The 461373-nt window shown below is 69.6% G+C and carries 379 protein-coding genes, 1 tRNA gene and 2 pseudogenes (1 of these 382 running past the window's edge); 176 read left to right on the forward strand and 206 right to left on the reverse strand.

From position 1 onward, the window contains the following. Positions 1-88: 88 nt before the first annotated feature. Positions 89-604: a peptidylprolyl isomerase gene (locus OV208_RS34120; protein ID WP_267578114.1), complete on the reverse strand. Its 516-nt coding sequence runs from the start codon at positions 602-604 to the stop codon at positions 89-91. A gap of 132 nt (positions 605-736) precedes the next feature. After that, complete coding sequence (locus OV208_RS34125) at positions 737-1228, reverse strand: DUF2721 domain-containing protein (protein ID WP_267578115.1); 492 nt, start codon at positions 1226-1228, stop codon at positions 737-739. A 117-nt stretch (positions 1229-1345) separates the two neighbouring features. Between OV208_RS34125 and OV208_RS34130 the strand changes: the two genes are divergently transcribed. From OV208_RS34130 to OV208_RS34145, 4 genes are all read left to right on the forward strand, one after another. After that, entirely contained in the window at positions 1346-1828 is a 483-nt protein-coding gene (locus tag OV208_RS34130) for a MerR family transcriptional regulator (protein ID WP_267578116.1), read from the forward strand. After that, positions 1825-4518 carry a VIT domain-containing protein gene (locus tag OV208_RS34135; RefSeq protein WP_267578117.1) on the forward strand — a complete coding sequence of 898 codons (2694 nt, stop codon included), beginning with the start codon at positions 1825-1827 and terminating at the stop codon, positions 4516-4518. Before OV208_RS34130 ends, OV208_RS34135 begins: the two co-directional genes overlap by 4 nt. 101 nt (positions 4519-4619) lie before the next feature. Continuing rightward, a complete protein-coding gene (locus OV208_RS34140) occupies positions 4620-5759 on the forward strand; it encodes a hypothetical protein (protein ID WP_267578118.1) in 1140 nt (379 codons plus the stop codon). A gap of 50 nt (positions 5760-5809) precedes the next feature. Next, positions 5810-6442: a phospholipid scramblase-related protein gene (locus OV208_RS34145; protein ID WP_267578119.1), complete on the forward strand. Its 633-nt coding sequence runs from the start codon at positions 5810-5812 to the stop codon at positions 6440-6442. Positions 6443-6446: 4 nt separating this feature from the next. Here the strand turns inward: OV208_RS34145 and OV208_RS34150 are convergent, their stop codons facing one another. The 3 genes from OV208_RS34150 to OV208_RS34160 form a co-directional block, all read right to left on the reverse strand. After that, entirely contained in the window at positions 6447-6761 is a 315-nt protein-coding gene (locus OV208_RS34150; RefSeq protein ID WP_267578120.1) for a YkvA family protein, read from the reverse strand. 103 nt (positions 6762-6864) lie between these two features. Beyond that, positions 6865-7911, reverse strand: coding sequence for an ABC transporter ATP-binding protein (locus OV208_RS34155; protein ID WP_267578121.1), 1047 nt, complete (start codon positions 7909-7911; stop codon positions 6865-6867). Positions 7912-8045: 134 nt separating this feature from the next. Next, positions 8046-8276 carry a hypothetical protein gene (locus OV208_RS34160; protein ID WP_267578122.1) on the reverse strand — a complete coding sequence of 77 codons (231 nt, stop codon included), beginning with the start codon at positions 8274-8276 and terminating at the stop codon, positions 8046-8048. Between the two features lie 236 nt (positions 8277-8512). Between OV208_RS34160 and OV208_RS34165 the strand changes: the two genes are divergently transcribed. Then, a complete protein-coding gene (locus tag OV208_RS34165; RefSeq protein WP_267578123.1) occupies positions 8513-9169 on the forward strand; it encodes a nuclear transport factor 2 family protein in 657 nt (218 codons plus the stop codon). 90 nt (positions 9170-9259) lie between these two features. Here the strand turns inward: OV208_RS34165 and gyrA are convergent, their stop codons facing one another. The 4 genes from gyrA to OV208_RS34185 form a co-directional block, all read right to left on the reverse strand. Next, the gene (gene gyrA, locus OV208_RS34170; protein WP_267578124.1) at positions 9260-12139 is read right to left on the reverse strand and encodes a DNA gyrase subunit A; all 2880 of its coding nucleotides are present in this window, start codon (positions 12137-12139) and stop codon (positions 9260-9262) included. 215 nt (positions 12140-12354) lie between these two features. Next, positions 12355-13146 (reverse strand): tetratricopeptide repeat protein, encoded by a 792-nt coding sequence (locus tag OV208_RS34175; RefSeq protein ID WP_267578125.1) that lies wholly within the window; start codon positions 13144-13146, stop codon positions 12355-12357. 58 nt (positions 13147-13204) lie between these two features. Further along, positions 13205-14050, reverse strand: coding sequence for a class I SAM-dependent methyltransferase (locus OV208_RS34180; protein ID WP_267578126.1), 846 nt, complete (start codon positions 14048-14050; stop codon positions 13205-13207). Between the two features lie 152 nt (positions 14051-14202). Then, the gene (locus OV208_RS34185; protein ID WP_267578127.1) at positions 14203-14367 is read right to left on the reverse strand and encodes a hypothetical protein; all 165 of its coding nucleotides are present in this window, start codon (positions 14365-14367) and stop codon (positions 14203-14205) included. A 109-nt stretch (positions 14368-14476) separates the two neighbouring features. On the opposite strand from OV208_RS34185, the gene OV208_RS34190 reads away from it, so the two are divergent. Both OV208_RS34190 and OV208_RS34195 read left to right on the forward strand, forming a co-directional pair. Then, on the forward strand, positions 14477-15802 hold the full coding sequence (locus OV208_RS34190) for a M24 family metallopeptidase (RefSeq protein WP_267578128.1): 1326 nt from the start codon (positions 14477-14479) through the stop codon (positions 15800-15802). A 143-nt stretch (positions 15803-15945) separates the two neighbouring features. Next, the gene (locus OV208_RS34195; RefSeq protein WP_267578129.1) at positions 15946-16305 is read left to right on the forward strand and encodes a response regulator; all 360 of its coding nucleotides are present in this window, start codon (positions 15946-15948) and stop codon (positions 16303-16305) included. A gap of 28 nt (positions 16306-16333) precedes the next feature. Here the strand turns inward: OV208_RS34195 and OV208_RS34200 are convergent, their stop codons facing one another. Continuing rightward, positions 16334-17419 (reverse strand): tetratricopeptide repeat protein, encoded by a 1086-nt coding sequence (locus OV208_RS34200; protein ID WP_267578130.1) that lies wholly within the window; start codon positions 17417-17419, stop codon positions 16334-16336. Between the two features lie 438 nt (positions 17420-17857). Between OV208_RS34200 and OV208_RS34205 the strand changes: the two genes are divergently transcribed. After that, the gene (locus tag OV208_RS34205; protein ID WP_267578131.1) at positions 17858-18604 is read left to right on the forward strand and encodes an endonuclease/exonuclease/phosphatase family protein; all 747 of its coding nucleotides are present in this window, start codon (positions 17858-17860) and stop codon (positions 18602-18604) included. Between the two features lie 7 nt (positions 18605-18611). Here the strand turns inward: OV208_RS34205 and OV208_RS34210 are convergent, their stop codons facing one another. The 5 genes from OV208_RS34210 to OV208_RS34230 all read right to left on the reverse strand — a co-directional run bounded on the left by OV208_RS34210 (position 18612) and on the right by OV208_RS34230 (position 23068). Beyond that, the gene (locus OV208_RS34210) at positions 18612-19415 is read right to left on the reverse strand and encodes a thioesterase family protein (protein WP_267578132.1); all 804 of its coding nucleotides are present in this window, start codon (positions 19413-19415) and stop codon (positions 18612-18614) included. Between the two features lie 22 nt (positions 19416-19437). Continuing rightward, the gene (locus OV208_RS34215; protein WP_267578133.1) at positions 19438-21030 is read right to left on the reverse strand and encodes a TIM44-like domain-containing protein; all 1593 of its coding nucleotides are present in this window, start codon (positions 21028-21030) and stop codon (positions 19438-19440) included. Continuing rightward, positions 21027-21656 carry a hypothetical protein gene (locus tag OV208_RS34220; RefSeq protein WP_267578134.1) on the reverse strand — a complete coding sequence of 210 codons (630 nt, stop codon included), beginning with the start codon at positions 21654-21656 and terminating at the stop codon, positions 21027-21029. The genes OV208_RS34215 and OV208_RS34220 overlap by 4 nt, the downstream gene beginning before the upstream one ends. A 40-nt stretch (positions 21657-21696) precedes the next feature. Beyond that, positions 21697-22374 carry a uracil-DNA glycosylase gene (locus OV208_RS34225; RefSeq protein WP_267578135.1) on the reverse strand — a complete coding sequence of 226 codons (678 nt, stop codon included), beginning with the start codon at positions 22372-22374 and terminating at the stop codon, positions 21697-21699. Between the two features lie 112 nt (positions 22375-22486). Further along, complete coding sequence (locus OV208_RS34230) at positions 22487-23068, reverse strand: hypothetical protein (RefSeq protein ID WP_267578136.1); 582 nt, start codon at positions 23066-23068, stop codon at positions 22487-22489. 117 nt (positions 23069-23185) lie between these two features. On the opposite strand from OV208_RS34230, the gene OV208_RS34235 reads away from it, so the two are divergent. The 4 genes from OV208_RS34235 (at position 23186) to OV208_RS34250 (ending at position 29647) form a co-directional block, all read left to right on the forward strand. Next, entirely contained in the window at positions 23186-24925 is a 1740-nt protein-coding gene (locus tag OV208_RS34235; RefSeq protein WP_267578137.1) for a CpaF family protein, read from the forward strand. Between the two features lie 196 nt (positions 24926-25121). Continuing rightward, positions 25122-26069 (forward strand): hypothetical protein, encoded by a 948-nt coding sequence (locus OV208_RS34240; protein ID WP_267578138.1) that lies wholly within the window; start codon positions 25122-25124, stop codon positions 26067-26069. 14 nt (positions 26070-26083) lie between these two features. Further along, positions 26084-27802, forward strand: coding sequence for a hypothetical protein (locus OV208_RS34245; RefSeq protein WP_267578139.1), 1719 nt, complete (start codon positions 26084-26086; stop codon positions 27800-27802). 141 nt (positions 27803-27943) lie between these two features. Beyond that, the gene (locus OV208_RS34250; RefSeq protein ID WP_267578140.1) at positions 27944-29647 is read left to right on the forward strand and encodes a serine/threonine-protein kinase; all 1704 of its coding nucleotides are present in this window, start codon (positions 27944-27946) and stop codon (positions 29645-29647) included. 82 nt (positions 29648-29729) lie between these two features. Here OV208_RS34250 and OV208_RS34255 read toward each other — a convergent pair whose 3' ends face one another. Beyond that, on the reverse strand, positions 29730-30515 hold the full coding sequence (locus tag OV208_RS34255; RefSeq protein WP_267578141.1) for a transglycosylase domain-containing protein: 786 nt from the start codon (positions 30513-30515) through the stop codon (positions 29730-29732). A gap of 56 nt (positions 30516-30571) precedes the next feature. Between OV208_RS34255 and OV208_RS34260 the strand changes: the two genes are divergently transcribed. Beyond that, positions 30572-31264 carry an NAD-binding oxidoreductase gene (locus OV208_RS34260; protein ID WP_267578142.1) on the forward strand — a complete coding sequence of 231 codons (693 nt, stop codon included), beginning with the start codon at positions 30572-30574 and terminating at the stop codon, positions 31262-31264. On the opposite strand, the gene OV208_RS34265 is transcribed toward OV208_RS34260, so the two are convergent. From OV208_RS34265 to OV208_RS34280, 4 genes are all read right to left on the reverse strand, one after another. Continuing rightward, the gene (locus tag OV208_RS34265; RefSeq protein WP_267578143.1) at positions 31258-32931 is read right to left on the reverse strand and encodes an aspartyl protease family protein; all 1674 of its coding nucleotides are present in this window, start codon (positions 32929-32931) and stop codon (positions 31258-31260) included. The genes OV208_RS34260 and OV208_RS34265 overlap by 7 nt on opposite strands. Next, positions 32928-35063, reverse strand: a complete 2136-nt coding sequence (locus OV208_RS34270) for an ABC transporter substrate-binding protein (protein WP_267578144.1) — start codon at positions 35061-35063, stop codon at positions 32928-32930. The genes OV208_RS34265 and OV208_RS34270 overlap by 4 nt, the downstream gene beginning before the upstream one ends. 204 nt (positions 35064-35267) lie before the next feature. Continuing rightward, positions 35268-36389, reverse strand: coding sequence for a molecular chaperone DnaJ (gene dnaJ, locus OV208_RS34275; RefSeq protein ID WP_267578145.1), 1122 nt, complete (start codon positions 36387-36389; stop codon positions 35268-35270). Positions 36390-36520: 131 nt separating this feature from the next. After that, a complete protein-coding gene (locus tag OV208_RS34280) occupies positions 36521-36961 on the reverse strand; it encodes a hypothetical protein (RefSeq protein WP_120544762.1) in 441 nt (146 codons plus the stop codon). A gap of 159 nt (positions 36962-37120) precedes the next feature. Between OV208_RS34280 and OV208_RS34285 the strand changes: the two genes are divergently transcribed. From OV208_RS34285 to OV208_RS34295, 3 genes are all read left to right on the forward strand, one after another. After that, on the forward strand, positions 37121-38884 hold the full coding sequence (locus OV208_RS34285) for an ABC transporter ATP-binding protein (protein WP_267578146.1): 1764 nt from the start codon (positions 37121-37123) through the stop codon (positions 38882-38884). A 220-nt stretch (positions 38885-39104) separates the two neighbouring features. Then, positions 39105-39497: a hypothetical protein gene (locus tag OV208_RS34290; RefSeq protein ID WP_267578147.1), complete on the forward strand. Its 393-nt coding sequence runs from the start codon at positions 39105-39107 to the stop codon at positions 39495-39497. Between the two features lie 80 nt (positions 39498-39577). Then, positions 39578-40501 carry a hypothetical protein gene (locus tag OV208_RS34295; protein WP_267578148.1) on the forward strand — a complete coding sequence of 308 codons (924 nt, stop codon included), beginning with the start codon at positions 39578-39580 and terminating at the stop codon, positions 40499-40501. On the opposite strand, the gene OV208_RS34300 is transcribed toward OV208_RS34295, so the two are convergent. Next, on the reverse strand, positions 40470-41159 hold the full coding sequence (locus OV208_RS34300; protein WP_267578149.1) for a hypothetical protein: 690 nt from the start codon (positions 41157-41159) through the stop codon (positions 40470-40472). The two genes, OV208_RS34295 and OV208_RS34300, sit on opposite strands and share 32 nt — an antisense overlap. 146 nt (positions 41160-41305) lie before the next feature. Here OV208_RS34300 and OV208_RS34305 point away from each other — a divergent pair, with 146 nt between their 5' ends. Both OV208_RS34305 and OV208_RS34310 read left to right on the forward strand, forming a co-directional pair. Beyond that, positions 41306-42067, forward strand: coding sequence for a hypothetical protein (locus OV208_RS34305; protein WP_267578150.1), 762 nt, complete (start codon positions 41306-41308; stop codon positions 42065-42067). A 2-nt stretch (positions 42068-42069) separates the two neighbouring features. After that, on the forward strand, positions 42070-42624 hold the full coding sequence (locus OV208_RS34310; protein WP_199732912.1) for a hypothetical protein: 555 nt from the start codon (positions 42070-42072) through the stop codon (positions 42622-42624). A gap of 9 nt (positions 42625-42633) precedes the next feature. Here the strand turns inward: OV208_RS34310 and OV208_RS34315 are convergent, their stop codons facing one another. From OV208_RS34315 to OV208_RS34335, 5 genes are all read right to left on the reverse strand, one after another. Further along, complete coding sequence (locus OV208_RS34315) at positions 42634-43329, reverse strand: hypothetical protein (protein ID WP_267578151.1); 696 nt, start codon at positions 43327-43329, stop codon at positions 42634-42636. Beyond that, a complete protein-coding gene (locus tag OV208_RS34320) occupies positions 43326-44303 on the reverse strand; it encodes a hypothetical protein (protein ID WP_267578152.1) in 978 nt (325 codons plus the stop codon). Before OV208_RS34320 ends, OV208_RS34315 begins: the two co-directional genes overlap by 4 nt. A gap of 6 nt (positions 44304-44309) precedes the next feature. After that, the gene (locus OV208_RS34325) at positions 44310-45851 is read right to left on the reverse strand and encodes a pilus assembly protein (protein ID WP_267578153.1); all 1542 of its coding nucleotides are present in this window, start codon (positions 45849-45851) and stop codon (positions 44310-44312) included. After that, positions 45830-46627, reverse strand: coding sequence for a TadE/TadG family type IV pilus assembly protein (locus tag OV208_RS34330; protein ID WP_267578154.1), 798 nt, complete (start codon positions 46625-46627; stop codon positions 45830-45832). Before OV208_RS34330 ends, OV208_RS34325 begins: the two co-directional genes overlap by 22 nt. Before the next feature lie 99 nt (positions 46628-46726). Further along, on the reverse strand, positions 46727-49774 hold the full coding sequence (locus OV208_RS34335; RefSeq protein ID WP_267578155.1) for a helicase-related protein: 3048 nt from the start codon (positions 49772-49774) through the stop codon (positions 46727-46729). 387 nt (positions 49775-50161) lie between these two features. On the opposite strand from OV208_RS34335, the gene OV208_RS34340 reads away from it, so the two are divergent. The 9 genes from OV208_RS34340 to OV208_RS34380 all read left to right on the forward strand — a co-directional run bounded on the left by OV208_RS34340 (position 50162) and on the right by OV208_RS34380 (position 63203). Then, a complete protein-coding gene (locus tag OV208_RS34340) occupies positions 50162-52021 on the forward strand; it encodes a sensor histidine kinase (protein ID WP_267578156.1) in 1860 nt (619 codons plus the stop codon). Positions 52022-52289: 268 nt separating this feature from the next. Then, positions 52290-54164 carry a cytochrome C gene (locus OV208_RS34345; protein WP_420715076.1) on the forward strand — a complete coding sequence of 625 codons (1875 nt, stop codon included), beginning with the start codon at positions 52290-52292 and terminating at the stop codon, positions 54162-54164. Positions 54165-54198: 34 nt separating this feature from the next. Next, positions 54199-55359, forward strand: coding sequence for an FIST signal transduction protein (locus OV208_RS34350; protein WP_267578157.1), 1161 nt, complete (start codon positions 54199-54201; stop codon positions 55357-55359). A 4-nt stretch (positions 55360-55363) separates the two neighbouring features. After that, positions 55364-58330 carry a response regulator gene (locus tag OV208_RS34355; protein ID WP_267578158.1) on the forward strand — a complete coding sequence of 989 codons (2967 nt, stop codon included), beginning with the start codon at positions 55364-55366 and terminating at the stop codon, positions 58328-58330. After that, on the forward strand, positions 58323-58742 hold the full coding sequence (locus OV208_RS34360; RefSeq protein ID WP_120532300.1) for a response regulator: 420 nt from the start codon (positions 58323-58325) through the stop codon (positions 58740-58742). Before OV208_RS34355 ends, OV208_RS34360 begins: the two co-directional genes overlap by 8 nt. Positions 58743-58962: 220 nt before the next feature. Further along, the gene (locus OV208_RS34365) at positions 58963-60015 is read left to right on the forward strand and encodes a tryptophan 2,3-dioxygenase family protein (protein ID WP_267578159.1); all 1053 of its coding nucleotides are present in this window, start codon (positions 58963-58965) and stop codon (positions 60013-60015) included. Then, a complete protein-coding gene (locus tag OV208_RS34370) occupies positions 60012-61157 on the forward strand; it encodes an aminotransferase class V-fold PLP-dependent enzyme (RefSeq protein ID WP_267578160.1) in 1146 nt (381 codons plus the stop codon). Before OV208_RS34365 ends, OV208_RS34370 begins: the two co-directional genes overlap by 4 nt. Continuing rightward, the gene (locus OV208_RS34375) at positions 61154-62227 is read left to right on the forward strand and encodes a methyltransferase (protein WP_267578161.1); all 1074 of its coding nucleotides are present in this window, start codon (positions 61154-61156) and stop codon (positions 62225-62227) included. Before OV208_RS34370 ends, OV208_RS34375 begins: the two co-directional genes overlap by 4 nt. Positions 62228-62402: 175 nt before the next feature. Beyond that, positions 62403-63203: a dienelactone hydrolase family protein gene (locus tag OV208_RS34380; protein ID WP_267578162.1), complete on the forward strand. Its 801-nt coding sequence runs from the start codon at positions 62403-62405 to the stop codon at positions 63201-63203. 78 nt (positions 63204-63281) lie between these two features. Here the strand turns inward: OV208_RS34380 and OV208_RS34385 are convergent, their stop codons facing one another. Then, positions 63282-63983 (reverse strand): response regulator transcription factor, encoded by a 702-nt coding sequence (locus OV208_RS34385; RefSeq protein WP_267578163.1) that lies wholly within the window; start codon positions 63981-63983, stop codon positions 63282-63284. 188 nt (positions 63984-64171) lie between these two features. On the opposite strand from OV208_RS34385, the gene OV208_RS34390 reads away from it, so the two are divergent. Together OV208_RS34390 and OV208_RS34395 are read left to right on the forward strand one after the other, a co-directional pair. Continuing rightward, positions 64172-66106 carry a CheR family methyltransferase gene (locus OV208_RS34390; protein WP_267578164.1) on the forward strand — a complete coding sequence of 645 codons (1935 nt, stop codon included), beginning with the start codon at positions 64172-64174 and terminating at the stop codon, positions 66104-66106. After that, positions 66103-67413: a sensor histidine kinase gene (locus OV208_RS34395; RefSeq protein ID WP_267578165.1), complete on the forward strand. Its 1311-nt coding sequence runs from the start codon at positions 66103-66105 to the stop codon at positions 67411-67413. Before OV208_RS34390 ends, OV208_RS34395 begins: the two co-directional genes overlap by 4 nt. Positions 67414-67425: 12 nt before the next feature. On the opposite strand, the gene OV208_RS34400 is transcribed toward OV208_RS34395, so the two are convergent. Continuing rightward, positions 67426-68475: a chemotaxis protein CheB gene (locus OV208_RS34400; protein ID WP_267578166.1), complete on the reverse strand. Its 1050-nt coding sequence runs from the start codon at positions 68473-68475 to the stop codon at positions 67426-67428. Positions 68476-68811: 336 nt separating this feature from the next. On the opposite strand from OV208_RS34400, the gene OV208_RS34405 reads away from it, so the two are divergent. Continuing rightward, positions 68812-69216 carry a response regulator gene (locus OV208_RS34405; protein WP_267578167.1) on the forward strand — a complete coding sequence of 135 codons (405 nt, stop codon included), beginning with the start codon at positions 68812-68814 and terminating at the stop codon, positions 69214-69216. Positions 69217-69236: 20 nt separating this feature from the next. Here OV208_RS34405 and OV208_RS34410 read toward each other — a convergent pair whose 3' ends face one another. Both OV208_RS34410 and OV208_RS34415 read right to left on the reverse strand, forming a co-directional pair. After that, positions 69237-70547 carry an ABC1 kinase family protein gene (locus OV208_RS34410; protein WP_267578168.1) on the reverse strand — a complete coding sequence of 437 codons (1311 nt, stop codon included), beginning with the start codon at positions 70545-70547 and terminating at the stop codon, positions 69237-69239. A 75-nt stretch (positions 70548-70622) separates the two neighbouring features. After that, positions 70623-72485 carry a serine/threonine-protein kinase gene (locus tag OV208_RS34415; RefSeq protein ID WP_267578169.1) on the reverse strand — a complete coding sequence of 621 codons (1863 nt, stop codon included), beginning with the start codon at positions 72483-72485 and terminating at the stop codon, positions 70623-70625. A gap of 816 nt (positions 72486-73301) precedes the next feature. On the opposite strand from OV208_RS34415, the gene OV208_RS34420 reads away from it, so the two are divergent. The 3 genes from OV208_RS34420 to OV208_RS34430 all read left to right on the forward strand — a co-directional run bounded on the left by OV208_RS34420 (position 73302) and on the right by OV208_RS34430 (position 77191). Next, positions 73302-74906 carry a CocE/NonD family hydrolase gene (locus OV208_RS34420; protein WP_267578170.1) on the forward strand — a complete coding sequence of 535 codons (1605 nt, stop codon included), beginning with the start codon at positions 73302-73304 and terminating at the stop codon, positions 74904-74906. Between the two features lie 366 nt (positions 74907-75272). Next, on the forward strand, positions 75273-76799 hold the full coding sequence (gene adh, locus OV208_RS34425; RefSeq protein ID WP_267578171.1) for an aldehyde dehydrogenase: 1527 nt from the start codon (positions 75273-75275) through the stop codon (positions 76797-76799). A gap of 2 nt (positions 76800-76801) precedes the next feature. After that, positions 76802-77191 (forward strand): DUF779 domain-containing protein, encoded by a 390-nt coding sequence (locus OV208_RS34430; RefSeq protein ID WP_267578172.1) that lies wholly within the window; start codon positions 76802-76804, stop codon positions 77189-77191. Positions 77192-77219: 28 nt separating this feature from the next. On the opposite strand, the gene OV208_RS34435 is transcribed toward OV208_RS34430, so the two are convergent. The 5 genes from OV208_RS34435 to OV208_RS34455 all read right to left on the reverse strand — a co-directional run bounded on the left by OV208_RS34435 (position 77220) and on the right by OV208_RS34455 (position 83754). Continuing rightward, positions 77220-80186, reverse strand: coding sequence for a GAF domain-containing protein (locus tag OV208_RS34435; RefSeq protein WP_267578173.1), 2967 nt, complete (start codon positions 80184-80186; stop codon positions 77220-77222). Positions 80187-80541: 355 nt separating this feature from the next. Beyond that, on the reverse strand, positions 80542-80901 hold the full coding sequence (locus OV208_RS34440) for a hypothetical protein (protein ID WP_120540464.1): 360 nt from the start codon (positions 80899-80901) through the stop codon (positions 80542-80544). A gap of 127 nt (positions 80902-81028) precedes the next feature. Beyond that, a complete protein-coding gene (locus tag OV208_RS34445) occupies positions 81029-81850 on the reverse strand; it encodes a hypothetical protein (protein WP_267578174.1) in 822 nt (273 codons plus the stop codon). Between the two features lie 31 nt (positions 81851-81881). Then, a complete protein-coding gene (locus OV208_RS34450) occupies positions 81882-82268 on the reverse strand; it encodes a response regulator (protein WP_267578175.1) in 387 nt (128 codons plus the stop codon). Positions 82269-82281: 13 nt separating this feature from the next. Next, on the reverse strand, positions 82282-83754 hold the full coding sequence (locus OV208_RS34455) for an ATPase domain-containing protein (RefSeq protein WP_267578176.1): 1473 nt from the start codon (positions 83752-83754) through the stop codon (positions 82282-82284). Between the two features lie 77 nt (positions 83755-83831). On the opposite strand from OV208_RS34455, the gene OV208_RS34460 reads away from it, so the two are divergent. From OV208_RS34460 to OV208_RS34470, 3 genes are all read left to right on the forward strand, one after another. Beyond that, complete coding sequence (locus OV208_RS34460) at positions 83832-85178, forward strand: short-chain fatty acid transporter (RefSeq protein WP_267578177.1); 1347 nt, start codon at positions 83832-83834, stop codon at positions 85176-85178. A gap of 98 nt (positions 85179-85276) precedes the next feature. Further along, the gene (locus tag OV208_RS34465; RefSeq protein ID WP_267578178.1) at positions 85277-85780 is read left to right on the forward strand and encodes a hypothetical protein; all 504 of its coding nucleotides are present in this window, start codon (positions 85277-85279) and stop codon (positions 85778-85780) included. Positions 85781-86026: 246 nt separating this feature from the next. After that, on the forward strand, positions 86027-87445 hold the full coding sequence (locus OV208_RS34470; protein ID WP_267578179.1) for a hypothetical protein: 1419 nt from the start codon (positions 86027-86029) through the stop codon (positions 87443-87445). Between the two features lie 110 nt (positions 87446-87555). Here OV208_RS34470 and OV208_RS34475 read toward each other — a convergent pair whose 3' ends face one another. Then, positions 87556-88104 (reverse strand): SPW repeat domain-containing protein, encoded by a 549-nt coding sequence (locus tag OV208_RS34475; protein WP_267578180.1) that lies wholly within the window; start codon positions 88102-88104, stop codon positions 87556-87558. Positions 88105-88394: 290 nt separating this feature from the next. Here OV208_RS34475 and OV208_RS34480 point away from each other — a divergent pair, with 290 nt between their 5' ends. Next, a complete protein-coding gene (locus tag OV208_RS34480; RefSeq protein ID WP_120544798.1) occupies positions 88395-88598 on the forward strand; it encodes a cold-shock protein in 204 nt (67 codons plus the stop codon). 268 nt (positions 88599-88866) lie between these two features. After that, positions 88867-89226, forward strand: a complete 360-nt coding sequence (locus OV208_RS34485; protein ID WP_267578181.1) for a hypothetical protein — start codon at positions 88867-88869, stop codon at positions 89224-89226. Positions 89227-89280: 54 nt separating this feature from the next. Here the strand turns inward: OV208_RS34485 and OV208_RS34490 are convergent, their stop codons facing one another. Continuing rightward, on the reverse strand, positions 89281-89853 hold the full coding sequence (locus OV208_RS34490; protein ID WP_120544799.1) for a DUF2378 family protein: 573 nt from the start codon (positions 89851-89853) through the stop codon (positions 89281-89283). A 44-nt stretch (positions 89854-89897) separates the two neighbouring features. On the opposite strand from OV208_RS34490, the gene OV208_RS34495 reads away from it, so the two are divergent. Continuing rightward, on the forward strand, positions 89898-90647 hold the full coding sequence (locus OV208_RS34495; protein WP_267578182.1) for a hypothetical protein: 750 nt from the start codon (positions 89898-89900) through the stop codon (positions 90645-90647). Between the two features lie 95 nt (positions 90648-90742). On the opposite strand, the gene OV208_RS34500 is transcribed toward OV208_RS34495, so the two are convergent. Genes OV208_RS34500 through OV208_RS34515 form a run of 4 tightly spaced genes read right to left on the reverse strand, consistent with a single transcriptional unit; the run spans position 90743 to position 96589 of the window. After that, a complete protein-coding gene (locus OV208_RS34500) occupies positions 90743-93862 on the reverse strand; it encodes an efflux RND transporter permease subunit (protein ID WP_267578183.1) in 3120 nt (1039 codons plus the stop codon). A 54-nt stretch (positions 93863-93916) separates the two neighbouring features. After that, positions 93917-95044 (reverse strand): efflux RND transporter periplasmic adaptor subunit, encoded by a 1128-nt coding sequence (locus OV208_RS34505; RefSeq protein WP_267578184.1) that lies wholly within the window; start codon positions 95042-95044, stop codon positions 93917-93919. Further along, entirely contained in the window at positions 95041-95829 is a 789-nt protein-coding gene (locus OV208_RS34510) for a TetR/AcrR family transcriptional regulator (RefSeq protein WP_267578185.1), read from the reverse strand. The genes OV208_RS34505 and OV208_RS34510 overlap by 4 nt, the downstream gene beginning before the upstream one ends. A 58-nt stretch (positions 95830-95887) precedes the next feature. After that, on the reverse strand, positions 95888-96589 hold the full coding sequence (locus OV208_RS34515) for a DUF2293 domain-containing protein (RefSeq protein ID WP_267578186.1): 702 nt from the start codon (positions 96587-96589) through the stop codon (positions 95888-95890). Between the two features lie 121 nt (positions 96590-96710). On the opposite strand from OV208_RS34515, the gene rnz reads away from it, so the two are divergent. Then, positions 96711-97634, forward strand: coding sequence for a ribonuclease Z (gene rnz, locus OV208_RS34520; protein WP_267578187.1), 924 nt, complete (start codon positions 96711-96713; stop codon positions 97632-97634). Between the two features lie 31 nt (positions 97635-97665). Here the strand turns inward: rnz and OV208_RS34525 are convergent, their stop codons facing one another. Then, positions 97666-98190 carry a hypothetical protein gene (locus tag OV208_RS34525; protein ID WP_267578188.1) on the reverse strand — a complete coding sequence of 175 codons (525 nt, stop codon included), beginning with the start codon at positions 98188-98190 and terminating at the stop codon, positions 97666-97668. A 211-nt stretch (positions 98191-98401) separates the two neighbouring features. Here OV208_RS34525 and OV208_RS34530 point away from each other — a divergent pair, with 211 nt between their 5' ends. Both OV208_RS34530 and OV208_RS34535 read left to right on the forward strand, forming a co-directional pair. Beyond that, positions 98402-99175 (forward strand): rhomboid family intramembrane serine protease, encoded by a 774-nt coding sequence (locus tag OV208_RS34530; RefSeq protein ID WP_267578189.1) that lies wholly within the window; start codon positions 98402-98404, stop codon positions 99173-99175. 104 nt (positions 99176-99279) lie between these two features. Further along, the gene (locus OV208_RS34535) at positions 99280-100692 is read left to right on the forward strand and encodes an NAD(P)/FAD-dependent oxidoreductase (RefSeq protein ID WP_267578190.1); all 1413 of its coding nucleotides are present in this window, start codon (positions 99280-99282) and stop codon (positions 100690-100692) included. A 13-nt stretch (positions 100693-100705) separates the two neighbouring features. Here OV208_RS34535 and OV208_RS34540 read toward each other — a convergent pair whose 3' ends face one another. After that, complete coding sequence (locus OV208_RS34540) at positions 100706-101362, reverse strand: HAD family hydrolase (RefSeq protein WP_267578191.1); 657 nt, start codon at positions 101360-101362, stop codon at positions 100706-100708. A gap of 154 nt (positions 101363-101516) precedes the next feature. Between OV208_RS34540 and OV208_RS34545 the strand changes: the two genes are divergently transcribed. Next, a complete protein-coding gene (locus OV208_RS34545) occupies positions 101517-103226 on the forward strand; it encodes an amidohydrolase (protein ID WP_267578192.1) in 1710 nt (569 codons plus the stop codon). A 27-nt stretch (positions 103227-103253) separates the two neighbouring features. Here OV208_RS34545 and OV208_RS34550 read toward each other — a convergent pair whose 3' ends face one another. Continuing rightward, complete coding sequence (locus OV208_RS34550) at positions 103254-105263, reverse strand: hypothetical protein (RefSeq protein WP_267578193.1); 2010 nt, start codon at positions 105261-105263, stop codon at positions 103254-103256. 125 nt (positions 105264-105388) lie between these two features. Between OV208_RS34550 and OV208_RS34555 the strand changes: the two genes are divergently transcribed. The 3 genes from OV208_RS34555 (at position 105389) to OV208_RS34565 (ending at position 108216) form a co-directional block, all read left to right on the forward strand. Next, positions 105389-106090: a TIGR02269 family lipoprotein gene (locus OV208_RS34555; protein WP_267578194.1), complete on the forward strand. Its 702-nt coding sequence runs from the start codon at positions 105389-105391 to the stop codon at positions 106088-106090. Between the two features lie 24 nt (positions 106091-106114). Further along, positions 106115-106804, forward strand: a complete 690-nt coding sequence (locus OV208_RS34560) for a double-CXXCG motif protein (protein WP_267578524.1) — start codon at positions 106115-106117, stop codon at positions 106802-106804. A 131-nt stretch (positions 106805-106935) separates the two neighbouring features. Further along, entirely contained in the window at positions 106936-108216 is a 1281-nt protein-coding gene (locus OV208_RS34565; protein ID WP_267578195.1) for a DUF6068 family protein, read from the forward strand. A 12-nt stretch (positions 108217-108228) separates the two neighbouring features. Here the strand turns inward: OV208_RS34565 and OV208_RS34570 are convergent, their stop codons facing one another. Continuing rightward, positions 108229-110067 carry a patatin-like phospholipase family protein gene (locus OV208_RS34570; RefSeq protein ID WP_267578196.1) on the reverse strand — a complete coding sequence of 613 codons (1839 nt, stop codon included), beginning with the start codon at positions 110065-110067 and terminating at the stop codon, positions 108229-108231. Between the two features lie 164 nt (positions 110068-110231). Here OV208_RS34570 and OV208_RS34575 point away from each other — a divergent pair, with 164 nt between their 5' ends. Together OV208_RS34575 and OV208_RS34580 are read left to right on the forward strand one after the other, a co-directional pair. Then, a complete protein-coding gene (locus OV208_RS34575) occupies positions 110232-111122 on the forward strand; it encodes a bestrophin family protein (protein ID WP_267578197.1) in 891 nt (296 codons plus the stop codon). A gap of 4 nt (positions 111123-111126) precedes the next feature. Beyond that, positions 111127-112500, forward strand: a complete 1374-nt coding sequence (locus OV208_RS34580) for a rhodanese-like domain-containing protein (RefSeq protein WP_267578198.1) — start codon at positions 111127-111129, stop codon at positions 112498-112500. A 63-nt stretch (positions 112501-112563) separates the two neighbouring features. Here OV208_RS34580 and OV208_RS34585 read toward each other — a convergent pair whose 3' ends face one another. Together OV208_RS34585 and OV208_RS34590 are read right to left on the reverse strand one after the other, a co-directional pair. After that, a complete protein-coding gene (locus OV208_RS34585; protein ID WP_267578199.1) occupies positions 112564-113010 on the reverse strand; it encodes an organic hydroperoxide resistance protein in 447 nt (148 codons plus the stop codon). Between the two features lie 37 nt (positions 113011-113047). Further along, complete coding sequence (locus OV208_RS34590) at positions 113048-113482, reverse strand: MarR family winged helix-turn-helix transcriptional regulator (protein WP_267578200.1); 435 nt, start codon at positions 113480-113482, stop codon at positions 113048-113050. A 149-nt stretch (positions 113483-113631) separates the two neighbouring features. Between OV208_RS34590 and OV208_RS34595 the strand changes: the two genes are divergently transcribed. Both OV208_RS34595 and OV208_RS34600 read left to right on the forward strand, forming a co-directional pair. Next, positions 113632-114414 carry a HipA family kinase gene (locus tag OV208_RS34595; protein ID WP_267578201.1) on the forward strand — a complete coding sequence of 261 codons (783 nt, stop codon included), beginning with the start codon at positions 113632-113634 and terminating at the stop codon, positions 114412-114414. Then, positions 114392-114790 carry a DUF3037 domain-containing protein gene (locus OV208_RS34600; RefSeq protein ID WP_120540181.1) on the forward strand — a complete coding sequence of 133 codons (399 nt, stop codon included), beginning with the start codon at positions 114392-114394 and terminating at the stop codon, positions 114788-114790. The genes OV208_RS34595 and OV208_RS34600 overlap by 23 nt, the downstream gene beginning before the upstream one ends. A 36-nt stretch (positions 114791-114826) precedes the next feature. Here the strand turns inward: OV208_RS34600 and OV208_RS34605 are convergent, their stop codons facing one another. The 3 genes from OV208_RS34605 to OV208_RS34615 are packed head-to-tail and all read right to left on the reverse strand — an operon-like array spanning position 114827 to position 118055. After that, positions 114827-115297 (reverse strand): SMI1/KNR4 family protein, encoded by a 471-nt coding sequence (locus OV208_RS34605; protein ID WP_267578202.1) that lies wholly within the window; start codon positions 115295-115297, stop codon positions 114827-114829. Further along, a complete protein-coding gene (locus tag OV208_RS34610) occupies positions 115294-116238 on the reverse strand; it encodes a DUF2381 family protein (protein WP_267578203.1) in 945 nt (314 codons plus the stop codon). Before OV208_RS34610 ends, OV208_RS34605 begins: the two co-directional genes overlap by 4 nt. Continuing rightward, positions 116235-118055, reverse strand: a complete 1821-nt coding sequence (locus OV208_RS34615) for a serine/threonine protein kinase (protein ID WP_267578204.1) — start codon at positions 118053-118055, stop codon at positions 116235-116237. The genes OV208_RS34610 and OV208_RS34615 overlap by 4 nt, the downstream gene beginning before the upstream one ends. Positions 118056-118208: 153 nt before the next feature. Here OV208_RS34615 and OV208_RS34620 point away from each other — a divergent pair, with 153 nt between their 5' ends. The 3 genes from OV208_RS34620 (at position 118209) to OV208_RS34630 (ending at position 121786) form a co-directional block, all read left to right on the forward strand. Then, positions 118209-118556 carry a helix-turn-helix domain-containing protein gene (locus OV208_RS34620; RefSeq protein ID WP_267578205.1) on the forward strand — a complete coding sequence of 116 codons (348 nt, stop codon included), beginning with the start codon at positions 118209-118211 and terminating at the stop codon, positions 118554-118556. Positions 118557-119203: 647 nt separating this feature from the next. Further along, positions 119204-120646, forward strand: a complete 1443-nt coding sequence (locus OV208_RS34625; RefSeq protein ID WP_267578206.1) for a matrixin family metalloprotease — start codon at positions 119204-119206, stop codon at positions 120644-120646. Between the two features lie 168 nt (positions 120647-120814). After that, on the forward strand, positions 120815-121786 hold the full coding sequence (locus OV208_RS34630; RefSeq protein WP_267578207.1) for an endonuclease/exonuclease/phosphatase family protein: 972 nt from the start codon (positions 120815-120817) through the stop codon (positions 121784-121786). 18 nt (positions 121787-121804) lie between these two features. Here OV208_RS34630 and OV208_RS34635 read toward each other — a convergent pair whose 3' ends face one another. After that, positions 121805-122677, reverse strand: coding sequence for a DnaJ domain-containing protein (locus OV208_RS34635; RefSeq protein WP_267578208.1), 873 nt, complete (start codon positions 122675-122677; stop codon positions 121805-121807). Between the two features lie 191 nt (positions 122678-122868). Here OV208_RS34635 and OV208_RS34640 point away from each other — a divergent pair, with 191 nt between their 5' ends. From OV208_RS34640 to OV208_RS34650, 3 genes are all read left to right on the forward strand, one after another. Beyond that, complete coding sequence (locus tag OV208_RS34640) at positions 122869-125505, forward strand: M1 family aminopeptidase (protein ID WP_267578209.1); 2637 nt, start codon at positions 122869-122871, stop codon at positions 125503-125505. 238 nt (positions 125506-125743) lie between these two features. After that, positions 125744-127693, forward strand: a complete 1950-nt coding sequence (locus OV208_RS34645) for a PAS domain-containing sensor histidine kinase (RefSeq protein ID WP_267578210.1) — start codon at positions 125744-125746, stop codon at positions 127691-127693. Positions 127694-127838: 145 nt separating this feature from the next. Further along, positions 127839-128024, forward strand: coding sequence for a hypothetical protein (locus tag OV208_RS34650; protein ID WP_120534035.1), 186 nt, complete (start codon positions 127839-127841; stop codon positions 128022-128024). Between the two features lie 78 nt (positions 128025-128102). On the opposite strand, the gene OV208_RS34655 is transcribed toward OV208_RS34650, so the two are convergent. After that, on the reverse strand, positions 128103-128633 hold the full coding sequence (locus tag OV208_RS34655) for a TspO/MBR family protein (protein ID WP_267578211.1): 531 nt from the start codon (positions 128631-128633) through the stop codon (positions 128103-128105). A gap of 286 nt (positions 128634-128919) precedes the next feature. Between OV208_RS34655 and OV208_RS34660 the strand changes: the two genes are divergently transcribed. Genes OV208_RS34660 through OV208_RS34670 form a run of 3 tightly spaced genes read left to right on the forward strand, consistent with a single transcriptional unit; the run spans position 128920 to position 132887 of the window. Further along, positions 128920-131265, forward strand: coding sequence for an adenylate/guanylate cyclase domain-containing protein (locus OV208_RS34660; RefSeq protein ID WP_267578212.1), 2346 nt, complete (start codon positions 128920-128922; stop codon positions 131263-131265). 27 nt (positions 131266-131292) lie between these two features. Further along, positions 131293-131880: an SH3 domain-containing protein gene (locus OV208_RS34665; RefSeq protein WP_267578213.1), complete on the forward strand. Its 588-nt coding sequence runs from the start codon at positions 131293-131295 to the stop codon at positions 131878-131880. Then, positions 131880-132887, forward strand: a complete 1008-nt coding sequence (locus tag OV208_RS34670; RefSeq protein ID WP_267578214.1) for a M48 family metallopeptidase — start codon at positions 131880-131882, stop codon at positions 132885-132887. The genes OV208_RS34665 and OV208_RS34670 overlap by 1 nt, the downstream gene beginning before the upstream one ends. Positions 132888-132903: 16 nt before the next feature. Here OV208_RS34670 and OV208_RS34675 read toward each other — a convergent pair whose 3' ends face one another. From OV208_RS34675 to OV208_RS34685, 3 genes are read right to left on the reverse strand one after another with little or no spacing between them, the layout of a single operon-like run. Beyond that, positions 132904-134451 (reverse strand): extensin-like protein, encoded by a 1548-nt coding sequence (locus OV208_RS34675; protein ID WP_267578215.1) that lies wholly within the window; start codon positions 134449-134451, stop codon positions 132904-132906. Between the two features lie 9 nt (positions 134452-134460). Beyond that, positions 134461-135420: a ParA family protein gene (locus tag OV208_RS34680; protein WP_267578216.1), complete on the reverse strand. Its 960-nt coding sequence runs from the start codon at positions 135418-135420 to the stop codon at positions 134461-134463. A 47-nt stretch (positions 135421-135467) separates the two neighbouring features. Beyond that, complete coding sequence (locus OV208_RS34685; protein ID WP_267578217.1) at positions 135468-137627, reverse strand: HEAT repeat domain-containing protein; 2160 nt, start codon at positions 137625-137627, stop codon at positions 135468-135470. Between the two features lie 238 nt (positions 137628-137865). On the opposite strand from OV208_RS34685, the gene OV208_RS34690 reads away from it, so the two are divergent. Further along, entirely contained in the window at positions 137866-138756 is an 891-nt protein-coding gene (locus tag OV208_RS34690) for an NAD(P)H-dependent flavin oxidoreductase (RefSeq protein WP_267578218.1), read from the forward strand. A 426-nt stretch (positions 138757-139182) separates the two neighbouring features. Further along, on the forward strand, positions 139183-139557 hold the full coding sequence (locus OV208_RS34695) for a helix-turn-helix transcriptional regulator (RefSeq protein WP_120537402.1): 375 nt from the start codon (positions 139183-139185) through the stop codon (positions 139555-139557). A gap of 19 nt (positions 139558-139576) precedes the next feature. On the opposite strand, the gene OV208_RS34700 is transcribed toward OV208_RS34695, so the two are convergent. Further along, a complete protein-coding gene (locus tag OV208_RS34700; protein ID WP_267578219.1) occupies positions 139577-140974 on the reverse strand; it encodes a sensor histidine kinase in 1398 nt (465 codons plus the stop codon). An 83-nt stretch (positions 140975-141057) separates the two neighbouring features. Continuing rightward, the gene (locus tag OV208_RS34705) at positions 141058-141678 is read right to left on the reverse strand and encodes a phospholipase D-like domain-containing protein (protein WP_267578220.1); all 621 of its coding nucleotides are present in this window, start codon (positions 141676-141678) and stop codon (positions 141058-141060) included. Positions 141679-141798: 120 nt separating this feature from the next. Between OV208_RS34705 and OV208_RS34710 the strand changes: the two genes are divergently transcribed. The 4 genes from OV208_RS34710 (at position 141799) to OV208_RS34725 (ending at position 146584) form a co-directional block, all read left to right on the forward strand. Next, the gene (locus OV208_RS34710) at positions 141799-142473 is read left to right on the forward strand and encodes a TetR/AcrR family transcriptional regulator (RefSeq protein ID WP_267578221.1); all 675 of its coding nucleotides are present in this window, start codon (positions 141799-141801) and stop codon (positions 142471-142473) included. 39 nt (positions 142474-142512) lie between these two features. Beyond that, the gene (locus OV208_RS34715) at positions 142513-143964 is read left to right on the forward strand and encodes an aldehyde dehydrogenase family protein (RefSeq protein ID WP_267578222.1); all 1452 of its coding nucleotides are present in this window, start codon (positions 142513-142515) and stop codon (positions 143962-143964) included. A gap of 66 nt (positions 143965-144030) precedes the next feature. Beyond that, a complete protein-coding gene (locus OV208_RS34720) occupies positions 144031-145470 on the forward strand; it encodes an aldehyde dehydrogenase family protein (RefSeq protein WP_267578223.1) in 1440 nt (479 codons plus the stop codon). 46 nt (positions 145471-145516) lie between these two features. Then, positions 145517-146584 (forward strand): DUF2169 family type VI secretion system accessory protein, encoded by a 1068-nt coding sequence (locus OV208_RS34725; RefSeq protein ID WP_267578224.1) that lies wholly within the window; start codon positions 145517-145519, stop codon positions 146582-146584. A 2-nt stretch (positions 146585-146586) separates the two neighbouring features. On the opposite strand, the gene OV208_RS34730 is transcribed toward OV208_RS34725, so the two are convergent. Further along, a complete protein-coding gene (locus tag OV208_RS34730) occupies positions 146587-147378 on the reverse strand; it encodes a hypothetical protein (protein WP_267578225.1) in 792 nt (263 codons plus the stop codon). 30 nt (positions 147379-147408) lie between these two features. On the opposite strand from OV208_RS34730, the gene OV208_RS34735 reads away from it, so the two are divergent. Then, entirely contained in the window at positions 147409-147855 is a 447-nt protein-coding gene (locus OV208_RS34735; RefSeq protein ID WP_267578226.1) for a hypothetical protein, read from the forward strand. Between the two features lie 12 nt (positions 147856-147867). Here the strand turns inward: OV208_RS34735 and OV208_RS34740 are convergent, their stop codons facing one another. From OV208_RS34740 to OV208_RS34750, 3 genes are read right to left on the reverse strand one after another with little or no spacing between them, the layout of a single operon-like run. Beyond that, positions 147868-148959, reverse strand: coding sequence for a hypothetical protein (locus OV208_RS34740; protein ID WP_267578227.1), 1092 nt, complete (start codon positions 148957-148959; stop codon positions 147868-147870). Between the two features lie 49 nt (positions 148960-149008). Beyond that, a complete protein-coding gene (locus OV208_RS34745) occupies positions 149009-149611 on the reverse strand; it encodes an imm11 family protein (protein ID WP_267578228.1) in 603 nt (200 codons plus the stop codon). A 17-nt stretch (positions 149612-149628) separates the two neighbouring features. Beyond that, positions 149629-150528 (reverse strand): AHH domain-containing protein, encoded by a 900-nt coding sequence (locus OV208_RS34750; RefSeq protein ID WP_267578229.1) that lies wholly within the window; start codon positions 150526-150528, stop codon positions 149629-149631. 147 nt (positions 150529-150675) lie between these two features. Between OV208_RS34750 and OV208_RS34755 the strand changes: the two genes are divergently transcribed. After that, positions 150676-151140, forward strand: coding sequence for a DUF4150 domain-containing protein (locus OV208_RS34755; protein ID WP_267578230.1), 465 nt, complete (start codon positions 150676-150678; stop codon positions 151138-151140). Positions 151141-151202: 62 nt separating this feature from the next. Further along, complete coding sequence (locus OV208_RS34760; RefSeq protein WP_267578525.1) at positions 151203-152486, forward strand: TIGR02270 family protein; 1284 nt, start codon at positions 151203-151205, stop codon at positions 152484-152486. A gap of 130 nt (positions 152487-152616) precedes the next feature. Here the strand turns inward: OV208_RS34760 and OV208_RS34765 are convergent, their stop codons facing one another. Then, positions 152617-154239 (reverse strand): ABC-F family ATP-binding cassette domain-containing protein, encoded by a 1623-nt coding sequence (locus OV208_RS34765; protein WP_120545679.1) that lies wholly within the window; start codon positions 154237-154239, stop codon positions 152617-152619. A 167-nt stretch (positions 154240-154406) separates the two neighbouring features. Beyond that, on the reverse strand, positions 154407-154769 hold the full coding sequence (locus OV208_RS34770) for a cupin domain-containing protein (protein WP_120544850.1): 363 nt from the start codon (positions 154767-154769) through the stop codon (positions 154407-154409). 30 nt (positions 154770-154799) lie between these two features. Between OV208_RS34770 and OV208_RS34775 the strand changes: the two genes are divergently transcribed. Continuing rightward, the gene (locus tag OV208_RS34775) at positions 154800-155429 is read left to right on the forward strand and encodes a phenylalanine--tRNA ligase beta subunit-related protein (protein WP_267578231.1); all 630 of its coding nucleotides are present in this window, start codon (positions 154800-154802) and stop codon (positions 155427-155429) included. A 6-nt stretch (positions 155430-155435) separates the two neighbouring features. Here the strand turns inward: OV208_RS34775 and OV208_RS34780 are convergent, their stop codons facing one another. Then, complete coding sequence (locus OV208_RS34780) at positions 155436-155942, reverse strand: gluconokinase (protein WP_267578232.1); 507 nt, start codon at positions 155940-155942, stop codon at positions 155436-155438. A 57-nt stretch (positions 155943-155999) separates the two neighbouring features. Between OV208_RS34780 and OV208_RS34785 the strand changes: the two genes are divergently transcribed. Next, entirely contained in the window at positions 156000-156962 is a 963-nt protein-coding gene (locus OV208_RS34785) for a hypothetical protein (RefSeq protein ID WP_267578233.1), read from the forward strand. A 6-nt stretch (positions 156963-156968) separates the two neighbouring features. Here the strand turns inward: OV208_RS34785 and OV208_RS34790 are convergent, their stop codons facing one another. From OV208_RS34790 to OV208_RS34820, 7 genes are all read right to left on the reverse strand, one after another. After that, positions 156969-159047, reverse strand: a complete 2079-nt coding sequence (locus tag OV208_RS34790; RefSeq protein WP_267578234.1) for a neutral/alkaline ceramidase — start codon at positions 159045-159047, stop codon at positions 156969-156971. Between the two features lie 263 nt (positions 159048-159310). Further along, entirely contained in the window at positions 159311-161362 is a 2052-nt protein-coding gene (locus OV208_RS34795; RefSeq protein WP_267578235.1) for an ATP-binding protein, read from the reverse strand. A gap of 203 nt (positions 161363-161565) precedes the next feature. After that, on the reverse strand, positions 161566-162234 hold the full coding sequence (locus tag OV208_RS34800) for an acyltransferase (RefSeq protein ID WP_267578236.1): 669 nt from the start codon (positions 162232-162234) through the stop codon (positions 161566-161568). Between the two features lie 30 nt (positions 162235-162264). Next, positions 162265-164025 (reverse strand): histone deacetylase, encoded by a 1761-nt coding sequence (locus tag OV208_RS34805; protein ID WP_267578237.1) that lies wholly within the window; start codon positions 164023-164025, stop codon positions 162265-162267. 130 nt (positions 164026-164155) lie between these two features. Next, positions 164156-164884 carry a phosphatase PAP2 family protein gene (locus OV208_RS34810; RefSeq protein ID WP_267578238.1) on the reverse strand — a complete coding sequence of 243 codons (729 nt, stop codon included), beginning with the start codon at positions 164882-164884 and terminating at the stop codon, positions 164156-164158. An 84-nt stretch (positions 164885-164968) separates the two neighbouring features. Further along, positions 164969-165403 carry an ExbD/TolR family protein gene (locus tag OV208_RS34815; protein WP_267578239.1) on the reverse strand — a complete coding sequence of 145 codons (435 nt, stop codon included), beginning with the start codon at positions 165401-165403 and terminating at the stop codon, positions 164969-164971. Positions 165404-165415: 12 nt separating this feature from the next. Continuing rightward, positions 165416-165805 carry a biopolymer transporter ExbD gene (locus OV208_RS34820; RefSeq protein ID WP_324291440.1) on the reverse strand — a complete coding sequence of 130 codons (390 nt, stop codon included), beginning with the start codon at positions 165803-165805 and terminating at the stop codon, positions 165416-165418. A gap of 467 nt (positions 165806-166272) precedes the next feature. Here OV208_RS34820 and OV208_RS41285 point away from each other — a divergent pair, with 467 nt between their 5' ends. The 3 genes from OV208_RS41285 (at position 166273) to OV208_RS34840 (ending at position 169594) form a co-directional block, all read left to right on the forward strand. Beyond that, entirely contained in the window at positions 166273-167613 is a 1341-nt protein-coding gene (locus OV208_RS41285; protein WP_324291441.1) for an HNH endonuclease, read from the forward strand. Beyond that, the gene (locus OV208_RS34835; RefSeq protein ID WP_267578241.1) at positions 167610-168089 is read left to right on the forward strand and encodes an SMI1/KNR4 family protein; all 480 of its coding nucleotides are present in this window, start codon (positions 167610-167612) and stop codon (positions 168087-168089) included. The genes OV208_RS41285 and OV208_RS34835 overlap by 4 nt, the downstream gene beginning before the upstream one ends. A gap of 98 nt (positions 168090-168187) precedes the next feature. Next, positions 168188-169594 carry an NAD-dependent succinate-semialdehyde dehydrogenase gene (locus tag OV208_RS34840; RefSeq protein ID WP_267578242.1) on the forward strand — a complete coding sequence of 469 codons (1407 nt, stop codon included), beginning with the start codon at positions 168188-168190 and terminating at the stop codon, positions 169592-169594. A 21-nt stretch (positions 169595-169615) separates the two neighbouring features. On the opposite strand, the gene OV208_RS34845 is transcribed toward OV208_RS34840, so the two are convergent. Continuing rightward, positions 169616-170743 carry a hypothetical protein gene (locus OV208_RS34845; RefSeq protein WP_267578243.1) on the reverse strand — a complete coding sequence of 376 codons (1128 nt, stop codon included), beginning with the start codon at positions 170741-170743 and terminating at the stop codon, positions 169616-169618. A gap of 148 nt (positions 170744-170891) precedes the next feature. On the opposite strand from OV208_RS34845, the gene OV208_RS34850 reads away from it, so the two are divergent. Then, the gene (locus OV208_RS34850) at positions 170892-171863 is read left to right on the forward strand and encodes a COX15/CtaA family protein (protein WP_267578244.1); all 972 of its coding nucleotides are present in this window, start codon (positions 170892-170894) and stop codon (positions 171861-171863) included. Positions 171864-171870: 7 nt separating this feature from the next. On the opposite strand, the gene OV208_RS34855 is transcribed toward OV208_RS34850, so the two are convergent. The 10 genes from OV208_RS34855 to OV208_RS34900 all read right to left on the reverse strand — a co-directional run bounded on the left by OV208_RS34855 (position 171871) and on the right by OV208_RS34900 (position 186868). After that, complete coding sequence (locus tag OV208_RS34855; protein ID WP_267578245.1) at positions 171871-173373, reverse strand: glycine betaine ABC transporter substrate-binding protein; 1503 nt, start codon at positions 173371-173373, stop codon at positions 171871-171873. Beyond that, entirely contained in the window at positions 173370-174119 is a 750-nt protein-coding gene (locus OV208_RS34860; RefSeq protein ID WP_267578527.1) for an ATP-binding cassette domain-containing protein, read from the reverse strand. Before OV208_RS34860 ends, OV208_RS34855 begins: the two co-directional genes overlap by 4 nt. A gap of 15 nt (positions 174120-174134) precedes the next feature. After that, a complete protein-coding gene (locus tag OV208_RS34865) occupies positions 174135-175124 on the reverse strand; it encodes a hypothetical protein (RefSeq protein ID WP_267578246.1) in 990 nt (329 codons plus the stop codon). A 76-nt stretch (positions 175125-175200) separates the two neighbouring features. Beyond that, the gene (locus tag OV208_RS34870) at positions 175201-175875 is read right to left on the reverse strand and encodes a DUF4142 domain-containing protein (protein WP_267578247.1); all 675 of its coding nucleotides are present in this window, start codon (positions 175873-175875) and stop codon (positions 175201-175203) included. Between the two features lie 166 nt (positions 175876-176041). Then, complete coding sequence (locus tag OV208_RS34875; RefSeq protein ID WP_267578248.1) at positions 176042-178312, reverse strand: SpoIID/LytB domain-containing protein; 2271 nt, start codon at positions 178310-178312, stop codon at positions 176042-176044. A 3-nt stretch (positions 178313-178315) separates the two neighbouring features. Continuing rightward, positions 178316-183031: an MG2 domain-containing protein gene (locus OV208_RS34880; protein WP_267578249.1), complete on the reverse strand. Its 4716-nt coding sequence runs from the start codon at positions 183029-183031 to the stop codon at positions 178316-178318. Continuing rightward, positions 183028-184620: a hypothetical protein gene (locus OV208_RS34885; protein ID WP_267578250.1), complete on the reverse strand. Its 1593-nt coding sequence runs from the start codon at positions 184618-184620 to the stop codon at positions 183028-183030. Before OV208_RS34885 ends, OV208_RS34880 begins: the two co-directional genes overlap by 4 nt. Then, on the reverse strand, positions 184617-185237 hold the full coding sequence (locus tag OV208_RS34890; protein WP_267578251.1) for a DUF1175 family protein: 621 nt from the start codon (positions 185235-185237) through the stop codon (positions 184617-184619). Before OV208_RS34890 ends, OV208_RS34885 begins: the two co-directional genes overlap by 4 nt. A 33-nt stretch (positions 185238-185270) precedes the next feature. Further along, positions 185271-186173: a DUF2135 domain-containing protein gene (locus OV208_RS34895; RefSeq protein WP_267578252.1), complete on the reverse strand. Its 903-nt coding sequence runs from the start codon at positions 186171-186173 to the stop codon at positions 185271-185273. Positions 186174-186451: 278 nt separating this feature from the next. Next, positions 186452-186868, reverse strand: coding sequence for an arsenate reductase ArsC (locus OV208_RS34900; RefSeq protein WP_120541241.1), 417 nt, complete (start codon positions 186866-186868; stop codon positions 186452-186454). Between the two features lie 207 nt (positions 186869-187075). Here OV208_RS34900 and OV208_RS34905 point away from each other — a divergent pair, with 207 nt between their 5' ends. Continuing rightward, positions 187076-187993: a TerC/Alx family metal homeostasis membrane protein gene (locus OV208_RS34905; protein WP_267578253.1), complete on the forward strand. Its 918-nt coding sequence runs from the start codon at positions 187076-187078 to the stop codon at positions 187991-187993. Positions 187994-187996: 3 nt separating this feature from the next. Here the strand turns inward: OV208_RS34905 and OV208_RS34910 are convergent, their stop codons facing one another. Then, positions 187997-188821, reverse strand: a complete 825-nt coding sequence (locus OV208_RS34910) for a hypothetical protein (protein ID WP_267578254.1) — start codon at positions 188819-188821, stop codon at positions 187997-187999. 159 nt (positions 188822-188980) lie between these two features. Between OV208_RS34910 and OV208_RS34915 the strand changes: the two genes are divergently transcribed. Beyond that, on the forward strand, positions 188981-190462 hold the full coding sequence (locus OV208_RS34915) for an MFS transporter (protein WP_267578255.1): 1482 nt from the start codon (positions 188981-188983) through the stop codon (positions 190460-190462). Positions 190463-190475: 13 nt separating this feature from the next. Here OV208_RS34915 and OV208_RS34920 read toward each other — a convergent pair whose 3' ends face one another. After that, positions 190476-192746: a PAS domain-containing sensor histidine kinase gene (locus OV208_RS34920; protein WP_267578256.1), complete on the reverse strand. Its 2271-nt coding sequence runs from the start codon at positions 192744-192746 to the stop codon at positions 190476-190478. A 498-nt stretch (positions 192747-193244) separates the two neighbouring features. Between OV208_RS34920 and OV208_RS34925 the strand changes: the two genes are divergently transcribed. Next, positions 193245-193952, forward strand: coding sequence for a hypothetical protein (locus OV208_RS34925; RefSeq protein WP_267578257.1), 708 nt, complete (start codon positions 193245-193247; stop codon positions 193950-193952). A 63-nt stretch (positions 193953-194015) separates the two neighbouring features. On the opposite strand, the pseudogene OV208_RS34930 reads toward OV208_RS34925, so the two are convergent. The 3 genes and pseudogenes from OV208_RS34930 to OV208_RS34940 all read right to left on the reverse strand — a co-directional run. Then, positions 194016-194456, reverse strand: a pseudogene (locus OV208_RS34930) (thermonuclease family protein); the annotation flags it as partial. Beyond that, entirely contained in the window at positions 194453-196180 is a 1728-nt protein-coding gene (locus OV208_RS34935) for a hypothetical protein (protein WP_267578258.1), read from the reverse strand. The pseudogene OV208_RS34930 and the gene OV208_RS34935, both read right to left, overlap by 4 nt. A 42-nt stretch (positions 196181-196222) precedes the next feature. Beyond that, on the reverse strand, positions 196223-198286 hold the full coding sequence (locus tag OV208_RS34940) for a hypothetical protein (RefSeq protein ID WP_267578259.1): 2064 nt from the start codon (positions 198284-198286) through the stop codon (positions 196223-196225). Between the two features lie 196 nt (positions 198287-198482). Here OV208_RS34940 and OV208_RS34945 point away from each other — a divergent pair, with 196 nt between their 5' ends. Then, complete coding sequence (locus tag OV208_RS34945; RefSeq protein WP_267578528.1) at positions 198483-199256, forward strand: alpha/beta hydrolase; 774 nt, start codon at positions 198483-198485, stop codon at positions 199254-199256. 10 nt (positions 199257-199266) lie between these two features. Next, positions 199267-199842: a DUF2378 family protein gene (locus tag OV208_RS34950; protein WP_267578260.1), complete on the forward strand. Its 576-nt coding sequence runs from the start codon at positions 199267-199269 to the stop codon at positions 199840-199842. A 9-nt stretch (positions 199843-199851) separates the two neighbouring features. Here the strand turns inward: OV208_RS34950 and OV208_RS34955 are convergent, their stop codons facing one another. Both OV208_RS34955 and ettA read right to left on the reverse strand, forming a co-directional pair. Beyond that, a complete protein-coding gene (locus OV208_RS34955) occupies positions 199852-201015 on the reverse strand; it encodes an ATP-grasp domain-containing protein (RefSeq protein ID WP_267578261.1) in 1164 nt (387 codons plus the stop codon). Between the two features lie 198 nt (positions 201016-201213). Continuing rightward, complete coding sequence (ettA, locus tag OV208_RS34960; protein ID WP_267578262.1) at positions 201214-202893, reverse strand: energy-dependent translational throttle protein EttA; 1680 nt, start codon at positions 202891-202893, stop codon at positions 201214-201216. A gap of 186 nt (positions 202894-203079) precedes the next feature. Here ettA and OV208_RS34965 point away from each other — a divergent pair, with 186 nt between their 5' ends. The 3 genes from OV208_RS34965 (at position 203080) to OV208_RS34975 (ending at position 206569) form a co-directional block, all read left to right on the forward strand. After that, the gene (locus tag OV208_RS34965; RefSeq protein ID WP_267578263.1) at positions 203080-204024 is read left to right on the forward strand and encodes an ABC transporter ATP-binding protein; all 945 of its coding nucleotides are present in this window, start codon (positions 203080-203082) and stop codon (positions 204022-204024) included. Positions 204025-204058: 34 nt separating this feature from the next. Next, positions 204059-204820: an ABC transporter permease gene (locus OV208_RS34970; protein WP_267578264.1), complete on the forward strand. Its 762-nt coding sequence runs from the start codon at positions 204059-204061 to the stop codon at positions 204818-204820. Between the two features lie 144 nt (positions 204821-204964). Then, positions 204965-206569: a serine/threonine protein kinase gene (locus tag OV208_RS34975; protein WP_267578265.1), complete on the forward strand. Its 1605-nt coding sequence runs from the start codon at positions 204965-204967 to the stop codon at positions 206567-206569. 107 nt (positions 206570-206676) lie between these two features. Here the strand turns inward: OV208_RS34975 and OV208_RS34980 are convergent, their stop codons facing one another. The 4 genes from OV208_RS34980 to treZ all read right to left on the reverse strand — a co-directional run bounded on the left by OV208_RS34980 (position 206677) and on the right by treZ (position 212215). Beyond that, positions 206677-207093: a VOC family protein gene (locus OV208_RS34980; protein ID WP_267578266.1), complete on the reverse strand. Its 417-nt coding sequence runs from the start codon at positions 207091-207093 to the stop codon at positions 206677-206679. A 67-nt stretch (positions 207094-207160) separates the two neighbouring features. Further along, positions 207161-208591, reverse strand: a complete 1431-nt coding sequence (locus OV208_RS34985) for a M20 family metallopeptidase (RefSeq protein WP_267578267.1) — start codon at positions 208589-208591, stop codon at positions 207161-207163. 139 nt (positions 208592-208730) lie between these two features. Then, positions 208731-210008: a discoidin domain-containing protein gene (locus OV208_RS34990; protein ID WP_267578268.1), complete on the reverse strand. Its 1278-nt coding sequence runs from the start codon at positions 210006-210008 to the stop codon at positions 208731-208733. A gap of 359 nt (positions 210009-210367) precedes the next feature. Then, on the reverse strand, positions 210368-212215 hold the full coding sequence (treZ, locus tag OV208_RS34995) for a malto-oligosyltrehalose trehalohydrolase (RefSeq protein ID WP_267578269.1): 1848 nt from the start codon (positions 212213-212215) through the stop codon (positions 210368-210370). A 348-nt stretch (positions 212216-212563) separates the two neighbouring features. Between treZ and OV208_RS35000 the strand changes: the two genes are divergently transcribed. The 4 genes from OV208_RS35000 (at position 212564) to OV208_RS35015 (ending at position 215471) form a co-directional block, all read left to right on the forward strand. Next, positions 212564-213229 carry a hypothetical protein gene (locus OV208_RS35000; RefSeq protein WP_267578270.1) on the forward strand — a complete coding sequence of 222 codons (666 nt, stop codon included), beginning with the start codon at positions 212564-212566 and terminating at the stop codon, positions 213227-213229. Continuing rightward, positions 213226-213675 carry a hypothetical protein gene (locus tag OV208_RS35005; protein ID WP_267578271.1) on the forward strand — a complete coding sequence of 150 codons (450 nt, stop codon included), beginning with the start codon at positions 213226-213228 and terminating at the stop codon, positions 213673-213675. Before OV208_RS35000 ends, OV208_RS35005 begins: the two co-directional genes overlap by 4 nt. A 105-nt stretch (positions 213676-213780) precedes the next feature. Next, positions 213781-214929, forward strand: a complete 1149-nt coding sequence (locus tag OV208_RS35010; protein WP_267578272.1) for an AAA family ATPase — start codon at positions 213781-213783, stop codon at positions 214927-214929. A gap of 146 nt (positions 214930-215075) precedes the next feature. Further along, entirely contained in the window at positions 215076-215471 is a 396-nt protein-coding gene (locus tag OV208_RS35015; RefSeq protein ID WP_267578273.1) for a DUF5335 family protein, read from the forward strand. A gap of 108 nt (positions 215472-215579) precedes the next feature. Here the strand turns inward: OV208_RS35015 and OV208_RS35020 are convergent, their stop codons facing one another. The 3 genes from OV208_RS35020 to OV208_RS35030 form a co-directional block, all read right to left on the reverse strand. After that, positions 215580-216398: a matrixin family metalloprotease gene (locus tag OV208_RS35020; protein WP_267578274.1), complete on the reverse strand. Its 819-nt coding sequence runs from the start codon at positions 216396-216398 to the stop codon at positions 215580-215582. 326 nt (positions 216399-216724) lie between these two features. Further along, positions 216725-218119 (reverse strand): MBL fold metallo-hydrolase, encoded by a 1395-nt coding sequence (locus tag OV208_RS35025; RefSeq protein WP_267578275.1) that lies wholly within the window; start codon positions 218117-218119, stop codon positions 216725-216727. 285 nt (positions 218120-218404) lie between these two features. Beyond that, positions 218405-223336: a DNA topoisomerase 3 gene (locus tag OV208_RS35030; RefSeq protein WP_267578276.1), complete on the reverse strand. Its 4932-nt coding sequence runs from the start codon at positions 223334-223336 to the stop codon at positions 218405-218407. 328 nt (positions 223337-223664) lie between these two features. Here OV208_RS35030 and OV208_RS35035 point away from each other — a divergent pair, with 328 nt between their 5' ends. Then, on the forward strand, positions 223665-224123 hold the full coding sequence (locus OV208_RS35035; RefSeq protein ID WP_267578277.1) for a hypothetical protein: 459 nt from the start codon (positions 223665-223667) through the stop codon (positions 224121-224123). A 48-nt stretch (positions 224124-224171) separates the two neighbouring features. Here the strand turns inward: OV208_RS35035 and OV208_RS35040 are convergent, their stop codons facing one another. The 4 genes from OV208_RS35040 to OV208_RS35055 all read right to left on the reverse strand — a co-directional run bounded on the left by OV208_RS35040 (position 224172) and on the right by OV208_RS35055 (position 229461). Then, a complete protein-coding gene (locus OV208_RS35040) occupies positions 224172-225524 on the reverse strand; it encodes an NAD(P)/FAD-dependent oxidoreductase (RefSeq protein WP_267578278.1) in 1353 nt (450 codons plus the stop codon). Positions 225525-225638: 114 nt separating this feature from the next. Next, a complete protein-coding gene (locus OV208_RS35045) occupies positions 225639-226811 on the reverse strand; it encodes an NAD-dependent epimerase/dehydratase family protein (protein ID WP_267578279.1) in 1173 nt (390 codons plus the stop codon). Next, the gene (locus tag OV208_RS35050; protein ID WP_267578280.1) at positions 226808-228094 is read right to left on the reverse strand and encodes an NTP/NDP exchange transporter; all 1287 of its coding nucleotides are present in this window, start codon (positions 228092-228094) and stop codon (positions 226808-226810) included. The genes OV208_RS35045 and OV208_RS35050 overlap by 4 nt, the downstream gene beginning before the upstream one ends. A gap of 68 nt (positions 228095-228162) precedes the next feature. Beyond that, positions 228163-229461, reverse strand: a complete 1299-nt coding sequence (locus tag OV208_RS35055) for a pyridoxal phosphate-dependent aminotransferase (protein ID WP_267578281.1) — start codon at positions 229459-229461, stop codon at positions 228163-228165. 281 nt (positions 229462-229742) lie between these two features. On the opposite strand from OV208_RS35055, the gene OV208_RS35060 reads away from it, so the two are divergent. After that, positions 229743-230477: an AMIN-like domain-containing (lipo)protein gene (locus OV208_RS35060; protein ID WP_267578282.1), complete on the forward strand. Its 735-nt coding sequence runs from the start codon at positions 229743-229745 to the stop codon at positions 230475-230477. A 16-nt stretch (positions 230478-230493) separates the two neighbouring features. On the opposite strand, the gene OV208_RS35065 is transcribed toward OV208_RS35060, so the two are convergent. The 11 genes from OV208_RS35065 to OV208_RS35115 form a co-directional block, all read right to left on the reverse strand. Beyond that, positions 230494-230901, reverse strand: coding sequence for a hypothetical protein (locus tag OV208_RS35065; RefSeq protein ID WP_267578283.1), 408 nt, complete (start codon positions 230899-230901; stop codon positions 230494-230496). Between the two features lie 219 nt (positions 230902-231120). After that, positions 231121-233079, reverse strand: a complete 1959-nt coding sequence (locus OV208_RS35070; RefSeq protein ID WP_267578284.1) for a 4-alpha-glucanotransferase — start codon at positions 233077-233079, stop codon at positions 231121-231123. A gap of 72 nt (positions 233080-233151) precedes the next feature. Beyond that, positions 233152-236334, reverse strand: coding sequence for an efflux RND transporter permease subunit (locus OV208_RS35075; protein ID WP_267578285.1), 3183 nt, complete (start codon positions 236332-236334; stop codon positions 233152-233154). 39 nt (positions 236335-236373) lie between these two features. Further along, positions 236374-237645, reverse strand: coding sequence for an efflux RND transporter periplasmic adaptor subunit (locus OV208_RS35080; RefSeq protein WP_267578286.1), 1272 nt, complete (start codon positions 237643-237645; stop codon positions 236374-236376). 264 nt (positions 237646-237909) lie between these two features. Next, positions 237910-239769 (reverse strand): hypothetical protein, encoded by a 1860-nt coding sequence (locus OV208_RS35085; RefSeq protein ID WP_267578287.1) that lies wholly within the window; start codon positions 239767-239769, stop codon positions 237910-237912. 259 nt (positions 239770-240028) lie between these two features. Further along, the gene (locus OV208_RS35090) at positions 240029-240997 is read right to left on the reverse strand and encodes an ADYC domain-containing protein (RefSeq protein ID WP_267578288.1); all 969 of its coding nucleotides are present in this window, start codon (positions 240995-240997) and stop codon (positions 240029-240031) included. Positions 240998-241185: 188 nt separating this feature from the next. Continuing rightward, positions 241186-245007, reverse strand: a complete 3822-nt coding sequence (locus OV208_RS35095; protein ID WP_267578289.1) for a bifunctional serine/threonine-protein kinase/formylglycine-generating enzyme family protein — start codon at positions 245005-245007, stop codon at positions 241186-241188. 119 nt (positions 245008-245126) lie between these two features. Then, positions 245127-245579 (reverse strand): response regulator, encoded by a 453-nt coding sequence (locus OV208_RS35100; RefSeq protein WP_267578529.1) that lies wholly within the window; start codon positions 245577-245579, stop codon positions 245127-245129. A gap of 224 nt (positions 245580-245803) precedes the next feature. Next, positions 245804-247633 carry an Ig-like domain-containing protein gene (locus OV208_RS35105; protein ID WP_267578290.1) on the reverse strand — a complete coding sequence of 610 codons (1830 nt, stop codon included), beginning with the start codon at positions 247631-247633 and terminating at the stop codon, positions 245804-245806. 154 nt (positions 247634-247787) lie between these two features. Next, positions 247788-249602 carry an Ig-like domain-containing protein gene (locus OV208_RS35110; RefSeq protein ID WP_267578291.1) on the reverse strand — a complete coding sequence of 605 codons (1815 nt, stop codon included), beginning with the start codon at positions 249600-249602 and terminating at the stop codon, positions 247788-247790. 301 nt (positions 249603-249903) lie between these two features. After that, positions 249904-251559 (reverse strand): carboxypeptidase-like regulatory domain-containing protein, encoded by a 1656-nt coding sequence (locus OV208_RS35115; protein ID WP_267578292.1) that lies wholly within the window; start codon positions 251557-251559, stop codon positions 249904-249906. A gap of 135 nt (positions 251560-251694) precedes the next feature. Here OV208_RS35115 and OV208_RS35120 point away from each other — a divergent pair, with 135 nt between their 5' ends. The 3 genes from OV208_RS35120 (at position 251695) to OV208_RS35130 (ending at position 255559) form a co-directional block, all read left to right on the forward strand. Beyond that, the gene (locus tag OV208_RS35120; protein ID WP_267578293.1) at positions 251695-252141 is read left to right on the forward strand and encodes an HIT family protein; all 447 of its coding nucleotides are present in this window, start codon (positions 251695-251697) and stop codon (positions 252139-252141) included. Positions 252142-252239: 98 nt separating this feature from the next. Then, the gene (locus OV208_RS35125; RefSeq protein ID WP_267578294.1) at positions 252240-255104 is read left to right on the forward strand and encodes a TonB-dependent receptor domain-containing protein; all 2865 of its coding nucleotides are present in this window, start codon (positions 252240-252242) and stop codon (positions 255102-255104) included. A 14-nt stretch (positions 255105-255118) separates the two neighbouring features. Continuing rightward, complete coding sequence (locus OV208_RS35130) at positions 255119-255559, forward strand: GNAT family N-acetyltransferase (protein WP_267578295.1); 441 nt, start codon at positions 255119-255121, stop codon at positions 255557-255559. Between the two features lie 4 nt (positions 255560-255563). Here the strand turns inward: OV208_RS35130 and OV208_RS35135 are convergent, their stop codons facing one another. Next, positions 255564-256769 (reverse strand): MFS transporter, encoded by a 1206-nt coding sequence (locus OV208_RS35135; protein WP_267578296.1) that lies wholly within the window; start codon positions 256767-256769, stop codon positions 255564-255566. Between the two features lie 148 nt (positions 256770-256917). Here OV208_RS35135 and OV208_RS35140 point away from each other — a divergent pair, with 148 nt between their 5' ends. Beyond that, complete coding sequence (locus tag OV208_RS35140; protein ID WP_267578297.1) at positions 256918-257373, forward strand: FKBP-type peptidyl-prolyl cis-trans isomerase; 456 nt, start codon at positions 256918-256920, stop codon at positions 257371-257373. 41 nt (positions 257374-257414) lie between these two features. Here OV208_RS35140 and OV208_RS35145 read toward each other — a convergent pair whose 3' ends face one another. Continuing rightward, on the reverse strand, positions 257415-257642 hold the full coding sequence (locus OV208_RS35145) for a hypothetical protein (RefSeq protein ID WP_267578298.1): 228 nt from the start codon (positions 257640-257642) through the stop codon (positions 257415-257417). 90 nt (positions 257643-257732) lie between these two features. Here OV208_RS35145 and nudC point away from each other — a divergent pair, with 90 nt between their 5' ends. Together nudC and OV208_RS35155 are read left to right on the forward strand one after the other, a co-directional pair. After that, a complete protein-coding gene (nudC, locus tag OV208_RS35150) occupies positions 257733-258575 on the forward strand; it encodes an NAD(+) diphosphatase (RefSeq protein WP_267578299.1) in 843 nt (280 codons plus the stop codon). A 129-nt stretch (positions 258576-258704) separates the two neighbouring features. Beyond that, positions 258705-259397: a radical SAM protein gene (locus OV208_RS35155; RefSeq protein WP_267578300.1), complete on the forward strand. Its 693-nt coding sequence runs from the start codon at positions 258705-258707 to the stop codon at positions 259395-259397. 17 nt (positions 259398-259414) lie between these two features. Here OV208_RS35155 and OV208_RS35160 read toward each other — a convergent pair whose 3' ends face one another. Both OV208_RS35160 and OV208_RS35165 read right to left on the reverse strand, forming a co-directional pair. Beyond that, entirely contained in the window at positions 259415-259924 is a 510-nt protein-coding gene (locus tag OV208_RS35160) for a hypothetical protein (protein WP_267578301.1), read from the reverse strand. Between the two features lie 11 nt (positions 259925-259935). Next, positions 259936-260217 carry a hypothetical protein gene (locus OV208_RS35165; RefSeq protein WP_267578302.1) on the reverse strand — a complete coding sequence of 94 codons (282 nt, stop codon included), beginning with the start codon at positions 260215-260217 and terminating at the stop codon, positions 259936-259938. 92 nt (positions 260218-260309) lie between these two features. Between OV208_RS35165 and OV208_RS35170 the strand changes: the two genes are divergently transcribed. Continuing rightward, positions 260310-260612, forward strand: coding sequence for a hypothetical protein (locus OV208_RS35170; RefSeq protein ID WP_267578303.1), 303 nt, complete (start codon positions 260310-260312; stop codon positions 260610-260612). Between the two features lie 32 nt (positions 260613-260644). Here OV208_RS35170 and OV208_RS35175 read toward each other — a convergent pair whose 3' ends face one another. The 3 genes from OV208_RS35175 to OV208_RS35185 form a co-directional block, all read right to left on the reverse strand. Then, on the reverse strand, positions 260645-261043 hold the full coding sequence (locus OV208_RS35175) for a hypothetical protein (protein WP_267578304.1): 399 nt from the start codon (positions 261041-261043) through the stop codon (positions 260645-260647). Between the two features lie 190 nt (positions 261044-261233). Next, entirely contained in the window at positions 261234-261473 is a 240-nt protein-coding gene (locus OV208_RS35180; RefSeq protein WP_043322549.1) for a GIY-YIG nuclease family protein, read from the reverse strand. 73 nt (positions 261474-261546) lie between these two features. Continuing rightward, the gene (locus OV208_RS35185) at positions 261547-261864 is read right to left on the reverse strand and encodes a CBS domain-containing protein (protein WP_267578305.1); all 318 of its coding nucleotides are present in this window, start codon (positions 261862-261864) and stop codon (positions 261547-261549) included. Positions 261865-262015: 151 nt separating this feature from the next. On the opposite strand from OV208_RS35185, the gene OV208_RS35190 reads away from it, so the two are divergent. The 4 genes from OV208_RS35190 (at position 262016) to pdxA (ending at position 266283) form a co-directional block, all read left to right on the forward strand. Further along, positions 262016-263035, forward strand: a complete 1020-nt coding sequence (locus OV208_RS35190) for an alpha/beta fold hydrolase (RefSeq protein ID WP_120544375.1) — start codon at positions 262016-262018, stop codon at positions 263033-263035. 167 nt (positions 263036-263202) lie between these two features. Beyond that, entirely contained in the window at positions 263203-264204 is a 1002-nt protein-coding gene (locus tag OV208_RS35195; RefSeq protein WP_267578306.1) for a peptidylprolyl isomerase, read from the forward strand. A 61-nt stretch (positions 264205-264265) separates the two neighbouring features. Further along, positions 264266-265237 (forward strand): peptidylprolyl isomerase, encoded by a 972-nt coding sequence (locus OV208_RS35200; RefSeq protein ID WP_267578307.1) that lies wholly within the window; start codon positions 264266-264268, stop codon positions 265235-265237. Next, complete coding sequence (gene pdxA, locus OV208_RS35205) at positions 265234-266283, forward strand: 4-hydroxythreonine-4-phosphate dehydrogenase PdxA (RefSeq protein WP_267578308.1); 1050 nt, start codon at positions 265234-265236, stop codon at positions 266281-266283. The genes OV208_RS35200 and pdxA overlap by 4 nt, the downstream gene beginning before the upstream one ends. Here the strand turns inward: pdxA and OV208_RS35210 are convergent. The 4 genes from OV208_RS35210 to OV208_RS35225 all read right to left on the reverse strand — a co-directional run bounded on the left by OV208_RS35210 (position 266207) and on the right by OV208_RS35225 (position 270204). Next, positions 266207-266539, reverse strand: coding sequence for a (2Fe-2S) ferredoxin domain-containing protein (locus tag OV208_RS35210; protein ID WP_267578309.1), 333 nt, complete (start codon positions 266537-266539; stop codon positions 266207-266209). The two genes, pdxA and OV208_RS35210, sit on opposite strands and share 77 nt — an antisense overlap. Positions 266540-266584: 45 nt before the next feature. Further along, entirely contained in the window at positions 266585-268141 is a 1557-nt protein-coding gene (locus OV208_RS35215) for an AgmX/PglI C-terminal domain-containing protein (protein WP_267578310.1), read from the reverse strand. A 214-nt stretch (positions 268142-268355) separates the two neighbouring features. Continuing rightward, the gene (locus OV208_RS35220; protein ID WP_267578311.1) at positions 268356-269444 is read right to left on the reverse strand and encodes an aldo/keto reductase; all 1089 of its coding nucleotides are present in this window, start codon (positions 269442-269444) and stop codon (positions 268356-268358) included. Positions 269445-269595: 151 nt separating this feature from the next. Next, positions 269596-270204, reverse strand: coding sequence for a RedB protein (locus tag OV208_RS35225; RefSeq protein WP_267578312.1), 609 nt, complete (start codon positions 270202-270204; stop codon positions 269596-269598). 177 nt (positions 270205-270381) lie between these two features. Here OV208_RS35225 and OV208_RS35230 point away from each other — a divergent pair, with 177 nt between their 5' ends. Both OV208_RS35230 and OV208_RS35235 read left to right on the forward strand, forming a co-directional pair. Further along, positions 270382-271278 carry a YncE family protein gene (locus tag OV208_RS35230; protein WP_267578313.1) on the forward strand — a complete coding sequence of 299 codons (897 nt, stop codon included), beginning with the start codon at positions 270382-270384 and terminating at the stop codon, positions 271276-271278. Continuing rightward, positions 271275-272408: a hypothetical protein gene (locus OV208_RS35235; protein ID WP_267578314.1), complete on the forward strand. Its 1134-nt coding sequence runs from the start codon at positions 271275-271277 to the stop codon at positions 272406-272408. The genes OV208_RS35230 and OV208_RS35235 overlap by 4 nt, the downstream gene beginning before the upstream one ends. 7 nt (positions 272409-272415) lie before the next feature. Here OV208_RS35235 and OV208_RS35240 read toward each other — a convergent pair whose 3' ends face one another. From OV208_RS35240 to OV208_RS35265, 6 genes are all read right to left on the reverse strand, one after another. Next, complete coding sequence (locus tag OV208_RS35240; protein ID WP_267578315.1) at positions 272416-272751, reverse strand: HPF/RaiA family ribosome-associated protein; 336 nt, start codon at positions 272749-272751, stop codon at positions 272416-272418. Positions 272752-273002: 251 nt separating this feature from the next. Beyond that, positions 273003-273488: an SMI1/KNR4 family protein gene (locus OV208_RS35245; RefSeq protein WP_267578316.1), complete on the reverse strand. Its 486-nt coding sequence runs from the start codon at positions 273486-273488 to the stop codon at positions 273003-273005. After that, the gene (locus OV208_RS35250) at positions 273478-273918 is read right to left on the reverse strand and encodes a hypothetical protein (RefSeq protein ID WP_267578317.1); all 441 of its coding nucleotides are present in this window, start codon (positions 273916-273918) and stop codon (positions 273478-273480) included. The genes OV208_RS35245 and OV208_RS35250 overlap by 11 nt, the downstream gene beginning before the upstream one ends. Positions 273919-274268: 350 nt before the next feature. After that, the gene (locus OV208_RS35255; RefSeq protein WP_267578318.1) at positions 274269-275291 is read right to left on the reverse strand and encodes a zinc-dependent alcohol dehydrogenase family protein; all 1023 of its coding nucleotides are present in this window, start codon (positions 275289-275291) and stop codon (positions 274269-274271) included. A 52-nt stretch (positions 275292-275343) separates the two neighbouring features. Next, on the reverse strand, positions 275344-276195 hold the full coding sequence (locus OV208_RS35260) for a GIN domain-containing protein (protein WP_267578319.1): 852 nt from the start codon (positions 276193-276195) through the stop codon (positions 275344-275346). Positions 276196-276228: 33 nt separating this feature from the next. Next, on the reverse strand, positions 276229-277683 hold the full coding sequence (locus tag OV208_RS35265) for a hypothetical protein (protein ID WP_267578320.1): 1455 nt from the start codon (positions 277681-277683) through the stop codon (positions 276229-276231). Between the two features lie 339 nt (positions 277684-278022). On the opposite strand from OV208_RS35265, the gene OV208_RS35270 reads away from it, so the two are divergent. Next, positions 278023-278844 carry an aldo/keto reductase gene (locus OV208_RS35270; RefSeq protein ID WP_267578321.1) on the forward strand — a complete coding sequence of 274 codons (822 nt, stop codon included), beginning with the start codon at positions 278023-278025 and terminating at the stop codon, positions 278842-278844. A gap of 12 nt (positions 278845-278856) precedes the next feature. Here the strand turns inward: OV208_RS35270 and OV208_RS35275 are convergent, their stop codons facing one another. Next, positions 278857-279357 carry a hypothetical protein gene (locus OV208_RS35275; RefSeq protein WP_267578322.1) on the reverse strand — a complete coding sequence of 167 codons (501 nt, stop codon included), beginning with the start codon at positions 279355-279357 and terminating at the stop codon, positions 278857-278859. Between the two features lie 152 nt (positions 279358-279509). On the opposite strand from OV208_RS35275, the gene OV208_RS35280 reads away from it, so the two are divergent. From OV208_RS35280 to OV208_RS35305, 6 genes are all read left to right on the forward strand, one after another. Then, positions 279510-280034, forward strand: a complete 525-nt coding sequence (locus tag OV208_RS35280; protein ID WP_267578323.1) for a pyridoxamine 5'-phosphate oxidase family protein — start codon at positions 279510-279512, stop codon at positions 280032-280034. Positions 280035-280447: 413 nt separating this feature from the next. After that, complete coding sequence (locus OV208_RS35285) at positions 280448-281782, forward strand: inositol-3-phosphate synthase (RefSeq protein WP_267578324.1); 1335 nt, start codon at positions 280448-280450, stop codon at positions 281780-281782. After that, entirely contained in the window at positions 281760-282698 is a 939-nt protein-coding gene (locus OV208_RS35290; RefSeq protein WP_267578325.1) for a phosphatase PAP2 family protein, read from the forward strand. Before OV208_RS35285 ends, OV208_RS35290 begins: the two co-directional genes overlap by 23 nt. Continuing rightward, positions 282691-283935 (forward strand): GtrA family protein, encoded by a 1245-nt coding sequence (locus tag OV208_RS35295; protein ID WP_267578326.1) that lies wholly within the window; start codon positions 282691-282693, stop codon positions 283933-283935. Before OV208_RS35290 ends, OV208_RS35295 begins: the two co-directional genes overlap by 8 nt. Continuing rightward, positions 283925-284920, forward strand: a complete 996-nt coding sequence (locus tag OV208_RS35300; protein ID WP_267578327.1) for a hypothetical protein — start codon at positions 283925-283927, stop codon at positions 284918-284920. Before OV208_RS35295 ends, OV208_RS35300 begins: the two co-directional genes overlap by 11 nt. A 17-nt stretch (positions 284921-284937) precedes the next feature. Further along, entirely contained in the window at positions 284938-285519 is a 582-nt protein-coding gene (locus OV208_RS35305; RefSeq protein WP_267578328.1) for a protein-tyrosine phosphatase family protein, read from the forward strand. A gap of 10 nt (positions 285520-285529) precedes the next feature. Here OV208_RS35305 and OV208_RS35310 read toward each other — a convergent pair whose 3' ends face one another. From OV208_RS35310 to OV208_RS35325, 4 genes are all read right to left on the reverse strand, one after another. Next, positions 285530-286153, reverse strand: a complete 624-nt coding sequence (locus OV208_RS35310; RefSeq protein ID WP_267578329.1) for a hypothetical protein — start codon at positions 286151-286153, stop codon at positions 285530-285532. Positions 286154-286259: 106 nt separating this feature from the next. Then, positions 286260-286724 (reverse strand): SMI1/KNR4 family protein, encoded by a 465-nt coding sequence (locus tag OV208_RS35315; protein WP_267578530.1) that lies wholly within the window; start codon positions 286722-286724, stop codon positions 286260-286262. A gap of 13 nt (positions 286725-286737) precedes the next feature. Then, positions 286738-287367: a hypothetical protein gene (locus OV208_RS35320; protein WP_267578330.1), complete on the reverse strand. Its 630-nt coding sequence runs from the start codon at positions 287365-287367 to the stop codon at positions 286738-286740. A gap of 139 nt (positions 287368-287506) precedes the next feature. After that, a complete protein-coding gene (locus OV208_RS35325) occupies positions 287507-289993 on the reverse strand; it encodes an efflux RND transporter permease subunit (RefSeq protein WP_267578331.1) in 2487 nt (828 codons plus the stop codon). Between the two features lie 420 nt (positions 289994-290413). Between OV208_RS35325 and OV208_RS35330 the strand changes: the two genes are divergently transcribed. From OV208_RS35330 to OV208_RS35340, 3 genes are all read left to right on the forward strand, one after another. Beyond that, positions 290414-292939 (forward strand): efflux RND transporter permease subunit, encoded by a 2526-nt coding sequence (locus OV208_RS35330; RefSeq protein ID WP_267578332.1) that lies wholly within the window; start codon positions 290414-290416, stop codon positions 292937-292939. Between the two features lie 48 nt (positions 292940-292987). Further along, positions 292988-293662 (forward strand): hypothetical protein, encoded by a 675-nt coding sequence (locus OV208_RS35335; protein WP_267578333.1) that lies wholly within the window; start codon positions 292988-292990, stop codon positions 293660-293662. Between the two features lie 234 nt (positions 293663-293896). Next, positions 293897-294457 carry a hypothetical protein gene (locus OV208_RS35340; RefSeq protein WP_267578334.1) on the forward strand — a complete coding sequence of 187 codons (561 nt, stop codon included), beginning with the start codon at positions 293897-293899 and terminating at the stop codon, positions 294455-294457. 169 nt (positions 294458-294626) lie between these two features. Here OV208_RS35340 and OV208_RS35345 read toward each other — a convergent pair whose 3' ends face one another. After that, positions 294627-294833 carry a hypothetical protein gene (locus tag OV208_RS35345; RefSeq protein WP_120584045.1) on the reverse strand — a complete coding sequence of 69 codons (207 nt, stop codon included), beginning with the start codon at positions 294831-294833 and terminating at the stop codon, positions 294627-294629. A 291-nt stretch (positions 294834-295124) separates the two neighbouring features. Between OV208_RS35345 and OV208_RS35350 the strand changes: the two genes are divergently transcribed. The 8 genes from OV208_RS35350 to OV208_RS35385 all read left to right on the forward strand — a co-directional run bounded on the left by OV208_RS35350 (position 295125) and on the right by OV208_RS35385 (position 306515). Continuing rightward, entirely contained in the window at positions 295125-296393 is a 1269-nt protein-coding gene (locus OV208_RS35350) for a hypothetical protein (protein ID WP_267578335.1), read from the forward strand. A gap of 136 nt (positions 296394-296529) precedes the next feature. After that, on the forward strand, positions 296530-298674 hold the full coding sequence (gene glgX / locus OV208_RS35355) for a glycogen debranching protein GlgX (RefSeq protein WP_267578336.1): 2145 nt from the start codon (positions 296530-296532) through the stop codon (positions 298672-298674). Between the two features lie 21 nt (positions 298675-298695). Beyond that, positions 298696-299379 carry a class I SAM-dependent methyltransferase gene (locus tag OV208_RS35360; RefSeq protein WP_267578337.1) on the forward strand — a complete coding sequence of 228 codons (684 nt, stop codon included), beginning with the start codon at positions 298696-298698 and terminating at the stop codon, positions 299377-299379. Positions 299380-299621: 242 nt separating this feature from the next. Next, positions 299622-299691 (forward strand) — tRNA-Trp (locus OV208_RS35365). 287 nt (positions 299692-299978) lie between these two features. Then, complete coding sequence (locus OV208_RS35370) at positions 299979-301103, forward strand: slipin family protein (protein WP_267578338.1); 1125 nt, start codon at positions 299979-299981, stop codon at positions 301101-301103. Positions 301104-301284: 181 nt separating this feature from the next. Beyond that, positions 301285-301914, forward strand: a complete 630-nt coding sequence (locus tag OV208_RS35375; protein WP_267578339.1) for a glutathione S-transferase family protein — start codon at positions 301285-301287, stop codon at positions 301912-301914. Positions 301915-302083: 169 nt separating this feature from the next. After that, the gene (locus OV208_RS35380; protein WP_267578340.1) at positions 302084-304600 is read left to right on the forward strand and encodes a VIT domain-containing protein; all 2517 of its coding nucleotides are present in this window, start codon (positions 302084-302086) and stop codon (positions 304598-304600) included. Between the two features lie 97 nt (positions 304601-304697). Further along, on the forward strand, positions 304698-306515 hold the full coding sequence (locus tag OV208_RS35385; protein WP_267578341.1) for an acyl-CoA dehydrogenase: 1818 nt from the start codon (positions 304698-304700) through the stop codon (positions 306513-306515). A 73-nt stretch (positions 306516-306588) separates the two neighbouring features. Here OV208_RS35385 and OV208_RS35390 read toward each other — a convergent pair whose 3' ends face one another. After that, positions 306589-307506 carry a hypothetical protein gene (locus OV208_RS35390; protein ID WP_267578342.1) on the reverse strand — a complete coding sequence of 306 codons (918 nt, stop codon included), beginning with the start codon at positions 307504-307506 and terminating at the stop codon, positions 306589-306591. Between the two features lie 244 nt (positions 307507-307750). Here OV208_RS35390 and OV208_RS35395 point away from each other — a divergent pair, with 244 nt between their 5' ends. Beyond that, the gene (locus OV208_RS35395; RefSeq protein WP_267578343.1) at positions 307751-309409 is read left to right on the forward strand and encodes a ligand-binding sensor domain-containing protein; all 1659 of its coding nucleotides are present in this window, start codon (positions 307751-307753) and stop codon (positions 309407-309409) included. A gap of 6 nt (positions 309410-309415) precedes the next feature. On the opposite strand, the gene OV208_RS35400 is transcribed toward OV208_RS35395, so the two are convergent. Next, the gene (locus OV208_RS35400) at positions 309416-310519 is read right to left on the reverse strand and encodes a hypothetical protein (protein ID WP_267578344.1); all 1104 of its coding nucleotides are present in this window, start codon (positions 310517-310519) and stop codon (positions 309416-309418) included. A gap of 205 nt (positions 310520-310724) precedes the next feature. On the opposite strand from OV208_RS35400, the gene OV208_RS35405 reads away from it, so the two are divergent. From OV208_RS35405 to OV208_RS35415, 3 genes are all read left to right on the forward strand, one after another. Continuing rightward, positions 310725-311039 (forward strand): hypothetical protein, encoded by a 315-nt coding sequence (locus tag OV208_RS35405; RefSeq protein WP_267578345.1) that lies wholly within the window; start codon positions 310725-310727, stop codon positions 311037-311039. Between the two features lie 242 nt (positions 311040-311281). After that, on the forward strand, positions 311282-311992 hold the full coding sequence (locus OV208_RS35410; protein ID WP_267578346.1) for a LysM peptidoglycan-binding domain-containing protein: 711 nt from the start codon (positions 311282-311284) through the stop codon (positions 311990-311992). Positions 311993-312229: 237 nt separating this feature from the next. Continuing rightward, on the forward strand, positions 312230-312610 hold the full coding sequence (locus OV208_RS35415) for a response regulator (protein WP_267578347.1): 381 nt from the start codon (positions 312230-312232) through the stop codon (positions 312608-312610). Here OV208_RS35415 and OV208_RS35420 read toward each other — a convergent pair. After that, positions 312593-314503, reverse strand: a complete 1911-nt coding sequence (locus OV208_RS35420) for a PAS domain-containing sensor histidine kinase (protein WP_267578348.1) — start codon at positions 314501-314503, stop codon at positions 312593-312595. The two genes, OV208_RS35415 and OV208_RS35420, sit on opposite strands and share 18 nt — an antisense overlap. A 92-nt stretch (positions 314504-314595) precedes the next feature. After that, positions 314596-314856 (reverse strand): hypothetical protein, encoded by a 261-nt coding sequence (locus OV208_RS35425; RefSeq protein ID WP_267578349.1) that lies wholly within the window; start codon positions 314854-314856, stop codon positions 314596-314598. A 184-nt stretch (positions 314857-315040) separates the two neighbouring features. On the opposite strand from OV208_RS35425, the gene OV208_RS35430 reads away from it, so the two are divergent. Continuing rightward, positions 315041-315727 carry a response regulator gene (locus OV208_RS35430; protein ID WP_267578350.1) on the forward strand — a complete coding sequence of 229 codons (687 nt, stop codon included), beginning with the start codon at positions 315041-315043 and terminating at the stop codon, positions 315725-315727. A gap of 10 nt (positions 315728-315737) precedes the next feature. Here the strand turns inward: OV208_RS35430 and OV208_RS35435 are convergent, their stop codons facing one another. The 3 genes from OV208_RS35435 to OV208_RS35445 are packed head-to-tail and all read right to left on the reverse strand — an operon-like array spanning position 315738 to position 320967. Next, entirely contained in the window at positions 315738-318707 is a 2970-nt protein-coding gene (locus OV208_RS35435; protein WP_267578351.1) for a bpX6 domain-containing protein, read from the reverse strand. Next, complete coding sequence (locus tag OV208_RS35440) at positions 318704-320509, reverse strand: hypothetical protein (RefSeq protein ID WP_267578352.1); 1806 nt, start codon at positions 320507-320509, stop codon at positions 318704-318706. The genes OV208_RS35435 and OV208_RS35440 overlap by 4 nt, the downstream gene beginning before the upstream one ends. Further along, complete coding sequence (locus tag OV208_RS35445) at positions 320506-320967, reverse strand: hypothetical protein (protein ID WP_267578353.1); 462 nt, start codon at positions 320965-320967, stop codon at positions 320506-320508. Before OV208_RS35445 ends, OV208_RS35440 begins: the two co-directional genes overlap by 4 nt. 296 nt (positions 320968-321263) lie before the next feature. Here OV208_RS35445 and OV208_RS35450 point away from each other — a divergent pair, with 296 nt between their 5' ends. Together OV208_RS35450 and OV208_RS35455 are read left to right on the forward strand one after the other, a co-directional pair. Then, a complete protein-coding gene (locus tag OV208_RS35450) occupies positions 321264-322172 on the forward strand; it encodes a DUF2381 family protein (RefSeq protein WP_267578354.1) in 909 nt (302 codons plus the stop codon). 12 nt (positions 322173-322184) lie between these two features. After that, on the forward strand, positions 322185-322688 hold the full coding sequence (locus tag OV208_RS35455; RefSeq protein ID WP_120542287.1) for a serine/threonine protein kinase: 504 nt from the start codon (positions 322185-322187) through the stop codon (positions 322686-322688). A gap of 16 nt (positions 322689-322704) precedes the next feature. Here the strand turns inward: OV208_RS35455 and OV208_RS35460 are convergent, their stop codons facing one another. After that, complete coding sequence (locus OV208_RS35460) at positions 322705-323856, reverse strand: AAA family ATPase (protein ID WP_267578355.1); 1152 nt, start codon at positions 323854-323856, stop codon at positions 322705-322707. A gap of 112 nt (positions 323857-323968) precedes the next feature. Here OV208_RS35460 and OV208_RS35465 point away from each other — a divergent pair, with 112 nt between their 5' ends. The 3 genes from OV208_RS35465 to OV208_RS35475 are packed head-to-tail and all read left to right on the forward strand — an operon-like array spanning position 323969 to position 326081. Continuing rightward, a complete protein-coding gene (locus OV208_RS35465) occupies positions 323969-324568 on the forward strand; it encodes a hypothetical protein (protein ID WP_267578356.1) in 600 nt (199 codons plus the stop codon). Between the two features lie 20 nt (positions 324569-324588). Beyond that, the gene (locus tag OV208_RS35470) at positions 324589-325320 is read left to right on the forward strand and encodes a YqiA/YcfP family alpha/beta fold hydrolase (protein ID WP_267578357.1); all 732 of its coding nucleotides are present in this window, start codon (positions 324589-324591) and stop codon (positions 325318-325320) included. Between the two features lie 47 nt (positions 325321-325367). Next, complete coding sequence (locus OV208_RS35475; RefSeq protein ID WP_267578358.1) at positions 325368-326081, forward strand: esterase family protein; 714 nt, start codon at positions 325368-325370, stop codon at positions 326079-326081. 29 nt (positions 326082-326110) lie between these two features. Here OV208_RS35475 and OV208_RS35480 read toward each other — a convergent pair whose 3' ends face one another. The 4 genes from OV208_RS35480 to OV208_RS35495 form a co-directional block, all read right to left on the reverse strand. Beyond that, positions 326111-327514 carry an MATE family efflux transporter gene (locus OV208_RS35480; protein ID WP_267578359.1) on the reverse strand — a complete coding sequence of 468 codons (1404 nt, stop codon included), beginning with the start codon at positions 327512-327514 and terminating at the stop codon, positions 326111-326113. Between the two features lie 98 nt (positions 327515-327612). Then, the gene (locus OV208_RS35485; protein WP_267578360.1) at positions 327613-329754 is read right to left on the reverse strand and encodes a beta-propeller domain-containing protein; all 2142 of its coding nucleotides are present in this window, start codon (positions 329752-329754) and stop codon (positions 327613-327615) included. Positions 329755-329880: 126 nt separating this feature from the next. After that, positions 329881-331053 (reverse strand): TIGR02266 family protein, encoded by a 1173-nt coding sequence (locus OV208_RS35490; protein ID WP_267578361.1) that lies wholly within the window; start codon positions 331051-331053, stop codon positions 329881-329883. A gap of 93 nt (positions 331054-331146) precedes the next feature. Next, positions 331147-332973 (reverse strand): Hsp70 family protein, encoded by a 1827-nt coding sequence (locus OV208_RS35495; protein ID WP_267578362.1) that lies wholly within the window; start codon positions 332971-332973, stop codon positions 331147-331149. A 208-nt stretch (positions 332974-333181) separates the two neighbouring features. On the opposite strand from OV208_RS35495, the gene atpH reads away from it, so the two are divergent. The 3 genes from atpH to atpA all read left to right on the forward strand — a co-directional run bounded on the left by atpH (position 333182) and on the right by atpA (position 337210). Further along, on the forward strand, positions 333182-333724 hold the full coding sequence (atpH, locus tag OV208_RS35500) for an ATP synthase F1 subunit delta (protein WP_267578363.1): 543 nt from the start codon (positions 333182-333184) through the stop codon (positions 333722-333724). Positions 333725-333955: 231 nt separating this feature from the next. Then, positions 333956-335377: an ATP-binding protein gene (locus OV208_RS35505; protein ID WP_267578364.1), complete on the forward strand. Its 1422-nt coding sequence runs from the start codon at positions 333956-333958 to the stop codon at positions 335375-335377. Positions 335378-335662: 285 nt separating this feature from the next. After that, positions 335663-337210, forward strand: a complete 1548-nt coding sequence (atpA, locus tag OV208_RS35510) for a F0F1 ATP synthase subunit alpha (protein ID WP_267578365.1) — start codon at positions 335663-335665, stop codon at positions 337208-337210. Positions 337211-337368: 158 nt separating this feature from the next. Here atpA and OV208_RS35515 read toward each other — a convergent pair whose 3' ends face one another. After that, positions 337369-338217 (reverse strand): HAD family hydrolase, encoded by an 849-nt coding sequence (locus OV208_RS35515; RefSeq protein ID WP_267578366.1) that lies wholly within the window; start codon positions 338215-338217, stop codon positions 337369-337371. 201 nt (positions 338218-338418) lie between these two features. On the opposite strand from OV208_RS35515, the gene OV208_RS35520 reads away from it, so the two are divergent. The 4 genes from OV208_RS35520 (at position 338419) to OV208_RS35535 (ending at position 343966) form a co-directional block, all read left to right on the forward strand. Continuing rightward, positions 338419-341001 carry a GAF domain-containing protein gene (locus OV208_RS35520; protein ID WP_267578367.1) on the forward strand — a complete coding sequence of 861 codons (2583 nt, stop codon included), beginning with the start codon at positions 338419-338421 and terminating at the stop codon, positions 340999-341001. 84 nt (positions 341002-341085) lie between these two features. Next, entirely contained in the window at positions 341086-341952 is an 867-nt protein-coding gene (locus OV208_RS35525; protein ID WP_267578368.1) for an OmpA/MotB family protein, read from the forward strand. Positions 341953-342043: 91 nt separating this feature from the next. Then, a complete protein-coding gene (locus tag OV208_RS35530; RefSeq protein WP_267578369.1) occupies positions 342044-342919 on the forward strand; it encodes a hypothetical protein in 876 nt (291 codons plus the stop codon). 150 nt (positions 342920-343069) lie between these two features. Beyond that, positions 343070-343966 carry a hypothetical protein gene (locus OV208_RS35535; RefSeq protein WP_267578370.1) on the forward strand — a complete coding sequence of 299 codons (897 nt, stop codon included), beginning with the start codon at positions 343070-343072 and terminating at the stop codon, positions 343964-343966. Positions 343967-344036: 70 nt separating this feature from the next. On the opposite strand, the gene OV208_RS35540 is transcribed toward OV208_RS35535, so the two are convergent. From OV208_RS35540 to OV208_RS35550, 3 genes are all read right to left on the reverse strand, one after another. Then, positions 344037-344720: a nucleotidyltransferase family protein gene (locus OV208_RS35540; protein WP_267578371.1), complete on the reverse strand. Its 684-nt coding sequence runs from the start codon at positions 344718-344720 to the stop codon at positions 344037-344039. Positions 344721-345018: 298 nt separating this feature from the next. Further along, positions 345019-345327, reverse strand: coding sequence for a CBS domain-containing protein (locus tag OV208_RS35545; protein WP_267578531.1), 309 nt, complete (start codon positions 345325-345327; stop codon positions 345019-345021). Positions 345328-345458: 131 nt separating this feature from the next. Further along, positions 345459-345998: a hypothetical protein gene (locus OV208_RS35550; protein ID WP_267578372.1), complete on the reverse strand. Its 540-nt coding sequence runs from the start codon at positions 345996-345998 to the stop codon at positions 345459-345461. 201 nt (positions 345999-346199) lie between these two features. On the opposite strand from OV208_RS35550, the gene OV208_RS35555 reads away from it, so the two are divergent. The 3 genes from OV208_RS35555 (at position 346200) to OV208_RS35565 (ending at position 351762) form a co-directional block, all read left to right on the forward strand. Then, the gene (locus tag OV208_RS35555; RefSeq protein ID WP_267578373.1) at positions 346200-349166 is read left to right on the forward strand and encodes a hypothetical protein; all 2967 of its coding nucleotides are present in this window, start codon (positions 346200-346202) and stop codon (positions 349164-349166) included. Between the two features lie 28 nt (positions 349167-349194). Continuing rightward, a complete protein-coding gene (locus OV208_RS35560) occupies positions 349195-350385 on the forward strand; it encodes an OmpP1/FadL family transporter (RefSeq protein WP_267578374.1) in 1191 nt (396 codons plus the stop codon). An 84-nt stretch (positions 350386-350469) separates the two neighbouring features. Then, positions 350470-351762, forward strand: coding sequence for an SEC-C domain-containing protein (locus OV208_RS35565; protein ID WP_267578375.1), 1293 nt, complete (start codon positions 350470-350472; stop codon positions 351760-351762). On the opposite strand, the gene OV208_RS35570 is transcribed toward OV208_RS35565, so the two are convergent. Then, positions 351759-352931 (reverse strand): cyclic nucleotide-binding domain-containing protein, encoded by a 1173-nt coding sequence (locus OV208_RS35570; RefSeq protein ID WP_267578376.1) that lies wholly within the window; start codon positions 352929-352931, stop codon positions 351759-351761. The genes OV208_RS35565 and OV208_RS35570 overlap by 4 nt on opposite strands. 178 nt (positions 352932-353109) lie before the next feature. Between OV208_RS35570 and OV208_RS35575 the strand changes: the two genes are divergently transcribed. Next, positions 353110-353502 (forward strand): hypothetical protein, encoded by a 393-nt coding sequence (locus tag OV208_RS35575; RefSeq protein WP_267578377.1) that lies wholly within the window; start codon positions 353110-353112, stop codon positions 353500-353502. Then, positions 353499-353930, forward strand: a complete 432-nt coding sequence (locus tag OV208_RS35580; RefSeq protein ID WP_267578378.1) for a hypothetical protein — start codon at positions 353499-353501, stop codon at positions 353928-353930. The genes OV208_RS35575 and OV208_RS35580 overlap by 4 nt, the downstream gene beginning before the upstream one ends. A 6-nt stretch (positions 353931-353936) precedes the next feature. Here the strand turns inward: OV208_RS35580 and OV208_RS35585 are convergent, their stop codons facing one another. Next, entirely contained in the window at positions 353937-355106 is a 1170-nt protein-coding gene (locus OV208_RS35585; protein ID WP_267578532.1) for a cyclic nucleotide-binding domain-containing protein, read from the reverse strand. 381 nt (positions 355107-355487) lie between these two features. On the opposite strand from OV208_RS35585, the gene OV208_RS35590 reads away from it, so the two are divergent. Beyond that, positions 355488-356246: a hypothetical protein gene (locus OV208_RS35590; protein ID WP_267578379.1), complete on the forward strand. Its 759-nt coding sequence runs from the start codon at positions 355488-355490 to the stop codon at positions 356244-356246. 92 nt (positions 356247-356338) lie between these two features. Here OV208_RS35590 and zigA read toward each other — a convergent pair whose 3' ends face one another. Further along, positions 356339-357595, reverse strand: coding sequence for a zinc metallochaperone GTPase ZigA (gene zigA / locus OV208_RS35595; RefSeq protein ID WP_267578380.1), 1257 nt, complete (start codon positions 357593-357595; stop codon positions 356339-356341). A gap of 311 nt (positions 357596-357906) precedes the next feature. Here zigA and OV208_RS35600 point away from each other — a divergent pair, with 311 nt between their 5' ends. The 7 genes from OV208_RS35600 (at position 357907) to OV208_RS35630 (ending at position 365832) form a co-directional block, all read left to right on the forward strand. After that, a complete protein-coding gene (locus OV208_RS35600) occupies positions 357907-359262 on the forward strand; it encodes a WD40/YVTN/BNR-like repeat-containing protein (protein ID WP_267578381.1) in 1356 nt (451 codons plus the stop codon). Further along, positions 359259-359894, forward strand: a complete 636-nt coding sequence (locus OV208_RS35605) for a hypothetical protein (protein ID WP_267578382.1) — start codon at positions 359259-359261, stop codon at positions 359892-359894. Before OV208_RS35600 ends, OV208_RS35605 begins: the two co-directional genes overlap by 4 nt. Then, positions 359891-361132 (forward strand): YncE family protein, encoded by a 1242-nt coding sequence (locus OV208_RS35610; protein WP_267578383.1) that lies wholly within the window; start codon positions 359891-359893, stop codon positions 361130-361132. The genes OV208_RS35605 and OV208_RS35610 overlap by 4 nt, the downstream gene beginning before the upstream one ends. Then, positions 361129-361839: a c-type cytochrome gene (locus OV208_RS35615; protein ID WP_267578384.1), complete on the forward strand. Its 711-nt coding sequence runs from the start codon at positions 361129-361131 to the stop codon at positions 361837-361839. Before OV208_RS35610 ends, OV208_RS35615 begins: the two co-directional genes overlap by 4 nt. Before the next feature lie 161 nt (positions 361840-362000). Then, complete coding sequence (locus tag OV208_RS35620) at positions 362001-364400, forward strand: PAS domain S-box protein (RefSeq protein WP_267578385.1); 2400 nt, start codon at positions 362001-362003, stop codon at positions 364398-364400. Between the two features lie 117 nt (positions 364401-364517). After that, complete coding sequence (locus OV208_RS35625; RefSeq protein WP_267578386.1) at positions 364518-365306, forward strand: hypothetical protein; 789 nt, start codon at positions 364518-364520, stop codon at positions 365304-365306. A gap of 121 nt (positions 365307-365427) precedes the next feature. After that, a complete protein-coding gene (locus OV208_RS35630; RefSeq protein WP_267578387.1) occupies positions 365428-365832 on the forward strand; it encodes a DUF2203 domain-containing protein in 405 nt (134 codons plus the stop codon). A 33-nt stretch (positions 365833-365865) separates the two neighbouring features. On the opposite strand, the gene OV208_RS35635 is transcribed toward OV208_RS35630, so the two are convergent. After that, positions 365866-366480, reverse strand: a complete 615-nt coding sequence (locus OV208_RS35635; RefSeq protein ID WP_267578388.1) for a hypothetical protein — start codon at positions 366478-366480, stop codon at positions 365866-365868. A 182-nt stretch (positions 366481-366662) separates the two neighbouring features. Here OV208_RS35635 and OV208_RS35640 point away from each other — a divergent pair, with 182 nt between their 5' ends. Continuing rightward, positions 366663-367589 carry an NmrA/HSCARG family protein gene (locus tag OV208_RS35640; RefSeq protein ID WP_267578389.1) on the forward strand — a complete coding sequence of 309 codons (927 nt, stop codon included), beginning with the start codon at positions 366663-366665 and terminating at the stop codon, positions 367587-367589. 104 nt (positions 367590-367693) lie between these two features. Next, positions 367694-368413 carry a hypothetical protein gene (locus tag OV208_RS35645; protein WP_267578390.1) on the forward strand — a complete coding sequence of 240 codons (720 nt, stop codon included), beginning with the start codon at positions 367694-367696 and terminating at the stop codon, positions 368411-368413. Here the strand turns inward: OV208_RS35645 and OV208_RS35650 are convergent, their stop codons facing one another. Continuing rightward, complete coding sequence (locus tag OV208_RS35650; RefSeq protein WP_267578391.1) at positions 368414-368713, reverse strand: hypothetical protein; 300 nt, start codon at positions 368711-368713, stop codon at positions 368414-368416. A gap of 149 nt (positions 368714-368862) precedes the next feature. On the opposite strand from OV208_RS35650, the gene OV208_RS35655 reads away from it, so the two are divergent. From OV208_RS35655 to OV208_RS35665, 3 genes are all read left to right on the forward strand, one after another. Continuing rightward, complete coding sequence (locus tag OV208_RS35655) at positions 368863-370398, forward strand: FAD-binding oxidoreductase (protein WP_267578392.1); 1536 nt, start codon at positions 368863-368865, stop codon at positions 370396-370398. Between the two features lie 115 nt (positions 370399-370513). Next, positions 370514-371431 carry a hypothetical protein gene (locus OV208_RS35660; RefSeq protein ID WP_267578393.1) on the forward strand — a complete coding sequence of 306 codons (918 nt, stop codon included), beginning with the start codon at positions 370514-370516 and terminating at the stop codon, positions 371429-371431. 115 nt (positions 371432-371546) lie between these two features. Continuing rightward, positions 371547-372734, forward strand: coding sequence for a tetratricopeptide repeat protein (locus OV208_RS35665; protein WP_267578394.1), 1188 nt, complete (start codon positions 371547-371549; stop codon positions 372732-372734). 12 nt (positions 372735-372746) lie between these two features. Here the strand turns inward: OV208_RS35665 and OV208_RS35670 are convergent, their stop codons facing one another. Continuing rightward, entirely contained in the window at positions 372747-373709 is a 963-nt protein-coding gene (locus OV208_RS35670) for an ornithine cyclodeaminase family protein (protein WP_267578395.1), read from the reverse strand. Between the two features lie 243 nt (positions 373710-373952). Here OV208_RS35670 and OV208_RS35675 point away from each other — a divergent pair, with 243 nt between their 5' ends. Further along, complete coding sequence (locus OV208_RS35675; RefSeq protein WP_267578396.1) at positions 373953-376007, forward strand: ATP-binding protein; 2055 nt, start codon at positions 373953-373955, stop codon at positions 376005-376007. A 15-nt stretch (positions 376008-376022) separates the two neighbouring features. On the opposite strand, the gene OV208_RS35680 is transcribed toward OV208_RS35675, so the two are convergent. Further along, entirely contained in the window at positions 376023-377678 is a 1656-nt protein-coding gene (locus OV208_RS35680) for a Sapep family Mn(2+)-dependent dipeptidase (RefSeq protein WP_267578397.1), read from the reverse strand. Between the two features lie 112 nt (positions 377679-377790). Here OV208_RS35680 and msrA point away from each other — a divergent pair, with 112 nt between their 5' ends. Beyond that, the gene (gene msrA / locus OV208_RS35685) at positions 377791-378447 is read left to right on the forward strand and encodes a peptide-methionine (S)-S-oxide reductase MsrA (RefSeq protein ID WP_267578398.1); all 657 of its coding nucleotides are present in this window, start codon (positions 377791-377793) and stop codon (positions 378445-378447) included. A 111-nt stretch (positions 378448-378558) separates the two neighbouring features. Further along, the gene (locus tag OV208_RS35690) at positions 378559-380874 is read left to right on the forward strand and encodes a M20/M25/M40 family metallo-hydrolase (RefSeq protein WP_267578399.1); all 2316 of its coding nucleotides are present in this window, start codon (positions 378559-378561) and stop codon (positions 380872-380874) included. A 288-nt stretch (positions 380875-381162) separates the two neighbouring features. Here OV208_RS35690 and OV208_RS35695 read toward each other — a convergent pair whose 3' ends face one another. Next, positions 381163-381612, reverse strand: coding sequence for an IS66 family transposase (locus tag OV208_RS35695; protein WP_420715077.1), 450 nt, complete (start codon positions 381610-381612; stop codon positions 381163-381165). A 62-nt stretch (positions 381613-381674) separates the two neighbouring features. On the opposite strand from OV208_RS35695, the gene OV208_RS35700 reads away from it, so the two are divergent. Together OV208_RS35700 and OV208_RS41440 are read left to right on the forward strand one after the other, a co-directional pair. Further along, positions 381675-382496 (forward strand): hypothetical protein, encoded by an 822-nt coding sequence (locus OV208_RS35700; protein WP_267578401.1) that lies wholly within the window; start codon positions 381675-381677, stop codon positions 382494-382496. 503 nt (positions 382497-382999) lie between these two features. After that, a pseudogene (locus OV208_RS41440) lies at positions 383000-383182 on the forward strand (dihydrofolate reductase family protein); the annotation flags it as partial. Between the two features lie 123 nt (positions 383183-383305). On the opposite strand, the gene OV208_RS35705 reads toward OV208_RS41440, so the two are convergent. Together OV208_RS35705 and OV208_RS35710 are read right to left on the reverse strand one after the other, a co-directional pair. Continuing rightward, positions 383306-383953: an IS66 family transposase gene (locus tag OV208_RS35705; RefSeq protein ID WP_267578402.1), complete on the reverse strand. Its 648-nt coding sequence runs from the start codon at positions 383951-383953 to the stop codon at positions 383306-383308. A gap of 59 nt (positions 383954-384012) precedes the next feature. Next, positions 384013-384387, reverse strand: a complete 375-nt coding sequence (locus OV208_RS35710; protein ID WP_267578403.1) for a DUF962 domain-containing protein — start codon at positions 384385-384387, stop codon at positions 384013-384015. A 234-nt stretch (positions 384388-384621) separates the two neighbouring features. Here OV208_RS35710 and OV208_RS35715 point away from each other — a divergent pair, with 234 nt between their 5' ends. The 3 genes from OV208_RS35715 (at position 384622) to OV208_RS41445 (ending at position 388159) form a co-directional block, all read left to right on the forward strand. Beyond that, a complete protein-coding gene (locus OV208_RS35715; protein ID WP_267578404.1) occupies positions 384622-385671 on the forward strand; it encodes a hypothetical protein in 1050 nt (349 codons plus the stop codon). A gap of 215 nt (positions 385672-385886) precedes the next feature. Continuing rightward, positions 385887-387419 (forward strand): DGQHR domain-containing protein, encoded by a 1533-nt coding sequence (locus OV208_RS35720; RefSeq protein ID WP_267578405.1) that lies wholly within the window; start codon positions 385887-385889, stop codon positions 387417-387419. Then, positions 387416-388159, forward strand: a complete 744-nt coding sequence (locus OV208_RS41445; RefSeq protein ID WP_420715078.1) for an HNH endonuclease — start codon at positions 387416-387418, stop codon at positions 388157-388159. Before OV208_RS35720 ends, OV208_RS41445 begins: the two co-directional genes overlap by 4 nt. A 528-nt stretch (positions 388160-388687) precedes the next feature. Here OV208_RS41445 and dbpB (OV208_RS35725) read toward each other — a convergent pair. The 5 genes from dbpB (OV208_RS35725) to queE all read right to left on the reverse strand — a co-directional run bounded on the left by dbpB (OV208_RS35725) (position 388688) and on the right by queE (position 393914). Next, entirely contained in the window at positions 388688-389875 is a 1188-nt protein-coding gene (dbpB, locus tag OV208_RS35725; RefSeq protein ID WP_267578406.1) for a DGQHR domain-containing protein DpdB, read from the reverse strand. A 26-nt stretch (positions 389876-389901) separates the two neighbouring features. Further along, positions 389902-391164: a tRNA-guanine transglycosylase DpdA gene (dpdA, locus tag OV208_RS35730; RefSeq protein WP_267578407.1), complete on the reverse strand. Its 1263-nt coding sequence runs from the start codon at positions 391162-391164 to the stop codon at positions 389902-389904. Then, positions 391161-392300 carry a DGQHR domain-containing protein DpdB gene (gene dbpB / locus OV208_RS35735; RefSeq protein ID WP_267578408.1) on the reverse strand — a complete coding sequence of 380 codons (1140 nt, stop codon included), beginning with the start codon at positions 392298-392300 and terminating at the stop codon, positions 391161-391163. Before dbpB (OV208_RS35735) ends, dpdA begins: the two co-directional genes overlap by 4 nt. Beyond that, positions 392297-392857 carry a hypothetical protein gene (locus OV208_RS35740; protein WP_267578409.1) on the reverse strand — a complete coding sequence of 187 codons (561 nt, stop codon included), beginning with the start codon at positions 392855-392857 and terminating at the stop codon, positions 392297-392299. Before OV208_RS35740 ends, dbpB (OV208_RS35735) begins: the two co-directional genes overlap by 4 nt. A gap of 409 nt (positions 392858-393266) precedes the next feature. Next, positions 393267-393914, reverse strand: a complete 648-nt coding sequence (gene queE, locus OV208_RS35745) for a 7-carboxy-7-deazaguanine synthase (protein ID WP_267578410.1) — start codon at positions 393912-393914, stop codon at positions 393267-393269. Between the two features lie 484 nt (positions 393915-394398). Between queE and OV208_RS35750 the strand changes: the two genes are divergently transcribed. Further along, positions 394399-394680, forward strand: a complete 282-nt coding sequence (locus OV208_RS35750) for a hypothetical protein (RefSeq protein WP_267578411.1) — start codon at positions 394399-394401, stop codon at positions 394678-394680. On the opposite strand, the gene OV208_RS35755 is transcribed toward OV208_RS35750, so the two are convergent. After that, the gene (locus OV208_RS35755) at positions 394661-395431 is read right to left on the reverse strand and encodes a class I SAM-dependent methyltransferase (protein WP_267578412.1); all 771 of its coding nucleotides are present in this window, start codon (positions 395429-395431) and stop codon (positions 394661-394663) included. The genes OV208_RS35750 and OV208_RS35755 overlap by 20 nt on opposite strands. Positions 395432-395660: 229 nt before the next feature. Between OV208_RS35755 and ptsP the strand changes: the two genes are divergently transcribed. The 3 genes from ptsP to OV208_RS35770 are packed head-to-tail and all read left to right on the forward strand — an operon-like array spanning position 395661 to position 401244. After that, the gene (gene ptsP, locus OV208_RS35760; RefSeq protein ID WP_267578413.1) at positions 395661-398162 is read left to right on the forward strand and encodes a phosphoenolpyruvate--protein phosphotransferase; all 2502 of its coding nucleotides are present in this window, start codon (positions 395661-395663) and stop codon (positions 398160-398162) included. Further along, entirely contained in the window at positions 398159-399115 is a 957-nt protein-coding gene (pfkB, locus tag OV208_RS35765; protein WP_267578414.1) for a 1-phosphofructokinase, read from the forward strand. The genes ptsP and pfkB overlap by 4 nt, the downstream gene beginning before the upstream one ends. 29 nt (positions 399116-399144) lie before the next feature. Continuing rightward, on the forward strand, positions 399145-401244 hold the full coding sequence (locus OV208_RS35770; RefSeq protein ID WP_267578415.1) for a PTS fructose-like transporter subunit IIB: 2100 nt from the start codon (positions 399145-399147) through the stop codon (positions 401242-401244). A 3-nt stretch (positions 401245-401247) separates the two neighbouring features. On the opposite strand, the gene OV208_RS35775 is transcribed toward OV208_RS35770, so the two are convergent. The 3 genes from OV208_RS35775 to OV208_RS35785 all read right to left on the reverse strand — a co-directional run bounded on the left by OV208_RS35775 (position 401248) and on the right by OV208_RS35785 (position 403513). Beyond that, on the reverse strand, positions 401248-401688 hold the full coding sequence (locus OV208_RS35775; protein WP_267578416.1) for a DUF5953 family protein: 441 nt from the start codon (positions 401686-401688) through the stop codon (positions 401248-401250). 52 nt (positions 401689-401740) lie between these two features. Then, positions 401741-402958, reverse strand: a complete 1218-nt coding sequence (locus tag OV208_RS35780; RefSeq protein ID WP_267578417.1) for a GAF domain-containing sensor histidine kinase — start codon at positions 402956-402958, stop codon at positions 401741-401743. A 93-nt stretch (positions 402959-403051) separates the two neighbouring features. Beyond that, positions 403052-403513, reverse strand: coding sequence for an acyl-CoA thioesterase (locus OV208_RS35785; RefSeq protein WP_267578418.1), 462 nt, complete (start codon positions 403511-403513; stop codon positions 403052-403054). A 165-nt stretch (positions 403514-403678) separates the two neighbouring features. Between OV208_RS35785 and OV208_RS35790 the strand changes: the two genes are divergently transcribed. After that, positions 403679-405508 carry a metallophosphoesterase gene (locus tag OV208_RS35790; RefSeq protein ID WP_267578419.1) on the forward strand — a complete coding sequence of 610 codons (1830 nt, stop codon included), beginning with the start codon at positions 403679-403681 and terminating at the stop codon, positions 405506-405508. A 33-nt stretch (positions 405509-405541) separates the two neighbouring features. Here the strand turns inward: OV208_RS35790 and OV208_RS35795 are convergent, their stop codons facing one another. From OV208_RS35795 to OV208_RS35805, 3 genes are all read right to left on the reverse strand, one after another. Beyond that, the gene (locus OV208_RS35795) at positions 405542-406381 is read right to left on the reverse strand and encodes a hypothetical protein (RefSeq protein ID WP_267578420.1); all 840 of its coding nucleotides are present in this window, start codon (positions 406379-406381) and stop codon (positions 405542-405544) included. A 157-nt stretch (positions 406382-406538) separates the two neighbouring features. Then, a complete protein-coding gene (locus OV208_RS35800; RefSeq protein ID WP_267578421.1) occupies positions 406539-407972 on the reverse strand; it encodes a di-heme oxidoredictase family protein in 1434 nt (477 codons plus the stop codon). Between the two features lie 182 nt (positions 407973-408154). After that, positions 408155-409495 carry a DUF4032 domain-containing protein gene (locus tag OV208_RS35805; protein ID WP_267578533.1) on the reverse strand — a complete coding sequence of 447 codons (1341 nt, stop codon included), beginning with the start codon at positions 409493-409495 and terminating at the stop codon, positions 408155-408157. Between the two features lie 90 nt (positions 409496-409585). Between OV208_RS35805 and OV208_RS35810 the strand changes: the two genes are divergently transcribed. Then, positions 409586-411253: an alpha-amylase family glycosyl hydrolase gene (locus OV208_RS35810; RefSeq protein ID WP_267578422.1), complete on the forward strand. Its 1668-nt coding sequence runs from the start codon at positions 409586-409588 to the stop codon at positions 411251-411253. A gap of 7 nt (positions 411254-411260) precedes the next feature. Here the strand turns inward: OV208_RS35810 and OV208_RS35815 are convergent, their stop codons facing one another. The 15 genes from OV208_RS35815 to OV208_RS35885 all read right to left on the reverse strand — a co-directional run bounded on the left by OV208_RS35815 (position 411261) and on the right by OV208_RS35885 (position 431206). Beyond that, complete coding sequence (locus OV208_RS35815) at positions 411261-412508, reverse strand: imm11 family protein (protein WP_324291442.1); 1248 nt, start codon at positions 412506-412508, stop codon at positions 411261-411263. A gap of 15 nt (positions 412509-412523) precedes the next feature. Next, positions 412524-413894, reverse strand: a complete 1371-nt coding sequence (locus tag OV208_RS35820; RefSeq protein WP_267578424.1) for an AHH domain-containing protein — start codon at positions 413892-413894, stop codon at positions 412524-412526. Positions 413895-414007: 113 nt separating this feature from the next. Then, positions 414008-415255 (reverse strand): imm11 family protein, encoded by a 1248-nt coding sequence (locus OV208_RS35825; protein WP_267578425.1) that lies wholly within the window; start codon positions 415253-415255, stop codon positions 414008-414010. Positions 415256-415270: 15 nt separating this feature from the next. Next, complete coding sequence (locus OV208_RS35830; protein WP_267578426.1) at positions 415271-416641, reverse strand: AHH domain-containing protein; 1371 nt, start codon at positions 416639-416641, stop codon at positions 415271-415273. A gap of 113 nt (positions 416642-416754) precedes the next feature. Next, entirely contained in the window at positions 416755-418005 is a 1251-nt protein-coding gene (locus OV208_RS35835; protein ID WP_324291443.1) for an imm11 family protein, read from the reverse strand. 12 nt (positions 418006-418017) lie between these two features. After that, positions 418018-419388, reverse strand: coding sequence for an AHH domain-containing protein (locus OV208_RS35840; RefSeq protein ID WP_267578428.1), 1371 nt, complete (start codon positions 419386-419388; stop codon positions 418018-418020). Between the two features lie 46 nt (positions 419389-419434). Further along, the gene (locus tag OV208_RS35845; RefSeq protein WP_267578429.1) at positions 419435-419638 is read right to left on the reverse strand and encodes a hypothetical protein; all 204 of its coding nucleotides are present in this window, start codon (positions 419636-419638) and stop codon (positions 419435-419437) included. Positions 419639-419678: 40 nt separating this feature from the next. Further along, positions 419679-420758 (reverse strand): glucodextranase DOMON-like domain-containing protein, encoded by a 1080-nt coding sequence (locus OV208_RS35850; RefSeq protein ID WP_267578430.1) that lies wholly within the window; start codon positions 420756-420758, stop codon positions 419679-419681. Positions 420759-420910: 152 nt separating this feature from the next. After that, positions 420911-423106, reverse strand: a complete 2196-nt coding sequence (locus OV208_RS35855; protein ID WP_267578431.1) for a hypothetical protein — start codon at positions 423104-423106, stop codon at positions 420911-420913. A gap of 138 nt (positions 423107-423244) precedes the next feature. Next, the gene (locus tag OV208_RS35860) at positions 423245-424222 is read right to left on the reverse strand and encodes a glucodextranase DOMON-like domain-containing protein (RefSeq protein WP_267578432.1); all 978 of its coding nucleotides are present in this window, start codon (positions 424220-424222) and stop codon (positions 423245-423247) included. Between the two features lie 51 nt (positions 424223-424273). Continuing rightward, entirely contained in the window at positions 424274-425161 is an 888-nt protein-coding gene (locus tag OV208_RS35865; protein ID WP_267578433.1) for a sugar ABC transporter permease, read from the reverse strand. A 4-nt stretch (positions 425162-425165) separates the two neighbouring features. Continuing rightward, the gene (locus tag OV208_RS35870) at positions 425166-427205 is read right to left on the reverse strand and encodes a carbohydrate ABC transporter permease (RefSeq protein WP_267578434.1); all 2040 of its coding nucleotides are present in this window, start codon (positions 427203-427205) and stop codon (positions 425166-425168) included. A gap of 17 nt (positions 427206-427222) precedes the next feature. Beyond that, complete coding sequence (locus tag OV208_RS35875; protein WP_267578435.1) at positions 427223-428449, reverse strand: extracellular solute-binding protein; 1227 nt, start codon at positions 428447-428449, stop codon at positions 427223-427225. Between the two features lie 17 nt (positions 428450-428466). Continuing rightward, positions 428467-429561 (reverse strand): ABC transporter ATP-binding protein, encoded by a 1095-nt coding sequence (locus OV208_RS35880; RefSeq protein ID WP_267578534.1) that lies wholly within the window; start codon positions 429559-429561, stop codon positions 428467-428469. 82 nt (positions 429562-429643) lie between these two features. Beyond that, on the reverse strand, positions 429644-431206 hold the full coding sequence (locus OV208_RS35885) for an alpha-amylase family glycosyl hydrolase (RefSeq protein ID WP_267578436.1): 1563 nt from the start codon (positions 431204-431206) through the stop codon (positions 429644-429646). Between the two features lie 436 nt (positions 431207-431642). Here OV208_RS35885 and pulA point away from each other — a divergent pair, with 436 nt between their 5' ends. After that, on the forward strand, positions 431643-435041 hold the full coding sequence (gene pulA / locus OV208_RS35890; protein ID WP_267578437.1) for a pullulanase-type alpha-1,6-glucosidase: 3399 nt from the start codon (positions 431643-431645) through the stop codon (positions 435039-435041). Positions 435042-435117: 76 nt separating this feature from the next. Here the strand turns inward: pulA and map are convergent, their stop codons facing one another. The 3 genes from map to OV208_RS35905 form a co-directional block, all read right to left on the reverse strand. Beyond that, the gene (gene map / locus OV208_RS35895; protein ID WP_267578438.1) at positions 435118-436113 is read right to left on the reverse strand and encodes a type I methionyl aminopeptidase; all 996 of its coding nucleotides are present in this window, start codon (positions 436111-436113) and stop codon (positions 435118-435120) included. Then, positions 436110-436346 carry a hypothetical protein gene (locus tag OV208_RS35900; protein WP_199742018.1) on the reverse strand — a complete coding sequence of 79 codons (237 nt, stop codon included), beginning with the start codon at positions 436344-436346 and terminating at the stop codon, positions 436110-436112. Before OV208_RS35900 ends, map begins: the two co-directional genes overlap by 4 nt. 181 nt (positions 436347-436527) lie before the next feature. Next, positions 436528-437559 carry a hypothetical protein gene (locus tag OV208_RS35905; RefSeq protein ID WP_267578440.1) on the reverse strand — a complete coding sequence of 344 codons (1032 nt, stop codon included), beginning with the start codon at positions 437557-437559 and terminating at the stop codon, positions 436528-436530. Between the two features lie 260 nt (positions 437560-437819). On the opposite strand from OV208_RS35905, the gene OV208_RS35910 reads away from it, so the two are divergent. Beyond that, positions 437820-439658: a serine/threonine protein kinase gene (locus OV208_RS35910; protein ID WP_267578441.1), complete on the forward strand. Its 1839-nt coding sequence runs from the start codon at positions 437820-437822 to the stop codon at positions 439656-439658. 786 nt (positions 439659-440444) lie between these two features. Here the strand turns inward: OV208_RS35910 and OV208_RS35915 are convergent. The 3 genes from OV208_RS35915 to OV208_RS35925 form a co-directional block, all read right to left on the reverse strand. Further along, positions 440445-441326: a helix-turn-helix domain-containing protein gene (locus OV208_RS35915; protein WP_267578442.1), complete on the reverse strand. Its 882-nt coding sequence runs from the start codon at positions 441324-441326 to the stop codon at positions 440445-440447. Positions 441327-441435: 109 nt separating this feature from the next. Further along, positions 441436-442101, reverse strand: a complete 666-nt coding sequence (locus OV208_RS35920) for a hydrolase (protein ID WP_267578443.1) — start codon at positions 442099-442101, stop codon at positions 441436-441438. A gap of 113 nt (positions 442102-442214) precedes the next feature. Beyond that, entirely contained in the window at positions 442215-443051 is an 837-nt protein-coding gene (locus tag OV208_RS35925; RefSeq protein ID WP_267578444.1) for an oxidoreductase, read from the reverse strand. An 87-nt stretch (positions 443052-443138) separates the two neighbouring features. Here OV208_RS35925 and OV208_RS35930 point away from each other — a divergent pair, with 87 nt between their 5' ends. Together OV208_RS35930 and OV208_RS35935 are read left to right on the forward strand one after the other, a co-directional pair. Further along, positions 443139-444080 carry a LysR family transcriptional regulator gene (locus OV208_RS35930; RefSeq protein WP_267578445.1) on the forward strand — a complete coding sequence of 314 codons (942 nt, stop codon included), beginning with the start codon at positions 443139-443141 and terminating at the stop codon, positions 444078-444080. A 76-nt stretch (positions 444081-444156) separates the two neighbouring features. Beyond that, positions 444157-445650: an SIR2 family protein gene (locus OV208_RS35935; RefSeq protein ID WP_267578446.1), complete on the forward strand. Its 1494-nt coding sequence runs from the start codon at positions 444157-444159 to the stop codon at positions 445648-445650. A 353-nt stretch (positions 445651-446003) separates the two neighbouring features. Here OV208_RS35935 and OV208_RS35945 read toward each other — a convergent pair whose 3' ends face one another. Beyond that, positions 446004-446645 (reverse strand): SRPBCC family protein, encoded by a 642-nt coding sequence (locus OV208_RS35945; RefSeq protein WP_267578447.1) that lies wholly within the window; start codon positions 446643-446645, stop codon positions 446004-446006. 170 nt (positions 446646-446815) lie between these two features. On the opposite strand from OV208_RS35945, the gene OV208_RS35950 reads away from it, so the two are divergent. Next, a complete protein-coding gene (locus OV208_RS35950) occupies positions 446816-448309 on the forward strand; it encodes an HAD-IG family 5'-nucleotidase (protein WP_267578448.1) in 1494 nt (497 codons plus the stop codon). A gap of 20 nt (positions 448310-448329) precedes the next feature. Here the strand turns inward: OV208_RS35950 and OV208_RS35955 are convergent, their stop codons facing one another. Beyond that, a complete protein-coding gene (locus OV208_RS35955) occupies positions 448330-448788 on the reverse strand; it encodes a DUF2267 domain-containing protein (protein WP_267578449.1) in 459 nt (152 codons plus the stop codon). A 211-nt stretch (positions 448789-448999) separates the two neighbouring features. On the opposite strand from OV208_RS35955, the gene OV208_RS35960 reads away from it, so the two are divergent. After that, positions 449000-449515: a hypothetical protein gene (locus tag OV208_RS35960; RefSeq protein ID WP_267578450.1), complete on the forward strand. Its 516-nt coding sequence runs from the start codon at positions 449000-449002 to the stop codon at positions 449513-449515. Between the two features lie 49 nt (positions 449516-449564). Here OV208_RS35960 and OV208_RS35965 read toward each other — a convergent pair whose 3' ends face one another. The 4 genes from OV208_RS35965 to OV208_RS35980 are packed head-to-tail and all read right to left on the reverse strand — an operon-like array spanning position 449565 to position 453077. Continuing rightward, the gene (locus tag OV208_RS35965; protein WP_267578451.1) at positions 449565-450368 is read right to left on the reverse strand and encodes an Imm49 family immunity protein; all 804 of its coding nucleotides are present in this window, start codon (positions 450366-450368) and stop codon (positions 449565-449567) included. After that, positions 450368-450982, reverse strand: coding sequence for an imm11 family protein (locus OV208_RS35970; RefSeq protein ID WP_267578452.1), 615 nt, complete (start codon positions 450980-450982; stop codon positions 450368-450370). Before OV208_RS35970 ends, OV208_RS35965 begins: the two co-directional genes overlap by 1 nt. Then, the gene (locus OV208_RS35975) at positions 450982-451980 is read right to left on the reverse strand and encodes an AHH domain-containing protein (RefSeq protein WP_267578453.1); all 999 of its coding nucleotides are present in this window, start codon (positions 451978-451980) and stop codon (positions 450982-450984) included. Before OV208_RS35975 ends, OV208_RS35970 begins: the two co-directional genes overlap by 1 nt. Continuing rightward, entirely contained in the window at positions 451977-453077 is a 1101-nt protein-coding gene (locus OV208_RS35980) for a hypothetical protein (RefSeq protein ID WP_267578454.1), read from the reverse strand. Before OV208_RS35980 ends, OV208_RS35975 begins: the two co-directional genes overlap by 4 nt. Before the next feature lie 250 nt (positions 453078-453327). On the opposite strand from OV208_RS35980, the gene OV208_RS35985 reads away from it, so the two are divergent. Then, positions 453328-453624: a hypothetical protein gene (locus OV208_RS35985; protein WP_267578455.1), complete on the forward strand. Its 297-nt coding sequence runs from the start codon at positions 453328-453330 to the stop codon at positions 453622-453624. A gap of 119 nt (positions 453625-453743) precedes the next feature. Here the strand turns inward: OV208_RS35985 and OV208_RS35990 are convergent, their stop codons facing one another. Next, complete coding sequence (locus OV208_RS35990) at positions 453744-454361, reverse strand: transglycosylase SLT domain-containing protein (protein WP_267578456.1); 618 nt, start codon at positions 454359-454361, stop codon at positions 453744-453746. Between the two features lie 94 nt (positions 454362-454455). After that, positions 454456-455709 (reverse strand): S1 family peptidase, encoded by a 1254-nt coding sequence (locus OV208_RS35995; protein WP_267578457.1) that lies wholly within the window; start codon positions 455707-455709, stop codon positions 454456-454458. A gap of 280 nt (positions 455710-455989) precedes the next feature. On the opposite strand from OV208_RS35995, the gene infC reads away from it, so the two are divergent. After that, positions 455990-456733 carry a translation initiation factor IF-3 gene (gene infC / locus OV208_RS36000; protein WP_267578535.1) on the forward strand — a complete coding sequence of 248 codons (744 nt, stop codon included), beginning with the start codon at positions 455990-455992 and terminating at the stop codon, positions 456731-456733. Positions 456734-456892: 159 nt separating this feature from the next. Here the strand turns inward: infC and OV208_RS36005 are convergent, their stop codons facing one another. The 5 genes from OV208_RS36005 to OV208_RS36025 form a co-directional block, all read right to left on the reverse strand. Then, on the reverse strand, positions 456893-458308 hold the full coding sequence (locus OV208_RS36005) for a hypothetical protein (protein WP_267578458.1): 1416 nt from the start codon (positions 458306-458308) through the stop codon (positions 456893-456895). 204 nt (positions 458309-458512) lie between these two features. After that, the gene (locus tag OV208_RS36010; protein WP_267578459.1) at positions 458513-459967 is read right to left on the reverse strand and encodes a DHA2 family efflux MFS transporter permease subunit; all 1455 of its coding nucleotides are present in this window, start codon (positions 459965-459967) and stop codon (positions 458513-458515) included. Between the two features lie 221 nt (positions 459968-460188). After that, complete coding sequence (locus OV208_RS36015; protein ID WP_267578460.1) at positions 460189-460725, reverse strand: hypothetical protein; 537 nt, start codon at positions 460723-460725, stop codon at positions 460189-460191. A gap of 32 nt (positions 460726-460757) precedes the next feature. Continuing rightward, a complete protein-coding gene (locus OV208_RS36020; protein WP_267578461.1) occupies positions 460758-461138 on the reverse strand; it encodes a hypothetical protein in 381 nt (126 codons plus the stop codon). Positions 461139-461144: 6 nt separating this feature from the next. Further along, positions 461145-461373, reverse strand: partial view of a hypothetical protein gene (locus OV208_RS36025; protein WP_267578462.1) — the final stretch only. Its footprint extends 662 nt past the window's final position; only the last 229 of its 891 coding nucleotides appear in the window; the start codon falls outside the window, past its right edge — the gene reads right to left on this strand; it ends in the stop codon at positions 461145-461147.

The following is a 461373-nucleotide window of genomic DNA, read 5'->3' on the forward strand; positions in this document are numbered from 1 at the left end:
GTCGTCCGCACAGCCCCCCGGAAACGACGAAGGTCCACCCGCGCAGGTGCACGGGTGGACCTCTTCACGTCGAACAGACGTCAGCGGATTACAGCTGGCCGCTGTCCGCGATGACCACGGGCTTGCTCGTCGCGCCGGACGACGAACCCACGCCTTCAATCTTCTTCACCACGTCCATGCCCTCGACGACCTTGCCGAAGACGACGTGCTTGCCGTCGAGCCACGGTGTCGGGACCGTGGTGAGGAAGAACTGCGAGCCGTTGGTGTTGCGGCCGGCGTTCGCCATGGACAGGAAGCCCGGGCCGGTGTGCTTGTGCGTGAAGTTCTCGTCGTTGAACTTCTCACCGTAGATGGACTCGCCGCCCGTACCGTTGCCCTCGGTGAAGTCGCCGCCCTGGCACATGAACTGCGTGATGACGCGGTGGAAGGCCGAGCCCTTGTAGTGCAGCGGCTTGCCAGCGCGGCCAATGCCCTTCTCGCCCGTGCAAAGGGCGCGGAAGTTCTCGGCGGTCTTGGGAACTTCGTCGGAGAACAGCTCCATCACGATACGGCCGGCGGGCGCTCCACCGATCGTCATGTCGAAGAAGACCTTGGTGTTTGCCATGTTCACGTGCTCCACGGTGCGGGTTGGGCCAGAGGCTGAAAAGGGCGTTCGTGCCGGGACGTACCAGACACGAGCGTCGTGAAGGCACGAGCTAGCACCGTCGCGTGCGCTGCGGAACAAATCCCGACACGCTCAGGCCCCCGGGCTGCCCGGCGGGGGGCCTTCGCGGAAGAGGTCCTCGAGTTCCAGCGTGATGGCCCGGCGGCTCAGGCGCAGTGACGCGAGCGCGAGCACCGCCGTGGTGCCCAGCAGCGCCACGCCCAGGGAGAAGGCCACCACCGGCAGCTCCTCCGGCACCTGGATGCTGCGGCGCAGCAGGTACAGCAGTGACGTCGCCACGAAGGACAGGAGCGCCGCGTACGTGAAGCCGATGGCCCGCGCGAGGATGGCGTGGCGGCGGTCCATGATGGCCACCTCCTGGCGCAGGAGCGCCCGGCGCACGTGGCCCTCCGGCAGCATGCGCCATTCGCGGACCATGTCCCGGATGCGCGCGGTGATGCGCGAAATCTGGTTGTCCAACCCCGTGGCCAGGATGCCGCATCCCGACACCATCACCGCGGGCGTCACCGCCGTGCCGATGAGCTGGATGGAAGAGAAGTCCAGACCGTCCGTGACGCCGTTCATGCCCCCCTTCTGGCCCACCCCCCGCCCGGCCGCCAGCCTGCCCCATCGCGACACCACTCCTGTCGAATCGACACTGACGACTTGACACCCAAACTGTCGCAACCTACTGTTCGGCCTGTGAGCACGCCCAAGACACAGACCGAGTGGAAGCTGACGGCGCTGGCGGAGGCGGTGGGCATTTCGCCGCGCACCGTCCGCTACTACGTCCAGCGGGGCCTCCTGCCCGCGCCGCCCTTCAAGGGGCCGGACACGGTGTACGGGGAGGAGCACCTGGTGCGGCTCAAGGCCATCCGGGTGCTCCAGGCGCGCTTCCTGCCCCTGGACGCCATCCAGGCGGAGCTGCTGCGGCTGTCGCCGGAGGAGCTGCGCCGGCTGTCGGAGACGCAGGTGCTGCCCACGCCCCTGCCGGCGGTGCTTCCCAGGCCGCCGGTGAGAAATCCGGGAAAAGACCCGACGGTGGAGGTGGCGCGTTACCAGCGCTGGCTCCTGGCGCCGGGGTTGGAACTGCACGTGTCGGAGCAGGCTGAAGCGAAGGTCCGGGCGCTGGCCGAGCGGGTGCGCGCCCTCATCGAGGAATCCGAAGAAGGGAAGCAGTCATGAACGAGCAGGCGAAGTGTGGGCTGTTCACGCGCGACGGGGCCCAGGTGCCCCTCCAAGGGGTGGAAGTCTCCGGCGAGCTGCTCGGAGGGCATGCGCGGGTGCGCGTGACGCAGCGCTACCGCAACGAGGAGAAGAAGCCGGTGGAGGCCGTCTACACCTTCCCGCTGCCCTCGGACGCGACGCTCAGCGCCTTCTCCATGACGTGCGCGGGCCGCCGCGTGGCGGGGGTGGTGAAGGAGCGCGAAGAGGCCTTCCGCACCTACGACACGGCCATCACGGAAGGTCATGGCGCGGCGCTGCTGGACCAGGAGCGCCCCAACGTCTTCACCGCGCAGGTGGGCAACCTGCTGCCCGGGGAGGAGACGTTGGTGGAGGTGGAGTTCCTCCAGGCCCTCACCGCGGAGGAGGGCAGCGTGCGCTGGATGCTGCCCACGCTGGTGGCGCCCCGGTACATGCCTGGCGTGGTGAAGGGGGACCGCACGGCGCACGGCAGCGCGGCCCCGACGACGCGAGTGCCGGACGCGGACCGCATCTCCCCGCCCATCGGGACCCCGGACTACGGGCTGCGGATGAGCCTGCTCATCGACGTGGGCCACGAGGTGGTGGTGGAGAGCCCGTCGCACGCGCTGGACATCACGCGGGAAGGCACCCGCCTGCGCGTGGGCCTGAAGCCGGACCGCGCGCATGAGGGCCGCACGGAGGTGGCGCTGGACCGGGACGTGGTGCTCAACCTGCGCAACGCCAACCCGGATGTGATGCTCACCCCGGTCGTCACGCACCGGAAGGCGGAAGGGCCGGGCACGTTCGCGCTCACCGTGGTGCCGGACCTGTTGAACCTGGCGGCGGCGCCGCCCCGGCAGGAGGTGGTGTTCGTGGTGGACACCTCCGGCTCCATGGACGGAGAGAGCCTGCCCCAGGCCCAGGCCGCGCTCCGGCTGTGCCTGCGCCACCTGCGCGAGGGGGACCGCTTCAACGTCATCGCCTTCGAGAACAGCTTCCGCACCTTCACCCCCGCGCCGGTGACGTTCACCCAGCGCACGCTGGAGCAGGCGGACGCGTGGGTCGCCGGGCTGCGTGCCAGTGGCGGCACGGAGCTGCTGGAGCCGCTCGTCGCCGCGATGAAGGCCGCGCCGGACGGTGTGGTGGTGCTGCTGACGGACGGTCAGGTGGGCAACGAGGGGGAGATCCTGGAGGCGGTGCTGGCCGCGCGCGGTTCGGGCCGGGTGTTCTCCTTCGGCATCGGGACGAACGTGAGCGACGCGCTGCTGCGCGACCTGGCGCGGCGCACGGATGGCGCGGTGGAGTTCATCCACCCGGGAGAGCGCATCGACGACAAGGTGGTGGCGCAGTTCTCCAAGGCGCTCGCCCCGCGCGTCACCGACCTGGAGGTTCGCTTCGACGGCGTGGAGGCCAGTGAGCTGGCTCCGGCCACCCTGCCGCCGCTGGTGGACGGCACGCCCTGGACGCTCTTCGGGCGCTATGCGCAAGCAGGCACCGGCAGCGTGACATTGAAGGGCCGCTCGGGCCGGGAGCCCTTCTCCCTCACGGTGCGGCTGGACCTGCCCGCCCTGTCGGACCGCCCGGTGGTGGAGAAGTTGTGGGCCGCCGAGCGCATCCGGGGCTGGATGGACGCGGGGCTCGTGGGCCGGCGCGCGGAGGCAATGAAGGAGCGCATCGTGCAACTGGCGCTCACGCACCAGTTGGCCACGCGCTACACGTCCTTCGTGGTGGTGGAGGAGCGCCAGGGCGAGCGCCGTGCTTCGGGTACGCCGGAGACGCGCGTCGTGCCGGTGAACGCCCCCGCGGGCTGGAGCATGTTCAAACAGGGCCAGCAGGAGGGCGGCCTCGCTCCGCCGCAGGACGTCGATGACGACTACGATGATGCGGAGCCCACCACGGGGTCGGGCGTCATGATGCCCATTCCCGCCGGTCCCGGAGGCATCACGCGTCCGAGCACCCCGCTCCGGCGCGCCACCCCTCCGTCGGCGGTGTCCCGCGGAGGCGCCGCGCCGCCGCCTCCTCCGAGCATGTCCGCGCCCGCGCCCATGGCGCCCATGCCCATCCAGGCGGAGGCCCGGGATGGGTTCGCGCCTCCCGCCCCGAAGGAACAGGAGGCCGCGAAGAAGAAGGGCGGCCTGCTGGGCCGGATGATCTCCGCCGCGATGCCGCAGAAGTCGGCGCCCGCGCCGACGGAGAGGGCCCGGCGTGAGCAGAAGAAGGACAAGGCGGAGGCCCCGCCCGAGGCCTTCTACGAAGCCGAAGAGGCCTCGATGCTGTCGGTGGCCGACGCGGCGGACCGGCTTGCCGCCGAGGACGTGGGCAGCGTGCTGGGCCGACAGCTGGCGAACGGCCTGTGGGACGGCACGGGTGAGGGGTCGGAGGCGGTGCGCCAGGCCCGCGCCACCGCGCGGGTGCTGCTGGTGCTCCTGCGTGAAGGCATCACCAGCAGCCACCCGCTGCACGGCGCGCAGGTGAAGAAGGCCGTGGACGCGCTGCTGGCCCTGGCCCCGCAGCTCACCCAGGCTCCGGATGTGGCGGAGCTGGCGCTGGGCGTGGCGTGGCTGGTGGCGGCGGGCCCCCGCACGCGGGGCCGCATCGAACAGGCCGCGAAGCCGCTGCCGGGCCTGGACGGGCGGCTGGCGGACACGGACGCGCTCCGCCAGCACGTGGAGACGCTCGCGACGCGGTAGGCCGCTGCACGGTGTCAATCCAGGCCCCCGGCATTCCCAGACGGAATGCCGGGGGCCTCACCTCCCGTCTTTCCCTGGGGGTCGACTAGGGTGAAGGCGACATGTTCCTCGCGCCCTTCGTCCTGGCCGTCCTCGTCGCCGCGCAGCCCGGGTCTCCGGCCCGCGACGACGCCCCCGTGCCCCCCGACTCCGCCGTGCTGCGGACCATGCCTTCTCCCCCGCTCGTGGAGGGCCCTCCGGACGCGTGCGCCGCCGAGTCCGACTACCTGGCCGGCTTCGATGCGCTGGTGCGGGGCGAGGACGCGCAGGCGGTGGAGTCCCTGGAGCGGGTGCAGGAGGCGTGTCCCCAGCATCCGTACGCGCCGGAGCTGGCGCGGCTGGCGCGGGCGCGGCTGACGCCCGGTGGCAGGCTGGCGCAGGAGACGCTGGCGCGGCCGGTGGTGTCGGAAGAAGGAACGTCGCGGGGGGCGCGGGCCTCGCTGACCATCGTGCAGACGGTGCACGGCATCACCCAGGGCGTCCTCTTGTGCACCATCGCGGGCTGTGACGATTCGCGCGCGTACGTGGCGGTGTCCCTGCTGGGCGGTGGCGCGGGCGCGGCGGCGGCGCTGCTGCTGACGCAGAACGGGCTGACGCCGGGGCAGGCGGCGGCCATCAACTCCGGCACGGTGTGGGGCTTCGGCTATGGCCTGGCGTCCATCGGGTCCTTCGACCTGGACGGCGACAACGCCATCGCGTCGGTGATGGTGGGGGCGGCGGGCTTCACCGGCCTGGGCATCCTCATCGCGGAGTTCGCGAACCCCACCGCGGGACAGGTGTCGCTGGCGAACTCCGGCGGCCTGTGGGCGGGCGTCGTCGCGGGGCTCCTGCTGGCCACGCAGGACAACGACGAGACGCAGGCGTTCTTCGCCATCGAGCAGGGCGTGGTGGGCGCGGGCCTGCTCACCTTCGCGCTGATTTCGCGCAACCTGGACATCTCCCGGGGGCGGATGCTGCTCATCGACTCGGGCGGCATCCTGGGCGGGCTGACGGGGTTGAGCGCCCTGTTCCTGCTGCTGGGTTCGGACGCGGACTCGGACGTGTACCTCGTGGGCACCGCCGTGGGCGCGGTGGCGGGGCTCGCGGCCACCACGTTCCTCACGCGCAACTTCGATGGGCCGGATGCCCCGGCCGTGACCCTCGTCCCCGCGGCCATGGGGCGCCATGGCGGAATGGGCCTGACGATGCTCGGACAGTTCTAGACTGTCCCCCGGTCGTCCCGCCTCCTCCTTCCGCCGTCCCGGAGCCGTCCATGCCCGTCGAGTCCCAGGCCCTGACCCTTCTGCGCGGTGAGCATGCGCTGCGCGTGCGGCAGGTGAAGGAGTGGGGGGAGATCCTCTCCGGCTTCGAGGGCCGCAACCGCTACGAGGTGGTGGGCGACGACGGACGCCCGCTCTTCTTCGCGGGCGAGGTGGGCGGCGGCGTGGGGCTGTTCCTGCTGCGCAGCATCCTCAAGGCGAACCGGCCCTTCACCATGGAGCTCAAGGACACGCACGGGCAGACGCTGCTGCGGCTGCGCCGCCCGTGGCGCTTCTGGCTGTCCCGCATGGAGGTGGAGGACGGCGCGGGCAACCACCTGGGCGCCATCCAGCAGCGCTTCCGCTTCTTCACCCGCGCCTACGACGTGCTGGGGCCCCGGGAAGAGGAGCTGGCCCAGCTGAGCGGCCCGTTCTTCCAGCCGTGGACGTTCCACGTGCAGCAGCAGGGGCACGAGGTGGGCACCATCGCCAAGAAGTGGAGCGGCTTCGGCAAGGAGATGTTCACGGACGCCGACAACTTCGGCGTCCAGTTCAACGGGCTGGACGATGTCCACGTCCGCACGCTGGTGGTCGCCGCCACGTTCCTCATCGACTTCGTGCACTTCGAGAACAAGGGCGGCAGCTGACGCGCTAGCTGTGCCGGCGCAGCGTGGGCACGCGCGGGCGCCCCGCTTCGTCGCGCGGCACCCCGTCTCCGGGAACATCCTCCGAAAACGCATCCGGGGATGCGTCCGGCGCGCTGGGGCGGTAGCGCTGCACCTCGCGCACCATGAAGAGGGCCGCCGCCGACAGCACGCCCAGGTCGTCCAGCCAGCCGAACACCGGGATGAAGTCCGGCACCGCGTCCACCGGCGACACGAAGTACAGGACGGCCAGCAGCCCGGCCAGCTTCCGCCACGTCCCCACCTTGGGGTCGCGGACGTATTGGAAGAAGCGGGTTCCCATTCCTCGAAGGCCTGCGATGTTCATACCCCTCCCTACGCATGGGGGGCCCGGGTGATTGCACTTCCCGTGCCCGGTGCTCACACGCCCGGTGTACAGGCGGGCGTTACACAGCCGTCTCTTCCAACACCTCCGCGCGGCCCGCGACCTCCAGCCGGGCACGGCTGCCCTCGCGCAGCGGAGAGGCAGCAGAGGAGCGCACCACCAGCGCCATGCCGGCGCAGGACACGGTGAAGTCCACGTGCGCGCCGCGGAAGGCGCGCTCCAGCACCTCGGCGCGCAGGGCGCCGCCTACCGCCACGCCGTCCGTGTCCGGCACCAGCTTCAGCGCTTCGGGGCGCAGCGACAGCATCACCTGGCCGCGCGCGTCCGCGTTCAGCGGCAGGTTGCCCAGCGCCGTGCGCGCGACGCGACCGAAGGCGGAGCCCGGCAGCAGGTTGGTGCCGCCCAGGAAGTACGCGGCGAAGGCGGTGCGCGGGGATTCGTAGACGGCTTCAGGAGCGCCCTGCTGCTCCACGGTGCCCCCGCGCAGCAGCACCAGCCGGTCCGCGAAGGCCAGCGCGTCCGCCACGTCGTGGGTGGCGAAGAGCACCGCGGTGCCCCGGGCCTTGAGCACGCGGCGCCATTCGCCCAGGAGCGCGGCGCGCAGTCCGGCGTCGAGCCCCGCGAAGGGCTCATCCAGCACCAGCAGCTTCGCACCGGACGCCAGCGCCCGCGCGAGCAGCACCCGCTGCCGCTGCCCCCGGGACAGCGTTCCACAGGCGCGCGACTCCAGGTCCTCCAGTTGGAACAGCGCCAGCAGGCCGCGTGCGTGCGCCACGCCCTCGCCCTTCGGCTGCGCGCTCAGCACGACGTCGCGCACCGTGAGGCCGGACTCCAGTTCGGCGTCGTGGAGCACGCGGCGCAGCGGGCGCTGTTCCGGAGGGACGAACACGTCCGGGCCCGCGAGCACGCGGCCCTCCAGCGTGACGGTGCCCGCGCTGGGACGCTCCAGGCCCGCCACCAGCCGCAGGAGCGCCGTCTTGCCGGAGCCGGAGGAGCCCATCACCGCCAGCGACTCGCCCGGCTCCAGCGCCAGCGACACGTCCCGCACCGCCGGGGACGGGGCACCGGGGTACGTCAGAAAGAGGGCGTCGAGCGAGAGCAGGGGCATGACGGCGGCCACACTACGGTGCGCGTCCGGCCGGGCAAAGCACTGCGTCCCACGGGCTGCGCGATGCCGGACGCTCGGCGGACACGGCCCGCGGCAGGACGAGGGGCTTTACGAAGGTCGCGGACGCGAGCGGCTCACACCGTGACGTGGAGCGAGAGACCCAGGGCGATCAGGGACAGGGGCAGCGCGACCCAGGCAGGCCACCGCGGGGCAGGGGCACCCCGGAAGGCCCAGAGCACGAAGAGCAACGACAGCCAGGCGAAGACGCGCTCCGTCCGCGCCAGTGAAGCCAGGAGTCCTTCCAGTTCCAACCGCGCGGGCTCCGCCAACAGGGGAGGCTTCGTGTTCAGGGAACGGATCAACACGTCCCATTCCAGCCGGTTGTAGAGGCCACTGACATGAAGGGCCGCGCCAGCCTCCATTCCGAGCAACAGGCTGCTTGAGCGATTCCGCCACCACCGCACCCGTTGCAGGAGCCATGGCGTGGAAGGCGACTTGAAGCCCGGTGCGACGACCGCCTCAGGGACACCACGGGAAGCCCACCCCGCCCCGAGGAAGGCTAGGCTGCCGCCGCGTTCTTCCCCTGTCACAGGGAGTCACCATGTCGCGCCTGCTCGTCGCCTGTGCCGTCCTCCTGGGAGCCTCGTCCGCCTTCGCCCAGGCCCCTGCCGCCCCCGCCCCCAAGGCCGCGCCGACCGCGACCGCGCCCAAGACCGCGCCGGCCGCACCCGCCGCGACGAAGCCGGATCCGCGCAAGGCCGTCCTCGAGCGCACCCAGGCGGGACTTGCCCAGCTCCCCGCGCCGAAGCCCGAGGACGTGAAGTCCATCGACTCCCTGCTCAAGGCCCTCTACGACGTCATCAGCGGGCCGGCCGGCGCGCCTCGCGACTGGCAGCGCTTCCGCTCGCTCTTCTACCCTGGCGCGACGCTGGTGCCGCTCGTGCACAGCCCGACTGTCCCCGGCCTCCACGCACGCCCCTTCAGCACGGAGGAGTACATCACCCTGTCCGCCGGCGCCGCCTCCACGCAGGGCTTCTTCGAGAAGGAGACCCAGCGTCAGTCCCTGGGCTACGGCGACCTGGTCCAGGTGATGAGCACCTACGAGGCGCGGGGAACCCTGGACGGCCCCGTCATCGCCAAGGGCGTCAACAGCATCCAGGTCTTCAACGACGGCCAGCGCTGGTGGGTCATGCACATCGTCTGGCTGGATGAGAGGACCGCCGGCATCAAGGTGCCCACGGACCTCACCCGCAAGTAGCCCTCCACGAACGAAGAGGGCCGGGACCCGGAAGGCGCATGTCGCGCCCCCGCTCCCGACCCTCCGGTGCTTCACACCGACCTACCGACTTCAGCCTTCGGAGCCGGGCTCGTCGTCCGAACCCGCCGAGCCCGCCGAACCGGAAGCCTCCGCCGCGTCATCGAACGGCGTCGCGTCCGAGGAAGCCTCCACCGGCGCCGCGTCCGTGGAACCCTCGGCCGCCGCGTCCACCGGAGCGGTGGCATCACCGCCCTCGGTCTCCTCCTCTGACTCCTCGCCTTCAGGCAGCTTGGAGATGGCCATCACCTTCTCCTCGCCGTTCTCCAGCGCGATGAGGCGCACGCCCTGCGTGTTGCGGCCGATGACGGAGATCTCCTTCACCTTCATGCGGATGAGCATTCCGCCGTTGGTGACGATCATCACCTCGTCGCTGTCCTTCACCTGCACCACGCCCACCACGCGGCCGTTGCGCTCGGTGGTCTTGATGTCGATGATGCCCTTGCCGCCACGGCCCTGCTGCCGGTACTCGGCGCCCTGCGTGCGCTTGCCGTAGCCGTTCTCCGTCACCGTGAGGATGGCGCTGTCCGTCACCACCGCCGGCGCCTGCTCCCCCTCCGGCACGGGCTCGCCTTCGACCGGGGCCGCGACCTTCGCCTCCGGCTCCACCAGGTCCGCGCCCACCACTTCGTCGCCCTCTTCCAGCGTGATGCCCTTCACACCGTAGGCCTGACGGCCCATGGAGCGCACGTCCGACTCCGGGAAGCGGATGCTCATGCCTGTCGCCGTGGACAGCAGGACGTCCTTCGTCCCGTCGGTGATCATCACGCCGACCAGCTCGTCGCCCTCGTCGATGCCCAGCGCGATGATGCCGCTGGCCCGCACGCTTTCGAACGCGCTCAGGTCCGTGCGCTTCACCACGCCCTTCTTCGTGACGAAGAAGACGTAGCGGTTCTCCGGGAAGTCGCGCGTCACCAGCACCTGCGCCAGCCGCTCGCCCTCACCGAACTGCACCAGGTTCACGATGGCCTTGCCGCGCGCCGTCCGGCTGCCCTGCGGAATCTGGTACACCTTCAGCGAGTACAGCTTGCCCTTGGTGGTGATGGGCATCAGGTACGCGTGCGTGCTGGCCACGAACACCTTGGTGACGAAGTCGTCCTCCTTCGTCCCCGCGCCCGTCTTGCCGCGCCCGCCGCGCTTCTGCGCCCGGTACTCCGACAGGGGCGAGCGCTTCACGTAGCCCGTGTGCGAGAGCGTCACCACCATCGTCTCCTCGGCGATGAGGTCCTCGTTGGTGAACTCGTCCACCGCGCCGGAAATCTCCGTGCGGCGCTTGTCACCGTAGCGCTCGCGGATCTCCATCAGCTCCGCCTTGATGACGGTCAGCAGGCTGCTCTCGTTGGCCAGGATGTCCTGGAGCCGGATGATGTCGCGCGCCAGCTCAATCAGCTCGCGGAACAGCTCCTCGCGCTGCAAGCCGGTGAGCCGCTGCAGGCGCATCTCCAGGATGTTCTGCGCCTGGCCCTCGCTGAAGCCCGCGCCCTCGTACTTGTGCGCCAGCCCCCCGTAGGACGGCTCCTCGTTGCGAGCGCGGCTGACCAGCATCTCCATCTGCGCCTTGGCCTGCGCGTAGTCGATGCGCTGCAGGTCCTTGAAGTGCTCGCGCGTGTAGAGCTCCGGCGACAGGATGTTCATCAGGCCCCAGCGGGCCTCGTCCGGGTCGCGCGACGCGCGGATGAGGCTGACCACCAGGTCGATGAGGTCCTGCGCCACCAGCAGACCTTCGACGATGTGCATGCGCGCCAGCGCCTTGCGCAGTTCGAAGCGCGTGCGGCGCGTGACGACGTCGCGGCGGTGCGCGATGAAGCGATCCAACATCTCCTTGAGGTTGAGCGTGCGCGGCTGCCCACCGTCGATGGCGAGCATCACCACGCCGAACGTCGTCTCCAACTGCGTCATGGAGAAGAGGTTGTTGAGCACCACCTGGGAGATGGCGTCGCGCTTGAGCTCGATGACGACGCGCATGCCCTGCCGGTCGCTCTCGTCGCGGATGTCGCTGATGCCTTCCAGCTTCTTCTCGCGCACCAGCTCGGCGATCTTCTCGATGAGGCGCGCCTTGTTCACCTGATAGGGCAGCTCCGTGACGATGATGGCCTCACGGTCGCCCTTCTTGTTCGCTTCAATCTCCGTGCGCGAACGGATGGGGATGGAACCCCGGCCCGTCTCGTAGGCACGCATGATGCCCTCGCGGCCGGTGATGATGGCCGCGGTGGGGAAGTCCGGCCCCTTGATGAACTCCATCAGGTCGCGGACGGTGCAGTCCGGGTTTTCGATGAGGTGCAGCGTGCCCGACACCACCTCCGTCATGTTGTGCGGAGGGATGTTGGTGGTCATGCCCACCGCGATGCCCGTGCTGCCATTGACGATGAGGTTGGGGAACTTGGCCGGCAGGACGAGCGGCTCTTCCAGCGAGTCGTCGTAGTTGGGCCCGAACTCGACGGTCTCCTTGTCGATGTCCGACAGGAGCTCCTCCGCCAGTCGCTCCATGCGCACTTCGGTGTAACGCATGGCGGCCGGCGAATCGCCGTCCACCGAGCCGAAGTTGCCCTGGCCGTCCACCAGCAGGTAGCGAAGGCTCCACTCCTGCGCCAGACGCACCATGGCGTCGTACACGGACGAGTCGCCGTGCGGGTGGTACTTACCGATGACGTCACCCACCACGCGCGCGCTCTTCTTGTAGGCGCGGTTGTGGAGGTTGCCCAAATCATTCATCGCGAAGAGGACGCGACGGTGAACGGGCTTCAGGCCGTCGCGCACGTCTGGCAGCGCGCGGCCGATGATGACGGACATCGAATAGTCGAGATACGAACGGCGCATCTCGTCTTCGATGTTGATGGGAATGAGCTCTCCGGCGCCGCTCGACGGAGGAGGCGCGGAGGGCGTTGCCGGCGTGTCGGTGGTGTCGTCAGCCATGGGCTCTGGAAGGTGCGGACGGGCCCCTCACGTGGGGGGCTCCGCCCGATGGGAGAGTGTTCGTAACCCCTGGATTTCCCTCAGTCAACAGGGGAAACAGGGCACATGGACCCAGGTTGCCCGCCCGCCCGGTTTCAGCTGGCGGAAAGGGCCTTTCCAGGGCCTGGGATTCAACACCCGGGCGGTGCGTTTTCAGCCCCGCGAGACGCGCGTTTTCAGGCTTTGGGACGGAGGCTCGCGGACAGCCGTTCGGCCTCCGCTCCCACGCCGCCCTCGGGGTCCTTCTTCTTCGCCAGGTCGAACGCGGCCAGGGCCCCTTCGCGGTCGCCGCGCAGCTTCAGCGCGACGCCCACGTTGAGGTGCGCGGAGGGGTTGTCGCGGTCCATGGCCAGGGCCTCGCGGAACAGCGCGAGCGCCTGGTCCACGTCGCCGGACAGGAGCGCTTCACGGCCCGCCTGCACGCGCTTGTCCGCGTCGTTGACCAGCTCCACCTCGAACACGCTGCGGCCCACGACGTTGGCCACCAGCATGCGCAGGATGCCGCCCCAGTAGAACGTGAGCCCTTCCGCGGCGACGACGGCGGCCAGGGGCAGGTCGGGCAGCAGCTGCTTGCCCCGGAACTTGAAGCGGACCTTCGTGTAGCGACCCTTGTTGGTCCAGTGGACCAGTTCGCCCTGGAGCTTCTTGAGGCCCGCCTCCAGTTGCGCGGGGTCGATTTCGAAGGGCAGCACGCGACCCTTGGACTCCTCGCCGGCGGGCAGGCGCTTGCGGTCATCCTCGCGGGGGTCCGCGCCGGGCTCGGAGTCGAAGACGGGCTCGGCCTCCAGCACGGGAGGCTTCGGGGACGCCGCGGAGGCGCGACGGGGCTCCGCGCGGGGCTCCACCTTGGACTTCACCGGCCGGGCCGGGGACTTCGCGGGCGCGGCCGAGGGCTTCGCGGGCGCGGCCGGGCGTGCGGGCTGCTTCTTCGCCTTCGCCGGGGACTTGCGGGGTGCCGTTCTTGCCATGGGTCCACTCTAAGCGACCCCTGTGCGCGCCGCTCGTGAAGACGTGCGAAGTTGGCCCTCAGGTGGCGCCTGGCCGGTGGCCCCAGACGCCCACCATCAGGCTGGGCACCAGGATGCTCCCGCTGGCGCGCAGTTCGGCGGTCAGCCGGGCGGCCAGCGTGTCGATGTCCACCTCCGCCGCCGTCGCCACGCCCAGCCGCTCCATGTGGGGCACGAGCGAGCGCACCGTCTCCACCAGGGCCTCCGTGGGGTCCGCGTCCGGCGTCGTGCCCAGCCGTCCGTTCACCACGCCGTCCTCCACCGCCAGCCCCGCCTGCCTGAGCGTGGGCACCAGCTCCATCCCCATGTGCACGTGGATGCCCACCCGTTCGCAGGTGGGCAGCATCCAGCCCCAGAGGCGGTGGAACAGCGGCAGCTCCGGGTGCGTCAGCCCCGTGGCCGCCAGCTCCAGCTCGTGCAGCGCCAGCACCCCGCCGGGGCGCAGGTGCTTCACCATGCGCCGCACGAAAGCCACCGGGTCCGGCTGGTACATCAACACCAGCCGGCCCACGACGGCGTCGAAGGGCCGCGCGACGGGCAGGGCCTCCAGGCTCGTCTCCACGAAGTGCACGTGGGACAGGCCCAGCAGCTCGGCCCGGCGTCGCGCCCAGGTGAGCGCGCGGGCCTCGCGGTCCACGCCCACCACCTCGCCCGTGGGCCCCACGATGTCCGCGCAGAGCAGGGCCACGTCCCCCACGCCGCACCCCACGTCCAGCACGCGCATACCGGCTGCGAGCCCCGCGCCGCGCAGCACGGCCTCCGTCAGGGGGGCATACATCCGGGCCTGGAGGATGAGCCTTTGCAGCTCCCGGTCCTCGTGTCCCAGGAAGTAATTGGAGGAGGACTCCGCTTCGTCGGTGCGCATGGACAGACTCCCGGGTGGGGCATTGGAGACGGCCCGCATGTCTGAGATTGCACATCCGCGCGGGTGCCGACGGCCCCGTCCCCGGGTCGCGAGGAATTGACCGCCAGCGGACGCCGGTCCTCGACGCGAGGGCCGCTTGCCTCACGCGGACTTCATGCGGCAGCCCCGGGGCGGCGGGCCCAGGCGGCCACCATCGGATAGGGCATGGAGACACCGCCCCCCGCGCGCGCCTCCGCGCAGAGCCGCTGCGCGAGCGTGTCGATGTCCGCCTCCGTCAAGGGCGCGAACAGACGCCCCTGGGACTCCAGCCACTGCAACTCCCGCGACTCCACGGCCCGGAAGGGGGCGGCAGGACTCCGCGTCGGGTTTCAACGCCGCTCGGCCGTGAAACACTTGGCGCCCTCCTCCACCCAGGAAGCACGCCCCATGATGCGCGTCCGGTCCGTCCTCCTCTCCGCTTTGCTGTCCGCCTCGCTGGTCCATGCGGCGCCCGCCGTGCCCGCCGCGGAAGGCGCGTGGCCCCGGCTGCGCAAGGAGCGCCTCCAGAAGCTGCTGCCCCAGGCCATGGCCCGCGTGGGCGTGGATGCGTGGGTGGTGCTGTGCCGTGAGAACGACAACGACCCGCTCGCCGCTCACGTCGGCGGCGAGAACGCGGGTGGCACCGCCGCGTTCCTGTTCCTTCGCGACGGCGACACGCTGCGCTCGGTGGCGCTGTCCCCCGTGGGTGAAGCCACGGCGCTCAAGGACATGGCCGTGGTGGATGAAGTGGTGCCGGTGGACCGGGGCGCGGACGTGCTCGCGCTCGTCGCCGCGCGGCTGGTGAAGGCGAAGCCCGCGAAGGTGGCCATCAATTCGTCGGAGCGGATGTCCATCGCGGACGGCCTGTCCGCCACGCAGCGCGCGAAGCTGGAGGCGGCGCTCACCCCGGCGCTGCGCAAGCGGCTGGTGTCCTCCGAGGACCTCGTCTCCGAGTGGCTGTCCGTGAAGCTGCCGGAGGAGGTGGACATCATGCGCAAGGCCGCGGCCCTCACCGCGCAACTGGAGGAGGAAGCGTACCGCACGGTGGTGCCGGGCAGGACGCGCGACTCGGACGTGGCGCGCTTCCTCAAGAAGCGCATCACGGAGCTGGGCGTGGGCGACGGGTGGCAGCCGGACCAGAACCCCAACGTGAACAGCGGACCCACGCGTGGACACTCGAACGCCACCGACCGCGTCATCCAGCCGGGGGACTTCATCCAGACGGACTTCGGCATCCGCGTGGGCAACACGTGGGTGACGGACATCCAGCGCTTCGCCTACGTGCTGGCCCCGGGTGAGAAGCAGGCCCCCGCCGAGGCGCTGGCGAAGTGGGAGAAGTCGAAGAAGGGCAGCCGCATCGCGCTCGCGGCGATGAAGCCCGGCGTGCGCGGCTACGACGTGGACAAGGCCCAGCGCGACTGGATGCGCGAAGCAGGCTCCGAGCCCGTGATGTGGGGCACCGGCCATCCCGTGGGCTACTGGGCCCACGACGCCGGCCCCGCGCTCTCCGGCGCGCAGTCCGGCAAGCCGCCCACCGGCTCCGCGCTGCGCACGTTGCAGCCCGGTCAGGTGTTCGCCTTCGACGGGTTCTTCGCGTGGAAGGACGGCAGCAGCCCGGACGCGCTGCGCATCCTCTCCGTGGAGGAGATGGCCGTCGTCACCGACACCGGCGCCGAGTACCTCAACCCACCCCAGGAACAGCTCATCCTCATTCCCTCCGCGCCCAAGCCCTGAACAACGCAGGGGACGTACTCCGTGAGACAGGGGGGCGTTCCCGACCCAGCGAACCTGTTGGGTGGGGAGGATGCGCGCGGCGGACCGGGCTCGGATACAATCCTGAACATCGCCGCGCCGCGATGGCGCAGGAGGACCGCCCCATGCCAAGCGTGCTCGTCATCGACGATGACCTCTTCGTCCTCGCGACCGTGGGGGACGTCCTGCGCAGCGCGGGCTACACGGTGCTGACGGTGCAGTCACCCGCCGAGGCGTTCCACCTGGACCTGTCCGGCATCTCCGCCATCCTGTGCGACTACAACATGCCGGAGATGAACGGCTCCGACGTGCTCGTCGCCATGCGCGAGCTGCAGGAGATCCAGGCGCCGTTCATCTTCCTCACCGGGCACTCGGACCTGGATGACCTCATCCCCGTGGCCATCCGCTACGGCGCGGAGCTGCTGCCCAAGCCGGTGGACCCCGCGGAGCTGACGCGGCTGTTGCGCAAGCAGATCGCCGCGTGAGCCGGGAGGCCTGTGTCGGCGGCCCGCCTCAGCCCAGTTCGGTGAGCAGGGCTTCGGCCTGCGCGCGCCAATCCGCTTCCAGCCCTGGATGGCGCAGCAGCGCGACCAGCCGTTCCCGCGCTGACTCCGGAGCCCCCAGCCGGGCCTCCACGCGGGCCAGGGACAGCACGGGTTCCGGCCGTTGGGGCGCGCGGTGGTGGGCCTCCGCCAGCAATGCCCTCGCGGGCAGCGCGGCCTCCGGGGGACCCTCCTCCACCTGACGCAGCAGCAAGAGGGCCTGTCGCCACGGCGGCATCCAGTCGTCCGGGGACAGGCGCACGGCCTCGCGCCACGCGGCGAGCGCGCGCTCCACCTCCGGGGGCTCCCGCGCCTCGAACACCAGCGCCTCCACGGAGCGACTGAGCCCGGTGGACATGCCTCGCGCTTCCAGTTGGTGGCACAGCTCCAGCGCCTCCAGGAAGCGCCGCTCCGTCACGCGCAGGCGGGCCAGGTGCCCCAGCGCCGCCACGCCTTCGGGCTCCACGCGCACCCGGGCCTCCGCCGCGGACACCGCGCCCCGCACGTTGCCGCGCGCCAGCCGCACATCCGCCAGCGCCTTGAGCAGGCCCACGTCGTCCGGCACCGCCTTCTGCCCCTGGCGCAGCAGGTCCTCCGCCGCCTCCAGTTGCCCACCGGCCTCCAGCGCGCGCGCGAACACGAGGTAGCTGGGCGCGTGCCAGGGATCCAGCCGCAGCGACAGCTCCAGGTGCGCGAAGGCCTCCTCCAGGCGATCCAACAGGAAGAGCACGCGGGCCAGCTGGAAGTGGTGCAGCGCCACGCGGGGCTCCAGCGAGACGGCGTGCGCGAGCGCGGAGTGCGCGGCCGCCGCGTCGCCCTGCTCCACGCGCACGTAGCCCAGGCCGAAGAAGGCCTCCGTGGGCGGCGCTGGCTCCGCGACGAGCGCGCGGTAGAGCTCCAGCGCCTGAGACCATTCGCCGCGCCGCGTGTGCAGCGCCGCGCTCACGAGCCGCGACTCGCGCTCTTCGCCCGCGCCGGCCCGGGTGACGCCCAGGAGCAGCGATTCCGCGAGGGCCTCCTCGCCGTCGACGAGCGCCAGACGGGCCAACGTGAGCATCGCCCGCCAGTCCCCGGCGTCGCGCTCATGCGCCCGCGTGGCCTCGCGGCGGGCCCCCTCCAGGTCACCTGCCTTGAACAGGGATTCGTAGCGTGGAACCGGGCTCAGGACAGACGCTCCCCATGGAGGATGGGCACTGCTCGAAAAGCTAATCAGGGATGCCTGTCCGCGCCGCACGGCACAGTCAGGAAGAGGAGGGCTTTCGGGGAACCGCGCCCCGCGCGAGTCCTACCGGGCCCCCAGGTTAGCAGACAAGCAGGCGACACTCCCGATCCGGTCCCCAGACCCTGGCGGGCCTGCGTCCCCGCGCCCCATGCTCTACGGAGCCCCGAGGAGCGTGGATCGCTCGGCGCATCCGCGACCGTGGAGCGGTGCGAGTCGGGCCGCCGTGCCCACCGGGCTTGCCCATCGCACAGGCTTCGTGTTCCCCCTGGAGGGGTGCGACTCAAGGTGCTCACCCTCAACGTGGCGCACGGCGCGCCCTTCGCCGTGCCGATGCCCTTCCTGCGCCGGAGGACGGCCTTGCTGGGCACGCTGGACGCGGTGGCGGCGCTGCTCCTGCGGGAGGCCGCGGATGTGGTGGCGTTGCAGGAGGCGGACCGCGCCAGCCTCTTCAGCGGGAGGGTGGACCAGGTGGAGCGCATCGCCGCGCGGGCCGGCCACGCGCACGTGCACCACGGCGTGCACTCGGGGGTGCCGGGGCTGTTCGCGCAGGGCACCGCGCTCCTGTCCCACCACAGGTTGGAAGCGCGCGAAGCGGCGCACTTCGGCCGCGACCGGCGCGTGGACAAGGGCTACGTCGTCGCCACGCTCGCGACGGAGGACGTGCCTGGAATCGACGTCGTGTCGCTGCACCTGGATCCGTTCTCCGCCGCCGTGCGCCAGCGACAGGTGGACCGGCTCATCCAGGCCCTGAGGCAACGGCCCGAGCGACCCCGCATCGTGCTGGGTGACTTCAACGCGGAGGGTGCGGCGGGTGATGGCCCCGTGGCGCGTCTGTGCACCGCGCTGGGGCTCCACACGCCGAGCGAGGGCGAGCCCACGTATCCGGTGCCTCACGCACGCCAGCGGCTGGACTGGGTGCTGGCGTCGTCCACACTGCGCTTCACCCGGTACGCGCGCCTGCCGGACGCCATCTCCGACCACCACGCGGTGGTGGCCGAGCTGACGGAGGCCGACCGTTGAAGCACGCTCAGCCGAGCACGGCGACCAGTTGCCGGCACTGCGCGAGCAGCGTGCCGTCCTGCGCCCAGAGCAGCTGGGACTCCTCGGTGTAGCCCTCGGCGGCCTGACGGGAGCGGCCGGTGCGCAGGTACTGCGTGTCCGGCGCGAGCCGCGTGAGGGGAAACGGCTGGAAGAACTGCACGGTGAAGTCCACCGTGGCGGCGGCGCGGAAGCCGTCCACGTGCGACAGCACCGACGGCGGATACGCATCCATCAAGCCCACGCACAGGGAGGCATCCAGCACCGTGGGGTCGCGCGGCCGCAGCCAGCCCCCCACCTCCGCCTCCGCCGCGCCCGAATACGGCGGTGAGCCCACGCAGTAGCGGTACTCGAAGAAGCGGCAGAAGTCCGGCATGGGCACGTCATCCGGGACGGGCGTGAGCGTCTCCGGCGCCGGAACATCCGGCATGACGAAGTCCAGGTAGCCCGGAGCCCCACCGCGCGCGGCGCCAAAGGTGGCCGTGGCCACGGCCACCACCACGCCCCCGCTCTCCACCCGCGCGGTGGCATGCGTGACGAGCTTGCCGGCGCGCTCCAGGCGGGTGTGCACGTCCGCCACGCCCTCCACCGCGGGCGAGCAGAAGTGCACGGTGAGCGAACGCACCGGACGCTTCGCGTCGTTCAGGTGGTGCTCCAACGCGCGCATCACCTGCCCCGCCACCACGCCCCCGTAGGCGCCCCGGCCCTGATACCAGGCGGCCTCGTAGCGCGAGCTGTAGTGCCCGGGGGCGAGCGGTTCGACGAGGGTGGCGGCGAGGAAGGCGGCGGTCATGATGCACCGCATCCTAGCCGCATCACCCCTGATAGGCCTCGTCCTGTTCGATGCGGCTGAGCACCCAGTCGAACTCTCCGGACGTCACCCGCGCCTGGCAGTGCGTGCAGTGGCCCGCCATGTTGATGGACAGCGGGGCACCGCACGACGGGCACTGCTTCTTCGTGTCCGCGATGCCCTTCACTCCGCGTCCGCGGATGAGCGTCCAGTACTCGCTGTAGGCCCGCTCCTTCGAACGGCTGCCCCCGACGACCTTTTCGTCCTGGACGCGCACCGTGAAGTCCGTGCTGATGGCGTGCACGCGCAGGGTGACGGCGTCGTAGTACGCATCCCGCGTCACCCGCGCGAGCGTCAGCTTCGTGATGCGCGCGTTCTCCGTGATGTTGCGCAGGCCTGCCTGACGGTAGGCGTTGATCCAATACAGCTGCGTCTGGAAGAGGTTGTCGCTGAGGAAGGGCCGCATGCCCTGCCACTCACGCTTCGACCACGCCGTCTGCATCTCGTGGAAGATGAACTCCAGGCGGCGGCGCAGGCCCACCGCGGTGACGTTCGGATCCTCCTGGGTGAGCGCCGTCAGCGCCTCCTGCGCCTTGGGGTCGCGCAGGGTGGGCAGCTCCGTGCCCTGCTCCTCGGTGGTGCCGGTGAGCTGGGGCCCGCGCCGCTCGCGCTCCAGTGACACCACGGTGGTCACCACCCAGTCGAACTCACCGGTGTTCACCACCGTGTTGCAGTACGAGCACAGGTGCCCGTGCACCGCGTCCAGCGGCGCGCCGCAGTTCGGGCACTTGAAGATGCGCGCCTCTTCCGGGGGACGCGAGCGCACGGAGGTGGAGCGCTCCAACACCCACGCCTCGTGCACGTAGAAGCTCTGCTCGGTGCCGGAGACCTCCGTGTAGTTGGCCTCGAAGTGCAGGGCCACGCTGACGCGCGGGCTGCCCGACTCCACGCCGGACACCTCGTGGTACGTCATGGCGCCCACCACCACGGCGTTCACCTGACTGGGAGTTCCCAACCCCCGGAGCGCACCGATGGCTTCGTCGGACAGGTAGGCACTCAAGGTGTCCAGGCGGTCCGCGCCGCGCGCCTCGTGCACCTTCGCGAAGAGCGAGGAGGCGAAGTCCTCGAAGAGGACGATGGAGAAGTCCGGATCCAGCGGCCGCACCTGCCCATCCGGGCCGCGCGAGCCCAGGCGGCCCAGCCCCGCGAGTTTCGAGCGCAGCGATATCTGACGCCGGGTCGGCGGAGGCCCATGGGGCGCGGAGGTGCTCCAGTCGCGCGACTTCTTCCGGAGGTCGTTGCTCCCCTGGGCCACGGCGACGAACACCAGCACCCCGACGAGGCCCAGGATGAGACAGACGCTCAGGCCGCCACCGCCACCGCCGCTGCTCCGGGACGAGGAGCCCGAACTCCCGTAGTAGGTGGATGAACCGCGGCTGCCGGAGCTGTAGGAGGACCGGCTGCTGGAGGAACTCCGGCTGCTCGATGAACCGCGGCTGCTCGACGAGCCCCGGTAGGAGCTGCCGCCACCGGGGCGCGCCTCGGACTCAGGCAGGGCGGCGAGGCCCAGCCCCAGGAACAGCGCGACCGCGAGGAGGAAGGATTTCGAGCCCCTCACGCCACCACCCCGGGCATGTCCGGCAGCTCGTTGACGTCGTCTTCCATGCGCGGCAGCACGCGCGCCAGCGGCGCCTGGACGCGGCGCAGGGCCTGGAAGAAGGGCTCGGGCGAGGGGGACGCGACCAGCGCGGCGGAGAGCGCGGCGAGGGCCTCCTGCCACTCCGTGCCCAGCGCGGCGGAGTCCACGCCGTAGTCCGCGACCACCTCCACCCGGCGCTCCAGCAGGGAGACGAACACGAGGATGCCGGTGCGCCGCGACGTACGCGACACGCCCAGTTCGGTGAAGGCGGCCCGCGCGGTGGTGCGCACGGCCTCCTCCTGGAGCTTGCGCGAAGTGAGCGCGCGGCGCAGCGGAGGAAGGCCCCGGCTGGCCAGCGTGCCGGCGAAGAAGGCGAGCAGCACCACCGGAGGGAAGACGGCGAGGTGGATCTCCTGCGGGACGAACAGGAGCACCATCAACACGACGAACGCGAGGCCCGCGCCCACCCGGGCATCGGTATGGGCGTAGTGCCCGGAGGCGGAGCGCACGGCCACCACGACCTCGGCGGACGTCTGCGTTTCAATGGCCGCCACGGCTTCGGCGGCCTGCGTCCGGGCGGCATCTTCGAGGAACGTCGTGGCCATGATGGGCCGGCACTATAGCCAACCCTCCGACGTCCCGGTCCTACCCGGGCAGTCGCCAGTCGATGGAGTGCTGGCCCCGAGCCTCGAGCGCGGCGTTGGTTTCGCTGAAGGGCTTGCTTCCGAAGAACCCCTTGCTGGCGGACAGGGGTGAAGGGTGGGTGCCCTCCATGACGACGTGCCGCTTCGCATCGATGAGCGACTTCTTCTTCTGGGCGGGCTTGCCCCAGAGGAGGAACACGACGGGGTCGGGCTTCTCGCTCACGGCGCGGATGACGGCGTCGGTGAACTGTTCCCAGCCATGTTTCGCGTGGCTGTTGGGTTCGGCCTGGCGGACGGTGAGCACGGTGTTGAGCAGGAGCACGCCCTGCTTCGCCCACGGGATGAGCGACCCGTCGCGAGGCTTGGGGGCGCCCACGTCGCTCTGGAGTTCCTTGAACATGTTCACGAGCGAGGGCGGAGGGGGCACGCCGGGCTGGACGGAGAAGGCCAGTCCATGGGCCTGCTTCGGGCCGTGGTAGGGGTCCTGGCCCAGCAGCAGCACGCGCACGTCGGCGTAGGGCGTGAGGCGGAACGCGGAGAACATGTCCGCCTCCGACGGGAACACGGTGTGCTCGGCGCGTTGCTCCCGGAGGAAGCGCTCCAGCTCCTTGAACGACGGCGCGTGGATGGCGTCCTGCAGCACCTGCTTCCAGTCTTCGGGCAATCCGTCCGCAAGCATCGTTGTGAGCCTCCCAGAACCCCCACCCTACCCCGCCCCCCAGACACAGGGGCCGCCGAGATGGCGCCAGGGTGCCGTACGGCGGACATCACGGCGGGGACGGGGACGACCGTCAGGGAGAAGGAACAGGGGGTGGGCGCGTCCCCGCGTCCAGCCACTGCGAGGGGAGCGCAGGATGCGATTCGCCCCAGGAGGTGTCCCCCACGGGGATGGACGTGTCCGAGGGAGCATCAAGGGTGCCCGCATCGGGGTTGCCGGGAACGGTCGTGCCGTCGGGTTCGCCGTCATGGAGGCTGCGCAGGATTCGGCTCTCGGAAATCCTGACCGCGTAGGTGGCGCCGCCATCCAGCAGGCGTGGGCCTGGAGTACAGGCACGAGGATCCGCGTCGATGCGGACGAAGGCGATGTCTCCTTCGCGGAGGATCCGGAAGCGGTAGGACTCCCGCCGGTTCCAGCACGACCGCCCTTCGTGTTCCCGGGGAAGGAACGCATCGGCCGCGAGGACCACTGCGCGAAGCAGGGCTCCGTCCAGTGCGTACATCTGTCCCGGCGCGTCGGTGGACAGCCCAGTCCGCGCGGAGAAGTCCGGGAAGACGATGGACCGGTCCTCTACCCACGAGGGCTCGGGCGAAGCGCCCTGGCGCCGCATGCACCCGACGAAGAGCACCATTCCCACAAGCAGCAGGCATCTCATGGTCCCGTCCTCCTCACACAAGGCCCCCATGATTCTGGAGCGCTGACAGGAAAGCGAGCAGGCAGTCAGGTCGGGTGCTTGGGGCCTGGGCCCAGCCGCGCTAGCCTTGCTCCCGCCATGACGATGTACACCGAGTCGCTCCGCGCCTTCCTCAAGCCCGTCCTGCCCTACCTGGACGACGAGTCGGTGTCGGAAATCATGATCAACGGCCCCACCGACGTGTGGATCGAACGCAAGGGCCGCCTGAGCAAGACGGATGCCTTCTTCTCCGAGGAAGGCCTGATTGGTGCCGCGCGCAACATGGCCCAGTTCGTCGGCCGCCCGCTCACCGACGAGCGCCCCCGCCTGGACGCGCGCCTCCCGGATGGCAGCCGTATCCACGTGGTGATTCCGCCCATCGCGCGCAACGGCACCACCATCTCCATCCGCAAGTTCTTCAAGGACAAGCTCAGCATCGACTCGCTGATGAAGTTCAAGTCGCTCACCAAGCCCATGGCGCGACTCATCGAGGCGGGCATCGCCACCAAGCTCAACATGCTGGTGGCCGGCGGCACCGGCTCCGGCAAGACGACGCTGCTCAACATCGTCTCGTCCCTCATCCCCGACGAGGAGCGCATCCTCACCATCGAGGACTCCGCCGAGCTCCAGCTCAACCAGTCCCACATCGTGGCCTTCGAATCCCGCCCTCCCGACAAGTTCGGCAAGGGCGGCGTGGACATGGGAGACCTGCTGCACTCCGCGCTGCGTCTGCGCCCGGACCGCATCGTGGTCGGCGAGGTCCGCGGCGGCGAGGCCTTCTACCTGATGCAGGCCATGAACACCGGCCACGGCGGTTCGCTGGCCACCACGCACGCGAACACGCCCACGGACACGCTGCGCCGCATTGAATCCCTGTGCCTCATGTCGCCCGTGGATTTGCCCATGGTCGCCGTGCGCGCCCAGGTGGCCAGCGCCATCAACTTCGTCATCTGCTGCGAGCGCCTCCACGACGGCAGCCGAAAGACCATCGCCCTGTCGGAGGTGCTCCCCCTCACGGAGAAGGGCGAGTACCGCACCCAGGACATCTTCGTCTTCACGCCCGTCTGCAAGGACGAGCACGGCCACATCCTGGGCTACCACGCGCCCACCGGCATCATCCCCAACTTCATCAACAAGGCGCGCGCGTACGGCTTCGAGGACCTGGACGACGCATTCTTCGACCCGGCCACCTACGGCGTGCCGGCCCCGCCCAACTTCCAGGTCGGCGAGGCGTACACCCTGCGCTGGGCCCCCTCGCTGAAGCACCGCGAGCAGGGCCTCCCGGATCCTGCGCACTTCAAGGAGGAGTGGAGCCGCTTCGAAGAGTTGCTCAAGAACGCCGGTCCGGACGGCCCCAGCTCCAGTTCCCCTGCCGCCAAGCCCGCCGCCGCCCCCGTGCAGGTGCAGGTGCCCGCCAAGGCGGCCCTCCCGCCTCCCGCCGCGAAGCCCGCCGCCCCGGCGCTGAAGCCCGCGCTGCCGCCCCGCCCGCCGCCGCCCGCCACGGACGACGACAAGACGCCGCCCCCCACGCGCAACCCGTTCGCCGGGGACGCGGACAGCGCCTCCGAGCCGCTGGTGCAGGTGGCCGACGACCTGATGGCGGTGCAGATTCCTCCCCGGAGCACCACCCCTCCGCCGCGACGTCCGCCGCCGTCACCCGCGAGGTCCGTCCCGTCTACGTCCAACAACGTGCGCGCGGCCGCGGCGCCGCCGCGCCGTCCGCCGGGGCCTCCTCCCCCGCCCGACGACGAGGACGACGACGAACGGGGGCAGAGCACGGAGATGAACACGTCGGAGAAGACGCAGATCCGTCCAGCGCCCGAACGTCCGCGCCGGTAGGACCGTCCCCATGGCGCGATGGGGACCCTCCAGGTCCCCTGGGCCGGGGTGACGTGATGCATCCGCGCGGGACGCCCGACGCCGGACATCCCGGTCGTCCCCAGGTGGGTGGGGCCCTGTCCCACCCCGTGGCTTCTCCACGGCTTCCACGAAGCGGGACCTTGCGACGCGGTCGGCTCGGGGAGAAAGTGGCCCCGTGTTGATCCCCTTCCTCGCCGCGCTCACCCTGGTGGTCGCCCAGGCGCCCGCGACCACCTCCTCCGCGAAGCCCCTCACCGTCTTGCTGGCACCGACGGACGTGGCGCGTGGCACGCCCCGCTACCTCATCGGAACCGCCCAGGAGCACGTGGCCGAACAGCTCAAGGCCCGGGGCCTGGAGGTGATCCGCGTGGAGGATGTGACGCGCACGCTGCCCAAGAAGAAGCGCGCCGCGATGATGCGCTGCAACCGCACGCAGCCCTCCTGCATCGCGTCGCTGGGCACGGCGGCGAAGACGGACGTGGTGATGGTGACGGAGGTGGGTCCCTACCTCAACGCGTACAAGGCGGGCGTGCGCGTGTACACGGCCCAGGACGGCGCGCCGCTCGTCGAACAGTCGGTGCCGGGCGTCACCGAGGACCAGGTGTTGGACGCGCTCACGAAGTCCCTCGACGTGGTGGTGCCGCGCACGCTGCGGGTGCTGCGCCCGGAGCCGGTGGTGCCGCCGCCGACCGTGGTGGTGCAGCAGCCCACGGTGACGCCGGGAGAGAAGCAGCCGGTGACGCCGGGCGTGGAGCCGCCCACGCGGGTGGACCTGAGCGACTCGCCCAAGGTGGAGACGCCGGGGCGGCGCAAGTGGGCGTGGGTGCCGGCGGCGGGTGGCGTGGTGCTCGCGGGCGTGGGCACGGTGTTCCTGGTGCAGTCGCGCAGCAAGTTCACCGACCTGGACAAGAACGAGTTCCCGACGGTGGCCGACGCGGATGCGGTGCGGGACTCCGGCAAGCGTTCGCAGACGATTGGCATGGTGGGCATTGGCGTGGGCGCGGCGGCGGTGGTGACGGGCGCGCTGATGTACTTCCTGCCGTCGAAGCAGACTTCCGTTCAGCCGTCCGTGACGCTCACGCCCCAGGGCGGTGGACTTAGCGTCGCCGGGACGTGGCAGTGAGTTCGGGGAGAACCATGCGGAACATCTGGAAGGTCGGAGCGCTGGGCGCGGTGTTCGGTGCGGTGCTCAGCGTGGGCGGATGCCAGGACTTCGACGCGGCCTATGAGAAGTGCGTCGCCGAGGGCCGCTGCGGGCCGGATGGGGGCAGCGCGGAGGGCGACGGTGGAGGTAGGGATGCTGGGCCGGATTGCATTCCCAGCTCGATCCCGGACCAGCCCGATGATCAGGGCATCGACTCCGACTGCGATGGCGTGGACGGCGTCGCGGACGCGGGCTACTTCGTGGATCCCGCCTCCGGCAACGACACCACCGGCGACGGTTCCCGGGAGCGCCCTTTCGGGACGCTCGCCCATGCGCTGGAGCAGGTGCGCACCGGCAACTCGGGACGCACCGCCATCTATCTTGCGCGCGGCACCTACAACGAGGCCTCCACGGAGGTGGCGGTAGCGGTCTCGCTCCATGGCGGATATGCCCGGCGCGGCACCAGCGGCGATTGGGGTCGCTTCACCGACGGCGGCACGCTCATTGACGGCGGCCCGCTGGCCTTCACCATCCGCGACCTCCCCGATGCGAGCGTCCTGCTGGATGGCCTCCACATCTCCTCCAACGACGCGCCCCAGGGCCAGCCCTCCATCGCCCTTCGAGCGATCCACCTCGCGGACCTGTTCCTTCACAACACCGTCGTGGAAGCGGGCAGGGGTGGCCGTGGAACAAACGGCTCCGCGGGTGACCCGGGTGCGCAGGGCGCCGCGGGTGAGGATGGAGGATCCGCGAACACCACCACGGGAGGTTCGCGGGGGCGCGGAGGAACCAGCAGTTGTTCCGTGAGTGGCTCGGGCGCCGGCGGTGGTGGAGGACGTGGCGTCACCAGCACTGCTGGCGAAACCGGTCTGACGGGAGCGGGGGGAACCCTTGGCGGAGGCGGCGGTTCAGCTGCGGGTTTCACCCAGACGCCTTCCACCAATATCTATATCTGCGCGGGAACCGAGGGGATCCTGGGTGGGGCAGGCCAGGCAGGTGACGCAGGCTTCCCAGGCGATGCGGGCACCGGGACCGGGCTGCTGAACGCAGACGCGGGAGTCTGGGAGATTCAGCCGGCGCAATCGGGAGCCCCAGGGCTGGCGGGCGTCATCGGAGCGGGCGGTGGCGGTGGTGGCAGTGGGGGCGCATGCTCAGACCCCGACCTCGACCCCGGTCAGCGCGCGGGTTCGGGTGCTGGCGGCGGCGGTGGCAGTGGAGGCTGCGGTGGCATGCCGGGCGGTGGCGGTAGCGGCGGCGGCGCGTCCATCGCGCTGCTGCTCATCGACGCTCACGCCGTGGTGGGAAACAACTCCCACCTGACGACCCGCGGGGGTGGTCAGGGCGGTGAAGGCGGACAGGGTGGCCCTGGCGGGGCAGGAGGCGGAGGCGGTGACGCCGGGACCGGCGCCAACATCGGGCCTTTCAACAAGGCTTCGCCCGCGCCCGCGGGGCAGTACACGACCTATGGTGGCGCCGGTGGGCCTGGAGGTCGGGGCGGCACGGGAGGTACGGGAGGTCCGGGAGGTGGTGGCGCTGGCGGCCCCTCCGTCGGAGTCTGGTGCAGCCTGGACGCAGGCATCACCCTCGAGGATGGCGGCTTCGTCACCCCCGCCGACGGTGGCAGGGGCGGCGAGAGCAGCGGCAATCCGGGAGAGCAGGGCGCCCAGAGTCAGTACATCGATTGCGTCATCACCGACGCCGGGACGCCCTGACGCACCCGCACCGCCCGCTGCCCAACAGCAGCGGGCGTGAAAGCGCGACCCCAGGGCGAGTGCCTGTCTGCTCGCCCTCCGTGCTCCCGGCCCCTGCTTCGCTTCCTGGGATTTCACCTGTTACGCTCCCCCGTGGTGGAGATGTCTTCCGAGCTGATCTGCGAAACCTGTGGCCTCACCGTTCCGTCCGACACGGCGGTGTGCCCTCGTGATGGCACCGTCGTGCTGTCGTCGTTCCAACCGACTCCGCCGGAACCGAAGGTCATCGTGGAGCACCAGGGCACCGAAGCCACCGCCATCACCGACCCCCTCATCGGCCTGAAGCTGGGCGAGTACGAGCTGCGCTCCCGCATCGGCGTGGGCGGCATGGGGCTCGTCTACGACGGCATCCAGCCCCTCATCGGAAAGCGCGTCGCGGTGAAGGTGCTGCGCCCGGAGCTGGCGCACTCCTCCGAACAGGTGGCCCGCCTCCTCGCGGAAGCGCGCGCCGTCAACGCCATCCGGCACCGCGGCATCATCGACATCTTCGGCTTCGGCCAGCTCCCCGACGGGCGTCAGTACATCGTCATGGAGTACCTGGACGGCCAGCCGCTCGACGCCATCCTCGCGGAGAAGGGCCGCATCCCCGTCGGTGAGGCGCTGGCGCTCCTGGAAGAAGTGCTGGCCGCCCTGGCCGCCGCGCACGGTGCCGGCGTCGTGCACCGCGACCTGAAGCCCAGCAACATCTTCCTCGTCCGCCAGCCGGACGGCACGCGCTACGTGAAGCTGCTGGACTTCGGGCTCGCCAAGCGCGGCGAAGGCCCCACCGGACGCACCGCGCAGACGCGCACCGACATGGTCGTCGGCACGCCGGAGTACATGGCGCCGGAGCAGGCCCGGGGCCAGTCCGTGGGTCCCATGACGGACCTGTATGCCATGGGCGTCGTCACCTTCGAGATCATCACCGGCCGGCTGCCCTTCATCGGCAGCTCGCCCGTGGACCTCCTGATGAAGCACGTGGAGGCGCGCCCACCCCGGCCGTCGGAGTTCGTCTCCGACCTGCCGCCCGCCGTGGACGCCTTCATCCTGCAGATGCTCACCAAGGACCCGGAGACGCGCCCCAACTCCGCGGACGTCCTGCGCCAGCACCTGTCCAAGCTGCGCCGCACCCTCCGGGCCACCCGCACCAACCCCACCGCGCCCGCGCCCACCGAGGAGTCCGCCCCCAAGGCCAGCGCCGCCAGCGACGCGGAAGCGCGCCGCCCCACCACCCAGGTTCCCGCGCCGGTTCCCAACGAGTGGGTCGTGCCCCAGGAAGACGGGTCCCGCTCACCGCGACGCTTCGTGCCCGCCGCCATTGGCACGGCCGTGCTCCTCGCCGCCGTGGGCGTGGTCATCGCCACGCGCGGGCCCGAGGTCAAACCTCCGGCGGCCGTCGTCGTGGCCACCCCGCCGCCAGCGCCGAAGCTCATCCCCCCGCCACCTCCGCCTGAAGTCGTCGCGGCGCCCGTGGTGGAGACGCCTCCGCCGCCCGTGGTGGAAGAGCCGCCGGTGAAGGTGAGCGCGCCCGTCGTGAAGACCGCGACGACGAAGACCGTCCGGGAGGACACCTCCGCCTCCGCTCCGAGCAAGCGTCCGGACTCGTTGTCCGAGAAGGCCCTCAAGGCGCAGCTCCTCAAGCTCTCGGAGGACATCGAGGCCAGTCCCCTGTACGCCAACGACAAGCGTCACAAGGGCTTGTCCCGGCAGACCGCGCTCAACACCGTGAACCGTCTCATCACCCGCCTGGAGAGCGCGGAGGGCGCGCAGGAGCGCGCGCTCATCCTCGAAGACCTCCGCGATTGGCGGGCGACCTACCTCAAGTAGTCGCCGCGTCCGCCCTGCCCGGCCCCACCTCCGTGACCACCGCCCCCGGAGGTGCGGCGTTGAGGCACGGGCGACGCGACGGCTACTTCGCCGACAGGCACGCCACCGGCTGGGCGATGGCGTTGCGCGCGCGCTCCTCGCTCACCAGCGAATACCCCGCCAGGTCCTGCAACAACATGTCCCTGTTCTGCCGGATGAGGCTCGAGTTCTTGCACTTCTTCAGGTCGCCATAGAAGCCGTAGGGAGGCAGCGCGAGCTGCAGCTCCGCCAGTTCGGACAGTTGCAGCTCCGCCAGCTCGCGGCCGAAGAGCTTGCGCGACGCATCCTCCACGCCGACGACGCCGCGCTCGAAGCGCAGGATGGACAGCTCGTAGGCGATGAGCTGGTCCTTCTGGAAGAAGGCGTGCAGCCGGTGCGCCGCCACCGACAGCTGCAGCGTGCCTTCGATGCCCACCTCGCGCGCGATGCGCATCGCCAGCCGCCGCTCGCAGGCGCCGTCGCCCGGAGGCGATGTCCCGAACGTCACGCCCGCGAACAGGCGCCACGCCCACGCGCGTCCATCCTCGCGCGGCGTCTGGAAGTACGTGGGGCACTCCATCTGCCGGATGTAGAGCGCCACCAGGTCCTTGGGCATCCGCGAGAAGTCGGGCCGCGAGAAGGCCACCCGCGCGCGCTCGCTGCCGCCCTGGTCCATGCGGCCGACGAGCACGCTCATGCGGTCGCCTTCGATGCGGTGGCGCAGCTGGCTCTCGACGTCGAACTCGCTCTCCAGACGCGGCAGCTTGCTGGCCGTGTACAGGTACGTGAGCGGAATCACCACGCCGGCCAGGCCGACCAGGAACATGAACAGCCAGAAGACGGTCTTCACACCCCCGACTCTACCCAGGGTGGGCACATGACAGAAGGTCCGGTTAGAAAGGTCCCATGAGCGACTGGCACACCGCCACCGTCGGCGCCCGCGCCCCCGCGGCGGATGGCCTCACCGACCTGGTGCTCGACCTCCGGGGCACGGCCCTCATGGGCACCCATGCCCACCCCGGGCAGTACGTGCGCCTGCGCCTCCCAGGACAGGAGCCGGGCATGTTCGCCATCGCCTCGCCGCCCGCCCCCCACGGCACGCACTGGGAGTTCCTCCTCAAGCACGACGGGGCCCTGCCCTCCGCGCTCCTGCGCCTGCCCGTGGGCACGCCCGTGGAGGTGTCGCGTCCGGAAGGTCCGGGCTTCCCCATGGAGAAGGCGCGCGGCCATGACCTGCTGCTGTTCGCCAGCGGCTCCGGCATCTCCGCCATCCGCCCCGTCATCGCCAGCCTGCACCAGGAGCGCCGCGCGTATGGCCGGGTGACGCTGTACTTCGGCGCGCGCACGCCAGGCAGCTTCGCCTACGCGAGGGAGCTGGAGCGGTGGCAGGCGGACGACGTGCGCGTGGTGCGCACCGTGAGCCAGCCCGGGGTCAGCGGCTGGGAGGGGCTCACCGGCTACGTGCAGGCCCACCTGGGCGAGGAGCCGCTGGAGAACGCCGTCGCCTTCGTGTGCGGACAGGCGGAGATGGTACAGGACGTGATGGCCGAACTGCGCCAGCGCGGCGTTCCTCAGAGCGCCGTGTTCCTCAACTACTGAGCCTTCGTCGTCGCGGGGGCCGGTGCGGCCACGCGCGTCTCCACATCCGGAGACGCGTAGTGCACGCCGACCACCAGGGCCGCCGGGTCGCTCTCCTGGCTGCCGGTGACCTTCTGCGGCGTCCACGCGGCCACGCCCACCTGGCGCCCGTCCGGGGCGAAGCGCACGCGGCGCACGGACCAGCCGAACTCCAACGTGCCCTTCGGCAACGGTTCGGCTTCGGTGAAGAGCCGCACGGTCTTGTCCCAACCGCCCGACGCCAGCGACCGGCCATCCGGAGAGATGGCCGCGGAGGACACCACGCCTTGGTGCACGTCCCACTTGCGCAGCACCTTGCCGGAGCCCGCGTCCACCAGCGCGGCCGCGTTCCACGGCCCCTGCGGGTCTTCCAGGCCCTTGCGCTCGCGCTCGTACACCTTGCGGTTGCGCTCCGCCTTCTCCTGGCTGAAGGCCACGCCCAGTCGCTGGCCGCGCGCATCCACGGTGACGTCGTTGACGTGCGCCGGGAAGGTGAAGTCCGCCTTCGGCGTCAGCCCCCGCGCCAACACCGGGGCTGTCCCCTCCGGCGCGCCGCCCTTGAGCGTGAGCACCGCCTCCGCCGTCGTCTCGTCGAAGACCGTGTCCACGCGGTCGCTGAACGGCGTGCCCAGCACGCCCTGGCTGCCCTGGGGCACGCACGCGTCACACACCGCGACGTCCATGCCCGTCAGCGCGAGCGCCTTGAAGCGCAGCGTCTGCCCCCGCGCCAGCCGCGCCACGGTGTTGCCCAGCGCGCCCGGCACGGTGACGGTGTCCTTCAGGAACGCCACGTCGATGCCGGACGCCGTGGCCGCCGCCGTGGTGAGCACCACCACCGGCGAGCGCGAGTCCAACGCCAGCACCACCGGCGGTCCACCATTGAGGTTGCCCTGCACCGCCGCGAAGCCGCTGCGCCGCTCGAAGTGCGTGCGCGCCACGTCCGGACGCAGGGACTGCTCCGGCGTGTCCGACGCGCGCACGTGGCCGTCCCAACCGCCCGAATACAGCGTTCCGTCCGGCGCGAACGCCAGCGCGCTCACCGGCCCCGTGTGCAGCCGCGACTCCGCGCCGAACGCCAGCCCTGGCACCGACAGCACCGTCACCAGGCCCTGCGCGCTGCCCACCGACAGCCACCGGCCATCCGGGTGGAAGGCCACCGACACCAGCGGTTCCTCGGTGGCGAGCGCGCCCTTCGGCTCACCCGTCGCCGCGTCGAACAACCGCACCGAGCCGCTGCGACTCACCGTGACCACGAGCGCGCCATCCGGAGAGAAGGCCACGCCTTCCAGGTCGTACTGCTGCGCGTTGACCTCCGGATCCGCCAACAGCACCGGGGCCTGGGCCTCCGCGCTCCCGGGCTTCGCGGCGCCAGCGTCCAGCGCCCAGACGGAGACGTGGTACGCCTTGAGCCCCAGGCGCGTGTACGCCACGCGGCCTCCCCGGGGCGCGAAGTCCAGCGCCCAGATGAAGTCCTTGCGGTTGAGGACGGAGGGCTGCGTGTCGAAGCCCTCCACCGGCCCCGCGAGGTAGCCGCCCGGCGTCGCGTCCAGCCGCGTCCGTGTGTCCGGCGAGAGCCCCGCACGGGCGTGCCCGCAGCCGACGAGGCACAGGACGCCCGCGAGGACGAAGCCCCCGGCGCGCACGCTCATGAACCCGAGCCGCGGACGGCGGCCTTTTCCTTGTCGACGTTGATCTCGTTGACGCCCTTGTTGTCCACCGACAGCAGGAACAACTGCTTGTCCGCTTCACGCTTGTCGTTGAACGACGTGCGTCCGGTGGCCCCGTCGAAGTCCTTCAGTCCCGCCAGGGCCTCGCGCATCGCCGCGCGCGAGTTGGGGCGCTGCTTGTCCAGCACCTGCCGCACCATGCGCGCCGAGTCGTAGCCGATGGCCTCCAGCAGGCCGGGGTCCCGACCGCCTTCCTTGTAGGCCTCGCGGTAGGACTTCACGAACTTCTGCGTGGCCGGACGCTGCGAGTCCACGAAGAAGCCGTCCACGTACACCGAGCAGGTGACGAACTTGCCGCCGCGCTCCAGCAGCTCCGGCAGGCCCGAGCGGCCCTTGGGGCTGCTCCACTGGTTGGTGCCGAAGAGCGTGACGGTCTTCAGGTCCTTCTTGCCCGTCGTCTTGCGGATGCGCTCCAGGTCGCGCGGGTCGCACGCGTTGGTGACGATGTCCTCCACCGCGAGCGCGGGCGTCACCAGGCTCACCCGGCGCCAGTCGTCCGGGATGAAGAGACCCTCGAAGTCCACGATGGGCTCCACGCCACTGCGCGCCTTCTCCATCGCCTTGCGGCGACGGTACGCGTCCGTGATGTTCTCACCCTGCACGTCGCGCACGGCCTCCGCCCAGTCGCCGCGGTCCTCCAGGTAGTAGCGCCCCACCAGCCGCTTGGCCTCGCTGGTGAACGTCGTCTGGTCGTACGAGTACGCCTCCGCGCCGCGCACCGCGCCGCCACGGGCGACGACTTCGTCCCAGAACTCGTTCGCCAGCTCCACTCCGTAAGGGATGTTCGGGTAGAGCACCGCGAACTTCTTGTAGCCCTTCACGTTCATCGCGTAGTCCGCGATGGCGCGCGCCTGCGCGGAGTTCGTCAGCATGTTGCGGAAGACATACGGGCCAATGTCCGTGATGCCTTCCTGGCGGCTCAGCGTCAGCAGCGGCACCTGGAGTTCCTCGGCGAGCAGCGCCGCGCGCTTGGTGTCGTCCACCAGCAGCGGTCCCAGCGCCGCGATGGCGCCGTCGTCGAACGCGAGCTGCTCCATCGCCTGGCCCGTCTTGTTGACGTCGCCCTGCGTGTCCTTCACCACCAGCTCCACGTCGCTGCCCTGGAGCGCCAGCTTCACGCCGCGCAGCACGGCCTCACCGATGGGCTGGTAGCGGCCCGTCATGGGCAGGAGCACCGCCACGGTGCGCGGACGCACCTCCACGCGGCGGGTGGCGCGCGCCAGCAGGTCCCTGGCCTGAGGCGCGAAGCTGCTGTCCGGGGCATCGCGCAGGAAGCGCTGGAGGGTCTCCTCCAGGCGGGTCCAGTCGCGCAGGTGGTAGTAGATGCGCGCCAGCTTGAACTGGAGCACCGGCCACGCGGGGTTGGAGGGGGACAGGCCTTCCTGCGTGCGCGCGATGTCGATGAAGTCCGCGCGGCCCTCCACCAGCTTCTCCACCTTCGCCACGGCGGCGGCCCGGTCCTCCTGGGTCTGCGCATCGCCGGCTTCCTTCACCGCCGTGGTCAGCGCCTGCGAGTACAGGCCCGCGCCTTCCGCCGCGCGCGCCGCCTCCCGGAGGAGCTGTTCCTTCTTCTCGCCTTCCGCGCGCTCGGCCAGGCTGGTGAGGGTCTGGTACGCGTCGCGGTAGGCGCCCACCTCCATCGCGGAGAGGGCCAGCTTGTGCTTGGCGTCCTCGGCCTGGTCGTAGAGGGGGTTCTCGAAGATGAGTTCGTTGAAGGTCTTGCGCGCGTTGGCGTAGTCCTTCGCCTCGAAGTAGAGGACGCCCGCGTTGTAGAGCGCGTCCTGGCCGGCGGTGGTGGCCGGGTAGGCCTTGCGCACGGACAGGTAGGCTTCCGCGGCCTTCTTCTTGTCCGGCTGGGCCTGGGCTTCCGCGCGGGCCTGGGCGAGCGCGGCGTTCGCGGTCGCGTCCTGCTTCACCTCCACGCGGGGGCGGCTGGAGGGTTCGCCGTCGGGCGTGTCCCGTCCATCCGTCCGCGAGGGCGCCTTGGGACAGGCGGTCAACAACAGGGCCAGCGCGACGACGAGCGCGCGGCGCGATGCGGAGAGGACTTCCATGGCGAGGTGCATAGCAGCGCGGGTGCGGCTCCGTCGACACTTGAGCGGAGGGATGATTCCCCTGGAACGTCCGCTTCAGTGCACCCGCCATGCCCGCGCGCATCCCCCGAGTGAAACCGGGGGGAAATCCCGCGCGCCCTGCCCCCGCCCGTGGCCTCCGGACCGCACCCTGGCGCGGTCCGGAACGCACGCCTGCCGGACGACCTAGCCGAACAGCTCCTTCACCTTGTCGAAGAAGGTCTTCGACTGCGGATGGGTCTCCTCGCCGGACACCTCCGCGAAGCGCTCCAGCAGTTCGCGCTGCTTGGAGGACAGCTCCGTGGGCGTTTCGATGATGACGCGCACGTGCTGATCCCCGCGCTGCTGGCTGTGCAGGTGCGGGATGCCCTTGCCGCGCAGCCGGAACACCTTGCCGGACTGGGTGCCCTGCGGAATGGTCATCTTCACCTTGCCGTCCAACGTCGGCACGTCGATCTTCGCGCCCAGCGCCGCCTGCGTGAAGGACACCGGCACCTCGCAGAAGACCTCGTACTCCTCGCGCTGGAACAGCGGGTGCTCGCGCACGATGACCGTCACGTACAGGTCGCCCGCGGGCCCGCCCCGGTCCCCCGGTTCGCCCATGCCGCCCAGCCGCACGCGCGTGCCGTTGTCCACGCCGCCGGGGATGGCGACCTCGATGACCTCTTCGGACGGAATCTTCCCGCTGCCCCGGCACTTCGCGCACGGATCCGGGATGGTCGCGCCCGTGCCGCCGCAGTCGCCGCAGGGACGGGACACCGCGAAGAAGCCCTGCGTGTAGCGCAGCTCTCCGCTGCCGCCGCACGCCGAGCACTGCCGGGGGGCCGCGCCGCTCTTGCTGCCGGAGCCCGTGCAGGTGTCGCACTTCTTGGGACGGGGAATGGTCACCTTCGGACGGCAGCCGAACGCCGCTTCCTCGAAGGAGATCTCCAGGTTGTAGCGCAGATCCGCGCCCCGGCTCGTCTGCCGCCGGCCCCGGCCGCCGCCACCCCCGAAGATGTCTCCGAAGATCTCCCCGAAGATGTCGTTGATGTTGACGCCCTGGAACCCGCCGCCCGCGTCCCCGAAGGGGTTGCCCGCGTGGCCGAAGCGGTCGTACTTCGTGCGGCGCTCCGGATCGCTCAGGACCTCGTAGGCTTCCGAGGCCTCCTTGAACTTGTCCTCGGCCTCCACGTTCCCGGGGTTCCGGTCCGGGTGGAACTGCAAGGCGACCTTGCGGAATGCGCTCTTCAAATCCTGCGCGTTGACGGTCTTCTGGACGCCCAGGACCTCGTAGTAGTCGCGCTTCTGCCCCGTGGCCGCTGCCATCGAATCGAACCCCTGGAAATTGCTGGCGTTTCTACGCTGCGTTGGAAGTCAGAGTCACTATAACGCAGCGAAACACGCCAGCAATCCAGGCCCGAAACCCACCCCGGTCCGTACGGCCGGGCACCTTGTCCCTACACGGTCCAGACGCGGTTGACCGTCAGCTCCATGCGGGAGAGCCGGCGCTTGAGCGCTGGATCCACGGGGCCCTGGGCGGACCACTTGGGGACCACGAAGTGCAGCTCCGCGTTGTAGAGCTTGGCGGCGCTCGCCAGCAGGCTCCAGCGGTTCTCCGCGGTCGGATCATCCACCATGCCCGGCGTGACGATTTCCAGGATGATGGGCGTGCGCGCCGAATCAGACTGGCGGCAGGTGAAGTCCGGCCGGTGATCCTCGATGGTGCCGGAGAGCACGGGTGGCGGCATGAAGCCGGGGAGCCGGGCCTTGATGTCCGAGTAGCCGATGGTCCGGAAGTACTCGGCCATGAGCCACAGCAGGCGACGGCGTTCTTCATCGTCCACGACCGACTCGCAGCCGGGATTCATCAGGACTTCTTTTTCGGAATTGGTTTCCATGGCGCCTCTCAAGCTGTCCGCATGTGTGGGATGCGGCAACGCAGCCGGGCAGAGGCGCCCCCTGGCCGGCCGTGGAGCAGACGGGCATGCACGTCCGCTTCCCACTTCCCTTTCACTTGGACGTCACCGTCGACTCGGTGACACAGTGCGCCCCCTCTCGTGGCCCCCCGTCCCTCCGCGCACGTCTACCGCCGGCTCCTGGGCTACCTGCTCCCCTACCGCCGACTGCTGCTCGCGGGCTCGCTGGCCTCGCTCACCGCCGCGGCCGCCACCGCCGCGTATGCCTGGATCGTCGGGCCCCTGCTTCGCGCCGTCCTGACCGGCGCACCCGTCTCCGTGGCGGGGATGACCCTGTCGCCAGAGGCCCTGCTGTCCCGCCTGCCCCTGCTCGTCGTCGCGGTGGCATTGGTGAAGGCCACCGCCCAGTTCCTCCAGGGAGGCCTGATGCAGCGGCTGGGCCAGAGGGTGATGGCGGACCTTCGGGGCTTCCTCTATGGCCGCCTGCTCGCCCAGCCTCCCGCGTTCTTCGAACAACGTCACTCGGGAGAACTGGTGGCACGCTTCACCTCGGATGTACCGCTGGTGGAGTTCTCCGTCACCCAGGCGCTGTCATCGTACGTCAGGGATGGGCTTCAAATCTGCGCACTGCTGGCGACGTGCTTCCTCATCGACGCGAAACTTTTTCTCTTCACCTTCGTCGTCGTGCCGGTGACCGTGCTGCCGGTCAACCGCTTTGCCCGCTCGCTCAAGAAGGTCGCGACGCGTTCGCAGGCGAGCCTGGGCGCGCTCAGCGCGATCACCGCTGAACAGCTCCAGAACCTGCCCGTGGTGCAGGCCTACGGCACGGTGCCCCGCGCGCTGGAGTCCTTTGACCAGGAAGCCGACGCGTACCTGGGCGAGATGCGCCGCTCGCTCTTCATCCGGGGTGCCTTCAGTCCCACGGTGGAGCTGTTGGGCATCGTGGGCGTGGCGTTCGCGGTGGCCTGGGGCGCGCGAGCGGTGTCCGTGGATCCAACGCTCGCCGGACGGCTGCTCTCCTTCATGGCGGCGGCGCTCCTGCTCTACCAGCCGGTGAAGTCGCTGAGCGGCACGCTGTCCCAGGTGCTCACGGGCCTGGCGGCGGCGGAGCGGCTGTTCGCGCTCGCGGATTCTCCCGTGCCTCCGGACGTGGGCGATGACGCCCGGCCGCTCTCCCGCGCCCTGGTGCTGAAGGGCGTGCGCGCCACCTACGCGGATGGCCGCGAGGCGCTCAAGGGCGTGGACCTCACGGTGCCCGCGGGCGCGCGCGTGGCGCTGGTGGGGCCTTCTGGCGCGGGCAAGACGACCCTCTTCTCCGTGCTGCTGGGCTTCCTGCCCCCGAGCGGAGGCGAGGTGCTTTGGGACGGCGTGCCCCTCTCCTCGCTCAAGTCCTCCAGCGTGCGGGGGCAACTGGCGTGGGTGCCCCAGGAGCCGGTGCTCTTCTCCGGCACCGTGCGCCACAACCTGCTGCTGGGCCAGCCGGACGCGACGGACGACGCGCTGTGGGAAGCGCTGCGGCTGGCGCACGCGGAGGACTTCGTGCGCGCCCTGCCCGGCGGCCTGGACGAAGCCGTGGGCGAGCGAGGCGGCCGGCTCTCCGGTGGCCAGCGCCAGCGCATCGCCCTGGCGCGGGCCTTCCTGTGCCGCCCGTCGCTGCTGCTCCTGGATGAGCCCACCAGCGCCCTGGATGCCACCAGCGAGGCGGCGGTGGGCGCCGGGCTCGCGGCGCTGATGAAGGGCCGCACGGTGCTCGTCATCGCCCACCGGCTGGCCACCGTGCGCGACGCGGACCTCATCGCCGTGGTGGAGGGCGGACGGGTGGTGGAGTCCGGCACCCACGCGGAGCTGCTCGCGCTGCGCGGCCGCTATGCCCGACTCCTGGGCGAAGGCGCCGTCGCCGCCTGAACAGCGCGCTGGCCCTCCGGGATGACTTCCCGGCCGCATCCCCGCACGACTGTTCACTCCCCCGCCCTGACGGCCTCTCCTGCACCCGAGGGCAACCTGCTCTGGACCCCAGGGGCCCCCAGGTGCGGGACCCTGGGCCGCGTGCCCACCTGCCCCCGCCCCGGCATGGCGCACGGCCTTGCACGGGTGGGCATGCCCTGCCAGCCTGCGGCGCCGTCCCATGTCTCCGCCGCCGACCCGCGAACGAGAGCCGCTGTCCCTCAACGCGCTCCTGCTGGCCCCCTCGCTGCTCCTGGCCGCGGGCGCCTGCGTCGCGGTGGCCGCCCGGCACTTCGCCCTGGCCGCCGCCGCCACCGGCACCCTCGTGCTCGTCCCGCTCGTCTTCCGCCTGTGGACGCGCACCTGGTACCGGGGCCTCGTGCTGCGCGGCCTGGGCCTGTTCATCGCCGGCATGCACCTGCCCATGCTGGTGGGCGGCGCGCTCGCCTACGGGCGCATCGGCTGCGAACCCGCTGACTGCGGCCAGACACTCCTCCTGGGCATCGTCCTTGCTCCCGTGGCCGGCGCCGTCTGCAGTGTCGTGTACTGGCTCGTGGGTCGTCCTCCCGTCTGAATTACCAGGAATAGCCCGGGACCCTATTCTTACGGGAAATGCTTGTTCCAGTCAGACCACACCTCGCGCCCGGCTTGTTCGTGGCGCTGGCAGTTCCCGCCACGGTGTGCGTGCTTGGCTGCACGCTGCCCGTCCTGCTGGGAGGCCCGGGCCTCCTGAGCGTGGTGACCTCCGCGGGTCCCTTCGCGCTGCTGGTGGGCCTGGCGCTGGTGGTGGAGGTGCCGCTGCTCACCGTGGCGGCGGGCTCCACCCTGCTGGGCCGGGCGGTGCCGCTCGCGGTGATGGTAGGCATGGCGACGGTGCCCTGGACGCTGGGGCTGCTGGGCACGGAGGTGCTGCTGGAGCGGATGCACGCGGCGCTGCCGCTGGTGCGCGCGGGGGACGCGGGCGTCGCGCTGACGGCGGGCATGGGCAAGGCGATGGCGCCCCGGCTCCTGGGCGCGTGGACGAGCGCGGTGCTGCTGGGTTCGCTGTCGGTGGCGCTGGCCGTGGCGCGCTTCAGCCGCGCGAGCATCCCCCGAGGCACCCGAAGGGGACTGCTGCTGGCGAGCCTGGTGTCGGCGGCGCTCGCGGGCATGGCGGCGGTGGGCGCGATGGAGGCGCACCACCTCTTCACGCTCCTGTCCCGGCTGTCGCGGGCGCCGGGGTCGCTGCGGCCGGACCTGATGGCGGAGGGCATGGCGCAGGCGGCGCGGCTGCGCACGGTGCGCTGGAGCTGCCTGGGTTGCCTGTCGGTGCTGGCCTTCACCTGGCTGACGTACCGCGCCCGCGAGGCCCGGCGCGCACGCACGTTGGAGTGGGCCGGCGGGTTCGTGCTCACCATCGCGGTGGGCGGCCTGCTGGTGCTGGACGCGCACCCGCTGCACACCACGCTGGGCCCGGAGCGCGTCACCACCGGCCACCGCAACTCCGGACCGGTGCCCACCGACGCGGACGTGACCCACTTGAGGAACGGGCGCTCGCCCGTGCGACTCAGCCTCCCCGAACCAGCACGAACAGCATGACGATGGCCACCAGCACCGCCACACCGAAGACGGACAGCAGCACCAGCCCTTCCGAGCGGCGCACCACCGGGGGCAGGACTTCGTTGGGCAGCGCCTCGCCGTAGCGCAGCACCACTTCCGGCTCCGCCGGTTCCGGCGATGCCCGGGGCTCTGGATCCAGCGCGGCGGGAGCGACTTCCCTCTCCGGCGGAATCACCTTCGCGACGGTGGCGCTTCCAAAAGGCTCCTGCGCCACGACGCTGGACATCTCCAGGCCCTCGCGCGCCAGCGCCAGCACGCGCTGCATGTGGAGGATGTACCGGTCCTGACCTTCGTACGTGGCCAGCGCCTGCGCCGCGCGCACCAGCCGGTGGGGCACGAGCTCCGGATCCGCGCGCACTTCGGTGGACACCGGGGGACGCCGCGCCTCGCCCAGCTCCACGAGGCCGGTGCGCACGCCCTGGCCACTGGCCCAGATGCAGTGCTCGTCCAGCAGCGTGAGTTCCTGGCGCCGGACGCGGCCCTCGTCGTCGATGAGCGACAGCAGCTCCGCGCCCTGCGGGCTCAGGTGCCAGACGGTGCGCAGGCCGTTCTCACCCGGGGGGCCCTCCACCGCGCGCGCCCGATAGAGTTCCTGCATCGCGGACTTCAGGGTGTCGGGCGAGGTTTCCACGGCCATGAATGGCGCAGAGTAGGGGCGCCCGGTCGGAAACGGAAGCCAGCCCGCCCGCCGCCCGGTCGCCCCCCGTTCTCCCCCGGCCTGAACACGGGGCCGTGAATGGCCCGTGCGCGGACGCCCACCTTGTGTCTACCGTCCGCCCCACGATGAGCCGCTCCAAAGACCGAGGCCCCGAATTCACCCGCCAGTTCGAAGGCGCACAGACGCTCGACGGATTGCTGGAGCTGGCCGGCAGTCCCTGCGACACCGCCGAAGTGCTCGAACGCATGCGCGAGGCGCGTGCGGAGGGCGACGCCGCCAACGACGTCATCCCCACCCTCTTCGCCGAGGAGCCCCGCTTCAAGGACGCGGAGCTGGCGCGCCGGCTGTACCAGAACCTGCTGGGCCTCTGGGACCTGGTGCTGGAGGGCAAGTCGGTGCGACTGGATGACGGCCCGCGCCCGCCGCGTCCGAAGAAGGAGCGGCTGCAACCGCCCGCCCCCTTCCACCCCGACGCGCCTTCCGCCGAATTCGTGGAGGCCGCCTGGCGTTATCTGGAGGACGACGACAAGGCGCGCACGCGGCTGATGCATGCCTTCGAGAACCGGCAGGATGGCCTGCTGGGTGCGCTTGACGCCGCCGGCCTCACGGACGAAGGTTACGGAATCGCCCGGCACCTGCTCTTCGAGCTGCACGCCATGCTGGAGCTGGGCTGGTCGCCAGGGCTGATGGCCGCGCAGGCGGCGGCGCTGGACAGGGATTCGGATGCGCCGCCCGCGCCGGACTCCCTCCAGGCCTACGTGACGGAAGCGTTGTTCGAGGCGGAGCATGACGAGGAGCACCCCCTCGCTCCCCAGGAGCTGGCCCAGGTGCGCACCCTCGTCCAGCGGGGACTCGCGGCGCTGTGGCGCGCCCGCAAGGGGAGATGACGATGGCCCGAGACGACAATGACGGTGGTGGGTTCACCGGCAAGCGCAACAAGTCCTACCGCGAGCTGGATGCGCAGCGGGGCAAGAGCAAGTACCACTCGCGCCAGGATGACCCGGCGCAGCAGAAGCTGGAGCGCAGCGCCAGCTACCAGAAATACAAGACGGCCGCGGACGCGCTCTTCACCGGCGGAGAGCTCCCGGAAGGCCTCGCGAAGACGTTCGACCCCGAAGGCAAGCGCAAGGCCCAGAAGGCCGCTCTCCAGAAGGTGCAGGACTCGGAGACGCGCGCGGACTGGGTGAAGGGCGTCGTCGAGTACCTGGAGAAGTACCCGGAGCTGCCCGAGGACGCGTACTTCCTCGACAGCCTGCTGGACCACCCGCGCGACCGCATCGTGGACCAGGCGCTGGCGAAGCTGGAGTCGCTCCAGGAGGCCGGCACGCTCCAGAAGAAGGTGCCGAAGAGCCTGGATCAACGCCTGAAGTCCATTGAGCTCACCGGCCTGGACCCCGACATGCAGGGCCGCGCCAAGGCGCTGCGCGAGAAGCTGCGCGCCTGACGCGCGGGCTCAACGCGCGCGGGACTGGTAGACCATCACCACCGCGCGCTGGCCCGTCTTGCTGTTCTCGTGCGTGAGCCGCAGCTCGCCCCCGGGCCGCGTGTAGAGGCCGGCCTCGTCGCCGGGCTTCCAGCCGGCCTTCGCGAGCGCGTCGTCGTAGAACGCCTGCACCTGCGGGCCCGTGAGCGCCGTCTGGAAGCTCAGCGTGCGCGAGCCCTCCGCGTTGACGCGCAGCACGTCGCGCGCCTCCGGCGGCAGCGGCGCGAAGTCCCCGGACGCGGAGGCCTTCTTCGCCAGCGCGTGGTTCGCCTCGCCCAGGTACAGCGACGTGGTGCCGTCCGGCTGCGGCTGGAGGATGACCGTGTACGTGATGGCGCGGAGCGGATCGAACGCGGTGAGCATGGCGGCGTTGTTGGCCAACTGCGCCTGCTTCTTGCCGGGCGCCACGTAGAGGCCCTGGTCCCGGAACGCGTCCGCGAAGCGCTGCACCAGCACGCGCGCGTTCTCCTTCACGTGCACCGCGCGCAGCGCCACCGGGACGCCCTCCGCTTCGACAATCTCGCTGGCCTCCACGTGCTCCAACACCTGGAGCCGGGGCCACTCGAAGCGCGGGGGCACCACCTCCGGCACGCCCGCGTCCTTCGCCCAGACGGGAAGCGCCAGCACCAGCGCCAGGGCCGCGCACGCGCCGCCCACGGACTTCACGGCCGCACGCGTCCGAGCCACTTGCTGCGCCGGTTCACGTTGTACTTGGGGGAGAGGTTGTCCGCCCGGAAGGGGGACGTCTCCCAGACGGTCTGGTTGCCCGCGTGCGACCCGCCGATGCTCTGCTCGTAGTCGCCTTCCGCGCCCACGAAGCTCATGAAGAACTGGTCCTCGTTCGCGCCGCCCGGCGCGCCCACGCCCGCCATCAGCGCGCTGCCGGCGCCGCCGCCGCCGCCGTTCTTCACGTACACGCGCTCCGCCCAGGAGTAGTAGTCCACGTTCTGGCAGGGCGCGCCCGAGTTCAGGCTGAGCGGGCACGCGCGCCCCTCCGCCACGCTGGACAGGCCCCAGTCATCCAGCAGCATGAAGAAGCGGCCGCGGCAGACGCCATTCGACGCGCGTCCGGCGGCGCACACGATGAACTGGTCGGTGGCGCGCCGGTGGGAGACCTTGAAGAACTCCGGCTCCATGAACGTGCCGATGCGCTGCGTGCTCAGGACAGCGGAGGCCGTGCACGAGACGCCATCGGATTGCACCTGCATCGCCTGATTCAGCGCGGGCGAACCGGTGTCCGCGTCACTGGGACGCGTGCCGAGGATGTCGGCGCTGGTGCCCGCGGGCCGGTCCGAGTCGCACACCACGCGCATCCGCTGGGCGCGCGCGATGGCCAACTGGAGGGTCATGTCGCCCTGCACGCTGGAGCGGCCGTCGAAGTCGCCGTAGCGGCCGCTGGCCTCGCCGGCCGCCAGGGCCGCCGCGTTGGGCCGCTGGAAGACGCCCGCCTCCGGGTTGTGCATCACGTGGCCGGTGGACTCCCACAGCGCGAAGTTGGCGGCCTCCTGCACCTTGAGCGTCAGCGCGCCCACTTCCGCGAAGTAGATGCCGAACATGAGGATGGTGATGAACACCATCGTCCCCAGCGCCGTTTCCACCAGCGCCTGTCCCCGGCGTGCCGCGAAGGTTCGCTTGCCCATGGCGCGTCAGTACTTTCCATCGGTGCGGCCGCCGCCCCGATAACCCGCTTGGCCCAGCCGGCGCAGCGCGCCCGCGTGTTCGGTGAAGCCGGCCTGCTCCAGGCTCTCCGCGGGATTGTCGTCGCGGGCGCCCTCGGGGCTCACCAGGGTGGCGCGCCAGAAGGGGTTGAGGAAGTTGGGAGGCTCCTCCCAGCCGCCGCCCGCCGCCGCGGGCCGGGGCCGGTGGTAGTAGGCGATGCCCGCGGCCAGGGCCACCTGGTTGCGCTGCACGTCCTCGCGCCCGGTGGGCTGGATGCGGCCCAGCGGCGCCGCGTTGTCGAACAGGGTCTCCTGGCCCGCGAACTTGAACGTGAACATCAGGTTCCAGGGGTCCGGCCGGGCCCTGCGGCTGGCGCTGCCGTAGTCGCGCAGCAGCATGGCGTACAGCTTGGGCTGCCCGAAGTCGTTCTCCCCGCCGTTGTCCTGCAGGAGCCCCGCGTTGAAGCCCACCGAGTACGGCCAGATGCCCGGGCAGACGACGCAGGCGCCCAGCGTGTGCAGCTCATCCACCGGCTTGCCGGACTCCGAGCCCTGACCGGGGGCCGGGTGGAGCATGAAGACGTGCTGGTCCTGATTGGACTGGCGCTCGTCGGACATCACCCACGCGTTCGCGGAAGGGCTCGGGTAGATGTTGCCGTCCGGGCAGGGGACGACCGCCGCCGCCAACCCGTGGTCGTGCGCCCACGAGTTGCGGCCGGAGATGGTCTGGTAGGTGGAGGAGTCCATGCCTCCGATGCTGGCGTAGTGCTTGAAGCCCGGGTTGTTCGCGGCCATGCCCGAACCGAAGCCCGCGCTGCCGGTGGGCCGGCCGTGCACCCACGTCCAGCCGATGCTGCCCATGGTGGCGTTGAGCATGGCGGTGCTCTGGCCGCCGCCGCTCGTCGTCACCGCGCCGGTGGCCGTCGGCGTCGTGCCGGCCTTCTCCTGCTGCATGATTTCGTCCTGGCTGGGAACCGAGCCCGAGCCTCCGGACACCTCCGCCAGGGACTTGTTGGCGCCCTCCGCGGGAGCATCGAGCTCCGGGTTGACCGCCTGGGCGATGGCCTTGGAGAGCTGCTGGCCCGCCAACTGCCCGCCCACCAGCCGCGAGTAGATGGCCAGCTCCCCGCTGTACATGGCACCGGCCTGTCCCTGGAGGGACCGCACCTGGTCGGCGGCGGCCTGGTCCAGGACGGCGAACATCGGGTCGGGCACGGGACAGGGCGTGGCCTTGCGCGCGGCGTGGTACTGGCTGCCGAAGCTGATCATCGACTGGGTGCCGGCCATGGCCACCATGTGGGCGATCTGCGCGCGGTTCATCACCGCGATGGCGTTGAACGTGCGCGCCGTGGACACCGCCTGGCTGTAGGCCGCCGCGTCCGCCGCCATCTGGATTTCGATGCGCTCCTTGGCGCGCATGCCGAAGCCCAGCGTCATCAGCACCATCAACGTCAGCAAGAGGAGCGTGAGCGAGAACAGGACCAGCGCCTGTCCGCGTCCGCCGTGCCTCAGAAGCCGTGCAGGCTGCATGCGGCGCCTCCCTGGAAGTTCTCCGCCTTCACCGGCGTCATCATCCGCATCGCGGCGTGCACCTGGATGGGGAACAGGTAGTGCCCCTGTCCGCTCCACTTCACCATCCGCGAGCCCAGGTCGCCCCCGGGCCACTCATCCGCGCCCAGCTCCACGTCGGTGTCGTTCCACCAGTCCGCCTTCTTCTCCACGGGGTTCAGCGGATTGGCGCTGTTGTAGTTCTTGAGGTGGAAGTGGGCGAGGAACATGCGGCTCATCACCCAGTCCGCGAACGGGATGCGCATGTAGTACCAGGCCACCATGCGGATCTCGAGCGTGCGCCGCCGCAGCTCCACCGCGGAGTCCGTGGGCACGTCGAACAGCAGGTCCTCGTTCCCGTCCAGGCCGCGCACCCAGGCGACGTCCGGCGACTCGCGGACGATCTCCACCATGGGCCCTTCGGTGAAGAGATCTCCCTTCGAACCGCTCACGCGCAGGTAGTTGCGCTCGCGCTCCTCGAAAGCCCTCGCCAGCTTCGCGCCCGTCGTGGTGGACGTCACCGTGGGCAGCATCGTCACCAGCGCCGCGTGCGTCATCGCCTGGCAACTGCCGTGGTTCAGGCTGCCCGCGCGCACCGCGCGGTACACCGCCACCTGCGCGAGGATGCGCCCCTGCAACAGCATGAAGAGCTGCAGGGAGCCCAGCACCAGGAACACCACGAGCGGCATGCACAACGCCGCTTCCACGGCGGCCTGACCTGATTCGAAATGCCGTCGCTGGGAGTCGGAGGAGGCCATGGGGGGATGTAGGCTTCCTCCTAGATTCTCGATGATTGGGGAATCGGTCAAATGGCCCGTACCCGTCGGAACGTCATTCCATTGCGTTCCAACGGTTATTCAACGGTTGAGGGCGAAACCGCAAGCCGAGTCCAGCACCACCGTGGCCCCGGAGAGGGCCTGGAGCAGCCGCGCATAGTGCTGGCGCTCCGCGTCAACCTGGGCGTCCACCGCCTCTGGGGGCAGGCCCTGGTGGGAGAGGGACAGGCGCAGGCGGGCCTCGCCAGCGTCGCGTTCCGCCTCCAGGGCCTTCCGGGCCTTCTGGGCGCGCCGGGCCAGCTCGGTTTGGGCGGCGGCCTGGGCCACCGGGAGGGCGGCGTCCACGAAGGGGCCGAAGCCGGGGAAGGACTGGTGGACCTCGTCTCCCTTGAGGGCGCGACCGTCGGCTTCCAGGCCAGGCAGGACCGAAGCGTCGGCGACGGGGCCGTCGGGGCCCTCCACCACGGCGACGGGCAGCAGGGTGCGCTCCAGGAAGCGCGCCAGTTGGCGGCTGGGGACGCGCGCGCCGGGGGACGTGTCCTCGGGCTCCGGGAGCTGGACGTGGAAGAGCAGCTCCAGGCCGCGCACGGGCTTCTTCAGGCCACGCTTCTCGATGAGGCGGAAGCCGCTGCGGCCGTAGGGGCCGTCCTTGAGGAAGCCGAACAGCGCCTCCACCAGCGGGTGGCCGGTGGCGAAGTACTCCAGCTCCTCCGCCTCCACGGCGGTGTCGCGCCAGAAGGTGCCCAGCAGCGTGCGGTCCTGCATCACGTCGATGCCGGGCAACCCTTCGACGTTGAGCGCGTGGCCGAACTGGAAGGCCACCTGGAAGGCCTCCACCTGTTCGTCCACGTCCACGCCAATGCCCACCCGGCGCGCCAGCTCCGTGACGGTCTCCTCCAGGCGCTCATCCAGGTCGCGCGCCACGCTCCACAGGCCGTCCTCCAGCGGCGCGGCATCCTCGTCGGCGTCGTCGTCCTCGGACACCTCGTCGCCCATGCGCTCGTGCGCGCGGGCCACCAGCCGGGCCACGGCGGGCTTGTCGAAGCTGCGCACGTCCAGCAGCGGATCATACGCGCGCGTCACCTGCGCTCGCGCCGCCTCCACGCGCGTCTTCAGTTCGGCCGCGTAGCCGACGCGCGCCTCGCGGGGCAGCAGCGCCAGCTCCGCGATGCGCGACTCCACCTCCTCCAGCACCGCGTCCAGGCCGCCCACCGTCTCACCGAAGACGCCCACCGCGTCCGCCAGCAGCATCAGCACGTCCGACGCGAGCGTGCCCGCGGGGTCGAAGACATGGATGTCCACCGGGTGCGCCTGCCCGATGCGGTCCAACCGGCCGATGCGCTGCTCCACCGTGGAGGGGCTCCACGGCAGGTCGTAGTGCACCAGGTGGTGCGCGAACTGGAAGTTGCGGCCCTCGCCACCCACCTCGGTGCAGATGAGCACCTTGGGTCCTTCCGGGTCGCGGAAGCGCGCCACCTGCCGGTCGCGCTCCAGGAGCGGCAGGTCACCGTGATAGCCCAGCGCCTCCACGCCCTCGCGTGACAGCTCCGCCTGGAGCGACTCCAGCGTGTCGCGGCTCTCCGTGAACACGAGCACCTTCGCGCGCGGCTCCGCCTTCCAGATGCCGCGCAGCACACCCACGAACGCGAGGAACTTCGCGTCGCGGCCGGGCAACCTCAAGTCCGCTTCCTTCAGCGCCGGGTTCGCCCTCACCGCGCCCGTGAAGGCCGCGGGGCTGGACTCCAGGCGCCGGAGCACGTTGGCCAGCGGCGCGCCCCTCAGCGTGCCCTGCGCCAGCGTGGCGAGCGCCGTGTCGCGGGCCTTCAACTCCTCCGCCGTGAGCTGCACCGGGTGCCGGTGGAGCCTGCGCGTGGAGAAGCCGCCCACCACCGCGCGCCGGTTGCGCACCAGCCGGTCCGACAGGCTGTACGTCTCCGCCAGGTGCTCGAGCAGCGCCCCAGGCTCCTTCAGCGTCTGGAGCCGCGCATCCTCCGGGAAGCGCTTCGCCAGCGCGGCCACGGCGGCCTTCGCGCCCTTGCCCTCATGCAGCGCGCGCACCGCGGCGGACAGCTCCTCCTGCCGTTGCAGCCGCGCCTCGAAGCCCTTCACCGAAGGCGCCGTCGTCGCGTCGATGAGGGTGAGCAGCCCGTGGTACTCCGCCGGATCCAACTGCATGGGCGTGGCGGTGAGCAGCAGCAGGCCCCACGCGTTGGAGGCCAGCCCCTGCGCGGCGGCGAAGGCCTTCTCGCCCTTCAGGTGGTGCGCCTCGTCGATGATGACCAGGTCCCAGAACGCGTCCTCGGCCGCCACCTCCTCGCGGTGCTCGCGGGTGCGGCTGAGCAGCTCCAGGCTCGTCACCACCAGCGGGAAGCGCGCCCAGGGAGAGACGTCAGGCGCCTCCTTCAGCGACTGCTCGTAGCGCTCCGAGTCCATCAGCGTGAAGAGCTGGTTGAACTTGTGGAACAGCTCCACCAGCCACTGCAGGGTGAGGTGGCTGGGCGCCACCACCAGACACCTTCGCGCGAGGCCCACGAGTCGCAGCGCGCTGAACACCATGCCCGCTTCAATCGTCTTGCCCAGGCCCACCTCGTCCGCCAGCACGAAGCGCGGACGGCGCGCGGACAGCACCCGCTGCACCACGCCCACCTGGTGCGGCTTCACCATCACCCGGCTGGCCAGCAGCGCGCCCAGCGCATCACCCCGGCGCTCGTCGTCCAGCACCAGCGCCTGCTTGCGCAGCATGAACGCCTTCGCGTCCCCCACCCGCCCGTCGCGCAGCGTGGACAGCAGGTCGGAGCGCGGCGCCTGGCAGCGCACCTCGGACTCCGGCAGCTCGTCCTCCTCGCCATCCTCGAAGCGCACCACGTAGCGGCGCAGGCCTCGCGCGCCGGGCTCCTCGCCCAGGACGGTGGCCTTGCGCCCCTTCGGCGTCTGGATGGGTTCGCCCTTGGGCAACGGATACGCCACCAGCGCGCCGCCCCGGGTGGACACCAGCACCGGCGCGTCCTCGCGGGACGGGAAGGCGATGAGCGCCTTGGCCCCCTCTTCCTGCAACGACAGCAGATGCCCCACGCCCCACTCGGGCTGCGGGAGGTAACGGACCTTCAGACCTTCGACGAGAGACGCCATAGAAGAGCAACAACCGGGTGCGAAGAGGGGGGCGCTCCATAACGTCCCAGCGCCCGGAAGGCCATTTCACGGGCACCGGACGGCCCGTTCCCCCGGCCGCCCGCCCCCTTCCCCGCGATCGCCCCGCGCCCCGGCCCACGTGAACGGCGGTCCTTTTCTGGATCTCCACCGGATTCCCAGATGTCCACCATTCGACACCCGGGCCCAACCCGCCCGCCAGGAACTTTTCTTCTCTGACGGCGAGGTGCATCCTGCCCAGGTATTCTGGGAAAACATGGGTTAATGACTACCCTGCCCGGGAGTGCGATGTCATTCGCCCTACTTTTTCAGTGATGCTGCGGGTCCTTCTGCACAGAAGCGCTCGGTGCCGTCGGGGGGGAGTGCCACATGCTGCGTCGCTGGACCTTCGCTCAGCGGGTCGGGGCGGGTCTGTCCGTGTGCCTTCTGGCCGGACTCATCCTGCTGGCCACCATGGTTTCCGCGGCCCACACGCTGGTGGCCGGCGACACCCTCGCCACGCACCACGACTCCCACCTGCTCACGTTGCTCGCCGCGCTGCTGGGCCTGGGCTGCGTGGCCGCGCTGGGCATGGTGCTGAGAAACGCCCTGGGCCCCATGCACGCGGAGCGGCTGCAGAGTGAACAGCGGTTGCATCTGTTCATGGATGGCGTGTCCGACTACGCGCTGTGCTTCCTGGAGCCGGACGGCAAGGTGTCCTGCTGGAGCACCGGCGCGGAGCGGCTCACCGGCTGGACGTCCGAGGACATCGTAGGACAGGACGTGGAGCTGCTGCACGTGCCGGACGCGGTGTCCCGGTGCGTGCCGGCCAGCTACCGCGAGCGCGCCGCCCGCGAGCGGCGGTTGCAGTCCGAGGGCTGGCGGATGCGCAAGGACGGCTCGCGCTTCTGGGCGGAGAGCCTGCTCACCGCGCTGTACGACGACGCGGGCCGCCTCCAGGGCTTCGCGGAGGTGACGCGCGACATCACCGAGCGCAAGCGCACCGAACGCATGCAGGCGCTGCTCGCCGAGGCCGGCCGCGTGCTCCAGCCCCAGGCCGGCGCGGAGGCCCTGGGCGCCGACCTCACCCGCCTGTGCGTGCCGGAGGTGGCGGACGCGTGCGTGCTCTACCTCCCGGACGAGGACGGCCACGTGCGCCCCGGCGCGGTGACGTGCGCGGACGCGGCCACCCAGACGCGGCTATGGGAACCCCTGCTGCGCCGGCCCGCGCGCGACGAGCCCGGCCCCGCGCGCGTCGTCTACACCGGCCGCGCCGAGCGCTTCGCGGAGGTGGATCCGGAGCGGCTGCCCGCGTCCGTCAACGACAGCACCTACGGCGAGCTGTGGCGCGCGCTGGGCGTGCGCTCCGCCCTGAGCGTGCCGCTCATCGTGGACAACCGCGTGTTGGGCGCGCTGTGCCTGCTGTCCACCCGCCCGCACCGTCACTACGGCGCCGCCGACCAGGCCTTCCTGGAGGAGCTGTCGTCCCGCGCCGCGCTGGCCCTGGACAACGCCCGCCTGCTCGCCGCCACGCAAGGCGCCCTGGAGCTCATCGGCGTCGCGGCGCACGACCTGGGCAACCCGCTGAGCTCGCTCCAACTGCGCCTGCGCCGCCTGCGCCTGCAGTGCGCCCCCGCGAACGCGGAAGACCCCCGCCTGCGTGAAGGGCTGCTGCTGGCCGAGGACGAGACCAAACGCCTGGGCCGGCTGGTGCACAACCTGTTGGACTTGTCGCGCCTGTCCGGCGGCCGGCTGGAGCTGGAGGCGCGGCCCATGGACCTGGTGGAGCTGGCGCGCGAGGTGGTGGCCCGCCACGAGGACCAGGCCACCGCCGCCGGCTGCGCCCTCACCGTCCACGCCCGGGGCGCCGCTTCCGGCCGCTGGGACCGCCAGCGGCTGGACCGCGTCCTCACCAACCTGGTCAGCAACGCCCTCAAGTTCGGCCGGGGTCAGCCGGTGGAGGTGCGCGTGGAGCACGACGCCCACAAGGCCCGGCTCATCGTGCGAGACCACGGCGCCGGCATCCCCGTGGAGGACCAGCAGCGCCTCTTCGCCCGCTTCGAGCGGGTGACCACCGACAGCCACGCCCCCGGCTTCGGCCTGGGCCTCTACATCGTCCGGCAGCTCGTGGAAGCCCACGGCGGCACCATCCGCGTCCACAGCCGCCAGGGTGAGGGCGCCGAGTTCACCGTCGAACTCCCGTTCTCCCTGGAAGTCCCGGTGAGCGTCGTCGCGGCGATTCGAGCCTGACCCCTCCGGGTGGGTTGTGCCCCAGGCACCCCTCCCATCCAGTCCCAAACAATCTGGTTCTCCTCTGAGCGGAATTATTCTCAGAAGTTGAATCGATCTGTTGGTTGTGGATATTCTTCGTACGGCTAAAACTACTCACTCCCGGTAAAAGCCGGTTCTGAGTCGGACCTCATCCGCCACCGTCCCCCCGACGGAAGGGCTACCGGGTCCACGAAACGCGACGCTGTGACTGTAAGCGTCCGCCAATCAAGCCTTCGAGGAGTCCCCCATGGTGGCAGTTGGAGCTTTCAGGGCGCGGTGTACTCGCACTTCCCCCCGCGTGGGTTCCGCGGGCCGCGCGAGCTTGCTGGCCGCGATGACGGGCCTGGCGCTGGCGTGCGGCGGGCAGGACACTTCAGGTTCCGAGGCCTCCGCCTCCCTGGAGCAGGAAGCCCCGCTGGAGCTTTCCTCCCAGTCCCAGGCGGTGACGGACGACGAGGCCCGCTGGGGTGGCGGCAACAGCAAGACGCCGGTGGGCCTGGCCCTGGAAGTGGACAACGGCAAGGGCGTGCCCTTGAAGGTGAAGGCCGGGCAGACGTTCTGGGTGAACCAGATTGATTTGCGCGCCTCCATCAACGCTGGCGTGGACGAGGGCGTGAACGGCCTGCGCCAGAACAGCGACTTCCTGGCCGCCGGGTGGGCCGGTGTGCGCCTGGAGGACGAGGAGTTCGTCGGCCTCTCCAATGCGGACGGCACCTTCACCCGCCGCCGCTTCTACCGCGACGCGGCCTGGATGAAGGTGACCAGCCTCTTCACCGTGGAGCCGGTCGACGCGCGCGGCATCCTCACCGGGCCGCCGGTGCTCTTGAACATCGGCAGCGAGGAGTCGCGCCGCACGGAGCGTGACGACTTCTTCATCCGCCGTCTGCGCGCCATCCAGTGGGCGCGCGACTGTCGCAGCCTCACGGACTGTACGAGCGCGAAAGCCTTCGAGGAGGAGGCGCTGGTAGAGGTCCGCAACGCGTACGACCACGCGAAGAAGCAGACGCTGACCTTCACGTCCCAGACGAAGGGCCTGCGCCTGCGCTGGAGCCTGCGGCCGTTCGCGCCCTACTACATCCCCGTCACGCAGGTGGCGTCGCCCGCGTACGACTACGGGTTCGGCATCGACATCAAGGCGCTGACGGCGCCCCGCAAGGACGGCACGTATGCCCCCGGGTCGGATGTCACCTTCCAGATGACCCTGAAGGACGGGAAGGGCAAGCGGCTGCACCCCGCCGGCAGCCTTCCACTCTACAGTGAGGTCGCACTGCCGGGTGCTCCCGGCAATGACGCCGGGATCCAGTACTATCAGGCCTTCTTCGACCCGACCGCCACGTACTACCGCCGCAAGCACCGGGAGCGGATGATGATGACGCAGCTCATCGGGCCTGCGCAGGACATCAAGCCCATCCGGACCATCATCGACCTGGAGGCGTTCCTCGACGACTCCCAGGACGTGCAGACGCTCGCCACCCCGGCGCGCGACGGCGTGTACGCGCAGTTCAAGATCTTCCCCTCCGCCAACAAGCTCTTCGGCGGCGCCTTCTTCCCCAATGAAGGCCGTTGGGACGCGCCCGTCAGCGACACCTGGACCTACAAGCTGCCCGCGGACGCGAAGCCCGGCACCTACCTGGTCACGGCCAAGAGCCGCCGCGTGTTCCTGGGTGAGGACATCCCCGGTTCGCGCACCATCGAAATCCAGGTGGGTACCAAGACCCACACTGAAGCCAAGCTGACCACCGGGCCCTGCAACAGCTGCCACAGCAAGGGCGGCGAGCTGGGCACCGTGCTGCACGGAAACGACAACCGCGCCGCGTGCGCGTCGTGTCATGCTCCGCTGGGCTTCGAACTGGAAGGCCCCATCTTCGTGCGCACGCACTTCATCCACTCGCGCTCCAACCGCTTCGACGCGCCCCTGGAGAAGTGCTCTTCCTGCCACCTGGACAAGGAGACCACGCAGCGCACCAGCAAGGCCGCCTGCCTGTCGTGCCACAAGAGCTATCCGGACAGCCACGTGAAGTCCTTCGGCCCCATCGAAAGCATGTACGTCGGTGGCGGTCGCGAATCGTTCCAGCAGTGCACCGGCAGTTGTCACAAGACACACCCGGGCAGCGGCCTCTAGCCGCCCAAGCCCGGGGCGCAAGGGAAGGTCCTCCATGGCCAACGTGAAGATGCAGACGGCTCGCTCCACACTCACGGATCCAGTCGCTGCCGCGGAGGACCTCCTGAAACAGCTTCACGGCCCCCCGCCGAAGCTGGTCACGCTGTTCGCCTCCCGCCAACGTGACCAGCGCGCGCTCAACCGCGCGGTGCGCGAACGGCTGCCGAAGGACACCCGGCTCGTGGGCGCCACCACGGCCGGGGAGCTGGACAACAACGGCATCCACACCAACAGCGTGGTGATGGGCGCGCTCTCCGGCGACTTCGAGGTCGGCCTGGGCCTGGGCAGCGGCCTCACCGGCGACGCCATCGCCGCGGGCGCGCAGGCCATCAAGCGCGCGTGCGAGGAGCTGGGTGTACGCCAGCAGGACCTGGACGCGCGCCGGTACGTGGGCCTCGTGATTGACGACGGCTTCCGCTACAAAAAAGAAGAGCTGCTGCTGGGCATCCTGGAGAAGAACCAGACGCTGGTGCTGGTGGGCGGCGGCGCCAGCGACTCGGAGCCGGACCCGTCGCGCCAGTCCGCGCTCATCCACGTGGATGGCGAAGTGGCCGGCGACGGCGTGCTCGTGGCCCTCTTCAAGACGAGCGCACCCTGGGCCGCGCTGCGCTCGCACTGGTACGTGCCCACCGGGCAGCGGCTCACCATCACCAAGGTGGATGAGACGCACACGCGCGCGCTCGAAATCGACGGTTTCCCGGCCGCCAAGCGCTACGCCGAAATCCTGGGCGTCACCCCGGAAGAGCTGGAGTTCGGCAAGCCCAAGGGCTTCGCCGTGCGCCCCACCGCGTTGAAGGTGGGCCGCGAGTACTTCATCCGCGCCGCGTGGCGGCCCCTGGAGGACGGCTCCATCCTGTTCGCCAACCTGCTGGAGGAGGGAAGCGAGCTGGATTTGATGAAGGCAGGCGACCTGGCGGGTATGACGCGCGACTTCTTCGCCGAGGAGCTGCCCAGGCGGGTCCAGAACCCCCAGGCCGCCCTCCTGTTCCACTGCAGCGGACGCATGTGGTACGCGAACGCGACAGGCGTGGTGCCCCAGCTCTCCGAAGCCCTGAAGCTCGCACCATCCGCTGCTGGGATGAACGTGCAGTTCGAGATCTACTCAGGCTTCCACATCAACACCACGCTGACCGTGCTGGCGTTCGGTTCCAACTAGACACATGGCCAACCAACCGTTCGACGTGGCGCTCGCGGAAGCTCCGCTGGGGTACACCCTTTCGCTGCTCCTGGTGGGCAGCGAGCGCGAAACGCGCGCGATGCGCGATGCACTGGAGCGCGAGGACATCCTCTCCATGCTCACGCTGGAGCAGGCGTGCTCGCAGGACGCCCTGGAGAAGGCGCTGGCGCGGCCCTACGCGCTGGTGCTCCTGGGCTCGGAGCTGCCGGGGCTGTCCTGGGACGCCATCCACGCGGCGTGGGGGAAGCGCGGGCTGTCACTCGCGTTCGTGGTGAGCTCTCCCGCCTGGAACCCGGACACGCTGGATGCCGCCATGCGGCTCGGGGCGCTCGACTACGTCACCGAGGACCGCTACGGCCACCTGCCCTTCATCGTCGCGCGCGAGCTGCGCCTGCACGCCGAGCGCGCCCAGCACCAGGCGACGGGCGTGGAGCTCAAGCGGACCAACTACCTGCTGAGCAACATCATCGACGCGCTGCCCTTCGTGTTGTTCGTGAAGGACGCCCAGACGCGCCGGCTGGTGGTGGCCAACAAGACGTTCGCGGACGCCTTCAAGGTCACCAAGGAATGGCTGCTGGGGAAGCTGGACCACGACTACTTCCCGCATGACCAGGCGGACTCGTTCGTCGCCATCGACTCGGAGATCCTCGAGACCCGGAAGATGAAGACGTTCGAGGAGGTGGCCCGCGCGGACGGCGAGGACCGCATCTTCGCCACGCGCAAGATTCCGCTGGTGGACGACCAGGGCATCGCGCGCTTCGTGATGGGCGTCACCGACGACATCACCGAGCGCAAGCAGAACGAAGCCATGCTGCGCGCCTCCAAGGAGGAGCTGGAGGCCGCCAACCTCCAGTTGGCCGCCAGCCTGGAGGAGATCAAGAAGACGCGCGCGGTGTCCGCCCGCTCCCTGGCGAGCTACCAGCAGCGCGCGCTGCAGATGGAGATCATCCGTCAGCAGAACGAGGACCTGGACCGGCTGGCCCAGGAGCTCTCCGTCGCCAAGCGCAACGAAGAGGAGCGCGCGCGCGAGGCCGAAGGCGCCGTGCGACTCAAGAGCGAGTTCCTGGCGAACTTCAGCCATGAGATCCGCACCCCGCTCAACGGCATCATCGGCTACTGCGACCTGTTGATGCGCGAGGAGGGCAACCGCCTGACGCCGCACGGCCGGCGCGACCTCAACGTGGTGAAGTCCAACGCCAAGACGCTGCTGGCGCTCATCAACGACATCCTGGACCTGTCCAAGATTGAAGCGGGCCGCGTGGAGGTCGTCACCGAACCGGTGGACGTGCAGGAGCTGGCCGACGAGTGCATGGCCACGGTGAAGGAGTACCTGAAGGGCAAGGACGTCGCCCTCACCGTGCACGTGGACGCGGAGGCGGCCGAGGTGCGCACGGACGCGCTGAAGCTGCGGCAGATCATGCTCAACCTCTTGAGCAACGCGGCCAAGTTCACCGACACGGGCGAGGTCGCCCTCACGGTGGTGCCCGCGGGCTCCGGCGAGATGCTGATGACGGTGGAGGACACCGGCGTGGGCATCCCCTCCGACCAACTGCCCTTCATCTTCGAGAAGTTCCGCCAGGTGGACGGCTCCACCACGCGCAAGGTGGGCGGCACGGGGCTGGGGCTCGCCATCGTGCGCGAGCTGTCGCGGGTCCTGGGCGGCACCGTGGACGTGACGAGCACGCTGGGCCGGGGCTCCACCTTCACCGTGCGACTGCCGGACGTGCTGGCCACCACGGTGGGCGCCAACAGCCCGCATGCGACGGAGCGGCTGGTCCCCATCCAGGACGTGGCGCAGAAGCTCGCGCCCATGGCGCGGCCGGGCAGCACGGTGCTGGTGGTGGATGATGATCCGCTCATCCAGCAGCTCGTCACCGGACAGCTTGAGCCCGCGGGCTTCAAGGTCGTGACGGCGGATGACGGCATCGCCGCGCTGAAGCTGGCGCGCGAGCTCAAGCCGCAGGCCATCCTGCTGGACATCCACCTGCCCCGGATGGACGGCTGGTCGGTGCTGAGCCAGCTCAAGAGCGAACCCTCGCTCGCGGCCATCCCGGTCATCCTCGTGTCGGTGGAGGAGCAGCGCGCGCGCGGCTTCAGCCTGGGCGCGTGTGAGTACCTGGTGAAGCCGGTGGAGCCGGAGCGGCTGGTGGAGGTGGTGCAGAAGAGCCTCGCCTCCGCGGGCGCCACCTCCGCCACAGGCGACGTGCTGGTGGTGGACGACGACGCGGCCACGCGCGAGCTGGTCAGCCGCAACCTGCGCCGCGCGGGCTTCTCCACCAACGAGGCGCGCAACGGCGAAGACGCGCTGCTCAAGGCGCGCGTGTCGCCGCCGTCCCTGGTGGTGCTGGACCTGATGATGCCGAACCTGGACGGCTTCGAAGTGCTGCGCCGGCTGCGCGCGGAGAAGCTGTCCGTGCCGGTGGTGGTGCTCACCGGCAAGACGCTCACCCCGGAAGAAGAGACGCTCCTGCGCGACGGCTTCGCCGGCTTCGTGCGCAAGGGCGGCACGGCCCTGGAGGACGTCATCTCCCAGGCCAAGGGACTGCTCATGTCCCAGCGCGCCGCGAGCGCCGGCAAGCTGCCCCGCATTCTGTACGTGGAGGACAGCGAGCAGAACCGCGACATCGTCCGCCGCTACCTGGGCGGGCTGTATGACCTCATCGAGGCGGAGGACGGCGAGCAGGGGTTGGAGCGCGCGAAAGCCGACGTGCCGGACCTCATCCTCATGGATTTGTCCCTGCCGAGACTCGACGGCTGGGAAGTCACCCGCAGGCTCCGGGCGTTGCCGGATGGGCAGAACGTGCCCGTCATCGCCGTCACCGCCCACGCGGGGCGCGAATACCAGGACAAGGCGCAGGCGGCCGGTTGCACGGCCTACCTCACCAAGCCCCTGGATCGCGATCAGTTGATCGAGACGATTCGTCAGTACCTAGGGAGAAGCCATGGCTGAACCAAAACCGCGCGTCCTTGTGGTGGACGACGACCCGGACCTGCTCGACCTCGTACAGCGCTCGCTGAGCGCGTACGGGTTCGAAGTGCAGACCCACACGTCCGCGTTGGGTGTGTCCAACATCGTGCGCGCGTCCGAGCCGGACTTCGTGCTCATCGACGTGAACTTCCCCGCCCTCAAGGGGGACAAGGTCGTGGGGCTGGCGCGCCAGTACGCGCCCCCCGGCACCCGCTTCATCCTCTACTCCGCGTCGGATGAGGCGAAGCTGCGCTCGCTGGCCATCGCCTCCGGCGCGGACGGCTACATCTCCAAGAGCGTGCAGGGCGCTGACCTGGCCCAGAAGCTCAACGCGATGCGTCTGAAGCCCCGTCCGGCCACGCCAGGCCGGAATCCCTCCCCCGTTGAGGGGTAAGCAGCGCCCCTGGGTGCGCCCGACCCCTCGGGCCACCCTGCCTCCTGGTGCGAGAATAATCTCGGAAAGTGATAACCAAGTAGGGCTGACATCTTGAACTCTACAGAAAGCCCTGTAAGGTAGTCGCTTCTAGAGTTTTCCGCGCTCACTGTTCCCCCCGAACCGGGGCGCATTCCACCCAGCACTCATACGTTCCTGCACCCCGGAGGGAGCTATGTTCATGTCCACTGATTACAGCCACGCGGAAAAACTGAAGCACGAGCTGACTCAGCCGCTCTTCAACCCGATGCTGAAGAAGTGGGTGGGCAAGGGAGAGCTGGACTACGAGCGCTACCTGCACACGGGGACGCTGCTGGGCCTGCAGTCCGCGGAAGCGGAGCGCGTGTCGCACGACGAGCTGATGTTCCAGATCGTCCACCAGTCCCAGGAGCTGTACCTGAAGCTGGCGTCGCGGGAGATTGTCGAAGTGGTGGCGGAGCTGGACCGGGACGCCCTGTGGGCGGTGGTCGCACGGCTGGCGCGGGTGCAGCGCATCCTCCAGTGCATCAGCTCGGAGATGGCCATCCTGGAGACGATGACGCCGGAGGCGTACCAGGTCATCCGCCGCAGCCTGGGCAACGGCAGCGGGCAGGAGTCGCCGGGCTACAACACGTTCCGACTGGCGGCCACGGGGCTGGAGTCCGCCGTGGAGCGCATGCTGGAGCGCCGGGGCGTGACGCTGATGCAGATCTACACGGCCGGGGGGCACGAGGATCTGAAGCACGTCTGTGAGAACCTGGTGAGCATGGACGAGGCCTTCCAGGGTTGGCTGTTCGCGCACTTCCAGTTGGTGCGCCGCACCATCGGCGTGGACCGTTCCGTGAAGGCGCTGGATGGGCTGCCCACGCAGGTGCTGGCCGGTCGCATGACCCTGCCGCTGTTCCGCGCGCTGTGGGACGTGCGCGTGGAGATGACCCAGAGCTGGAAGCGCGAGGGTGGCTACGCGACGGGTGAGCACCGCGGCGGGATGGACATGCACGCGGCGGCTCGCGCGGGCGGCTGCCCGATGATGCACTCCCACGCCGCGCCGACCCCGATGCACTCCCACGCCGCGCCGGCCCCGATGCACGCCCACGCCACGCCGGCCCCGATGCACGCCCACGCCACGCCGGTCCCGATGCACGCCCACGCCGCGCCGGCCCCGATGCACGCCCACGCCGTGCCGCCTCCGATGCACGCCCACGCCGCGCCGCCGGCGTATCCCCATCCCCACGAGCTGAGGAACCAGACGTGAGCGGAGGGATACTCCCGGGGGCCCTGCGCGCGGAGTATCCCCTGCTTGAGACCTGCACGTACCTCAACAGCAACTCCACCGGGGCGATGCCTCGGGCCGTGGAGGGCGTGCTCACGCAGTACTGGACCACGATGCGCACGTGGCGCGACGCCGTCTGGGATGGCTGGCTGTCCCAGATGCAGGGCTACGCGGACGCGGTGGCGGGCCTCATCGGCGCTCCGCCCGCGTCCGTGGCGTTGGACTTGAACCTGAGCGCGCACCTGTCGCGCCTGGGCACCTGCCTGGACTTCAGCGGCGAGCGCCGCCGCGTCGTCGTCACCGACCTGGAGTTCCCCACGGTGCCCTTCATCTGGAAGGGCTTCGCGCGCTACGGGGCGGAGCTGGTGGTGGTGCCGTCGCGCGACGGGCGCGTGGATGAGGCGGCGCTGGAGGCGGCCATCGACGAGCGCACGCGGCTGGTCTGCGTGTCGCACGCCGCGTTCTCCACCGGCGCGCTGCTGGACGTCGCCCGCGTGGCGAAGGCGGCGCACGCGGCCGGAGCGCTCATCGCCACGGATGCGTACCAGACGGTGGGCACGGTGCCCGTGGGCGTGCGCGCGCTGGACGTGGACTTCCTCATGGGCGGCGCGCACAAGTGGCTGGGCGGCTCCGAGTACGCGTTCATGTACGTGCGTCCGGAGCTGCTGCCCACGCTGCGGCCCGCGGACACCGGGTGGCTGGCCGGAGCGACGCCGCTGGCCTTCCAGGCCGCGGGGGACTGGGCGCCGGATGCGCGGCGGATGATGGGTGGCACACCCGCGCCGCTGATGGTGCTGCTGTCGCGGCCGGGGTTGGATCTGTTGAAGGGCGTGGGCATCACCGCCGTGCGCGAGCACTCGCTGAAGCTCACGTCGCGGCTGATGGCCCGCGCGGATGAAGCGGGCCTGCGCGTGGTGACGCCGCGCGAGCCGCACCAGCGCGGCGGCATCGTGGCGCTGAGCTTCCCCGGCGACGTGAGCGTGATGCAGCGGCTGGTGGCGCGCGGCTTCATCTGCAGCCACCGGGGCTTCCTGCGCGTCGCGCCGCACTTCTACAACACGCCGGAAGAGGTGGATGGCTTCATGGACGCGCTCCTCGAAGAGCAGCGCAAGGAGGCCGCATGAGCGCGGCGCTGTCATCCCCGCCGGTCGCTCCGGCCTCCGCTCCACCTCCGCGTGAGGCCGCGTCACCGCGCGCTTTGCTGCACCTGCTGTTCAACGGCGCGCGCGCGCTGGACGTGGTGGAGACGGCGCTCGGGCTGGGCCTGCTGGACGCGCTGGAGCCCGGGCCGGTGACGCTGGGGGAGCTGGCCACGCGGCACGGCTTCGTGCCGCAGCGGCTGTACAAGTTCCTCGACTGCCTGGAGAGCCTGGGGCTGGTGCAGCGCGAGCAGCCCTCCGACGCGCTGGAGGACACGCGCTACCGGGGCGTGCAGGGCCTGCGCGCGGCGGCGGAGGCGGTGCTGGGGCCGCGCGCGCTGGAGCGCGACCGGGAGAAGTACGACTGGAAGGCGCTGCACGGCCGGCTGCCGGAGGTGCTGCGCGGCCAGCACTCCATGTCCGCCGCCTCCTTCGACTGGCCTCCGCGCACGCCCGAACAGGTGGAGGGCTTCGAGGCCAGCATGGCCGCGGGCCTGGGCCCCATCCTGGAGACGTTCCGCGCGCACGCGGGCGCGCTGTGGCCTTCCGGGGCCCGGCTGCTCGACGTGGGCGGCGGGGACGGGACGCTCGCGGAGCACCTGCTGCGCGAACACGCGAAGGTGGACGTGGACGTCTACAACCTGCCCGCCACCGAGGCGCTCGTCACGCGCACGCGCGAGCGCGCGGGACTGACGCCCAAGCGCCTGGGCTTCGTGGGCGGGGACTTCCTGCGCGAGGCGCTTCCCCAGGGCTACGACGCGCTGTCATTCGTGCGCGTGCTGCACGACTGGCCCGCGGAGGTGGCGCGCCAGTTGATGCAGGCCGCCTTCGCCGCGCTGCCTTCGGGCGGACGGGTGCTCATCTGCGAGGAGTTCCGCACGCCGGAGCGACTGGCGGCGCAGTTCTTCTGGTCCTACTTCCTCATCGGCGTGGACGCGTGCTCCAGCCGGCTGCGCGAGGTGGAGTTCTACCTGGACGCGCTCACCACCGCGGGCTTCCGGGACGCGCACGTGCTGCCCGGTCCGTTCGAGCTCGTAGTGGCCACGAAGCCCTGAAATCCGACAGGGCCCCACCCTCCAGGGTGGGTCGTTTCCCCCGGGCCTCCTTCCTCCCTACAATGCGGTGTCGGACGCCGGACAACCGGGACCTTGCGGCAGGTCACGGCGGCCGTGGGGGTGCTCAACTTACCCTCAGTCGCAGGTCAGCCAAACGCAGACGGGAGGAGCCTGTATGACAGGTCCCCGGTCACGAACGGGGTTGAGGGCAGCACGGCAGGACCACGGGTCGTCGGAGCAGCCGCGGGAAGCCCCCGCGACGCGTGGAGGAACACCGGCGGCGCGCACGCACCTGGAGCGCGAGGTGATGGTGCCGGTGGATGACGCCGTCCTCCTCCGGGGGCGGTTGGCGGTGCCCGCGGGCGCGCGGGGCGTGGTGGTGCTGGCGCGAGGCAGCGACAGCAGCCGCCAGAGTCCCCGGCTCGCGCAGACCTCGCGCCTGTTCCAGGCGATGGGACTGGGCACCCTGCTGTTGGACCTGCTCACCAGCGAGGAGATGGAAGAGCGCCGCACTCGGCAGCTTCGCTTCAACATGGGCCTGTTGGGCCTGCGCATGGCGGGCGCGGCGCGGTGGCTGCAACGCGAACCCCACACCACCGGATTGCGCGTGGGCTACTTCGGCGCGCACACCGGCGCGGGCGCGGCGCTGTCCGCCGCGGCCAACCGTCCGGAGCTGGTGGACGCCGTCGTCTCCCGGGGCGGCCGGCCCGACCTGGCCGGCGCGGTGCTCCCCAAGGTGCGAGCCCCCACGCTGCTGCTCGTGGGCGGGGCGGACGCGCTGGGCCTGGACATCAACCGCCGGGCCTACGCCGATCTCCAGGCACCGAAGCACATGGAGATCATCCCGGGCGCGACCCACCACTTCCAGGAGGACGCGGAGCTGGAACGGGTGGCCGAGCTCGCCGGGGAATGGTTCCTCCAACACCTGGGGGCGCCCCGGTACGAATTGGAAGGGGACCCCGCGCCGACGCCCTGAGCGACGCGCCCGGGGTGTGGCGAGGACTCCACCGGGAGGCCCCCTGGCGCGAACGTCCAGGGGGCTTCCGGGTGTCTGTCATTGCGAGAAGAGCACCGGACGCGTCACGCCCAGCTCGCACGCCATCACGGCGAGCTGCGCGCGGTTCTCCGGGCCCAGCTTGCGGTAGATGTTCGTCAGGTGGGCCTTCACGGTGCGCTCGGTGATGCCCAGGTGCGCGGCGATCTTCAGGTTGTCCGCGCCCGCCGCCACGTAGCCCAGGACTTCCCGCTCGCGCAGGGTGAGGGCGGTCAGCGCGGAGGCCGGCGCGCCGGTATCCTCCAGGTTCAGGGCCTGGGGGTTGAGCATCTTCATGGGGATCAGCCGTTCGCCCCGGGCCAACCGGGCCACCGCCTCCACCACCTCGTGAGCGCTCACGTTCAGCTTGCACAGGTAGCCGGCCGCCCCGGCCTGGAAGCAGCGCTCCACCACCTCCGGCTCATGGTGGCCGGACAACACCAGCGGGCGCACGCGGGGATGGAAGTCGTGCAGGTGCTTGAGCACGATGACGCCGTCCTCCACCGAGCCCCGGCCCACCTGCTCCAGCCGCAGATCCACCAGGGCGACGTCAGGCGCGGCGGCGCGCATGGTGGACAGGAACGTGCTGGTCTCCGCGCAGCGGGCCACCACCTTCATGCCCGCGCCCTCCAACAGCGCCACCAGGGTCTCCCGGAAGAGCAACTGGTCTTCCAACACCGCGACGCGGATCTCACTCCCGGTCAGCTTCATTTCCACAGCCACGCAGCCACCCCTGCTTCCCCCTGCGAGTCACGACACGCCTTGGACACGATGACACAGTCGTCCCCGGGTTTCGCTTCGCGAGGCCGTGCCTTCGAAAGCAGAGAGACTGGGCTGGCGAACATGTTCAGGAGGGGTGAGGTCGGGAAGCGGGTGTTGCTGGAGTCCAGGCGCTGCGCTAGGCCGTCTGGATGGCGCCCCGCCCCCCCCGAGACAGTGAACTCGAAGCCATCCTGGAGAAGGTGAGGCAGTCCCGCAGCTTCGACTTCCGCAATTACAAGCGCGCCACGTTGCAGCGCCGCATCGAGCGGCGGATGCAGGCCACGCGCTGCCGCACCCGCACCGCCTACCTGGCGCTGCTGGAGCGGGATCCGGGAGAGGTGAACACGCTCGTCTCCTCCATGCTCATCAAGCTGACCACCTTCTTTCGCGACCGCGAGGTGTGGCAGGCATTGGAGGAGTCCCTGGCGGAGCTCGTCCGTCAGCGGCCGGACAAGGAGCTGCGCATCTGGAGCGCGGGCTGCGCCACCGGCGAGGAGGCGTATTCGCTCGCCATCGCCGCGGCGGAGGCCCTGGGGCCGGGCTACCCCGGCCCGGAGCTGAAGGTGTTCGGCACGGACGTGGACGAGGGCGCCATCGCCGCGGCCCGGCGCGGCGTCTACGCGCCGGAGCAGTTGGAGAACGTCTCCAAGGAGCGGCTGGCGCGCTGGTTCGTGCGCACCGGCAACACCTTCACGGTGCGCAAGGAGATCCGCCGCGCGGTGGTGTTCGGGGTGAACAACCTGGTGTCGGACGCGCCCGTGTCGCGCATCGACATCATCCTGTGCCGCAACGTGTTCATCTACCTGGACTCGGACCTGCAGAAGCGGGTGCTGGCACGCTTCCAGTTCGCCCTGCGGCGCAACGGCCTGCTGATGCTGGGCCGCTCGGAGCTCATCCCCTTCGCGGCCCGCCTCTTCCGGCCCGTGGACCTGGCGCGGCGCATCTACCGCAAGGACGTCCACGTGGGGCTGGCCACCACGACGCAGGACCGCCTGATTCCGGAGCGCACCCCTGCGCCCCACCTCATCGCGACCGCGGTCGAAACCGAGCACCCCTTCCTGCGCGACATGCTGGACTCCCAGCCCTGTCCCATCATCGCCACCGACAACGACGACACGGTGACGTTCTGGAGCCGCGCGGCGGCGCGGCTGTGGAACCGCGACGAAGGCGACGTGCTGGGCAAGAAGCTGTCCGCGCTGGAGCTGGGCGGGTTCGTCGGCGACCTGCTCATCGAACAGACCGGACGGGTGCGCAATGGCCGCACCGAGCGCGAGTTCTCCCTCGGGGTGCTGGAGATCCCCGGGGGCGGATCCGTCACCCTGCGCACCCAGGTGGTGCCCCTGCGCGAGCGCGCGGGGGCGCGCCGGGGCCTGCTGTACATCACCCACGACGTCACCCAGGTCCGGGAGCTGGAGCAGGCCTTGCGGAGGGCGCAGGAGGAGTTGCAGGCCATCAACCTGCGGATGCAGTCCTCCAACGAGGAGCTGCGGGCCTCCAACGAGGAGCTGGAGACGACGAACGAGGAGCTCCAGTCCACCAACGAGGAGCTGGAGACGACGAACGAGGAGCTCCAGTCCACCAACGAGGAGCTGGAGACGACGAACGAGGAGCTCCAGTCCACCAACGCGGAGCTGGACACCACCAACCGCGAGCTGGCGCACCGCACGCTGGAGATGGACTCGCTGACCTTCACCCAGCGCACCATCATCCGCTCCCTCTCCGCCGCGGTGCTGGTGCTGGAGGGCGACGGACGCATCACCACCTGGAACCTGGCCGCTGAGCGCCTCCTGGGCCTCACCGAGCGCGAGGCGGTGGGCCAGAAGCTGTGGTCCCTGCACGTGCCCGCCCTCAAGCGGCCCCTCCTCCAGAAGCTGCGCCGGCACCTGATGGAGAACCGCGCCCTGCGGATGGAGGGCGTCCCCTACCAGCTCCCGCACGGAGGCACGGGCAGCGCCACCCTGGTCGCGACCCCGCTCGTCAACGAGGCGAACACCCTGGGCTCCATCGTGCTCTTCGAGGACACCACCCGGGCGACGGCGCTGCTGGAGGAGAACCGCCTCCTCAAGACGAAGAGGAAGTCTTGAGCGCACGGCGCCCGCCGACGCCGTCCCCACCCGCCGTCGCGCTGGAGGAGAAGCCGGGGCTGCTGCGCAAGTACCGCGAGCTGCTGACCAAGCACGAACGACTGGTGCACAAGCTGGAGGAGCGCACCGCGGTGCACGTCAGCACCTTCCGGCTGTCCAGCTGGGCGCTGGAGACGAGCGACAGCGCGCTGGCGGTGTTGAGCGCGGGCAGCGTGGTGCTGGCCAACGCGCGCTGGCATGCGCTCAACAAGAGCCGCGGGCCCTGGCAACGCACGACCGAGCCCGGCCTGGGCGTGCGGACGGATGCCGTGCCGACGCATGCGTCGCTGCGGGAGCTGGCCCAGGTGGAGGTGGAGGCGGCGCTGGCCCCGGAGGCGGTGGGGTCGCGCGTCACGCGCTACCGCCAGACCCAACCCATCCACCCCCAGGTGCTGGAGGTGCGCTCGGAGCGCGTCGCCGGGCCCCTGGCGGGTCACGTGCTGGTGCTCGCGCGCGACATCACCGCGCAGGCGCATGACGAGGAGGAATTGCTGCGCGCGCGCTCCACCCTGCTGGAGCGCGCGCAGCTCCGCGCCCTGGGCGAGCTGTCGGCGGGCATCGCGCACGACCTGCGCAACACGCTCAACGCCATGCGGCTGCGACTGGAGATGCTCCAGCACGACGTGGCCCCCACGGGCCAGCACCAGCCGCACCTGGAGGCCCTGGCGCGCATCGTGTCCGACGCGGACGCGCGCGTGAGCCGGCTCCAGGACTTCACGCGCCAGAAGGCCAGGGCCTCCCGGGAGCGCGTCCAGCTCACCGAGGTGGTCCGGGACGCGGTGGACATCGCCCGGGGCGGCATCGAGCACCGTTCCCTGCCGCGGGGCCACGCCCTGCGCCTGGACGTGGTGATGCCCCCGCGACTGCCGCTCGTGGCGGGTTCGGCGATGGAGCTGAGATACGTCCTCATCAACCTGCTCATCAACGCCCGCGACGCCATGCTCCGGGGCGGCACCATCCACGTGCGGGCCGACCACCAGGGCGGGAAGGTGCGGCTCACGGTGGAGGACGAAGGCTCCGGCATCGCCCCGGAGCACCTGCCCCACCTCTTCCAATCCTTCTTCACCACCAAGGGCAACGAAGGCACCGGCCTGGGATTGTCCATGGCCCACGGCGTGGTGACACGCGCGGGCGGCACGCTCACCGGCGCCAACCGGCCGCGGGGAGGCGCGGTGTTCACGCTCACCTTCCCAGCCATCAAGGAGGCCCGGAAGCGCGCGAAGAAGGCCCTGGCGACGAAGGCGCCCGCGCGCCGCAAGTCGCGCTGAGCCTGGACGCGCTCAGCCCGGCGGTCCAGCCCCGTCCCCGAACTCGTAGTCGCCGGCCGCCGCGACGGGTGACGGTCCTGACAGCAACGCGCGGCGCAGCAATTCCACCTGGGCTTCGGCCGTGCGGGCCTGTCCGACGAAGTGATTCACCGACTGGGGGTGATCGCGCTGCCGGGACTGGGCGGCCAGGCGGCGCGACAGGGACGCACTCTCCTCCAGCGCGCGCAACGCGACCCACAGCGCCGCGTCCAGGCGCTGCTGCTGGCTGCTGGACAGCGCCTCCGCCGTGTAGCCGTGGCCGGTGCGGCAGCGGAAGCGCAACAGCCCTTCCTCCTCCAGTTCGAAGAGCACGCCGCCGCAGTCCGGACAGGAGAAGTGGGAGGGCTTCGCGTAGCGCGAGGCCTCGGGCGGCTCCTCCATGGAGGGGCCATCCACCGTCATCGCCTTCACCTCGGACGCCACCCGCCGTGAACGCCGGTGCGCCCGAGAGGGCGCGGGCGTGGACGCCAGTCGCCGCAGCAGTGGCGCCAGCTCCACCAGCGGCACGCAGTGGTCCACCTTCACGAACTCCAGGGCGCTGCGGGGCATGTCCGGGAAGAACGCATCCTGGGGCTCCTGCACCACGGCGAGCCCCCCTTCCCGCTTCACCGCGAAGAGCCCCGCGGTGCCGCAGTCGAGCGCGCCCGTGAGCACCACGCCCACCACCCGCGGCCCATACGCGGCCGCCGCCGAGCGGAACAGCGAATCCACCGCCGGCCGGTGGCCGTTCTCGCGGGGGCCCTTCACCACCTTCACGTGGCCGGCCTCTACCAGCAGGTGTCTGTCATTGGGCGCCACGTAGATGTGGCCCACCTTCAGGGGCTCGCCATGCTGGGGATGGTGGGCGGGCAGCGGCCCGGAGCGACTGAGGATCTCCGGCAGGTAGCTGCGGCGATGGGGCGCCACGTGGAGCACCACCAGCACGGCGGCGGGAAGGTCCACGGGCAGGCTCCCGACCAGCCGGCTCAGGGCCTCCACCCCTCCGGTGGAGGCGCCAATGACGATGATGTCGTGGTTGGCCATGGGCCCTCGCTCCCGGACACGCGCCCTTCAAGCTAGGGAAGGACGGCGCCCCCCGGCAGCGCGAGCGCGACCGGCGGGCCATGCGCCGGGCAGGCGCGGCGGCTCGGGGGCCAGGGACGGCGTCATGGGTTGCCCCGCCTCGGGGGAGCCAGCGGGTTGTGTGTCGCCCGCGGGGCTACCGGGCAGGTCGCGTTCCAGTAGGCGACACTCCAGAAAATTCCAGGGAGGCTGGCCAGCCGGGAGGGGGTTGGGCGATACTCCGGGGGTGCCCGGCTCGCTGGTTCCTGGGGCGGCGTGATCGGGACATCCCAACTGTCGGTTCCAGGGGGAGCCACCATGTCGTCGGAGTCAAAGATTCGCGTCCTCATCGTGGACGATGACCCGGACCAGCTCGCGCTGGCCGAGCGGACGCTGTCTTCCTACAACTTCGAGGTGCGCACGCACCGCTCGTCGTTGGGGGTCTCCAACCTGGTGCGCACCACGGCGCCAGACCTGGTGCTCCTGGATGTGAACATCCCGGCGCTCAGCGGCGACAAGGTGCTGGCGCTGGCGCGGCAGCAGGCCCCCGAGCACACGCGCTTCGTCCTCTACTCCGCCTCCGACGAGGCCAAGCTGCGCGCCCTGGCGCTGGCGGCGGGCGCGGACGGCTACCTGTCCAAGAGCACGCAGGGCGCGGACCTGGCGCGCAAGCTGGAGCGGCTGCACAAGCGTCCGCGCATCGCCGAGGCCCCCGCGAAGTAGCGCTTCGCGGCGCCCTCACGTCACGCTTCGACGAGGGCGCCGACCTCCAGGAACACCTGCCGGAAGTCGCCCTGGGCGCCCAGCATCCGCAGGTTCTGCGCGAGCCCGCCAGTGGCGCGGAAGAACATCATCGCTTCCGGCGGCGGCTTGATGCGCAGCATGCGAGCGGCGTTGCGCGTGAAGTGGTTGCGCATGTCGCGGTTGATGTCGCAGGTGCCATAGTCGTACGGCGATGCGCGCATGGGCCGCCCGGCGATGTGCAGCACCTCGCGCAGCAGTTGCTCCGCCTCCGCCTCCGGCATGTCCACCGTGAAGCCGACCTCCCGGCACAGGCCCAGCACGTCCAGCGTCTCCAGGCGCAGTGCCTGGTGGAACATGCGGCGGTTGGCGGTGACGAAGCCCGGGCTGAAGCGCTTGATGGAGCCGAAGTCCAGGAGGCCCATGCGCCCGTCCGGCATCACCATGAAGTTGCCGGGGTGCGGGTCGGCGTGGATCTCCCCCGCGTCCAGGAAGGGCCCGTAGGTGGCGCGGATGAGCTGGCGCGCGACGCGGAAGCGCGCGTCGTTGTCCGGGGATGTCGTCACCCAGTCCTTGAGCGTCTGGCCTTCCAGGAACTCCAGCGTGAGCACGCGCTTCGCGCTCCGGTCCACGATGACCTGCGGCACGTACAGGTCCGGCAGCTTCGCCACGCTCTGGGCGAACCCCGCGGCGAGCGTCGCCTCGCGGCGGTAGTCCAGCTCCAGCATGAGTTCGTCGCGGAACTCCCGGAAGTACGCGGTGCCGTCCATCATCTTCGACGTCTTCGACACCGTCTTCACGACAAGGCCCAGGTTGTCCATGTCGTGGCCCATGGACGCGTCGATGCCCGGGTACTGCACCTTCACCGCCACCTTGCGGCCGTCGTGCAGCACCGCCCGGTGCACCTGGCCCAGGGACGCGGCGGCCAGCGCCTCACGGGAGAACTCGCGGAACAGCTCCTCCGGCGGCGCGCCCAGCTCCTCCTTCACCACGCGCGACACCTGCGCGTAGGACATGGCGGGCGCCTGGTTCTGGAGCTTCGCCAGCATCTGCCGCACTTCGGGCGTGAGCAGGTCCTGGTCCATGGAGAGCGCCTGGCCCAGCTTCATGGCCGCGCCCTTCATCTCCCCCAGCGTGGCCACCAGCTTCTCCGCGGTGCCCAGGCTGAGCAGCTCCGACGGACTGGAGCCCGCGAGGTGTTTGGCGCCCGTCTTGAGCACCTCCGAGCCCACGTGCATGGAGAGGCCCGCCAGCTTGCGCAGGCGGTTGAACCGCCCCTGGGGCGGAAGCTTGTCGTCGGGTTCGGAAGCCATGGGAGAGGAGAGGATTAACGAGGACTCCCCTCCCATACGCAAGGCGACCCCTGTCCAGATGCGTGGCCGGCCCCCTTACCGGGGGGCAGCCGAGCCCCGGACCCGGGCCCGGAGGAAGCGCCAGCGCTTGAGGCCCTCCAGGTCCAGGGGGTCCGCGCGGACGGCCTGCTCATAGGCGGCGAGCGCCTCTTCCAGCCGGCCCACCGACGCCAGCGCATCCCCGGACAGCCGGTGCACGGCGGCGCGGCCCTCACGGCCGGTGTTGCCCGCGAGGAAGCGGCGGCGGCACTGCTCCAGCATGGTGGCGGTGAGGCCCGCGGCGAGGCACCGCTCGATGCCCTCCACGTTGCCCAACGTCGCATCGTACTCCACGCGGCGCTCCACGTGGCCCAGCGTGTGGAGCGCCCCGGCGACGCGCTCCAAGGCGCGCTCCACCTGGGCTCGCTGGGCGTCCGACAGCGGGCGGGCCTTGAGCAGCTCCAGGGCGCCGCGCGCGCGCTGGGCGGCGGTGCGCACCGACTCCAGGGTGGCGTCGCGCGGCAGTTCCAGCACCGCGTACGGGTCCCCGGCGAGCCGGCGGCGGAAGACCTGGAGGACGGTCTCCGCCTGGGTGTCCTCCGGCGTGGGAATGGCGGCGGACGCCACCGCCTGGCCGGACATGGACATGGGGCGCGTGGCGTGGCGCAGCTGGGCGAGCGTGGCCTGGAAGCCAGGGCCGCTGTCGCGCAGCTGCACGCCGAAGCCCGGGGCCATGTGCCACGCCTGGGCCTGCTCGACCGTCACGTGGCGCACCACCTGGGCGGTGCAGGGCAGCTCGCCGCCGGGCAGCCGGAGCAACAACGACACGTCCGCCAGGAGCGCGGGCGGCGGGGAGGCCAGCGGGAAGAAGAGGCCGGTGCGGCCCACCCACTCGCCCTGGAGTTCGAGCGAGCCCTGCGTGCCGGTGCCGCGCAGGAGCGCGGACAGCTTCGGCGCCTGCGGCGCGGGAGGCGGGGCGAGCGAGGCTTCCAGCGCCGCCTTCAGCTCCGCGGCGGAGGCGAAGCGGTGTTCGGGGCGCTTGGCCAGGGCGCGCAGCAGCACCTTGGAGAGGGCCTGCGGCACGGCGGCGCACACCTCGTGCGGCGGCACCGGCTCCTTCTGCAGGTGGCCGACGAGGATCTCCGCCGCGGAGCGCCCGAAGAAGGGCACCTGTCCGGTGAGCAGCAGGTACGCCAGCACGCCCGCCGCGTAGATGTCGCTGCGGGCATCCACCAGCCCGTCGCCGCACTGCTCGGGGGCCATGAACTCCGGGGTGCCCAGCAGGACACCCACTTCGGTGGTCATCTCACCGGCGGGCCGGGACAGCAGCTTGGCGATGCCGAAGTCGAGCAGCTTCACGCGCTGCTTGCCACCGGGGCTGGGGACGAGGAAGACGTTGGCGGGCTTCAGGTCGCGGTGGACGATGCCGTGCGCGTGCGCGGCGCCGAGCGCGTCACACACCTGCGTCATCAGGTCCACCACCAGCGCCGGGGCCATGGGGCCGCGCGCGAACTGGGCGAGGCTGTCCCCCTCCAGGTACTCCATGACGAGGTACGGGCGCCCCTCGCGCGAGTCCAGGTCGTAGAGCGTGACGACGTTCTCATGCTGCACCAGCGTGAGCGTGCGGGCTTCGGACAGGAAGCGCGCGACGAGCTCCGGCGCCTGCGCCAGGTGCGCGTGCAGCACCTTGATGGCCACGCGCTTCTGGATGAGCGTGTGCTCCGCGAGGAACACGGTGCCCATGCCGCCGCGCCCCAGCTCGCGCACGACACGGAAGCGGCCGAACTCCTGGCCCACCAGCGACGGGACGATGGGCGTGAGCGATGACATGGGCGAAGGCGTCAGTGGAATCGCCGCGACCGGTCCCGGAGGTGGCGTGCCCGCGTACAGCAGGGTGCCACCCGTATCGAGCCCCCGCATCAGCGTGGGACACGCCTCCGCATCGGAGTGGGGCTGACCGCAGGAGCAGGTGAAGGACGGCGAAGCGAGCACGGGAGGGGGACCGGGGCCTGGAGAAGCGAGGGGGTTGGAGACAGCGTCAGGAACGGATGCCAGCGGTGTGCCAGGACCCGGGATTTTCGGGCTTGCGCGGACGGTCGCGCCAAACGGTTGATCCGCTTCGCCTTTCCGACACTGCGTCGCGACCCGTGTTCCAGCGCATCACGAGACACCCTTCGGTTTCGGGGAGTTTTTACAGCCCCGGGACAGAACTCTTTTCCGCCCTGCTACCCAATACGTTCAATCCGCCCAACCTTGACCGACTTCCGCCTTCACGGCCCTTCAACGTCGCTGCCGCACCGCGCAGTCCCAGCAAGATGACAGGCGCTCGTGCGGGTTTCCAGTGTTCGTCAACATGACCAACGAGAGCGGAAAACATCTCGTTCACTCTCGAAGAAACCCGTGTTTGCGAGTCTCCCGGCGGACACCTGGAAGCCCCTGAGGGCGTGTGAGTGACGCGCGGATCCGCGACCTGTTCGAGGCGCGACAAAGCCCGCAGGGCTGAAGCGTTTCGCCAAGATGGCTTGTTTTCCCCGCCTGTGAATGGAGCGTGGGCGCGAGCGGAGAGGGGCGGAATCGCCGGTGCCCCTCCGCCGTGCGAAACATTGTTTTGCGATTGGGATTGCACCTCCGTGGGGCCTTGATTCGCGAATCAATCTGCTCATACCCTGAGTGCGCTTCTATCTGTTTTTAGAGGCATTCCCCTCTTCTCAAGGCTTCCCCCTCTTGAGGTGTCCCATGTCGCAACGTGTTCCCTCGCGGCTCTTCCGGCTGCCGTTCCTTCTGCTGGGGTTGCTCACCCCGCTCGTGGCGGTCGCCCTTCCCGTCCAGGCCACGGTCGCGCGTGCCGTCGTGGCGGCTGTGCCGACCACGGGCTTCAAGTTCGCCGACATCACCGTGGGCGACGGCACCGTGCTCAAGGCCAACTACATCGCGCCGACGACGCCGGGGCCGCACCCGGCCGTCGTCTTCATCTCCAGTTGGGGGCTCAACGACCTGGAGTACCTGGCCCAGGCACAGGCGCTGGCGCAGCGGGGCTACGTCGCGCTGTCCTATACGCCGCGAGGCTTCTGGGCCTCGGGCGGTGGCATCGACACGGCCGGTCCGGCGGACATCGCGGACACGTCGCGCGTCATCGACTGGCTGCTCGCGCATACGTCCGCGGACGGCTCGCGCATTGGACTCGCGGGGGTCTCGTATGGCGCCGGCATCTCGCTCATCGCGTCGGGGTTCGACTCGCGCGTGAAGGCCGTGGCCGCGCTGTCCGGTTGGACGGACCTGGTGGCCTCGCTGTTCGGTGGGGAGACCCGGCGACCGCAGGCGGTGGGCCTGCTGGACTTCACGTCGCGGCTGCTGGGCAGGCCGGGCCCGGAGCTGCGCACGACCATCGACAACTACTACGCCAACCGCGACATCGCGGGCATCAAGGCCTGGGGCCGGGTGCGTTCGGCGAGCACCTACCTCTCCCGCATCAACGCGAACGCGCCCGCCATCCTCATCGCCAATTCCTACGGCGACAGCCTCTTCCCGCCCAACCAGTTGGTGGAGTTCTACGGCCAGCTCACGGGGCCCAAGCGCCTGGAGCTCGCACCGGGTGACCACGCCGTCGTGGAGGCCACTGGCCTGTTCGGACTTCCGAACCACGTCTGGAGCAGCGTCACGCGCTGGATGGACGCGCACGTCGCGGGCGTGGACACGAGCATCACCAAAGAGGCGCCCATCGTGCTGCGCACGTACAACGGCGCGGTGGAGGGCTACGCGTCGTGGGCCGCCGTCGCCTCCAGCACGCAGCGCTACGGGCTGGGCTCCATCCGCATCATCGACGGCACGGGCACGCTGGGCGGCACGCCGTCCACGAGCGCCGCGCGGACCATCTGGGCGTTCGACACCACCGCCGATGCGGGCGTGGCGCTCCTGACCAACGGGCTCCAGGCGCTGACCGGCATTCCGCCCATCGTCTGGCTGCCGGGCGTCAACCGCCTCAACGCGGGGGTCTGGACGTCGGCCCTCACGACGCGGTCCATCTCCATCCGTGGCACGGCCACCCTGCGCCTGCGCATCACACCGTCCGCCTCTTCCGGGACCGTGGTCGCGTACCTGTATGACGTCACCGGCGACTTCGGCGGCCTCATCACCCACGTGCCGCTCACCTGGACGGGCGCCACGCCCGGCACCCCCGTGGACCTGGACCTGAAGTTCCCCGCCACGGCCTATGACGTGTCGGCGTTCCACCAGCTCGCGCTCGTCGTGGACACGCAGGACCCGCTCTACCTGGGCGCCAATAACGTCGGCGCGCAGTTGTCGCTCCGGGGTCCGTCCTGGTTGGACCTGCCGCTGCGCTGACCTGAGCCCCGTGCCGGCGCGCGCCGTCGCTGAAACCGCGCGCGCCGGAGCGGGCACGCATCCAGCGCGTGGAGTCTCCCCCGAGCGCCGGGCAAGCCGGGGACGAGCGCTCGGAACTACGCGGTGCGTCAGGTAGGGTTCCCCAAGAAAAAGGAGCGACGGCGAAAGGTCCCCGTTAAGGGCACCGGCATCCCTTTCCCTTTGGGGGATGCATGGCAGCGGTTGGATGTGTGCCCTTGCGGCACCTCTCCTTCCACCCATGCTGATCAATACCAGACGGCGGCAGACACCCGACTTCGCATGACGCGGAGTGTCGCGTGCCTATCGTCGGTTCGTCTTCAAACCCAACCGCAAAGAGGTCGAGTCATGTCGACGGTCTACGAAGCACCGGGTCAGAAGGGCAGCAAGGTCCAGTTCCTGAGCCGCTACGGCAACTACATCGGGGGCAAGTTCGTCCCGCCGGTGAAGGGCCAGTACTTCGAGAACATCAGCCCCGTGAACGGGCGCCCCTTCTGCGAGATCCCGCGCTCCACCGCGGAGGACATCGAGAAGGCGCTGGATGCTGCCCACGCGGCCAAGGATGCGTGGGGCAAGACGCCCGCCGCCGAGCGCGCGAACATCCTCAATCAGATCGCCGACCGCATGCAGCAGAACCTGGAGATGCTGGCGGTCTCCGAATCCTGGGACAACGGCAAACCCATCCGTGAGTGTCTGGCCGCCGACCTGCCGCTCGCCATCGACCACTTCCGCTACTTCGCGGGTTGTATCCGCGCGCAGGAAGGGTCGCTCAGCCAGCTGGATGACAACACGGTCGCCTACCATTTCAACGAGCCGCTCGGCGTCGTGGGGCAGATCATCCCGTGGAACTTCCCGCTGCTGATGGCCGCGTGGAAGATGGCGCCCGCGCTCGCCGCCGGTAACTGCATCGTGCTCAAGCCCGCGGAGCAGACGCCCGTCACCATCCTGAAGTTCGTGGAGCTGGTGGGCGACCTGCTCCCCCCCGGCGTCCTCAACATCGTGAACGGCTTCGGCATCGAGGCCGGCAAGCCGCTCGCCAGCAACAAGCGCATCGCGAAGATCGCCTTCACGGGTGAGACGACCACGGGCCGTCTCATCATGCAGTACGCCTCCGAGAACCTCATCCCGGTGACGCTGGAGCTGGGCGGCAAGTCCCCCAACATCTTCTTCGAGGACGTCTTCTCCAAGGACGACGACTTCGCGCAGAAGGCGCTGGAGGGCTTCGCCATGTTCGCCCTCAACCAGGGCGAGGTCTGCACCTGCCCGTCGCGCTCGCTGGTCGCGGAGCGCTTCTACGACGAGTTCATGCAGAAGGCCGTGGAGCGCACCAAGCGCATCGTGCAGGGCAACCCGCTGGACACCGCGACGCAGATCGGCGCGCAGGCGTCCAATGATCAGTTGGAGAAGATCCTCTCCTACCTGGACATCGGCAAGAAGGAGGGCGCGAAGGTGCTCACCGGTGGCGGCCGCAAGACGCTCTCCGGCGCGCTGTCGGAGGGCTTCTACGTGGAGCCCACCATCTTCGAAGGCAACAACAAGATGCGCGTGTTCCAGGAGGAGATCTTCGGCCCCGTCGTCGCGGTGGCGAAGTTCAAGGACGCAGCCGACGCGCTCGCGCAGGCCAACGAGACGCTCTACGGCCTGGGCGCTGGCGTGTGGACGCGCGACACCAACACCGCCTACCGCATGGGCCGGGGCATCCAGGCCGGCCGCGTCTGGGTGAACTGCTACCACCTGTACCCCGCGCACGCGGCGTTCGGCGGCTACAAGCAGTCCGGCATCGGCCGCGAGAACCACAAGATGATGCTCAATCACTACCAGCAGACGAAGAACATGCTCGTCAGCTACGACCCCAAGCCCATGGGCTTCTTCTAGGGATGCCTGTTCCGCGCGTCGAAGTGACGCCGGCCGCCGAGGCCCTGCTCCACAAGATGCAGGGCCTCCACGGTCCGCTGCTCTTCCACCAGTCCGGCGGCTGCTGCGACGGCAGCGCGCCCATGTGCTTCCCGCGCGGCGACTTCCGCGTCGGGCAGGAGGACGTGTACCTGGGTCAGGTCGTCGGCACGCCCTTCTACATGTCCGGGTCGCAGTTCGAGTACTGGCGCCACACCCACCTCACCGTGGACGTGGTGCCCGGTCGCGGCAGTGGCTTCTCCGTCGAAGCCCCCGAAGGCGTGCGCTTCCTCATCCGTTCGCGCCTGTTCACCGACGACGAGTACCGGTCGATGGAAGCCGAAGGGCCTCCGCTCAAGGGCGTCCAGCACTGACGACGTCCCGCGCGCCCCTTCCCCCCCCTTACGAATCCTGGGGGGGAGGGGTTCGCGTGTCGGGCGTGCTCTGGCGAGGCAACCGCAAGGTGAAGGTCGCGCCCTGCCCAGGCTGGCTGTCCAGGTCGATGCGGCCGCCCAGCGCTTCGACAATCTGCCGGCTGATGTAGAGCCCCAGCCCCATGCCGCCGTAGTGCCGGTCGGACACGGCGCGCTCGAAGCGGCCGAAGAGCCGGGGCAGCGCGTCCGCGTCGATGCCGATGCCCTGGTCGCGCACCTCCACCCAGGCCTCGTCGTCCGCGCCGGTGCCCGCGCGCACCGACACCGGGTGGCCCGCGCCGTACTTGGCCGCGTTGGTGAGCAGGTTCACCAGCACCTGATCCAACCGGAGCGCGTCCCACTGGCCCTTCAGCGTGCGCGGCAGGTCCACCTGGAGGGGGCACCGGGCCTGGGCGAACACCTCCTCCAGCCGCTCCACCGCGTCGCGCGTCACCTGGACCAGGTCCACCTCCGCGCGCTCCAGCGCCAGCTTGCCCAATGACAGACGGCTGACGTCCAGCAGGTTGTCCACCAGCGCCGTCAGCCGCAGCACCTGCCGCTGCGCGGTGGCCAGCCGGCCCGTCACCGCCCCCGACATGCCGGCCACCTCCAGCGACCGGCCAATCAGGTTGTGCTGGAGGATGAGGCTGGTGAGGGGCGTCTTCAGCTCGTGGCTCGCCACGGAGAGGAACTCGTCGCGCAGGCGCACCGCGGACTGGGCGTCGTGGAAGAGCTGGGCGTTCTCCAGCGCCACGCCGATGCGCAGCGCCAGCTCCTCCACCATCGTCACGTCCGCGGCCACCAGCGTGCGCTGCGGCGCGGCGGTGAACAGCGTGATGACGCCCAGCAGGCGCCCCCGCGCACGCAGCGGCACCGACAGCACTGACGTGGGCGACAACCGGTGCTCCTCGCGGGGGGACACCGCGTCGCGCCGCTTGAAGTCCGGGCGCGACAGGAAGCAGACCTCGCCGGACGCGAAGCACTGGAGCGCGGGATGTTCGGGCCCGAGGTCCGGTTCCGACAGGGCGGCCTTCAGCCGTGCGTCGTGTTCGGAGGCGCGGTGGCCCGCCGTCACCCGGCGCAGGGTTCCGTCCGGCGCCGTCAGGTCCACCAGACAGCCCGTGGCCACGTGGTTCGCGACCAGCTTCGCCACCTCTGGCAGGGCCTGCTCCACGTCATCCAGACGCAGCGACAGCACGCGGCTCGCGTCCAGCAACAGTTGCAGCCGCTCCTCGGCCTCCTTGCGCCGCGTGATGTCCGCCATGGCGCCGGTGAGGTACGCGACCTGCCCGTCCGGCCCGGGGAAGGACTGCCCCACGCTGTGCAGCCAGCGGACGCCCCCGTCGCGGCGCACCACGCGGAACTCCAGCTCGAAGAAGCTGGGCGCCTGACGCTGGTGCCGCAGGAACTCCGCCTCCACGTGCGGCCGGTCCTCCGCGTGCAGGCGGGAGAGGAAGTCGCCCACGGCCGAGGAGGAGTCCACCGCCGGCAATCCCAGCATGTGGTTGAGCGCCGCGTCCCGCGTCTCCTTCGCGCGCCCCAGGTCCACCCGCCACGTGCCCATGTCGCCGGTGACCAGCGCCTGCCGCAACCGTTCGGTGCGCTCTCGCAATGCCTCATAGAGCGCGGCCCGCTCCAGCGCCTGCGCGCACTGGTGCGCCAGGGCCTCCAGGAAGGCCCGCTCCGACGCGGAGAAGGCCCGCGGCTCCGGCCACCCGAGCAGCAGCAGCCCCTGCATCCGCGTCTCGCCCCACAGCGGCACCACCGCGCGGGCCCCCGGCCCCAGGCTGCGCGCGAACTCCGCGACCTGGGGATGCTGGCGACTGAGCTCCTCCAGCGAGCTGAACCACCCCGCCTCGCGCTGGCATTCGCGGCGCGCGGTCGGGAAGGTGTCCTCGGCCGGGGGGCGGATGAGGCGGGCCAGCGCTTCGTTGGAGTACCCCAGCATCCTCAGGGGCCGCAGGCCGCCGTTCTCCTCCAGGGCCATCACCGCGACGCGCGTGGCACCGCTGGCCTCCCACACTTCGCGCGCCAGCACCTGCGCCACCGCGTCCTCGGTGGCCGCGCGGGACAGCGCCGCCGTCACCGCCTGGAGTCGCGCCGTGCGCGCCTGGGCCTGACGGGATTCGCCATACAGCAGGGCGTTGTCCAACGACAGCGCGGCCCGCCGGGCCAGCTCGCGCGCCAGCGCCAGGTCGCGCTCGCCGTAGCGGCGTTCGGTCTCGCCGGACATCAAGGACAGACATCCCAGCACCCGGCCTCGCGCCTCCAGCGGCACCAGCATCACGGAGCGGCAGCCCAGGCGCCAGGACTCCGCCAACCGCGCATCGCCCTGCGCCACGGCCGCCTGGACATGGGCTTCGGGCACGTCCGGAACGAGGAAGGGCTGACCGGTGCGCAGCACGCCGGACACGCCCGTGGGGCCGTCCACCCGTTCGGGCCAGCGCTCCGCGATGGCATACGCGGCGGGCACGAGCGCGGGATCCCGGTGCGCCGCGGCCCGGCGCGCCACCGTGCCCGCCGACGTGACCAAATCCACCACACACCAGTCCGCCAGCCCCGGCACCACCAGGTCCACGAGCTGGCGCAGCACCGTGGGCTCATCCAACGACGACGACAGCACCTCGCCCGCGCGGGCCAGGAAGGCGAAGCGGCCCTCCTCCACGAACGCACGCGACGGCACGCCCGCGTCCTGAGGAGCCACCCGCATCGGAGCATCCGCGAAGGCTGACTTCACGTCCTGGGTACAGGCCGGAGGCGCATCATTCACGGCCACCGGGTCCGCCATGGAGGAAGTGTCCGCGGCCGAGACCTCTCCGCCCGGAGGCAGGGAACCCAACGCCAAAGCCAGACCGGACGACACGTCCGCATCCGCCAGCCGGGACACGTGCGCCGCGCCCGGGGGCGGCGTCTCACCGGGCAGCTCGGCGGAAGGCTCAACGGATGGTTCGGGCATGGAGGAAGGTCGACGGGAGGCGTCGATAATGACGGTCCCGGCACTTCAACCAACCCCGAGGGGATCCAGATTCGGAGCGAGTGTCCGGCAGGCAACCCGTCCGCGCTCGCCTGCCCGCGCGCGCCGGCTCAGCGCGTGGGCACTTCAGGTGAAGGCGGGTTCCACTCCCCATCAACATCACGTCCGGATCCAACGTGAGCGTGTAGTGCACGCACTCCGCCACCGACAGGTGCGGCAACACCGGCGTGTCCCGCGCCTCGCCCCCGGAGCCGACCTTGCCGCGCGGGCGCGGCTGGAGCGGCCGGCCATGGCCCTCCGTGTCCCGCGAAAACAGCCTCGCGCCCGCCCGCTCGCCCTAGACGCCCCGCACCCGGTCCATCGGGCGGGAGAAGATGAACGCAATCACACTCACCCGGCGCGCCGCGTACGCGGTGGACAGCTCCGCGGCGGCCTTCACGTCGTCGGACTGGCTGGGGCTGAAGCGGAAGGCTTCGCCCGAAACGCCATCCTCGAGCAGCAGCCCTCCCGACTTCAGCTCCGCCAGACGGCGGGCCGCGGAGGCTTCGGTGATGCGCAGCTCCAGGGCCACCGCCGGCGCCGTCCACGCCCGGTCCGTCCGGGCACGAAGCAGGAGGAGCACCTCCAGCTTCTCGATGGAATCAATGTGCGCCGTGAGGAAGCGCTGGACCCGGGGTGCAAGGTCGGCGTCAGTCACGCCTCCACCTATGGACCTAGATACTTTGTGAATCAACCTTTTCTCTCACAGCGGTTGTTCACAGTCCCACACGAGCCCGCTCCCTTGTCTGGCAGGGTGCGTCACGGCGGGGCGCTCCTGATTCCGCCTAGTTGCGCACGCGCTGAGCGGGGGCTCGCACCCGGACGTCCATCCGCGCCTCACCTGCCACCATGCTGCTCAGGGCCTCGGGCTGGGTGGGGGACAGGCGGGCCACGGCGCGCAGGGCGGCCACCAGGATGAGGGACTCCAGGCTGGAGGGGACGCTCACGCCGTGGGGGCCGGACTTGATGGGCAGGGGCAGCCGGGGCACGCGGCCGGCGGCGAACAGGGCCTCCACCGCGTAGGCGGGGCTGGGTTCCAGGGACACGGCGATGGCGGGCAGGGCCTTGGCCTCCTCGCCCTGGCCATGGACCTGGAGCTCCAGCAGCCGCGCGAGCGCGCCGGGCCGTTCATAGAGGGCCAGTCCCGCGAGCCCGTCGTCCGCGTGGAAGACGCAGCCCTCGTAGGTGTGCTCGTGCGCGCCGGTGACGTCCACCACGAAGGGCTGGCCGTCATCCCAGTGCGTCCACGGCCTCGCGTTCCAGTATTCGGTGGAGGCCTGGACGAAGAGCAGCGCCTTGTCCGACCCCAGCCCGGACACGCCCCGCTGTCCCCACGCGAGGAACGTGGCGATGGCCGCCCGCGAGGAGAGCGCCGCCTGCGGAGGCGGCGCCACGCTCAGGCCCAGCTCCAGGGCGGCCTCCGCCAGCGCGGGCTCGCACAGCACCTGGGACGTGTCCTCCAGGCCGGCGATGAGGGCCCTCACGCCCGCGACGTCGTCCTGTTCGAAGACGGGGGCGGACGGATCGCCCGACTCGCCAATGCGCAGATACACCCCGGTGGTGCCCATGGAGAGGGGCACCGGGCCCAGCTTGAGCAGGTGGAACATGGCGGGCCTCCCGGGCGCGCGGCTTGGACGCTCAGCCTTCCCGGACGCGCGGCGCGTCCAGGGCCTTGCGCACCTGTTTCATCAGGGCGCGGATGTCGAAGGGCTTCTGGAGGAACTCCATCCCGGGGTGCTGACGCCTCAGGCCGTTGGTGTCCACGGCGCTCATGCCCAGCACGGCGACGTGGCGCAGCTCCGGGTCCTTCTGGATGCGCTCGATGAGCGCGGGCCCATCCAGCACGGGCATCATCCAGTCGGTGAGCACCAGGTCTGGCTTCACCTCCGCCATGCGCTCCAGGGCCTCTTTGCCATGGGACGCCGTCAGCACCCGGTAGCCCTCTTCCCTCAAGAGGTCCGCGAGCGCTTCCAGGATGCCCTGTTCGTCGTCCACCACCAGCACGGTCTCGGTCGCGGGAGCCACGGAGCCTCTGGGGTCAGGAGTGGTTGCCCGGGAAGCGGGCGATGCCAGTGAGCAGCAATTCGGGAGCCGGCTGGAACGGAGGCTGGACCTCGATGCCCTGGGGCGTGATGAGGAACTCGCGCAGCGTGGGGTCGTAGTCCGCGTCACGCATCTTGAAGATGGAGAGCAGCCGCCGCAGCCGGCCGTTGAGCTCCAGGTGGCGCATGAACAGCAGGTTCTCCGCCACGCCGGACAGGCCCGTCCCCAGCGGCACGTCCATGTCCGGACCGAAGAGCCGGGGCGTCTCCAGCGTGAAGAATGTGGTGACCCCCAGCCGGCGCAGTTCCTGCGTGAGCGCGGCGAAGAAGGGGCTGATGCGCGCCGGCTCGTGCGTCGTCTCCACCATGGCGCTCAGGCCGTCCACGAACAGCCGCTTCACGCCGCGCCTGCGCACGTCCTCCAGCAGCGTGTGCGCCACCATGTCCAGGTTGCACTCGACGGGCATGTTCCACTGGAGCGTCAACCGGCCGTCCCGCACCGCGCTGCCCAGCGCCAGTCCCACGTTGGCCACCTTGTGCAGCAGCCGGTCCGGGCCCTCGTAGAAGCTCACCATCAGGCCAGGCTCGCCCAGGCGCAGGCCTTCGGCCAGGTGGCTGGCGCCCAGGATGGTCTTGCCGCAGCCCGGAGGCCCCATCACCAGCGTGGTGGACGCGGCGGCCAGGCCCTCCGGAATCATCGCGTCCAGCGTGGGCACGCCGAAGCGCACCCGCTGCGTGCCCCAGTCCGGCGGCTGCGCGCGGCTGACCACTGTCTCCAGGCGAGGGAACACCTCCACACCCTCCTCGGAGATGCGGAAGTGGTGCGACCCGCTCAGGCTCGCGCTGCCGCGGAACTTGCGCACCTGCAACTCGCGCCAGGAGCGCATGGCCGACGTGCGCTCGCGCAGCTCCAGGATGCCGTCCACCATCGTGTATTCGGGATGCACGGTGGGGCCAACGCTGCTCGTGAGCAGGAGCGCGGTGAAGCGCGTGAGGCCCGCGGACACCTGGAGCTCGTGGATGAACTTCTTGAAGTCGCGGCTGCTGCCCGCGGCCTCCTGCGCCTGCACCAGCCCGTCCAGCACCAGGATGCCCGCGCCGTGGTTGCGCATCTCCCGGCGCAGGAGCTCCAGCAGGCCCGGCAGCCCCTGCTCCTCCAGCATCCGGAAGCCGCTGACGTAGTAGATGCGCTGGGGAAGCTGCGAGGCGTCGAAGAACGACATGCTGCGCAGGTTCGCCAGCATGCGCGAATGGGACTCCGCGAGCAGCGTCACATAGAGGCAGCGCGTGCCCTGGCGCGCCTGCTGATAACAAAGCTGGTTGGCGAGGATGGTCTTCCCCGCCCCGGGCTCCCCCACGACGATGTAGACGCCCGACGCCACCAGGCCGCCACCCAGGATGGGATCCAGTCCCGGCACGCCCGTGGCGATGCGATCAAAGACGGGGGAGTGCTGCTCGGTAGGGGACATGGCGACCGCTCATACCGTAAAACCCGGGGTGCCGCTCCGAAGTTCGTGGAGCGCCTGCCCGCCTGGAGTCCCGCCCCGTGGAAACCCTCGTCAGGCTCGCTGAAGGGCTGGGCCGCTTCTCCTCCCGGTTCGTGCCCAGCGCCTTCGCCATCGCCGTGCTCCTCACCCTGCTCACCATGGCCCTCGCCCTGGGGTGGGTGGGGGCTTCACCGCCGGCGGTGCTGGACGCGTGGGGCGGCGGATTCTGGGAGCTGCTCACCTTCTCCATGCAGATGGCACTTGTGATGTTCACCGGCTACCTGCTGGCGCTTACCGCCCCGGTGAAGGCGCTCCTGGAGAAGGTCGCCAGCCTGCCCAGGAGCCCGCGCGGCGCCACCGCGCTGATGGCCGCGGTGTCCATGACGCTCGCGTACTTCAACTGGGGCCTGTCGCTGGTGGCCAGCGCCATGCTGGTGCGCTTCATCGCGCGCCGGCGCCCGGACGTGGACTACCGGCTGCTGGTGGCGTGCGCGTACTTCGGCCTGGGCGCCACGTGGCACGCGGGCCTGTCCGCCTCCGCGCCGCTGCTGGTCGCGACGCCGGGCCACTTCCTGGAGAAGCAGTTGGGGATCATCCCCATCGACCGGACGCTGTTCTCCCCCTTCAACGTGGGCCTGACGCTCTGCGCGGTGGCGCTGCTCACGGCGCTCGCGTGGGCGCTGCACCCGTCCCCGGAGCGCACCGTGCGCGTGGAGCCCGCGGTGCTGGAGAAGCTGGGGGACTTCACCCCGCCCCCGAAGCCCTCCGGGAAGCTCAGCCCCGCTGAGTGGCTGGATCACGCGTGGCTGCTCAATGTCATCTTCGGCGTGCTGGGCCTCATGTGGTTCGCGCGCCACCTGTGGATGAACGGCGGCTGGCGCGCGCTCAACCTCAACGTGGTGAACTTCACGTTCCTGGTGCTCGCGGTGCTGCTGCATGGAACGCCCGCGCGGCTGCTCAAGGCGAGCGAGGAGGCCGCCAGCGTGCTGCACGGCATCGTGTTGCAGTTCCCGCTGTACGCGGGCATCTACGGCATCTTCAAGGCCACGGGGCTGACGGACCGCATCGGCGAGCTCTTCGTCTCATTGTCCACCCGCGAGACATTCCCAGCCATCGTGTATCTGTACAGCGGCGTGGTGAACTATTTCGTGCCCTCCGGCGGCTCCAAGTGGGCCATTGAAGCGCCGTACCTGCTGGAGGCCGCGGGCCGGTTGGGCGTGGCGCCGGAGAAGGTGGTGCTGGCGTACGCCTGGGGCGACATGGCCACCGACCTCATCCAGCCCTTCTGGGCGCTGCCGCTCCTGGCCGTGGCACGGTTGGAGTTCAAGGACATCCTCGGCTTCCTCCTGGTCGCCTTCCTCGTCTACCTGCCACTGGTGACGCTGGGCTTCTTCCTCTTCGGGTAGGGCAGGACGGAGGCGCGGTGTTCCGTGATAGACACACGCACCTGGAGGCCAGACGTGGGACGGCCTCCTTGAACGTCCAAACGAGGGGATCCCGAATCATGAAGAGCGTGTTCAACGGAAGCGTGCTGTGCGCGGTCCTGGGTGTGGCGACGGTCGCGGGAGCGCAGGAGGCGGCGGCCCCGGCGGCGGAGACCGTGAAGGCCCCCAGCGCGGACGCGGTGCGTGACACCTGGAACTTCTTCTACAAGGGCCAGGGCCAGGGTCCGGTGCTGGTGGAAGCCAAGCTGTGTACCGAGGTGGCCAAGGACGGCCCCAACAAGTACGAGTGCACCGCCGAGGTGGGCCCCGAGGGCGTCAAGGCCGGCACCTCCGTGATGCTGTGGCAGAGCTACCTGGTGCCCCAGGGCGACTCCGTCGACGACATCTCGGTGCAAGTGAAGCAGGGCGCCACCGTGCGCGAGACGAAGGACGTGAAGGTGAAGGGCGAGGGCTGGCGCGCGCGGCAGTGGACCGGCGTGAAGCTGTCGAAGCCCGGCGCGTGGACCGTCGTCATCCTGCGCGGCGACCAGGTGCTCAAGGAAGTGCCCGTGAAGGTCCTGTAGCAGCCTGTCCAGCCTTCAAGCCATCCACGCCCGCCGGGTGCCCAAGAGGGCGACCCGCGCGGGCGTCTTTCTTTACCGCCACCTCCCGACCCCGGGTCGGGAGGATTTACCGAATGGCGGACACGCACCCTGCCCCCGCGACAGCTTCCCAATGCCTTTCCCGAGGGAACACCTTCGTATGAGTACCTTGGCCGCGCGCTTGCAGAAGGGTCCATGCGCGGTTGAAGGGTGGGGGAGTCGGGGTTGGTGGGTCGAGACCGGGACGGGGTGGCGACGGTGGCGTGGTTTCGGATGGCGGTGTGCGTGGGAGGGCTGCTGCTCCTCGTGGGGTGCGAGGAAGCCCGGGCTACGACACCGCGCATCCCGGTGCTCGGCGAGGTGGGTGGACAGGTGGGGCAGGAGGGCGTGGAGGCCCCAGCGTGGTCGCGGACTCTGATGATTGGGGATCAGCAGGCGCCGCACGCGGTGGTGACCTCCAACGGGGACGTCCTCGTGGCCGCCACGTATCAGGAGCCCATCAATCTGGGGGCGGGGCCCCTGCCCTTCGACCGCGATGTCATAGCGCCCCATCTGTTGGTGGCGCGGTTCTCTTCGGAAGGCACGCTGCGCTGGGCCCGGGGCTGGACGCCCCGGAGTGAAGCGCGGGCGCGCGTGGGCGGACTGGCGGTGGATGCCAGCGACCACGTCTTCCTTTCAGGCACCTCCGCGAACTACACGCAGGACGGCGCGACGCTGCCGGAAGGGCCCTTCCTGGCCCGGCTGAGCGGCGAGGGCGCGCTGGACTGGGTGCGCTCGCTTCCAGGTGAAGGCCCCATCACCGTGAACGCCGTCACATCCGACAACGACGGCGGCGCGGTGCTGGTGGGTGACTTCACCGGCCAGCGCGACTTCGGCGAGGGATTGGAGACAGCACCCAATGGCAGACACGCGGGCTTCGCGCTGCGCGTGGGACCGAAGGGTGAGCAGCGCTGGAGCCGCGTGTGGACGCCCGTGGGCGAAGGAGAAGTCTCCGCGCGCGCGGTGGCGGTGGATGTCTTCGGCGACGTGCACGTGGTGGGGGGCTACGCGGGGGCGGTGTCCTTCGGCGACGCCACCTTCCTCACGGTGCGCCAGCGCACGCCCTTCGTGGTGAAGCTCACCCACGACGGCGACCACGTGTGGAGCCACGACGTGCGCGGCACGGATGGCTCCGCGGTGTCCGTGGCCGTGGGCCCGGACCGTGTCTTCGTGGGCGGCGGCTTCAGCGGCAAGCTCTACTTCCAGAACGCCTGGCACAAGGCGGACTCGCGCGACGGCTTCCTGCTGGCCTACGACGCCCAGGGCAGCCAGCGCTGGGCGCGCACCCTTCCTACCGGAGCGCCCGTGGTCGCCACCGACGAAGCCGGTCAGGTGACGGTCGCGGGCAGCCACGACGGCGGCCGGGCCCTGGGCGGCGCGGACCTGCCTCCCGGGCTGTATGTCGCCAAGCTGTTGCCGGATGAAGGCACGTCCCTCTGGGTGCGCGGCTTCGCGAGCCCTGGCACCGCGTCCAATGCCCGGACCGTGTCCGTGGATGCATCCGGCGGAGTCCTGCTCGCCGGAGGGCTGAACCGGCCTGCTCCCGAGGGCGGAGCGTCCCAGCGGCTCCAGGACGGCTTCCTGCTGCGCCTCAAGCCCCAGGGCTGAAGTCCGGGACACGGGTGTAGCCCGGCGAGAGGGCCCTTCACCTTCCGCGACGTGGGAAACCAGCGGCGGGGCCCTTCAGGGAGCCCTGCCGCGTCCTCACGTCACCTGTCTCAGGCCCCGAGGCCCTCCGGATCCGTGGCCAGCTCCCCGCCCAGGTGCATGCCCGTCTGGCAGCGGTAGTCGGTGTAGAGCGACGCCGCCACGGTGAACAGCCCCACCAGCACGTGCACCGCCGCCGCCGCGGGCCTGCGCTTCGCGTAGCCGAAGAGGAACGGCGCCAGCACCGCCCCCGCGCCATACGCGTAGTCGGCCAGCTCATGCGCTTCGATGGGGATGAGCTTCGCGAGGCTCAGCCTGTAGTCGGTGAAGAGCGACACGCCGAGCGCCGCGCCTCCCAGGGCCCACCCGGCCGTCTTCGCCGGACCGTCACCAGCCGCGACACCCGCGCCCACCAGCGCGGCGCCCGCCACGTAGTCCAGGACGGAGTGCATGTCCTGTGGCAGCACCCGGCGCAATGGCAGCCGGCCGAACAGCGGTCGCGACAGGATGCCCGCCGCCGCGCTGTGGTCCACCAGGCGGCGCCACTCCCGGCGCAACGCACGCTCCGGGCGCGGGGGAACGGGGGGCAGCACGGGCTCCAGGGGTCGGACTTGATACATGGCGTGTCTCCTCTCCCGCCCGTTTCCGGGGGACGGGACCCTTCCCCGAACGGTAGCCACGCCCCCGGATCCGGCCGCCGACGCCCCGGAGGCCTCCTGCCCGCCTGCCTGTCTCGGTGAAGGGTGGAAAGCAACCCACCCACCGAACTGTTGGATGGAGTGCAGGGGGGCTTCCACGCACCCCGCCCCCGGGGGCAGACTGGGAGTCGCACTCAGGCCCTCACATTTCGAGAGGGCCGGCCGCCCCAGGGCGGGGGTGCCGCGCCCCACCCACAAAGAGAAGACGATTCATGGCTACTGGTACGGTGAAGTGGTTCAACGATGCGAAGGGCTTTGGCTTCATCACGCAGGACGGTGGGGGCGAGGACGTGTTCTGCCACCACAGCGCCATCAACATGGATGGCTTCCGCACCCTGGCTGAGGGCCAGAAGGTGGAGTTCGAGGTGACCAAGGGCCCCAAGGGTCTGCAGGCCCAGAACGTCCGCGCCGCCTGAGCAGTGACGCCAGCTGATCCGGGCCCCGCCCGGTCCGGAAGCCCGGTCTCGCGTGCGCGCGGCCGGGCTTCTTCATTTTTACAACCTGCCGAGAAGGCAAAACACGCAATTCCTTTCAAACCCTTCACCTCCAGGAGAATCGAGGGGGGGCCTGTACAAAGTCACAAAGACGTCTGTTAGGCTTTGGACCGCGAGGGAGGGGCGCACCATGTTCGAAGTCACCAACGATGTGAGCCGTCGGACGATCACTGCCCGCATGAGCGGTTTCATGCGGCCGAACGAGATGAAGGAGTACGTGGCTGTCTACCGGAAGGCCACGGACAGCTACGGCGGAGGGCGGCACCTGGTGCTGGCTGACATGCGGGGGCTTCGCCCGCTGGAGCCGGAATCGGCGAACCTGTTCTCCGAGGTCATCGGCCACGGGCGCAAGAACGGCTGTGTGATGTGCGCGCACGTGTCGGATTCCACCATCGCGCGGCTGCAGACGGCCCGCGTTGCGTCGGAAGCCTCCCCCAACGACGACATCACGGTGGATTGTGTGTCGCTGGAGGAAGCGCAGAGCCAGCTGGCCAAGGCTCGCGTGCGGTTGTCGCTCACGAATGAAGGTCACGCGGCCGCCGGTCGCTGAAGCTCCCGCGATCCGGCTAACGCAGCGGACCCCGCGAGGCCCCGTCTCCTGGCGTCACGTCCGGAGACGGGTGCCCGCGTCCGTGTCCTTCCAAGACACACGGTAGGTGACATCCGCGGCGGTGAAGTCATGCACGTCCACGCGAGGTTCCGCGGCGCCGGTGGCGCGCAGTCCCGCCAGCAGCGCGCCTTGCGTGAAGTAGCGGATGAAACCCGCCTCGTTCATCCACAGCTCCAGCGACGTAGGTGACAGGTCCGTCATCCGCGCCTGTGTATAATTATTGCCCGAGCGAAACATTTGCTGAGCGCGTGAAACACCGCGCCGGGGCCCCATGAGTTGCAACACGCCGAAGAGGGCCCGCCCCAGCAGGGTGGCCCGGTAGCCATCCACCATGCGCTCCCCCAGACGCGCCAGGGCGACCTCGTCCGGCAGGTCCGCGTGGAGGAGCCGGGCGGAGACGTGCACCGCGGAGCACCAGGTGTCGAAGCCGTAGGCGGGCTGGAGCTTGCGGTCCAGGTCCACACCCACCGTGCGCAGGCGCTCGCGGAGCACCGGGGTCATCTGCCCGGCCAACCCGCGGATGAAGAGCCCCTCCAGGGTGTGCTCGAAGATGAGCTTTTCGGGCATGGGGGTACTGTAGGCGCCGGACGGACTTCACGCGAGGCACCCCCATGGGACTGCAACGGGAACTGGCCCTGCTGGCCATGCGCGGCACGCCGCTGCCGGGCCGCGACGACTTCCTCACGCACGCGGGGGTCGCCACGCCGGTGCCCACCGTGCCGGGTTCCCTGGGCGAGGTGGCCCGGGAGTGCTTCGACTCCTTCACGCTGAAGCACCCCTTCGACCTGGTGGTGGTCTTCACCCTGGGGGACTTCCCGGCGGACGCGTCCGGCTCGTCGTACTTCGACCCGGAGAGCCCCTGGTACAACGTCTTCTACGGCGCCTACGGCATCCGTTCATACAAGGCGGATGGCGGTGCCTGGGGTTTCACTACCCAGGGCCACCCAGACATCGATGAGATGCTTCAGGTGGTGCGATTGGACTACGACTATCTCACCGCGGGGGAGCTGGGCTGTCCGCCGGCCCGGATGTGCTTCCGCACGCTGTCGGTGGAGCTGGGGCGCGAGGGCGACTGGCACACCGCGGACGTCACCTGCGTCGTACCCAGTGGGTTGCACCGGCTGGCGGAGGCCCAGGCCCCGGACCTCACCTACTACGCCGCCTTCGGCCTGCCGGACGCGCGCCACCTGGACGCCGGACGGCCCAGCTACGAGCCGGTGCGCATGCGCGGGCACCTCGCGTGGAAGCCCGTGGGGGAGCGGCTGACGCTGGCGTGGGGCGGCCTCTTCCCGGACACGCCGGAGGGCCAGGCCCTGCGCCAGCGCGTGCGGGCCGCGCAGGCGCCGCTGTACGTGCGCTGAAGCGGGCCCGGACGTCGGAAACGAGAAGGGGCGCGAGGCAGCAAGCCCCTCGCGCCCCGTGAAGAACGACCGTGATGTCCCGCGAAGCGCTCCGGTCAGGCCGCGCGGTCGTGCGCCGCGTGCACGTCCACGGGCTGCGTGGCGCGCGTGTCGGGCGTCCGGGGCTGCTTGCGACCGAAGGACAGCTTCTCCATGGCCGCGAACACCACCGGCACCACCAGCAGGGTGAGAAAGGTGGAGGTGATGACGCCGCCGATGACGGCGATGGCCATGGGGGCGCGGAACTCGGAGCCGGTGCCCGTGCCCACGGCGGTGGGCACCATGCCGATGGCCATCGCGGCGCTCGTCATCAGGATGGGACGCAGGCGACGGGGGCCGGCCTTGAGCAGGGCCTCGTCCACCGAGTCGCCCTCGCGCAGGTGGTGTAGCGCGCCGTCGATGAGGAGGATGGCGTTCTTGGTGACGAGCCCCATCAGCAGGATGACGCCAATCATCGCGCCCAGGCTGAGGTGGTAGTTGGTGACGACGAGCGCCAGGAGCGCGCCCACGAGCGCCAGCGGCAGCGACACCATGATGGTGAACGGGTGCTTGAGGGACTCGAACTGGCTGGCGAGCACCATGTAGATGAAGACGAACGCCAGGCCGAAGGCGGCGCCGAACGCGTCGTTCTGCTCATCCAGGCTCTTGATCTGCCCGTCGTAGACGATGGCGTAGCCCGGAGGCAGCGGCTTCGCCTCGATGGCGGTCTTCAACTGCTTGGCCACGTCACCCAGCGCGGCGCCCTTGGCCAACTGGGACACGACGGCCACCTGACGCTCGCGGTTCTCGTGCTCGATGACGCTGGGGCCGTCCTTCAGGGACACGTTCGCCACGTCCGTCACCTGGCGCAGCCCCCGGGGCGTGGACACCATCAACTGGCGCACGCGCTCCGGGTTGGCGCGGTCGCGCTCCTGGAGCCGCACGCGGATGTCCGTCTCGTCGGTGCCCTCGCGCAGCTTGGCGGACACGTCACCGTCGATGGCGAGCCGCAGCTGCGTCGCGAGCGAGGCGGCGGACAGGTCCACGTCCGTGGCGCGCGCCCGGTCGATCTGCACCTGGAGCTCCGGCTTGGCCGGGTTCGCATCCACGCGCACGTCGGACGTGCCCAGGCCGCGCAGGATGCCGGCGACGCGTTCGGCCTCCTCGTTGACGAGCTTCAGGTCGGGGCCCACCACGCGGACCATGATGGGGTACCAGTCGCCCAGGCCTTCGATGGAAGGCGGATCCGACAGGGTGACGGCGGTGGACACGAGGTTCGGGACGAGCAGCGCGCGGGCCTCCTCCTTGAGGACGGGGATGCCCTTGGTGCGCGCGTCCTTGGGCACCGTGAGCACGCGCATGCGCGCCTTGTAGACGTCTCCGTTGGGACCGACGGTGGTGTAGATGTCGGTGACCTCCGGAATCTGCTTGATGAGCTTCTCCGCCTCGGCGGCGCGCTCGGCCGTCTGCGCGAGGCTGGCGGAGTCCGGCAGCTGCAATTCGACGATGAGCTGCGAGCGGTCCTCCGCGCTCATGAACTCCGCGCCCAGCGTGCTGGCGGCGCCGAACGACAGCACCAGCGCCAGCAGGGTGAGCCCCGCGGTGGTCCACTTGTGGCGCAGCACCCAGCCCAGGATGCGGGCGTAGGTGTTCTCCGTGCCCTCCAGGAAGCGGCGCAGGCCCCGGAACACCGCGGCCTCCTGGTGCACCTCGCCCGGCTTGCGCGCCTTGGCGAAGCGGGCGGACAGCATGGGGTCCAGGGTGAAGGAGATGAACAGCGAGATGGTCACCGCCACGGAGATGGTGATGCCGAACTGCTTGAAGAACTGGCCCACGATGCCGGGCATGAACGCCACCGGGATGAACACCGCCACCAGGGACAGCGTGGTGGCGAGCACCGCGAGGCCGACGTCCCGGGTGCCGTTGGACGCGGCGCTCATCGGATCCTCGCCCTGCTCCAGCCGGTGGGTGATGGCTTCACGCACCACCACCGCGTCGTCGATGAGTAGACCGATGGCCAGCGACAGCGACAGCAGCGTCATCTGGTTGAGCGAATAGCCCAGCACGTACATCACGAAGAACGTGCCGATGACGGACGTGGGCAGCGCGAGCGCGGAGATGAACGTGCCGCGCGGATCCAACAGGAACATCAGGATGATGAGCACCGCCATCAGACCGCCGAAGATGATGGCGATCCACACCTCGTGGGTGTTGGCGCGGATGAGCTCCGACTGGTCGATGAGCAGCGTCGCCTGGAAGCCCTGCCCCACCACCGGCGTCATCTGCGCGAGCGTCTTCTTCACCGCGTCGCTGACGGCCACCGTGTTGGAGCCCGGCTGCTTGACGATCTCCAGCACCACGGCGTCGCGGGCGTTGAGGCGCGCGGTGGTGCGGCGCTCGGCGACGCCGTCCGTCACCGTGGCGATCTCCTCCAGGCGCACCTGCGCGCCCGTGGCGCTGCGGGCGACGGGCAGCATCCGCAGGTCGTCCACGCTGGTGAACTCGCCCATGGAGCGCACCGTCAGCTCATTGGGCCCCAACTGGAGGCGGCCCGCGGGCAGGTTGAGGTTCTCCGTGCCGATTCGCTGGGCCACCTGCGCGGGCGTGACGCCCACGGCGCGCGCCTTGTCCAGGTCGATGTCCACCTGCACCTCGCGCACGTCACCGCCGGTGATGCGCACCTCCGCCACGCCGGTGATTTGAGCGAGCGCGGGCTTGATGCGGTCATCCAGCAGCTTGCGCAGCGCCTGGGACCGCATGTCCGCGGAGACGGCGTAGGTGAGGATGGGCGTGGCGGACAGGTCCACGCGGCTGACGATGGGGGCCTCCGCGTCGGTGGGCAGCTTGTTGACCGCCTGCCCCACCTTGTCGCGCACGTCCTGCACGGCGGTGTCCAGGCTGGTGCCCAGGGTGAAGGACACGATGACGGTGCCCACGTTCTCGCGGCTGAACGAGTGGATTTTATCCACGCCGCTGATGCCGGCGACCGCGTCCTCCAGGGGCTTGATGACCTGGGTCTCGATTTCGCCCGGGCCCGCGCCCTTGTAGAGCGTGTTGACGACCACCACGGGGAAGCTGACGTCCGGGTAGAGGTCGGTGCCCAGGCGCTTGAGGCCCATCAGGCCCAGCACCACGAGCAGCAGGGACAGCATGGCCGTGAACACCGGCCGACGGATGGAAACGTCACTGAGAAGCATGGAGGACTCACGTCGCCGCGCGGACCGGCCGCGGCGCAAAGGGGCGCGAAGTGGCTACTTCACGGAGACGCGGGTGCCGGGCGACATGGCGGGGGTCGGGTAGTCCACCACCTGCTGGAGGACGGAGGCGGCCAGCACCACCACCTCGCGGTCGCGGCGCTCCAGCACCTGCACGTCCACGCGGCGCAGCGCACCGTCGTCGACGACGAGGACGTGGTCCCCGCTGGAGGAGGACACCGCCGTCAGGGGAATCACCTGCGCTTCGCGCAGGTCGCCCAGCTTGAGCATGGCGCGCGCCAGCGTGTGCGCCACGAAGCGGCCGTCCACGTTGGGCACGGCGATCTCCACCGGCACGCGGCGCGTGGTGGCGTCCGCGGAGGGAAGGATGGTGCGCACCACCGCGTCGTCGGTGGACGCGCCACCGCCCAGCGACACCACGCGCACCTTCGCGCCGGGCTTGAGCAGCGCGCGCGAGGACTCCGGCACCGTGGTGCGGAAGACGAGCGTGTCCAGCTGCTCCAGCGTGAAGAGCGGCGTGCCCGGGGCCACCGTGGCGCCCGTCTGGTCCGGGGATTCGATGAGCGTGCCGTTGAAGGGCGCCTTCAGGTCGTGCCGGCGGCGCGACGCGCGGGCCTGGGCCAACTGCGCCTTCGCGGCCAGCACCTGCGCCTGGGCCTGCGCGGCGGCGGAGGCGGCGCCGCGGTGCTGCTGCTCGCTGATGCCGCCCCCCGCGCTGAGCTTCTCGCTGCGCTCGGCCGAGTCCTTCGCGATGGAGGCACCGGCCTCCGCGGCGGCGACCGCGGCCTCCGCGCCGGCCACCTGCGCGTCGACGATTTCAGGGTTCAACTGGGCGATGACGTCGCCCTTCTTCACGGCCTGCCCCTTGTGGGCGCGCACCGACTCCAGCCGACCGCCAACCTCGAAGCCCACCTGGAGGCCCTGGGCGGGGAACAGCGTGCCCGTCACCTCCTCGGACGCGGAGGCCTGTTCGCCCCGGGGGGTGACGACCTTCACGGCCGTGGGGGCCTTGGCGGTGGCAGCCTTGTCGGCGGCGGGGGCCTTGTCGGCGGTGGCGGGAGGCGCGGAGGCGTCCGCCTTGTCGCAGGCGGTGAGCGCGAGCGCGGCGGCCACGCCCACGGCGGCGAAGGCACGGGAAGCGGAGGGCTTCGTGGACGATTTCACGGGCGTTTCCTTGGAGGACGGTGCGGGTTGGCCGCGCGGGCGTGACGCCGGCGCGTGGAAGGCGTGGAAGGGGTGCGGGCGGCGACGGGGGCTGGCGGCGCCGGAGGCAGCGTCCGCTCCGCGGGCAGCGGCTTGCTGCGCGGCGCGGTGCCCTCATGCATCAGCCGCTGGATGCCGGTGGCCCAGGCGGCCAGGTCCGGCTTGTGCGCAAGGCGCCCCATCTGCCGGGCCAGCAGCAGGTAGGTGCCCACGATGAAGGAGCCGAAGAGGCCCGGATCCACGTCCGGGTTCTCGCCGTGGTGGCCCTGCAGGTGGCCAAACTCCCGGGAGATGCGGTCGACCTCGCGGTCCACCAGGTCCCACATGACGGACTCGAAGGCGGTGCCCTGGCTGCCCACGATGAGCGCGGTGACGACCTGGCGGCTCTCCCACATGAGCTCCAGCATCTCCAGGTCGGACGTGGCCTCCATCCGCAGGAAGTGCTGGTAGCGCTCTGAACACGCGACGACGTCCGCGGGGCCCGGCTGGCCATGCTCCGCGCGGAAGTGCTCCATGCACGTCAGGCGCTTGAGGCTCACCCGCTCCAGCTCCTTCACGAACGCCTCCACGAGGCTTCCGAAGAGGCCCTCCTTGGAGGGGAAGTGCAGGTAGAAGGCGCCCTTGGACAGGCCGCACGCAGCGGTGATGTCCCCGATGCGCGCGCCCTTCACGCCCCGACGGGCGAACTCCGCCCGCGCGGCGTCGATGAGCGCGCTGCGAGCCTTCGGGTCGGCGGGGCGGGACATGACGGGCGCATTCCTAACCCGCTGGTCAGAAATAGAACAGTCGTGGCTGACCGCCGGGTCAGGAATCCGGAGGGCGTGTCGGCGGGGGGCGGAGGAGGGCGGAGCAGAGCGGACATGCCGGCGGGGCGTGGGCGGTGTCCCGGCGGTGCAGGTCCAGGATGGCGCGGGAGACGTCCGCCAGCTCGCGGCGGACCTCGCGGCGGGCGCCCTTCACGCGCTGGATGCGCATGTCGTCGTAGCTGGTTGTCTGGTGGCGCATCCAGGCGATGACGGCGGCCTCCGCGCGGCGTTCAATGGGGATGCGCTCCGTGCGGGCCACGGTGCCGCTGCCCACGGGGGTGGCGTGCCCGGCGACGAGGACGGCCATGCGCTTGGCATGGGGGAGCCACGCGGGGCTGAAGGCGAGGAAGCGCAGCACGGCGTTGGCGAAGTCGACCTCGTAGACCTCCTGCTCGCGCGCGCGGCGGTCGCGGCCCTGGGCCAGCTTCTTCGCGTATTCGGGGGTGGCGCGCTCCGATTCGAGCACCGCGCGGGCGTGGACGATGTGGGCCTCTGGCGCCCAGACGCCCCGGGAGAAGAGCTTGCGGCCCACCTTCTCCACCACGGTCCAGGTGGGGCCGGCGGCCTTCACGCGGCGGGTGAGGCCGGCGTCGCCGGGGGGAAGCAGGGCCCAGCCCTCGGGCACGGGGAGGAGGCGGCCGTCCTGGGCACGCACGCGGCGGGGGTCGGCCGTGGGGCCGACCGTCAAGGAATCAGGCATGGGTGGCTTTCGGGGGTCGGCTGCATAGCACGACCCTTCACACCCTGGTAAATGCCCCGGGTGCGCGCCGGAGTGACGGGGCGCGTGCGCGGAGGCCTCACTCTTCGTGGGAAGCGCTGGCATGTCCCTTCTCAGGCTCACGTTCCTCGGCACCTCCGCCGCGCAGCCCACGCTGCATCGCGGGCTCTCCGGCCTCGCGGTGAAGGCGGACGCGGACCTGCTCCTGTTCGACTGCGGTGAAGGCAGCCAGCGGCAGATGGTCCGCTTCGGCACGGGCTTCACGGTGGACGTGGCGTTCTTCACGCACTTCCACGCCGACCACTACCTGGGGATCATCGGCTTCCTGCGCACACTGGGGATGATGGGCCGCACCACGCCCATGCACCTCTACGGGCCCGCGCCGGCGCGGCGGCTCCTGCACCAGGCCGTGCACCTGGGACTGGAGTCCACGGCCTTCCCGGTGGAGATCCACGAACTGAAGGACGGGGACGTGGTGCGCCGGGGCGGCTACGCGGTGCACGCGGTGGGCGTGGACCACCGCATCCACGCGCTGGGCTACGTGCTGGCGGAGGACGACCGGCCGGGGAAGTTCCACCTGGAGAAGGCGCGCGCGCTGGGCGTACCGGAAGGGCCGGCCTTCGGGAAGCTGCAGAAGGGCGAAGCGGTGACGCTGGAGGATGGGCGCGTGGTGAAGCCGGAGGACGTGCTGGGCGAGGCGCGGTCCGGACGGCGGCTGGTGATTTCCGGCGACACGCGGCCGTGCCCCGCGCTGGTGCAGGCGTCGAAGGACGCGGACCTGCTGGTGCACGAGTCCACCTTCTCCGACGACGAGCAGGAGCGCGCGCAGGAGACGCGCCACTCGACCGCGCGCGAGGCGGGGCAGGTGGCGCAGTCCGCGGGCGCGAAGCGGCTCATCCTCACCCACCTGTCCAGCCGCCACGACACCGACCCCGGCAAGCTGCTCGCGCAGGCGCGCGAGGCGTACAAGGGGCCGGTGGAAGTGGCCTTCGACGGGCTCACCGTGGAGCTGCCGCTGCGCGACTGACGCACCGTCGCGCGAGCGGCGTCCCGGCGCACTACTCGAGCTTCTTCGCCTCGGCCTTCAAGGCGGCGGCGGCGTCCGGGTCCACCTTCTGGAGCAGCTCCCACTCCATCTCCGTGTCGCGCCGCATCTGGGAGTTGTTGGCGCCGGTCGAGGTCTCGCTCGGCGCCGACGGGCGGCCGTCGGTGTTGTCGGCGGCGCGGGACTCGGAGCGATCCTGGCGCCGGAACTCGATGGCGCTCTGGCCGGGGCCGCGCTCGTAGCCGCGCACCAGGTAGCGCGCGAAGGCAGTGCCCAGGGAGGAGGCGGCGCTCGTCTGGAGCCACTCCGTCTGCGCCTCGAAGCCTTCCTTGGTCTTCATCACGGAGAAGCCCTTCTCCTTCACCAGGGCGAGCGCCTCCGGCCACACCTCCGCGAGCGGCTTGCGGTAGACGTGCCCCTGGGCCTTGTCCTCCAGGTACGCCTGCTGACGGCGCGCGGCGCAACCGGTGAACGCGAGGGCGAGGGCGGACACCACGAGCAACGCCGCGGAACGGGACGACGACTTCAAGGGGTTCATGCTCCGGACTCCATGGAATGAAGACGACTCCTGAACATCCCCCGGTGCGAGGCCCTCCGCCAAGTGCCTGACGGTCTGGGGCGAAATGCCCCCCGGGCGGCAACCATTTTTTGGCGTGCCGGGACGCGTTGGCGCCATGCGTCCGGCGTCGCACATCCGCGCACGGGAGTCCGCCCACCGGGAGGACCGTAGGCCATGCTGGCGGGCGGCCATGATTCCCATCAGCGACGACAACCCGACCCTGCGCACCCCCGTGATGACCTACCTGCTCCTGGGGACCCTGGGGCTCGTCTGGGTGTTCTTCCAGGGCGCGGGCTTCAAGGTGGAGGCGATGGCCCGCAGCATCTGCGACCTGGGCCTGGTGCCGGGGGAGCTCACCGGACGGGCCCCGCTGGGACAGGCGGTGCCGCTGGGTGACGGGTTCGCCTGCGTGGTGGACGCGGACGCCATCAACTGGCTCACGCCGCTCACCTCCATGTTCCTGCACGGGAGCTGGGGGCACCTGCTGGGCAACGTGCTGTTCTTCTGGGTCTTCGGCAACAACATCGAGGACAGCATGGGGCGGCTGCGCTTCCTCGTGTTCTACCTGCTGTGCGGACTGGTGGCGGCGGCGGCGCACGTGGCGGTGGACCCCACGTCGCCGGTGCCCACGGTGGGCGCGTCGGGGGCCATCGCGGGCGTGCTGGGCGCGTACCTGGTGCTCTATCCGCGCGTGCGCGTGAACATGCTGTTCATCCTCTTCATCTTCATCCGCGTCATCCCCATCCCGGCCTGGGGCGTGTTGATCTGGTGGTTCGTGCTCCAGGTCATCACCGGCCTGCCGCAGCTCATGACGTTGCGACCAGAGGTGTCCGGCGGCGTGGCGGTGTGGGCGCACATCGGCGGCTTCGTGGCGGGCATGCTGCTCATCAAGTTGTTCGTGAACCCGCGCTACGCCTCGCAGCGCACGCTGTGGCGGCACCGGATGCATCCCAACCACCCCTGAGCGCATGCAGGCAGGGAGGCGGGCGCCCGGTGGTGGGGGGTGCGGACGCGGTGCATCGACCCGACATTCGAGGGTGATGTTCTTCGCGTCGTGAGGAGGCGGGCATGGGGGCGGACAACCAGTCGCAGGAGCTCTGCGTGCCAGCGGCCAGCGAGACCGGGCGCAAGCGGGTGCTCGTCCTGGGAGGCGGGTTCGCGGGGGTGTACGCGGCGCTGCACCTGGAGCGGCAGTTGGGGCGGCGGGACGACGTGGAGGTCACCCTTGTCAGCCGCGACAACTTCTTCCTCTTCACGCCCATGCTCCACGAGGTCGCGGCGAGCGACCTGAACGCGAGCGCCATCGTCATCTCGCTGCGCAAGCTGTTGCCGCACCTGTCGTTCGTGGAGGGCGACCTCACCGGCCTGGACCTGCACACGAAGACGGCCACGGTGGCGCACGGCGGGCTGGACGGTCACAGCCACACGCTGGCGTACGACTACGCGGTGCTGGCCATGGGCTCGGAGACGAACTTCTTCGGCAAGCCGGGCCCGCGCGACCACACGCTGACGATGAAGACGCTGGGCGACGCGATGCTCCTGCGCAACTGCCTCATCGACCGGCTGGAGGAAGCGGACGCGGACTGCATGACGGTGGGCGGGAAGAACCTCGTCGTCACGTTCGTGGTGGTGGGCGGCGGCTTCGCGGGTGTGGAGACCGCGGGCGCCATCAACGACTTCGTCCACGGCGCCCTGCCCTTCTATCCCAACATCCAGCACGCCAACGTGCGCGTGATGCTGGTGCATGGCGGCAAGGAGGTGCTGCCGGAGCTGGGCGAGGACCTGGGCGCGTACACGCGCAAGAAGCTCATCGAGCACGGCGTGGAGGTGCGCACCGGCATCCACGTGCAGGACGTGACGGCGACGGGCGTGGTGCTGCCAGACGGCACGCTGGTGCCCACCAAGACGGTGGTGTGGGCCGCGGGCGTCACGCCCCCGTCCCTCCTGGAATCACTGCCCTGCGAGAAGGAGCGCGGACGCCTCAAGGTGAACGAGCGCATGGAGGTGCCGGGCTTCCCGGGCGTGTGGGCGCTGGGGGATTGCGCGTCGGTGCCGGACCTCACCAACGGAGGCAAGCCCTGCCCGCCCACCGCGCAGCACGCGCTGCGCCAGGGCGTGGTGGTGGCGCGCAACGTGTGCTCCGCGCTGAAGGGACGGCCGGGCAAGGCGTTCCGCTACAAGATGCTGGGGCAGCTCGCGGCGATTGGCCGGCGCGCGGGCGTGGCGCGCATCCTGGGGCTGAAATTCTCCGGCACCTTCGCGTGGGTCCTGTGGCGCACCATCTACCTGTCGAAGCTGCCGCGCCTGGAGACGAAGGTGCGCGTGGCGCTGAACTGGACGCTGGACGTGCTCTTCCGCAAGGACGTGGTGCAGCTCATCGGCCCCCGGGAGTTGGATCAGCTCACGCTTCCGGCGTTCCCGCTGTCCAGCCGTCAGCAGGTGCGGCACCTGCAAGCGCTCCAGCCACAGCCGAGGCACTGACGCCCGGGCGCGCTCAGGCCAGCGGCGGCAGATGGGCGAGCAGTCGCTCCAGGTCGGGCTGGAGCTCATCCGGCGCAGCGGTGGCCAATTCCTCCGGAGAGTGCGTGCCCCACGTGACGCCGTAGGTCCGCAGGCCCGCGGCCCGGCCCGCGCGCAGGTCCAGCGTGGTGTCGCCCACCATCCACAGTCCTTCGGTGCCCAGCGCCGCGAGCGCGCGGTGGAGCACGTCCGGCGCGGGCTTGTGCGGAAAGCCATCCGTGCCCTGCACGTGGTGCAACAGCCCCTCCATCCCCAGCGCCTCCACGAAGCGCCGCGCCATGTCGCTGCGCTTGGTGGTGGCGACCGCCAGCAGGTAGCCGCGCTCGCGCAGCGTCCGCAGGGTCCGCTCCACGCCAGGGAAGGGCCGCGAGTGGTTGAGGAAGTTGAGCGGGTAGTGCTCGCGGTAGGCCGCGCAGAGGCCGGTGACGTGCTCGGGCGCGAACTGCGTGTACATCACGTCCAGCGGCTGGCCGATGAGGGCTCGCACCTCCGCGATGGAAGGCACCGGCAGGCCCAGGTGCGTGAAGCCGTGGAGGAAGCTGCCAATGATGTCCGGCAGCGAATCCACCAGCGTGCCGTCGAGGTCGAAGAGGATGCCACGGGGGCCCACAGTGTTCACGTGCCGCTGCATATGCCCTCTGGCGCTCCGGTGCACGCGTCCCGTGGGCTCGGTGCCTCCGGGCCTTGTCCGGACGACTGGCCGCCGCACCGCTCGTACGGCAGAGTGCCGCGCGCGATGCCCCGGGCCCGGTGCCCGGGGCGGATCGCCAAGGGCGGGTGCTCGGATGATGCGAGGACGTTTCGGTCGGACCCTGGGAGCGCTGCTCCTGCTCGTGGGCGCGGCGGCGGGCTGCTCCCGTCGCGTGCCAGAAGCGACGCCTGCGCAGGAGGCCGTCTCCGGCGCGCCGACGGTGTACGTGGCGAAGCGGATCCGCACGTTGGATGCGTCGCGGCCCGTGGCGCAGGCGCTCGCGGTGCGCGACGGGCAGGTGCTCGCGGTGGGCAGCCGGGAAGAGGTGCTCGCGGCGGCGGGCCCCGCGGCGCGCGTGGTGGAGCTGGGAGACGCCACGGTGGTGCCGGGCCTCACGGATTCGCACGGGCATCTGGCGGGGCTCGCGGCGGCGCTCGTGCGCGTGCGGCTGGAAGGCACCACGTCACGAGACGAGGTGCGTTCGCGTCTATCCAGCGCGCCGCCTTCCGCGTACCAGGGCGAGTGGCTGCTGGGCGGGGGCTGGGACCAGAACGACTGGCCGGAGAAGGCCTTCCCCACGCACGCGGACCTGGACGCGGCCTTCCCGAAGACGCCCGTGGTGCTGGGGCGCGTGGATGGCCATGCGCTGTGGCTCAACGGCGAGGCGCTGCGCCGAGCGCGCATCGACAAGAACACGAAGGATCCGCAGGGAGGCCGCATCCTGCGCGGCCCGGATGGCGAGCCCACTGGCGTGCTGGTGGACAACGCGATGGAGTTGGCGGACGCGGTGCTGCCCCCGCCCACGGAGGAGCAGCGCGCGGCGCGGCTCAACGCGGCGCTGGAGCACTGCGCGCGGGTGGGGCTCACCGGCGTGCACGACGCGGGCATGGACCTGAAGACCTTCCGGCTGCTCCAGCAGTGGGACAAGGAAGGCCGCCTGCCCCTGCGCATCTACGCCATGGCGGACGGACAGACGGCGGACCGCGAGCAGTACCTGAAGGACGGCCCCTTCCAGGGCAAGCTCCTGACGATGCGCGCGGTGAAGCTCACCCTGGACGGCGCGCTGGGCAGCCGGGGCGCGGCGCTGGGCGCGCCCTACAGCGACGAGCCTGCCCACCAGGGCCTGCTCCTGCTGTCGCCGGAGGAGTATGCCGCGCGAGTGCATGCCTTCGTGGGCCGCGGCTTCCAGGTGGCCACGCATGCGATTGGCGACCGCGCCAACACACTGGTGTTGGACACGCTCCTCAAGGAGATGGAGGCCACGGGGAACAAGGAGGGTCGCCACCGCGTGGAGCACGCGCAGATCATGCGCCCGGAGGACATCACCCGACTGGGCGCGAATGGCTTCGTCGCGAGCGTCCAGCCCACGCACGCCACCAGTGACATGCCGTGGGCCCAGGTCCGCGTGGGCCCGGAGCGCATCCAGGGCGCCTACGCGTGGCAGAAGCTGAAGGCCGCGGGCGCGGTGCTGGCATTGGGCAGTGACTTCCCGGTGGAGCGGCCGGACGTGCTCGCGGGGCTGTACGCGGCGCGCACGCGGCAGGACGCCAGCGGGCAGCCTCCGGGTGGATGGCAGCCCGACCAGCGCCTGAGTGGCGAGGAGGCGCTGGAGGGCTTCACGGTGGGCGCGGCGTATGCGTCGTTCGCGGAAGGCAAGCGGGGCCAGTTGAAGCCAGGCCAGGACGCGGACTTCGTGGTGCTGTCGGTGGATCCGGTGGACGGCCCCGCGGCGGACCTGCTCACCGCGCAGGTGCGCCTGACGGTGGTGGCGGGCCGCGAGGTGTTCCACGCGGCCGCGCCGTAGCCGGGACGTCCTTGCGAGGCGGAGGCCCTACAGCTCCGCCTCGTAGCTGAGCGACTGGATGCGCTTGTTGACGTCCTCCTGCAGGCGGACGCGCTCCTTCTCGATGCGCTCCAGCTCTCCGCCGATGGCCTCCAGCCGGTCTTCCTGCGCGTTGAGCTTGGTGACGAAGCGATCCACCAATTCGCGCTGCGATGCACCGCTCTGGAGCGAGCCGATGTTCGAGCGGATTCGCTCCTGGTCGTTGAAGAGCTGGGTGCGCTCCTCGGACAGGCGCTGGGTGTCGCGGGTGAATTGGGCCAGCTTCTCGCGCAGGGCCACCACGTCGCGCAGCACCTGGGCGACGCGCGCATCGATGAAGCGCGAGTCCAGGAAGTACGCCACCTGGACCAGCTCCAGGCTGCCGATGTGGTACTGGCGCTGGCCCTTGGTGCGCTCGGTGACGGTGAGCGTGTCGGAGGCGCCCGGGGCCAGCTCGCGCTTGAAGCGCCAGAAGCCGTCGGTGGTCTCCGCGGGGGCGTCCGTGTCCTTCAGGTCCCAGCCGGTGCGCGGGTGCTCCACGTAGAGCGTCTGGGCGCGCTTCGCCTTGTTGCGCACGAGGTACTTCGTGCGGCGCTGGTGGAAGAACTCGGTCACCAGGGTGCCCCGGTTCAACTGGGCGCGGAACACCGGGCCATCCTCCTGGTTGTCATCCACGGACACGGAGCAGGACAGCTCCACGGCGTAGGGCACGAAGCGCACGTCGTCGGGCTTGAGGGTGTCGAGCATTGCCTCGCCCACGTACGTCTCGTCCTCGGTGACGGTGACGGGGCCGCCCTCCAACGTGAGGCCCGTGGTGTTCTTGAACTCGATGCATGTCATCGGGTTCTTCTCGCGCGTGGCGCGGTTGTAGAGCAGCACGCGGCGGCCCTCGAACGGACGGTGCAGGATGGGGACGAGCGCGCTCTGGTTGCGGTGCACCGTCACCGGGCGGTCCACGCTGTACTCGAAGAGGTCACCCACCTCCTTGGTCACGGTCTTCACGGCGGTGCTCTGCTCCAGCCGCTCGCGCATGCCGCCCCGGCCTCCACCGCCGACGCTCCTGCTGCGCATGGCGGGGGCCGGCGCGGGGGCGTCCATGGGCATGAAGCTGGCGCTGGGTGGGGCCCCGCTGCTGCCGAAGGCGCCGGCATCGGAGACCTCCGATTCGTCGTACGATTCGGACCGGGCCTCCTCGGGAATCACGGGCGCGACGCCCACCTCCGAGCGCACCTCCACGATGGGGCGGCGCTGGTAGCGGGGGTTGTAGAGGTCGTGAACGAAGGACACGGGGAGGCCGGCGATGAGCGACAGCTCCACGTCCACCCAATCCTCGTCGCCGGTGTTGTCCACGAGCGCCCAGCCCTGGAGCAGCGGCGGCTGCGCCTCATCCAACAGGATGCGGTAGCTGGTCTTCCACACGGGGGACTCCAGCACGTAGCTGACGAACAGCTCGCGCGTGCCCTCTCCGGCGGTGAGGATGGACAGCCGCTTGGAGTCCTTCTTGTACGAGGACATGACGGTGGCCAGGTAGAACTCCAGGTCCTTGCGCACGGCCTCGTCGAGGAACTCCAGCTCGCTGATCTCCAGCACGTCGAAGGTGCGCAGGGCGGAGCCGACGAGCAGCGTGAGGAAGGGGCGGATGACGCTCGCCTCGCCCTGGACGACGGGGAGGGACTCCAGACCGACGATGGCGCCTTCCACCTGTCCGCCGCCGATGCGAGCGCGGACGCGGGCGCCCTTCACCTGACCGAGCAGCGCGGTGAGGCTGCCGTGTTCGGGGATGCGGATGGTGGCTTCGGAGAGGAGCTGCTCCAGGGGCTTGGTGGAGTCGTAGCTCACGGCGGAGACGGAGCCGCCGGACAGGTCCAGCACGGTCATGGACTTGAGCACGTCGTTCATGTCGCGCGCCTTGAAGTCCAGGTGCGCGGTCTCGCTGTCCGTCACCTTGCCCCGGCGCTCGAAGTAGCCGACGCCGTGTTTGTAGAGGACGACACGGCGGATGGACAGGGGCGAGGGCATGCGCGGGACTCCGGAGGTGATGGATGGACCTGACGGAGGTCTAGCAGTGCTGGGGTGGGGGCTTCCACTGGGAGTGGGGGTGGGTGTCCTGGCATGGTGCGCGGGCCGTGCTTCCCGGGAGCGTCATGCGCTGGTTGTGCTGGCTGTTGGTGGGCCTGTGGTGTGGCTGTGCCGCGACGTCGCCGGTCGCGACGTTCTCATCCGAAGGTGTCTGGGAGGAAGCCGGGTCCGAACGGGAATGTGAGGACAGTGGGGAGGACCGGTGCCTCGAACCTCTGTGCACGGAGGAAGCCTGTGCGCTGTTCCGGTGCGAGGACCTGGATCCGGGCCGCATCGTGCTCACGCGCGGTGCGATGGTTCCGCCGGTGTTCGTGGCGCCGGGGAGTGGGCCTCGGCGCAACTGGGGCGCCGTGCAGGAACTCCCGCGTGATGCGCGACCCGTCATGGTGTTCCGACTCCATCCTCGCGAGAAGCTGCCCAGTCAGGTGCAGCGAGAGCGGGCGATGGAGGAGTGGGCGAAGCGGCCCAAGGAACGCCACCACATCTTCCCACAGGCGTTCAAGGACCACTTCGACAGAAAGAAGATCGACATCCACCAGTACGTGTTGGCCGTGGACGTGGACGTCCACAGGCGCATCCATCGGGGGAAGGACGGCGGTCCGTGGAATCAAGAATGGCAGGTCTACATTGATGGTCCTGGAACGATAACCAGCAAGGCCCAGCATTTCGACCAGGCCTTCCTGATGATCCAGAAACATGGCCTCTTTGGTCTGACGATGACGTATTGGCAGCAGGTGGACCTCGTGCCATCCCCATTGGAGGACTGACGGGTGCGCTACTTCGAACCGGCCGTGCTGCGCGAACCCGACTCGGGACAGTGGAGCGGGGAGTACCGCGCCAAGCGCCGTTGGTATGTGCCAAGCCAACTCTGTCCCCGTTGTGAAGCCTGGGGAGGAATGCAGGCTTATCCCTCGGTGGATCTGTCCAGCCTGCCGGATAACGAATCCCTGGCTGATGTATGGCCACAGGCTCCCGAGGAGGTGGCTCGCCGCATGGCGTTGGTGCGTCCCTTCGTTCCACCGGAACTCCCTCTTGAGCCCGGGTACAGCTTGGGTCCGCTGGTGGGAACGGCGCGCGGCCATTTCGGTCCCGTGACCGTGTGGCCCGCGTGGCAGGTGCTCGTGCGCGAGGATGCGCGCGACCTGCTTCTGGGCGAAGGACTGCAAGGCATCATCCCCGTCCACGCGCAGCTGCGCACCAAGCGCACGAAGGAACTGCCCCTCTACGAACTGGAAGTGCATCCCCTGGCGAAGCTGCATCCCGACTGCATCTACGACCGGGAACCCACCTGCCCGTTCTGCGGACGCCACGGCTTCATGCTGCCCCCGAAGCGCTGGCTCCTGCGCGAATCCGTGCCCGCCGGACTCGACCTCTTCGGCGTGGAGGAAACCAACCGCATCGTCGTCTCCGAGCGCTTCGTCGACACCGTGAACCGCCTGGGTCCCAGTGACGTGTTCTACCGGGAGATCACCGTCGGGTAGCCGCCCCTGTCGGCTACAGCACGTTGCCTTCGAACGCGAAGACGGACTCCGCGCCGTCCCAGCCCCCGGCCCGGTGTATCTAGCGGCCTGCGAGGGGGCGCATCCCCTGACGCCCCTCCCGAGGCCCACGCATGCGAAGCACCCTCCCCCGTTCCTCCTCCCGGCCCTTCCTGCTGTGCGCCGTGCTCGCCCTGGGCGCGGCCTCCGGCTGCGAAAGCGTGAAGCCCCGCGCCACGCCGCCCGCGGATGGCACCTCCGCCATCCCGCAGCCCGACACCACCGCGTCCACCCCGCCCGACGCCTCCGTCACTCCGGATGCCGGCGGCACCACCTCCTCCGCCACCGCATCACCGTGGCAGCGCGCCCGCGTCGGTGACCGCGTGGAGTACGCCTTCTCCGCGCACCGGGGCCGCCCGGGCGGTCAGCGCGTCGCGGGGCCTCCCGGCCCTGGCACCGGCGTGGCTGGCCACGTCGCCCTGGAGGTCGTCGCCGTGCAGGCCCCGTGGGCTTGGCTCACCGTCACCTTCACGGATGATCAGGGCAAGCCGCTCGCCCACCCGCGCCTCTCCCAGGGCCGCGTGCTGCCCATGCGCATGGAAGAGACCCAGGCCTGGAAGGCAGAACACCGCGGCCAGCGCTCCACCGAGCAGACCACCGCCGCTGGCCGCACCTGGGACGCGCAGCGCTACCTGCACGACAGCCGCCCCAGCGACGGTCCCCTCCAGAACCGCCTGTATGCCTCGGAGCCCGGACCGCTGTACCTCACCCACGGCCTGCTCGACGCCAGCACCACCCTCTCCGGCTTCGGCGCCAGCGGCAGCCAGCAACTCACGCTCGTGTCCTTCCGCCAGGGCACCGACGCCGCCGGCACCCTCCCCGTCATGGAGCGGCCCTGGGGCCCGGGCACCTGGTACGACGTGCGCCAGGACATCTCCGGCACGCCCTCCGTGCGCCGCGTCTGCCTGGGCGCTGAACGCGGCTTCCTGCTGCGCAAGGACCTGACCGGCCCCACCGGCGACGCACCTTGCGCGGACTTCCAGGAGGCCGACGCCACGCCCGTGGAAGAGGCCCTCCTCGCGCTCGTCAGCGAAGCCGTCAGCCTGCCGCAGCAGTGGCCGCCCGTCACCGCCGGCACTGTGCCCTCGCGACGGGAGACCCTCACCGTCGCCCAGCGCCCCATCCCCGCCATCGTCTTCGAAACGCCGCTGGGTGAAGGCGCCGAGCGCCGCGTGCAGGTCGCCTCCTACGCCGCGGATCCATGGGGCGCCGCGCTCCACGGACTCGCGGACGAGCCCCGCTTCGGCACGCTGTCGGACGCCATCTTCCGCGCTCCGCTCAAGGGCAAGCGCGTCGCCGAGGACAGCGGCGCGCTCGCGGGCTGGGGCGCCTGGGTGAAGGACGGCGGGAAGTAGTCCCCGCGCCCTTCAGTCACACGTGCGGCGCTCCGGCTTGTCCTTGCGGCACTGCGCCACGGACGGGAGCGCCTCGCGCGCCTCGTCCGACACCTCCACCAGCTGGCGCGCGCACTCCCGCGCCGCCAGCGTGCCCTGGATGTCGAAGAGGCCCAGCACCTCCGTGCACCGCTTCTGGAGCGACTCCACCCCGGCCACGAAGAGCGGCTGCATCACCTCCGGCGTGAACGAATAGCCGCTCGCCGTCGCCAGTCCCGTCTCCGGCTTGAACATCCAGGCCGTGCGCCAGCTGGTCGCCACCTGGTCGAAGCGCGCCGAGCCCATCCACACCGCCTGCCCCGCCGCCGGCGCCACCGTCCGGGCCGACTCGAAGCCCGTGCCCTTGCGGCGGCAGAAGTCCTCGCTCGCGCCCCGGAGCATGCAGACGTTGTACTCGCCCAGCCGGCGCGCCACCGCGAGCAGCTCCGCCTGCTGCACCTCGCCCACGCGCGGCTGCGCGACGAACAGGTCGATGGTGCGCATCAGCACGCTCATCGCGTTCTTCGGATCCTTCGCGGGCGACGGGTTCACCCCGCCCGTCGAAATCACCAGCACCCGCTCCGCCCCGCGCTGCACCGCCTGGAGGAGCGGCAGCCCGGAGCGCACCCCGCCGTCGTAGTACGTCCCGTTCCGGTTCCCGGAGGCCGACGGCAGCCCCTTCACCGGATCCGACAGCACCGGCTCCACGATGGACGCCACGATGGCCCGCGTCATCCCCCGCTTGCGCTCCGCGTCCGTCCCCCCGGCCTTGAAGTCCGCCGGATCCTGGTCGCTCACGCCGAAGACATCCCCCGTCTGGAAGTCCACCGACACCGACACCAGCTCCGTGCCGTTGTGGAACATGGCCGGCTGGATGAACGTCTCCAGCTTCGAATACACCCCATCGAACCGCACCAATCCCCGCGTGTCGTCCGCCAGGTTCCACAGCCACGTGGAGTTCACGCAGTAGAGGTCCGACTCCACCGTGCACGTGTAGTTGCCCAGCAGAAGCTGGCGCGCCTGCGCCTCATGCCCCGGCGTGTGGAACAGGTCCACCAGCGTGCTGATGAGCGCCCCGGTGCTCGTGCCCGCCGCCAGGTCGATGCGCGCATCCCCGCACCCCTCCGGCGCGGGCTTGCCCCGGCACTGCTCCAGGATGCCCAACAGCCGCCAGATGGCCCCCGCGCTGAACGCGCCGTTGGCCCCGCCGCCGCTCAGCACCACCGCGTTGGTGGGCCGCTTCAGGTCCCGGCGCCACGTGCGCGCCCGCACGTAGCCGGCCGCGGACGCCGCGCCCTCCCGGATGCCCTGCGCCAGCGCTTCGCGTGTCAGCGGCACCTCCAGCGACTGCTGCAACGCCGCCAGCGACGGCGCGAGCCCCAGCGTGTTCGCGAGGAAGCGCTGCGCGTCCACCTCCGCCTCCAACGGCGTCGCCACGGAGAGCGACTGCGCGGACAGCGGCACGCCCCACGCCGACGCCTTCACCGTCCGGTCGATGTAGCCCGTGCGCGCGTCGTTCTCATAACAGGCCGCGGTGTCGGCCCCCGCGCGCTGGAGCAGACACGCCGTCATGTCCAGCACGGCCTCCGGCGACGCCCCCAGCGCGTCCATCCATCCGCCCGCGCGTTCGGCGTCCACGTACGAATCCATGAGCTGCGCGCGCGTGAGCCCCGCCACGCGCTCCACCGCCGGAACCCGGGGCGGCGCGTCCTGGGGCGCTGCTGACTCCGGCGCGTTCATCGTGTCCAGCAGGACGTCCGTGCGCAGGAAGCTGCACCCGCTCAGCGGGGCGGCGAGGAGGACCAGCAGCGGGAGCGTGACGTGACGGCGCATGGGGACGCCTCCTTGAGAGCGGGCCTCCCTCATCCTTAGCCGAAGGGCTGGCGGGCAGGCCACGGCCCGGAGCGTCGGGCATCCGCAATCCAGCAAAAGCAGGCCTCGCGACGCGGCGCGGTGCGGTTAGCATGCGCGCCCCCCAACGGGAGGCTCGAGGACCCATGGTTGAGTATGATCCGCATCGATGGTGGAGCTACTTCCACTACCTGCGCGGTTCGATGGTGAAGCAGATCGTCGGCCGTGTGTTGTTGTTCGTCCTCTGGTCCGCGGGTGTGGTGGCCTTCTCACGGCACGTGGCCCACGTGGGCGTGCCCCTCACGGTGCACACGCTGGCCGGCATGAGCTTGAGCCTGCTGCTCGTGTTCCGCACCAACGCCTCCTATGACCGCTTCTGGGAGGGCCGCAAGCTGTGGGGCGGCATCGTCAACGAGACGCGCAACCTGGCACGTGCGTCGGAGGTGTTCCTGGGCCGCACGCCCCTGTACGCCCCGCTGGTGCGCTGGACGGCCGCGTTCCCCTTCGCCGCCGCCGCGTGGCTGCGCGGCCAGCGCCAGTTGGGCCCCCAGGCCGCGGAGCTGCCCCAGGCCTTCGTGCAGGAAGTGTTGAGCGCGCAGCATGTCCCGCTCAGCGTGGCGCGGCGGATGACGGCCGTGCTGGACGAAGGGCGCCGCTCGGGACTGTATCCGGAGTACGTCCAGATGCAGCTCGACCAGAACGTGCAGTTGCTCATCGACTACCTGGGTGGCTGCGAGCGCATCCACCGCACGCCCATGCCCTTCGCGTACATGGTGCACCTGCGCCGCGCCCTCATCCTCTACTGCGGCACCCTGCCCTTCTCGCTGGTGGACACCTTCGGGTGGGTGACGGTGCCCGCCACCTTCGTCGTCACGTATGTCTTCTTCGGCATCGAGGAGATCGGCGTCGAAATCGAGGACCCCTTCGGCACCGACGACAACGACCTGCCGCTCGACACCATCTGCGAGAACATCCAGAACAACCTGCTGGCCTTCCTGCCGGCCAACCCCAACGCCCATGACCACTCCGCCCCATGACGCCGTGGTCCCTCACGTCAACTCCGTCCTCTTCCAGATGAAGTGGAAGGCCGAACTGCGAGCCAGCGGCGCCATGACGCCGCGCGTGCCGGTGCGGTTCGTGGCCGAACAGGGACGCGCGCTGCGCGTCATCGACATCCGGGAGAAGGAGGAGCTCACCGGCCTGATGGGCCACATCCCCGGCTCCCTCTGGGTGCCGCTGGAGCGCATCGCGGAGGTGTACCAGCAGTTGGGCCCGGACGTGCCCGTGGTGCTGGTGTCGCACAGCGGCCGGCGCGCGGGCCTGGCGACGCAGTTCCTCCAGGCGCTGGGCATGCGGTACGTGGCGGCGCTGTCGGGCGGGATGCTCGCGTGGCGCAACGCGGGCTACTCCGCCACGCGGCACTCGCACATCTTCGAGCGCGGCCTCACCACGGCCACCTTCGTGGAGGAAGGCCCCCTGGACGGCCCCCTGACGAAGGCGCACATCGAGCAGCACGTGGGCGACCCCAGCCAGGTGCGGTGGGCCCGGCTGTCCGCGCTGCTGATGAGCGGCCGGCGCTCGTGCGTGGACGGCCGCGACGAGCAGGGCGTCATCGGCACGCCGGGCGGCGACGCGGGCGAGTTCCTGCTGGCGCTCGCCAGCGTGGAGCGCATCACCGGCAAGACGCTGGACTTCCGCGCGGTGGAGGAGAGCCTCCTCCAGGAGCTGGAGGTGTTCGGCCGCTTCTACATGCACACCGACACGCAGGCGTGGGAGAAGCTGGTGGCCTCCATCTCCAGCGACCCGCGTCTGTCCAACCGGCCCCTGCCGCCCCTGAACGACGAGGCGGGGTGGCACGCCCTGCTGGAGCACCCGGCCCCGGAGTCGCGCTCCGCGCTGATGGAGCACCTGCTGGAGCCCGCGCACCTGGGCTGCGGCCACCTGAAGTTGATGCTGACGAAGCCGGGGGACTACGGCGTGCGTCCGGAGCTGGTGCGCTCGTTCCTGCGCGCGTACCACGACCTGCGCTGGCAGGGCATGCCGGACCTGGAGTTCGTCACGCTCGCGGGCGCGCACGACGAGGCGGCGGTGCTGTCCGTGTACGTGGAGCAGGAGCTCTGGGACATGTCCTCCATCCCGCTCGTGTCTCCATCCGTGGGCCCCAAGCAGGTGTTCGTCGCGCACCCGCAGGTGGCGGCCAAACACCGGGACCACTACGTGGAGTTCTTTCGCCGCCTGCCGCACCTGGTGACGCTGGAGCCGCACCACGTCGAGCCGCTGCGCACGGAGATGAACGCCATCGCGAACATCCAACTGGGCCACACGCTCCAGCACCTGGCGAAGGGGCTGCCCGTGTTCGAGGCGCGCTTCGAGGGCGGCGACAAGGTGCGCGTGGTGGAAGCGGGCAAGGTGTAGCAGCCCGCGCCTCCCGGGCTTCCCGTGCGACGCGCGCGGGAGCCCGGGGTGGAGCGTCACGCACTACTCGGCGACGGAGACCTTGACCTCGATGTTGCCGCGCGTGGCGTTGGAGTACGGGCACACCTGGTGGGCCGCCTCCATCAGCTTCTGCGCCTCTTCGTGGGGGATGCCGGGCAGGATGCCCTGGAGCTCCACCGCGAGGCCGAAGCCGCCCTCGGGCGTCTTCCCGATGGTGACCGTCGCCTTCACGCCCGCCTTCTCATCCAGCTTCTTGCCCATCTTGCCGGCCACGAGGCGCAGGGCGCTCTCGAAGCAGGAGGAGAAGCCCGCGGCGAAGAGCTGCTCGGGGTTGGTGGCCGTCGTCTTGCCAGAGCCGCCCAGCGTCTTGGGCATGGCCAGCTCCAGGCCGTCCAGGGGGCTGTCGTTCAGCGAGACCCGACCGTTGCGGCCGCCGTGCGTGATGGCGGTGGTGGAGTAGAGCTTCTCGGCGATGGTGACCTGGGCCATGGGGTGCTCCTTCAGGTGCTGCGTTTGGGTTGGCGAACTACCTTGAAACCGATTCGAACAGGCGCTGGACGTCCCGGCGCAACCGGGCCAGCTCTTCCATCGTCAGGCCGGTGCGGCAGGCGATGGCCTCCGGGATGGACGCGGCCTTGCGGCGCAAGCCGCGCCCCTGCGGCGTGAGCGACACGCGCACCGACCGCGCGTCTTGCGTGGAGCGCTCCCGGCGCACGAACGCCAGCGTCTCCAGCCGCTTGAGCAGGGGCGTGAGCGTGCCCGAGTCCAGGTACAGCTTCTCCCCCAGCTCCTTCACCGACACCCCGTCCGTCTCCCACAGCACCAGCATCACCAGGTACTGCGGGTACGTCAGCCCCAGCTTCGACAGGAGCGGCGTGTAGGCCTGCACCATCGCCCGCGACGCCGCGTAGAGCGGAAAGCAGAGCTGGAGGTCCAGGCGGAGGAAGTCATCCGACGACATGGGAGATAGGTAGCGCGCAATTAAATTGCGCGCAACTGAATTGGCGATGGGGGGGGAAGTCCGGGTGGGGGTGGGTGTGTTCCCCGGTGAGCAGGGGTCGTGGTACAGCCTCCACCCCCGGAGTGCCCGGGAACTGTCGAGGACGAAGGATGCTCAGGACGGTCACCGCCACGCGCTACGTGACGCCGCTACGCGAAGGGGGCTCGTTGCCCGCCATCGTGGAGGCGAACGACGCGGGGCTCTATGTCGTGAAGTTCCGGGGGGCTGGGCAGGGCGCCAAGGCGCTCATCGCCGAGCTCTTGGCCGGAGAGCTGGCGCGCGTGCTGGGCCTGCGGGTGCCGGAGCTGGTGTTGGTGGAGCTGGACACGTCGCTGGGGCGCAACGAGCCGGACAGTGAGATTCGCGAGCTGCTCAAGTCGAGCGCCGGGCTGAACCTGGCGCTGGACTATCTGCCGCGCTCGGTGACGTTCGACCCGCTGGCGGTGCCGGTGCCGGAGGCGCAGGTGGCGTCCGCCATCGTGGCGTTCGACGCGTACGTGACCAACGTGGACCGCACGCCGAAGAACCCCAATCTCCTCGTGTGGCACCGCAACCTCTGGCTCATCGACCATGGGGCGGCGCTGTACTTCCACCACTCGTGGGACGGCTGGGAGGAGCGCAGCCAGGGACGCTTCGCGCCCATCAAGGACCACGTGCTGCTGCCCTGGGCGCATGCGCTGGCGGAGGCCGGGGACCTGCTGCGCGAGCGGGTGACGCGGGAGGTGGTGGAGCGCATCGTGGGGTCGATTCCGGAGGCGTGGCTGGGCCAGGAGCCCGTGTTCGCGTCCACGGCGGAGCACCGCGCGGCGTACGTGACGTGGCTGATGCGCAGGTTGGAAGCGGCGCCGGCGTTCATCGAGGAGGCGACGCGTGCCCACGCCCAGCTCGTTTGATTACGCCATCATCCGGCTGGTGCCCCGCGTGGAGCGCGAGGAGTTCATCAACGTGGGAGTGGTGCTCTTCTGCGTGCAGCACCGCTTCCTGGGGGCGCGCGTGGAGTTGGATGAGGCGCGGCTCAAGGCGCTGTCACCGGACGCGGACGTGGAGCTGCTGAAGGGCCACCTGGAGAGCTTCCGCCGCGTGTGCGCGGGTGGGAAGGACGCGGGGCCCATTGGACGGCTGCCGCAGAAGGAGCGCTGGCACTGGCTGGTGGCCCCGCGCAGCACCATGCTCCAGACGGGCCCCGTGCACGTGGGCCTGTGTGATGATCCGGACCGCTCGCTGGAGCACCTGTTGGACACGATGGTGCGGGTGAAGCCGGCGGTTTGATGCACGGCCTGGGCGCGCCGCTCCACGCCTGGGCCGTCATTCCTCCTGGAGTTCCTTCAACCAGAACCAACGTCCGTTGGAGCGCAGCGCCCCTTCGAGGAACTCGGAGAACGAGTTGGCGATCTGCGCGCAGTACACCGGGTCTGGGAATCCCTCGCGGTAGCCGTCGCGGATGGGGTATCGGCCGCCGGTCTGCTGACTTACGTCGAGCAGGATGTAGTTGCTGTCCTGGACCTCGCAGACCGAATACCAGGACGCGGAGCCTGACTTGTCGGTGTCATCCTGGAGCATCACCACCCGTGCACGGCGAATCTCCGCCAAGGGATGGAATGCGAACTCAGGGTTGATGCGGTCGAACAGGTTGGCGCCGTCGCAGCGCAGATAGAAGGCACGGAGGTCGGGGTCCAGGCGCCACCCCACCCTTTGCTCGAACGCCTCGATTTGCATCGGAGTCGCGGGCGGGTTGGGGAAATGGAGGCGCGACACCTCCTTGAGCAATTCGATCACGGAAAGGAGATGTTGCGCACCGTGACGGTGTGCGTTCCATCTTCCGCCCACAGCTTGAGAGTGTAGGGACCCAGCGCCTTCGATGACGGCAGTTCGAATTCCACGATGACCAGCCCCTTTGCACCGGAGGCGATGGGCTCCTGGGGCCAGATGCCCAGTGGGGACACGGTGCGTCCAGTCCCGTCCACCAACGCAGCCCCCATGGGCCGCCAGGACACTTCCAAGTGGTTCTGCAACGTTGCTCGGATCGCCGCCCGCGTCGCAGCGCGGAAGGTGGTGACCCGCCGCATCGACAGCGCCTCCTTTTGCGTCCTTTGAAAGGTGAGCGTCAGGTCACGGAAAGCCACGCCCTCATCCACCATCACCCCCGAGGCCAGCAATCCGGTCAGTCCATCGGGCCGCGCTTGCGTCGCGCGCAGGCGTTCCACCTCCGCCTGAGTGCGTCCGACCTCCGCGCGAAGTTGTCGAACCTCCTGCTGATAGGACTCCATGGAACGTGGGTGGCGGTACAACTCCACCTGACGCTGCGCCAGGGCGGGATGCACCACCAGCACCAGCTCTGCACGCACAGGAGCCGCCCCATCCGCGAAGACAAGGGTCAGCTTCAACCGCGTGCCTTCTTTCACATCACTCCGGGGCAGCAGCGCGAGCGTGTCCGTCCCTTCCATGACCCGGCGGAAATTCTCCCGTCCTGTCAGCTCCCATCGCGCTACGGGCGAATCGCTCAACAGCAAGGTGGCCAGCCCCGGACTGACGGTGAGCTCATGAGGCGTCCCCTCCCGCTCGGCGGACACATCGATACGGCCCACGCCCTCCTCGTCGGAAGCATCCCGAACCTGGGCTGCTGCTCCCGCGGCAAGGGTGAGAGCCGCCACCAGGGCGACCTTCCACGTGAACGCGACAGCCTCATGACTCCGGGCAGCAAGAAGGCACAGGTTCACTCGAAATGGTCCACGGCACGCAGGTAGACCGTGCTCTTGACGACCGCCATGTCCTCCGTGCTCCCATTCAAGATGGGCATTCCGTGCTCGACCCCACCTCCATCCAGAATCTCCAGGCATACCGGGTAGCGCTCACCCTTCTTCGTTCGGACCTCCGTGAAGCGGCCGTACAGGTACTCCCCTCGAATGAGGCGACCGAACACCACGGTTCCATTCGGGAGACTGCCCATCTCCTCAAGCGTTTCGAGGCGCCACGGTCCTTCCCTTACCGAGATGGCGCCCCCATCCTCGAACCGGGAATTGAGCGCCGCATCGATCCTCTTTCCCACGTTGATCCCCAACGTCCGCATGGCCTCCACGGCCCCCGCCGGACACTCCTCGGGCGGTGGCGAGGGCCGCACCTGGGGCCCCGCGGGGCAGGCCAGGGTGGAGCAGGTCGCGGCGGCGAGCAGGGCGCGGGAGGCCGCCGCACGGGAACGGGTACGACGGGCGGTCGCGGGAGAGGTCTTCGTCACGGGCGTTTCTTCTTTCCACGAATGCGCCACCTGGAAGGCGACGGCCACAGGGGGAACCGCCACCCACGGTGACGCGACTGCGGCCCGGGCAGCTTCCGGTGAAGCCTCGGCGGACGCTACTTCCGGATCCGACTCCTGGTGCAACGACAGGCGGGACGGAGCGATGCCTCCCAACGCAGCCACCAGCACCGCCACCCCGCACGCCAGCAGCCCCCACTTCTTCCATCCATCTCCCCACCGACGGACGGAGCGCGGCGGTGGCAACGACGCCAGGACCGGCATCGGCATGACCGGTGGAACAGGCACCCGCCCCCGATGCGGGGGGCCCGGCGCCTCGCCGTGCACCATCCAGGCGTCATGCTCCTCGACCTCGTCCGGAGGCACCGGAGCCAGGGAAACCTCCGCGACATCCGGGAGCAGCGGGACATCCCACGCATCGTCCATCACGAGTGCCGCCAGCGCTTCGTCCAGGGCCCTGGCACCTTCTCCGCGCGCCTCGGGCGCCTTCGCGAGCAGGCGCAGGCAGAGCTGGCCCAACGCCTCTGGCACGCGTGCGTTGCGCACCTGGGGCGGCACCGGGGGCTCGTGGATGACAGCGTCGACTTCCGTGGCGGTGTCGGGCGACTCGAAGGGCCGCCGGTCCGTGAGCATCCAGTAGAGGACGACCCCCAGCGCATACAGATCATCCGCACGCGAGGCCTCGTAGTGGGCGCCCTCCTCCCACCCGTGCTCCCGCAGGTAGGCCAGCGACTCCGGACTGCGATACTGCGGCGTGCCGGGCGGCAGGATGCCCTGGGTCAGCCGTGGCGCGCCCTCGTAGTGACCGACGCCCACGTCCAGCAGCACCGCTTGCCCGGTGGACTCGCGCACCTGGATGTTGGACTCCTTGATGTCCCGGTGCAGCGTCTGCCGTGTGTGCATCGCCTCCAGGCCGCGCGACAGGTCCCGCATCAGCGCCACCACGCGCCGGGCGCTGGGATTCTCCTCGCGGACCCAGTGGTGCAGCGTGCGCCCCTCCACCAGCTCCATGGCCAGGTAGAACCACGTGGGCCGCTGCTCCGGATGCAGGCCGCAGTGGCGGAAGCCCACCACGTTGGGATGCTCCAGGCGCATCAGGATGGCCACCTCCCGCGCGGCCCAACCTCCAAGCCCCATCCGCGACTGGAGCTTCAACGCGAAGGACTCGCCTCCACGTCGGGCGCGATACACCACGCCACTGCCACCCCGCCCCAGCAGCGCCTCCACGATGAAGCCGCCGACATCCGTGCCCGGCAACAGGTCCGCGAAGTGCTGGCCGTTCACGCGTCCACCCTCTGTATCCGGAGGTCTCCTGCGTCAGCGTGCCGGTCGCGACGACACAGGAGACCCAAAAGTCTAACACCCAGGAGACCCGGTAAGTCTAATCATGTCTTGAGACCTGGCGCACGGGCTTTGCGCTACGCTCCGTCTCCACGCATGGACGAACAACTGGGGAAGAAGGTGGGCAAGGCCGCGCGCGAAGCCCGCGCGAGGTTGGGCCTGACGCAAGCAGAGGTCGCCGCCACCGTGGGGATGAACTCCATGGTCTACAGTCGGGTGGAACGCGGGAAGATGGTCCCCAGCGCGACGATGCTGTGCAAGTTGAGCATGGCGCTGCGGGTATCCTCGGACGAACTGCTGGGGCTGGCCCGCACGGATACAGAAGCCCGCCGTGAGGCCCAGAAAGAGCCTCCCGCGCTGCGACGACTGGTGACGCTGGCGCGCGAGCTGGAGGAGGAGAAGCTGGACGCCCTCGTCGCCATGGCTCGCGCGCTGTCCCGCTAAGCAGGTCGCCAGGAATTCGCTATCCCATCGGGCCAGCCGCCGAGGACACCGTGGCGCGCGTGGGACGCCCCGCCCCCATGCGCAAGCCCTTCCCGTGGAGCCGGACAGCGGGGCGCTCCGGGCTCCATCCGCCTTGGGTCTCAACCCCGGCGCGCCTGACAAGGAGCGCCGCGTTGAGGGACCCGCCGGGCTCCACCTTGGGAAACCTGTCCGACTGTCGGACAGGTTTGGACACCTCGTCGGCGGAGGGGCGCCCCCATCCCGAGCCTCCCCCACCGGCTTTCGCGGACAAACCCGCGAGGCGGCCACCCCCTTCACCTCTTCCCGCGTCCTTGATGCCAGGACCCTTCCCCTGAGGAGGAGCGCCTGCGTCCATGGACCTTGAAGGTGCATCCACTTGAGCCGGGCTTCCGCACCGGATCCGTCAACGAACTTCTGGCGACCTGCTCAGGAGGCCTTCCTACCCCCGAGGACGCATGGCCTTCGCTCCCGGGCCATGTTTCTTTTATAGACCTACAGAGTCTATTGGCAGGCCGCCTTCGCAGCGATTTCCATGTGTCACCGTTTCAACGGTCCTGACGGCTTTCAGGCTGTCAGACGCCCCCACTACAACGGGGGCGCCTTCCCCGGTGTCGTCGGGAGGGTCCATGCGAAAGGTGCACACGTTGCGTTCCATCCAGACGCTTCTTCGATCCGTTGTGTTGCTGGGCACGCTGGGCAGCGCCGCCGCGTCCGCTGCGGACCTTGTTCCCGAAGCGCGCAAGGGCGCGCAGGGCCCTCAGGTGGAGGCGGCCTTCCGCCACCTCCGGGCCCACGGCTACTTTCCCAACGCGGAGTTGGCGCGCCAGTACCCGGGCTTCCGTCCCGCGGTGGCACGCGAGCCCGCCCGTCCCGACCTCTTCGATGACGCGATGGAGGCCGCGTTGAAACGCTTCCAGGAGGCGCAGGGGCTTGCCGTCACCGGGACGCTCGACGCTGCGACGCGCGGACTGATGCAGCGCTCGCGGTGCGACTCGCCGGACCTCTACGGCTTCAACACTCGCACGGCGAAGCAGGCGGAAGGGGGCCCCGCTTCGTTCGTCACCGTGAGCAGTTGGCCGCAGACGAACCTCTCCTACGCCTTCCTCAACGGGACGCCGGACCTGAGCGCGGCGGATTCGCGCAACGCGGTCATCGGCGCGCTCCAGCGCTGGCAGGCCGCCGCGCCCGTGGCCTTCACCGAGGTGGGCAGCGGTCCCGTGGACCTCTACGTGTCGTGGCAGTACGGCGACCACGGCGACGGCAATCCCTTCGCCGCCTCCACGCTCGCGCACGCCTACTACCCGAACTGCTCCAGCCCCTACAGCTGCTCGGCGCTCGCGGGCGACGTGCACTTCAACGACGGGTTCGGCTGGACCGTGAACGGCACGAACTACGACCTGCGCAGCACCGCGCTGCACGAGCTGGGGCACTCGCTGGGCCTGGGCCACTCTCCCGACGCGGGCGCCGTGATGTATGCCTATTACAACGGGAAGATCGAACTCCAGCCGGATGACCTCAGCGGCATCCGCTCCCTGTACGGCGTCTTCCGCGACACGCGCACGTTCGAAGCGTCCTACTACGCGGCCCTCAACAGCGACGTGAGCGCGGTCTACGGCAACGACCAGGGCGCGGCCTCGCGCCACTGGCTCGACAGCGGCCGTTACGAAGGGCGCGCCGCGTCCCCGACCTTCCTGGTGAAGGATTACCTGGCGCGCTACAGCGACCTCCAGGCCGCGTTCGGGACCAACTACTTCGCCGCCCTCACGCACTGGACGCAGTCGGGCATCACCGAGGGCCGCCAGGGTTCGCCCGCGTTCAACGCGCCCTACTATCTGGGCCTCTACTCCGACCTACGCAACGCCTACGGCACCAACTACCGCGCGGCGATGGAGCACTGGGTGAGCAGCGGCATCAATGAAGGCCGCCGGGGCTCGCCTGAGTTCGATCCCCAGTACTACCTGAGCCACAACCCAGACGTGGCCGCGGCCTACGGCGCCACGAACTACCGCGGTGGCCTCATCCACTGGCTCACCGCCGGCCGCGCCGAGGGGCGGCGCGGGGCTCCGTAGTCCCTCCGCGAAAACGGTACAGGCAGGCGGACGGGCGCTTCGTCCGCTTGTCGGCACATGAGCGTGTCCAACGATGAATCCGGCGCCAGACGCTGCGAAGGGCCCTGGACGTTCGTACCTTTGCTTCCCACCTTTCGCGGCAAGAGCCCTGGAGGTGGCGACAGGCCCATGGACGCATCCCCTCTGCGCATCGTCACGTACAACGTCCGCTACTTCGGCCACATGCTGAAGGGGCTCGCGAGCACCATCGGGCCCAAGCGCCGCGTGGCCGCCGCCCTGGCCACGCTGGACCCGCTGCCGGATGTCGTGTGCCTCCAGGAGGTGGAGACCTCTTCCCTTCGCAGCAACATCGTCCACCGGCCGACGCGCCCCGGTGAGACCCAGCTCGAAGCCTTCATGGAGCGCGTGGAGGAGACCTTCGCGCTCCAGGGACGCGAGATGCCCTACGAGGCGTTCTACTTCCGCGCGCACCACTACAAGCTGGGCGAGCTGTCGCTCTACACCACCGGGCTCGCGATGCTCGTCAACACGCGCACCCTCCAGGTGGACAAGCACAACGTGGAGGCCCCGGAGCACATCACGCACCACCACGTGCAGGGCCTGAAGGAGCGCAAGCAGAGCCGCATCTGCGCGCACATGCGTGTCCTGCGCCGCCGCGACCAGCGCGCCTTCCATATCTTCAACACGCACCTGAGCCTGCCCACGCCGTTCGCCCGCGAGTTCTGGGCCACGCGCGACAAGATGGGCTGCGGCACCAACCAGCTCCACGAAGCGCGCAAGCTCACCGAGTTCATCCAGCTGCACTCGAAGACGGAGCCGTTCGTGGTGTGCGGGGACTTCAACTCGCCGCCGTCATCGCCGGTGTACCGTTACCTTACCGGCGATGCGCACCTGACGTGCGCGCAGGCCGCCGTGGGGCAGATCGATCCAACGCGTTCACGCGCCTTCCCCACCGCCGGCTTCATGCGCCTGCGCATGCACCTGGACCACCTGTTCTCCGGCGGCGGCGTGAGCTGGCTGGACGCGGATGAAACGCGCCCCTTCGGCGACCTCACCAGCCGCTTCCACGGCCTGTCCGACCACGTGCCCCTCATCGCGCGCTTCAACCTGGACGCGGCGGCTCCGGCGCTCATCCTCTGACGGACGTGACGCCCGCGCTCAGGGAGGGTCGCGCTCCAGCGCCTCCCACGCGTCCAGGATTTCTCGCGTCTTGCGCTCGGCGAGCGCGTGGAACTCCGGCGCCAGGTGCGCCACCTTGTCCGGGTGGTACTGCGCGATGAGCGCGCGGAACGCCTTGCGCGCCTCGTCCTTCGGCGTGCCCCGCGCGATGCCCAACACGACCCACGGGTCCTTCGCTTCGGGTTCGGCCTCCGCGGGAGGCGGCACCGAGCGGCGGCCCCGGGGCGGCGTGGCGTCGAAGTCGAAGTCGAAGTCGGGTGACGCCCCCCGGGAGCGGGGCGGGGCCTCGTCCCGGGCGCGGCCCCACCCGGAGCGCGGCGGGGTCTCATCCCGGGCGCTGGCGGAGCCGGCCTCCCGGTCACTGGCGGGCCCGTAGCGGGGCGGCGCTCGCGGGGCGCGTTCGGGGCGGCGCGTACCGGGGCGCTTCTCCGGGTCGGGCGGGGGAATGCCCGGACTCAACCGACTCAGGGCCTCCTGGAGGAACCACTGGTCGGCGGCGGGGCCTCCCTGCTTGCGCACCACCGTGAGGGGTTGGCCTCCCTTCAGGAGGAGGTAGCCGGTGGACGCCGCGTATGCGCTCTTCTTGTCCTCCGGGTAGAGCCGGTCCCCCAGGTCACCCAGTGGGTCACGCCACATGCCCTCCGTGGTGCCTTCGTCCGCCACCAGCACCTGGGCCAGCACGTCACCGAACAGGTCCTCCAGCGCGGCGAAGGGCTCGCGCGCCTGCGGAGGACGCGTCATCGCGGCACCGTGGCGCACCCCCGCCACCAGCAGCAGCCCGGGTGCTGCATCCACGAACGCGAAGAGCTTCTCGCGCACCTGCTTGTCGGAGAAGTAGAGGACGGCCTGCACGTCCCCACATCCTGTGGAAGCCCCCGGCATTTCTCAACCGCTGCCTTCCACCCCTGTCACCTTCCCGGACCTCCGGCCGGGCGGCTCGGAGAGGCTCGGAGAGGCTCGGAAGAGCCCCGGCCCCAGAATTCCGGATAAGCCGGTTCGATGTGGCTCGACCCCGGCGCGGGCATGCGAAAGAGTCACCCGCCATGCGCTGCTGCCACCGCCACGCCCCCGCCGCCGCCGCCATCGGGTCGTCCGACCCGCATCCGTTCAGCCTCCCCGGCGCCACCGAGCACTACGCCGCGCCCCGCCCCGTGCGCGCCGAGCACGTGCGCATCGAGCTGGACCTGGACTTCCCCCAGCGCGCCATCTCCGGCACCTGCACCACCCGCGTGTCCGCGGTCCGCGCCGTCTCCACCGTCACCTTCGACGCGGTGGACCTGGACATCACCGACGCGCGCGTCGAAGGCCGCACCGTCCCCTTCTCCAACTCCGGCGCCCACGTGCGCGTGGAATTGCCCCGCGCGCTGGAAGCGGGCCAGGCGTGTGACATCGCGCTCACCTACCGCGCCCGTCCCCGCCGCGGCCTCTACTTCTGGGGCCCCGACGCGGGCTACCCCGACCGGCCCCTCCAGGCGTGGACGCAGGGGCAGGACATCGACGCGCGCTGCTGGTTCCCGTGCCTGGACACGCCCGCGCAGAAGGCCACGTCGGAGGTCATCGCCACCTTCCCCGCCGCGATGACGTCCCTGTCCAACGGGGTGCTCGTCAGCGACATCATCACCGACGAGCGCCGCACCCAGCACCACCGCATGGCGCAGCCGCACGCGCCCTACCTCGTCACGCTGGTGGTGGGCGAATTCGAAGAGGCCACCGACACCGCCGGCACCACGCCGCTGCGCTACCTGTTCCCCAAGGGCCGCCGCGAGGACGCGCTCCGGTGTGTCGCGCGCACGCCCCAGATGGTCGCCGCCTACGAGTCCATCACCGGCGAGCCCTATCCCTGGAGCGGCTACGCCCAGGTGTTCGTCACCGAGTTCATCCTGGGTGGCATGGAGCACACCACCGCCACCACGCTGGTGGACACGGTGCTGCACGACGCGCGAGCGCACCTGGACTACAACGCCGAACCGCTCATCTCCCATGAGCTGGCGCACCAGTGGTTCGGCGACCTGCTCACCTGCCGCGACTGGCCGCACGGCTGGCTCAACGAGGGCTTCGCCACCTACTTCGAGGTGCTGTGGAAGGAGCGCGGTGATGACCGCGACGAGGCCGACCACCACCGCATGCTCGACCTGGACGCGTACCTGTCCGAGACGCGCGAGCGCTACGCGCGCCCCATCGTCGCGCGCTCGTTCCAGGCCCCCATGGACCTGTTCGACCGCCACCTCTACGAGAAGGGCGGACTGGTCCTCCACGAGCTGCGCCGCCGCGTGGGCGACGACCTCTTCGTGCGCGCCCTGCGCCACTACGTCGCCCGCCACCGCCACGGCGTGGTGGAGACGGTGGACCTGGCGCGCGCCTTCGAAGAGGCCACCGGCCACAACCTGGACCCCGTCTTCGACCAGTACGTCTTTTCCCCCGGCCACCCGGAGCTGAAGGTGGAGGTCCGCTACGAGGCCGACGACGCCCGCCTGCGCATCGCCGTGCGCCAGACGCAGCGCACCGACGCCGGCACGCCCATCTTCCGCCTCCCGCTGGACGTGGTCGTCACCGTGAACGGACAGGACACGCACCACCGGTTGGACGTCACCGACGCGGAGCACCGCTTCCATCTGCCCTGCCCCGCCGCGCCCTCGCAGGTGCGCGTGGATCCGCGCCGCGACGTGCTGGGCACGCTGGACGTGGACAAGGCCGTGGGCCTGTGGCGCGAGGAGCTCGCCTCCGCCCCCGAACCCCGCGCGCGCACGGAAGCCGCGCTCGCGCTGGGCAAGGACGGCGGCCTGCGCTCCGTGGAGGCCCTGGGCCGCGCGCTGACGGACACCCACTGCTTCTGGGCCACCCGCGCCGCGTGCGCGAAGTCCCTGGGCCGCATCCGCACCCCGGAGGCCCGCACGCACCTGCTGGACGCGCTGGACACCGCCCACCCGCGCGTGCGCCGCGCCGTGGTGGCCGCGCTGGGCGAGTTCCGCCACGACGCGCAGGTGGCCGGAAGGCTGCGCGGCCTGGTGGAGGCCGGTGACGCCAGCTACTTCGTGGAGGCCGAGGCCGCGCGCGGACTGGGTCGCGTGCGCGCGCCGGACGCCCTGCCCCTGCTGGAGGCCGCCGCCGCGCGTCCGTCGTTCCAGGATGTGATTGGCGCCGGTGCCATGGACGGCCTGGCGGAGACGCAGGACGCAGCCGCCTTCCCGGTGGCCGTGGCCCGCACCGCGTACGGACAACCGGCGTTCCTGCGCCGCGCCGCCGTGGTCGCAGTGGCGAAGCTGGCGGAGGTCGCGAACCGCAAGCGCGAAGCGGTGGACCTGTTCGCCCAGCTCCTGCGCGACCCGCAGTTCCGCGTGCAGTTGGCGGTATGCGACGCGGCCTCCACGCTGGGGGACCGCCGCCTGCTGTCCGCGCTGGAAGGCACGACCTTCAGCGACCCCCGCACCCGCCGCTACGCCCGCGAGGCCGTGCGCTCCCTGCGCGAGGGCGCGCCCCACGCCCGCGAGGTCGCCTCGCTGCGCGAGGAGCTGGACTCGCTCAAGCAGGAGACGCGCACGCTGCGCGAGAAGCTGGAGACCCTCTCCCTGCGCGAAGCCACCCCCGCGTCGAAGTCCCGGGCCCGCCCCGTGCGCAAGCGCGCGGTGAAGCCCAGGTCCACGAAGCGTGGCCGCACGCCCCCGCCCAAGCGGCGGCGCTAGGCACGCACGGCGGCGACGCCATCCTCCTGGGGAATGAGTCGCCCGCCTGCCTTCCCTCCAGGGGTGCTGCCCACGGTGGGTTTCCTGTTTCGCCGCGCCGGGCCAGCTCACAGTGTGTATTTGTAGGCAAAGGGGAAGCGCACGGGTCGGCCGTCGCCGCGCCCGTCAACGCCGGGGGACCCCATGTCCCGGCAGGGCCGACGCCACCCGGTGTGGCGTGGGTTCCCAGGAGCGAGGCATGGTCGGAGGACCCGCACGAGAGCTGGAGGCCGTCCTGGATGCGGCGGTGGAGCCGGTCATCGCCTGCGACGGGGACGAGCGCATCCTGCACATGAACACGGCGACGGAACGGCTGCTGGGCTGGAATCGCGAACAGCTCGTGGGCAAGCCGGTCTCCGAGCTCTTCCCTCCCCGCCTGCACCGCTTCCATGGCCTGAGCCTGCCGCGCTACCTGCTGTCGCGCCGCAAGGTGCTCGGGGGGCGACCGACCCGGGTCTTCTCGCGGCGCCGCGATGGCGTGGAGTTGATGGTGGAGCTGACGGTGGGGACCAGCGGCGAGGGCGAAAAGGAGCGCATCGTGCTCACCATGCGCCGGCTGCATGAGGTCATCGACACGCTGGAGGAGCCGGTGGAGCGCGTGCCCGGCGGCCCCGACATCCTCCCGCACCACGAGGAGACGGCGGACCGCCTCTACCGCATCCTCGTGGAGAACGCCCCCCTGGGCGTCTTCCACTTCGACCTCGCGCCCATCATCACCGCCTGCAACGAGCTGTTCGCGCGCCAGTTGGGAACGTCCAAGCGCAACATCGTGGGCCTGAACCTCCTCACGCTGCGCGACGAGCGGCTGATGGCATGCGTGCGCGAGTCGCTGGGTGGCCGCACCTGCGACTTCGAAGGGGACTACCGCTCGCTCACCAGCGGCAAGCTCATCCCCGTGCGAGTGCGCTTCGCCCCCTGCTACGGCGAGGACGGCGAGGTCGAGGGTGGCGTGGGCATGGTGGAGGACATCACCGCCCGCCGCCACGTGGAGGCCGAGCGCGAGGCGCACCTGGCCCAACTGGACCTGCTCTTTCGCAGCGCCCCCGTGGGCATCGGCTTCGTGGGCACGGACCTGAGATACGTGCGCGTCAACGAAACGCTCGCGCGCATCAACGGCGTCCCCGCCGAAGCCCATCCGGGCCACACCCCGCTGGAGCTGTTCGGCCCCCACGCGGGCCCTGCCGTCCAGGAGCTCCTGCAGCAGGTGCTGAAGACCGGAGAGCCCCTGGTGCGCAGAGAGTCCACCACCGACGGGGACCTGGGGCTCGAGGGTCCCCGGCGTTACATGAGTGGCAGCATCTACCCGGTGCACACGCCCGATGGCCGCGTGCTGGGCCTGGGCGTCCTCGTGGAGGACATCACCGAGACCAAGCGCGCGGAGGAGGAGCGCGCGCACCTGTACCGCGAGGCCCAGGAGGCCATCCGCGTGCGCGACGACTTCCTCTCCATCGCGAGCCACGAATTGAAGACGCCGCTGACGCCGCTGAGCCTGCGCCTGGCCACGCTGGAGCGCCGCCTGGAGCGCGGCGAGCACGTGGACCTCGGGGTGCTGCGCCACGCGCGCCATCAGCTCACGCGCCTCACCGGCCTCATCAACGACCTGCTGGATGCGTCGCGCATCGAGGCCGGCCGGCTGGCGCTGCACCCGGAGGAGACCCGCTTCGACGTGCTGGTGGAGCACACGCTGACCAGCCTGGAGGGGCAGCGTGGCAACCACGTCTTCGACTTCGAACCGCCCCCGGAGCCGGTGTCCGTCCAGGGCGACGCGTACCGACTGGAGCAGGTCGTCCTCAACCTGTTGGAGAACGCGCTCAAGTACAGCCCGGATGGCGGCACCATCCGCGTGCGCCTGTCGGTGAACGAGGACGTGACGGTGCTGTCCGTGAAGGACCCGGGCATCGGCATCCCGGAAGACCAGCAGCAGCAGCTCTTCGACCGCTACTTCCGCGCGCGCAACGCGTCCACGCGCTCCTACGGCGGCCTGGGCCTGGGCCTCTACATCAGCCGCGACATCGTGGAGCGCCACGGCGGCCGCATCTGGGTGGAGAGCGAGTCGGGCCAGGGCTCCACCTTCTACGTCGCGCTGCCAACACTCTCCGCCAGCCGGCTGTCCCTCCCGCGCGCCCAGGGTGATCGCCACCTGCACTGAACCCGGAGTGCGGGCCGCGCTGAAAGAACTTCAGCCCCGGGGGTGACGCAAGGGCCCCAGGCCCGATGCAAAGGGCTGGAATCCCACGCATCCATCCCCTGGCACGGCGGGTGCTCCAGGGGAGTGCACGGGAGGGAGCACCACAATGGAAAACATGACGATGCCGCAGAGCGAGACCCCTGTCAGCCGCGACAACGAGGGGTGGCTGGTCCGGGTGAAGGTCGCGGGGCGCATCCAGGAGGTGCGCTGCGCGACGGAGAACCAGGCGCGCTACTTCGCCGCGGTGCTGTCGTTCAACAACGCGGGCCGTCCCAACCGCCTGCGCAACTGAAGCGGTCATCATGAGGGGACGAAACGCGCGGGCCTCTTCGAAGCGAAGGCCCGCGCACGGCTCCCCGGACCGACGACGTCAGGCATTGCGACGGGCGATGTCGGTGGACAGCACGTTGGCGAAGGTCACCCAGCCCAGGTACGGGGCCATCAGGTACGGGGCCTTGCGGTCCACGCCGCTGGCGGCGGCGGTATAGGCCACGATGCTGCCCAAGAGGGCCCAGTTCTCCACCGCCGCGGCGCGCACGTCGCGCTTCCTGAAGAACAGGTGGGACCAGGCGGCGTTGAGTCCCAGTTGGACGAACCACAGGCCCAGCGCCTTCGAGCGCTTCGTCCCCGCCGGAGAGCCCCAGATGCGCCAGCCGGAGACGGCGATGAGCGCGTAGAGCGTCGTCCACACGGGACCGAAGAGGGCTCCGGGCGGCTGGAAGGGCGGCTTCTTCAGGCGCTTGTACCAACCCTGCGACACGGCCTCGCGCGTGGCTCGCGCGCCCAGATAGACGGCCCCGGCCGTGATGGCGCCGAACGCGCCCAGCGCCACCGCCGACTCGCGGTTGAGCGTGGGGTTGTGTTCGAGGCCCTCGGAGCCTCCCAACTCGCTGAGTTGCATGGCGTGTCCCTCCCTGCCCGTGAAGAAGTCGTGGGCGAAGCCACAAGCTGTGTCCTCCCGCCACCCGAGGCCATGCGTGCCTGCCTGCCCGTGGGACGGGGAGTGCCTTTCGTGAACATTCCCGGAGGGCATTGGGTCCTGGCCAACGCCGAGGACGTCCTGGGCTTCTGGTTTGAAGTTCTCACGGGTCTATCCCGATTCCCCCCGAGGGCCCCGGCGAGGCGGGATGCCGTGAAGCCCGGCCCCTTGGGGTAGCGTTCCGGCCGTGACCTCTTGGGGAGGGGCCGTGGTGGGTGAGCCGTGGAAGACCATCCAGCAGCGCTGGCGCGACCATGGGCGGGTGATGCTCAGGATCGCGCTGGTGGCCACGCTCGTCGCGTGGGCCTCCGAGTCCGCCGGCCTGCTGATGAACGCGGAGCACGGCGCCTATGGCAAGGCCCTGAGCATGTTCCTGGGGAACCAGGGGCTGTCCTCGCACGTGGTGGTGGTGGCCATCGACCAGCCCACCCTCGACGGCATCAGCCAGGATGAACAGCTGCGCACCAACTTCGGCAACTGGCCGTACACGCGCACGCTGTGGGCGCGCATCGCGCAGGAGTTGAAGGCCGCGGGCGCGAAGGCGGTCCTCTTCGACGCGGTGATGGACGAGCGCGCGTCGGACGAATCCGCCGACCTGGGGTTCGCGCAGGTGCTGCGCGAAACGAACCTCCCTTTCTACGTGGGCATGGTGACCAACGGCACCGCGACCCCGCTGCCCCGCGCGGACTTCCAGGCCCCCGTGCCGCGGACCACGCCTGAAGCCGCGCCTCCGGCGCAGGACGACACGTTCCCGGAGGACGCCCCCGAGGAGTTCGAGGACGGCCCCGCGACGGCCACGCCTGCGCTGACACGCCAGGACCTGGCGCGGGCGCTCGCGTTTCCAGTGATCCAGACGGACGGCCTGCCCCTGCCCGCGCTCCAGTACACGTCGAGCGACGGCACGCACAAGCCGCGCTACCCGGTGCCTCCCACGCCCGCCCTGGTGGGCTCGGTGCATGGCTTCGGGCTGGTGGACACGGAGGCGGACAACGACGGCATCATGCGCATCACGCGCTTCGCGTACTCGGATGGCATCAACACCTATGTGACGCTTCCGGTGCGCATGGTGGCGGACCTGCTGGGCGCGAAGGAGGTCACCCTCTCCGTCCACACGCTCCGCCTGGGCGAGCGGACGTGGCCCGTGAACCCGGATGGCAGCGCGGCGCTGGACTACGGCGGCCAGCTGTACCAGCGCTTTCGCCTCGTGAGCCTGCTGTCCGTGCTTCAGGACTGGATCCGCCGCAAGGAAGGCAAGCCCGTGGAGCTGGACGCGGACACCTTCCGGGGAAAGGTGGTCATCATTGGCGGCACCACCCCGGGCCTCAATGACATCAAGGCGACGCCCTTCTCCTCCACGGAGCCCGGGGTCGCGAAGCAGGCCGCCGTGGTGGAGACGCTCCTGTCCGGCCAGTTCATCACCCGCGCGCACTGGAGCGTGAACCTGGGCATCACCTTCCTGGCCGCGCTGCTGTCGGCGGTGCTGTTGATGACGGCGCGCTGGACACCGCTGGAGGTGGCGTGGCCCCTGGGCCTGGTCTTCGGGCTGTACCTCCTGACGGGCATGCTCCTGAAGACGTCGCACACGCATGTCTTCACCGCGATGCCATCCTTCGCGGGCATTGGCGCCAGCGTGGCGGCGCTCGCGTTCAACCACCTGGTGGCCAACCGCGAGACGAAGTTCATCCGACAGGCGTTCAGCCACTTCATGGAGCCGAAGCTGGTGGAGCAGATGATCCGCTCGCGCCAGCTCCCGCGCCTGGATGGGGAGAACAAGGAGATCACCGCCTTCTTCAGCGACATCCGCGGCTTCTCCACCTTCAGCGAGCACTTCAAGGAGGACCCGCGCCAGCTGGTGCGCATCCTCAACACGTACCTGACGACGGTGAGCGGGGCCCTGCTGCGCGAGGGCGGGTGTTTGGACAAATACATCGGCGACGCGGTGGTGTGCCTGTTCGGCGCGCCCATGGACCAGCAGGACCACGCCATCCGAGCATGCCGGGGCGCGCTGGCGGCGAAGGCGGCGGTGGAGACCCTGCGCGTGGACTTCCGCCAGAAGGGCTTCCCGGACGTGTACACGCGCATCGGCGTGAACAGCGCGGTGAACTTCGTGGGCAACTTCGGCAGCGATCAGCTCTTCAGCTACACGGCCATCGGCGACGGGATGAACCTGGCCGCGCGGCTGGAGGGCGCGAACAAGGCCTACGGGTCGGTCATCATGATTGGCCCGCGCACGTACGAACTGGCGAAGGACCACATCGAGGTGCGCGAGCTGGACCGCGTGCGGGTGGCGGGCAAGACGGAGGCCGTCACGGTGTATGAGCTGCTCGCGCTCAAGGGCCAGCTGGCGCCGGAGCAGCGGCGCACGGTGACGCACTACCATGAGGCCCTGGCGCTGTTCCGGCAGGCGCGCTTCGCGGACGCGGCGGCGGTGCTGGAGGCGGAGGCAGCGAGGGCGCCAGAGGATGGGCCCACGGGGAAGCTGCTGGAGCGCTGCCGGGAGTACCTGGAGACACCGCCGGAGAAATTCGACGGCGTGGCGAATCTTGAGAAGTGACGGCGTAGGACGTTGGGGAGCACGACCATGAAGCGACTGAGGATGGGCGTCCTGCTGCTGGCGCTGGGGGTGCCAGCAGCGGCGGCGTGGGCGGCGAAGACCGGTGAGAAGCTCTACGTGAAGGCGCGCAACACGCGCGTCCTCGCAAGCCCGGAGGCCACGGCGAACGTGGTGGTGGTGCTCCAGCCAGGTCAGCAGGTGACGTGGAAGGGCGCGGACCCCAAGAACAAGCAATGGCATCTCGTCACCGAGCCCAAGGGCAAGCCCGGGTACGTGTTCCAGACGAACCTGTCCACGAAGCCGCCCAACATGGAGCTGGTGGCCAAGGACGGGCAGACGCGCGCCGTCGACCCGGCGGCCTTCGTATCCAGCGGCGCGGCGGTGAAGGCGCTGAGTCCCGGGGCGGAGAAGTATGGCCGGAACCAGGGGGGCGACTACGCGAAGGCGGTGGAGCAGATCAAGGCCATGGAGAAGCTGTCCACGGGCGTCACGCCCAAGGTGATCGCCGAACATGTGAAGCAGGCAGGGCTGTTCCCGGTGGTGGGACCGGACACGAAGACCGGGGCGCAGGCCAACGCGAAGGGCGTCACGCCGGCGCGGAAGGAGACGAAGTGATGCGCGCCTGGTTCAAGATGCTGGTGGTGACGGGGTTGGGACTGGGGCTGACGTCCTGCGTCCGGGTCAGGAGCGCGGCGAAGACCCTCGTGCCAGCGAGCCCGAACAATGTCGCGAGCCGGACCGTCCAGGGCATTGACGAGGTAGGTCAGTGCTCCAAGCTGGGCGCGGAGCCCGCGGTGAAGGAGGAGTACGCGCTGGGCAGCGCGCTGAGCATCCACTTCGTGCAGGGCGGCGGTGGGCTGTTGCTGCGGAACAAGACGGACGAGCAGGTGCACCTGTATCTCAACACGGTGGGCCGCAACCTCGCGTCCCAGTCGCTGCGTCCGACCCTCTCGTGGACCTTCGGCGTGTTGAACGACCCGGAATCACTCAATGCCGTGTCCGCGCCCGGAGGCTACGTGCTGGTGTCGCGCAAGCTGCTCGAGCAGGTGGACAACGAAGGGCAGCTCGCGGGCGTGCTCGCGCATGAGATTGCCCATGTGGTGCTCAAGCACTCGCTGCACCAATACGCCAAGGTCAAGGTCGGGCTCTGCAAGAGCGCCGCGGTGAGCGGGATCGTCTCCTCCCGGCTCAAGCAGTCCTTCGAGGCCGCGAGCATGTCCGATGGCTCCCTGGACCTGGATGCGGACACGGGGCTCATGGAGTACCTCGTCAAGGCGAGCTTGAAGATCATCATGGCGGGCAACAACCAGAACCAGGAGTTCGAAGCGGACGAGATGGCCGTCCAGCTCATGCTCTCCGCAGGCTACGATCCGGAGCAGTACATCGTGCTGCTCGGCAAGACAGGCAAGAGCGGCGGCGGGATTTCGAAACACCCCAAGAGCAAGGCCCGTCAGGACCGCATCGAGAAGTACCTGAAGGCCCTGTCGGAGGCCCAGCCCCCGGGGAGCTTCGTGGAGCTGGAGCCGCCCGCGGATCCGAAGAGCCCCGAGCTGCCCGCCAGCTTCGCCACGTTGAAGACCCCGGACGCGAAGTCCACGGGCGTGGCGAAGGACGCGAAGTAGGCGCGGGGGCGAAAGCTCAGCGCATCGTCGCCTGGCTCAGGGCGCGGTGCACGGACTCCAGGGCCTTGCGCGCCTCCAGCAGTTCCGCGCGCTCGGCGGTGAGGGACGCGACCTGCTGGGCCAGCACATCGCGCTCGCCCTGGAGCGTCTCCACCGCGCGGCGCAGGGACGCGGACTCGTCCTTGGCGCTCTCCAGCTCCACGGCGAGCCGCTCCTCTTCCGCGAGGCTGTCGGCCAGGGCCTGCTTGCCGCGCGCCACCACCTGCGCCAGCGAGTCGTGTTCCTTCGACGCGGCCTGGAGGGCCTGACGGGACTCCTGGAGTGACAGCAGCGCTTCGTCGCGCTCGCCTTCCAGGGCGGCCAGCTCACGCTCCAGGTCGGCGAGCAGCTTCACGCGGCCTTCCATCTCCGCGGTGAGGCGGCGCGCCTCGTCCATGCGCAGCCGGGCTTCCTCGGTGGCCTTCTCCGCCTGACGGCGCGCCACCTCCAGGTCCTGGGTGAGCGTGAGGTTGAGCGCCTTGACCTTGGTGAGGTCCGACTGGAGGTGCGTGATGCGCTCCACGGCGCGCTGGCCGGCTTCCGCGACGGTGGCGGGCAGCGGCTCCGGACGCGGGTTCTCGCGCACGGCCTTGAGGCGGGCCTTGAGGCGCTCGCGGCGGGACTCGGAGTCCATGGCCTCGTGCGGAGGGGCGGGCGTCTGCACTTCGACCTGGGCGGGCGGGGCCTCCTGTCGGGCCACCGGCTCGGCGGTGGTGACGGTGGAGACCTGGACGGCAGCGTACGTCGTCATGGGCTCGGCCTCGGGCATGCGGAGGGCCTGAACGCCCATCCGTCCATCGAACTGTACCGCTGGCGGGGGCCCGGCGAAGGTGACCGGCTCGGCCCGGGGGGCTTCCGCCCGCGCCATCGCCGGGGGCGGCGAGGCGAAGGTGACCGGCGGGGCCTGCGTCGGCGCCGCGGGCTCGGAGCGCGCGTGCGTCGGCTCGGCGGCCACCGGCTCCACTGCGAAGGACTCATTCAGCTGCGCGACGTGCGCCGCGGAGACGCTCCACGCGGACGCCGCGACCGCTTCGGCGACCTCGCGGTGTGAGACCGGGGACACGGCCTCCGCGTCCCAGGCGGACTCCTCCGCGGGCTGGGTCGCCGCCACGTTCCAGGCGGGCGCGGCCTCCGGGGACTCGTGCTCCAGCCACGGCTCGGGCGGCGCTTCTTCCTCTTCCTGCCGCGCCTCCGGGGACACCAGCGCGGACAGCGCGTGGGACACTGGCGAGAACGTGGGCGCCGTCACCGCCGGCAGGCCCTGGGCTGCTTGCGCGCGAGCGGAGGGCGCGTTCAGCGCGGCCTCGATGGCCTCGGCGGCGGTGGGACGCGGGGCCCGGCCGCGCTCGATGCGGGCACGCACCTCCGCGGACAGGTCCGGCGACTCCGCGACGGGCGGCGGGGCGTCCGGGGTGGACTCGGCGGCGGGCGCCGTGGGTTCGGCCGGGTCGAGGGCGCCGGTGAACGCCCCCAGGCGGAGGCGCGGCTTCGCGCGGGACACGTTCTGTTCGAAGGCTTTCTTCATGGCGGAATCTCAGCCGGCTTTCGTGGCGCCGCCGCTCTTGGGCGGAGCGTGCGCGGCCACCAGGCGGGGCAGCACGTTGTCGAGCATGGCCTGGATGTCGGTGGCCCCCTTGGACGTCGGATCCGCCACGAACACCGGGCGGCCCTCGCTGGAGGCCTGCGCGAACTTGGTGCACTGCCGGATGATGGTGGGCAGCAGGTACTCCGGGTAGTGCGTCTGGAGGGCTTCCAGCGCCTCCTTCGCCAGCTTGAAGGTGGCGTTGAAGGAGTTCACCACGATGAACACGTGGTCCAGCACGTGGTTCAGGTCCTCCTCCAGGCTCTGCACCGTTTCAAAGAGCAGCTTCAGGCCGTGGAAGGAGAGGAAGTCCGCGAGCACCGGCACGAACAAATCGTTCGCGGCCATCAACGCGTTGAGGTTCAGGAGGCCGAAGGACGGCGGCGCGTCGAAGACGATGAAGTCGTACTGCGCCTCCACGTCCTTGAGCGCGTTGCGCAGCTTGAACTCGCGGCCGGCCATGGGCATCAGCGCCAGGTCCATCGTGGACATGCTCAGGTTGGACGGGATGAAGTCCAGGTTGGGCAGCATGGACTTCTGCACCACCTGGATGAGCGGCGTCTTGCGCACCAGCACGTCCAGGAGCGTCTTCTCGAAGTCCTCGCCCTCGTAGCCCAGGCACTTGGTGGCGTGGCCCTGGCTGTCCAGGTCGATGAGGAGCACCGCGTAGCCCAGCTCCGCCAGGCGCCACGCGTAGGAGGTGGACAGCGACGTCTTGCCGGTGCCGCCCTTGAAGTTGAGGAAGAGCTGGCGGCGGTGGCCCGCGCTGGGCGGGAAGCGGTTGAGCGTCGTGCGCAGCTCCCACACGTCGTCGGGGCCGTAGCTGTCCTTGCGCAGCTCCGCGGGGATGCCCTTCGGAGTCACGCCGAGCATCTCGGCCACCTGCTTCGAGCTGTACGTCGGCGCTTCCATGAACGACCCTTCGGATGACGTGTGAGGCCCGGCCGATGCACCTTGCCTCAAGCGGCGAAGTATTTGTGCCCCCTTCGCACGATGGCCCCTCGGGCCACCAGCAGGGCAACAGCCTCCTGTGCCAGCTCCATGGGAGCGGACAGCCCGGTCGTCAGCTCAGGGAGCGAGCGTCCCCGGACGGCGACCCGCACCTCCTGCAACATCGCCCCACACAGCGCTTCCACGGGAGAAGGACCCCGACGCGGGGGAACCGGCGGCGTGACGGGAGGCGCCGGAATGCGGGTGGGCGGAGGCGCGCCCATGGCCACCAGCGCGGCCTGCACGGGCGTCCGGCGCACGGCGGGTGCAGCGGGAGGAGGCGGCACGGAGGCGACCGGGCGGGACGGGGGCGTACCCGGGGAGAAGGATACGGCCCCGCCGTTCGCCGCCATCGCGGGCACGGCCCCGTGCATCACGGACGGTGCGGCGCGGGACACGCCCACGGTGGCGACCGCGAGCACGGGGGCGGCGGCCATCGGGGCCACCGTCCACCGTGAATCGTTCGAGGCCCGGGCTGTCGGCGAGGCATTCACGGCAGCCTGCGATGAAGCGTTCGCCACCGCCTGGCGTGCGACGCTCACCGCGGCCTGCGCGGCATCCACGTTCGCCTGCTGCGTCGCATTCGCCGCCTGCGCGATCTGCAAGGCCTGCTGCGCGGCATCCAGCACCGCCTGCTGCGATGCGTGCGCCTGCAGTGCGACGTTCACCGCCTGAGGCGGGACGTGAACCGCTTGCGGCGCGACAGCACCCACGGACTGAGCGGCACCCACGGCCCGAGGGGCACCCGCCGACTGCGCGCCACTCGCGACCACGGGCGCCAGACTCACGGGCACCACGGCCTTCACTTCCAGCGTCGCGCGCACGGGCTTCACGGGCAGCGTCGCCAGCCGGCGGATCTCCCGGCGCCGGTGCGCATCATCCAGCGTGACCACCGCCGACACGTCATGCCCGAGGATGCGCGACAGGCTCTGCGCCGCCGCCTTGCGCACGCGCGCCTCGCCATCATCCAGCGCCTCCAGCAGCAGCACCCGCGCGTTCTCACCCCGACCCGCGCCCAGCGCCAGCGCCGCCAGCGCGCGGACCTCCGAGTCCGTATCGTGGATGGCGTCCTCGCCCAGCCGCCGCGCCGTCTCCCCTTCCAGCCCCAGCGCCAGCAGCGACGCGCGCCTGCGCACCGACCGGTCCGAGTCCTTCATCGCCTGCGCCAGATGCGGCGCCGCATCCCGGGGCGCCAGCACCAGCAGCGCCTTGAGCGCCGCGATGCGCACCTCCGGCACCGGCGAGGACAACAGCGGCGACACCACCGAAGCGCCCTCTTCCCGGCACAGCCCCGCGAACGCCTGGAGCAGCGCCACCTGCGCCATCGCGTCCGTCTCCGCGTGCAACGCCGCCGCCAACGCGGGCGCCGCCGCCGGGTGCGCCAGCGCCTTCAGCCGCTCCGCCGCGCGAACCCGCGCCGCCGCGTCCGCCGCCGACAACTCCCGCACCGAGAACCCGAACAGCGTCTCGTCCGTGGGGCTGCCCGCGTGGCCCGACAACTCCGCCATCTGCTCCGGACTCACCCGCAGCCGGCCCTCGTTCTGCAGCCGCTGCGCCTCGCGCGCCACCGGCGACAGTCCCGAGTCCCCCGCAACGAAGGCCGCGGAGGCCCGCTGCGGAATCGGCGGCGCGGGACGGTCCGTCCACGGGACGATCGGCCCGGACGCCTTGAGCGGCACCGCGGGCCCGCGCAGGGGCGTGCGCACCGGGGGCACCGTGTCGTTGCGGAGGATCACCTCGCTGCGAAGCTGCGAGATGAACGACGCCAGGTCGAACCCCAGCTCGTCGTCATCGTCCAGGGAGGCGCTGCGCGACTGTCCGGACGAATGGATCCGGCTGGCATCCAGCAGCTTCTCCATCAGCTGGTTGCGCTCCAGGCGAAGCGCATGGTTGAGCCGCGTCAGCTCCTCGCGCTCGCCCAGGGCACGGCCGCTGCGAACCTCCAGCTCCGCCAGTTCCCGACGCAGGTCCAGCTCACGCTGGTGCGCTTCCGACAGGTCTTCCTTGAGGTGCGACAGTTCGTCGCGCGCGTTCGCCAGCTCCCCATGCAACTGCTGCGCACGGGCCTCGAAGTAGACGATCTTTTCGAGTGCGCTCTTGAGCAGCGCGTCCGGACGCTCGTCACTCACGGTTGAGTCTGGCCTCCCCGCAAAAACGCTCGGCGGCGCTCCCCGGTTCGCGTCACCGAAGGGAACCCCCGGCTTTCCCGACCTCGGCCGGGGGGCGCACCTTACGTCAGCCCTACGTGCTACGTAAACCACGGAAACACCAGGGGTTTTCCCCTCTGGAGACACGCTGCGATTGACAACGCCGCCCAGGCCGATTTTTCGGCCTCGCGCCCGCGCGCACGCGTGCTCCAATGCGCCCATGGCCCCTTCGCGCATCGACACCGCCGTGACCCGGATGTTGGGCATCCGCTATCCCATCATCGCCGCCCCCATGTTCCTGGTGTCCAACGCGGCGCTGCTGGAGGCCGCCGGCCGCGCGGGCGCCATCGGCGCGGTGCCGTCGCTCAACTACCGGACCGCGCAGGCGTACCGGGACTTCCTCGCCACGTTCCCGAAGGACGTGCCCTTCGGCGTGAACCTCATCCTCAAGTGGGCCGAGCGGCTGGAGGAGGACATGGCCGCGACGGTGGAGCGCAAGGTGCCGCTCGTCATCACCAGCCTGGGCGACCCCACGCCCGTGGTGGAGCGCGTGCACGCGTACGGCGGCAAGGTGTGGAGCGACGTGATTTCGCTGCGCCACGCGGAGAAGGCCGCGAAGGCGGGCGTGGACGCGCTCGTCGCGGTGGGCTCCGGCGCGGGCGGCCACGCGGGCCACCTGAGCCCGCTGGTGCTGGGCCCGTGGCTCAAGCAGGAGCTGGGCATCCCGGTGGTGCTCGCGGGCGCGCTCTCCACGGGGCGTCATCTGGCCGCCACGCTCGCCATGGGGCTGGACGGCGCGTACCTGGGCACGCGCTTCCTCGCGACGGAGGAGGCCGGCGCCGCGCCCGACTACAAGCAGGCGCTGGTGGACGCGAGCCCGGAGGACCTCGAGTACACGAAGGAGGTGACGGGCGTGCACGGCAACTTCCTCAAGAACGCGTTGGAGCGCTTCCGCGCGGGCCAGGGCAAGGCGTGGAAGGACACCTGGAGCGCGGGCCACGGCGTGGCCTTCGTCAAGGACGTGCTGCCCGCGGCCGCCGTCGTGGAGCGCATGGTGCGCGAGTACGCCGAAGCGCGCGCCGCGCTGCCGTCCGTGGACGACGCAGGCTGAAGCGTTCGCCGCCGCAACGTCCGCGGTGAAGGACCCGCTCCGGCGCTGGATTGCCGGAGCGCGCGGTCTCCCCGGACCCTTCAAAACGTCCAGAACCACGCGGAACAACCCCGCGGGTCGTGCGACCCCGCACGGCCTTCCCGTGACGTCGTGGGAGGGAAGCGCGCGCCCGCGCCTACCACCCCGGTTCGACGCTCGCATCGCACAAGAAAACAGTACCCGGGAAGCCTTGCGAAACGAGCGCGCCGGAACGGCGGAAACCGCGAGTTGTCGCGGGTTTGCGGCGTTCGTCCGCACGTCCGGAGATGTCAGACCCCACTCGTAATCTGTGTCTCACGAGGTCACGCAAGGCAGCGACTTCTCCCCGGCACCTCTCCGTCTCAAAAGCGGGGGGAGAAGCTCCTCTTTCGACAGGTTTTCGACGCCATGGAACAACGACTGGCCACCCTCATTGGAAACGCAGTCCGCGCGTCCCGGCAGCGGCTGGAACTGACGCAGGCCGATGTGGCCGAGCGCGTCGGCATCGCCACCGAGGTCTACGGACGGCTGGAGCGCGGCCACATGCTGCCCAGCGTCCGGACGTTGCGGAAGCTGTGCCTGGTGCTCAGCTGCTCCTCGGATGTGCTGCTCGGGTTGAGCGCGACGGCGACGGTGGCCGAGGACGGCGCGCCGCAGCTCGCGGAGGATCCGCCGGAGTACCGCGAGCGTCCGGAAGTGCGCCGCCTCATGCGCACCGTGCGCAAGCTGGACTCCCCGCGCCTGCGCCTGTTGGGTCAGGTCGCGCACGCGCTAGAGAGATGAGCCGGAGGACGTCCGCGCGCTACTCGGCCACGGGCTCCGTGCCCTCGGCGACGGGCCCTTCCCGGCGCGGCGGCTGGGAGGCAGCGCCCGCCGCGGGCAGTCGGAGGATGAAGCGCGCACCGCCCTGCGCGCGGTTCTCCGCCTCCAGCGTTCCGCCGGCGCGCGCCACGTATTCGCGGCACAGCGCCAGTCCCAGGCCGGTGCCTTGTCCGGGCGGCTTGGTGGTGAAGAAGGGCTCGAAGAGGCGCGGCAGCACGGCGTCGGCGATGCCCGGACCGTTGTCCTCCACCTCCACGCGCACGTGACCGTCCTCCATGCGCGCGCGCAGCACCACGTGCGCGGGCCGGCTGGGGCGGACGGACTCCAGCGCGTCGGCGGCGTTGATGAGCAGGTTCACCAGCACCTGCACCAGGTGACGGGGCGTGACGCGCGCGGGGACGAGGTCGGGCGTCACGTCGCGCTCCACCAAGCCCAGGCTGCGCAGGCGCACCGACGCCAGCCGCTGGGCTTCGGCGAGCGTCGCCGCGACGTCGCAGGACTCCATGCCGCCGGGCTCATCGCGTGAGAACATGCGCAGGTCGGTGACGATCTGCTGGATGCGCATCACGCCCTGCTGCGTCTCCTCCAGCACGCGCCGCACGTCCTCCAGGTCCGCGGGGACGCCCTCCGCCCACTCCTCTTCCAGGTAGCGCAGGTTCGACTTCACGTAGGCGAGCGGGTTGTTCACCTCGTGGGCCACGCCCGCGGCGAGCTGCCCCACCACCACCAGCCGCTCCACCTCCGCGCGTTGGCGCTCCACGCGCACGCGGCGCAGCTCGCTGTCCGCCAGTTGGCGCAGGGCCTCCACGCGCTCCAGGTGCGCGGACCGCTCCGCGGCCTGGAGCCGGCGGAAGGTCTCCGCGCCGTACGCGGACACCAGGAACGTGAAGCCCAGGCTGATGGACTGGCCGAGGAGCGCCGACCATGGGGCGTGGGACTGCCACGTCGTCATCAGCACCACCGCGACCAACGTGCCCACGATGGCGGACCACACCGGCAGCCGCTGGCCCGGCGTGAAGACGGCGACCAGCAGCGGCACCGTGTAGAAGGAAGGATACAGCGGGCTCGACAGGCCGCCGGTGAAGTGGACGCTCAGCGTGAGCGCCACCAGGCTCACCAGGCCCGCCGCGACGCCGCTCGCCTGGCCGCGGATCCACCCGGCGCCCACGAGCGCACCCAGCACGACGAACGCCGCGGACCACATCAGGTGGACCAGGAAGAACGCCGGATGCGGCGCGCCCAACACCAGCGGGTGCGCCAGGGAGCCCAGCGTGAAGAACAGCGCGCACCACCAGTAGGTGCGCCGCCTCACCTGAAGCTGGCGTCCACGGTCGTCGTTCCCCGCGTCGCCGTTCGCCTTGGAACCGAAGAGCGCCACCCGGGCCTAGTCCCCCCAGGCGCGTTGCGCGCGGGGACATGCGTGATGGCGCTTCGCGGACGGCTTCATGCGGTGCTCTCCCATCAACGACGCAAGCGCCGAGACTGCCCCAGTCTCACTGCATCCCGGCCTTGCTTCCCACCCTGTTTCTTCGCCTGTCCCACGCCGGAGGGCAAGATGGGGTCTGGACACACCGTGCGAAGCCGGCACCCTCGACACTCCGCGCCATTCCACACCGCGTCAAAAAGGGCCGTCGTCCGGTCGATGACGTCGAAGTCCTCCGTGACGAAGCCCATCTCGAAGTTGCGGACGTCGTCCCCCTTGGCGCCCAGCCCCGCGCCGGTGAGGTTCGCGCTGCCCAGGTAGACCCAGGCCCCGTCCACCACCACCGCCTTGAAGTGCACGCGTGGGCAGACCTTCAACTCCAGCCCCCCCTTCACCAGTCGCGCCCGGGCGTCGAACGCGGCCCGGAACGGCCGGCTGGGCAATTCCGCGTGCAGGAGCCTGAGCGCGACGCCCTTGGCCGCCAGTCCGTCCAGCACCTCCAGGAGCGGCACGAACTTCCCCGCCTTCCCCTCCACGTACATGGCTTTCACGTTGGCGGTGGCGATCCACACCGACTCCCGCGCGTGGGCCAGCTTGCGCAGCACCACTTCCCGGTACAGCGCGCTGCCCGCCAGCAACTCCGCGTCGATGGGCCTCATGATGTCGCCCAGCGTCGCACACCCAACCACACAGCGCCATTTCGCCCACGAGCGTTGGCCGCTGGATGAATGACCGGCGGTCAGCTTGACGGATGACCGGTGGTCATTTAACTCCGGGTGATGGTGGGCCCATCCGAACCCAGACGCCTCGCTCCTCCGCGCGCCAGGCGGGACGAGGACAAGGAAGCGCGGCGGCGGGAGCTGCTGGACGCGGCGCGGGCGCTGTTCGAGGCCACGTCGTTCGCCGAAGTGAAGATGGCGGACGTGGCGGCGCGGGTGCGCCTGGCCAAGGGGACGGTGTTCCTCTACTTCCCGACGAAGGAGGCGCTGTTCCTGGCGCTCCTGGATGACCTGCTGACGGCGTGGTTCGCGAAGTTGAACGAGCGGCTGGCGCAGGGTGATGGGGCGTGGACGGGGGAAGCGCTGGCGCGCACGGTGGCCGGGTCGCTGGAGGGCGAGGAGACCTTCACGCGGCTGCTCGCGCGGATGCAGACGATGTTGGAGCAGAACGTGACGGTGGAGCAGACGCTGCGGTTCAAGGAGCGCGTGCTCATCTCCATGGGAGAAACGGCGGGGCTCCTCCAGCAGCGCCTGCCCTTCCTCACCGCCGAGGACGCCGGGCAGCTCATCCGCCACGTGCACGCGCTGGTGACGGGCCTGAGGCAGATGGCGGACATCGCCCCGGTAGCGCGCGAGGTGCTGACGCTGCCGCACATGGCCCCCTTGCGCGTGGACTTCACCGCCGAGCTGACGGCGGCCATCACCAACCTTCTTCGCGGGCTCCAGGCCCGCTGACCCACCCGCGGTACATGTCTGTTTGAAACGGAGCCCGTCATGCTGGAAGCCGTCGCGTCCCTCCTTCCCAAGCCCTCGGCGGAGATTGAACGCATCCGCGCGGTGTTCGAGTCACAGCGCGCGAACCGCTGGAACCTGTCTCGCAGCACGCCCGCGGAGCGCATCGCGAAGCTGCGCAAGCTGCGCGAGGCCATCATCCAGCGCCGCACGCAGTTGGCGGAGGCCATCCACCAGGACTTCCGCAAGCCGGCGGTGGAGGTGGAGCTGACGGAGATCCACCCGACGCTGGAGGAGCTGAACCACACGGTGAAGCACCTGAAGGGGTGGATGAAGCCCAAGCGGGTGGCGACGCCGCTGACGCTCAAGGGCGCGTCCAGCCACGTGCGCTACGAGGCCAAGGGCGTGGTGCTCATCCTGTCGCCGTGGAACTACCCGTTCCAGTTGCTGGTGGCGCCGCTCATCGCGGCCATCGCGGCGGGCAACGCGGTGATGTTCAAGCCCAGCGAGAAGACGCCGTACACGTCGCGCTTCCTGGCGCAGCTGGCTCGGGACGTGTTCCCGGAGAACGAGGTGGCGGCGTTCGAGGGCGGCGCGGACGTGGCGGAGGCGCTGCTCCAGCACCCGTTCGACCACTTCTTCTTCACGGGCAACCCGAACATCGGCCGCAAGGTGATGGCGGCGGCGACGAAGCACCTGTCCAGCGTGACGCTGGAGCTGGGCGGCAAGTCGCCGGTCATCATCGATGAATCGGCGAACCTGGCGGCGACGGCGGAGGCGCTTGCGTGGGGCAAGTTCGTCAACGCGGGCCAGACGTGCGTGGCGCCGGACTACATCTACGTGCCGGCGTCGAAGCAGCAGGCGTTCCTGGAGGCGCTCAAGACGGTGCTGACGCGCTTCTACGGGACGACGGAGGCGGAGCGGCAGGCGAGCCCGGACTTCGCGCGGGTGGTGGACCCGGCGGCCTGGAAGCGGCTCAAGGAGGTGTTGGACCGCACGGTCGCCGCGGGGGCGAGGGTGGAGGCGGGCGGCACGGCGGACGGGCCGTCGCGGTACATCTCCCCGACGGTGTTGTCCGGGGTGACGAAGGCGATGCCCATCATGGAGGGGGAGATCTTCGGGCCGGTGTTGCCGGTGCTGACATACGAGCGGCGCGAGGAGATCTACGCCCACATCAACGAAGGCGGGAAGCCTTTGGCGCTGTACGTGTTCGCGCAGGACTCGAAGGTGGTGGAGGAGGTGCTCCAGCACACGACGTCGGGCGGGGTGGTGGTGAACAACGTGCTCATCCACGTGGCGAACCCGAACCTGCCGTTTGGCGGGGTGGGGATGAGCGGGCTGGGGAACTACCATGGGCACTACGGGTTCAAGACCTTCAGCCATGAGCGGGCGGTGATGGTCCAGTGGATGAAGTCGCTGGCGTCGGTGTTCTTCCCGCCGTATCGGGGAAAGCCCCAGGAATGGGCCTCCCGCGCGACCCGGATGCTGGAGTAGGCAATTCGCCGGCGCGCGGGGTGTTCACCCGGCAGGGTGGGCCTGATGAGGGAAAGAGGAGCCGGCATGCGCGTGGTGTCAGTGGAAGAGGCCCTGGTCCCCGGCCACCTGCAGGAGGTGTTCGACCGCCTGCAGGCGCGCCGGTGGGAGTTGGCGAAGACGGGGCCCAAGGAGCGCCTGGCGCGGCTGGAGAAGCTCAAGGCGCTGCTGTTGGAGCGGCGTGAGGAGCTGGCAGACGCGCTGCACGAGGACTTCCAAAAGCCGGCGGCGGAGGTGGAGGCGACGGAGATCCTCCCCGTGCTGCTGGAGCTGGCGCACGTGCAGAAGCACCTGAAGGCGTGGATGAAGCCGCGCAAGGTGGGGGCGCCGCTCTTGCTCGCGGGAACGAAGAGCGAAGTGCACCCGGAGCCCAAGGGCGTGGTGCTGATATTGGCGCCGTGGAACTACCCGTTCCACCTGCTGGTGTCGCCGCTGGTGGCGGCGGTGGCGGCGGGCAATGCCGTCTTGTGCAAGCCGAGTGAGAAGACGCCGGGCACGGCGCGCTTCCTGGCACAGCTGCTGCGGGATGTGTTCCCGGCGGACGAGGTGGCGCTGGTGGAGGGCGGGCCGGAGGTGGGCGAGGCGCTGTTGCGGCTGCCGTTCGACCACTTCTTCTTCACCGGAGGCCCGCGCGTGGGCCGGCGGGTGATGGAGGCGGCGGCGCGGCACCTGGCGGGGGTGACGCTGGAGCTGGGTGGGAAGTCGCCGGTCATCGTGGATGCGTCAGCGGACGTGGACACGGCGGCGGAGCGGATTGTGTGGGGCAAGTTCCTCAACGCGGGGCAGACGTGCATCGCGCCGGACCACGTCTGGGTGCACGCGTCGAAGGAGGAGGCGCTGCTCGCGGGGCTGAAGGCCGCGCTGGAGCGCTTCTACGGGAAGACGGAGGAGGCACGGCGGGCGACGCCGGACTTCTGCCGGATGGTGGATGACGGGGCGTTTCAGCGGGTGCGCGGGCTGTTGGACCGAACAGTGGCGGGGGGCGCGCGGGTGGTGGCGGGGGGCGGCGTGCACGCGGAGACGCGCTACATCGCGCCCACGGTGCTGGCGGATGTGTCGCCGGAGGCGCCGGTGATGGAGGAGGAGATTTTCGGGCCGCTGTTGCCGGTGCTGCGCTTCGAGTCCCTGGACGAGGTGGTGACGCAGGTGCGCGCGGGAGGAAAGCCGCTGGCGATGTATGTGTTCAGCCAGGACGAGGCGACCGTGGAGCGTCTGTTGAAGGAGACGAGCGCGGGCGGCATGGTGGTGAACAACGTGGTGTTGCACAACGTGAACCCGCACCTGCCCTTCGGCGGCATCGGGCAGAGCGGCGTGGGCGCGTACCATGGGGAGACGGGCTTCAAGGCGTTCAGCCACGAGCGCGCGGTGGTGCGCCAGGGACGCACGGCGTTCACCAACCTCTTCTTCCCACCCTACCGGGGCAAGGCGCAGCGACTGGCGCGGCTCGCGAGCAAGCTGTTCGAGTAGGGAGTTCCTGAAAGCAGCGCGCAAGCGATCGCGGTAGAACAGGGGGATGGGGCATCCCGTCATCCAGAACCGCACGCCCTTTGTCTTCGAGCCACTCTTCCTTGCGGACGAGGAGACGCGTCCCCTGCTCGTGCCGGTGGTGAAAGCCACCTTCCTGTTGGGTGCCAGCGGCGCACTGAAGCTGGCACCCCAGCAAACGCCGCTGTGCCCCCAGGGAGAGCGTTGGGAGGAAACAGACACTTCGAGCTACCGCTACGAGCCCGAGGGCGCCTTCTTCAAGACCGCCACGGACGTTGCGCTGGTGGGCCACGCTCACGCGCCCAGGCCAGGGACGCGCGAACTGGAGGTCTCTCTTCAGGTGGGGGCGCTGCGCAAGGATGTGAAGGTGGTGGGGGAGCGGTCGTGGTTCAAGAACCTGGGCTCGGTGGAGATGACCCGTCCCCTCCCCTTCGAACGCATTCCCTTGCGCTACGAACGGGCATTTGGAGGCTGGGACCGGTCCCGCCCGGAGCAGCCCCAGTTCGAACCACGCAATCCCGTGGGCCTCGGGTTCCGGATTCCCGGCCGTCCCTTCGAGGAAGGGGAGCGCCTGCCCAATCTGGAAGACCCGGCCGAGCCGCTTCGGGGGTGGGGACACCGCCCTCCACCCGCGGGGTTCGGCTTCATCGGAGCGGAGTGGCAACCACGGGCCGCGTTCGCCGGCACGTATGACGCGGCCTGGACACGGGACCGCAAGCCCAGGCTGCCTCGTGACTTCGACCGGCGCTTCCTCAACGCCGCCTCCCCCGGACTGATTGCCAATGGCTACCTGCGGGGAAACGAGCCCGTGCGCGTCATCAACGCCACGCCTCAAGGGGTCATGTCGTTTCAACTGCCTGGGCTGGAACCACCCCGAGTCTTCGTCCAGAGACGAGGCGGGTTGGAGGACATGGAGCTTGAAACACGGTTGGACACGCTCATCATCGACACGGATGCGATGAAGCTGACGCTGCTCTGGCGCGGCCTGCTCGCACTGCGGCGCGAACCCTTGGAGTTGCGTCACCTCCGGCTCGAATGCGAAGGGTCACGGCGCTGGGGCTTCGTTCCACCGGAGGACGACGAGGACGGGGAATAGCACTACCCCAGTGCAGTGCCGGGGATGACCCAGTCATTCAGATAGAGCACGGTCATCGGCAGGCGGGCCAGCGGCGGGCAGAATTGGAAGTCGGTGTCCTCCGGAGCGATGCCAGCGCGCTCGGACAGGCGAAGCAGGGCCAGCCCCTCCAGCCACAGGAAGCGGTGGGGCGCGAACCCGGTCACCGCCGTGTCGAATGCGCGGGCACGCTTCTCCGCGAACGACTGGTACTCCAGGCGCGCAGCCTCGAAGTTCCGGGCGAAGCGCGAAGCATCCCGTGCCAGCAGCGCCCGCGCGATACCGCAAAGAGGCGCGTACTCCTCCGTCCCGACCGCCTCCAGCCGGTCCAGCAATGGCTCCAGCATCCCGGTAACGGGCGGCGCCTGTCGCGCGAACGCCTGGAGGATGCAGGCCCAGAGGTACTCATCCTCGTAGTCATCCTGCTGGTGTGGCGTGGCCGCGGTGACGGCGAGCGCATCCGCGAGCTGGAAATGGCCCGCGGCGAGCGCGGCCAGCAGTGGAGCCGTCCTCCTCACCGAGGGTGGAACGAGTTCACGTGAGCGCAGCAGGAGGATGAGCCGGCGCCAGTTCTCCGCCATCCGGCAGAGATTGAGGAAGAACCCCTGCGCATTGCCATCCACCAACAACGTGGCCGTGGCGATGAGGTGAAGGCTCAGGACGATGGACTCCCCTTCCATGAGCAACGTGCTCCGGTCGGCTGAAGGCTGGAAGGCCTCGAGGCTTTCTCCCAGCGCGGAGGCGGCATCGGTGCGCAGTGACATGAGCTTGGGCATGGGGTCCTGGAGTCAGGGTAGATTGCCCTCATGTTCGAGGCCAACTGCTTGCAGGAATCTCCGGGTCACATCGTCGCTCGTGTTCTGGCTGAACGTAAGCCCTGCCTGGTTTCCGCCCGCTCGGGGGAACGTGGCGTGCTCATCCCCCATGAAGAACGCTACCTGCCCGTGTTGAATTCGCACCCTCGGGTCATCGACGCGTGGGTGAAGGACCTCAAGCGGCCCGGCACCGATATGGCGATGTACTGCCTGCAACTGGCCCTCACCGAGGAGCAGGACGCCTTCCGTTACCTGGACGAACGCGAGCGCCCCATCCTGGCCATGGTCGGGGTCAATCGCTTCCGGCGCTGGGAGAAGCGACAAGCGGCTCCAGCGAAGAAGGCCGTCGCGAAGAAGGCACCGGGCAAGAAGGCCGCCGCGAAGAAAGCGCCAGCGAAGAAGGCCGCGAACGCCCGACGCGTGACCTCCCGGTCGTGAGTGCGGACCGGGCTACTCCGTGGCGAGGTGGATGACCGCCCGCTCACCTGGGTCCGAAGATGAAAGGACGAGGATGCTGGGTGAGGGCGAATAGCCCCGCTGCAGCGCCCTGAGCGCGGTAGCGATCCCCAACCCACCGGAAGCCACTCCGGTATGGCCAAAGCTCATCGCCGGCATCCAGGCGGGGCACTCCGCGAAGCGCGGGTCGCCCTCCGCCAGGAGGTACCGCAGCATCCCCCACTCGTGGGCACGTGAATGCTGCCCGTCATGATCTGACACCAGCACGGGAGGAGACGCCTCCGGCGCGAAGCGTCCCAGTGCCGTGCGCACACACGATGCCAGCGCCCTGCCGTCCGAAGGGTCCGCCCCCTCTTCCACGAACGACGTGACATCGCGCTCCTGAACCACCGCGCGGACGAAGACCGGGCGTTCGGCTCCCACCGATACGTCGTGAAGGACGGGCTCCAGAAAGAGCGCCGCTCCCGCTTCTCCTGGCGTCAGGCCGGTGGGGTTGTCCGAACTCTTGAGCCGCTCCTGGGCCTGGAGCAGTTCCAGGGTGGCGGGCCCACAAAGACTGTCCACGGAGCAGACGAGCGCGGAACGGACACGCCGTCCGCGCAGGTGCTCGTCCGCGGTGGCAAGCGCCTGTGCAAAGCCCGCATGACCTCCCAGAAAAATACTCACGGGTCCGTCCCACCCACGCAGCCCCACGGCGTCGAACGCCGGCGAAAGGATCCGCTCCGCCAGCAGGGCAACCCGCTCGGAAGGAGTGTCTGGATCCTCGTGCGAGGCATCCTTCCCCGTCGTGAAGCCCCGCGCCTCGGGGTCCGGCAGGGCCACGTAAAGCCCCGTGTCCGGACCGAGCGTGGACAGGTCCTGCCGCGAGGCGAGGTCCACCAGCGCCTCGGCCAGGATGGCGATGAGTCGTCCCACCCCGGAAAAGCCATACGTGGCGGCACCCAGCGCATGGATGGACTGCGTGCCGGGCTCTTCATCACCAGGGAAGAATGTATCGAAGTCGGGAGCCGGAGAGGGCCTGCCCAACCCCGCGCGGAACGCCGCGCACGCAGGGACCAATGGCCCCAGGGACGTCGCCAGCCCCATCGCTTTCAAACGGACCCGCATGCACGTGAGCGACAGCGTCCTGGGACGCTCACCCCTCCTCGTTGCCAATGGGGAGACCGTTCCAACCTTCGGCTTTGTAGTAGCGACAGCCGGTGATGCCCTCTTTTTGAAAAGTCTTGCGCACCGAATCATCCACCAGGATGACATCTCTCGCGCGACTCAACCGGAAGAGCTTCGCCTCCTTCTCGATGCCCTTGGGATTCAGGACCAGTGTGTTGAAGTGCCGAATCCGATCCTTGAATAGCTTGTCCATGACGACGTCGGATGCCTTCACGTCGACCGCGTCCTGACCGCCCAGGGGGTTCAAGAAGAAATAGGACTGGGGAACGGGCTTGCCCTTGTGGTCTTTGACGAGGAGGGGAAGGAACTCCAGGTCCTTCGCCTTGAGCTTCTCAAGAATGGCTCGGACGCGGCTGGAGACGATGAGGATGCTGACCGAGTTGTCGAGGAAGTCCCTCAGTTCCCGCCGGGCCGGCCACTTCTTCGAGAAGCCGACCGCAGCGTCCTCAGGGTACTCCTTCGCCAGTGGCTCGCCTGCATGGTACCGCCAGTTCTTGATCTTGCTCTTGGGGTAGCCGCCGTCCACAAGCGCCCCATCGTTCGACCCACCATCCAGGATCCAGTATTTCATAGGCCTCATTGAACGATTCAGTACAACGCGCCCCACTCATACTTCGTGGGGTTTTTCTTCGTTCCGTAGGTGACCCACGCACGCTCTAGCTTCCGTCCCTTCACGTGGTGTTGGGCCAACTGCCTCCCAAGCGAGGTGAGGACCTTCCAGAACTTGTCCTCAAGCTCCTGAAGTTCCTCGAAGACGAGCGCCTTGAGGTCCGGATGCGGCGCGCCCTTGTCACGTGCTTCTTCGAGGTTCCGGGCGATCTTCCTCAAGTCCGTCATGACCCCTTGGGTGTAGACAGGGTGGTCGCTCGGATGCTGGGGCGTCTGGTGAATGGGAACGGCCCAGCTCTCATCTGGCAGGGGGATGATGTTGTGACCGTGGTTGAGATTGTACTCACCCTGCAAGATGAGCCTGAGCTGCCACAACTCGAAGCACGGGCCCACCTCGTCCTCATAGTAGAAGGAGCTTCCGGGCAGGATGTGGTGCGCCTCCCAGAGGTACGGATAGCGTTGTCCTGCCTTCTTCCTGGGATTCGTGACGTCCCGCGCCCCCTTGTTGAAGTTCTGCACCAGGTCGAGGGAAGGGAACCTGTAGTCCTCCAGGTGCTTCTTCGGCACCCCCGTATGCTTGTGGGCGAAGTCCAGGTCGAAGTTCTTGAAGACCTTGTTCCGGCCTCCATCGGTCAGCAGGTAGTCATGACCGTTCTGGGCGTAGTGAGCGTCCTTGGCGAGGACCCCGCGCAGCTCCCGGACGCTGTTGGCATGGGGCTGCTTCTTCGCGGCCCCGGACTTCTTCTTCTTGGCCTTGGACTTCTTCGCCGTCGCCGTGAACTTCTTCTTCTTGAAGGAGTCTTCGATGAGCTTCTGTCGAAGGGTCGCGGCCTTCGTCTGGAGTTTTTTCGCCGACAGGTATTCGACACCGGCTGTCATGGGGACTCCTTGGCCCGCGAAGGGCGCTCGGTGTCGCACTATAGGGACGAAGCCCTTTTGAAAGGAATTCCCTTCCGGGCGCTTGAGGCTGCTCCAGCGCGGCGCTAGCGTTCCTGTGTCCGTGGACTGCACGCCTTTGGGGGAGTGATGAGCACGAGCGTTGGCGTGAACAAGCTGTCGGTGGTGCATCAGGAGACGAACGGCGTCACCATCGCCTTCCCGGATGTATGCAAGACACCGAGCCCCGGTGGCCCCATCCCCATCCCCTATCCAAACATCGCCCGCTCGGCGGACACGGCCAAGGGGACCCAGAAGGTTTCCGTGGAGGGAAAGCCTGTCTGTGTGGCCGACTCCAACTTCAGCACCAGCACCGGTGATGAAGCGGGCACCGCGGGAGGTGGGGTCGCGTCCGGAAAGACCAAGGGCAAGGCGGAATTCGTCAACTACTCCTTCGACGTGAAGTTCGAAGGCAAAGGCGTGGCGCGCAGCTTCGACCCCATGCTTCACAACGACAAGAACACCCCGCCCGCCCCCCTCTTGCAGGGTCCGGTCATCGCCCCAGAAAAGTCGCCGGAGAAGGCGGTCTGCCTTTGCTGCCAGGAGCCGCTATGACAGCAGGATGGGAGGAGAGCCCACCTCCCATCCGAAGGCGCCCGGCCATTCCCTGGGCGTTGATGGAGCAGCACCTGGAGGAGGCTGCCTTTCTCTGGACGCAGTGGGAGCACGACCTGGGTGCTCCCGCCCTGCCATGGGCTGACGTGGAACAAGGGAACGAGCGTCGCCTCGTGGCGAACCTGGACGCGCTCGAGCTGGGAGGGCTTCCGGTGGCGCGGCGCATCCTCCTTCCCGCGCTCGACGGCGACGACGTGGAGTGGATCCGCGTGGCGACCTACGTGCTGTCAGGACTCGAAGGATCCGAGGGACGGGAGGCCATTGTCGACCGGTTGCTCCGGGCCAACGAAGACGAGTCCTCCGCCCTCCTCCGGGCCGTGGAGCTGCGCGGAGGCAGTCACCTGGCGCCCACCCTGCTCCTGCTCCTGCCTCGGCTTGCGTCGCCACAGCAGGCCCGCCTCCTGTCCGCCCTCCGGTTCCTCGGGGTGGATCCTGGTACCGCGCTGAACGCCATCCCCTTGGAGGAGCACGACAGCGTGCGCGCGGAGAAGGTCCGGCTCGTGGGCCTGCTCCCCCGGTCCGAAGCCGCGCCGCTTCTGCTGCGGGGTCTCTCGGATGGCTCCGCGCTCGTGAGAGAAGCCGCATTGGAGGAGGCCCTCGTCCTCGGCCTTCCGGAAGCGTGGGACCGGTGCAACCGCTGGGTGTCGGCGCGTGAAGGCGGACGCGTGGCACGGCTTGGGGCCGCGATTTCCGGTGGTCCCCGTGAGCTGGAGAGCCTCGTGTCGCTTCTGGAGGAGCCCGCTCAGCGTGACGAGGGGCTCTGGGCGCTCGGCTTCAGCGGACGGCTCCAGGCGGCGGAGGCGATATTCCAGGAGTTGATGCGGAACGGAACGCCGCTCGCCGCGGAGTGCTTCGCCGCCATCACCGGACTGCTTCCAGGCGAACCCTTCTGGGAAGAAGCAGAGCCCGACGACGAGGAGGCGGATGAAGACGCGCCACCTGTGGCCCTCGCGCTCGCCCCTTCCGCGCTACCGGGCCCGGTGACGGACAGGAAGAAGGTGCCCCGCATCGACGAGGTGGCACGGTGGTGGACCGAAGCTCGCGGGCGCTTCGACCCGGCGGGGCGCTATCTGCGAGGCCAGCCCTTCACAGGGGCGGCCCTCGCTACCGAGCTTGAGACAGGTCCCATGCGTCGCAGGCCCGCCTTGCTTCTGGAGGTGGCCTTCAGGACCGGCGGCGCACCGCGCGTGGAGCCCCGGGCCTGGACCTCGCACCAGCGCCAGCAGGCACGAGGTATTGCTTCGCTACGACCCGATATCTTCGTCCGCAAACCCAGCGCCCGGTGAGGTGAGCCACAGCCTCGATGCTCAGGAAATACCGTTTGCGGCGAGTGGATGGAGAAGAGCTGGGCCTGCAACCGAGCCGCCTTCTCCCCACAGGGCCCCGTGTCCAACACGGGGCCCTCGGGCCTTCAAATCAGCTGCGCAGACCGGGGGCTTCCTGGCCCGTGCGCGCGACGTACTCCGTGTAGCCACCGCCGTACTTGTGGATGCCGTCTGGCGTCAGCTCCAGGATGCGGTTCGACAGCGCTCCCAGGAAGTGCCGGTCGTGGGACACGAACAACATCGTGCCCTCGTAGCGCGACAGCGCCGTGATCAGCATCTCCTTGGTGCCCATGTCCAAATGGTTCGTGGGCTCGTCCAGCACCAGGAAGTTCGGCGGGTCGTAGAGCATCTGTGCCATCACCAGACGCGCCTTCTCACCGCCTGACAGCACCCGGCACTTCTTCTCCACCTCGTCGCCGCTGAAGCCGAAGCAGCCCGCCAGCGCCCGCAGCGAACCCTGGCCCGCGCGCGGGAACGAATCCGACAGCGACTCGAACACCGTCTTCTCGCCGTCCAGCAGGTCCATCGCGTGCTGCGCGAAGTAGCCCATCTTCACGCTGCCGCCCAACGCCACCGAACCGTCGTCCGGCTGCGTGGTGCCCGTCACCAGCTTGAGCAGCGTGGACTTGCCCGCGCCGTTCACGCCCATCACCGCCCAGCGCTCCGCGCGCCGCACGAGGAAGTCCAACCCTTCGTAGATGGTCCGCTTGCCGTAGCCCTTGTAGACGTTCTTCAGGTTCACCACGTCGTCACCTGAACGCGGCGGCGGCTGGAACTCGAAGAGCACCGTGGAGCGGCGCTTCGGCGGCTCCACCTTCTCAATCTTCTCCAGCTTCTTCACCCGGCTCTGCACCTGCGCCGCATGCGACGCGCGGGCCTTGAACCGTTCGATGAACTTGATCTCCTTCGCGAGCATCGCCTGCTGACGCTCGTACTGCGCCTGCTGCTGCGCTTCGTTCTGCGCGCGCTGGCCTTCGTAGAAATCGTAGTTGCCCGAGTACGTCGTCAGCGAGCCACCGTCGATCTCCACCACCTTCGTCACGATGCGGTTCATGAACTCGCGATCGTGCGACGTCATCAGCAGGCCGCCCTCGTACCCCTTGAGGAAACCCTCCAGCCAGATGAGCGACTCCAGGTCCAGGTGGTTGGAAGGCTCGTCCAGGAACATCGCGTCCGGCCGCATCAGCAGGATGCGCGACAGCGCCACGCGCATCTTCCAACCGCCGGACAGCGCCCCGACGTCGCCGTCCATCATCTCCTCGGTGAACCCGAGGCCCGCCAGAATCTCCCGCGCCCGTCCCTCCAGCGCGTACCCGCCCAGCTCCTCGAACCGGCCCTGCACGATGCCGTAGCGCTCGACGAGCTTCTCCATGTTGTCCGCCTGGTCGGGGTCCCCCATGGCGGCTTCCAACTGCTTCATCTCCGCCGCGACGGTGCTGACCGGGCCCGCGCCGTCCATCACCTCGGACACCGCGCTGCGGCCGGCCATCTCACCGACGTCCTGGCTGAAGTAGCCAATGGTGACGCCCCGGTCGATGGAGACCTGTCCTTCGTCCGGGTACTCCTGGCCGGTCATCATCCGGAACAGCGTCGTCTTGCCCGCGCCGTTCGGGCCAACGAGGCCCACCTTCTCACCCTTGTGGAGCGCAGCCGACGCCTCCACGAAGAGGAGCTGCTGCCCGTGCTGCTTACCGATGTTGTCGAGACGGATCATGTGCGTACCGAAAGGGCCCGGGAATCAGGCGGCGCGCCCTTATGCCACGGCCCGCCCCCCAGGGGGATGCTTCCGAACCCCCCACGCCCCCGACTCCTTGCACCCATCCAGGCAGGCAGGCCCCCGTCCGGGATTCCGCCCTCCTTGGAACGCCAGCGCCTGCGCCCTCAGGAGTCCCGGTGCACGGTGCCCGGGGAGAACGCCGGGGTGCAGATGGCCACGTACTCCGCGCCCTCCTCTTCGGGGGTGCTGTAGCGGACCCACTCGCCCGGCTCGCACACCACCGTCTGGCCGGCGTGCACGTCCATCACCCCTCCCTTGTGCTCCACCCGCAGCGTGCCCGCGAGCACCAGGGTGATTTCTCGGAACTCGGGGGTCTGCCCCGGCTCCTCCCACCCACCCGGGCTGCGCATGTGCGCGACGCTGATGTTCTGCGTCTTGGAGTTCATCCGACCCACATATTCGTCGATGAGCTTCGGCTTGTTGCCCACCGCCGTCACGCGGATGGGCTTGGGGATGAGCGTAGGCATAGGGGTTGCCCCAAAGCATAGAGTGGCGCCGTGCTGACCGTCGACACCCATCCCCTCCTCGACCTCGTCGCCTTCACGTCCACCTTTCCCGCCCCCCTGGGAGACCTGCCCGCGCCCGAGTGGCTCCAGGCCCTCCTCAAGCCCGGCGCCACCGCTCCCTTCCAGAGCGACGACGCCGTGCGCGGCGCCGTGCGGGACCTGCTCCGCCACGGCGGCTACAAGCCCACCGGCCGGGGCAAGCCCGCCTCCGAATACCTGGTGCGCGCGTCCGGGGACGGCTCGCTCTCCACCATCAACGCCGCGGTGGACGCGTGCAACGCCGTGTCGCTGCACAGCGGACTGCCCATCAGCGTGGTGGACCTGGACCGAGCGCAGGCGCCCTTCCGCGTGGCCACCGCCATCCAGGGCGACCGCTACGTCTTCAACGCCTCCGGTCAGGAGATCGACCTGGAAGGCCTGCTGTGTCTCTTCGACGCGGCCGGGCCTTGTGCCAACGCGGTGAAGGACGCCCAGCGCACCAAGACGGATGGCTCCACGCGCCGCACCCTCACGCTGCTGTGGGGCACGAAGGAGTTGGCGGGCCGGAGCACCAGCGCCTTCGCGTGGTACCGCGAGCTGCTGGAGCGCCTGGGCGCCACCGTCGAACACCCGGTGCCCTGAAGCGGGCTACTCGCGCTTCGCGCCAGGCTCCAGGCCCAGCCCGTCAACGATGCGCGCCACCACCACGTCCGGAGGGGGCGTCACGTCCACGGAGAGCGCGTCCTCGGGCGGCTCCATCGCGGCCAGTTGGCTGACCAGCAGCGCGGCCGGCATGAAGTGGCCCACGCGGCGCTGGAGCCGGGCCTGGATGACCTCCGCGGGAGCGTGCAGGTACACCCAGCGCTCGCGCGCCGCGTCCACCGTGAGCTGCTCGCGGTAGGTGCGCTTGAGCGCGGAGAACGCCAGCACCAGGGGCTCCTCGTGCGCGTGCGCCTTCTCCATCCGCGCGCGCAGGAGCACCAGCCAGGGCTGCCGGTCCGCGTCCGTCAGCGGGGTGCCCGCGGCCATCTTCCGACGGTTCTCCGCCGAATGCAGGTCGTCCGCGTCCTCGAAGGTCCACCCCAACTGGTCCGCGAGCGCCCTGCCCACCGTGGACTTCCCGGTGCCCGAAACGCCCATGACGATGACCACCATGCCGTTGCCGCCTCCTCGCGCGCGTTCCCATGCTGCGGCCTTCCCGCGTCCGACGCCATGCGAGAAGCACCGGCGAAGGGCGCACCGGACACCGCGTATGAGCGTCCGCTGCTCAACGCCCGGCCTCCCGTCCCCGATGCGCGTTTCACGTCGTGGCGGGAAGCCGCTACCCTGCGCGCCATCATGATCATCGTAGGAGCAACACCCGGCCGGGCCTTCGTCCGCCTCCTCCTGGCCAGTGGCCTGCTGTCGCTGGTGGCGCTCGCCGCCTGCCGCGACCCGGCCGCCGCCGCGGGCACCGCGCTCTTCGTCACCACCGAGTTCGAGCCCTCGCTGAACCTCACCCAACTGCGCGTCTCCGGCACCGTGGCGGGCGGCATGGACGTGCCCGCCTCGATGCTCCCCGAGGCCGCGGACCGCACCCTCCAGAGCGGCGAGACCTTCCGCGTCCTGCTGACCGACGCCGCCAACGGCGCCCAGGCCACCGTGCGCGTGGAGGGTCTGCGCAATGGCACCGTGCTCGCCACCGGCGAGGCCAGCGCCACCGTGCGCGACGGCTACGAGGTGGAGGTCACCGTGCACCTTGCCTCCGGGACGAATCCGGACGGCGGCACGGGCACCTTCTGCGTGGACTGCAAGGACGGCTGCTGCCGCGCCGGCGTATGCACCAGCGCTACCTTCCGCACCTGCGGCAAGGGAGGCGTGGCGTGCTCGGATTGCTCCGACCTCAAGGCCGACTCCTGCACCGCCCAGGGCACCTGCGGTTGCGGCAACGGTCCGGCGTGCGGCGCCAACGCGGGGGCGTGCATCGCGGGCCGGTGCATCTGCGGCTTCGGCGGCGCGTGCGGCCCGGGACTCGCGTGCATGGACGGCGTGTGTCGCTGCGACCCGTCCACCTGCGCGGGCTGCTGCGATGGCAACAGTTGCCTTGACGGCAGGGACAGGAACCAGTGCGGCAAGGGCGGACTGTCGTGCCAGAAGTGCGACAAGAAGTGCAACGCCGACGGCTCCTGCGACTGACGCCCGCTACCTCACGGTGAACGGGCGCGAGCTCCCCGAATACGGGTGCACGCGCCCGTCCCAGCCGGACTTCCAGTTGCCCTCGTGCACCAGCCGGTACGTGCCCGGCGCCGTGTCCGCCGGAATGGGCCAGTCGATGCGCACCAGCGAGCACGCGAGCGTGGGCACGCAGTACTCGCGCTGCCAGTGGTACAGAGCGCCGCCTTCTCCGTCGTGCGCCACGTCCCGCCACGTCCCGTCCGCCAGCCGCCGCTGCACGCGCAGGTACGTGCCGCCAAGCTTCAAGTCATTGCGCGGATGCCCCGCCCAGAAGGTGGTGCTCGCCGTGTCGCCTCGCGCGTACGCGGGCTTCGCCTCCTCCGCGACGTCGCCGAAGTCCACCCACAACAGCTTGTCGTCGAACACCACGCCGGGCTGCAAGCCCACCACCGCCTTGCGCAAATCCCGAGGCGTGGGCCCCGGTGGCACCGGCGTCCCGTCACGCAGCGCCCCTGCGAGCCCCGTGAAGGACTGCTGGAGCGCCGCCAGCGTCCATGGGCCGAAGTGCGTGGACGCGCCCTCGTAGTCCTGGCGCGCGTACTCGTCACGCGTCGCCACGTAGCCTGAGTACGCGTTGGACAGCCCCGCGATGACCACGTCCGTCACGCCCGTGCCCTGCAACTGCGCGAGCACCGTGTCGCGCAGCCTCCGGCCCGCCATGGTGGTGAGCTCGAAGGGCACGGCCACCAGCGCCAGCGGGCCCACCGTCACCAGTTGCAGGGGCAGCACCTCCGGCGTCCACGGATAGGGCTTCATGCCGCCCATCTCCAGCACGATGGGCTTCTCCGCCTGACAGGGCGTGGTGACCACCGAGCAGGTGAACTGGCTCCACAAGTCATGCACGGACTCGCACGTGGCGCCCTCCGCGCCGAAGCCGGGGCCGTCCTCCGCACCCGCCAACATCGACACGCCGATGGACGCCGGACACGTGCGGCGGCGCGCGCCGTCCGTGAACGCGGGCGCCACATCCACCGCGTCCATCTTCACGTAGGTGTGCCGGTAGTCCACGCCGCCCAGCACCGGCATCGCGGCGGTGGCCCACAGGTGCGCGGCGAAGTCGTACTGCTTGCGCGCGGAAATGGCCACATCCTCGAAGTCGTTCGCGCCGCCGCCGTTCGTGCCGCCCAGGATGTTGGGGGTGACGTCCCCCTCGTTCGAGTTGGCGAAGGCCGCGACGAAGGTGTCCGGCCCGCCGGGAAGCAGGCCCCCTTCCCCCGCCTCGAAGTAGCGCGAGGCCAGTCCCTTGTTGTCGCCGCTGATGAGGGGGTTGGTGTTGCCGAAGGACGTGCCGTGCACGGCGAACCAGTTGATGAGCCCCACCTCGTGACCGTCCGCGCGTGTGAACCGGAGCAGCGTCATCCGGGGGTCCACGTTGTCCGGGTAGCGGGCGCGCTCGGACTCGGGGTTTCGCAGGTAGGCCTCCGGGGAGCGGTTGGCGCTCGCGCCGCGCAGGTCGCCCGAGGACAGGCGCAGCGAGCCCTCGGCCAGCCGTGCGTTGGCGCGCAGGATGGAGTCCACGATGCCGGAGACGATGGCCTCGAAGTTCTGCGGCACGAAGCCGAAGGTGGTCAGGTTGTAGAGCGTGTAGTGGCTGAAGCCGCCCGGCCCCGCGTGCGTGTGCGTGGCGCTCAGGAGCACGTTGTCGTCGGAGTACACGTCCCCCAGCTTCACGCGCAGCCGCTCCACCACCTGCTGCTTCACCGCCTGGAACATCTCGCCCAGGTCCGCGCTGACGACGGCCACGCGGCGGCCGTTGCACGGCGAGGCGATGACGAACGCGCGCGAGTACAACCGCAGGTGGATGCCCTCCGTCTTCTGCGCCACCTGCGCGTAGCCCATCATCCCCACCTCCGCCGCGGGGCCGGTGATGTCGGAGCGCGCCGCACCCATCAGGAAGGTCGCGGAATCGGAGCAGGCGTCCGCGTCCGTCACGGAGGTCGCCGCGCTCGCCGTCGGCCCCAGCACTGGCTGGCCCGGTCCCAGCACCAACAGGGTGCCCAGCAACAACCCGAGCACGGGAGCAAGGCGAGCGGTCAGCGTGCGCATGACATCCTCCAGGGCCGTCCGGGCAGCGGGCCCTCGGGCAGGCGTCATCGGGCGGGATTCTCCCTCACCGCGATGCAAAGCCCCAGGGTGGACCATCGCACCCAAGAAGGCAGCTCACGCGGGGGCAGGCCGTCCGACGCACCACACTCGAACACGGGAGCGCGGCGGTTTCAGTCCACTTCGCGGCAGCGGCACGGGGGCCTGCTTCCACGCAGGGACGTGGCCCGGTCGTTCCGGCGCCCATCCCGCGCGGGCGGTGGGACTCAAACCACGGGGGAGGTGCCGGCGCCGCGCACGGCGGAGTGCAGGGCCACGCGGAAGGTGGCGCCGTGGTCCGGAACGGACTCCACGCTGATGCTGCCGCCCAGCGCGCGCACGATGGTGTCGCAGATGGACAGGCCCAGGCCGGTGCCCTGGCCCGGCACCTTGGTGGTGAAGAAGGGGTCGAAGATGCGGCGCAGGTGCTCCGGCGCGATACCGCGGCCGGTGTCGCGCACGTCCACCACCACCTGGCCTTCGCTGTCCACGCGGGTGATGAGGCGGATCTCGTGCTCCTCCGTGGAGCCTTCCGGAATCGCGTGCGCGGCGTTGATGACCAGGTTGAGGAACACCTGGAACAGCTTGCCCTCGTTGGCGCGCACCGTCGGCACGTCGCCGTACTGCTTCACCAGCCGGGCGCGCGGGCGGATTTCACTGGCCGCCATCTGCGTCACGGAGTCCAGCACGCGGTGCACGTCCACCGGCTCGTCGTGCGCGTCGTCCACGCGGGAGAAGACCTTGAGCTGGCGCACAATCTGGCGCATCCGCTCCGAGCCCTCGCGCGCGTCGTCCAGCACCTGCTGGTACTCCAGCAACTCCTCGGCCCCCAGGGGACGGGGCATGGGGCCCAGCGCGCGGTGCAGGAACTCCAGGTTGGACAGCACGTAGGACAGCGGGTTGTTCAGTTCGTGCGCGATGCCCGCGGCCAGCATGCCCATGGACGCCAGCCGGTCGCCCAGCATGAGCTGCGCCTGCATGTTCTTGCGCTCGGTGAAGTCGCGCGCCACGGTGACGCGCGCGGGCACCCCGTCGAAGAGCACCCCCAGCGTCACCAGGTCCGCGCTCACCACCTGGCCATCCCGGCGCACCAGGGGCACCTCGTGCGAGCGCGCCGCGAGCCCCCCGTCCTGCGCCTCTTCCAGATGGCGGCGCGCCACTTCCTGGTCCTCGCGCCGCACCAGGCCCAGCAGGTGCCGGCCCAGCAGCTCGGCGGAGTCCTGGTAGCCCAGGTAGCGGGCCATGGCGGGGTTCACCGACAGGAGCATGCCGTCCGTCGTGTGCACCACCACGGGGTCCGGGAAGCCTTCGATGAGCAGGTGGAAGCCCGCCTCCGTGCGGCGCAGCGTGGCCTCCGTGCGCACGCGCAGCGCATCCGCGGTGTGCTGCTCCAGCGCCAGCGACAGCGCGCCCGCGGCGCCGGACAGCAGCTTCAGCTCCACGGGCGACCACAGCCGGAGCTCCTCGCAGTTGTCGAAGCCGATGAAGCCGAACAGCTCCCCGTGCACCGTCAGGGGCAGCACCAGCAGCGCGCGGATGCCCTGCGCCACCAGCGCCGGCGTCGTGACGTCACCGAAGGCCTCCGGCGGGCCCTGCACCGGCTCTCCACGCGTGAGCTCCGCCCACTGGTTCAACCGGAAGGCCTCGTCCACCGGCCACGCCTGCGTGCCCACGCTCTCGAATTCACGCGACACGCCGGGCGCGGCCCACTCCGCGCGCTGGGACTGGAGCATCCGGCCGGAGCCGTCGCGGTGGAACTCGAAGACGTAGGCGCGGCTGGCCCCCGCCACGAGGCCCAGCGGCTCCAGGATGGCGTTGTACAGGTCGCCCGTGGCCTCCGGCGCGAGCAGCCGCCGCTGCACCTCCACCATGGCGCCCAGATAGCGCTCGCGCGTGGTGGCGGCTTCCTCCGCGAGCCTGCGCGGGGTGACGTCCACCAGCGTGCCCAACACACCGCCCAGGCGCTCCGGATCGCCCGTCGCGGACACCTCCACCCAGCGGGGCTGCGTGCCACTCGCGAGCCGCAGCTCCAACCGCGCCGGGGAATCCACGCGGGCGACGGCCGTGCGCAGGAGCGCGCGGGCCTGGTCGCGGTCCTCCGGATGGAACAGGTCCACCAGCGGGCGGCCCTTCCACGCCTCCGCGGGCGCGCCCACCAGGCGCTCCCAGGCGAGGCATGTCAGGACCAGACGGCCCGCGGCATCCAGTTCGAAGACGACCTCGCGCAGCAGGGAGCCGGCGCGCTGGAAGCGGCGGGTGTCCACGAGGTCGCTGGACATGGAGGCCTGTCCAGGCGCGGCGCCGCTCCCCGTTTCGCGTTGCTCCTGCGACACCGCGGCCTCCTCCACGGATGAAACGGACCAATACATGAATAAGAGGACAACCCACCCGGTTCGCCCGGGCAACGGTCCCCTCTCCGTTTCACCGCGAACCGAAGCATAAGTCGCTCGAATGTTTCAAAGTCAATGGACCCACCCTGTACTCAGGGATTCCCCTCAGTATCCGGAGGATCCCAACCCCCCGTGATTCCTGAGCGAGGCCGCTGGCGGCGGTCACCGAGCAGGCGGGCAGGCGCGCCTCCGACGATGGCCCAGGGGGGCACATCGCGGGTGACGATGGCGCCCATGCCGACCACTGCGTGGTCGCCCACGGTGACGCCGTCGGTGATTCCGGCGTTGGCGCCCACCCAGACGTCCTGACCGATCACGATGCCCTTCGACGTGACGGGCTGCCCACGCACGGGGCGGTCCGGCGCGAGCCCATGGTCGAAGGCATAGAGCGTGGCGCCGCTGGCGATGCGGGTGCCCTCCCCGATGCGGATGCCGGCCACGCCACCATCCAGGCTGACGCGGGCGTTGAGGCTGACGTTGGGCCCCAGCTCCACCGGGCCGTGCACGAAGACGTCCGCGGCGATGCTGCACCCGGGGCCGATGCGCACGGTGCGGCCGGGCTCCGCGAAGATGCGCGCCTCCGGGGCGATGAAGCACCCTTCGGCGATCTCCACGGTTTCCAGTTCACGCAGCAGGTCCTGCACCTCGCGTTGCCACGCGTGTGCCCACTCATGGTGGCGCGGCTTGAGGACGAAGTAGAGCCACGGCATCCAGGACAACCGCAGCTTGTGTTGTTGGCGGCGTTGCGCTTGGAGATCCACGGGCCCTGACTACCACGGCACGGGTGGGTGTCAGGAAGCGGCGGGCTCCACGGTGAAGTGGCAGCGCTCGCGCTCCTTCGCCACGGCGTCCGCGTCCATGGGCACGGGTTGCAGGCGGCAGAGCATGTCGTCCGGCTCCCACGGGTACGGCTGGCCTTCCAGGCGCACGCGCCCCTCGGCGACGGCGCGGGTGGCCTCCACGAGGGGCAGCCCGGCGAGGTCGCGCATCAGCGCCTCGAAGCGGCCCTGACGCTCCGGGGTGGAGAAGCGGAAGCGGCTCCGGGCGACGAAGGCCAGGTGGTACCACATGGGCCGGAAGGCCAGCCCCGCGAGGTCCAGGCGCTGGGCCATGGTGAGCAGCACCTCCGTCGTCTCGCGCGACAGGCCCAGGCCGGGCACGTCCTGGCCGGGGAGCTGCGGGCGCGTGTCGCTGAAGCGCGCGCGCGGGTGGCGCAGGCTCAGCCAGTTGGCGAAGAGGAAGGTCTCCCCCTGGAGGACCTTCTTCTCCAGCACCGCGTCCGACAGCAGGTGTTCGCGTCCGCCCGCGTGGCCCAGCACCATGATGCGGTCGCCGGTGCCGCCGGTGGAGGACACCTCCACGCGCAGGCGGCTGTAGCCAAGGCGCTCCGTGTATGAGAGCAGGCCGTAGCGGAAGAGCGCGTACTCGATGCTCTGCGCGGTGTAGTGGCCCAGCACGCGCGGCTGCACCTCGGGGCCCAGCCGCAGCGGGCCCTCCAGGTCCTCCAGGGTGATGGGCTCCTCGCCGGGCGCGAGTCCGGAGCCGGAGCCCGACTCGTGGGTGAGCAGGTGGGCGATGCGCCGGAAGCGCGCGCTCAGGGGGTCGTAGCGCGCGGTGATGCGCTGGTGGCCCAGGCCCGCGAGCACCAGCACCGTGCCCGCGAACAGCTTCCAGGATTCAGCGTGGTAGCCACCGCCGGGCAGCCACACGCTGGCGCGGCCCCGGAGCGCGGAGGCGATGGCCACATCCCGCTTGCGCGCGCCCGCGAGCGTGATGCCCACGCGCCCGAAGCGGTCCCCGCGCAGCACGTCGCCCCCGGCGATGACGAAGGTGAGGTCGGACGCGGGCATGCGTGACAGCAGGTCCTTCACCTTCTGCACATAGGTGGCGTCGTCGCAGCCGTCCGGCACGCGCGTCTCGTCCACGCCCGGGGGCAGGGTCCCCCAGTCGCTGCCGGACACGGAGCCGATCCACACCTTCGGCTGGCCGGCCAGACACGCGGCGGTGCCGTCCGGCGGGTGCGCGTCCAGGTCCAGCACGGCCACGGAGCCGTCGAAGCCCGCGGCGCGCAGGTCCGCCACGGCCACGGCGATGTCGTTGACGGTGCAGAAGCCGCCGCCCCGCTCCGGCCGCGCGTGATGGAAACCGCCGGCCATATTGACCACGGGGCCCTGGCGCGCGACGGCCAGCCGGGCCGCGCCGAGGGTGCCGCCACACACGAGGCGCACCGAGTCCAGGAGCGCGTCCACGGGGACCTCCGACGGGTCGGTGGCGTAGATGCGCGCGAGCGTGGCCGGGTCTGAGAGGGACTCCAGGTAGCGGGCTTCGTGCACGCGCGCGAGCTGCGCGTAGGACACCGGCACGGGGTGACGGACGTCCGCGGCGCGCACCACGCCGGACTCCAACAGGTACCAGGTGGTGAAGTCGGTGCTGCGCGGCTCGATGCCCACGGAGGACTCGATGCCGGACAGGGGCAGGCGGTACGCCTCGTCGTAGAAGACGTGGACGCGGCCTCGGCCCAGGCCCATTCGCCACAGCCAGCCCTGGATCATCCGCGCCTCGTGGGCGGAAGCGAACGGCGGGGCTGTGATTGGGAGGAAGACACGGAGGACCCGGACCCTACGCGCCAGGGGGCGGAGGTGGGGGCTCTTTCTTCATCCGAGGGAGGCATTGGCGCAAGCCTCATGGCACCGGGCGCCGGGCCTCTTCGCGCAGCGCGGGGCTTCTGCGGCGCACGCTCCGGGCGGCCACGGTGACGAGCAGGGACCAGGCGAGGCCGGCCACCCAACCGCCCAGCACGTCGGTGGGGTAGTGCACGCCCAGGTACACGCGAGTGCAGCCCACCAGCACGGAGAGCAGCAGGGCCACGGATAGGATGTAGACCTTCACGCGCCGCTGTTCGGCGAACTGGGCCAGGAGCGCGCCCAGGGTGAGGTACGTGATGGCGGACAGCATCGCGTGGCCGCTGGGAAAGCTGGTGGACAGGGTCTCGGTGAGGTGGGGCACGATCGAGGGCCGGGGACGGTGGAAGAGGTTCTTCAGCACTGCGTTGAGCAGCCACCCTGTCACCGTCGCGCTGAAGACGAACAGGGACGTGCGGTAGCGACGGGCCACCAGCAGGAAGCCGCACACGGCCACGGTGATGAGCGACAGCACGGGCACGCCACCCAGCGACGTCACGTCCCGGGCCGTCTCCGCGAGCCACCACGGGCCCCGAGGCATCGCGGGGTCCTCTTCGCGGCGCAGGGAGCGCACGATGCGCTCGTCGATGTCCTGGGTTTCGCCCTCATGCACCTCGTCGGAGAGGGCAACGAACCCCAGGACGCACGCCGCCACCAGCAACAGCAGCGCCAGCGGCCGCGTCACCATCACGTCCCAACCCGACAACCACCGCCACGGCCCGCGTAACATGGCCGTGACATAGGACGTGGACCCGGGGCCCGCCACCGGCATTCGCGCGGGAGTGTCGGACAGGCTCCAGGTCCCAGGGCCTGCTCAGTGGGATTCCACCGCGAGGCCCAGCCCTTCCGCCCCGGCGGCCTTCGCTCCATCGAGCGCCACCACCAGCCGCGCATATGGCGCACGGGCGTCGGGCTGGAAGAACAGGCCGCGCTGGCCGCGGGGACGGGCCTCCAGGAAGCGGCGCAGGCGCGGCACGTAGTCCGCTTCGCTCACGGCCTCCCCTTCCAGGAGCAGGGTCCCCTCCGCCGTGAGACGCACGAGGCCCGGGGCCAGCTCCTTCGAAGGTGGGACGTTGGAGGGGGCGGCCTCCGCCGAGGGGAGCTGGAGCATGAGTTCGCGGCGCATCAGCGGCGTCACCACCATGAAGATGATGAGTAGCACCAGCACCACGTCCACCAGCGGCGTGACGTTGATGTCGGATTGGAGGGCGGACTGCGGCTTCACCAGGAACTGGCGTTTGGAGCGCATGGCGGCAGGCCCTCAGTTCGACTTCTTCACGGCGACGCCCAGCGACACCTTCAAGGCTCCCGCGTCACGCGAACGCTGGAGGACCTCGAGCACGTCGCCGCACGTCAGCGTTTCGTCCGCCTTGAGGAGCAGGCGACGCTCGGGGTGTGCGAGCAGTTCCTCTCGCATGCGGTCCTGGAAGCGCGAGGCATCCGGGAGCGCCTCCGTCCCGACGAACAGTGCCTTGTCGGCGGTGAGGGAGAAGATGAGCGGCTCCGGCGGGGTGTCGCGGTGCTCTCCCTGCGCGGCGGCGGGGAGGGGGACGTCCTTGCCCTGTTCATCCATGGGGGCACCCACCATGAAGATGATCAGCAGCACCAGCACCACGTCCACCAGCGGAGTGACGTTGATGTCGGCCTTCACTCCACCCCTGCCTCCCACGGCCATTCCCATGCACAGCCTCCGCGTCCTTGCGAACCAGACGCGATGGGACCACGGACGCGGGAAAGCGTTGGCCGTGGGCAGCCGGTGGTTCCGTCATCGTTCGGTCATGGCATTCAGAGACTGGACTGCTATCACCCAGGAACGTTCGCACCGTCCTTCATCCGGGAATCCAGATGCGTGAGAGGAGACAGTGGGCACCCCAGCCCAGGTGGGTGGTACTGGCGTGCCTCGCGCTACTGACCACGAGCTGTGTCACATCCCCGCTGGGATCCGACCCTGACAGTTCATGGGCGACCCAGGGCTCAGGCGATGCAGTCACCACAGACTGTCGTGGTCAGGAGTTGCCTCTCGACTGGCCCGACCTGGACTCCAGCGAGGAGGTACTGGCGCCCTTCCTGACATGCGCATCGCCCGCGGCATTCGTTGCCATGCAGCGGGGTCTGGACATGCCTCGGCTGGTGGAGTCCATGAACGACTGGGACGCCGTCCGACTCGGGGCCCTGGGACCTCTGAACGCAAAGGCTGCCAGGGTCCTCAACCGAAAACGCGCGGCCTTTCTCGTCAGCGGCACGGAACGCTTCGGCGTGGCCAGGAGTGAGGTCTTCGCCCTCTTCATCATCCACTCCGCGTTCGATGACGAGCTGCGCGCCGTGCTCGACCTGCTGGCCCGGGACAAACAACTCGCGGAGACGCTGGGCGCCATGCCCACGGCCCGCGAGCAGTTGCGCCAGCGAGGCATGATGCTTGAGGAACACCCAGAGCGTGCCGAGCGAACCGGTGATGTCTTCCGAGGTCTGGGTCGAGCCGGCCGGGATGCACTTTCCAGCAGCGAGATGAGTTCAGGGGCCCGCTATCTGGACCTTTCCGCGAAGCACAGACAGCTTCCTTCTCCCTACAGGCAGGCGCTTGATGAAGTGGAACGGTCTCTCATGGAGCGGCACTTCTCGCCGGCCAGCGTAGCGTCGGGGAGCTTCGATCACCTGACGTTTGGCGTGCCGCTGGGCTTCTTCCATCTCGTGGAAGGAACGGCTCACGGGGCGACCTCGCTGGCAGCAGGAAGATATGAGCAGGCCACACGTGAGCTGGCACCGGCGGCGCTGATGGTCGCGCTGTACTCAGGCAGCAAGGGCGCGCGTGCCCTTCTCCAGGCGCCGCGCCCTGGACCTGGCGGCGGCTCGCGACTCCAGAAGTCGGTGCTCGATCTGGATGGATTGAAAGCGGTGTTGGGAGGCCTCGAAGAGCGGCTGGGAATCGACGCCGCCCGCGACTTGATCAACTACCTCCGTGCCAGTCGAGAGAACGCCTACATCGCGGCCGAATGGGGTGAGGCAGGAGTCCTTGCGCTGTATGAAGCCCGGGGCAACGCGGCGAAGGCGCAAGCCCTGTTGGCGGAGGCGAACCAAGGACGGACAAGAACTCCTCCGACGAAGACCGCAGCAGGACGGGGCGGGAGCAGAGAGGGCTCTTCCACGAATGGATCCGCGCCCGACACGCCCATCCGGAACGCGCATCTCGCGGGTCAACGTCACCCAGTGACGGGCGTTCCCTTCGATGCTGAAGGGTACCCTGACTTCAAGGCAGCAGGGGTCGTCAAGGCCGAGGTGAAGCTTGAATACACCGGCTCTCGAGCTGGAGATTTTGCTGCCGCGAACAAGGCAGCAGGCCTGAGAGAGACGCCCAAGGGAATGACCTGGCATCACCATCAGGACCGGACGACCCTGCAGCTGGTTCCTACAGCCATCCACGCCCGGACAGGGCATACAGGCGGCTTCTCAGGAGGTCCATGATGGCTCAGCTGGTGCGAACAACCGAGGGCGGACCGTCGCTGAGCGAGGACGACCTCGGTTCATTTGAACAGAGGTACGGGTTCAAGCTCCCACACACGCTTCGAGCGTTCCTGCTGGCCACCAATGGCGGAAGACCGGAGCGCGATCTCTTCCAGATCCACGGATTGAAGGGGAACCCGCGCGGAAGGATCCACCTGTTCTTCGGGCTGAATGACTCCGTCGAGTCCTGCAACCTCGACTGGAACCTGGAGGTCTTCCAGGAGCGCATTCCGCCCGGACTGCTCCCCATCGCGACAACCGAAGGCGCGGACAAGCTCTGCCTGTCGGTGGCCGGAGCCGAAACGGGCAAGGTCTTCTACTGGGACGCGCATGCCCCGGTGGGCGAGAACAACCTCCACCTCCTGGCCGATAACCTCGGCGCCTTCATCTCGGCGCTCCAGTCGGATGCGTTGTCGCCTGTCATCCTGAAGTCCTGAGCACACGTCCTGGGGCGTACGCTCGAGCGCGGTCGGCGTTGTCAGCGGCGAAGGGGCTGCTATCACCCGGGGACGCTCTCACCTGGAGGCACCCGCACATGGCCATCGCCACCATCAGCCCCACCACGGGCAAGACGCTGCGCACCTTCGACGCGCTCTCGTCCGAGGAACTGGAGCGCAAGCTGCAACGGGCTGCGGACACGTTCCGCGCCTACCGCGAGACGTCCTTCGCGGACCGCGCCCGGTGGATGCGCCGCGCCGCCGAAATCCTGGAGATGGAGGCCGACCGCTTCGGCCGCCTCATGACGGAAGAGATGGGCAAGCCGCTGGAGGCCGCGAAGGCTGAATCCATCAAGAGCGCCACCGCATGCCGCTACTACGTCACCCGCGCGGAGAAGCTGCTTCGCGACGTGCCCATCGACGTGGATGGCGACACCGCCTTCGTCCGCTACCAGCCCCTGGGCGCCGTGCTCGCCATCATGCCGTGGAACTTCCCCTTCTGGCAGGTCGTCCGCTTCGCCGCCCCTGCCCTCATGGCCGGCAACGTGGGCCTGCTCAAGCACTCGAGCAACGTGCCCCAGTGCGCGCTCGCGCTGGAGGAAGTGTTCCTCAACGCGGGCTTCCCCGAGGGCGCCTTCCAATCGCTGTTCATCGAGACCTCGGAGGTGAACCGCGTCATCGAGGATCCGCGCGTGAAGGCCGTGACGCTCACCGGCAGCGAGGGCGCGGGCCGAGCGGTGGGCGCCGCCGCCGGCAAGGCCATCAAGAAGGTCGTGCTGGAGCTGGGCGGCAGCGACCCGTTCATCGTCATGCCCAGCGCGGACCTGGACAAGGCCGTGGCGACCGCCGTGTCCGCGCGCCTCATCAACAACGGCCAGTCCTGCATCGCCGCCAAGCGCTTCATCATCGCGGAGCCCATCGCCAAGGAGTTCGAGCACCGCTTCGTGGAGCGCATGAAGACCATGGTCGTCGGTGACCCGATGGACCCCAAGACGGACGTCGGGCCGCTCGCGACGCCCGGCATCCTGGAGGGCCTGCACGCCCAGGTGCAGGCGAGCGTGAAGGCCGGCACCCGGCTCCTCCTGGGCGGCAAGCCCCAGGGTGGCCCCGGCAACTTCTATCCGCCCACCGTGCTGGCCGACCCGCCGCCCCAGGCACCCGCGTTCCACGACGAGCTCTTCGGCCCGGTGGCCACGCTGCTGCGCGCCCGCGACCTGGAGCACGCCGTGGAGCTGGCCAACGCGACCCCGTTCGGCCTGGGCGCGAGCGTGTGGACACAGGACGCCGCCGAACAGCGCCGCTTCATCGACGGCATCGAGGCTGGCATGGTGTTCGTCAACGCGCTCGTCGCGTCCGACGCGCGGCTGCCCTTCGGCGGCGTGAAGCACTCGGGCCATGGCCGCGAGCTGGCGGACCTGGGCATCCGTGAGTTCGTCAACGCGAAGACGGTGCGCATCTCCGGACCGTCCGGCGGCGCGCCCCCGACGAAGCACGCGGCCGAGTAGCGGCCGAGTAGCAGCCCGAATTCAGCGCGTGCGCACCCGTCCATCCATGGGCGCGCCGTGCACCTCTTCCAGCGCTTCGGTGACGGCGTCCACCTCCGCGCCCAGTTGCTCGACGCTGCGGCGCAGGCCCGCGCCCGCCACGTCCGCGTCCGACGTATCCGCCGAGCGCGCCCGCACCACCTGCGCGTAGAGGTTCTCCAACGTGTAGGCCAGCCGCGTGTACTCGGCCTCCAGGCGGTCCGCCGCACGGGTCAGCTCCGCGCGCTGGCGCACCTGTTCATCCAACACCTGCAACGCCGCGCGCAGCCGGTCACGCACCACGCTGTCCTCCTCCGAGGCCCAGCGCGTCTCCAGCTTCTTGCGCTCCTCGCCCAGCCGCTGCACGTCCTCCGGCGTCGCCACCGTGCGCAGCTCCCGCTCGCGGCGGAGGAGTTCGTGGCAGCTCTTGCGCAGGTCCTGCACGGTGCGGTCGGGCGCGCGCACGAACTCCTGCAACACACCCGGCGCCGCACGGAACTCCGCCAGCAGCTTGTCGCACACCGCATCCACGCGGACGAGGCGCGGATCCTTCGGCGCCTCGGGAACCTTCGGCGCGACGGGCAGCACCGGGGCCTCCGGCTCCTCCACGCGCGTCAAGAGCGGGTTGTTGTGCACACGCAGGTGCTTCGCCGCTCCCTTGAAGAACCCGAACGCCACGAACAGCAGCCACCAGTACTGGTGAGGGAAGCGGACCACGGTGGCCACGCACGCCAGCGCCACGATGAGCTGGCCCACGCCCACCACCGGGTTGCGCGAAGCCGCGTCACGGGCCTCCTTCTCCGCGCGCTTCGCATTCCGGTACGCCTGCTGCTGGGAGACGTAGGCGTCGCGCTTGGACTGCCGCTCCGCACGGCGCAGGGCGTCCTTCGACTCGCGCTCCCACTGCTTCTCCCACCGGCGACGCTCCTGCTCCGCGCCCCGCTCCCATTCGCGCTCCCAGCGGTCGCGCTCCTTGTCGGTGGGCAGGCGGCCCATCCGGCGCACCCACGCTTCCAGGGCGGCGTCCTTGCGGGCCCGGCCCTCCTCGATGGCCGCCTCCAGACGACGCAGGCGCTCGGCCGCATCGGGGGAGGACGGGGAGGCAGGCGGCGCTTCGCGGTCTCGGGGCACGCGGTGACGCTAACAACTTCTCCCAGGGTTGGGGACTGTCCGGCCCGGCCCCATAAGGCCGGGTGTTGGGGGCATGGCGTGCAGCCGACAGGCAGGCGGACCCACGCGGTGGCCCGCCCGGGTGGGATGCGGTAGTTGCTCAGGAACGATGACCCATCCCTCCGCGTCCCGCCGCTTCCAGTGGTTCAGTCAGGGCGTCCTCGTCTACACACTGGGCGTCATCCTGTGGGGCGCGTTCGTGCGAGCCACCGGCTCCGGCGCGGGCTGCGGCGACCACTGGCCCGTCTGCAACGGCGAGGTCATCCCCCGCGCCCCCACCCTCCAGACCCTCATCGAGTACACCCACCGGCTCACCAGCGGCCTCGCCACCCTGCTCGCCGTCGCCCTCTACGTCTGGTCCCGGCGCGCGGTCCCCAAGGGACACCCCGCCCGGCACGCCGCGGGCTGGGCGCTGTTCTTCATGCTCACCGAGGGCCTGGTGGGCGCGGGCATCGTGCTGCTCAAGTACGTGGCCCAGAACGCGTCCCTGTGGCGCGCGGTGTGGATGGGCGTGCACCTGACCAACACCTTCCTCCTCGTGGGCGCGCAGACGCTGGTGGTGTGGGCCGCCGCCGGCCGGGCGCGGATGGTGATCAAGGGCCAGGGCACGGTGGCAGTGATGCTGGGCCTGGGGGTGGCCGGCATGGGCGTGCTGGGTGTCAGTGGCGCGGTGGCCGCGCTGGGCGACACGCTGTTCCCCGCGACGAGCCTCGCGGATGGCCTGCGCCAGGACATGTCGGAGACGGCGCACGTACTCTTGCGCCTGCGCGTGCTGCACCCGGTGTTCGCGGTGGGCCTGGGCACACTGCTGGTGCTGGTGGGCCGGTGGGTGACCCGGCTGCGGCCCTCGCCGGAGGTGAAGCGCGCGTCCATGCTGCTCACCGGCATGTACGTCGCGCAGCTGTGCGCGGGCATCATCAACCTGGTGCTGCTGGCGCCGGTGGCGATGCAGCTCATCCACCTGCTGCTCGCCGACTGCGTGTGGATGTGCGTGGTGCGGCTGTGCGCGGCGGGGCTCGCGGAGGATGCGCCGCGCTTTGAACCTTCCCCTGCCCCCGCGTCCCGCGTGGAGCCGGTGTAGCGCGGCCCTATCCCCGCACGCGCAGCCCCCGGGGTACCATCGCTCGCGCGACCCCTTCGAAGAGGCCGCTGACGACGAGCGCGAGCACCGCCGACGGCACCGCGCCTTCCAGGATGAGCCCCACGTTGTCCAACCGGATGCCGGTGAGGATGGGCTGGCCGTAGCCGCCCGCGCCCACCAGCGCGCCCAGCGTGGCCGTGCCCACGTTGATGACCGCCGCCGTCTGGATGCCCGCGAGGATGGACGGCGCCGCCATGGGCAACTCGATACGCCACAGCCTCGCTCGCGCCGGAAGACCCAGCGCCTCCGCGGACTCGCGCACCTCCCACGGGATGCCTCCCAGCCCCGCCGTCGTATTCCGCACGATGGGCAGCAGGCTGTAGAGGAACAGCGCCGCGATGGCCGGCTTCGAACCGATGCCCAACAGCGGAATCATGAACACCAGCAGCGCCAGCGACGGCACCGTCTGGATGACGCTGGACAGGCCCAGCACCGCCTGCCCCAGCCGGGGACGGCGCGCGGCGACGACGCCCAACGGAATGGCCAGCGCGATGGCGGCGAGCAGCGACACGCCCACCAGGAACAGGTGCTCCTGCGTGCGCTGCCAGATGCGCGACACGGTGCCCTGCGTGCGCACCTCCGTCGACAGGCCCAGCTTCGCGTGGAGGAAGTCCGAGGCCACCCGAGCCTCGGGCACGCGCTCCAACCGCGCGCGGGCATTGAGCTTCACCATCTGCGCTTCCGTCAGCGCGCCCTCCAGCCGGCGCACCGCCTGGAGCGCCTGGGGAGCCCTGGCCTCCAGGTCCTCGCGGTACAGCAGCACGGCGTCATACGCGGGGAAATGGCGCCGGTCGTCCTCCAGCACACGCAGGCCATAGGCCGCGATCTCCGCGTCGGTGGAGTACAGGTCCGTGAGTTGGAGCGCTCCGCTCTCCAGGCCCCGGTAGGCCAGGTCGTGGTCCAGGCCGCGCACGTCTCGCTGGGGCAGCCCGTACGCGTCGCGCAGCGCGGGCCAGCCGTCGCCCCGCTCCATGAACTCGTTGCTGAAACCCACGCGCAGCTCCGGGTGCTGCTTCAAATCGGAGATGCGGCGGATGCCCAGCCGTTCGGCCTCCGCTTCCTTCATGCCCAGCGCGTACGTGTCGTTGAAGCCGAGCGACGCGCTCATCCGCAGCCCCTCGGCCGCGAGCGCCTCGCGGAGCGCGTCGTCGTCGGGCAGCGAGCGGCCTGCGAACAACTCCTGTCGCAGCGTGCCGGTGTACTCGGGATACACGTCCAGCTCGCCCCGGCGCAACGCCTCCCACAACACCGTCGTCCCGCCCAGCTCCCGGCGATGCGTGGCATTGGCTCCGGCAGCCTTCGCCACCTGCGTGACGAGTTCGCCCAGGATGACGGACTCGGTGAACTTCTTGGAGCCCACGCGCACCGCGGGCCCTTCCCCGGACGGCTTCGCGCACGCACCGAGGCCCAGAAGCAACAGCAAGGCCAGCACCACTCCCGCCCGCGTCATCCGGACCTCCCCACGGGCAGCGGACGCTGTGCCTGGATGAACCGCGTGACGAAGGCGTCCCCGGGCCGCGACTCCAGGTCGTCCAGCGTGCCCTGCTGCACCACCTGCCCATCGCGCATCAGCACGATGCTGTCCCCCAGCCAGGCCGCTTCCGCCAGGTCGTGGGTGACGAGCACCACCGTCTTCTTCAACCGCTCGAAGATGCCGCGCAGGTCCGCCTGGAGGTCATGGCGCACCAGCGGATCCAACGCGCCCAGCGGTTCATCCAGCAGCAGCACGTCCGGATCCAGCATCAACGCGCGCATCAGCGCCACCCGCTGCCGCTGTCCTCCAGAGAGCTGCCCGGGGAAGCGCTCCAGCGCATCCGCGGGAAAGCGCGTCAGGTCCATCAACACGCCCTGCCGTTCACGGATCCGCGCCTCCGGCCAGCGCAGGTGGCGCGCCATCAGCGTGACGTTCTGCGCGCCGGTGAGGTGCGGAAACAATCCGCCACCCTGGAGCGCGTAGCCCACACGCTGTCGCACGGCGAGCAGCGCGTCCTCCTCGGTGGGCAGGGGCTGACCGTCGAAGAGGACCCGACCAGTGTCGGGCCGCGAGAGGCCGTTGAGCAGCCGCAGCAGCGTGGACTTGCCACAGCCGCTGGGACCGATGAGCACCGTGGTGGTGCCCTTCGCCAACGTCAGCGTCAGCGGGTGCAGGGCCTGCACCCCACCGAAGCGCTTGGACACGCCTTCCAGGATGAACACGGACGCCACGTCCCTTCAGCGAGGAGCGAACACGCCGTTGCAGGAGGCTGGAAAGGGGAAGGCCCTGGCGGCGAAGCTGCACGCGGCGAACAGGCCCTGCTCCTGCCAGTCCACTCCGCCCGTCCAGACGACGACGTCACCGCCACCGTCCGGTGACGGCGCGGTGAAGCGGGCACACCGCGTGGCCTGGCCTTCGAGGTAGCAGTCCACCAGCTCCACGGGACTGGCTCCAGGAAGCGCGTCGCGCAGTTCCTCCACGCTCTGGTCGTGCCAGCGCTCCACTTGAGACGTGCCCGGCTGCACCGGTCGGAAGATGCTCCAGGAGAACGTGGACGCATCACAGCGGATCCGCCCCGCGCGCGTCGTCGAGGCCGCGAGCTGACAGCCCTCCGGCACACCCAGGACCCGCCACGGCAGGAAGGGCGGAGTGATGAGCGAAGAGGGCGACAGTACGTCGCCCTCCGGATTGCCCTTCGTGGAGAGGTACGCGAACAGCTCCAGGCACCGGCCCAGGTCCGCGCGCGCGTTGTCCCGCGCCACGCAGCCCAGTTGCCGCACCCGTCCCACGGAGGGCGTCACCGCCGTGAGGTATCCGCCCGCGCGGCAGGGCTCCGCGCCCTTCAGGTCCGCGCACTTCGAGAACCGCAGCGACGGATGCGACTGGCCCGCGAGCGGCAGCTCCCCCGTGACCTCCGTGAGCCTCAGGCCCAGGCGCGCCCGGACGCGGGCATGCCCCTCCTGCACGGCCTGCGCTTCGGTCACGCCCGTCAGTTCGTCCAGCCACACGGAGAGCCCACCGCAGCGGTAGGTGCGGGACGTGGCGCTGGAGGGCACGGGCACGCAGCCGTCGAAGAGGGCCTGGGCCTCCGCGACGAAGGGGCCCCCGGGCGTGGAGCCCACGACGGGAACAGCGGGGGCCACCGGCACGGTCGCCTGACAGGCCCCCAGCAGGAGGCCGAGCCCCGTGAGCCCCACCCACCACACCCTCGCCAGAGCCTTGCGCATCCGCGAGGGGATAGGCGCCGGGCCGGCCCGAGTCAACCGGCCCGGTGGCCCGACGCCCACCGCGCTACATCGCGCACTACTTCTTCATCTGCTTCTCAAGCTCCTTCGCTTCCTTCTCGTGGCCGGACACCACGCCCTCGGTCTGGCTCAGGATGGCGAGGAAGGTCGCGTCGTTCTTGTACTCACCGCGGCCCTTCTTGAGCATCTCGTTGCCCTTCTTCTGGTCCTCGGCGATGCGCGACAGGAAGGCCTTGTCGAACTCCGGGCCCTGCTTCTCGCGCAGCTTCGCGACCTCCCGGTTCGTCTCGTCGACATTCTTGCCCAGCTTCTCGCCGGCCTGGTCCATCCCCTTCTCGTAGCCCTGCTGCATGCCGGAGCCGCCCACGCCCGTGTCGGACGTGCTGCCGTCGCTCAGCGCGCTGATGGTCATCTTCTGGTTCTCAGCCCACGTGCGCAGCGTCTGGTTGTTGCTCTCGTGGTCGGTGCGGATCTTGGTGGCGAACTCCTTCACCCGGGGATCCGACGCCTGCTCTTCCGCGAGGCGCGCCAGTTCGATCTGCCGGTTGTTGAAGAGGGCCAGCGAGCCAACGTACTTCACCCGCTTGGAGGCCGCCTCACCCACCGCCTTGCCCTGCTTCTCCATCTCCTTGTTCTGCTTGGACATGGTGTCGTCGGCGTGGGCCGCGAAGCCCAACAAGCCCGTCATCACCACCGCCGTCACCGCCCGCGTCTTCCAGTTCTTGTTGCCCATGGTTCAACCCTCCCGTGCTGCGCCCGAATGGATGCTTGACGGGAGGAAGGTGGTGACGGGGAAGGCGGTTGCCAGGGCTGCCTGGCCGACAGCCCCGCCCCCAGGCACGAGCGCTCCGGGATGATTGCGTGTCAGCCCGCGGACAGACCTTCGCGACAGGAGGACTTCAGCGAGCCGGGGACGTGACGGGGAACGCGCCATACGCGCGCTCCAGGAGGACATCGCTGGAGAGGCCCGTGGCGGCCTTGGCGGCTTCGACATCCAGGCCCTCGCCGTGGCCCCGGCCCTGCCCTTCGAAGAGCACCTGGAGGCCGTCGAAGGACGCGCGCTGGGGGCAGGAGGGAAGCTGGAGGCCCGCGCGCAGCGTGTCGCATGGCAGCGAGCGCGCTTCCTCGTAGGGGGCGCCGGCCTCACCGTCGGTGCGCAGGTAGCGCACGCGACCGGCTTCGAAGCGCAGGGACACCAGCCGGGTGCCCAGCAGGGACTCCACCTGCGCTCGAGGACGGGACTCGCGCCAGGGGGTGTCGCCGCCTTGCGAGAAGGTCAGCCACGCGTCCCACTTGAGTGCGGGGAGCTGGAGCGCGCGGCTCTCCTCGGGACGCATGCGCACGGTGCCCCGGAAGGCCTGACAGTGGGTGGTGTCGCAGACGGCGCGGCCGGGGTGTCGGGGCGTGGCGTGGCGCTCGTTGTGGGCGACCACGCGGGCCAACGCGACGCGGGCCTCGCCTTGCAGCGTGACGTCCTCGGCGGCGATGACGCCGGCGGTGTACTGCACGCGCGTGGTGCGGAAGACGAAGTCCGAGCCGCGTCGGGCCTTGAGCGCGCTGGGCGTGGTGGGCACGCCTGGAGGTGGTCGATAGGGAGGCGGCGCGGACCAGGAGAAGACGCCCGCGTAGTCACGGCCGCCGTCGGGACCGTCCGGGAAGCGCACGCGCCAGGGACTGCCCAGACACACCGCCGGGCCCTTCGCGGTCAGCGCGTCCAGGCGCGAGAAGTCCGTGGACACAGGGCGTGGGGCGCCGTCCTCCAGCGCGAAGCCCGCGCCCGCGCAGCGCGCCTCCACGGACGCGGAGGGCAACAGGCCAAGCACCTGCACGCGCGCGGCCTCCAGGCCCGCCGTCTGTTTCCGCACACGGGCGAGGAGCGCGGGGATTTCGTCCGCGAAGTGCCGGGGCATCTTGCCGGGCCGCACAGCCACGACGACGAGGTCCACATCCACGGCGGCGATCCATCCGAACTGGGGGCGGCTGGCGGCATCGCGCACCGTGCCCGTCTTGGTGGCCACGCCCTTCAGCGCCTTCGACGTGGACAGGCCGCTAAGCGTACCTTCCTCCACGTTGCCGGTGAGCAGCGCGAGCACGTCCGGCCGCGCTTCCGCGAGCAACCGGTACGCCTGCGCCATGCCCCACGGGGACAGGCCGTGCGCGGAGCGCAGCCCGATGGCCTCCGTCATGTCCGAGGGCAGGCCGGTGAGGCCCACCGCCGAGAGCACCGGACCCCAGCGGCCGAACGCGCGGGGGGCTCGGCCCGTGGCCTCCCAGTCCAGGAAGTAGCCGTTGCAGGAGCGCAGCAGCGCGAGCCGTACATCGACCTTCGAGGGCAGCCCCTCGCCACAGGCCCACTCCTGCACACCGGGACGCGGCGCGAGCAGTGGAGGCGACGCGGAATCCGCAGAGGCTCCAGCCGCCGCCGTGCCGGCCGCGTACAGGAACGGCTTGAGCGTGGAGCCATACGGCACCGCCCTGCGCACATCGCCCTCCGCGAACAGCACTTCGCCCGAGTGCCGGCTCACCACCACCGTGGCCGCCTCCGGCGCGAGCACCGCCACGTCCGCCAGCTCCTCCACCGACAGGAGCGAGGCCCACCGCGTCCCGTCGTGACACTGGCGCAACCGGCGCGTCAGCGCGGCGGGAAACCCCGAGTGCTCACCCAGGATGCGCGCCAGTCCCCGGCGCGCCCGGGGCGTGTCCACCTGGGGCGCGTTCGCCACCTCCTTCGCCGCGCGCGACAGCGATTGATAGGGCGCCTCGCGCCACGCGGACAGCTCTCCGCTCACCGTCAGCGCGAACGCCTCATGGAAGAGCCGGTCCTCGCTGGACGCGGGGCACGCCCACCACAGGAGCTGGTGCGCCAGTTCGTGCCGCAGCGCCGTGCGCGACTTCGCGTCCATCACGCCCGGCGTGTTCTGCCGCAGCTCCACGACCCCGGGCCGCCCCTGCGCGTTGCGCTCGGGAGGCAGGGCCAGGCCCTTCTGGAGCATCACGGTGGCGGGGGCCCGTGTCGGAAGGCCGCCCGCCTGCGCCGCGTACTGCGCCTCCACCGCCGTCCACGCGGCCTGCGCTTCCTTGCGCAGGTCCGCTTCCGGCGTCACATCCCCTCGCGTGACGAAGGTGGGCGAAGCCGACAACAGCACGGCGACGGCGACGGCCCACCCCATGGGCTACAGGTCGCTCACGGACGTCTTCGAGGGCACCACCTTCAACACGTCCGAAGCCGTGCGGCCCCGGATGCGCGCTGAATACATGTCCTCGATGGTGGCCGGCGGCGCGGCGAACGTGCCCGCGAACTGCGCGCGCATCACGTAGCCCACCGTGCGCGGGCTGTCGCTCCACCACGTCGGCTCCTCGAAGAAGAACGTGGCCTGCGCAGGGTCCAACTGCCGGCGCTTGAGCGCCTCCGGCACCAGCGGCAGCGAGTGCGGCGGACCGCGGAAGGCCTTGTCCTCTTGCAGCGCCACGAAGCCCGCCGGCACCGCGTCCTCCACCACGTAGTACGCCGAGCGCGCCCGGTTGTCCCCGCGCGCGTCCAGCGTCAGCTCCACGTAGACCTCTTCGCCCTGCGTCACCGTGGCCCCTGGCTCCAGCTTCACCTTCCCGCCCTCGCGCAGCACGTAGTACGCGCGGTTGACGGACATGCCCTCCACGCGCGCCCGCACCTGCTTGAGCGGCGTCGTCGCGGCGGCGCGCAGCGTGGCCACGCCGTCGAAGCCGCCCACGTCCACCGTGCGAGTCCCCGCCGGCAGCGTGGCGACCAGGCCCATGCCGCGCGACGTGAACGTCACCGGCGACGATGCACCCTTCACCTCCGGCGGCGTCATGCCCTTGAACGCCTTCGCGTCGCGCTCCACCAGCCACAGCGAATGCAGCAGCGCCGTGCTCCGGTCGAAGGTGGACAATCCTGGCTCGCTCAGCATCTCCAGGATGCGCTTGCGCGCGCGCGTGACATCCAGCGAACCGAACGACGCCGCGTGCGCGGTGATGGCGGTGAGGCCCACGCGCCGCAGCGGGAAGCGGTAGAACGCCTCGGACGTCTGCGCTTCACCCTTGAGGCTCGCGAGCTTCACGAAGCCCTCTCCGCTCTCCTTCACCAGCGCCTGGATGCGCGCCTGGAGCGCGGGCTCCTTCATCACGCCCGCCTTCTCCGCCGCCAGCACCGCGAGCGCCAGCGGGTACAGGTCCCCGGACTTCGCGCCCTCCACCAGCGCGCGCACCCGCGCCGCCTGACGCGGCCCCTGCAACCGCGCCAGCACGTAGGCGCGCGTGGCCTCGTACTCGGTCGGCAGGCCCTCCTGCGCCTCCAGCCACTTCGCGCTCTCGGCGATGCGCGCGTCGTCGCGGTCCACCAGCCCCGCCTCGGACGCGTACGCCAGACCGTCCAGCGCGATGAGCGTGAGCGGCAGGCTGGGCTCGCTGTAGCCGCCGAACCACGTGAAGCCGCCACCCTTCACCGCGAGCCCCAGGATGCGGGACGTGCCCTGCACGGAGCGGCTGCGCGCCTCCGCCAGCAGCGCCTGCGACTCCGGATCCAACTTCTCCAGCGTGCCCGCCTTCTGGAGCACCTGGAACACCGCCACGTTGGGCACCGTCGTGGAGACCAGCTGCTCCAGGCACCCGTACGGGTACGTCAACAGCTCGCGCACCTGCGTGAGCGCCGCGTCCACCGTGGACGGCTGGAGCACCAGCTCCACGCGCGTCAGCGTCGCGGAGTCCGGAGCCTCCAGCGCCAGCGCCCCGCCGCCCCACGCGCTCACCTGCACCGCGTCCTCCACCGAGGCCGGGGCCACGTCGAAGCGCTTCAGGTCGCGCAGCGGGTCCTTGCCGCCCGTCACGTCCACCGCGAGCTCGGCGGGGCCCGTCTTCGACGCGCGCAGCGTCACCGGCACCACCTGCTCGCCGCCCTCTCCCAGCTCCAGCTTCTTGAGGGTGGCCTCCGCCTGGAGCGCCCCTCCCGGCTGGATGCGCAGGTCCAGCATCTGGCTGCCCTTGGACTTCGCTCCCGCGGACAGGCGCACGGAGGCCAGCGCCTCGTCGCCCTCGCGCAGGAACTGCGGCAGCGCCGCGTAGACGTTGAGGCCGCCGCGCGTGGCGAACTCGGAGGTGCCTTCACCGAAGCGCCCGGACGTGTCCGCCGCCACCGCCGTCACCACCCACAGCGTCTGGTTGGAGGGCAGCGTGAAGCGCACCGTCGCGCGGCCGTCCCGGTCCGTCACCACCGCGGGATCCCAGTGCGCGGTGTCCTTCTCCAGGTCCTTCGCCTGACGGCTGGGCGGCTTGATGGACGCGAACGCGTGGTCCGGCAGCCCGGCCATCTTGCGCGCCAGCTGCTCGCCGTAGCCGTACCCCTGGAACTCCGCCGAATAGAAGCTCGTCACGTTGTCGCGCGACGGCGGATAGAAGAAGTCCAGCACGCCCGGGCGGAACTCGCCCTGGATGGCGTACACGGCCTTGTCCACCACGCCCACGGACAGCTGCGCGGACACGCCCTTGCCCTCGTGGTCGGTGACGCGCACGTCCACCACCTGCTCGGTGAGTGGCAGCGCTTCCGCGCGGCGCGCCTGCAACGCCACGGTGAGGGTGCGCTCCTTCGGCACGATGCGGAACGCCACCGTGCGCTCCTCCCAGCGGCCCGTCGCCGTGGGGTACGCCACGGACGCGTACACGCCGCTGCCGAAGCGCTTCTCCACCGGGAACGCGTGCACCAGCGTGCGGCCCTTCAGCGGCACCACGGTGGTGCCGTACAGGCCCGCGCCCGTCAGCGTCACCCACACCGGGCCCTGGTCCTTGCCGCCCTGCCCCCAGCCATCCGGCATCAGCGCGACCAGCTTCGCGGAGTCCCCCGGCGCCAGCGTGCCGGACAGCGAGGCCAGCGTGAGGTTGGGCACCTGCGCCACCGGTTCATCCGCGCCGCCGATGACGAGCAGCGACTCCTCGCCCGTCCATTCCTCGCCCTTCTTGTCCTTCACCGTCACGTTCGCGATGACCGCGCCCACGTCGGTGGTGGGCACCTTCTGCCGCACCGTGCCGTCCTGCGCGGTGGTGAAGGCGTGCGAGCCCAGCGGCTTCTCGCTGCCGTCCGCGCGGCGCAGCACGAAGGACACCTGGCCCGTGGTGACGCCGTAGGGCTTGCCGGACAGCGTGGTGGCGCGCACGGACAGCAGCGCCTCCGAGCCCTTGGCCACCACCGCGTCCGAGTAGCGCGCCACGCCCATCACCTCCACCTTCGACAGGAAGAAGGCGGCGGTGCCGTTGGCGAACGTCTCCTGATCATCCCGCGCGCGCACGGTGAGGCTGTAGCGGTACGGCAGCCGCTCTTCGCCCGGCTTGAGCGCGGGGACGGCGATCTCCACCGTGGCCTCGCCCTCCGCGTCGAACTCGCTCGCGCTGGACCACGGGTCGTCCGTGGCCTCGCGCTCCGCGACGGAGGAGTACAGCCGCTCCGGCACGCTCAGCTTGCCCTCACTGCTGGACGCCGAGCCGTACGTCACCGCGCTGCCCTGACCGCCCTTGCCCGCGTCGTCCACCCACGCGGGCGCATCCAGCAGGCTGCGGTAGAGGAAGGCCTCGTACTTCGCGCCCTTCGGCACGCCGCCCGCGTAGCGCCGCGCGCGCACGGTGACGCTCACCGTCTGGCCGGGCACCACCGTCTCCGACGCCGACTGAACCTCCAGGTAGAACGTGGGCTTCACGTAGTCCTGCACGCGCGCCTCACCTTGGTACGGCTGCGAGTCCAGGTCCGCCTCGATGCGCAGCACGCCCGTGCCCAGGTCGTCCGGCACCTTCATGGTGCCGTTGAACGCGCCGAACTCGTCCACCGCCGCGCGCGTGATGATTTCGCGGCCCTCCTGCGACACCAGCTTCACGCGCACGTCGCGCTTCTTCGGCGTGAACAGCCGCGCGAGGAACGTGTCCGGCTGCCGCACGAGCCCCCGGAACTTCACCTCATGGCCCGGCTTGTAGATGGGCCGGTCGCTGTAGATGAACACGTCCGGCGCCACCGCCAGCGCGGAGTAGAAGTCCGTGTCCACGATGGCCGTGTCCTTGCCGGACGACACCGTCGCCAGGATGCGCGGCTCCGTGACGGCCAGGGTCACCTCGCCCTTGTCGTCCGTCATGCCCGTGGGCCCCTTGCCCGTGGGCAGGTACACCTGCACCTGCGCGCCCGCGCGGGGCTGCTGGTCCCGCCCCGCCACGCGCACCAGCACCTGGCCGTCGGTCTGCTTGAGCTGCACGGTGACGTCGCTGACGACGAGCACCACCTGCCCCTCGATGCGCCCCTGCACCAGTTGGAGCACGTAGGCGCCCGGAGGCAGCGGGGCCAGCAGCACGCGGCGCTCCTGGAAGCCGCTGCTACCGCCGCCCGTGTCGAAGCCCGGCACGTTGAAGTCCCGGTCCGCGCCGCCCAGGTCCAGGTTGAGCCACTGGCTGCGCACCACCGTGAAGCCCGGAGGCGCGCCCACCAGCTTCTCCGGCCCTTCGGCCACCTTCGCCAGCGGCTCCTCCGAGGACGTCTCCGGAGGAGGCGGCGGCAGGACATCCCCCACCTCGTCGCGGAAGGAGGGGCTCAGCGCTTCCATCAGCGCGAGGCCCGGCATGCGCACCGCATTGAGGCCGCGGCTCAGGCCCCGGCCCGGATTGATGAGCGTGGGCGGCGTCTGGTACGCGCGCCGCAGGTCGCCCTGCGCGCGGATGAAGGTGTCCAGGTTCGCGGGCTGCAACACGCGCAGCTCCACGGGGCCCTTGTCCTCGAAGGCGACGTCCACCGCGACGGGCTCACCGCTGCCGTAGGAGCGGGGCACGGTGATGTAGAGCGGCTTGGCCAGCGCCACGCCGGACACCAGGAGCGCGGCCAGGGCCGCGAAACGCACCGACGTCTTCATGTTCCAAATCCTCCTGGCACCAGGGCATCGCCCTTCACCGTGCCGCGAAGCCCCACGTACGGCAGGGACTCCAGGTCTCGACGGGCCGCTTCGACTTCCGGCGGCGTTGACTTGGGCAACGGCGAAGAGCGGTCCACGCGCGCTTCGGACGTGTAGCCGTCCATCGCGAGCCCGCTGAGCAGCCGTCCCGTGTTGATTCCGAACACCACCGACGCCGGCGCACGCAGCCCCGTCACCACCGGACCCGCGGCGTTCAACAGGTTGGGCCTGCTGCCCTCGCATGCCTTCTTCAGCCGCTCCACCTCTTCCGCGCTCGTGGCCAGCACGACGTGCTTGCACAGCGTGGCGCGAGTCAGGGTCCGCGCCCCGCCGGAGAACAGCGACTCCAGGCCGGCGGCGTCCTCCTCGCGGCCCCACAGCAGCGCCAGCTCCGGCTCCAGTCTGGCGTTGCCGCGCGGCGTCCACACCAGGGCCACCTGGCGCGTGCGCGTCTTGCCCTCGCCCCCTTCCGTCCAGAACGTCTTCAGCGCTTCGGGCTCCAGCGTCTCCGGCAGCTTGATTTGAAACGCGAGCAGCACCGGGGTCTCCTCCGGCACCAGCTTCAGCAAGTCATCGGACAGGGGCGCGCTGTCGAGCGGCGCCACCTTCTCCAGCACCTTGCCCGCGATGCCCCGGCCCACCACCCGGTCCCCCTCCACGCCGAACTGCAATCGCGTGTCCTCGCCCAGGCCCAGCACGTGGGTGAACAACTGCGCTTCGCGGCCGTAGGCGTTTGCATCGAAGCCCACCTCCACGTCCACGCCGTCGTCCGCCTCCAGCTCCGGCAGGGGCGTGCACAGGCCCTGGAGCACCACCACCGGATGCCGCGCGAGCACCAGCCGGTCCTCCGTGCGAGCCGCCCACAACTGCTGCTCCGCGACCAGCCAACGCGACAGGTGGAAGCCGCCCTCGGGCACCTTCACCGTGCTGTCCGGGCAGCTGGCCGCGGTCATCTCCCCGCGCTTCGCCACCGCGTCCAACGCCTCCCACCCCGCCCGGGACTTCTTGTTCGCCTTGGGGACGATGAACGCGGGCGTTCCGGCCCGCGTGTCACCGCTGAACCACACGGTGCGGAAGGGGGCGTCCAGCAACTGGCCCGCCACCACGTCCAGCACCGCGCCCTTGAAGGACGCCTTGAGGTCATCGCCGGTGGAGCCCATGAACGCGGCCCATCCGCTCACGAAGCCCTGGCCCAGCGGCTTGCCCAACTGCTCCTTCAGCCACGCGTTGCGCGCCAACGCATCGCGCACCTTGGCGGGCGCGTGCACGTCCACCCAGATGGCGGCGGTGGCGATGGAGCCCGGCACGTCCATCTTCGTCGGCTCGGACGGCACCTCCGGCATGCCCTCCACGGTGGCGCCCGCGGACGGCGGCCCCTGGCGTTCGCCGGACGAGAAGGCGGGGCCCGAGGAACCACCGCTGCCCCTGCGGCCCAGGACGAAGGCCCCCACGCCCACGCCCACCACGAGTGCGCCGACGAGCGCGATGCGCACGGCGGACGAAGGGCCCGGGCCCTTGGCGGGCGGCGGCGGGCTCACGGGAGACGTCATGACATCCACTCCTTGAAACGGAAGAAGCCGAGGAAGGCGGCGTTGGCCGGCACGGGGCGCCACTCCAGCGGCGCCTCGGTGGCGAGCGATTCGAGGACCCCGGTGCGCACGGACGCGCCCGCCTCACCGGGGTGGTAGACGACGCGCGCGGGGGCATGGGCCCGGTCCTCCGGGCGCACCACGAGCATCAGGTGGAAGACGGGGCCCGCGTCGTGCTCCTGGCGGAAGGCCACCACGTCGCCCGTGCGCAGCGCTTCGCGCGTGGCCGTGTCCCGCCCCAGCGCGGTGAAGTTGCGGACCAGCAGCGTCTCCGCGTCCGCGAAGTCGGAAGGGTCGCCGCGCGTGTTCTTCCACAGCGGCGTGGAGAGACGTTCGGAGGCCACGCGCCGGTAGGCCGTGCGGTAGGCGTAGCGGATGAGGCCCGCGCAGTCGCGCTGCGCGGGCTGCCACGCGGCGTCCGGGGCCCGCACCTGCGCGAGCGCCACCTGAGCCACCTCACGGCGCAACAGCCGCGCACGCGTCTCCGGCGAAACGGATTCGGAGGTGGGAAGGGACGCAGCCGCCACCGGCGTCACCGGCGCGGCATGCAGCAGCAGGAAGAGCATCAGGACGCGCATGGGAGGGGCCGGACCCGAGGCGACACGCCGCCTTCAGTACCCGCCTTCACCCTCGCCGGAGTCGCCGCTCGCCTGGAGCTCCTTGAGCGCCTCGTCCAGGTTCGTGGGCCAGCGCTCGCCCTTGGGCTTCGGATCCGCGGAGGGCACGTACACCTCCGCCTGTCCGTCGCCCAGGATGTTCACCCACGCGAGCACCCGCGTGGTGCCGGGCGTCGCCAGCGGGATGCGCACGCGGCGGCGGACCTCGCCCGGCGTGCCTTCGAAGAGTGCCAGGTTGAGCGTCGCCACCGTGTGCGCCTTGTCGCCGCTGGGCCAGTAGTTCGTCGCGATGAGGTACACGCCCTTGGGCGGCGAGCGGTGGATGTAGAGATACGGGCCGTACGCCGGCTGGTCGAAGTCGCCGCCCTGCGAGTTGAGGAAGAACGTGCCGCCGGACGGGCTGTCCGTGTCCGCCCAGTACACGTGCGCCATCGCCGTCACGTCGAGCGTGTCCCCCGCGCTGCTCGCGTCGGTGGGCTCGTAGATGTGCAGGTCCGTGTAGACGCCGTCCGTGTCGCTCGTGAGGATGGCCTTGAGCGGCACCGGGGGCACCTGCGCGTAGCTCGTCGCCTGCGTGCGCGCCGTGCCGCCCTTGTTGGTGGCCATCACGGTGACGATGTTCTTGCCGCTGGCCGCCGGGAACTTCCGGCTGAACCGGCCACCCTGCGTGCGCATGAGGTAGCGGTCGCCGTTGATGGAGACGACCACCGGATCCACCGTGGGGTCGCTCACCGTGCCCTCGATGAGCAGCATCCGGTCCACCGTCCACCCGCCGGACGGCGCGCTCAGACGCACGGTGGGCAGCTTTTCGCCCCTGCCAATGGGCACGCCCTGCTGACGGGCGGGAACCGAGGGCGCCGTCTGCGACAGCAGCCCGGCGAGAAGGACGGAGAGCATCAGGAGGCGCCTGGGAGTGGGGAGCGCGAACCGCGTGTCCGCGAACGAACACAGCGTGCGGCAAGCCCACCTCTCATTTCAAGCCACCCGCCATTTCACACCGCCACGGCCCGGCTGGCCCCCCCGACCCACGACGTCCTGTCGCGGGTCCCCTTCCCTTCCGCTTGAACCGTCCGCCCGCCCGTCCTCGGGCCCGGGCACCCACGATTCACGGAAGGGGTCCGTGCTGCTGCACCCTCCCCGCGGAAAAAAAGTGCCCCGCGGGTCCTGCGTGCGGCTCAAGGCGCGGGAGGACGTTCCCAGCCGTGGCTCTCGATGAAGCCCGACACCAGGGCCGCCAGCGTGTCGCGGATCTTCTCCACGTCCGCTCCGGACTTGCCTTCCGTGTCCTCGATCATCACCCACTCCACGCGCTCCTGGCCCGCGGTGGTCGGCACTTCGGACACGCTGCCCAGCGTCACCAGCACCTGGGCGCTCTTGGCCAGCTCCGGCGTCAACTGCGTCGGCTTCGCGCCCGTCATGTCCACGGTGATGTCCTTCATCGTGGCCAGCACTTCAGGCTGCACCCGGTCGGCCGACTGCGTCCCCGCCGCGATCGCCCGGACCTTCGAGGGATCCGCCATCACGTTGAAGAAGGCCGCTGCGATCTGCGAGCTGCCCGCACTCTGCTTACAAGCGAAGATGACCGTGTTCATCGCACCGCCTTTGGAGTGTTGAGAATCATGAGGTTCAAGCCTTCCAGGGAAGTATCACATCCTGTGCGAGGGAGAAGACAACCCGCACCCCGACTGTTCCAACACCATACAACGCACCGCGTCAAGCGAGGAATCTGGGTAAGGCATGACTCCTGGCCGCGTCCGTGTCCGAGCGGAAATCGGGGGAATGCCTAGTTTACAGGGGTCATGCAAAGCACCCCTTCCTGGGCCTGGATCGTGTTCTGGGCGTTGCTGCTGGCGCTGCTGGTGGTGGATCTGCTGGCCCACCGGGGCGGGCGGGGCCAGTCGCGCCGCGCGGCCATCCTGTGGAGTCTGGCGTGGGTGGGGTTGGGGCTGGCCTTCTGTGGCTTCGTGTGGGTGACGCTGGGCAGCGAGCGCGGCCACGAATACCTGGCGGCGTGGCTCATCGAGAAGAGCCTGAGCCTGGACAACGTCTTCGTCTTCCTCGTCATCTTCCGCAGCCTGAACGTGCCCCAGAAGTACCAGCACGAGGTGCTGTTCCTGGGCATCTTCGGCGCGCTGGTGTTCCGGGCGCTGTTCATCTTCGTGGGGGCGGCGGCGCTGCAGCGCTGGGGCTGGGTGTCGTACGTCTTCGGCGCCATCCTGCTCATCACCGCGTGGCGCGTGTTCCGCGAGGATCCGTCGAAGCAGCAGGACAACCGTGTGGTGCGGTGGCTGTCGCGAAGGCTTCCGGTGAGCGACCAGGTGGAGGGGCCGCACTTCTTCGTGAAGCACCAGGGCCGCCGGCGGGTGACGCCGCTCTTGCTGGCGCTCATCGGGCTGGAGGTGACGGACATCCTGTTCGCGGTGGACTCGGTGCCGGCGGCGTTCTCCGTCACCACCGACACGTTCATCCTCTACAGCTCCAACGCCTTCGCCATCCTGGGGCTGCGCGCGCTGTACCTGGTCATCGCCGGGGCGGTGGGGCAACTGCGCTACCTGCACTACGGGCTGGCGGGGGTGCTGGCGTTCGCGGGCGTGAAGATGGCGGTGGAGCAGTGGGTGCACATCCCGCCGCTCCTGTCGGTGGGCATCATCCTGGTCGTCATCGGCGCCGCGGTGGGGGCGAGCCTCGCGCACCGGACGCGCGAGGTGCAGGCCTGAGCCTCAGCGCGCAGGGCGCCGCGAGGTGCCCGAAGGCCGCGGGTTCACCAGCAGGTCGTCGAAGGTGCGGTTCGCCGCCTTCGCGACGCGCTCGCGGTGCTTCTCCAGGAGCGCGGCGTTGGCCTCCTTCACGTCCTTGCCCGCGGCCTGCTCCAGCGTGGTGATGTACTTGCGCAGGCCCGCGCGGCGCTGCTCCAGTTGGAGCCGCTGCGCTTCGGGGAGCTTCGGATCCTCCAGTTGGGGCGTGAGCGCGGCGAGCTGCTGCTCCAGGAGCGCGAGGTTCTCTGGCGCGGAAGGCAGCGACACGGCGGCCTGCGCCGGTTCTCCGGCGGGCGGCGCGGCCGGGGGCGGCGGGTACACCACGGCGGTGATGGCCTGGAACTCCAGGGGCGACATGCGCTGGGCCTCCAGGTTCGTGGCGAGGACGGCCTGGGCCTTGCCCAGCATCCGCATGGAGGCCCCGGCGGCCTTGAGCAGGGTGCGCGAGTCGCGGCGGTCCAGCGCGGCGCTGTACTTCTGCACGAACTCGACGGACTCCTTCGCCAGGATGGCGTAGGCGGGCAGGGTCGCCTCGCGCACGGCCAGGTAGGGCGCGAGCCGCGCCTCGTCCAGCGTCAGCACCTGGCCCGCCGGAGGTGGCTTGAAGGGATGGCGGGTGTTGAGCTCCGCGAACCGCTGGGTGAGGGCCTGCGAATCCATGAGCGCGTCCACGCCCGAGCCGTCCATCCCACGGTCCGCCCAGTAGCCCAGCGCGACGAGCCCCAGCAGGCCCACCGCGACGAGCCCCACGACACCCAGCACCCCACCGATGACCCACTTCTTGTTCATTGCGCCGCTCCGCTCCACGCCCGGAAGGCAAGGCCATCCCCACCGGAGGCCCTGTTGCTACCCGGGCCGTCCGCCCAGGGCAAGCGCGCCCCCGCTTCCCGGATGAACAGGGCCGGGGCCCGGCAGACGGCCGGGCCCATCTCCGCTAGGAAGACGCGCATGGCGGGACGGGAGCATGCGGCCGGGGACAAGACGCGGGGGACGTCCGGCGCGGCCTCCGCGCCGGGCCTGGAAGACGTGCGGGCCGGGCAGCCCAGCGGTTCCCCCGCGCCCGACGACGAGAGCCCCGCACCCGGCCCGGGGGACGCGAGCACCGGGCCGTCCGGCGGTTCCCCGCGACCGGACGGCCCGGCCTCCATCCCGGGCCCGGAGGACATGGAGGACGTGCGGGCCGGACAGCCCGGCGGTCCTCCGGGGCTGGACGTGGCGCATCCTCAAGTGGACGGTTCATGGAGGGCGCAACGGGAGTTGTGGGGCGATTCCGGCTGGCGCCGCTGGGTGCTGGCGAGTTCGTTCGCGCGGCTGGGCGGGACCATGGCGCCCTTCGCGTTGCTGCTGGCGGGAGAGCAGGCCACGGGCGCGTTCTCACAGGGGGCGTGGATGGCCAGTGGCTACGCGATGGGCATGGCTGTGGCGGCCCCCTTCCGGGGCCGCACCCTCGACCAGCGTCGTCTGCCGGGCGGACTGCGCAATCCCCTGCTCGCCCAGGCCGCCGTGTTCCTGGCGCTCGCGCTCGCCTGCTTCTTCAAGGCGTCCCTGTGGCTGCTGTTGCCGCTGTCGGTGGCGGGTGGCGTGGTGCCCGCGGGGGTCGTCGCGGCCTACCGCGCGCTCCTTCCAGCGCTGGTCCCCAGGGCGCGGCTGGAGGCGGCGTTCGCCATCGACGCGGTGCTGATGGAGGTGCAGTGGATATTGGGCCCCTCGATGGTGGGCATGCTCGCGCTGGCCGATGCGACCCTGGGCGTGGGCGCCATCGCGCTGACGGGGCTGTCGGCGCTGGCGCTCAACCTCTTCCTGCCAGACCGCGAGCCTGCGCCCGGCCCCCGGGTGGCCGCCACGATTGCGTCGCTCGCCCCCTTCTTCCAGGGACTGCCGAGGCTCTTGTACCTGTCGTCGCTGGCGGTCGGGGTGAGTTGGGGCGTGGTGGACGCGGCGCTGCCGCCCCGGCTGCTTCAGGTGGGCTCACGTCCCGAGGCCTGGGGCGGACTCACCGCGCTCCTGTCCGCCGCGAGCGCCGTGGGCGGCCTGCTGTACACCAGCACGCTGAAGGGGCGCGTCACCCAGGACGGCGTCATCCTGCGGCGCTGTCTCTTGTTCCTCGCGCTGTGGGGCGTGCTGCTGGTGCCGCTGGCGCTGGTGGCGAACCTCTGGGCCCTGGGCGCGGCGCTGGCTGCGGCGGGCATCTTCCTCGCGCCGCAGGCGGCGATGCAGGCGACGCTGCTCCAGCGGAAGCTTCCGGACGGCCGCCAGGCGGAGGGCTTCTCGCTCTCCAACGCCTGCTTCGCGCTGGGCCTGGGGCTGGGCAGCGGCCTGGTGGCCGTGCTGCTGGAGACGGCCGGACCGCATGGCGCGCTGCTCACCGCCGGGGCGCTGCCCGTGCTGGTCGCGCTGTGGGGCGCGCTCGTGTGGCGCTCCCGCCTCTGACGAGCGCGGCGCCTCACCCGCCGCCTTGCAGCGGGGAATGGCGTGGCAGGTGCACGAGGAACGTGGTGCCATCCTGGGCGTTGGAGCGCACGCGCAGGCGGCCCGCGTGCGCATCCACGATGTGCTTCACGATGAACAGCCCCAGTCCCAGCCCGTGGGCCGTGCGGTTGCCCTCGCTGAGCTCCGCGCGCTTGAGGGGTTCGAACAGGTGCGGCATCAGGTTGGGCGGAATCGGGCGGCCCTGGTTGTTCACCGCGAGCGTCACCCCCCCCGCCTGACCGCGCAGCCGCACGCGCACCGGGCAGAGGGCGTCCCCGTACGCGAGCGCGTTGTTCACCAGGTTGGTGATGACCTGTGCCAGCCGGTCCGGGTCGCACGACAGGTGGGCGTTGCCCCGGTGGTCCACCTCCAGCCGCCGGTCGGGGTGGGCCTGCTGCACTTCGTCCATCACCTGGCGCACCAGCTCCAGGAGATCCACCGCGCGGGGCGACATGGGGATGCCGCCGCCCAACCGTGCCTGGGTGAAGTCCAGCACGTCGTGCAGCATGCGGTTGGCGCGCTCCGCGCTGGAGAGGATGCGGGCGACGGCTTTCTGTTCGCGCGGATCCGCGTCCTCGCGCCGCGCCAGGCTCGCGGCCGCCATGGTGATGGCGGAGATGGGGTTGCGCAGGTCGTGTCCCACGATGCCGATGAGCAGCTGTTCGAACTCCGCGCGGCGCTTCGCCTCCGTCTCGGCCTCGTGCCGGTCGGTGACGTCCTGCATGGCGCCCACCATGCGGACCGGGTGGCCCTGGAGGGTCTTCACCACGCGGCCCCGGTCCTCGACGAAGGCCCAGGTGCCGTCGCCCCGCCGCAGCCGGAAGGACGACACCCAGCGGCCCTCCGGACTGTCGATGGCATCCAGGAGTTCGCGGGTCACCCGCGCGCGGTCCTCGGGGTGCAGGCTGGACGTCCACCATTCCATGTCCATCAGGGGCGGCCCCCGGGACGTGTCCAGCCGCAGGATGCGCGCCGCCAGCTCGCTCCAGTGGATCTCATTCGTCAGCAGATCCCAGTCCCAGATGAGGTCGCGGGTGGCCAGGGTGGCCAGCCGGTAGCGCGTCTCCGACTCGCGCAGCTCCTGCTCCGCCCGGCGCCGCTCGGTGATGTCCAGCGACACGCCCGACACGCTCACGACCCGGCCGGCCGCGTCGAACACCGGCAGGAAGCGGACCTCGAACCAGATGTCGAACATGTACAGCTCGGTGGACAGCCGCTCTCCGGCCAGCGCGCGCAGGATGACCTCCAGCACGTCCCGCCGGTCCCGCAGCAGCTCGAACACGGAGCGCCCGCGCATCGCCTCGGACTGCCCGGCCACGGCCGGGACCCCTTCGCCCTCCACCAGGGTGATGATGCCCTCGGCGTCGAAGGCCCACAGGACGACGGGGATCTGGGTGAGCACGCGCTGCAACTGCTCGCGGGCCTCGTCGCGCTCCTGGAGCAGCACGCGGGTGGCGGTGGTGTCGGTGGAGATGCCGCACACGGCCCACGCTTCGCCATCCGCAACGGTGGGCAGGGGGAACTTCATCGTGTGGTAGGTGTGGAGTCCGTCGGACTGGGGCACATCCTCGTCGAACACCAGCGACCTGCGCTCCTTCATCACCTGCCGGTCGTGCTCCAGGAACTGCTCCGCCGTGGGCCGGGGGAACAGCTCCAGGTCGGAGTGGCCCAGCACCGTGCGCCGGGTGTGGCCGGAGATGACCTCGAAGGGGTGGTTGATGAAGAGGTAGCGCCCCTGCGCGTCCTTGGCGTAGATGGCCGCCGGCGCATGGTCCAGGATGGTCTGCAGCCGTCCCTCGCGCGTCCTCAACACCTGCTCGTGTTCATGGACGAAGTGCCCCACCGACTCCGTCAGGCCCCCGTCCAGGGCGCGCCAGAGCGCCCGCAGCTCCTCCGGTCTCAACGGGCGGCGGGACTCCTCCAGCGCGTCCAGGAGGGCCTCACGCAGCAGGCTGTACTCCTCCACGAGGGCTTCCACCCCTGCACCGGAATGGAAGTGTTCGCGGCCATGGTCGCGGGCCGGCTCCCGGGCCGGGCCCTCGGCCCATTGTGTCCCTGGTTCCTGACGCAGGGAGAGGACCAGCCCATCCACCAGTTGGAACATCCGCTGCAGACGCTTCGGGAGCGCGGAGGGGTTGTCCCCGAAGGAAGCGCCCAGCCGGGCCACCCAACGCCGGACGATGCCCTCACGCTGCCCCTGTACGAGGTCCGCGAGCGAGTCCGCCGTGGAGGCGAAGGGGTTCATGCCGACGCCCCACGCGGCCACGAACCCCCGCCTGCGGCGGACTCCAGCCCTGCCTGGACGGCGCCTTCGCGGCGGCGAGCAGGGACAGGACCCACCGCCGGCGAGCAGGCTTCCGCCCCTCCGGAGACACCCGTCTGTTGAAGCAGGACGCCTGCTGTCGGAAGTTTGGGTTTCACCGTGTCCCTGCTCCCTGGACGCACCCGGAGTGGAGAGAAGATGGGCATGCCGTCCTCCAGGTTGGATGGGGCTTGCGGGAGGGGGTGGGGTGGGTTGCCCACCTCTGGGATGGGACCCCAGGGGGTGGCAGGCGACCATGGAAGGCGTTCGCGCGCCGCTGGGTCCTGTCACCGACATGGGCGAGACTGCCGGCAAGACACACGGGAGGAATCGGATCATGGAATTCGCGGACCGTAGGACCTTCGTACAGGGCGCGGCACTCCAGCAGCCGCAGTCGAGGACATGTCCCCGGGGGCAGGATCCGAAGGAAGGGGGCCAGCCATGACCACCACCAAACCGGTGGATCCGCTGGAGTGCCTGGGCCGCGGGCACGTGCGCAGCGTCTGGGAGGTGATGGAGGCGATGAGCATCCTCATGTCACGCCGCAACGAGGGCCTGCCCCTGAACCTGCCGCAGGTGACGCTGTACCTGCGCAGCGGGCGTGAGGTGGTGGGCGTCCTCCGGGAGTACGGAGAGTTCCGACAGGGCCGGGGCGTGCTGATGAACACGTCGGGCGGGTATGGCTCGCGGGACGAGGGCATGGATGTGACGTTCGTGCCGGACGGGGTCATCGAAGCCATCACCCTGCACGACGCGACCGTGCTGGCCACCCCGGCCAAGTCGATGCCCGAGTCCTCGCCCATGCACCTGCGGCGGCACCTGCCCGCGATGGCCGACAAGCTGTCCACGGCGCTGGGCACGCCGGTGACCGCGGAGTTCGGTCCGGGCACGGACCTGGACGCGGCCAGCACCGTGCAGGGCCTGGCCTGGCTCATCGAGCGCACGGGCGAGGTCGTCAGCGCGCTGGCCACCACGCCCGACACCGGGGCGGTGCTCAAGGAACAGGTGCGCAAGCTGCGGCTGTTCGTGGGCTACAGCTTCCACGCGAAGCTCACGGACGGCACGCTGGACCTCACCACGTCGCGCTTCCCGGCGGCCTGGCCGCTGGACCGGGAGCTCAAGATGGCGGTGACGGACGCGCTGCCGTAGGGCTGTCGCTGACGGGCGCCGTCCCTTCGAACACGGCGCCGGGCAGCGGCCCCACAGCCCCCGGCGGGCCCGGCGGGCCTCGACCTCCAGGGCTTCGAATTCGCCGCGCCGGGATGTGCCGGCCGGCGGGACGAACAGCGTGCACGCGTACCCGCGCTCCACGAGCAACGCGTTCACGTCGTGGCCGTCCACGGACACATAGGCCAGCCGCCGGCCGAAGCGGTCCGTGCACGCCTCCGCGTCCCGCAGCCGCACCGTGCGGCCCTCCACGAGCGAGCGGTTGAAGGCCGCCGCTTCCTCGCCGAAGCAGTCGTGGTGGCCACGCGTCGTCTCCGGTGTGTCGGCGAGCAGGTAGCGGATCCGCTCGCCGTCCTGGAGCACCACCGTGTCCCCGTCGATGACCTGCGTCACCACGCCCGTGGAAGGGCCGCACTCCCCTTCTCCCTCGCCGCAAGCCAGGAGGAAGGTGAGCAGCAGCAGGCATCCCATGCCTGGCGTCCTCATGGCGCGCACGTCCGGTTCTCGCGGCCCGGGGTGCCCCGGTCTCCCGCGCCGTACGTCACCCCGACGGGGGTCGGACAGAAGGCACCGGCCGCATCGTTGCCGGACGCATCCCGTACGCGCGCGTCGAGCTGCGAGGACGCACCGGAGACCGCGGCCTGCGCGAAGGCCACCGAGTCCAGCACGGTGCCCTGCACCACCAGCTTCAGGACATGCGACCCCGCGCCATTGCCCAGGCTGAACCCGAACGTATCGAGCACTCCGGAGAGCCCTCCGTTGAGCGACGCGTCCTCGGAGCGTGCGAGGACGGCGTAGCCGCCCGCCTTCACCGACAGGCACAGCGCGGACTCCAGCAGGGTGCCGCCGGTCTCGTTGGCGAGCATCACCCCATTGAGGTCCACGTCGCGCAACGCGAGCACCTCCACCCATTCGCCCAGCGCGTCTGGTGCGGCGGAGGGATCCGCCAGGAACTCGGTGAGCACCAGCGAGCCCGCGGTCGGAACACGGGGCGCGCGCGACTGCCCCGTCGTCCGGTCGATGCAGCCGGCCTGGGATACCCCCGCGTCCATCCCGGAGCAGGTGCGGTTGGTTCTTCCCGGCGTGCCCAGGTTCCCCCGGTCGCCGTAGGGCTCCGTGGCCGTGCACCATGCCGTCAGCGCGTCGTTGTTCTTCGCATCGTCCGTGAGTGGCGCCGACACCTGGGTGGCAACACCATCCTGGGCCGGGCCGTACAGCGCGCTGTCGATGAGCACGGTCCCCGCGCGCACGGCGACGACACCGCCCGCGTTGCGCAGGTCCACGGAGAACGTGGCCAGGGGTTCCGGAAGCCCGCCGTTCACCTCCGACTCCCGCCGCCGGGCCAGCAGCGCGGATTCACCCGCCGCGAGTGACAGGCAACGCTCCGACTCCAGACGCGTGCCCGACGTGTCCGTCCCCACCGTGAGGCCATTGAGGTCCACGGGCGCGGTGGCGCGCACCTCCAGCCATTCCCCCACCGTGTCGTCGCCGCGCGGGTTGGCCATCACCTCGGTGATGAGCAGGTCGCCCGGACGGGGTGCCCGGATGTCCCGGGGCGCGACCGCCCCCGGAGGCAGACACGTCCCTGCATCCACGACCGGCGCGCCACCGTCCGTGGTGCCAGGGCATGTCGCATTCGAGGTGCCGGGACTGCCACGGGTTCCACCCGGCACGACTTCCGGTGCATCGCACCAGCGCGAAGGATCGTCATTGCCCTCCGCGTCCGGCACGAGCCGACCGTCGTAGGTGCGAGCCGCTCCCGACTTCGACGGCGTGGCGAGTTCCACCGAGTCCAGCAGGCGCGTCCCACAGCGCAGCCCCACGAGCCCACCGCTGTTCCCCAGCGCACCGAGCGCATCGCCATAGGTCTGGTCCACGTATTCGGGAAGAGGCCCATCACGCACGTCGCCCATCACGAAGAAGGCTCCAGCATCCACCTGGAGATTCGTGGTCAGCGTATAGGCCCGCTCCTGCGCTCCCTCCTCCCGGGCGGTGAAGAGCGTCACGCCCAGCAGGTCCACCGTCTCCCGGGTCGGGTTGTGGAGCTCCACGTACTCCTTCCCGGTGTCCGCGCCCGCGGGGTCGTTGAGGTACTCGGTGATGACGAGGTCCCCCGGCAGCAAGGCCTCACACGCCGCCGCCTCTTCCTCCCACGCGGGCAATCCACATGCCCCCAGAAGCCCCAACCCCAATCCCAGACACAGCCTCACGCCCCATCCCCGCACTGCCCAAGCCACCACACGCCACCCCCTTCAGAACCGCGTCTCCACTTCCAGCGCGAACAGGTGCCGGGGCGCATCCGGCGGTGTCCGGGCACCGCGCGCATCCTTCAAGTCGAAAACCCACGCGTACCGCGCCCGCGTCGTCACCGCGTCCCCCACTGCCCAGCTCGCATCGAACGTCGTGCGGAAGGACTGCTCCAGTCGGTTCCGCGTCGCGAGGTCCTCGTCCTTCCACACCGCCCGCCCCCGCAGCCGCACCGCCTCGCACGGCCGGACCTGCGCCTCCGCCACCGCGTGCGCGTCCTCGCGCACGCCCCCATTCACCGGATCATCCACTCGTGCATGCGCGTACTGCGCGGCCACGGACACGGCATCGTGAAGCTCCGCCTTCACACGGGCGGCTACGCGCAGCAGTGACCCCGAGCAGGGCTCCTCTCCCGTCCCGTCGAAGCAATCCCCCGCCACGCCTACGTCCTTGTCCCGGTACTCGCCCCACAGCGAGGGCTGGAACAACTCATGCGCCTTCCAGTCCACCCGAGCGGAGGCCCGCAGATTCACCGTGCCGGCACTGCCTGGTGCCGCTCCGTCCGAGGGCAGCGTCCATGTGTCCACCTCGCCCCGCAGCCGCCATGCGTCCAGCCGGTGCAGGTAGCGCACGCGCGCACCCACTTCGTTCCGGGCCCGCGAGCCCTCCAGTTCATCCGGCCCGGACACCGCGCCCGTGTAGGGATTGGCGAAGCCGCGTCCGTAGGCGCGCAGCGACACCTCCAATTCCTTCGAGGGATCCGCCACCACCGTGCGCTGAAGCACGCCGAACCCACCGCCACCACCCGGCGCCGCATCGAAGCTGCGTGCCGCCTCCACGAAGAGGTCCACCGGCCCGTGCCCCCACGCACCATCGAATCCCACCGCGCCGAAGCCACCTCCCGCCGGGTAGCCCGCGGTGGAGCGGAAATCGAGCGCCGCGCCCTCCACGCTCCACACCGGCCGCGCGCCCCACGCGGTCGCCCCCACCTGAGCCCGTGGACTCCAGGCGAGCGTCGCGTGACCTCCTCCCGCCCACTCGAGGAACACGCCGGGCAACGTCCTGGACACCACGCGCCCCGCCTTCGCCCCCGTCCCCCCGAGCCACACCGCTGGCGCCTTGCACCCGTCCCGCGCGCCCTCACACGAAGAGCGCTCCGCCAGCGCATGCGAGAGGAGCGAGCGCGACTGGTACGAACCGAACCCCGTCACCGACACCTCCGCGTCCGTCCCCACCGCGCCCCGCACCGTCCCCACCACGCCCCGGAAGCCCTCCTCCCATTGGAAGTCCGGCGTGACGTCCGTGGCGCGCTCCTCGGGCGTGCACGCGCCTTCGCCCAGGAAGCACCACCGCTCCACGTCTCCGGGCGCTCGCACGGCGTCGTCGGGCAGGAAGCCGTCCGGCGTGGGCAGCCCCGTGGTGTCCAACGTGAGCCGCTGTCCGAAGCCCAGCCGGTACGCCCCTACCAGGACCGAGGCCCTCGTCCCCGTCCACTGCCCGTACACCTTGGGCACGACCACCGACACACCAGGCGCCTCCGCCACGAGCGTCCGCGTCCGCGCATCCCGGTGCACCGTGCCCAACCTCCGCCGCGTCAGCGACGTGAGCAGCCCCACCCGCCAGCCCTCCGGCCCCGCCATGCGCACCTGCAACGCCAGCGGTGGAAGCACCGGATCCGAAGCAGCGAACGCGGTCAGCATCCGCGCATCCCCCGACACCCGCTCCGGCGCCGCCTGCCTCAGGAACGGCGCCAACCGCCGACGCTCCTCCCCCGTCAGCGCCGCCCCCCGCCCACCCGGGGCCCCCTCCCCCAGCAACCCATCCACCCGCGCGTACGTCAGGCCGGGCAGACCGTAGAGGTTGGCCCGCGAGGCCCGCGCCGGGTCCACCCCCGAGCGCCGCAGCACCGTCAGCGCCACGAACGTCTCCGCGGTGATGGCGCCGTCCTCCCGCAGCGCGAACAACGACTGCTCTCCGGTGTCGTCGGGGTCGACCTCATAGACCGCCGCATGCGCCATGACGGGCACGACCCACGAGAACAACCCCACGCAGAGAAGGAGGAAACGCACGCGGCGGGTCCTCTGCAGGAGCGGGACCACCCTTCCCTACAAGGTGACCTCCCAGGTCCGCCCATCCCTTCCCCGGACCTGGCGTCCAGGCAAGGGACGGGGGTCCTTCCTTCCTCGCGACGAAGACATCGCGCGGTGCGGCTATGCTGCGGACCTCATCTTCGTGAGGGCCGACATCGCGGCCCCAGAACAGCTCATGGGCCACGTCCACATCCTTCGCCACTTCCCCTCTCCCCAGGAGGGATTCAACCGCACCGTCCGCATCTACACGCCGGACAACTACGACGCCTGGAAGGACCACCGCTTCCCGGTGCTCTACATGCACGACGGGCAGAACGTGTTCGCGCATCCGGAGTCCGCCGTCTTCCACACGTGGTGCGCCAACCGCGTCCTCGAAGAGGGTGTGAGCGCGGGCCGGATGGAGCCGTGGATCATTGTCGCGGTGGACTCCGGGCCGGGCCGTTTCCAGGAGTACTCGCCGTGGGACGAGCCTCGCAACGGCGTCGTCGCGCGCGGCGAGGCCTACGGGCGCTTCCTCGTGGAGGAGCTCAAGCCATACATCGACCGGACGTACCGCACGCGCACGGGCGGCGAGTGGACGGGCACGATGGGCTCGTCGCTGGGCGGCCTCATCTCGCTGTACCTGGGGTGGAAGTTCCCGCAGGTGTTCGGCCGCATCGGCGCGCTATCGCCCACGGTGATGTGGAGCCAGAACCGGCTGTTCGACGCGTGGCGCGCGCACAGCCAGCGCTGGACGCGCATCTACCTGGACGCGGGCGCCACCGAGTCCATCCACGTGGGCGGCCTGCCGCTGGACTACGGCCAGCGCACGCTCGACTTCTTCCACCACCTCAAGGGCCTGGGCTACGGCGACCACGAGGTGTCGCTGGTGCTGGAGCCCGGCGGCGAACACCACGAGAAGGACTGGCAGCGCCGGCTGCCGGGCGCCATGCAGTGGCTGCTCGGTTGAGCCCGCGTTCGTGACGCGCACGCCCCGGTTCGTGCCGCCCGAACAGCGGCATGTCTACGTGCAGGTCGTGGAAGGACTGCTCCAGCACGGCCTGCGCGGGCAGGTGTCTCCCCGCCTGCGCGAGCGGCTGCGGCAGGCCGGCGTGGACCTGGACCGCCCCCTGTTGCCGCTCTACCCGGTGCCGCTCTGGGCGCGGTGCCTGCACATCATCGTCGAGGAGACCTGGCCCGGCACGCCCCGCGAGGAGGCGTTCCGGCGGCTCGCGCGAGCGCACGTCGAGGGCTATGGCGCCACGCTGCTGGGGCGCGCGGTGATGAGCGTGATGCGCCTGCTGGGTCCGAAGCGCGTGGCGCACCGGCTGCCGGAGGTGCTGCGCGGAACGGACAACTACACGGAGGCCGTGCTGACCGAACGAGGCCCCGCGCATTACGAGCTTCGGATCAACTCCGTCATCGACGCGCCCGGCTATGTGGAGTCGCTCTTCGAAGCGGTGCTTCAGGTGGGCGGCGCGCAGGCTCCTCGCGTGACGAAGCTTCACGAGGAGCAGGACGGCACGGTGTATTCGCTCACCTGGACGGAGCGCTGAAGCCCGGCGCTACACCGTCGCCTGGATGAAGCGCACCGCCTCCTGCATCGCTTCCTTGTCGGCGTGGCGGGTGAGGTACATCTCCTCGCCCAGGAGGCTGTGGTAGATGGGCGGCAGCTCGCGGTGGACGAGGAGCGAGCTGCCCATCTTCTCGACGATCTGCGCGTGGGTGTGGCGGTAGCGGCGGCCGTGACGGCGGGCGCTGTGGCAGACGTGGTGGCGCGGCGTGTACTGGAAGTCCGCCACCGGGTCGCCCGTCACGACGCGGGCCCAGAGCCGATACACGTCGATGTCGCACGTGTAGTTCATCATGTCCGTCATGAAGCCACCGGGCGGGCGCAGGTTGGCCTCCAGCACGACGAAGCGGCCATCGGGCAGCCGGAAGAACTCCAGGTGGAACCAGCGCTCGCGCAGGCCGAAGGCGGCGACCACCTGACGGCCCAGCACGTCGAGCGCGGGGGGGATGTTCTGGAGGCTCCAGAAGGAGATGTCGCGCCGTTCGGTGACGGTCTCCATGCCGCCGTCGCTGTACTCATGGCTGAGCGTGAAGACGATGGCGCCGTGGCGGTCCACGATGCCGTCGTAGGTGACGATGGTGCCGCGCACGAAGGGCTGGGCCACGTAGGACGTGGGCAGCGGGTGTGCGAGCGCGGCGTCCACCTCCGCGTCGGTGGTGACCTTGAACGTGTGCGCGGCGCCCACGCCCACGTCGGGCTTGAGCACGAGCGGGTAGCCCACGCGAGCGGCGAAGGTCTTCACCTGGTCCGCGTCGCGCACGCGCAGCAGGTCCGGGTGGGGGACACCGGAGGCGTGGAACACCTCGGCCATGCCGGACTTGGAGCGCAGCTTGAGGATGTCCGCGGGCTGGAGGCCGGGGGCGTGGAAGTCCTCGCGCAGGCGGGCTTCGACTTCGAGCCAGGACTCGTTGAGGGACTCGATGCGGTCCACGCGGCCGTGGCGCCACGTGAGGTAGCCGGTGGCGCGGACGAGCGCGTCGTAGTCCGTCAGGCTGGGGACGAAGAAGTATTCGCGGAGGGACTCGCGCAGCTCCGGACGCAGGGATTCGTAGGGCGTGTCACCGATGCCCAGCACGGACACGCCGCGCTCGCGCAGCGCGACGGCGAAGTGGAAGTAGTGGCTCGGGAAGTGGGGGGAGATGAAGACGAAGTTCATGGCTCCTGGCGGGCGGGTCCCCCGCTGGGGACGACCATAGCGGCACCGCCCCCGCCCTTGAAGCCCGGTGGGTCACACTGTCCACCAGCAGGGCTCCCCACGGGGGCGCCCTGGGGGAACATGGGGGCCATGGCGGAGGATTCCGCCCCTCGGACAACCCCGCCCCGTTCATCCCGGGGCGGAGTCAACGTCACCGTCTCAGTTCTTCTGCAGCGGCCGGTAGCGGATGCGGTGCGGCTCCAGCGCGTCCGGGCCCAGGCGCTTCTTCTTGTCCGCTTCGTAGTCCTCGAAGTTGCCCTCGAAGAAGAACGCCTTGCTGTCACCCTCGAACGCGAGGATGTGCGTGACGATGCGGTCCAGGAACCAGCGGTCGTGGCTGATGACCACCGCGCAGCCCGCAAAGCTCAAGAGCGCATCCTCCAGGCTCCGCAGCGTCTCCACGTCCAGGTCGTTCGTCGGCTCGTCGAGCAGCAACAGGTTGCCGCCGCTCTTGAGCATCTTCGCCAGGTGCAGCCGGTTGCGCTCGCCGCCGGACAGGTCCTTCACCCGCTTCTGCTGATCCGTCCCCTTGAACGCGAAGCCCGACAGGTACGCGCGGCTGGGCACCGTGCCCGCCTTGCCCAGGTCGATGAGGTCCAACCCACCGCTCACCTCCTGGAACACCGACTGCTCGCCATTCAGCGAGTCGCGGCTCTGGTCCACGTAGGCCATCACCACCGTCTCGCCAATCTTCAGCTCGCCCGCGTCCGGCTTCTCCGTGCCCGTCATCATCCGGAACAGCGTCGTCTTGCCCGCGCCGTTCGGACCAATCACGCCCACGATGCCGCCCGGCGGCAGCTTGAAGTTCAGCTCGTCGATGAGCAGCCGGTCGCCGTACGCCTTGCGCAGCCCCTTCGCCTCCACCACCAACCCACCCAGCGGCGGACCCGGCGGAATCATCACCTCGCCCGTCACGTCCCGCTTCTGCTGCGACTGGTTGAACAGCTCCTCGTACGCGGCGATGCGCGCCTTGCTCTTCGCCTGACGCGCCTTCGGAGACGCCCGCACCCACTCCAGCTCGCGCTTGAGCGTCTTCTGACGGTGGCTCTCCGACTTCTCCTCCAGCTCCAACCGCTTCTGCTTCTGATCCAACCAGCTGGAGTAGTTGCCCTTCCAGGGCACGCCCTCGCCCCGGTCCAGCTCCAGGATCCACTGCGCCACGTTGTCCAGGAAGTACCGGTCGTGCGTGATGCACACGATGGTCCCCGTGTATGCCTTCAGCGCCTGCTCCAGCCACGCGACGCTCTCCGCGTCCAGGTGGTTGGTGGGCTCGTCGAGCAGCAGCAGGTCCGGCTTCTCCAGCAGGATGCGACAGAGCGCCACGCGGCGCTTCTCACCGCCGGACAGCTTCGTCACGTCCGCGTCGCCCGGGGGCAGGCGCAGGGCGTCCATCGCCATCTCCAGCGTGCGATCCAACTCCCAGCCGTTCGACGCGTCGATGGCGTCCTGGAGCCGGCCCTGCTCCGCGAGCAGCTTCTCCATCTCCGCGTCGCTCATGGGCTCCGCGAACTTCGCGCTCACTTCATTGAAGCGGTCCAACGCCTGACGGATCTCCTTCAGGCCCAGCTCCACGTTCCCCTTCACGTCCAGGGACGTGTTCAGCTGCGGCTCCTGCTCCAGGTAGCCCACCTTCACCGTGGGGTCCGGCTTCGCCACGCCGAAGAACTCCTTGTCCACCCCCGCCATGATGCGCAGGAGCGTGGACTTGCCGGAGCCGTTGGGGCCAATCACGCCAATCTTGGCGCCCGGGAAGAACGACAGGTAGATGCCCTTGAGGATCTCCTTGCTGTTCTTGACCTTGCGCAGGTCCTGCATCGTGAAGATGAAATTATCGGCCATGGCGGCCTCCTGGGTGTCTGCCGAAGCGTCAGCGGGCCTGAGCGGATAGCAGGGAGCCCCATCCGGCTCAAGGCGTGAACGCACTCCCCGTGTTCCGCTGGACGGGCTGCGTCACGCGGGCAGGGCCCGGAACGGCCGGCCGCTTGGCCAGCGAACGCAGGGCGAAGGTGTTAGAGGAAGCCCGCCATGTCCGAGCCTGTTCCGACGCCCGCCCTGGAGCTGAAGGGCCTCTCCAAAAGCTACGGAAAATTCACCGCCCTCCACGCCGTGGACCTCTCCATCCGGCCAGGAGAAATCTTCGCCCTCCTGGGCCCCAACGGCGCCGGCAAGACGACCCTCATCGGCAGCGTGTGCGGCCTGGTGAAGAAGTCCGCCGGCACCATGCGCGTCTTCGGCAAGGACCTGGACCAGGACCCCGTGGGCCCCCGCTACCAGGTGGGGCTCGTCCCGCAGGAGATCAACTTCGACCCGTTCTTCTCCGTCGCGGAGTCGCTGCGCATCCAGCAGGGCTACTACGGCCAGAAGCGCGACGACGCACGCGTGGATGAGGTCCTCACCGCCCTCAACCTCCAGTCCAAGAAGGACTCGCTCACGCGCGCCCTGTCCGGCGGCATGAAGCGCCGGCTGCTCATCGCCAAGGCCCTGGTGCACCGGCCCAAGCTCGTGTTCCTGGACGAGCCCACCGCGGGCGTGGACGTGGAGCTGCGCCGCGACCTGTGGACGTACGTGAAGAAGATCGCCAGCGAGGGCACCACCATCGTCCTCACCACCCACTACCTGGAGGAGGCGGAGGAGCTGGCCGACCGCGTGGGCATCATCAACGAGGGCCGCCTCCTGATGGTGGAGGACAAGGACACCATCCTGCGCCGCTTCGGAGAGAAGCGGCTGGTCGTCACCTTCTCCGAAGCCCTGCCCGCCCTGCCCCCCGCCGGCCAGCGCTTCTCCGCGAGCCTGTCCCCGGACGGCCGCACCCTCACCTACGTGGAGCGCGAGAACTGCGCCCCTGCCGGTGAGCTGCTCCGCTCGCTCTACGCCGACGGCCTGCCCATCTCCGAGGTGGAGACGCGCCGCCCCCGCCTGGAAGACGTGCTCATCGAAATCCTCCGCGGCCGCCCCACCCAGGCCGCCTGACACCCCGCTCTTCGGAAGAATCGCCCCACACCCCATGAACATCCTCGGGATGCAGACGCTGTTCGCGAAGGAGGTCCGGCGCTTCATGCGCGTGCCGGGCCAGACCGTCCTGTCGCCCCTCATCAGCACCACGCTGTACTTCATCGTCTTCGGCTATTCGATTTCCGGCCGCGTGCACGAGGTGGAAGGCCACCCGTACCTGCACTTCATCGTCCCCGGACTGGTGTTCCTGGGCATCGCGAACAACGCGTTCCTCAACAGCAGCTCCTCGCTGTTCATCACCAAGATTCAAGGCACCGTGGTGGACCTGCTCGTCGCGCCCCTGGGGCCCGGGGAGCTGATGGTCGGCTTCATCGGCGGCGCGATGATTCGCGGCCTCGTGGTGGGCCTGCTCACGTGGCTGGTCGCGTCCGTGTTCTCCGGCTTCAGCCTGGTGCACCCGCTGGCGACGCTCTACTTCCTGCTGCTCTCCAGCTACGTGTTCAGCGTGCTGGGCATGCTCGCGGCCGTGTGGGCGGAGAAGTTCGAACAGATCAACTTCTTCCCCACGTTCGTGATGCTTCCGCTCACGTTCCTGGGCGGCGTCTTCTATTCGGTGCGCGAGCTGCCCTCGCCCTGGAGCCAGGTCAGCCTCTTCAACCCCATGGTCTACATGGTGGAAGGCCTGCGCCACGGGATGCTGGGCAGCAGCCTGTTCTCCCCGCTCGTCGGAGGGGCCATCCTCGCGGGAACCGCCGCGGTCGCCACCGGCGTCACGTACGGCGTGCTGCGCTCCGGCTACAAGATGAAGGCCTGAGCCACCGGACATCCGAAGGCCGCCTGCCTGCTTCCCACCTCCCCAGGTAGTGAAGCAGGCCCCTCCCTGCCGGACAGGCTCCCTGTCTTTTTGGAAATCGGCTGTTTCCTGCCCGGTGAGAAAGAGCGATATCCTTCCGCTCAGATGGCGGTCGCGTTCGGGAAATATGAGCTGCTGAAAAAAATCGCCTCGGGCGGAATGGGACAGGTGTTCCTGGCGCAGGAACATGGGACGGGCTTCGAGCGGCTGGTCGTCCTCAAGCTCATCCTTCCGCACTTGGCCGAGGACGAAGAGTTCCTGGACATGTTCCTGGAGGAGGCGCGGCTCGTCGCGCGCCTGTCGCACCCGAACCTCATCACCATCCTGGACCTGACGGAGATTGAGGGCCGTCACTGCCTGGCGATGGAGTACGTGCAGGGCGAGGACGTGCGGCGGTTGGACCGCTTCTCGCGCAAGCAGGAGAGGCCGCTGCCGGTGGGGCTGGTCATCCGCATCATCGCGGACGCGGCGGCGGGCCTGTCGTACGCGCACGGCGCTCGCGACGGTCAGGGACAGCCGCTCCAGCTGGTGCACCGGGACGTGTCGCCGCAGAACGTGCTCGTCGGGTTCGACGGGGGCGTGAAGGTCATCGACTTCGGCGTGGCGAAGGCGGCCACCAGCGGGCAGCAGACCGCGACGGGCGTGCTCAAGGGCAAGTACCCGTACATGTCCCCGGAGCAGGCCAACGGCCAGCACGTGGACGGGCGCAGCGACCAGTTCGCGCTGGGCGTGGTGATGTGGGAGCTGCTCACCGGCAAGCGCCTCTTCAAGGGCGACACGGACCTGATGACGCTGCGGCTGGTGCGCGACTGCCAGATTCCGCCGCCGTCGCAGCTCAACCCGAAGCTGCCGCCCGGCCTGGACGAAGTAGTGCTCAAGGCGCTCGCGCCCACGGCGGAGGGCCGCTATCCGGACTGCGCCGCGTTCCGGCTGGCGCTGGAGGACTACGCGCTCAACCTGCGGCTGCCGTCCAGCAGCGCGCACCTGGCCGCGTACCTGCGGGAGTTGTACGCGGAGCGCATCACCGCGGAGTCCGACCCGTCGAAGCTGGACCAGCTGGCCGAGGACGCGGACCTGGATTCGCAGTCCAACTCCTCGCGCAACGGCATGCCCACGTCGGGCGCGCGGGGGCACGCGTCGTCGCGCGCGTCGAAGCTGGTGGGGCCTCCGTCCCGTCCGCCCACGCGTGTCGGGCCCGAGGGCACGCGGGGCACCGCGGCCCTGGCCCCCGTGGAACCGAAGCGCCGCACGTGGCTTCCGTACGTGCTGGGCGGCGTGGCGTTGGTGCTGGGTGGCGCGGCGGTGGTGGTGCTGCGTGGCACCACGCCGGCTGTCCCTGAGACGCCCGTCGCGACGGTCCCCCGGACGCCCGACGAAGAAGCCCAGGGGCGCACGCCTCCCGAGTCCCCGACCCGGCCGACCGCGCCCCAGCCAGTGCGCCTGATGGTGACGAGTGAACCGCCGGGCGCCACGGTGCAGGTCGCGGGTGAGGAGCGCGGCATCACGCCGGTCGCGCTGCCGTTGGTGCCCGGAGACCCGTCGGTGTCGCTGACGCTCGCGCTCAGCGGCTATGAGCCGGTGACGCGGCAGGTGTCCGCGGCGGATGCACCCACGGTGGCGGTGCCGCTGCAACGCCGGGCGACGCGGACGCCGAAATCGACGACGAAGCCTCCGTCAGGGTCGTCGCTGGGCATCAAGACGGGGCGTTGAGGCGCTCCCTCCTGCCGCCGGTCCGGCTGGCACCCAGCAACCGGTGTTGGCGTCGCGGTGTCAGGGGCCCGAGGCATGGGCTCCTCGCGCGCGCCACCCGCGTCCGCTCAGGCCTTCCGGCGCGACTCCGCCGACAGGACGATGACGTAGCCATCCGGATCGCGGACCCAGAACTCCCAGCGGCGTGAGTTCGGATTGACGTGGGGTGCCTCCACCCAGTCCACCTTCAACCCGTGCGCCGCTTCGACCGACGCCTCGAAGTCCGTGGTCTCGAACCACAGGAGCACGCCGTGCCCACGGGGCGCCGAATCCGGCCCCATCAGGTTCGGGTGCTCCTCCAGGTCCCAGGCGTGCAACTGCAACAGGGGCTCGCCGTTGCTGACGAGCATCTCGTACTCGTCACCGCCGTGCGTGCCCTCGCAGCCGAGGAGCGTCTGGTACCACTGGCTGCTCGCGGCGACGTCGCGGACCGCGATGAGGGGCTGCGCTCGGACCTGCGTGGCCCTTCTGGGCGTGCTCGGCATGAAGCCTCCGGTGACGTCGCTTCCTTCCGGAGGCGGGGCCGTGCAGCCCCGCCCCTGGAGGTGCGCGCTACCGCTTGAAATGCTCCGCGATGACGCTGGCCACGCCGGCCGTGAGCTTCTTGCCGGTGGGGATGTGCAGGAACTCGTTGGGCCCGTGCGCGTTGCTGCCCGGCCCCAGCAGGCCGGTGATGAGGAACTGCGCTTCCGGGAAGCGCTCGCCCAGCATGCCCATGAAGGGGATGGTGCCGCCCTCGCCCATCGCCATCGCGGACTTGCCGAAGCAGGACTGCGACGCGGACTCCACCGCGCGCGACAGCCAGCCGGCCAGCGGCGGCGCGTCCCAACCCACGCTCGCCTTGTCCCCGTCGAACGTCACCTTCGCGCCGTACGGCGGATCCTTCTCCAGCACGTCCTTCAGCGCCTTCGCCGCGGCCTTGGGGTCCACGCGCGGAGGGATGCGCATGGACAGCTTCAGCGTGGTGAAGGGGCGCAGCACGTTGCCCGCGTTGGCGAGCGCCGGCATGCCCTCCACGCCCGTCAGCGCCAGCGCCGGACGCCAGGTGCGGTTGAGCACCATCTCCTCGCCGTCCTTCGTCACCGGGGCCGAGCCCTCCACCCAGGGGAACTTGGTGTACAGCTCGTCGCCCAGCGTCTGGGCCGCCGCCTTCGCCTGCGCGCGCCGGCCTTCCGGAATCTGCGTATGCAGCGCGTCCACCTTGATGTGGCCCGTCTGCTCGTCCTCCACGCGCGACAGGAGCTGCCGCATGATGCGCATGGACGACGCCACCACGCCCGTCGCATCACCGGAGTGCACGCCCTCCGTGAGGATGTCCACGCGCAGGTTGCCGGCGATCATTCCGCGCAGGCTGGTGGTCATCCAGAGCTGATCATAGTTCGCGCAGCCCGAGTCCAGGCACACCACCAGCGACGGCTTGCCGATGCGCGGCGCCAGCGCCTCGATGTACGCGGGCAGGTCGTAGCTGCCGGACTCCTCGCACGCCTCGATGACCACCGCGCAGCGCGCATGCGGCACGCCCTGCTCCTTGAGCAGCCGCAGCGCGGACAGCGAAGCGAACGCCGAATAGCCGTCGTCCGCGCCGCCGCGTCCGTAGAGCTTGTCGCCCTCGCGCACGGGGGTCCACGGCGTCAGGCCCTCGCGCCAGCCGGTCATCTCCGGCTGCTTGTCCAGGTGTCCGTACAGCAGCACCGTGTCCTCGCCGCGCGTGCCGGGCACTTCCATGTAGATGACGGGCGTGCGCTCCTTGCCGTCCGGCGTCTTCAGCCGCACCACCTCCACCGTCAGCCCCGGCAGGTGCGCGGCCTGCGCGCGGCACCACTCCGAGATGAGCTGGACGGCCTGCTCCATGTGGCCGGTCTTCACCCAGTCCGGGTCGAAGGCGGGCGACTTGTTGGGGATGCGGATGTAGCGCTCCAGCGCGGGGAGGATTTCCTGCTCCCAGATGCGCTCGGACGAGGCGAGGGCTTGGTCGACGTTCATGGCGGCGCCATGCTGCCCAGCCCCGCGCCCCCTGTCGATGGAAAGCCCCACCCCGGCCTCCCGGTCGCCGGGCGCGCGGCCTGCCGTCTTGCGTCAGGCCGCGCGGGATCCGGGTTTCCCGAGGGTTCTCCCTCACTACCTAGGGCTGGATTTCACGAACACTCAGCCACTTGAAGTCCACGTCCCCGGCGTTGTCCCAGCGGAACACCGCGATGGGGCCGCCCCAGGTGATGGGCATGCCCCCGGTGGCGCCGCCGCAGTGCTGCGCGTCGCCGCCCCACTTGCCCGCGTCGGTGTAGTCGTAGACCTTCTTCCACGTCACCTTGTCCGCGTTCTCGTTGACGTACATCTCCAGCTTCACGGCCGTCTGGCCGCTGACGAGGATGTTGCGCATCACGGACTTGAAGCCCACCCAGCGGCCCTTGAGCGCGGAGGTCGCGGCCTTGTAGGGCGTCTGCTCGTAGGAGACATGCCAGGTTTCCTTCTGCCAGCGCGCGCGGCCGTCGTAGTGGAAGCCCGCCTTGTAGCTGCTGCCTTCACAGCCGGAGTGGTCGTCGTTGTGCTTGCCGCCCCGGGCGTACCAGTCGAAGTTGTCGGACGTGTCGGACACGCTGTTCAACTTCACGAAGCCGGTCATCTCGATGTTCTTCCAGTCGTTCGAGGCCTGCATGTAGCCACGGCTCGTCAGCACGTCCCGGTCGTAGGTGGGGATCTTGTTGTCGTCGTAGCCCGTGGACGTGAAGACGCTCATCCGCACCTGCGAGTCCTTCATCTTCCAGGAGCCGTCGCTGTTCTTCGTGATGGGGTTCTGCGCGTCGAACCGCTTGTCCGACGTGGCGCTGTCCGCCAGCGTCCACGCCTCGCCGCCTGCCTTCGACGGGTAGAGCATGGTGACGCCGAAGCGGTCCTTGCCCGAGGGCGCCGTGACGTCGCCGGTGATGGCGGCCCACTCGGCGATGCTGGCCCAGGTGTTGAGCGAGTTGCCGTTGACCGTCACGCGCACGTACCGCGCGTCGCGCGCCGTGAAGCTGTAGCGCTCGAAGCTGGCGGTGGTGCCGGACGACTTCGTGGAGACGGCGGTCGTCCAGGTCGTGCCGTCCGTGGACGTGGCGAGCACGAACGTGTTGGTGCGCTTGTTGCCCTCGTGCCAGGCGATGTCCACGGCGGACAGCGACTTCACGGCGCCCAGGTCGCCCCGGAGCCACTGGCCCACGCCCAGGCTGGACCAGCGCGTGGAGAGGTTGCCGTCAACGGTGGCCGACGGCGGGTTGCCGTCATTTCCACTGGCGGTGACGGCGCTGAAGCCCGACGCGGCGAGCGCGGGACTGGCGGACACGAGCAACGCGAGCGCGCCCGTGCTCGCGACATGACGCTTCCATCCCCCCCGGGATGCCTTCAACCCATGCGATTGGGACAAGGTGCTTCCTCACGACAGGGCCGCGAAAAGACGCACGTCTCCAGGGACCCGGCGAAGAGGCCGGACCCGTGACGTCGCGCGAGTGCTCGCGGCACGTGGACCTGCTGGCGTCGGTGCCACGGGCGCTACCGGGCGCGGGGAGACTCCAAGGAACTCCCTGCCCACCCGAACGGCGCGCGACGCGTCCTGCTCGTTGTGGCGGACCCGAGTACCGGATCCCCGCCAGGTCCATTCCCGGATGTCTGTTGTTTCAGCAATGAAAGCACCACAGCCCGTCTGCCCCTCTTGCGGGGTGACGGGCCGTGGGTGGATTCATGTCTCGCGATGCGTGCGAGCTTTTGACGCCGTGTCTGGCTTCACTACTCGCGCAGCTTCACCACCGCCGCGCAAGGACCCTCCAGCCGCACGATGTTGCCCGTCAGCGGGGATGCCTCCACGGTGCCGCCGAAGCGCGGAGACTCGCTCCACACCACGATGCCCGCGCTCGCTTGCGGGGGCAGCGCGTGCACCAGCGAGCCCCGGAGGTTCACGATGATGAGCACCGTGTCGCCCTCCGCGCGGCGCTCCAGCACGAAGGCGTCCGGGCCCAGCGCGCGGGCGTCATGGGTGCCCCGGGGGTTCGTGAGCACGGGCTCCGTGGTGCGCAGGCGCAGCAGTTCCTTGTAGAGCGCGTGCACGCCCGCGTGCTGGGGACCTTCGACTTCGGCCCAGTCCAGCGTGGAGCGGGTGAAGGTGTCCCGGTCCTGCGGGTCCGGCACCTGTTCGCCCTTGAAGCGCGAGAAGCCGGAGAACTCCTTGCGGCGGCCTTCGGTGACGAGCTTGCCCAGCTCCGCGTTGTGGTCCGTGAAGTAGAGGAACGGCGTGCGCGAGTTCCACTCCTGGCCCATGAAGAGCATCGGGGTGAACGGCGACAGGAGCAGCAGCGTGCTCATGGCGCGGTAGGCGGCCGGGGACACGTCCTCCGACAGGCGGTTGCCGAAGGGCCGGTTGCCCACCTGGTCGTGGTTCTGGATGCAGTGGACGAAGTGCCGCGGGGCCAGACCTTCGGACGACGTGCCGCGCGCGTGGCCCAGGTTCAGGGACTTCTGGCCCTGGTAGAACCAGCCCTGGCGCAGCGTGGTGGCGATGTCCTCCGCGCTGCCGGTGTAGTCCTGGTAGTAGCCCTCGTGGTCGCCCGCGAAGGCGCGGCGCATTTGGTGGTGCAGGTCATCCGCCCAGACTCCGTCCAGGCCGTAACCGCCGTCCTTCGCAGGGGTGACGAGCTTGCGCTCGTTGCGCTCATCCTCCGCGAAGACGACGACGCGGCGGCCGTTGCCGGCGGCGTGGGCGCGCTCGACGATTTCCGCGAGCAGGTGCGGCTGGCCGTCATCCACCAGCGCGTGCGCGGCATCCAGGCGCAGGCCGTCCGCGTGGTAGTCGCGGATCCACATCTCCACGTTGGACAGCACGAGCGAGCGCACGAAGTGGCTGCCCTCGCTGTCGTAGTTCACCGCGTCGCCCCAGGGCGTGTGGTGCTTCTTCGTGAAGTAGTGGGGCGAGTACGCGCCCAGGTAGTTCCCGTCCGGTCCGAAGTGGTTGTAGACGGCGTCGATGAGCACCGCGATGCCGTGCGCGTGCGCCGCGTCGATGAGCCTGCGCAGCCCCTTCGGTCCGCCGTAGGTGGCCTGCGGCGCGAAGAGGTCCACGCCGTCGTAGCCCCAGTTGCGGGCGCCGGGGAAGCTGGCCACGGGCAACAGCTCCAGCGTGTTCACGCCCAGCTCCCGCAGGTGCGCGAGCTTCGGGATGAACGCCTCGAAGGTGCCCTCCGGCGTGGCGGTGCCCACGTGCACTTCGTAGATGACCAGCGCTTTCGGATCCGGCCCCTTCCAGTGCGAGTCCGTCCAGCCGTGGTCGGAGACGACGATCTCTGAAGCGCCGTGCACGCCCTCCGGCTGGGAGCGCGACCACGGGTCGGGGAACGGGTCCGCGCCGTCCAGGCTGAGCTTGTAGCGAAGGCCCGCGCCCTGCTCCGCCAGCGTGCCGCCAAAGCAGCCGTCGGCTTCGGGGGTGAGCGGCAGCCTGCGCGCGATGCGGTCCCCCGCGTCGTACAGCACGGCCTCCACCGTCTTGTGGCCGGGCGCCCAGACGCGCCAGCGCACCGAGGGTCCATCCTCCACCCAGGCACCCAGTCGCGGCACGAGGGAACGTGTTTCAGTCGATTGAGCCATGTGTGCCCCTGTTAATGCGCACGCACGGGTCCGGGGAGCATCCCTTGGTGACCGGGGACAGCGGTGTTCACGGGCCGACCTCTGGGAGCCCACGAGTGCGGACCGGCGGACGGAGGGCCTACGGGCCTCCAGGCGAGGCGGCAGCGGGAGGACATCCCCTACGTCCTATTGGAAGTTCAGGACCCTGGAGGTAGTGTCCAGGCCTGATGAATGCCCGCTTGCTCCCTGCCGGGTCCTTCTCTACCCTATTTCATGCCTGTCGGCCTTGAGCACGCTGTCTTGAATTACACGAATTGACATGATAGTGAGTAATCCCCAGGAGCCAGCTTTCAAGCCAAGACACCGCCCATGGGGATTCAGCGAAGCTGCCGCCTGGTACGGCTGGGATTGCTCGCCGTGATGGTGGGCTGCTCCACGCCGAACCCCAACGTCCGGGTGCGCCGGCTGCCCAATGGATTGTTGCAGGTGACCGGACCGCTCGCGGGCCCCTTCAAGTCCACGGCGGAGCTGGCCGGGAACGCCTGTGAGCTCATCACCCGGCAGCCCGGGGCGTCGTCAGGTGAGTACGGGATTGAGTACTGCGCCCTGGTCTATTACTCGAGCGCCGAGGACGCGTTCTACCTCAGCCACCTGTCAGACATTCAGGGCGAGTCCAAAGGCGCGAACAAGTCCTGCAGCGTGCCTTCCAGCCTGGACGATCCCCAGCACCTGGATGCCATCATCCTGGGCCGAAGCCACAGCCATCCCCACAATCGGCGCTTCTCCCGACAGGACCTGGGCGAAGAGCGCCGGTGGTTTCCCAGCCGAATCGCCGATTCGCGAACCGGCAAGGTCTTCCGCCGGGAGTTGCTGCTCTTCTACCGGGAGAAGGCAGGCGAGTGCCGCGCCTACAAATACGACTACGCCGACCGCGTGGTGACCGCGCTCCGCGACGGTGCCTGGGTTCCCATTGGCGCGGTCGTCAACGACCTGGGCGCCATCCAATACTACGACGGACAGGACTGGACACCATGAACAGGCCCACGCGTTTGCGGCGGCATGCTTCGGTCCTCGTCGGGCTCGCGCTTTGCGGTCTGGCGCAGGGGTGCAGCTACTTCGGCTATTACAAATACGAGCGTCCGGAGCGCATTCCCAAGGAGGTCGGAGAACGCATCAGGGATCCTCTGACCTTCGTTGCCACGACCGAAATGGATGGTCCCACCCTGGCGGCACTCCAGGTCGCGCTCGCTGACTACTTTCCTCCCGGCGCGCAGGCGTCCGGCAACGATGAATACCTCGTGCGCTGCTACAATCGCCGCGACACCTTCGACGTCCGGATCGACAAGGTGAACGACGACCTGTACGTCATCGCGTTCTCCGCCGACCTTGACCGCTGCGGCATGCCCCCGGGTTCCGTCGTGCTGGACGCAGGCGCGACCTACCTCATCGACGGCCAGGGCCGCATCCTCGACATCCGGTAGCGACGGGACGCGCATTGCGCCCTCCCCAGGCGACTTGTGGCCCCCGGGCCCTCCCGGGATGATGGGCCGCCGCTCAAGCCGCCCCGTCCTGGAGTCCACCGACAGATGCCCCCCCGCCCCGGCGCCGAGCCCTCCTCCTTCCCCGAAGGTCCGCCCGTCCAGGAGCGCGTGGCCGCGCTGGAGGTCCTGTCGCCCCAGGACATCGACGCGCGCCTGGGGGACCTGGGCTACCGGGGCCAGTCCGAAGCGCGCCGCGCCGCCGCCGTGCTCGCCTACCGGCACCTGCGCCGCATCCGCCGCCTGTACCTGGAGGGCATCGAGCCCGAGCCCGGCACCCGCGAGAACGCCCTCTTCCTGGGCCCCACCGGCTCCGGCAAGACGTTCCTCGTGGAGCTGATGTTCCGCGAAATCCTCGGCGTGCCCACCGTGCTCGCGGACGCCACCCAGTTCTCCGAAACGGGCTACATCGGTGATGACGTGAGCAGCCTGCTGTCCCGCCTCTACGAGGCCGCGGACCGCGACGCGGAGTGGGCCGCGTGCGGCGTCATCTGCATGGACGAGTTCGACAAGCTCGCCACCAGCCGCTCCGACAGCCGCTTCTCCGGCCAGCAGACCACCAAGGACGTCAGCGGCTTCGGCGTGCAGCGCAGCCTCCTGCACCTGCTCTCCGCGTCCAACGCCACCTTCCCCCCCGACTTCGGCTTCACCAGCCGGATCCGCTCCGAAACGCTGGAGTTGTCCTGCCTCACGTTCATCGCGTGCGGGGCCTTCAGCGGCTTCCGGGGCACCGCGGAGAACATGACGCACGTGGAGCGCGTGGGCTTCGGCCGCGAGCCCGGCAAGGGTGGCGCCCGCGACGCGGAGTCCATCGCCACGCGCATCACTGACGAGCACCTGGAGAACACCACCGCGTTCTCCCGCTACGGCTTCATTCCGGAGCTCATTGGCCGCTTCAACCGGCTGGTGTCCTTCAACCCGCTGGACGCGGCCACCCTGGGCGACATCCTCCAGAACAACGTGCTGCGCACCTGGGAGCGAGAGTTCGAACACGAAGGCCTCCAGCTCTCCGTGGACCCTGCCGTGCGTGACTGGATTGTCGCCCGCGCCCTCAAGCGCGAGACGGGCGCCCGCGGCCTGCGCACCGCGCTGGCCCCCGTGCTGGAGGCCGCCGCCTACGAACACTTCGGCCACGGACGCGCCGCCACCGTGCGCCTGGTGCTCAAGGACGACGCCGTGCACGCCGTGCGCGACTGAGCGCCCCTCCCCGCCGCCGGGGGCAGCCGACACGGCGGGGCCCGGCCAGGGGGGTCCCCGACGCGACGGCCGGACGGGCCCGTCCTTCATCCGCGCGTCACAGGCCTTACGGTTGAGGCACACGACATCCGCGCGGAGGCGGCTCCATGGCACATCTCAGCAAGGAAATTCCCAGGGACCAGTGGGCGAAGTACCTCGCTGACATCAGCCGGCGGGTGCGCAACGAGCGTGTGCGCGTCGAGTCCATCACCATGGAGTCGCTCAGCCTCGATACCGGGGACCAGGACATTGCCCGGAGCCTGCCGCTGGTGGAGATCTCCCTGGAGCAGAAGGGCAGCGACACCGGCGCGGTGCAGATCATCGCGGGCCATGACGACGACGTCATCACCCACCGGGTGCTCGAACCCGAGCGCATCAGCGCCGAACTGGACGCGGACAGCGGCGCGCTGGAGTGTCTGGAGATCGCCGAACGCGGCAGCGGCAAGCTGCTCATCTTCTTCGAGCGAGCGCTCGACGTGGACGGGCCGTCCATCCGCGCCTGAAGCCAAGCCCCTGGAACGACTCCGGGACCGACAGGAGCGAAGTGGCTCCCACCGGTCCCGGATGCGCGCGGGCATGACACCCGCGCGTGCATCAGCAGCTCACATCGCTCACGGGTACAGCGCGCGGGCGCCCTGCTTGTCCAGGGTGGTCAGCACGAGGTCGCCCGTCTGGGTGCCGTTGCACTGGGGGTAGTGCATGACGGACGCGCGGTCGTAGGTGGTGGTCAGCGCGCGCCACTGGGCGTCCTCGTAGCAGCCGGACGCGGAGGAGCGGGTGTGCTCGTGACGGAAGCCCAGCGTGTGGCCCAGCTCGTGACGCAGGATGCCCGTGAGCGTCCAGGGCGCCAGGTTGCCGAACGCGCTGCTGTCCACGAGGACGTTGCGGCCGGAGCGGGCCGAGTTCGGGAAGAACGCGCGCGCCACGTAGGACTGGCCGCTCACCGGACGGATGTCGAACAGCACGCCCGCCTGGGACGCGGTGCAGGACGCGTCGTACTGGGACAGGTAGGTGAAGTTGACGTTCGCCGTGGCCTCCCAGGCCGCCGTCGCGTTCGCCATGGCGGTGACCATCTTCGCCTTGTTGGTCGTGCCGAAGCTGTTGCTGATGCAGTAGGTCAGGTTCAGCTTCTGGGTGGCGCTCCACTTGATGTCGCCGCCGATGTAGTACACGGCGAGACCGTCCTGCGACTGGCCCAGCTTGGACTCCACGACGTTGTGGAAGTAGGCGGCCAGCTCCTCCTCGGAATCCAGCGCCTCGTCACCGTTGACGATGATCTTCCCGCCCTCCCACGGCTCGCGGACGGCGCTCGCCTTGAACTCCTCCCACGACGGCGTCACTTCGGCTTCCTGCTGCGTCTCCGGACCACCACAGGCAGCACCGAGCAGCGAAACACCGGCCAGCATCGCAACAGAGCGGAACTTGAGCATGGGAACTCTTCCTGGGTCCTACGGGGGAATTTGCGCCGCCACCGCCTGGCCTTCCCGCCAGCCGCGGAAGCCGCGCGCCGGGCCATTGAGCAACTGCCGGGCCAACCGTCCGCCAAGGCCTCTTAGGGGGAGAAAATCCGAAAACGCGGGATACCTGGAGCGACTGCGCTCCAAGCTCCCGCGTTCCCGTTGTCACCCTTCGTGACAGCCTTGTGACCAACCCCCTTGAAGCACTGGGCTTTCCCCGCACTTCTCCCAGTGTCTGAGAAAGAGACAATGGGGTGTCCTGGTTCCGGGCAGTCCCCGCCCTGACTTAAGGGGAATCCCTAGAGAATGGCGCGGCGCACCTTCCAATAGGTTTCCTTGGCCATGCGGAAGGCGCTGGAGTCGGCGGGCAGCAGGGTGCGCAGCAGCTCCGCGGACTGAATCTGGATGGGGCGCACGCAGTGGGCATCCAGTTGGTGGCGCAAGTAGCCCACCATGTCGCGGCTCCGGTATTCGTTGAAGTAGTCGCGCAGCTGCGCGGCGGTGCGGGCCTTGCCGTTGTCCGCGTACTTGGCCACGTAGGGGCTGAAGTCCGGATAGAGGCTGCCCTTGCCGAAGCCGCCGTGGACGGTGGTCTTCATGAAGTTGCCGATGAGCAGGTCGTCGAACACCTGGTACTTCACGGCGGTCATCAGCGAGCCGCGAGGCGCGTCGAAGGTGATGCCCTTGTCGAAGCGGCGCTTGTTGAACTCGATGACGTGTTCCTTGCCGCCCACGCGGAAGCGCAGGAAGTCCATCACCGTGCCCAGGTGTTCGACGGCGCGGAAGTACTGCTCCAGTTGCTTCACCTCGTCCGCGTCCAGGCACTCGCTCCAGTCGTCGCCGTACTCCTTGGGGTTGACCGGCGTGAGCGTGCGCTCCTTGGGGTTGATGGAGACGGAGGAGTCGTTGGTGAAGTCGTGGCGCAGGAAGGCCGGGAGCATCTGGCAGGTGGTGGAGTTGAAGCCCCGGGCGTAGTCGGGGAGCGTGGTGGTGTACTCGGCGGCCCAGAGGCTGTCGGCGCGCTGGTACTTGTGCATGGAGCTGAAGGGGACGAAGTAGCGCACCCCGTACATCTCCGCCTGCCGCGCGATGGTCTGCCCCACGGGCGTCTTCGCCGCCGCGTACGGGAGGATGCGGTTCCCGTCCTCGGTGAAGAAGTTCATCATGTCCGCGTCGCCGTAGCCGGACAGGGCCAGCAGGAAGGTCTCGTCGTATTCCTTGATGACCCGGCGCACGAAGCGGCCCTGGCCCCGGTCCCCGGCGTCGTTGAGGTTGACGATGAGCCGTCCGCCCACCTCCACCAGCAGCACCGCGTCCTGGTTCACGTCCGGCAGGCAGAGCACGCGGATGCGAGACGACAGCCGCGTCCACTGCCGGTCCGCGAGCACCTGGACCTTGAAGCCCGCTTCGCGCAGGTCGTCCCGGATGCGGTTGCCCACGTGGTTGGGCACGAGCAGGGTGCGCTCGCGCAGCTTCTCCAGCGACTCCATGCTCAGGTGGTCGGGGTGGCCGTGGGAGAGCCACACGTAGGCGCAGTCCTTGATGGACTGGCGCTGCTCTTCCGGAATCTCGTGCGACAGCGTCCAACTGCCGAAGTACGCCGTGCCGTCCGTCCAGGGGTCGGTCACCAGCACCGGCCCGTTGTCGTGACAGATGAGTGTGGCGTTCCCAATCGTCTCGAAGCCCAGCTCCATCGTTGCGCGCCCCCTTGAACCCTCACGTCGCCCATGCGCGTGCTGAATGAGAAGGTGGCACCCGGTCCTACGCCCACAAGCTTGGGCAACAAGCTTCACGCCCGGCTGGTCGCTGTCCGCACCTGCGACCCAGGAAAAGCCTTTCCCTTGTCAGGCGGATCCGCGCCCTTCCTCGCCCTGGCCCTTCCCACGCCGAGTCCCCGGCGCCCGTGCGCGGTGCGGCGCGACGCCACGCGCAGGGGACAGGGACGGTGCATGAAACCCGGGTGTCCGGCGGCGGACGCTCTACCGGCGACGGGACACGAGCGAGATGATCTGCGCGCCGTAGCGTTCCGTGAGGGCCGGGCCCACGCCGTGGATGGACAAGAGCTCCGCGCCGCTGGAGGGCCGGGCGCTGGCGATGGCGTCCAGCACCCGGTCGGTGAGGATGCGGAAGGCGGGCACCTTGCGCTTGCGGGCTTCCGTGAGCCGCCAGGCCTTGAGGGACTCCACCAGGGCGGGAGCGGCCTCGGGCGCCGCGTATCCGGCTTCAGGTGTCTGGCGCGACGCGTTCCACGAGGCCCGGGGCCCGGTGGACGGCTCCGGCGAGGTGCGCGCCTTCCAGCTTCGACCCGGGGCGGGTGCGTCAGAGGCGAAGGACTCCTGGGAGAAGTCCGCGTCGGCCCGGTCCCCGCGAGGGGGCTGCCACGGTTCGGCCCGGCTGCTCGTGGCGCGTCGCGTGCCCGTGCTGGCGGCGCGCTTGCCGCGTCCCTTCGGAGAAGCCTCTGCCCCGGCGCCCGCGCGCTTGCGGGGCGCCCGCTTCGAAGCCGCGGGGGTGGCCCGGCCACGACGCTTCTTGGGGGACTCCTCGCGCGCCTGGGGGAGCACCACCTGTCCGGGCGCGATGACGCGCGCGCGGCGGCCCGTGTCCGTCAGCGACAGCCGCTGGAACAGGATGACCTGACCGTCCTTGTCGAAGGAGTCCGAGTCCAGGCGCACCAGCCCGGAGCGCGCCAGGCCCCCCACGAGCCGTTCGAAGTCGCGCCGGTGGAGCGCGTCACCGAACAGCTCCCGGTGGAGCCGGCCGGTGGCCTGACCGTCGCGCGCGTGCAGGGCCTCAAGGATGCGGCCCAGGGCGTGCGCCTCCACCGCGGAGGGCTCCTCGAAGCGCACCACCGCGCACGTCTCCGGAGCGCACACGTCGCACAGGCCACACGCCGCGCCGGAGTCCTGCAGGTCTCCGAAGTGCGCGACGAGGTGCCGCATGCGGCAGCCATGCGCCTCCGCATAGCGGCCCATCTGCTCCAGGTGCAGCTGCTTGCGCTCGCGCTGCGCGATGTACTGCACCGCCCAGCCCGCGCGTCCTCGCCGCACGTCCTCGTCCGGCGTCATCTCCACGCCGCCGTGGATCCACAGCTGTTCGAGCGCCTTGTCGAACACCTCCGGGTCCCCCCTCACGCGGGCCTGGATGGAGCCCTTGGGTTCCAGCTCGTTGGACGTGGCCTGATAGAGGCGCTCCAGGACGGCGGGGTCGGGGTAGTCGCGGCGGTGGAAGAATTCGTGCGTGCGCCGGTCCACGAACGCGTGCAGCAGCACGGCGCGCGAGTCCTTCCCGTCGCGGCCCGCGCGGCCCAGCTCCTGGTAGTAGCCTTCCAGGCTGGCCGGCAGGGCCGCGTGGATGACGGTGCGCACGTCCGCCTTGTCGATGCCCATGCCGAACGCCGTCGTGGCGACGATGACCTCCAGGTGTCCCTTGAGGAAGGCCGCCTGGATGCGGTCGCGGTCCGCGGGCGGGAGGCCCGCGTGGTACGGCGCGGTGTGGAAGTCCGAGGAGAGCAGCTCCGCGTACTGCTCCGCGTGCTTGCGCGTGGACGCGTAGACGATGGCGGGCCGGTGCTCCGGGTTGCGCAGGAGCGTCAGGATGGCGTCGCCGCGAGCCCCTGGGTTCAGCTCCCGCACTTCGATGGCGATGTTGGTGCGGCGGAAGCCGTGGATGAAGGTGTGCGCGGCGCCGCCCGTGGAGCCGCGCAGCCCCAGTTGCTGGACGATGTCGCGCTGCACGTCCGGCGTCGCGGTGGCGGTGAGCGCCACCACGGGCGCGGGCCGCAGCAAGGGCAGGCGCGAGCCCAGGAGCCGATAGTCCGGACGGAAGTCATGGCCCCACTGCGAGATGCAGTGCGCTTCGTCGATGGCGATGAGCGAGGGCGTGCGCCGGGCCAGGAATTCGCCGAAGCCGGGGACGCCCAGACGCTCGGGCGCGATGAAGAGGAAGTCCAGGCGACCTTCCAGGTATTCGGCGCACACCTGCCGGGAAGCGGCCCGGTCGCGTCCGGAGTGGATGCGGTCCGCCGCGAACCCCAGCGACTGGAGCCGCAGCACCTGGTCCTCCATCAGCGCGATGAGCGGGCTGACGACGAGCGTCGTCCCCGCACGCGCCAGGCCCGGCAACTGGTAGCACAGCGACTTGCCCGCGCCCGTGGGCATCACCAGCAGCAGGTCCTCGCCGGACGTGGCCGCGCGACACACTTCTTCTTGGTACGGCCGGAAGTCGGAGAAGCCGAAGGCCTGCTTCAGCAGGCCCCGAAGCTGGTTCGGCGGCGTGGGCGCGCGAGACACCCGCTCCGGCCGTCCGCTCCCCATGTTCACGCCCTGCGGCTGACGACGGGCCCGGCCGAAGCCCTCGGACGACGCCTGCACGAACGCGGTCCGCACCTCCGCGGAGGGAATCAGGGGAGGAGGTTCCTGCATCCGGAGCGCTGCGCCCCGTGAGTCCGGAGATGCGCCACCGACGGCACCGCGCGACAGGCTGGAGCCTGGAGAGACGGCATCGCGCGGCAAGCCAGCGCCTGGAGAAGCGGCATCGCGCAGGGAGCCCGGCCCTTCGCGCTCGACACCGGAGCGGGCTTCGAACGTACCGCGTGTGGAGGCCGCACCCGCGACGGCCTCAGCCTCTCGCGCACGGAAGAGATTCTCGACGGCCCCCTGTGAGGGATGCTGTCGGGCTGCCTCGAACCGCCCGTTCACGGGAGCCAGTCCGGTCCCCAGCGGAGGGCTACCGCCAGCGCGCCCGTTCGCGGAAGCCGCTGCGCTTCCGTGCGATGCAGCACCGCCAGAGCGCCCGGCATCAGCCGCCCGGGAGAAGTCCTGCGCGGAGCCATCACCGGGTGACGGGGCCCGAGCACCGCCAGCGTGCACCGGAGTCGGAGGCAGCGACGACGGCGCCTGTCCCACGACCTCGCGCACGTACGCCTCGATACCGCTCAGGAACGAATCCAGTTCGCCCTGCCCACGCTCGATGCGCTGGAGCCACGCTTCCCACTGGCCCGTCATGACCGGGGACTTCACGTCCGGGTGCACCACCTGGATGAGGTGGATGCCCTTGTCCGTGGCCTCCAGCCGCTTGCCCTGACGAATGAGGTACTCGCGCTCCAGCAGCACTTCGATGATGGACGCGCGCGTGGCGGGCGTGCCCAGCCCCGTGTCGCGCATGGCGTCCGCCAGTTCCTTCTCGTCCAGGGTGCGCCCAGCCGACTCCATCGCCGTCAGGAGCGTCGCGTCCGTGAAGCGCGGCGGCGGGCGCGTGCGCTTCTTCACCGCCTCCACGTCCTCCACCGTCTGCGCCTGTCCGCGCAGGAGCCCCGGCGGCAGGTCCTGAGGCTCGTCGTCCGGCTCGTCGTCCTTGTCCTCGCCCTTCTTGCCTTCGGCGCGGGGACGCGGCGCCTTCTGCCCGCCGCCCACGTCCAACACCTTCCATCCCACGCGCTCCACCTGCGTGCCCGCGCTGTGGAAGCGATCCACCACGGCCCCGGTGTCCGCCTTCGACGTCACCGCGGTGATGACCGTGGTCACCTTCCAGACGTGGTCATCGTGCCACGCCTGGAGCACCCGCCGGCACACGAGGTCGTAGAGGCGCTGCTCGTCCGGCGACAGCCGCATGCCGGAAGGCGACGTGGGCGTGGGGATGATGGCGTGGTGGTCCGTCACCTTCGCGTCGTCCACGTAGCGCTTGCCCAGGGGCCGCTCACCCGTGCCCGGCGCCAGGTCCTCCGCGTAGGGCGCCTGGATGGCGCGCACCACCTCTGGCAGCGTTTCCGCCACCGACTCCGACAGGTGCTTGCTGGCGGTGCGCGGATAGCTCAAGAGCTTGTGCTTCTCATAGAGCGCCTGCGCGACCTCCAGAGTGCGCTGCGCGCTGAAGCCGAAGAGGCGGTTGGCGTGACGCTGCAGCTCCGTCAGGTCGTAGAGCAGCGGCGGCGGCATCCGCTTCGTCTCCGCGTCCAGCGACTCCACCGCCGCGAGCCCGCCCCGCACCCGGTCGATGATGCGGCCCGCCTCGACGCCGTCCACGTCCAGACGCCGCGCCTCGCGCACGCTGTCGAAGCCCGGGGGAATCACCGGCTTGCCGTCCGGCCCTGAACGGAACCACGTGCCCTGGTAGCGAGTCCCGGCCGCCGCGCCCTTGCCGCGCGGGGCGAAGGTGGCCACAAGCTCCAGGTAGTCCCGGGGCACGAATTCGCGGATGGCCAGCTCGCGCTCCACCACCATGGCCAGCGTGGGCGTCTGCACGCGGCCCACGGACAGCATGCTGCCGTAGGTCCCACTCGCGAGCGTGTAGAGGCGCGACAGGTTCATGCCGACGAGCCAGTCCGCGCGGCTGCGGCCCATGGCGGCGTCGGCCAGCGGCGCGTAGGCCCGGCCGTCCTTCAGTTTCTGGAACCCATCGAGGATGGCGCGTTCGGTGAGCGACGACACCCACAGCCGCCGCACCGGCTTGCGGCACCCGGCGGCGTCGTAGATGTAGCGGAAGATGAGTTCGCCTTCGCGGCCCGCGTCGGTGGCGCACACCACCGCGGACACCTCCGGCGCGTTCATCACGCGGCGGACCACCTCGAACTGGTCCTTCGTCTGCGGCGACACCACCAGCGGCCAGTCCTGCGGCAGCATGGGCAGGTGCGAGCGGTGCCAGCGCTTCCACTCGGGCTTGATTTCATGCGGCTGGGCCAGCCCCACCAGGTGCCCCAGGGCCCACGTCACGACGTAGCCGTTGCCGCGCAGACAGCCTTCGCCGCGCTCGGTGGCGCCCAGCACCCGGGCGATGTCGCGCGCCACGGCCGGCTTCTCCGCCACCACGGCGAGGATGGAGCCCCGCCCACCGCGAGCCGTCGTTGCGTTCGCGCCACCGTCCCGCGCCACCGTGCTGTCCCATCCGGGCGACTCGCCCATTGCGTCCCACCTCATGGCCTGTCCCCTCCACCCCTGCCCGCCCACCTGCAGGGTCGGGCACCCCGCGCTCCACGGCCCTACCCTGCCTTATCGCGGCAGGCTGACATGGCCAGGGCCCGCGTGTCCCCCTCCGTAACGCCCGCAGGCCCGGCGAGCAGCCGGAAGGTGCGACGCCGTCCGTGCACGGAGGAGCGGATCCAGGGAAATCCCCCGGCTTTGCGCCACGCCAACCCCTACGCTCCGTATCCTGGAGCGGAGCGATTGAACCTCCTGCGTCATTCCGGAACGAGAAGACCCGTCCCTCGTGAGGCCACACCCGAGGTACGGAAAAGAGGCGGGAACGATGAGCAGCGACAGGCTCAAGCTGGAGCTTTTTTCTGACGAGGACGGGACGGCGGAGCTCCAGGTGAGCGTCCGCGCCGGGGCCTTCTCGGGAGAGAGCAGCGCATGGTTCGGCATGGAGCAGCTCCGGGCCTTTGCCTCGGCGCTGACCGCCTTCCCCCTGGGCGAGGAGGCGCGGCGTGGCATCGTGGGCGGAACGTGGGCCTTCCAGGAGCCCAACAAGCTCGAGCAGGTCTTCGTCGCGATCTCCGCGTACCCCATCAATACCCGAGGGGGCCTGGGCGTCCGGACCCGGGTCGCGACCCGCACGGACCGCTACGAGCGCCCGGAGTCGGTCAATACCGCGGAAGTGGAGCTCAAGACGACCTACAGCGCACTCGCCCGCTTCCTGGCGCAGTTCGCGCTGCTGCTCGACTGCAGGGCCCAGGAAGCCGTCCTGCTGACGGACGAAACCACCTGAGCCATCCCCCCGGGGTCGCCACCGGGAGGCCCTGCTTTCGCCAGAAGCTCAGTGCACCGGCGCGGGCCGCGGCATGGGCAACTCCGGGAGCGGCGCCGCCACGGGCACGGAAGGCCCAGCGTCCAACACGGGCATCCGGTTCGCCACCTTCCCGGTGATGAGCCGCATGTCCCGGCCACCCTTGGTCAAGAACGTGTAGCCCCAGTTCAGCATCACCGACAGGCGGTTGCGGAAGCCAATCAGGTAGGCGATGTGCACGCCCGCCCAGACGAGCCACGCGGGCGTCCCGTGCATCTTCCACTTGTCGAAGAGCATCCCCACCGCGTAGCCCCGGCCGATGACCGCGAAGTTGCCCTTGTCGTGGTAGCGGAACGCCCGGAGCGGCTTGTGCGCCAGCCGGTTCCGCACCGTCTTCGCCACGTGCCGCCCCATCTGCATCGCCGCCGGCGCGATGCCCGGCACCGGCTTGCCGTGCTGCGCCACCGCCGCCACGTCGCCAATCACATACACGTCGTCATGGCCCGGCACCGTGAGCAGCGGCCCCACCTTCACCCGCCCCGCGCGGTCCAGGGGCACATCCAGCGAGCGCACCAGCGGGGATGCCGCCACGCCCGCGCCCCACAGCACCGTGCGCGTGGGGATGCGCTCCCCGCCCACGTTGACGCCCTCCGCGTCCACGGCCGTCACCATCGCCCCGGTGCGCACCTCCACGTGCAGCCGCTCCAAGTCGCGCTTCGCTTCCTCGGACAATTCCTCCGGATAGGCCGTCAGCACCCGGGGCAACCCCTCCAGGAGGATGACCCGCGCCTGCCGCGTGTCGATGCGCCGGAAGTCCTTCGGCAGCGAGTGCCGCGTCATGTACGCGAGCGCCCCTGCCAGTTCCACGCCCGTGGGCCCCGCGCCGATGATGACGAACGTCAGCCACTCACTCCGGCGCACGGGGTCGGACTCGCGCTCCGCGGCCTCGAAGGCCGTCAGCACGCGCTCGCGGATGCGCACCGCGTCCTCCAGCGTCTTCAGGCCGGGCGCCACCTGCGCCCACTCCGGATGCTTGAAGTACGAGTGCGCCGCACCCGTCGCAACCACCAACGAGTCGTACGCAATCTCCCCGCCTCCAACGACCAGCACCTTGCGGCGGGCATCCACCGACTTCGCCTCCGCCAGCATCACCTCCGTGTTGCGCGCCTCGAGCACGCTGCGGATGGGCGCGGAGATGTCCGCCGGATTCAGCACCGCCGTCGCCACCTGGTACAGGAGCGGCTGGAAGAGGTGGTGGTTGTAGCGGTCCACCACCGTCACCCGCACATCACGTGCCTTGCCCAGGGCCTTCGCGGCCTCCAGCCCGCCAAAGCCCGCCCCGACGATGACCACGTGGTGCCTGCTGTCCTGGTCGCGTTCCATGGCGGAAAAGGTGCGACCTCATGACGCGTTCGGCCAGCATCCCCGGGACGCGCTCGCCGCCCAGGCACCGCCTGGTCGCACGGATACCCGGCGACCAGGCTTTGCCGTCCGGGGCTACTCCGCCGCCTTGGCGGTGCCCGTGCCCTTCGCCTGGTGCCACGCCGCGAGCATCTCGCGCTCGCGGTCCGCGGGGATGCCCGCGCGCTGCTTGTCCTGACGCTCCGGAGGCAGGGTGCGGAACCACGTCAGCGTGTCGCGCACCGTGTCCGCCAGGGGCCGGATGGTGAGGCCCGCCTGGACGGCGCGCTCGATGCTCACGCGGCCAAGACCACCCTCCGCGCCCGTGCGCGCCGCCCAGATGGGGATCTCCGCGATGGGCATCAGCTTCTGCTGCTCCAGGAAGGGGGTCTCCACCCAGGTGAAGCGCGCGTCGCTGCCCGTCACCTCGCGAACGCTTTCCAGGAAGGAGCGCATCTTGATGGGCTTCGTGGGGCCCGTGACGTTGAAGACGCCCATCGTGCGGCGCTCCACGTTCCGGATGATGAAGGCGGCCAGGTCGCGCGCGTCGATGAACTGCACCGGATCCTCGCCGTCACCCGGGGCCAGCACCTCTCCGCCGCGCGCCACCCGCAGCGGCCAGTAGGTGAAGCGGTCCGACCCGTCGTCCGGCCCCACGATGTAGCCGGGGCGGATGTTGAGCGCGCGGCCCGGGAAGGCGGCCTCCGCGGCCTGCTCGCAGAGCGCCTTGAAGGCCCCGTAGCTCTGCTCGGTGATCTCCTCCTTCGCCGAGGGATCGATGGTGGCCACCGGGGCCGTCTCATCCAGGTTCGACTTCGTCAGCTCCTTGTAGACGGAGATGCTGGAGATGAAGACGTACTGGCCCACGTTGGGCGCCAGCAGGTCCGCGGACGCCTTCACGATGCGCGGGTAGTAGCCGGACGTGTCGATGACGACGTCCCACTTGCGGCCCTCGAGCGCCTTGAGGCCCTCGCCCTTGGTCGGGTCGCGGTCGCCCTGGAGCTTCTCCACGTTCGGGAAGAGGCCGGGGTTGGACTTGCCGCGGTTGAAGAGCGTGAGGGTGTGGCCGCGCTCCTGGGCCCGCTCCACCAACGCGGGACCCAGGAAGCGGGTGCCGCCCAGGATGAGGATGCTCAGGGGCTTGCCCTTGGGCTCTTCCGCCTCCGGGCCAGGCGCCGGCCCCGCCTTGGGGGTCGTCGCACAGCCCAGGGTCTGGGCCACGCCCAACGCAGCCGCTGCTTGAATCACGCCTCTTCGGGTCAACTTCATGCGGTGGTTCCTCCGGAAAGGGTCGTCTGTGCAACTGCTTCAGGGGCGCGCACGCGCTGCTGCCGCGCCAGGTACAGGGACACCGCGAGCCACAGCGCCGCCATGGGGACCGCGACCAGCGACAGGCCCGTCATCCCCATGCCCATCGCGGTGAGGCCGCCCTGCAGCCACGAGCTCACCGTGTCGCTGCCGCGGTACACCACCGTGTCGATGAAGCTCTTCGACTTGTAGCGGGCCTCGCGGTCCACCGTGGTGAAGAGGATTTCGCGCGACGGGCGCTCCAGCGCGTAGTGACTGGCCCCCCGAAGCGACTTCACGCCGATGAGCACCGCGAGCACCGGCGCGAACGCGAGCACGCCAAAGCCCAACATGGTGAGCACCGGCGGCACCGCCATGGCCACGCCCAGGCCCAACTTCGAAATCACCCGCCCGGTGACCATCGTCTGCAAGCCCAGCGTCAGCACCTGCACCCAGAAGTCGATGTCCGCGAACGCCGCCGTGCGCGCCGCCGCGTCCTTCGCCATCCCCGCCACCAGTTGCACCTCCTGGTAGTACAGGAACGTGGAGGTGGCCGCGTACAGGAGCACCTGGAGCCCCAGCGCGAGCAGGAACGGCGAGGTCACCAACAGCCGCAGCCCCGCGAGCATCCCGCCGCCCACCGGGCCCTCCCGCGTCGCGGGCTGGTGCTGGACATCCCGCGCCCAGCGGCCCAGGCGCTTCACGCACTGCGCGCTCACCTCCAGCATCACCGCGGACAGGAGGATGAGGTTCACCGGGCCCACGCCCTCCGCCAGCCGCCCCACCAGGAACGGACCGACGATCATGCCCGTGGTGCCACCCGCGGCGATGAAGCCGAAGAGCCGCTTGCCCTGGTCGCTGGCGAACACGTCCGCCATGAAGCTCCAGAAGATGGAGACGACGAACAGGTTGTAGACGCTCAGCCAGACGTAGAAGGCCCGCGCCACGCCCTCCTTCGCCACGCCGAACTTCAGCAGCACGAAGAAGGCCAGCAGGTTGAGCAGGAAGAAGCGGTAGACGCGCGGCACGACGACGCGCCGGGGGTAGCGCGCCACCAGCATGGAGAACGCCGGCACCGCCAGCAGCATCACGACGAACGTCACCGTGAAGAGCCAGGGCAGGTGCTTCACGTCCCCCGCCGTGCCCATCTCGTTGCGGATGGGCCGCAGGATGGCGTAGCCGCACATCAGCGTGAAGAAGTAGATGAACGAGCCGAGGACCGCCCCCACCTCCTCGTCCCGGACATCCACGAAGCGCTTGAGCATGATGGCGGCGGCCTCAACGGCGGTTCTGGCAGGGTATTCCCAACCTGCCCTGCTGGGGAGGAAAGTCGCTATTTCCCGGCGAGGATTTCGCGCACGGCAGCCTCCACGCGGGGCAGGGCCTCCTCGATTTCAGCGACGGAGGTGGCGCCCACGGAGAGGCGGAACCAGCCGCTTTCCTCCGCGAGGCCGAAGGCCTGGAAGGGCACCACGGCGAAGCGGGCCTTCTCCAACAGGCGCTTGCGGATGGCGTCATTGGTGGCGAGCCCATCCCTGCCCACCAGGTCGAACTGGACGGACAGGTAGATGGCGCCCTGCGGCGCGATGGCGCGCACCGGCAGGCCCGCGTCCTTCATGCGCGCGAAGCCCCGGTGGAGCGCTTCCAGGCGCGCGTCGACGCTCGCGCGCATGGTGGCGAGGAAGGCCTCGGTGGCCTGCGTGTCGTCCAGATAGCGCGCGGTGGCGACCTGTTCGGCCTTGGGGGCCCAGGCGCCCACGTGGCCCAGCACGTCGCGCATGCGGGAGATGAGGGTGGGCGCGCCCACGCCCCAACCCACGCGCACGCCGGTGGCGGCGAACGCCTTGCTGATGCCGTCCACGAACACGGTGTAGGGCGCCATTTCCGGCACCAGCTCCACGGGCGTCACGTGCTTGGTGCCGCCGAAGCTCAGCACCCAGTAGATGTGGTCGTACATCAGGATGAGGGGCTTCTGGCCGCGGCCTTCTCGCGCGCGGTTCTCCTGGACGATGCGCTCGCAGATGGCGCGCAGCGCCTCCGGGTCCACCATGGTGCCGGTGGGGTTGAGCGGGCTGCACAGACAGAGCAGGCGCGCGGTGGACAGGTGCGGCTCCAACTGCGCCAGCGTGGGCATGAAGCCGGAGTCCGCGTCAGTGGTCACCACCACGCTCTTCGCGCCCAGCATGTGGGCGTAGTGGTTGTTGTTCCACGACGGCACCGGGTAGACGACGACGTCGCCCGGGTCCAACACCGCGCGGTAGGCAGCGTAGATGATGGGCCGCGCGCCGCCCGCGATGACGATGCCCTCCAGCGGGTACTTCAGCCCCAGGGAGCGCTCGTAGAAGCGCTGCACGGCCTGACGCAGCTCCAGCACGCCGTCCGAGGGCGGGTAGTTCGTCTCACCCGCCTGGAGCGCGGTGCCAATCTGGGCGCGCAGGCCGTCCGGGATGGGGAACTCCTTCGGACTGAAGTCGCCCACGGTGAGGTTGCAGACCTTCGTGCCCTTCGCCACGAGTTCGCGGATCTCCGCGGCGATGCGGAGGATTTCGCTGCCCACGAGTCCACGCACCATGGTGCCCACGGTGGTGTCGTCGCGCGAGGGACGCGGAAGGGAGGTCAGGTCGAGGGCCATGGGGCGCAAGTCTCCAGTGCAGGGGGCTCGAGGGGGTGGCCCGGGACGCGGCCGGGCGGACCCTATACGCAACCCGTCCAGTCGTGGGGACCACTTCGGCCGGGTGTCGGTGACGACCGGGTGCAGGGGGAACAGCGCGGCGAGCCGCCTCCCGGGCCTGTGCCCCTGGGCAACAGTCGCCGCGAGAGGCGGAGCATCTTCCGTGACTCGGGCGCGCACCTTGTGCGAGGACTCGGAAGTCCCCGTGGGACGCGGTTCAACTGGAAGGTCGGAGGAACAGGATGCGTCTGCGACAGGGGTTGTGCGCGCTGGGGATGGTGGGCGGGTTGCTGGGGGCGGGTTGTGAGAAGCAGGAGCCTGCCACGGTGCCCATGAACGTCCCGGCCGTGCCCACGCCTACCAACACCGTGCCGCGGGAAGGTTCCGCTCCCACCACCGCGACGCCGCCAGTGGAGCGCGTCCTGGACACGGGCAGCGCGCAGGCTCCCGTGGGAAGCACGCAGGGCACGGACAGCAAGGCCAACGCCCCGGTGGACGCGGGCAGTGGCCCGGTGGATGCGGGCAGCGCGCTGGCCGCGGACGCCACATGGACCCTGGAGACGGTGGAGAAGAAGCGCAGCGAGCCCCCCTCCGTCACGATGAGTTCAGTGCGCACCGGCACGCATGAGGGCTACGACCGCACGGTGTTCGAGTTCGCAGGCCCCCGCCTGCCGGGCTACCAGGTGTCGTACGTGAAGACGCCGGTGCAGGACTGCGGCTCGGGAGACGACGTGCCGGTGCCGGGCAAGGCCGCGCTCCAGGTGCGCTTCACCCGGGCGCAGGCGCACAACGAGCAGGGCCAGGCCACGGTGGCGCAGCGCACGTTCAAGCCCGCGCTGCCGTCGGTGCTGGAGCTGGCGCGCCTGTGCGCATTCGAGGGCGAGGTGACGTGGGTGCTGGGCACCACGCGCCGGGCCCCGTTCCGCGTGCTGGAACTCACCAACCCCACGCGCCTCGTGCTGGACGTCCAGCACTGAGGCGACGGGCAGGGCCCTACTGTTTCGGGAGCTGCGCGCGCTTCCTCGACACGAGGTCGCGCGCGTCCCGCTCCGACTCCGCGAAGTCCACCTCCACCATCCACCGGCCGGTGAAGTACAGCGCCAGCATCAGCGCCTTGGCCCCCGCGACCTCTCGCGGGCCCGTGCCGACGTAGATGTGGCCCCGGAACCACTCCGCCTTCGAGTGCTCCACCAGCAGCTCGCGCGCCTCCTTGTCGAGGAGCGAATTCGACACGTCGGAGATGAGGAAGACCGGCTGCTTTTCGGCCACCTCCTGGCACACCTCCAACACCCTCTGACAGTCCTCCAACTTCGAAGGCCCGTTGAACTTCATCACCAACAGGTCCGGCTCCTCGAAGTGCGCGTGATGCCCTCCGAAGCTCCACTCACGATGATTCGCCACGCGGTCCCCCGCTTGAAGCCTTACTTCAACAGGCATAGCCCTGATAACGCTTCCAACAGGGATTTCAAGGCAAGGATTCCAATCCAAAACGCTTTCACATTCTCTCAAAGTGAAGTCGAGCAGCCTGAGAGTGACATTGAACCCCTGACGTCGGGTCGTCAATGACAGCCGTTCAGGTGGGCCCGGCATGAGTAAGGGGTTCCCCAGTGTCTGGAGGGACTACGCGCCAGACTGGAGTTGGGAGGCGGCGCGGTCCAACCGGGCGAGGAGGTCCGCGTGGAGAGCCCGCGCCTCGGGTCCTCCCGCCCGCAGGGCCATCGCGAGCACCTGGGGCAGGTTGAGGGCGGCGCCCGCGCGCAGACGCTCCTGGTACTGGCGGGCCCAGTCGTGGGGAATGCGCAGCGACCAGTTGCGCGGGTCCACGGAGCCCGGGGCGTTGTACGTGTCGGGCATGCCCAGCAGGTCCGCGAAGAACACCATCACGCTGCGCGCACGACTGGTGAAGAGGTCCGCGAACTTCGCCTGCGCGAGCAGTCCCGGGTCCTGCGCGAGTTGGCGCGCGAAGTCCTCACGGCCCTCGGCTTCGGGGTGCAGCCGCTGCGCGAGGTAGTCCGCCTGGGCCCGCAGGCCATGCTTCCACTGCCACTCCGCGACGAGCCGCCAGAGCGACTTCGTGTCGTGGTTGCCCACCATGATCCAATCCTCGGGGGCCGCGTTCTCGCTGCGATACACGTCCGCCGGGTTGTTCAGGTCCGCCTTCTGCGTGACGCGGAAGCGGCCCAGTCCGTCGCGCGCCATCACCTGGGACAGCTCGAAGGGAAGCGTGCTCAGCACCTCGCACAGCACGTCCTCGCGGGCCCGTCCGCGCTCCTGGGCCGCGCGCACCACGGTGTCGAAGAGGCGCGCGTAGCGACCCACCTGTTCGGGCGTCAGCGACTTCACCCAGCCATCCGCGTGACGCTGCTGCGTGCGGTCCAGTTGCTCCGGAGTGACGATGGAGTAACGGGCCAGCTCCGGATGGTCCGGCAGGTCCGGCGACGAGAAGAGGCGCGCCCCGCCCTGCACGGCGCGCAGCGGATCCGCTGAGCCCGCGCGGTACACCCAGGGACACACGAGCCCGTGGGGATGGTCGATGCGCAGCCCGTCGTATTCCGAGAGCATCTTGCCCAGCCGCGCGTCCATGAAGCGCAGCACCGGACCCGGCCCCGAGCCCTCCGGGGAGACGTACTGCTCGGGGTCCAGCACCGGGTAGTTCCACGGCTGGCCTTCCGGGTTGGTGCGGCTGGGCGGCGCGCCCATGAGGTACGCGCCCAGGAACAGGCCCTGCCGCCTCCAGGTGTCCCGGGGCGAGAAACCAATCTGGAGGTCGCCGTACAGCTTGAGGCCCCAGCCCGCAGCGCGCTCGCGAAGAACTCTGTGCTGTTCGTGCACGAGGAACTGGCGGAAGGCGTACTGCTCCACCGCCTCCGCCTCGAGCGTCAGCAACTCCCGGATGCGCGCTTCCGCCCGGGCCTCTTCTCCCGGCCGGGGCGCGTAGAGGCGCCCATCCAGTGAATCCGCCCAGGAGCGCCAGTCGTCCGGAGTGCCCTTGCGAGCCCCGAGCACGTCGAACAGCGCATCCGGCTCCAGCCAGGCCCGGTGTTCCTCCCGGAACGCCGCGAAGCGCTGGTCCAACGAGAGGAGGGCCGCGGGTGCATCCGCCCGGGAGCGCTCGCGAAGGAACGTCTCCCAGGCCTCCTGCAACGCCAGCGACTGGGACCGGCACGCGTGCTGATAGCGGGCCTCCGGACCACCGCCCTCGGGCAGCTCCGCGACGAACCGCGCCAGCGTGTCGGTGGACAGCAACGCACCCCAGGGCCCTCGCGGATCCGTGAGCGGCGCGAGCGCTACGTTGAGGGTGTTGCGCGAGAACAACGTCCCGTCATACGGCGACGGGTTGTGCGCGGTGGTCTGCCCCTGGGGTCCCAGTTGGATGCCGGTGAAGCCCAGGTCGCGGGCGAAGGCGAGGAAGCGAGCGGCGCCCTCGGAGTACGGCGAGCCACGGCCCACGTCCTCGCCCGGCAAGCCGGGGAAGCTGGGGTCATGGAGGCTCAGGACCCAGCGGGTGACACCCAGTGCTTCCAGGGCTTCAGCGACGAGCGAGCGGTGCGAATCGGGCAGCGGGGACGGGAACTCCACACTCCTGACCCTATGGTCTGAAGCGAGGAGCGCCAACCGTTCCTTTGGGGTGACGCGAGGTTCCTCCGCGCATCAATCCTGTCGGGCCTGGGGCTGGGGCCTGGGCTCGCCACCGCCCCCGTGCACGGGCCCCGGCGCGCCGCCCTTGAACACCTTGAGCAGCTTCCGGGTCATCCACGTGCGACCGTCCGAAAGAATCTCATACACCGTCGGTATCACCAGCAGCGTCAGGAACGTGGACGTGATGACGCCGCCAATCACCGCGCGGCCCAGTGGGGCCCGGAAGTCGCCGCCCTCGCCACTTCCCAGCGCCACCGGAATCATGCCCGCGATGAGCGCCAGCGTCGTCATCATGATGGGCCGCAAGCGGATGCGTCCCGCTTCGATGAGCGCTTCGCGCAGGGGCATCCCCTTCTCGTGCTGCCACTTGGCGAAGTCGATGAGCAGGATGGCGTTCTTCGCCACGATGCCCATCAGCAGGATGACGCCGATGAGGCTCATGATGTTCAGCGTGTCGCCGGTCACCAGCAGCGCCAGCACCACGCCGATGAGCGACAGCGGCAGCGACACCAGGATGGCCAGCGGATCCAGGAACGAGCCGAACTGGATGACGAGGATGAGGTACATCAACATCACCGCCACGCCCAGCGCCAGGAACACCCGGCCGAACACCTCCGCCTGATCCGCGGACTCGCCGCCCGTGGACAGCTCGTAGCCTTGCGGCATGTTCACGGACTTGAGGCGCGTCTGCACTTCGTTCATCACCTCCGACAGTGAACGGCCTGCCACGTTCGCCTGCACGTTGATGACCTTCTCGCGGTTCAGGTGGTCGATCTGCGCGGGCCCAATGGTCTGCGTCACCTTCGCCACCTGCCCCAGCGGCACCACCACCGGCGCGCCCGTGGCGTCAGAGCCAATCACCAGCGGAAGCTGGGCCAAATCGGAGGGGTTCTCCCGGAACTGCGGCGCCAGTCGCACCATCACGTCGCGCGTCTCGCCAATCGGGTCCACCCAGTCGCCGGAGTCCAGCCCCGCGAAGGCCGGCCGCAGCGACTGCGCCACCATGCCCACCGTCACGTTGAGCTGCCCCGCGACGCCTCGGTTCAGCTCCACCTCCAGCTCCGGCTTCTCGCCGCGCGTGGACAGGCCCACGTCCACCGCGCCCGGCACCTGCTTCACCTCCTTCATCACCTGCTGGGCCACCTGGTTGAGCCCCTTCGAATCCGGCCCGCGCAGCTCCAACTGGATGGACTTGATGGCCCCGCCGAAGCCGCTGGTGAACACCGACACCGACACGCCACCCACCGCGCGCAGCTCATCGCGCAGCGTATTGCCCAGCACCTCCTGGCTCGCCTTGCGCTCGCCCTTCGGCTTGAGCCGCACGTACACCAGGGCCTGGTCCACACCCGGCGAGCGCAGGGGCAACGGCACGCCGATGGTCGTGTACGTGTACGCGACCTCCGGGTGTGCGCGCGTGAGGCGGGACACCTCCTCCACCTTGCGTCGCGTGTAGTTCAGGCTGGAGCCCGCGGGCGTCTCCACCAGCATCTCGATTTCGGCGCGGTCGCTCACCGGCGCGAAGCCCGCGCCGCCGAAGAGCCCCTGCAACGCCACCGCGCCCACCAGCGACCCCACCGCCAGGAGCACCATCGCCAGCCGGTGATCCAACGCCCACGCGATGACGCGCTTGTAGCGGTCCGCCTGCCGGTCGAACCAGTGGTTGAAACGCGCCAGCCCCCGCGAGATGAAGTTGCGCCGTTCGCCCTTCTCCACCTGCGGGTCGGGCCAGTACGCGCTGAGCATCGGGTCCAGCGAGAAGCTGACGAACAGCGACACCAGCACGGAGATGGCGATGGTGAGCGCGAACGGTTTGAACCACTGCCCCGCCACGCCGTACATGAACGCCACCGGCACGAACACCGCCACGATGGAGAACGTCGTGGCCGCCACCGCGAGGCCAATCTCGTTCGTGCCCTCGCGCGCCGCCGTGTAGTGGTCCTTCCCCATCTCCACGTGCCGCACGATGTTCTCGCGCACCACGATGGCGTCGTCGATGAGGATGCCGATGGCCAGTGTCAGGCCCAACAGCGACATCGTGTTGAGCGTGAAGCCGAAGGCCCAGACGCTCACGAACGACGCCAGCACGCTCACCGGCAGCGCAAGTCCGGTGATGACCGTGGAGCGCCATGAATTGAGGAACAGGAACACCACCAGCACTGTCAGCAGCGCGCCTTCAATCAGCGCCTCCTGCACGTTGAGCACGGAGTTCTCCACGCGCGTGCCCGCATCGCGAACAATCTCCAGCCGCGCATTGGCGGGCAGCCGCTGTTGGAGCGCCTTCACGCGCTCGCGCACGCCGTCCGCGACCTCCGTGGTGCTGTGGCCCTTGGACTTGATGATCTCGATGCCCACCGCCTGCGCGCCGTTGTAGAGCGACAGCGTGCGCGGCTCCTCGGTGCCGGCGAACACGTCCGCCACCTCTCCCAGCCGCAGCGTGCGCCCGTTGCGCTCCGCGATGGGCACCTGCGCGAAGTCCTCCGGCGTCGCCAGCCGGCCCTTGAGCCGGATGGTGCGCTCCTGCAGCTCGGAGTTGAGCCGGCCCACCGGCGCGGCCAGGTTCTGCGACTGGAGCGCCGCCACCACCTGCGCCACCGACAGGCCGGCCGCCTGCAACGCCACGGGCCGCACCTGCACCGTCATCTCCCGCTCCACGCCGCCCACCACCGTGGCCTGCGCCACGCCGGCCACCGAGCGCAAATCGCCCACCACCGTGGGGTCCGCGATGAGCGTCAGCGCGGGCACGTCCAGCGCATCCGACGTGAGCACCAGCGACACGATGGGTTGGTCCGCCGGGTCGAAGCGCGTGAGGATGGGCTCCTCCATCTCCTGCGGCAGGTCCGCGCGCTTGCTGGAGATGGCGTCCCGGATGTCCTGCGACGCCTCCTGCACGTCCTTGTCGAAGTCGAAGAAGACGGTGAAGTTCGCCAGGCTGTCCGTGGAGCTGGACGTCGTCTTCTTCCCGTCGATGCCGGAGATGCTGAAGATGGCGTCCTCGATGGGCTCCACGATTTCGCGCTCCACCGTGTCCGGCGATGCGCCCGGGTACGCGATGGTGACGTTGATGACCGGCTGCTGCACGTCGGGAAATTCGTCCGTCTCCAGGTTGATGAGCGCGACGATGCCGAACACGACGAGCGCCACCATCGCCGTGATGGTGACGGTGGGGCGCTTGATGGCGAAGTCGGAGATGAACACGGACCGCTCCTGCACTGCTTCAACGGGTGGGGTGCGCGCCTACGGGGCCTTCGCGGGAGGCTGGGTCGGCGCGCTCGCGGGCGTGCCCGGGGCCGGCGCGTGCGCGGGCGCGCCGGACACATTGCCCGCGCCGCCCACGCCCTGCCCTTCCTGCGGGGCTCCGGGCTTCCGCGGGCCTTCGGGCGCGGCGGAGACCTTCACGGGCGTACCCTCCGTCAGGTCGCGCGCGGACCCGAGCAGCACCACGTCCCCGTCCTTCAACCCCGAGCGCACCTCCACGGACTGCGCCACGTCGTCCCTCAAGCCGAGCGTCACCGCCACCTGCTCCACCTTGCCGCCGGAGATGCGCTGCACGGTGGGGGGCTCCTGGCGCGTGTCCAGCGCGTCCACCGGCACCGCGAGCGCCTGCTTCGCCTGGGACGCCACGCGACCTTCCGCGAACAGACCCGACAGGAGGACCTGCTCGGTGTTGGGAATGCGCACGTAGATGCGCACCTGTCCCGTCGCGGGATCCACCGCCGGGTTGATGAGCGCCACCTCTCCCTGGAAGGCGCGGTCTGGGTAGCCGTTGACGCGGAAGTCCACCCGCGTGCCCACCTTCACCTGGTCCAACTGCGCCGCGGGCACGGACGCCTCCAGCCGCAGCGTGGCCGGGTCCACCACCGTGAAGAGCGGCGCGCCCGGCTGGACGATGTCGCCCGAGTGCACCTGCCGCTCGCTCACCACGCCCGTGAACGGGGCGGTCACCTTCGTGCGTCCCAGCTGGTCCTGCGCCAGCCTCAGGCGCGCCTGCGCTTCAGCGAGCTGTCCTTCCGCCTGCGTCCTCGCCAGCTGCGCGCGTTCGAAGTCGCGGCGGGTGATGACGCCCTGTTTGACGAGCATCTGGTTGCGCTGCTCATCCGCCTTGGACACCTGCAAGGCATTGCGCGCCACGCGCAGGGTGGAAGTGGCCGCCAACACCTGCTCACGCAGGGTGCCCTCCTCCACTCGCGCCAGGAGGTCCCCCTCCTTCACCGTCTGCCCCTGGTCGGCCTTCACCTCCAGGATGCTGCCGCCCACCTCCGCCCGCACGTTCGCCACCCGCCGAGCCTGGAGCGAACCGGAGATGATGGGACCACTCTGGAGTTCCCTGGGCGCGACACGCACCACGTTCTCCGGTCCCAGGGACACCACCTGGGGCGTGGTGGGCGCCGCCGCCTCTTCCGAGCGCTGCCCGCATCCAGTCCCCAGCCAGAAGACTCCCAGCAGTGCGCCCAGCCGCAGGCCCGCGCGCGAAGCCCGGCGCCCCGTCGTTGAATCGGCTCGTCTCACGACCTGCCTCCCCCGCCCCGAAGCACGCCCCCTTGCCCAGGGCGCCTCGGGGCCGGGTAAACGTGGTGCCGCCCCCCCGCCCGGGGAAGCCACCCCGCCTTTGGAGGGTGGGGCCGCAGAACACCCGCAGGCCCCTCTCCGGCAGCCAGGGAAGCGGGCGCTGGAGCCCGGAAACGTCAACGGCCTCCGCCCCCGTGAACCGGGACGAAGGCCGCGCATGACGTCGAACCCCTCACGCACGAGGGGCAGGCAACCAGGGGGTCTCTAGTGGACCGACGCGCTGGTCGCCGTGAACGCCGCGGTCAGGCAGCTCTGGTTGGCCGTCTGGTCAAGGAAGGTCTGGCGGGCCAGCACTTCATTGAAGGTCCGGACGGGGGCGCCATCCGCGCGGTCCGGGACGACCATCGGGCCGCTCAGGAAGGGCGACAGCGCGCCGTTCCAGTTCACGTGGGTGAAGGAGATGCCCAGCTCGTCGCCGTGGCAGCCGTCACAGGTGTTGAGCGAGAACACGTGCCGGGCCTGACGGTTGGGGATGCTCGCGGCGGGCAGGCTCCAGAACGGCGGCGTGGCGAAGGGCGACGGAACGATGGAGCGGCCGCCGCGGAACGGCGTGGCGCCCACCACGAGCGGGACGGTGTACGTGCCGGCCACGATGGCGGCCGCGTTGGCGTTCACGTAGGACGGGAACACGGTGGTCTTCGTGGCGCGGTCCGGCGTCTGGGCCACGGTGTGGCTGTTGAGCAGACCCAGCACGGGACCCGGGGTCGCGAACGAGTTCGGGTTCACCGTCGTGTTCCACAGGCGGAACTCACGCAGCTCCCAGGGGTTGAGGAGCCAGTTCTCGTTGGTGCGCACCTGGTTGATGGAGCTGCGGTTGGGCTTGCGCGGCGACAGGTCGCGCTTGGCGAACTGCTCCGTGAGGGCCTCCAGCGCGGCGTTGTACGAAGCGCTGCCCAGCACCAGCCCCGACAGGGCCTGCCACTGCTGCGCGTACGCCTTGATGGAAGCGCAGCCCGTCTTGTCCACCCCGTACTCCAGGATGACCAGGAAGGGCGTCGTGTGGCAGGCGGTGCCCGTGCCCTCGGTGGCGGCGAAGATGAAGCGGCCCTCGCCCGCGCTGCCGGAGCCGTAGGCGGGGTTGCTGCCCGCGAGGTCCAGCCGGTTGACGATGGCGATGAGCTTGAAGGGCGACTTCGCCAGGTTCAGCTCACCGGTGCCCAGCTTCGGCCAGGGGGTGACGAGCTTCGGCACGATGTTGGTGCGCGGAGGGCTGACGAAGGAGTTGATGGTGCGGGGCGCTTCCCACTGACGGACCCACTCGCGCACGAAGGTGGTGGGGGCCACGCCGGTGAACGGCTGGTTGGCCATCTCCGTCATCAGGTAGTTGAAGGTCCACTTGCCCGTGGGATTCCCCACGTTGGTGCAGGGGTCCCACGTGCGCGTCGGATCATTGATGACGCCAGGGGCGCGGATGATGAGCGAGCGCGCCGGGTCCACCAGCGACGCCAGGCCGATGGGCCGGATGGGAACGCGCTGGCCCACCTGGAACACGGTGGACATCGCCGTCACCGGGACGGTGCGCACGAGCGCGCGGTTCTCGAACACCGCCGTCGTCAGCGGCTCCTGCGACTCGGACTGCGCCTGGGCGATGCGCTGCTGCTCCGCCTGGAGCGCCACGAAGTCGAACGTGCCGGAAGCCGTGAAGAGCAGGTCGCCCGCCACCGCGTCGCCATTCTGGCCGTCGTCGCGGAAGAGCAGTTGCTGGGAGCCCTCCGCCATCGTCAGCGTCTGGCCGCGGAACTGCTCGTTCTCCGACCGCTTCGCATCCAGCTTCAGCTCGAACAAGGACGCCGTGGCCTTGCTGGTCGCCCCCTGGGGGATGGCCACCAGGGACTCGACCACGGGGCGCGCCAGCTCCTCTTCCAACGCCTGGGTCACCGACCCCAGCGTCTCCTCCAACACGGCGTCCTGAGCGGACGGCTCCGCCACGGGCGCGCCGGGCTCCGAACCCTCGGGCGCGGGCTGACCACAGCCCACCGCCAGGGACGACGCCAGCAGCGCGAACGGCAGGCGCCACCGCACACTCCGGGAATGCTTCCACAGCGAAGACACGACAGGCTTCATGGGTGCTCCTTCCACGACGGGAAACCGCGACGGCAGGCATCCGATGGGGGCACCCTCACCGCCACGCCCGACGGGCTCCGGAAGGCCTCAAGCCCCGGTCCCGTTTCCCTGTGAAAGCAGCGCGCCCACCCCACCTCCGGCCCTCTGGGAACCGGAGATGAATCAGGCGTTTCCTATATCATGAAACACTGACAATTATCGACTTGCGGACTTTGTAACCTATCCCGTTACAAGTGAGGGTTTGCCGTAGCCTGGGAGGCTACAACCCGGTGGTGCCGTACGGCGTCTCGCTGATGATGCGGGTGCCGGACTGGAAGTGGGCGGTGTCACCGCAGTTCGCGATGGCGGTGACGTTCGCGCACGTCACGGGGGCCTGGGCGCGCGTCTGACTGGTGAAGCAGCGGGCGCCGCCCTCGTTCCACTCGGCCTCCGTGCTCCAGGACTCGGTGTCACCCTGGACGCCTGCGGCATCGTAGAGATTGACCCACTGGCCATCGGTGGTGTGCGACTCGCCGTCGCCGCAGAAGTCCGCGCGCACCATGCGGGTGCAGGCCTGGTGGTGGCCCGCGAGGCTCTGGCCGTTGGAGGCGGTGGCCCAGGGCTTGTAGCCAAAGTGCATGCACTTCGCGATGGCGGCGCCCTCGCAGGCGAAGGTGAAGGCCGCGGTGTCGTTGATCTTCTCGCCGCCGCCGGTGACGCCCTGGCGGTAGTCCCAGCGACCGGCCACGGCGATGGCGGAGACCGCCGCGCCGCTCGAGTCCTGGCACACCGCGCGCCAGGCGCCGTCGGTGCCCTGGTAGGAGACTCGGTAGGACCACAGGTCGCTGTCCACGCCGCTGCCCTGGGTGATGGTGTCGACGCGCAGGGGCAGGGTGGAACCGTCGCCCAGCTTGCCGACGAAGCGCGCGCCGTTGAAGCCCATGCCCGTGACGGGGTTGGCGCCGTCGAGTCCGACGAAGGCCGAGCCTTCCAGCCGGACATTGCTCAGCGCCTTGCCGCTGGAGGAGAGCGCGCCCGTGTAGGCCACGGACACCAGCATGCCGCCCAGTTCGGCGTTGTTGAGGTTGCGTCCATTCAGGTTGCGGCCGTTGAGGTTGCGCCCGTTGGGGGACACGACCTCCGCCATCTGCGTCCGCAGGGACGGCGCCTCGAACTCCGAGGATTCCGTGCCACAGCCCACCGCCACGACGGCAAGACATGCCGCGACCACTCGCTGCAACGTCATCATCTGGATGCCCCTTCCCTGCCCCGACCCCGACCCCGCACCGTGCTTCAGGTGACAAGGTCCGTCCGGTGGGAGGAAGCGGCAACCGCGGCTGGCCCTGGTGGGCACTTGCAGCGTTGGGTGGCTTCCACTCGGAAGCGACCGGGGGGCAAAGCCCGGGCTTCTTGAGGGGTTCTATCGTCCGGTGGTGCTCAGTGCCCTGCGTCCGCGGACGGAGGCAGGTCCGCGCACACGCGCAGGCCCACCGCGACATCGCGCATGGAGGCATCCGGCAGCTCGCGGTTGGTGGAGCGCGCGGATGTCACGGCGAACGAATAGCTGCCACCGCGCGCCACCGGGCGACCGGGCTCCAGCCACGAGCGCGTCCACTCCCACACGTTGCCCGCCATGTCGTCCGCGCCGAAGGGGCTGCGGGACGCGGGGTGGCTGCCCACGACGTCCGGGCCGAAGCCGCCCGGGTCCTTGCCGTAGGTGGTGTCCACGTTGGCCTCATCCGGGCCCAGCCGGTTGCCGTGGGGGTACTCGCGGCCGTCCACGCCGCGCGCGGCGCGTTCCCACTCCAGTTCCGAGCACAGCCGCGCGCCGGGCACCCGACCGGACGAAGACAGCCAGGCCACGTAGGCCTCCGCGTCGGAGAAGGAGATGCCGCTCACCGGGAACTGGCGCCAATCCTGCTCCGTGCGCAGCGTGCGTCGGGCGTAGCGCAGGGGCTCGCCGCTCTTCGCCGTGTAGAGCACGCCGCCGGGCTGGAAGCGCAGTCTCCAGCCGCTGGCGTCCGGCTCCAGCGCGAGCACCCCGGCATAGCCGCCAGTGCCCACGCGGGGCTGGCGCTGGGCGCGCTCCTGGGCGGGCAGGGCCTCCAGGTACGCGACCCAGTCCGCGAACGTCGTCTCATGGCGGGCGATGAGGAAGCCCGGCACCGTGACGGGGTGCATGGGGACGGCGTTGAAGAAGTCGCGCACGCTGGCCTCGGCGGCGCTGCCGAAGCGCACCTCGCCGGGGGGCACGTAGGCGAAGCCCGCGGGGAGCTGCCCCAAGCGGGGCAGCGGCAGGACGGCGCGACGCGACTCGCCGCGCTGGAGGAGCAGCGGCTGCACCGCGTCCTCGTGGCCCGGCGCGCGCACGGTGAGCCGGTAGGGACCAGGAGCAAGGGCCACGTCCGAACCGGGTGTCGCGCCGGAAGACACGGGCTCGCCCGCGACCTCCGGGCCTCCGGGCTCGCGCGACAGGGGGCGCAGCTCCACGGAGGCACCGGGCACCTCCGCGTTCACGGACAGGTGCGCGGGCGCGTTCCAGCGCAGCCAGCGGGTGCCGTCGGCGTCGTAGAGGCGCATGCGCTGGAGCAGCGCGGGCAGCACTGGCTCCCGCTCGCTTTCGGCCCACAGGGCGCGCTCGTAGAGGAAGTCCGCCAGCGCGTCGCGCACATCGGTGCGGCCGGGGGCCAGGGCCAGCGCGCGCTCCAGCCGGTCCGCCACGCCGTCGAAGTGGTGGGACAACTGCGCGGCGTGCCCGGTCGCCTTCAGCCAGCTCCGGTCGCCGTCCGCCTTGTGACCGGTGTCATAGAGGTGGAAGGCCTCGGTGCGCTCGGCCTGGAGCGCGTCGCGTTCGGTCCGCACGGAGTCCAGCTCCGCGGTGGCCGCGCCCAGCTCGGTGCGCACGCGCGCATCGAGGATGCGGCGCTCGCGCCACTGCAGGCCCGCGTACACCAGGGCCAGCGACACGAGGAAGCCCAGCACCAGCCCCTGTTTCAGGCGCCGGCTGCGCACGCCGGTGCGGCGCGAGGTGTCGAGGAAGGACTGTTCTCGCCGGGTGAGTTCGGAAGACTCCAGCACCCCGGTCTCCGCGAGCTGCCGGGGCCCCCAGAGTGATTCACGCGCGTGGCCCAGGCGCTCCCACTGCGCGGCGGCGGCCTCCAGCCGGGCCTGCACCTCGCGGCGCTCGCCGGCCTCCACCAGCCAGCGGGCCAGCGTGGTCCACCCGGTGAGGAGCGCCTCGTGGGCCAGCTCGTAAGCGGTGCCGCCCTCCCCTTCGCGGGCGACCAGCAGGCGCGCGCGCACCAGGGCCTCCAGCGCGGCGCGGTAGCGCGGGTCGTCGCCCACGAGCTCGCGGTCCGTCTTGCGCGCGCGGGTGCCGTCCGCGGTCACCAGGCGCAGCATCACCCCGCGCGCGGCCGAGCGCTGATCCGGCAGCAGCCGGGCCACGGCGGCGTCCGCATGCCGAGCGAGCGCGCCGGACACTCCGCCCAGCGAATCCAGCGCGGCCTGGGTCATCACGCCCCGGGACTCATCGCGCGCGTCCCACAGCTCCGCCAGCGCGAACTGGAGCAGGGGCAGGCCGCCGTCGGAGGCGGTCGTGGAGGCGACGAGCGCATCCACCACGGCCTCGGATTCGAAGCGCACGCCCTTGACGCGCGCGGGGCCGACGATGGCCTCGCGCGTCTCCTCGGAGGTGAGCGCGCGCAGCAGGTACAGCGCGTGCGGCACCTCCGGGCCCAGGCCGGGCACGCCGGTGAGGCGGGTGAGGAAGTCGCTGCGGCCGGTGGCCAACAGGCGCAGTCCGCCGGCCGCTTCGGTGAGCGAGCCCAGCGCGGCGCCCGCGAGCGCCGCCTCCTCCGGAGGGGACAGCGTCACCAGCTCCTCCAACTGGTCCATGTAGAGCAGGAGGCCGCCCACGGTGCCCAGCTTCGCGCGGAGCCTGCGGCCGAGCGACGTGGGGTCCTGACGCAGCGTCTCCGCGAGTGGCTCCTCCTCCACCTCCAGCACCGGGGCGAGCGCCACGGCGAGCGCGGAGACGGGCCTGCGTCCGGGCACGAGCCGCGCGGTGCGCCAGCGCCGGCCGTCCTCCAGTGCGCCGTCGCACACGGCGGGGAGGATGCCCGCGAGGCACAGCGACGACTTGCCGACGCCGGAGTCCCCCGTCATCAACAGGAAGGCCTCCGCCTTGAGCCGCTCCAGCACGGCGCGCTGTTCGCGGCGGCGGCCGAAGAAGAGCGAGCGGTGTTCGGCCTCGAAGGCCTGGAGTCCGCGGTAGGGATTGCCCTCCGGGACGACGACGGGCACATCCTCGCGGGTCAGCGCCTCCAGCGCGTCGAGCAGCTGCGCGGCGGAGGCGTGGCGCTCCGCCGGGTCTCGCCGCAGGCACTTGTCGATGGCGGCCGCGAAGCCTGGGTCCACTGACGAGGCGACTTCGAGCAGGGGCCGGACATCGCGGGTGCGCACGGCCTCGGACAGCTCGCGCCAGGGCACGTCACGGAAGGGGCCCCGGCCCGCGCACAGCTCGTAGAGCACGACGCCCAGCGAGTACACGTCGCTGCGCGCGGTGAGCTCCTCGCCGGCCCAGGCCTCCGGGGACATGTAGTAGGGCGTACCCACCAGCGCGCCGCGCGGCAGGGACGGCAGGAAGACACCATCCAGCGACCGGGCGCCCAGGGCGGGGCTGGCCTCGGGGTCCCAGTCCGCTGGCAGCTCCGGCGGAGGCAGGGGCGCGCGCGGGGCGACGGGCTCGCTGCTCTCGGCGCGGTCGAGCAGCTTGGCGAGCCCGAAGTCGAGCAGCTTCACCTCGCCGCTCTCGGTGAGGACGGCGTTGCCGGGCTTGATGTCGCGGTGGAGCACGCCCCGGCGGTGGGCGGCCCCCAGCCCCCGGGCCAGGTCCCGCCCGATGCCGAGCGCGCGCTCCCAGGACACGGGCCGGGCAAGCCGGTCCAGGCTGACGCCCCGGATGAACTCGGAGATGAGGTACGGCTGGTCCTCCAGTTGCCCCACCCGGTACAGGGTGACGACGTTGGGGTGCTGGATGCGGGCGGCGGCACGGGCTTCCACCAGGAAGCGCGCCAGCGCGTTGGAGCCCAGCGACGGGATGAACTTCACCGCGACGGGGCGCTCCAGGAGCGTGTCGTGCGCCAGGTACACCCGGCCCGTGCGTCCCCGTCCGAGCGGCCGCACGATGCGGTACTCGTCGAACTCCTCGGGAGGAGTCCACGCGTCGGAGGGAGAGGACGAGGCGGGAGAGCCCACCGGGGTTGCCTACGCATCCCGCGCCCGGGGGTCAACCCGGGGGCTTGCGGGAGGAGGGGCAGGAGCAGGAGACCGCACCCCGGTGTCAGACAGTGGAAACTCCGGGGACCGGGCTCGGGTCACTCCTGACCCGAGCGGGGTTTCGCCTTGCTGGGTTTGAGCATGTTGCGGATCTTGTTCTCCAGGTCCTGGGGCAGGCAGGGCTTGGCGACGAACTCGTCCGCGCCCACGGAGAGGGCGTGTTCGGCGTTGCCGGCGAGCACATGGCCGGTGAGGGCCATCACCGGGATGTTGCGGGTGCGCGTGTCCTGTTTGATGCGCCGCGTCGCTTCCCAGCCATCCATGACGGGCAGGGACAGGTCCATGAGGATGATGTCCGGCTCCCCCTCCTGGGCCTTCTCCACGGCCTCCAGGCCGTTGCGGGCGGTGTCGACCTCAAACCCGCAGAATTCCAGGTACTCCGCGTACATCTCGCGGGCATCGTCGAAGTCGTCCACGACGAGGACACGCTTCTTGGCGTTCACGGGAGCCGGCCCACCACTCGAGGTCGGCTCGCCCTCCGGGGATGTCATGACCGCGTTCTTCATGGAGCAGAGGCCTCGCATGCAGGGGAGGGGCGCGACGAATGTAAACACGCCCTCGAAAAAGTGCCCGTTCTCGCAAGATTTCCCTGGACGGGACGGAAGGGTGGGCCCGGAGTCCGGTGCGAAACAAGGGGGCGGTGGGTGACAGTGTAGGTGCGCGGAGGCAATGGGGCGAGGGGCTCCAGATGGAGCCCCCGGGCCAGGGACGGGGGTCAGTCGTTGGGGCGGTAGACGTGGAGCCGGGACTGGGTGGGGTCCTGCTCATCGACCTCGGTCCACGCGAGGAAGATGCGCCCGTCCTTGTCCACGGCGAGCTGCGAGTCGAGCACCGACGTGGCTCCGGGATTGGCGCTCAGGGCGCCGCCCACCGGTGCCCAGTGGTCCGTTTCCCACCGCTGGACGAACAGGCTCCGCACTGAGGGCTGGATTTCGGTTTCGGGCTCTTCGATGAGCACGACCAGCCGGCCCTGTGGGTCGAACTTGAGGGCCGAGGCGGACGCGTTGGTCTTTCCGGGGATGCTGCTGAGTGACGGTCCGATATCGGCCCACTCCCCCTGCGCCGTCCACTGCTGAACCCGGACCGATTGTGCATCTCCCTCAGAGACCGGATTGGCCACCACGACATTGGTGTCACCCAAGAGCGTCGACGCCAGGATTGGCGAGGCCACTCCGATGGAAGGATAGGGGTAACTCGATTGGCGTCCGACGCCCTGCCATTTCCCCACGTGCGTCGTCCATCCCGGAGCAACCGCTCGCTCGTTCCAAATCAGGAACTGGTCACCCCATCGATTCAGCTCCATTTGCATCGAAACAAGCCTCTTGTCCGACGGGTAATCAAATCCACCCTGCGACTTCCATTCTCCAGCATCCAGACGCATCACGGTGGCCCGGACCGTGGACGCGTTCAACTCCTTGAAGGCCACCACAGGAGTCGTTCCCCAGATTCGCATCTGCAACTCACTCAGGCTTGATTGAGCCAACAGAGGAGCAATGGTCGGCCCCCACGGCATCCAGGCGCTTCCATCCCAGAGCCGGACCTGGACCTCACGACTTCCATCGGCCTTGGGCTGAATCCAGGTAACCAGCGGAATAGCCGCTGAATCCAGTTGCAACACGCAGTCCGTTGCATTGGGGTCGCCGGCCGCCCCTTTGAGGGGATTCCCCAGCGCTTGCCAGATGGCACCATTCCAGCGCTCGACATGGACTCCAGTCGCGTCTGCCTCCACCCAGGCCACAAGTGGATTGCCTGCACTGTCGAGTTGAAGGGAGAAGGCTTCGACGTCGGAGTGCGTGGGATGCGCGGCTCGTGGAGTCCCCAGGGGAAGAACGGCCGGGACGCGCCAGGACCAACCTTCGGCAGGCAATGCCAGGGGATTCCCTGCGGCATCTGTTATTGCTGAATCAATGACCACGCGCATCAAGCCATTCACGGGCAGCGGCGCGCTGGGTCGAAGCGTCAAGACCTTGCCGGTTTGAGACAGTGAGACATCCACCTGAATCTCGGTCTCACCCGACAACAGCCGGACTGTTTGGCTGTTCACGCTGTTGGCCAGTACCGGTTCGGACAGCTCCGCTTGAATGACCTGATGCACTGACACCCACTGCGACCCATCCGCAGGAGTCTGGGCAATCAACGTCGGACCTATTCTATCCACCGTGATTTCACGCGGCGGACTCAAAGCGTACTCATCACACCGGCGAGCTATCATGGAGAGCCGATGGGGGCCCTCCGAAACAGCCAGCGTCTCCCAGTCCAGAACGAACGGGGGCACAAGCGTGGCGACACTCTTGCCGTCCACGAGCAACTCCACGGACTCCGGCAAAGCGGCCGTAAACCTGGGTTGGATCCTCACCGTGGCGCCTACCTGTGCCCCCTCCATGGGCAACTCCCAGTCGATGAAGAAGGCCACTGGGTTGCTCGCATCCTCACCTGGGCACGGCTGCGGCTTCGGCGGCACCTGTGGCTCTTCGATTTCGGGGATCTGGATGCACGCGGGGTGCGTCATCAAAACGGCCAACAACAGGATACGAAGGTTTTTCATTTCGCTACCGCCCAGAAAGAAATGTTTCGCCTGTTCATCGGTTGGGCGCGATCGGAGCCGAGAGCGATCGGAAAGTGATGAGCAACAACGTAGGTTTCTGGAGATACAGGGGATTGGTACTCCACGTGGACTCTCCAGTCTCCGTACAGGAGCCTCAGTCATTGGGTCGGTAGACGTAGATCCGTGAGCCGGGAGAGAACGCTTCAGGGGGACCTTCAACCCAAGCCATGAAGGGGTCGCCCGCAGACGTGATGCCGAGTAGAGCTGGGTTACTGGCAATGAGCCCAGGTGTCGCGTCCAGCATCCCAACGACCGCTTCCCATTGCGCTCCGTTCCATCTCAGCACCTGAGCCACTGCGGTCGGTCCAGGGGACGTCGCCCGCTGGGCGTACAGCGCCACGGTAGGTCGTCCCGATGCGTCAAACCGAATGGCGCTGACATAGCGGAGCATGGAACCCGCGACAGACTCAAACGCGTCGCCCAGATTAACCCAGGCACTCCCATTCCATCTCTTGACGAAGACCCGGAGCTGGCCTGAAACGATCTCCAGCGCCCCCACATAGGGGGTTCCGGAAGCATCTAAAGCAAGTGCGGTAGGAGCCTCCTTCAGCGTGGCAGAGATTGACTGCCATACAGTCCCGGTCCAACGCATGGCGGAGCGGATGTCAGCGGCATCACCCTCCCCACTCTCCAACCATGTCAAGAATGGATGTCCCTGTGCATCGACTTCCATGCGGAGGAAGTTGATGGTGGAGCCCTTTCGCAAGCTGATGCCCCCCCCCACCGCGAGCCAAGCACTTCCGTTCCACTGCCGGATGGTGAGTTGATGTTGGGCTTCGTTCGATTCATCGATTGCGATCGTGGCGTACCCCGCAGTCCCCTGAGCGAACTGCCAGCCGCCGATGCGGGCGTTCTGTAGGACGGGAGTCACCGCAGGTCCCAACTGGGTCCAGGCGTGTCCATTCCAACGGCGGCTTCCCCACTGCTGGGCATTGCCCTCCAGATATTCGCGCCACATCACAGTAGGAACACCCGCTGCATCCACATTGAGCGTGCATTCCACGGCGTTCACGGCTGAGTTCGCGGCCAACGGAATTCCAATGTAATCCCACGCAGCACCTGTCCAACGCTTGACATGGACCTTGAAGGGCTCCCCCCAGCCCTCAATCCAAGCAATGATCGGTTGCGCATCCGCCCCAACCCCGAGCGAAACATTTCCAATATTGGGGTTCGTGGGCTCGGAAGTGAGCGGCTCCCCCAAGAGGAGGTACGCCGGGACATGCCAGATCCACTCCCGGAACGATGCCTCCATGCTGTTACCCGCGAGATCGGTCACTGAATCACCGATGGAAACCCGTATCGCACTGTTGGCAGGGAGGGGCGCGTGGGGAACCAGCGAGAGTGCCTTCCCATCTCCCGAAAGAAGTACATCCGCATCCAATTGCCCGGTGTTTGCCAGCAATCGGATGGACTGGGGGCTCACCGTCGAGGAAGCCAATGGCTCAGAAAGGGTTGCCTGGATGGCCTGCTTCACGGAAACAGCGGATGCTCCCTGTGCAGGGCTCTGCGTGAGCATTCGCGGCGGTGTCCTGTCCACGGTCAGGACGCGGCTTGAACTCACGAAGGTCCGCCCCAATCGGTGTGCGCGCACCGAAAGGATATGAGTTCCCTCGGAAATCGCCCCTGTATTCCAGAGTGTGGAGTAGGGGCTTGCCAGCAAGGTGCCGAACTGACCATCCACGAGCAACTCGACGAGGTCAGGTGTTCTTCCCGTCAGGGTGACGTGGAGCGGCACGAATCCATTGCTCAGGCTGTTTGGCGCCGGGGAGACCCACTCGATGTCAATCGGAGCGTTGTCGTCCTGAGGTCCCGCGTCCGGGGTAGAGCCGGGTTCCAGTTCGGGAATCTGCAGACAACCGGTAAGACACAGCACCAGCAGGGGCAGCGAGCTTCGAAGAAGGTGTGACATGGAGCACTTGCATAGCAAGAATGACTCCAGCGCCAAGCCCTGGCGCCCCTCCAGCGACTCAAGCCACACGCTCAGAGGGAAGGGCGCTCAAGGAGACGTAGCTTCCGAGGTCCCAGGAGAGCAGCCAGCCAGTCACCTGCGTCTGGAAGATGAGACCGGATGTCCTCACCCTTGGACCCTGTGCCGTCCACGACGCCGGCCCCAAGCCTCCCCACAAACACAAGTGCCCCTGCGAAGCATTGGCTTCACAGGGGCACCGGGACTGGCTCAGCACATTCAGTTCAGAGCATCGCGGCTCGGATCAGGGAGCCGGAGCCGGGGTCTGCGCGGGCTGGGTCGCGATCCCGACGGCCGACAGGTCCGTGCTGACCGGCTGCCCCCAGATGCTCTCGTAGGCCTCGTTGGTCCCCACCGTCGGCAGCTTGCTGAAGGCCACGACAAGCTCCGTCTGGGACGGATTGAGCGCGACAGTGCCACTGTAGATGAAGGAGTACCGGGTGCTGTAGCCCTGGGACGACGCGATGCCGAAGACAGGCACTTCAGCGGGCGTGCGCGTCACGTAGGGGAACAGGGGCTCATTCAGGGTCAGCGGGAAACCCTGGTTGGTGTAGTTACCGAACTCACCAAACGAGTTGAAGCCAATCTTGGTGTCGTTGTCGATGTCCGTCTTGAAGAAGACTTGAACCGAGGTGCCCGGCGGCGGCCTGAGGGGAGCACTGAAGCTCACGTATACGACTTCGGTGGGATTGAGCTGCGTTGCCGCCAGCGTGCCCACCTGGGACTGTTCCTGGTAGCGGAGCTCCGCGATGGTCACGGCCTTGGGGCTGGCCTGATCGCCACCGAAGAAGAAGCCCGTCTGGGTGAAGTTGGTGCCACCCTCGGCGGACACCGCGCGCACGAAGAGGTTGTACTCCTTGCCTTCCTGCACGACGCCCGAACCCGGGTTGATGGTCGCCGAGTAACCGCCCGCGTTCACGGTGGCCGTCACCGACAGCGACTCCTTGGCGTACTCGTCCGTCAGGCGCACGAGCAACGAGCCCGGCTGCACCGGCTGGTTGAAGTACAGGTAGATGGGCTCGCCCGGGCGGACCAGGTTGTTGAGCGGATCAAAGACCGTGGCGGCCTTGAGGCTGCCCACGTTGCTGCCCTCGACCGCGAGCGGCACGTTCTGGGGCCGCGCGAACGGCAGGTTCACGACGCGCGTGATGCTGGTGCTCACGATGGAGGCACCCGAGTAGCTCGTCACGAAGCCGCCCGTCTCCGGGATGCCGTCGCCGTTGGCGTCCATCGGGGACACCCACAGGTTGTAGCTGCCGTTCAGCCGCGCCAGCTCCGCGCCGGAGGGCACGCCGTTGAACGTCAGCACGCCGTCGTCGCCCGCGGTGGCCTCGACGTAGACCTTGCTCAACACGGAGGCCGTGTTGTCGTAGTTGCTCAGGATGAGCGAACCCGCGCGGTCCACTTCCAGCGTGCCCTTCGCGCCCGCGGCCGGACGGCCCTGCGGCGTCACCACGTTGAACACCAGCTTGCTGTTCAGCTGCGCCAGCGTCACCGGGCCGAAGCTCGCGTTGCCGTTGTTGATGGGCACCGTGCCCGCCGCCGACGGCACCGTCGACGTCGCGCGCAGCGTCGCATAGCCGGACTTGCTGAACGTCAGCAGCACCTGCGCGCCCGCCGGCACGTCCGTCATCACGAAGTTGCCAGCGGCATCCGTCGTCGCCGACTTGCCCGTCGCCTGGCTGCCGATCGTCATCGCCACCGTGACGCCATCAAGCCCCTGAAGGTTCGTTCCCAGCACCTGGCCAGAAACAGTCCCCTTCGGCGTCGAAGGCACCACCACCGACACGTTGTTGGGATCACGGATACCGTCCGCGACACCATCATTGTCCGCGTCGGTCGCGTCGCCGCACCCCCAAGAAAGCAGCGGCAATACGGCCATCAGCAAATGCTTCTTCATCGTCCCCACCTTGAATTTTTGACGGAATTTTCACGCCCTAGCTGTCAAGAAAGGGCGGAAATTGGACACTCCCTGAGCCAGGGCCACGGCGTCAAGGTGGGGGAACTTTGACCCAGGCCCACGGTGTGATGACACATGACGTCAGACCTCAATCATCCTTGCCTCGGCTGCGCCATCGTGCGGGGGGACACCCGCACTACCGGTGGCGTCCTGGCCCGCGCCCCCGGCTGGGTCCTCCATGCCGTGGCCTCGCCCAGTCCCGTTCCTGGCTGGGTGGTGTTGACCAGTGAGCAGCATGTGCGCGGCTGGTACGACCTGGACGAGGCGCCCTCGCGCGAACTGGGCCCGCTCGCCGCCCGGGTGATGCGCGCCCAGAGGGAGGTGCTCGGGGCGGAGCACGTCTATGCCTTCGCCATTGGCGACGTGCTCCTGCATTTCCACCTGCACCTCGTGCCCCGCTTCGCGGACACACCACCACACCTGCGGGGTCGGGGCGTCTTCGACGCGGCCCCCACCGAGCATCGCTCCCCGGAAGAACTCGAGGCCGCCGCCCGGAGGCTCGCGACGGCGCTCGTACGCTGACCCACGCCGGGGGTGACCCGGTGCCAGGCGAATCCACTCCCCGACGGCCACTGTCATGGACCTGACATGTCATCGGAGGGAGAATGCAGGGCGTCATCATGCGTGTGTCCTCCCTCGGCCCGTGGCTGCTCTCCCTGCTGCTCCTCACCACCGGTCCCGCCCTGGCGGACAACACGGCGGATGAGGCGGACATCGCCTTCGAGCTGGGCAACGACGCCTACTCGCACGGCAACTACACCGAAGCGCTGCGCTCGTACTTCACCAGCTACCGGCTGGTGCCCAACCGCAACGTCCTCTTCAACATCGCGCGCTGCTTCGAGGCGCTGGGCAAGTTCAACGAGGCGTACCGCTACTACAACGACCTGCTCGGCGAGGACCTGCCCATCGAGGACGCCTCCGAGGTCACCCGCTCCCTGGAGCGCCTGCGCCCCAAGGTCGCCCTGGTGCGCGTCACCACCAATCCCCGGGGCGCGGACGTCTTCGTGGACCGCACCGACCTGGGCAGCCGGGGCCGCTCGCCGCAGACGCTCGCGCTCACGCCGGGCCGCCACAAGGTCCTCGTGCGCAAGGACGGCTTCCGCCCCACCGAAGCCACCGTCACCGTCACCAAGGGTCGCGAGACGCCCGTGGACCTGGACCTGGGCCTCATCACCGGCATCGTGGACATCACCGGCACCCCCGAGGGCGCCGAGGTGCGCGACAACCCCAACGGCCCCCTCCTGGGCCGCATCCCCGCGAAGCTGCGCCTGTCCCCGGGCCAGCGCGTGCTCCACGTTCGCGCCCCCGGCCACGCACCCGGCCAGTACGTCGTCGACGTGCCCGCCGAAGGCACCCTGTCGCTCGTCGTCACCCTGAGCGCCCAGACGCGCCCCACCGGCCGCGTCGTCGTCACCGCCAACCACGACGGCGCCACCGTGCGCGTGGACGGCCGGCCCGCGGGCTTCACCCCCACCGTCGTCACCCTCCCGGAGGGCGAACACGTGCTGGAGGTGGAGAGCCGCGACGTGCGCCCCATGCGCCAGAAGGTCACCGTCATCCCTGACAAGGAGGTGAAGGTCCACGCCACCCTGCGCTACGAACCGCCCCCGGTGCGCGCGGCCTCCAAGACCCTCTTGTCCGTGGACGAAGCGCCCGCCTCCACCACCGTGCTCACACCGGAGGAATTGCGCGCCTTCGGGTGGCGCACCCTCGCGGAGGCCCTGGCTGGCGTGCGCGGCTTCTTCCTCACCGACGACCGGACGTACACGTACCTGGGCGTGCGCGGCTTCTCCCCCCCGGGCGACCTCAACACGCGCATCCTCATCCTCTGGGATGGCCACGCGATGAATGACGTGTGGGCCGGCCAGGGCTATGCCGCGCATGACCTGAGCGTGGACCTGGAGGAAGTGGAGCGCATTGAAGTCGTGCGCGGTCCCGGCAGCGCCCTGTACGGCACGGGCGCCTTCTTCGGCGTCATCAACGTCGTGCCCCGCGAGTCGCTGGGCCTGGACCGGCACCTGGAAATCACCGGGGCCGTGGGCGCGATGGGCTCCACGCTCGTGCACGCCACCACGTCGTGGGAGGACCCCGACCGCTCCGTCCTCTTCAGCCTCGCGGGCATGAAGTCGCGGGGCGCGGACACCACCCTGCTCGGAAATCCCGGGCCCATCGTCACCGGATTGGACGGCGAGAAGGCCGGCACCGGTTCAGTGCGCGCGCGCCTGGGCAACCTGTCCCTCGTCGCCCAGTTGCATGGGCGCACCAAGGATGTGCCCACCGCGCCCTATGGCACCGTGGTGGGCGCGAAGGGCACACGCGTGCAGGACGTGCGCGGCTTCGCCGAGGCGAAGTACGAACGCGTCCTCTCCGAACGCGTCGCCCTGTCGCTGCGCGGCGCCGCGGACCTGAGCCGCTACCAGGGCGCCTTCCAATACGGCGGCGACGCCAACCAGACGAACACCGACTCCGGGGCCGCGGACTGGCTCACCGCCGAGGCGCGCCTGCTGGTGGGCCTGTTCGACAGCAACCGCCTCACCTTCGGCGTGGAGGGCCAGCACCAGCTGCGCGTGGATCAGAAGAGCGTGGGGCCCTCGATGGACTCAGACCTGGAGACGCGCAAGCGCTCGCTCGTGTCCGTGTACGCGCTGGACGAGTGGCGCCTGCACCCGCGCCTGAACCTGTCGCTGGGCTTCCGCGTGGACAAGTACACCGACCTGGATTCGCTGCCGCTCACGCCCCGACTGGCCGTCATCGGCCGGCCCTATGACAAGGGCCTCACCAAGCTCGTCATCGGTCGCGCCTTCCGCGCCCCCAACGTCTACGAGCTGTTCTACGAGGACAACCTCATCACCCAGCGCCTCGCGGGACGGTTGGAGCCGGAGACCATCACCACCTTCGAGGTGGAGCACTCGCACGACCTGACCCAGGAGCTGCGCGTGACGCTCGCCGGCTACCACAACCGCATCTCCCAGCTCATCACGCTCACCACCGAGTCCGCGCCCACGCCCGGCTGCGGCCCCGAGGGCGCGCCCAGCCAGTGCCTCGTGTATGCGAACAGCTCCGGCGAGACGCTGGCGTGGGGCGCGGAGGCCGGACTGCACTGGCAGCCGGGCCGCTGGCTGCTGGTGGACCTGAGCTATTCCTACGTGACGCTGAGCAATGCCTCGCAGGACGTGGTGCAGGCCAAGCCCGCGCACCTGGCCTCCGGGCGCTTCCTGCTGCCCGTGGGCAACGGCGACATGCGCATCGCCACCCAGGCCACGTACCAGAGCTCGCGCGTGGACGGCCTCTCTGGCGCCGACAGCGGCGAGGCCCTGATCGTGGGCTTCGGCGTGTCCGGCGACTACGGACGGCTGCGCTACTTCGCCGGCGTGAACAACCTGCTGGACTCGCGCTACGCGTTCATCGTCGGGGAAGACGCATCCGCTGGCCCCGTGCCCCAGTATGGCCGCACGTTCAACCTCCAGCTCACCGGCAGCTTCTGACCGCCTCGCACGCCATGGCCGACGACACATCGCTCGAACTCATCCACCCCGGACACCCGCTGTATGACGGGGAGCTGGAGCTGCGCTTCCGGGTGCTGCGCGAGCCGCTGGGCTTCAGCCGCGCGGACGTGAAGTTCCCCTTCGAGGACGCAAGCCTCCACCTCGTCGCCCACGCGGGCGGCACCGTCACCGGGTGCGTGCTCTTCCACCCGGAGGACGCTCACGGCGGCCGGCTGTTCCAGATGGCGGTGGCGCCCTCGCTTCAAGGGAAGGGACTGGGGGCCCGGCTGGTGCGCGCGCTGGAGGACGAGCTGCGGCAGCGCGGCTTCCGTCACATGCACCTGCACGCCCGCGCGCAGGTCGTCCCCTTCTACGAACGGCTGGGCTACGCGGTGTACGGCGAGCCCTATGTCGAGGTCGGCGTCCCCCACCGGAACATGCAGCGCGACCTCTGAAGCTTCAGGTGGCGGGGACCCGGGCCGGTGCGCGGCGGCTGCTCCAAAGCACCACCCCCAGGGCCACGAGCGACATCGCCGCGCCCACGGCGCAGACACCGGACCAGCCCGCTCGCGTCCACGCCGCCGTTCCAGCCCACGCGCCCGCCGCGCCCCCCAGGAAGTACGTCACCATGTAGAGCGTGTTGAGCCGGCTGCGCGCCTCCGGCTGCAACGCATACACGCGCGTCTGGTTGGTGATGTGATTGGCCTGCGCCCCCAGGTCCAGCAACACCACGCCCAGCGCGATGCCCCACAGCGTGTGCCCCACGAGCCACAGCACGCCGAAGGACGCCAGCAGCACGGCGATGGCCAGGGCGTTGAGGCGCCGGTCCCCGCGCTTGTCGGCATGGCGCCCCACCAGCGGCGCTACGGCCGCGCCCGCCACGCCCACCACGCCGAAGAGGCCCGCCACCTGCGCGTCGTAGTGCCCGGGCAGCGACTGGAGGTGGAGCGCCAGCGTGACCCAGAAGGCACTGAAGGCGCCAAAGGTGAGCGCGCCCAGGAGCGCGTGCAATCGCAACACCGGCTCCGAGCGCGCCAGGTGGATGAGCGACCGCAGCAGCGTGGGATAGGGCATCGCGGCCAGCGGCGGCTGCGAGGGCAGCGTGAAGCGCAGCAAGACCCCCAGCACCACCATCAGTCCCGCGGCCACCCAGAACATGGTGCGCCAGCCCAGGTGCGTGCCCACGAAGCCCGCCGCCGTGCGCGACAACAGGATGCCGATGAGCAACCCGCTCATCACCGTGCCCACCACCCGGCCGCGCCGCGAGGGCTCCGCGAGCTGCGCCGCGAAGGGCACCAGCAACTGCGGAATCACCGTGGTGACACCCACCGCGAAGCTCGCCGCCACCAGCACGCGCAGGTCGGGCGCAAGCGCCGCCGCCGACAGCGCCACGGCCACGCAGGCGCACAGCGTGAGGATGACGCGCCGACGCTCCAGGCTGTCGCCCAGGGGCACCAGGAACAACATGCCCACCGCGTAGCCCACCTGCGTCAGCGTGGGCACCAACCCCAACGCCCCACCCGATGCGCCCAGCGTGCGGCCGATGTCTCCCAGCAGGGGCTGGTTGTAATAGAGGTTCGCGGCCGCGACGGCGCTGGCCATCGCCATCAAGCCGATCAGCGCGGGACTCAACGAAGAAGGGGCGGGCTCGGAGGGCGTCGTCATGGGAGGCGGCGCAACGGATAAGCCCCTCGCCCGTGGGCTTCAATCAGGACGTGGGGCCACCCGCACCAGAAGCACCCTCCAGCCGGGCAGCAGGCCGCGTGCCCCTTCCCCCTTTCCCGGGGCGCGCGTGCCGGGCAGGCTGCGGCCCATGCTTCGATCCCTTCTGCTGTGCGCGGTGCTGGCTCTCGCGGGCTGTGGTGATTCCTCCTCGGGTGACCCCGCCAAGGTGACGTACGCCGATTCGCTGGGCGTGGACCTGGCCGCGATGAACAAGAGCGATTCCGGGCTGTACACGCAGGACCTGACGGTCGGCACCGGGGCGGAGGCTGTGTCCGGGAAGATCGTCCAGGTGCACTATTCCGGGTGGCTGCCGGACGGCACGCTGTTCGACAGCAGCATTCCCCGTGGCCAGCCGTTCTCCTTCAGCCTCGGACAGGGCCGCGTCATCGAGGGCTGGGACGAGGGCGTCGTCGGCATGCGCGTGGGCGGCAAGCGCAAGCTCGTCATCCCCTCCGACATGGGCTACGGCGGCTCGGGCTCGCCGCCCGTCATCCCCGGCGATGCCGTGCTCGTCTTCGACGTGCAGTTGCTGGCCGTCTACTGACGACCGTCCTCGCCCACACACCGCGGTCCTCGGGGACGCCTTCAGACGCCGGGCGTCCCACCGGAGACCGGCGGCGAGGGTGGAGCGCGCTTCTTGGGCGGCAGGCGCGAGCGGCCCTTCGGCCCCTTCAGCGCCACGCCCAGCAGCATCGTCGCCGGCAGCATCATGCCCAGGCCCTGCGTGAGGTCCTTGGGCGGATGGGTCACCACGCCCAGCACCATGCCCGCGAAGAGCAGGCCGCAGACCAGCCGGAGGATGATGGCGTTCACGTGTGGCTCCCCGGGCCCCGAGCCCCGGCGACGAGAGGTGCGTCAGCATAGCGCGCGGCGCCCCGGCGCGCCGTCCGTTAAGGTGGCTCCGTGAGCCTCCTGAAACGCTTCCAGCCCGGGTACGACCCGCCCGCCCGCTCGCGCGACACCGCGCTCCTGTTTCCCGCTCGCGGCATGGACCTGCTCGTGTCCGACCGCGACGGCACCCTCGCCCTGCCCCGGTGCGCGGACCTGCCGGAGCTCGCCGCCAGCGCCCACTTCCTGGGCGTGCTCAATGACACGGACTGCTACGCCGTGCCCCTGCCCGGGGACTTCGTGCCGCCCGAGGGCCTGAAGTTCGTCCCCGCCCGGTCGCTCTACAAGCAGGTGGACGAAGCCACCTTCGCCGTGGCCGGCCGCGCGCTGTCCATCGCGGAGTGGGACGTAAGTCACCGCTTCTGCGGCAAGTGCGGCACCCCCACGCAGCTCGTCGCGGGGGAGCGCGCCCGCCGCTGCCCGGCGGACCACACGCCCTACTACCCGCGCATCTCTCCGGCGGTCATCGTCCTCATCACCCGGGGCGACCAGATGCTGCTGGCGCGCAACGCGACCTTCCCCGAACCGTTCTTCAGCACCGTCGCCGGCTTCGTGGATCCCGGCGAGTCGCTGGAGGAGACCGTCCTGCGCGAGGTGAAGGAGGAGGTGGGCGTGGACCTGAAGGACCTCACCTACTTCGGCAGCCAGCCGTGGCCCTTCGGCCGCTCGCTCATGGTGGGCTTCATGGCCGAGTACGCAGGCGGCGAGGTCACCGTGGACGGCAAGGAGATCGCCGAGGCCCGCTGGTTCAATGTGGATGACCTGCCGCGCATCCCGCCCCGGCTGAGCATCGCCCGGCACCTCATCGACACCTTCATCGACCGGGTGAAGGCCCGCCGCTCACCGTCCACCTCCTGAGTCCCACCGAAGCAGACGACCGACCTGGAATTCCCCGCCCCCCGGGGTGCGTTCGTCCCGGGATGGACCTCCGGGCTTGACCCACGGCCCCCGGGTGCGCTTGATGCGCCCCTTTCCGCAAGCACGCCCATGCCCGCCGCACGCCCGCACATCGAGCCCCGCCGCGTCCCCACCGCCGACTCCGTGGTGGTGAAGGAAATCTACCTCTCCCTCCAGGGTGAGTCCTCTCACGCCGGCCTGCTCTGCGCCTTCATCCGCCTCACGGGCTGCCATCTGCGCTGCACGTACTGCGACAGCGAGTTCGCCTTCCACGGTGGCAACCGCATGAAGAACGCGGACATCGTCACGGAAATCCTGGCGCTCAACACGCCCGCGGTGGAGGTGACGGGCGGCGAGCCGCTGCTCCAACCCGGCGTGTATCCGCTGATGGAGTCGCTGCTCGACGCGGGCCTCAAGGTGCTGCTGGAGACGAGCGGCGCCATCGACGTGCGGCTCGTGCCGCCGGCCGTCCACAAAATCGTGGACATGAAGACGCCGTCGTCGGGCGAGTGCGACCGCAATGACTACCGCAACCTCGTGTCGATGAACGCCAACGACGAGCTCAAGCTCGTCATCGGTTCGCGCGAGGACTACGAGTGGTCGCGCGCGCTCATCACCGAGCACAAGCTGGGCTCCAAGCCCTACAGCGTCCTGTGCTCCACCATCTTCGACAAGCTCCACCCACGCGAGCTGGCGGAGTGGATCATCGAGGACCGGCTCCCCGTTCGCTTCCAGCTCCAGATGCACAAGTACATGTGGGACCCCAACGCGCGCGGCGTGTGACGCGGCGTCCCGGGCCCTCAGTGCCTCGAGCGGAAGACGTACACCACGAAGATGGCGAGCGCGCCCCACAGCGCCACGCCCAACAGGTTCAGCGCCGACAGGATGCGCAGGCCGCGCGCCAGGCCCGCCCAATCCGGAAGCGCTCCCACGCGCTCGTGGCGCCTCAACTTCCAGGTGGAAAAGACGACGCCACCCACGCCCGCCACCAGCGTCCACCCCAGCAGCATGAGCGTCGTTTCGACCCCGCTCCGCCGGCCGGACTTCATCGTCCACGACAGGTGGATCAGCGGCGCGCAGAGGAACAAGAGCCCCAGGGCGTTGGCCGCGAGCAGCACCTGCCCTCCGCGCCACGGCCGCGTGTCCTGCCAGCGCCGCTGGGCGCACGGCTCGCAGTACGCCGTCTCCTCCAGCACCTCCGTGCACGCGCCGCACAGGAAGCCGCCGCAGCGCGCGCAGAGCGCCACCGCGGCCACGGCCGGATGCTGGCCACAGCGTGCGTCCGGGACGACGGCGGAGGACGCGACCATGCGCGGGGGCGCTAGAAGCCGGGAGGCGGGGTGCGCGCCGCCACCGCCGCGAGCCCGTGGGCGCCCATGCCCAGGAACACCGCCGTCAGCACCGTGCTGGCCAGGAAGCCGGCGACGATGAGGTTCTTGCGCGGGTGCTCGAACTGGCTGAAAGCGTACACGAGCATGTAGCAGGGGATGAGCAGCACCATCACCCCCGTGCCCACGCTGCGGCGGAAGGCGTGGATCAACAGGGTGACCGCGCACGCGAGCGAGACGACCCCGAACAGGATGGCGAGTGGCAGGAGCGGCACGCCCCCTCCCTTAGCATGCCTTCGCCCCTTTCGCGGCGGGCGGACGCATACTAAGGACGGCCCGCCGCCCACCCGCCGAGGAGGTCCCTCCCATGGCCCTGTTCAAGACATTCCTCATCTTCATCCTGGCCGGCACCCTGCTGGGCACCCTCGTCGCGTCGCTGACGGCCCCCTCGTACATCGAGTGGAACAACAGCACGCCGCTCGCCGCCCAGACCATGTGCAACCTGCCGGAGGTGGTGCGCAGCGTGACGGCGTCGCTGATGCACTCGCAGTTGATGGGCGCGGCCATCGGTTCGGGCGTGGGCCTGGTGGCGGCCATCGTCGTCGCCCTCCGGAGCCGCTCGAAGCAGCGGCCCGGCTCCCCGCCCCCTACCGCGACCGTCGCCGGTTAGCCCGACGCTCGGCCCACCTCCCCGGCAGGCACCTATTGCTTGGGGATGGAGTAGATGTCCGGCGACTGGCCCAGGAGCACGCCCCCGTTGCCGTCCTTCACCTCCACGAAGAGGCGGAAGGCCTGTTTCGGGTCCTCGGGCGGCGGCGGCACCGTCCAGGTGGGCGTGGCCACCGTGGTGCTGCTGAACGCTCCAGGCGGGTTCGTGGGCGACTGCGACCAGAGAAAGAAGATTTCGTCCTCGTCCTTGTCCGTCACTTCGAGCTGGAGCTGGATCTGCGTCCCCTCCTCGAACTTCAGGCCGCCCGGTGTTGAAGGCGAACCCAGGGGCCGGGGCCCCGCCGTGATGACGGGCTGGTGGTTGGGCGCGTAGCACCCCAAGCCCCCCAATCCCAACGCAAGCAAGACGAACACGGAGCGCGACCTGAGCATGGACTTCCTCCCTGCAAGGAACGCCTACACCCTAATTCGAGCCCTCACGCGCCGTACACCCACCCGGGAGCCCCAGGCGGATCATCACTGCAGGATGAAACCGCCGGAAACACCTCGGCCCCTGTCGCGCGGACCGCATCCCGTCTCGGATTTAAAATCCGCCCGCCCAACAAGGCGACCGGGCGCGCGTTTAGCGCCGCCCGGGGCGCCGCGCGAAGAGCCGGAGCTTGTCCGCGCGCGTGAGCCGCTTGATGGCGGCCTCCCGGCGCAGGGCGGCGCTCCGGTCCTGGGCGGGCTCGCTCCACACCAGCGTCACCGGCAGACGGGCCCGCGTGTACGCCGCACCCTTGCCGCGCCCATGCGTGGCCAACCGGCGCTCCAGGTTGTTGGTGGCGCCCGTGTAGAGCGTGCCGTCGCGACAGCGCAGCATGTACACGGACCAGGCGGCGGGGGCGGCTTCGGACACGACGCCCCACTCTACTTCCGCCCTGGACCCCGACCCTTCAGAAAAGCTTCGGCCTCCGCGTGGAGCGGGCAGCCAGGCGAGCCTCATGGATGGGCCGCCTCCCATTGCTCCTCAACTGCGTCTTGCGCACGCGCGCCATCACATCCGACACCTGCGCCAGCGGATCCGCCCCCCAGGCGGCCAAGAGCTGTGTTTCGTGCACCACGCCCACCAGACCGCCCCCAGCCCCCACCACCCCCACCAACCTCACCCGGTGCCGTTCCATCACCTTCAAGGCACCCAGGAGGGTATCTGTGGGAAAAACTGTGGCAATGAAGGTCGACACCGCTTCCTTGAAACCCCGGCCCTGCCCCATTTCTGCGACCTCCCAGCGAATACCTCGTACCTCCTGCAACTGCCCTGCCGTCGCATGAAAGTCCCTGTGCGACACGGCGGCATCGTCTGGCGGTCGGGCGTAGACTGAAGACGTGACATCACGACAGGCAGCGGCACCCCGGTTGAGCCGGATGGCGGACCTCTTCACGCGAGCAGTCGAGCGCGGCAAGGAGGGGTTGCTGACACTGAGCTTCAAGCCGGATGAGCTCTACCGGGTGCCCACGGACGACGGGGCCGCCATCGCGCTGGGGCGCTACCACCCGCGCGGCGAGCGCCGGTACGCGGAGCCCGTCATCCTGTGCCACGGGCTGGGAGCCAACCGCTTCCACATGGACTTCAACGAGCAGTACAGCCTGGCGCGCTATCTGGCGCGGGCGGGGTTCGAGACCTGGGTCATCGAGCTGCGCGGCCGGGGGCTCGCCGGGGCGTGCGCGGACTGGAATTTTGATGATCAGGCGGAACACGACGTGAGAACCGCTTTGCGCACGGTGATGTCCACCGGCGCCCAGCAGGTCCTCTGGGTGGGCCACTCCAAGGGCGGCCTGATGCTCTACGCCCACCTGGCGAAGAACCCCCAGGCGCCGGTGAAGGCGGGCGTGGCCCTGGGCGCGCCGTTCACCTTCGCGGTGCAGCCGGGCCTGCGCGCCTTCGTGCAGCGGGTGGAGCCGCTGCTCAAGCTGAAGGTCATCCCCACCCGCCGCGTCACCAGCATCGCCTTCTTCGGGGCGCCTCCGGGGCCGCTCACCCGGTACATGATGCTGGCGGAGAACATGGATCCGCAGGTGGTGCGCTGGGCGCTGGCCAACGTGCCGGCGGACATCGCCGGGGGCGTGGGGCGGCAGTTCGCCCGGTGGATCATCTCCAGCAAGTTCACCTCCTATGACGGCGAGTTCGACTACCGCGAGCCGTTGGCCGGGGTGCGCATCCCCTTCCTGTTGATCGCCGGCAGCCGGGACCTGCTCGCGCCGCCGCTGGCGGTGGCCCGGGCGAAGGAGCACCTGGGCGGGCCGGTGAAGATGCTGGTCGCCGGAAAGGGCCACGGCTTCGCGGAGGACTACGGCCACGCGGACCTGGTGCTGGGCCGCAAGGCGCCGGACGAAATCTTCCCCCAGGTGGAGGCCTTCCTGACGTCCAACGCCACGAAGCTCTAGGGCCCCTCCCCGTGGGTTGTCGGGGCCCCGACGCCGTGCTACCCGGAAGGCCGTCCCATGGGCCCATCCGTTCGCTTCCCATCCCGGCCATGACGTCCCGCTTGAAAGCCCCGCGGCCCGGCACCACCGTGGAAGGTCCCCCGCTGTCCCTCCCGAGGCCTCCGCGCATGCGTCCTGCTTTCCTCCGCGCCTCCCTGCTGTCCTGGTCCGCCGCCCTGGTTCTCGGGGTGGGCGTGCTGGGCTCCGCCGGCTGCCGTCCGCCGACGCAGGAGGGCCCGGACCCCGCGGTGGTGGCCACCGTGAACGGCGAGTCGCTCAGCCGCACGGACTTCGAACAGGAGCTGGGCCGGGAGCTGGCCACCACGGAAGGGCCTGAACCCACGCCTGAAGAGGTGGAGCCCTTCAAGCGCGCGCTCGTGGACACGCTGGTGAAGCGGATGCTGCTGCTCCAGGCGGCCAAGCAGAACAACATCGCGGTGACGCCCGAAGAGGTGGACCGGGGCGTGCTGCGGCTGTCGGGCGACTACCCGGCCGGCAACTTCAACGAGGTGCTCGCCCAGGGGCAGTTGTCCATGGCGGAGCTGCGCGCGCGGGAAGCGAGCCGGCTCACCATCGAGAAGCTCTTCACCCACCACGTCTATTCGCGCGTGGCGGTGACGGAGGAGGAGCTGCGCGCGTACTACGCGGCGCACGAGGCGGACTTCCAGGAGCCGGAGGAGGTCCACGCGGCGCAGATGGTGGTGAAGGGCCTGGACGAGGCGCGGCGGCTCCAGGTGCAGCTCAAGTCCGGCAAGAAGTTCTCCGACCTGGCGCGGCGCTATTCGCTCAGCGCGGACGCCAAGGTGGGCGGGGACCTGGGCTTCTTCCCCCGGGGACAGATGCCGCCGGCCTTCGACGAGGTGGTATTCAAGCTGGGGGTGGGGCAGGTTTCGGACGTGGTGTCCACGGAGTACGGCTACCACCTGTTCAAGGTGCTGGAGCGCAGGGCGGCGAGGAAGCGGGAGCTGGTGGAGGTGCGCTCGAAGGTGGAGGCCCGCCTGCTGGAGACCAAGCGGGCGGAAGCGCAGGAGGCCTTCGAGAAGGACCTGCGTGAGAAGGCGCAGGTGGTGGTGAACGAGGCCACGCTGCAGACCATCCGCGGGCGGCCGGCGCCGCAAGCGGCGAAGTGAAGGACTTTTCCGGGGGCCTGCTGGTTGGCCGTCCCGGGGTTTCGTGGAGAGGGTCGTTGCGATGAAGAACCTGGTGGCGTTCCTGGCGGCGGTGATGCTCCTGGCGGGCGGTACGTCCGCGCGCGCGGAGCTGGTGGACAAGGTGGCGGCGGTGGTGAACCGCGATGTCATCGCGCTGTCGGAAGTGCAGTTGCGCGCCGCGCCGGAGCTTCAGCGCATCAACTCGGAAGTCGACGCGCGCAAGCGCACCGAGGCCCGCGCGCAGCTCATGAAGAGCGCGCTGGACACGCTCATCGGCGAGAAGCTGATGGAGACGGAGGTGCAGCAGTTGGGCATCACCACCACGGACGCGGAAGTCGAAGAGCTGGTGCAGGACGTGCTCAAGCAGAACAACGTCCCGGACATGAAGCAGTTCGAACAGATGCTCATCAACGAGGGCTACACGCTCGCCAGCTACAAGGACATGCTGCGCAAGCGCGTCGTGCGCGACAAGCTCCTGCGCATGAAGGTGGGCCCCAAGGTGAAGGTCACCGAGGAGGACCTCAAGGCCGCGTACACCCAGTACACGCGCATGGAGAGCGAGGACGTGGAGGTGCACGCCCGCCACATCCTGGTGCAGGTGGACGCCAAGGCCACGCCGGAGCAGGTGGCCGCCGCGAAGCAGAAGGCGGAAGGCATCGCGAAGGAGGCCCGCCGTGAGGGCATGGACTTCTCCGCCCTGGCGAGAGCCCGCAGCGAGGGCCCCAGCGCGGCGGACGGCGGTGACCTGGGCTACTTCAAGCGCGGCGTGATGGTGCCCGCGTTCGAGAAGGCCGCCTTCAACCTCAAGCAGGGCGACGTGAGCGAGCCCATCCGCACCAACTTCGGCTGGCACATCCTGAAGGTGGAGGAGCGCCGCAACGTCGCGGTGGCCTCCTTCGACGAGATGAAGCCCAAGTTGGAGTCCAAGCTCCTCTCCGAGAAGACGGAGAAGTTCCTGGAGCAGTACGTCCAGGAGCTGCGCTCCAAGGCCAACGTCGAAGTGAAGATGTGAAGCGCACCCCGGTGGCCACGACGCCCGCGCTGCCTCGCGTGGGCATCTCCCTGGGGGACGTGTCGGGCATCGGGCCGGAGGTGACGGCCCTGGCGCTGGCTCGCCCCGCGGTGCGCCGCGCGCTGGTGCCGGTGGTGTTCGGGGACGGGCCCACGCTGGAGGGCTTCCCCCTCTTCCGCCGCTTCCCTCGCGTGTCCCTGGAGGAGCTGGGGCGCACGACGGGGCCGGCGGTGGTGGAGGTGACGCGGCTTCAGGAGAAGCACCGCGTGCCGGGCAAGCCTTCACGCGAGGGTGGCAAGGCGCAGTACGCGTACGTGCGGGCCGCCATCGACGCGATGCGCGCGGGCTCGGTGGACGCGCTGTGCACCGCGCCCGTTTCGAAGGAGGAGATTTCGCGCGCGGGCATCCCCTTCATGGGCCACACGGAGGTGCTGGCGGACGCGTTCGGCGTGGACGTGTTGATGATGATGGACGGGCCGCGCGTGCGCATCGCGCTGGCGACGAACCACGTCCCCATCTCCGCGCTGCCGAAGCTCTTGACGGTCGAGAAGCTGGTGGCGCAGCTCCAGTTGCTGTCGCGCAGCCTGGAGCCGGTGGTGGGCCACAAGCCGCGCATCGCCGTGCTGGGCCTCAACCCGCATGCGGGCGAGGGCGGCATGCTGGGACGTGAAGAGGTGGAGGTGATTGGTCCCGCCATCCGCCGCGCTCGCTCCAAGCGGGTGGATGCGTACGGGCCCATTCCCGCGGATGGCCTGTTCGCTCGGCCCGACGAGGTGGGCGCGAAGTACGACGTGGTGCTGGCCATGTACCACGACCAGGGACTCATCCCGGCCAAGGCGCTGGACTTCGAGCGCACGGTGAACGTGACGCTGGGACTGCCGGTGCCGCGCACGTCACCGGACCACGGCACCGCCTATGCCATTGCCGGCACGGGCACCGCGAGCTGCGTGCCCATGATGGAAGCGCTGCTCAAGGCCGCCCGGCTTTCGCGCGGACCTGGAGCAGGTGCTTCGCCAGGTCCTCGCCGTCCGCCAGCGGGTCGATGAGCTTCGCGTGCGTCCCCTTCGCCGTGGCGTCGGGGACGACGAGCGTGGTGACCAGCCCCGTGGGGCAGTGACCCAGACAGGACGCGGGGATGAGCTGGACCTGCCCCGCGAGCCCGTGTGTCTTCAGCGCTTCGCGCACGCGGCGAGGAAGGTCCGTCCCACCCGCCTCCACCGGCAGGCGCATCAGGCACCGGTGGCACAGGTGCACCTCGATGGGGTCTGGACCCTCCGGCACCGGAGGCGCGCGCTTCGTCATGACCCGGAGAGGATAAACGCCTCCGGGACGCGGTGCCCGCCGTTCCTAGAAGACGAAGGGGAAGCGCACGGGGGCGTCCATGGCCACGCGGTGCACGGGGAATTTCCAGCCGCGCACCCGGTCCTCGATGCAGCCGGCGAGCGGCGAGCCGCGCAGGGACTCGGTCTCCATGGCCACGCCGGACACGCTGCCGGCGGTGTCCACCGACCAGCGAACCTGGAATCGGCCGCCGTTCTCCAGGGCCGTGCCGGCCTTGAAGTTCTGGACGCAGGCGGCGATGGACGGCTGGTTCGTGAGGACGACCGCGCTCACGTCGGAGGGAGACAGGCGCTCCGGGCCGTCGGCGCTGGGGGCCGGCGGGATGTAGACGGTCTTCTCCGGGGCCTGCTTCGATACCTGGGCCTGGGCGGACTCCGCCTCTTCGGTGAAGCCCATCTCGCGCGCGAAGTCCTCGTCGAACTCCGAGCCCGGCGGCGCGGCTTCCTCGGCCTCGGCGGCGGCAGCCAGACGGGCCTGCTCGATTTCCTCGGCGGTGATTTCACGGCCGAAGGACAGCTCGCGCACCTCGCCCGTGTCCTCCGGCTCCTCGAGCGTGGCGGCACGCTGGGCCACGGGGGCCTTCTTCTTCGTCACTGGAGCGGACGCCGTGGGCGCCTGGATGTCCGGGGCCAGCGTGTGCAGGCCGGTGGTGAGGCCCACGTTCGCCGGGCCCGCGAACACGGGCCCGTTCGGCGTGAGGGACTGCGCGGCGCGCTGGGCTTCCGTCAGCGCGGACGTGCCCACCGTGTTGGAGACCGACGCGGCGGCCTGCTGGAAGTCACCCGCCGGCTGCCAGCCCGACGAGCCCGAGCCACCGTAGAAGCCCTGGGTGCCCATGACGCCCTGCGAATTCGTGGTGGCCTGAGGGGCCGCGCCCTGACGCGAACCCGCCACCTGCGCGGACTGCGCTTGCGACGGCGCCTGGGCGCTGAACACCGGCTGATCATTTCCCGAGGTCAGTCTCACACCCGCGACGACGAGCAGGCCCGCGGCGAGCGCGCCCATCGCCACGGCGCTGACGAAGGAGAAGGGATTCATCCCCAGGATGCGCGTCGACACGTCGGCGATGGCCGGCGGCGGAGCCTCGGGGGCTGGCGCTTCGTAGGGCACCCACGGCTGCGGCGAATAGGCCGCGGCCGGAGAGTCAGGCGAGGCCCAGACATGGGCTTGAGGAGCGTTGTCCCACGACGAGGCTTTATCGGAGGACGGCGACTCCTCGGCGCGCAGCCACTCCGGGATGACGAAGTTCGCGGCCTCGTCCGACAGCGACATCGGGACTTCCGTGTCGTCGTTGGAGGACTGCGGCAGCGACTCCAGCCAGGACTCTTCCGTGGAGGCCAGGTCGAGCAGCGCGCGCATGGAGCCGGTCGCGGCGACTTCCTGCACATCCTCGTCGATGTCGATGTCCTGGCAGGGACCGGAGAAGAGCGCGCGATCCAGGCACGCATCCAGCTCCGCGTCGAAGCTTTCGGAGTCGTGGGAGAAGCCCGCACCGCCCGAGGAAACCGGCGTGCCGAGACCCTGCGCACGCGACAGCCCATCACCCGTCAGAAGCTCGCTCATGCCACCCTCCCGCCGCCCTTACCGCGCCAGACCACCAACCCACCCGACCGCCAGGGGGCCGATACTAGGAACGGCTCCCATTCGCGCCACCGCGAGCGTCATGTCCTGAACGCTCCGGCCGCCGTTTTCCCGTTGGCATGGGCTGAAACGTACGGCCCCGCACTCCACGGTGTGGGCCCCTGGACGGATGGGGCCCGGGTTTCCACCGCGTGGATCAGTAGCGCGGGACGCTGCCGGCCTTGGGCTTCAGGCTGCTCGGCGGGGCCTGAACGCCGTTCACGCTCAAGCCCGGGTGCATGAAGGACGATGCGTTCTCCAGGAAGGCCGCCGGGAAGTTCAGCGTGGGCTTGGAGATGTCATCCAGCGCCTTCATCTGTTCAGGCGTGAGCTTCAGGTCCAGCGCGCCCAGGTTGTTGTCCAGTTGCTCCAGCGTGCGCGCGCCCAGGATGGTGGACGCCACGCCCGGACGGTTCTGCACCCAGGCCAGCGCCACGCGCGCCACCGTGGAGTCCTGCTCCTTCGCCACGCGCTGGAGCAGGTCGATGAGGTCGTAGGTCTTGTCGTTGAGCGAGCTCTCCGCCCACGCGCCCCGGTCCGCCTTCTGCTTGCCCGCGTTCTGGCGCGTGTACTTGCCGCTGAGCGCCCCGCTGCGCAGCGGCGACCACGGCGTCACGCCCAGCCCCAGCTCCAGCGCCATGGGGATGAGCTCGCCCTCCACCGTGCGCTCCAGCAGCGAGTACTCGATTTGCAGCGCCACCAGCGGCGCCCAGCCCCGGAAGGATGCCGTCATCTGCGCCTGCGCCACCTTCCACGCGGGCGTGTCGGAGAAGCCCACGTAGCGGACCTTGCCCGAACGCACGAGGTCATCCAGCGAGCGCATCGTCTCCTCGATGGGCGTGTTCGCGTCCCAGGCGTGCATCCAGTACAGGTCGATGTAGTCCGTCTGGAGCCGGCGCAGCGACTCCTCGCACGCGGCCATCACCGACTTGCGGTTCGCGCCGCCGCCGTTCGGATCCTTCTCGAAGAGGTTGCCGAAGAACTTGGTGGCGATGACCACCCGGTCGCGCTTCGCGGGGTCCTTTCCCAGGTGGTCCCCGATGATCTTCTCCGAGTGGCCGAACGTGTACACGTTCGCCGTGTCGATGAAGTTGCCGCCCCGCTCGATGAAGCGGTCCATGATGGCGTTGGACGTCTGCACGCTGCTGCCCCACCCCAGGTCCTCGCCGAACGTCATGGCTCCCAGGCAGAAGGGACTGACGCGCAGGCCGGAGCGGCCCAGGGTGACGTAGTGATTGAGCGACATGGAAGGGGTTCCCCCGCGTAGAAAGTGGCACGGATGAAGGCGCGCGGAGCCAATCCCAGACGCCCCACCGCGCCAACGGCCCTGGCCTCCGGACGTCCAACGCGGAACAACGTCTGTCCTGAATCCGCCTTCCGCAAGACATCCGCGCGCTTCAGCGGGCCGCGGAGGTCGGTGGGTCCTCCAGCGCGCAGCCATACACAGGCGTTTCGCCGCCCGCACCGCCTTCACGCAGCACCCGCTCCAACGCCATGCGCCCCGGGCTGTCCCCTGCGTGCCCCCGCGCCACGGTGAGGCCTCCACTGAAGCGCAGGTGGCCTTCCGCGCCGTAGAGCACCACGTGTCCGGAGGTCGTCGCGCCGAAGCGCTTCGCCTCCACGCCGCCCGGATCCTTCAGCACCGTGACGCCGGGGATGCGCGCGGCGGCGCGCCACAGCTCGCCCTGCTCCCAACCGTCCTCCAGTCCCTCCGGACGCAGGAACAGGACGAACGCATCCGCGCGCCCGCCCGCGTGCACCATCAGCGCTTCGAGCTCCGCGACGCTGGCGCGCGTGCAGGGACACTTCGGGTGCGCGAGCATCACCAGCACGGGTCGCCCCGCCTGACGCGTCAGCCGCGTCCCTTCCGGCCACCGCTCCACCATCGCCTGCGCGTCCCCAGGCGTGAGCGAGTACCGCGCCAGCGTCACGAGCCCGAAGCCGATGCCGCCCAGCCACAGCGCGCCCGCGAGCACGAGCCATCCCCGGGAGGAAGGAGTCTTCATGCGAGGTGTCTCCAGGAAGGGGTCGACGCTACCGGCTTCCGCCCCGGCACTGGCAGGTCCCCTCCCCGCGGTCCCGGCAAGTGTCCGCTTCCCGCGCGCACCACCGCCCGTGAGGGTCCACCTCCGACATGGGCCTGTCACTCGGCAGACCGTCCGTTCCGCGATAAAGGAGCGTCCATGCGAATCCTCTTCCCTGCCCTGCTGGGCATGACGCTGGCCGCCGTGGGTTGCTCCTCCTCCCAAGAAGTGGTGACTCCGGATGAGGAGCTCGTGGAGCGGGGCCCGAAGACCATCGCCGTGGATGGCGACCCCAACGGCCTGTGGTGGGACGCGGAGAGCGCGACGCTCTTCATGGCGGACGACGAGAACAACCGCGTGCTGCGCTACCGTGATGGCGAGGGCATCTCGCTGGTCGCGAACCTTCCCGTCACCTCCGCCGACAGTCCGGGCCTGGGCGCGCTGGCGCGGCTCACGGACGGCACGCTGGTGGTGGTGCGCTTCGGCGGTGGCACCGCGGGCGACATCGTCTACGTCCGGCCAGATGGCAGCTCCGCGGTGGTGCCCAACCTTCCGCCCGAGCGCCGCCGCATCGGTATCACCGTCACGAAGGACGGACAGCTGCTGGACGGCTACTTCGTGCGCAACAACAACGTGAACGTGGGCAGCGTGGCCCGGCTCACCCTGGAAGGCACCGAGCAGGAAGTGGTGGGTGCGCTCGTGAAGCCCGTGGGCGTGCTCGCGGTGGACGACACGCTGTACATCTCGGATCAGATCGCCGGGAAGGTGTACCGCTCGCCGCTGTCCAATCCGTCGCAGCTCGTGCCCTTCGCCACGCTGTCCAGCCCGGACCTGCTGGCCCAGGGCCCCGGGGACACGCTGCTCACCGGCAGCCGGGACGGCACCGTGCTGAGCATCCGCCCGTCGGGCGAGGTGAGCGTGCTGGCCGGTGGCTTCCAGCAGCCGCACGGCATCGCCTACGACGCGAAGAACAAGCGCATCTTCGTCGCGGACCATGACGGCGACCCGACCAACGGCACCACCCACACCCTGCGCATCCTGCCCATCGCGGAATGAACCGCCCGCTCACGCTCGTCTCCCTCGTCCTCCTGTCCGCGTCGGGTGCCCGCGCGCAGGGGCCGCGCATCACGCCCACGCTCGTGGGCGAGGTGGACTACCGCGTCCACGCGGACGACATCGAAGGCCATGACGGCTTCGCGCTCGCGCGCCTGCGGATGGGGGCGCGGGGTGAGCCGGTGCCGTGGCTCGTCGCCGTGGGCACCGCGGAGTGGGCGCAGGAGAAGCCCGCGCTGCTCGACGCGTACATCGACCTGCTCATCATCACCGGCCTGCGCCTGTCCATCGGCTACGCGAAGACGCCGCTGTTCCCCGCCGGGCGCGACCAGAGCATCGAAACGCTGCCCATCCCGGAGCTGCCCCTGGTGACGCAGGCGTTCTGGGCCCGGCGTGACCTGGGCCTGGAGGCGCAGTGGACGCCCGCGTCGCTGCCCCTGGAGGGATGGCTGCGCTTGGGCAATGGCTCCGGCAGCCCGCTGGGCAACGACAACGCTTCGCCTTCCGTGGACGCGCGGCTGGATGTGCATCACAGCGGCGTGCGCCTGGGCGCGGGCGTGCACGTGGAGGACGCGTTCGACCGGCCCGGCATCGGTGGGCGGCTGCCGCAGAACTTCCTCTTCTACCGACCGCCGCCGGTGTCCGGCTATCGCACCGTGACGGAGGCGCATGGCCGGCTGGACGCGGGGCCCGTGCGCGTGGACGTGCAGGCGGCGGCCGCGTGGGAGCACCGCTCGCGGGACACGGATGGAAATCCGGCCACGCCGCGCGAATCGCTGCCCACGATGAGCAGCCAGGGTCTGGGCGTGGAGGCGTCCTGGGTGGTGCGCGGCCAGCCTCGTAAAGGCAACCAGTGGCCCGAGGCGCTCGCGGGCGTGGGCTCCGAGGGCATCCCTTCCGGTTCGCTGGAAGTAGCCGCGCGCATGGAGCGGCTGTGGCTGGGACGCGGCGCGGAGGACGTGCAGCCCGGTGGCGCGACGGGCGGCGCGTTGAGCTTCCGCTGGTGGGTCACCGGCTTCCTGGGCGTGGGCGTCGCGGGCTACGTGAACCACTACGACACCCCGCCCGTGGAAGAGCCCACGCGGGACTGGACGTACCTGGCGCTGCTGCGCACCACGGTCAGCCTGCACTGAAATCCCGTCAGCGGTGGTGCGCGTGCTGTCGGTCCGCGTGGTGCTGGAGCTGGCGCCGCGCGGCCTCGAAGGCGTCGGTGACGGCCTGGTACGCGTCCGCGTGGGTCGTGGGTTCGGCGGGTTCGCGATCCGCGATGATGTCCCGGCCGGGCACATGCAGCTCCACGCGGACGTGGAAGTGATGGCCCTGCGCGTGGTGGCGGTGGGGTTCCTCCACCACGACGTTGCAGCCGGTGATGCCCTCGAAGAACTGCTCCAGCTTGTCGGCCTGCTCGCGGATGTGCTCGCTCAGGGTGTCGCTCGTCTCCATGCCCCGGTAGGTGATTCGCAGTGCGCGCTTCATCGTCCGCCTCGGGTGGGGGCTCCGTGTCCGGAGCCGGTGTGTGCACGGAGTTCAGTGCATACGTCCAGCCAACGCGCGTCCGCAGGGAGCCGCCGCATGAGCGCCGGGGCAGGATGGGACGTGCGCGCGTGCACACGGGGCACAATGCCTCACGGCGACCCGTGCTTGAGCTTCAACGTGCGACGGTGAAGCGACCCCGCCCATGGGTATGGGGGTCCAAGCAGGAGCGCGCAGCAAGGGTGTCGCATCAGCTACTCCTCGCCCCGGAGCCAGAACCAAGATTCGTTGGAGTTGAGCGCGCCTTCGAGGAACCCAGAGAAGGAATCAGCAATCTGCCGGTTGTAGGCCGGATCCGGGAACGCTTCGCGATAGCCGTCACGGATGGGGTATCGGCCACCGGCCTGCTGGCTCACGTCGAGAAAGATGTAGTTGGTGTCCTGGACCTCGCAGACCGCGTACCAGGACGCGGGGCCGGCCTTGTCCGTGTCGTTCTTGAGCAGGACCACGCGCGCACGGCGAACCTTCGCCAACGGATAGAAGGAGAATGCAGGGTCTATCCGGTCGAACAGATCCGCGCCGTCACAGTGCAGATAGAAGGCGCGGAGGTCGGGGTCCAGTCGCCACCCCACCCTTTGCTCGAACGCTTCGATTTGTGCCTCGGTCGCGGGCGGGTTGGGAAAGTGGAGGCGTGACACCTCCTCCAGCAACGCGGTCATCGGCACGGAACTATTCGCCATAGGGGTGATCCACTCCGGGAGTCGTCCACGGGGGCTCATTCGCGTAGCACTGGTTATAGGGCCCAAGCAGGTCCTCGTGGAGGTCCTGCGGGAACGGGAGGATGTTGTCCCATTCGGTGGGATTGCCACCGTGCTGGAGGTCCCGGATGTGGTGGCCCTGGTAGGGCTTCCCGTTGGCTTCGGTCGGCCATGCCCCGAAGCGCTCGGCCCACTGCTCCCGGAACCCCTTTCGGGGGTTCTTCCAACGGCCGCGAGCGGCTTCGTTCTGGATCGGGCTCAGCGTCGAGTAGTTGCAGCAACACTGCGTCATCCCGAACCGGCTTCCCGCCCGAACCATCGTGCCTTCGAAATCCATCTTCACGTCGGCCAGCCACATGCAGCCCTGGAGGACGTGCCCGCTCTCAGCGCACTTCTGCCGACAGTAGTTCATGATCTGTGAACTGCACTGCCAGGGGCCATAGTGGATGACGGTTCGAAACTGGCCTCCGCCGGGCACGGACACCCGGGGGCCCACCCACTTCCGGTACGAACCTGAAGTGGAGGGCAACGGCGCCTCGGCGCACGACACCTGAATCAACGGGCCTGCAAGGACCGCGATGCAACACCCGTGTCGCGCTTCGTTCTTTCTCATCCACTCCGAGACTACAGCGCGGTTCCCAAGAGTCTGCGGACGGATTCAGCTCGGAGACGGGATGGGCGCGCGGCCGGACTCCACGACCTGGGGCCCGCGCCCGGGGAACTGCACGGCGGCTTCGCGCTCCTGCTGCTTCTCCAGCAACTTCACCTGCGCGAGCCCTCGCCCGTGCCCGTCATGTCCAATACCGCCGCCCCCCGCACACGCCCTTCACGCAGCGCCTGGAGCGCCTCGTTCGCCGCGGAAAGGGGGAACACCTGCACCTCCGTGCGCACGGGCACGCGCGGCGCCAGCGCCAGGAAGTCCAGTGCGTCCGAACGCGTGAGGTTCGCCACCGAGCGCACCACCCGCTCCTCCCACAACACCGAATAGGGAAAGGAGGGAATGTCACTCATGTGGATGCCGCCGCACACCACCACGCCGCCCTTGTCCACGGCCCGCAGCGCGGCGGGCACCAGCGCGCCCACCGGGGCGAAGAGAATGGCCGCATCCAACGGCTCCGGCGGCGGCACGTCCGAACCTCCCGCCCACACCGCGCCCAGCTCCCGCGCGAACGCCTGGCCCTTCACGTCGCCCTCGCGCGTGAAGGCATACACCTTGCGCCCCTGGTAGCGGGCCACCTGGATGAGGATGTGCGCGGCGGCGCCAAAACCATACAGCCCCAGCCGGGGCCCCTCACCCGCCATGCGCAGGCTGCGAAAGCCGATGAGCCCCGCGCACATCAGCGGCGCGGCCTCCAGGTCCCGGTACGACGGCGGCAGCGGGAAGCAGAAGCGCGCATCCGCGACGGTGTACTCGGCGAAGCCCCCGTCCAGGTCGTAGCCCGTGAAGCGCGCCGTGTCGCAGAGGTTCTCCCTCCCCCAACGACAGAAGCGGCACTGCCCACAGCTCCACCCCAGCCACGGTACGCCCACGCGCATCCCGGGCACGAAGCCGCCCACCCGTTCGCCCGCCATCACCACCGTCGCCACGATTTCGTGGCCGGGCACCAGCGGCAGCTTCGGGCGGGTCAGCTCACCGTCCACCACGTGCAGGTCCGTGCGGCACACGGCGCAGGCGTGCACCTTCAACAACACCTGCTCCGGCCCGGGCTCCGGAATGGGGAGGTGCTCCTCCCTCAACGGCTGCCCGGGTGCGTGGAGCACCATCGCCCGCATGGTCCCTGGCATGACCCGCCTTCCTTCCCGCCCGCGGCCTTCGCGGGTGATGAAGACAAGGTAGTCAGTGCCAGACGACCCGACCGCTGCCGTTCACTCGCGCCTGGGTCGAGATGGCATGGCCGAAGAGGTCCACGTTCCCCGACGAGTCGACCGTGATGACCGCCCCGCCCCCGTCCACGAACGCGATGACGTTTCCCGACCCCTGCGACACGATGTCCACGTCCACCGCCCGCAGGCCCTGGGCGCTCATCCGACCGCTGCCGTCCAGCCGGGCCAGCAGCCGGTTGGTCACTCCCGTGAGCGTCATGTGGCCGGAGCCATTCGTGTTCGCGCGCACCAGCTTCGCGCTGCCGGACCATGTCAGCTCGCCCGAACCGGATTGGGTGAAGTCCACCCACTCCGCCATCCGCTCGCCGGCCGTGCACAGCTCCATGCGCCCGGAGCCACCGAGCTTCGCATCCAGGGTGTGGACCCCTCCGCAGAAGGACAGCGTGCCAGAGCCCTTCGCCACCAGCCGCACGTCATCCTGGCCCTGCTCGAACCCCTCCACCCGCAGGGTGCCGGAGCCGTCCTGGACGATGCCCACCACGCGCGGCACCTGGACCTCCACCCGCGCCTGCCCCTTGGGCGTGAACGCACCGTCCGTTTCGATGACGAGCGTCTGCCCGGCCACCACGAAGGTGCGCACGCTGGCCTGGAGGTTCGAATCGATGACGACCTTCACGTCCGCCACCTCCGCCTCCCTCACCACCACGTCCAGCGAGCCGTGGTTCTCCACGTTGATGAAGCCGGCCCCGGAGCCCACGGGACGCCCCTCCGTCACGGTGTCGCCGTTTCCCTGCATGTTCTCGGTGAAATAGCAGCCGGTCGTCAGACCCGCCGCGAGCACTGCCACCACCAGGCGCTTCCACATGGTTCCCTCCCGCTTCATGTCGATGACCTCGCGCTACAACTGCACGCCCAGGAGCACGCCGGGCCACACGCGCACGGTGGTGTTGCCCCCGTCGGAGACGCTGCGCCATTCAGGCCCGATGCCCAACTCCTCCCACCGGTCGCCGTTGTTCCAGGTGACCAGCGTGTTGCCGGTGACGCCGCCAATGAGCGCGAAGCGCTTCGCCACCTGCCACCCCGCCACCAGCCGCAGTTGCCCGAGCACATTCAGGCCATCACCGTCGCGAAAGAGGTTGTCGGCATGCACGCTGGAGCCAATGGCCTCCAGGTCGAAGAACAGACGTCCCGTCGGGATGTGCGTGCCGAAACCGAAGCCCGCGACATAGCGGCGACGGTGGGTGTTGGTGCCGGGATTGAACCCCACCGTCAGCAGCGTGTGGAAGTGCTGGCTGCCAAACTTCAACGCCACGTTCGTGTACGCGACATCACTGGCCCACAACTGCACGTTCGCCTGACCATTTCCGATGAAGCTCAACAGTCCCAGCGCCTCGCCCTGGGACTCGCGCGCCACGTTCAGCAGGCCCAGCTGCAACCCCTCCACCTTGCTCGCGATGTTGACGAGCCCCACCTGCGCGCCGGACACGTCCCCGCCCACGTTGAGCAGCGACAACTGCGCGCCCCGCATCTCCCTCGCGTAGTTCAGGCCCGTGGCGGCCTGGAGGCCGTCCATGGACGGCGCCACGTTGGCACCCACCGAGGCCTGGACGCCCTTGAGCGCCCCACCCGCGATGTTCGCGCCCACCGAGAACTGCCCGCCCACGCCGCCCGAGCCCGCGATGTTCGCGCCCACCGAGAACTGTCCGCCCGACAGCGCCCCGCCCGACACGTTGCCGCCCACCGCGAACTGCCCGGCCGCCGCCGCGCCCCGCACCACGTTGAGCCCCACCGCGGCCTGAAGCCCCTCCAGTTCGCCCGTCACCACGTTGCCGCCCACCGCGAGCTGCACGCCCGAAGCGGTACCGCGCACCACGTTGGCCCCCAGCGCAAGCTGCCCCCCAGAAAGCGACTGCCCCACCCAGTTGGCCCCCATCGACATCGCGAGCCCGTCCACCCGCTTCGCATGCGTCCCGAGCAGGCCCACCGCGAACGTCGTCACCAGCCGGCCCGTGTCCTTGCCCGCCGTGCTCACGTGCGGCATGACCATCAGCACCGCCGGGACGTGGATCTCCTCCGGCTCCGAGCGCTGCGCCACGGCGGCCTGCGCGGGCTCACCGCCCGTCGCGGCCTCCACCAGGGGCGCGGCGGACAGCACCGTGACGGGGGCCGCCACGACCGGGGCTGCCTGGGTCTCGGTACCCGAGGGCGCCTCGGAGACGGGCTTCGGATCCGCGACCACCGAGGCAGCAGCAACCTTCGCGGGCGACACCGGCGCCTGGGGCTCCTGAGCCTGGGCCACCCCTCCCGCCACCGCGACCAACACCCCAACGCACACCGCGACCTTGCGCTTCATCGCCTGGACCTTCCTGAACGGGTTCCGAATGGCACCGCCCTCCGGATGCCTCCCTCGTGGGGAGCCCGGGGCGCCGCCGTCATGTCGGGGCGTCGTCGCCCCTCGCGGACACAGGAACACCGGCCCCTTCCAGAACTGTCACCTGCCTGTCGCCGTCCCCTCGAAGCACCCGTTTCCGGCGCCCCCGGCCGCTACGCTTTGCCCATGCGCTCGTCCCGTCCCCCACACGCCCCACCGGGCCCCACCCGCCGAGACCTCCTCGTGGCGGGGATCGGCGCCGCGCTCACGCCCTCCGTCGCAGCCCTCGCCCAGACTCCCGCCACCGCCCAGGGTCCCCGCATGCTCACCCGTCCCATCCCCAGCTCGGGCGAGGCCCTGCCCGTCATCGGCCTCGGCACCTGGCAGACCTTCGACGTGGGCGGCACCCCGGCCGAACGCGCCCCGCTGGCGCAGGTCCTCCAGAAGTTCTTCGCCTCCGGTGCGCGCCTCATCGATTCGTCGCCCATGTACGGGCGCTCCGAGGCCGTGGTGGGCGACCTGTTGAAGCAGTCAGGCCAGGAGAAGACGCCCTTTCTGGCCACCAAGGTCTGGACGCGCGGTAAGGCCGAGGGCGCCGCTCAAATCCAGACCTCCCTCCAGCGCATGGGCCACGGCCGCGTGGACCTGATGCAGGTGCACAACCTGCTCGACGTGGACATCCACCTGCCCGTGCTGCGGGAGCTGAAGGCCGCGAAGAAGATCCGCTACCTCGGCGTCACCCACTACGCGCGCAGCGCCTTCGACGACCTGGAGCGCCACATCAAGAGCAGCGCCCTGGACTTCGTGCAGTTGCCCTATTCGCTCGCGATGCGCGACGCGGAGGCGCGCCTGTTGCCCGCCGCGAAGGAGCACGGGGTCGCCGTGCTCGTCATGGAGCCCTTCGACAAGGGCAACCTCTTCCGCAAGATGAAGGGCCGCCCCCTGCCCGCCTGGGCCGCGGACTTCGACTGCACCAGTTGGGCCCAGTTCTTCCTCAAGTTCATCCTGGGCCACCCCGCCGTGAACTGCCCCATCCCCGCCACCTCCGACCCCGCCCACCTGGAGGACAACGTGAAGGCGGGCCTGGGACGGCTTCCGGATGAGAAGACGCGCGCGAAGATGGTGAAGCTCTTCGACACCTGACGGTAAAGCGCCCTACGCCGTCAGGTCGGGCGAGGGCGTGTAGTGCAGCTCCCCGCCCGGCTCCAGCACCAGCCCGGTGCCGGGCTCGCCGCCCTCGTCGTCGCGCCCCACCTCCAGCACCTGCTCCTCCGCGTCCCACTGGCCCAGGTAGTACTCACCGCCCGCCGCCATGCAGGCGCGCCCTTCGGACACCAGCGTCTCCACCACTTCCTTCTTGTCGCTGGTCATCCGCAGAAGCGTCCACGTCTTGCCATCCTCGCGGAAGCCCTTCACCAGATCCGCCAGCTCCTCGTCGCGAGGCGTGCCACCGGCCGTCTCCTCGCGCTTCCACGTGCGGGGCTCCTTCGCCGGCTGCGTCTTCTGCCACGCCCGCGCCAGCTCCAGCGTCTTCTGCTGGGCCGCGTCCTGGAGCGCGTGCATCGCGTCCGGCAACTCAATCTCCTCCAACGCCAGGAGCGCCGTCTCCAACTGCAGCGCCTTCAGGCTCCACTCGTTCCACGCGGTCTTCAGCATCCGTGTCGCTCCTGGCCGTCACACCGGCCCTGAAGGGAAGGTGACGTCGCCACGCCCCCTATCACACGCCCGCCTGCCCTGGCGCCGACCAGCCGCGCCGTCGGTGTCCACCGGGTACCCCCTGCCTACCTTGAGCCCCCAGGGAGGCGAGCATGACAACGACACAGAAGGATCCGCAGGACGTGGTGGCGCATCTGGGCAAGCTCATCCACGGCATCAAGGTCGCGATGATGACGACCGTGGACAGCGACGGCAGCCTTCGCAGCCGCCCGATGTGGACCTACGACAAGGACTTCGACGGCGAGCTGTGGTTCTTCACCAACGACCACACCCACAAGGTCGATGAGGTGGAGAAGGACCACCACGTCAGCCTCGCGTACGCCGACCCCGGCAAGGACCGCTACGTGTCCGTCAGCGGACGCTGCCAGTTGGTCCGCGACAAGGCCAAGGCGAAGGAGCTCTGGACCCCTGCCCTCAAGGCCTGGTTCCCCCAGGGGCTGGAGGATCCGAACATGGCCCTGCTGCGCGTCACCGTGGAGAAGGCCGAATACTGGGACACCCCCAACAGCCGCATGGTCCAGCTCGTCGGCTTCGTGAAGGCCGTCCTCACCGGTGAAAAATACCACCCGGGCGACAACCAGAAGCTGGACCGCAACGCCCCCGGCCGCCGCAACTAGCGCCGGCCCACTTCTCCCGACTTCTCAAAATCCCGACATCTGTGTCAGGGAGTGAGTGAAGTCAGGACAGTTCCAGACCCTTGGCACATCCGCCCACCCGACACTCCCGTACAGAGGGAACGTGCCGAGGTGGGCGAGACCTTTGCCCCCCAATCGCTGTTTCTCTGACAGGGCCGTTCGTCCTGGCTTGTGGAGGCAGGCCGGCCCGGGTCATGCACCCGGCCGCCGCCGTGATACGAGCCCGATCAGCCGTCACATCACGTTGAAGTGACGAACGGTTTAGAGTATCAACCATCCGCTTTCGAGATTTTCCACCTTCCGTCCGGCGGTGTGCCGGCGCCGGCTGGAGGGACTGACCTCGGAGACGCTCATTGGGGCGGAGCGATTTCCCGCCTTTTGAAGGAATCAGGACGATGGAGAACAAGAACAAGGTCGCGAAGCCGGAGGGCAAGCTGGCGGTGCTCATCCCGGGCCTCGGCGCGGTGTCCACCACCCTGATGGCGGGTGTGGAGCTTGCGCGGCAGGGCAAGGGCGCCCCCATTGGCTCGCTCACGCAGATGGGCACGGCCCGTCTGGGCAAGCGCACCGACGGCCGGACGGTCAAGCTGAAGGACCTGGTGCCGCTCGCCACGCTGGATGACGTGGTCTTCGGCGCCTGGGACATCATCAGCGAGGACGCCTATCAGGTGGCGCAGCGCTCCGGTGTGCTCAGCGACAAGCACATGGAGCAGGTGAAGCCCTTCCTCCAGGGCATCAAGCCGAAGCCGGGCGTGCATGATCCGGAGTTCGTGCGCCGTATCGCGGCCAACCACATCAAGGCCACGAAGACGCACCGCGAGAGCATCGAGGCCATCCGCCAGGACATCCGGGACTTCAAGAAGGAGCTCAACGCCAAGCGCGCCGTGATGGTGGTGTGCAGCAGCGTGGAGACCTTCCGCCCCATGCCGGAGGCGTTCCAGTCGCTGGCCAACTTCGAGAAGGCGCTGGACTCCAACAGCACCGACGTGAACCCCACGGCGCTGTACACCTACGCGGCCATCAAGGAAGGCGTTCCGTTCGCCAACGCCACCCCCAACGCGAGCGTGGACACGCCCGCGCTGCAGGAGCTGGCGAAGCTGGAGGGCGCGCCCATCGCGGGCCGTGACCTCAAGAGCGGCCAGACGATGATGAAGACCGTCATCGCGCCGGCGCTCAAGGCGCGCATGCTGGGCCTGGAGGGGTGGTTCTCCACCAACATCCTGGGCAACCGCGACGGCGAGGTGCTGGATGATCCGCAGGCCTTCAAGGCGAAGGAAGTGACGAAGTCGAGCGTGCTCGACACCATCCTGCAGCCGGACCTGTACCCGGAGCTGTACAACAAGTACTCGCACAAGGTGTCGATCCACTACTACCCGCCCCGCGGCGACGCGAAGGAGGGTTGGGACAACATCGACATCGTCGGGTGGCTGGGCTACCCGATGCAGATCAAGATCAACTTCCTCTGCCGCGACTCCATCCTGGCGGCGCCGCTGGTCCTGGACATCGCGCTGTTCCTGGACCTGGCCAAGCGGATGGAGTGGCGGGGCATCCAGGAGTGGATGTCCTTCTACTTCAAGAGCCCCATGGCCCACCCGGGTCTGCCGGTGGAGCACGACCTGTTCATCCAGCTGACGAAGCTGAAGAACACGTTGCGCGTCGTCGCGGGCGAAGAGCCCATCACCCACCTCGGGCTTGACTACTACGGGGATGACCTCCCGCTCGCCCGATAAGAACGACTCCGTGTTCAAGTGGCTCGTCACCTTGATGGCGGCGGGCCACTTCGCACTGGTGGTCATCACCGGTCGCGTCCGGTGGGAACACGTCGCGGCGGATCTGCTGCTGGTGGTGCTGGCCTGGGCCGGCGCCGGCCCGCGGCGGTTCCTCCGGGGCGCGTTCCCGCTGTGGCTCACCGGCATGATCCTGGACAGCCAGGGGCTGTGGCTGGGCCTGCGCGGCACCATCCACACCGGTGACCTGTGGAACCTGGAGAAGGCGCTGTTTCCGGCCCCGGGCGGGATGATCTGGCCCGAGTGGTGGTGGAACAACCCCAACACCCCGTTGGACCTCTTGTGCGGCTTCGCCTACGCGGCCTACCTCTACGAGGTCTTCATCGCGGCGCTCCTCTTCTTCTTCTTCAAGAAGGACCGACTCTTCCAATCGCTGTGCTGGGCGTTCTTCGTGGTGAACGCCATTGGCGTCGTCATCTACGTGCTCTACCCGGCGGCCCCGCCCTGGTACGTGCTCAAGTACGGGCCCGGCCCGGCGAACCTGGCGGCCCTGCCCAGCCCCGCGGGCACGGCGCGCTTCGATGCCTTCTTCGGCATCAGCTACTTCGCCAACTTCTACGCGCGAAACCCGAACGTGTTCGGGGCCATGCCGTCGCTGCACGCGGCCTACCCGCTGATGATGGTCCTGGTCCTCTGGTACAAGGGCGTCGCGTGGCGTGTGGGCACCATCTTGTTCGCGCTGCTCGTCGCCTTTTCCGCCGTCTACCTCACGCACCACTACATCCTCGACGTGCTGGCGGGCGGCGTCGCCGCGGTCGTGGCGTTCGTGTTCGTGAGGGCTGTCTTCGCTCGTCGGGACAGGGGTACGCCGGAAGCGGCGTCCGTGTCCCTGCCGTCTGGAGGAAACACCCGTGCATGACAACGTCCTGGCCTTGCTGAGTGGAGACCTGTCCCCCTCGGCGCGCATCTGGACCGCGCTGGCGCCCGCGCTGTTCGCGGTCGCGTATTTCCTCGGCGGACTGCTGCTGTTCTGTATCCGGTGCGCCATCAAGGGCATCCCCCGGGACGCGGAGACGCTGACGCGCGGCAAGTCGATGCTGGTGGGCTTCTTCCTGCGCCACTACTTCTTCTGGGTCATCCAGCCGCTCTGGCGGCTGCTGCTGCGCTCGGGGCTGCCGGCCAACGCGCTGTCCATGCTGTCGGGCCTGCTGGGCGTGTCCTCCGGCGTGGCGGTGGCGGCGGGCCGCTTCGCTCTGGGCGGCTGGCTCTTCCTCATGGCGGGCGTGCTGGACGTGATGGACGGCCGGGTGGCGCGCACCCGCAAGGAAGCCAACCCCGCGGGCGCGGCGCTGGACTCCGTGTTGGATCGCTACGTGGACTCCGCGATGTTGATGGGTCTGGCCTGGTACTACCGGGACACCTGGGTGCTCTTGCCCGCGCTGGGCGCCCTGCTGGGTTCGTCGCTGGTGCCGTACGTGCGCGCCAAGGGAGAAGGCCTGGGCGTGAGCGTGCGTGACGGCGCGATGCAGCGGCTGGAGCGGGTGTTGTTCCTGGGCGTGGGCACGGCGCTGTCGCCCATCCTGGAGGCGCTGTTCTGGCCGACGGAGAAGCACCCCATGCACTGGCTGGCAGTGGTGGGCCTGGTGTTCGTCGCCGTCCTGAGCAACGTCACGGCGGTGTCGCGCTTCCGCACGCTGGTGAAGGCGTTGGCCCCGAAGCGTCCCGTGCAGCCGCGCTCCGGCGTGGCGCTGTTCGGCTTCAACGCGGCGGCGGGCGCCATCGCCACGGCGGTGGACTTCGCCGCGGTGCTGGGCATGGTGGAGTGGGCCGGGCTGTCGCCGGTGCTGGCGACGGTGGTGGGCTGCGTGCTGGGCGGCGTGGTGAACTACTCCATCAACCGGGTCATCACCTTCCGCAGCCACGGCGCGGTGGCGCCGCAGCTGGCGCGCTACACGCTGGTGAGCGGTTCGAGCGCGCTGCTCAACGCGGGCGGCGTGGCGCTGCTCACGCTGCACCCGCAGTTGGCATACACGCTGGGCTGGTGGCTGGTGCGCGGCGTCATCTACTTCGCCTGGAACCTGCCCCTGCAGCGTGACTACGTGTTCAACGACACGTCGTCGGACCCGCTGCTGGAGCAGCGGCCCCATGCGGCGTGAGTCGCGCTCGCGCGTCGGGAGGGCCCTGCGACTGGGCGCCCTGCTGACGCTGCTGCCGGGGGTGGCGGCGGCGGGTGCGCTGGAGGTGGCGTTCAACTCCAGCGACCGGTACGGCGAGAGCTTCACCTTCGTCGCGGACGCGGACGACGGCACCTATGTGACGGTGAACCTGTCGGTGACGAACATCGGCCCGGGGTCGCGCACGGGCATCTGCCGCGCCACGGTGCTGCGCCCGGGCAAGCCCGTGTGGTCCCCGCAGACGCGGGTGGGCGGGAAGGAATGGAGCTACGACGCGGCCACCGACACCCTCAAGGTGGGCACGTGCAGCGCGCGGGTGACGGAAACCGGCCTGTCCGTGGAGGCAGCGCTGGACGGCGGCAAGGTGGCGCTGGAGTACGCGAAGAAGCCGGAGCCGTGGTCGCCGGAGGGCTCCACCATCGAGCTGGGCAAGGACCGCTACCGCCACGAGGTGCTGGTGGGTTCGAGCCCCGTGAAGGTGACGCTCCAGGTGCCCAAGGCGGCGGAGGTGTCGCTGGCGGGCGGCGGGTATGTGGACCACTCGCGCAGCACCATCGCGCCGGCGAAGCTGGCGAAGCGGTGGGTGCGCTTCCGCGCGCTCAAGGGTCCGCAGCACGCGGTGGTGCTGGGGCGCGAGGGCCATGAGGGCGACTACGCCCCCGTGTACGTCTGGGAGGACAAGGGACAGGTCCAGTTGCTGGAGGCGTTCACGCTGGCGAGGACGGGGGAGAAGGAGCGCAGCGCGTGGCGGGCGGAGTTCACCGACCGCGAGGGCCGGCCGGCCCTGACGGTGCGCAGCAAGGCCCTGTTGCAGCGCAGCGCGCCGGTGGAGTCGCTGGGCGTGCTGAGCGGGCTGGTGAAGCCGATGGTGGGCTCGCCGGTGACGTACCTGCACCGCGCGGTGCTGGAGCGCGTGGGCAAGGCGCCGGTCGAAGGCCTGATGGAAGTCACACTGGAAGGCGAGTAGCCGGAGGCGAAGGGTCCGTGAGCGAGTCGTTGCTTCGGTCGGTGCATCACGTCCCCGGCGTCCGCGGGTTCGTGCGCAAGCAGGTGTTGAGGGTGGTGGCGCGCGGGGTGGAGTGGACCACCAAGCTGCCCGGCAAGCGCGCCCTCAACGTGTCCCGTGTGAACGAGTGGCTGCACGTGGGCGGCGGCGTGTCCCGCGCGCGCTACGGCGAGCTGAAGGCCCGGGGCATCACGGCGGTCATCGACCTGCGCGCGGAGCGCTGTGACGACCGCGAGGCGCTGGCGGCGCTGGGCATCGAGCTGCTGCACCTGCCGGTGACGGACCGCTTCCCGCCGTCGGTGGAGCAGTTGTCGCAGGGCGTGCGGTGGGCGCTGCCCCGGCTGGACTCCGGCGGCGTGCTGTACGCGCACTGTGAGCACGGCGTGGGCCGGGGGCCGCTGATGGGCCTGGCGGTGATGGTGGCGCGCGGCTGGGATGCGCCGGAGGCGTACCGGGCGGTGCGCCACGCGCGGTGGCAGGCGACGCTCAACGACCGGCAGTTGCGGGGACTCGCGGACTTCGTGGCCGCGTGGACGGGCGTGCCGGAGAAGGCCGCTTGAGAAGCGCGGGCTACTTCGCGTCCTCTTCGTAAAGCGGGAGGAAGTGCGAGCTCGCGATGGACGCGCCCCAGCAGCACTCGGGCTCCCCTTCCTCTCCGCTGGGCAGCGTCGTGTGGAGCGGAGCGCCCGCCTTCACGACGTCGAAGTAGAAGAGGTTTTCCGGAAGGATGACGAACGCGCGGTCCGCCTTGCGCGTGCGCAGGGTGAGCTTCGTCAGCTTCGGATCCGACAGGTTCGCGGCCCCCTTCGGGAAGAAGACTGCCTGATGAGGCTCTGTGGGTGGCTCCTGGGGCTGGTCCTTCAGGTTGCAGTGGTTCTCCTCTTGAGACCACACGTCGACGTCCTGCACACGGCATCCGCCATCCCCTGAGAAGCGGAACAGGGCCTTCACGGTCGTGCGGTAGCAGTCCCCTGCGCCGCAGTCGGCGGCGTGCGCATCCAACACCACCGACAGGCGCACCTGGCCATCCGGGAGCGCCTCTACCATCCCCAGCCGCGCATAGCGTTGGAACAGGGGCGCGCTTGCGCAGGACACGGCGGCCTTGGGTTTCGGAGGTGAGACGGGCTTCTTCGGCTCCTCCGCCATCGCGTTCGGGCAGCAGAGGGACAGGAGGACCGCAAGGCGACGTGTCATGGACATGGACCCATGACATAGCAAACACCGTACCCACGCCCGTGTGGCTCCACGCCCGCGCGACGGGATGGCGCGCACCCTCGTCGTGAAGGCGCGTTGAGGCCCATCACTCCTCGGTCTTGAGCCAGAACCAGCGCCGCTCGGAGCGGAGTGCTCCGGAAAGGAACTCAGAGAACGAGGCGGCAATCTGGGTGCAGTAGTAGGGGTCCGGGAACCCCTCCCGATAGCCATCGATGATGGGGTACCGACCGCAGTGCGGAGGGGCCACGTCCACGAGGATGTAGTTGCTGTCCTGGAGTGCGCACGCGACGTACCACGACGCGGGTCCGGACTTGTCGCTGTCGTCCTGGCGCATGACCACCCGTGCGCGGCGAATCATCGACAGTGGAAGGAAGTGGAAGTCCGGGTCGATGCGGTCAAACAAATTCGCGCCGTCGCAGTGCAGGTAGAACGCGCGCATGTCCGGGTCCAGGCGCCATCCTGTCCAAGCCTCGAACTCCTCGATGTGAGCGGGCGTCGCAGGCGGATTGGGGAAGTGGCACCGCGACACCTCTTCCAGCAATTCGGTCATCGTCGTCATGTCGCTACTCTCCGTAAGGGTAGCTTCCCCCGGTGCCCGTCCACGGGGGCTCATTCGCGTAGCACTGGTTGTAGAGTCCCCCCAGCGTCTCGTGGAGTTCCTTGGGGTACGGGATGATGTTGTCCCAGTCGGTAGGGTTGCCTCCGTGCTTGAGGTCGCGGAGGTGGTGCCCCTGGTACGGAGACCCGTCGGCCTCGCGGGGCCACTCCCCGAACTTCTCCGCCCACCGCTCCCGGAACCCATCGCGGATGTTCTTCCACTTCCCGCGCGCTACGTCGTTCTGGGCCTTGCTCAACGTCGGGTAGTTGCAGCAGCAGTTCGTCATGCCGAACCGGCTTCCGGCCCGCACGATGTCCCCCGTGAAGTCCATCTTCACGTCAGCGAGCCAGATGCAGCCTTGGAGGACGTACCCCTCCCCTGCGCACTTGTCGCGGCAGTAGTTCATGATGTGGGGGCTGCACTGCCAGGGACCGTAGTGGATGACCGTGCGGAAGTTTCCGCCGCCAGGGACCCGGACCTCGGGCCCCACCCACTTCCGGAGGCCGCCCGCGGTGGTCGTCATCGCGCCCTCGGCGCACGCGGTGAGGAGGGCAAACAGGGACAGCAGGGAGTACAGCTTCGGGGTGGTTTTCATGGGGGCGCGCACCCTACTGGGCAGCACCCTGTTCCGAGCGTTTTCTGCCGGAGCCTCCACCACCACGCGCCCACGGCTGACCCACAATGAAAAAGGCCCCGGCGCGGACGCCAGGGCCTTCTCACACCTTCACCGCGCTTCAGCTCTCCGGCGCGGGATGCGGGGTTTCGGCACCCGTCGGCGCGGTCGGCGTGGCGCCGTGCTTGTTGCGCCAGCGGTCCACCAGCAGCAGCAGCGCCGGGAAGCCCACCAGCACGACGACCATGTTCACCGCGAAGCCCAGGTTGGCCAGGTCGCCAATGGAGTTCAGGCCCGGGTGCTTGGCGAACACCAGCGCCAGGAAGCCAATCGCGCTCGTGAGCAGACCGCCCGTGATGGCGCGCCCCGTCTCCGCGTACACCGTGACGAAGTCCGCGCCCGGCTCACCCAACCGTTCAATCAGATGCACGCCCGCGTCCACCGTCGTCCCGATGAGCACCGGGATGACCACGATGTTCAGGTAGTTGAACTGCAACCCCAGGATGGACATCAGGCCCACCAGCGCCGCGATGGTCAGCAGCGTGGGCAGCATGCAGATGACCGCGTTGCGCAGGCTGCCCAGCGTCATCCACATCGCGAAGAACACGCTGAGCACCGCGGCCACCAGGATGCGCGGGCTCTCCTTCGCCACCATGTCCAGGATGTCCGCCAGGATGAGCGCCTCGCCCGCCGCGGACACCTGGCTGCCGTCCGACAACTGGAGGTTGCGCACCTCCTTGGTGAAGCGCCGCGTGCCCACGCCGTCCGACAAGCTCACGTTCGCGTAGACCAGCACCACGCCGCCCTTCTGGCCGGCCGCGGGCTCGAACTGGCGTCGCAGGCTCACGGGCAGTTGCTCGCGCGTGAAGGGCTCCGCCTGCGTCATGCGCACCGCGCGCACCAGGTTGTCGCGCGTGTCCTTGGCCACCTTCTCCGGGTCGATGCGCGAAAGCTTCTTGTGGATGGACTGGAGCAGCGCGTGCTTCTCCTCCTGCTGCGTGGGCACCAGGTCCTCCAGCGCGCCCACGAAGTCGATGGTGGAGTCCTTGCCGTACTGCTCCTTGCGCGCCTGGAGCTGGGTCACCACCTCGCGCTCCTGGCCCTCCTTGTCCGTCAACACCACCACCGGCGTCGCCGAATACCCGAGGATGTGGTCGATGCGGCGATCCAACCGCACGCTCGGCAACGACACGTCATCCAGCTTCGTGGAGTCGTAGTTGAACGTCACCCCGTACGCCTGGCTGATGAGCGCCACCAGCGCCACGCCCAGCACCACCGACACCGCGCGGTAGCGACGCGGCAGGAAGCGCGCCAGCACCGCCATGGGCCCCGACTGCGCCTGGTGCAGGCGCGGCGTCCAGCCCCACTTCGACACCAACCCCAGCATCGCCGGGAGGATGAGCAGGTACGAGCCCACGCTCACCAGCATGCCCACCGCCGCGATGACGCCGAACTCGTGGAACGCTCGGAACTCCGACAGCGACAGGCTCAGGAACGTGAGCGCCGCCACCAACGCGGAGATGAGCGCGGAGAAGCCCGTGTGGCTGAACGCCTCCCGCACCGCCTCCTCCGACGTCATGCCCTCCGAGCGCAACGTGCTCCAGCGCCCCAGCAGGTGGATTCCGTGCTCCACGCCCAGGCCTCCCAGCACCGCGGCGAGGAAGCCCGTCAGCAGATTGACCTGCCCGTACGCCACGCCCACGAAGCCGTAGGTCCACATCAGGCCCGCGGCCACCGGCGCCATGGTGAGGCCCACCGACAGCGCGCTGCGGAAGTGGAACGCCAGGTAGGCCAGCAGCAACACGATGGCCAGCGACGACGCGCGCGCCAGGTCACCGGTGATGACGCCCTGCTGGTCGATCTTCTTCTTGAACGTGCCGGTGAGCTCCGTGCGGAAGCCGGGCCCGTACTTCGACAGGTCCTGCTGCGACAGGTAGTCCTGCACCTGCGCGATGACCTTCTTGGAGTAGCCCAGGTCCGCGGAGCTGCCCTTCGCCTTGAGCAGCATCACCACCATGCGCTCCTGCGGATCCAGGTAGTACAGCTCCCCCTGGCCCGACAGGCGCTGGTTGGCGCCACCCGTGTACTTCTGCTCGATGTCGGTGAAGTCCAGCGACGGGGGCGGCGCCTCCTCCAGCCGCACGAAGAGCGGGTTGGCCTGCTCCTTCTCCCACGCGAAGCGCGCGTCGATGCGCTCCTGGATGATTCTCAGGTCCGGCAGGTCCACGTAGTACAGCGCGTGCTGGTCGAAGAACTGGCTGGGCCGCTGGTAGTTGACGAAGCGGATCTCCGACAGGCCTCCCAGCTTCGGCGCCATGTCATCCACGAACTGCTTGAGCTGCTCCGGCTCCGCGCCAATGCCGGCCACCACCACGTTGCCCATGCCGCCAAAGCGGGTGCGCAGCTTCTCCAGGTCCTGCACGGACTGGAACGAACGGGGCAGCAGGTTCGACAGGTCCGCGTTGAGCGACAGGTCGCGCGCGAAGAAGGTGCCCAGGCCCGTCAGCACCAGCGTCACGAACAGCGCCACCCAGGGTCGTCGGTGGCCACGGGCCGCCAGGGAGCCCATCGCCGCCTCGAACCGTTCGGACCAACGCATCTCGCTCATGGATGTGACTTCCTCATCGTGAGCCCGGCCAAACCGGGCCGCTCACGCGTATATGCCCCGGACCCGCGTGCGTCCAGGCGCAGTCCCGGGGGCCTTCCCGGCCGCATGCTTCCGCCGGGAAGAAGCGCCGCTGAAACAAACACGCAGGTATGCAGCCCCGGCGGGCGGCCCGCCAGTGGATCAACCTCTCCCGTGTACGTCGGGCGCGCACGTCAGGGCGTCACCTGCCCCGCCCCGCGCCGGGTTTCGGGCGGCCGGGCGAGCCCGGCCCTCGCGCCGACGTGCCAGCGGTCCGTGGCATGGCCAGCTTTTGCTGCGACACGGGTCCCTGCCAGGAAGCAGGCGCCCCATGGAGGGGATGCCGCCGCGTGAACCTCGGGCCGGCCGGTGCCGGGACTCCAGGCACGGGCGCCCACGGTGATGGCCTCGGACCCTGATTCGTTCGCCGAACGCTCGTGGATGCACCGGGTGGAGCGCTCGTTGGGTGCGCTCGCCGCGCACAACCACCGCCGCCCCGTCGTCGCCCTGCTCTGCGCCCTGCTCCTCTCCGGCGTGGGCCTGCTGTGCGCCCGGAACCTGACCCTCAACGCGAACCTGGCGGACCTGCTGCCCGACTCCTTCAAGAGCGTGCAGGCCATCAAGACCCAGGAGGAGCGCTACGGGGCCCTGGGGTGGGTGGTGGTGGTCGGCGACGACGCGGACCCCGAACAGCTCCAGCGGTTCGCGAAGGACCTGGCGCCGAAGCTGGAAGCCCTGCCGGGCATCCGGTACGTGGAAATCACCCGCCCCAGCCTCTTCTTCCGCGACCATGCGCTCTACTTTTTGTCGCCAGAAGATTTGAAGGAGGTGGAGCGCCGCATCGAGGCGCGCCTCACCTGGGAGCGGCTGCACGCCAACCCGCTCTTCGTGTCGCTGGAGGATGACCCGGCCCCCTCGCTGGACTTCTCCGACCTGGAGAAGAAGTACGGCGGCAACGCGGTGACGCGCCTGTCCAACAACCCGAGCGAATTCTACCTGGACCCCGCCGAGCGCCGCGTGGTGGTGCTGGCCAAGCCCGAGACGTCGTCCTCGGACCTGACGTTCTCGCGGAAGATCGTCGACGAGGTGCAGGGCGTGGTGAAGCAGCAGGACCTGTCGAAGTACGGGCCCGGCTTCCACACGGAGATCACCGGCACGTTCCAGAAGAAGTTGGATCTCCAGTCGCAGATCACCCGCGACGTGGCGGTGGCCTCCTCGGTGGCCGGGGTGCTGGTGCTGCTGTACCTGTTCCTGCACTTCCGCAGCATGCTCGCGGTGGGGATGGTGCTGGCGCCGGTGGGGGCGGGCCTCGCGTGGACGTATGGCCTGGTGGGCGTGGCGTATGGCCAGGTGAACATCCTGACCGCGTTCCTGGGCGCCATCCTGGGCGGCCTGGGCGTGGAGCACGGCATCCACCTGCTGGGCCGGTACCTGAGCCTGCGCGGAGAGGGGATGGCTTCCGAGCAGGCCACGCGCGAGTCCTTCACGCACACGGGCGGCGCGGCGCTGGTGTCCGCGCTGGTGGCGGCGCTCACGTTCTTCGTGCTGGGCACCTCCGGCCTCCGGGCGTTCCGCGAGTTCGGCGTCATCGCGGGCGTGGGCATGCTGGTGATCATCCTGGCCTACGTGCTGGTGCTGCCGGCGGTGCTGGGGCTCGTGGCGCGTCACGGCTGGAGTCCGCGAAGGACCTCCACCGAGACGAAGGAGGCGCCGCTGGGCCGCATCATCACGCGGCGCCGCTGGGTGCTCACGGCGGTGTCCGCGCTCATCGTCGTGGGGCTGCTCACGCAGATGCCGCGCGTGCGGTTCGACTACAAGGTGTCGTCGCTGGAGGATGACAACCTGCCTTCGTTCGTCCTGGACCGCGCCGTCAACCAGCTCATCGGCTATACGCAGATGCCCCTGGTGGTGCTGACCGACTCCCGCGAGGAAGAGGCGGTGGTCGTCAAGGAGCTCCAGGCGCGCAAGCAGCAACTGGGCGCGGACTCCAAGGTGGACTTCGTCGCGTCGCTCGAAAGCCTAGTGCCCGGGGAGCAGGCCCGGAAGCAGGTCATCATGAGGGACATCGGGAAGCTGTTGGAGGGCGTGCCCGAGGGACAGCTCACCGCCCCGCAGCGCGAAGAGCTGGCGGAGCTGCGCCGGCAGGTGCGAGCCGCGCCGTTCTCCGTGGCGGACCTGCCGGCGGGCGTGCGCCAGCAGTTCGAGGGACGCGGGGAGAAGGGCACGGGCTTCGTGGTGGTGTATCCGTCCGTGGACCAGTCCGACGGACAGGCCATGCGCAAGCTGGCGAAGGAGGTGCGCGGGGTGGCACTGCCGGATGGACGGCCCGCGGTGGTGGCCGGCGAATCGCTGGTGCTCGCGGACATCCTGGACCTGGTGTCACACGAAGCGCCGTTCATCCTGCTGGGGTCGACGCTCGCGGTGCTGCTCGCGATGTGGCTCACATTGGGCGGACTGCGCACCGCGCTCTTGTGCTTGATGCCCACCGTGGTGTCGGTGTTCGCGCTGCTGGGGTTGATGCCGCTCATGAAGCTGGAGTTCAACTACCTCAACATCCTCGTCATCCCGGTGCTCATCGGGACGACGGTGGATGCGGGCGTGCACCTCATCACCCGGCTGGCGTCACCGGAGAGCGACTTCGTGCGGGTGTACTCGGAGACGGGCAAGGCCATCTGTGGCGGCCTGCTCACGAGCGCGGTGGGCTTTGGCGCGCTGTTCCTCGCGGACCACCCGGGCCTGAACTCCATTGGCGCCCTGGCGAACCTGGGCTTCGGCATGAACCTGCTCGTCATGCTGGTGACCTTCCCGGCCCTGCTGCTGGTGCTCTCCGAACGCAAGCGGCGCCGCCGGGCGGTTCCGTCGCGCCCCCGGGGTGAGCACCTCGTGGATGATGGGCAGGGTCCTCACCGGCCCACGCCCGCCAGTTGATGGCCGAGGCGTCGTCCGCCCGGCCGCGCACGCGAAAGGAGCGGGACGATGTCTCAGCAATGGATCTGGATGGGCCTCGCGGCCGGAACGCTGGCGCTCGGCTGCGCCCGCGACACCACCGAGTCCCCCGTCCTGCTCGCGCAGGTGGACCCCAACTCCGCGGGCGCCATCACCAGCGGGCAACCGAATCCGGGGGCTCCGGCGGGAACCATGCCGGCCGCTCCGGCCGGGAGCGTCACGGACCCCGTCTCCGCCAGGACCTACGGCGACCCGGGGACCGACACGGGCGGCAGTGGCAGTGGCGCGGTGCTGCCGCAGCCTTACACCGCGCCGTCGTCCATCACCGGCGCCGCACCTGACAGCGTCACCGGCACCGCACCGGACAGCGTCACTGGCACCGCGCCGGGCAGCGTCACTGGCGCCGCACCGGGCAGCGTCACTGGCTCCGGCGCCGTGCTGCCCCCCAACACGGGCAGCCTGCCAGCCCCTGGCACGGGCAGCACCGTCAGCGGTTCGGGCGCGGTGCTCTCGCCCAACACCGGCAGCACAGCCGCGCCGGGTGCGGGCAATACCGTCAGCGGAAGTGGCGCGGTGCTGCCGCCCAGCACGGGCATCACCGCCCCGGGGGCGGGCACCACGCTCTCGCCGGACACCAACACGTCCAGCAACTCCGTGACGGCGCCAGGCGGCGGCTCCGTGCTTGATGGAGGTGTGGGGCGCTAGGGCCTTCCCATTCCCATGGAAGTGCCCCGGCGCATCGGACGGCGGTCCTCCGGCCGCGCCGTGCGATGGACAGTCGCGCGGATGCAACCGCGCAAACCTGCCTGCCAGTGCCGTTCCCCCAGCAGGCAGGCGGAGAAGCTCCCCCTGCACACACCTCCGGGCCTGCTCACTTTCGGTCCAGCAGGCAGTCGGGACCTTTCAAACAAGCAGTCTGACTCCATCCGGGGGAATCACATGAAGAGCTTCCTGAAGAAGCAGCTGACGGTGGCGGCGGTGCTGGTGGGCGCGCTGGCGCTCGGCGCGGGCTGTAAGTCGGATCACTCCGCGACGCGTGGCACGGAGCCCACGCCCGCCTCCGACTCCACCACGGGCACGGGCACCGGGACGGACACCACGGACACCGGCACCACCACCACGCCGCCTCCCAGCAGCGGCGGCAGCGGCTACGACACGGGCAGCACGACGCCCGACTCGCAGCTGCCGCCTTCGGACATGGACACGGGCGGCTCCGGCATGACGGATGACTCCACCCTGCCGCCCGCCAGCGACGACAACCTCAAGCCGGGCACCGGCGGCGGGGGCACCAGCGAGAGCGAGCCGGGCGTGCACGACGGCGAGATGACCGAGCCGGGCACCGGCGGCTCCGGCAAGTCCACGGATGACAGCACCATGCCCGAGGACGGCAGCCTCCCCAGCGACTCCACGCTCGACCCGAACACGCCCAAGGGCAACATGAACACGCCGGTGCCGGACTCGACGGGCAACCTGTCGCCCAACAGCGGCACCACGCGCTAGGTCTCCACCGGACCGCCGTGAAACCCACGGCGGCGACGCGGTGACACCACGAGCGCCCGTGACCTCCTCGAAGGTCGCGGGCGCTTCGTGCGTTGTTCGGAGCCAACGACAAACCCCGCCGACGCTCGAGGCGTCAGCGGGGTCCTGGATGCAGCAGGGCGAAAGAAGCCTACGTCACGCTGACGCCCGGGTATGGCGACCGGGGGCTGATGACCGGGTTGATGATCAACGGATCATGCGATTCGCCCGGCCCGCTGTCGGGATCCACGGTGGGAGGCACGCGGTGTTCACGCTCCTCGTCCTCCGTTCCCGCCTGGCGCTCCGGCACCGGAGGCAACCCTTCCAGGGGAATGTGCAGCACGTCCTTCTTGCTCATGACGAACGCCTCCTTTCAGTCACTCCAAGGGTGGGACGCGTCCGGGGTTTCCGCAGGCCTTCCATGCGCAGGGCCCGCGCGCTCCCTCCCCCTGGATGCCAGCGGACACCGGGGCCCCTCCCCCCTGGATGCCCTCCGGCCGCTCCAACAGGTGCGTCCAGGGCGGACACTGCCCTCCGGCCGTGAGCATCCCAGGATGACAGGGAGGCGCGAGAGGCTTATCCAAGGAGGTCCTGGCACCGGTCCCGACACGGTTTCACGCCCACCACCCGAACCGAAGGCGCACGACGCATGAAGCTGTTGCTGGCAGGCCGACGAGGAGCAAGCGACCCGCTGTCCGCCCCCCCAGAGGCGCCGCAGGCCTGGCTCGAGCGGGTGGAGGGCTGGGTCCAGCGGACCGTGGGGGAGATGTTGGAGGCCTCGCGCATCGAAGAAGGGCCCCAGGCGGCCCCCGTGCTGCGCCTGCGCCTGCATCCGGCCGCGGGCGAGGTGTCGCTGCTGGCCGCCACGCAGGAGCGCATCGTCGTGTCCGCGGAGACCAGCGCCGTGGGCCCCGGCTACCACCTGTACCTGTGCGACCTGCTCAAGTCCCTGGGCGACGCGCACGGCGTCAGCTGGGCGCCGCCCGACGAGGACCTGGGCGTGGGCGACGCCACGGGCTACTTCCACACGGGCGATGCCGGCCCGGTGGAGGGGCACATGCTGACGTGGTTGCAGCAGTCGGTGGGGCAGGTGGTGCTCATGCGCAGCATGGGCAACTCCGGCTTCGCGCTGTCCATGCGCTTCGGCCACACCTTCCAGCACCCGGGCGCGCTGCTCACCCCCATGGGCCCTCGCGATGAGAAGTGGCTGCGCGCGGTGATGGACGACCCCCGCCAGGGCACGGACGTGTTCCCCTGGTGGACGCCCGGCATGGACGCGCGCGTGCGCTTCAACCGCGCCCTGTGCCGCCTGTGGACGGACGTCGTCTGGCGCGCGCCCCTCCTGGACGAGGAGCGCCAGCGCCTGCGCGACGTGGCCCGGCTCCTGGAGCAGGCGTGGCGCGAGGACCCCACGCTCCCCTACCCGTGGCGCGAGTGGCAGGAGGTGCTCGGCTATCTGGGCGTGGGAGGAACGCTGGCGGAGGAGGTCCACCGCCACGCCCTGGAGTCACCGGGCACCGGGCCCTCCATCGGCTACCGGAGGGGCTTCGTGCAGGTGGCGCTCCCCGAGGGGTGGGAGATCCGCATCCCCGGCGCCCTGGCCGAAACGCGCCTGGGTGACGGGAGCTGGGTGGCCCGGGACCACCGCCGCACCGTGCGCGTGCTGCCCCTGGAGGATTCAGCGGAGGAGCAGCTGGCGCCCACCAGTCCGGAGCGGCGTGCCCTGGAGTTGGAGCACCATGGGGCCCGCGTCAGTGGCCGCGCGTCGCTCCACGTCGAGCCCGGCGACTGCCGGCTGACGGCCCTGTGCCGCTCCGGCAACCGCCGCGCCCTGTGCGTGGTCAGCTTCGATGATCCAGACGAGCAGGACTGGGCCCTGGGCACCTGGCGCTCGCTGGATTACGCCGTCGCGGCCTGAAAAACAGGCATTTGCGCCCCAAACCATCCGGTGAATCGCTCTCGGGTGGACAGTCGGCATGTCCGGACGTCTTGCCGCACCGCGAGGTCGCACCCACATTCCGCCGGCATCATCCCCACGGAATCGAGTGATACCCATGAGCAGCAAGCGGGAGATCTGGCCGGGCAAACCCTGGCCGCGCGGCGCGACCTTCGACGGTTCGGGAACCAACTTCGCGGTGTACTCGCAGGTGGCCACCCGGGTGGAAGTCTGCCTGTTCGACAAGGCGGACCCGACGAAGGAGCTTGAGCGCTTCGACCTGCCCGTGAACACGGAGTTCGTCTGGCACGGCTACGTGCCGGAGCTGGAGCCCGGGACGTTGTACGGCCTGCGCGTGCACGGCCCCTACGAGCCGGAGAAGGGCCACCGCTGCAACCCGCACAAGCTGCTGGTGGACCCCTACGCGAAGGCGCTGCACGGCGCGGTGGACTGGAAGCAGCCGGTGTTCGGCTACCCGCTGGAGCATCCGAAGAAGGACCTGATGCGCGACGAGCGCGACAGCGCCGCCGGCATGCCGAAGAGCGTGGTGGTGAGCGACTTCTTCGACTGGGGCAATGACCGGCGCCTGGACATCCCCTGGCGCAAGACGGTCATCTACGAAGCGCACGTGCGCGGCCTCACGATGAAGCACCCGGGCGTGCCGGAGCACCAGCGCGGCACGTACGCGGGCCTGGGCTCGCCGGCCATCATCGAGCACCTCCAGAAGCTGGGTGTGACGTCGGTGGAGCTGTTGCCGGTGTTCGAGTTCGCGGACGACTCGTTCCTCAACGACAAGGGCCTGTCGAATTACTGGGGCTACAGCACGCTGAACTACTTCTCGCCCGAGCAGCGCTACGCCAGCCGCAAGACACCGGGCGGCGCGGTGGCGGAGTTCAAGTCGATGGTGAAGTCGCTGCACGCGGCGGGCATCGAAGTGATTCTCGACGTGGTCTACAACCACACGTGCGAGGGCAATCACCTGGGGCCCACGCTGTCGTTCAAGGGTATCGACAACGCGTCGTACTATTGGACGATGCCGGAGGCGCGGCACTACCTGGACTTCACCGGGTGCGGCAACAGCATCAACACCTCCAACCCGCAGACGGCGCGCTTCGTGGTGGACTCGCTGCGCTACTGGGTGGAGGAGATGCACGTGGACGGGTTCCGCTTCGACCTGGCCACGGTGATGGGGCGCGTGGACAAGGGTGGCTACGACCCGAACGCGCCCATCTTCCAGATCATCAACCAGGACCCGGTGCTCAGCCGCGTGAAGCTCATCGCGGAGCCATGGGACGTGGGCATGGGCGGCTACCAGGTGGGCGGTTTCCCATCGCCGTGGCACGAGTGGAACGGCAAGTACCGGGACGCGCTGCGCAAGTACTGGAAGGGCGACGAGAACCAGGCGTCGGAGGTCGGCTACCGGCTCACGGGCAGCGCGGACCTGTTCGCGGCGGCGCGACGGCGTCCCCAGGCGAGCATCAACTTCGTCACCGCGCACGACGGATTCACGCTGCACGACCTGGTGACGTACAGCTCCAAGCACAACGAGGCCAACGGCGAGCACAACCGCGACGGCGCGGATGACAACCAAGCCTGGAACTGCGGCGTGGAGGGAGAGACGGACGACAAGGGCATCATCTCCCTGCGCGAGCGCCAGAAGCGAAATCTCCTGGCATCGCTCTTCATGTCCAACGGCGTGCCGATGATTGTCGCGGGCGACGAGATGGGCCGCACGCAGAAGGGCAACAACAACGCCTACTGCCAGGACAACGAGCTTTCGTGGGTGGACTGGGACCTGGATTCGACGAAGCAGGACATGCTCGCGTTCACGCGCAAGCTGATCCACTTCCGCCACGGGCAGCCGGTGTTGCAGCGCCGCCGCTTCTTCCAGGGCGAACACCTGTGGGACTCCGAGCACAAGGACCTGGCGTGGTTCCGTCCGGACGGCACGGAGATGGGTCCGGAGGACTGGCAGAAGCCCTTCGTGCGCTCACTGGCGTACCTGCTGGGTGGCGACGCCATCCCCACGCCGGACGAGCGCGGCCAGCGCGTCAGCGGGGACTCGCTGCTGGTGCTGCTCAACGCGCACCACGACACGGTGGCCTTCACGGTGCCGCCGGTGGGTGAGGGCGGGAAGTGGATGCTGGAGCTGTACACGGCGGACGACAAGCGCGGCGACGAGGAGATGAAGCCGGGCAAGTTCGACATGGCCGGGCGGTCGCTCGCGGTGTTCCGCAAGAGCGGGGGCAACAACACGCTGTGATACCGTGCGGCGGTGCGCGCCATGGTGGATGAAGCGGACGGCGGAACACCCGGGACTGAAAAGGGATCCAGCGGATCCGCCGTCGCGAGGGTGTACGGGGAGATCGCCTCTGCCTACGAGGTGCTCTACCCCGCGCTGCACCGCTACGGCGATCGCGTGGAGAGATTCCTCGCGGAGGCGGTGGCCCCGGGGATGCGCGTGCTGGACGTGGGCTGCGGGCCCGGTCTGCACACGCGCTCCTTGGATGCGTCCGTGGATGTGGTGGGCCTGGACCTGGCGCCGGAGATGCTGGAGCTGGCGAAGCGTTCGCGGCCTTCGGGCACGTGGCGCGTGCACAGCTACCTGGAGCCGGTGCCGGAGGACCTGGGGCTCTTCGATGTAGCGCTGGCGATTGGGTGCCTGGACTTCTGTGACGACCTGACGCGCGTGCTGGGGCATCTGGCCCGGGCGCTAAAGCCCGGTGGACGGATGCTGTTCACGGTGCTGGAGCGCAGGCCCGGTGTGGAGGCTCACGAGCACCCCACGCGACAGGTGGGCACGGCGGACTCCGTGGTGACGCTGCATCTGTGGTCCTCCGAGGAGACGGTGCGCGCGCTGGAGGCCGCAGGCCTGCGGGTGGGAGGCTACGTGCACGCTCCCGGCTGGGAGATTCTCGCGGAGGAGCGCGTGATGTGGTTCGGCTGGTGGGACGTGACGCGGGGCTGAGTTTCGCGGGGGCTTGTCAGGCTTTTTCGCGGCCCGCGTCTGGTGCTCCCGTCGGCGCTTCAGGGGGTGCACGGGGCTGGCCCGAGGCTTCCGATTCCAGGCAGCGGCGCTCTGCGCCGGGGCACGGGATTCGGACGTACTTCAAGGCCATCGCTTCCGCGCATTCCCCCACCATCGGAGGTCGACCGTTCGCGCGCTAACGACAGGCGTGCATGAACGATGTCCCTTACCCGGACGTCACCCGAACTAGCTCACTGGTAGAGCAAGAGACTCCAACTCTCTGTGTCGAAGGTTCGATTCCTTCGTTCGCTGGGACCCCGTCGTTTCGCTGGTGTCAGCGCGGGTCCACCGCGTCCTCCCTCTCCTCGTCGCATCCTGGTCGGTCACCAGGGCTTCTGGAGGCTTCCGTGCAGCTCGCGGAACGCTCCGGTCGCCGTCCGTGACCGGCATCCGGTGCGAACGCGCGGACGGTGGGATGCGGTCTGGACGGACTGTCCGCGTGAAGCGCCCGTGAGCGGCGGGGTTCCTTTCTTGTTCGGATCCTTTCTTCCTTTTCGCAGCACCCTCCCCTTCGCGGGAGGCAACAGGAGTGGCGTGTCATGAGCATCGGTCGGGTCGAAGTGGCGCAGAACGAGCGGCTGTTCGTCGTGGTGAACGGGCGGGCGGAGCAGTACCTGGGGCCGGGTCGGCACTGGGTGGTGCGTCCCTTCCAGCACGTCCGCTTCGAGCGCGTTTCGATTGAGCAGCCGCTGATCCGACTGGACGAGGCGAAGCTCGCGTTGGTGCCGGAGAAGGACCTCGAGGTGGTGGAGCTGGCCGCGGACGAGCGGGCCATCCTCTTCCATCACGGCCAGCCGGTGCAGTGGCTGAAGCGGGGTCAGCACCAGGTGTGGACGGCGCAGCGGCTGCCCGGTCGTACCGGTCGGCCCGAAACGCCGACCGTGAAGGTGGAGCGCGTGGACGTGTCCGGGGTGATGACCTCGCCGCCGAGCGACGAGGTGCGCGCGCTCATTCCTTCCACCGACTACACGGAGTGCATCGCCACCGAGGGCAGCGTGGCGCTGCGGTACGTGGACGGCGTGCTGGATACCGTGCTGCCTCCGGGCCGTCACGCGGCGTGGACGGTGGTGCACAAGGTGCAGTTCGCGGTCATCGACCTGCGCGAGCGGCTGCTCCACGTCACCGGCCAGGAGGTGATGACGAAGGACCGCGTGTCGCTGCGGCTCAACCTGTCCGCGGCGTTCCGCGTGGCGGACGCGCGCCGGCTGTCGGTGGTGTCACGCGCGCCGGATGACGTGCTGTACCTGGCGATGCAGTTGGCGTCACGGGAGGCGGTGGCCACCCGCACGCTGGATGAGCTGCTGGCGTCGCGAGAGGCGGTGGCGGATTCGCTGTTCGCGCAGGTGAAGGCGGGGGCGGAGAACGTGGGCCTGGAGCTGCTGCGGTTCGGCATCAAGGACGTGGTGCTGCCGGGTGAGATGAAGGAGCTGCTCAACCGGGTCATCCAGGCGCAGAAGGAAGCGGAGGCCAACGTCATCATGCGCCGGGAAGAGACGGCGGCCACGCGGTCCATGGCGCAGACGGCGAAGGTGCTGGCGGAGAACCCGCTCCTGGTGCGGCTCAAGGAACTGGAGGCGTACAAGGACCTCGCGTCCAAGGTGGGTCAGGTCCACCTGGTGCTGGGCGAGGGCGCGGTGCCCACGCTCCAGCTCAAGGGCGGCTGACGCACCTGTGAGCACCGTGGAGGCCCTCGGACCGGAAGCACGGGTCCGGGGGCCTTCGTGCGTCCGTCACGGCTGCGGAGGTGCGGAACAATCGTGCCCGTCAGAAGATACCTGACATTCCCCTGTCACAACGGGAGGGCAGGTTCTGCCCATCCACCCGATGCGGTCCAGGAGGACTGTCATGAAGCTCTATTTCCATCCCATGTCCGGAAACTCGCGCCGCGTGCTGCTCGTGGCCGCCCACCTCGACGTGCCCCTCGAACGCATCGTGGTCGACCTGCCCAAGGGCGAGCAGCGCGGGGCGCCGCACCTGAAGCTCAACCCCAATGGGCGCGTCCCGGTCCTCGACGACGACGGTTTCCTGCTCTGGGAGTCGCGCGCCATCATGCAGTACCTGACCGAGAAGACACCGGGGCAGACCCTGCTCCCTGCGGATGCGCATGGCCGCGCCGATGTGAGCCGCTGGCTCTTCTGGTGCTCGGCCCACATGGCCCCGGCGAACACCATCCTCGTCTTCGAGAACTTCGTGAAGGCGCAGACGGGCCGCGGGCCGGCGGATCCCGCCGAGATCGCGCGGGGAGAGGCGCTCGTCGCGCAGAACGCGCAGCTCCTGGACGCGCACCTCGAGGGCAGGACGTGGGTTGCGCAAGAGCGCCTGACCCTCGCGGACCTCTCCCTGGCCGCGTCGTTCGCCCTCGCCGGTCCGGCGCGCCTGCCGATCTCCGACTTCGCGAACCTCCGGGCCTGGCTCGGGCGCGTGCAGGAACTCGAGGCGTGGAAGCGCACCGCGCCGTCCCTGCCTCGCGGCTGACGCCGAGGGCGGGGACCTCCGGGGTGTGGCCTGGCAGCCACGGTGACGCTCGCGAGGTGTCTCCGAGCGGCCCACACGCCCCGTCCTTCCGAGGGGCTTCAGGGGCACGGAGCGTTGGCCCAGGGGCTGCAATGCCCCCCGGCACACCCTGAAACCCAAGGTCCCGTCCATGCGAGTCACGCTCGCCACGCTCTTCGTCTGTCTGCTGGCCCTTCCGGCCTTCGCCCAAACCCCGTGCCCTCCCCCGGCGTCCCCTGTCAGCCAGGGCGCCGTGTCCCAGGGCACGCTCGTGGCGCTGCTGCGGCAGCAGGCCGAGGACACCGGATGCCCGGACACCGCGACCCGCACTTTCAGCCTCAAGCACACGGAGGTGGACGCGGAGGTCAGTGGCTTCCTCGCCTCCGTCACCGTGACGCAGGTGTTCGAGAACCCCTACGCCTCGCCGCTCGAAGCGCTCTACGTCTTCCCACTGCCGGAGCTGGCCGCGGTGGACGGCATGGAGCTGCACGTCGGCGCTCGCGTCATCCAGGGCGTCATCCAGACCCGTGAACAGGCCCGCGACACCTATGAGCGCGCCAAGGCCGAGGGCAAGACGGCCGCGCTGCTCGACCAGGAGCGCCCCAACATCTTCACCCAGTCTGTCGCCAACATCCTCCCCGGCGAAACCATCCGCGTGCGGATCCACTACGTGGAGCGCCTCACCTACGACGCGGGCACCTACCGCTTCACCTTCCCCATGGTCGTCGGCCCCCGCTACATCGGCGGTGAACCGCTCGCCACGCGCCAGGGCGAAGGCACCGAACCGGACACCACCACCGTCCCGGACGCCAGCCGCATCACTCCGCCCGTGCTCCCGTCCGACATGCGCAGCGGCCATGACATCCAGCTCACCGTGCGCCTGGACGCGGGCCTTCCGGTGCAGTCGCTGCGCTCCACCACCCACCGCGTGGAGGTGAAGCGCGAGCGCCAGTCCCGCGCCACCGTCAGCCTGGGCCGCGACGACCGCATCCCCAACAAGGACTTCACGCTGGAGTACGTCGTCGCCGACGCGCTCATCCGCCCCGCCGTCCTCATGCACCGCGACCCCGGCGCGGACCACGGCTACTTCATGGTGATGCTCAACCCGCAGCTCGCTCCCACCGAGAAGGAGATCACCCCCCGCGAGCTGTACATGGTCCTGGACACGTCCTGCTCCCAGTCCGGCCTCGCCATCGAGAAGTCCAAGGCCATCACGAAGGAGGTGCTCCACCACCTGATGCCGGAGGACACCTTCCAGGTCCTCAACTTCGACACGCAGGTGACGAAGTTCGCCCCCACCGCCGTCCCCGCCACGCCGGAGAACATCCAAAACGCCCTGCCCTACGTCGCCAACTTCTGGGGCGGTGGCGGCACCGACGTGCGCATCGCCGCGCAGGAAGCCATGGTGCCGGAGAACGATCCGGCCCGCCTGCGCATGGTGCTCTTCATGACCGACGGCCTCATCGGCGGGGATGACTTCGTGCTCAACACGCTCCAGACCCACCTGCGCGAACAGACGCGCATCTTCTCCGCGGGCGTGGGCAACGGCGTGAACCGCTACCTCATCTCGAAGATGGGTGAAATCGGCCGGGGTGCCTCCACCTTCGTCAACCTCAACCGCCCCGAAGAGGAAGTGGCTCGCGAGTTCGAGCAGCGCATGCGCGGCCCCGTCCTTACGTCGCTCGTCGTCGGCACCGACGGCCTGCCCGTCACCGACGTGTACCCGAAGATCGTGCCGGACCTCTTCGCCGGCCAGCCGCTGTTCCTCGTGGGCAAGTTCACCGGCACCGGTGACGGCCTGCTGCGCATCTCCGGCCGCGTGCGCGGTGAAGTCCGCCACTTCGACGTGCCCGTGCACTTCCCGGAGGTCGCCCCGGAACACGACGCGCTCAAGAGCCTCTGGGCCCGCCAGCGCATCGAGGAGCTCACCGTGCAGGGCTACCGCGGCGAGACGCCCGACATCGTGCAGGGCATCACGAACACCGCGCTCGAGTACCACCTGATGAGCCGCTTCACGTCCTTCGTCGCGGTGGAGCAGGTGGCGCGCACCGCCCCCAATGGCGAGACGGTGAAGGAGCTGGTCCCCGTGCAGCTCCCCGACGGCATGGTGTCCGGTTCGCTCAGCCGCGAGGAGATTCCTCCCGGTGACCCCATCATCTCCGTGCGCGCCCCGCGTGATGCCCGCCGCGTCACGGCCTACTTCCCCTTCGGCCTCGTGAAGCCGCTCACGTTCGACGCGGTGTCCGGCGCCTGGCGCGGCCGGTTCCTCGTGCCGCTGGGCGTCTCGGACGGCTACTACACGGTGTTCCTCATCACGGAGCTGGCGGATGGAACCGTGCAGCGCAGCGAGGTCCGCTACCGCCTGGACTCCAAGGGCAACGACTTCGAGGTCGCCCTCTCCCAGCGGGAGCTTGCCCCCGGTGACACCCTGACGCTGGACGTGGACGCGGTGGAGGCCACGAAGGAGGTCAGCGTGTATGGCGAGCTGTTCGGCGACGAGCAGCAGCAGCTCACGTCGCAGGACGGCCTGCGCTTCACCACGTCGCTCGTCGTCCCAGAAGGCACCCCGGCCGGAACGTATGAGCTGGTGTTCGTCGCCCGTGACGCCGCCGGCAACCGCTTCGAGCGCCGTGAGACGCTGCGCGTCATCCACTCGCGGCGCGACTGACCCCTGAATCAATCTCGGTTACCCTCACGGTCCCGTCCGTGCCCGCGCCGAATCTGGCGCGGGCCTGTTTTTAGCGCCGACCGTGAGGAGCCTGCCGATGTCGTCGTCGTCCCTGCACTACACGCCGAACCTCCGCGATATTGAGTTCAACCTCTTCGAGTTCCTGGACATCGGCCGCACGTCGCTGGGCAAGGCGCCCTTCGGGGACCTGGACGAGGCGACGGCCCGCCAGACGCTGGAGGCCTTCTCGAAGGTCTGCACCGAGGAGCTGGCGAAGAGCTTCGATGAGTCCGAGCACAACCCGCCCCAGTTGATCAATGGCGAGGTGAAGCTGCCCCCCGGTCTCAAGGCCGCGATGGCGTCCTTCCACGAGGCCGGCATGCACCTGCTGGAGCAGCCCTCGCACCTGGGCGGCATGGGCGCGCCGCCGTCGCTGGGCTGGGCTGCGTTCGAATTGGTGCTGGGCTCCAATGCCTCGCTGGCCTTCTTCACGCTGGGCAATCTGCTGGCGCGCATCATCGACCGGCTGGGCACGGACGCGCAGAAGAAGCGCTTCCTGCCGCACTCGCTGGAGCGCAACTGGAGCGGCTCCATGGTGCTCACCGAGCCCGACGCTGGCAGCGACGTGGGCGCCGCGCGCACCAAGGCGCGGCACGTGGACGGCGACCTGTGGGAGATCGAAGGCGTCAAGCGCTTCATCACCAACGGCGAGTCGGACATCGCGGAGAACATCATCCACATGGTGCTGGCGCGTCCGGAAGGCGCGTCACCGGGCACCAAGGGCCTGTCGCTGTTCGTGGTGCCCAAGTACTGGGTGAACGAGGATGGCAGCCTGGGTGAGCACAACAACGTCGTGTGCACCAAGCTGGAGAAGAAGATGGGCCTGAAGGGGTCCGTCACCTGTGAGCTGACGTTCGGCGACGGCAAGCCCACGCGCGGCCTGCTGCTGGGCGAGGTGCACGACGGCATCCGGCAGATGTTCCACATCATCGAGAACGCGCGCATGGCGGTGGGCCTCAAGTCCATGGCCGCGCTGTCCGCGGGCTACTTCCGCGCGCTGGCGTTCGCGAAGGACCGCGTGCAGGGCAGCGACCTGGCGAAGGCGCGCGACAAGACCGCGCCGCGCGTGACCATCCTCCAACATCCGGACGTGCGCCGCATGTTGATGGCGCAGAAGGCGCACGCGGAGGGCATGCGCGCGCTGTGTCTGTTCACCGCGTCCGCGCAGGACCAGGTGGAGTTGCAGGGCGGCCACCGCTCCACGGCGGCGGGCGAAGCGGACGTGCTCAACGACATGCTGCTGCCGCTGGTGAAGGGCTACTGTTCGGAGAAGGCGTACGAGTTGCTGTCGCTGTCGCTCCAGGTGCACGGCGGTTCGGGCTACCTGACGGACTACCCGGTGGAGCAGTACATCCGGGACCAGAAGATCGACTCGCTCTACGAGGGCACCACGCACATCCAGGCGTTGGACCTGCTGATGCGCAAGGTCGCGCGGGATGGCGGCTCGACGCTCCAGGGCCTGCTGTCGCGCATCCGCGAGACGGCCGAGGGTGAAGAGGGCGGCCCAGAGCTGAAGACCGAGCGCGCCGCGCTGGCGGAGGCGCTGGGGCAGTTGGAGACGATGCTCGGCACGCTGATGGGCAAGCTGGGCGAGTCCGTCTACCACGTGGGCTTCCAGGGCAACCGCGTGCTGGCCGCCGTGGCGGAGGTGGTCATCGGCTGGCTGCTGGTGCGCCACGCCGCCGTCGCGCTGGAGCGGATGAAGTCCAACCCCGGTGACAAGGCGTTCTACAGCGGCAAGGTGGCCAGCGCGCGCTGGTTCTGCCACGAGGTGCTGCCCGGCGTCGCCCACGCCGCGCGCATGGTGGAGCACGGCAACCTGGACCTGATGGACGTGCCGGAAGAGTCGTTCTAGTCCTCCTTCCGGATGGGGCCCGAAGGTCGGTAGCGACACGTCCTTCGGGCCTTCGGAGCGGTGAGGGCCTGGGTCAAGGCTCCAGGTCGGCGACAGAGAAGGTGTAGTCACCCACGTTGGTGCTGAAGATGATCCCCGGGGTGAAGAACATCTCGACCGTATGACGGCCTTCCTGCGCTCCCTGGAGGTCGAACGTGTCGCTCCTCCATTTCACTTCGAACAACTGCGACTGGTACAGGACCTCGCCCCCGGGGCCGCGCACTCGCATGGCGCAGTTGTTGTAGGAGGAGCCCCTGCAACTCAACCGGTAGGCGCGGCCCGCGACGGCGTCCAGCGCGAAGACGTCGACATCGATGCCGGGCTCGATGTTCCCCGAGACGGTGGTGCCCACGGGCACCGGGGTGGCTTCCGTGAGGGTGTTCGCGAAGTCGTCCGGCCCCAGGTCCAGCAGCGAGTACTCATAAGGGGGGTCGTAAGAGAAGCGGGAGTAGGGCTTCACGCGGGCGTACACGGTGCCCTCCTGCGTGGCGAGCACGGCCGCGTGGAAGGACGACGTCCCCCCTGAGCCCGCCGAGCCCGGCAACGTGAGCCCGTCCGCTCCGAGGAGCGCGACGAAGCAGGTCGCGTTGTAGCCAGGCCTACTTCCATGGCAGCTGAATCGGTAGATGCGGCCGGCTGTGACGTGGAACGAGAACAGGTCCACGTCATCAATGTTGTCCAGGTTCGCGGCAACCCGTTGGAGGGGCTCCATGGGTTCCACGGGTGTCGCGGCCTCGATGGAGTCCCCATGGTCATCCCCTTCGCGCACATCCCGCTTGCAGGACATGCCCGCCGGGACGTAGCCCTGGGGACAACTGCACGCGGCCTGTTCGGAGGACGGCACGCACTGGCCCGGACCGCAATCGACGTCCTCGCACGGGTCGGACTCCGCACAAGCACAGAGGACGAAAAGCGCGAGCACCTTCGCCAGGGAAGAAACAGAACGCAGCATGCAGTGGACTCCTGCGGAGGCCCGGCCCCATTCCCCCGTGCGGCAGTAGCCCGCGAAAGGACGACAGGGTCAACAGGCCCACCCTGAAAGCCGGTCGCGGAAGCATTCCAGGCACTGCCACCCCGAACCGCCTCCGCTGGCCTGGGGCCGCATGGGTGTGGTCGTCGGGAGACACACCCGGAGGCCATTGCCTGGGGATGGAGGGGTGGTGGGGTTGGCCCGGGGTTCGCAATGAGGGTCGGGCGTGATGCTCTCCGCCCTCACTGCCCTGGCCCTCGCGGCCACCGTCACCAACACCGAGACCGTGCACGACGTGGAGCCCTTCGGGGGCCACGTCGTCGCGTGCACCGAGGGCGGCCTGGAGGTGTTCACGCCCGCCGGCCGCTCCGTGCGCGTGCTCACGGTCGAGGACGGCCTTCCCAGCCACTTCTGTCGCGCGATGGAGTCCACCGGCGACCGACTCTTCGTGGCCACCGATGAGGGGCTGGTGTCGCTGGACGCAGGCTTCCAGGTGACTCCGGTGCTGGACGTGCGCTGGCAGGCGCTGCCCGCCGCCGAGGACGCGAGCACGCCGGACTACGTGAGCCGGTTGGAGTCGCTGGCCGCCGTGCTGGTTCCGGGCGCCACGTACACCGCGTTCTCGCCTCGGTTCGCCGGCACCGCCGAGGGTCGCCTGTTCGAGCTGGGCACCTCGCGCGCGTGGGCACTGCCGGGCCCGGTGCGCTTCCTCTCCGATACGCGCGACGGCGTGGACGTGGGCACCAGCGAGGGTGCGTTCTCCATCGACTCACGCGGGCGCCTCGCGGCGGTGGGCTCCGTACCCACGGGCCCCTTGTCGTTCACCGTCACGGAGCACGGCGTGCGCATCATCGGGAGTCACGGCGACGTGCGCGCGTGGGGTGCCTCCGATGCAGCGTCGAGCGTTCCCTCGGGCGCCACCGTGTTGAACGGTGACTGGGTGGGCACCCGCGCTTCGGGCGTCTTCTTTCGCGAGGCCAAGGGCTGGCGCCGCGTGACGCCCACCGGGCAGCTGTGCGGCAATCACATCACCGCGCTCGCTCGGCATCAGGGCCGGCTCGTCGTGGGCACGTTCGACCGGGGCGCTTGCTGGCAGCGCGATGACGGCCGGTGGCAGACCGTCCGCACGCCCGCGCTTCCCAGCAACCAAGTGCTGGGCATCACCAGCGATGGACAGAACCTCTATGTCGCCACCACGTATGGCCTGGGCTTCCATGACGGGAAGACGTGGACGCAGGTGGCCTACGGTGGCCGCAACCCCGTGGCCCTCGGGAAGCTGTCCGTGCTCGGGGCTTCACGGGTGGCGGACGGGGTGGCGCTCGCGGATGGGCGCGGCGTGTCCGTGGTCGCTCCGAGCAGTTCGCCCCTGTCGCTGGTGAAGCGGCTGCCCCTTCCCGAAGGCTGGAGTGAACACCCGTCCGTCGCGGAGGGCTCCGGCCGCTTCCTGTGGATGGGCAGCGAGGACCGGGGCCTCTTGCGCTGGGATGGCGAGCGCTGGCAGCGCTTCCATGACGGCCGCGACCTCACCGACAACTGGGTGACGGCGCTGTCCGCCGACGCGGAGGGGCGCGCCATCGCGGGCACCTGCCAGGATGGCTTCAGCTACTTCGACGGCGCGAAGTGGACGCGCGTGCGCACCTCGGCCGGCCTGCCTTCCCCCGCCATCGTCTCCACCGCGCTCGTGCCCGGTGGGGCGCTGGTGGGAACGCTGCTCGGCGCTTCGTACTTCGACGCGGGCACCGGCTCGGTGCACGCCCTGCCCCGTCTGGCGGATCCGCGCGTGTACGCGGTGTTTCCGGAAGGCGACTCCGCATTCTTCGGCACCGAGGGCGGACTGTCCCGCGCCACCTGGAAGTCCGCGTCCACCGCCGTCAGCCAGCGCTGAAGCCCCTTACGCCGGCTTCGGAGGCAGTGCGCGCGCCGCCAGCTCGCGCTCCACGTACAGCCGCAGGATGTGCATGAAGTCCTGCGCGTTGGTCACCACGCCGAACGCCTGGTGCGTGCCGCGGTCCTTGAGCTTGCTCACCACGAACTCGGACGAATCCACGCAGATGGTGGGCAGCTCGCGCAAGGAGCCGTCCTGCTCCACCACGAACGCCGGCAGCATGTTGCCCGTCGCGATGGCGTGCAGCGCCGTGGCGACGAGCACCGCCATCGTCGCCTTCACCGCGTGCCGGCGCATCGCGTCCTGCGCTGCCAGGTTGTCCGTCACCACGTCCGGCAACGGACCGTCATCCCGGATGGACCCCGTCAGCACGAACGGCACCTTGTGCACCACGCACGCATGCATGATGCCGTTGGTGATGATGCCCGCCTCCACCGCCTTCTCGATGGAGCCCGCCTGCCGCACCCGGTTGATGGCCCGCATGTGCAGCCCGTGGCCCCCGGACGTCGCCTCGCCCGCGCCGCTCATCCCCAACGTCGTGCCGAAGATGGACGCCTCGATGTCGTGCACCGCCACCGCGTTGCCCGCCAGGAGCGCCCCCACGAAACCGTTCGTCACGAACCACGTCATGTCCGCGCGCGCCCGCGAGTGCACCAGCGCCGGCCCCGTCACCCAGATGGGATAGCCGCCCCGCTCGCGCTCCTCCACCAGCAGCCGCGCCATGTGCCCGTAGTCGATGGGCTTCTCGCGCGACACCTGGCTCGTCATGAACTTGAACTCGCCGTCCGAGCCCTCGGCCAGGTACTCCAGGTTCACGTACACGCCCTCGCGGCCGTCCTCCGCGAGCCCCACCACCACGCGCTCGCCCGCCTTCACCCGCCGGCCCTCGCGAATCCACAGCTCGCCCTGCGCGTCCAACACCAGCGCCCCGTCCATGCGCGGCTCGCGCGGCATCCGCCACCGCCCGTCCACCCGCACGTACGTGGGCAGGTTCGTCGTGGTGAAGAAACCCTCGGGCAGCACGCCGTCCGAGGGCGCTGGCTCGAAGCGCGCGTCCGGGAAGTCGCCAAACCGCGCCGCCGTGAAGTCGGGATGAGCAATGGTCGTCACCCCGCCACCATGCGCAGGGCCTCCCACCCGGTTCAAGCGGCCCGCGCACCCCCCATCCCCCGTCCAACGCTCCCCCCTCCGCGCCCGCCCACCTCCACCCACCCAGCTTGGGAAAATCCCCCGCAACCGCCGCGCGAGCGCCGGGTTCAACCCTCCAAGGACGATGCGCCGGCAACGACGTCGGCGCGCATCGAGGAGGAACACCATGAAGCGCAACGGACTGGGGATGCTCGCGGCGGTGCTCGGGATGACGGTGGCGCTGCCCGCCATGGCCGCGGAGGCCGACCGGCGGCAGGTGAACCAGCAGCAGCGCATCAATCAGGGCGTGCGCGGCGGAGAACTCACCGGCCGCGAGGCCGTGCGCCTGGAGCGCCAGAACAACGCCCTCCAGCGGGAGATCCGCCGGGAGCGCCGTGACGACGGCCACCTGGACGCCGCCGAGCGCGCCCGCATCGACGCGAAGCAGGACGCCCTCAGCCGCCGCATCGCCCGCCAGAAGCACGACGCGCAGAGCCGTTAGCAAATCCCGGGAAATTGCGCGCCGCGACATCCCTCCCGTGCATCCATCCGGGGTGGAAAAGTCGGCGGTCCGGAGGCTTTTCGTGACGGGGATTCCGCCCAGGGTGTGTCCTTCCCCTGCATGTGCGTGCTTTCAGGGAAAAGCAGGTGGGGGACGCAACCCAGGTTCTTGAACGGCGAGAATGGAATCAATCGCAGCCGGTGACCGAGGTCGGGTCACTGCTCCCACCCGGAGCCCCCCACATGAGCTACCGCATCCAGTCTGGCGACACCCTCTCGGCCCTGGCCAAGCGCTACAACACCAGCGTTGGCGACCTGATGAAGGCCAACCCGGACATCAAGGACAAGAACCTCATCTACGCCGGCAAGAGCCTGAACATCCCCGGCTCCAAGGACTCCTTCGAGCCCGGCACCTCTGGCAGCAGCGGTTCCAAGGCCGGTGGCGGCACGGGCGGCTCCAGCGGCGCGGGCAACGTGACGGCGCCTCCGGGCGGCGCGGGCCCGGCCTCTCGCGGCCCCGGTGGCAGCCCGTTTGAGATTGCCCAGTCGCACCTGGGCAAGAACGCCGGCTCGCTGAAGATGGAAGGCAGCGGCGTGGGCGCGGACATGGAGGACTGGGTCCCCAACGACGTGAACTGCGCCAACTTCGTCTCCGCGTGCCTGGAGCAGGCCGGGCAGATCAAGGACAGCCAGCACAGCGCCTCCGTGATGACCCTCCAGGGAAACCTGGACCGCGACCCGAACTTCCAGCGCGTGGACCTCAAGGACGCGAAGCCGGGCGACGTCGTCTCCATGAAGGTGGGCAGCGGCCAGCACGTGGTGATGTTCGCCGGCTGGAAGGACGGCAAGGCCCAGTTCATCGGCTCCAACAACGTGAACTCGGATGGCTCTCAGCGCATCAGCATGACGTCGATGAACTACCCCATCATGTCCGTGCACCACTACAAGGGCTGAGCCGCACGGCTTGCGCCTGAAGCACCCGGTGGGGCCTTCGCCTCCCGCGCCCGATGCGCGTGGGAGGGGGGGCCCCATCCTCGTTTCCCATCCCCTGGGTCCCAGCGGTCCCCCTGCCCCGGGAGGCCCCCCTGTGCCACCGGATTCACATTGGACAGTCCTTCCGTCCAGGGTTGGACGTTCCCTGGACGCAAGGACTTTGCGTAGGGACCCGGGCGGGGGGAGGCTGGCAACCCCATGCGAAGCCTCATCCTGCTCGTGGAAGACCATGTCGACAGCCGGGAGATGCTGGAGGAGTTCCTCACGCTGGAGGGCTTCGCCGTCGAGGTCGCCGGCAATGGCCTTCACGCGTGGGAGCGCCTGCGGCGCCAGCCCCTGCCGGACGTGATGCTGCTGGACCTGATGATGCCGGTGATGAGCGGCTGGGAGCTGATGGAGCGCATCCAGAAGGAGCCGCGCTTCAAGAGCCTGCCCGTCATCGTCGTGTCGGGCGCGGGCGCCACGCGGCCGGTCCCCACGGGCATCCGGGCGTCCATCCCGAAGCCGCTGGACCTGGATGACCTGATGCGCGCGCTGGAGCCCTATCGCTCGCGCTCCGAGTTAGCCGCCGCCTATTAGGGCGCCGCGCGGCAGGAGGACGCGGAAGACGGTGCCCTCCGCGGCGCGGGAGCGCACCTCGATGCGCCCGCCGTGCCCCTTCACCACCTGTTCGACGATGTAGAGCCCCAGGCCCAGGCCGCCGTGCGGGTTGCTGCCGCCGCCGCGCCGGAAGGGGTCGAACAGGTGTGGCAGCACGTCCGGTGGGATGGGCGTTCCGCTGTTGTGCACCTCCAGCGACACCTGCTCCCCCAGGTCCGTCAGCGTGAAGCGGACCGGGGAGTCCGGCGGGCTGTACTGGAGCGCGTTGCCGCCCAGGTTGCTCACCACCTGGAGCAGCCGGTCCGCGTCCCAGGCGCCTTCGTAGAAGCCGGGGCTGGGCTGGAACGTGAGCGAGCGTTCGGGCCACGCCGCCTCCAGCTCGTCCACCGCCTGGCGCACCACGGCGCGCAGGTCGCCGGGCACGCGGTCGATGGGGATGCCGCCGCCCAGCCGGCCGCGGGTGAAGTCCAGCAGCTCGGAGATCATCCGCGCCATCCGCTCGCCGGAGCGGGCGATGCGCGACACGGCCTTGCGGTCGCGCTCCGGCAGTGCGTCGCCGTGCAAGAGCTTCGTGGCGGACAACTGGATGGCGTTGAGCGGGTTGCGCAGGTCGTGGCTGACGATGGCGATGAACCGCTCGCCGAACAGCGCCGCCTCGCGCGCCGTCTCCTCCGCGCGCCGCCGTTCGGTGACGTCCACCAGCGTGACGACCCCCGCCACGATGTTGCCGGACAGGTCGCGCACGGGCGCGCTGGAGCCCAGCAGGTGCGCGGTGGTGCCGTCCGGACGCCGCACCTGGAAGGGCTCCGCCGTGCGCGTCTCGCCGGTGCGCAGCGCTCGCGCCATGGGCCACGCGTCCTCTGGCAACAGTTGGCTGTCCGCGCTGAACATCTGGTGGGCCGCGTCGTAGTCCGCGACGCTGGAGGCGGGCCGGAACGGATGGCCCAGCAGGGACTCCAGCGCGCGGTTTCCCAGCAGCAGCCGGCCGCTGGGGGCCTCCGCGATGAGCACGCCCGCGGGCAACTGGTCCAACACCGCCGACAGCCGCGAGCGCTCCGCCTCGATGGTGGCGAGCAGCCGCTGCCGCTCCGCTTCCGCCTGGCGCCGGCCGGTGATGTCCAGCACCGTGGCGGCGCGGCCCACGCGGCGGCCGGTGGCGTCGCGCAGGGACGTCACGTGCACGAAGGCGGGGAAGCGGCTGCCGTCGCGGCGCAGGTGCAGCGCTTCGTATTCGTGCGACAGCTTGGAGCCGACGGCCGCCATGTGCCGGGGCAGCGCGCCGCGCGACTCGGGCGCCACCAGGTCCTCCAGCCGCAGCCCCTTCAGCGACTCGGCGGGCTGGCCGTGCATGCGCGCGAGCGCGGGGTTCGTCGACACGAGCGTGGTGTCCTCCGGCCCCATCACGCCCACGCCCACGCCCAGGTGCAGGAAGATGTCCTCCCAGTGTCTCGGCCCGGGCTCGTCCGAGCCCTCCTGCCCGGCGGACGCCTCCACCGCTTCGCGCTCCGACACCAGGCGGCCCTGGACGTATGCCTCCAGCGCGGCCTCCTCCACAGCGTCCACGGCCGCGTGGAAGCCCTCCTCCTCGGCGGGCTCCGCGTCCGCGCCGGACCGCTCACGCCACAGCCGCAGCACCGTCTGCCGCAAGCGCCGGTAGCCGGCCACCACGGGACGCCCGTCAGGCCCCCGCAGCAGGAGCGCCGCTTCCCGCGCGAACTCCTCGGAGACCTGGGCCCCGGGGTTCGCCATCCGGGCCGCCACGGCGTCGAGCACGCGGGCGAAGACATCGCCGGAGCCCGGCGCTTCGTGGAGCCACGCGTCCTGGAGGACGTTCCGGCACTCGAAGAGAAAGTCGGCCAGGGGCTGGGTCACGCGCGGAAGCTCATGGGAAGGAGGGGGACCGAAACGAACCCCTCGACTTAGGCGCCCCACCACCACCGCCACAAGGACCGCGTGCGCCGCCCTCAGGAAGCGGGCGGCGGCACCACCCCGAGCGGCTGCAGGGTCGTCAACCGCAGCAGGCCCTCCCCCGGTTCCACCCGGTAGCGGACCTGGAAGCCACAGGCCAGCACCGCCGCGCCCTCCCGCCCCGGCAGGGGCACCGGCCGCCGGGGCATCAGACTGGCGAGCGCCCCCAATTCCTCCTGGAGCTGCTCGCGCACCCCCGTCGGGCAGGCCGACAGCATGCGCACCACCTGGGGTTCGAGTCGGAAACGGTAGGCCATGGCGGCCCAACGTGCACATTGCACCCTGCCTGCAACAAGACAGCCTGACGGTTATTTCGGGTGTCCAGCCCCGAGCGTCCTGGGGAAACAGTGCACCCCCAATAATGTCGGGCAACCAACGCTGGGGAGCCCGTTGGACGTGGGTCCGCTTCAAGAAGTCAGGCGAAAGCATGTCGAATCATGAATGGCCATGGGCATCCACCACCTGCTGCTCGTCGAGGATGATCGGACGTGGCGGGAAGGCGTGGGCCGGGCGGCGCGCGAAGTGGGCTTCGTGGTGTCGCTCGTGTCGGACGGCGCGGAGGCGTTGAGCTGGCTGCGCCACCGGCCCCGTGCCCAGCACCCGGACCTGGTCCTGCTGGACCTGATGCTGCCGCGCGTGGACGGATGGGAGCTGTACGGGCGGATGCGCACGGACGCGCGGCTGCGGCACCTGTCGGTGATGATGATGTCCAGCGCCAACGGCCCCCCGGAAGTGCCCCTGGGCGGGGTGGTGGGCTTCCTGCGCAAGCCGTCGCGGCCGGAGACGCTGGTGTCGGAGCTTTCGGAGCGCCTGCGCGAGCTGCCCCGCCGGACGTACGAGCCGCCGCGCATGCCGTACACGCTGCGCCTGCCGGACGAGTCCCTCTATTCGCTGCATGCGCTGCCGGATCCGGTCCGCCACGCGGTGCGCGTGCACCTGCTGCGCGCCGCGGAGCTGGCGGCCACGGAGCTGCCCCTGGCGTCGTCGTGGCTGATGGCGCTGCACAGCGAGCAGCCCTCGCTGCTGGTGACGGTGGAGGGCGTGCGGGTGGTGCTGGAGGTGAACGACGCCGCGTGCGAGCTGACCGCGAGCATCGTCATCGTCCCCAGCCACCTGCGCTGGGCCTGAGACAGGGCCCTCAATCCACCGGCACGCCGTGGACCGCGCCGGAGTGCAGGTCCACCCACACCACCCGGCCGAGCAGGTCGTGGACGATGCACCAGTCGTCGGTGAGCCGGACGACCTGGGGTGGGATGCCGGAGAACTGGAAGCTCACGCGCGGATGTCCGGCGAGGTCGCGCAGGACAGCGGTGTGCAGCGGGGCCTCGATGAAGCGCGTCACGTGCCAGGCGTGCCCGAGCACCACGCCCACGCGCGACGGGTCCTTCCAGGGGATGTCGTGGTTGCGCCGCCCGGTGAACGGCTTCAGGACGGGCCAGGGCGGGAGCTGCTCCTCCTCGGTGACATCGCGCCGCCCCGCCGCCACCTCTCCGTCCGGGGTGAGCGCGTGGATGTCCGGCGTCCGGGACAGGCGCGGCACGTGCGCGCGATGGCGCAGGGTGGGGCCTCCGGCCAGGTCGTAGCCCCAGCGCTCCAGCAGGCCGAAGTCCTGGTCCACGGAGAGGTGCGGGACCAGGAAGGACAGGTGCTGCGCGTCGGCGGCCACCTCCATCACGGCGCCGCCCACCTGGGTCACCCGCCAGAGGGAGCGCAGGTCCTGCGCCAGCGCATCCACCATCATCACGGTGTCGCGCACGGCGACGAACCAGCGGTCCCCGTCATACGTGGGGGCCCACGCGCCCAGCTCCGTGTCGCACCAGCGCGTGGCCCGGCGCTCCACCAGGTCCAACCGCGACAGGCGCCACACGTCGCCCCGGCGCGCGAGCGCGAGCGCCCGGTCCCCCTGCGAGGAGAGCACCAGCGAGAACGCCGGCACGTCGAACCAGGCCAGCGTCCGCCCGTCCGGGCCCACCAGCCGCGCTCCCGCTTCCCCCAGCGCGAGCAGCACGCGCCGGCCCGGGAGCACCACGGCGTCATGCACCGCGTGGGCGCCCGCGTCGTTCTTGTCCCGAAAGACGGGGGTCACCTTGCGCTCCGATTCGGGGAGCTCCGACCACGCGGCCAGGACCGGCTCCGCGGGCAGGTGCAGGTCCAGGCGCAGCGCCGCCATCGCGGGTTCCTTCACGTTGCGCAGGCGCTTGATGAGCGCGTCCAGCGGCACGGTGAGCTCCCGCGCGCGGTCGCGCATCAGCGAGCGCAAGGTGGGGGTGAGGAGCGCGGAGTACGCGTCGGAGGGCTCCTGCCGCAGCAGCTCCGTGGCGAAGGCGAAGCGCTCCGGCGCGCACTCGGGGGACTCGTCCGACAGCAGGGCCTCCACGGCTCCACGCGCGGCGTCGAAGCCGTCCGGGAAGCCCAGCGCCTGGTGCACGAGCAGCTTCGCGCCGCTCGTGCCGCCGGCGCGGACGCCACGCTCCACCCAGGCCTTCGCCAGGGGGCGCGCGGCGGCCACCGGCCACACGGCCTCCACCGCGCGTGCCCAGTTTCCGGCCTCCGCGAGCGCTTCTCCCCACAAGAGCCGCAGCGCTTCGGCTTCGCGCGGGTGGGACTTCTCCAGCCGCAGCACCGCATCCGCGAACGCGCCGCCCCGGCGCGCGATGGCCACGGCGCGCGCCACGTCCTTCGCGAGCAGCCACTGGCGCACGACGAGGCCCACGGGCAGGTCCCGCCCTTCGGCCAGCTCCGCGGCCAGCCGCAGGCGGCCATGGCGCTCCAGGAAGGACACCGCTTCTTCCGCCGCGTCGAGCAGCTCCGCCAGCACGAAGGCGGCTTCGTCGATGCGGCCGTCGCGCTCCAGGCGGCGGAAGATGTCGCGGTAGCGCTGGCGCAGGGTCTCGAACACGGCGCCGCCACCGCCGAACACCTGGCGGGAGCCTCCACCCCCCCGGTGCGGCTGGATGTCGAGCTGCTCGCGCGGCGCTGGCACCCCCAGCGCGAGCTGTGCCTGGGCGTCGGGGTCCTTGCCGAGCGGAATCGCGTGGCGCAGGGCTTCGTCGATGTTGCCCTGGTCGAACATCTCCAGGAGGTTGCGCAGGTAGTCGCGCTTGCGCTGGAACACGAACCGGCCCAGCGCCGTGTTCTCCAGCATCCAGGACTTCATCCGGTCGAGCACGCCAGGTCCCGCGGGCGCGGGAGGGCGGGTGCGGAGGGGCGGAGGCCCCGTGGCTTCGCTCGGGGTTCCCTGCGTTTCGTTCGAAGCGCTGGAGAAGGCCCGCAGCCAGGAGCGCAGGGCCCGCATCAGGAGCGACGAGGAAGCCGGTGGCGTGGGGGCAGCGAGCCGCGAGGCGTGCGGATCCGCCGCGCCTTCGCCTCCGCGCATTCCGGCCAGCAGTCGGGCGAAGAGGCTCGCGCGGCGCACCGTCATCGCGCCTCCAGACGCCGCGCCGGACGCGCCCCTCCCCTGCGCCGTCGTGACTTGCGAGGGGTCCCCGGACCGCGCGCTGAACGCCCTGCGCAGGCGCGCGAACAGTCCCTCCCGGCGAGTGACGGGGAGCTCCTTGCCCGCCATGCGCGCCAGCATCCGTTCGGCCTCGGGCGCGAGCGCGGGCACCCCGGGTCCGAACGACTCGCGCGTGGGCGGCGGCAGGGGCGCCAGCACCTGCTGCATGACCGGGGGAGGCGCGCCCAAGCCCTTCACCGCCATCCGCTGCCACCCGGACACGTCCAACCACGTCCCCGGCTCCAACTGTCGGGCTTCCCCCGGCACGTGCAGCCGCGCGGCCCCCGCGAGCACCAGCACGATGGCGCCCGGCGGCGGCGCCAATCGCTCGCGCTCCTTGGGGGTCAGTGGCGCGCTGGTGAGCACGTTGAACTCCAGCACCAGGGGCAAACCCGGCGCGGCCTCCACGGCGACCTTGAGGGGCGTCGCCAGCCGCAGCAGATAGCCTCCGGACAGCATCCAGACGGAAGCCCCGGGCCTCCAGGCAGCCAGCACGCGGCGGCGGGCCTCGACCACGCCCAGCGCTCCGGAATGGAACCAGAAGGCCGCCGCCACCACCGTCCCCCGGTGCACGTGGGCCCGGGGACGCAGGACTCCTGCTCCGGCGCTCACGGCGTGGCCTCCGGGACGGCGCGGTAGAGGACGGTCGCCTCCATCAGGTCCCACAGCACCAGTTCGCCCTTCTTCGTCAGCCAGCCGAACACGGGCTGCCCGTGGCTCGCATACGCCTGCACCACGTCGTCCGTGGCGGCTACCAGCGTCCGGGGCGCATGCTCCGAGAAGAAATGGAACGTGCGCCGGTCCGGATCCAGCGCGAGCACACCCGGAGGCGAGGGCGCGGGCGGCTGCACCGCTCCCACCACCCGGTACGCCGAGGGCACCACGATCTGCGTCACGCCCGTGTCCAGGAACAGCCGCCAGTTCTCTTCCTGATGGCGCACCGCGAGCAACCCCGCGTCGGGATGGGCTCCGGAAGGCGAGTAGCCGAAGTACGCTTCACCGTGCCGGGCGTTGAGCGGCACCATGCGGGTCTGCGCCTCGCCCAGCACCCCGAGCCGCGAGATGACCTGGTTCTCCAACACCTCCTGGGGACGGACCACGTAGACGGGCTTGGACCGGACCTCAGCTAGAGCGGAGACCTCCTCCTCCACCTGGATGAGCAGCGAATTCCCCTCTGGATCAGGCGGCGGCAGGTGGAACAGGCGATCGTCCGCGTCCTTCAACCAGAGGTGTTCCTGCCCGCTCCCATCCAACCAGCTCACGAGCGACAGGGGCAGCACTCCCGGCGGAGGATCCGGCCGGTGCGCCTCCATCATCGTCTCGTAGCGCACCTTGCGAAACCCCTTCGGCGTGCGCACCTGCCCGTGCATCACGTAGGCGTTGCCGTGACGCGCGAGCACCAGCAGTCCTCCCGAATACCGCCACCCCGCCGCGATGACGTGCTGGCCTCCGGGGACATGGACGCGCCGGGGCTTGGGCACGGTGGCACGCGGTGAATGGGGCACCGCCATCGCCGCGACGCTGCCATCCGCGTGGTGCAGCAAGAGGCGCCGACCGTCGCCGGAGAAGGCGAAGCCACGGAGGTGCCGGTCCGCGCGCGTCCACACCGGCGCGGGCCTGGGGCGCTCGAACGGGTTGCGCAGCAGGCGGATGCAGTCGTCCGGCGGAGGAAGCTCCAGCACCACCGACCGGGCGACCTGGGACGCGGGCCGCACGTCCACCGTGAGGCGGTGCGCGCCGGGCTCCAGGGGTTCGGACACCTCGATGCGGGACATGCCTTCCGCGCCCGCGAGCCGTGACAGGCGAGGTGCGCCCACCAGCCACGCATCCCCGGGGGACGCCTGGAGATCCAGCGCCACGCGCCACGCGTCCAGGTGGTTCGCCGTGGCGGGTTCGATGGAGCGGGCCTCCAGCCACTTCATGAGCGAGCGCACCTCCAGGCCCGTGTGCGTTTCGGATCCAGGCGAGGACTGGAGCACGCCCCAGGTGAACGCGGCGCCCGCGGCTTCGGCCCGGCGCGCGAGGACGACGAGCAGCGCGAGGTGCGCGATGCGAGGCAGCCCCAGTTGATCCGGTCCCGCGTCCAGCAGCACCACCGTGCGCCGTGCCCCTTGCGATTGCCGGAACGCCGGTTTGAGGAAGGACAGCTCTCCGAACGCCGCGCGGCGCACCAGCTCTTCGGGAGCCTCCAGCGCCCACAGCCATTCACTGACGAGCAGCCGTTCGAAGGGCCCCCTGCGGGTGAGCCCGTCATAGCCCTGGGGCTCGCCGCCCTCAGCCTCGCCGCGAGGCCGCAGCCCGCCCAGCGCCGCCGCCAGCCGCGCCACGTGCGGTCCCAGATGGAGCGCGAGGTCGTCCGGGAAGAGGGACAGTTGCGCCGCCCAGGGGCGCAGGATGGGGGGAAGCGCCGTCACGCCACTCCCTCCGGAGGCGCGAGCCACGCCAGCAGCGAGGCGCGCACCACCCGCTGGGCCGCGCCCACCGGCACCAGTTGCCCGGAGGCCGGCAGCACGGCGAGCGGCGAATCCCCTTGCCCCGCGAGCAGCGCGCGCTCCAGCAGGGACACCGCCACCTCCGGCTCCAGCGCGCACGGCAGCAGGAGCCCGGGGGCCAGCGGATCACGCCCCAGGTAGACCACGCCCTCCACCCACGGCAGGGACGCGGCGACGCCCAGGAGCACGAGCACGTCCGGACCCGCGACCCCGCTCCAGGTCCCAAGCGTCGCATCATCCGCCCGTACCGCCCGTGCGCCCAGTGCACGCGCGACCGCGCCCAGGCCAGCGACGGCGACGGGCTCCAGGGGCAGGGCCCTGGGACGCCAGCGCACGGGAAGCCCCGCGACGACGAGCTCCGGCTCCGGAGGCGGCCTCATGACGCCCGGCTTCTCCCCGACGACAGGTGGCACCGCGCCAGGAACAAGGAGATGGCCTGCACGGCTGAACCGGCGCGACGCCCGTCAATCACCTCCACAGTCTAGTCAGCTCCGGCCCGGGCCGGATACGGGACCGCGCAGAGGGCGGCCTTCATCGCTGGCAGCCACACACTCGGATCACGTCACGCATTGGATTCAGCACGTCTTCACACCGCTCGCGACTCACCGGATTCAGCGTCCTGACCTACCCCAAAAGGTAGTTGCCAATCATGAGAACCTGCTAGGTTGCTATTCCCATGAGGAAGCGCCTCGACAGCCTATTGCTGGGCCTGCTCCTGACGGCCACGGTGGCGACCGCCCAGGAGCGGCAGCCCCTGGTCCGCAACGTCTACCTGTCGGACGACCCACAGCAGGAAGTGCCCCGCATCCACGTGGGCTCGCGCATGGCCACGGTGCTGCGCTTCGAGCAGGACGTGGACCCGACCCGGACCGCACTGCTGGGCTGGGAAGGGCGCTTCGAACCCGTCCTGTCAGGTGGGAAGTCCGTGCTGCTGATGCCGCGTCAGGGCCTGCTGCCCGAGGACGCGCTCCTGCTCCGGGTGACGCTGCAGGACGGGACGGAGATCCCCTTCGCACTCACGGCCCCGGAGGACGGTCGGGTGGACCAGCAGCTCAATGTCTTTCGCGACATCGAAAGTCCTGGGGCCGTGCGTTCAAGATTGTCCGACTCACGCGTCCGCGAGCGGCGGTTGCAGGAAGAGAACGAGCGCTTCCGTCAGGAAGAGACGTCCGTGGACCACGCGCTCGCGGCGCTCATGAGTCAAGGCGCCGTGGAGATGACGCCCTTCCGTAAATTCCGTTCGTGGCGGTTCACCTGCGACACCGGAGCCGTGAACATCCTGGGGTACATCCATCCCAGCAAGACGGCTGTCGTCTTCGAGATCACGAATCAGACGGCGAAGACACCCTGGCGCCTGGGGGAAGCCCGGCTGTCGATCAAATCCAATGGAAAGGCCTGGCCCTTCGCGCTGCGGATGACTCAAGCGGAGATCGTCCCAGGCACTTCGGGCAACATCGCGGTCGTCGCCGACCTGAGCACCTTCGACTTCAAGAAGGGCTCCGAAAAACTCGTCCTAGAACTCTTCCGTCACGACGGTCTCAGGGAAGCATTGGTCGTAGTGGAAGAGACAGGCCCGCACAAGTAGACCCTCTCATTCATGGCTCCTCCCCACGTGATTCGCTCCTGCTCCTTGTTGCTGTTGGGCTTCCTCACTGGCTGCGCGACCGCCGCGCCCATTCCGGGTCAGGTCGCCATGCGCTCCGACGGGACCCCAGAGCCTGAAGCCTGCCCGGAGGAAGCCTTGAAGACGATGCGCATCCTGGGGTTGGAGGTTTCCGACGGGGCGACGATGGAGTTCGATGTCAACCAGACGGACACCGGCCCCGTGTACCTGCGCGAGGGCCCCATCGAAAGCGAGCTGAACAACAGCCTGGGGCCGCTGCATCCCGCGACGCTGCTGTACGGCCGCATCTGGACGGGCGGAAATCAGATCGTCATCCGCTACTACGAGGCCAAGCCGCCCGACCGCGAGAGGCTTCCCCTTTGCGCGGTCGCGCGAAGCTCGAAGGGCCAGTTGCGCAAGATGAAGGACTCCAAGCCCGGAATGGCCACCATGGAGTTCTCGGGCGCGGCCGTCTACATCGTCGACGGGTTCCGGTAGCCAGCCCCGGCCCGCGTCACGCCGCCCGCGCCCCCACGTCGCCCAGCACCGCCGCCACCTCACCGCGCAGTGCGCGCAACGCGTCCGGCAGTGCCTCCGGCGCGAAGCCCGCATCCATCTCCCGCGCCACGCCCTCCAGCTTGAGCCGCCACGCGGCCAGGCCCTCGGGGTCCTCGGGCCGGGCCTCCAGCAGCGCCTGTCCCGCCTGGGCGATGCGCTGGGCCCTCGCCAGGGGCCCGGCGCTCGCCTCCAGCGCCGCGGCCGGCAGCGCCGGGTTCTCCGACGCGGAGAGCACGTCGCGCAGCACCTCGCGCGCCAGCGCCTGCGACTCCTTCGTGGGCACCGCGTAGACGAGCGGCCACAGGTCCGCCACGCCCGGCGTCGCCCGTCCCGCCAGCGCCGCCGCCGCCGCCACCAGTCGCTGCACCTTCACCGCCCGGCGGTCCGACAAGGCGATGCCCGCGCTGCGCAGCGTCCGCAGCGCCTGCGCAAGGTGCGGCCGCACCGGCCCCAGGTCCGCACCCCGCGCCACGCCGGCCACCACGTCCAGCGCGGCCAACGAAGCCACGCGCGGCACCGCGTCCGTCCACAGCGACGCGCCGCCCGTGAGCAACTCCTCCAGCCGCGAGTCCGGCACCGGCTCCACGAAGATGCGCGCCAGGAAGCGGTCGGAGAACGCGGCCAGCGCGTCGTCCTCCGGCAGTCCGTTGGACGCGCCCACGCAGATGCGCAGCGGCACCTGCATGCGCGTGTGCCCACGCCGGAAGGTGCGCTCGTTGAGCAGGCCCAGCAGCGTGTTGAGGATGGCCGTGGAGCCCAGGAACACCTCGTCCAGGAAGGCCACCTCAGCCTCCGGCAGCATGCCGGACGTCTGCGTCTCCACCACGCCCTCGCGCAGCTTGCGCAGGTCCACCGGCCCGAAGATTTCGGACGGCTCCGTGAAGCGCCCCAGCAGGTATTCGAAGTAGCTGCCGCCCAGCGCGCGCGCCGTCCGGCGCACCGCCTCGCTCTTGGCCGTGCCCGGCGGGCCGATGACGAGCAGGTGTTCACCCGCCACCGCCGACAGCGCCACCAGCTCCACCATCGCCTCGCGCTCCACCAACCCCCGACCCGCGTCGGTGAGGGCGTCGCGCACGGTGGCCGCCGCGACCTCGAATGTACCGGACATGCCCCCAAGCCTAGCCGGCCCCCCGCACCCCGCGAAGCCACCCCCCGTGGATCGACACCCGGGCGACCGGGCGGGCCCTGTCCACGTCCTCGCGTCGGCATACAGTGGCGCGATGGAAACGAAGTGGAAGTGGCTGGCGCTGGCGGCGGTGCTGGGGGCGGGGCCAGCGGGAGCGGACGGGTGGCACGCCTACGCCTCCCTGGGCGCGGGCGTCACCCTGGACCACTTCAGCGACTGGCGCGCCAAGGGCCCCACGCTGCAGGCGTGGCTGGGTGTGGAGACGCCGCCCGGCCTGTCCCTGGGCGCCGTCTTCGAAACGACCCAGACCTGGGGCCAGCAGTTCGCGCAGGCCCAGAACCCGTCCCAGATGAGCCGCGTGCAGTTGGACTACACCGCCGTGGGCATCGAGGCCCGCCTGCGCTTCCTCGGCGACAAGCCGGTGACGCCGTGGCTGGGCGCGCGGCTGGCGAAGAGCTGGGCGAAGCCCTTCACCCCCAACAGCCTGGGTGAGCTGCGCCGCGAGGACTTCGACGTCACCAGCATGGCCTTCCGCGTGGGCCTGGACGGCTGGTTCGGCGACCACTGGGGCATCTCCATCGCCACCGCCCTCCAGTTCTGCGACCTCAAGTTCACGAAGGACGCGGACACCACCACCAGCACCTGCGCCAAGCCGCTCCAGAGCATCACCGCCGGACCCGTGCTGCGCTTTTGATGCGGGTACAGTGCGCGCCCATGAACGCGCCGCCCCCCGTCCCCACGCCAGGTCCCCGCTGGCTGTACCTGCACGGCTTCGCCTCCGGCCCCGCCTCCACCAAGGGCGTCTGGCTGGACGCGCACTGGGCGAAGCAGGGCATCCCCCTGGAGCGCCTCAACCTGCGCGTGCCGTCCATGGAGCGCTTGAGCCTCGACGCCATGCTCGCCACCGTGCGCGACGCGCTGGGAGGACCGCACGAGCGAGCGGTGCTCATCGGCTCCAGCCTGGGCGGACTCGTCGCCGCGCGCACCGCGGAACGGGAAGCCCGCGTGGGAGCGCTGGTGCTGCTCGCGCCCGCGTTCCACTTCGTGGAGCAACTCCAGCGCCGCATGGGCCAGGAGGGCTGGGCGCAGTGGAAACGCGAGGGTTTCCTCGAAACGGATGACCACGCGGAGAAGCGCCGCACGCGCGTGCACCACGGCATTGTTGAGGAGGCCCAGGCGATGGACGCGGACCGGGGTGTCTGGCCCGACGTGCGCGTGCCCACGCTCATCGTCCACGGCCGCCGGGACGACACCTGCGACGTGCGCTACTCGCGCGAGTGGGCCAGGGGCAAACGCCACGTCCGGCTGGTGGAGGTGGACGACGGCCATGAGCTGACGGCCTCGTTGGAGCTCATCGCGAAGGAGGCGGATGCCTTCCTCACGCCGTGGCGGGGTGGGGAGGACACCCGGCAGGTGTTCACTGCCGACGGACCGGCGCGCGACTGAACCCCCGCCGCGCTTGCGTTCCGGAAGCCCCGGCTAAGGTGGCGGCCATGAACCGCGAATACCACCGTTGGTACAGCCAACGGCTGAACCGGGACATGGATGTGCTGCTGTATGGGCACTCGGGCGAGCCCATCATCCTGGTCCCCACCAGCAAGGGCCGCTTCTACCAGGCCGAGGACTTCGGCCTCATCAGCGCCTTGTCGGACTGCATCGCCGCAGGCCGCTACGTGGTGGTGTGCGTGGACTCGGTGGATGAGGAGTCCTGGTACAACAAGGACGTCGCCCCCGCCGTGCGCGTGGCCCGCCATGCCCAGTGGGAGGACTACGTCGTCAACGAGGTGGTACCGCTCGCGCGGAGCCGCTCCTCCGGAGGAAGGCTCACGCTCGCCGGGTGCAGCCTGGGCGGCTTCCACACGTACAACGTGGGCCTGCGCCACCCGCACGTCTTCCAGCGCCTCATCTCCATGGGCGGCAAGTTCGAGACGGAGGACTTCCTGGACGGCCACCACGACGAACAGGTGTACTTCCACACCGCGCCCCAGTGGCTGCCCGGCCTGCATGACACCGCGCGCCTGAATGCCCTGCGCCGCGTGGAGATGACCCTGGCCGTGGGCGAGCACGACTTCTGCCGCCCCTCCAACGAACACCTGTCCAAGCTGCTCTGGCAGAAGGACATCCGCAACGACCTGTCCATCTGGAACGGCGGCACCCACGACTGGCCCGTGTGGCGGCAGATGATCCGCCAGTACCTGCCGGCCTGAAGCACCGCCGCCCGTGAAGCGGCCCCTCTTCAGTTCTCCAGGGGCCGCAGCGTGCCCGCGCTCACGCGCCAGAATCGCCACAGCACGGCCATGGCCACGAAGATGAGGCCCGCGCACAGGCCCCACCAGATGCCCAGCACGCCCATGCCCAGGCCGAAGCTCAAGAGCAGCGTCAGGGGCAGGCCCACGGCGTAGTGGCCCACGATGTTCGCCAGGAAGGTGAAGCGCGTGTGGCCCGCGCCGCGCAGCACGCCCGCGCCCACGCCCTGCACGCCGTCGAACACCTGGAAGATGGCGCTCACCATCAAGAGCGGCAGCAGCAGCGGCAGCACCTCCGGCGGAGCACCCGCCAGCCGCGCGAGCCCCTCCGGGAAGAGCGCGAACACCAGCCCGCTCAGCGACATCACCACCGCGCCGGTGGCGAAGGCCATCAGCCCGCTTCGCCGTGCCTGAGGCGTGTCGTGCGCGCCCACCGCCCAGCCCACCCGCACGCTGCCCGCGTTGCCGATGCCCAGCGCCATGGTGAAGGTGAGGCTCGCGAAGGAGATGGCGATCTGATGCGCGCCCACGCTCGCCGGCCCCAAGCGCGCGGCCAGCACACCCGCCAGCGCGAACACGCCCACCTCCGCCGCGATGTGCAGGCCAATGGGCAGGCCCACCCGGAACGCGCGCAGTTGGTCCGCGAGCGACGGCTTCAGGGACGGCGTGCCCGACACGGGAATCCCAGCCACCGCCCGCGCCACGATGAGCACCTCCAGCGCCGTGCACAAGAGCGTGGACAGCGCCGCGCCCGCCGCGCCCATCGCCGGCACGTGCGTGAGGGGCCCTGCCCACGCGGGCAGCGACGCGCCGCCGAAGACGAACAGCGGCACCATCATGAGGTTCAGGATGTTGGCCACCACGGTGGACACCACCAGCGGCCGGGGATTCCCGATGGCCTGGAGGTACGCGCGCACCGTGAGGAAGATGAGCATCAGCGGCAGGCTGGGCGCGCGGAAGTGCAGGAAGGCACGCACCTGGACGATCTGCTCCTCGGCCACCCCCACCCACGGCAATCCGGACGGCACGGTGATGAGCACCGCCCACAGCACCAACCCCACGAACGCGGACAGCCAGATGCCCTGCCAGAGCACGTCGCGCGCGCGCAGCGGATTGCGGGCGCCAATGGCCTGCGACACCAGCGGGTCCACGCCCATCATCAGCCCCATGCCGAAGCTGCTGACGGCGAAGAACAGGCTGTGGCTCAAGCCCACCGCCGCCAGCGCGGACGTGCCGGCCCGGCCGACGATGAGCGTGTCCACGAGCCCCATGAGCGACTGGCCCGCCTGCGCGATGCACAGGGGCAGAGCCAGCCCGAGCAGGGCGCGCAACTCCCCCCGGTTCCTGACCGAGTGGGACGACGACACGGACGGCTCGGGAGCATCGGGCGGCATGGCGGGCCTATAGCCTCTTCGGGAGGGGATTGCGCTGCCCGAACGATGGACGCGCCTCCCCTCCCCGCCTGACCGCCCCGTCGCCTGCCCTCAGGGCCTCAGGGGTTGACGACCTTGGTGAAGCGCGTCGTGACCAGCGGCGCCTGGAGGTTGCCCACCTTGGCCACGCGCACGCCCGCGTCGCTGATGGCATACACGTAGTCGTCCGCCATCACGCTGCGGCGCACGTCCGGCGTGTAGTACCAGCTCCAGTCCGGCGTCTGCACCCGCTGGAACATGTCCGTCATGCTCACCGCTCCCACCGGGGAGATGCCCGCGGCCAGGTCCACGCGGAACACGCGCAGCTCCGTGCGGAAGCTGTTCCAGTAGTCGTCGCCGTAGTAGCCCCGAGGCGCGTAGTCCGTGAAGGGGATGGCGACCAGACCCTTGGCCGGGAAGTAGTTGAAGGCCTTGTGCTCGTAGAGGGCCTCGCTCCAGCCGTAGGCGGTGCCGACGAGCTGCGTGAAGGCCTCCTTCGGGTTCGCCAGGTCGCTGACATCGAAGAGCGACAGCTTCAGCGAACGCTCCCCGCAGCAGCCGCCGTTCGCGTCCGTGTGCACGCCCATCGTCAGCAGGTGGTTATCGCCCACCGGGTGCAGGTACGTGGAGAAGCCGGGCACCTTCAGCTCACCCACCTTGTGCGGGTTCGCCGGGTCGCTCAGGTCGAAGGTGAAGAGCGGATCCACCTGGAGGAACGTGACGATGTAGCCCCGCTTGCCCACGAAGCGCGCGCTGTAGATGCGCTCGCCTTCAGCCAGGTCCGCGCTGCGGCCCAGCTCCTTCAGCCGTCCGTCCTTCACGCCCATCGTCGTCACGCGGCTCGCCGTCGTCGTGCGGCCCCACCACCAGTCCTCGTGCTTCTCCTCGGGCAGGCGCGTGGTCACCGTGGTGGCCAGTCGCAGCACGTCTTCGTGTTCATCCAGTGCGAACTGGTTGACGGGCACGCCCTCCACCGTCCCGGAGCCCGCGTACACCGCGCGGCCCGGCTGACGGGTGTCGAACTTGTGCACGTAGGTGAAGTCCTTCTGCCCCGGCTCCGGCCACCACCAGTAATGCGAGTGCGTCAGGTAGAGCGAGTCCTTCGACGCGTACACCGTGCCCGGCTCCGCCACCAGGCTGGTGCGCCCCGGCGCCGCCGACCGAGCGTCCAGGTCCAGCGAGGCCACCGTCACGAAGCCCAGCGCGGACGGCGCGTTGCTCCGGTAGAAGTCACCGCACGACACCGGCAGCGCCGTCGTCACCCCGGCCGCGTCCACGTGCTTGCCCGCGGGCAGCCACTCGGCCAGCGTGCTCGCGCGGATGAGCCTCTCGTTGACCGCGATCTGCGCGTCGATGGCCTTCTCCAGCTTGCCCTCGTCCTTGGCGAGTTCCTCCGTGTAGTTCACCCAGGACTGCACGCCCTCCGGCCAGCGGAACACATCCGACAGCACGAGGCGCACGGAGCTGTCCACGCGGCGCGCCTGCGTGAAGACGCCCGGCATGTACACCTGATCCACCACCGTGGGGTTCGCCACGTCCGACACGTCCACCGTCGTGACCTTGGTGCTGTCGCCACCGTAGTAGCCACAGCTGAAGCCGAAGCCGGCGCAGTCGGCCATCATGGGCGTCGGCGCGCCGTCGCCCACGTAGGAGCCCCCACTGGACGGCTTGCCCGGCAGGCCCAGGCGCACCTGCGAGACGATGACCAGCCGCTGGTGCTCATCCAGCAGCATCTCCCGGGGCCAGCCCTCCACTTCCAGCGAGCCCGCCAGCGTCAACTGCTCCGCGGGCCACGAGCGGTGCGCGTAGAGGCGGTTGCCCGACAACACGAAGATGCGCGTGCCGTCGTTCTGCACGAAGTCCGACTCGTGCACGCCCTCCACCTGGTTGTTGGTGCCGGTGGAGTCCTTCGGGCCCTGAGAAGGCGACGGGCTGCCACCGCCCGACGAGGCGTCCCCTTCGGCCATGGGAGGACCGCCCATGTCGACGCCGCGGTTGCGACCGAACCTCTCCCAGAAGCCAGGTTTCTGCTGCTCCAGGTTCGCGCGCATCTGCTTGGACGCGGTGTCCTCGATGTACTGCTCCAGGTCCTCGCACGCGGCGAACTCCTCCAGCCGCAGCGACTGCTGCACGGGCTCATTGCCCACCGGGGCCGCCTTGTCGCCGCCGCACCCCACCACCAGCAGCGTGAGTCCCACTCCTCCGAAACGCGTCCAATGCATGCTTGGGTCCCTCCCTCGAAAGCTTCGCGGGGCGTGGTGCATTGCCACGGCCGTGCCAGGGCGGAATCCCTGGCGCGGGCCTGCGATTGCGAGGGTTTGCGGGGCCGGACCGGGCCCGTGCCGCACTCAGAAACCTGAGGCGCGCGCCGTGCCCCCGGTGGGAAAACCGAGGGTCTGGGGCACGAAGCGCACGAAGCGCTGCTGAAGCTGCGCGTCCATGCCCTCCAGTTTGAGGCCCATGCCCGTCTGGGAACGGAAGGCGCCGCCTGGACCGGGCGGGTTGGACCACGCCACCACCGCCTGCGCCTCGCACGGGGTGCGCTGGCCGGCCATCACCAGGCGCAGCGACAGCCGGGCGCCTTCGCGCGCGGGCGTGAGCGTGCGCACGAAGAGGCCCTGGGGGCTGGCGTCATGGCTGAAGCCGCTGAGCGTGGGCCCGCCCGGCGTGGAGAACTCCACCACCGTGAAGAAGGGCACGCGCTCCGCGGCCCGCAGCGGCACGGTGGACGGAGACAGGCGCGCGAGCACCCGCCCCAAGAGCTCGTCCGCGCCCAGTTGCCGCTTCTCCAGCAGCGGCGCGCCGCACAGCTCCTGCGCCCGCGCGAGCACGTCCTGCGACTCCTCCACCCGCGACATCAGCACCAGCGGCTTGCGCGGGTACAGCTCCCGGAGGCGCGTGGCCAGGGCCAGGGCCTCACGGGGCAGCCGCGACACGTCCACGACGAAGCCGTCCAGCCGCTCTCCATGGGCCACCGCCTGCGCGCCCGCGTCCTCCAGGTCCTTCGCGTAGAGCACGTGCAGCCCCTCGTGCTCCAGCGCTCCACCCAGGAAGGTGTGCAGGAAGCGGCCACCCTCCACCAGCAGCACGCCGCGCCCGCGCGGAGGGCCCGTCCAGGCGCGCTCCCGGGACAGCCGCACCGCGGCCACCTTCGCCGCCAGCGCCTCCTGGCACACGGGTTTGGGCAGGAAGTCGTCCGCGCCCGCGCGCCCGCAGTGCATCACCTCATGGGGCTCGTCCGCGGCGGTGAACATCACCACCGGCACGTTGCGTCCGGCCGCGTGCGCCTTCACCGCCCGGCACGCCTCGTCCCCCTGGAGCTTCTCCAGGTGCAGGTCCATCAGGATGAGCGCCGGCACCCGCTGCTGGAGCTCCGCGAGGCACGCCTCCGCCCCCTCCAGCCCCACCACGTCGCAGCTCATGCGCGACAGGTGCAGCCGAATCACGTCCCGCGCCGTCCGCGAGTCGTCCACCACGAAGACCAGGTCTCTCGGACGCGGAGAAATTCCGGGGTTCATCATGACTCCCGGAGATAGGCGGACTCCGGGAAAGTCACCATGCACCCGGCGCGTCAACGTGCGCTGGTGGACGCCTTTTCCGCGTGGCGCGGGACATCAGCCCCGGGGTTCCGCGCGACCGGACAGAAGCTTCGTGAGCTGGCGGGCAATCTGGGCGCACTGCGCGGCATCCCCCGCCGCCAGCGCGTCCTTGCCGCCCACCAGCAGTTGCTGCACGGTGCCCACGGCGGTGTCGGCTTCCGGGCTGGGGTTCTCCTTCGCGCTCTTCTGGAGCAGGCGGGCCAGCTTCTCTCCGCGCTCCAGCAGCTTCTTGAAGGTCTCCTCCGCCTTGCGTGCGTCCACCACGCCCTGGGCCTGGGCGTAGTTCATCTGCTCCTGGCCCAGCTTCTCCGCCTCGCCCTGCGGCAGGCCCGCGCGGGCCTCCAGGCGCACCACCTCCATGTTGCCGGAGGTGAGGTCGGTGGCCTTCACGGAGAGCGTGCCTTCGCCGGACAATTCGAAGACGACCTCCAGGGGCGTCTCCCCGCGCGCGGCGACGTGCAGGTTCTTGAGGACCACCTCGCCCAGCTTGTGGTTCTCGTCCTGGAACTCGCTCTCCCCCTGGTACACGGGGATGCGCGCCTCGGCCTGGCCGGAGGTGCCCGGGAAGAAGATGTCGCGCGCCACCACCGGCACGCCCGTGTTGCGGGGGATGAGGCGCTTCACGCGTCCGCCCATCACGCCCACGCCCAGGCTCTGGCTGGCCACGTCCAGCAGCAGCGCCTGCCCGGACTGCCGGAGCAGTTCGTCCGCCTGCACCGCGGCGCCCAGCGCCACCGCTTCGTCCGGGTGCACGTCCGTGGACGGCGCGCGGCCGAAGAAGTCCGCCACCAGCCGGCGCACCAGCGGCACGCGCGTCATGCCGCCCACCAGCAGCACCACGTCCACCGAGCGCGGATCCATCTTCGCCTCGGCCATCACGCTCTTGCAGACCTCCAGGCACCGGCGCGACAGGGGCTCGGAGAGGGTCTCGAAGAAGCTGCGCGTGAGCGCGGTGTTGATTTCGGTGAAGCGCTTCACGCCGGCGTTGTGGTCGCCCAGGCCGGTGACGGAGATGCTGGCCTCGTCCCTTTCGGTGAGCTCGCGCTTGGCGGCCTCCGCCGCGACCTTCAGGCGGCGCAGCGACTGCGCGTCCTTGGAGACCGCCTCCTGGTAGTCGTCCTCCACCTGGGCCAGCAGCCACTGGACGATGCGCTGATCAAAGTCCTCGCCCCCGAGCGCGTGGTCGCCGCCGGTGGCCTTCACCTCGAAGACGCCCGCCTTCACGTCCAGGATGGACACGTCGAAGGTGCCGCCGCCCAGGTCGAACACCAGCGCGCTGCCCTCGAAGCCGCGCGACAGGCCGTACGCCAGCGCCGCCGCGGTGGGCTCGTTGACCAGCCGCACCACCTCCAGCCCCGCGATGCTCGCCGCCTCGCGCGTGGCCTGGCGCTGGTTGTCGTCGAAGTTGGCGGGAACCGTGATGACGCACTTGCGCACGTCGCGCCCGAAGTGGGCCTGCGCGTCCAGCCGCAGCTCACCCAGGATGAAGGCGGACACCTGCGCGGTGGGCAGCACCCGGCCCGCCAGCTTCACGCGCACGTCGCCCGAAGGGCCGGCCACCAGGGGGTAGGGCACCATCGTCTTCGCCTGCTGCACCAGCTCCGGCGTGTACCGGCGACCCAGGAAGCGCTTGGTGGCCCACACCACCGCGTCGGGTTGTTCCTCCGCCAGCGCCTGGGCCGCCTGCCCCACCACGCGGTCTCCCGCCCGGGTGAGGCCCACCACCGAAGGCGTGAGGCGTCCTCCCGCGCGCGAGGGGATGAGCCGCGGACGTCCGTCTTCCACGGTCGCCACGACGCTGTTGGTAGTGCCCAGGTCGATGCCGATGACGGGTTCTTGCATGGGGCGAGGAGCCGCACGCTACGGGCCCACCCCCCATTCCGCCAAGCCCTCTTGCTACCTGGGCGTCACCTTGCGAGCGCTGGCCCGCCTTTCGGGGCGACACCCACGTTCAATGAATGAGACCCCACAGGCGCCCTTCCGGCCACCGGGACCCGGAAGGTCGGCGGGATTGCCGTGGGGGACGCCCCATGCTAAGGGCGCCAGCGTCATGGTGAACGTCTCCATCGCCCGCCGCTACGCCCGCGCCATCCTCGACGTCGCAGCGGAAGGCAACCGCACCGACCTTGTCGCGGAGCAGCTCAACGCCTTCGCCGACGTGGTCGGGCACAGCCCCGAACTGTCGGACGTGCTGCTCAACCCCGCCTACAGCCGCGCCCAGCGCAGCAACGTGGTGGAGGCCGTGCTCAAGGCGCTGCCCTCCCCCGCCGACCCCGCGCTCGCCAACGCGCTGCGGCTGCTGGTGGACCGCAACCGCCTGGGCTACCTGCCCGACATCGCCCGGCTCTACCGCGACATGGCGGATGCCCGCGCGGGCCGCGTCCGGGGCCAAGTCACCAGCGCGGTGCCCCTGTCCGCCGACGCCGTCAGCCAGCTGCAGCAGTCGCTCCAGCAGCTCACCCAGCGCAACGTCGTGCTGGAGACCCGCGTGGACCCCTCCCTGCTCGGCGGCGTGTCCGCCCAGGTGGGTGGCACCCTCTACGACGGCACCCTGCGCTCCCAGATGGAGCAGATGCGCCGCGCGCTGAAGTAGCCCGCCTTCCTGCACCCAACGGCCAACGTCCCAGGTTGGCCGTGTTGCCCCGTAGTCCTAGTCAAACCCGTATTTCCCGCTGGCTCTGGGAATGGGTATACTTCTCGTCAACGCGGACAAGCCCGCGTTTTCCGAGACGACCCGCCCATGCCGCAGCCCGTGTTTCACCGGCTTCCCGGAGCCCTTCCGTCCTCAGGGGTTCCCGAGGAGTCCTGGCCCTTCCTGAGTGCGTTGCTGAACGCGCCGGGTTGGGGGGTGGCGCTGGTGGGCGCGGACTCCCGCCTCCTCTGGATGAATGACCTGCTGGCGTCGCTGTGCGGCCGGCCGGCGGCGCTGTCCGTGGGGCGGCTGCTGACCGAGGCGTGGCCGGGGCTCGCGCCGTCGCTGGCGCCGCTGCTGGGCCGGGCGCAGTCGGGCGAGCGCGTGGCGGAGGAGTTGGTGTCGGGGCGCTTCGGCGAGGTGGGCACGCTGCGCCACCTGACGGTGAGCGCGATGCCGGCGGCTCCGGCGTCGGCGGGCGTGCTGGTGCTGCTGCGCGACAACTCGGCGCGCCTGCGCGAGGAGGCGGCGCTGCGCGCGAGCGAGGAGCACATGCGCAGCATCGTGGAGATCTCCTGTGACGGGTACTTCTTCCACGACCGCGGGCAGTTCCTGGACATCAGCCCGGGGCTGGCGCGCCTGCTGGGGCACTACGAGACGGCGGAGTTGATCGGCCGCAACGTCATCGAATGCGTGGCGCCGGAGTTCCGCGTCCCCGCGCGCGATGCGATGGAGCGCGGCGTGGAGGCCCCCTACGAGGTGGCCATCGTCCACCGCGACGGCCGGCGCATCCCCGTGGAGGTGATGGGCCGTCCGGCCACCTTCCAGGGCCGCGCGGTCCGGCTCGCCGCGGTGTGGGACGTCAGCAGCCGCAAGTCCGCCGAGGAGCGCCTGGCGCGCATGGAGCACTTCCGCGAGCAGTTCCTGGGCGTGGTGGGCCCGGACCTCAAGATCCCGCTCCAGACCCTCCAGCGCGACGTGCTCGCCCTCCAACACGCTCCGCAGATGCCGGAAGCCCTGACGGAACAGGTAGGGCGGGTGGGCCAGGGCGCACGCCGGGTGGAGCGGATGATCCACCAGTTGCTGGACTTCACCCGCGCCCGGCTGTCCGGGGGCCTGCCGCTGCACCCCGGGTCCGTGCACCTGGGACAGCTGGCGGAGCAGGTGATGGCGGACCGGCGTCAGGCCCACCCCAGCCGGGAGCTGCGCCTGGTGGTGTCGGGCGACCTCAAGGGCACCTGGGACGGGGGGCGGCTCACCCAGTTGATGGACACGCTCGTGGGCAATGCCCTGTACCACGGCCCCCCGACGTCGACGGTGGCGCTCCAGGTCCAGGGCAGCGCGGACAGCGTCACCCTCCAGGTCCACGACCCGGGCTGCCGGGTCTCGCCGGAGAACCACGCCACCCTCTTCGAGCCCTTCCGGCGCTGCCCGCCCGCGAACGGTGGCAGCGGCGGCGGGGACGCGGACGGCCTGGGGCTGTCGCTCTACATCGCCCGACAGATTGCCCTGGCCCACGGGGGCCGCATCTCCGTGGAGTCGGGGGGGACGGACGGCACCCGCTTCATCGTGTGGCTGCCCCGGACCGGTGGTTCCCAGCAGTCAGGCTCCTGAAGCCGCCCGTCGTCCCAGCCGCCGGGCTACCGAGCCTGCGAGCCGCCCGCCAGGGCGGGTGCGGTCCAGGGGGGCCGGATTCCCACGCGTTCCAACGAGTGGAACGGGGTCCGGCCGGGTCCGCTAACATCCGCGATAACGGGGTGGCTGGGGCGGCAATGCGGCGGGTGGCGTGCGCGTTGCGATGGGGGCTGGGAGCGTGATAGGGGGCCACCCGGTACATCAAGATTCGTGGCGGCCCTTCCCCGTTTCCGGCCGCCCCCTCCGCAAGGACGCAAGACGCTCATGGAAATCCGCGCCGACGAGATCAGCAGAATCATCCGGGAGCAGATCAAGGACTACGGCAAGAAGGTCACCGTCGCCGAGACCGGCACCGTGCTGTCCGTAGGCGACGGTATCGCCCGCGTGTACGGCCTGGAGGGTGCGCTGGCGGGCGAGCTGGTGGAGTTCGCCAATGGCGTGCAGGGCCTGGTCCTCAACCTGGAAGAGGACAACGTCGGTATCGCCATCATGGGTGAGTTCAAGGACATCCGTGAAGGCGACGTGGTGAAGCGCACCGGGCAGATCGCCTCCGTGCCGGTGGGCAAGGGCCTGCTGGGCCGCGTGGTGAACGCCCTGGGCGTCCCGATGGACGGCAAGGGCCCCATCGAGGCCACCGAGCACCGCCGCCTGGAGGTGAAGGCGCCCGGCATCGTGAAGCGCAAGTCCGTGCACGAGCCCCTGCAGACGGGCATCAAGGCGCTGGACGCGCTCGTGCCGGTGGGCCGGGGTCAGCGCGAGCTCATCATCGGTGACCGCCAGACGGGCAAGACGGCCGTCGCCATCGACGCCATCATCAACCAGAAGGGCCTGGGCGTTTACTGCGTCTACGTCGCCATCGGGCAGAAGCAGTCCACCGTCGCGCAGATCGTGGAGAAGCTGACCCGCTACGGCGCCATGGAGTACACGACGGTCGTCGCGGCGAACGCGTCCGACCCGGCGCCCATGCAGTACTTCGCCCCGTACGCGGGCGTCGCCATCGGCGAGTACTTCCGCGACAACAAGATGCACGGCCTCATCGTGTACGACGACCTGTCCAAGCAGGCCGTGGCGTACCGCCAGCTCTCCCTGCTCCTGCGCCGCCCGCCGGGCCGCGAGGCGTACCCGGGCGACGTGTTCTACATCCACAGCCGCCTGCTGGAGCGCGCCGCGAAGCTGTCCGACGAAGAGGGCGCGGGCTCCCTCACGGCGCTGCCCATCATCGAGACGCAGGCCGGTGACTTGGCCGCCTACATCCCGACGAACGTCATCTCCATCACCGACGGGCAGATCTTCCTGGAGACGGACCTGTTCTTCGCCGGCGTCCGCCCGGCCATCAACGTGGGTCTCTCCGTGTCGCGCGTCGGTTCCGCGGCGCAGATCAAGGCGATGAAGCAGGTCGCCGGCTCCATGAAGATGGAGCTCGCGCAGTACCGCGAGCTGGCCGCCTTCTCCCAGTTCGGCTCCGACCTGGACAAGGCGACGCAGGAGACGCTGGCGCGCGGCGCCCGCATGGTGGAGCTGCTCAAGCAGGGCCAGTACGAGCCCCTGTCCGTCGAGCGTCAGGTCATCCAGATCTACGCGGCGACGAACAAGGACGACGCGGGCAAGCGCGGGTGGATCCGCCAGGTGCCCGTGACGGACGTGGTCCGCTGGATGAAGGAGATGCTGGAGTTCGTGGACGGCAAGTACCCGAACATCGTCCAGGACCTCGTCTCCAAGCGCGAGCTGACCGGCGACATCAAGGCGGCCATCAACAAGGCGCTCACCGAGTTCAACGACATGTTCCAGCCGACCGCTGGCGCCAAGGTCTAGCTTCAAGCTTCTCGCGCCCCACGCGCGGTGCAGTGCGAACGGCCCCGCCCTCCCCTCACGGGGAGGCGGGGCTTTTCGTTTGCCCCCCGAAGCTCCGGAGGGGCTCCGGAGGAGCTCCAGGGCCCCGGGGCGTCCCGGAGCCCCGGCTCTACGGCCCTTCAGCGCAGCCGGGGCAGGATGGCGCGCAGGCTCTTGTCCACGCCGCCGCGCGCGCCCAGGCGCTCCACCGCCGCGCGCTCGTAAGGCAGCACGTTGGCGCGCTCCACCAGTTGCACGTGCGCGCCCAGCGCGGCGGGCATCGCCAAGTCCAGCTCGTAGATGTCGCCCGCGACCAGCGTGGACTCCGGGCCCGTGTGGGTGGCGTCCCAGATGCGCTTGAGCGCGGCGAAGTAGCGCCCGCGCCGCAGGTACACCGGCCGGCCCAGCACGCCATCCAGCTTCAGCGCTTCAGGCAGCGCGTCGAAGCGCGCGTCCTTCGGCTCCGCGTCCTCCAGCGTGAACTTGCGCGCGTCGCCGAACACCGTCAGCCGCTCGCGGCCCCGGGGCGCCAGCCGGGTGAGCTTCGCCTCCACCAGCTCCGTGTGCGCGTTGGTCACCACGTTGATGGGCAGGCCCGTGGCGAGCAGCGCCTCCAGCACCTCCTTCGCCTCTTCCTTGAAGGCCGTGGCCGAGTGCCGGTACGCGTCGCGGTACAGCGTCTGCACCGTGTCCGTGCGCGTGGCCTCGTCCTGCCCCCGTCCGAAGCGCTGGAGCAGCCGGTGCGCGGTGCACGTGGCCGTCAGGTACGGATCCGCGGTGGCCGGCGCCACGATGCGGCCCGCGACCTCCCAGCCGTACTGGTCCACGCCCTCATGCAGCGCGGCCACTTCCTCGTCCCAGGCGGCCGTCGCGTCCTGCCCCAGCACCCGGTACAGCGCCTGCTGGAAGTGCGTCAGGAAGGGCGCGCCCTCCGCCAGCACATCCGTGAAGGTCCCATCGAAATCCAGCACCACGCACGCAATCGCCATCCACCTGTCCTTGAAACACGGCCGAGAAGGAAAACCCCGAATGACGCCCCGTCGGCGGCCGCGAATCAAGCCCCTTCCCCTGCTCCAGGGCGGGGATGCGTGCCAACTCCCGGAAAGCCGGCTCGTACCGGGGTCGGGTGGTCCAGGGCCCCTGGCACTCCCACCCTACAACCTCCCGCGGGGGGAGGGGGCTCCGCGCCCATGTCCGAGCCGACCGGCACCTTTCTGGGGGAGTCCACGCCCGTGCGGCACGAATGGCTGCGCACGGTGCTGCAACTGCTGCCCGTGGGGGTGATCATCGTGGACACGGCCGGACGCCTGCTCGCGGCCAATGCCGCCGCGAGCGCGCTGTGGGGCACCCGCGCCCTGGAGGAGATGGGCCTGGAGCGCTACGGCCTCTTCGAAGCGTACTGGCCCGGCAACGGCCGGCGGCTGCGCGGAGAGGAGTGGGCCACGGCGCGCACGCTGCGCACGCGAAAGACCATCTCCAACGAGGAGGTGGACATCGTCGGTAGCGGCGGTGCGCGGCGCACCATCCTCAACTCCTCCGCGCCCCTCTTCACGGAGGGCGGCGACATGCTGGGCGCGGTGAACGTCAACGTGGACATCACCGAGCGCAAGGCCACCGAGCGCGCGGAGTTCTTCGTCAGCGAAGCGAGCCGCCTGCTCGCCGAATCCCTGGACTGGGAGACGACGCTCCGGGCCGTGGCGCGACTGGCCACGCTGGAGTGGGCGGACTACTGCATGGTGGACGTGCTGGACACCGACGGCGCCCTGCACCGGCTGGCCGTCACCGCGAAGGATCCGCGCAAGCAGGCGCTGCTCGACCAGGTGATGCCCTTCCCGCCGAAGTCCGGCGCGGACACGCCGCTGGCCCGCGTGTTCGCGCAAGGCAGGCCCGTGCTCGTGTCCGAAATCACTGGCGAGTTCCTGGACCTGCTGGCGCGCACGCCCGAACACCGGCGCCTGCTGGAGGAGCTGGCGCCGCGCTCCACCATGCTGCTGCCCCTGGCGGTGGGCGAGCGCCGCTTCGGCCTCATCAACCTCGTCTCCGCGTCCCCCGCGCGCCGCTACACCCGGCGCGACCTGGCGTACGCCACGGAGTTCGCGCGCCGGGCCGCGCTGGCGGTGGAGAGCGCCCGGCTGTACCGCGAGGCGCGCAGTGCCCTGCGCGAGCGCGACGCGACCGCCGCGCTGCTGGAGGCCTTCTTCGCCGCGTCGCCGGTGGGCATGGGCTTCGTGAACCGGGGCCTGCGCTACGCGCGGGTCAACAGCGTCGTCGCGGAGAACAACGGCATCCCGATGGAGGCGCACCTGGGCCGCACGCCCCGCGAGCTGATGGGCGAAGCGGGAGCGCCCATCGAGGACCTGCTGGGTCGGGTGCTGGCGACGGAGGAGGCCGTGATGGACGACCCGGTGGAGTACGTCGCCGGCCCGGAGCCTCGCACCTTCCTGGCCACCTACTTCCCCGTGCGCGCTGGCACGGAGCTGCTGGGCGTGGGTGGCATCGTGCGCGAGGTCACCGAACAGCGCCGCATGGAGAAACACCTGCGCTTCCTCACGGACGCGACCACGCGGCTGGCCACGTCGCTCGACTGGCGCACCACGGTGCGCAACGTGGCGGAGCTGGTGGTGGCGCAGCTGGCGGACTACTGCCTGGTGGACATGCTGGCCGAGGACGGAGAGCACCTGGAGCGCGTGGAGCGTCAGGCCCGGAATGACGAACTCCAGGTCCAGTTGGAGCGCTCGATGGCGTTCGCGCCCCCGCCCGGCGCCAACACGACACTGCGCCGGGTGCTGGAGACGGGCCGCTCGGCGCTGGTGGCGGAGGTGGACGAGAACGCGATGAAGGGCTTCGCGCTCAACGAAGAGCACCGGAACATCCTGGAGAAGCTCCAGCCGCGCTCGGTGATGGTCGTGCCGCTGATGGCGCGCGGGCGCACGCTGGGCCTCATCAGCGCCGCGTCCTGTTCACCCACGCGGCGCTTCAGCACGCGCGACCTGGCGTCGCTGGAGGACCTGGCGTGGCGCGCCGCGCTCGCGGTGGACAACGCGCGGCTGTACCGGCAGGCGGAGCAGGCCGTCGCCGCGCGCGACGAGTTCGTGGCGGTGGCGACGCATGAGCTGCGCACGCCGCTGTCCGCGCTGCACCTGCAGCTCGCCTCCCTCCAGCGCACGCTGGACAAGCAGCCGTCGGAGGAAGCGGAGCGGCTGGGCCAGGGACTCGCCGGGGCCCTGCGGCAGGCGGACCGGCTGACGCGGCTGGTATCGCACCTGTTCGACGTGGCGCGGCTGGGCACCGGGCAGATGGTGCTGGAGCTGGGCGCGGTGGAGCTGTCCTCGCTGGTGCACGGGCTGGTGGCGCGGATGGAGGAGGCGCTGGCCACCGCGGGCTGCGTGGCGGTGGTGCACGCGGACGCGCCCGTGGTGGCGATGGCGGACCGGCCCCGCGTGGAGCAGGTGCTGATGAACCTGCTCACCAACGCGATGAAGTACGCCCCGGGCCTCCCGGTGGAGCTGCACGTGGAGCGCGACGCGGACCGGGCCCTCATCGTCGTGCGGGACTGGGGCCCCGGCATCCCTCCCGAAGCGCGCGAGCGCATCTTCGAGCGCTTCGCCCGGGCCACCGGCAAGCACGCGCGCGCCAGCATGGGCCTGGGCCTCTACATCTCCCGCCAGCTCGCCCGCGCGCACGGCGGCGACCTCTCCGTGGAGCCACCGACGGATGGCGGACCGGGCTCGCGCTTCATGCTGCACCTGCCCCGGTGGAAGAAACCGTCCTGAGCGGCCCCGGACCGGGGCGGACAGGGGGTGTCGCACGGTGCCCACCTTGCCGCCCACCCCGGGGACGCCATTACCCTTGGGGGCATGGACGACGTCCGGACCGAAGCAGCGCGTGGACGCTGGCGGTGGCTGCCCTGGGGGCTGCTGGCCGTCGGGGTGACGGTGGCCTCCGGGGGCGCGTGGATTGGCTCGCGCTCGCTCCAGGCGCTGGAGGCCCGGAGCGCGCAACTGGAGCGCGAGGCCACCGAGTCCGAAGCCCACGTCGCGCAATTACAGACACTGCGGCAGGCCATGGAGCGCCGGCTGCGCGCGCTGGAGCGCCAGCAGCAGACCGCGGAGTGGGGCAGCGCCGCGGCCCGGCTCCAGGCCCGGAACGCGGAGGAGCAGCACACGCGGCGCGAGGCGGCGCTCGCGACGCTGGGCTCGGCGCTGAAGGACGCGCTCGCCTCGGGAGACGTGACGCTGGACCTGGAGGACGACGCGCTGCGCATGGAGGTGTCCGAGCGGCTCCTCTTCGCGCCCGCCAGCACGCAGCTCACGCCCGAGGGAGCCCGCCTGATGAAGCAGTCCGCGAGCGTGTTCCAGGGCGCGCTTGGCGACCACCGCGTGGCGGTGGAGGCCCACACGGACGAGGTGCTCCCCGCCGCGCCCGGCGCTCCCGCCTCCACCGCGTGGGAGCTGTCCGCCGCGAGAGCCGTCAGCGTGGTGCGCCACCTGAACGAGCGCGAGAAGCTGGCCCCGACGCGCCTGAGCGCCACCGGCCACGCCGCGCACCGCCCGAGGGTTCCCGCGGACAGCCCGCCCAACCGCGCCCTCAACCGGCGCGTCACGCTGCGGCTGTCCCCCACGCCGGTGACGCCGGAGAGCGTGGCCGTGGCGCGCACCGAACCGCCCTCCCGGCCCGTGAAGCGCGACGCGAAGGCCAAGGCGAAGAAGATGGCCCGCCGCTGAAGCACGCGCGCGAGGGTTTGAATAAACGCGCGCGGCCCCACGTCGAGGGGAACAGGGGGCCCGTGCCCCTCCCCTGCCCCTGGAGCTTCCCGTGTCTGCCTCGCGCCCCACGCTGTGCGCCGGACTCGTCGTCGGCCTCCTGCTGGCCGCTCCCGCCGCCGAGGCGCGCTTCGGCAAGAAGTCGGCGGACAGCTCCTCCAGCAAGGACGACGGCAAGGACTCCCGGGTCCACGAGGCCAGTCCCATCAAGTCCTCGCGCACGCACGAGGCCTCCTCGTACACGCCGCCCGAGGACGACGACGATGACGACGACTGTTGCTCCACGCCGTCCGGTCCCTCCTACTCGGAGCGCCTCTACTCCGACACGCCCACCTACGCCTCCAGCGAGGGCGAGTCGGCGGAGCTGGCGGCCATGGCGGTCCGGAGCCTGCCCCCGCGTGCCCCGTCCCCGCCCATCGACGTGCGCCTGGGCCTGAACGTCGGCGCCATGGGCGGCGGAACCGCCGGGGACGTCTTCCTCGGCATGGAGGGCAGCGCGATGGGCGTCGCCTTCCAGGGCACGAAGCTCACCCTGCCCACCGACGACGGCACCGCGGGCACGGACGTCATCAACCTGGTGTCGCTGCACCTCACCGCGGCCGTCCTGTCCACGGACCGGCTGCGGCTGCGCGTGGAAGGGGGCTTCGGCTTCGCCAGCGCCCCGGACCTCTTCCTCGGGGGGCCCAGCCTCGCCACGTCCCTGGAGGCCTGCCTCGCGGGCCCGCTGGACCTGGAGGTGCGCGTGCAGGGCACCCCCTACCCCTACCGGCAGCTGGATGCGAGCGCGGGCCTGTCCGTGCACCTGGGCGCCTTCGTCATGCGCGCGGGCCTGCGCGGGCTCATCCTGGACGACGCGGGCCTGGTGGACGGCGTCGCGCACGTGGACCGCTTCGTCGGCCCCTACGGCGGCGCGGGCTTCGCCTTCTAGGGTCTCGCGGGAGACTCCGGAGGCCCTGCTGGGGGCCGGACGGTGTCCGGGGGCGCACATGCTCCGTTCCCAACACGCCTCCCCTCCCCGGGGGCCCTGGTATCCAGGAGGGTGATGGCGGTTGAATATTCCGGGCGAGCAGGCGTCCAGATGCCGTGGCCCATCCCGTGGGCCGGTGAAGAGGAGGGGTTCGCCGTGGGCTTCTGGAAGACGCTGTGTGCCGCGATCGCTGTCAGTGTCCTGCTGGGGGCGGGGCCCGCCGAGGCCCGCTTCGGCAAGCGCTCGAAGCCGAGCTCCTCCTCGAAGTCCTCCGACTCCAAGAAGGACAAGGACTCCCGGGACGACGACGACCGGTCGCACCGCGCGAGCCCCGCAGGCCGCTCCTCGGACGCCCCGCTGCGCGCGAATGTGCGCCCCGGCCGCGCGCGCCTGTCCTTTTTCGAGTTCCTCTTCCTGAGCCGCCCCTCCACCTACCACGGGGCGCGCGTGACCAACGTCCGCCCGGGCGTGCGCGCGGCGGCGATGCCCCCCATGGTGCGCCTGAACGTGCAGGGCGACATGTTCGGGGAGACGGGCGGCGCGCTCGGCCTCTTCATGGCCGTGGACGGCCAGCGGCTGGGCATGGACGCGCGCGTCACCGGCATCGCGCTGTCGGCGGACGACGGCTCGGACGACCTGGACCGGCTCACGCTGCTGGACGCGCACCTGACCGCGTCCCTCTGGTCCAGCGAGCGCGGCCGCTTCCGCATCGAGGGCGGCATCGCTTCCGCGCACGCCCCGGACGTCATCTTCGTGGGCCCCAGCCTCGCCGCGTCGCTGGAGGCGTGCCTCGGGCCCTCACCGCTGGATGTGGAGGCGCGCATCCAGGTGGTGCCCTTCCCGCACCGCCAGGTGGACGCGCAGGCCGGGCTCGCGCTGCACCTGGGCGCCCTCAACCTGCGCGGCGGCTGGCGCACGCTGTACCTCAACGACGCCGGCCACCTGGATGGCGTCGTGCACGAGGACGCCTTCTCCGGCCCCTACCTGGGTCTGGGCCTTTCGTTCTGAAGGCTGAAAGCCTGAAAAGACTCCCGGGGTCTCGCCGTCCACGCCCCCCGGGAGGCACCGCGCCCACCGCCTACTCCTCCGGGGACGCCGCGTAGGACGACGGGGACGTCGCCTCCGTACCGGAGCCGTTGGTCGCCGACTTCTCCTTGGTGCGCCGCTTCGGCGGCGGGGCCGGCTTCGGCTCCGTCGTGAAGAGCGTCTTGTAGATTTCCGGCGTGTTGATGTTCACCACCACGCCAGGGTCCTTCACCTGCATGCGGCGCGGACGGGTCTCCTCGATCATCGGATCCAGCGCCGTGCCGCCTGCCTTGAGCAGCCGCTCGGCGGCCGCGCGCGACAGCATCACCGGCCAGCCCGCGGCGCCCTCGAATTCGGGGCGCAGGCTGTTCTCCGCCTCGCCCATGGACTTGAGCATCGTCTTGAGCGTGTTGACGCGCACGGCGGGCATGTCCACCGGGTGCAGCAGCATCACGTCCGCGCCGTCGTCCAGCGCGGCCTGGATTCCGGCCTGCGCCGACGCCAGGAGGCCGCCCTCCAGCCAGCGCTCGCTCTCCACCAGGTTGATTCTGGGGTGCATCTCGCGCACCAGCTCCGAGTCCTTGCCCACCACCCCCAACACCGTGCACCCCGCCTTGCCAAAGGTGGACGCCAACGATTGAAGGAAGCTCTTGCCCCCCTCATGCTCGATGTTCGCCTTGGGGTGGGACATCCGCCGGGCCCCGCCCGCCGCCAGGATGATCGCCACTGCCTTCATGACCCGCCTCCTCCGCCCGCGGCGGAAAGCCGTGAGCACCGCTGATAGGCTGTTGACCTCCTTGCGGGATTGCAGCCCGCCCGCCAGTACGAGTCGTCAGACAGCCGCCAGTCACACGGTGAGGTGTTCGCTGCCGGCGCTTTGCGCGGGGGCAGGTGTCCACCATCGGTCAGGTGCACGGCCTCCAGGGCTTCCCCTCCCCGCGGGGTGAGTGACACACCGCCGGGGACGTCCTCTGCGCGAAGTCCTCCCACCGCGAAGCCCCACGGGCCACGCGAGGAGGCGAAGCGAGCGCCCCTCAGTGCAGCCAGCCGCTCGACGCCGTCAGCCGCAGCGGGGCCACGGGCTCGACGGTCGTTTCTTCCGGCGCGGCCAGCGCCTTGACGGTCAGAATTTCAGCCAGCCGCGCCAGCGGGCGGCGACGCGCCACGCGGTGCAGCTCGTCCTCGGTGACCTCGCCCAGCAGGTCGCCGCCACGGCCCTCCACCACGGGCAGCACCTGCACGCCATGGCGGTACATCTGCTGGAGCGCTCCCAGGACGGTGTCCTCGGGGAACAGCGTGAGGGCGCGGGAAACGAAGGTCTGGAACTCAGGGGTGCGGCACATCGACACGTGAGGCCTCCGGTGCTCGGCGTTCGGGCGCCGTGTACCGGAAGGCCTTAGCAATCCGCTTGCCGAAGCCCCGCCACCCGCTCCGGAGCCGCGCCAGAGCATCCGGGCAAGCGGCGGATCCGTCCCTACTTCTTCGCCACCGGCTTCACCGACTCCACCAGCTTGCGGAAGTTCTTCTCCGCCCCGTTCACCGTCTTCTCCGGTCCGGTGAGCTTGTAGAAGAGGGCGCCCTCCGGTCCCTCCACGATGGCGCCGCGCAGCTTGAAGCCCGGCTTGGGCGCGGACGGCGCCATCATCGGGCCACCGCCCGTGAACGTGCCCTTCACCTCCACCGTCGTGACGGGCATCCCGTTCACCTTCTCCTGCTTCGTCTTCGCGTCCTTGGCGGGATCCACCGGCTTGCCGTCAGGCTTCTGGAACTGGGACACCCAGCGCTGCACGTTCGCGTCCACCGCGCCGCCCTGACCCTGCCCGAAATAGAAGACAGCCAGTTCCGCGTCTTCCGCGTCTCCCTTTGCCGCCGGCACCTTGTAGGTCGCCGCGCGCATCGGCCGCGCGGGCTGCACGGCCCACTCCGAAGGCGCACTCCACGTCAGGCCTCCGGCCTCCTCCGCGCTCGCGCCCAACGCCACGGTCATCACCAACACAGCCAGCAGTCTTTTCATGGGGCGCGAGCGTAACCGCGTTCGCTCTCGCGTCACGCCTCTGTCCCCGCACGCACCGCGCGAGACGTCCACTCGCGCGCAGGCAATGTCACCCCATACCTGACTCATTGCGTCAACCCCTCTCACTTTGTGACGGGCAGAGGGCGTGCTACTCACTGCTGTGTTTCCAGCAGTACACCTTGGCTGGAGGGGAATCCCACCATGAAGAAATCGCTGTTCCTTGGGGCCATGGCCCTGGGAGCCGTTGCCTGCACGCCCGAGATCGCGCAGGACGCTCCGAATACGAACGTTGGTCTGGCGGAGTTCGATCCCACGGGCTCTCCCGCAGTGGTCCCCTCTCCCAACGACTTGGCCATCAATCGGGCCACGGGCTTGGTGAATGCGCCCATCAACACGAAGGCGTCCCTGGCGGAGCAGGAGTTCACGCGCGAGTACCTGAACACGCTGAACGGCTTCCCGACGTCCGCGGTGGCTTCCACCAAGGTGAAGGACCTGGATCCGCGCTCGCTGAGCGCGCAGACGGTCGTCTTCATCGACCTGAAGGCTGGCACGCCGATCGCGACCAAGCCGGTCACGCCGACCGTCGCGTACAACGAGGAGACGGACCTCATCAACCTCATCCCGCCCGTCGACGCGAACACCGGTCTGCCGGCGTGGCCGAAGGGCGGCCGCTACGCGGTGGCGCTCATCGGCGGTGAGAACGGCCTGAAGACCACGCAGGGCCACCCCATCATCGGGTCGGCCACGTGGGCCTTCGCCAGCTCCCCCATGTCGCTGGTCACCTGCGAGGACCTGACCTCGCCGGACTGCGGGCCGGCCACGGAGATCATCCCCTCCACGGAGACGGATCCGGCCAAGCGTCTGGCCGCCCAGACCGCCAGCGCCCTCCAGTTGGAGCAGCTGCGCCGCGGCTACGCGCCGCTCATCGACGGACTGGCGGCCAAGGGCTTCAAGCGCGAGGACGTGGTCCTGCTGTGGACCTTCAGCATCCTCGACCAGCCGGAGGCCACCATCAGCCTGGCGCCCACCGCGCGGCTGCCCACGCCCATCATCCCGTTCCCCAACGACCTGCTGCGCATCCCGGCCACGGCCACGGCGCCCGCGCACCTGAACTTCCCCATCCCCGCGCAGGACGGTCTGCAGAAGCAGCTGTTCCAGGGCCTCAACACCCTGGACGGCTTCTCCACCACCGGCGCCATCGTGACTGAGAACGGCGACGGGCAGGGCGTGCTGGACGGCACGCAGTTCCGCGACGCGACGGACGGCCCGGCCCCCCTGGTGGACCCGGCCTCGTTCGCCACGGGCGTGAAGTTCGCCAAGCTGTCCAACCTGGACAAGGGCACCAATCCGGACGTGGTGCTCTGCCTCGTGAACAGCACCGGTGACTGCGGCACCAGCGTGGCCCCGACGGGCGTCGCGCCCGTGCCCCAGCAGCTGCAGATCGTCCCCAAGGCCCCGCTGGATGGCGCCACGCAGTACGGCGCGGTGCTGACCACGGACCTGAAGGACACCCGGGGCCGCAAGGTCGCCCCGGCCACCGCGTTCGCGCTGCTGCGCCTGGCCAACCCCGTGTTCGTCAACGGCAAGAGCCAGATCTCCTCCGTGCCGGACGCGCTCGCGGCCGCGCTGGAGCCTCGGCGTCTGGAGCTCAAGGCGTTCTTCGACAAGGTCGCGCTGGCGCCGGACAAGGGCGGCATGGGCCTGAAGCGCTCGCAGATCGCGCTGGGCTGGGGCTTCACCACCCAGAGCACCACGTCGGTCCTCAACCAGCTCAACGCGCTGCCCACGGCCGTCGCGTACCCGAACGTGCCGAACTACGTGGTGCCCACCACGCCGCAGGTGAAGGGCGCGATGGGCGCCTCCGGTCTGGCGACCAACAACATCGGCTCCACCTTCGAGGCGCAGGCCAACACGCCGTTCCTGCTGACGGGCCCCAGCGGCACGCTGAACCCGGCGGAGGCGCGCCCCACGCGCTACCCGTTCATGATCCTGCTGCCCAACACGACGGCGCCCGCGGCGGGCTTCCCGGTGGTGGTCTTCGGCCACGGCCTGACCGGCAACCGGACCAACGTGCTCGGCGTCGCCAACAAGCTGACCGGCGCTGGCTACGCGGTCGTGTCGATGGACACCGTCTTCCACGGCGAGCGCACCACCTGCGTGGGCTCCGCCGCGACCCTGGGCACCACGGGCACCGTGGGGGATGACGGCGCGTGCGCCGACCCCAGCGGCCAGCGCTGCGAGACCGACGCCGCCAAGGAGTCCTACGGCCGCTGCGTGGCGCGCACCGAGGCCACCCGCTCGGTCTGTGACGACGCCTCCCGCGGTGTCACGCCGGCGGACCTCTTCTGCTCCGCGCAGGGCCAGGGCCGCTGCCTGGCGGACAAGAAGTGCGAGGGTGGCAGCTTCCTGCTCAACGCCCAGATGAGCGCTCCTGCCATCTCCGGCTGGAACATCCTGAACCCGGGCAACCTCTTCGCCACGCGCGACAACTTCCGCCACTCGGTGGTGGACTTCGCGCAGTTCCAGCGCGTGCTGTCGAGCCCCGAGCTGTCCGCGAGCCTCGTGCAGGTCGGCGGCGCCAAGCTGGACGCCACCAACGTGGACTACGTGGGCCAGAGCCTCGGCGGCATCCTGGGCACGCTCATCTCCGGCACGTCTCCGCGCGTGCACCGCACGGTGCTCAACACCGCGGGTGGCAACCTGGTCGGCGTGCTGCTCAGCTCACCCGCCTTCTCGGGTGTGCGCTCCGCGTTCCTCGCGCAGCTCGCCACCGCGAACATCACCCCGGGCATCCCGGCGTTCGACACGTTCATGAGCCTGGCGGGCACCATCCTGGACCCGGCGGATCCCCGCAACTACGCCTACGGCCTGGAGAACACGCCGGCGGCGGGCACGAACGCGGCCGTCCACCGCGCCTTCGTCCAGTACATCGAGGGCGACGGCGTCATCCCGAACCCGACGACGCTGGCGCTGCTCGCCGCGGCCAACCGCACCGCCGCGCCGCGCACCGTGGCCTCGTACCAGTTCAAGTACAGCACGGATGACCTGGCCGCGGACCTGCGGCACGGCTTCCTGAGCGATCCGCGCGTCAACATCGCCATCCGCGATGCGGCGCAGGATCAGGCCATCAGCTTCCTGAAGACCGGCACCGCCCCGGCGCAGCCGTAACGCACCCCGAGAGAGGACTCACACACCCATGAAAAAGACACTCTCCCTCGTGGCGATCCTGGCGGCTGGCACGAGCCAGGCCGCGGGCTTCCAGATCGACACCCACAGCGCGCGTGCCACCGGTATGGGCGGCACCGCCACGGCGGCATTGGATGACTCCAGCGCCGTCTACTACAACGCGGCCAACATCCTGGGCGTGAAGAAGCTGGACATCACCCTCGGTGACACCGGCATCCTCCCGTCCATCACGTTCCAGCGGGTGGGCGGCGAGCAGGAAGGGCAGAAGACGACCCTGTCGCCTCCGCCCCACTTCTTCGTCGCGTACAAGCCCTTCCAGAAGCTGGCGGTCGGCGTGGGCGTGTACACGCCCTTCGGCGCGCGCAGCCGCTGGGAAGACGGCTTCAGCGGCCGCTTCCGCGGCAACGAGTCGTCGCTGGCCACGTACTACATCAACCCCACCATCGCGTATGAGCTCCACGAGCGCTTCCGCTTCGGTGTGGGTCTGGACATCGCGCGCGCCACCATCGAGCTCACGCGCGGCCTGGACTTCGTCAACAGCGAGGGCAGCATCCACCTGGGCGGCGCGGATTGGGGCTCCGGCTTCAACGTCGGCGTGCAGGCGACGGTGCTGGAGAACCTGAAGTTCGGCCTCCACTACCGCAGCGCCATCCAGATCAACTTCGATGGCAAGGCGGACTTCCAGAACATCCCGGCGGAGTTCCAGAGCCGCCTGAAGGACCAGAGCGCCCGCGCGGACGTCGTCCTGCCGTCCACGGTGACGGCGGGCCTGTCGTACTCGCCCATGGACCGGCTGCTGGTGGCCTTCGACGCGAGCTGGGTGGACTGGTCCACCTTCTCCGAGCTGGCCATCCGCTTCGATGACTCGTCCATCGACAACCCGCTGCCCAAGCGCTGGCGCGCGAAGTGGAAGTACGCCCTGGGCGCGGAGTACGGCGTCACGCCGGCGCTCAACGTGCGCGCGGGCTTCGTGTACGACCCGTCGCCCAGCCCCAACAACACGCTGACGCCGGACCTGCCGGACGCGAACCGCATCAAGGCCACGCTGGGCGTGGGCTATGCGTTCAATCCCTTCCGCGCGGACCTGGGCTACCAGTTCGTCGCGTTGGCGGACAAGAACAGCACCGCGCCGGGCATCCCCGGGACGTACTCCGGTTCGGCGCACGTGTTCGGCCTGACGCTGGGCTTCTCGCCCCAGTAGTCAGCAACCGCTCATCCTGAAGCACCGGACGCCCGGCCCCTTCCCTCGTGGAAGGGCCCGGGCGTTTCGCTTACGGTGCCGGCCGTGAGCCCATCCAAGCCCGGCCGCAACGACCCGTGCCCCTGTGGCAGCGGGAAGAAGTACAAGGCCTGTCATGCCGCCGAGGACCGCGCGAAGGCCGCGCCGCCTCCTTCCGCCGCCCCCGCCCATCCGCTGAAGCAGGACCTGGAGGGCGCCATGGCCCTCTTGGGTGACGCGGACGTGTCCCGCCTGTCCGGTGCCCTGGAGCACCTGGGCGTGCTGCTCGCCGCGGCGGGTGCCCAACCGGGGCTGCGCTACGACGAGAAGGCCTTCAGCGAACACGTGGGCCAGGCGCTGGCGAAGCTCGCGGCGGAAGAGGGCCTGGACGCGATGGAGGCCCGCGACCGGCTGCGCGTGGGCGTGGTGCGGGAGCTGGGCACGCGAAGCTTCCAGGAGAAGCTGGGCGCGGGACTGCTCGCGCAGGCGGCCCGGAGCGGGCGCACGCCGGAGGAGCGGCGGGCGCTGTGCGTGGGCGCGCTGCTGGCCACGGCGGCGAAGAAGACGGGCCGGGTGCGCCCGGAGGACAACCCGGTGCTGGACGTGGTGTTCGACGTGCAGTTCCGCGAGTGGAGCCAGAAGCACGCGGAGGTGGTGCGCAAGTACGAGGCGCTCATCGCCGGCATGGCGCCGGAGGCCCTCACGCCCGAAGCCGCGGAGGCCCTGCGCAAGGCGGAGGCCGGGGAGCTGGACGCGCTGGTGAAGCACGTGCAGGCGGACCCCGCGCTGGTGGAGCGCATCTCACGCGAGGCGAAGGAGCGCGCGCAGCGGGTGGAGGCGAAGCTGCGCGACCCGGCCACGCCGTCCGTCTTCTCGCCCGAAGAGGAGCTGTGGCTCACCTGCTCGCTCTGGGAGCCCCTGCGCGCGATGAAGTCGCCGCCCGGGGATGCGCAGGGACGGCGGGAGGTCATCGCGGGGCTGCTGCGCGCGGTGAAGGTCGCGGTGGATCCGGACTTCCTCGAAGGGATGCTGGAGCGGCTGCGCGCGGGAGCGAAGGATCCGGCCGCGGACGAGCCCACGCGCGAATGGCTCACCGACGCGGCCATCGCCTTCGAAGCGGAGCCGGCGCGGCTGGTGCTGGCGGCGCTGCTCACCGCGCGGCAGGAGGCGCGGGGACGGAGCGCGGAAGAGATGGTGGCGCTCGCGGACCTGAAGGCCCTGCCCGCGTGGACGCCGGAGCAGTTGGAGCCCTACCGGCAGCTCCTGGAGAAGGAAGGCCGCGCGGGCGGCGCCGAACGGATCCGCCGCGCTCAGGAGTGGCTGCGCGAGCACCCGGTGAAGCTGGACGCGGAAGGCTAGATGAAGAGCGCCTTCGCGGTCTGCTGAAGGCGCTCCGTACCCATGCGCATCAGCAGGCCCTTGAGGCCGGGCTGGCTGAGCAGGTGCCGTTCGAACGCGGCGCGCTCCAGGCGCAGCACCACGCAGTCCGTCCGAGTGCGCACCGTCGCGGACACGGGCTTGTCCAGCAGCAGGGAGATTTCACCGAACACGTCTCCCTCGCGCAGCTCCGGCAGCCCCACGGTGCGGCCCGACGGCTGCTCCAGCGAAGGCAGGCACTGGCCGCGCAGCAGCAGGTAGAAGGCGTCGCCGGGCTGCCCCTGCGTGAGCAGCACCTGGCCCGCGGGGATGGCGCGCAGGTCGAACTCACGCGACATGGTGAGCTTGAGCTCGGGGGACAACTTGTTGAACAGCGGGCTCGTCCGCAGCAGGTTCTCCACCAGCCGGCGCCGGTAGAAGGCCTGCACCGCGACGTCCACTTCCGGGTGCGTGGTGAGGAGGCGGGCCAGGTGGTCGCGCTTGAACTCCAGCAGCACGGAGCGCTCCGTCACCTCCACGCTGGCGAGCCTGGGCCCCTCCGACACCAGCGCCACCTCGCCGAAGAACTGTCCCTGCCCCAGCGTGGCCACGACCTGGCGCGCGTTGCCTTCCACCCGCCGCGCCACCTCCGCCCGCCCTTCCACCAGCGCGAACATCGAATCGCCCGCCGCGCCCTCCTCCACCACCTTCTGGCCCGGCCAGAAGGCGCGAACCTCCAGCGCCTCCACGAGCGCCACGAAGGACTCGCGTCCCACCCAGGACAGGATGGGCACGCCCGGGTCCGAGCCTTCCGGAACCAGGGCGAGCGACGGGGCCGGAGCGCCAGGGGCCAGGGCGAAGCGCTCCGCCAGGGTCCGCACCGTCTGGGGCCGAGCCCCCCGGAGTCCCCGCGAGAGCACGGTGGCGGCCACCGCGCGAAGCAGGTCCCCCGCCTGGGTCCAGGCGAGCGCCGCGTCGTCGTAGGCGCGGGCGGCTTCGGGGGTCCGCTCCAGCCACTCCAGCAATTCGGCCACGCGCTGGTGACCTTCCGGGTCACCCGGGGCGGCACGCAGGGCCTCCTGGTAGCCGGCCAGCGCCGCATCCAACTGCCCCTGCGCGGCCAGGGCCGCTGCCTGCGCCTTCAAGGACCGCGCGTGTGGGGTGTCCACCATGAGGGCCCTCTGTATCCCAGGAGCCCGGCGCACGCACGCGCCCGGGGGTCCCGGCGAGGTGTCACTGGACACCACCTGGCAGGGGGGCCCCTTGCCACGTCAGGAATGACTTCAGTGGAAGGTCATCCGTCAGGCGCCGGCATCTTCCGCTGGCACGATGCGCGCCAGGAGCATGCCCATGACCCGATTGACGCCAGAGGATGGCGACCTGCTTGTGCGGTACGGACACCTCTACGACGACGTCATCCACTCGGTGCGCATGGACTTCTCGGACCAGACGCGCCCCGTCAGCAGCGCGGAGGTCGTCATCTACGGCCGCAAGGGGGAGAACGGCCCGGAGTGGATCTACCTTCGATTCCGTTTCATCGAGGTGAAGGCGTTCCAGTTCGTCGACGGAAACATTTCCTATCAAGTCCTCTCAGACGGTGGACGCATCCGTTGGAAGGATGGCCTCGTCACCCTCGACCTGGATCCGGGCCCCGACGGAATTGACAATCCAGACCCGGATTATGTCTCAAGCTTCTTCATCACCGCGAAGGCGTGCGAGTGGGAGGAGGAAGCCATCCCATGAGCAGCGAAGACATCGCGAAGGGAAGCATGCCAATGACCCGATTGACGCCAGAGGATGGCGACGTGCTCGAACGGTACGGACACCTCTACGACGACCTCCTCCACTCAATCCACCTCGACTTCTCGGACCGGACGCAGCGCATCGGCTGGGCGGAGGTCATCTTCCTTGCACGCAAAGAGGGTGGAGATCCCAGGGGAGTCCACGTCCAGCTGCGCTTCCTGGATGTCAGGGCGTTCCAATTCACCGAAGGCAACCCGAGCTATCTGATCATCGACGATGGCGCCCGCATCACCTGGAAGGACGGGCTTGTCACGCTGGACCTGGACCCCGGGCCCAATGGGATTGATGAGCCCATCCCGGACCGTGTCTCGAAGTTCTTCATCACCGCCAAGGCTTGCGAATGGACGGAAGAACCCGCTCCGCTTTGAGTGACTTCAACTGCTCAGCGCTCGTACCCGCTCCGCCAGGCTCTGCGTGAAGAGGCGGAAGATGCGCAGGGCCGCGGCCTCGTGCGTCTCCAGGAAGTATTGGAAGTCCGTCCGGGTCACCCTGAGCGCGCGCACCACCGTGTGCGCTCGCACGTGCGCGGACACCGGCCCGTCGAGGATGAGCGAAATCTCTCCCAGGAACGCGCCCGGCCCCAGCATGTTGAGCTGGCGCGCTTCCGGCCCCGGGCCGGTGGACACACTCACCATGCCCTCCAGCAACACCACCAGCCCTCCGCCCTTCGCGCCCTTCTCCAGCACCGTCGTCCCCGCCGGCACCAGCACGGGCCGCGCCAGCCGGTACAGGTCGCGCATGTCTTCCAATGACAGACCATCGAAGATGGGAATGGCTTTCAGATAGCCATAGCCATCCACCACCGGCGGCGCCTTCTCCGCCGCGACGCCCCCCTCCGGCGGCGACGCGAGCCCCATCTGCCGCAACAGCCGGGACTGCTCCGCCTGGAGCATCGCCGCCCCCGCGCCCGTCGCATGCTTGAGCCCGTCCGCCAGCAACACCAACGCGCGCCACGTCGCGCCCTCGGCGTCCAGCAGCGAGCTCATCCGCAGCACCGCCTCCGGGCGCTGGGCATCGTCCGTGGGAACCGCTCGCAGCATCTCCAGCTCCGCGTGCGTGTTGCCCAGCATGTGGAACACCTCCGCGGCCTCCATCGGTCGGTTCATGCGCCCCAGCAAATGCGCCAGCGACTCGCGCGCGCCCAGTGCCTGGTACAACGCCAGCGCCTGCTCCAACGAACCCGCGCGCTCGAAGGCCGCCGCCGCACGGGCCTGCTCGCCCACCCGCAGCCAGGCCTCCGCAGCCAGCAGCGGCGCGCCCGCCTGCTCGTACATGGGCGCCGCGGCCTGGTCGTCACCGTCCGCTTCCAACAGCCGCGCCGCGCCGGCGAAGTCGCGCGCCTGACGCAGCACCTCCACCAACGTGTCGCGCGTCGCGGCGGGCACCACCAGCGCCTCCTCCAACACCCGCTCCCGATGACCGGCCGCCATCGCCTCGTAGGCGCGCACCGCGTCCTCCACCGCCCCCTGCATCACCCGCGCCCACACCAGCCGGGTGGCACTGGAACCGGGTCCCCCGCCCACGTCGCTCAGGTTCGAATCCATTGGAGTCACGACCTTGTCGCTCCTCCCGGACACGCGGCGGAAAAGGGGTGTCACGCCAGCGTCCGGGACCCCTTCTCCGTAGCATTCTGAAACAGGGAAAGCCAGCCATCGCCGGCAACAACGGCAGGCGTTGAACACCTGGGCTCGCACCGAACACTGGCACCGTTTCAGAGGGCAGCCGACGAAGCGGGGAGCCCATCCGAACCTGAGAGGTTGGGAAGACGATGCGATGAATCACGGCACTTTGGGGCTGCTGTCGCAGGCGAAAGGGATTCCTCACCTTCGGGGCTCCCAACCCCAGGGCCCCTACCCAAGGTGTCATCCCAGATGAAGCTGCTTCCCGCCGCCTTCCGTTCTCTCAGTGAATTGGAATTCCGTCCCATGCGCCGCGCACCGGCCGCCGCCGCAGGGTGGTTCTGCCTGCTGATGCTCGCGTCGGGGCGCGTCGGAGCCACCGAACCCGAGGTGCCCCAACCGCCTCCCGCCCCCGCCCCCGTCCAGAGCGAGCCCACCGCGCCGGCCGTGGAGCCGGTAAAGGCGGCGGAGGCGGAGCCGGCGAAGACGGAGCCAGCGAAGGTGGAGGAGACGAAGGCGGAAGCGCCGGAAGAGGCGACGGTGTGGGGAGAAGAGTCCCTGATGCAGGCGGATTTCCCACCCGAGATGAAGAAGGCCGCCGACGCCCTGACCCTGGATCCCCAGGTGCTCTGCGCAGGGGGCCTCACCCAGACCCACGAGCCCGGGCTGTTGCTGGTCACGAACCGGGACACCCAGGTGAGCGCGCAGTTGCAGTCCATCGCCTGTCCCATCAGCGACGGCGTCGTGATGAAGACCGTGGCCGTGGCGGCGCGGACCCTGAAGGGCGCGACCTGCCTCACGAAGCCGGAGGGCCCGGCGACAGCGACCGTCGGCTGGTCCAACGGAGAGTCCTCCGTGCTGGAGTTGAAGGACGTGGGAGCCAGCGTCGAAGGTGACCTGCGGGTCTTCACCTCGCAGGGGCGGGTCGCGTCCGGCCGCCATCAGGGCCACGCGGTCCTGTTCTCCACCTCGGTGCCGCTGACCGCCACGCTGGCCGCGTGCATGCAGGAATCAGGACTCACGGCGAGCACGGGCATCGCCACTCTCACGCTCACGGCCCCCTGATTCCAGACAGACGGTAGGTCCATGGATGCGGTCCCGCGCGAGTCGCCGTGAAGCCCGGGTGACTCGCGCCGTCGCATCCGAGGACCGCTGGCTCATCCCGCATGCTCCACGGGGGCCGCTTCCTCCGAGGACGCCACGCGCCATTCGGGGAACGGATCCCTCATCCGGGCCCAGGCCTTCGGCCCCTTCGCCAGCTCCGTGGGCGTGAGCAGGCAGCGCTCCAGCTCCCGCGCCAGTGCTTCGTGGTCCGCGTCCCGGGTGATGAACACGACCTCCTGGCGCCGGTCCCCGTACGGCCCGGCTGCCACGTCGCGCTCCAACTCGGCGCGCAGCTCCGGGTCCTCGGGCCAGTCCTCGCGCGGCATCGCGGACCACCAGATGCCCGCGGGTTCGAAGCTACAAGCGCCTCCCGCCTGCGCCCACAGGCCGGTGATGTCCATGCGCGTCGCCAGCCAGAAGAACCCCTTGCTGCGCAGCACGCCCTTCCAGCTCCCATGCACGAAGTCCCAGAAGCGCTTGGGGTGCAGCGGCACTCGGCCGCGGAAGACGAAGCTCTTGATGCCGTACGCGTCGCTCTCCGGCACGTGTTCGCCGCGCAGCTCCTTGAGCCACCCCGGGGCGCGGCTCGCGCGCTCGAAGTCGAACGTGCGCGTGTCCAGCACCGACGTGAGCGGCACCCGGCCCCGCTCCGACAGCACGATGCGCGCCTGCGGATTCAGCCTTCGCAGCACGTCCTGCAACCGTCCCAACCCCTCCGCGTCCACCAGGTCCGTCTTGTTCAGCACCAGCACGTCCGCGAACTCCACCTGCTCCACCAGCAGGTCCACCACCGTGCGGTTGTCCTCCTCCGCCAACGCCAGCCCGCGCTCGGACAGCGCCTCCGACGCTTCCCAGTCCCGCAGGAAGTTGAACGCGTCCACCACCGTCACCATCGTGTCCAGGCGCGCCAGCTTCGACAGGCTCTGGCCTTCCGCGTCCTCGAAGGTGAAGGTCTCCGCGACGGGCAGCGGTTCGGAGATGCCGGTGGATTCAATCAGCAGGTAGTCGAAGCGCTTCGCCTCCGCCAGCCGGGCCACCTCCTGGAGCAGGTCCTCGCGCAGCGTGCAGCAGATGCAGCCGTTGGACAGCTCCACCAGCTTCTCGTCCACGCGGCTGAGCGCGGCGCCCCCGCCCTTCACCAGCTTCACGTCGATGTTCACCTCGCTCATGTCGTTGACGATGACCGCCACCCGCAGGCCCTCGCGGTTGTTCAACACGTGGTTGAGCAGCGTCGTCTTCCCCGCCCCCAGGAACCCCGACAGCACCGTCACCGGCAACCGCGCGTCCTGCTCCGCGTTCGACGGCTTCACGGGTTGCCCTCCACGAAGCAGAGGAAGGACACGAGGTGGATGAGGGGGCGGTCGACCTTGGGCATCTTGGGACTCCAGGAAGGATTCGGATTTTATGTAACCAAGTTGCATTAACATCACAAGTACATCGCGCCTCCCTACCCTCGTGGACCCGGCGTCCGTGGGGTCCCAGCGGAAGATTCCGGTCGCCTGCCCGCCACGCGGGGAGGCTGGGGTCGGGCGGGTACCCTTCAAAACGCAAGCGCCGCTATGCAGGGGCCGGCCGGGCGCTATCGTGGGGGGCACATGGGGTCCAGCCCCGGAGCGTCGCGATGAAGAAGCCACGAATCACGGGGGGATGGGGTGCGGCGGCGGTGGCCGTCCTGCTGGGCTCGGGCGCGGCCTGGGCTCACGCGGGCCTGCCGGAGACGTCCAACGTCACGCTGCGGCGCGGACACACGGAGGACTACTTCGTGGGCGCCACGTTTGGCGCGGTCATCTCGCGCGACAGCGGCCAGACGTGGCGGTGGGTGTGTCCGGATGCCATGGGGTACGGCGGCTGGCGCCCGGAGTCCTTCGTCTGGCGGGAGTCGGGCGAGCTGCTCGCGGCCACTGGCAACGCGCTCCTGCGTTCGAAGGACGGCGCGTGTTCGTGGTCCGCGCATCCTTCGTTCAAGGACACCTGGGTGACGGGACTCGCCGTGCACCCCACCGACGACGCGGTGATGTACACGGCCACGGGCCGCTCCACGTCCGCGACGAATGGCCTGTTCCGTTCGGATGATGGCGGGGAGACGTGGCGCGCCCTGCCGCTGCAACGCGTGGGCGTCCTCTTCTCCGCGGTGCGCGTGTCCACCGCCAACCCGAGCACGCTCTACGTGTCCGCGTCCGACACCACGCGCATGTACCTGTTCCGCAGCGATGATGCGGGAGAGACGTGGGAGGAGGCGCCCCAGACGTTCCCGACGCTGGTGCGTCCGTTCGACTTCGTGGTGACGGCGACGGACCCCGTGGACCCGAAGGCCGTCTGGGCTCGCGTGTCCGCGCAGGGCTCCACGCACATCCTGCACAGCACGGATGGTGGGCGCACCTTCACCGCGCGCTCGGGCACCGGCATCGACGATGTCTTCGTCAACATGGACGTCTCCTCCGACGGCGGCACCGCGTGGGTGTCCACCTACAACTCCTTCTTCCGGAGCCAGGCGGGCGGCGCCTTCGACAAGCTCACCCTTCCTACCGGCAACGCGTGCGTCACGCGCGTGGGCGAGGTCCTCTACGGCTGCGGTTCGCCGTGGCTCCATGACTGGTCGCTGGCGCGCAGCCACGACGAGGGCACCACCTGGGAGCCCCTCTTCAGCCTGGAGAACATCCAGGGCAGCCACCAGTGTCCGGCCGGCACGCCCGTGCGGGACCTGTGCCCGTCGCGCTGGCCCCAGCTCGCGGAGACGATTGGCGCGCCGCTCTACCCGGATGGCATCCCCGACGCGGGCGTGTCCGACGCAGGCACGTCCACGGTCGATGCGGGTGTGGTGCCTCCTTCCGATGCGGGCACGCCCCCCGACGGTGAAGATCCCAAGCCGCCCTCCAAGTCGGGCTGCGCCGCCGCACCCGCGAACACGCTGCTGCCGTTCCTGTTCCTGCTTCCCCTGTGGCGCCGCGGCCGGCGGCGCGAGGACTCCCGACCATGAAGACGCCCACCCTGCTGTGGAGCACCGCCGCCGTCGCGCTGCTCGGCCTGACGGCCTGCTCCGGCGACGACGAGGAGCCGACGCCCGAATGTGGCGAGCCGCTGTACGCCGGGGGTGCCACGGACGAAGCCTGGCGCACGCTGGTGGATGCCCAGAACAAGGCGCAGGACAGCTCGCGCGCGGTGACGATGGTGTCCCCCGAAGCCAACCAGACGTACCTGTCCACCGACTCCGCGCCGCTGTGGCAGTGGACCTCGCCACTGCGCGCGTCGTTGCAGCGGCCGGGGCGCCCGGGGACCTCTCCGGTGGCGCGGCCTCGCGACACGGGCCGTTCGATGCTCGCGTGGCTGGGGAACCTGATCCTGCCCACGGCGGAGGCGCACCTGCCCCCGTACACGGGGGACCTGTACTGGGTGAAGGTGCAGGTGCCGGGGCGGCAGTGCCCGGTGGAGCTGTTGACGTCGGAGTTGCAGTGGCAATTGGATGACGGTTCCTGGCAGACGCTGCGCGAGGCCGCGGGGCAGGCGCTGTCGGTGCAGGTGCTCAGCGCGTACCTGGTGCAGAACCGCATCACGGAGGGGCCATACACGCTGGCGGCGCCGGTGTCCTTTGGCGTGGCGGGCGTCCGGTGAGGCGCGCCGTCTGGCTTTGCGCCCTGGTGTTGGGGGCGTGCGACAGCGGCGGGACGAAGGCGGAGGGCAATCTGGAGGTGCCCGAGCTGACGTACGCGGACTCCTCCCCCTGGACGCGGGGCGGGACGACGGTGGCACCTCCGGGGCCGGAAGGGCGGCTGCTCGTCACCAACAGCCTGGATGACTCGGTGAGCCTGTTGGACCTGGCGGGGCTGGGCACACCGGGCTGGGGCGAGCTGGCGCGCGTGCCGGTGGGGCTCAACCCGGTGGAGCTGGAAGGGCCGCACCACACGGCGGTGTCTCCTTCAGGGGACTACTACTACGTGGGCATCTCCAACTACGTGCCCGGCGGCGGGTCCGGGCCGCACGGCGCGCACGGCACCGGCACGGCGGATGGGTATTGCCTGAAGCTGAGCGCGAAGGACAACCGGCTGGTGGCGTCCGCTCGCGTGGACCGCAACCCGGGTGACGTCATTGTCAGCGCGGACGGGCGCACGCTGTACCAGACGCACTTCGACCTGCTGCGCATCGCGGACGTGGCGCGGCAGGGCGGCTCCGAGGAGGAGATGGTCTCGCGGCTGGCCATCCTCGACGCGGAGACGATGACGGTGAAGGCTCGGGTGAAGGTGTGCCCGGCGCCGCACGCGGTGCGCCTGTCGGCGGACGAGCGCACGGCGTACGTGGCCTGCTGGTCGGACGAGGTCGCGCTGGTGGACCTGGCGACGGAAGGCACGCCGGTGACGCGGGTGAAGGTGGCGCCCGGAGCGGGCACCGCGACGAATCCTCGCCACCAGCCGTACGCGCTCACGGTGTCGCCCACGACGGGGGACGTGTGGGTCAGCTCGCTGGCCAGCCGTCAGGTGCAGGTGCTGGAGCCCGGCACGCGCGCCATGAATCCGGAGCGCACGGTGTACCTGCGCGGATCTCCCATGTTCGGCGCGTTCACGCGGGATGGGCGCACGCTGTACCTGCCGTATCAGCAGGAGGACGCGGTGGCGGTCATCGACCCGGCGACCTCCACGGTGCTGCGCACGCTGGAGCTGTCGCAGGCGGGCTGTCTCAACGTGCACCAGTTCATGCTGACGCCGGATGAGCGCCACGGGCTCGTGGTGTGCGAGGGCGACCACGTGGGCCCGGGCACGTTGCACGTGGTGGACGTGGCGGAGGGCACGGTGGTGTCCACGGTGCGGATGGGCATCTTCCCGGACTCGGTGAGCCTGCTGCGGGGTGCGCCATGAGGTGGGGCGCGGTGGTGGTGGCGCTGGGCGCGCTGTCCGGCTGCGACGGGGGCGAGGAGCCCGTGGCCGCGGCGGACTTCGGCGAGGAGCTGTTCCAGGACGCCCGGCTGTCGGAGAGTTCGTTCAACCGCTTCTCGTGCGCGACGTGTCACGTGACGACGCCGCAGACGCCGGAGGGGCGCATCGACTCCGGCTATTCGCTCCACAACGTGACGGCGCGGCCGAGCTGGTGGGGCGGCAATGAGACGCACCTCTTGGACGCGGTGAACTTCTGCTACGTGAACTTCATGCGCGGGGTGACGAAGCTGGAGGCGGAGGATCCGCGTTCACGGGCCCTGTACGAATACCTGGCGCGCATCAGTCCGGACGCGCAGGCGCCCGCGCTGCCGTTCACGGTGGTGAAGGACATCGACGACGTGCCCCGGGGTGACACCGCGCGCGGTGAGGCGGTGTACCGGGCTGCGTGCCAGAACTGCCACGGCGCGACGCACACAGGGGAAGGCCGGCTGACTGAGCTGGCCTCGGTGCTGCCGGAGGTGACGCAGGACTACGACCAGCTCTTCCCGGGCATCCCGCACGCGAGGGTCGTCATCGAGAAGGTGCGGCACGGCCAGTTCTTCGGCGTGGGCGGCAACATGCCCCCCTACAGCGCGGAGGCCCTGTCCGACGCGGACCTGGGCGCGCTGCTGGTGTACCTGGGGCTGTAGCCCCCTCGCCTGACAACCAGGCATGCGAGGCAGGAAGCCCCCGGCTTCCCGCCCCTGCCCATGCGCGCCGGGCATCCGCACCTCTAAAGACGTTCATGTCCTCCTCGGATCCACAGGAGCGGGGTCCCTCCTCAGAGGGGCGGACGCCCACGGGGGGCGGTGTGCCCCTGTCCCTCGCGGAGATGCTGGAGTTCGACCGCGATGCCCTCGTGGAGGACTGGCTGTCCCACGTGGCCCCCCCGTTCGCCTCCCTGCGGATGACGCGCGAACAGCTCATCGACGCCCTGCCTGCCTTCATCGACGAGCTGCGCTACATGCTCGAGGAGGAGACCGGAAGCGGCTTCCGCCCGCGCCACCACAGCGAGGCCTCCGAGGCCCATGGCCGACAGCGGCGACGCCTGGGCGCCGGCCCGGCCCTGGTGACCCGGGAGTACGGCCTGCTGCGCGACTGCATCCTGGCTCGCGCCGAACAGGAGGACATCGACGCTCCCCTGTCCCAGCTTCGCGCGCTCAGCACCCGCATCGACACCGCCCTGCGCGAAGCCCTGTCCCAGTTCGAACTCGACCGCTCCGTGCTCGAACGCGAGGAAGAAGAGGAGCGCGAACGCTTCTTCCAACTGTCCCCGGACATGTTCTGCATCGCGGGCCTGGACGCGTACTTCAAGCGCGTCAACGCGTACTTCGTCCAGGTGCTCGGGTGGAACGAGACGGAGCTGTACCGCCTCCCCTTCCTGGACCTCGTCCACCCCGACGACCGGGAAGCCACCCGCGAAGAGGTGAGCAAGCTCTCCCAGGGCATCCCCACCCTGCGCTTCGAGAACCGCTTCCGCTGCAAGGACGGCCGCTACAAGTGGTTGGCCTGGGCCGCGCGCCCCGTGCTCAAGCTGGGCCTCATCTACGCCGCCGCACGCGACATCACCGAACAGAAGGCCGCCACCCTGGAGCGCGAACGCCTGCTGGAGGCCCTGCGCGAAAGCGAGGCCCGCTTCCGCAACATGGCCGACCACGCCCCCGTCATGCTCTGGGTGACGGACACGGTCGGCGCCACGACCTACATGAACCGCGGCTGGTACGCCTTCACCGGTCAGACGGAGGCCGACGGCCTGGGGCTCGGCTGGCTCGACGCCATCCACCCCGACGACATGGAGAGTACCCGGCGCATCTTCCTCGCCGCCAACACCGACAACCACCAACCCTTCCGGCTCGACTACCGGCTGCGCTGCGCGGACGGTGCCTACCGCTGGTGCGTCGACACCGGCTCGCCCCGCTTCGACACCGACGGGCGCTTCCTGGGCTACATCGGCAGCGTCATCGACATCTCCGACCGCAAGCAGGCGGAGGTGGAGCGCGAGGCCCTGCTCGCCCGCGAAAGCTCCGCGCGCAGGGAGGCCGAGGAGGCCAACCAGCTCAAGGACGAATTCCTCGCCACCGTCAGTCATGAGCTGCGCACGCCCCTCACCGCCATCCTCGGCTGGGTGCAGCTCTTGCGCACCGGCCACCTGCCCGAGCCCCGCCGCGAACGCGCGCTGGAGACCATGGAGCGCAACGCGCGCGCGCAGGGACAGCTCATCGAGGACCTGCTCGACGTCAGCCGCATCGTGTCCGGCAAGCTCAAGCTGGACGTGGAGCCGGTGAACCTGTCCACCGTGGTGCAGCAGGCGCTGGACTCCGTGCGCCCCGCCGCGGACGCGCGCGGCGTCCACGTGCAGGCCGCCGTGGACTCCTCCGGCAGCGTCATGGGCGACCCGCAGCGGCTCCAGCAGGTGGTGTGGAACCTGCTCTCCAACGCGGTGAAGTTCACGTCCCGGAACGGCCACGTGCGGCTGGTGGTGGAGCGCCGGGACTCCCTCGTGGAGCTCACCGTGGAGGACACCGGCCAGGGCATCCCCGCTGGCTTCCTGCCCCACGTCTTCGAACGCTTCCGCCAGGCCGACAGCGGCACCACGCGCAAGACGGGCGGCCTGGGCCTGGGCCTGTCCATCGTGCGCCACATCGTGGAGATGCACGGCGGCACCGTCGCCGTCGCCAGCGAAGGCGAAGGCCGGGGCGCCACCTTCACCGTGCGCCTGCCCCTGTCCGTCGTGCAGCGCCGCGACGCCTCCATGCCTCCTTCGCCCCGGGCGCCCGTCGCCCCGGGCCCGGAGCTCGGGCGCCCCGCGGAGCTGACCGGGGTGCGCGTGCTCGTGGTGGATGACGAAGAGGACGCGCGCGAGCTCTTGCGCACCCTGCTGGAGGACAGCGGCGCGCATGTGCTCACCGCCGGCTCCGCGGAGGAAGGGCTCCAGGTGCTCCAGGCGGAGCGGCCGGACGTGCTCGTGTCCGACATCGGCATGCCGGGCACGGATGGCTACGGCTTCATCGAACGCGTGCGCGCGCTGCCCGCCGACCGGGGCGGCCGCACCCCGGCGGTGGCCATCACCGCCTACGCCCGTTCGGAGGACCGCTCCCGCGTGCTGCGCGCCGGCTTCCAGAGCCACGTGCCCAAGCCCGTGGAGCCCGTGGAGCTGCTCGCCGTGCTCGAATCGCTCGCGGGCCGCTTCGAGTCACCTTCGCGGTCCTGAGGTCTCCAGAACCGGGAGCCGGGGGACGTGGGGCGCCCGACACCGGGGCCCACCGGAGCCCCGGGGGGCTCGCATCCTCCTGGCCAGCGGGCGGGCCCAGGGCTTACGTTGCAGGGCATGCGTCCACCGCCCGGACAACTGGCGATGTTCGACGCGCCGGTCCCCGAAAGGGAACCCGCGCCCGGACGCACCCGGCTGCCCTCGCGCGAGGACGCGCTGCCCCGCGCCGCCCAGCTGGCCCGGAGCGTGTCCGCCCTGCTGGGCCTGCCCGTGCACCTGCGCCTCACCGACAACCGCGCCACGCTGGTGAGCTTCCGCAAGCTGCCGGAGGGCGTGCGGCTGCGCATGCACCACCTCTTCCTGGACGCGCCGGCCCCGGTGGTGCGCGCCATCGCCGGGTACGTGGCCGGTGACGCGGGCGCTCGCGAGGTGCTGGAGGCGTTCAGCCTCGCGCAGAAGGGCCAGGTGCGCCGTGAGCGCAAGCCCGGTGCGCCCCTGCGCTCCCGCGGCCGCTGCTTCGACCTGCGCGCGGTGCACGCCCGGCTGGACGCGACGTACTTCGACGGCCGGGTGCGGGAGGTGGAGGTGGGCTGGGCGCGCCGCCCGGGCCGCCGCACGCGCCGCACCATCCACCTGGGCGGCTACGACGCCCGCCTGCGCGAGGTGCGCCTCCACCCCGCCCTGGACAAGCCCCACGTGCCCGCCTTCGTGGTGGACTACCTCGTCTTCCACGCCCTCCTGCACGCGGACCTGGCCCACACCGACGCGGACCGGGACGGCGACGACACCGGGCGCTGCGCCGCCGAACACACCCCCGACTTCGAGGCGCGCGAGGCCGCCTTCCCCCTGCGGGAGTCCGCCTGGCGTTGGTTGGTGGAGCACCTGTCCTCGCTCCGGCGCGGGTAGGCCCCTTCCATCCGACCCGGCTGACACGTTTCCGACACAAAAAGCCTTGCGTCCACGCATCCGCGCCCGCTCGGGGATGGTGATGGCCAGCGGAGGGCGCACACTGCATGCTGTCGCCCCGATGCGCTTTTTCAGCGTGGAAGAGGCCAACCGTCTGGTGCCGTTGCTGTCGAAGACCTTCGGGCGCGTGCGCCCGTGGGTGGAGCGCGTGCAGAAGCTGGCGGAGGTGCTGGACGCCCTGGGCTCCGCCCCTGAAACCTTGGAGACCCGCGCCCAGCGCGAGGAGCGCGAGTCCCTGCTGGAGCGCATCCGCGAAGAGCTGGGCCCGTTCCAGGAGATGGGGCTGGAAATCAAGGGCGCGGACGGCCTGGTGGACTTCCACGCGCGGCGCGGGGAAGAGCCCGTCTACCTGTGCTGGCGCTTTGGCGAGGCGAGCGTCACGCACTGGCATGACCTGCAGGCGGGCTTCTCCGGACGCCGCCCCATCGAAAGCCCGGACGACTTCGAACCCACGTACCTGAGCTGAGCCGCTGGGACAGCCGATGGGCTCACCGCCGGCTCACTCCGACTTCGACGACAGGCTCTGGTGCAGCAGGCCCAGCTTGTTGCGCGCGGACAGGAGCTGCTGACGCAGCGAATCCGCCTGCCGGGCGATGTCGGAGAAGTGATCCGCGTCCGCGGCGCCGGCCAGCGTCGCCGCCTCGTCCGCGACCTCCGCCATGCGCTCCTGGAGGGAGGTGAAGACGGCCGTGAGCTGGGCGTCCTCTTCCGCCGTGCGGGACTCCTGCTGCCGCAGCGCCGAGAACTGCTGCATGCGCCCGTTGAGGTCCGCGGCGCTCTGGCCCAGGCCCCCGTAGCGGGTGAGCAGGTCCTTGAACACCTCCGTGCGCTGTTGCAGCTCCTGCGCTCGCGCGTTGACGGCGTCCGCCTGCGTCTGCTGCCGGGTGCGCACGCCGGTGATGGCCTGCACCAGGGCCCCCACGCGCATGCGGAGCGCGTCGTCCAGGTCCGCCAGCTCCTTGAGCGTGCGCGACGCCCGCTCCAGGTGCTTCTCCGAGGTCAGGGGGGCGTCCTGGAGCTGCCCTGACAGGGCCTCGAAACGCAGCAGCTCCGCGTCGAGTGCCTGGGCGGCGGAGACCAGCTCGGAGGGGGATGGGGTGTCGCGCTTGCTCATGGGGTTCCAGGAAGATGCCACGCACCGCGCCTGCCCGCCTGCTTCCTGGCCTGCCCTCCCGCGCCTGCCAGCCTGCCCCGGGAGCCTGTGTGCGGGGAGCGAGCATGCGACTTCCGGACCTCGCCAACAGGAACGGGCGGTCCCACCTTCTCATGACACGTCGCGTCCGGAGGTCTGAACCCATGTCCGTGGATTTCACCATCACCGTGCTCGTCACGGGTGCCACCGGCCAGCAGGGCGGCGCCGTGGCCCGCCAGCTCTTGAACCGGGGCCACAAGGTGGTCGCGCTGGTGCGTGACCCCACCGCGCCCACGGCCCGCGCGCTCCAGGAGAAGAACGTGCGGCTGGTGCAGGGCGACTTCGACGACGTGGACGCGCTGGAGCAGGCCGCCCGGGGCGTGGATGCCGTCTACGCCATGGCCACGGCCACCGGCCCCGGCGGTCCGGACGCGGAGACCCACCACGGCATGAACCTGGCGGACGCGGCGAAGCGCTCCGGCGTGCGGCACTACGTGTACTCCTCCGTGGCGGGAGCGGATCAGCTCACCGGGGTTCCGCACTTCGACAGCAAGCACCGCGTCGAGCTGTACCTGCGGCGCATGGACATGCCCTTCACCATCCTGGGCCCCACCTTCTTCATGGAGAACCTGCTCCAGCCCCCGACGCGGGACGCGCTGGCCCGGGGGCTGATGATGCTGGGGCTGCCCGCATCGCGCGGGCTGCAGATGGTGACGGTGGAGGACCTCGCGGGCTACGCGCTGCACGTGATGGAGGATCCGGAGAGGTTCATTGGCGAGCGCATCGAGGTGGCCTCCGACGAGGTCACCGGCCAGCAGTCCTCCGCGCTGCTCTCCATGGTGAGCGGCCACCGCATCCACTACGAGCAGGTGCCGCTGGAGCAGATCGCGCAGCAGAGCGAGGACCTGGCGCGCATGTACGAATGGCTGGACCGGGTGGGCTACCACGCGGACATCCTCACCCTGCGCAACAGCGTCCCGCGCGTGGGCTGGCAGACCTTCGAGACCTGGGCGCGCCACCAGGACTGGGGCTTCATCACGTCCGCCTCCTGGCCCGGGGCTGCCGCGGAAGCAGTAACGCCGCAGCCCTGAGGGCCCGGCCCCCCGCACGTCCTCCGGGGTGGAGCCTCTTGGAGCGCCGAGAGTGACCGCTCGCGGACACCGCGCGCCCTAGCTTGAAGCCCAGGAGGTACATCATGCGTGCACAGGGGCTGGGGGCCGCGGCGCTGTTGCTGATAACGGGCTGCGCGGCGGAGACGAAGTTGCGGCCCACGCCGGAAGCGGGCGTCCTGCGGAGCGGCGAGGGGAGCGCCATCACGGAGCAGGCAGGCGTGAAGCTGGTGGCGGACGGGTCGGCGTGGCGCGGCCATCCCTCCGACCTGGAGCGTCGCCTCACCCCCGTCTACGTCCGGCTGGAGAACCAGGGGGAGCGCCCCCTCAAGCTCCAGTACCGGGGCTTCGCGCTCATCGGCCAGGAGTCGCGCTTCCGCTACACCGCGCTGGCGCCGCTGTCGCTCCAGAAGGCGATGTCCTCCAACGACACCGGCAGGCCTCCAGAGGGCGTCATCGCGCCCGCGGGCCGCTGGAGCGTGGGCGTGGGCGTGGGCTCCTCCTACGGCTACGGCCCCCGCAGGGGCTACGGCCCGCCGTACTACGGCCCGTGGGGCAGCCCCTTCTACAGCCCGTATCTCTACGCTCCTGCCCAGTGCCAGGAACCGCTGCCCACCGAGGACATGCTCAACAACGCGCTGCCGGAAGGCACGCTGGAGCCCGGCGGCATGCAGCAGGGCTTCCTCTACTTCCAGGGCGTGGCGAGCCGCGAGGACGCGGTGACGCTCCAGGTGAAGCTGGTGGACGCGGGCACGGGGGAGCCGTTCGGAGCGTTGGACATCCCCTTCCAGGTGAGCACGCGCTAGCTAGTGCAAGAGCGTGCTGGGCGGCGCGTACGGGGAGCGCCCGCCGTCGTGCGCCAGGTCGAGCAGCGGTGCCTCCTCCGGCTGCCCCAGCGCGCGTCGCGCGTCCGCGCCCTTCACGGGCAGGCCGAACAGCGGCCCCAGCAGGAACAGGTCCAGCGCTCCGGACAACAGCGGCACCAACCCCGCCAGCGCCACCACGGCGCCCCCGGGCGAGCGCGTCCCCAGGCCCCCCAGCACGAGGCCCGACCCCGCCAGAATCCGCACCCACCGACCCGTCCGCGACGCGATGAAGCCGACCATGAACACCTCCCCACGCCGAAGATGAACACGCGCGGGGAGGCGACCATGGACGGTGTCCGCCCGGCGACCTTCCCGAGCCCGGGCCCGTCCGCCCGCCCCCCATCCAGGTGGCCAGCGACCGGGCGGCTGGCGCGGGCATACTGCGCCCCGTGAACGAAACCGACGGGAAGACCCCGGTGGATGTCCTGGAAGCGGCCCTGGCCGCGTGGCGGGAGGCGCTGGGCGAGGCGCACGTCATCGTCGAACCCGACGCGCTGGAGGCCGCGCAGACAGCCACCTTCGCCACCACGCAGCGCATCCCCGCCATCCTCCGGCCCGCGGACACGTCCCAGGTCCAGGCGTGCCTGAGGATCGCGCAAGCGCACGGCGTGCCGGTGTACCCGGTGAGCACCGGCCGTAACTGGGGCTATGGCTCGCGCGTGCCCGCGGGCGACGGCAGCGTGCTGCTGGACCTGGGGCGGATGAACCGTGTCGTCGAACACGACGAACAACTGGCGTACCTCACCGTGGAGCCGGGCGTGACGTTCCGGCAGGCGCACGCGTGGCTGCGCGAAAAGAACTCCTCCACGTTCATCACCACCATTGGCGGCTCTCCGGACGCGAGCCTCGTGGGCAACGCGCTGGAGCGCGGCGACGGACGCGGACCGCACGCGGACATCTTCCAGCACGTGTGCGCGCTGGAGGTCGTCCTGCCCACGGGGGAGGTGGTCCAGACGGGCCACGCGCGCTTCCCCGGGGCCCACGCCGCCCCGGTGTTCCGCTGGGGCCTGGGCCCCGTGCTGGATGGCCTGTTCAGCCAGTCCTCCCTGGGCGTGGTGACGCGGATGACGTTCTGGCTGGCGCGCAAGCAGCCCTATCTGCGCGAGTTCGTCTGCGCCGTGAACGACGACGCGCGGCTGTGGGACGCGGTGGACCGGCTCCAGGCGCTGGCCCTGGATGGCACGCTCAAGGGCAGCTTCTTCTTCTGGAACGACATCAAGGCCTTCAGCGTCGCCCAGCAGTACCCCTACGCCTCCGTGGGCCGCACGCCCCTGCCGGACTGGGCGCGCGATCAGTTCCGCGAGGGCTTCGGACGCTGGGCCATCAGCGGCGCCCTCTCCGCTCCGGACGCGGAGATCGGCGCCCTGCTGGAGCGCCGGCTCGCCACCGCGCTGGACGGCGCCTTCCGCCCCCTCACCTTCGCCCCCGAACCCCCCGACGGCGAGAGCCCCTTCCAGGGCGTCCCCACGGAGGCCAACCTCGCCATGACCTACTGGAGGAAGCGCACCCCGCAGCCGGAAAGCCCGGATCCGGACCGGGACCGCTGCGGCTTCATCTGGTGCTCCGTGGCCCTGCCCTTCACCAGCGCCCACGCGAAGCGCGGCGTGGAGATCGCCGACCGCGTCCCCCGCCTCTTCGGCCTGGAGCCCAACCTGGCCCTCCTCGCCCACTCCCCGCGCTGCCTCTACCTGGTCACCGCGCTCGCCTATGATCGCGACGTCCAGGGCGAGGACGCCCGCGCCCACGCCTGCTACCGCGCCCTCACGCGAGAACTGGCAGAAGCCGGGTACTTCCTGACCCGAGCCGGACTCCAGGCACAGGAGGCCTCACCGCCGGTGCGGGATGCGTCCACGGAGTTGGTGCGGAAGCTGCGGGCGGCGCTGGATCCACGGGGAATCCTGGCCCCTGGCCGCCCTGAAACCTGAGGGCCGGCGCGGATCAGCGGGAAAAAAAGAGGAGCGGAAACTTTCTCAAGGACCGAGCCGATAAGTCTTCAAGTCACAAGCCTTCCCCCAGCGCCCAGCGCCTCCGGAGCACTTCATGTCGATCGAGACCAACCGCTACCGCCCCGTGTTCCGGAACCCCACGACCCCTACCCCGGCGAACGGCACCAACGTGCGCCGCGAGGTGCAGTCGCAGTCGCAGAACCGGGCGCAGGGCGAGGCGACGATCAACCTGAACCGTGGCGTCGAGGGCAACCGCGTCACCACCAGCAACCAGGCGAACCCCAACACCACGACGGACATCCAGAAGCAGCTGGAGACCAGCCGCTTCGACCAGACCCTCGCCCAGGGCGAGTGGAACAAGAACTGGACCGCCGCGTCCGGCGAGCACACGTTCGGTGACGTCAACAGCAACTTCCACACGACCGTGGAAGGCCAGGCGCTGACGGCGGACGTGGCGGCGCAGGGCAACGTCTCCATCGACCCGCTGCACGGCAAGATTGGCGCCGAGGGCACCGTCGAGGCGAAGGCGGACCTGGTGCGCGGCTCGGTGGAAGGCCACGCGGACAGCGCGCTCGGCCGCTCTGAGTGGGGCGCGGAGGGCAACGTCGGCGCCGAGGCGACCGCGTCGGGCCAGGTGGTGTTGGATCCCCTCCACGGTCAGGCCGCGGCCTCCGTGCACGGTGAGGCCTTCGCCGGCGCCCGCGCCAGCGCGGAAGTCACGCAGGAGATTGGCCCCGCGACCGTCACGGCGGGCGCGGAAGCCTTCGCCGGCATCGGCGTGGAGTTCGAGGCGAACGTCGGCCTGAAGGACGGCAAGCTGTCCGCCAACTTCGACGTGGGCGCGGCGCTGGGCATCGGCGCGAGCATCGAGTTCGGCTTCTCCGTCGACGTGGGCAAGATTGGCGAAGGCGTCAAGGACGCGGTGGCAAACGTCGGCGAGGGCATCAAGAACGTCGGCGAAGGCATCAAGAACGTCGGCGAAGGCATCAAGAACGCGCTGGGCGGCTGGTAGTCGTCCGCACGCTTTCCCCACCCAGATGCTTCCCAGGGCCTCGTCCATCCGGACGGGGCCCTTCCTTTTTCCCCGTGGCTCGACAGCCCCCGGACGCTGGGGGACACTTTCCATCATGAACTCTCTGGAAACCCTCCTCGCGGCGGGCCAGCTCGCCCAGGCCAAGACAGAGGCCGAGAAGCTCCTCGCGAAGAACCCGGCGCACCGCGACGCGCTGGTGGTGATGACCAAGCTGTCCCTGGTGGAGGGCAAGCTGCCCCAGGCCGAGGCGCTGCTCGCGAAGGCGGAGGCGCAAGGCGCCACGCCGGAGACGGGCCTCGTGCGCGCGAACATCGCCGCGCAGAAGGGCCAGCTCGACGCCGCCCTCAAGGCCTACCAGGGCGTGCTCGCGCAGGACCCGAACCGCGCGGAGGCCCACTTCGGCCGCGGCATGATGCTCATCAAGCAGGACAAGGCGCCCCAGGCGCTGGAGGCCCTCACCCACGCGGTGAAGCTCCAGCCCCAGCAGGACGTGTTCCGCTACCGCCTGGGCCAGGTGCAGTTGGAGGCCGGCAAGACGGAAGAAGGGCTGGCCACGCTGCGCGAGGTCATCACCCGGCAGCCGCGCTTCGTACCCGCGTACCTGAGCCTGTCGCACGCGCTGTCCTCCCAGGAGAAGCTGGTGGACGCCCGCCGCGTGCTGGAGCAGGGCCTGAAGGCGGTGCCCAACCAGCCGCGCCTGCTGGCGTCGGTGACGGTGCTGTCCATGGCGCTGCGCGATTTGCGCACGTCCTACCAGGCGGCCTCCGCGCTCGCGGCCTCGCGCCCGAAGGACGCGGACGCCCAGGCGAACCTCGCGCAGCTGATGCTGGCGCGCGGTCAGATCGAGCAGGCCCGGCACCTGTGCCAGACCATGGCGTCGCTGGGCGTCACCAGCGAGTCCCTGAAGATGGCGGAGGCCACCTGCTTCGAATCGCAGGAGCCGCCCGCGTACGACAAAGCCATCGCCGCGTATGAGCAGGGCATGGGGATTTCGCCGGACGGCTGGCGCGCGGCGAACAACCTGGGCCAGCTGCTGCTGCGCATCCCGGCGGAGCCCGCGAACAAGCACCTGCCGCGCGCGGTGACCGTGCTGGAAGAGGCCACGCGCCGCGCCCCGGAGCGTCCGGAGCCGCTGCTCAACCTGGCGCTCGCGCAGGCGCGGCTGGGGCAGGAGAAGAAGGCGAAGGAGCTGGTGCAGAAGGTGCTCGCCATGCCGCTGGCGGACGACACCGACATCTACCAGGAGGCCACGCGCCTGTCGCAGGCGCTCGCCAAGGCGTGATGCGCGTCGCGCCTATTCGCTGAAGTCCAACGTGGGCACGTCTTCGTCGCCGGAAGCGGACTGGAAGACGTGCCACGCGGCGGTGAGGTCCTGGAAGGGCAGGCCCACCGGGGCGAACACCGTCACCTGCTCCTGGGACGTGCGCCCGGGCTTGAGGCCCGCGAGGACCTCGCCCAGTTCGGCGTGGATGGCGCCCTCCGTGAGGCCCACCGCGCCGGCGGCCCCGGACGCCACGCTGAGCGCGCGGTGGTCGCAGACGAAGTGGGACGCGCCCAGCAGCTCCGCGGACACCTCCGCCTTGCCCGGCTCGTCCGCGCCCAGCGCGGTGATGTGCGTGCCCGGCCGCACCATGCCCGGGTGCAGGAAGGGCTCACGGCTCCACGTCGCCGTCACCACGATGTCCGCGTCCGCCACCGCGTCCCGGACGGACGTCTCCACGCTCACCGGCAGGTTCAGCTCCTGGTACATGCGAGAAGCGAACGCGTTCGCGTGCTCCAGGTTCGTGTCGTAGACGCGCACCTGGCTGAGCGTGCGCACCAGCCGCAGCTGCTTGAGCTGGAGCACGCCCTGCCGGCCCGCGCCCACCACCGCCACGCGCGTCGCGTCCGGCCGCGCGAGCACGTCCGCGGCCAGCGCGCCCACGACGCCGGTGCGCACGGCGGTGAGGTGGCCGGAGTCCATCACCGCCAGCAGTCCGCCGGTGACCAGGTCGTGCAGGTGCACCACGCCCTTGATGGCGGGGGACTGCCCGGGGAACTTCGCGTGCACCTTCACGGTGTACGCGGGGATGCCGGGCACGCTGCCGGGGAAGAGCACCAGCGCGGTGCCCTCTGAATGCAGCGGCGCGCGCACGCGCTGGGGGGCCACCGTGCGGGCCAGCGCGTCGGTGCGGAAGGCCTCGCGCATGTCGTCCAGGAGCAGGAGCGCTTGGAGGTTGCGGGCCACGGCGGAGCGGTTGAGCAGGAGGGTGCGCATGCGGTGGCCGACACCCTACCCGAGCCCCCCGGGCGCCATGCGGAGGAACGTGCCCCGGCCCCGCCGAGCGCCCGAAGGTGAACGGCACGCCGGGTGGCGCGCCCGGAGCCCGGCCCGGAGAGCCCCGGGCGAGCGGTCGTCACGGTGGCATCCCCTGGACGAAGGCACGAAGCGCGGCGCGGACACCGTGAGCAATCTTGCGGCAGGGCGGCGCGGCCGGGCGAGGGCCTGGGGAGACTGGAGATGCAGGAGCCGCATTCACGCTCCGCGAAGGGGCTCACGGGCAGCGAGAACCGCCTGTCGGTGGCGGAGTTCCTGCGTGCCCACCACGAGACGCTGCTGGAGGACTGGCAGCAGGCGGTGCTGGAGCACCTGTCGGGGAGGGCTCCGCCACGCGAGCCCTGGCTCATCGACCATCTGCCGGAGCTGCTCTCCTCGCTGGCGGACGCGGTGGAGCTCGGGCCGGAGGCCCTGGACGCGCGCCTGGATATGGCCCACGCCGCCGCGCGGCTGGACGAAGGCTTCGACCTGGGCGAGGTGGCCCAGGAGTACGCGCTCCTGCGCCGCTGCATCCTCCAGCGCCTGGAGGCGCAAGAGCTGCGGACGCGGACCGGTGACCTGACGCGGCTGGAGGAGGCGCTCGACCGGGTGGTGACCCGGACGATGGTGCTCTTCTGGGACATGAAGCAGCGCATCCTCCAGACGCTGGACCGCATGGCCGAGGCGACGCTGGACGACCCGGACATGGAGACGCTCCTGGAGCGCCTGCTTACCCGGATGATGGAGTCCACGCTCGCCGTGGACTCGGCGGCGGTGATGCTCCTGGAAGGCGACGAGCTGGTGGTGCGCGCCGCGGTGGGCCTGGGCAACCAGGAATTGAAGGGCCAGCGCGTCCCGGTGGAGCGCAGCATGGCGGCCCAGGCGGCCTCGCGGCACCAGCCCTTCTTCATCCGCTCGGCCGCCAGCGACCCTCGCGTCCTGCTGGAGCCCCTGCGCCAGCAGGACCTGCGCGCGCTGTACGGCGTGCCCCTGATGGAGGGCGACCGCCTGCTGGGCGTGACGTACATGGGTTCGCGCACGGCGTTCGCCTTCTCCGACGCGGACCTCGTGCTCTTCCGGGCCGTCGCGCAGCGGTCCTCGGCGCACATCGCGCGCACGGAGCTGCGCACGCAGGAGCGCGAGGCGCGGAAGGAGACGGAGCGGTCGCTGGCGCAACTGGATTCGCTCCTGGATGCCGCGCCCGTGGGCGTCGCGTTCCTGGACACACAGCTGCGCTACCTGCGCATCAACGACGTGCTCGCGAACCTCAACCGCAAGCCCGCGGAGGCGCACAAGGGCCGCATGCTGCGCGAGATGGTGCGCGATGGCGCCGGGGATCCCATCGAGCGCTCCCTGCGGCAGGTGCTGGACACCGGCCAGCCGGTGCAGGACGTGCTCATCGAAGGGCCGGACATGAAGCGGGGCGGCATCGGGTACTGGCGGGCGGACTACTTCCCGGTGCGCACCCCGGATGGCGTGCTGATGGGGGTGGGCAGCACGGTGGTGGACATCAACGACTACAAGCGCGCGGAGGCCGCGCTCCAGCAGGCCATCGACTTCCGCGAGGAGCTGCTCGCGGTGCTGGGGCACGACCTGCGCAACCCCCTGCACGCGGTGAACGCATCGGCCTTCATGCTGGGCCGCTTTGATGGACTGGACGCGACGTCGCGCCGGGCGGTGGACCGCATCCGCAAGGCGACGGCGCGGATGGGGCGGATGATCAACGACATCCTGGACTTCGCGCGCAGCCGCCTGGGCGGAGGCATCCCGGTGACGCCCCAGCACGTGAACATGGTGGAGCTGTGCCAGAGCGTGCTGGAGGAATTGCAGGCGGCGTACCCGGAGCGTCCCCTGCCCCTGAAAGCACCGGACGCGCCCCTGGAGGGACAGTGGGACCCGGACCGGGTGACGCAGGTGCTGGGCAACCTGGTGGTGAACGCGCTGCAACACGCGCGCAACGACACGCCGGTGGAGACGTCGCTCACCGACGAAGGCGTGGCCGTGGTGATGCGGGTGCACAACGAGGGGGACCCCATCCCGGAGCACCTGCTGCCGCGCCTGTTCGACCCCTTCAAGCCGTCACGCGTGCCGGAAGAGGGCAGCAAGCAGCGCAGCCTGGGCCTGGGGCTCTACATCGTGCATGAGATCGTCCAGATGCACGGCGGCAGCGTCCAGGTGGAGTCCACCCTGGAGCAGGGCACGACCTTCACCGTGCGCTGGCCCTGCGTCCCTCCACCCCGGGACCAACTGCCGCCGTGAGCCTTCAAGCCCCCATCAAGGCGTGGCCTTCGCGTCCGGCGCGGGGGCGATGGCCAGCGCGTGCACGGCCTCCGCGAGCAGGCTCGTGCTCATGTCCAGCGACTCCAGCGCGATGGACTCATCGGGGGCATGGCCGGTGTACGGCTCGTTGGGGAACGCGGGCCCGAAGTCCACGGCGCGAGGGAACAGCCGCGCGTAGGTGCCGCCCCGGATGGAGCCGGGCACGGCGCCCGGCGCGATGCGCTTGAAGATGTCCATCAGCGTCTGGACCAACGGACCGGACGTGTCCGCCACATGCGGGTCGCCCACGTAGCGGCCGCTGGACTCCTTCACCTGACCGCCCGAGTCCTCGCCCACGCGCTTCGCGGCCGCGTCCAGGCTCGCGTTGAACGCCGGAGCATCCCTGCCCTGCGGGCGGCGCATGTTGATGCCCAGCGACACGGCGCCGTCCTTCACGCGCAGCACGGTGGGCGCGACGAGCAGCGGGCCCATCAGCGTGTCCTGGTACGCGACGCCCAGCTTGTCGCCGTGGTGGTCGCCATCGAAGCGCTTCGCGACGACGCGCAACATCGCGGCGATGCCGTTGTCCTCCAATGACAGACGCGAGGCCACGGCGGACAGGTCCCAGAGCGCGTTATGGCCCTCGTCCGCGACGGACGAGTGCACGGCGTTGCCATGGGTGGTGAGCACGACGGTGGTGCCCACGCGCTTCACGTCCGCCTTGAGGTCCTTGCGCACGGGCTGTTCGGCGGCGATGGCGGCCTTCACCTGCGCGAGCACCGCCTCCGGCGTCTGGCCCTTCACGGCCGAAAGCTTCAGCGTCGCGGTGCCCGGCACCTGGGTGAGGAACTCGCCCGCGGTGACATCCACGGCGCGCGCGGTGGTGCCTTCCTTCGGCGTGGCGGCGGGGACTCCCACGGGGGCCTCCAGCGTCCACGCGACGAAGCCGGACTGCGCGGCCATCACCGGGTAGCCGGAGTCCACGGAGATGACGTGCGTGGGCTTGGGCTCGGTGTCGGCGTACTTCTTCATGCCGGACCAGTCGCTCTCCTCGCCGTTGCCGATGATGACGAGCACGCGGCCCTGGGGCTTCAAGCCCAGTTCCTTCGCCATCGCGAGCGCGACCAGCGCGGAGGCGATGGGCCCCTTGTCGTCCTCCACGCCCCGGCCGTACAGGCGCCCATCCTCCAGGACGGGCTTGAAGGGCGGGCGCTTCCATTCATGCGCGGCGGCGGGGACGACGTCGCCGTGGAAGACGAGCCCCAGCAGCGGCTCGCCCTCGCCCCAGGACAGCTCGAAGACGTCGCGCTCGCCCACGGTGCGGAAGGCGAAGCCGTGCTGCTTCGCCCACGTCGCCAGGTAGCGGCCCATGGCGGCCACCTCCGGGTTCTTGGCCGCGGGGGCCTCGCTGCTCACCGTCTTGAAGCGGACGAGTCCCTGCGTGAGGAACACCACGTCGTCCAGCGCGCAGGTCTGGATGTAGGCGGCGTAACGCTCCGCGGCGGACTTGCCCGGCAGGGCGGTGTCGGAGAAGCGGGCGGCACGGGCGGCGGGCTTGCCGGCGCAGCGCGGGTCCATGGCGGGGAGGGCGCGACCCGGGGGGTTGAGGGCACCGGCGAGGGCGGCGGTGGGCGCCAGGAGACAGAGGGCGGCGAGGAGGCAGGTGCGCATGGGAGTCCTTGAAAACCGTCCGCCGGGGCGGGCATTCCTGGTGGGACGGGGGGCGGGAGGGCGGGCGTGCGCCGGGCGTGAAAATCGGAGGGCGCGGGGCTAAAGCTAGAGCATGTTCTTCACGTCCCCGAAGAAGTCGAAGCTCCCCACTCCGCAGGAGGCGCTGCCGGGCCGTCCGCAGGAGATGCAGGTTCCCCCCAAGCACACCGTGCTGGGCACCCCGTTGAAGGGGCCGGTGCCGGAAGGCTTCGAAGAGGCTGTCTTCGGCATGGGCTGCTTCTGGGGGGTGGAGCGCAAGTTCTGGCAGGTGCCGGGCGTGTACACCACGGCGGTGGGCTACGCGGGCGGGCTGACGCCGAACCCCACGTACGAGGAGGTCTGCTCGGGCCTCACCGGCCACAACGAGGTGGTGCGCGTGGTGTACGACCCGAAGAAGGTGTCCTACGCGCAGCTCCTGAAGGTGTTCTGGGAGAACCACGACCCGACGCAGGGCATGCGCCAGGGCAACGACGCGGGCACCCAGTACCGCTCCGGCATCTACTACGCGAACGACGCCCAGAAGCGCGCCGCGGAGGAGACGCAGCGCACGTTCCAGGCGGCGCTGCACGCCAAGGGCCTGGGCGACATCACGACGGAGCTCCTGCCGGCGCCGGCCTTCTATTACGCCGAGGACTACCACCAGCAGTACCTGCAGAAGAACCCGGACGGCTACTGCGGCGTCGGGGGCACGGGCGTCAGTTGCCCCATTGGCGTCGGCGTCAGCGCCTGACGTGAAGCACGCGCCGTGAAGCAGGGCAGCGGCGCGGATCCACCTCACGGGTCCGCGCCCTCCCGCCACGCCACGGGCAGCAGGGGAACCCGGTGGTAGGGTCGCGTCCCCGTGAACACGCGCCTCGCCAGTCTGTCGGCAGTGGTCCTCGTCGGGCTCACCTTCGCGTTCGCCCTGCGCTTCGCCTCGGCACCCACGGCCCTGCCGGCCTCGGCTCCCGCGGAGGTGTTCTCCGCCGGGCGGGCCCGCGCGCACCTGGAGCACATCGCGGCGGTCCCGCACCCCGTTGGCTCGCGCGCACACCGCGAGGTGCGCGAGTACCTGCTGCGCGCCCTGCGCGAAGCGGGGGTGACGCCGGAGGTCCAGACGACCTCCGCCATCAACCCGAACCTGGGCACGGGCCGCTCCCTCCCGGGCGCCACGGTCCACAACGTGCTCGCCCACCTCAAGGGCGTGGAGGGAGGCAAGGCCGTCGCCATCGTCGCCCACTACGACTCCGTGCCCACCTCGCCCGGGGCCTCGGATGACGGGGCGGGCGTGGCGGCGATGCTCGAAACGCTGCGCGCGCTGCGCACCGGCCCTCCGCTTCGCAACGACATCCTCTTCGTCTTCACGGACGCGGAGGAGACGGGGCTCGTGGGCGCCAGGGCCTTCGCGCTCCAGCACCCGCTGGCGAAGCAGATCGCCGTCGTCCTCAACTTCGAGGCTCGCGGCTCGCGCGGTCCGTCGCTCATGTTCCAGACGAGTCCCGACAACCGCTGGCTCATCGAACACCTGGCGCGCTCCGGGGCACCCGTCCAGGCCAGCTCGCTCTTCGAAGAGACCTACCGGCAACTGCCCAACGACACGGACCTCAGCATCTTCCTGAGGGAGGGCACGCCGGGCCTCAACTTCGGCTTCATCGACGGGCTCATGCGCTACCACTCGAGCCTGGACGACCTGGCCCACCTGGACCCCGACAGCCTCCAGAATCACGGCGAGGTGATGCTCGCGCTCGCGCGACACCTGGGCCAGGACCCGCTGGAGCCCACCTCCACGGGGAGCGCCATCTACTTCAACGTCGGGCCCGTCCTCGTCCACCACGCGTCGTCCTGGGCGGTGCCCCTCGCGCTGCTGGCGCTCCTCGCCTGCGGGGCCGCCATCGCCGTGGGCCTGCGGCGGGGCGTGTTGCGCGCGCTCGGCGTCCTGAAGGGCCTGGGCGCGCTGCTCGCGACAACGGCGGGGAGCGTGGCGGTGATCCACGCCGCGTGGTGGCTCGTGCAGCTCATCGATGGGGGATTGAGGGCCCTGCCCCAACGCGACGCCTACCAGGGCCCGCTCTTCATCGCGGGACTGCTGGCGCTGACGCTCGCGGTGGTGGCGGGTTTCCAGGCCCTCTTCCTGCGCAAGGTGCGGCGGGCGGAGCTCGCGGCGGGTGCGCTCATCGCGTGGACGGTGCTGGGACTCGTCACCGCGTTCGTGGCGAGCGGCGTCAGCTACCTGTTCATCTGGCCGGTCGTCTTCGGCGCGCTGGGACTCGGGTGGCGGTGGCGTGAACCGGGGGAGACGCTGACCTCGCGCACTCGCATGGTGCTGGCCGCGAGCGCCATCCCCGGCCTGTTGTTGTGGGTGCCGCTGGTGCCCAACTTCTACGTCGCCCTGACGCTCTGGCTGGTGGCGGTGGTGACGGCGGTGGTCGCGCCCTGGCTGGCATTGCTCCTGGCCCAGACGGTCGCGGAGCCCGTGCGCCTGGGCCGGACGGTGGCGCCGCTGTCCCTGGCGCTGGCCGGAGTGCTGCTGGGCGTGGGCGTGGTCCAGGAGCGCTTCGACGCGGATACTCCGCGCCCCAGCAGCCTCGCCTACGTCCTCGACGTCACGAGCGGCGAGGCGTACTGGCTCTCCAGCGACTCCGAGCCGGACACCTGGGTCTCCCGCGTCCTCGGCGGCGAAGCCACGACACGCCGCATGGGCACCTACCTGCCCCTGTTGCCAAGGGACGTCCACGTGGCCCCCGCCCCGCTGCGGCCCCTCCTGGCGCCGGAGGTGCGGGTGGAGGACGACGAGACGCATGACGGACTGCGCCGGCTCACGCTGCGGGTGACCTCGCGCCGGCAGGCGCCCCAGCTCCAGCTTCAGCTTGGCGACGGCACGCCCCTGCGAGGCCTGTCCATCGCCGGCCACCGGCTGGAGCCCGAGGCCGTCACCCGCGTGCGCGAACGAGAGACGGCCACCGTCATCCAGTACTGGGACGCACCGCCCGAAGGCCTCGTGTTGGAGGTCTCCGTCCCCGCGGGCACCCGCGTGCGGCTGCGCGCATCGGACCTGCGCTTCGACCTCTCCGAAGCCCCCGGCGCGCCCGGAGACCAACGCCCCGCCGACACCATTCCCGTGCCCTTCTACTTCGGCGTCACGGACGAGACCCTGGTGAGCGGCGTCGGCGAATACTGAGACGGGACGCGGTCAGGGCCCAGGGGCGGCGCTTTCCCATGGATGACAGGGACAGCGCACTGAAGGTGCAGGCAAAACCTCCCCCATAGGTTGCGCAGCTTCAGTTCACCATCCCCATCATGAGGTATGGCCCTGAATGTGGCCGTGGGTCACCTCTGGCATTGCGGAGAAGATCACGAACAGACGTCGTCCGCGAAGCCAGACACCTGGCTCACTCGCAAGAGCGCTCAGTCACTCCGCAATACGTAAGCGTTCACGGGGGCCGACGGCCGCGAGCGTGGGCTGAGATTATGTGCCGGGCAGCAGCGAGGGCGCGGGAGTGCCGTGGAGATGGGCTTCGAGTGACGCCGTGAGAGAGTCGAGCACGTTGCGCTCCTGCTTCCTGAGGCTCATCACGGACGTGAGGATGCGCTCGACGAAGCGGCTGCCGTCCTCGCTCTGGGTGCCATAGCTTGTTTTGCGCCAGATGACCGCATGGCGCAGGTCCCTCTCGGCGAGGTTGTTGGTGGGCTCGACACCCTCGGCATGGACGAACGTCCAGAGGGCGTCCTTGAGCTTGAGGATTTCCCTGGCGGTGCCGACCACCGGCTTCGGGCACACGTCCGTGGCCTCCGCCAGGAGCCGCTCCACCTCTCGCATGAGAGGGCGCAACTTGCGCTGGAAGGTGGCGCGCGACAGCAGCCCATCGCGTGCCAGGTGCCACCATTCGAAGAGGACGAAGACTTCAGCCAGCAGCAACGCTCCCAGCCGTTTCGCCTCCCTGCCGCGTCGGCTTGACTTCGCAGCAGGCGTGCATTTCGGTGCGCGCCATGATCCCTTCATCCCCAACGCCCGGCTGGCCCGCCTGGGCCGAGAGCCTCCCCCCCGAGGAAGGCGAGCAGGTGCTTGCGACCGGGGGCCCGTGGTTCATGGCGTATTTCGCCACGGTCATGTTGTCCCTGGTGCTGCTGCCGACCGTGGTGGTTCCACTGTTGGCGGTCTGGTTCATCTGGGGACGGTCCGGAAAGTTCCTGCTCACGAGCCACCGCCTCATCTGGAAGCCGAATCTGGGCAAGACGGTCATCGCTCCTCGCGAGGCGCTGCGGACGTTGGAGATCAGCATCGGGACGCGATTCAGGAGCGTGCGTCTGCGGGGCGCGCAGAAGATTTCGATGCCATTGCTGTGGAAGTACAAGCAGCTCTGGGGTGGACTGGTCCTGCTCCAGCACTGGACACCGCCTGCCGCGACCACTTCAACCGCGGCCTTCCAGGTAGGCTCGGCGTGGCTCGTGTCCGGCCTCCATGTACAGCCTGGCGCGGTGGTGATTCAGCCGAACGCCGTTCGTTTCTTCCCGGCAGAGTCCTCCGCGAACGTTGCGTCGGAGACGGGCGCCGCGCTGGCCGGGCTGGCGTTGGGCGTCATGCACCGGACCCACCGGGCCCACTTTCCGGTGGAAGCCGCGCTGATGCTCGTTGCCAGGGCGAAGGCTGTCGAGCCCGAGCTCGACACGTTGAGCCACATCCTGCGGGGCGAGACCTGGCAGGGGCCACCCACCACACAAAAGCCCGCGGGAGCCGGACGCACGCGGATGACCTACCAGCAAGGCAGTCGCAAGTTGACGTTCATGATGCCTGCGACATGAAATGAGTTCATCCGGCTCGCCCTCGCCCTGATTACCCCAGCCGACGCCCAGGGCTACTTCCGCCACGCGGGCTACCATGCTCGCGTCGACTGAGGATCGGCGCTGTGCAGTGGCAAGAGCTCGCCCGTGGGGCCCGGCGTGGACCGAGTGTCAGGCGCATCGTAGAGAACCAGGAAGGGAGATTCGTTGATATGGCGCAACTCGTCTCCGGAATGAACCAGTCGTTGGATGGCTACGTCGACCACATGGCGTTTGCGCCAAGCCCCACCCTCTTTCGTCATTTCATCGAGCAGGTTCGCGGCCTGCAGGCGGTGTGTACGGTCGCCGCATGTACGAGGTGATGCGTTATTGGGACGAGGATCATCCTGAGTGGGACGCGGCGGAACGCGACTTCGCAACGGCTTGGCGGAGCCAAACGAAGTGGGTCGTGTCACGCACGCTGAAGTCCGTCGGCCCCAACGCCACCCTTGTCGCGAACGACCTCGAGGCGACAATCCGCCAAGTTGAAGGCTGAGCTTGATGGAGAGATTGACGTTGCAGGCCCGGACCTGGCGCGAAGCCTGACGGACCTCGGTCTCATTGATGAGTATCGAATCTACCTGCACACAGTCGTGCTTGGTTCCGGCAAGCCCTTCTTCGCCGGCCCTCGGCCGCCACTCCGCCTTGAAGCCAGCGAGCGAATGGACGAGGACGTGCTCAGGTTGGCGTACGTTCCCGCTGAGTCGCGCGACCCTCATGCGCACCGGCTTCGTGCGCTACAGCCAGGACAAGAGCCTTCGTCGTTCTACGGCAAAACCGCTTCTTCGATATCAGTTCGCCGTGCCCCGTCCTGGTGCTGCGTTGACCCGCCCGGGCCGCGCGGCAGGAGCGAGCGTCAGTTCTGGCTCTTGGGGAGCCTGACGGTTCTTCCTGCCCACCACCCTGTCGCGCATCTGCCGCTCGACATGGTTGTTGTCGAGGGGCACCTCGGGAGTGCGGAGGAAGACGGTCAGCCCGTCCCACAGCTTCAGCATGGACTCCAGGGCCTTGCGGAACGCGCTGCCGGGAGCGGCTCGCGGAGCCAGCGCCCACTGCCGGATGCGCTCCACGACGGGCGCGGAGTGCTGCTGGCGCACGGCGAGCCGTTGCGCGAGGGCGTACCAGCCGGGTAGGTCCGCCTCAATGGCATACAGCTCGCCGATGAGCTTCAGCACCTCTTCGCAAGCAGGAGCGAACTGCTTCGCCTCGAAGAATTTGCGGCGCACGTGCGCCCAGCAGAAGGCCAGCGTGGCTGGCGCGGGCCCGTCCGCCACCAGCCGCTTGGACAGGCGGAAGCGCCCGGTGCAAAGGGCGATGAAGCCCGTCAGGCGCGGACCGAAGTTGCCCTCGGGCACTCCCGCCGGCAGCGGTGCGCAGCGCCAGGCGCTACAGTCGGCGCACCAGCCCGCGTGCAACTCGTACTGCCTCACCTCGGGCACGATGCGCGGCAACTCCACCACCGGGTGGGCCCGAGGACGGAGGCTTCAAGGAGAAGCGACTACCGGACCTCGGCCTGGGCCGAAGCCACCGGGACCGGCACGGGACGGCCGGCCCAGGCGCGCTCCAGGTGCGGCGCGAGCTGACCGATGGCCATCAGCCCCGCCATGCGGAGGTCGGAGACGAACGACCAGAGCGGGTACTTGAAGCTCGCCGGACGGTTGTTCTCGACCTTGAAGTGGCTGAACCACGCGAAGCCATAGGCGGCCACCAGCGCGGCGGGAATCAGCGCCCCGCGCCCGGTGGCGGCGGCCGTCACGCCCAGGCACACGCCCAGGCTGGTCCCGGTGAAGTGCAGCCAGCGTGTCGACGCCCGCGAGTGCTCGCGCAGGTAGAACGGCCAGAATTCGGCATAGGTCTGGATGCGATCGGACATGAGGTGAAGTTGTGTCCAGACCCCGGCCTCCCGTCAACCCGCACCGGCATTCAGGATGCCAACTCCGACACCGGTCGGCCCCCGCGTCCCGGCAACCCGAGCGGACCCGTTGGCCGGAAGGCAGCCGGGCAGGCCTCGACGCAGCCCGTCGTTTTCGGCTCCCTCCAGAACAATCCGGTGTCGGCAGCGCGGGAGGCGCGGGGTGCGCGTGTCGTGAAAGACTGGGGTCCGCGCATGAACGACTGGACGCCCAAGCTGAACCCCACGGTGGACCTGCGGCGCCTTCCCCTGAACGCGGAGGAGGGCTTCGTGCTGTCGCGCCTGGACGGGCACACGCGGGCCCGGGACCTGCCCGCGCTCACGGGGCTGCCCCGGGAGCGGCTTCAGGACATCCTCGCGCGGCTCGTGACGCAGGGCGCGCTGCTCCCAGGCGCGGAGGCCGCTGCCGCCCCCGTGAACGCCGTGCGCCCGGAGCCTGCTCCCGAGCCATCGCTCGACGCCCGCGAGACGGATCCACTGCCGGACGCGGAAGCCTCCGAAGCGGGTGACGAGGACGCCGCGTCCGAGGAAGAGGTCCCCGAGGCCGTGCTGGGCAACTACCGCAAGCTCTTCGAGACGCGCCTGCACGCGCTGCCCGAGGACCAGCGGGTCGCGCTGGCGCACGGCGCGGAGGACCCGGAGCTGTCCGCGCTGTGCTTCGACCCGGTGCCCGCCGTCATCAAGGCCGCGCTGGAGAACCCGCGCGTGGGCCTCGCGCACGCGCGCCTCATCGCCCGGCACCACCGCAACCCGGTGGGACTGGAAGCGCTGGTGGCCCGAGCCGCCTTCGCGGCGGACACGGGCGTGCGCCGCTTCCTCGTGCGCAACCCGCAGCTCCCGGCGGCCCTCTTCCGCCGCATGTGGGCGCTGCGCCGGCTGATGGAACACCACAAGCTCACCGTGGACCGCGACGTGCCGGAGTCCACCCGCCGCACCGCGCGCGAGCTCTTGCGCCAGCGCTTCGCCACCGGCCCGTCCGAGGAGAAGGTGGAGCTCATCCTCAATACGGAGGGCCGCGCGCTGGGGGCGCTCGTGGGCATGCCGGTGGATGGCAGGACGACGTCGTTGCTGTGCGGCCGCACGTACCGTTCGCCGCTGCTCGTGCAGAACCTGGCGCGCTGGAGCGCCGCGCCGCCCGTGCTCGTCGCGCACCTGCTCAAGCAGGAACTGGTGCGCCGTCAGCCACAGCTCCGTGCGATGCTCGCGCGCCATCCCAATGCCCCCGCGGACGTGAAGCGCGCCTGAACAGGGTGTCATCTCATCCCAGAAGAATTTAAGCCGCTATCTATATGCATGACCCATGGCGGCGCTCACGCGCTTAACGCAAAATAGGCCAGCAGTGGAAAAAACACAGTAGACTGATCGAACACCGCACCAGAGCAAGCCGAGCCCGATTCACCCAGTAACCGAAGCCACATACCCGAACTACATCACCCTCACCGAAGACAACAGGATTAAAAATGAACGATCAACTGAGAGCAATGTTCCGCAAAGAGGAACTCGAACTAGCCGCAGCAATAGGAGCACAGGAAATCTCAACAAAAGACAAAATCACCTCCCTTTTTGAACAATTAAACGACCCGCTCCTCTCTGACGAGGACGTATCAATCCTTCTAGCACTCAGCGGAGCAAAGGGAGAAGTATCGAGCCTACTGGGCGAACTATGTGCGACCGGTCAACTGCAGAATTCCAACAAGACCCGCCGCCCTCTAGATCCAGAAACAATAACACTCTACCGCTCGACCAAGACAACCGCTTCTCGCCTAAAGTTAATTGCCACTGAAGCAAAACTCAATAACGGCAGCTCCAGATATCAATTAACCTGCAATGGGCGACTCATCAGATCCATTGCGCGGATCGACCGACTTGATGCGCTTGCCGGAACGGGCAACCAGCGGGATGAAATCCGGAGACATGTAAACGAAATCTCCACAGGCATTCGTTCAGGCACTCAAGTACCCAACTCCGTGCTGCTCGTGCTCTTATCTGAGCACGTCACACTAGAGGGCGAAGAGGAAACACCCACTTCGTTCATCGCAATCCGACCGCTCGATCAGTTTGTTGACACATTAGTCCCAGGAAACACCAACGATGTTGCACAATCCTTCCGCCTAGTCGAAATTGATTTCCCCTTTCGGAAGGCTGCCTTCGACGAAGAAAAGTCGGCGGTTCTGGTAGACGGCCAACAGCGAACTGCCGCACTTTCGCTAGTAGACCTAGATGCAATTCCTGCGTTCTCGCTGTCAGTCAACGCCATTGTCGCCGACGAATCAGAGGCCAAGAAGATATTCATGGTCTCCAATAGCACGGTAAAAATCGAAGCTCAGTTCTCTCGAGCCCTACTGGCTTCACTAGGCGAATCGCCTGGTTATCTTCGCGAAGAGCAAATCCGGGCTCAGGCAGCCAAGAAGCTAGCCCTCGACAACAAGGACTCCCCCTTCCTCGATCTTGTTCAATACCCTGGAATCAGGAAAGACAAAAGGCCGCCTATCGCCTACAACTCCATTTTCCAAATACTCACCACGTTCACGGATTCAAGCCTACGCATTGAGGACAATGCCGAACTGCTTGCAAGTGTTGTCGCCCGCAGCTTCAGCGCAGTGCGTAGCACCTGGCCTACCGCCTGGGCAAAGAAGCCAAGCGACTCAAGGCTCATGCATGGTGCAGGACTACGAGCAATGGCAAGCCTACTGGTCAACAAGCTCGAGCAATTTTACCCAGATCACGAAGGCAACATCGAATCTCCGGACCTCTGGAAAGCAGTGGAGCAAAGCCTCGGCCGACTAAAGAACACTGTCGTATGGACGTTGCCGGACACAGCCACATCAACAGCTCAAGCTAAAAACAACTACGTCAATGAAATCTCAAATCGCCAAAACACGAATCAAGACATCACGAAACTGGCAAATTTCCTAAAAAAAGAAAGTCTCGATCTCGACACAAAGGCAACAAAGGACACCCGGGCATCTAAGCCCAAGAACAAAGACCAATGAGCAGCGACCATTCGGCCCTCGCCCGTCTTGCGGAACAATGCCAAGAACTTGGAATCAGCCTAAACGATGCACTAACTGAAAAGACGCAAGAACTTGCCCTTCGAAGTTTTTGGCGGTGCCTGCCTAGCGACCGCATTAAGGAAGAGCAATTTCCAAGTTATGTGACCGAAGTTACAGGCAGATTGCCTAGCGACCTGCTCCTCGCCTTAATCAAAGAGACAAAGCGAGGCTCCCAAATCAGCGACCCGGACTACAGACTACTAGAGCGCAATCAAAACAGCCGATGCGCTCTCTGTGGGACAGTTCTTCTGGCCACTGTCAGCCCGCATGTGGACCATCGAATTCCCCTAGCGCTCGGCGGAAAGAACTCTCTCAGCAACCTCCAAATCCTCTGCCAGAACTGCAACCTAGGAAAAGGGGCTCTACTAAATTGGATGATGGGCTCTCCGTTCTTCGATGAGTGTCGCGGAGAACTCAGCAAACGGATGCGTTACTGTGTGCTTTCAAAGCACAACGGAACATGCATACATTCGGACTGCGAAGAGACGGCGAGAACAAGCGAACTATTCGCCATTCCGGTCGTTCCAGTCCAAAGAGGCGGGCGATTGATATTCGACAACCTCGTCTCAAATTGCGAGCAACACTACCATGATTATCAACAAAGACTTCTACTGGATGCCCAGGCAGGAGTGCGCAGGTTGCGCGCAGGCGTAACCCGATTCAGAACACGTTCGTCATAATTCTACAGCTATAGTTTGGAGCTGACTCTGCGGGCGAGGTAGCTCCCTGTGTCAGGGAAGCTGTCGCCTCGGCTGAGCGGCCGGGATGACCCCGCCTTGGGGGCGAGAGCAGGCTGGACGCAGTGCCGGAGGCGGTGGCGCAAGCCCCGGGCGAGTGGATGCCCTGGAACTACCAGCAGGCACTGGCCGCGGCGGACGCGCCGTCCGCGAACTGATTCGCTTAGACCTCCCGCCCCGAACAGAGCACGCCCGCTCACCTCCACTGTCTCGCGGCACGGCACCAGCGCTCCACGCCAGCCCCCAGTCTATCGCCCCCCCCCCGGCGGCACGCTCACGCACGCTCGTCGAAGGGACACCGTCTGCCGCGCCCTGATCCGCCGGCAATTCCCCGCGGCATGTCGTTGGCCGGACGGCTACTTTGCCACCACCTCCACCGCCGACTCCGTCGCAACAAGTGCTGTCGTCTCCAGCGCACCGGTAATCCCCGACAGCACGTCAATCCCCGACAGCACGTCGCTGACCGGACGGCTACCTCTTAATGCCTCGCGATTTTTTACGAGGCCCAGACAAGTCTTCAGCATGTGTCCGCGAAGCCGGAGAAGGGGCCGACCACACTTTGCTCTTGTATTGGATCATGAGGTAATTCGTCAGCAACTCAATGTCCTTCGAAGTATTCTGAACCTCATTCCACTTACGCTGCTGCCCTGGGCCAAAGTCCCAGAAGCCCGCTGTCCACCGGCAGAACTCTTTCAGGCCAACAAGGTCGGTTGCGAACTGAGCTGCAGTGGGATGTTTACGTTCACGGTAGCGGTCGCTGATCGCATCCATAATCAGCCCCATGCTGATGATTCCTGCGCCGTGCATAAGCCGGGACTTCTTCGGGGGTAGCCCCCATGCCGCCTTGAAAACCTCACTCACCGCAGCCCAGTAGGCATAGAGGGCGTTGAGCATCTGCTCAATGTCCGCTGTTGCCTCGTCCCCAGAGTTGAATCGGTACAGCACACCGTCATTCAGACTGTTCTCCAGCATTCGCAGGATGGAGTTGTCTTTGATAAGACCGTGGGGGTTCGTCGCAGTCTGGATCATTTTCTGAAGCGGCGATCCTTCTTCAAGGTTCATCCGTTCCAACAACTGGGCTGGCAGCCGACGCCGGTCCAACAAGGACGGCAATCTCGCGGTCGTCCCCGGTAGGAGCTCATAGATGAGCCCCTTGGGAAGCGGCTTCGTCGAGTTGACCAGGATGAACTGCTCTGTCTGCTGACCGACGTCATCCGTAATGAACGCCGTCATGCAGATGGGAAATCGTTCAATGTTGGCATCACGAATCGCAGCGAGTCGCTGCTGTCCGTCCACAATGAAGCCAGGTTTCCGATCATCCGCCATCTCCGCCTCGAAGGGGATCGTGAGAACGCCAGCTCGCGAGTAATCGGACGTGACGGCTTTGGAATCCGGTAGGAACTTCACCCGCGAATCGAACGCAACCACCAAGGCGTTCGGCACCATGGGCGAGTTGCTCTCCAGATAGGTGCGAATTTCATCGATGTGCGAGAGCACCTCAGGCCGCTGATAGCCTGACAAGACTCCATCGTCTTTACGTCGCACGCGAGAGATCGTTGCAAACTGCGGAACCAGTTTTCCATCAACAGCAAATGTATACAGCGTCTTTCCTTGGGACTGTTTGACCTCAATCGCTGGGAGCTTCAACTCTTTTGGCATGTGTTTCCTGTATCGGGCTGCGACGCTCAGGCCGCGCTTCCCTGCCCAAACCCGAGTTTCTTCTCGAGTTGCTGGTAGAAATTCCAGACATTGTGAAAGCCGCGGCGGCGATTTCGCTCAGCACCACGGAAGATTATGACGTGATGGCGCAGTTCATGGCACACTTCGCATGGACATTTGCGCCAGGGAGCGTCCGTCAGTGTTTGACGGTACGCTGCCTCATGGCCCTTCTTGGAGTCCGGATCGTAGAAGCGTTCGTACTCCATCAACACCGCCAAAGCCTGCTCGACGGTCCGACGTCCCTCATCGAAAAGCTTCATGACCTCAAGGCAAGCCTTTTCAAGTTTCCGGGCCACATCTTGGGACACCGCACCAGAAGAAACCTTCCGCTGCAGTAAGGGATTGCCTTCAACCTGGGGAATCCGAATCGCGGTGTAACTTGCCCCAGGAGTATAATAATTATCCTTCCCATCCTTGAACGCCTGCCTCAGCGGCGATGTACTGTCGAAGGATGTGATCCCCAGTCGGGCAAAGGTCTTCAGGTGTTCAGGCCGGCTAATGCCCAGCAGATGGAACTGAACTCCCGGCTTTCGGATCTCATGAATGGCCTCCAGACATGCGATGATCTCATTCGTTTTGAGCGGGACCATCCCCCCCAATGCAATAGAGCGATAGCCCATCTTCTGGAGGGCCCTGACTGAATCTGCATAGGACAGAGGGCTCCACCCCTGAGCAACCCCCACAGGCTCAAAGGAATAGCCCCCCGCCTTATGCTTCTGCAGAAACTCCTTTGCGAGGCGCAAGGTTAGTTCTCGTCGCTCGCGCAGTTCCTCTGAAACGAGGTCTCTCAAGGCACCTGGAGCATCCGCCTCTGGCTTGAACAGCAGGATGATATGGTCCAGAGAAACACCGTAGTCGAACTGGCAGTTGCCGTAGAACTCAAGAACCTCTTCAACAGAGTAGGGTGGAACTTCCTCCTTTACATAGGTGAACGCTCCACAGTCACCCATGATGGAGAGCTTCTTGGGCGCTTGGTCAATACGGAAGAATTCCGGCGCACCCAACCGCAGCAATCGGTGTCGCTGAGCAAGGGTGTATCGACTTCCCAGCGCGCCGTAACCATCCACGATCCCCTTGGAAACCAAGAAGCCGTCAAACGGCGTCGATGAGAAAACCTCATGGGCATAGAGGTCATCCCGCTGCCGCTTTCGCGTCGTCGAACGACGTTCACGTTCAAAATCGAAGCTGGGGTCAATAAGGTCTTGGCTGTCGGGGAAGAAGAACTTCATGCTGCTGTCCGCCGGTTGTTCGTGTACGCACGAATAAGAACGTTCGAGAGCAGACGAAGGTGCTGAGGAGTGTTCTGGATCTGGTTCCAGGCCAGACCCGATTCCTCCCAAGTTCCCTCAGTCCATCTGCATACCTGCCGAATTTGACGGAGTTCCGCCTTGACCAACCGCGGGGCGCGCACCCCATTGATGTCAATGTTGCTCATGACCTTGTCCATCAAGCGCCCCATCGCGCAGATGCCAGTTCCATGCATCAACCGACTCCGAGAAGGAGGACGTCCCCATGCCTCTGGAAAGACCTCCTTCACTGCGGTCCAAAACAGAATCAGCAACTTGCGCACTGAATCGAAGTCGGTTTCCTCAGTAGCAACGTTCCGATAGGGAAATAGGCACCCTGTCAGGTTTGTTAGGCTGTCCTTGATCATCGTCACCACCGCAGTGTCGGCAATGATGGCACTACGACGAGCCTCCGCATCCATCGAATTCCGTCGGATGAGGCCCTTGAAGGGCGACTCCGGATCCCGGTTCATCAAGTCGCAGAGAGCTGCTGGGGCCTTACGTGCAGCCAGGTTCGGAGGCAGCAAGGTCCAGACTTCCGGCAGCAGCTCGGTAATGAGCCCCCTTGGAAGTGGCTTGGTGCTGTTGACCCGCAGGAACTGGTCTCTCTGCAAATCAACTTCGTCCGCGACGAAGGCATTGACTGGAACAAGCAGGTCCTGGCGCCGGCACTGTGACAGGGCCAATGCCCTTTGTTGACCGTCAACGATCCAAGCGGGACGGGCCTGCCCTTGCTTGGGCAAGGGAATACTGAGCATCCCGGCTTCGGCCCAGCCATCGTCCATGCGTGGCCCCCTCACCTTCTTGAAAGTGACTGAAGATGAGAGTGCAAGGATGATGGAGTTGGGGAAAATGACCTCTTCGCCGTTGAGGTATTCCGTGATGTTACGAACGTGTTGCTTCACCTTGGGCCGTTGGTAACCAAGAAGACGGCCTTCAGCGTCCCGAGACACACGTGACACTTCAGCCACCGCTTGCAACTCCTTCGCGCTCAGCGCGAACAGATATAGCGGATGCTGTGGCGTCTGGATCACCCGAATGGCACGTCGCTCGATGACTTCACGTTTTGCTCTCTTCATGGGTTCTCCTGAACTTGAACGAAGAGATTCTTGAAACGGTGTTGCTCACACGCGAAGTGCTGTGCTCGCATTTGCCTCAAGGCCGTACTCCACGATTTCGTGCCCTGGGCCATCACCTGCCGGATGAACGCGCGCACATTGTCATCGGTCATCGTCTTGCGATTGTATTGACGAAGCGGTGCACTCTTCTTGATGAATTGCTGGTACTTCTTTTGAACTTCAACGGCATTCAACTGCTTTCCTTGCGATGCCAGAAGAATCTCGCGAGCGACTCGGGCGTGAAGACCCAATCGGGAACCACCCAGCCGCTCCTGATGGTGAGCGCTCGATGGAATCCAATGCGGTGCCAGGGCACCTTTGGCCAATGGTGCAGGTGAGGACACCAGCAACAGTCGCTCCGCATGACGAAGACTCCCTGCCGCGCGAGCGAGGTCATCCGCGAGTGCGGTAATATAGAGTGGAGAGGCTACGACCAGGATGCTGGCTTGCGGCTGCTCTCGAGCCAACTGGTCAACGGTGCGGGGTTGGTGAGGCACAGGCCCGGCATGATCGGCCAACGTCCTCCACCAGTCTTGAAGCTGTGCGGCAGTGTCCCTGCCCTCGGAGCCGCACACTACGGAGTCCGCCTGTCCTCGAGCAAAGGTCGCTGAGTAGGGCCGGACTGGGGCTTCTTCTGGAATGAGCCCGTACCCTGCGGAGGCAATCCATAGACTGGGGTTGAAACCGCTCTCACGTGCAACAGCGGCAAGTCCGAGCACGACGCTCCAATGTTCACCAGCATAGAGTTGATTGGCTGGTCCTCTAGAGTGCTCGTGAGCCTGGAGTCGCTGCCACCACGCGCGTGCACGTGCTTCGGTTCCAGAGGCCTGAATTCTGCGCAAGTGGAGCGTCTCGGGCACCAGGAAGTGCTTGCGGTCCGTACAACTCGCGATGATGTGTAGAGCTTTCCCCATGGAGCCACTTGCCTCAGGGAATTCCCAGCACCTTGTGCATCTGGATCCCCAACCGCCATCTCGGGTGCTCCAGGCAGTACTCGAGGGCCGCTTGCGTATTCCGTATGCGGTCCGGTCCATCCATGGGCTGAAGGATGAGATGGGCGAAACCAAGCCCTTCAAAGCGCTCTGGCTCGAAACCGGATTGCGGAAAGACGAGCTTCAACTCATTGCCCGTACGCTGCACCAGTTCGCTGCCCGACTTCGGGCTCACACAGATCCAGTCCACTTCCGGGGGGACGGGCCGCGTTCCATTGGTTTCCACTGCGACGAGGAATCCTTGGGCATGCAGTGCATCCACCAGCGGTCGATCGAGCTGCAGAAGGGGTTCCCCGCCGGTGCACACCACCATGGGCTGAGCGGTCGAGCGGTCTTGCGGCCATGCCCCAGCGACGGCATCCGCCAGAACTTCCGCTGAGACAAATCGCCCTCCGCCTGGACCGTTCGTTCCCACAAACTGGGTGTCACACCAGCGAGAGCATCCGCCCGGGCCACGTTCCCGGTCTCGTTCGAGGCCGCTCCACAGGTTGCATCCGGCGAAGCGGAGGAACACAGCAGCACGGCCTGCCTGAGCGCCTTCGCCCTGCAACGTGTAGAAAAGCTCCTTGACCGCGTAGCTCACGGAGCAGGCTCCCGAGCATTCTTCGCCGCCTTGCGGACCACGTTCCTCTTCCTCCGCGCTCTAGAAACTGCAAGGCGCCCTGATGTACCTCGCACGCAGTTATTGCTCCGCGTAGCTTCCCGTTTCTGCATCATGCCTTCTACGGTTCGCACGTCGAATAAGCGAGCGGGGGCCTCTACCAGAATCCGATGATTCCCAGTGGAATTAGCGGTCCCAACGGGAACCATGCGCTGCGGTTTCACGGAGAGAGCTGCCGGATCGCACGGGAACTGGTTCCTAGCGAAAGTCGAGTGAGCGCCAGCCTCGGAAAGAAGGCCGCGCTTCTCGGCAAAAATACCGCGTGCTGGGTTCCAACTCCCTACTGAATCCACCAGGTGAAGAACTGAAGCGAACCCATCCGCCCCCAGTCCCACCATGACGTCTTGACTACTGCTGTAGTCATGGCGTATCCCTTCGTGACTACAACTGTAGCCAAGAGGGTGCCGTGCACAGATCGCCGAGCGGATGGCCGGAGCGTGACGGACAGTGGTGGCTCCCGGTGCTGCGGGACGCGCTGGGGTGGCTGGTGGCGCTCCAGCTCCTCTTGGCGCTGATCTGGGTGGGGCCGCTGCATCCGACGCGGCTTCCCGTCTCCCTGGAGGCGCTGCGCACCCGCGCACGCCAGGCCCAGGTGCTCTTCAAGGCCGCCGCCACCGTGCGCCACCACGCCCTCCCCTTCATGCGCTTGGAGCTGGAGGCCTGGTGGCTCAAGGTTTCCGGGCGGTGATGAGCGGCTGGTAGAAGCCGCTCTCCTCCGGCGAGTACCAGCGCGGATCCACCAGCCCCGCCTGCGTGAGCGCGCGCTCCAATTCCAGGCGCTCCAGCAGCCGGTAGACGCCGGTGTGTTCGGTGGTGTGCCAGACGCCGGACTCCTGGCGCAGGATGAACTGGCGCACCGTGTACTGCCGGTCGTCCACCGCCCAATCCCAGACCTGGAAGAGGACGCGGCGGCCCAGCGGCGTATCCAGCACCCGCTCCGCCGTGAAGCGCGGCCGCTTCTCCAGCAGCGCGGCGTTGTCGCGCAGGCTCGCCACCAGCAGTCCGCCGGGCACCAGCCGCGACGCCATCGCGTTCGCCGCGTCCTGCAGGTCCGAGTCCTCCAGCAGGTGCGCGAGCGCGTTGTCACACGCCATCACCACGTCGAACGTCTCCGGCACCTGCCAGTCCAACATGCGCAGGTCGGCCACGCCCGTGGTGATGCTCACGTGCATGGCGCGCGCTTCCCGCTCCGCGCGGGCCACCGCTGAAGGACTCAGGTCCGTGGCATGCACCCCGAAGCCCCGCGCCGCGAGCCCCAGCGCCTGCGTCCCGATGCCGCACGCGCAGTCCAGCACCCGGCGCGGAGGCGGCGCGCCCGAACGGCGCAACAGCGCGTCCAGCACCGCGCCCTGCCGCTCCACCGACTGCTCCCAGTCCGCGAAGAGCAGGTGGTACTCCTCGGCCAGCCCTTCGTAGAAGTCCAGGACGCTGTCAGGCATGACGGCCTCCTCCTTAACACCCTCCCACGTCCCGTCACGCTCGCGGACGCGGAGCGTTGGCTGGCGGGCGGGCCCACGCTCGTGGTGTGGGCGGACGCACCGACTTCCACGGGTTTTCCCAGCGACGGGCTGTTGCCGGGAAGACGGGACCTGGAGGGCTGGACCGGTGGAGGTGCTATCCCGGGGCAGGATGCACCGTCGTCCCGCGCCACGCCGCCAAGGAGCCCCGATGCTGACGTTGACGCCCTCGCAGGTCCGACTGGGACGCTCCGCCGCCAACAAGGCGGAGGCGATCCGCATGGTCGGGCAGGTGATGGTGGAGTCCGGGTTCATCGCGCCCGGCTACATCGACAGCATGCTCAAGCGCGAACAGGTGTCCGCGACGTACCTGGGCCACGGCATCGCGATTCCCCACGGCCTGCCCGAAGCGCGCGACCACGTGCGCCAGACGGGCGTCGTCGTGGTGCAGTTTCCCGCCGGTGTCCCGTGGAGCCCGGACGGATCCGCGCGCATCGTGGTGGGCATCGCGGCGAAGTCCGACGAACACCTCCAGGTGCTCGCCAACCTCACCGGGGTGCTGGGCGACGAGGCCCAATCCGAAGCACTGGCCCACACAAAGGATCCATCCGTCATCGTCCAGGCGCTCAACGGCGCCGACGCCGCGCCCGAGCCCATGGCTGCCGTCACGACCTTCGAAGGACCGCACCTCCAGGTCCGCTCGCCCTCACCGCACGGCCTGCACGCGCGCCCGGCCACCGTGCTGGTGGAGGTCATCCGCCGCTTCCGCGCCGACGTCACCGTGCACCACGAAGGACGGCAGGCGAATGCCCGAAGCCTCCTGTCGCTCCTGCAACTGGGGGCGCGGGCCGGCACATCGCTGACGCTCACCGCGACGGGCGATGACGCGGACGCGGTGCTCGTCGCGCTCCGCGACGCGTTCCAGTCCGGCCTGGGTGAGGGGGAAGCCGTCGCGCCCACCGCGAACGAGGCCCCGACGGCCATCACCGTGACGCTCGACTACGAAGGCACGCTGGTGGCGGGCCTGTCCGCGTCGCCGGGCATCGCCGCCGGGCCAGTGTGGGCCTTCCAGCGGGAGCGGCTGGAGGTGGAGGAGCGCGCCCCCGACAGCGCGTACGAGCACCGCCGGCTGGAGGAGTCCCTGGCGGGCGCGGCGGCGGAGCTGCGTCAGCTGTACGAGGGCTTCCTCCAGAAGGCCGGAGCGCAGCGGGCCGCCATCTTCAAGGCGCACCTGGAGCTGTTGGACGACCCCGGGATGCTGTCGGAGACGCACGGCCACATCGACACCGGGATGAGCGCGGGCGCGTCCTGGCGCCGCGTGTTCGAAAACCGCGCTGACTCGCTGGCGAAGCTGGAGGAACCGACGCTGGCCGCGCGGGCCGCCGACCTGCGCGACGTGGGCCGGCGCGTGCTGCGACCGCTGGCGAAGGTGGTGGAGGGCGAGGCCACCTTTCCGGACCACCCGGTGGTGCTGCTGGCGGAGGACCTGGCCCCCTCGGACACCGCGAAGTTGGATCCCGCGATGGTGCTGGGCCTGTGCACGGTGGGCGGCGGCACCACGTCGCACACGGCCATCATCGCGCGCTCGCTCGACCTGCCGGCGGTGGTGGCGGTGGGGCCTTCGCTGCTGGACCTGCGCAATGGACAGCACTGCATCCTGGACGGCGACGCGGGCGTGCTCGTCGTGGGCCCGTCGGAGCGGGACCGCGCGAAGGCCGCGAACCAGCGCGAACGCACCCAGGCCCGGCGCGAGGAGGAGAAGCTGGAGCGCTACCGGCCCGCCATCACGCTGGACGGCAAGCGCGTGGAGGTGGCCGCGAACATCAGCGAGGCCGCGGAAGCGCAGAAGGCCGTCGACGCGGGTGGCGAGGGCGTGGGCCTGATGCGCACGGAGTTCCTCTTCCTCAAGCGCGACCATCCGCCCGACGAGGAGGAGCAGCTCCACGCGTACCGCACCATGGTGCGCGCGCTCAACGGCCTGCCGCTCATCCTGCGCACGCTGGACATCGGCGGCGACAAGCACGTGCCCTACCTGTCGCTGCCCGCGGAGGAGAACCCGTTCCTGGGCGTGCGCGGCATCCGGCTGTGCTTCGAACGCGAGGACCTGTTCCGCACGCAGTTGCGCGCCATCCTGCGGGCGTCCAAGGAGGGCCCGGTCCGCATCATGTATCCGATGGTCGCGATGCCCGAGGAGCTGACGAAGGCCCGCGCCATCACGGAGTCCGTGCGCCTGGAGGTCGGCGCGGAGCCAGTGGAGGTGGGCATCATGATCGAAGTGCCTTCGGCGGTGATGATGGCGGACCGCCTGGCGAAGGACGTGTCGTTCTTCTCCATCGGCACGAACGACCTGACGCAGTACGTGCTGGCGATGGACCGGGAGCATCCGGTGCTCGCGCCGCAGGCGGACGGCCTGCATCCCGCGGTGCTGCGCATGGTGGACCTCACGGTGCGAGCAGCCCGGAAGGCAGGCATCTGGGTGGGCGCGTGCGGCGGCATCGCGGGAGACCCGTCGGGCGCGGTGGTGTTGTCCGGCCTGGGCGTCACCGAGCTGAGCGTCGCCATTCCCAGCATCCCGTCGGTGAAGGCGCTCCTGCGAGGCCTGTCCATGGCGGACGCGGAGGCGGTGGCGCGCGAAGCCCTGGACAGTGGCAACGCGGCGGAGGTGCGGGCGTTGGTGCGCGACCTCCTGGCGAAGAAGGGAGCGAAGGCATGAGGGCGACGAAGCCGGGTGTGGTGACCGTCACGTTGAACGCGGCCATCGACCAGACGCTGGAGTGTCCGGGCTTCACGGCGGGCGCCGTCAACCGCGTGGTGGCGCAGACGCGCACGCCCGGGGGCAAGGGCATCAACGTGGCTGCGTTCCTCGCGGGAGGTTCCCGGCCGGTGACGGCGGCGGGCTTCCTGGGCGAGGACAACGTGGCGCTGTTCGAAGCGCTGTTCCGCGACCGCGACATCCAGGACCGCTGCCTGCGCCTGCCGGGCTCCAGCCGCGTGAACATCAAGGTCGTGGACCGCACGAGCGGCGCGGTGACGGACCTGAACCTGCCCGGGCTTCGCGTGCCGGAGGAGGCCCTTGAGGAGTTGGGGGCCACGCTGGACGCGCTGACGGAGGACCACGGCTGCTTCGTCCTGTCGGGCAGCGTGCCGGCCGGAGTGCCCGCGACCCTCTACGCCACGCTCACGGAGCGCCTGCGCGCGAAGGGCGCCGTGGTGGCGGTGGATACCAGCGGTGAGCCCCTGCGCCACGCCGTGGCCGCGCGGCCGGACTTCGTGAAGCCGAACGTGCACGAGTTGGGAGAGCTGCTCGGGCGTCCGTTGAAGACCCCGGGAGACGTGGGGCGGGCCGCGCGCGACCTGCACGCGAGCGGCATCGGGATGGTGGTGGTGTCACTGGGGGCGGAGGGCGCGCTGTTCGTGTCGCACGACGGTGCGTGGCGGGCACTGCCGCCACCGGTGGAGGTGGCGAGCACGGTGGGCGCGGGCGACGCGCTGGTGGCGGGCGTGCTGGCGGCGCGGCTGGATGGAAGCGACCTGGAGACCTGCGCGCGCCGGGGCACGGCGTTCGCGGCGGGGAAGCTGGCGCGGGTGGGGCCGGTGCCGCCGACACCGGAGCGGGTGGCGGCATTGGTGGGCGCGGTGCGGATGCATCCATTGGGAAACGCCTGAGACGACGGCACGACAAGGACACGACGACGATGGCGAAACTGGTGGCGGTCACCGCGTGTCCCACGGGCATCGCGCATACCTTCATGGCGGCCGAAGCCCTGCGCCGGGTGGCGGAGCTCAAGGGGCACGACCTCGCGGTGGAGACGCGTGGCGCGGAGGGCGTGCGGACCCCGCTCGACGAGGCGGCGGTGGCGCAGGCGGACGCGGTCATCCTCGCCACGGACATCACCGTGGACGAGTCGCGTTTCGTGGGCAAGCCCCTGGTCCGCACCTCCACGGCGGTGGCCATCCGGGACACCGAACGAATCATCGATGAGGCCGTGGCCCGCGCCACGCTGCACCGCACGGCCACCGCGGAAGCCGCCGCGCACGGAGCCCCTTCAGCGGACCTGGGCCGAGCAGGCACCGAGGCCGCATCGCAAGGACAGGACGCCCCACTGCCCCTCGCGGGAACACCGCGTCCGACCGAACAGGATCCAAGCGCCTCGGCACGTGCCGCGCAGCCGCACACGGGAACGCTTCGCCAGACCGAACAGACCTCGGGTGCTTCGACACGCGCTTCACCGCCCCACGGGGGAACGTCACGCACGACGGAGGCCTCGTCGGGAGTCTCCTTCCCACGCCCCCACGGCCTGCTCACGTCCACGCCCTTGTCGCCGTCGGATGTGACGCTGCCCCTCGATGGAGCGTCGCGCCGGGTCGACCCCGCGGGCGCGCCGACGCGCACGCCTCCATCCACCCCACTCGCCGGCACGCTGGTCGCGGTGACCGCCTGTCCCACGGGCATCGCGCACACCTTCATGGCGGCGGAGGCCCTCACGCGCGCGGCCCGGGCGAAGGGCTACGCCATCCGGGTGGAGACCCAGGGTTCCGTGGGCGCGAAGAACACGCTGACGCCGGAGGAGATCGCGCAGGCGGACGCGGTCATCATCGGCGCGGACACGCACGTCTCCACGGAGCGCTTCGTCGGCAAGCGCCTGCTCCAGACCTCCGTGGGTGAAGCGCTGAAGCAGGCGGACCGCGTGGTGGAGCAGGCGCTCGCGCTGCCCGAACCAATGAGCGCGACCCGTCCCGTGGCGGCGCCACCGCTCGGTGCGCCCGTGAAGGCCGAACCGGCGGGTGCTTACAAGCACCTGCTCACGGGCGTGTCCTTCATGCTGCCCTTCGTCGTCGCGGGGGGCCTGCTGCTGGCGCTGTCGTTCGTGTTCGGCATCGACGCGTACAAGCAGCCCGGCACGCTGCCCGCGGCACTGAAAGGCATTGGCGACGCGGCGTTCGCGCTGATGGTGCCGGCGCTCGCGGGCTACCTCGCGTACTCCATCGCGGACCGTCCAGGGCTCGCGCCGGGATTCATCGGAGGCATGCTGGCGAACCAGCTCAACGCGGGGTTCCTCGGAGGCATCGCGGCGGGGTTCCTCGCGGGCTACGTGGCGCGCACGCTGAAAGACCGCATCCGCCTGCCCGCGAACCTGGAGGGGCTCAAGCCGGTGCTCGTCATCCCGCTGCTCTCCGCGCTCATCGTGGGCCTGCTGATGACCTATGTGATTGGCGCCCCCGTGGCCGCGCTGATGGGGGCGCTCACGCGCTTCCTCACCGGCATGTCCGGGACGAACGCGGTGCTGCTGGGCTTGTTGTTGGGAGCGATGGTGGCCTTCGACACGGGAGGCCCGGTCAACAAGGCGGCCTATGCCTTCGCGGTGGGCCTGCTGGGCTCCAGCACCTTCACGCCGATGGCGGCAGTGATGGTCGCGGGCATGACGCCGCCCCTGGGGCTGGCGCTGGCCACGGTGGTGGCGAAGAGCCGCTTCACATCCCAGGAACGAGAAGCCGGCAAGGCGGCGGCGGTGCTGGGGCTCGCGTTCATCACGGAGGGCGCCATCCCCTACGCGGCGCGCGACCCGCTGCGCGTCATCCCCGCCATCGTCTTCGGCTCCGCCATCGCGGGAGCGGTGTCCATGGGCTTCGGCTGCGCGCTCCGGGCGCCCCATGGCGGCATCTTCGTGCTCGCCATTCCCAACGCGGTGCAGCCACTGGGGTACTACGTGCTGGCGCTCGTCGCGGGCACGCTGGCCACGACGCTCGCGCTCATCGTGCTCAAGCGGCCCCTGACCGACACGCCGACGCCGTGAACATCACGGCGTGGAGCGCCCGCCAATCTCCGGGAAGCGCTCATACGCACGCATGAGCGCGTCCAGGTGGGCGGGGTTGTCGAGGTCCAGCGGAGCCTCCGTCAGGACATCCTTACCGGGGTAGGCGTTCGGCGGAAACGTATCCGCGCACCCGTTGTGCAGCGCATCCCCGCCACGATGGGGCTTCGGAACCGGCTCGCACTCCGGGCGGCGCCGTCCCGAAACCAGCGGCGGGACAGGCGGCCCCAGACGCGCCCCGGACGGCTCCGGCTGCATCCGTGCCTCGGGGTCCACCATCACGGTCACCGGCGGCGTCAATCCCACAGGCGCCGGAAGGATGACCGGCTTCGGCCCCGCGAGCGGCATCACCCAGGGCGCCGCCACCTGATTCAGCGGCTTCGACTCCATCGAGGCACAGCCGGCGAGCATCAGCAGAAGCAGCATCCCCAAGCGCATCGCCCGTCCTTACGAAAGGGGCTCCGCGCGGGTCAACCTTTCAGCCCCTGCGCGGCAGGTGCACCCGGAAGGTGGTGCCCGCCTCCACCGTGGACACCACGTCCACGTGCCCACCGTGCGCCAGCGCGATCTGGTTCACGATGAACAGGCCCAGCCCCACGCTGCGGCGTTCGCTGCCCTCCGTGGTGCCCCGGGTCATCGGCTCGAAGAGCACGGGCAGCAGCTCCTTCGCAATGGGCGTTCCCTTGTTGCGCACGGACAGCACCACGCCCTGTGCATCGCCGCGCGTCTCCACGTGGATGGCCGTACCGGGCTCGCTGTAGTGCACGGCGTTGGAGAGCAGATTGGTGAGCACCTGCGCGACGCGGTCTGGATCCCAGGTCCCGCGTGCATTTCCCTCCAACGCCACGTTCAACGTCCGCTCCGGGGACGTGAGCTGGACCTCGTCCACCACCTGCTGCGTGAGTTCGTGCAGGTCCACCGGCGTCGGCTTCACGGGCAACGCCACCCCCGTGCGCACGTGGGTGAAGTCCAACAGGTCCAGGATGAGCCGGTTCGCCCGATCCGACGAGTCGAGGATGCGCCGCAAGCCCCGCCGGGCCCGGTCATCCAGGTCCGTACGCCGCATCAGCGTCGAGGCCGACAACGAGATGGCGTTGAGCGGGTTGCGCAGGTCGTGGCTCACGATGCCCATCAACTGCTCACGCAAGAGCGCGGCCTCTCGGGCGCTCATCAACTGCGTGTCGCGATCGCTCAGCACCTCTTCCTGCTCCAGTTGGTGGCCCACCAGGTCCGCCATGTGCCGGAGGACCTCCACCTTGTCGTCAGCGATGGTGGCCGGATTCGCGTCCAGCGCGCACATCACGCCGAAGAGATCCCCGTTGCGGCGGTACAGCGGCACCGCGACGTAGCTTTCGATGCCGTAGAGCTTCCGCGCGGGGTGGTCCTTGAAGCGGGGATCCTGGGCCGCATGCGAGATGAGCAACGGCGCCACCGAGCCACGCACCGTGTTGCAGAACGTCGTGCCTATCAACAGCGTGTCCCCGGGGCGCAGCCCGAAGTTCATCTCGTCCAGCACCGCGCAGCACGTCCACGCGTCCACCGTCACCCGGGCCACCACCGCCAGGCGCAGGCCCGTGGTCTGCGTCAGCACCCGCAGCACCGTCTTGATGGCCTCGATGCGGGAAATGGCCTCGACGTCCGGCGTGAGGACGGCGGCGGGGCGGATGTTGGGATTCGCGGGGGCGGCGAGGGTCATGGGTATCCTCGCGGCAAGACTACAAACCGGGCTGCATCAACACCCCTCGAAATGCGCGGACCGTGACGAAGCGTGTCGACTGGCGAGCGCTCGTCAGCCGCCTAGGGAGCGTCCTTCCAACGCCTCGATGGCCGCGCGCAATTCCTTCGACACCGTCACCTTCTCGCCCGTCGCATAGCGCAGCGTCACGATGATGGACCCACCGCGCGTGTACACGACGCCGTCGTCCGCGCCCGCCACCACGTGCTCGAAGGTGATGGAGGAATTGCCCACGCGAGTGACGCGCGCCCCCGCCACCAGGTTCACCGGGAACACCACCGGCCGCACGTAGTCCGCGTGCGTGTTCGCCAGGATGGGACCAATCCCGCCCACCGTCGTGTCCTTGCCCGCCGCGGACGGCCCCACCAGCCCCACCCGGGCCATGTAGGCGATGCGCGCGGATTCGAACCACGTGAACGTGCGGGCGTTGTTCACGTGCCCGTACGCGTCCATCTCACTCCAGTGCACGGGGAAGGTCACGACGACGGGGAAGTCCTTCAAGGGAGCATCCGACATGCCCCATGCTCGCAAAGGACCGTCCCCTCAGGGAACGGAAACCCTGCCTGCCTGTCCTCCAGGCAGCCCTGGCAGGCGTGCTAAGCCAGGGGTGCATGGCTCTCCGGTCCGCCCTGGCGCCGCCCCTTTCCCCGTCGTCCCCCTCCGCTCTCCCGGGTCCCCACCATGGCCGGTGAGCCCACGCGGCCCGGAGGGGCCCGCCGCGACGACACGCCCGCGCCCTGGGAAGACCCGGGGCCGCTGCCCTCGCCGCCGCACCTCGTGCGTGAGCGCGGCAGCGCCACCGCCACCAAGCCCCAGAAGCACGCGGACATGGTGCGCTGGCTGCATCCCACCCAGGTGCTGCGCACGGGCCTGGACGCGGTGGTGGCCACGGTGTTCGGCGCCCGCGCGGACCACCGGCTCATCGAAGCGGTGGTGCGGCCCCAGGCGCCCTACTTCGACTATTCGGAGGAGGCCGGCGCGGACGGCGACCTGTGGCTCGACTACGTCTCCGACATCGGGGATGGCTGGGACTCCACCTACGCGGTGGCGCGCCTGCTGGCCCTGCCGGAATTGAAGCTCCCGGAGGAGGACGGCAAGACGGTGCACACCACGCCGCGCGGCCGGGTGCTGGTGTTCGGCGGCGACGAGGTCTACCCGGGCGCCAGCCGCGAAACCTACGAGGAGCGCACGGTGCAGCCCTACGAGGCCGCCATGCGCCGCTCCCAGGCGCCCCACCCGGACCTGTTCGTCATCCCGGGCAACCACGACTGGTACGACGGGCTGTCCGCCTTCATGCGGCTGTTCTGCGCGCAGCGGTGGGTGGCGGGACGCCGCACGCGCCAGAGCCGCAGCTACTTCGCGCTGAAGCTGCCCCACGACTGGTGGCTCATCGGCACCGACGTGCAGCTCAACAGCGACATCGACGTGCCCCAGGTGGAGTACTTCCGCAACGTGGCCGAGCAGATGGGCCCCAAGGACCGCGTCATCCTCTGCAACGCGGAGCCCGCGTGGATCCTCGCGGCGGCCTCGCGGCGCAACAAGGGCAGCTACCTGGAGAACAACCTGGAGTACCTGGAGGAGAAGGTGCTCGGGCGGCGCATCTGCGTGTTCCTCGCGGGCGACCTGCACCACTACCGCCGGCACGAGGACGACACGGGCCAGCACCGCATCACCGCGGGCGGCGGCGGCGCGTTCATGCACCCCACGCACGCCCCCGCGGCGCCCGTGCTGCGCGACGGCTCCACGCTGCGCAAGAGCTTCCCGGACGAAGCCACCTCCCGGAAGCTCGCGCTCAAGAACCTGTGGCTCATCCGCTACAGCCCGCTGTTCGGCCTCATCACCGGCCTGTGGTACCTGCTGCTCGCGCTGGCGGCCTACGCGGAGGTGGGAGGCCTGGGCCTGTCCCAACTGCCGGAGGTGCTGACGGCGGTGGGCAACAGCATGGTCAACCGGCCGTGGACGCTCATCCTCGGGCTCGTGACGGTGGGCGGGCTCACCGGGCTCGCGGACGCGGCGCTCGGCCGGTGGCGCGCGCTCTTGGGAGTCCTGCACGGCGCCGCGCACATCACGGCGGCGTTCTTCGTCGCGTGGGGAGGCACCTATCTCACGGTGAGCAAGCTGGGCATCTGTCCCACGCTGATGCCAGACGGCGCGCACTGCGTGGACGGGTGGGCGCACCTGGCCGGCAAGTTCCTCTTCTCCTGTGGCCTCACGTTCGTGGGCGGCTTCCTCGTGGGCCCGTTCATCACCGGCCTCTACCTCTGGGTGTGCGTGAACTTCTTTGGCGCGCACTCCAACGAGGCATTTGGTTCGCTCGCGCTGCCGGACTGGAAGAACTTCCTGCGCATGCGCATCGGGAAGGACGGGGCGCTGACCATCTACCCGGTGGGCCTGGAGCGCGTGCCTCGCAAGTGGAAGCCGACGGGCGCGGGGCCCATGGCGCCCGCGTTCGACCCGGATGACCCCAAGGCCACCGAGCCGTTCCTCATCGAGCCGCCCATCCGCATCTGAAGCGCGGAGGGGCGGCCCGACCTGCGACGGTGATTACTTCGTGTTGCCGTTCGCCTGCACGTCCGTGAGCGTCGTGACCTTCGCGGTGCTCTGGACGAGGATGCGGTCGAAGTTCACGTACGGGTAGCTGCCGCTCGGGTCGATCTCCTCGGTCAGCTCCACCGTGTCACCCTCGACGACCTGCGAGGCGGCCCCGACCTGCGCCAGCGCGAACGTCGACCGCTCCACCTGCATGGTCCAGACACAGGCGCCGTTGAGCTCCAGGCGGTGGAAAGTGCGAACGCACGGGATGCTGCAGTAGTTGCAGTTGGGGTACCCCGCCGACATGCACGACTGCCGACAGGCGTTGTAGCTCTGGTTCGTGCAGCTGGGCGTGTAGCCGTAGACGGGCCGGTTGGACACCTGCGTGACGCCCACGTCGCCGTAGCGCACGCCGCTCACGGAGGCCACGAGCTCGCCCCGCGAATACACCGACGCCGTGTACGTGGACGCATCCGACGTCGCCGCCGTGAAGGTGGCCGCGTAGGACGTCCGGCCGCCTTCGGTCCGCAGGGTGGCGGTGCTGGCCGCCGCGCCTTCGGACTCACCCGTCAGCACCGTCTGCTCCACACCCTGGCCCGAGGGCTCGCTGCGGAAGCCCGCGCTCCAGACCGTGGAGCCCTCCGTGAAGATGGCCACGCCGTCCTTGGTGGACCCGTTCGGAGACACGACGTGCAGCTCCTTCCCATTGAGCTTCAGCTGCGCGGCCCCCATCCCGCAGTGATTGATGCCATTGAAGGTCACGCACTCCTCGGCCTGGGCCTGGGCGAACGGGAGGGCCACGACGAACAACGTGGCCAGGCTGGACTGGGCAAGACGGCGGAACAGACGCATGGGGGACTCCGGAGGCGCTCCACGGGAAATCCATGGGAGGGCGCACCCGGTGTCTCTTCATGTGCCGTGCCATCAATCCGATTTCCAGGTCCTCCGAGGGAAATGCGCCAAAAAAGGTGCAAGTCTTTGTAACGCATTCGGATACACAGACACGCCGTCAGAGCGAGCGCAGGAAGGTCACGAGCGCCTCACGCTCCGCGCGCTCCAGCCGGGTGAAGCGCTCCTTGGCGCCCGCGGCCTCGCCGCCATGCCACAGGATGGCCTCCTCGAAGGTGCGAGCGCGGCCGTCGTGGAGCATGCGCACCTGGCGGTTGACGGCCTCCAGCAGGCCCAGGCCCCACAGGGGCGGCGTGCGCCACTCGGAGCCGCTGGCCTCGGCGTCGGGCCGTCCGTCCGCGAGCCCCTCGCCCATGTCGTGCAGCAGCAGATCCGTGAACGGCTGAAGGTCCTGCCGCGACAGCTCCGGGAGGTCGGGCACGTCGCCGGTGCGCAGGGTCGGGCGGTGACACGTGGCGCAGCCCACCTGCTGGAACAGCGCCTGCCCGCGCAGCACCGTGGGGTCGGCCACGTCGCGGCGCCCGGGCACCGCCAGCACGCGCAGGTAGAGCGTCACGCTGTCCAGCGCCGCGTCATCCAGCACGGGCCCCTGGGGCGCCACCTGCGCGCGGCAGCGGGCCTGCTTCGCGGTGCAGGTGCGCTCCGGGTACAGGGGGGATGTCAGCCCCAGGTCCTCCGAGAAGGCCCGGGCCGCCTGCTGCCGCACCGAGGGCTGGTTGGCCTTCCACCCGAAGCGGCCCAGGCGCGGTTCACCCGTGCGAGCATCGACGACGCGGTTGGGCCGGCCGGAGACGCCATCCCCGTCGCGGTCGTCCGGGTCCGCCAACGCCAGGATGTCCTCTTCGGGAACGGCCTCCAGCAGACCCAGGCCGAACACGGGCGACGAGATGCGCGCCGAGCGCTGCGTGTGCGCGGAGAGCTTGCCGTAGGCCAGCCGGGCCAGCCGCACGTCGGGGCGGCGCACGACATAGCCAGCGCCATCCGGGTACGTGCCGGGGACCTCCGCGTACGCCACCTCCAGCGCGCCCTCTGCGGGCACGCCTGGAATGGAGCGGTCGTTGAACTGGCCGCCGTAGGTCGGCTCGGGGACGCCCCCCGGGACGCGGCGCGACGGCACGCTCAGGCGCACGAGCAGCGGCGCCTCCGTGCCCAGCTCCGCCAGCGGCCGTCCCCGGCCGTCCTTGAAATGACAGCCATTGCACCGGACCGCGTTCGACAGCGGGCCCGCGACCGCCTGGGGCGCCCGGCTCCAGTCCTTCATGAACAGCCGCTTGCCGTCGGCCATCGGCGTCCAGCGGCCCGGGTCCATGTTCGCCAGGGCCCGGCCAAAGGCGTTGTGCGAGGTGTCGTAGACCGTCGTCGCGCCCCCGGAGCGAGCAGCGGGCACCTTGCGAGGGTCCTCCACCGGAGGCGAAGCGGGAGCAGTCTCCGGGGCCTGGAGGTCCGGCTCCGGAGGAGGCGCCGCGGCCAACAGCAACAGGCCCAGGGCGGCCCCCAGCGACGTCATCCACCAGCGGTTTCGGGAAGAGGGCATGGTTCACGCGGTGGGCGAAGAGCCCCCCGTGGTGTCACTCTTCATGCCCCGTGCCAGGACCCTGTCAGCGGGTTCCCGGGCGCAACGCCTGTCATGGCGCCCGATGATGCGGTGCGTGTGACATTGAAATCCACAGCCCGCGCAGAAACGTGACTTCCCAGGTTACAGGGGCAAAGCTGACCTCAGATGCTCGACCCGGGGGGCAGCCGGGACTCCAGGGTGGCCCCCGAGGGGTCCTCCGCCTCTGCCTCCACGCTCGCGGCCCGCGATGCATCCTCCAGGAGGGGCGCGATGCCGGGCTGTTTGCGATTGAGCGTCACGTAGTCCTGGAGCGCCGCGTCCAGCCCCACGTCGCGCTTCGCGCGTTCGGACAGGAACCACTTGTGCTCCAACACCTGGCAGTAGAGTTCCGCGGTGTCCGCCGCGCGGCCCAGGTCCTTCTGCAGGCGCGACAGCGAGGGGTGGTAGCGCTCGTCCAGCCAGCGGAACGCGGCCACGCTCAGGGGCACGCTGCGGTCCAGCTTGCGCGTGAGCGTGGCCTTCATCTCCTGCATCTCGTTGAGCAGCAGGCTCGCCTGACGCTCCTCCGCGACGATGCCGGTGAGCGTGTGGAGCTGGTGCCGGTGGTACTCGCGGTCCGTCACGATGGTGCGCATGCGCAACTGGCTGCCCTGCCCGTTCGCCAGCAGCTCCACCTCACCCACGGAGAAGCCCAGGTCGTTGAGCGTGCGGATGCGCTCGTGGATGCGGTAGCTCTCGTGCGGCTGGACGATGAGCTCGCGATTGATTTCGGCCCACAGCCGCTCGTAGCGCTGGCGGATGCTGGTGGCGGTCTCCTGCCAGTCCTCCAGTTCCTCGGGCAGCGCCACGCGCGCGGCCAGGTCGGCGAGTCCCCCCGCGACGTTCTCCTCCATGATCTGCAGGTCCATCTCCCGCTGCCCGGAGGAGAGCTGTTCGTGCAGTTCGGACGTCTCCGCGTCCACCGCGTACGCCTGCAATTCGCCCGCGTCGCGGCGGAAGAGCACGTTGGAGAGCGAGCAGTCCCCCCAGAAGAAGCCGCCCAGGTGCAGGCGCACCAGCAGGCCCGCCATCGCGTCCAAGAGCCGCGAGCGGTAGCGCTCCAGGCCCTGATGCATGAACAGCGCGCGATACGGCAGCGACGAAGCCAGATACTGCGTGATGAGCACGCCGGGGCGATCATCCGGCGCGGAGGAGGCCCCATCCGCTTCCATCTGGACCGCCAGCCCCACGGGCACCACCGACGGCAGCCGGCGCTCCTCCAGGCCACGCAAGAGGTCGTACTCGCGCTGGGCCACGCGCGCGGGGGTCTCCTTGAAGGCGTAGATGGTGGCGCCGTAGCTGACGAACACCACCACGTGCCGGGACAGGCCGCGCGGCACCTCCACCACCCGGGGTGAACGCTCCGGCCATGCCTCCAGGGGCAGCTCCCACGGCAGGTCGAGGAAGTCCGGGTGTCCCTGTCGGATGTGCAGGGAATGGAGGCGGCGCACGGGGTGGGACATGGCGGCCACGAGCCTACTGTCCTGGGGAGCGCGCTTCACGCGGCGCGGGCGCTGGCCGGGGTGGAACGTTCGCTGTTAGAGCTAGGGACCATGCGTCCCCTCCGCGGCCTCTCCCTGTTCAGCGCGGCCCTGCTGTCGGCTTGCGCGCGCTCCTCGCCCCCGCCCACCGTCTCTCCACCCACGCCGGGCACCGTGACGCTCTCCGCGCCCGCGGGCGATGGGTGGTACCGGGGCGCGGTGTTCTATGAAGTCTTCGTCCGCAGCTTCCAGGACTCCAACGGGGATGGCGTGGGGGACCTGCCGGGGCTCATCTCGCGGCTGGACTACCTGAACGACGGCAATCCCGCGACGACGGACGACCTGGGCGTGGATGCGCTGTGGTTGATGCCGGTGTTCGCGTCGCCCAGCTACCACGGCTACGACGTCGTCGATTACGAACGCATCCAGCCCGCGTACGGCACGCTGGAGGACATGCGGAAGCTGTGTGACGAAGCGCACCGGCGCGGCATGCGCGTCATCGTCGACTTCGTCATCAACCACAGCAGCTCGGCGCATCCGTGGTTCGTGGAGTCGGCGTCGTCACCGCAGTCGGCGAAGCGAGACTGGTATCAGTGGCGGGCCAACAACCCGGCGTGGAAGCAGCCGTGGGACCCGGCCTTCTCGCAGACGGACACGTGGCACGAGCGCAACGGCGCCTGGTACTACGGCGTGTTCTGGAGCGGGATGCCGGACCTCAACCTGCAGACGGTCGCGGTGCGCGAGGAGGTCAAGCGCCTGGCCACGGTGTGGCTGTCGCGCGGCGTGGACGGCTTCCGGTTGGACGCGGCCCGCTACCTCATCGAGACGGGCGGCGGCGTGGGACAGTCGGACACGGCGGAGACGCACGCGTTCTGGAAGGAGTTCGCCGCGCACGTGCGTTCGGTGAAGCCGGACGCGGTGCTGGTGGGGGAGAACTGGAGCGAGACGCCGTCGGTGGCGAAGTACTACGGCTCCACGGCGCAGGTGCCGGGCGGGGACGAGCTGCCCATCAACTTCAACTTCCCCCTGTCGGAGCGGGTGCTCGCGGGCATCAACGCGGGCAACGCCGGGGGCGTGGCGTCGAAGTTCCTGGAGATGCGCAACAACTACCCGGCCGGGGTGGTGGACGCGCCCTTCCTCACCAACCACGACATGGTGCGGGTGGCGACGCAGTTCTCCGGTGACACGTCGAAGCTGGGGCTGGCGGCGGCGGTGCTGCTGACGCTGCCGGGCGCGCCGTTCCTCTACTACGGCGAAGAGGTGGGGTTGGGCAACGGCGCGGCCAACAACGACGAGTCCAAACGCACGCCGATGCCGTGGACGGCGACGGCGGGCGGAGGCTTCACCACGGGCACGCCGTGGTACGGCTTCTCCAGCGGAAGGGACGCGGCCAACGTGGAGACGCAGAAGGCGGCGCCGGGTTCACTGCTGTCACGCTACAAGGCGCTGCTGCACGCGAGGCAGGGTTCGGAGGCGCTGCGCACGGGCGACCTGCGCCTGTTCACGCCGACGACGGGCCCGTCCGCCACGCTCGCGTTCGTGCGCACGGTGGACGACGAGCAGGTGCTGGTGGTGCACAACTTCTCCAACGCGCAGGTCACGGCGGGACCGTTCGACGTGGAGGGCACGGCGGTGGAGCCGTTGTTCACCGACACCGGCGTGTCGACCCTCACGGGGGGCTCAGGGGCCTGGAAGACGACCGTGCCCGCCCGAGGCACCGGCATCTGGCGGGTGCAGTAGGCGGCCGTCAGACGACGGGCTGTCGCCAGGAGCGGGAGACGTAGCCGTCTCCCGCTTCGGTGAAGCGCCGCGCCAGCTCCGCCGCCCCGCCCCGGCCCTGCTGGAGCAACCACTTCAGCTCCGAGGGAAGCAGGGCCTTCACCGTCACCAGCCGCACCTCGCCCCCCGGCACCGTGAAGCGCGCGGGCAGGGACTCCGTCGCCATGCCCAGCAGCACCGCCACGCGCCCCTCCGGGGTGAGCAGTGTTTCGGGCAGGTGCGTACCCGCGACCTCCATGGACAGGGTTCCGCGCTCCAGCGCGTCGCGCAGCTTCTCGTGGCCCGCGAGCTCGTTGCCCACGCGTTCGAGCAATTGCACCAGCCAGCTCTTCTCCAGGTCCGGCAACGGCTCCGGTGTCTCCATGGCGAGTTCGAATCCGAAGCCCGCGGTGGGCCGGTCCAGGATGTCGGTGAAGGGCGCGGACAAGCCATCCGTCACCACGAGCGTGTTCCCCGACGGACGCCGGATGACCCGCCACGCCTGGCTTCCGGCGGGCCAGTCACCACCGAGAACCATGGAGATGACGGACCATGCCTCCAGCGTGCCCAGTCCTTTCCAGACGGCTTCACGGGCAGCGTGCGCCTGGTCCCACAGTTCACGGCGCTTCTTCGTTTCCGAGCGCATCACGGGATCAAAGGTGCTGGGACCCGTAACCGATTCGAACTTCGCGCCCGTGATACCCGCGCGTTCCATCGCCTCCTTGATGTCCTCGGAGACGATAAGAGCGACATCCCATTCCGAGGGACGAAACACCTTCGCGTCGCCCACCTTCGACGGGTCGATGCGCAGTCCATAGAGCGAGAAAAAGGTTCCAACCTTCTCCGGGAAGCCGTCCTCTTCCTTCCAGTAATTCACTTCCTCCGAGGCTTCGACGTCGACGCAAGGAATCGCCCGGATGGCATTGAGGATGAAGTACGGACCGGAGTGGGAGTCGACTTCGACAGGAATCAGTTCCACGTCGTCGGGAGCCAGCGCCTTGAAGAGGTCTGCCAACCTCGCATGAACCACTGGGGTGGCGAATGCCGCGTGGGAGAAATCACGCGCTTCACCCTCTAGACTCAAGGGAAGTTGGATCTGCCCTGTGAAGTGCGCTGATTTTCCGACCGTGAATTGCCAGGGGTCATCAAGTTCTCGTCCCTCGGCCTTGAGTGGGTGCCCAAGGCACCAGAAGCCTTCAGCGACATCTTCGGCAAGATCAAAGTATCGCACTGCCATGGAGCGCTTTCTGCGTCACTTTGCGCCCGTAATCAACCGATTCAACTTCGTATTCGGAGTGAGGATCTCCTTGGCGAGCCCCTCCAGTGCCTTCGTAAGAGTCGACCTACATCTCTCCGTGGAGCTGCAATCCTTCGTCAGCCGATTCAAGGTCCGCAAGATCTCCTCGTGGTACTCCCGAGGGTGAGGCCCTTTGTGCCCTGGCACGCGCACCTTGTTCGCCGGATCATCCAGCGACATGCCAGCCTTGTCGAAGATTTCCTGGAACCTCGGAGACCACGGCCCGCCCCGGTTCGTGGCGCTCCACCACTTGTTCGATGCGATGTGGTGCTCGTGTCCCTCGCCATCCACGCCGCCCGAGACAGGCGGGCCCCCTCCTTCCCGCGCGACCATCGCCATCGCCGTCGGCGCCAGGGCCAAGGTGATGACACCGTCCGCAGCCACCGCCACCGACTCCACCCGCGCCACCGCACCCAACCGGACTCCGGCCTGCTCCGCCGCCACCACCGCCGCCTGCCCTGAGCCCGGAAGCATTGGCACCTTCGCGGCCAGCGTCTGCGCCGTGCTCCCCACCGCCGCCGTCGCCAGCATCACGAAGGCCCGCGCCGCGTTCTCTCCCAACACCTCCCCGTACTGCTCCCCCGCGTCGCGCACCTCGTCAAAGCTCCTCGCCACCCTCACCTGCTCGGACAACACCCTCCACCCACGGATGAGGTCCAACACCGTGTCGATGCCCAGGTAGCCAATCAGCACCACCGTCATCACCGCCGCGACTCCCTTCGACACCGGCTCCGGCAGCGCCCACAGGCACAGGTACACCGTCCCTGTCGCCACGATGGTGGCGAGCACCGCCTCCCGGTTCGTCATCCCCACCAGCGCCTCCTCCGTCTCCTCCCACACCGAGTCCAACGCAATGGCGAACGCAAGCGTGCGCCGCGCGTCCTCATCCAGCCTCGGCTCCTCCTCCAGCAACTGGAGGCAGTCTCCCGGCGTCTGCTTGCGCCCGCACCACCGCCCGTAAGCGCGAGCCAGCTCCGCCTCCGCGCCGTCCTCCTCCACCATCAGTCGCAAGCCTGGAGGCTCCTCCACGGACACCAACCCCAGGCGCCCTCGTACCCGCGAGTACGCCTTCAAAGAGAAGGAGCCCGCGAACAGCCGATACGCCTCCTCCCTCGGGCGCACGGACACCGGCGCATCCTCCGCCAGCGTCTTCACCGCCTCCGCGAACGCGTCCTCCTCCAACGCAACCGGAGCGCTCTCCGCCCCAGGCGAGTGGACGACAGGCGCACCCCGTCCCGTGTCCAGACGCACGACACGCGCCGCGGAACACCCCGTGCCCAACAGCACCAGCACCACCGCGACGGCCCAGCTCCGACCCAGGGACACGGACGCCTCCTGTGGACTCTCCCAAGGACGGTGGTGTCCCGCCCGGAGGCGCAACCCTGCCTGGAGCAGGACTTCACTACCAGTCATCCGCAACGTGTCGGGGTAACCGGCCCTCAGACGACAGGCTGGCGCCAGGAGCGGGAGACGTAGCCGTCTCCCGCTTCGGTGAAGCGCCGCGCCAGCTCCGCCGCCCCACCCCGGCCCTGCTGGAGCAACCACTTCAGCTCCGACGGAAGCAGTGCCTTCACCGTCACCAGCCGCACCTCGCCCCCCGGCACCGTGAAGCGCGCGGGTAGGGACTCCGTCGTCATGCCGAGCAACACCGCCGCACGCCCCTCCGGGGTGAGTAGTGTTTCGGGCAGGTGCGCACCGGCCACCTCCATCGACAGGGTTCCGCGCTCCAGCGCGTCGCGCAGCTTCTCGTGGCCCGCGAGCTCGTTGCCCACGCGTTCGAGCAATTGCACCAGCCAGCTCTTCTCCAGGTCCGGCAACGGCTCCGGCGTCTCCATGGCGAGTTCGAATCCGAAGCCCGCGGTGGGCCGGTCCAGGATGTCCGCGAAGGGCGCGGACAGGCCATCCGTCACCACGAGCGTGTTCCCCGACGGACGCCGGATGACCCGCCACGCCTGGCTTCCCGCGGGCCAGTCACCGCCGAGGACCATGGAGATGACGAAGTCCTCCTCCAGCGTACCCAGCCCCTTCCAGACGGCTTCACGGGCAGCGCGCGCCTGGTCGCGGAGTTCACCGCGCTTCTTCATCTCCGTGCGCCGCACAGGATCGGCCGTGCTGGGACCGGTCACCTCCTTGAACTTGGCGCCCGTGATGCCCGCGCGTTCCATTGCCTCTTTGATGTCCTCGGAGACGATGAGAGCGACCTTCCACCCCCAGGTTCGAAACACCTTCGCGTCGCCCACCTTCGACGGATCAATGCGCATCCCATCGATCGAGATGTATGTACCCACCTTTTCTGGGAACCCGTCCTGTTCGGTCCAGTAGCGCACCGCCTCTGATGCTTCATCATCGATGCATTTCACCAGACGGATGGCATTGAGGATGAAGTACGGACCGGAGTGGGAATCAACCTCGACAGGGATCAGCTCGACATCGCCGGGCGCGAGTTCCCTGAGGAGGGCGGCCACCCTGGCGTGGACCACAGGAGTGCTGAACGCTGCGTGGGAATAGTCGCGCGCTTCACCCTCAAGACTCAGGGGAAACCGGACTTGTCCTTTGAAATGGGCCGGTTTTCCAACTCTGAACTGCCAGGGGTCATCAAGTTTTCGCCTTGAGGAGTCAAGGGGATGCCCCAGGCACCAGAATCCCTCGGCAACATCCTCGTGGATATCGAAGTAGTGGCTCGCCATAGCGGACTTCCTGCGTCACTCAAGGCCGGTAATCAACCGATTCAACTCCGAACCCCTCTTACTGATCTCTACGGCGAGCTCTTTCAGCACCTTCGTCAACAAGGCTCGACAGTTCGCCATGGCCCCACATTCTTCTGTTGCAGCCTCCAGACGATCGAGAATCTTCTGGTGATACGCCTGAGGATGCGGTCCACGATGGCCCGGAACACGCACTTTGTTCGCTGAATCGTCCAGCGACATCCCAGCCCTGTCGAAGATTTCCTGGAACCTCGGAGACCACGGCCCGCCCCGGTTCGTGGCGCTCCACCACTTGTTCGATGCGATGTGGTGCTCGTGTCCCTCGCCATCCACGCCGCCCGAGACAGGCGGGCCCCCTCCTTCCCGCGCGACCATCGCCATCGCCGTCGGCGCCAGGGCCAAGGTGATGACACCGTCCGCAGCCACCGCCACCGACTCCACCCGCGCCACCGCACCCAACCGGACTCCGGCCTGCTCCGCCGCCACCACCGCCGCCTGCCCTGAGCCCGGAAGCATTGGCACCTTCGCGGCCAGCGTCTGCGCCGTGCTCCCCACCGCCGCCGTCGCCAGCATCACGAAGGCCCGCGCCGCGTTCTCTCCCAACACCTCCCCGTACTGCTCCCCCGCGTCGCGCACCTCGTCAAAGCTCCTCGCCACCCTCACCTGCTCGGACAACACCCTCCACCCACGGATGAGGTCCAACACCGTGTCGATGCCCAGGTAGCCAATCAGCACCACCGTCATCACCGCCGCGACTCCCTTCGACACCGGCTCCGGCAGCGCCCACAGGCACAGGTACACCGTCCCTGTCGCCACGATGGTGGCGAGCACCGCCTCCCGGTTCGTCATCCCCACCAGCGCCTCCTCCGTCTCCTCCCACACCGAGTCCAACGCAATGGCGAACGCAAGCGTGCGCCGCGCGTCCTCATCCAGCCTCGGCTCCTCCTCCAGCAACTGGAGGCAGTCTCCCGGCGTCTGCTTGCGCCCGCACCACCGCCCGTAAGCGCGAGCCAGCTCCGCCTCCGCGCCGTCCTCCTCCACCATCAGTCGCAAGCCTGGAGGCTCCTCCACGGACACCAACCCCAGGCGCCCTCGTACCCGCGAGTACGCCTTCAAAGAGAAGGAGCCCGCGAACAGCCGATACGCCTCCTCCCTCGGGCGCACGGACACCGGCGCATCCTCCGCCAGCGTCTTCACCGCCTCCGCGAACGCGTCCTCCTCCAACGCAACCGGAGCGCTCTCCGCCCCAGGCGAGTGGACGACAGGCGCACCCCGTCCCGTGTCCAGACGCACGACACGCGCCGCGGAACACCCCGTGCCCAACAGCACCAGCACCACCGCGACGGCCCAGCTCCGACCCAGGGACACGGACGCCTCCTGTGGACTCTCCCAAGGACGGTGGTGTCCCGCCCGGAGGCGCAACCCTGCCTGGAGCAGGACTTCACTACCAGTCATCCGCAACGTGTCGGGGTAACCGGCCCTCAGACGACAGGCTGGCGCCAGGAGCGGGAGACGTAGCCGTCTCCCGCTTCGGTGAAGCGCCGCGCCAGCTCCGCCGCCCCACCCCGGCCCTGCTGGAGCAACCACTTCAGCTCCGACGGAAGCAGTGCCTTCACCGTCACCAGCCGCACCTCGCCCCCCGGCACCGTGAAGCGCGCGGGTAGGGACTCCGTCGTCATGCCGAGCAACACCGCCGCACGCCCCTCCGGGGTGAGTAGTGTTTCGGGCAGGTGCGCACCGGCCACCTCCATCGACAGGGTTCCGCGCTCCAGCGCGTCGCGCAGCTTCTCGTGGCCCGCGAGCTCGTTGCCCACGCGTTCGAGCAATTGCACCAGCCAGCTCTTCTCCAGGTCCGGCAACGGCTCCGGCGTCTCCATGGCGAGTTCGAATCCGAAGCCCGCGGTGGGCCGGTCCAGGATGTCCGCGAAGGGCGCGGACAGGCCATCCGTCACCACGAGCGTGTTCCCCGACGGACGCCGGATGACCCGCCACGCCTGGCTTCCCGCGGGCCAGTCACCGCCGAGGACCATGGAGATGACGAAGTCCTCCTCCAGCGTACCCAGCCCCTTCCAGACGGCTTCACGGGCAGCGCGCGCCTGGTCGCGGAGTTCACCGCGCTTCTTCATCTCCGTGCGCCGCACAGGATCGGCCGTGCTGGGACCGGTCACCTCCTTGAACTTGGCGCCCGTGATGCCCGCGCGTTCCATCGCCTCCTTGATGTCCTCGGAGACAATGAGGGCGACCTCCCATTCCGAGGGGCGAAACACCTTCGCATCGCCCACCTTCGACGGGTCGATACGCATCCCGAACAGCGAACTCAACGTGCCGACCTTCTCGGGGAATCCGTCCTCCTCCGTGTAGTAGCTCACCTCTTCCGAAGCCTCGACATCAACGCAAGGCAAGAGGCGGATGGCATTGAGGATGAAGTACGGACCGGGGTGGGAGTCGACCTCGACAGGAATCAGCTCCACATCGCTGGGAGTCAGCTCCTTGAAGAGGGCCGCAAGCCTGGCATGGACGACGGGAGTGCCGAACGCCGCATGGGAGTAGTCGCGTGCCTCGCCCTCAAGGCTCAGAGGAAACCTGACCTGCCCCTCGAAGTGCGCCGGCGACCCTCCTGTGAACTGCCAGGGGTCATCGAGTTCGCGTCCTGCGAAGTCGAGGGGATGTCCAAGGCACCAGAAGCCTTCAGCGACATCCTCAGAAAGCTTGAAGTATCTCTTTGCCATCATGAATCTCCTGCATCACTCCTGACCGGTGATCATTCGATTCAGCGCTGACTTCGGGTCAAGAATCCTACCAGCCAGACCTTTCAGCGCATCCGTCAGCAGCTCCCTACAACTCTCAATGGATTTGCAATTCCTCGTTGCTCTCCTCAAACGATCGAAAACCTCTTCGTGATACTCCTGAGGATGTGGTCCACGATGGCCCGGCACACGCACCTTGTTCGCCGGATCATCCAGCGACATGCCAGCCTTGTCGAAGATCTTCTGGAACTGAGGGGACCACGGTCCACCCCGGTTCGTAGCGCTCCACCACTTGTTCGATGCGATGTGGTGCTCGTGTCCCTCGCCATCCACGCCACCCGAGACAGGCGGGCCCCCTTCTTCCCGCGCGACCATCGCCATCGCCGTCGGCGCCAGGGCCAAGGTGATGACACCGTCCGCAGCCACCGCCACCGACTCCACCCGCGCCACCGCACCCAACCGCACGCCGGCCTGCTCCGCCGCCACCACCGCCGCCTGCCCTGAGCCCGGAAGCATTGGCACCTTCGCGGCCAGCGTCTGCGCCGTGCTCCCCACCGCCGCCGTCGCCAGCATCACGAAGGCCCGCGCCGCGTTCTCTCCCAACACCTCCCCGTACTGCTCCCCCGCGTCGCGCACCTCGTCAAAGCTCCTCGCCACCCTCACCTGCTCGGACAACACCCTCCACCCACGGATGAGGTCCAACACCGTGTCGATGCCCAGGTAGCCAATCAGCACCACCGTCATCACCGCCGCGACTCCCTTCGACACCGGCTCCGGCAGCGCCCACAGGCACAGGTACACCGTCCCCGTCGCCACGATGGTCGCGAGCACCGCCTCCCGGTTCGTCATCCCCACCAGCGCCTCCTCCGTCTCCTCCCACACCGAGTCCAACGCAATGGCGAACGCAAGCGTGCGCCGCGCGTCCTCATCCAGCCTCGGCCCCACCTTCAGCAACTGGAGGCAGTCTCCCGGCCTCTGCTTGCGCCCGCACCACCGCCCGTAAGCGCGAGCCAGCTCCGCCTCCGCGCCGTCCTCCTCCACCATCAGTCGCAAGCCTGGAGGCTCCTCCACGGACACCAACCCCAGGCGCCCTCGTACCCGCGAGTACGCCTTCAAAGAGAAGGAGCCCGCGAACAGCCGATACGCCTCCTCCCTCGGACGCACGGACACCGGCGCATCCTCCGCCAGCGTCTTCACCGCCTCCGTGAACGCGTCCTCCTCCAACGCCACCGGAGCAGTCTCCATCCGTGGCGAATGGACGACAGGCGCACCCCGTCCCGTGTCCAGACGCACGACACGCGCCGCGGAGCACCCCGTGCCCAACAGCACCATCACCACCGCGACGGCCCAGCTCCGACCCAGGGACACGGACGCCTCCTGTACACACCACCAGAGCACGACAAAACCGCCAGGCTCAGACCACGGGCGCGCGTCCCTCGCGGTGGACGGCGTCCACCCCTGCATCAGAAAGGCGCTGGAGCAGTTCCACTTCCGTGCCCGTGCCCTCGCGGACCCAGTCCAGGTCGAACCGCTGCCCCCCAAGCCCCAGGCTGCCATTGAGCCACCAGCGGTCGACCCGATCGGGCTCCTCGTGCAGGGCGAAGGAGCGCGTCGTCATGCGCGCATCCTCCCGGACCTGGCGCATCCAACCGCGAACGTCAGGGCACGGGGCCGCCCGCGTCGCCCGTCCCCGCATCCTCCACCGCCGGAGCCACATCAGGGACACCCGCATCCACGGACCCCGCATCCGGTTCCGGAGCCACCACCGCCGGAGCCACCGCGCGCCCCGAAGGCACCACCGTCGACCACGCCGGCTTGGAAGCCCCCAGCACCGCCTCCTGCGTCTCCCCCGGAGGCACCAGCAGGTCCACCACCGGCGACTGCGTAGGGTCGCCCTTGCGGCCACCGCCGAAGCGATCGTTGACCGGTTCGCCCGGCGCGATGCCCATCGCCATCAGCCTCGGGTTGCCTTCCGTGACGTTGCCGAACATCCCGCCCAATGCCACCCGCCGGTCAATGGACGCTCCCGTCACAGCGACGCCGTAACCCCAGTCCGGCTGCGCGTGCTTGCCGAAGAAGCGGTCCGGCACCTGGAACATCACCGTGCGTCCGCTCACCTGGATGACGGTGGGAAAGAACACCTTCGCCTCCAGGTCCTGTTCGGCCGCCGCGTTCAGCTCCGCCTCCACCTTGCCGCCGATGGGGCCCGTCTTCTCCTGGTACTCGCGCAGCGCCACCTCGCGCCAGTGCTTGCGCAGCGTCTCGCGCGCCTCGTACGGACGCGGCGTCAGCACCACCGCCTTGTCCCACGCGGAGCCCGGCGCCAGCGTGAGCGCGCGCCCCGGCAGCGTGTCCGTGCGGCCGGAGCCCGGCACACCGTCCGTGTCCACGTACAGGTCCACATTGAACGTGTAGAAGCCGTGCCTCGCCCGGTCCGCCACCGTGGAGCCGCCAATGTCCACCGCCTGCGCGCGCGACGGCTTCGCGATGGGGTGCGCGAACGTCACCTCGAACCGCGTCGCCTCGCCGTCCGCGAACGCCGCCACCGACACCACGTCCAGGTCGCCCTTCCCCAGGTCCGTCCGGCGCGGATAGACGAGCTCCCCGTCACCGACGTCATCCCCCACCGGGTCCTCCATGCGGAACAGCAGCGAGTCCTCATGCGTCCGCGCCCCCGAACACGCGGCCAGGGTGGAGGCGAGCAGGAACGCGGACAGACCGCGGCGGCGCAGGAGCACGGGACACCTCGAGCACGAAGGGGGAACAGCCCTCGGAGGTGTATCGCGCGGTGCCCCAAACGCAAGGAGCCCGGAGTGCCTGTCCTGAAGGCGCCCCGGGCTCCATCGCATCCCACGGAAGGCCCGTCAGGGCCTCCAGGGAGCGAGCGTGACTAGAACTGCGCCTTCATGAACGCCTTGACGCGCATGTGGTCGAAGTTGCGCTCTTCCAGGCTGTTCCAACCGCCGTTGCGGTTGGTGAAGCCGCGAGAGCCCACCGCGACGTTGTGGTCCGCCGCGATGGTGTCGTCCGCGTACTGCACCACGTAGCCGTCGCCGAAGTCGGGACGGAAGGTGCCGAACGCGTACTGGCCCTCCAGACCGAACTCCACGCCGGACAGGATGTAGCGCGCCTTCACGAGGATCTGGTTCTTGTTGTGCTTGCCGGACGCCATCTCGTGGTTGTTGTACGCCTGGAACGCCGTGTTGCCGTCCAGCAGGTCCGCGAAGAACTTGGAGTAGCTCGCGGACAGGTACAGGTCGTCCGTGAACTGGTAGCCGGCGCCCGCCGTGAACGTCGTGTAGTCCAGCACCCGGTCGTCGTCCGCCAGGTTGTCGAACGGCTTGAACTGGTAGCCCGTCTCACCCTGGCTGTTGGTGATGACAGACGGGTTCTTGTACAGGTCCGCAGTGTTGAGGCCCGGGCTGTAATCGTTGACGAGCGAGTTGTCGCACGCCACCGAACCGCCTGCGCACGCACCCTGCTGGAACGGCAGGAAGCGCGGATCGTTCATGCGCTTGTCGTTCTCATGGATGTACTTGAACTTGCCGAACACATCGATGCCCTTGAGCACGTCCACGACGTACTTGGCGCGCAGCGCGATGAGGTGCGTGCGCTTGTCCTGGAAGGGCTGGTAGGCCGTGCGGTAGTTGTGGCCCACGCCGGAGTCCAGCTCCGTGCCGGGGTACTGGCTGTCACCCAGCGCCTTGTCCGCGCTGCCGTACGCCTGCCAGTTGGTGTTGTAGGTGATGAAGGAATACTCACCCCCGACCTCCAGCGCGCCGTTCGTGTAGACCGGGTTCGCCGTCGCGCCCTTCCAGCCGATCGCCGTCTCCGCGAAGGGCTCGTCGAAGTCCGTGAAGTCGTTGTCCACGTTGATGGTCGCCACCTGCTGCGACTCGCTGGACCAGCCGCCGTAGCCGATGCGCGTGGGGTTGCCCTTGTAGATGCCGTAGGAGGCATTGGACGGGCCGGGGAACGCGAAGCTGCCGTCGTGGCCTTCCGTCAACAGCACGTCCGCTTCACGGCGGCTGGCCATCACCGCCACGTAGTCCGCGCCGATGCTGAAGAGCTGGAAGTTCAGCGACAGGCCCACATCGAGCGGGTCGTTGAGCGACGCGTTCAGCATGTACGTCTGGTCCGTGTGGTGACCGGCCAGCACCGCGCTGTAGCCACCGACGCCAAAGCTCTTCGGCGTCAGGATGGGGTCCGCGTTCGAGTACGACGTGTACGCGGCCGCGCGCACGTCCAGCCAGGAGCCCATGTGCAGGCCGGCCTTCAGGCCGCCCACGCCGTTGCGGTAGCGCGGCGTCAGGTCACGCCCGTCATCCAGGTTCGTGTCGTCCGCGCGCACTTCCTGGTCGTTCGCGTACTGGAAGATGCCTCCGACGTCGAACATCTCCGTCGGGGTGTACTTCGCCTGGAAGCCGTACGCCGCGTCACGCGCGTGGAAGGCGCCCGTGCTGAAGCCCGGGCCGGCCCAGAGGCGGGGCAGCGAGATGCGCGCCGCGTCCCAGGTGATCTTCCGGTCCAGGTTCGAGCCCTGCACCATGATGGCCGCCGCGTTGTCGCGGTCGATGTAGCGCACCCGGCCGATGACGAACGGGTCGAACTGGCCCAGGTCCGTCGCGCCGATGAGCGCCGAGTCGATGAGGTAGCCCGGACGCAGCGTCACCGACATGCCGCGCAGCTTGATGTACTGGTTGGAGCGAGGGTCGAACTCGCCGCAGTCACCGGCGATGCAGGGACCCGCCGCGTTGCCGCCGAAGCCGCCGAAGTTCGTCCAGAAGTTCTGGTTGAAGCGGCTGTGGATGCGGCCGTTGACCTCCACCTGCGGGGAGATCTTCGCGTTCAGGAGCAGCTCCAGCTCCGTGCCGATACCGTTGTCGCCGTAGCCCTCACCGGGCACCGTGGAGAAGTTGTAGAGCGCGCCCTGGTCCCGCTGGTTGCCCCAGAGGTACTTGGTATAGGTCGTGCCACCAATGGTGAGCTTGGGGCCGCTGTCCTGCGCCATGGCCGCCCCGGGAATCAGGCCGGCCGCCACGGAGAGCACGCACGCTCCCCGCACCACATTCGTACGAATCTTCATGATGTTCGGAAAACCCTTCTCGAAAACGTGAGTCTGAGGGGGGTCATCCCCTCTCCCGGGGCGCCGCGGGTTCGCCGCGGCAGCCCTCCCCGTGTTGCATCAAACCTTGAAACAGACCGTTTTTGAACAGTCCGCCGGTTACTTCGTCGGCGTCGCGGTCGTCGGGGCCGGAGCCACCGTCGTTCCAGCCGGAGCGGCCGGCGCGGGCGCCGGGGTCGGCGTCGCGGCCTCCGTCGGAGCCGGAGCGGCCGGAGCAGGGGCCGGCGTCGCGGCGGCGGCGCCACCCGTGGCGGCGGGACGCTTCGGGCCGGACACCATCTTCAGCGTGGCCTTCTTGGTGGACGAACCATCCGGGCCGCACTCGTAGGCGAGCATGTCGTACTGCGCCTTCGCCTCGGAGCTGTCGCCCTTGGCCTCGCCGGCCAGCGTGTCAATCACATGCGGATCGCAGTCGAAGTCGGTGCCGCCGCCGAAGCGGTGCTGGCCCTCGTACTCGTTCACGCGGCGCGTGAGCAGGTCGTTGCCGGCCGGGAAGCCTTCATTGGACTGCATGACGACCTGGAAGCCCCACGTCGTCGGGTCGCTGTCGGCCAGGTCGGAGTTCATCACCGTGGCGGTGATCTTGTTGCCGGAGGCGCGCACCTGCGCGGGCACCACCACGGCGCTCTTCATCGCGCCCGCCTTGTTGTTGGCCTCCGCGCGCACGCGCGACGAGCCCTGCGGCGAGATGACGACGACCTTGTCCCAGGCATCCTCCGGGGCGAAGGCCACGTTGAGGCCCGGGGGGCTGTCCGTGAAGCCGCTGCCCGTCTTGTGGTCGGTGTCGATGAAGACGAACACCTCCTGCACGGAGAAGCCGTCCTTCATGTTCCAGGGGTTGGCCACCTTGGCCTTCAGCTCGATGGAAAACTCGGTCTTGTTGCTGCCCTTGTCCACCGTGACCTTGGTCAGGTCGAACGAGCCCGGCACGTACACGGGGTCCGTCGGGTAGGTGTACTTGCCCGGGCCCTTGTCGTCGCCGGTCGGGTCCTTGAAGGACACCTTGTCGGCCAGCGCGGGGGCCGCGACCAGCGAAGCGGCGAGCGTGAGGAATGCAATGCGGGGGTTGATGATCATGGGGGTGATGGCTCCTTGCAACGACAGACGGTGAACTGCGGATGACCGCGACTAACCCTTCACGCCACCGGCGGTGAGCCCGGAGACGAGATACTTCTGGAGGAAGAGGAACAGGAACACGACGGGCACCGACACGATGATGGAGCCGGCCGCGAAGTAGCCCCACTGCTGGCTGAAGCCGCCCACGAAGAAGCGCAGGCCCACGGGCGCCGTGTACATCGTCTCCTGGTCCATGAACGTCGCGGCGAGGATGAACTCGTTCCACGCGGTCATGAAGCTGAAGAGCGCCGTCACCGCCACCGCGGGCTTGGCCAAAGGCAGGATGACGCTCCAGAAGATGCGCCCCACGGACGCCCCTTCAATCAGCGCCGCCTCCTCCAGGTCCTTGGGGATGGTGTCGAAGTAGCCCTTGAGCATCCACACGCTGAACGGGATGGACGTCGTGGCGTACACGATGATGAGGCCCAGCCGACTGCTGCCCAGGCCCAGCCACTGCACCAGGATGATGTAGAGCGGAATCAGCATCAGCGTGCCCGGGAACATCTGGGACACGAGGAACGCCATCATGCCCGTGCGCTGCCCGGGGAACTTGAAGCGGCTGAAGGCATACGCCGCCGTGCACGCCAGGAACACGCCCACCACCGTGGTGCCAATGGAGATGATGGCGCTGTTGAGCATCCACTTGGCGAACGGCTGGTCCGTCATCACCGACGCGAAGTTGGAGACGGAGAACTGCTCCGGCCACGGCGTCACCGCGCGCAGCCGGTCCCAGAAGGTGGGGTTCTCCGGCAGCGTGGCGATGGCCAGGCTCTGCTTGCCGGAGAACGCCAGGCTCACCACCCAGAGGATGGGGTAGATGGTGAAGAGGGTGAAGGCCACCAGCACGATGTGCAGGGGCGCGTGGGAGATGCCTTCGCGACGTTCAGAGAAGAGCGCCATGGGTTTACGCGGCCTCCGTGGCGCGGCTCATGCGGTTCTGCACCATGCTGTAGATGAGCAGGATGCCGAAGATGACGGTGGAGTACGCCGCCGCGTAGCCGTGGCGGTAGCGCTCGAAGGCGAACTTGTACGCCTGGGTGACCAGGATTTCCGTGGAGCCGCCAGGGTCCCCGCCCGTCACCAGGAAGATGATGTTGAACATGTTGAAGGTCCACACCACCGACAGGATGATGGCCGGCACCAGCGCGGGCTTCAGCGCGGGCAGCGTGATGGCCGTGAACTGCTGCCAGCGATTGGCCCCGTCCACGCGCGCCGCCTCATACAGCTCCCCGGGGATGGACTGGAGCGCGCCCAGCGACACCACCATCATGAACGGGAAGGACAGCCAGCCGTTGGTGGCCAGCGCCGTGAAGAAGGCCGTGAGGGGTGAGTCGAACCACGCCAGGCCTTCACCGCCGAACATCCGGATGACGTGGTTCACCACGCCGAACTGCTGGTGGAACATGCCCTTCCAGATGAGCGCGGTGATGTAGTTGGGCATCGCCCACGGCAGGATGAGCAGCACCCGGTAGATGGGCCGCATCTTGAGATTTGGCACGTTGAGCGCCAGCGCCAACAGCAGGCCCACCGTCACGCCGATGGTCACGTTCGTCACCGTCCAGAGGATGGTGAACAGCAGCGTGTAGTAGAAGTTCAGGTAGTTGAAGACGAGCGAGCCGTCCGCCGCCGTCTTCGCGAAGCTGAAGTCGCCCAGGATGTCCGTGTAGTTCTTCAGGCCAATCCACAGCTCCGACAGCGGCTGGCTGCTGTTGTAGAGGTTGGCGTCGGTGAACGACAGCGTGATGCCGTAGGCGAAGGGGAAGAAGACGAGCAGCACCATCCCCACCATCGCCGGCGCCACGTAGGCGTACGCCTGCCGGAACTCCACCGCCGTCGCCACCGTGCGGTGCAGCGCGCCCATTCCGATGAAGAGCAGCACCGCCAGCCCCAGCACGCCCAGCGCGCCCAGCGCCTTGCCCGCGTCGCCACGAACCTGCGCGCCACGCGCCGCGAGCTTGCCTGCGTCCGGGATGCCCGCGTCCGACAACTGACCCAGCGGGCGGCGCATCGCGTCCGCGTCCCACACGCCGGGCTTCAGCACGGGCTCCGCGTTGAGGTTGTGGGCGGCCATCAGCTTCTCGGCCGTCTGGCCGCGCGTGCGCAGCTCCGCGCTCACGGCCTCTTCCGTCTCTCGCAGCTCCGCGTCCAGCGTGCGCAGCGAATAGACCGTGTAGCCACCCAGGCCCGCCACGAACAGCGCCGCGGCCACCGCCACGCGCGCGCCCTGGCGCGACAGCGCGTACACGCCGGCCACGCATCCCGCGAGCGGCAACAGGAAGGCCAGCAGGGCCGGCGTCCAGGAGATGGGCTCCGCCTCGGTGAGCACCGGCGTGAACCACTCCACCGACCCCACCACCTGCCCGTCCACTTCCACCGGCGCGGAGAGCAACCGGCCACCAGAGGGCAGCGTCTCCGACTCCACCTCCGACTTGCGCGCGCCGCCTTCCTCGCGGTTCGTCTCCACCGCGGCGCGCAGGCGCTGACCCCGGTCGTACAGCGGCTTCTCCTCGCGCGACAACCGGCGCGGGGCCGCCTTGTCCCCGGTGTCCTCCGGGAAGGTGGACGCCTCCAGCTTGATGCCGCTGAAGGCGACGACGCGCGCGGCGCCGCCCTGTGGACGGGGCCAGCCCGCGACCACCGCGACCACCGCGTCGCCCGTGCCACCCGCGCGCTGCACCAGGTCCGTCAGGCCCAGCAGGGCCACGATGGACTTGCGCTGCGCCCGCTCCGCGCCGCGATCCGCCTGGGCACGGACGAGCAGTCCGTGCGCCAGGAGCAGGGCCAGCCCCAGCGCGAGCGCGAGCCCCACCAGGACCCGCCCCCGTTTGCTTCCCCCGGAATGACCCGAAGGCCCCGGGTCGGACGGGGCGGTCGCGTCGTTGTTCGGAGAGGCGCGGACCGTACTGGCCGCGGAAGGCGACTGCTGGGGGGCGTTCTGGCTCACTTCAGCTCCTCACTCACTTACTTCTTGGTGCGCAGGCCGGCGACGTCCTTGGCCACGCTCTTCTGGGCCACGTCCAGCGCCGCCTTCGGCGTGGCCGTGTTCTTGAGCACGGAGTTCATCGCGCTGGTCGCGGGGGTCCAGACCATCGACATCTCCGGCACGTTGGGCATGGGGATGGCCACGTCGACCTGGTCCTTCATCGCCTTGAGCAGCGGATCCGCCGTCACCCTCGGGTCGGCGTACACCGCGTTGTTCGCCGGGCTCTGACGGCCTTCCAGGGCCAGCGTCTTGCCCGCGCCCACGTCGGTGAGGAACTTCGCGAAGTCGTACGCCGCTTCCTTGTTCTTCGACGGGGCGGCCACGTACACGCCCTCCACCGTCATCCAGGGCTTCATCGGCGCGCCCTTGTTCTCATCCAGGGTGGGCAGCCGCGCGAAACCGTAGTCCACGCCCTTCGCCACCTCGCCCACGAACCAGGGACCGGAGAACACCATCGCGGCCTTGCCCTCGTTGAAGAGCGAGGTGATGAGCGCGCTGGAGGGCTCCGCCGGCAGGATGCCGTCCTTCTTCCACTTGAGGACCTGCTCCACCGACTTCACGTTGGCGGGCGAGTTCATCGTAGGGGTCGTCTTCGCGTCGAACACGCCGCCGCCGAAGCCGTTCATCACCGCCGCGTGGTAGTAGAAGTCGCCGTACGCGTACGCGAGCCCGAAGCGGCCCGCCTTCGCGTCGGAGAGCTTCTTCGCCATCGTCACCATTTCACCGGACGTCTTGGGCGGCGTGGGGACCAGCTTCGTGTTGTAGATGAGCGTGATGACCTTGTAGTTCAGCGGCAGGCCGTAGGTCGTCCCGCGGTAGACCATCGCGTCCATCGTCGTCGGGATGAAGCGCTTCTTCGTGGCGTCATCCAGGAAGAAGTCGATGGGCTCCACCGTGTTGCCCGCTTCAATCCAGCCGCCCAGGCGGTCCTGCGCGAAGATGAAGAGGTCCGGACCCTTGCCGCGCGGCACCGTCGCGGAGATTTTATCCGCGTACGCGTCGTACGGCACCGCCAGCGTGGTGACCTTGACGCCCTTGGCCTCGTTGGCCTTGTTGTACTCGGCGACCACCTTCTCCAGGGCGGCCTTCTCCTCCGCGCGGTAGGCGTGCCAGAGCACCAGCTCCGTGGCGGCGAAGGACGGGACGGGCAACAGGCCGACTGCGCACAGACAGAGGGCCGCGAGCAGCGTTCGCAGGTTCGTCATGAAATGCCTCCGGGATATCAAACGGACAGACGCAGTTCGGATTCAGCGTCGAAGAGGTGCAGGGACTCCAGCTCCACGGCGACGGGCACGACGGCGCCCGGCTCGGGGGTGGACTGGGGCGGCAGGCGGAAGACCAGCGGGTTGTCCCCCAACCGGGCATGCACGATGAGCTCGTTGCCCAGGGGCTCCACCAGCTCCACGCGCGCCTCCGCCGGCGCCGTCTCACCGCGAGCCGCCGCGCCCGCGGGCAGGATGTTGTCCGGCCGCAGGCCCACCTTCACCTTGCGCCCGCCCTTGCCCGCCGTCGCCGCGCGCAGGTTCTGCGCCACGGGCAGCCGGAAGCCGTCGCCCACCAGCGCCGTGCCGTCCGCGTCCAGCGTGGCGGAGAGCATGTTGATGGGCGGCGTGCCGATGAACTGCGCCACGAAGACGTTGACCGGCTTCTCGTAGACCTCCAGCGGCGTGCCCAGCTGCTGGAGTTTTCCGTCCTTCATCACCGCGATGCGGTGGCCCATCGTCATCGCTTCGATCTGGTCGTGCGTGACGTAGACGGACGTGACCTGGAGCCGGTGCTGGAGCTTCTTGATCTCCGAGCGCATCTGCACGCGCAGCTTCGCGTCCAGGTTGGACAGGGGCTCGTCGAAGAGGAACACCGCCGGCTTGCGCACGATGGCGCGCCCCAGGGCCACGCGCTGACGCTGGCCGCCGGACAGCGCCTTGGGCTTGCGGTCCAGCAGGTGCGTGATGCCGAGGATTTCCGCCGCCTCGTCCACCAGCTTGTCCATCTCCGGCTTGGGCGTCTTGCGGATCTTGAGGCCGAACTCCAGGTTCTGCCGCACGGTCATGTGCGGATAGAGCGCGTAGTTCTGGAACACCATGGAGACGTCCCGGTCCTTCGGCGGCAGCGCGTTCACCGCGCGCGGACCGATGGAGATGGTGCCTCCCGAAATCTCCTCCAGGCCGGCGATCATCCGGAGCGCCGTGGACTTGCCGCAACCCGACGGCCCCACGAGGACCATGAACTCATGGTCGCGGATATCGAGGTTGAGCCCCTCGATGACCGACACATCCCCGTACCGCTTCGCCACGTCCTTGAACGACACGCCGGCCATCAGGCCCTCCAACAAGAGCCCCGCTCGCGCCGACGACAACAGCAGCACGTCCGGGTCAGGTTCTGCGCGCCCAGCGAATGCCTCACGGCACCCGCCCGAGGATGCGCGCGGACAGCGGCTCCAACGCCAGCTCCAGCGTGGCGCCCGCCTTCGTCCGCCCTCCGTTCAGCAGGTCCTCCACCTCCGCGACGCCCGTCCAACCCTCCGGCCACTTCACCGAAGCCGTGCCCCGCGTCTTGCCGCGGTTGAGCGCCACCACCACCGTGTCGCCCGAAGCCGCGTCCTTGCGCTGGAAGACATACACATCGCCTTCCGTCGACAGCGCTTCGTGCGTGCCCCGCGACAGCGACGGGTGCGCACGGCGGATGGAAATCAGGCGCTTGTAATACTCGCGCAAAGCCTCGTCGCGTTTCTTTCCCGCACCGGGCTTCACCGCCTGCTTGCCCCACGGCATGTCGCCGCGGTTCTGCGGCCAGTCACCGCCGGCGCGGCCCACTTCCTCGCCGTAGTAGATGACCGGGATGCCGGTGGTGGTGAGCTGCAGCGCGGCGGCCAGCCGGAAGAGCAACACGTCGCCCTTCAACTGGTGCAGCGCCCCGTCCACGTCGTGCGACGACAGGAAGTGCGCCAGGTGGTGCCCCGGCGTCACCTTCCCGCGCGACTGGAGGTAGCGGTCGAACGCCACCGTGCGGCCACGGCCCTGCAGGAAGCCCAGCGTGTTGCCCTGGAACGCGAAGTCGAACCCGGCGTCCATCTCATCCGGGGCGAAGTACGGCGCCAGCGACTCCACGTCGCCGCCCCACAGCTCGCCCAGCAGGAAGAAGTCGGGGCTCACCTCCGCGCGCGTGCGGCGGCGGTGTTCCTTCCAGAAGTCGTGGGACACGTGCTTCACGGTGTCCAGCCGGAAGCCGTCCACGCCCGAGCGCTTCGCCCAGTCCATCTGCGCATCCAGCAGGTACTTCGCCACCTCCGGCACTTCGGTCTTGAAGTCCGGCAGGCCCGCCACGCACGACGTCAGGTCATCCTGGCCGCAGGTGTTCTTGTCCTCGGAGCGAAGCCAGTCCGGCTTCTCCTTGAGGTAGCGCGAGTTGTAGCCCGGGTGGTTGTAGACGACGTCCAGCAGCACGCGGATGCCGCGCGCGTGCGCCGCGTCCACCAGCGCCTTGAAGTCCGCCTCCGTGCCGAAGCGCTCATCCAACGCGTGGAAGTCGTCCGCCCAGTAGCCGTGATAGCCCCAGTCCGGGAAGCCCGAACCGGTGACGAACCCGGGGATCTGCTTGAGCAGCGGCGTCACCCACAGCGCCGTCACGCCCAGCGACGACAGCTCATCCAGCTTCGCGGTGAGGCCCTTCAGGTCCCCACCGTGGAACGTGCCGGGCGCCTTCGTGTCGCCCTTCTCGTTGTTCGTGGGGTCGCCATCCGCGAAGCGATCCACCACCACGAAGTACAGCACCTCGTCCGCCCAGGGCCGCGCGGGCTCCTTCGGGGCGGCCGGGGCCGGAGGCGCGACCTCCGTCACGGGCGCGGGCGCGACCGGGGCGGTCACGGCGGGCTGCGTTGGCGCGGCGTCCGTGGCGGGTCGGGTCGGTGTCTCCGAGGCCGTGGCGCACCCCGCCAGACACAGGGCCACCAGGCCCTGGAACATCGGGTTCCACCGACCGCGGAGGGAGACAGCGTTCGATTGTGGGCGGGGGAGGCGCGGGGACATCTAAGCGCGGCACTGTAGCCAACAGTTTCTCAACCGGTGAAGGCCCCTTGGAACAATCGCCTGATGCCGCAATGCGGCATGTCCCAGGTGTTTTCCGCTGCACACCCGTGTGACGCGAGGCGTGGGCCCCTTCGACGGAGCGCGTGATTCCTGCCGCACTGCGTCTCGTTTCGAGGTCCCTTCCCACCCAACGCACCAGGGCGGATTCAGGCCCCTGAACATGGATCATCCAGACGTCCCAGCAACTCGTGAAACCGGCCTACCGGCCGCGTGTGACAGGGCCGGCTGGTACCGTGCGCTGGAAATTTCCACCCCCCTGGAGGTCCCCCTGAGAGTTCCATTCGCATTCCCCCGCGCGGCGCGCGCGCTCGCGTTGAGCGGGCTGTTCACCGCGCTCACCCCCTTGTCGGCGCTGGCGGCGCCGACGTCCGTGACGGTCATTGGCGACCTGCAGAGCGAGGCGGGCTGCGCCGCCGACAACGACCCCACCTGCGCGCAGACGGCGCTGACGTACGACGCGGCGGACGACGTCTGGCAGGGTTCGTTCACCGTGCCCGTGGGCACGTGGCACTTCAAGGTCGCGCTGGACGGTTCGCTGGCGCAGACGCATGGCGGTCCCGGCGGCGCGGACATCACGCTGAACCAGGCGACGGCCGGCGCGGTGAAGTTCTACTTCGACGCGAAGTCGTCGTACGTGGCGAGCAACCGCACCAGCACCATCGCGACGGTGGCGGGCACCTTCCAGCCGCAAGTGGGCTGTCCTGGCGACTGGTCCCCGGACTGCCTGCGCTCGATGATGCAGGACCCGGACGGTGACGGCATCTACACCTTCACCACCAAGGCGCTGAAGGCGGGCACCCACGAGTGCAAGGTCGCGCTCGACGAGCAGTGGACCACGGCCTATCCGGGCAGCAACGCCACGTTCGCGGTGGAGGAGGACAACCAGGAGATGATCTTCACGTGGGACTCCGGCGAGTCCAAGAAGGTGACCATCCGGGCCGCGGGCGCTCCGGCGGGCAACCTGCTGCTGGCGCGGGCGCACTGGGTGGCGCGCGACACGGTGGTGTGGAGCCCGGAGGTCGCGGTGCCGGCGGGCACGGTGTTCAAGCTGCACACGGACCCCACGGGCGCGATGACGCTCACGGGCGCGGGCGTGCAGGGCGGAAGCTCCGTGGCGCTGACGGTGGATGCCGCGGGGCTGACGCAGGCACAGCGCGCGCGCTTCCCGAACCTCGTGGGCCGGCCGGTGTTGAAGCTGGCCCCGGCGGACGCGGCGAACGCGGCCACGTGGCTCAAGGGCCAGGTGGCGGTGTCCGCCACCAACACGGAAGGCAAGCCGCTGGACGCCACCAGCGCGCAGTTCGCGGGCGTGATGGACGAGCTGTACACGTATGACGGCGCGCTCGGTCCCACGTTCGCGGACGGGGTTCCCACGCTGCGCGTCTGGGCCCCCACCGCGAAGCAGATGAACCTGCTGCTGTACACGGACTCCAGCGCCACGGCGACCTTCACCCGCGTGCCCATGGTGGCCGGGGACAAGGGCGTGTGGAGCGCGACGGGCGACGCGACGTGGAAGAGCCGCTTCTACCTGTACGAGGCGGAGGTCTACGTGCGCAAGGAGGGCAAGGTCGTCACGAACCGGGTCACCGACCCGTACTCGGTGGCCCTGTCCATCAACAGCACGCGCAGCCAGTTGGTGGACCTGTCGGACGCGACGCTCGCGCCGCAGGGCTGGAGCACGCTCGCGAAGCCCGCGCTGGAGGCGCCCGAGGACATCGTCCTCTACGAGCTGCACGCGCGCGACTTCAGCATCAACGACCTGACCGTGCCGGAGAACGAGCGCGGCACGTTCAAGGCGTTCACGCGCGACTCGGACGGCATGAAGCACCTGACGCGGCTGGCGAAGGCGGGCCTCACGCACGTGCACCTCTTGCCGGTGTTCGACATCGCGACCATCAACGAGAACCGCGCCGAACAGCAGCACCCCGCGGGCGACTTGGTGTCGCTGCGCCCGGACTCCGAGGAGCAGCAGGCCGCGGTGCGGGCCGTGGCGGACCTGGACGGCTTCAACTGGGGCTATGACCCGTACCACTACACCGTGCCGGAGGGCAGCTACTCCACGAACGCGGAGGGCCCCGTGCGCACGGTGGAGTTCCGGGAGATGGTGCAGTCGCTCAACCAGAAGGGCCTGCGCGTGGTGATGGACGTGGTCTACAACCACACCAACTCCTCCGGGCAGAACGCCCAGAGCGTGCTCGACCGCATCGTCCCCGGCTACTACCACCGCCTGAGCGACGACGGGAACGTGGAGACGAGCACCTGCTGCCAGAACACCGCGTCCGAGAACGCGATGATGGAGAAGCTGCTCATCGACTCGGTGGTGACGTGGGCCAAGGCCTACAAGGTGGACGGCTTCCGCTTCGACCTGATGGGCCACCACATGAAGTCCAACATGGTGAAGCTGCGCGCGACGCTGGACGCGCTCACCGTGGAGAAGGACGGCGTGGACGGCAAGGCCATCTACGTCTACGGCGAGGGCTGGGACTTCGGCGAGGTGCAGAACCAGGCGCGCGGCGTCAACGCCACGCAGGTCAACATGGCGGGCACGGGCATCGGCACGTTCAACGACCGCCTGCGCGACGCGGCCCGGGGCGGTGGCCCGTTCAGCGGCCTCCAGGACCAGGGCTTCATCAGCGGCCTGCTCTCCGCCCCCAACAGCACCAACCAGGGCACGGAGGCGGCGCAGAAGGAGAAGCTGCTCCTCTACGGCGATTGGATCCGCGTGGGCCTGACGGGCAACTTGAAGGACTACGTGCACCAGGACCATACGGGCGCGGAGGTGACGGGCGACAAGGTGGACTACAACGGGGCGCCCGTCGGCTACACCCTGGACCCGCAGGAGGTCATCACCTACGTCTCCGCGCACGACAACGAGACGCTGTTCGACGCCGTGCAGTTGAAGGCGCCGCGCGACCTGGCCATGGCCGAGCGCGTGCGGATGCACAACCTGGGCATCGCCATCGTGGCGCTGGGCCAGGGCATCCCGTTCTTCCACGCCGGTGACGAACTGCTGCGCTCCAAGTCGCTGGACCGCAACAGCTACAACTCCGGTGACTGGTTCAACAAGGTGGACTGGACGTACCAGTCGAACAACTGGGGCGTGGGCCTGCCGCCGGCCCCGGAGAACACCGGCAACTGGCCGCTCTTCGGGCCGATGCTCGCGGATCCGGCGCTCAAGCCGGCGTCGGCGGACATCGTGCGCGCGCGCGACCACTTCGAGGAGATGCTGGCCATCCGCAAGAGCTCGCGCCTGTTCCGCCTGCGCACGGGTGACGAGGTGAAGCAGTTGGTGCACTTCGAGAACACCGGCCTGGATCAGATCCCCGGTCTCATCGTGATGGCCATGCAGGACCACGGCACGAACGCGGAGGGCAAGCGCGCCATCGTGCTGTTCAACGGCACGGACGACGCTCAGACGTTCAAGGCGGACACGTACAAGACGCTGAAGCTCAAGCTGCACCCGCTGCAGCAGGCGTCCACGGACCCGGTGGTGCGCACGTCCGCGTACGACGCGGCCACGGGCGGCTTCACGGTGCCGGCGCGCACCACGGCGGTGTTCGTCACCGACGACGCGACGGACCCCACCGACCCCACGGATCCGGACGAGTCCGACGGCTGCGGCTGCCAGAGCACCGTCCCGGGCCCGCTGGGTGCCACGAGCCTGCTGCTCGCGGTGGGCCTGATGCTGAAGCTGCGCCGCCGTCGGGCGTAGCAGTCAGTCGCTGGAAATGAAACGGGCCCCGGATGCGAGTGCGCGTCCGGGGCCCGTGGTGTTTCTAGAGGTAACACTACGGGAGCGTGAGGATCTCCGCGCCCGTGTCGGTGACGAGCAGGGTGTGTTCGAACTGGGCGCTGCGCAGGCCGTCCGCGGTGACGACGGTCCACTCGTCGTTCCAGGTGCGGTGGTCCCAGTGGCCCTGGTTGATCATCGGCTCGACGGTGAAGATCATCCCGGGCTGCATGATCGTGTCGGCCTCCGGCTCGTAGTAGTGGGGCACCTGGAGCGCGGTGTGGAAGGTCTCGCCAATGCCGTGGCCACAGTAGGCGCGCACGACGCTGGTGCCGTTCTTCACGGCGTGGGCCTCCACCGCGCGGCCAATGTCGCTGATGGGGCGGCCGGGCTTCACCGCGGCGATGCCGATGTCCAGGCACTCCTTCGCCACCTGCACCAGCTTCTGGTGCTGGGGCTCCACGTTGCCGACGAGGTAGGTGGCGGAGCAGTCGCCGTGGACGCCATCCAGGTAGATGGTGATGTCCAGGTTGACGATGTCGCCGTCCTCCAGCGCGCGGCTGTCGGGGATGCCGTGGCAGATGACCTCGTTGACGGAGGTGCAGAGCGACTTGGGGAAGCGGTGGTAGTTGAGGGTGCTGGGGTAGCCGCCGCGCTTGAGGTAGGCCTCGTGGGCGATGGCATCCAGCTCATCCGTGGTGATGCCCACGCGCACGTGCTGGGCGGTCTCCACCAGCACCTGGGCCGCGGCCTGACAGGCACGGCGCATGCGGGCGATGACGTCCGGGGACTTCACGTCGGATTCGTTTCGCGAGCGCGACGGACGGCCGGAGTCCGCGTATTCGGGCCGGCCGATGGTGATGGGCACCACGCGCTTGGGGCTGACGATGCCGGGGCGCACGCCCTTGCGGGCAGTGTCGGGGCCCTTCTTGCGGGCCTCCACGGTGTCGGTGCCACGGTGGCACTTCTTGTACTTGGAGCCGCTGCCGCACCAGCAGGCGTCATTGGGCCCGGGCAGCACGGCGGGGGCGGTTCGGGGGGTGGCGGTGGTCATCGGGAGGCTCCGGAGCGCGAGTCGGTGGTAGCGGCCTGGCGGGCACGAGCCCAACGCAGCATCTGGGGTTTGAGCCAAAGGCGCGGACGCCCGGCGCCAAGGTCGAGCACGGGGCGGGGCATGTCCGGGTAGCGGCGCAGGTACGTGCTGACGCTGTTGGGGTGGGCGAGGCGCAACAGGCCCGCCACCGCCTGGGCGTCAATCAGGTCCTTCGTATTCACCAGGGGGCACATGGAGGTGTCTATACGCGTAGACACCCACGGATGCACGGAATCCTTCCCCGCCCTGTGGGGGTGGGCGGACGGGGCGGGGGTCGGCTGGCGGGTCGCCTGGGGATGCCCTCGCACGAAAACAAAAACCCCGGACTCCGCAGGGGAGCCCGGGGCTTCTTGAAGCCGGGACGTCAGCTTCGGATTACTCCGCCCACCAGGTCTCGGTGAACACGCTGAAGCCGTTCACGGTGTCGACGAAGATGGAGACGTTGTGGCGGCTCCACGGGTCGTCCGAGTAGCTGAAGATGCAGCCCTTGAAGGAGCGGCCCGCGCTCAGCGCGTCCAGGTTCGCAAGGCCCGCGTCCCGCACCGGCTGGGGGATGAGGGTGTTGCCGTTGACGTAGTTGATGGTGTTCACGACCGCGGCGCGAACTTCGGCGGCGTTGGCCAGGTTCGGCCGGATGGAAGCGCCCGACGGGACGCTGCTGGGCTCCAGACCGAAGCAGGTCGGACCGCCCTGGGAGTAGGGGTGGTTGGCCGTGACTTCATTCCACCAGTCGAAGTGGCGCTTCAGCTGCGCGCCATGGGACCCGTTGCTCGGGATGGCGTTCAGCGCGGAGGCGAGCGCCTCGAACGGGCGGCTCAGCGTGGCGGAGTTCCGGATGCTGCGGAAGCTGACGTCGCCGATGCCCGTCACGTTGGAGATGGCCTGCGCCGTCGTGAACGGGCGCTGGTTGAGGAGGTTCGCGGCGCCGTTCCACGCGTCCGGCAGGACGTCGTGCAGCTCCGAGTCCGGGATGGTGTTCACCAGCGACACGATGGCGGCCGCGTCGGAGGTGGAGATGGCGAGCCCGTCGAAGATGCCGACACAGCTGGAGCCGATGGCGTTCGTCGCGCGCGCGCCCTGCTCGATCTGCTTGAGGCGGGTCTCACCGACCAGGTTCACCGACGACACGTCCGCCAGCGACGTGAACGGCGCGGTCGCGCGGCGGCTCACGAGGTTCGTGGCGACGTTGCTCGGCAGGTACACGTCCAGCGTCTGGAAGGACGCCGTGTTCACGAAGGTGATGATGCCCTGGCACTCCGGGGCCACATCCACGTTCGTGGTGGTGATGGGCGCCTGCTGCGCCTCGAAGGAAGGAGACGTGAGGGACTCGGGGGACGGCTCGGTTTCGAGACCGCCGCAACCGGCGAACATGCTCACTGCGAGAAGGGCTGAGCCAAGACGACGCATCAGGAACTCCTGGAGGGGGGAGACAGCGGTGCGACGCGGCTCAATACACCAGAACGGTCTGACTCACCCCGGCCGTTTCACTTCGGACCCACCCTGTTCGTGTCACGTTTCAGTGAACGACTTCTGATTCCGCTGGGAGCGTCATCGCAATCCAGGGCGAGACTTCCTGACGTGAGAGCACATGTGCTCCCGGGCCTCACGCCTGGAAGCCCGAGGATGACCTTTCAGGTTGAGTCGAATTCATGGGACCCTGGAGGTTGATGGCTCCAGAACGGTCACAGGTGTTCCCGGCGGCGCTCCAACCCGGCACGGAGGTGGGACGCTGGCGCGTGCTCGGGACGTTGGGGGTGGGTGGGTACGGGGCGGTCTACCGGGTCGAACCGCTGGAGGGGGCGGGCCGGAGCTTCGCGCTCAAGCTGTCCCTGCATCCGGATCCCGCGCGGGCGCTGCGGGAGATGTCGCTGCTGCTGGACCGGGCGTGGCATCCCCAGGTGGTCCGCGTCCACGCCACCGGGCGCTGGCCGGACCCCATCGACGGGCTGCCCTACTTCGTCATGGACTGCGTGGAAGGGGTGGCGCTCCACACCTGGGCGGAGGTCTCCAACCCCACGTTCCGACAGCTGGCCATGGTGGGGGGCTCCGTGGCGATGACGCTCGACGTGTTGCATGCACGCGGAGTGCTGCACCGCGACCTCAAGCCGGAGCACATCCTCGTCCGGGAGCCGGGCCACGTGCCGGTGCTCATCGACTTCGGCGCCGGGGACCAGGCGGGGGCCACCACCCTCACGACCACCACCCTGCCCCCGGGCACGCTGCACCTGCGCAGCCCGGAGGCCATCCGCTTCCAGCAGCTCCACTGGCGGCAACCGGAGGTGCGCTATCCCTATACGGAGGCGGATGACCTGTACGCGCTGGGGGTGTGCCTGTACCGCGCGGCCACCGGGCACTATCCGTTCTCTCCGGAGCTGACGCCGGACCTGCTCACAGTGGCCATCACCCAGCGGCTGCCGCCGTCACCCCGGGCCATCAATCCGCAGGTGCCCGCGCCGTTCGCCACGGCCATCCTGAGGTTGCTGGAGAAGGAGCCGGAGCGGCGGCCTCGCACGGGCGTGCAGGCGCATGCGGAGCTCGTGGAGGGGCTTCTCTCCGACGGTGCGGCGTTCGAGGCGCGGCTCTTCGACGAAGTCCCCGGGGAAGTGCCCGGAAGGATCCGGCGTCCTGAATGGCCGTCCCAGCCCTACCGGACGGCGGAGACGGAGCCCGTGGCGCTGCTGCCGCTGATGCGGCCCGCGAGTTGGCTCCAGTCGCAGGGAGGGGCGGGGCTGATCAACCTGATGGTGTGCCTGATGCTTCTGGTCACGGGCTCTGGAACCTGGGAGGTCCTGTCCAGGGCCTGGACTCGCAATACAACCCCAGGGGTCCTGACCAATGCGTCCGCCTCCAGTGGTCATAAACTGGCGAGTCCGCCGGAGCGATCGCACAGTGTTCCTGTCGCTGCCCCGCTGACCACGGGCCCTCCATTGGCGACCGTTGCCCCCGTGGCGACGCCTCTCGAGGAACGCTCCCCTGTGACTTCCAAACATGTTGTTTCATCCCCTGTCGCACCGCCCCTGAAGCCGAGCCGCCCGCTCAAGGCCGTCATGGCTTCGGTCTGTATGGGGATGGCCTGTGCCAGCAATCCTCCGCTGATGTCTCGTCCCACACCTCCCTCCGAGGACTGTCCGGCGGAGTCAGTCGAATCCATGAAGAGGCTGGGCGTCGCTGGCGCATTGCTGGACGGACTGTTCGATCGCAAGGTGATGCGTGGGAATGTCACCGTTCGTGAAGGACGAGGTTCCTTGTGGGTCTACGGCCTCAAGGGTGTCAGGGACGGCGATACGCTCACAGGCGAGTTCTACGTCGGTTCCGAACGGGTCTATGGTCGATTCACCCAACTTCGGCAGAAGAAGACCGGCGAAACCCATCCTGTCTGTTTTGAGTTCTGGACTGTGAACGACAGACAGACAGGACTCCCCCGCCTCAGTGGCGGCAACGAGGACACTGCGGTCCTCTTCAACAAGATCCAAATCCGGTCTGTGATTCGATACGATGAGAATTAGCGTGAAGGCGAATGCTTCTGCTCCTCCTTCCACTCCTTGCGTCCGCGGAAGTCGCCGCGTCTGACGCGACCTCACCCACGCCACAACAAACGTGTCCGGCCGCCGTGGGGCTCTCCGCGCTGCTGTCCGCGGGCCTGCTGGATGATCGAGGCATCGCAACCCTGAAACTCGATTCAGAACCGTCAGGCTCCGCGAACAACAAAGGGGACTTTCGGATCAGGAGTCTTCGCTCTTCACAACGGATCGTGGTGCTCATCGAATATCCCCAGAGGGCTTCGCCAGCAGGCAGGGCCCTTCGCGCGACTCTAAGCGCCCTTCGGCTTCAAGCCATTCAGGGCGTGGAGGTGCATCAAGTCGCTGCCACGTCAGAAAGCGAATGGGACCGGATCGTCGTGGAAGCACCCGCGTCCACAATAGAAGCCCGTGGCGTCTACACGCTGGAACTCCTGGACGCGGAGGGCACGCGGGTCCTTGTTGTTCCCGGGGTGCGGTTTCCGAACCTCTAGGCTCCGGACCCACTGAGCAGGCATGCGCTCCAAGCGCTTTCGCAGACCACCGTGACGAGGGGCCGCCCGGGCGGCCCGTGGGTCTGCCCAACTCCTCCCCGGCACTTGGTTTGAGTTGGCTGCCCACGTCCGGACAGCGCTCACCCAATGGGGGCCACGCTCGGCCAGTTGGGCGGCAACACGGGAATCAGAATCGCCATTTGTATCGCAGCCGCAACCCTGGCTGCGGGGGTCTGGCATTACCTGGAGACCCACGGCAAGCGGGGCTGACACTCCTCGCTCAGCGCTTCCGGTCCCGCCGCCACGTCGCGGGCGTGGCGCCATGGGCCCGCCGGAAGGCCTTGCCGAAGTGCACGGCATCGGCGAATCCCGTCGCTTCGGCGACCTGCTCCAGCGATGCCGGCGTCGTCAGCAGCATCTCCTGCGCTCGCTTGAGGCGGGCCTGTAGCTGCCATTGATACGGCGCCACGCCGGTGGAGACCTTGAAGGCGCGGCTGAAGTGCGCTTGGGACAGGTCCACCAGTGCGGCCAACGCCGACAACTCGACCCGTTCGGGCAGGCGCGACTCCAGGAAGTCGATCACCCGTCGCAACTGCCACGGCGCCAGGCCCTTGCGCGTCGCTGGACCTTCCCCACGGCGCGAGCCCACTACGGCGAAGATGGCGGCGATCAGGCCGTCCCCGTAGAGCTGGGTTGAAGGGTCGTCGTCCTCCACCGCTTCGGCGAGCAAGCGCACCAGCGTCCAGAGGCGGTCATCGGCGAAGCGCAACCGCGGCGCTCCCAGGTCAGCGTGGCTTGGTGATTGACCCAGGCGCTCGACCAGCTCCGACGGGTCGAAGATGAGCACGGCATCGCGCACCAGGCGCGAATTGGCGCTGTAGCCCCACAGCGGCATGCCAGCGGGCATGATGTTCATCTGCCGGGGGACGTAACCGATTTCGCAGGGCTTGCCTTCGCGCAGGCGCGGCTCGCAGGGTGCCCCCACCTCCTCCAACAGCGCGCTCAATCGCACATGGCTTTCCAGGCACAGGGAGTGCTGGGTCGGGCCTGAACTCCGGATCTCGTTCACATCCACGCAGATCCCGTTCCATCTTCGCCGAACGACGGAAACGCCAACCACGTTCTCTGGCAGCGGGCTCAGCCGTTCGGCGCGTGTCTCCATGGCATCGTTCTCCCGATTCCCCCCTGGCGACCGGGGGTTCCATTGCTCGGGAGAACGATGTCAGCAGTCCGGAAGACAGTCATCCTCCGAACCGGGGAAGACCGTTCGTTCAGGCGCCCTGACCGGCCCGGCCTGCCAGCAGTTGCATCTCCCATGCGAAGGCCACGGCGCTGCCGCCACCGTGAGCGCCGAGCACCTCGGCGAGCGCGGTGGCGCTGGCCTCGCGGGCCCAGTCGCGCTGCCACTCGCCGAGCACCGCCATCCAGGTGATGGGCGTCACGCCCGCCATCTGCATGCGCCTCACCGCCATGTCATGCGCCTCGCGGCTGACGCCGCCCGAGGCGTCGGTGACGGCGTAGACTTCATAGCCCTCGCCCGCAGCCTGGATCGCGGGCATGGCCAGGCAGATTTCGGTCCACAGCGCGGCGATCACCAGCTTCTTTCGATCCGTCTTCTTCACCGCGTCCACCACGCGGTTGTCCTCCCAGGTGTTGATGAAGGTGCGGTTGATGGGCTTCTGCTCGGGGAACACGTCCTGCAGGCCCTTGACCAGGTAACCGCCGCGCTCCTCAAGGACGGTGGTGAGGAGGGTCGGCACCTTGAAGACCTTGGCCGCCTTGGCCAGGCCGATGACGTTGTTCAGCACCATCGTCGGTTCGTGGCTGTGCAGGTTGGCGAACTGGTAGGGCTGGTGGTCGATCAACACCAGCACGCTGTTCTGAGGCGTCAGCAGGGCTTCGAGTCCACGGTGGGAGGATGCCGGGGTCGTGCTCATGGTCTGGGACTCCTTGGGGGAAGTGCCCCCTGTGGGGGCACGGCATTGGGCCCGAGACCGGTGACCGAAACACGGTACGGAACTGCTGTTCCTGGTCGGTTCCTGCGCCGGAATCAGAGCGCCGTCGCGCGAGCGATCTGCTCCGTGCGCTCCACGTCCGCCAGCACCTGCGCCAGCTTCTCGCGGATCGCGTCCACGGCGTCCGCGCCCAGGGGGAGTCGCAGCGTCGTGGAGCCCGAAGCCACGGCCTCCACGATGGCGCGCGCGGCCTTTGCGGGGTCACCGGGCTGCTGACCGTCGGACTGCGTCGCATACGTGCGCATCGGTCCGACCGTCTCGGCGTACTCCGCCATCGCCGGCATCGCGCGGTACGACGGGCCGAGCAGGTTCGTGCGGAACATGCCCGGCTCGACGATCAGCACCCGCACGCCCAACGGCCCGACCTCCTTCGAGAGCGCCTCCGACAGCCCCTCCAGCGCATGCTTCGCCGCGCTGTACGCACTCGTGCCCGGGTAGGTGACGAGCCCGGTCGCGCTCGTGAGCTGCACGATGGTGCCCGAGCGACGCTCACGCATCTGGGGGAGCACGGCGCGCGTCATCGCCACCGCGCCGAAGAACAGCGGCTCGAACGCGGCCCGGAGTTCCTCCTCGCTCGTCTCCTCCACGGCGCCGAGAATGGTGTAGCCCGCGTTGTTCACCAGCACGTCGATGCCGCCGAAACGCTCCGTGGCCGCCGCGACGGCGCTCCGGACCTCGTTCACCTTCGTGACATCCAACCGGACCGCGAGGACGCGGTCGGGAGCGCGAGCCACCAGGTCCGCCAGCGTTCGCGGATCCCGCGCCGTCGCGACCACGCGCTCTCCCCTCGCGAGGGCTTCCTCCACGATGCAACGACCGAACCCCGACGACGATCCCGTGACGAACCAGACCCTGCCCTGCTGTGCGCTCATGACGTCCTCCATGGCCCACAAGCTATGGGCCTCGACTCCGCCCCGAAACACGTCGTATCTGGATGCGCTTTGTAGTTACGCTAAAGAATGCACGACGACCTCTCGGGCCTTACGGCGCTCCTCGCGGTGGCGGAGAAACGAAGCTTCACCGCCGCGGCGATGCAGCTCCGCGTCACCCCCTCGGCGGTGAGCCAGAGCCTCCGGGCACTGGAGGAACGCGTCGGCGTGCGGCTCCTCCAGCGCACCACGCGCAGCGTCGGGCTCACCGAGGCGGGGGCTCACTTCCTCGCCCGGCTGGAGCCCGCGATGAAGGGCGTGCACGAAGCCTTCGAATCCCTGGGCGAGCTGCGCGACCGCCCTGCGGGCGTCCTGAAGCTGACCGTGCCCCGCTACGGCTACCAGGAGGTGCTCGCGCCCCACCTCGCGAACTTCCTCGCGTCCCATCCCGACATCCAGGTGGAAATTCATCTGGAGGACGCGCTCGTCGACATCGTGAAGCGAGGCTTCGACGCGGGCATTCGCATTGGCGAGCTGCTGGAGCGCGAGATGATCGCCGTCCAGGTGAGCAACGACATCCGCATGACCGTGGTGGGTGCACCGTCGTACTTCGCGACGCGCGGCAAGCCCCGGCACCCGCGCGAGCTGCGCGACCACGACTGCATCAGCTATCGCAGCCGGACCCATGGGGGTATCTCCCGCTGGGAGTTCATGGACGGAGCAAAGCGCATCGAGGTCGCGGTCAACGGGCGCGTGTCACTCGACGACGTGGACTTCATGGTGGACGCCGCGGTGGACGGCCTGGGACTCGGCTTCCTGCCGGAGACCCGCGTGCGGAGGTTCGTGGCCGACAAACGCCTCGTACGCGTGCTCGAACCGTACTGCCCCGCCCTCCCCGGCTTCTTCCTCTACTACCCGAGCCGGTCCCAGGTGGCGCCGAAGCTCAAGGCGCTCATCGACTTCTTGAAGAAGGGCCGGCGGCGCGGCGCGGGCGCCAGCCCCCTGTGTCAGGGAAGTTGTCGCCTCGGCTGAGCGGCCGGGACGACCATGCCCTGGGGGCGAGAGCAGGCAGGCCTCAGTGCCGTACACGGATGGATTCAAGACGCAGATGGTGAAGCGGATGGTGGGCCCCGGCGCGGTGAGTGCCGCGGCGCTGGCGCCCCGCACTTCGTGTAAGTATGCCCTTCGTGCGCGCAGCACTTTATACAGCTTTACGCACGCAGCTCCCAATGGCAGCACTGAACTCACCCAGCCTATCAGCATCGCCAGGAGAATCATGGGCACATCTAAATCCAGCTCAGTCGAACTCCCAGAAGAATTACTCTCCGCCATCCGATCAGGCACCTGTATTGCCTTCGTTGGCGCAGGCTTCAGTATCCCAGCAAATTTCCCGAATTGGATTGAACTTCTGAACGGCCTTTCCCAGCATGTCAGTGTGGGACTGCAAAAACACATAAAACTACTCCTTGCAAAAAAGGATGGCAGCGCTTCGTTGGAGGAGGCAGCACAGGCCATAGAGGATGAACTTGGCCAGGACAAAATGGCCAAGCGCCTGAAGACGCGGCTGACCATCAGCAAGCTGCCCCCAAACATGGCGGAGCGTATTCATCTTTTACAAGGCATTCCTTTTCGCGCAATTCTTACCACGAACTTCGACATGCTTCTAGAAGGGGAGACACCAAGCGCCCAAGCATACCGAAAGATTATGCGAGCGCCGCGTCCACGGTGGTGGGACGAGGGATTTTGGGACCAGAAGGCGTGCTTCCCTCCAGTCTTGAAGCTCCATGGCGACGTTCGAAAAGCCAACACCGTTGTCCTCACCAGACGGGGGTATCGCCAGCGCCTGCATAACGATCCGCATTTCACGAGATTCCTGAGCGCTCTCTTCACACAACACACAGTGCTGTACCTTGGCTTCTCCTTCAGCGATGCGTACCTAAATGAACTGCGCTCCGGAGCACTTTCGCTGCTTGGCGAAGCTGATGGCGCCAGCCCTATCGCATACGCAATTGCGAATGACGTTCCACCACGTTCAGCTAACCACCTCAGGCACCACGAGGGCATCCGGGCCCTCTCCTACTCAAGCAATGGGAACAAAGACTTCTCGGGATTCGATAAACTCTTGCGCGAAATTCATGAAGCAACAAATCCTCTTCTCCATTTCGGCCGGCGCCTGAAGGGACGAAGACTTCTCTGGCTCGATGAAGAGCCGCAGAACAACGCCCTCATCGAACGTTTCTTCTTGCAGGCAAAACGAGAGGCCCATCTGCCACTCGGCACACTCCAAGTCACGCGTGCGCTAAGTGTTGACAAGGCCGTCGCCGCACTGCACTCCTCGGCTCAGAAGAATGAGCAGTTCGATCTCGTCATTTCCCACTGCGGGCAAGGGTTCAAAGGACAGACCGTCGCTGAGCAACTGCTCGCAGCAATGAGACGCCGAGACCTTCGCAGTCCTGTGCTCATATTCTCGAGCAATCAAGACGCGTCAGAGCGTCGGCGTCGCGCACTTGCCCTCGGCGCTCATGAATATTGTTGGTCCTTCGGGGGGCTATTACGGGCTATCGAGCGTGTTCTAGGACCGGGAATCGAACACGAATCATAGGTGCACTGTAGGTCCCTATGCACCAATGCATCTGTCGCCCAAACCACGAGGCAGGAGAACGCATCTTATGGGCGACTCATTACGTAAGGGGCCATACACGTAGACGCCTTCCAGCGCAGTGGCTCAGCGAGCTTCCCGTAATCAGTTGCAGGTCAAAGCCCTGCGTATACTGATGCCCGAGCACGCCTCGGAACCGCTCTGCAAACGTCTCCGCGTAGCAGTCTTGCACCCGGACTCAGCTTCACGCAGCCGCGCACCCGGATCCACGTCGCATCCGTCCACTCCATCCTGGAGTTGTCAGCCGTGGCGTCCGGAAGGAAAACCCGGACCGCCTGCCTCCAGAGCCCTCGCGCCTACTTCGCCGGGGGCGTCACGGTCAGCGACTTCGCGCGCTTCTCGACCGCGCGCAGCGTGTCCACCACCGCGTCCTTCTGCCCCACGTTCGCCAGGAACCCGGGGATGGAGCCCGCAGGGTCCACCGTGAACTTGTACACGACCCAGGACTTCCCCTCGCCGCGCGACTCCACCTTCCAACTGCCCTCGTTCAACCGCAGGCGCACCACGTCGCGCCTCGCGGGAAACGCGTCCGGCTCCGCCTTCCAGTGCTGCTCGTACACGCCCGTCCCATCCGGCGCGACCTTCGACTCCGTCACCACGTGGCAGATGTAGTCGCGCGAGGACACCACCGGCAGGTCCAGCCGCGTGTACGTCAGCCGACCGCCGTCGTCCGTCGGCTTCACCACCCGCGACTCCTTCACGTACGGCATGAACAGCCGATAGGACTCCATGTCCTCCAGCGTCGCCTGCACCTGCGCGGCGCTCGCCTTCAGTTCGCCCTCCGCCCAGATGTCCTTCGCCTTGGTCCCCGGGCGTGGCCGCACCTTCACCACGAAGGGCTCCGTGGCCACCGTGTCCCAGGCCTCCTCCGCCCCCGCCACGCTCGAAACCAGCAGCACCGCCGCCGCCACCACCGCTCCACTGAACCGTCGCGTCATTTCCACCGTGCACCTGTCCTTCGCATCGCGCCCGCCGCCGGCCCCTCGTGTCGCGCGCGTCACCCGTACCCCATCATTCCGACATCTGGACGACCCAGGCCCTGCCCACGAACCAACGGAATGCACAGGCCGCTCGACTTTGCGCTCGGGGCTTGGCAAGCCTTCACCCCATGCGTCCTCAATACTCCGGTCCCCCGCCCGAGCGTGGCCTGTTCTGCAACCGCACCCTCAACATGCGCGCCATCAAGGCCGTGGGCTACGACATGGACTACACGCTCATCCACTATCGAGTGGAAGCGTGGGAGCGCCGCGCCTACGAGTACATCCGCGACCGGCTCGTCGAGCAGGGCTGGCCCGTCTCCGACCTGACGTTCGACCCGATGCTCGCCATCCGCGGGCTCATCATCGACACCGCCAAGGGCAACCTGCTCAAGGCCAACCGCTTCGGCTTCGTGAAGAAGGCCCTCCATGGCAGCAAGCCCATGGACTTCGACGCGCAGCGCGAGGCCTACAACCGCACCATCATTGACCTGGCCGATCGCCGCTGGGTGTTCCTCAACACGCTCTTCTCCCTGTCGGAGGCGTGCATCTACGCGCAGTTGGTGGACCGCCTGGACGCCGGCCAGCTCCCCGGCCCCATGGGCTACGTGGACCTCTACGAGCACGTGCGCAAGAACCTGGACGCCACGCACATGCAGGGGCGCCTCAAGGCCGAAATCATCGCGGACCCCGAGCGCTACGTCATCGATGATCCGGAGACGCCGCTCGCGCTGTTGGATCAGAAGAACGCCGGCAAGAAGCTGCTGCTCATCACCAACAGCGAGTGGGCCTACACCGAGCCCATGATGCACTTCGCCTTCGACAAGCACCTGCCCGAGGGCATGACCTGGCGCCAGCTCTTCGACGTCGTCATCGTCAGCGCGCGCAAGCCGGAGTTCTTCACCACCCGCTCCACCCTCTTCGAGGTGGTGGAGGCCAATGGGGAAGCGCTCCTGCGCCCCCACTCCGGCCCGCTCAATCGCAGCAAGCCCTACTTCGGCGGCAGCGCGCTGGAGCTGGAGCGGCACCTGGGCCTGTCCGGTGACGAAATCCTCTACGTGGGCGACCACATGTTCGGCGACGTGCACGTCACCAAGAACGTGCTGCGCTGGCGCACCGCGCTCGTCCTGCGCGAGTTGGAGGACGAGGTGCGCGCCATCGCCGCGTTCCGCGCCACGGAGATGCGCATCGGCGAGCGCATGATCAAGAAGGAGCGCCTGGAGGACGAGAGCTGTCAGGTCCGGCTGGAGCTCCAGCGCCGCCGCCACCAGTACGGCCCTCGCACCGACACGACCGAGACGGAGCTGGTCACCCGCCTCACGGAGCTGCGCGCGGAGACAGAGGCCCTGGACGCGGAGCTGGGGCCCATGGCGCGCGCGGCCGGGGAGCTGTCCAACCCCCACTGGGGCCTGCTCACCCGCGCCGGCAATGACAAGAGCCACCTGGCGCGGCAGGTGGAGCGCTACGCGGACATCTACACGTCGCGCGTGAGCAACTTCCTGTTCGCCACGCCCTTCGTCTACCTGCGCAGCCCGCGCGGCAGCCTCCCGCATGACCCCAGCCTCCCCGGGGGGACTCCCGTGTTCACCACCGGGGACGGCGCGGGCAGCGGCCCCGTGGAGTAGCCACCGCCACGGCGCCTCGCCTACTGCGTGAGGCGCCACAGGGCCTGGAGGTCCGCAGGGAGGTTGCTGGCGAACTTGTCCGCCTCGCCCTCCGTGATTTGATCCTGGAAGGCGCGCAGCACCGCGCGGATCACCAGCTCCGCGCGGTCCACCGGCATCTTCAGGTCCTCCGCGACGGATTCGATGAACTCCTCCCGGCCGAAGCGCTGGAGCCGGGCGGGACGCTCCTCCGCGGGAGGCAGGAAGGCCACCAGCAGGCGGGGCAGCTGCGCCTCCAGGTTGCGCGCCCCTTCCGGCAGGACGCGGCGCTCCAGGGTGGTCAGCACCGACACGGCGGCGCACTCGGCGAGGTTATGGGGCAGGCCGCTCACCTCCTCCAGGTGGAGGAGGAAGGCCGCGTAGGAGGCTCGCAGGTGGGAATCGTGGCGCCGCTCGTGGCGGGCCTGCTTCTCGGCTTCGCTTTCGTGAAACTGGGCCATGGCACACCTCGGGTTGGGTGAGGGAAGGGCAGCCCCAAGGTGCTCATCTCCCCCGCCGTTCGCGGCGTCCAACCAGCCGTGCCCAGGCCTCCGACGCCCCCACCTCCGGCCGCCCACCGGCGGAAATAGCCGCCAAGTGCCCGGAGTTACTGAACATGTGTCCAGACCTCCCAACGGAGGGGGACCTGGCGGGCAGGCGCGCGAACCGTCCATGTCAGACCCCTCCCGTATGAATGATCGCGTGAGCCACTCGACCCCGCCATCGTCGTCGTCGCGAGTCCTGGAGCAGCGCAACCTGCTGGGGGGACTCGACCTCCTGCCCGTGATGGGCAGCCGCAAGCGCGCGCGTCAGTTCCACGTGTCCACGGAGCGCAAGCTGGGCTTCGCGGCGGCGCTGGCGCTGGTGGTGGAGCACGGGCGGGAGAAGGCCAAGGAGACGGGCACGACGTCGCTGACGCGCTGCCCGCGCTGCGGCCACACGGGGCCCACGGAGCAGGACTTCGGCTTCCGCATCATGAGCCGGGGCCAGCGCCGTCCGCAGTCCTGGTGCCGGGGCTGCCGGGGTCAGCACCTGGACCCGGTGGTGAACGCCACCGCGCCCCGCCCCGAGGACGGCTGGCTGTTCCCGCCGGAGACCATGCGCCAGCAGAAGGCCAGGCCGGAAGCCAAGTCGAGCAAGCCCAAGGCGAAGAAGCGCGCGCGCCGCAGCAACGACGACCTCACCTGAGCCAGGGGGCGATCCTCCCGGCACATCCGTCCGAGTGCCCGTCAGGTGGTCAGCCTGGAGCCGCACCGAACGAGAGCGCCCAGTCGCCGTCGTAGGCCATCTTCATTGGAACCCGTGCCAGGGGTGGGCAATACAGCAGCGAGGCTTCGACCTTCATCCCCCGGCGCTCGGCGAGGCGGAGCATCGCGAGGCCTTCGAACCAAATGAACCGGTAGGCAACGAACTGCTCCGGCGCGGTGCCCCACCGCACGGCCTCGGCTTCGGTTTCCGCCGAATGGAGCTGGAGGACCCGTTCGAAGGCGGCGAGGAAACGACCTCCGTCTCCTGACAGCAGTGCCAGGAACCACTCCCACCGGTCCGCCTGGGACTTCGCGAGGGCGCCTTCATGCTGGCGGAGCCAGGGCTCGGAAGGGGTTGCGTCCGCTGGGAGCGCGATGAACTCCTGGAGCAACCGGGCCCAGGCGAACTCGTCCTCGTACTCCTCTTCGCCCTGCTGGGAGGAGGAGACCCGGCACAGGTCGCGGGCGAGTTCCCAATACCCGCCGGCCACTGCCCCCAGCAGCGAAGCATTGTCGGAGGCGGGCGGTAGGTCCGCGCCCCGGGCTCGCAGGTGGATGAGCAACCGGCGCCAGTTCTCCGCCGAGCAGGCCAGTTGGTAGAAGAAGTGCTGGGGGCTCCCGTCGAGCAGCAGGGTCGTCACGCCCTGGGTGTGGAAGTGCACGCAGGCCTCGCGCACCAATCCCACGAGTTCTTCCACTGTTCCGTCCGCCAGCACTTCCGGGAAGGCGTCGTCGAAGAGGATGTCGAGCGAGTCCGCGGCTTCTTCCCTGATGCCTGCGAGGTCGAACTCCATCACTCCTCCTCGAGGTGCATGAAGGAGCCGTCCCAACCTTCCGCCGCGAACAGTCGGTAGCCGGTGACCTTGCCAGCCTTGAGGGCGTCGGCCACGACCTGGTCGATGACGTACTCCCGCATCAGGGGCTTGAAGCGGAAGAAGCGGGCACGCGGGGAGATGGCTTCCTTCTTCAGGATGAGCGTGCGGACCCTATCAATCTCGCGCTCGTCGAAAGGCTCCTTGTCATAGACGGACTTCTCCAGGTCGATGCCGTCCTCCCCACCCAGCGGGTGGATGATGAAGTACTCGGGCCCCACGACCTTGTCCTTGTGGTCCTTCACCGCCACAGGCAGGTATTCGCAGTTATCCACCCCCACCGAGTCGAGGATGTCCTTCACCTTCTTCGAAGCAATGATCAGGCTCAGCGTGGTGGCTACGAAGTCGAAGAGCTTCCGGTGTTTGGGGAAGTTCCTGGAGAATTTCAAGGTGGCCCCCGCTGGGAACTGCGCGGCCTGACTCTGTCCCTCGAAGAGGCGCCACTTGGACGGCGCGTCCGCGACGTAGGTTTCGATGACGCCACCGGGGTTGCTGAGGGTGTCGAGCATCCAGAACGTCCGGTTGTCGGTCGTCATCAGTTCATCGCTCCCTCCGGGAAGCGCCTGCGCCGCCCGGTACTCTTTCGCTTGCCCTTGGAAATGAACTTCACCAGGTTGTCCTTGGGGCGCTTGCCCTGCAGGTACAGTTTGACCGATTCCCTGCCCAGATCCTTGAGCTTGTCCCAGAGTTCATCCTCGACTCGGGTCAGCTTGTCGACGATCTGTGCGTAGAACGCCGCGTGAGGTTTGTCACTTTCCCGGGCCTTCTTGATCATGTCCTTGACGCCTTCCAACCGCCGTCTGGCGTACTTGAGGTACTCGGAGTGCCCGCCAAGATGCGCCAGCAGGCAATGCGGTGGCACATCCCAGGTGGGCAGCGGAACGATGTTGTGCCCGTTGTTCACGTCGTAGCCCGACGCGCGAATCAACTCCTGCTCATCATCGGTGAAGTGGGCTTCATCCCGGCTGTCGAAGACCTCGATGGGGATGAGGTGGTGTGCCACCCACCGGTACGGAGTGGAAGCCGAGAAGAAGAAGTAGAGCTCCGCCGTCGTCTTGTGGGTGAGCTTCTTCGCCAGGAAGAACCGCTTGTCCCTGCCGGGGAAGCCGCCGGGCTCGGGGAATTCGAAGCACGCCTGCCACTTCGCACGGTCCTTCACGATGGCCCAGACCGGGCGCTGCTCCGCGAGCTTCTCCACCTTCTCCAGCATCGCCTTCTTCCTGGCGTCGTCGCATCCCGTGAACAGGAAGTCGAAGGGCCACTGGTTGTAGCGGTCCCGGCCTCCGTGCTTGTGCACGTACGCGGGCCCCCGGTACTGGGCGTGTCCCCGGCGCTTGAGCGGATCCGGCGTGCTCGCGTGCTCGGACTCCTCCTTCGCCTGGGCTTCCAGTTCCTGGATGAGCTGCTTGGGGTAGGCAGGGTCCTCCAGCTCCGGAAACTTCTCGTGCTTGAAGGTGCCCTCATCGACGTTGCTGAAGCTGAACTCGCTGAAGCGGGTCCTCTTCGGGGTTCCACCCTTCCCGGAGCTGCTCATGCACGACCTTCCTTCTCCGAAGTGGACAGCAGGATGGCGGCCCGGAGCGGCTGTCTGTCTTCCGATGTGAGCACCACACCCGAGCGCACCCGTGCATAGCCGCGCTCGAACCCCCGAAGCACCACACAGACGCCCAGGGCCCCCGAGACGACTCCCGTCTCACCGAAGCCGAGCGCCGGAAACCAGGAGCGCTCAAGCCTCCACTCCGGGCGCCACATGCGCAGGTGCAGGAGCAGGCCACCCCATTCCTGGGCCCGCCGCTGCTCTCCGTTGTAGTCACTCACCAGCAACGGTTCCTCCGAAGCGGACGCTCCGGGCGGCAGCACCCGCTCCACGCAGGCCGCCAGATCACGGCCATCGGCCCGCTCGGGCTCGGAGGATTCCAGGACGCACACGTCGTCGAGGAGGACCGGCGCAGGGGCTCGGGAGTCCAGACGTCCCTTCACAGGCCGGAGCAGCAGCGCGACCCCGGCCTCTCCCGGAATGAACCCGACGGGATGGTCCTCCGTCTTGAGGCACCTTCGCAGGGCAAGGGAATGCAGGGTCGGAGGTGAGAGCAGGCTGTCCACCGCGACCACCAGGCAGGCCTTCGCTTCGCGGGAGCTGATGACCTCCCGCGCGGCCTGGAGCGCTCGGGCAAAGGCCACATGGCCTCCCATGAAGCAGCGCCATCCGCCCCGCCAGACCACTCCGAGGTTGTCGAAGGCCTGCTTCAAGATGAACGTGCCGAGCACGTCGCGCCGCCGCGTCGCGTCCTCGCGCAGCTCGGGACGCATCGGGAAGTCACGCTCCAGGGCATCCGGAAGCACCAGGAAGAGCGGCGTGTCAGCACCCAACTCCTGGAGCGACACCCGGCCCTGGAGGTCCAGAAGCGTCTCATGAAGGATGGCGATGAGCCTGCCGGCAGCGGAAAAGCCAAAGGTGACATCTGGAATGGCACACGTCACCAGGGGAGCCGGGGCGTTGTCTCCCTCTGGGAAGTACTGGAACTCACGCGACGCACGGGCATGCGTCAGCCCCGCCCGAAATGCAGCACAGGCCGTGATGAGGGGCCCCAGGCACGAACTCATCGCGGCGGCGGCAATCTCCAGCCTCATGGGGAAAAGATAGGCGGATGCTGGAATTCACCTCAAGGCGAGGAATAACAATGCCTGTCCAGACGGAGACTACGACAGGCCATGTTCGCGGCCATCCGGTGCGGACGAACGCTCGCTCCGCCCCCCCTACCTCCCGCCGGGACGAGCACCCACTCCCTGCATGCGCCGGGAGCAGCCCTCGCCCTGTCCGTCGCCAGGGATGGCGTCCCCCAGCGCGGGTCCCTACCTCTTGAAGACAAGGAGGACCTCTATGTCCGTGCGGACCCTGGTGGCAGGAATCAAGGAGAAGCGGCGCGTGGGTGCCCATGCGGCCCAACCCAGTATGCAGGCCAGCAAGGGCCGCAAGACGCTGGCGCACGACGACGAGGCGGAGCTGTTGCGGCAGAAGGACTTGAAGCGCGTGACACTGGGCCCCGCCGCGGGCGACCACGGCCCCAAGCGCAACAACCGCGGCACCGGGATCCGGGGCCGCAAGAAGGCGCCCAGCCAGATCCACATCAAGAGCGAGGGTGGACCGCACAACCGCTCCGGGCTGCACGGAGGCTGAGACTTCCGCCCCACGCTGCATGCTGGAGAAAGACGACGCCCCGCGTGGGAGACGAAGTCCCTCTTTCCGGGGGACCGCCTTCCACCGCGGGGCGCGGTGCTTCGGGGATGGAGCGCCGGTCAGTAACCGACGTAGGCGCCGCCGCCGTTGAGACCCTTGATGCCGGGGACGTTGGACACCGAGCCGTAGCGCTCGATGGAGTAGCGAACGGCCGCGATGATGTTGTCCACCGGGTTGCGGATGTTGTCGTGGCCGGGGAGCTTGTGCGCGTCGAACGTCGGCTGGATGGTCTGCATCAGGCCGATGGAAGGCGTGCCCTTCTGCGCGTTGGAGTCCCAGTTGTTGATGGCGTTCGGGTTGCCGCTGGACTCGTGCTCGATGATCTTGGCGATGTCCTGGGGGTTCATCTTGTCCGCCGGGATGCCGTTCGCCTTGAGGATGTCCGTCGCCTGCTTGATCCAATCACCGACCTGGCCGGGAGGCATGTCGCCCACGGGCTCGGCGCCGCTGGAGCCCTGGGTCTGCTGGGTGCCGCCGGTCAGGTCCGGACCCTTGGGGCCCGCGCCTTCCGCCTGGAACTCGTCCTTGGCGCCCGGGATGGTGAGCTTGGCGTCCGCGAGGATGAGGTCGGCGTTCTTGATGTTCGGGTTCGCCTTCATCAGCGAACCGACGTCGGTGTTGAACCGCTTGGCCAGCGCGCCCAGCGTGTCGCCCGACTTGATCCGGTAGTCACCCATGTGAAGAACCTCGCGATTGCCGAAAACCGTTATGCCTGATTGTCGGCCCCCTACTTGCGGAGTTGCGCCTACATTTGCGGTTTTGTGGGTGGTTTCACGCGGAGTCAGACTTTGACCGACCCGCTGGAATCCTGCACCGGGGCTGTCGCCGCAGGAGCCCCATCAGCACGGCCAGGGCGACGGTGCCCAGGGACCCAGGGGCCGCTGCGCAGCCTCCTCCGCTCACGGAGGGGGAGCCTCCATTGGAAGGCAGGGGGTCGGAGATGGCTTCGCAGGGGGTGAAGCAGCGGCAGGCGTCGTCCCCTTCCACCTCCAGCCGGGCGCACACGCCCTGTGCGCCACACGCGGCGTCCTCCGAACACGACGCGCCGTAGGTCCCCGCCTGGAGCGCGGGAAGCAGGCACCGGGCGGGAGCGTCCCCGGCCGCGACGCAGAGGAGGCCGGCGGGGCACTCGGCGTCGGTGGCGCAGGCCTCCTGGCAGAGAGCGTCCAGGGGCAGGGGCGAGGGGGCTGGCGGGGGCGCGGCTTCGTCCAGGAAGGGTTGGAGGAAGTCCGCCAGCGCGTCCGCCCGCACCTGGACCGCCTCCGAACGGCAGGCCACATCCCCACTCACGGTGAGGCCCCAGAGCACCTCGTTCCCCTGGGGGCCGCCCAGCACCGGGCCGCCGCTGTCGCCCACGCAGGTCATCGCCGGGGAGGGGCCCGCCTGGAAGGACGCTGCCTGCACGCCGGTCACCTGGAGCAGGCCCTGACGCCGCTGGCCCGAGGGCCGGGCCGCATCCTTCGTGTCCCCGTAGCCCACCACCCGCACGAGGCTCCCCTCCACCAGCGGGGGGTCCTGTCCGCCAGGCAGCCGGTAGGGCGGGACACCCTCCACGGGCGTCGCCAGCCGCAGCAGGGCCGCGTCCCAGGCGTGGGTGGCCGGGGCATAGGAGGGGTGGGCCACGGCCCGGGTGACGCGCACGAACCGACCTTCGGGCCCAGGAGCTCCGGACTCCGGAGGCAAGGACGGCCCGAGGAAGACCTCGTAGGGCCCCGCCTCTCCGAAGAGGGCCAGGCAGTGCGCCGCCGTCAGCACCACGTCCGGGGCGATGAGGGCGCCTGAACAGAGGAGCACCGGCGGCTCCCCGGCACAGCGCGTGCGCCGGGCCACCAGCGCCACCGCCGCCCCGTCCCCGGGCGCGTCCGTGCCCTGGACGACCCCCTGGGCCTGGGAGTCCGGCCGGGTGGATTCCTCGGGCCCGGAAACGGGCAGGCAGGCGAGCATGAGGAAGGCGACGAGCGCAACCGCCCCGGGGGGTTGGCAGCCTGTCGGGTCCCTGGCGGACGCGGTGGACCGTTTCGCCATGGGGCGCATCATAGATAACAGGGGGTCGTGGGAATGGGTCAGCTCCCGCGTTACCTTGCCTTGGGGGGTCGTGAACCGGATAGAGTCCGTTGCACGTCTCCCTGCCCACCCGGCCAGAAGGCGTGCTTCATGACGCTCCTCGGGCCGGAGGTCTACCGGTCCGATCGGGAGTCAGACAGGCTGCCTGCCTGCCGTTCTTGCCGTTTGGGCCTGCCGCATTGAAGGGCCCGCCACATCTTCACGGGTGGTGGGTCTGCAACCCTTTTTGGAGGATGTTCACATCATTCGCGAACAGAAGAGTCGCGGTCCCAACAGGGACCAGAGAACCAACCGCCGCATCCGCGCGCGGGAAGTCCGTGTCGTCGGCGCGAACGCCGAGCAGTTGGGCGTCATGCCCATCGAAGCAGCGCTGAAGCTTGCCCAGGAGCAGGGACTCGACCTCGTCGAAGTCAGCCCCATGGCCAAGCCGCCAGTCTGCAAGATCATGGACTACGGCAAGTTCAAGTACGAGGAGAAGAAGAAGGCCTCGGACGCGAAGCGCACACAGGTGGTCATCCAGCTCAAGGAAGTGAAGCTCCGTCCCAAGACGGAGGAGCACGACTACGAGTTCAAGGTGCGCAACACCCGCCGGTTCATCGAAGAGGGCAACAAGGCCAAGGTCGTCATCCAGTTCCGCGGGCGTGAAATCACGCACAAGGAGTTGGGCAGCGCCATCCTCGATGACGTCATCAAGGACCTGAAGGACGTGGCCGTCGCCGAGCAGATGCCGCGCATGGAAGGCCGGCAGATGTTCATGATCCTCGCGCCGACGCCGAAGGTCGCGCAGAAGGCCCGTGAGCTGACGCGTCAGGCTGCGGCGGCCGTCCGCAAGTCCTCGCCGCCGACCCAGAAGAAGCCGCACCCCGAAGGTGGCCATCCCGCCGCGGAGAGCGCTTCCACCGCGCCCGCCGAAGCCGAGGAGACCGGTACCAGCGACGACGCCGACACGGGCGACGAGCAGGACACCGCGACCGCGACGACGTAGCCGCTCGCGCGAACGGGCTTCGCGTCTCCCCTTCCTCGTGAAGATGGGAGACGCGCCCACGGGCGGTGCCCCTCGGGATGACTCCCAGGGACCCGCCCGCGCCCGTCGTCCGGGCCTGCTTCCACGTCCCGCGCGTCGCGGGGGGACACGTTCCCCCCGCTAGAAGCGCAGGACCCGCGTGCGCCGGCGACGCCCCCACTCCATCAGGATGAGCGTCATCCCCACCGCGAGCATCGCGCTGGCACCGCCACACCCGGCGGCCATCGCCTGCTGCGACGGGCCCGTCAGGGCGCTGTCCAACATGCCCACGTCCTGGGGCGGGTCGAAAGAGGACGGTCCGCCGGAGCCTCCGGTGGCGGCCAACCGCCGGTCGTCTTCCCCGGACGCTTCCTTCGCGGCCACCGGCTGGGACTTGAGCGACGACGCGCTGGTGGAGAAGAAGGACAGCCGGATGCTGGAGCCGGATGACGGCTCGATGCCGAAGAAGCACACCAGCGGCACGCCCGAGGGCAGCACCTCCGGCGCGGCCGGGTAGCCCGCGAAGCCGGACACCGACGCGAGCTCCTTCCCCACCCCCGGCTTGCCACTGGAGGAGAGCGCGCGGACCCACAGCCGGTAGCCGCTGCCGTCGCTCCGGGGCTGGTTGTAGAAGAGGTACACGGCGCTGCCCACGCGGGTGAGCGCGGGCTGCGTGGCCCAGTCCCCGTCGTCCAGCACGCGCACCGCGGCGCCGAACGCGCTGCCGTTGAAGTGGCGGTAGTTGAGCCGCTCGGAGTTGTCCTTGTAGACGACGTGCAGGCCGCCCTTGGCGTCCGCCACCGCGCTCATCGCGGCCCCATGGTAGATGCCGTCGGAGAAGGCGGTGCGCGTGGAGGACCAGGTGGACAGCGACGCGCTGTCATCGCGGATCCGGTAGTGCGTGGTGTCGTGGCCGTCGTGGGAGCTCCACAGCACCATCATCCGGCTGCCCAGGCTGATGAGTCGCCCACCGCCGCGCTTCGGGATGTCGCGCGCGAGCGCGGACTGTTCGCGGAAGGTGGAGCCGCCGTCGCTGCTCACCGCGAGGGTCAGCGTGTTGCGGGCGTCCTTCTCCCGGAAGAAGGCCTGCACCCACAGCCGGCCCTTCGAGTCGCGCGCCAGCTCCGCGCGGTAGTACGCGGTGCTGGAGCTGGTGGAGTCGAAGACGCGCACGGCGGTCTGGGGACTCCAGCGGCCCTTGGACGCGCTGTAGCGCCACCACTGGAAGTACACGTCCCGGCTGGTGGAGCCGCCAATGCCCGTGCTGTCCGGCGTCTCCACCGCGTAGACGAGCGCCACGTCCTGGCCCACCGCGATGAGGTCCGCGCGGTCATACGCGGAGCCGTCGTGGATGGCGCCCTCCAGCTTCCAGGTGCCGCCGCCGTTGTCGCTGCGGAACATGCGCAGCCCGTGCCCGTCCAGCCCGCCCTGTTGCACGGCGGCGAGCAGCACGGAGCCCTCGCTGCGAGACACCCGGACGATGTGCCGGTGCGCGGGCAACGTCAGCGCGTTGCCGCCCCGCACCGGAAGGGCCGATGGGGGTGTCGCGGCCGTCATGCCCGTCAGTAGCAATCCCGTGAGTACCGCCCAACCCATTCCAGTCCCCCTCCGTTGGATTCCTGGCGGAAAGCTGGTGCGCCGGGACGGTCTGGAGAAGCTGGGAGAAATCGGGGCGTCGTCTGCCTGTCTGCCCTTCGGCGGGCACCCGCGCGGGCGTGTTGCGCGGCGGCGGACGTCTTTTGGTGAACGACAGGCCGCGGATCAGCCGCGCGCTGTCGCCCGTCCACCGATTTGCGCGCCCGCGTCGGGGGGCAGGCGGCGGAAGAGGGGCCCGGCCAGAGAAGATACGAGCCCGATGGCGAGGAAGGGCAGCAGGAACCGGTCCGGCGTGAGGCGCACGTCCCCGCCGCCTCGGGCCACGTGCAGCATCAGGCCGCCGAAGCTGATGCCCACGCTCAGCGCCATCTGCTGTGTCACCACGGCCAGCGTGGACGCGCTGCTCACCGCCTCCCTGGGGAGGTCCGCGTAGGCCACCGTGTTCGTGGCGGTGAACTGCAACGAGCGCATGAAGCCACTGCAGATGAGCGTGCCGATGATGAAGGGGATGGGCGTGCTCATCCGGAAGAAGGCGGGCACGGCCGTCAGCGCGGCGGTGAGCAGGTTGGAGATGATGAGCGTCTTGCGGAAGCCCACGCGCCGGATGAGCACGGGCGCCACGGGCTTGCACGCGAAGGCCCCCATGGACGTGCCAATGGTGACGAGCCCCGCCTCCAGTGGGCCCCACCCCAGGCCCACCTGGAAGAGCAGCGGCAGGAGGAAGGGCGTCGCGCCCAGGCCCATGCGCACCAGGGCGCCGCCCAGCATGCTGGCGCGGAAGGTGGGCACCTGGAGCAGGCGCAGGTTGAGCACCGGACGCGGCGTGCGCAGCGCGTGTCGCACGTAGGCGGCCAGCGCCCCCACAGCCACCAGCGCGATGCCCAACTGCGCGGGCCACGGCACCAGGCCGATGCCCGCCGTCTCCGCCGCGCCCATCAGCGTGGTGATGGCGACCACCGCCAGGGCGAAGCCCTTCTTGTCGAAGGGGCCCGGGTCGGGCTGTTTCAGCACAGGCACGAAGCGCGCCACGGCCCACATGCCCAGCAGGCCCACCGGCACGTTGATGAAGAAGATCCACGGCCAGTCCGCGACGCCCAGGATGAAGCCCGCGAGCGGAGGGCCCAGCAGTGGCCCCACCAGCGCGGGCATGGTGAACCAGCTCATCGCGGACACCAGCCTTTCGCGCGGCGCCGAGTTGACGATGATGAGCCGGCCCACGGGCGTCATCAGCGCGCCGCCAAGCCCCTGCAACGTGCGGAAGAGCACGAGCTGCCCCAGGGACCGGGAGAAGCCGCACAGCACGGAGGCCGTCAGGAACACGCCCATGGCCACCATGAAGACGCGGCGCGGACCGTAGCGGTCGGCGATCCACCCGCTCGCGGGCGCGAGCACCGCCAGGGCGAGGATGTACGAGGTCAGCGCGAGCTTGAGGTGGACCGGATCCGTGCCGAAGGCCACCGACAGCGTGGGCAGCGCGGTGGACAGCGCCGTGGAGTCCAGAAACTCCATGAACAGCGCACTGGCCACCGCGATGGATGCCAGCCGGGAGCCTCGGGTGGAGCGGCCAGGTCCGGTGGATGCGGTCGCGGTGGAGACGGACACGTCCTTTTCTATGCGCATGCCGCGCCGCGCCTGTCACGTACGCCCGGCAGGTGGGTCCCTGAAACCAGAAGCGAGCGTACTCAGAGCCCTCAGCGTCGGCGGCCCATGCCCTCGGGAACACCGGCCGTCCTCCCGGTGGGCGGGCGGGCAGGCGGCGACCCATGGCCCGAATCCTTCCGGCGCACCGAAGCCTTCGGGCATCGAGCGCGGAGCTTCCCTCCGGACTGGAGGCGGCGGCGTCAGGGCTCGGGCGGTTCGTTCCGGGCGGCCTCGGTGAGCAACCGGGCCTCCTCGCGCAGCTCATCCAGCCGGACGCGGTGACGCTGGAGCAGCGCCTCCACCTGTTCGATGCGCGCCGAGTCCCCCCGCGCCCGGGCCTCCTGCTTCTCCCCTTCCAGCCGCGTCACGTCCCGCCCTAGCAACGACGTGATGTGCTCCGTCTTCTCCAGCTTCCAGCGCGCTGTCTGCGGCTGTTCCTCCTCGATGGGGTCGTTGGGCTGCGCGGGGGCGTTGGCCACCTCCGGCTCCGGAGGCACGTCCCCGGGACTCGGGGGCACCACCGTGGCGTGAGGTTGCTCGGGCGCGGTCGCGCGCACCGGCGCCGTCCGCTTCGGCGCGACCACCGCCGCCTCAACGGGCCTGGGGGCTTGATGGAACTCCGGGGGCAGCGAGGGAGGAGCGCCCGTCTCCCGGGACGTCAGGAACGCGATGCCAATCACCACCGCTCCCACCAGGCCCGCGCCCCCCACCAGCATCACCCGCTCACGGCGTCGCATCGTCCGTACCCCTCACAAGCCCCTCGGGCCCTTCACAGCCGCAGGCGCCAGCCTTCCGACTGCCGCTCCACCCGGAAGAAGTACGGCTCCTGCCGCTCCTTCCCTCCCTGTGACACGCGCGCCCGCACGAGCACCGCGTTCGGGTCGCGGCCATCCACCTTCGCTTCGACGATGTCCACCAGATGCAGGTCGTGCTCGCGCAGGTCCTTCACGCTGTCCTCGCACGAAGGCAGGCCCTGGCCTTCCACCAGCATCGGGCCCAGCACCGCGCAGTCACCCGAGGGCAGGGCCTGGAAGAAGCGGCGCACCACCGCCTCCCCGGCCTCCACCTTCGCGGACGTCGCGGACGTGCAGGCGGGCGCGGCGAGCCACAGCCCCACCGCCCCCACCACGTATCGCGTCACGCGTCCCATCCGCCTTCAGTAGCAGTTGGGCGCGAACAGCTCGTCGTCCGTGGCGGACACGAACTGGTCGTCGCACCAGCCGCTCGCCAGCACGTGCCCGTTGCGCACGCAGCCGTCGTGGTTCGTCGCGTCCACCGTGTACTGCGTGTCACCGCCGCAGCCGCTGCCGCTGCGGCCGAAGCAGTTGCCCATCACCTTGGGGCGCGACCAGTGGTCCGGCTCACCGCACACCCAGGTGCTGCCG

It is taken from the genome of Corallococcus sp. bb12-1 (assembly GCF_026626765.1).
GTDB lineage: Bacteria > Myxococcota > Myxococcia > Myxococcales > Myxococcaceae > Corallococcus > Corallococcus terminator.

Excerpts from the sequence above, each read along its gene's own strand:
- OV208_RS34815 (WP_267578239.1), bottom strand. The coding sequence starts at position 165,403 with ATGCGCTCCAAACGCCAGTTCCTGGTGAAGCCGCAGTCCGCCCTCCAA.
- OV208_RS35495 (WP_267578362.1), bottom strand. The coding sequence starts at position 332,973 with ATGCAAGAACCCGTCATCGGCATCGACCTGGGCACTACCAACAGCGTC.
- OV208_RS35350 (WP_267578335.1), top strand. The coding sequence starts at position 295,125 with ATGAAGCTGTTGCTGGCAGGCCGACGAGGAGCAAGCGACCCGCTGTCC.
- glgX (WP_267578336.1), top strand. The coding sequence starts at position 296,530 with ATGAGCAGCAAGCGGGAGATCTGGCCGGGCAAACCCTGGCCGCGCGGC.
- OV208_RS35905 (WP_267578440.1), bottom strand. The coding sequence starts at position 437,559 with ATGCGTCGTCTTGGCTCAGCCCTTCTCGCAGTGAGCATGTTCGCCGGT.
- OV208_RS34730 (WP_267578225.1), bottom strand. The coding sequence starts at position 147,378 with ATGCCCAAGCTCATGTCACTGCGCACCGATGCCGCCTCCGCGCTGGGA.
- OV208_RS35525 (WP_267578368.1), top strand. The coding sequence starts at position 341,086 with ATGGACGACGTCCGGACCGAAGCAGCGCGTGGACGCTGGCGGTGGCTG.
- OV208_RS35555 (WP_267578373.1), top strand. The coding sequence starts at position 346,200 with ATGAAGAAATCGCTGTTCCTTGGGGCCATGGCCCTGGGAGCCGTTGCC.
- OV208_RS34375 (WP_267578161.1), top strand. The coding sequence starts at position 61,154 with ATGAGCGCGGCGCTGTCATCCCCGCCGGTCGCTCCGGCCTCCGCTCCA.
- OV208_RS35810 (WP_267578422.1), top strand. The coding sequence starts at position 409,586 with ATGCGTCCCCTCCGCGGCCTCTCCCTGTTCAGCGCGGCCCTGCTGTCG.
- OV208_RS34235 (WP_267578137.1), top strand. The coding sequence starts at position 23,186 with ATGACGATGTACACCGAGTCGCTCCGCGCCTTCCTCAAGCCCGTCCTG.
- OV208_RS34790 (WP_267578234.1), bottom strand. The coding sequence starts at position 159,047 with ATGCGCACGCTGACCGCTCGCCTTGCTCCCGTGCTCGGGTTGTTGCTG.
- OV208_RS35315 (WP_267578530.1), bottom strand. The coding sequence starts at position 286,724 with ATGACCGAATTGCTGGAAGAGGTGTCGCGGTGCCACTTCCCCAATCCG.
- OV208_RS35865 (WP_267578433.1), bottom strand. The coding sequence starts at position 425,161 with ATGGCGCTCTTCTCTGAACGTCGCGAAGGCATCTCCCACGCGCCCCTG.
- OV208_RS34415 (WP_267578169.1), bottom strand. The coding sequence starts at position 72,485 with ATGCGGGGGCTCGATACGGGTGGCACCCTGCTGTACGCGGGCACGCCA.
- OV208_RS35115 (WP_267578292.1), bottom strand. The coding sequence starts at position 251,559 with ATGAAGAAGCATTTGCTGATGGCCGTATTGCCGCTGCTTTCTTGGGGG.
- OV208_RS35935 (WP_267578446.1), top strand. The coding sequence starts at position 444,157 with ATGGTGAAGCGGATGGTGGGCCCCGGCGCGGTGAGTGCCGCGGCGCTG.
- OV208_RS34915 (WP_267578255.1), top strand. The coding sequence starts at position 188,981 with ATGGCGGGACGGGAGCATGCGGCCGGGGACAAGACGCGGGGGACGTCC.
- OV208_RS35570 (WP_267578376.1), bottom strand. The coding sequence starts at position 352,931 with ATGGTGGACACCCCACACGCGCGGTCCTTGAAGGCGCAGGCAGCGGCC.
- OV208_RS34740 (WP_267578227.1), bottom strand. The coding sequence starts at position 148,959 with ATGGGGCTGGCGACGTCCCTGGGGCCATTGGTCCCTGCGTGCGCGGCG.
- OV208_RS34910 (WP_267578254.1), bottom strand. The coding sequence starts at position 188,821 with ATGAACAAGAAGTGGGTCATCGGTGGGGTGCTGGGTGTCGTGGGGCTC.
- OV208_RS34455 (WP_267578176.1), bottom strand. The coding sequence starts at position 83,754 with ATGTCCCCTACCGAGCAGCACTCCCCCGTCTTTGATCGCATCGCCACG.
- OV208_RS35770 (WP_267578415.1), top strand. The coding sequence starts at position 399,145 with ATGGCGAAACTGGTGGCGGTCACCGCGTGTCCCACGGGCATCGCGCAT.
- OV208_RS34900 (WP_120541241.1), bottom strand. The coding sequence starts at position 186,868 with ATGAACACGGTCATCTTCGCTTGTAAGCAGAGTGCGGGCAGCTCGCAG.
- OV208_RS35455 (WP_120542287.1), top strand. The coding sequence starts at position 322,185 with ATGGCTCCTCCCCACGTGATTCGCTCCTGCTCCTTGTTGCTGTTGGGC.
- OV208_RS34230 (WP_267578136.1), bottom strand. The coding sequence starts at position 23,068 with ATGAGATGCCTGCTGCTTGTGGGAATGGTGCTCTTCGTCGGGTGCATG.
- OV208_RS34340 (WP_267578156.1), top strand. The coding sequence starts at position 50,162 with ATGCTGCGTCGCTGGACCTTCGCTCAGCGGGTCGGGGCGGGTCTGTCC.
- OV208_RS35340 (WP_267578334.1), top strand. The coding sequence starts at position 293,897 with ATGAAGAGCTTCCTGAAGAAGCAGCTGACGGTGGCGGCGGTGCTGGTG.
- OV208_RS34220 (WP_267578134.1), bottom strand. The coding sequence starts at position 21,656 with ATGGCCACGACGTTCCTCGAAGATGCCGCCCGGACGCAGGCCGCCGAA.
- OV208_RS35650 (WP_267578391.1), bottom strand. The coding sequence starts at position 368,713 with ATGGTCGGCTTCATCGCGTCGCGGACGGGTCGGTGGGTGCGGATTCTG.
- OV208_RS35215 (WP_267578310.1), bottom strand. The coding sequence starts at position 268,141 with ATGAGCGAGCTTCTGACGGGTGATGGGCTGTCGCGTGCGCAGGGTCTC.
- ettA (WP_267578262.1), bottom strand. The coding sequence starts at position 202,893 with ATGGCCGATAATTTCATCTTCACGATGCAGGACCTGCGCAAGGTCAAG.
- OV208_RS34320 (WP_267578152.1), bottom strand. The coding sequence starts at position 44,303 with ATGGGCAAGCGAACCTTCGCGGCACGCCGGGGACAGGCGCTGGTGGAA.
- OV208_RS34380 (WP_267578162.1), top strand. The coding sequence starts at position 62,403 with ATGACAGGTCCCCGGTCACGAACGGGGTTGAGGGCAGCACGGCAGGAC.
- OV208_RS35755 (WP_267578412.1), bottom strand. The coding sequence starts at position 395,431 with ATGCCTGACAGCGTCCTGGACTTCTACGAAGGGCTGGCCGAGGAGTAC.
- OV208_RS35155 (WP_267578300.1), top strand. The coding sequence starts at position 258,705 with ATGCCCGCCGCACGCCCGCACATCGAGCCCCGCCGCGTCCCCACCGCC.
- OV208_RS35880 (WP_267578534.1), bottom strand. The coding sequence starts at position 429,561 with ATGGCCGGCGTGTCGTTCAAGGACGTGGCGAAGCGGTACGGGGATGTG.
- OV208_RS34245 (WP_267578139.1), top strand. The coding sequence starts at position 26,084 with ATGCGGAACATCTGGAAGGTCGGAGCGCTGGGCGCGGTGTTCGGTGCG.
- OV208_RS35815 (WP_324291442.1), bottom strand. The coding sequence starts at position 412,508 with ATGGCAGTGCGATACTTTGATCTTGCCGAAGATGTCGCTGAAGGCTTC.
- OV208_RS35675 (WP_267578396.1), top strand. The coding sequence starts at position 373,953 with ATGCAGGAGCCGCATTCACGCTCCGCGAAGGGGCTCACGGGCAGCGAG.
- OV208_RS35180 (WP_043322549.1), bottom strand. The coding sequence starts at position 261,473 with ATGCTGCGCTGTCGCGACGGCACGCTCTACACGGGCGCCACCAACAAC.
- OV208_RS35955 (WP_267578449.1), bottom strand. The coding sequence starts at position 448,788 with ATGGCCCAGTTTCACGAAAGCGAAGCCGAGAAGCAGGCCCGCCACGAG.
- OV208_RS35490 (WP_267578361.1), bottom strand. The coding sequence starts at position 331,053 with ATGATGAACCCCGGAATTTCTCCGCGTCCGAGAGACCTGGTCTTCGTG.
- OV208_RS35670 (WP_267578395.1), bottom strand. The coding sequence starts at position 373,709 with ATGCGCACCCTCCTGCTCAACCGCTCCGCCGTGGCCCGCAACCTCCAA.
- OV208_RS35335 (WP_267578333.1), top strand. The coding sequence starts at position 292,988 with ATGTCTCAGCAATGGATCTGGATGGGCCTCGCGGCCGGAACGCTGGCG.
- OV208_RS35320 (WP_267578330.1), bottom strand. The coding sequence starts at position 287,367 with ATGAAAACCACCCCGAAGCTGTACTCCCTGCTGTCCCTGTTTGCCCTC.
- OV208_RS35100 (WP_267578529.1), bottom strand. The coding sequence starts at position 245,579 with ATGACATCCCCGGAGGGCGAGCCGACCTCGAGTGGTGGGCCGGCTCCC.
- OV208_RS34490 (WP_120544799.1), bottom strand. The coding sequence starts at position 89,853 with ATGCCCGAAAAGCTCATCTTCGAGCACACCCTGGAGGGGCTCTTCATC.
- OV208_RS35835 (WP_324291443.1), bottom strand. The coding sequence starts at position 418,005 with ATGATGGCAAAGAGATACTTCAAGCTTTCTGAGGATGTCGCTGAAGGC.
- OV208_RS34250 (WP_267578140.1), top strand. The coding sequence starts at position 27,944 with ATGTCTTCCGAGCTGATCTGCGAAACCTGTGGCCTCACCGTTCCGTCC.
- adh (WP_267578171.1), top strand. The coding sequence starts at position 75,273 with ATGTCGACGGTCTACGAAGCACCGGGTCAGAAGGGCAGCAAGGTCCAG.
- OV208_RS34665 (WP_267578213.1), top strand. The coding sequence starts at position 131,293 with ATGAAGCGACTGAGGATGGGCGTCCTGCTGCTGGCGCTGGGGGTGCCA.
- OV208_RS35885 (WP_267578436.1), bottom strand. The coding sequence starts at position 431,206 with ATGTTCCAGGGCCTGGTGGCCCTGTGTCTGGCGGGGTGCGCCACGGCC.
- OV208_RS35370 (WP_267578338.1), top strand. The coding sequence starts at position 299,979 with ATGAGCATCGGTCGGGTCGAAGTGGCGCAGAACGAGCGGCTGTTCGTC.
- gyrA (WP_267578124.1), bottom strand. The coding sequence starts at position 12,139 with ATGGCTGACGACACCACCGACACGCCGGCAACGCCCTCCGCGCCTCCT.
- OV208_RS34515 (WP_267578186.1), bottom strand. The coding sequence starts at position 96,589 with ATGCCTGATTCCTTGACGGTCGGCCCCACGGCCGACCCCCGCCGCGTG.
- OV208_RS35135 (WP_267578296.1), bottom strand. The coding sequence starts at position 256,769 with ATGACGACGCCCTCCGAGCCCGCCCCTTCTTCGTTGAGTCCCGCGCTG.
- OV208_RS35225 (WP_267578312.1), bottom strand. The coding sequence starts at position 270,204 with ATGAAGACTCCTTCCTCCCGGGGATGGCTCGTGCTCGCGGGCGCGCTG.
- OV208_RS35310 (WP_267578329.1), bottom strand. The coding sequence starts at position 286,153 with ATGACACGTCGCCTTGCGGTCCTCCTGTCCCTCTGCTGCCCGAACGCG.
- OV208_RS34345 (WP_420715076.1), top strand. The coding sequence starts at position 52,290 with ATGGTGGCAGTTGGAGCTTTCAGGGCGCGGTGTACTCGCACTTCCCCC.
- OV208_RS35010 (WP_267578272.1), top strand. The coding sequence starts at position 213,781 with ATGCCCCCCCGCCCCGGCGCCGAGCCCTCCTCCTTCCCCGAAGGTCCG.
- OV208_RS34140 (WP_267578118.1), top strand. The coding sequence starts at position 4,620 with ATGTTCCTCGCGCCCTTCGTCCTGGCCGTCCTCGTCGCCGCGCAGCCC.
- OV208_RS35920 (WP_267578443.1), bottom strand. The coding sequence starts at position 442,101 with ATGAGCACGACCCCGGCATCCTCCCACCGTGGACTCGAAGCCCTGCTG.
- OV208_RS35055 (WP_267578281.1), bottom strand. The coding sequence starts at position 229,461 with ATGGCCCTCGACCTGACCTCCCTTCCGCGTCCCTCGCGCGACGACACC.
- OV208_RS35325 (WP_267578331.1), bottom strand. The coding sequence starts at position 289,993 with ATGAGCGAGATGCGTTGGTCCGAACGGTTCGAGGCGGCGATGGGCTCC.
- OV208_RS35785 (WP_267578418.1), bottom strand. The coding sequence starts at position 403,513 with ATGTCGGATGCTCCCTTGAAGGACTTCCCCGTCGTCGTGACCTTCCCC.
- OV208_RS34570 (WP_267578196.1), bottom strand. The coding sequence starts at position 110,067 with ATGCGCCGTCACGTCACGCTCCCGCTGCTGGTCCTCCTCGCCGCCCCG.
- OV208_RS35415 (WP_267578347.1), top strand. The coding sequence starts at position 312,230 with ATGCGAAGCCTCATCCTGCTCGTGGAAGACCATGTCGACAGCCGGGAG.
- OV208_RS35120 (WP_267578293.1), top strand. The coding sequence starts at position 251,695 with ATGACGTCAGACCTCAATCATCCTTGCCTCGGCTGCGCCATCGTGCGG.
- OV208_RS34765 (WP_120545679.1), bottom strand. The coding sequence starts at position 154,239 with ATGATCCGTCTCGACAACATCGGTAAGCAGCACGGGCAGCAGCTCCTC.
- OV208_RS34885 (WP_267578250.1), bottom strand. The coding sequence starts at position 184,620 with ATGACGTCTCCCGTGAGCCCGCCGCCGCCCGCCAAGGGCCCGGGCCCT.
- OV208_RS35085 (WP_267578287.1), bottom strand. The coding sequence starts at position 239,769 with ATGAAGCCTGTCGTGTCTTCGCTGTGGAAGCATTCCCGGAGTGTGCGG.
- OV208_RS34265 (WP_267578143.1), bottom strand. The coding sequence starts at position 32,931 with ATGAGCGTGCGCGCCGGGGGCTTCGTCCTCGCGGGCGTCCTGTGCCTC.
- OV208_RS34620 (WP_267578205.1), top strand. The coding sequence starts at position 118,209 with ATGGACGAACAACTGGGGAAGAAGGTGGGCAAGGCCGCGCGCGAAGCC.
- OV208_RS41445 (WP_420715078.1), top strand. The coding sequence starts at position 387,416 with ATGAGCAGCGACCATTCGGCCCTCGCCCGTCTTGCGGAACAATGCCAA.
- OV208_RS34905 (WP_267578253.1), top strand. The coding sequence starts at position 187,076 with ATGCAAAGCACCCCTTCCTGGGCCTGGATCGTGTTCTGGGCGTTGCTG.
- OV208_RS41285 (WP_324291441.1), top strand. The coding sequence starts at position 166,273 with ATGCCTCGGCTGGTGGAGTCCATGAACGACTGGGACGCCGTCCGACTC.
- atpH (WP_267578363.1), top strand. The coding sequence starts at position 333,182 with ATGGTGAACGTCTCCATCGCCCGCCGCTACGCCCGCGCCATCCTCGAC.
- OV208_RS34595 (WP_267578201.1), top strand. The coding sequence starts at position 113,632 with ATGCTCAGGACGGTCACCGCCACGCGCTACGTGACGCCGCTACGCGAA.
- OV208_RS34745 (WP_267578228.1), bottom strand. The coding sequence starts at position 149,611 with ATGAAATACTGGATCCTGGATGGTGGGTCGAACGATGGGGCGCTTGTG.
- OV208_RS34410 (WP_267578168.1), bottom strand. The coding sequence starts at position 70,547 with ATGGCTTCCGAACCCGACGACAAGCTTCCGCCCCAGGGGCGGTTCAAC.
- OV208_RS35825 (WP_267578425.1), bottom strand. The coding sequence starts at position 415,255 with ATGGCGAGCCACTACTTCGATATCCACGAGGATGTTGCCGAGGGATTC.
- OV208_RS35330 (WP_267578332.1), top strand. The coding sequence starts at position 290,414 with ATGGCCTCGGACCCTGATTCGTTCGCCGAACGCTCGTGGATGCACCGG.
- OV208_RS35540 (WP_267578371.1), bottom strand. The coding sequence starts at position 344,720 with ATGAAGGCAGTGGCGATCATCCTGGCGGCGGGCGGGGCCCGGCGGATG.
- OV208_RS35660 (WP_267578393.1), top strand. The coding sequence starts at position 370,514 with ATGTCGATCGAGACCAACCGCTACCGCCCCGTGTTCCGGAACCCCACG.
- OV208_RS35460 (WP_267578355.1), bottom strand. The coding sequence starts at position 323,856 with ATGTCCGGTACATTCGAGGTCGCGGCGGCCACCGTGCGCGACGCCCTC.
- OV208_RS34770 (WP_120544850.1), bottom strand. The coding sequence starts at position 154,769 with ATGCCTACGCTCATCCCCAAGCCCATCCGCGTGACGGCGGTGGGCAAC.
- OV208_RS34355 (WP_267578158.1), top strand. The coding sequence starts at position 55,364 with ATGGCCAACCAACCGTTCGACGTGGCGCTCGCGGAAGCTCCGCTGGGG.
- OV208_RS35485 (WP_267578360.1), bottom strand. The coding sequence starts at position 329,754 with ATGCATTGGACGCGTTTCGGAGGAGTGGGACTCACGCTGCTGGTGGTG.
- OV208_RS34120 (WP_267578114.1), bottom strand. The coding sequence starts at position 604 with ATGGCAAACACCAAGGTCTTCTTCGACATGACGATCGGTGGAGCGCCC.
- dpdA (WP_267578407.1), bottom strand. The coding sequence starts at position 391,164 with ATGAAGTTCTTCTTCCCCGACAGCCAAGACCTTATTGACCCCAGCTTC.
- OV208_RS35900 (WP_199742018.1), bottom strand. The coding sequence starts at position 436,346 with ATGTGCCCCCTGGTGAATACGAAGGACCTGATTGACGCCCAGGCGGTG.
- OV208_RS34755 (WP_267578230.1), top strand. The coding sequence starts at position 150,676 with ATGAGCACGAGCGTTGGCGTGAACAAGCTGTCGGTGGTGCATCAGGAG.
- OV208_RS34195 (WP_267578129.1), top strand. The coding sequence starts at position 15,946 with ATGCCAAGCGTGCTCGTCATCGACGATGACCTCTTCGTCCTCGCGACC.
- OV208_RS34875 (WP_267578248.1), bottom strand. The coding sequence starts at position 178,312 with ATGGGGTGGGCCGTCGCCGTCGCCGTGCTGTTGTCGGCTTCGCCCACC.
- OV208_RS35665 (WP_267578394.1), top strand. The coding sequence starts at position 371,547 with ATGAACTCTCTGGAAACCCTCCTCGCGGCGGGCCAGCTCGCCCAGGCC.
- OV208_RS34650 (WP_120534035.1), top strand. The coding sequence starts at position 127,839 with ATGGAAAACATGACGATGCCGCAGAGCGAGACCCCTGTCAGCCGCGAC.
- OV208_RS34690 (WP_267578218.1), top strand. The coding sequence starts at position 137,866 with ATGGCCCCTTCGCGCATCGACACCGCCGTGACCCGGATGTTGGGCATC.
- dbpB (WP_267578408.1), bottom strand. The coding sequence starts at position 392,300 with ATGAAGAGAGCAAAACGTGAAGTCATCGAGCGACGTGCCATTCGGGTG.
- OV208_RS35860 (WP_267578432.1), bottom strand. The coding sequence starts at position 424,222 with ATGATCATCAACCCCCGCATTGCATTCCTCACGCTCGCCGCTTCGCTG.
- OV208_RS35270 (WP_267578321.1), top strand. The coding sequence starts at position 278,023 with ATGCTCACCCGTCCCATCCCCAGCTCGGGCGAGGCCCTGCCCGTCATC.
- OV208_RS34795 (WP_267578235.1), bottom strand. The coding sequence starts at position 161,362 with ATGTCCAGCGACCTCGTGGACACCCGCCGCTTCCAGCGCGCCGGCTCC.
- OV208_RS35925 (WP_267578444.1), bottom strand. The coding sequence starts at position 443,051 with ATGAGCGCACAGCAGGGCAGGGTCTGGTTCGTCACGGGATCGTCGTCG.
- OV208_RS35605 (WP_267578382.1), top strand. The coding sequence starts at position 359,259 with ATGAAGACGCCCACCCTGCTGTGGAGCACCGCCGCCGTCGCGCTGCTC.
- OV208_RS35615 (WP_267578384.1), top strand. The coding sequence starts at position 361,129 with ATGAGGTGGGGCGCGGTGGTGGTGGCGCTGGGCGCGCTGTCCGGCTGC.
- OV208_RS34855 (WP_267578245.1), bottom strand. The coding sequence starts at position 173,373 with ATGACGCGGGCGGGAGTGGTGCTGGCCTTGCTGTTGCTTCTGGGCCTC.
- OV208_RS35545 (WP_267578531.1), bottom strand. The coding sequence starts at position 345,327 with ATGTGCCGCACCCCTGAGTTCCAGACCTTCGTTTCCCGCGCCCTCACG.
- OV208_RS35280 (WP_267578323.1), top strand. The coding sequence starts at position 279,510 with ATGACAACGACACAGAAGGATCCGCAGGACGTGGTGGCGCATCTGGGC.
- OV208_RS34725 (WP_267578224.1), top strand. The coding sequence starts at position 145,517 with ATGGGGCATCCCGTCATCCAGAACCGCACGCCCTTTGTCTTCGAGCCA.
- OV208_RS36005 (WP_267578458.1), bottom strand. The coding sequence starts at position 458,308 with ATGACGGCCGCGACACCCCCATCGGCCCTTCCGGTGCGGGGCGGCAAC.
- OV208_RS34175 (WP_267578125.1), bottom strand. The coding sequence starts at position 13,146 with ATGGCAAGAACGGCACCCCGCAAGTCCCCGGCGAAGGCGAAGAAGCAG.
- OV208_RS34645 (WP_267578210.1), top strand. The coding sequence starts at position 125,744 with ATGGTCGGAGGACCCGCACGAGAGCTGGAGGCCGTCCTGGATGCGGCG.
- OV208_RS35060 (WP_267578282.1), top strand. The coding sequence starts at position 229,743 with ATGCGTCTGCGACAGGGGTTGTGCGCGCTGGGGATGGTGGGCGGGTTG.
- OV208_RS34310 (WP_199732912.1), top strand. The coding sequence starts at position 42,070 with ATGGCCCGAGACGACAATGACGGTGGTGGGTTCACCGGCAAGCGCAAC.
- OV208_RS34865 (WP_267578246.1), bottom strand. The coding sequence starts at position 175,124 with ATGCGCAAGGCTCTGGCGAGGGTGTGGTGGGTGGGGCTCACGGGGCTC.
- OV208_RS34300 (WP_267578149.1), bottom strand. The coding sequence starts at position 41,159 with ATGGCCGTGGAAACCTCGCCCGACACCCTGAAGTCCGCGATGCAGGAA.
- OV208_RS34805 (WP_267578237.1), bottom strand. The coding sequence starts at position 164,025 with ATGATCCAGGGCTGGCTGTGGCGAATGGGCCTGGGCCGAGGCCGCGTC.
- OV208_RS34985 (WP_267578267.1), bottom strand. The coding sequence starts at position 208,591 with ATGAACGTCGACCAAGCCCTCGCCTCGTCCGAGCGCATCTGGGAGCAG.
- OV208_RS35995 (WP_267578457.1), bottom strand. The coding sequence starts at position 455,709 with ATGGCGAAACGGTCCACCGCGTCCGCCAGGGACCCGACAGGCTGCCAA.
- OV208_RS34270 (WP_267578144.1), bottom strand. The coding sequence starts at position 35,063 with ATGGAAGTCCTCTCCGCATCGCGCCGCGCGCTCGTCGTCGCGCTGGCC.
- OV208_RS35600 (WP_267578381.1), top strand. The coding sequence starts at position 357,907 with ATGAAGAAGCCACGAATCACGGGGGGATGGGGTGCGGCGGCGGTGGCC.
- OV208_RS35200 (WP_267578307.1), top strand. The coding sequence starts at position 264,266 with ATGAAGAACCTGGTGGCGTTCCTGGCGGCGGTGATGCTCCTGGCGGGC.
- OV208_RS35345 (WP_120584045.1), bottom strand. The coding sequence starts at position 294,833 with ATGAGCAAGAAGGACGTGCTGCACATTCCCCTGGAAGGGTTGCCTCCG.
- OV208_RS35220 (WP_267578311.1), bottom strand. The coding sequence starts at position 269,444 with ATGTCGCTCAATCACTACGTCACCCTGGGCCGCTCCGGCCTGCGCGTC.
- OV208_RS35260 (WP_267578319.1), bottom strand. The coding sequence starts at position 276,195 with ATGTGGAAGCGCCTGGTGGTGGCAGTGCTCGCGGCGGGTCTGACGACC.
- OV208_RS34970 (WP_267578264.1), top strand. The coding sequence starts at position 204,059 with ATGAACATCCTCGGGATGCAGACGCTGTTCGCGAAGGAGGTCCGGCGC.
- OV208_RS34535 (WP_267578190.1), top strand. The coding sequence starts at position 99,280 with ATGGGGGCGGACAACCAGTCGCAGGAGCTCTGCGTGCCAGCGGCCAGC.
- OV208_RS35915 (WP_267578442.1), bottom strand. The coding sequence starts at position 441,326 with ATGGAGACACGCGCCGAACGGCTGAGCCCGCTGCCAGAGAACGTGGTT.
- OV208_RS35720 (WP_267578405.1), top strand. The coding sequence starts at position 385,887 with ATGAACGATCAACTGAGAGCAATGTTCCGCAAAGAGGAACTCGAACTA.
- OV208_RS35140 (WP_267578297.1), top strand. The coding sequence starts at position 256,918 with ATGCTTCGATCCCTTCTGCTGTGCGCGGTGCTGGCTCTCGCGGGCTGT.
- OV208_RS34715 (WP_267578222.1), top strand. The coding sequence starts at position 142,513 with ATGCTGGAAGCCGTCGCGTCCCTCCTTCCCAAGCCCTCGGCGGAGATT.
- OV208_RS35040 (WP_267578278.1), bottom strand. The coding sequence starts at position 225,524 with ATGGAACGCGACCAGGACAGCAGGCACCACGTGGTCATCGTCGGGGCG.
- OV208_RS35300 (WP_267578327.1), top strand. The coding sequence starts at position 283,925 with ATGCGGCGTGAGTCGCGCTCGCGCGTCGGGAGGGCCCTGCGACTGGGC.
- OV208_RS35265 (WP_267578320.1), bottom strand. The coding sequence starts at position 277,683 with ATGAAGCGCAAGGTCGCGGTGTGCGTTGGGGTGTTGGTCGCGGTGGCG.
- OV208_RS34445 (WP_267578174.1), bottom strand. The coding sequence starts at position 81,850 with ATGTTCCACCTGCTCAAGCTGGGCCCGGTGCCCCTCTCCATGGGCACC.
- OV208_RS34640 (WP_267578209.1), top strand. The coding sequence starts at position 122,869 with ATGCGCTGCTGCCACCGCCACGCCCCCGCCGCCGCCGCCATCGGGTCG.
- OV208_RS34925 (WP_267578257.1), top strand. The coding sequence starts at position 193,245 with ATGACCACCACCAAACCGGTGGATCCGCTGGAGTGCCTGGGCCGCGGG.
- OV208_RS34710 (WP_267578221.1), top strand. The coding sequence starts at position 141,799 with ATGGTGGGCCCATCCGAACCCAGACGCCTCGCTCCTCCGCGCGCCAGG.
- OV208_RS35035 (WP_267578277.1), top strand. The coding sequence starts at position 223,665 with ATGAGCAGCGACAGGCTCAAGCTGGAGCTTTTTTCTGACGAGGACGGG.
- OV208_RS35855 (WP_267578431.1), bottom strand. The coding sequence starts at position 423,106 with ATGAAGATTCGTACGAATGTGGTGCGGGGAGCGTGCGTGCTCTCCGTG.
- OV208_RS35950 (WP_267578448.1), top strand. The coding sequence starts at position 446,816 with ATGCGTCCTCAATACTCCGGTCCCCCGCCCGAGCGTGGCCTGTTCTGC.
- OV208_RS34750 (WP_267578229.1), bottom strand. The coding sequence starts at position 150,528 with ATGACAGCCGGTGTCGAATACCTGTCGGCGAAAAAACTCCAGACGAAG.
- OV208_RS34475 (WP_267578180.1), bottom strand. The coding sequence starts at position 88,104 with ATGTATCAAGTCCGACCCCTGGAGCCCGTGCTGCCCCCCGTTCCCCCG.
- OV208_RS34735 (WP_267578226.1), top strand. The coding sequence starts at position 147,409 with ATGTTCGAGGCCAACTGCTTGCAGGAATCTCCGGGTCACATCGTCGCT.
- OV208_RS34870 (WP_267578247.1), bottom strand. The coding sequence starts at position 175,875 with ATGGGCAACAAGAACTGGAAGACGCGGGCGGTGACGGCGGTGGTGATG.
- OV208_RS35550 (WP_267578372.1), bottom strand. The coding sequence starts at position 345,998 with ATGAAAAGACTGCTGGCTGTGTTGGTGATGACCGTGGCGTTGGGCGCG.
- OV208_RS34760 (WP_267578525.1), top strand. The coding sequence starts at position 151,203 with ATGGAGCAGCACCTGGAGGAGGCTGCCTTTCTCTGGACGCAGTGGGAG.
- OV208_RS35480 (WP_267578359.1), bottom strand. The coding sequence starts at position 327,514 with ATGCCGCCCGATGCTCCCGAGCCGTCCGTGTCGTCGTCCCACTCGGTC.
- OV208_RS35710 (WP_267578403.1), bottom strand. The coding sequence starts at position 384,387 with ATGTCCGATCGCATCCAGACCTATGCCGAATTCTGGCCGTTCTACCTG.
- OV208_RS35795 (WP_267578420.1), bottom strand. The coding sequence starts at position 406,381 with ATGCGTCTGTTCCGCCGTCTTGCCCAGTCCAGCCTGGCCACGTTGTTC.
- OV208_RS35385 (WP_267578341.1), top strand. The coding sequence starts at position 304,698 with ATGTCGTCGTCGTCCCTGCACTACACGCCGAACCTCCGCGATATTGAG.
- OV208_RS35170 (WP_267578303.1), top strand. The coding sequence starts at position 260,310 with ATGGCCCTGTTCAAGACATTCCTCATCTTCATCCTGGCCGGCACCCTG.
- OV208_RS35975 (WP_267578453.1), bottom strand. The coding sequence starts at position 451,980 with ATGAGCAGCTCCGGGAAGGGTGGAACCCCGAAGAGGACCCGCTTCAGC.
- OV208_RS35425 (WP_267578349.1), bottom strand. The coding sequence starts at position 314,856 with ATGGCCTACCGTTTCCGACTCGAACCCCAGGTGGTGCGCATGCTGTCG.
- OV208_RS35290 (WP_267578325.1), top strand. The coding sequence starts at position 281,760 with ATGACCTCCCGCTCGCCCGATAAGAACGACTCCGTGTTCAAGTGGCTC.
- dnaJ (WP_267578145.1), bottom strand. The coding sequence starts at position 36,389 with ATGGCAGCGGCCACGGGGCAGAAGCGCGACTACTACGAGGTCCTGGGC.
- rnz (WP_267578187.1), top strand. The coding sequence starts at position 96,711 with ATGTCCCTTCTCAGGCTCACGTTCCTCGGCACCTCCGCCGCGCAGCCC.
- OV208_RS34135 (WP_267578117.1), top strand. The coding sequence starts at position 1,825 with ATGAACGAGCAGGCGAAGTGTGGGCTGTTCACGCGCGACGGGGCCCAG.
- OV208_RS35445 (WP_267578353.1), bottom strand. The coding sequence starts at position 320,967 with ATGAGGCCGCCTCCGGAGCCGGAGCTCGTCGTCGCGGGGCTTCCCGTG.
- OV208_RS34400 (WP_267578166.1), bottom strand. The coding sequence starts at position 68,475 with ATGGCCAACCACGACATCATCGTCATTGGCGCCTCCACCGGAGGGGTG.
- OV208_RS36015 (WP_267578460.1), bottom strand. The coding sequence starts at position 460,725 with ATGCGACGCCGTGAGCGGGTGATGCTGGTGGGGGGCGCGGGCCTGGTG.
- pfkB (WP_267578414.1), top strand. The coding sequence starts at position 398,159 with ATGAGGGCGACGAAGCCGGGTGTGGTGACCGTCACGTTGAACGCGGCC.
- OV208_RS34405 (WP_267578167.1), top strand. The coding sequence starts at position 68,812 with ATGTCGTCGGAGTCAAAGATTCGCGTCCTCATCGTGGACGATGACCCG.
- OV208_RS34555 (WP_267578194.1), top strand. The coding sequence starts at position 105,389 with ATGCGCTGGTTGTGCTGGCTGTTGGTGGGCCTGTGGTGTGGCTGTGCC.
- OV208_RS35575 (WP_267578377.1), top strand. The coding sequence starts at position 353,110 with ATGACCCGATTGACGCCAGAGGATGGCGACCTGCTTGTGCGGTACGGA.
- OV208_RS35560 (WP_267578374.1), top strand. The coding sequence starts at position 349,195 with ATGAAAAAGACACTCTCCCTCGTGGCGATCCTGGCGGCTGGCACGAGC.
- OV208_RS34920 (WP_267578256.1), bottom strand. The coding sequence starts at position 192,746 with ATGAACCCCTTCGCCTCCACGGCGGACTCGCTCGCGGACCTCGTACAG.
- OV208_RS35245 (WP_267578316.1), bottom strand. The coding sequence starts at position 273,488 with ATGGCGAATAGTTCCGTGCCGATGACCGCGTTGCTGGAGGAGGTGTCA.
- map (WP_267578438.1), bottom strand. The coding sequence starts at position 436,113 with ATGACCACCGCCACCCCCCGAACCGCCCCCGCCGTGCTGCCCGGGCCC.
- OV208_RS35380 (WP_267578340.1), top strand. The coding sequence starts at position 302,084 with ATGCGAGTCACGCTCGCCACGCTCTTCGTCTGTCTGCTGGCCCTTCCG.
- OV208_RS35050 (WP_267578280.1), bottom strand. The coding sequence starts at position 228,094 with ATGCTCAAGCGCTTCGTGGATGTCCGGGACGAGGAGGTGGGGGCGGTC.
- OV208_RS35515 (WP_267578366.1), bottom strand. The coding sequence starts at position 338,217 with ATGGCGATTGCGTGCGTGGTGCTGGATTTCGATGGGACCTTCACGGAT.
- OV208_RS35045 (WP_267578279.1), bottom strand. The coding sequence starts at position 226,811 with ATGAAGTTGACCCGAAGAGGCGTGATTCAAGCAGCGGCTGCGTTGGGC.
- OV208_RS34880 (WP_267578249.1), bottom strand. The coding sequence starts at position 183,031 with ATGAAGACGTCGGTGCGTTTCGCGGCCCTGGCCGCGCTCCTGGTGTCC.
- OV208_RS35790 (WP_267578419.1), top strand. The coding sequence starts at position 403,679 with ATGGCCGGTGAGCCCACGCGGCCCGGAGGGGCCCGCCGCGACGACACG.
- OV208_RS34835 (WP_267578241.1), top strand. The coding sequence starts at position 167,610 with ATGATGGCTCAGCTGGTGCGAACAACCGAGGGCGGACCGTCGCTGAGC.
- OV208_RS34810 (WP_267578238.1), bottom strand. The coding sequence starts at position 164,884 with ATGTTACGCGGGCCGTGGCGGTGGTTGTCGGGTTGGGACGTGATGGTG.
- OV208_RS35985 (WP_267578455.1), top strand. The coding sequence starts at position 453,328 with ATGTCCGTGCGGACCCTGGTGGCAGGAATCAAGGAGAAGCGGCGCGTG.
- OV208_RS34670 (WP_267578214.1), top strand. The coding sequence starts at position 131,880 with ATGCGCGCCTGGTTCAAGATGCTGGTGGTGACGGGGTTGGGACTGGGG.
- OV208_RS34180 (WP_267578126.1), bottom strand. The coding sequence starts at position 14,050 with ATGCGCACCGACGAAGCGGAGTCCTCCTCCAATTACTTCCTGGGACAC.
- OV208_RS35590 (WP_267578379.1), top strand. The coding sequence starts at position 355,488 with ATGCGCCGCGCACCGGCCGCCGCCGCAGGGTGGTTCTGCCTGCTGATG.
- OV208_RS35775 (WP_267578416.1), bottom strand. The coding sequence starts at position 401,688 with ATGCTGCTTCTGCTGATGCTCGCCGGCTGTGCCTCGATGGAGTCGAAG.
- OV208_RS35645 (WP_267578390.1), top strand. The coding sequence starts at position 367,694 with ATGCGTGCACAGGGGCTGGGGGCCGCGGCGCTGTTGCTGATAACGGGC.
- OV208_RS35130 (WP_267578295.1), top strand. The coding sequence starts at position 255,119 with ATGGCCGACGACACATCGCTCGAACTCATCCACCCCGGACACCCGCTG.
- OV208_RS35360 (WP_267578337.1), top strand. The coding sequence starts at position 298,696 with ATGGTGGATGAAGCGGACGGCGGAACACCCGGGACTGAAAAGGGATCC.
- OV208_RS34430 (WP_267578172.1), top strand. The coding sequence starts at position 76,802 with ATGCCTGTTCCGCGCGTCGAAGTGACGCCGGCCGCCGAGGCCCTGCTC.
- OV208_RS35465 (WP_267578356.1), top strand. The coding sequence starts at position 323,969 with ATGGAAACGAAGTGGAAGTGGCTGGCGCTGGCGGCGGTGCTGGGGGCG.
- OV208_RS34680 (WP_267578216.1), bottom strand. The coding sequence starts at position 135,420 with ATGGAAGCGCCGACGTACAGCTCGAAGCAGGTGGCCGAGATGCTCGGC.
- OV208_RS35585 (WP_267578532.1), bottom strand. The coding sequence starts at position 355,106 with ATGGATTCGAACCTGAGCGACGTGGGCGGGGGACCCGGTTCCAGTGCC.
- OV208_RS35020 (WP_267578274.1), bottom strand. The coding sequence starts at position 216,398 with ATGCTCAAGTTCCGCTCTGTTGCGATGCTGGCCGGTGTTTCGCTGCTC.
- OV208_RS35845 (WP_267578429.1), bottom strand. The coding sequence starts at position 419,638 with ATGACGACGCGCTCCTTCGCCCTGCACGAGGAGCCCGATCGGGTCGAC.
- OV208_RS35190 (WP_120544375.1), top strand. The coding sequence starts at position 262,016 with ATGGCGGACCTCTTCACGCGAGCAGTCGAGCGCGGCAAGGAGGGGTTG.
- OV208_RS34150 (WP_267578120.1), bottom strand. The coding sequence starts at position 6,761 with ATGGGAACCCGCTTCTTCCAATACGTCCGCGACCCCAAGGTGGGGACG.
- OV208_RS34465 (WP_267578178.1), top strand. The coding sequence starts at position 85,277 with ATGAAGAGCGTGTTCAACGGAAGCGTGCTGTGCGCGGTCCTGGGTGTG.
- OV208_RS34630 (WP_267578207.1), top strand. The coding sequence starts at position 120,815 with ATGGACGCATCCCCTCTGCGCATCGTCACGTACAACGTCCGCTACTTC.
- OV208_RS35160 (WP_267578301.1), bottom strand. The coding sequence starts at position 259,924 with ATGGTCGCGTCCTCCGCCGTCGTCCCGGACGCACGCTGTGGCCAGCAT.
- OV208_RS34165 (WP_267578123.1), top strand. The coding sequence starts at position 8,513 with ATGTCGCGCCTGCTCGTCGCCTGTGCCGTCCTCCTGGGAGCCTCGTCC.
- OV208_RS34155 (WP_267578121.1), bottom strand. The coding sequence starts at position 7,911 with ATGCCCCTGCTCTCGCTCGACGCCCTCTTTCTGACGTACCCCGGTGCC.
- OV208_RS35630 (WP_267578387.1), top strand. The coding sequence starts at position 365,428 with ATGCGCTTTTTCAGCGTGGAAGAGGCCAACCGTCTGGTGCCGTTGCTG.
- OV208_RS34895 (WP_267578252.1), bottom strand. The coding sequence starts at position 186,173 with ATGCTCTCCGTCCTTCTCGCCGGGCTGCTGTCGCAGACGGCGCCCTCG.
- OV208_RS34495 (WP_267578182.1), top strand. The coding sequence starts at position 89,898 with ATGGGACTGCAACGGGAACTGGCCCTGCTGGCCATGCGCGGCACGCCG.
- OV208_RS34325 (WP_267578153.1), bottom strand. The coding sequence starts at position 45,851 with ATGCAGCCTGCACGGCTTCTGAGGCACGGCGGACGCGGACAGGCGCTG.
- OV208_RS35780 (WP_267578417.1), bottom strand. The coding sequence starts at position 402,958 with ATGACCCTCGCCGCCCCCGCGAATCCCAACATCCGCCCCGCCGCCGTC.
- OV208_RS35980 (WP_267578454.1), bottom strand. The coding sequence starts at position 453,077 with ATGAGGCTGGAGATTGCCGCCGCCGCGATGAGTTCGTGCCTGGGGCCC.
- OV208_RS35715 (WP_267578404.1), top strand. The coding sequence starts at position 384,622 with ATGAACGACTGGACGCCCAAGCTGAACCCCACGGTGGACCTGCGGCGC.
- OV208_RS35580 (WP_267578378.1), top strand. The coding sequence starts at position 353,499 with ATGAGCAGCGAAGACATCGCGAAGGGAAGCATGCCAATGACCCGATTG.
- OV208_RS35025 (WP_267578275.1), bottom strand. The coding sequence starts at position 218,119 with ATGGAGCTGGGCTTCGAGACGATTGGGAACGCCACACTCATCTGTCAC.
- OV208_RS35990 (WP_267578456.1), bottom strand. The coding sequence starts at position 454,361 with ATGGGTGACTACCGGATCAAGTCGGGCGACACGCTGGGCGCGCTGGCC.
- OV208_RS34890 (WP_267578251.1), bottom strand. The coding sequence starts at position 185,237 with ATGCGCGTCCTGATGCTCTTCCTGCTGCTGCATGCCGCGCCGGTGACG.
- OV208_RS34335 (WP_267578155.1), bottom strand. The coding sequence starts at position 49,774 with ATGGCGTCTCTCGTCGAAGGTCTGAAGGTCCGTTACCTCCCGCAGCCC.
- OV208_RS34625 (WP_267578206.1), top strand. The coding sequence starts at position 119,204 with ATGCGAAAGGTGCACACGTTGCGTTCCATCCAGACGCTTCTTCGATCC.
- OV208_RS35535 (WP_267578370.1), top strand. The coding sequence starts at position 343,070 with ATGCCGTGGCCCATCCCGTGGGCCGGTGAAGAGGAGGGGTTCGCCGTG.
- OV208_RS35175 (WP_267578304.1), bottom strand. The coding sequence starts at position 261,043 with ATGCTCAGGTCGCGCTCCGTGTTCGTCTTGCTTGCGTTGGGATTGGGG.
- OV208_RS35195 (WP_267578306.1), top strand. The coding sequence starts at position 263,203 with ATGCGTCCTGCTTTCCTCCGCGCCTCCCTGCTGTCCTGGTCCGCCGCC.
- OV208_RS34330 (WP_267578154.1), bottom strand. The coding sequence starts at position 46,627 with ATGGCCTCCTCCGACTCCCAGCGACGGCATTTCGAATCAGGTCAGGCC.
- OV208_RS35390 (WP_267578342.1), bottom strand. The coding sequence starts at position 307,506 with ATGCTGCGTTCTGTTTCTTCCCTGGCGAAGGTGCTCGCGCTTTTCGTC.
- OV208_RS35000 (WP_267578270.1), top strand. The coding sequence starts at position 212,564 with ATGGGGATTCAGCGAAGCTGCCGCCTGGTACGGCTGGGATTGCTCGCC.
- OV208_RS34705 (WP_267578220.1), bottom strand. The coding sequence starts at position 141,678 with ATGAGGCCCATCGACGCGGAGTTGCTGGCGGGCAGCGCGCTGTACCGG.
- OV208_RS34525 (WP_267578188.1), bottom strand. The coding sequence starts at position 98,190 with ATGAACCCCTTGAAGTCGTCGTCCCGTTCCGCGGCGTTGCTCGTGGTG.
- OV208_RS35090 (WP_267578288.1), bottom strand. The coding sequence starts at position 240,997 with ATGATGACGTTGCAGCGAGTGGTCGCGGCATGTCTTGCCGTCGTGGCG.
- OV208_RS34360 (WP_120532300.1), top strand. The coding sequence starts at position 58,323 with ATGGCTGAACCAAAACCGCGCGTCCTTGTGGTGGACGACGACCCGGAC.
- OV208_RS35110 (WP_267578291.1), bottom strand. The coding sequence starts at position 249,602 with ATGTCACACCTTCTTCGAAGCTCGCTGCCCCTGCTGGTGCTGTGTCTT.
- OV208_RS34365 (WP_267578159.1), top strand. The coding sequence starts at position 58,963 with ATGTCCACTGATTACAGCCACGCGGAAAAACTGAAGCACGAGCTGACT.
- OV208_RS34955 (WP_267578261.1), bottom strand. The coding sequence starts at position 201,015 with ATGAACTTCGTCTTCATCTCCCCCCACTTCCCGAGCCACTACTTCCAC.
- OV208_RS34260 (WP_267578142.1), top strand. The coding sequence starts at position 30,572 with ATGAGCGACTGGCACACCGCCACCGTCGGCGCCCGCGCCCCCGCGGCG.
- OV208_RS35970 (WP_267578452.1), bottom strand. The coding sequence starts at position 450,982 with ATGACGACCGACAACCGGACGTTCTGGATGCTCGACACCCTCAGCAAC.
- OV208_RS34280 (WP_120544762.1), bottom strand. The coding sequence starts at position 36,961 with ATGGAAACCAATTCCGAAAAAGAAGTCCTGATGAATCCCGGCTGCGAG.
- OV208_RS35285 (WP_267578324.1), top strand. The coding sequence starts at position 280,448 with ATGGAGAACAAGAACAAGGTCGCGAAGCCGGAGGGCAAGCTGGCGGTG.
- OV208_RS35185 (WP_267578305.1), bottom strand. The coding sequence starts at position 261,864 with ATGGGGCAGGGCCGGGGTTTCAAGGAAGCGGTGTCGACCTTCATTGCC.
- OV208_RS35520 (WP_267578367.1), top strand. The coding sequence starts at position 338,419 with ATGTCCGAGCCGACCGGCACCTTTCTGGGGGAGTCCACGCCCGTGCGG.
- OV208_RS36010 (WP_267578459.1), bottom strand. The coding sequence starts at position 459,967 with ATGCGCATAGAAAAGGACGTGTCCGTCTCCACCGCGACCGCATCCACC.
- OV208_RS34840 (WP_267578242.1), top strand. The coding sequence starts at position 168,188 with ATGGCCATCGCCACCATCAGCCCCACCACGGGCAAGACGCTGCGCACC.
- OV208_RS34550 (WP_267578193.1), bottom strand. The coding sequence starts at position 105,263 with ATGCCCTCGCCCCTGTCCATCCGCCGTGTCGTCCTCTACAAACACGGC.
- OV208_RS35475 (WP_267578358.1), top strand. The coding sequence starts at position 325,368 with ATGAACCGCGAATACCACCGTTGGTACAGCCAACGGCTGAACCGGGAC.
- OV208_RS35250 (WP_267578317.1), bottom strand. The coding sequence starts at position 273,918 with ATGAACTACTGTCGGCAGAAGTGCGCTGAGAGCGGGCACGTCCTCCAG.
- OV208_RS35680 (WP_267578397.1), bottom strand. The coding sequence starts at position 377,678 with ATGCGCACCTGCCTCCTCGCCGCCCTCTGTCTCCTGGCGCCCACCGCC.
- OV208_RS35430 (WP_267578350.1), top strand. The coding sequence starts at position 315,041 with ATGGCCATGGGCATCCACCACCTGCTGCTCGTCGAGGATGATCGGACG.
- OV208_RS34695 (WP_120537402.1), top strand. The coding sequence starts at position 139,183 with ATGGAACAACGACTGGCCACCCTCATTGGAAACGCAGTCCGCGCGTCC.
- OV208_RS34720 (WP_267578223.1), top strand. The coding sequence starts at position 144,031 with ATGCGCGTGGTGTCAGTGGAAGAGGCCCTGGTCCCCGGCCACCTGCAG.
- msrA (WP_267578398.1), top strand. The coding sequence starts at position 377,791 with ATGTTCTTCACGTCCCCGAAGAAGTCGAAGCTCCCCACTCCGCAGGAG.
- OV208_RS35005 (WP_267578271.1), top strand. The coding sequence starts at position 213,226 with ATGAACAGGCCCACGCGTTTGCGGCGGCATGCTTCGGTCCTCGTCGGG.
- OV208_RS35625 (WP_267578386.1), top strand. The coding sequence starts at position 364,518 with ATGCGTCCACCGCCCGGACAACTGGCGATGTTCGACGCGCCGGTCCCC.
- dbpB (WP_267578406.1), bottom strand. The coding sequence starts at position 389,875 with ATGCCAAAAGAGTTGAAGCTCCCAGCGATTGAGGTCAAACAGTCCCAA.
- OV208_RS34290 (WP_267578147.1), top strand. The coding sequence starts at position 39,105 with ATGTCTCCGCCGCCGACCCGCGAACGAGAGCCGCTGTCCCTCAACGCG.
- OV208_RS35930 (WP_267578445.1), top strand. The coding sequence starts at position 443,139 with ATGCACGACGACCTCTCGGGCCTTACGGCGCTCCTCGCGGTGGCGGAG.
- OV208_RS35105 (WP_267578290.1), bottom strand. The coding sequence starts at position 247,633 with ATGAAAAACCTTCGTATCCTGTTGTTGGCCGTTTTGATGACGCACCCC.
- OV208_RS34590 (WP_267578200.1), bottom strand. The coding sequence starts at position 113,482 with ATGTCGTCGGATGACTTCCTCCGCCTGGACCTCCAGCTCTGCTTTCCG.
- OV208_RS35235 (WP_267578314.1), top strand. The coding sequence starts at position 271,275 with ATGAACCGCCCGCTCACGCTCGTCTCCCTCGTCCTCCTGTCCGCGTCG.
- OV208_RS34675 (WP_267578215.1), bottom strand. The coding sequence starts at position 134,451 with ATGAAGAAAGCCTTCGAACAGAACGTGTCCCGCGCGAAGCCGCGCCTC.
- OV208_RS34945 (WP_267578528.1), top strand. The coding sequence starts at position 198,483 with ATGGGCCACGTCCACATCCTTCGCCACTTCCCCTCTCCCCAGGAGGGA.
- OV208_RS34850 (WP_267578244.1), top strand. The coding sequence starts at position 170,892 with ATGACCCATCCCTCCGCGTCCCGCCGCTTCCAGTGGTTCAGTCAGGGC.
- OV208_RS35450 (WP_267578354.1), top strand. The coding sequence starts at position 321,264 with ATGAGGAAGCGCCTCGACAGCCTATTGCTGGGCCTGCTCCTGACGGCC.
- OV208_RS34540 (WP_267578191.1), bottom strand. The coding sequence starts at position 101,362 with ATGCAGCGGCACGTGAACACTGTGGGCCCCCGTGGCATCCTCTTCGAC.
- OV208_RS34980 (WP_267578266.1), bottom strand. The coding sequence starts at position 207,093 with ATGCCGAGCACGCCCAGAAGGGCCACGCAGGTCCGAGCGCAGCCCCTC.
- OV208_RS34420 (WP_267578170.1), top strand. The coding sequence starts at position 73,302 with ATGTCGCAACGTGTTCCCTCGCGGCTCTTCCGGCTGCCGTTCCTTCTG.
- OV208_RS35470 (WP_267578357.1), top strand. The coding sequence starts at position 324,589 with ATGAACGCGCCGCCCCCCGTCCCCACGCCAGGTCCCCGCTGGCTGTAC.
- OV208_RS35405 (WP_267578345.1), top strand. The coding sequence starts at position 310,725 with ATGAAGCGCAACGGACTGGGGATGCTCGCGGCGGTGCTCGGGATGACG.
- OV208_RS34145 (WP_267578119.1), top strand. The coding sequence starts at position 5,810 with ATGCCCGTCGAGTCCCAGGCCCTGACCCTTCTGCGCGGTGAGCATGCG.
- OV208_RS34480 (WP_120544798.1), top strand. The coding sequence starts at position 88,395 with ATGGCTACTGGTACGGTGAAGTGGTTCAACGATGCGAAGGGCTTTGGC.
- OV208_RS35635 (WP_267578388.1), bottom strand. The coding sequence starts at position 366,480 with ATGAGCAAGCGCGACACCCCATCCCCCTCCGAGCTGGTCTCCGCCGCC.
- OV208_RS34485 (WP_267578181.1), top strand. The coding sequence starts at position 88,867 with ATGCGGCCGAACGAGATGAAGGAGTACGTGGCTGTCTACCGGAAGGCC.
- OV208_RS34545 (WP_267578192.1), top strand. The coding sequence starts at position 101,517 with ATGATGCGAGGACGTTTCGGTCGGACCCTGGGAGCGCTGCTCCTGCTC.
- OV208_RS35230 (WP_267578313.1), top strand. The coding sequence starts at position 270,382 with ATGCGAATCCTCTTCCCTGCCCTGCTGGGCATGACGCTGGCCGCCGTG.
- OV208_RS35240 (WP_267578315.1), bottom strand. The coding sequence starts at position 272,751 with ATGAAGCGCGCACTGCGAATCACCTACCGGGGCATGGAGACGAGCGAC.
- OV208_RS34965 (WP_267578263.1), top strand. The coding sequence starts at position 203,080 with ATGTCCGAGCCTGTTCCGACGCCCGCCCTGGAGCTGAAGGGCCTCTCC.
- OV208_RS34305 (WP_267578150.1), top strand. The coding sequence starts at position 41,306 with ATGAGCCGCTCCAAAGACCGAGGCCCCGAATTCACCCGCCAGTTCGAA.
- OV208_RS34530 (WP_267578189.1), top strand. The coding sequence starts at position 98,402 with ATGATTCCCATCAGCGACGACAACCCGACCCTGCGCACCCCCGTGATG.
- OV208_RS35015 (WP_267578273.1), top strand. The coding sequence starts at position 215,076 with ATGGCACATCTCAGCAAGGAAATTCCCAGGGACCAGTGGGCGAAGTAC.
- OV208_RS34435 (WP_267578173.1), bottom strand. The coding sequence starts at position 80,186 with ATGCCCGAACCATCCGTTGAGCCTTCCGCCGAGCTGCCCGGTGAGACG.
- OV208_RS34575 (WP_267578197.1), top strand. The coding sequence starts at position 110,232 with ATGGTTGAGTATGATCCGCATCGATGGTGGAGCTACTTCCACTACCTG.
- OV208_RS35210 (WP_267578309.1), bottom strand. The coding sequence starts at position 266,539 with ATGACGAAGCGCGCGCCTCCGGTGCCGGAGGGTCCAGACCCCATCGAG.
- OV208_RS36020 (WP_267578461.1), bottom strand. The coding sequence starts at position 461,138 with ATGGGACGCGTGACGCGATACGTGGTGGGGGCGGTGGGGCTGTGGCTC.
- treZ (WP_267578269.1), bottom strand. The coding sequence starts at position 212,215 with ATGGCTCAATCGACTGAAACACGTTCCCTCGTGCCGCGACTGGGTGCC.
- OV208_RS34200 (WP_267578130.1), bottom strand. The coding sequence starts at position 17,419 with ATGCTCACGTTGGCCCGTCTGGCGCTCGTCGACGGCGAGGAGGCCCTC.
- OV208_RS35910 (WP_267578441.1), top strand. The coding sequence starts at position 437,820 with ATGGCTCCAGAACGGTCACAGGTGTTCCCGGCGGCGCTCCAACCCGGC.
- OV208_RS34350 (WP_267578157.1), top strand. The coding sequence starts at position 54,199 with ATGGCCAACGTGAAGATGCAGACGGCTCGCTCCACACTCACGGATCCA.
- OV208_RS34390 (WP_267578164.1), top strand. The coding sequence starts at position 64,172 with ATGGCGCCCCGCCCCCCCCGAGACAGTGAACTCGAAGCCATCCTGGAG.
- OV208_RS35375 (WP_267578339.1), top strand. The coding sequence starts at position 301,285 with ATGAAGCTCTATTTCCATCCCATGTCCGGAAACTCGCGCCGCGTGCTG.
- OV208_RS35965 (WP_267578451.1), bottom strand. The coding sequence starts at position 450,368 with ATGGAGTTCGACCTCGCAGGCATCAGGGAAGAAGCCGCGGACTCGCTC.
- OV208_RS35275 (WP_267578322.1), bottom strand. The coding sequence starts at position 279,357 with ATGCTGAAGACCGCGTGGAACGAGTGGAGCCTGAAGGCGCTGCAGTTG.
- atpA (WP_267578365.1), top strand. The coding sequence starts at position 335,663 with ATGGAAATCCGCGCCGACGAGATCAGCAGAATCATCCGGGAGCAGATC.
- OV208_RS34655 (WP_267578211.1), bottom strand. The coding sequence starts at position 128,633 with ATGCAACTCAGCGAGTTGGGAGGCTCCGAGGGCCTCGAACACAACCCC.
- OV208_RS35640 (WP_267578389.1), top strand. The coding sequence starts at position 366,663 with ATGTCCGTGGATTTCACCATCACCGTGCTCGTCACGGGTGCCACCGGC.
- OV208_RS34565 (WP_267578195.1), top strand. The coding sequence starts at position 106,936 with ATGCGAAGCACCCTCCCCCGTTCCTCCTCCCGGCCCTTCCTGCTGTGC.
- OV208_RS34510 (WP_267578185.1), bottom strand. The coding sequence starts at position 95,829 with ATGTCCCGCCCCGCCGACCCGAAGGCTCGCAGCGCGCTCATCGACGCC.
- OV208_RS34190 (WP_267578128.1), top strand. The coding sequence starts at position 14,477 with ATGATGCGCGTCCGGTCCGTCCTCCTCTCCGCTTTGCTGTCCGCCTCG.
- OV208_RS35875 (WP_267578435.1), bottom strand. The coding sequence starts at position 428,449 with ATGACGAACCTGCGAACGCTGCTCGCGGCCCTCTGTCTGTGCGCAGTC.
- OV208_RS34210 (WP_267578132.1), bottom strand. The coding sequence starts at position 19,415 with ATGACCGCCGCCTTCCTCGCCGCCACCCTCGTCGAACCGCTCGCCCCC.
- OV208_RS34585 (WP_267578199.1), bottom strand. The coding sequence starts at position 113,010 with ATGGCCCAGGTCACCATCGCCGAGAAGCTCTACTCCACCACCGCCATC.
- OV208_RS35255 (WP_267578318.1), bottom strand. The coding sequence starts at position 275,291 with ATGCCAGGGACCATGCGGGCGATGGTGCTCCACGCACCCGGGCAGCCG.
- OV208_RS34500 (WP_267578183.1), bottom strand. The coding sequence starts at position 93,862 with ATGCTTCTCAGTGACGTTTCCATCCGTCGGCCGGTGTTCACGGCCATG.
- OV208_RS35805 (WP_267578533.1), bottom strand. The coding sequence starts at position 409,495 with ATGTCCCACCCCGTGCGCCGCCTCCATTCCCTGCACATCCGACAGGGA.
- OV208_RS34780 (WP_267578232.1), bottom strand. The coding sequence starts at position 155,942 with ATGGTGGTCATCGTCATGGGCGTTTCGGGCACCGGGAAGTCCACGGTG.
- OV208_RS35030 (WP_267578276.1), bottom strand. The coding sequence starts at position 223,336 with ATGAGGTGGGACGCAATGGGCGAGTCGCCCGGATGGGACAGCACGGTG.
- OV208_RS34125 (WP_267578115.1), bottom strand. The coding sequence starts at position 1,228 with ATGAACGGCGTCACGGACGGTCTGGACTTCTCTTCCATCCAGCTCATC.
- OV208_RS34975 (WP_267578265.1), top strand. The coding sequence starts at position 204,965 with ATGGCGGTCGCGTTCGGGAAATATGAGCTGCTGAAAAAAATCGCCTCG.
- OV208_RS34785 (WP_267578233.1), top strand. The coding sequence starts at position 156,000 with ATGCGAGAAGCACCGGCGAAGGGCGCACCGGACACCGCGTATGAGCGT.
- ptsP (WP_267578413.1), top strand. The coding sequence starts at position 395,661 with ATGCTGACGTTGACGCCCTCGCAGGTCCGACTGGGACGCTCCGCCGCC.
- OV208_RS34225 (WP_267578135.1), bottom strand. The coding sequence starts at position 22,374 with ATGCTTGCGGACGGATTGCCCGAAGACTGGAAGCAGGTGCTGCAGGAC.
- OV208_RS35945 (WP_267578447.1), bottom strand. The coding sequence starts at position 446,645 with ATGACGCGACGGTTCAGTGGAGCGGTGGTGGCGGCGGCGGTGCTGCTG.
- OV208_RS35410 (WP_267578346.1), top strand. The coding sequence starts at position 311,282 with ATGAGCTACCGCATCCAGTCTGGCGACACCCTCTCGGCCCTGGCCAAG.
- OV208_RS35125 (WP_267578294.1), top strand. The coding sequence starts at position 252,240 with ATGCGTGTGTCCTCCCTCGGCCCGTGGCTGCTCTCCCTGCTGCTCCTC.
- OV208_RS35800 (WP_267578421.1), bottom strand. The coding sequence starts at position 407,972 with ATGCCCTCTTCCCGAAACCGCTGGTGGATGACGTCGCTGGGGGCCGCC.
- OV208_RS35960 (WP_267578450.1), top strand. The coding sequence starts at position 449,000 with ATGTCAGACCCCTCCCGTATGAATGATCGCGTGAGCCACTCGACCCCG.